The following is a 461373-nucleotide window of genomic DNA, read 5'->3' as shown; positions in this document are numbered from 1 at the left end:
TGGCGGCGCTGCCGCTTCGGCTTCTTCGCCATGTTCCCCCCTGGAACCGTCGGTGTCGTGAGGCATCGTGGCAGGCGGCACTGACAACGGCTGGGCGCCGTCCGGGAGTGGTGGGCCGCCCCCGGTGGGCGGGAGCGCTGGGAGCGGACGCGGCAGGCCGGCCGGGGTGTGGGGCTGTACGCCGGGGCCTGCGGGGCGTACGACGACCTCGCCGGGGGCACCGGCGGGGGCACGGGCGCATCTGGGGGCCCTGCGGAACGGTGAGGTCACCAGCGGGGCCGTGAGGTTGTCCGGGATATCGGCGGCCGGACTGGTGGCGGGAAACCGGCGCGCGGGGCTGCTCGCGCACGCCGTCGCTCTGGTGGCCGCGGCCCGCTACGGGGACCGGGTCAGCGCCTGGGCGCGCGCCCGGTGAGCGGCTGACCTCGTCGTATGCTCTCGTACACCGTTCGGCCGCGGCAGGCGTTCCCTCACCCGTGTGGGTGATGTGCTCCGGCGCATTGCCCCGGCCCGCCGCACGGTGCGCCCTCCTGGGTGTCCCTGAACGGCCGTACGTCCTGGCATGCTTGGCAGGGAACGCGGGGCGGGCAGCGGGTACGGCCGGCCGGCCCGGGAGGCGCGCGGGGTGCGCCCTTCCGCCCCCCTGAGCCCGCTACCTTCTGTACGTTTCCTCGTGACCACCCACGTGAACCCGTGCCCGTCCCCGTGAACCAGGAGCCCCGGCCCCGTGAGCCCCCTGAGCAGCAACGCACCGCACGGCCAGTCGCCGCTGCGCACCGTGCAGGTGCTCGGCGGAGGCAACGCCGGCAGCAGCGCGCACGTGCGCTCCCTGGCCGAGGGACTGGTGGCGAGGGGCGTGCGGGTCACCGTGTGCGCCCCCGTCGAGGCCGATCACGCCTACGACTTCCTCGGGGTCGGCGCCGAGCACGTGCACGTGCCGCGCAGCAGCGACCCCGTCGCCGTGGCCGCGCTCCGGACGGCCTGCGCGAACGCCGACCTGGTGCACGCGCACGGCCTGCACGCCTCCTTCCGGACCGTGCTGGCGCTCAGCGGGCGCACCACCCCGCTGGTGGTCACCTGGCACAACCGGGCCCACGCGCAGGGCCCGCGGGCCCATCTGCTGCGGCTGCTGGAACGGCGTGTGATGCGGACCGCGTCCGTGGTCCTCGGCACCAGTCCCGACCTGGTCGACCGGGCCCGGCGGACCGGCGCGCGCGACGCCCGGCTCGCGGCCGTCGCCCTGCCGGGCCGGCACCGCGCCGGCGGCCTCCTCGACGCCGACGCCCTCGACACCTTCGACACCCTGGACCCCTTCGACGGCCCCGGCCGCGACGACCCCGACCGGCTGCGGCCCAAGACCCGGGCCGAACTCGGCGCCACCGGACGCCCGTTGCTCATCGCGGTCGGCTCCCTGGACCGGCACCGCGGCTACGACGTCCTGCTCGACGCGGCCCGCGCGTGGCGCGCCCTCGACCCGGTGCCCCTGGTGGTCGTCGCGGGGGAGGGGCCGCTGCGGCCGGTGCTGCAACGGCGGATCGAGGACGAGGAACTGCCGGTGCGGCTCATCGGGCACCGCGAGGACGTGCCCGAGCTGCTCGCCGCCGCCGATCTCGCGCTGCTCACCAGCAGTTGGGAGTCGCGGTCCGTCCTCGCCCAGGAGGCGCTGCACGCGCGCGTGCCGCTCGTCGCCACCCGCGTCGGCGGCATCCCGGACCTCGTGGGCGACGCGGCCGAACTCGTCCCGTACGGCGATCCGGAAGCCCTCGCCGACACCGTCGTACGGCTCCTCGCGGACCCGGAGCGGTGCGCGGTGCTGCGCGAGCGCGGGACGCGGCAGGCCGCCACCTGGCCGACCGAGGACGAGACCGTCGCCCAAGTGCTCAGTGTGTACGACGAGTTGACGCAGCCGAGGCCGCTGGCCTGAGCGGTCTTCAGGGCACGTGCCGGCGCGCCCGCAGGGCCAGGCTCAACGCCAGTACCGTCTGCGGGTCGTCCAGGTCGGTGCCCAGCAACTCCGCGATCCGGGCGAGCCGGTTGTACAGCGTCTGCCGGTTGAGATGCAGTTCGCGGGCCGTCTCCGCCTTGCGGCCGGCGTGTGCCAGATAGGTCTCCAGGGTCGGCAGCAGCGGCGGTCTGGAGCGGTGGTCGTGGTCGCGCAGCGGGCCGATCGCCCGGTCCACGAAGGCCGCCAGGTCCGGGTGGTCGCGCAGCCGCCACAGCAGCAGGTCGATGTCGAGGCGCCGGGCGTCGTACCAGGGCCGGTCGGTCAGGCCCTGGGCCGCCGTCGCGGTCTCCGCCGCGTGCCGCAGCCCCGCCGAGGCCGCCGTCCAGCCGCCCGCCACCCCGACGACCACCACCGGCGGCGGCGAGCCCGGCCGGCGCATCCCGGCCCGCTCCACCCCCGCCCGCAGCGCCGCCGCCACCCGGTCCGCGACCGCCGCCCGCTCCGACTCCGAGCGCAGCCCCAGCAGCACCAGCACCCGGCCCTCCACCGGCCGTACCCCCAGCAGCACCGGCACCCCCACCGCGGCCAGTTCCTCGGAGACCGCGCGGGCCAGCACCGCCCAGCCCCCGCCGGGGGAGAGGCTGTCCCCGATCCGCATCACCACGGGCAGCAGCGGGCTGTCGCCGGGCTTGAAGCCGAGCACCCGGGCCTGCGCGGGGGCGTCCTCCGCCGCGATCCGGGCCTCGGCGAGATCGGTGAGGAAGTCACCGCGCCCGCGCGCCGCCAGCTCCTCCTCCTGCCGGGCCTGCATCAGCACCACGGCCAGGATGCCCGCGGCCCGCTCGGCGGCGATCCGGTGCACCGGTGCCAGCGGTGAGCGGACCGGCAGCAGCACCAGGCGGGCGCGCACGGCACCGGCGGTCCCCGGCCCGCCGCCGGGCACGTCCACCAGCACCGACCCGGCGGGCGGCGGGGCCTGCTTGTGCGGGCCGCGCAGACCCTCCCACACCTGGAGCGGGTCCGTGCCCTTGGGCCCGGCACCGGCGGCGTACAGCAGCCGGCCGTCGGCGGTCTCCAGGAACACCGGGTTGTCGCCGAAGCCGGCCAGGATGTCCAGCACCTGCGGCACCCCGCCGCCGCCCAGCAGGGCCTCGGTGCAGCGCCGGTGCACCTCCTCCGCGCGCTGGAGCAGCGCGTAGTGGCCGTTGACGATCTCGGTGTGGATCTCCTCGGTCACCGTCACGAACGGCACCTCGCGGTGCAGCTGGACCAGCGGCAGCCCGGCCGTCCGGGCCGTGTCCACCAGGGCGGCGGGCAGCCGGGTGAAGCGCGGGCCCAGCTCCACCACCAGGGCGGCGATCCCCCGCTCGGCGAGGGTGCGCACGAACGCCCGCTGCTCGGCCGGCCGGGTGCCGAGGCCGTAGCCGGTGGTCAGCAGCAGCTCGCCGCCCTTGAGCAGCGAGGCGATGTTCGGGACCTCGCCCGCGTGCACCCAGCGCACGGTGCGGCCGAGCCGGTCGGCGCCCGCCAGCACCTCCGGCAGCCCGCTGCGCAGTCCGGGCAGCTCCAGCGCCCGCTGCACGGTGATCCCGGCGCCCTGGGTGTCGGATCGGTGGTCGCTACGGCTGTCCATGCGGTGACGCTACCTGCGGCAACGCCCTCAGGACAGCCACCTTCGAACGGCTGCCGGCTAGACCGGCCGGATGTTGTGGTTGAAGCGGAACACGTTGTCGGGGTCGTAGCGCCGCTTCACCTTCGCCAGGCGCAGGGTGTTCCCGGCGCCCAGGCCCGCGCGGACCCGCTCGGGGCCCTCGTCGCCGATGAAGTTGAGGTTCACCGCACCCGTGCTCCACCGCCGCAGGCCGGCGCGCACGTCCCGCACCCAGCCGATCGCCCGCTCGTCGTCGGCCGGGTCCGGCCAGATCGCGAGCGGGTGCGCCGCCCAGGGCGCGTCCCGGTACGGCACCGGGTATTCGTGCGGGCCCGCCGCGACGGCCCCGCCCTGCGGGAAGAGCAGGTGCTGGGTGGGGCTCGGCGCGGGCATGCCGTCCGCGCGGGCGCAGAAGACGTCCACGGCCTCGTCCGGCAGCCCGGTCAGACACTCCGTCGACCAGTGGTTGCGCAGCCCCGCCGGCTGGTCGAGCATGCACTGCACATCGGCGTACGGCAGGTCACCGGCCAGCTCCACCTCGTGGGGCAGCGCGAGCAGCGGCTCGGCGAGCCCCCGCAGCTCGTCCTCGGCGCCGGCGTACGTCAGCAGGGCCGCGCACAGCGGCGTGCCGACCAGCTCGGGCGGTGTGAACTCCGCGGGCGGCCCGGTGAGGTACAGCGCCGCGCCGCCCACCTCGTCCGGCCCGGTGCGGAAGATCTCGCGGAAGGTGCGGAGCACGTCCGGTCCGACGTCCGGCAGGAACAGCAGCAGGACCATCGAGAACTCCGGCAGCTCGTGCAGCCGCAGGGTGAGCGCGGTGGCGACGCCGAAGTTGCCGCCCCCGCCGTGCAGCGCCCAGAACAGCTCGGGGTTCTCGTCGGGGCTCGCGTGCACCCGCTCGGCGTCGGCGGTCACCAGTTCCACGGCTATGAGGTTGTCCACGGCGAGGCCGAAGGCGCGGTCCAGCCAGCCGGTGCCGCCGCCGAGGACGAAGCCGCCGACGCCGGTGGTGGAGACCCGCCCGCCGGTGGTCGCGAGACCGTACGGCTGGGTGGCGCGGTCCAGATGGCTCATCGTGGCGCCGCCCTCGACCCGCACCGCCTCGGCCGCCGGGTCGACGGTCACCCGGTGCATCCGGCGCAGGTCCACCACGAGCGCGCCGTCGCCCAGCGCCGTACCCGCCACGCCGTGGCCGCCGCCGCGCACCGCGATGTGCAGGTCCAGCTCCCTGCCGAAGCGCACGGCCCGCACCACGTCGGTCGCGTCCGCGCACCGCGCGATCACCGCGGGCCGCCGGTCGACCATCGCGTTGAAGACCGCACGGGCCTCCTCGTAGCCCGGGTCCCCGGGGGCGAGCACATCGCCGACCAGGTCCTCGCGCAGCGCGGCGAGGGCCGCGCCCGCCTTCGAGAGGGAAGCCATGGCCGCCCCCTTCCGGAACAGGGGCCGTGTCCGGCTTCCAGCCTAGGCGGGCGGGACCGCGTGGGCCCGCTCAGCCGCCGTAGGCGCCGGACGCGGTCAGCCGCAGGGCCGTGTCGATCAGCGGGACGTGGCTGAACGCCTGCGGGAAGTTGCCCACCTGGCGCTTCAGACGCGGGTCCCACTCCTCGGCGAGCAGACCGAGGTCGTTGCGCAGCGCGAGGAGCTTCTCGAACAGCTTGCGGGCCTCGTCCACCCGGCCGATCATCGCCAGGTCGTCCGCCATCCAGAACGAGCAGGCCAGGAACGCGCCCTCGTCACCCGGCAGGCCGTCGACGCCCTCGCGGTCGCCCTCCGTCGGGTAGCGCAGGATGAACCCGTCCGGAGTGGACAGCTCGCGCTGGATGGCCTCGATGGTGCCGATCACCCGCTTGTCGTCCGGCGGCAGGAAGCCCATCTGCGGGATGAGCAGCAGGGAGGCGTCCAGCTCCTGGGAGCCGTAGGACTGGGTGAAGGTGTTGCGCTCCTTGTCGTAGCCCTTCTCGCACACGTCCCGGTGGATGTCGTCGCGCAGTTCCTTCCAGCGCTCCAGCGGGCCGTCCGCGTCGCCGGACTCGATCAGCTTGATCGTGCGGTCGACGGCGACCCAGGCCATCACCTTGGAGTGCACGAAGTGCCGGCGCGGGCCGCGCACCTCCCAGATGCCCTCGTCCGGCTCCTGCCAGTGGTCCTCCAGGTAGCGGATCAGCTTCAGCTGGAGCAGGGAGGCGTAGTCGTTGCGGGCGAGCCCGGTCATGTGGCCCAGGTGCAGGGCCTCGGTGACCTCGCCGTACACGTCCAGCTGGAGCTGGTGCGCGGCGCCGTTGCCGACCCGGACCGGGGCCGAGCACTCGTAGCCGGGCAGCCAGTCCAGTTCGGCCTCGCCCAGCTCGCGCTCACCGGCGATGCCGTACATGATCTGGAGGTTCTCCGGGTCGCCGGCGACCGCGCGCAGCAGCCACTCGCGCCAGGCGCGGGCCTCCTCGCGGTAGCCCGTGCGCAGCAGCGAGGACAGGGTGATCGCCGCGTCCCGCAGCCAGGTGTAGCGGTAGTCCCAGTTGCGCACGCCCCCGATGTCCTCGGGCAGGGAGGTCGTCGGGGCCGCGACGATGCCGCCCGTGGGGGCGTAGGTCAGCGCCTTCAGGGTGATCAGCGAGCGGATCACCGCCTCGCGGTACGGCCCGTGGTACGTACAGTGCTCGACCCACTCGCGCCAGAAGTCCTCCGTCGCCTCCAGCGAGGCCTCCGGCTCCGGCAGCGGCGGCGGCTGCTTGTGCGAGGGCTGCCAGGAGATGGTGAACGCGATCCGGTCACCGGGGGCGACCGTGAAGTCGGCGTACGTGGTGAGCGCCTTGCCGTAGGTCTCGGCCTCGGTGTCGAACCACACCGAGTCCGGTCCGGCGACGGCGACCGTGCGCCCCTCGTGCTTGTGCACCCACGGCACCACCCGGCCGTAGGAGAACCGCATCCGCAGGGCCGAGCGCATCGGGACCCGGCCGGTGACGCCCTCCACGATCCGGATGAGCTGCGGGGCGCCGTCACGCGGGGGCATGAAATCGGTCACACGGACCGTGCCGCGCGGGGTGTCCCACTCCGATTCCAGGATCAGCGAGTCGCCGCGGTAGCTGCGCCGGGCGGCCGTGGGCGGCTTGGCGTCGGCGGCGTGCGCCGGTCCGAGCCGCCAGAAACCGTGCTCCTCGGTGCCCAGCAGGCCGGCGAAGACGGCATGCGAGTCGAAGCGGGGCAGGCACAGCCAGTCCACCGTGCCGTCCCGGCAGACCAGCGCCGCTGTCTGCATGTCTCCGATGAGTGCGTAGTCTTCGATGCGCCCGGCCACGTGCAACTCCAGTCGAACGGCCACGTCACACCCCCGCGCAGGGGGCTGTCGCTTAGTGCGGTCAAGGGATCTTGTTAAGCGTCGTTGAGCGGTGAAGCAAAGCAGCCCGCCGAGCCCTGAGGCAACACGACAGTCTTTGCTCAACGAACTGCCGCGCTCTCGTTGTTCCGGGTGATGTTGGCGGGGGTGTGCCGTCGTTCCGGCCGGGCTCGGCAGCCAATGTCCGAGCAGGATACGACGCACGTAGATGATCTGCGTGCCGCTCCGGGCAACCTGTGTGGGCCGAACGAGTGAGCACCGGGTGAGGACGGTGTGTCCGCGGGATGACCCGAGTGACACCTGTGACCTCTGTGGCGGCCCGCTGTGCCCGGGCGAGTGCGAAGAGTGGCCGGGAGCCATCTCGCCCAGGCGCTGTTACGCTGGTAGCCCGTGGACCGGTGGGAGAAAACCCCCGAACCGCAGCGACGGCACCCCCGGAAGCACCGGGAGGGTCGCCGTATCGCACCCCCAGACCGCGACCACGGGAGCCCCCTCTTGGCCATGCCGCCCAACACCACGACGACCAAGCACATCTTCGTGACCGGGGGTGTCGCCTCCTCGCTCGGCAAGGGCCTGACCGCCTCCAGCCTGGGCATGCTGCTCAAGGCGCGGGGCCTGCGTGTCGTGATGCAGAAGCTCGACCCGTACCTGAACGTCGACCCGGGCACGATGAACCCCTTCCAGCACGGTGAGGTGTTCGTCACCAACGACGGCGCCGAGACCGACCTGGACATCGGCCACTACGAGCGGTTCCTCGACCGCGACCTGGACGGCAGCGCCAACGTCACCACCGGCCAGGTCTACTCCACCGTGATCGCCAAGGAGCGCCGCGGCGAGTACCTGGGCGACACGGTGCAGGTCATCCCGCACATCACCAACGAGATCAAGCACCGCATCCGGCGGATGGCCACCGACGAGGTGGACGTCGTGATCACCGAGGTCGGCGGCACGGTCGGCGACATCGAGTCGCTGCCGTTCCTGGAGACGGTCCGCCAGGTCCGCCACGAGGTCGGCCGGGACAACGTCTTCGTCGTGCACATCTCGCTGCTGCCCTACATCGGCCCCTCCGGTGAGCTGAAGACCAAGCCGACCCAGCACTCGGTGGCCGCGCTCAGGAACATCGGTATCCAGCCGGACGCGATCGTGCTGCGCTGCGACCGGGAGGTGCCGACCGCGATCAAGCGGAAGATCTCCCTGATGTGCGACGTCGACGAGGCCGCCGTCGTCGCCTGCCCCGACGCCCGCTCGATCTACGACATTCCCAAGGTCGTGCACACCGAGGGCCTGGACGCGTACGTGGTCCGCAAGCTCGACCTGCCCTTCCGGGACGTGGACTGGACGACCTGGGACGACCTGCTCGACCGCGTCCACAATCCCGACCACGAGGTCACCCTGGCGCTGGTCGGCAAGTACATCGACCTGCCCGACGCCTACCTGTCGGTCACCGAGGCGCTGCGCGCGGGCGGCTTCGCCAACAAGGCCCGCGTGAAGATCAAGTGGGTGACCTCGGACGACTGCAAGACCCCGGCCGGCGCCAAGGCCCAGCTCGCGGACGTGGACGGCGTCTGCATCCCCGGCGGCTTCGGCGACCGGGGCGTGCTCGGCAAGGTCGGCGCGATCCGCTACGCCCGGGAGAACAAGATCCCGCTGCTCGGCCTGTGCCTGGGCCTGCAATGCATCGTGATCGAGGCCGCCCGCAACCTGGCCGACATCCCGGACGCCAACTCCACCGAGTTCGACCCGGCCACCGCCCACCCGGTCATCTCCACCATGGCCGAGCAGCTCGACATCGTCGCCGGCGAGGGCGACATGGGCGGCACGATGCGGCTGGGCATGTACCCGGCCAAGCTGGCCGAGGGCTCGATCGTGCGTGAGGTCTACGACGGCAAGGAGTACGTCGAGGAGCGCCACCGGCACCGCTACGAGGTCAACAACGCCTACCGCGCGGAACTGGAGAAGAAGGCCGGCATCGTCTTCTCCGGCACCTCCCCCGACGGCAAGCTCGTGGAGTACGTGGAGTACCCGCGCGACGTCCACCCGTACCTGGTCGCCACGCAGGCGCACCCCGAGCTGCGCTCGCGGCCGACCCGCGCGAACCCGCTCTTCGCGGGCCTGGTGAAGGCCGCGGTCGAGCGGAAGAACGCGAAGTAACACACCAGTTGTACGGTGGCCGGGGTGCGAACCTTCAAGGGTGAGCGCCCCGGCTTTCTTTGTCGGCCGGTTCGTTCGGAAAGCGTGTGGAAGGACAGGGCATGACGATCAAGGACACCCCCGAGGAATGGGAGATCCGGGCCACGGACACCCCCTTCGTGGGCAACAAGACCTCCGTCCGCACGGACGACGTGGTCATGCCCGACGGGTCGGTGGCCCGCCGTGACTACCAGGTCCACCCCGGTTCCGTGGCCGTCCTCGCCCTGGACGAGGAGGACCGGGTGCTGCTGATCAACCAGTACCGGCACCCGGTGCGGCACAAGCTGTGGGAGATCCCGGCCGGGCTGCTGGACGTGCCCGGCGAGAACCCGCTGCACGCCGCGCAGCGGGAGCTGTACGAGGAGGCGCACGTCAAGGCCGAGGACTGGCGGGTGCTGACCGACGTGTACACCACCCCGGGCGGCTGCGACGAGGCCGTACGGATCTTCCTGGCCCGCGGTCTGTCCGACGCCGAGGGCGAGCGCTTCGCGGCGGAGCACGAGGAGACCGACATGCAGCACGCGCGCGTGCCGGTCGGGGAACTGGTGCGCCGCGTGCTGGCCGGGGACCTGCACAACAACTGCCTCGTGGTGGGCGTGCTCTCCCTGGTCGCCGCCCGCGGCGGGGACGGCCTGGACGCGCTGCGCCCCGCGGACGCGCCCTGGCCCGCGCGCCCCTTCGAGAACTGACCGGGCCCGTCCGGGACCCGACCGGACCCGTCCGGTCCGCCGGTGTGACGATCGCCTGATCCGATCGGGCGATCCCCCCGCCGCGCTCTTCCCGGAACGTCGCAGAGCGTGAACTAGGCTCTTCAACGCCCGTATCGGAAGACACCGGCGGGCTTGCGCGTGCGGTGGGACGGGAGTGTGGCCCGTGACGGATCAGGCGGTGGACCCAGACGGTGCGGAGCGGACCGCGCACCCGGCCAGGGAGGACCGATTCCTGGGCCGGGCACGGGAGTTGAAGGAGCTGCGCGCCGACATCGAGCGCGCCGGACTGGACACCCTCTCCGGCCGCAAGGCCCCCCGCGCGCGCGTGCTCCTCATCGCCGGCCGCCCCGGCTCCGGCCGCACCCGCCTCGCCGAGCAGCTCGTCCGGCAGGTCGCCGGCCGTTACCCCGACGGTGTGCTGCGGGCCCGGCTCAGCGAGCCCGGCGGCACGCCGGTGCCCGTCGAGCAGGCCGCCCGCGACCTGCTCGCCGCGCTGGAGCTGCCCGCCCCCGCCGGCGCCGCCGAGGACGACCTGGCCGCGGCCCTGCGCGCCGCCCTCGCCGGCCGGCGGATGCTGCTCCTGCTCGACGACGCGGCCGGCGCCGAGCAGGTCGACGCGCTGCTCCCGGACGCCCCGGACTGCCTGGTGGTGGCCGTCTCCGGCGGCCCGCTCACCGGTATCGCGGACGTCCGCCCCTGCACGCTCGGCGGCCTCGACACCAAGTCCGCGGTGGAACTGCTCACCGGCTACGCCGGCTCCGTCCGCGTCACCGTCGACCCGCGCTCCGCGGAGAGCCTGGTCGAGGCCTGCCACGGCCACCCGGCCGCGCTGGTGCTGGCCGGCGGCTGGCTCGCCGCCCGCCCCCAGGCCGCCGTCTCCGACCTCGCCAAGCGGCTGCACACCGACGGCGGCGCGGACGGCACCCCGCTGTCCCGCGTCTTCCGGCTCGTGTACGACCAGCTGCCCGGCCCGGCCGCGCGCGTCCTGCGACTGCTCTGCCTGGCCCCGGCCGGCCTGGCCGACCCGCACACCGCCTCGGCGCTCGCCGGCTGCTCGGTCGACGCCGCCCGCGCCACCCTGGACGACCTCGTCGGCCTCGGCCTGCTGCGCGCGCTGGACTCCCCGCTGCCCCAGTACGAGGTCCCCGGCTGTCTGCACCCGCTGCTGCGCGCCCTGGCCGAGGCCCAGGAGCGGCCCGCCGAGTTGCAGCTGGCCCGGGCCCGGATGCTGGAGCGGACGGTACGGCTGCTCCAGTCCTGCCGGGCGATCACCGAGACCGACAGCCCCCAGGCCCGGGATAAGCTGAGCGGCCTGCCCCCCGCGCTGCGCTTCCCGACCCCGCGGGCCGCCGCCGACTGGCTGCGCATCCGGCGGCCCGCCCTGCTGGCGTCCGCGCGCCTCGCGGTGGCCGACGGCGAGCTGGACACCCTCGCCCGGCGGCTGATGTCCCAGCTGGTCAGGGCCCTGGCCGCGCATGTCGGCACGCAGGCCGCCGCACCCGACCTGTACGGCCTGCACGGCCTCGTCCTGGACGTCGCCGAGCGGCGCGGGCTGCCCCGGGAGAAGGCCGCGGCCCTGCTGAACCTGGGCGATCTGGACGCGCAGACCGGCCGGACCCGGGAGGCGCTGGTCCGCTACCGGGCCGCGCTGGACGCCGGACGCGAGGCGAACGACCCGTACGCGACCGGCCGCGCGATGGAATCCGTAGGCGGCGCGTACCAGGAGCTGGGGGACCACGACCGGGCCGCCGACTGGTTCGGCCGGGCGCTGGCCGAGCGGCTGGCCCGGGGGGAGCACCCGGAGGCGGCCCGGCTGTACGGCCGTATCGGCACGGCCCACACCTACGCGGGCCGTTACGGGGAGGCGCTGCGGAACTGGCGGGCCGCCCTCGCCGGATACCGCAGGAGCGGCGATGTCGCCGCCAGCGCGCGGGCGTTGAGCGAGATCGCCCGGGTGCAGGAGTACGCGGGGCGGCCCGAGGAGTCGCTGCGCACCTGCCAGGAGGCCGTGGAGTGGGCGCGGCGCGCCGAGGACGCGCGGTTGCAGGCCGCACTCCAGCTGCGGCTCGCCGACACCCTGGACCGGCTGGGCGACCCCGCGTCCGCCCGCCTGCACCGCGCGGCGGCGGAGCGCATGCTGGGTGAGGAGCCATCGGAAGAGGATGCACAGCCGGAACACGACGCTAACGCCTGCGAAATCCGTAGTGGTCCCAGCGAAGATTGATGCAATGGAAGGCTAGACAGCCGGAACGCCTTCATTAGACTGGCTCTGCCGCTCGTTCTCCTGCGGTGTCTCCCGGTGTGCCCCCGCATGTCTGGGTACGTCTGTATTGCACCCCCATACCCCCTCTGAGCCAAGGACCGTGATCGACGTGAAGGTCGGCATCCCCCGCGAGGTCAAGAACAACGAGTTCCGGGTGGCCATCACCCCCGCCGGTGTGCACGAGCTGGTGCGCAACGGCCACCAGGTCGTCGTCGAGCGGGGCGCCGGCCTCGGCTCCTCCATCACGGACGAGGAGTACGTCTCCGCCGGTGCCGCCATCCTCGACACGGCCGACGAGGTGTGGGCCGCCGCCGACCTGCTGCTGAAGGTCAAGGAGCCCATCGCCGAGGAGTACCACCGCCTGCGCAAGGACCAGATCCTCTTCACCTACCTGCACCTGGCCGCCTCCAAGGAGTGCACGGACGCGCTGATCGAGTCCGGCACCACGGCCATCGCCTACGAGACCGTCGAGCTGCCGAACCGCGCCCTGCCGCTGCTCGCCCCGATGTCCGAGGTCGCGGGCCGGCTGGCCCCGCAGGTCGGTGCCTACCACCTGATGCGCGCGGCCGGTGGCCGCGGTGTGCTGCCGGGCGGCGTGCCGGGCGTCACCCCGGCCAAGGCCGTCGTCATCGGCGGCGGTGTCTCCGGCTGGAACGCCACCCAGGTCGCCATCGGCATGGGCTTCGAGGTGATCCTCCTCGACCGCGACATCAACAAGCTGCGCGAGGCCGACCGGATCTTCGGCACGAAGGTCAAGGCGATCATGTCCAACGCCTTCGAGCTGGAGAAGGCCGTCCTGGACGCCGACCTCGTCATCGGCGCGGTCCTCATCCCGGGCGCCAAGGCCCCGAAGCTGGTCACCAACGAGATGGTGTCCCGCATGAAGCCGGGAAGTGTCCTTGTCGACATCGCGATCGACCAGGGCGGCTGCTTCGAGGACTCCCGTCCCACCACGCACGCCGAGCCGACCTTCCGGGTCCACAACTCGGTCTTCTACTGCGTCGCCAACATGCCGGGCGCGGTGCCCAACACCTCCACCAACGCCCTCACCAACGCGACGCTGCCGTACATCGTCTCGCTGGCCAACAACGGCTGGGTGGAGGCGCTGCGCCGCGATCCCGCGCTCGCCAAGGGTCTCAACACCCATGACGGCAAGGTCGTTTACAAGGAGGTCGCCGAGGCCCACGGTCTGGACCACGTCGAGCTGGAGAGCCTTCTCGGCTGACCCAAAAGGCGATTCGTCAACACGGCTCGTCAACAGCGCGCACCCGGCCGGACCTTGCCCGACAAGGTCCGGCCGGGTGTGTGTATGGTCACTTTGCGGCTCTCGGTCAACTCGCCTCGAACGTAACCCTTCGACCGATTCGCACACCGGTGAAACCTGTCGTGCGACGGCCGTACGCCCTTGACAGCGGGATGTTTCATTGCCGACACATCGGGCCGGGTCCGGCGGATTGTGTTGCTGCGGACGCCCGACACGCCATAGAGTCGCCAACCGTCGGCATGGTGCCACGCTGACCTTGTCTAGAAGTTTCCTGGTCACCAAGGAGGTAAGACGACTTGTGAATGAGTCGACATTTTCTCCCGGGGGTGGTCAACCAGGAATGCCTGCACGGGGCCAGGGCCCCGCGGGATTCGAGGCTGTCGGCTCCGTAGCTGTGCGCACCTTCGCAGCCCACCAGAGTTCCGGTCCGCAGGCGGCCGGGACAGCACACCAGAGCATGGATGGCCATCACGTGAACGCCATGGCCGGCGACGGAAGTGGCGCGCCCCACAACCAATTCGCCGACTACGACGAACTGCCCGAGGGGCACTTCTACGACCCCGACGCCGAGTACGAGCCCGATCCCGAGTACGCGGCCACGCTCGCGCCCGACGCGGCCCGCCAGCGCCGTGAGCGCATCGGCCCGACCGGACGCCCGCTGCCGTACTTCCCGATCCCGGGCCCGCTGACCGACCACGGCCCCGCGACGATCATCGCGATGTGCAACCAGAAGGGCGGCGTCGGCAAGACGACGTCGACCATCAACCTGGGTGCCGCGCTCGCGGAGTACGGCCGGCGCGTGCTGCTCGTGGACTTCGACCCGCAGGGCGCGCTGTCGGTCGGTCTCGGCGTCAACCCGATGGAGCTGGACCTCACCGTCTACAACCTGCTCATGGAGCGGGGCATGTCCGCGGACGAGGTCCTGCTGAAGACGGCGGTCCCCAACATGGACCTGCTGCCGTCCAACATCGACCTGTCGGCCGCCGAGGTCCAGCTGGTCTCCGAGGTCGCGCGCGAGTCGACGCTCCAGCGGGCCCTGAAGCCGCTGCTGCCCGACTACGACTACATCGTGATCGACTGCCAGCCCTCGCTCGGCCTGCTCACCGTCAACGCGCTGACGGCCGCGCACAAGGTGATCGTGCCGCTGGAGTGCGAGTTCTTCGCCCTGCGCGGTGTGGCCCTGCTGACCGAGACCATCGAGAAGGTCCAGGAACGGCTCAACCCCGAGCTGGAGCTCGACGGCATCCTCGCCACGATGTACGACTCGCGCACGGTCCACAGCCGCGAGGTGCTGGCCCGCGTGGTCGAGGCCTTCGACGACCACGTCTACCACACGGTCATCGGCCGCACGGTCCGCTTCCCGGAGACCACGGTCGCCGGTGAGCCGATCACCACGTACGCCTCCAACTCCGTCGGCGCCGCCGCCTACCGCCAGCTCGCCAGGGAGGTGCTCGCCCGGTGTCACGCCGAGTGAGTCTGCCCGGGGCCGACGAACTGTTCCGCACGACCGGGGGGATGGCGCTCCAGCCGTCCACGCCCCGCCGCGCGGCCAACGGCGAGGCCCGGGTGCCGGCTCCCGCGGGGGAGAGCGACGAGGTGGCCGCCGCCGAGGACGCACCGCAGTCGGTGCCCGTCCAGAGCGGTGACGGGGAGGGCGCGGAGCACGTGGCGGTGGAGGCCGAGCCGGCCGAGGCCGGCGAGTCCCGCACCCGCCCGGCGCGCCGGCAGGCGGCGCAGGAAGGTTCTGCCGCCGCGCAGCCGCGCAAGCGCGGCCGGTCGGCGGCCCGGCGGCCCAGCGGACGCGAGCGGCACGACGAGAAGATCACCGTCTACGTCTCCGCCGAGGAGCTGATGGACCTGGAGCACGCGCGGCTGGTGCTCCGCGGCGAGCACGGGCTCGCGGTGGACCGCGGGCGGATCGTCCGCGAGGCGGTGGCCGTGGTCCTGGCCGACCTGGAGTCCCGTGGGGACGCGAGCATCCTCGTACGACGGCTGCGCGGGCGGTAGCGGTAGCCTGCGGGGCTATGACCTCGAACGGAGCCCCTGCCCCCGGCGTGTCCGCCGGTCGCCGGCGTGCGCTGGGGCGAGGGCCGGGAGCCGCGCCGGACGAGCCGGCCGCCGTACCGGTCGAGGCTTCCGGACCGGAGCTGCCCGAACCCGAACCGGGGCTGCCCGAGCCGGAGCCCGCCGAGTCCGAGCCCGCTTCCGACGGTGTCTTCAAGGTCCGCCTCGCCAACTTCGAGGGCCCCTTCGACCTGCTCCTCCAGCTGATCTCCAAGCACAAGCTGGACGTCACCGAGGTCGCCCTGTCCAAGGTCACCGACGAGTTCATGGCGCACATCCGGGCCATGGGACCCGACTGGGACCTGGACCAGACCACGGAGTTCCTGGTCGTCGCTGCCACGCTGCTCGACCTCAAGGCCGCCCGGCTGCTGCCCGCCGCCGAGGTGGAGGACGAGACCGACCTGGCCCTGCTGGAGGCCCGGGACCTGCTGTTCGCCCGGCTGCTCCAGTACCGCGCCTACAAACAGATCGCCGACATCTTCGACCGGCGGCTCGACGACGAGGCCCGGCGCCACCCCCGTACCGTCGGCCTCGAACCGCAGCACGCCGAGCTGCTGCCCGAGGTCGTCATCAGCATCGGCCCCGAGGGCTTCGCCAGGCTCGCCGTCAAGGCCATGCAGCCCAAGCCCAAGCCGCAGGTCTACGTCGACCACATCCACGCCCCGCTGGTCAGCGTGCAGGAGCAGGCCGGGATCGTGGTCGCCCGGCTGCGCGAGCTGGGCGAGGCGAGCTTCCGGGCGCTGATCGAGGACACCGACGACACGCTCACCGTCGTGGCGCGGTTCCTCGCCCTGCTGGAGCTGTACCGGGAGAAGGCCGTGGCCCTGGAGCAGGAGGCCGCGCTCGGGGAGCTGACCGTGCGCTGGACCGGCGGGGACGCGGACGCGGCGCCCATGGTCACGGACGAGTTCGACCGGCCGCCCGAGCCGCCCAAGGAGGAGAAGAAGCCGTGAGTGAGCAGACCGCCGAGGTCCCGGCCGGGCTGCGGACCGTCGCCGACCTCGACCTCAAGCCCGCCCTGGAGGCGATGCTCATGGTCGTGGACGAGCCCGCGACCGAGGAGCACCTGGCGAAGATCCTGGAGCGGCCCAGGCGGCAGATCGCGGACGCCCTGCGCGAGCTGGCCGACGAGTACACCGTGCAGGGCCGCGGCTTCGAGCTGCGGTTCGTCGCGGGCGGCTGGCGCTTCTACACCCGCGCCGCCTACGCGCCCGCCGTCGAGCGGCTGGTCCTGGACGGCCAGACCGCCCGGCTCACCCAGGCCGCGCTGGAGACCCTCGCGGTCGTCGCCTACCGCCAGCCGGTCAGCCGCAGCCGGGTCTCCGCCGTGCGCGGGGTGAACTGCGACGGCGTGATGCGCACCCTCCTCCAGCGCGGTCTGGTCGAGGAGGCGGGCACGGAACCCGAAACAGGTGCGATCCTGTACAGGACGACGAACTACTTCCTGGAGCGGATGGGCCTGCGCGGCCTGGACGAGCTCCCGGAGCTCGCGCCCTTCCTCCCGGAGGCGGAGGCGATCGAGGCCGAGACCCAGGAGGGAGTCCCGTCGTTCGACCCGGACGCGCCCGACGCGCCCGGCGGTCAGGACGCAGACGACTAAGACGGAAACCTTGATGCGAAGCAGCGGCAGCGGCAAGAGCGGCGGGCGCGGTAACTACCGCGGTGCCGGCAACGACAGGGACCAGAAGCAGGGGCAGGGCCGGCCCCGCAAGCCCCGCCCCGAGGAGCGCCGCTACGACGTGGGCCCGGGGGCCACCAAGGACGGCCCCAAGGCCGGGCGCGGCGGTGCCGCGCGCGGAGGGACCAAGGGCGGCCCGAAGCGGCCCCAGCAGGGCGGCCGTACGGCCCCGTCGCGCTCCCGCGAGTACGAGACGCGGGTCGAGGAGCGCAACCGGGAGCGGTACGCGGACAAGAAGGACGTCAAGCTGCCCAAGACCTTCCCGGGCGCCGAGCAGGAGGGCGAGCGGCTCCAGAAGGTCCTCGCGCGCGCGGGCTACGGCTCCCGGCGGGCCTGCGAGGAGCTGATCGACCAGGCCCGGGTCGAGGTGAACGGCGAGATCGTCACCGAGCAGGGCAAGCGGGTCGACCCGGAGAAGGACGAGGTCAAGGTCGACGGCCTGACGGTCGCGACCCAGTCGTACCAGTTCTTCTCGCTGAACAAGCCCGCGGGCGTGGTCTCCACCATGGAGGACCCGGAGGGCCGGCAGTGCCTCGGTGACTACGTCACCAACCGCGAGACCCGGCTCTTCCACGTCGGCCGGCTGGACACCGAGACCGAGGGCGTCATCCTGCTCACCAACCACGGCGAGCTGGCCCACCGCCTCACGCACCCCAAGTACGGCGTGAAGAAGACCTACCTCGCGCACATCGTCGGCCCGATCCCGCGCGACCTGGGCAAGCGGCTGAAGGACGGCATCCAGCTGGAGGACGGCTACGCGCGCGCGGACCACTTCCGCGTGGTCGAGCAGACCGGCAAGAACTACCTGGTCGAGGTCACCCTGCACGAGGGCCGCAAGCACATCGTGCGCCGCATGCTGGCCGAGGCGGGCTTCCCGGTCGACAAGCTGGTGCGCACCGCCTTCGGCCCGATCACCCTGGGCGACCAGAAGTCGGGCTGGCTGCGCCGCCTGTCCAACACCGAGGTCGGCATGCTGATGAAGGAAGTCGACCTCTAAAGCGCCTTGCCGTGATCACCGTCCCCCTTTATTGTCATGGTGACGATAAAGGGGGACGACGCATATGCCCAAGCAGCCGGCGACCGGAGCACTCCTCGGCCTCGCCCTCGGGGACGCCCTCGGCTTCCCGACCGAGTTCAAGACCGTGCCGCTGATCCTGTCGATGTTCGGGCCCTGGCGGGAGCTGGAGCTGTCCCGGCGCGCCCGAGTCTCCGACGACACCCAGATGACCCTCGCCGTCGGACGCGCGCTCGCCACCGCCATGGAGCGCGGCCCCCTCGCGCCGAAGCGTCTGGAGCGGCCGTTGCGCGAGGAGTTCGTGGACTGGTACCAGTCGCCCGAGAACAACCGGGCCCCGGGCAACACCTGCCTGACCGCGTGCGATCTGCTCGAGACGGAGGGCCGGGCCTGGCAGGACGCCAGCCGGATCGGCTCCAAGGGCTGCGGCGCCAACATGCGGGTCGCCCCGATCGGGCTCGCCCCCGGGCTCAGCGGCGAACAGCGCGCCGGCGCCGCCCAGTTGCAGGCCGCGCTCACCCACGGCCACCCCACCGCGCTGGCCGCCTCCGATCTCACCGCCCACGCCGTCCACCTGCTCGCCCGGGGCACCGACCCGGCCGGACTGGTCGGGCACCTGCGCTCCTACGCCCTGGAGAACCGCACCCGCTACGACCACACCTGGCTCGGCGACCTGTGGACCCGCTCGCAGGACCCCGGACCCGAGCAGTTCATCGCGCGCGGCTGGGACGAGTGCCTGGAGATCCTCGGCCGGCTCCAGGAGGCCGCCCGGACCGTCTCCCCGGAGACCGACCCCTGCCTGGCCACCGGTGAGGGCTGGATCGCCGAGGAGGCCCTCGCGACCGGGCTGCTGTGCTTCCTGCTCTTCCCCGACGAGCCCGTCACCGCCCTGCGCCGGGCCGCCTGCACCGCCGGCGACTCCGACTCCATCGCCTGCCTCACCGGCGCCTTCGCGGGCGCCTGGCTGGGCGCCGGGGCCTGGCCCGCCGACTGGGCGGAGCGGATCGAGTACCGAGGCGACCTGTTGGCCCTGGGAGCGCTCTGGGACGCTTAGGCCCATGATCGACGACCTCGACATAGACCTGGCCCCGGTGGTCGCGGAACAGCCCGACCCACTGCTGTTCGCCACCGTCTCGGGAGCCCACCTGTACGGCTTCCCCTCGCAGGACTCCGACGTGGACCTGCGGGGCGTCCACCTGCTCCCCGCCGCCGACCTCGTCGGACTGCGCGAGCCGGAGGAGACCCGCTCGCGGACCTGGGTCCGGTACGGCGTCGAGCTGGACCTCGTCACCCACGACCTGCGCAAGTTCGCACGGCTGATGCTCCGCCGCAACGGCTATGTGCTGGAGCAGTTGCTCTCGCCCCTGGTCGTGCACACATCCGAGGCCCACCGGGAGCTGGCCGCCCTCGCCCCCGGTGTCCTCACCAGCCACCACGCCCACCACTACCGGGGGTTCGCGGTGACCCAGTGGCGGCTGTTCGAGAAGACCGGCGAACTCAAACCGCTGCTCTACACCTTCCGTGTGCTGCTCACCGGCATCCACCTCCTGCGCAGCGGCGAGGTCCAGGCCCATCTGCCCACGCTGCTGGACGAGGTCGGCGCTCCCGGCTACCTGCCCGAGCTGATCGCCGCCAAGCGGGACCGGGAGCACGGCAAGGCCGACGTCGACCACGCGCGCGTGGAGGCCGACGTGGAGCGGCTGCACACCCTGCTGGACGAGGCGCAGGCCGGCTCAGCCCTGCCCGACGCGGCCGTCGCCCAGGACGCCCTGCACGACCTGGTGGTCCGGCTCCGCCTGGAGGGCTGAGGCCCGGCGCACCCGGTACAGGAACGCGGCCACGCGCGCGTGGTCCGGCTCCGGCGGCAGCGGGCTGCCCCGCAGGGCCTGCTCGGCCTCGGCCGCCAGCCGGACCATCCACGCCTCCGCCTCCGCCCACGGCACCTCGCCGTGCTTCACCGCCAGCAGGCGCTCGCGCCGCTCACCGACGTCGATCACCAGCTCGCCGGTGCGCAGCAGGTCCCGGGCGCTCATCAGCAGGCGCAGCAGGTGCATCGCGTGCTTCCAGCGCGGGGCGCCCGTCGCGCGGATGCCGGCGTCGAGCTTCTTGCGCTGGCCGAGGGCGTACCGCGTGAAGGTGTCGTACGCCTGCCGGGACAGGAAGGCGCCGCGCAGGGACAGCAGCTCGCGGCCGGTGTCGTCCATGTGCTCCACCAGCGGGGAGTGCAGGCACTCCAGGACGTTCGGGTTGCCGCGCAGCGCCAGCTCGCAGAACCGCTCCAGCTCCCAGGAGAACCGCTCCTCGCCCGGCCCCTCGACATGCGTCGGCGGCTTCTCGAACCGCCAGAACAGGGGGGTCGGCGCGAGGAACACCCCGCGCCGGTCGGTGTCGCTGGCGTCCGTGGCCAGACCGAAGGCGCGGGAGCCCATGACACAGGCGTAGACCGTGTGGTCGCGTACGAGGTCGTGCGGCTGCATCCCCGGAGCGTACGCGGCACCCTCAGGTCAGGTGGATGGATTTCCCGTTCACCTTGATCGACCGCTTGGGCAGCGGCTTGGTCGCGGGGCCGTGGGCCACCGAGCCGTCGTCGATGCGGAACCTGCTGCCGTGGCAGGGGCAGTCGATGGTGCCGTCCGCCACCGCGTTCACCGTGCAGCCCTGGTGCGTGCAGATCGCCGAGAAGGCCTTGAAGTCACCCTTCTTCGGCTGGGTGACCACCACCTTCTCCTTCTTGAACACCTTGCCGCCGCCCTCCGGGATGTCACTCGTCCTCGCCAGCGCCTTCCCGTCGGTGGCCGCCTCCTGCGCGCTCGGGGACGACGCCGACGACGCCGCCGACGCCGACGACGCCGACGACGTGGCCTCACCGCCGTTCCCGGCGCCGCACCCCACGCATCCCAGGGCGATCGCACCGGCGCCCGTGGCGAGAACTGTCCGCCGTGTCGCTGGCTGGGTCATGTCAGACCTCCGTACAGAAGTGCATATCGGTGGATACCGGAACTCTCGCATCGTCTCAGCGGGCGAGCGGCGCGCGCCCGTCCCGCGCGGGCTGACTACGCTGGACGGACCAAGAACGGAACACGCATGTCAGCGAGGAGCAGCACCGTGGCGGTACGAGCGGTCCGGGGGGCCGTCCAACTGGAGCGGGACGAGGCCGGTCACATGCAGGAGCGGGTCGGGGCCCTGCTCACCGCCGTCCTGGAGCGGAACGGGCTGACCGCCGACGACCTCATCAGCATCTGGTTCACGGCCACCCCCGACCTGCACAGCGACTTCCCGGCCGCCGCCGCCCGCAAGCACGGCATCGTGGACGTCCCCCTGATCTGCGCGCAGGAACTGGACGTCGAGGGCGCCATGCCCCGCGTCGTGCGCGTCCTCGCGCACATCGAGTCGGACAAGCCCCGCGCCGACATCGCCCACGTCTACCTCGGCGCCGCCGCGGCCCTGCGCAAGGACATCGCCCAGTGAGAACCGCACTCGTCATCGGAACCGGCCTCATCGGCACGTCCGCCGCCCTGGCCCTCACCCAGCGCGGCGTCACCGTCCACCTCGCCGACCACGACCCCGAGCAGGCCCGCACGGCCGCCGCCCTGGGCGCCGGCACCGACCAGGCCCCCGAGGGCCCGGTCGACCTGGCGATCGTGGCCGCTCCGCCCGCCCACGTGGCCCGGATCCTCGCCGACGCCATGCGCCGGGGCGCGGCCCGCGGCTACGTGGACGTCGCCAGCGTCAAGGGCGGCCCCCGCCGCGAGCTGGAGGCACTCGGGCTGGACCTCACCGCGTACATCGGCACGCACCCCATGTCCGGCCGCGAGAAGTCCGGCCCGCTGGCCGCCACCGGCGACCTCTTCGAGGGCCGACCCTGGGTGCTCACCCCGACCCGGGACACCGACACCGAGGTGCTCAACCTCGCCCTGGAGCTGGTCTCGCACTGCCGGGCCGTACCGGTCGTGATGGACGCCGACGCCCACGACCGCGCGGTGGCCCTCGTCTCCCACATGCCCCACCTGGTGTCCAACTTGGTCGCCGCGCGCCTGGAGCACGCCGAGGAGGCCGCCGTGCGGCTGTGCGGGCAGGGCATCCGGGACGTGACCCGGATCGCCGCCTCCGAGCCGCGCATGTGGATCGACATCCTGTCCGCCAACCCGGGACCGGTCGCCGACCTGCTCTCCGACGTCGCCGCCGACCTGGACGAGACGGTCCGGGCGCTGCGCGCCCTGCAATCCTCCGACGAGGCCAAGCGCGGCGAGGGCGTCGCCGGGATCGAGGACGTGCTGCGCCGCGGGAACGCCGGCCAGGTGCGGGTACCCGGCAAGCACGGCAGCGCCCCGCGCGCGTACGAGACCGTCGTCGTCCTCATCGACGACCAGCCCGGCCAGCTGGCCCGCATCTTCGCCGACGCGGACCGGGCCGGGGTCAACATCGAGGACGTCCGGATCGAGCACGCGACCGGGCAGCAGGCCGGTCTGGTCCAGCTGAGCGTCGAACCGAAGGCGGTGCCGGTGCTGGAGGAGGCACTGCGCGAGCGGGGCTGGGCGCTGCGCCGGTAACACCCGGTGAGGGCGCCTCCCGCGAGCCAGTAACCTTGTGCGGGGCGCCCTCGCGTCCCGGACCCCGCTCACCACCCTTCACCAGGAAGGTGCCCTCCCGTGGAAAACGGCGCCGCCCCGACCGCCAAGCCCGTGATCGTCGCTATCGACGGTCCCTCTGGCACGGGCAAGTCGAGCACGTCGAAGGCCGTGGCCGCACAGCTCGGCCTCAGCTACCTGGACACCGGTGCCCAGTACCGGGCGATCACCTGGTGGATGGTGACCAACGGCATCGACCTGGAGGACCCGACCGCCATCGCGGCCGTCGCCGGCAAGCCCGAGATCGTCTCCGGCACCGACCCGGCCGCCCCGACCATCACGGTCGACGGCGTCGACGTGGCCGGCCCGATCCGCACCCAGGAGGTCACCTCCAAGGTCAGCGCGGTCAGCGCGGTGCCCGAGGTGCGCGCCCGGATCACCGAGTTGCAGCGCTCCCTGGCCGCCGGCGCGGACGAGGGCATCGTGGTCGAGGGCCGGGACATCGGTACGACCGTCCTGCCGGACGCCGACCTGAAGGTCTTCCTCACCGCCTCCCCGGAGGCCCGCGCGGCCCGCCGCAGCGGCGAGCTGAAGGGCGCCGACGTCCACGCCACCCGCGAGGCCCTGATCAAGCGGGACGCGGCCGACTCCGGCCGCAAGACCTCGCCGCTCGCCAAGGCCGACGACGCGGTCGAGGTGGACACCACCGAGCTCACCCTCGCCCAGGTCATCGAGTGCGTCGTCACCCTGGTCGAGGAGAAGCGGGCCGGGAAGTGAGCCGTCCGCCGGTCGCGTCGGAGCGGGGCGCCGAGATCGGGCGGCGCATCGGCGTCGGCCTGATGTACGGGCTGTGGCGGCCACGCGTGCTCGGCGCCTGGAAGGTGCCGGCCACCGGCCCGGTGATCCTCGCGGTGAACCACTCCCACAACATCGACGGCCCGATGGTCATGGGCGTGGCACCCCGGCCGACGCACTTCCTGATCAAGAAGGAAGCCTTCACCGGCCCGCTGGACCCCTTCCTGACCGGCATCGGCCAGCTGAAGGTGGACCGCGCCGCCGCCGACCGCACCGCGATAGGCCAGGCCCTCGACGTGCTGGCCGCCGGGGGAGTGCTGGGCATCTTCCCGGAGGGCACCCGGGGCGAGGGCGACTTCGCCTCGCTGCGCGCCGGGCTGGCCTACTTCGCGGTCCGCAGCGGGGCGCCGATCGTCCCCGTGGCCGTCCTGGGAAGCGCGGAGCGGCCCGGCCGGTTGATGAAGGCGCTGCCGCCGCTGCGCTCCCGCGTCGACGTCGTCTTCGGCGACCCGTTCGAGGCGGGCGACGGCAGCGGGCGGCGTACGCGCAAGGCGCTGGACGAGGCGACCGAGCGCATCCGCAAGCAGCTCACCAGCCACCTGGAAAACGCCAGGCGCCTGACCGGGCGCCGGGCGACACTTGAGTAGTGGATCAGCCCCCGCGGGGGCTCGTTCCACCGATCACCACGAATGAACGACGAGGTACGGACTTCATGAACGACGACATCCAGCCCGACGGCTCGGCCGAGCACGAGTACGAGCACGGGGCTCTCGGCGACGCCGAGTACGCGGAGTTCATGGAGCTCGCCGCGGAAGAGGGCTTCGACATCGAGGACGTCGAGGGCGCCATCGAGGCGGCGGGCCACGGCCCGCTGCCCGTGCTCGCCGTCGTCGGCCGCCCCAATGTCGGCAAGTCGACACTGGTGAACCGGATGATCGGCCGCCGTGAGGCGGTCGTGGAGGACCGGCCGGGCGTCACCCGCGACCGCGTCACCTACGAGGCCGAATGGGCCGGCCGCCGCTTCAAGGTCGTCGACACCGGTGGCTGGGAGCAGGACGTCCTCGGCATCGACGCCTCCGTGGCCGCCCAGGCCGAGTACGCGATCGAGGCGGCCGACGCGGTGGTCTTCGTGGTCGACGCCAAGGTCGGCGCGACCGACACCGACGAGGCGGTCGTCCGGCTGCTGCGCAAGGCCGGCAAGCCGGTCGTGCTGTGCGCCAACAAGGTCGACGGCCCGAGCGGCGAGGCCGACGCGGCCTACCTGTGGAACCTGGGCCTCGGCGAGCCCCACCCGGTCTCGGCCCTGCACGGCCGCGGCACGGGCGACATGCTCGACGCCGTCCTGGAGGTCCTGCCGGACGCCCCCGAGCAGTCCTTCGGCACCGCGATCGGCGGCCCCCGCCGCGTGGCCCTGATCGGCCGCCCGAACGTCGGCAAGTCCTCGCTGCTGAACAAGGTGGCCGGCGAGGAGCGCGTCGTCGTCAACGAGCTGGCGGGCACCACCCGCGACCCGGTGGACGAGATCATCGAACTCGGCGGCAAGACGTGGAAGTTCGTGGACACCGCCGGCATCCGCAAGCGTGTCCACCTCCAGCAGGGCGCCGACTACTACGCCTCGCTGCGCACGGCCGCCGCCGTGGAGAAGGCCGAGGTCGCCGTCGTGCTGATCGACGCCTCCGAGTCCATCTCCGTGCAGGACCAGCGGATCATCAGCATGGCCGTCGAGGCGGGCCGCTCGATGGTCATCGCCTTCAACAAGTGGGACACGCTGGACGAGGAGCGCCGCTACTACCTGGAGCGGGAGATCGAGACCGAGCTGGGCCAGGTCGCCTGGGCGCCCCGGGTCAACGTCTCGGCGCGCACCGGCCGGCACATGGAGAAGCTGGTCCCGGCGATCGAGACGGCGCTGGCCGGCTGGGAGACGCGCGTCCCCACGGGCCGGCTGAACGCCTTCCTCGGCGAGCTGGTCTCGGCCCACCCGCACCCCGTCCGGGGCGGCAAGCAGCCGCGCATCCTGTTCGGCACCCAGGCCGGCACCAAGCCCCCGCGGTTCGTGCTCTTCGCCTCCGGCTTCATCGAGGCGGGCTACCGGCGCTTCATCGAGCGCCGCCTGCGCGAGGAGTTCGGCTTCGAGGGCACCCCGATCCACATCTCGGTGCGGGTGCGCGAGAAGCGTGGTGCGAAGAAGAAGTAACGGCGGTACGACGAGGAGGGCGGTCCCGGTGTTCCGGGGCCGCCCTCCTCGTCCGTGTGCCCGTCACGCACTCCGGCGCGGCCCCGGCGGCAGGGCGGCCGCGGCCGGCACGTGCTGCATCCCCGTCTCGTGCTGCCGGCCCAGCGTGCCGACCCGCTGCCACTGCGACTGCTGCCGGGCGCTGTAGGCCCCCGCGCTGTAGGCGCTGTAGGAGCTGCTGAACGACCCCGCCCGGTGCCCGCCGTACGTACCCGTGCCGTCAGGGAAGTCCCCGAAGGCGCTGAACCCCAGTTCCTCCTCACCGCTGCGGTCCCCCGGCAGTGTGCGGAAGGTCCTGACCCACTCCGCGTAGAGCGAGTCGTAGATCGGCGTGGCCGAGGACCCGCCGGACGGCTCGTGTGCCGCCCGGGCGGACGGCACGGAGGAGAAGGACCGGCGGGGAGGAGTGTCGTATGCGTGCACGTATGTCCAAACGACCGTAACCGGAAAGAGATGCGGCCGGACGGCTCACCGGGGCTCAGGTGCCCGCGAGGGGAAGTGCCGCGGCGACCAGCCTGCCGCACGCGGCGGCCTTGTCCAGCGCGTCCCGCAGCAGGTCCTCCCGGGGCTGACGCCCGATGGACCCGACCGGCGCGGCGAACATCAGCACCTGCTGGTGCTTGTTCGCGGCGGCCCGCCAGCTGTCGGTCACCTGGAGCGGCTGGTGCGCCTGCCACCAGGCCACCGGCTGCCCGCCGGCCGCCGACGGCTGAAGCACCGCGTGCAGCTGGCCCACGGCCAGCAGGACCGACCAGCCGTGCAGCACCGGAGGGACGGACGCCAGCTCGGCCACCGGCATGAAGCCCTGCTCGATGAGCAGCGGCAGGAAGTCGTCGCCCGTCCCGGTGGTGCCCGGACGGACGATCGGTGAGGTCGGCTCGACGACGAGCGCGGGGTGCAGTTCCCCGTCGACCAGGACGAGCCCGCTGGTCACGCCGAGCACCGCCTGCTCGGGCACGGAGGTGCGCGGCTCACCGCCGGCCGGGTCGCCGCCGACGGCGCCGATGGAGCGGACGGCGCCCTGGAGTTGTTCCTCCGTCACCTGGACGACCTGCGAGGGCAGACAGCTGGCGTGGGCGAAGGCGAGGACGGCGGTCTCGTCGCCGACGAACAGAACGGTGCTGGTGCGCTCCTGCTCGGAGTCGCCCGGGGTGCGACAGGACGTGCAGTCGTAACTGCCCGGGGCGTTCTCTCCGGCGAGCAGCCGGTCGGCTTCTTCGTCGCCGATCTCGGCGCGTACGGCGTCGCTGACGTCGAGCATGCGCGGCACGGGTGGCTCCCTCGGGATGCGGTGCTGGGTCGGCCGGGTGGCTCCCGGCCGATGAGCCCCGGGGTTCCGGGCTCATGAAGAAGACAACGGGCGTCCTGTGGTGGTGGTCACGCCCCGGGGACGACTGGTTCGCACCTTCCCGCGCATACGGTCACCTGGGGTGCGGAATCGAACACTCACTGTCAACTCCATTCGCCGTCAAGGAACTTGACGAGGTGAAGTGGGTCACAGCGAGCGTCGGTCGATGGTCGACAAATCAGGAAATCAACGCATGTAGTGGGTGGCCGAAAATCGCCGATACCCGAGGTAACACGCAAGTGGCCTGGAACGACGGCGAGTTGGTTGATTCCCGGCGCTCACCCTCCTTACATTCCTCCGCCGTGTGCAACGAGCACCGCTCGGGTACGTCCGCCGACCGGCACCAGGCAGCGCAGGATCGCCGACACCGGTCACGGCGGGCGGGGCGGGCGCGAGGAACCGCGGTCCTACGCGGTGAGCCGCGCTCCGCCTTGGGGGAGCCCGGGTTCGTGGAGAGGGAACTACATGTCCGAGTGTGCCGATACCACCCGCAACACCACCCGTCCCGACGGCGCCCGCAAGGGCCGCACGACGGCCGCGCTCGCCGGAGCCGCCCTGCTGGCCCCGCTGGGGCTGCTGGCCGCGACCGGCAACGCCGCCGCGGCGGACAACGGGGTGTGGGACCGCATCGCCCAGTGCGAGAGCGGCGGCAACTGGCACATCAACACCGGCAACGGCTACTACGGCGGGCTCCAGTTCTCCGCCGGCACCTGGCGCGCGTACGGCGGCACCGCCTACGCCCCGACGGCCGACCAGGCCTCCAGAAGCGCGCAGATCGCCGTCGCCACCAGGGTCCAGCAGGCCCAGGGCTGGGGCGCCTGGCCGGTCTGCTCGGGCCGGGCCGGGGCCTTTGGCGCCGCCCCGGCGGCGGCCCGCACCGGCTCCTCCGGTACGGCGAACCGCACCAGCGGCGCGACGACGAAGTCCGCCCCCACCCGGTCCACCCCGGCGAAGGCGCCGGAACGCCCCGCGGCCACCCCGCACCATGGTGCCCCGCACGGCGGCGACTACACCGTCCGCCAGGGCGACACCTTGAGCACCATCGCGGCCCGGCACGGCACCACCTGGCAGCGGATCTACGCCGCGAACAAGGCCGTCATCGGCGACGACCCGAACCTGATCGTGCCCGGGCAGCGCCTCGCGCTCTGAGCCCGGCCCGCAGGCGGAGAGCCGCTGCCCCACCGGGGGCAGCGGCTCTCCGCGTCCCCGGGCGGACTCGGGCCCGGGTGGGAGACCGCGGCACGCCTGTCGCGCCTGCTCCCGCTGCTCCGGGCGCACCGCGAATGGTCGGCCGGTGCCGGGGCCGGCCCGGGGGACTTCAGCCCGCGGCACGCGCACCCGCGAGCCGCCGTCCTGGGACTCTCCGGGCGTGTGCTCCGGCAGGGGGGCCGGTGATTGTGTGCTGAATCCGTGAATTTCCTACGTGGCGTCAGCCGCCGCCGGGCCGCTGCGGATTGCGCGGACAATCGCGGCCCCGGGCCGCCCGGATCCCCACTGCGGCACTTTCCGCCGGGTAATTCGGAGCGCCCCTCCGACACGCGTGAATTCTGTTCGATTACCCCGGCGGGCCGAACGGAAACCCCCGTTCGTGTGACACTCGCCGTGGCTGACGATGATGTGACCGTGGCCGAAACGGGATCGCGGGGGCTGTGACAGAAGTGTGACGGGAACCGGATACGGCCCTTACCCGTCTGTGCCCGGCTTCCGTCACCGCCGGTTGCGGCCTAGCGTGGCCGCATGGCACCGATTCCCACTCCGTCAGCGGAGCCCCAGGACAGCCCGGACGGGTACGTCGGCCTCGACGCGGCGCACGCCGAACGGCTCGCGCGGCAGCGCGGCTGGTCGACGGTGCGGTCGCTGCCGCCGGGCGCGATCATCACCATGGAGTACCGGGCCGGACGGCTGAACTTCGAGGTACGGGACGGCCGGGTGGCCCGCGCCTGGAAGGGCTGACCGCCCGTTCCCGAGGTGGATACGCGCAAGGCCCCGCTCCGGAACAGGAGCGGGGCCTTCGTCGCGGCGTGGGGCGGTGGTGCGTACCGGACCCCGTGCCGGCGTGGGCCGTCAGCCGCCGGTCAGCGGCCGGGCCGGCTGGGACGTGCCGCGCGGGAGGCGGTCGGCGTGCGGCGGGCGGCGGCTGCCCGCCGGGGTGACCGGGGTGCGTTCCGAACGGGCCGTGTGCGGTCCGGGCGCGAGGTGCGCCAGGCCCCGCGAGGACCGGGTGGAGGCCGCCGGCTCGCGGGCCGGCGTCGGCTGTTCGGCCGGCAGGTTGCGCGGCCCCAGCAGCACCGGCGTGACCGGCACGGCCGGTTCGGGCGCCGGCAGGCCGCGGCGGGCGCGCAGGCGGTCGCGCAGGTCGAAGAGCGACAGCTCGGCCTTGGCGATCAACGGCTCGAACCAGGGCAGGGCGAGCAGGATCAGCAGACCGGCGGCCCAGCCCAGCAGCACGTCGCTCAGCCAGTGCGTACCGAGGTAGACGGTGGTGAGGCCGACGCCGAGCGAGGTGACCGCGGAGAGGGCCGACAGCCAGCGGCGCGCCGTCGGAGTGGAGGCCAGATACGCCAGGATTCCCCAGGTCACCACCGCGTTGGCGGTGTGGCCGCTGGGGAATATATCGCCGCCCAGGCCCATCTCGTTCGAGCCGATCGCGGTCGCGTAGTGCGGACCGAGCCGCCCCATGCCGAGCTTGGCGGCGCCGACCGTGATGTTCAGCAGGAGCAGCGAGGTGGCCAGGGTGAGCAGCGGGCGGAGGGTGTGCTGCCGCCAGGAGCGCCAGCCGAGCCAGGCCGCGACCATCACGGCGGTGGGGCCGCGCTGGCCCAGCACCACGTAGTAGTCGAGGAACGCGTGGATCTCGGGCCACTGCTGGTACGGCCGGAAGAACATGACCTGCCAGTCCAGCCGGACCAGCCAGGAGGTCGTCACCACGGCCCACACGATCGCCAGGTAGAAAGCCAGGGTCGCGGAGAACAGAACGACCCGGTGCCGGCTCATCCTCGGCACATCGATGTGGGCCGGTCGTTCCGGCTCACGGTCCAGCCTGGCGAACACCCGGTCCAGACGCCGGGTGAGGTTTCGTTCGGTACGCACCCAATCGACGTTACAGCGAGTGAGCGGTGTTCCCGGTCGAAACAGCGTCTTTGTGATGACGATGTGATGTGGGAAACCTCTCAAGGGCGGGCCGAATTCCCGGCATTCCGCAATCCTGTGAGTCCGATCGGGCCAATTCCTTTGATCATGCCGGGTGTTGTTTATGCGGCGCTTATGAATGTGTTAACCCGGTCCTGGCGCGGAATTCTCCGGGGCGTCATCGGACGGCCCCGGTCGATCATGGTGGGCCGGAACCGTTCAGCCAGAACGCCCCGTAGACCGCCGCCGCGACCGCCAACCCCGCCGTGAGCAGGGCCGAACGGGGCACGCGCGGCCGGGCCAGGGCGCGGGCGAGCGGCAGCAGCAGCGGGAACGCGGGCATCAGCAGCCGCGGCTTGGAGCCGAAGTAGCTCGACGCGCACAGGGCGAGGACGAGCACGACGCCCGTGTAGACCAGCAGTTCGACCGGCTGGCGCGCGCGGACCCCGGTGACGTACAGCCAGATGAGCAGGGCCACCCCGGCGATCAGGCCGAGGCCGGCGAGAGCGGACGGAAATGACGTGAACTTGTCGGCCACGAAGCGGGCGAAGGCGTAGCCGCCGTCGAACCCGTTGCGCCATCCGGCTTGCACGTCCAGATAGCCGAGCGGACCCTCGCCGGTGCGGTGGCCGACCCAGAGGACGTAGCCGGCGGCCCCGAGCGGAGCGAGCAGCATGCCGAGCGCGCGCCGCCGGCCGGGGGCGTACGGGGTGCCGGACGCGCCGGGGGCGGGCGCGGGCGCGTGTCCGTCATGGTGCGCGCCCGGCGTGTGCTGTGCGCCGCGCTCTCGCCCGAACGAGACCACGCCCGCCACCCACACCGCCGCGACCACCGCCACCCCCACCGGCCGGGTGAGCCCGGCCAGGGCCGCCAGGGCGCCCGCGCTCACCCACCGCCCGGTCAGCACCGCGTACAGCGACCAGGCCGCCAGCGCCGTGAACAGCGACTCGCTGTACGCCATCGACTGCACGATCCCGACCGGCAGCACCGCCCACAGCAGCACCGCGCACACCCCGACGCGGGGGCCGTACACCCGGTCCGCGACCGCGAAGATCCCGGCCGCGGCGGCGAGCGAGGCCACCAGGCTCACCACGAACCCGGCGCCCGCGTACGACAGCGGGGTGACCGCGTGCAGCAGCCGCTCCAGCCAGGGCAGCAACGGGAAGAAGGCCAGGTTGGAGTGGACGTCCCCGTTCGGCAGCCGCACCTCGTAGCCGTACCCCAGTTCGGCGACCCGCGTGTACCAGAGCGAGTCCCAGCGCGCGGTCAGCAAGGTGAGCGCGCTCTTGCCGCGCGCGGCGCTCCACACCGCCAGCACCACCAGCCCCAGGGCGCGGACGGCCGCGTAGCCCAGCAGGGCCGGGGCCGCCCGGCATGGAAGAGGGGCGCGGGGCGGGGCCACGCGCGTCGCGAGATCGGTCACGGGCTCGATTATCGACCGCGCGCTCCACCGGACCTCTCGCCAGGGTCAGGGTCAAGAGGGGCTGACGTGGCGTACGCCACACGGGTTCCCTCCGGTGGGTGAGAGGTCCGCCACGTGACCGCGCGGCGGACTCGCGTACTGTGACGAGTCACCCGAGTGGGTTCGCGCGGGCCGCAGACACCGCTTCTCTCCGGCCGTACGACAGGGGGTCCCCGCCCCGTCGGTCCGCCCCGCACGAGGGAGCATCTGGGAGGTACGTACATGTCCGGGACGACCACGGCTGCCGTCCGGTCACGCCGTCGGGCCCCCGGGGCAGGTGCCAACCGCTGGGTCGTCCTCGTCGTGCTCTGCGTCAGCCTGCTGCTCGTCGCGCTCGACGCGACCGTGCTGCACGTGGCGGTCCCCGCCGTCACCGAGGACCTCAAGCCCGGTGCCATCGAACTGCTCTGGATCGTCGACGTCTACCCGCTGGTCTGCGCCTCGCTGCTGATCCTCTTCGGCACCCTCGGCGACCGGGTCGGCCGCAGACGCGTCCTGCTGCTCGGCTACGCCCTCTTCGGGGTCGCCTCCGCCGTGGCCGCGTTCGCGCCGACCGCCGAGACGCTCATCGCCGCCCGCGCGCTGCTCGGTGTCGGCGGCGCCATGATCATGCCGGCCACCCTGTCGATCCTGCGCCAGGTCTTCCCCGACCGGCGCGAGCGCGCCCTCGCCATCGGCGTCTGGAGCGCGGTCGCGGCGGTCGGCGCGGCGGTCGGACCGCTGCTCGGCGGCTTCCTGCTGGAGCACTTCTGGTGGGGCGCGGTCTTCCTGGTCAACATCCCGCTGATGCTGGTGAGCCTGCCGGTGGGCCGGATGCTGCTGCCCGAGTCCCGGGGCGACCGCGAGGGCCCCTGGGACGTGACCGGCGCGCTGATGGCGGCGGCCGGGCTGTTCGGCGTGGTCTTCGGCGTGAAGCGGCTCGGCGGCGGGGAGGCGACCGCGGGCCCCCTCACCGTGCTGCCGCTGCTGACCGGCGCCGCCCTCCTCTTCTTCTTCGTACGGCGCCAGCGGCGGCTCCCGCATCCGCTGGTGGACCTGCGCATGTTCCGCCGAACCGCGTTCAGCACCTCGGTGGGCTGCATCGTGCTGGCCATGCTCGCGCTGGTCGGCCTGGAGCTGATCGCCGCCCAGTACCTGCAACTGGTGCTCGGCCTGTCCCCGTTGCAGACCGGCCTGAGGCTGCTGCCCCTCACCCTCGCCGCGATGGCGGCCGGCCTCGCGGGGGCGCGCATGCTGCGCCGCTTCGGACCGCGCCGCATGGTGTGCTTCGGCTTCTGCCTGACGGCGGCGGCGGTGCTGACGCTGACGGGCATGGGCGGCACCGACGACCCGACGCTGCTGCTGGCCGGCTTCGTGCTGCTGGGCTTCGGCCTGGAGACCACGCTCTTCGGGGCCTACGAGTCGATGCTCAGCGAGGCCCCGGCCGACCAGGCCGGCGGCGCGGCGGCGATCGGCGAGACGTCGTACCAGCTCGGGGCCGGTATCGGCATCGCGCTGCTGGGCAGCGTGATGAACGCGGCCTACGCGCCGGGGCTGCGGTCGGTGCCGGGCGTGCCGCGGCCCGCCTCGGACGCGGCGGGCCACTCGCTCGGCGAGGCCTACGAGGTCGCCGGACGGCTCGGCGGCCCGGCCGGGACCGCGCTGCGCCGTGCCGCGCGGGACTCCTTCGTGCACGGACTGCATGTGACGCTGCTGGCGAGCGCGGGCCTGCTGCTGCTGGGCGCGGTGATGGCACTGCGGCTGCCGTGGCTCATGCAGTGCGGCGAGGAGCCGGCGGGCGGGGAGTCGGCGGGCGGCGAACCGGCGGGCGGCGAGCCCGCGCTGCCGTCGCCGCGCGAGGCGGAGGCGGTGGCCGGGAAGCCGCGGGTCACCGCCTGACCTCCTCTGGACGTGCGGGACACTGCACCGTAACGTCGGCCGGAGAGCCGTAACTAGCGTTGCTAGTTTTGCCGACGTCCCGTGTGACGTCCCGTGTTCCGGAGGGTGTTCCATGTCCGCGTCCGCGAAGCTGCCCCCGTTCGATGCCGCCGACCCGCTCGGGATCGACGACCTGCTGGAGCCGGAGGACCTGGCCGTCCGGGACACCGTCCGCGCGTGGGCGGCCGACCGTGTGCTGCCGTACGTCGCCGACTGGTACGAGAAGGGCGAACTGCCCGGCATCCGGGACCTCGCGCGCGAACTCGGCTCGATCGGCGCCCTCGGCATGTCCCTCACCGGCTACGGCTGCGCGGGCGCGAGCGCCGTCCAGTACGGCCTGGCCTGCCTGGAGCTGGAGGCGGCCGACTCGGGCATCCGGTCGCTGGTCTCCGTGCAGGGCTCCCTCGCGATGTACGCCATCCACCGGTTCGGCAGCGAGGAGCAGAAGCTCCAGTGGCTGCCGCGCATGGCGGCCGGCGAGGTGATCGGCTGCTTCGGGCTGACCGAGCCCGACCACGGCTCCGACCCCGCCTCCATGCGCACCCACGCGAAGCGGGACGGCGACGACTGGGTGCTGGGCGGCCGCAAGATGTGGATCACCAACGGCTCCGTCGCCGGGGTGGCCGTCGTCTGGGCGCAGACCGAGGAGGGCATCCGCGGCTTCGTCGTCCCCACCGACAGCCCCGGCTTCTCGGCACCGGAGATCAAGCACAAGTGGTCCCTGCGCGCCTCCGTCACCAGCGAACTCGTCCTGGACGACGTACGGCTGCCCGCCACGGCCGTGCTGCCGGAGGTCACCGGGCTGCGCGGACCGCTCAGCTGCCTGTCGCACGCCCGCTACGGCATCGTCTGGGGCGCGATGGGCGCCGCGCGCAGCAGCTTCGAGGCGGCCCTCGACTACGCCGGGTCACGGGAGCAGTTCGGGCGGCCCATCGGCGGCTTCCAGCTCACCCAGGCCAAGCTCGCCGACATGGCGGTGGAACTGCACAAGGGGATCCTGCTCGCCCACCATCTGGGGCGGCGGATGGACGCCGGCCGCCTGCGTCCCGAGCAGGTCAGCTTCGGCAAGCTCAACAACGTCCGCGAGGCCATCGAGATCTGCCGTACGGCGCGGACGATCCTCGGTGCCAACGGGATCTCCCTGGAGTACCCGGTGATGCGGCACGCGACCAACCTGGAGTCGGTGCTCACCTACGAGGGCACCGTCGAGATGCACCAGCTCGTGCTGGGCAAGGCGCTCACCGGGCTCGACGCCTTCCGGTGAGCCCCGGTGCGCAGGCGGGGCCGGTGCGGCGGCCCCGCCTCAGCTCTGGTTGAAGAAGCCGTCCGAGCGGTGGGCGGACGCCTCGCCGCTGATGATCTCGGTGTCGGCCGGGGTGAGCAGGAACACCCGGTTCGAGACGCGGTCGATCGAGCCGCGCAGACCGAAGATGAGCCCCGCCGCGAAGTCCACGACCCGCTTGGCGTCGCCGGGCTCCATGTTGGTGAGGTTCATGATGACCGGGACGCCGTCCCGGAACAGCTCGCCGATGGCGCGGGCGTCCCGGAAGCTGTCCGGGGTCACCGTGCCGATCCGGCGGCCCTTGTCCTCGGCCGTGTCCGTGGCCACCTTCACCCGGGGGTCGGTGACCCAGGCGTCCCCGGACTCGGTGCCCTCGGAGTAGTCGTCGTCGTAGTAGCGCTCGTCATCGTTGTCGTCGACGAGGCCGAGCCACGCACTCGCCTTGCGTACCGATCCCATGGACGCCTCCTCTCACAGCGGTCTTTCTTGCTTTCCGCATCCCTATGGTCATCCATGATGCGGACGGCGCGCCAAGTGGATAGACGCCGCGCGGGGGGTTTGTGACGGTACTGGTGCACAGCGGATCCGTCGAGAGTCCTTGTGCCCCAAGGGGCGAGACTCATACGGCTGCTGACTGAGAGTGAAATATGATTGTCTGCGGTGGACGGGTGATGCACGGTGCGTACGGGTGAACGCCAACGTCGTATCACAGTACGGGGGATGTCGTGTTCGGAATCGTCAGGCCCTGCGCCCACCGGCTCGGTGAGCGGTTCAGGGAGGACTGGATGGCGCACCTGTGCGGGCTGTGCCTCGCCCTGCGCCGCGACCACGGTCAGTTCGCACGGATCGTGACGAACTATGACGGGCTTCTCCTCTCGGTCCTGACCGAGGCACAGACCGGCCCGCTGAGCGGCACCCGCCGTACGGCCGGGCCGTGCGCGCTGCGGGGCATGCGGACCGCGTCCGTCGCACAGGGTGAGGGCGCGCGGCTCGCCGCCGCCGTCTCCCTCGTGCTCGCCTCCGCGAAGATGCGCGACCACGTCGCCGACCGGGACGGACTGCTGGCGCGCGCGCCGGTCGCCGCCGCCGCGCGCCGGATCGCCGCGAACTGGGGCCGGGCCGGGGAGCGCGGCGGGGCGGCGGTCGGCTTCGACACCGGCGTCCTCGTCGACGCCGTCGACCGGCAGCCCGGCGTCGAGGCCCTGGCCGGGCCCGGCACCCCCCTGCTGACGGTCACCGAGCCGACCGAGAGCGCGACCGCGGCGGCCTTCGCGCACACCGCGGTGCTGGCCGGGCGGCCGGACAACGCCGGGCCGCTGGCCGAGGCCGGGCGGCTCTTCGGCCGGCTCGCCCACCTGCTGGACGCCGTGGAGGACCGGGGGGCCGACGCCGAGTCGGGCGCCTGGAACCCGCTCACCGCCACCGGCACGCCCCTCACCGAGGCGCGCCGGCTCGCCGAGGACGCCCTGCACGGCATCCGGCTCGCCCTCCGGGAGGCCGAGTTCCGCGACGGCCGGCTCGTCCACCTCCTCCTCGTCCACGAACTGCGCCGCTCGGCGGCCCGCGCCTTCGGGGCGGCACCGGGGTGCGCGGCCGATCGGCACGGGGGGCCGCGGGGGTCCTACGACGCGGGGACGCAGCCGGGGCCGTACGGTCCCGGAGCGCCGCGACAGCCGTACGGCGGCGGCAACCCGTACGGCGCCGGCGCTCCCCTCCCGGGCAATCCGTACGCCGGCGGCGGTTCTCCCGGCGGGGGCGGTGGCGGCTTCGGGCCGCCGCCCGAGCCGGTCAAGGGCCGGCGCGGTTTCTGGGCGGGCTGCGGGATGTTCTTCGCGCTGTGCTGCACCTGCAAGATGTGCTGCGCCGAGGAGTACGAGGGGCCGTGGTCCCGGAAGAAGCGGGAGGGCTGCTGCCGGGGCTGCGACTGTCCCTGCGACGGCTGCGACTGCTGCTGCCCGTGCGACGGTTGTTGACTCGACCGACCACGAATCGAAGATCGGTGACAACTGCGTCTCCAGTGACCCGCTGCTGCTTTCTCCCACAAGGACCTGCTCGTCTGACGTCCGGGAGGGGAATGCGTCAGCCCTTCGGCTCCGGCGGGTTGACACGGGACTCCTCGATCGCGGAACCCGTCGTGCCCCACTTCTTGAGGATCCTGTCGTAGGTGCCGTCGGACAGCAGTCCGTTCACCGCCGCCTGGAACGCCGGCGCCAGTTTCGTGCCCTTCTTGAAGGCGAAACCGACGTCCAGGCGGTGGTACTCGTTGAGGAACCTCAGGCCCCGCTGGTGCGCCACGGCGTACCGCAGACCGTTGATCGTGGACATCACGACGTCGCTGCGGCCCTGCTGGAGCGAGGACCAGATCGCGCTCGACTCGGCGTACGTCTGCACCCGGTACGCCTTCTTGCCCGCGTCGGCGCACACGTGCTCGCCGGCCTCCAGCGTGGCCTCGAACGTCGTGCCGGCGCCGGTCGCGACGTTCAGCCCGCACAGCTGCTTCAGGTCGGTGATCTTCGGGAGCCTGCTGTCCTCGCGGGTGGCGAAGCCCTGGCCGTCGTTGACGTAGGTGACGAAGTCGATGGTCTTGCGGCGCTCGTCCGTGACGCCGAAGTTGCTCGCGCCGAAGTCGTACTTGCCGCTGTCCAGGGCGGGCAGGATCGCCTCGAAGCTCGCCTGCTCGATCTTCAGTTTGATGCCGAGCACCCGGGCGACCGCCTGGGTGAAGTCGACGTCCTGGCCGGTCAGGGTCGTGCCGTCGGCGAGGTAGGTGGTGCCGGGCGGGGTGCCGCCGACGCTGACCGCGACGGTGAGGCTCGTGGTGCCGGCGGGCAGCAGCTTCGCCGCGGCGTCGTCCTTGCGCACGGCGGAGACGACGTCCGTGGTGGGCACCTCGTCGGCCTTGGCCGCCACCCCGGAGGCGTCCGTGCCGCCCGGGTCACCGGACCCGGAGCCGCAGGCGGTGAGGAGCAGTGCGGCCGAGGAGATGGCGACAAAGGGCATGAAATGGCGATAAGCGGGCGTGCGCATCGGGTAGCGGTCTCCTGAGGCGGGAGGGTGTGCGGAAACGCGAGGGGGAGGGGTGCGCGTGTGAAGGCGGAGAACAGGCCGGGAACCGGCGGGAGAACGCGAGCAGGCCCGCCCGGAGGGCGGGCGGGAGCAGGGGGTCAGCTCAACAGGACGAGGACCACACGCGACCGAAGTCGATGTGGGAGCGGGTGACCAGCCACTGCTGTGGATGCATGGGCCAAGTGGAACAGGCATCCGGTTCCGCGTCAACCGACTTGAGATGTACTGCTCACAGTCTGGACAACCTTGACAGCGGACGGAAACGGCACCGTACTCTCGATGCACGGCCCTGCTGAGGGGCTCGGCCGTGTCCGCGCCGCGCGGCGCGCTCCTGTGTGAAGGCACCACCCGTTCTGACGACCCGGCGCGTCCTCGACGACGCGCGTCACGGAGCCTTCATGTCATCGGACACCCTCGCCGAAATCCCCACCGTCCCGGACACACCCGAGCCCGCGGACGCCCCGCGGATCGTCCCGCGGCGCCGCTACGGCCAGTGGGCGGCGGCCGTCGTCGTCCTCGCGCTGCTCGGGCTCGCCGTCAACTCCGTCCTGCGCAACGAGGCCTTCCAATGGGACGTGGTCGGCGACTACTTCACCTCGGACTCCGTCCTGCGCGGGCTGTGGCTCACGCTGTGGCTGACCGCGGTCGTGATGGTCCTCGGCTTCGCCCTCGGCACCCTGCTCGCCGCGTTCCGGCTCTCCGCCAACCCCGTGCTGCGAGCGGTCAGCTTCGGATACGTGTGGCTGTTCCGGTCCATCCCGATCCTGGTGCAGCTGCTGCTGTGGTTCAACATCGGGGCGCTGTACCCGCGGGCCTTCGGTGTGCGGACCGTCGACCTGCTCACCCCGGTCGCCGTCGCGATCATCGGCCTCACCCTGCACGAGGCCGCCTACGCCGCCGAGGTCGTGCGCGGCGGCATCCTCTCCGTCGACCGCGGGCAGATCGAGGCCGCCCAGGCGCTCGGTCTGAGCCGCTGGCGGCGCTGGCGGCGGATCGTGCTGCCGCAGGCGATGCGCGCCATCGTGCCGCCCGCCGGCAACATGCTGGTCGGCACCCTCAAGGGCACCTCGATCGTCAGCGTCATCGCCGTCAACGACCTGCTGTTCTCCGCCCAGTTGATCTACCACCGCACCTATCAGGTGATCCCGCTGCTGATGGTCGCCACCCTCTGGTACGCCATCGTCACCACCCTGCTCGGCATCGCCCAGACGTTCGTCGAGAAGCACTACGCGCGCGGCACGGAGAACGCCCGATGAGGCAGCAACTGGTCGTCGTCGGAGCCGGGCCGCGGGGGACCGGCCTCCTCGAACGCCTCGCCGCCAACGCGCCCGAGCTGTACGCCGGTCCGGGCCTCGACATCCACCTGGTCGACCCCCACCCGCCCGGCGGCGGGCGCATATGGCGGCAGGCGCAGTCGCCGCTGCTGTGGATGAACTCGCAGGCGGAGGACGTCACCATGTTCACCGACGACACGGTGGCCATGGCCGGCCCGGTGCGCGAGGGGCCCACGCTGCACGAGTGGGCCCGGCTGGACGGCCGTACCTTCCCCGACCGGCAGCTCCAGGGCCGCTATCTGCGCTGGGTGTACGAACGGGCCGTCGCCGACCTGCCCCCGAACGTCACCGTCCACCACCACCCCCACCGCGCCCTGCGGGTCGACGGCCCCCGCGAGGGCCGCCAGCGGGTGTGGCTGGAGGGCCGTCCGCACCCGCTCCCGGCCGACCTGGTGATCCTCACCCTGGGCCACCTGGACAGCGAACTCGACGCCGAGCAGAACGAGCTGGCCGCCTACGCCCGCGAGCACGGCCTGGTGCACCTGCCGCCCGACTTCACCGCCGACAGCGACCTGACCGCCCTGGCGCCCGGCGAGCCCGTCCTCGTCCGCGGCTTCGGGCTGGCCTTCGTCGACCTGATGGTGCTGCTCACCGAGGGGCGCGGCGGACGGTACGAGGGGGAGACGTACCGTCCCTCGGGTCGGGAGCCGGTGCTGTACGTCGGCTCGCGGCGCGGAGTGCCGTACCACTCGAAGATCGGCTACGACTGGACCGGCGACCGGCCCCCGCTGCCCCGTTTCCTCGGCCCCGCCGAGGTGGCGGAGCTGCTGGCCCGGCCCGCGGGCTTCGACTTCCGGCGCGATGTGTGGCCCCTGGTCGAGAAGGAGCTGGGCTTCGCCCACTACCACCGGCTGTTCACCGCCCACCCCGGGCGTACGGCGATGGCCTGGGCCGACTTCGAGGAGAAGTACGCGGCGGCCGGCGGCCCCGACGAGACCCGGGCGCTCGTCGCCGCCGCCGTACCGGACCCGGCCGACCGGCTCGACCTCACCGCGCTCGACCACCCCCTGGACGGCGTGCGGTACGCCTCGCACGACGACTTCCAGGAAGGGCTCAGGGACTACATCGAGGACGACCTGCGACGCCGTCACGACCCCGCCCACAGCCCGGACCTCGGGGTGTTCCTCGGGCTGCTCTCCGTCTACGGGCAGCTGGTGCGGCTCGGGGACGTCGGGTCCTGGTGGCACGGGTTCTTCAGCTACCTGGCGTCCGGGCCACCCGGACCCCGGCTGCGGCAGATGCTCGCGCTGTCCCGGGCCGGACTGCTCCGGTTCGTCGGGGCCGGCATGGCCGTCACCGCCGAGGACGGGGTGTTCCGGGCCACCAGCCCCACCGTGCCGGGCTTCTCCGTCGAGGCCCGGGCGCTGGTGGAGGCCCGGCTGCCCGCGCCCACCGTCCGGCGCGCCCGGGACAGCCTGCTGCGCGAACTGCACGCCGACGGCGCGGCCGAGACCCCCGACGGGCTGCTCCGCGTCGACCCTGGTGACGGCCGCGTCCTCGACCGCGCCGGACGCCCGCACCCCCGGCGCTTCGCGCTCGGTCCGTACACCGACACCCGCGCCCCCGGCGCCTTCACCCGCCCCCGCACCGGCGGGCCCGCGTTCCGGCAGAACGACGCGACCGCCCGGGCGGTGCTGGCCTTCCTCAGCGGCTCACTCGTAAAGGAACTCGCGCGATGAGCGTCATGGTCGACATCAGGTCGGTGCACAAGAGCTTCGGCTCGCTCGACGTGCTCCGGGGCATCGACCTCCAGGTGCGCGCCGGTGAGGTCACCGTCGTGCTCGGCCCCTCCGGCTCCGGCAAGTCCACGCTGCTGCGGACCATCAACCACCTGGAGAAGGTGGACCGGGGCGAGATCAGCGTGGACGGCGCCCTGCTGGGGTACCGGCGGACCGGGGACAGGCTGTACGAGCTGCCCGAGCGCGAGGTGCTCCGCCAGAGAACCCGGATCGGGTTCGTCTTCCAGAACTTCAACCTCTTCCCGCACCTCACCGTCCTGGACAACGTCGTCGAGGCCCCGGTGTCCGCGCTGAAGCGGCCCCGGAAGGCGGCGGTGGAGAGCGCGCACCGGCTGCTGGAACGGGTCGGGCTCGGGGACAAGGCCGACGCCTATCCGCGGCAGCTGTCCGGCGGGCAGCAGCAGAGGGTGGCCATCGCGCGGGCGCTCGCGCTGGAGCCGAAGCTGCTGCTGTTCGACGAGCCGACGTCCGCGCTCGATCCCGAGTTGGTGGGGGAGGTGCTGGACGTCATCCGGGACCTGGCGGCGCGGGGGACGACGATGATCGTCGTCACGCACGAGATCGCGTTCGCCCGGGAGGTCGCCGACACGGTGGTGTTCATGGCCGACGGGCGGATCGTGGAGCGGGGGGCGCCGGACGAGGTGCTGGGCGCTCCGCGGGAGGAGCGGACCCGGGCGTTCCTGGCGAAGGTGCTGTGAGGGTGGGGGCCGTGGTCGTGGGGTGCGGTGGGTCCGGCACCGCCGGTCCGCGCCGCCGTGGTGACTCGCCGGTGCGGCGGGGACGAGGAGTGCGGAGGAGGTCGGCATGAGCAGCCTGCCGCATCTTGCCGCCGCCCTCGACCTGCCCGGGATCCCCGACGCCGGGGCCTACGTCGAGCTGGCCCGGCTCGCCGAGCGCGGGGGGCTGGACTTCGTGACGCTGGACGACTCCTTCGCGCGGCCGGGGCCCGACGCGCTCGGCGTCCTGTGCCGGGTGGCGCCCGCGACCCGGCGGATCGGGCTCGTGCCGACGGTCACCACCACGCACACCGAGCCCTTCCAGGTACAGGCCGCCGTGGCCACCCTGGACTGGGTCGGCCGGGGACGGGCCGGCTGGCGGATCGACGTGTCCGCCACCGAGGGCGAGGCCCGGCTGTTCGGCCGCCGGCACGCCGCACCGGCCGAGGCGCTCTGGCAGGAGGCCGGTGACGTCGCCGACGTGGCGGCCAGGTTGTGGGACAGCTGGGAGGACGGCGCCGAGATCCGGGACGTGGCCACCGGCCGCTTCCTCGACCGGGGCCGGCTGCACCGCGTCGACTTCACCGGCACCGCCTTCTCGGTCCGGGGCCCGTCGACCGTGCCCCGGCCGCCGCAGGGCCACCCCGTCCGCGTGGTCGACGCCACCGACGGCCCCGCCCGCGCGGTCGCCGCCCGGTACGCGGACGTGGCCCTGGTGCGCGTCACCGCCCCCGCACAGGCCGCCGGTGTCCGGGACGAACTGCGGGAGCGGGCACGCGCGTCCGGGCGGAACCCGGACGCGCTGCGGGTCCTCGTGAGCCTGCTGGTGGATCTCGGCGACGGCGAGCACGCGGCCGAGCCGGGACACGGGGGCGGCGGCCCGCGGCCCACCGGGCGGGGCCCGCTGTACCGGGGCGGCCCGGTCGACCTCGCGGAGCTGGTGGCCGGCTGGCACGCCGACGGGGTCACCGACGGCTTCCACTTCGTCCCCGTCGAACCGCGCCGCGATCTGGAGCGGCTGGTCAACGGCACGGTGGCACTGCTCCAGCACCGCGGTCTGTTCCGCACCTTCTACCCGGGCAGCACCCTGCGCGAGCACCTGGGCCTGGCCCGGCCCGCCAACCGGTACGCCGTGCCCGGGGCGACGGCCGTGACCGGGGGAGCGCCATGACCGTACGGCGGCGGCTGCACCTGGCGGTCGCGCCTTTGGAAGCCGTGCACGCGGAGGCCGTTCCTGCGGAGGCCGTGGATACGGAGGTCCTGCGTCCGGGGGCCGACGACGCCGACGGGACCGGTACTGCCGTAGGACCCGGTACGGCCGTGTGGGCCGGTGCGCCCGTCGGCTCGCGGCTCGCGTTCGCCTCCTTCGAGCGGCTCGCCCGCGCCGCCGAGCGCGGCCTGTTCGACTTCCTCCTGCTCGACGAGGAGCCGCCGCTGCCCGAGCACCGGGGACGGCTGCACGAACTGGACGCGGTGGGCGGCCCGGAGCCGGTCGCCGTGCTGAACGCGCTCGCCGGGGTCACCGCGCGGCTCGGGCTCGCCGCCACCGTGAACGCCGTCTTCGGCGAGCCGTACGACCTCGCCCGCAGGCTGGCCACCCTGGACCACCTCAGCGCCGGCCGGGCGGGCTGGCGGGTGGCGGTCCCAGCGGACCCCCGCGCGGCAGCGGACGTACGCTCCGGCGGCTCATCCGACCCGTACGGCAGGGCCGCCGAACTCCTGTGCGCAGCACGGCGGTTGTGGGACTCCTGGAGTCCCGAGGGGGTGCCCCGGCCGTTCGCGTACCGCGGCCGGCACTTCGACATCGCCGGCGAGTTCGGGCTGCCCCGCTCCCCCCAGGGGCGGCCGGTGGTGATCCAGGCGGGGGACTCCGGGCGGGCCCGGGAGCTGGCCGCCGCCTCGGCCGACGTACTGCTCGTCCGGCACGGCCCGCTGGAGGCGGCCCGCTCCCGTTACGCCGACGTCAAGGGGCGCCTCGCGGAACACGGCCGCGCCCCGGGGGACCTGAAGGTCATGTGCGGGATCACCGTGGTCCTCGGGGACACCGCGGCGGAGGCGCAGGAACGCGCCGCCGATATCCGACGGCAGAGGATCACCCCGCGGTACGCGCTGTACGCGCTGGAGCGGGTCTGGGGAACGGACCTCTCCGGGTACGACCCCGACGGACCGCTCCCCGAGACCGCCCCCCGCACCCGGGACGGCCGCACGCGCGCGCTCGCCGAGAAGTGGCGGGCGCTGGCCGGGGAGAAGGGGCTGTCCCTGAGGGAGACGGTGATCGAGGCGAGCGGCCGGCAGTCCTTCGTCGGCACGCCCGGCACGGTCGCCGACGACCTGCACCGGTACGTCCGCCAGGGGGCCGCCGACGGGTTCGTCCTGGTCCCGCAGCTCCCGGCCGGCGGACTGGAGGAGTTCGTGGACCGGGTGGTGCCGCTGCTCCAGGAGCGCGGCGCGTTCCGCACGGAATACCGGGGCGGCACACTCCGCTCCCATCTCGGGCTGTCCTCGCCGGTACCTCCGGCAGGGGAACGCTGATCATCGACGAAAGGAACCGACGGCATGACGACGGACGCGTCCGACGCCTGGAAGCAGTGGCACGAGCAGCGCGTGGAGCAGGTCTCGGCGCCCTACGGGCCGCTCGCGCTGACCGCGACGCACTGGATCGAGGACTATCCGGATGGTCGAATTCCGGACATTCCCGGGAACTGGGTGGCGGACGAGGGCGGGGTGCTGCTCACCGCCGCCGGGACCGACGGCCTGACCGTGGACGGCCGGCCCTTCGCGGGTGAGGTCAGGCTGGCCGCCGACCGAGGTCCGCAGGCGCGGGCGCGGGTCGCGCTCGGCGGGAAGCGGCTGGTCGTGCTGGTGCGCGAGGGCGTCTGGGGGGTGCGGGTGTACGACCCCGGCTCCGCCGCCCGGCAGGCCTTCGAGGGCATCGAGGCCGGGCCCCACGACCCCCGCTGGTCGGTGCCGGGCCGGTTCACGCCGTACGAGGGCACGCGGACCGTCCGGCTCGGCAACGCGGACGGCCGCGAGCGCGGCTTCGACCTCGCCGGGGAGCTCGCCTTCACCCTGGCCGGACAGGAACGGACGCTGAAGGTCGCGCGGCAGGGGGACGGGCTGCTGTGGGCGGTGTTCGCCGACGCCACCAGTGGCGACACGAGCTTCCGGTTCCGCTTCCTCTTCGCGCCGGCCCCGGACGCCGAGGGACGCACGACCGTCGACTTCAACCGCGCCCAGCTCCCGCCGTGCGCCTTCGCCGACCACTTCATCTGCCCCTTCCCGCCCCCCGGCAACACGCTGGACGTGGCGATCGAGGCGGGGGAGCGCCACCTGAGCCGCTCACAGCCGGCGTAGCCGGCCTCAGCCGGGCGTGTGGGGGAGGGCCGACGGCCGAAAGGCACCCTTGTGCCGACCGGCCGTTCGGCCGAATACTCCCCCCAGCGCTTGTCAGGGGCATGCATATTCGAATCCGGTCAAGCCTCTGGCTGCGCCTCACGGGCCCCGACCCCACGCGGGCCCCCGACTTCCCTTGGAGGGAACGACAAGTGAGGATCAAGCGCACCACTCCCCGTGGCGGAACGGCGAGACGGGTCCGGCTGACCGCCGTGGCCACCGGCTTCCTGGCCGCGGCCGCGTTCGCCGCCCCCACCGCGAACGCCAGCGACGTCCACACGTTCAGCGCCACCCAGCTCACCAAGGCGAGCGACTCCGTCCGCCAGGCCGACGTCCCCGGCACCGCCTGGGCGGTGGACAGCAAGACCGGCCGCGTCGTCGTCACCGTGGACAGCACGGTGTCCCAGGCCGAGATCGCCAAGATCAGGAAGCAGGCCGGCGCCAACGCCGACGCCCTGGTCGTCAAGCACACGCCGGGCAAGTTCAACAAGCTGATCTCCGGCGGCGACGCCATCTACGCGAGCAGCTGGCGCTGCTCGCTGGGCTTCAACGTCCAGGACTCCAGCGGCAACTACTACTTCCTGACCGCCGGGCACTGCACCGACGGCGCGGGCACCTGGTGGTCGAACTCCTCCCACAGCACCACGCTCGGCACCACGGCCGGCTCCAGCTTCCCCGGCAACGACTACGGCATCGTGCGGTACACCAACAGCTCGGTGACCAAGTCCGGTGCCGTGGGCAGCCAGGACATCACCAGCGCCGCCACGCCCTCCGTGGGTACGACCGTCTACCGCCGCGGGTCCACCACCGGTACGCACAGCGGGCGCGTCACCGCGCTCAACGCCACGGTCAACTACGGCGGCGGCGACATCGTCTCCGGCCTGATCCAGACCACCGTCTGCGCCGAGCCCGGCGACTCCGGCGGCCCGCTGTACGGCGGCACCACGGCCTACGGTCTGACCTCGGGCGGCAGCGGTGACTGCACCTCCGGCGGCACGACGTTCTTCCAGCCGGTCACCGAGGCGCTGAGCGCCTACGGGGTGCACGTCTACTGACGGTCCGGCTCCGCTGACGGACGACACCGGGAAGCCCTCGCGCGCACGGCGCACGGGGGCTTCCTGATGCATTTGCGCAGGTGAGGGACGCTCGAACGAGGGTCGTACACATGTTCGGGAATGGAGGTATGGTGGGGGTGGGGAAACTGGGAACTGATGTTCGAGAGCCGTTCGGGGCTCACGAGTGCGGGAGGTGCGGGTGCCGGGCTTCGCGCATCTGCGCACCGTCTCCGGGTTCTCCCTGCGGTACGGGGCGTCCCACCCGGAGCGGCTGGCCGAGCGTGCCTCCGAGCGGGGGATGGACGCCCTCGCCCTGACCGATCGCGACACCCTCGCCGGGGCGGTGCGCTTCGCCAAGGCCTGCGCCGGTGCGGGTGTCCGTCCGCTGTTCGGAGTGGATCTGGCGGTGGCGACGGCGGAGCCCGTACGCCGTGACCGGCGGCGGACGCCGGTGCGCGGAGGCGCCTTCGTGGACGAGTCGGCCCCCCGCGCGACCTTCCTCGCCCGGGACGGCGCCCGCGGGTGGGCCGGTCTGTGCCGGCTCGTCACGGCGGCGCACGCGGGCGGGGGCGCTCCGCTGCTGCCCTGGGCCGGCCAGCACGGCGACGGCCTGGTGGTGCTGCTCGGGCCGGGGTCGGACGTGGGGCGCGCGCTCGCCGCCGGGCGGCCCGACCGGGCGGCCGAACTGCTCGTGCCGTGGCGCGAGATCCACGGCGACGCGCTGCGACTGGAGGCCGTCTGGCACGGCCGTACCGGTACGGGGCCCGGTTCCCTGCGGCTGGCGGCCCGCACCGTCGGGTTCGCCGCCGAGCAGGGGGTGCGGCCGGTGCTCAGCAACGCCGTCCGCTACGCCGATCCCGGGGCGGGGCCGGTCGCCGACGTGCTGGACGCCGCGCGGCGGCTGGTGCCGATCGACCCCCGGGGGGAGCTGGACTCCGGCGAGGCGTGGCTGAAGGACGCGCGGACCATGCTGGGCGTCGCCGAGCGGGTCGTGGAGGCCGCCGGGTTCCGGCGGGACACCGCCCACCGGCTGCTGGAGCAGACCCTGGCCACGGCCGCCGAGTGCCGCGTCGACCCCGAGGGCGACCTCGGCATCGGCACCGTCCACTTCCCCGAGGCGCACCTCGTCGGCGCCGGCCGGCGCACCGCGCAGCGGGCGCTCGCCTCACGGGCGGCGGAGGGGATGCTGCGGCTCGGGTACGGCGGGCGGCGCGCGTACTGGGAGCGGATGCACCAGGAGCTGGACATCATCGCCCATCACGGCTTCGCCTCCTACTTCCTGACGGTGGCCCAGGTGGTCGACGATGTCCGGGAGATGGGGATCCGGGTGGCCGCTCGCGGTTCCGGGGCCGGGTCGCTCGTCAACCACCTGCTCGGCATCGCGCACGCCGACCCGGTCGAGCACGGGCTGCTGATGGAACGCTTCCTGTCCAAGGAGCGGGTGGTGCTGCCGGACATCGACATCGACGTGGAGTCCGCGCGCCGGCTGGAGGTCTACCGGGCGATCATCGGCCGGTTCGGCACCGAGCGGGTCGCCACCGTCTCCATGCCGGAGACCTACCGGGTCCGGCACGCGATCCGGGACGTGGGCGCCGCGCTGTCCATGGACCCGGCCGAGATCGACCGGATCGCCAAGTCCTTCCCGCACATCCGGGCGCGCGACGCCCGCGCGGCGCTGGAGGAACTGCCCGAGCTGAAGCGGCTGGCGGGGGAGGTTCAGCGGGAAGGGGAGCGGTTCGGCAGGCTGTGGGAGCTGGTCGAGGCGCTCGACGCGCTGCCGCGCGGGATCGCCATGCACCCGTGCGGGGTGCTGCTGTCGGACGCCTCCCTGCTCGCCCGGACGCCCGTGGTGCCGACCAGCGGTGAGGGCCTGCCCATGTCGCAGTTCGACAAGGAGGACGTGGAGGACCTCGGGCTGCTCAAGCTGGACGTGCTGGGCGTGCGGATGCAGTCGGCGATGGCACACGCGGTCGCCGAGGTGGAGCGGGTGAGCGGGGAGCGGATCGACCTGGACGCGGTGGAGCCGGGGGACCCGGAGACGTACCGGCTGATCCGGTCCGCCGAGACCCTGGGGTGCTTCCAGATCGAGTCGCCGGGGCAGCGGGACCTGGTGGGGCGGCTCCAGCCGGCCGGCTTCCACGACCTGGTCGTCGACATCTCGCTGTTCCGGCCCGGCCCGGTCGCCGCCGACATGGTGCGGCCGTTCATCGAGGCGCGGCACGGGCGGGCGCCGGTGCGCTACCCGCACCCGGACCTGGAGGAGCCGCTGAAGGGGACGTACGGGGTCGTCGTCTTCCACGAGCAGATCATCGACATCGTCTCCGTCATGACCGGCTGCGGGCGCGGCGAGGCCGACCGGGTGCGGCGCGGGCTGTCCGACGCGGAGTCACAGGGGCGGATCAGGGTGTGGTTCGCCCAGCGGGCGGCGGCCAAGGGGTACGACGCGGAGACGATCCGGCGGACCTGGGAGATCGTGGAGGCCTTCGGGTCCTACGGCTTCTGCAAGGCGCACGCCGTCGCCTTCGCCGTACCCACCTACCAGTCGGCGTGGCTGAAGGCCCATCACCCCGCCGCCTTCTACGCCGGGCTGCTCACGCACGACCCCGGGATGTACCCGAAGCGGCTGCTGCTGGCCGACGCGCGGCGGCGCGGGGTGCCGATCCTGCCACTGGACGTGAATGTCTCCGGGGTCGCACACAGAGTCGAACTGGTGTCTGAATCACCGGCGGTGTGGGGGCTGCGGCTCGCGCTCTGCGACGTCCACGGCATCAGCGAGGCCGAGGCGCGGCGGATCGCGGACGGGCAGCCGTACTCCTCGCTGGTGGACTTCTGGGAGCGGGCCCGGCCCAGCCGGCCGCTCGCCGGGCGGCTCGCGCAGGTGGGCGCGCTGGACGCCTTCGGCGCCAACCGGCGCGATCTGCAACTGCACCTGACCGAGCTGCACCGTGGCGCCCGGGGCGGTGGCGGTGGCCAGCTCCCCCTGGCCGGCGGGCGGAAGACCGCACCGGCCGGGCTGCCGGACCTGACCTCGGCGGAGAGGCTCAGCGCCGAGCTGGGCGTGCTGTCCATGGACGCCTCGCGCAATCTGATGGACGACCACCGGGAGTTCCTGAAGGAACTGGGCGTGGTCTCCGCGCGCCGGCTGCGCGAGGCCCGGCACGGCGAGACCGTGCTGGTCGCGGGCGCCAAGGCGGCCACCCAGACCCCGCCGATCCGCTCCGGCAAGCGGGTCATCTTCTCCACCCTGGACGACGGGACGGGACTGGTGGACCTGGCCTTCTTCGACGACTCGCACGACGCCTGCGCCCACACCGTCTTCCACTCCTGGCTGCTGCTGGTGCGCGGAGTGGTGCAGCGGCGCGGTCCGCGCAGCCTGAGCGTGGTGGGCTCCGCCGCCTGGAACCTCGCCGAACTGGTGGAGGTGCGGCACACGGAGGGACTCGACGGGGTCGCGGCCCGGCTGGCCGGACCGTCCGGCGCGGACGGCTCCCCGGCCGGGGGCGACGGCGGTCCGCTGCGGGCCCGGCTCGCCGGTTCCGAGGGACTGCCCGCGCCGGCCGGCTCCGCGGCCCCTGACCCGATGGCGGGCCGGACGATCCGCATGTCCACGGGGTACGAGATGCACCCCTGGGCCGACCTGCGGCCCGCCGGCCAGGACGCCGCACAAGGACCTTCGTCGATACGGAAGTTGTGGCACCAGAGTCCGGGGAGTGCGGGATGACGATTCTCTGCGTACGTTTCCAGCTGCCGCCGATGTACGAGGCGGCCCTGCCGGAACTGCTCGGGCTGCTGGAGGAGTTCACCCCGGTCGTGGAGGCACTGCCGCCGGACGGGGCGCTGGCCGATCTGCGCGGTGCCGAGCGGTACTTCGGGCGCGGCGCGGTGGAGCTGGCCTCGGTGATCCGGGTGCGGGCCCTCGCGCGGTACGGCGTCGACTGCGCGATCGGCGCCGGGCCGGGCCCGATGCTGGCCCGCGTGGCGCTGCGGCACGCCCGGCCCGGTGTGACCTGCGCGGTGCCCGAGGACGCGGTCGCCGAGTTCCTCGCCGACAAGCCCGTCGCCGCGGTGCCCGGCGTCGGCGCGGCGACCGCCCGCACCCTCGACGACTACGGCCTGGACACCCTGGGCCGGGTCGCCGCCGCGCCGCTGTCCACGCTCCAGCGGCTGATCGGCGCCAAGGCGGGCCGCGAGCTGCGAGAGAAGGCGAGCGGCATCGACCGCGGCCGGGTCGTCCCGAACGCCGTCTCGCGGTCGCTGGTGACGGAACGTGCCTTCGACATCGACGAGTTGGACCCCGACCGGCACCGCCGGGCGCTGCTGTCGGCCGCCGAGGAGATCGGCTCCCGGCTGCGTGCGGTGGAGAAGGTCTGCCGCACCCTGACCCTCACCGTGCGCTACGCCGGCCTCCCCCACTCCCGGCTTCGCTCCCGTGGGGGGACCCCCACCTCGACCACCCGCAGCCGCACCCTGCGGGAGCCGACCGCGCACTCCGCGGACCTGACCAGGGCGGCCTACGGCATGTACGAGGCGCTCGGCCTGCAACGCGCCCGGGTCCGCGCGCTCGCCCTGCGCGCCGAGGGCCTGACCCCCGCCGACCAGGCCACCCACCAGCTCACCTTCGATCCCGTGGACGAGAAGGTCCGCCGTGTCGAGGAGGTCGCGGACCGCGCGCGGGCGAAGTTCGGGCCACGGGCGGTGATGCCGGGGACGCTGGCCCTGGTGCGCGCGCCCGGCCGGCCCACGGCGGCGTGAGGCACCGGTTGTCACCGGAAGTTTTTACTGACGCGTAACTTCACACTCGCCCTACTCGCTCGTAACTTGACGAGTGAACAGCATCCCGTGATCCGGATCACAGGGTCAGGCCGTGCACCTCCCGTGAGCCGCAAGGAGATCACCCGATGCTGCCCTGGAAACGAGCGCTCAGACCCCTCGCCGCACTGCTCCTCACCGCCGCCGTCGCCGTCGTACCGGCCGCCACCGCCAGAGCCTCCGACGCTCCCGGTTCCGGCTGGAACGACTACACCTGCAAGCCCTCCGCCGCGCACCCCCGCCCCGTCGTCCTCGTCCACGGCACCCTGGGCAACTCGGTCGACAACTGGCTCGGCCTCGCCCCCTACTTGAAGACCCGCGGATACTGCGTCTACTCCCTCGACTACGGCCAACTGCCCGGCGTCCCCCTCTTCCACGGCCTCGGCCCCATCGACAAGTCGGCCGGACAACTGGCCGTCTTCGTCGACAAGGTGCTCGCCGCCACCGGAGCCGCACGGGCCGACCTGGTCGGCCACTCCCAGGGCGGCATGATGCCCCGCTACTACCTGAAGTTCCTCGGCGGAGCAGCCAAGGTGAACGCCCTCGTCGGCATCGCCCCCGACAACCACGGCACCGACCTGGACGGCCTCACCCGCCTGCTGCCGTACTTCCCCGGCGCCGAGGACCTGCTCAAGGCCACCACCCCCGGCCTCGCCGACCAGATCACCGGCTCCTCCTTCCTCACCGAGCTCAACGCGGGCGGCGACACCGTCCCCGGGGTGCGCTACACAGTCATCGCCACCCGGTACGACGAGGTGGTCACCCCCTGGCGCACCCAGTACCTGAGCGGTTCCGGCGTCCGCAACGTCCTGCTCCAGGACCTGTGCCCGCTCGACCTCTCCGAGCACCTCGCGATCGGCCTGTTCGACCGGATCGCCTTCCACGAGGTGGCCAACGCGCTCGACCCGGCCCACGCCACCGCCACCACCTGCGCGTCCGCCGGGAGCTGACATGCCGCCGGGACCTGTCCGGCCTGAGCCGCCGGACAGGCCCCGGAACCCTCACCGGCGCTGACCGCCGGGCATGCGGGGCGCGGGCATGCGGGGCGGGCTCGGATCCCGTGGGGTGATCCGACGCTAATCCCGGGAGAGCGGGCGGAGGAGATCCTTATGGTCCGCTTAAGGAAGCGCTCAGACTGCGCTCAGGTAGATGGCGTGCAGACATGATCGACGTGATGGGGGAGCGGCTGCGCCGAGATGCCGCCGTGTCAGCCGTCGGGCCACCAGGTGCGGGCGATGTCCTTGCGCACCTCGGGGCGTCCCGCCGGGCGCTCCTCCGCCTCGTCGCGGATCCGGCGGCTGTCCGTCCTCTTCAGGGGCTTCTGCACGGTCGTACGGCGCATGGCTGCCTCCTTCAGCGCCCACCGGGTTCCGCGTTGTCACGGAGGTAGACGCTTTCGGCGAGAGTTCCTCATCGGTGCCGGTTTGTCAGTGGCGGCTGTCACGTCCGCACTGTCAGTGGCGTGTGTCACTCTCTGGGCATGACGAGCGAGAACACGCACACCGTTGCTGCTGCCCCGGAAGCGGACTGGGATGCGCTGGCCGCCGCCTTCGACGACGAACCGGACCACGGCCTGCGCGACCCCGAAGTGCGCGCGGCCTGGGCGGACCGGCTGCGGACCTGGCTCCCCGGGCACCCCGCGGACGTCCTCGACCTCGGCTGCGGCACCGGCAGCCTGTCACTCCTCGCCGTCGAGCAGGGGCACCGGGTCACGGGTGTCGACCGGTCCCCGGCGATGGCCGAGCGGGCCCGGGCCAAGCTCGCCGGGCGCCCCGCGACGATCCTGTGCGGGGACGCCGTGGCCCCGCCGCTGGGGGAGCGGCGCTTCGACGTGGTCCTCGTGCGGCACGTGCTGTGGGCGCTGCCGGACCCGGCCGGGGTACTGCGGCACTGGCGGGAGCTGCTGCGCCCCGGAGGCCGGTTCGTCCTGGTCGAGGGCGTGTGGGGGACTCCCGGCCCGGTCGGCATACCGGCTGCCCGGCTCACCGCCCTGCTGGAGCCGCTGAGCCGGGGCGTGCGCGTGGAGCGACTGTCCGACGACTCCCTGCTGTGGGGCAAGGACGTGGACGACGAGCGGTACGCGGTGGTGGCCACGGTGTGACACCGCGGCGCCGGGGCGCCGGTCAGGCCAGCAACCTGGCGAACCCGTCGGGGCGGATGGCCAGCGCCTCCAGCGCGTCGAGGGCGGCCACCGCGGCGGACGCGGCCTCCGGGTCCGTCTCCGTGAGGCCGCTCTCGGCGAACTCGTCCTCGTCCAGACGCCGTACGTCCCGCCCGTCCGCGGAGCGCCACAGGTCCAGGTCGAGATCCTCCACGACCAGCTGCGCGCCGGAGCTGACCGCGGGACGCGTGATGTCGCAGTACCAGCCCTTGACCGAGCCGTCCGCCGCGCGGACCTCCTTCACCGAGTACCACCGGTCGCGCCAGTAGTACTCGGTGAACACGTCACCGGGCTCGAACCGCACGAACCCGAAGTCCCGGACCCCCGAGCCCGCCCAGGGCGCGCGGACGGAGATCCGGTTGCCGTCGTCCCCGAGCAGTTCCGCCGGGTAACGGATCTTCGTGCGGCCCGCCTTGACCAGGACGACCTCCAGCCGGGCCGGCTCAGCCGAGTTCGCGGACATAACGCACCTCCGTCGCGCAGACCTCGTACCCGAGCCACTTGTTGATCGCGATCATGGGAGCGTTGCCGGTGTCGTTGCCCGTGAAGGCCTCGGTGACACCGGCGGCGCGGGCCCGGTGCAGAGAGTGGATCTTGGCGAGCTTGGCCAGGCCACGGCCGCGGTGGGCGCGGGCGGTGCCGGTCATCGCCGTGGAGTAGCGGCCGTCGCCGTCGGTGTAGGCCACGGTGAAGGCGACCGGACGGCCGTCGACACAGGCGGCCGTGGTCAGCTCCCGGTCCAGCAGCGGGTGGTGCCAGGTCTGCGCGAGCCAGGCGTCGTAGTCCGTGAACTCGTAGTCCACGTCGCTCGGTTCGTCGAGCACCGTCTCCGCGTCCAGCTCGAACAGCGGCCGGGGGTCGTCCGCGAAGTCGGCGGCCGTGCGCAGTTCGACGCCGGACGGGACCACCGGGAGCGGCGGCAGCGTGCCGGCCGCCAGGTCCAGGCGGAGGAAGTGCGCGGAGCGGCCTCGCCGGTAGCCGCGCCGCTCGGCGAAGTCCTGGCCGGCCGGCTCGTCCAGGGCCCAGGCGAACAGCTTGGTCGCGCCCACCTCCGCCAGGTACTCCTCGGCGGCCCGGACCAGCAGCCGGCCGGCACCGCGGCGGGTCCGGTCGGGGCGGACGTAGACGTTGAGGGCGCCCTGGCCCGGGTCGGGGCTCTCGGGGATCAGATGCACCTGTGCCGTGCCGATGATCTCGCCGTCCTCCTCCGCGACGAGCGGCCGGAAGCGGGCGTCCGGGTGCGTACGGGCCACCGTGTGCCGGACCGATTCCGGCGTGAACAGGACGTACGGCAGAGCGAGGCGGCGGACACGGGCAAAGCCCTCGGCGTCCGCGGGGACGTCGGGGCGCAGAGGACGCACGAGGACTGTCATGAGCAGGCACCGTACGGGCCGGGAGGGCCGGGTGCCTCTCATTTTCCGGCGGGTGCGGGACAATCGGCCGTGTGAGCCTGAAGATCCGCATCGATGACAGCGCGCCCCCGTACGAGCAGGTGCGGGCGCAGATCTCCGAGCAGGCGCGGTCCGGCGCGCTCCCGGTGGGGTACCGGCTGCCGACCGTGCGGGGGCTGGCCGAGTCCCTGGGGCTCGCGGTGAACACGGTGGCGAAGGCGTACCGGGCGCTGGAGGGCGACGGGGTGATCGAGACGCGGGGGCGCAACGGCACGTTCGTGGCCGCCGCCGGCTCGGCCGCGGTGCGGGAGGCATCCCTGGCCGCCCAGGCGTACGTCGAGCGTGTGCGGCGGCTCGGGCTCGCCGAGGACGAGGCGCTGGGTGCCGTGCGGGACGCTCTGCGGGCGGCCTACGGGGAGGGCTGAGGCGGGTCCGGGCACCACCCGCCGTCAGCTCAGTTCCGCCGGCTCCGGTGTTCTCGTCACCGTCCGGCCCGCCCGCCGCGCCGCCCGGGCGAACGTGACCGCGTCCTGGACCGCCGCGCCCCCGGGGTCGTTGTTGAAGTACGCGTACACGTCCTCCGCGTCGGACCAGGTCGTCGCGACACGGTCCACCCAGGTGTCCAGGGAGCGGCGGCCGTAGCGCGGCCAGGGCCGGGCGCGGCCCTGGTGGAAGCGGACGTAGCCCCAGTCGGCGGTGCGCCACAGCGGGGTGACCGGGCGGGCCAGGACGTCCGCCCAGCACAGGGCCGCGCCACGGGACGCCAGCACCTCGCGCACCTCGCCCGTCCACCAGGAGTCGTGGCGGGGTTCCACCGCGACCCTCCTGCCGGCCGGGAAGCAGGCCAGGCAGGCGTCCAGCAGCAGCGGGTCGGCGCGCAGGGTGGGCGGGAGCTGGAGGAGGACCGGGCCCAGGCGGTCGCCGAGGCCCGCCGCGTGGGCCATCAGGCGGTGCACCGGCTCCTCGGGGTCCCGGAGCCGCTTGATGTGGGTGAGGTACCGGCTGGCCTTGACCGTGACCACGAAGTCCGGCGGGACGCGTCCGCGCCAGGCGGCGAAGGTGTCGTACGACGGCAGCCGGTAGAACGCGTTGTTGATCTCCACGGTCGCGAACAGCCGGGTGTACTCCTCCAGCCACAGCCGCGTCGGCACCCCGGCCGGGTAGACGTGGTCCCGCCAGTCCTTGTACTGCCACCCCGACGTGCCGACGAACAGGGTCATACCCTCATGAAAGCACTACAGGTACAGGCCCGCGTCCGCGCCCTCCCGGGCCCCCGGCACCGAGGTCGGCGCGGTGCCCCGGCGCAGCGCGTACAGCTCGGCGAGGGTCGCGCCGTCCCGGCCGACGCCCTCCTCGGTGCCGAGCCACTTCACCGCCTCCTGGCGGGTCAGCGGACCGACCTCGATGCGGGCCAGGCAGCGGCCGGGGCGGACCACGGCCGGGTGCAGCCGCTCCAGGTCCTCGTTGGTGGTGACGCCCACCAGGACGTTGCGGCCCTGGCCGAGCAGGCCGTCGGTGAGGTTCAGCAGCCGGGACAGGGCCTGCCCGGCCGTGTGCCGGGCCTCGCCCCGGATCAGCTCGTCGCAGTCCTCCAGCAGCAGCAGCCGCCAACGGCCCTTGCCCGCGCCGTCGTCCTCCCCGATGGCGATGTCCATCAGATAGCCGACGTCGGAGAAGAGCCGCTCCGGGTCCAGCACGCAGTCGACCTGGCACCAGTCGCGCCAGGAACGGGCGAGGGTGCGCAGGGCTGAGGTCTTGCCGGTGCCCGGCGGGCCGTGGAGCAGCAGCAGCCGGCCCGCGATGTCCTGCGGGGTCGTCTTCATCAGGTGGTCCATCGCGTCCGCCACCGGCGCCGTGTAGTTGGGCCGGACCTCGTCCCAGGTCCCCGCGGAGATCTGCCGGGTGGTGCGGTGCGGGCCGCGCCTGGGGGAGACGTACCAGAACCCCATCGTCACGTTCTCCGGCTGCGGTTCCGGCTCGTCGGCCGCGCCGTCGGTGGCCTGGTCGAGGATCCGCTTGGCCAGTTCGGCGCTGGTCGCGGTGACCGTGACGTCCGCGCCCCGGTTCCAGCGGGAGACCAGCAGGGTCCAGCCGTCCCCTTCGGCGAGGGTCGCGCTGCGGTCGTCGTCACGGGCCGTCCGCAGCACGCGGGCGCCCTCCGGCAGCAGGGTCGCGCCCGAGCGCACCCGGTCGATGTTCGCGGCGTGCGAGTACGGCTGCTCGCCCGTCGCGAAGCGGCCGAGGAACAGCGCGTCGACGACGTCGGACGGCGAGTCGGAGTCGTCGACGTGGAGCCGGATCGGCAGAGCGTCGTGTGGGTTGGCAGACATGCCGCCATGATCCGTCACGGATGCACTCGGCGCACGGCATTTCCGTCTCTTGGCGTTGACGGGGCGTCAACCGACGGGGCCCGCACGGGCAAGAGACGAGCGGTGAACGTCTCGGGCCGATCCTGTCGAGATGACAAAACTTTTGGCATGGACACTTCCTGTCAACACGCGTAGCTGCTACCACAGTTGTTGCAGACATCCTGCTAAAGGGAGGTTCCATGAGACGTTCCCGACTTACCGGATTCGTGACCTCGCTCCTCCTCGCCGCCGGCCTCGGTCTCACCGGGGCCGCTTCGGCGCAGGCGTCCTCGACCGCCGCGACCGGCGGCTACGTCGCGCTCGGCGACTCCTACTCCTCCGGGGTGGGCGCCGGGAGTTACCTCAGCATGAGCGGCGCTTGCGACCGCAGCACGAAGGCCTACCCCTACCTGTGGAACGCCGCCCACAGCCCCTCCTCGTTCGCCTTCAACGCCTGCTCCGGCGCGAAGACGGACGACGTGCTCGCCAACCAGCTCGGCTCGCTGAACTCCTCGACCTCACTGGTGTCCATCACCATCGGCGGCAACGACGCCGGTTTCGCCGACGTGATGACCACCTGTGTGACCAGCTCGGACAGCACGTGCCTGTCCCGCATCAACACCGCCAGGGCGTACGTCGCCAACACGCTCCCCGGCAAGCTGGACACCGTCTACAACGCGATCAGCGCCAAAGCCCCGTCCGCCCGGGTGGTCGTCATCGGCTACCCCCGCTTCTACCTGCTCGGCCAGACCTGCCTCGGCCTCTCCGAGACCAAGCGGTCCGCCATCAACGACGCCGCCGACTACATGGACAACACCATCAAGGCCCGCGCCACCGCCCACAACTTCGTCTTCGGCGACGTCCGCACCACGTTCTCCGGCCACGAGATCTGCTCCGGCGACTCCTGGCTGCACAGCGTCAACTGGCTCGACATCGGCGAGTCGTACCACCCGACCGCGTCCGGCCAGTCCGGCGGCTACCTGCCGGTGCTGAACAACGCGGCATGACCCGTTCGGGCTCACCCGGCAGGGTGATGTTCTCAGGGTGACGTTCTCAAGCCGGCGTCCTCAAGCCGGTGTTCTCAGGGTGAGGCCGAAGGTGAGGCGGAGGTCCCGGACGACGGGGTCTCCGCCGCCGTCGTACGCCCGCCGGGAACGACGGCGTCCTCCCTCCCCGGAGAATCAGCTCAGCCCAGCGCGGATGCGGCCCCCCTGAGCACCAGTCCCATGCCCAGCGCCGGCACGACCAGGGCCGACCCGAGCGGCAGGGCCCGGCGCGCCAGGACGGCCACCGGATGGGCGCTCCCGCGCGGGCGCCGCTCCAGCACCCGCACCGCCCCCGCACCCAGCCGTACGACGGCGAACCCGGCGGCGATGAGCGTCAGCGGGAGACCGGCCCCGTACGCCACGACGAGCAGCAGCCCGAACCAGGCCGTGCCGAGCGCGGCGGCGCCGACCAGGACGACCACGGCGGACGGGCTGGGCACCAGCCCGCCGGTGAACCCCAGCAGGATCGTGCCGCGGAGTGTGGGCGCGGTGGGGTGACCGTGCGTGTGGCCGCCGTGGGTGTGCGTGGGACCACCATGGTGTGGCCGCCGTGGGTGTGCGTGTGGGGGTGTGTGTGGTCCCCATGGGTGTGTTCCACACCGTCGTGGCGGTGATGGTGGTGACCGGCACTGTGTCCGCCGCCCACCGTCGCCAACTCCCGCTGCCCTGCCCCGTCCTGGGCCGCGACGGTCGCCCGCGCACGGTCGCGCCAGGCACGGCGAACGAGGGTGACGCCCGCCGCCAGCACCAGGACGCCACCGGTGAGGCCCAGCCAGGAGATCACCGCCGGTGTGGCCGCCGAGCCGGCCGTGACCAGCAGGCCCAGGGCGACCACGCCGAGGGTGTGGGTCACGGTGACCGAGGCGGCCATCGGCAGCACGTCCCGTGGCCGGGGCCGGCCCCCGCGCGCCGCCGCCGTCGCGGCCATCAGGGTCCTGCCGTGGCCGGCGCGAGCACGTGCAGCGCGCCCAGGGCGACGGCGATGAGCAGGGCCAGAGCGGCGAAGCCGACGGTGAGGTCGCGCCGGGCCACCAGATCGTCCAGGGCCCGGGTCCAGCGGTCGGCACCCCGGGGGGGGCACACCGGCACCCGGCGCCGCCTGCCGCTGCGCGTCCGCCGCGAGCGCCGGGCCACCGGGCCGCACCCGCGGCGAGGCCGTCCCGGTGTCGGCGGGGGAGGACAGCAGGCCCTGGGGGAGGAGGTCGGTTCCCGGGACACCGGCCCCTCCGGCACGTCGGTCGCGGTGAGCGTCATGCGGTCGCCCCGCGCCGTGATCTCCCGCCGGCCGGGCCCGCCGGCGGCGCCCGCGCCCCGGAAGCCGAGGGCGACGGTGCTCGCGCGGGGCAGCGGGGCGGTCGGCCGGCACTCCACGCGCAGGGTGTCGAGGCCGGCCCGGCCGGGACGTGGGCGCGCTGCCGCGGGGCGGCGGTGAGGGCGGTCGTACGCCCGTCGACCCGGAGGGCGCTGTCGGCGGCGGCCCGTGCGCACCGCCGCCGGGTCCACGCGCTCAGCCCCAGCCGCTCGATGTCGGCCTCGGCCTGGGTCGCCGGGATCCCGGCGAGGTCCTCCCCATGGTCGACGCGGAGCCGTCCGGGAGCGGCGACCAGGCCGTCGTAGCGGTTGACGGTGAAGTTGCCGAGGGGGTGGGCGTTCGCGGTGCCCGCCGGGAGCAGGGCCAGGGCGCACACGGCGATCAGGACGCACAGCGGACGCGGTGTCACTCGGCGCGGACGCGGTTCCGCCGGGCGTGGACGCGGTGTCACTCGGCTCCCTCCAGCCCCTCGCGGGCCCGGTCCGCACCCGGCGGGCAGAAGCCGGGGTTCAGTTCCAGGGCCGAGGCGAGCGAGGCGCGCCCGGCCGCCCGGTGGCCGGTTCGGAGCGGGAACGCCGATCGGATGGGTCGGCCGGGAAGACCTTTCACCGCCCCCGGACCCGCGTTTCCGGCCCGCTGATCCGTACCCCCTCGGGGAGGTGTGTCACGGTGCGGATGCGCGGTGCGCGAGGAAGAGCCGGCTGCGGCCACGGAGAGGGGGCCGGCATGCGGGCGGACGAGCTGCTGGTGCTCGTGGCCGGCGGCGATCACAGGGCGTTCGAGGAACTGTACGGCCTGGTCTCCGGGCCGGTGTTCGGCCTGGTGCGCCGGGTGGTGCGGGACCCCGCCCAGTCCGAGGAGGTCGCCCAGGAGGTCCTGCTCGAACTGTGGCGCTCCGCCGCCCGGTTCGACCCCGGCCGGGGCAGCGCCCTGTCCTGGGTCCTCACCCTCGCCCACCGCCGCGCGGTCGACCGGGTGCGCAGCGCCCGCGCGGCCGGCGAACGCGAGCAGCGCGAGGCCCTGCGCGCCGGGGAGGTCGCGTTCGACCAGGTTGCCGAGGAGGTCGAGGCCGGCCTGGAACGCGAGTGGGTGCGCCGCTGCCTGAACCGGCTCACGGCCCTGCAACGCCAGTCGGTGACCCTGGCCTACTACGACGGGTACACCTACCGTGAGGTGGCCGAGCGGCTCTCGCTGCCGCTCGGCACCGTCAAGACGCGGATGCGCGACGGACTCACCCGGCTGCGCCAGTGCCTGGGAGGCGCCGCATGAGCATCCTCGGCAAGCTGGTGCGCCGCGAGGACCCGCACTCCCTCGCCGCGCCCTACGCGCTCGACGCGCTGGAACCGGGCGAGCGGCGCCGCTTCGAGAAGCACCTGGCGGGCTGCGACCGCTGCGCCGCCGAGGTGCGGGAGCTGGCCGAGGACGCGGTCCGCCTCGCCTGGTCCGCGGCGGCCCCGGCGCCCCCCGCCCTGCGCGAGCGGGTCCTGGCCGCCGTCCGCAGCACCCCGCAGGAGCCGGCGCGCAGCCGCGCGGGCGCGCGGGACCGGGCGTCGGCCCGGGAGCGCGCGCCCAAGCTGCCGCCGCACGTCTGGGGCACCCAGCCCCCGCCGGGCCGCGCCCGTACGCCCCGGACGCGCCCGCTCTTCGTCCCGTTCGCCACGGTCACGGCCGCCGCGGCGCTCGTCGTCGCCTCCCTCTTCGCGGTACAGGCGCACCGCACCGAGGACCGGCTCGCCGCCGAGCGGGGCCGGGCACGTGAGATCGCCCACGTTCTGGCCGCACCGGACGCCCGCGCGGTGAGCAGCGAGGACGCGCGCGGTCGCAGTATCGGAGTAATCGCTTCCGCCTCCGAGCGCGAGGCCGTCGTCACCCTCAGCGGGTACGGCACCCCGTCCGGCGGGCGCGTGCACCAGCTCTGGCTCATGCGTCCCCGGGTGCGACCGCGCTCCCTGGGGCTCCTCGCGGGCGACACGCCCCTGGTCGCCAAGGGGCTCGGCGCCTCCTCGACGTCACTCGCCGTGACCGTCGAGCCTGACGGTGGGTCAGCACGGCCGTCTGGTCAGCCCCTTGTCCAACTCACCCTGAAATCGGTCGGATTCGGAGAGTAGTCAAAGGCGGATGATCAACCACCTTATGGGGAAGGTGAATCCTGTGGCCGAGATACACGCGTGCCCCACCGGGGCGATAGGGTTACCCTGCCCGGGCCGGGTGGACTCGTACGGGTGGGGAGTGACATGGAGCAGATAACAGTGCGCAGCAGGGCCAGGATCCCTGCGATCACCTGCGGGAGCAGCGCGACCAGTACGCGGCTCGACCGCCATCTGTCGGTGCTGGCGGGTCCCGCCATACCGCAGCGGGAGACGGTCGAGGCGACGTCGCTGATGCGTGAGCTGACGGCGCGTGACTCCGTGCGGCAGCGCAGCGACCGGGGCACGCGGATCGGCCGCGTCTCCCTCTTCGCGCCGCTGCGCCGGCTGCGCCGTTCGCTGTTCGGCGGTCACTGACCGCACCGCAGGGCCCCTGACCCGAGCAGGGGTGCCCGCGCTCAGGCCGCCACACCGTCCCGGCGCAGCGCTGTGATCTCGTCGTCCGTCATCCCCACGGCACGCAGCAGCGCTCCGGTGTGCTGTCCGAGTGCGGGCACGTCACCCATCCGTGCCTCGTCCCCGCCCGGCAGCGTGACAGGGGGCAGCAGCGCCTTCAACGGCCCGGCAGGCGACCCCACCTGACGCCACCGCTCCCTGGCCGCCAGCTGCGGATGCTCCGCCAGCTCGCGCACGTCCCGCAGCCGGGCGCAGGCGATGCCCGCCTTCTCCAGCCGGGCCAGCGCCTCCTCGGCGTCCAGCACCGCCAGCGCCCCCGCGACCAGGGCGTCGGTCCGCTCCCGGTGCGCCACCCGCGCGGCATTGGTCGCGTACGCCGGATCGGTGCCCAGTTCCGGGCGGCCCACGACCTGTTCGGCGAGCCGCCGCCACTCCCGGTCGTTCTGCACCGACAGCAGCACCCGCCCGCCGTCCGCCGTCGGATAGGCGTCGTACGGTGCGATCACGGCGTGCGCCAGCCCGGTGCGGGCCGGCGGCTCCCCGCCGTGCAGCGCGTGGTGCAGCGGATGGCCCATCCACTCGGCGAGCGCCTCCAGCATGGACACCTCCACCGGCCCGCCCCGCCCGGTCGTCCCGCGCCGCACGAGCGCGGCCAGCACACCGGAGAACGCGTACATGGCCGCCGCGATGTCCGCGGCCGGGATGCCCGCCTTCACCGGCTGCTCCGGTGTCCCGGTCACCGACACCAGCCCCGCCTCGCACTGCACGAGCATGTCGTAGGCCCGCTTGTCCGTGTACGGCCCCGAGCCGCCGTAGCCCGAGATGTCCACGGCGATCAGCCGCGGGTGCGCGGCGCACAGCGTGGCCGCGTCCAGGCCGAGCCGGGCCGCCGCGCCGTGCGCGAGGTTCTGCACGAACACGTCCGCGTCCGCGACCAGCCGCCGTACGACGTCCAGGCCGCGCGGGTCCTTGAGGTCCAGCGCGATGGACTCCTTGCCGCGGTTGCACCACACGAAGTGCGAGGCGAGACCGCGGGCCGCGGTGTCGTAGCCGCGCGCGAAGTCGCCGCCGTCGACCCGCTCCACCTTGATGACCCTGGCCCCCAGGTCGGCGAGCTGCCGGGTGGCGAAGGGCGCGGACACGGCCTGTTCGACGGCGACGACGGTGATGCCGTCCAGGGGCAGCGGGAGACGATCCATGGGGTGGATGATCTCCCCTGACCGGCGGCCCTGTCAGCAGTGCGGACTCATTCGGTCCGGGCGTACCTGCGCACGGCGAGCGGCAGGAACAGCGCGGTCAGGGCGAGGCTCCAGGCCAGCGATCCCGCGACCGGGTGCGCCACCGGCCAGGCGGCGCCCGCCGGGACGGGTGCGTTGCCGAAGAGGTCCCGCAGGGCGGTGGTCACCGCGCTGATCGGGTTCCACTCGGCGAGCACGCGCAGCCAGTGCGGCAGGTTGCCGGTCGGGATGTAGGCGTTCGACAGCAGCGGCAGCACGAAGGAGGCGGCGCCGAGCTGTCCGGCGGCTTCCTCGCTGCGGGACAGCAGGCCCAGGAGGATCCCGGCGCAGGTGCAGGCGAACCGGAAGAGCAGCAGCAGCCCCACGGCGCCGGCCGCCCCGGCCGCGGACCCCTCGATCCGCCAGCCCACCGCGAGCCCGGTCAGCAGCAGCGGCACCGTTCCGACGGCCGTGACGAGGAGGTCGGCGACGGCTTGCCCGAGCGGTACGGCGGCCCGGCTCACCGGCATCGTGCGGAACCGGTCCATCACCCCCCGGTGGGTGTCCTGGGCGGCCTGGAACATGCCGGTCATCAGCCCGCCGGCGGCCGTGGCGGCGAGCAGCCCGGGCACCAGGAAGGACCGGTACTCGCGGCCGGGCACCGCCAGGGCGCTGCCGAACACGTAGCCGAAGAACAGCAGCATGTTGACCGGCATCAGCTGGGTCAGGATCGCCAGGCCCGGGGTGTTGCGGACCCGGCGGAGCTGCCGGCCCGCCATCGCCAGTCCGTCGTACGCCAACGCGCTCACGCGGCACGCTCCTCACTGCCGGCGGACTCACCGGTGAGCCGCAGGAAGACGTCGTCGAGGGTGGGCGGCCGGATGCCGGCGTCCAGCAACGGCACACCGGCCGCGTCGAGTTCGCGCACCAGGCGGGGCAGGGTCAGCGTCGGATCGGTGGTGACCGCGCCGACGGCGCAGCGCTCACGGTCGAACACGGGCTCCCTGCCGGTCAGCCGGTCGAGCACGGCCGCCGCCCGGGTCAGCGCGCCGGCGTCCGCGACCACCGCCTCCACGTGGGACCCGATGAGCGCCTTCAGCGCGGCGGGCGAGCCGGTGTGGGCGACCTGGCCCCGGTCCACCAGGGCGATGTCGTCGGCGAGCCGGTCGGCCTCCTCCAGGTACTGGGTGGTCAGCAGCACGGTTGTGCCGGCCGCCTTCAGCTCGCGCACCGCCTGCCAGATGCGGGCGCGGCTGGCCGGGTCGAGCCCGGTGGTCGGCTCGTCCAGGAAGAGCACGTCGGGACGGCGCAGCAGGCTCGCGGCGAGGTCCAGCCGGCGCCGCATGCCGCCCGAGTACGCCGCCGCCTTCCGGTCCGCCGCCTCGGTCAGCCCGAAGCGCTCCAGCAGTTCGTCGGCGCGGGCGGCCGGCCCGCGCACCCGGTGCAGCCGGGCGAACAGCCGCAGGTTCTCCCGGCCGGTGAGGTCCCCGTCGACCGAGGCGTACTGCCCGGTGACCGCGATCCGGCGCCGCACGGCCGCCGCCTCCCGCACCACGTCGTGCCCGGCGATCCGCGCCGAGCCCCCGTCCGGGCGCAGCAGCGTGGTCAGCAGCCGCACCGCCGTCGTCTTCCCCGCCCCGTTGGGCCCCAGCAGCCCGCAGACCGTGCCCTCGGCCACGGCCAGATCGAGCCCACGCACGGCCCGCACAGCGCCGAAGCGCTTCTCCAGACCTGCACTAAGTACAGCGTACGTAGTAGTCATGCCGGGACCATATCGCACTACGTACGGTGTACGTAACTACGATGGTGGCCGAGGTGATGAGCGATGGCAGTCCGAGGGGCCGTCCCCGAGGTGATCTGGGCGCGCCCCGAGCGCACCGGCCGAGGTCCGAAACCGGCGTACACGCGCGACGACATCGCCGCCGCCGCCGTCCGGATCGCCGACGCGCGAGGGCTCGACGCGGTGTCGATGCGGCACGTGGCGGCCGAGCTGGGCTGCGGCACCATGTCGCTGTACAACTACGTCCCCCGCAAGGAGGACCTGTACGAGCTCATGGTGGACGCGGCGGGTGCGGAGCACGAGCTGTGGGAGCCCAGCGGCGACTGGCGCGGCGACATGCGCCGGGTGGCGCGGCAGACCCGTGAGCTGATGCTCCGGCACCCGTGGCTGCCGCGCCTGATGTCCCCCGTCTACGGCTTCAGCCCGCACGCCCTGCGCTACCTGGAGCACTGCCTGGCCTGCCTGGACCCGCTTGAGGCGGCGTACGGCACCAAGATGGAGTTCATCGCGATGCTGAACGGCATGGTCACGACCTACGTCCGCAACGAACTCGACACGGCCGAACGGGTGCGGGCCCTGCCGTGGTCGGAGGACGAGGAGAACGCGGTCCGCATCGCCCACTTGGGCCGCCAGATCGCCTCCGGCGCGTATCCGCGCATGGCGGCGGCGTTCGCGCAGGACGCGGGGCCGATCGATCTGGAGGCGGTGTTCGAGCGGATGGTGGAGAGGGTTCTCGACGCGTTCGCGCCGCGCTAGCCGGGCGGGTGCGGCCGGTGCGGACCGCGGGCGGCCGGTCGCGCCGTTCCCCGCGCCCCCAGGGGGTCGGCCCGAGGCCGCCGTGACCGGACCGGGGGCGCGGTGCGCCGAGGGCGGGCGCATGACGCGCCGGCCGGCGGGCGGCTACAGCAACGGGACCTGCCCGTCCGGGCCCTCCTCGTGGTGGTCGAGGACCGAGGCGGGGCGGCGGGAGGACTCCGGCACCGGCAGGACGCCCGCCTCCCGCAGCTCGGTCGCCGTGACCGGTGACGTCACCTTCAACCCGTCGCGCGACGAGCGCAGTTCCGCCAGCAGGGCGAGGACCGTGATCAGCTCCAGCAGCTCCGACGTCCAGGTCTGCGGCCAGACGGCGGGACCGATCGCGGCGAGCGTGCCCGGCTCCGCCGGCGCGGTGCGCACCGCGAACCAGCTCTCCAGGACCCGCACTCCGGCCACCTCGTAGTCCCAGGCCTCGGGCGGGACGGGCGAGATACGGCCCTCGTCCAGGTGCAGGGTCTCCTCGTCGCGGTCGTAGTGCAGGGCGTGCGGACGGTTCGGCAGGGGCGCGCGGACGTACGGGCGCCGCCCGCCGGGCAGCTTCGGGCGCTCACCGTCCCGGCGCATCAGCCACAGCGCCCGGCGGCCCGTCTCCACGCCGGACGCCCACAGCCCGGGGTCGTCGGTGAGCGGGACGGTGAGGCCGGGGCCGGCCGTCATCAGGATCCAGGCCAGCACGTCCGGTGCCGAGGGGCGCGTGCCCAGCCGGGCCGCCAGATGGTCCAGCAGGCCGGGGGCGAGGTTCGGTTCCGTGCCGCCGGGGCGGCGGTAGAGCGGGCGGACGCGGCCCGGGCGCAGGGTGGGCAGCAGCGCGGTCGCCAGCAGCGGGGCGTCGGCGTCGCCCGTCTCGACCGTGAACACCTGCCGCGCGTCCGCCACCCGCCACAGCTCCGGGCGGGCCGTGTCGAGCAGCCGGTGGTCCGGGATCAGCCACTGCTCGTCGAAGGGAGCGGCCAGCACCCGCACCGGCTCCGGGCAGGGCCCCTCGGCGCGCGCGAGCCGCTCGGTGCCGGCGGGCGAACCGGGCAACTGACCCACCGCCGACTGGAGCGTACGGGCGCGGGTGGGCTCGAACAGGGCCTCCCGGTCCGGGCCCCCGGCCTTGAGTAGCGCGTCCCAGCGGGCCCGCAGCGAGGCCGGGTCCGGTGCCGTCGGCCAGGCGCGGCCCGGCCGCAGCGGTGCGACGGACCACGGCATGAGGTCCGCCAGCAGCGGAGCGTCGTCGTGCGTCACGCACGGCATGCTACGACAGCGGGTGGGGCCCTCGAAGGGGCGTGAGGAACCCACGACGGGCCGGCAGTCGACGGATGGCCTCCCGGCTGAGGCGGCGGTGCGTCGTGGTGCGTCTTGCAGGGCGTGCTACGGCAGCAGGTGGTGCCCCCGTAGGGGTGTGAGGGCCCGTGCGTCCGGCCGCGACGGGCCGGCAGACGGCGGACGGCCTCCTGGCTGGGGCAGTGGAGGGTTGTCGTGCGTCTTGCAGGGCGTGCTGCGGCAGTGGGTGGTGCCCCCGTAGGGGCGTGAGGGCCCGTGCGTCCGGACGCGACGGGCCCACAGGCGACGGACGGCCCCCCGGCTGAGGCAGCGGAGCGTTCACGCGTCGAGGGTGACCGTGAACGAGAAGCGGTCGCCCCGGTAGTGGATGACCGCCACGTCCAGCACCCGGCCCTCGCTGTCGTACGTCACCCCGGTGTAGTGCAGGATCGGGCTGAGCAGCGGGACTTCGAGCAGCCGGGCCGTGTCCGGGTCGGCGAGCCGGGCCTCCACCGTGTCCGTGATCCGGCTGATGTCCGCCTTCACCACGTCCCGCAGCACCTTGGTCATCGGCCAGCGGACCAGGTCCTCCGGGTCGATGCCCTCGGCCAGCTCCGGGCGGATGTGGTTGACGGCGTGGTTGGTCGGCTCGCCGGTCTTCTCGTCGCTGCGCAGCCGGTGGTACGCCGCCACCTCCGTGAGATCCGGGAAGTACTCGGCGAGCCCGGCGGGCACCGGCACGCGACCGTGGCCGAGCAGCTCGGTCGTCATCCCGGACTGCTGGGCCACGATCGCGTCCACCGAGCCCAGCAGCCGGACGGGGGCCCCGCGCCGCGCCCCGGGCTCGATGAACGTGCCGCGCCGCCGGTGCCGGCTGATCAGACCCTCGTCCTCCAGCTCCTTCAGCGCCTGGCGCATGGTCAGCACGCTCACCCCGTAGTGCTCCGCCAGGCGCTCCTCGGTGGGCAGGCGCAGCGGGTCCTCGGGGGAGCGGCCCAGTATCGAGGCGCGCAGCGACTGCGACACCTGGTACCACAGCGGCAGCTTGCGGTTCAGGACGATCGAATCCGGGGCGAAGGAGGTCACGGGGTTATCCGTACCTGGCGAAGAACGTCCGGCGCAACGGCGGCGGTCACCCCCGGAAGTGCCGTTCCAGCCCCTGCCACACGTCGTCGTAGCGCTGCTGGAGGTGGTCGGCGCCCGCCGCCTGCGGGGTGAGGGTCACCGGCCAGCGGGTCTCGAACATGAACGCCAGTCCGTCGTCGAGCTTCTGCGGCTTCAGTTCGGCCGCGCTCGCCCGGTCGAACGTCTCCCGGTCCGGGCCGTGCGCCGACATCATGTTGTGCAGCGAGCCGCCGCCGGGCACGAAGCCCTCCGCCTTGGCGTCGTAGGCGCCCTCGATCAGGCCCATGTACTCGCTCATCACGTTCCGGTGGAAGTACGGCGGCCGGAAGGTGTCCTCGCCCACCAGCCAGCGCGGCGCGAAGACCACGAAGTCCACGCCGGCCAGGCCCGGGGTGTCCGACGGCGAGGTCAGCACCGTGAAGACGGACGGATCCGGGTGGTCGTAGGAGATGGTGCCGATCACATTGAAGCGGCGCAGGTCGTAGGTGTACGGCACATGGTTGCCGTGCCAGGCGACCACGTCCAGGGGGCTGTGGTCGTAGGTCGCCGTCCACAGGTTGCCGCAGAACTTGTTCACCACCTCCACCGGCCCCTCGACGTCCTCGTACACCGCCACCGGAGCCCGGAAGTCCCGGGGGTTGGCGAGCCCGTTGGCGCCGATCGGGCCGAGGTCGGGCAGCCGGAACGGCGCCCCATAGTTCTCGCACACATAGCCTCGGGCCGACTCATCGAGCAGCTCCACACGGAAGCGCACTCCACGGGGGATCAGCGCCACATGGCCCGGCTCCACATGAAGCCGGCCGAACTCGGTGTGCAGCAGCAGCCCGCCGCGCTCCGGCACGATCAGCAGCTCGCCGTCGGCGTCCGAGAAGACCCGCTCCATCGAGGTGTTGGCGTGGTACAGGTGCACGGCCATGCCCGTGCGCTGGGTCGCGTCGCCGTTGCCGCCCAGCGTCCACAGGCCGGCGAGGAAGTCGGTGCCGGCCGGGGGCTGCGGCAGCGGGTTCCAGCGCAGCCGGTTGGGGTCGGGCACCGCCTCGGCGAAGGGCGCCGTGCGGATCGCGCCGTTGTCGGTGCGCGTGAACGCCGGATGCGCGGCCGAGGGGCGGATGCGGTAGAGCCAGGAGCGCCGGTTGTGCGCCCGCGGCTCGGTGAACGCCGTACCGCTCAGCTGCTCGGCGTACAGGCCCAGCGGTGCGCGCTGCGGCGAGTTGCGGCCCTCGGGCAGGGCGCCCGGCACCGCCTCCGAGGCGTGTTCGTTGCCGAACCCGGTCAGATACGACAGCCCCTCGGCGGTCTTCCGTGCTCCCCCGCGCTCGAACACGCTCGCGCGGGAGGTGCCCCCATCGCTCATGATCGCTCCTTGTGCTCCCGATTCCTATGCATCACCGTAGGAATGAGTGAGGGTCCACGCAAGAGGGTCGTGGTCCTCCCTGCGGGGTACGGCGGGAACCAGACTTCAGGGGGATCCGGAGTGCCGCGGTGCTGTTCTACGCTCCCGGTCATGTCGTGGACGAAGTGGACGCGTGGGCTCCTCGCCGCGCTCGTGGTGGGCGTCCTGCTGCCGCTCGGAGCGGCGGCCTGCACCAGCGGTGCGGCGCACGGCGGGACGACCGTCTCGCCGTCGCCCGTGGGGAAGGTGCTGGACGACACCGACGAGACCGGCCGGAACCTGCGCGAGGTGGCCCAGCGGAACGCCCCCGAGGTCGCCGTCGAGGTCATCCCGGACTCGGCCGGCGGCTGGGACGTCCGGCTGACCCTGCGGCACTTCCGGCTCTCCCCGGCCGGGACCCGGCCGGCGGCGGCCATCGGCCGCGGGCTCGCCCACCTGTTCGTCGACGGCCACCGGGTCGCCCGGTTGCGCACCCCCACGTACCACCTGGGCGCCGGTCTCGTCCCGCACGGCACCCACCAGGTCACCGTCCGCCTCTACGCCGACGACGGCACGGTGTGGGCCGTCCGCGGCAAGCCGGTCCAGAGCACCGCCGACATCACGGTGTCCGACGCGGAGACGGGCACGGGGTGAGCGCCGGCCGGAACGCCGCCCTCACCGGCGGACGACGGTCACGGCACCCCCGCGTCACCGGCGGACGAGGACCTTCGGCGCCCTGGCTCCGCCGGCGATTGAGTGCAAGGGCCACCTGTCTCCGTACTGTGGGGGGAGGTTCACCGGACCCCGGCGGAAAGGCATCATGAAGCCCGTGCCCCACGCGACATCGCTCCGCCGCGCGCCCGTCCAGCGGCGCAGCGCCGAACGGCTGACCAGGATCCTGGACGCCTGCGCCGAACTCCTCGACGAGGTCGGCTACGACGCCCTGAGCACCCGCGCGGTCGCCCAGCGCGCCGGCGTGCCCATCGGCTCGGTCTACCGCTTCTTCGGCAACAAGCGGCAGATGGCCGACGCCCTCGCCCAGCGCAACCTGGAGCGGTACGTCGAGCGTGTCACCGACCGGCTGAAGAAGGCCGGCAAGGGGGACTGGCGGGCCGCCATGGACGCCGTCCTGGACGAGTACCTGGGCATGAAGCGCACGGCTCCCGGCTTCTCCCTGGTGGACTTCGGCAACCAGATCCCGGTCGGCTCCCGCCACGACGAGCCCAACACCCGGGTCGCCGACCGGCTCACCGACCTGCTCGCCGGCTATCTCGGCCGCATCCCGGACGCGGACCTGCGGCGGGCCTTCCTGGTCGCCGTGGAGAGCGCCGACACCCTCGTCCAACTCGCCTTCCGGATCGACCCGCAGGGCGACGAGGCGATCATCACGGAGACCCGGGAACTGCTCCGGGCGTACCTGGGACGCGTGCTGGACTGAGACACGGGCGGACGGAACCTCATCCGACGGTCTGCGCGGGTCGCTCGGAGTGCCATCCGACGGTCTGTTCGGGTCGCTCGGAGTGCCATCCGACGGTCTGTTCGGGTCGCTCGGAGTGCCATCCGACGGTCTGTTCGGGTCGCTCGGAGTGCCATCCGACGGTCTGCGCGGGCCGCCCGAAGTGCTATCCGGCGGTCTGCGCGGGTCGCACAGAGTCCCCCGAGACCGGCGCGGGTCGCCCGGAGTCCCCCGAGACCGGCGCAGGCCGGCCGGAGCGTCGCTCTCAGGGCCGGCATGGGTCGGCCGGAGGGCATCCGGCGGCGGTCGGCGCGGGTCGGGCCCATCGTCATCCGGCGGTCGGCACGGGCCGACCGGAGTGCTACTCCCAGGGCCGGTGTGGGGCGACCGGAGCGCCATCCGACGGCTGACGCGGGTCGCTGGAGTCTCGTCCGGCGGTCGGCATGGGCCGCCCGGAGTCACCCAAGACCGGCATGGGTCGGCTGAAGTGTCGCCCGACGCCCGGCGTGGATCGGTCGGCGTGTCACCCGTCGGCCGGTGCCCGGCGGTCCGAGGGTGTGCCAGAACGGAAGGGTCACGTGCGGGGCCTCCCCTCCGTGCATACCGGTCGGTATGCTCGCCCCAGCCGGTCCGCCCGCTCGTGCGCGGGCGACCCCGTCGCCGACCCCTCCGGGAGGACCCGTGTCCCGCACCGCCCTGCGAATCTGCCCCCTGTGCGAGGCCACCTGCGGGCTGACCCTCACCGTCGAGGGCACCCGCGTCACCGGCGCCCGCGGTGACCGGGACGACGTCTTCAGCCAGGGGTTCATCTGCCCCAAGGGCGCCGCCTTCGGTGCCGTCGACGGCGACCCCGACCGGCTGCGCACCCCGCTCGTCCGGGAGAACGGCAGCCTGCGCGAGGCCGGATGGGAGGAGGCCTTCGACGCGGTCGCCGCGGGTCTGCGCCCGGTGGTGGAGCGGTACGGCCCCGACGCCTTGGGCGTGGTCCTCGGCAACCCCAACGTGCACACCGTGGCCGGCGCCCTCTATCCGCCGGTCCTGCTCGGCGCCCTGCGCACCCGCAGCCTGTTCACCGCCTCCACGGTCGACCAGATGCCCAAGCACGTGTCCAGCGGGCTGCTGTTCGGCGATGCGGGCGCCATCCCGGTGCCGGACCTCGACCACACCGACCACCTGCTGCTCATCGGCGCCAACCCCCTTGAGTCCAACGGCAGTCTGTGCACCGCCCCCGACTTCCCCGGCAGGCTCAAGGCCCTCAAGGCGCGCGGCGGCCGGCTCACCGTCGTGGACCCGCGCCGCACCCGCACGGCGAAGCTCGCCGACCGCCACCTGGCGATACGCCCCGGCGCCGACGCCCTGCTGCTCGCCGCGATGGCCCACACCCTCTTCACGGAGGACCTGGTCGACCTCCGGCACCTGGCCCCGCACGTCGAGGGGCTCGACGAACTCCGGGACGCGCTGGGCGACTTCACCCCCGAGGCCGTGGCGCCCGCCTGCGACCTGGACGCCGGTGTCATCCGCACCCTCGCCCGCGAGCTGGCCGCCGCCCCGGCCGCCGCCGTCTACGCCCGCATCGGCAGCTGCACCGTCCCGCACGGCACCCTGGCCAGCTGGCTGGTCGACGTCCTGAACATCCTCACCGGCAACCTGGACCGGCCCGGCGGCGCGCTCTTCCCGCAGGCCGCCACCGACAAGGCGCCCCGCCCGGCGGGCCCGGGCCGTGGCTTCGCGCTGGGCCGCTGGCACTCCCGGGTGAGCGGACACCCGGAGGCGAAGGGGGAGTTGCCGCTCGCCGCGCTCGCCGAGGAGATCGACACCGTGACCGACGAGGGGACACCGGTGCGCGCGCTGATCGCCGTCGCCGCCAACCCCGTGCTCTCCGCGCCCGACGGCGACCGGCTCGACAAGGCCCTGGACTCCCTGGACTTCATGGTCAGCGTCGACCCGTACCTCAACGAGACCTCGCGCCACGCCCACGTCGTCCTGCCCCCGCCCCCGCCCTCCCAGAGCCCGCACCACGACTTCGCCTTCAACGCCCTGGCCGTGCGCAACCAGGTCCGCTACACCCGCCCCGCCGTCCCGCTGGAGCCCGGCCGCATGGCGGAGACCGAGATCCTCGCCCGGCTGGTCCTGGCCGCCACGGGCATGCACGGCGCCGACCCGTCCGCCGTCGACGCGATGGTCATCGACCAGACCCTCGGCAAGGCCGTCCAGGACGCGCACGGGCCGGTGCACGGACGCGACCCGCACGAGCTCGCCGCCCTGCTGACCGGTGACAACGGCCCCGAGCGACGGCTCGACCTGATGCTGCGCCTCGGCCCGTACGGCGAGGGCTTCGGCGCCCGCCCCGACGGGCTGACCCTGGAGAAGCTGCTCGCCCACCCGCACGGCATCGACCTCGGCCCGCTGCGCCCGCGCCTGCCGCAGCCGCTGAAGACCCGCAGCGGCAAGGTCGAGCTGCTGCCCGGGCCCCTCGCCGACGACCTGCCCCGGCTCCGCGCGGCCCTGCGCGAGCGGCCCGCGGGCCTCGTCCTGGTCGGCCGCCGCCATCTGCGCTCCAACAACAGCTGGATGCACAACGTGCCCGCGCTCACGGGCGGCAGCAACCGCTGCACGGTGCACATCCACCCCGAGGACGCGGCGCGCCTCGGCGTCCGGGACGGCGCGGACGTCCGCGTCAAGGGCGCCGGGGGAGAGGTGGTGGCCCCCGCGGAGGTCACCGACGGCGTCCGGCCCGGCGTGGTGAGCCTGCCGCACGGCTGGGGCCACGACCGGCCCGGCACCCGGCTGGGCCACGCCTCCACCCACCCCGGCGTCAACGTCAACCAGTTGCTCGACGGCAGCCTGCTCGACCCGCTGTCGGGCAACGCGGTCCTCAACGGCGTCCCCGTGGAGCTCGCAGCGGTCGTAGCACTGCCGTGACCTGGACTTTCGCGCTTATTGCTCGCACGTCAACATCTTGTTAACGCCGTTTGAACGGACCTAACGTCATCGCACCGCCGACCCCCAGGTGGGATGTTCAAGGGCGAACGTTAGGTATCCATTCATGCTGACCATCCTCGGCTTCGCCATGATCGCGACCTTCCTGGTCCTGATCATGCTGAAGAAGATGTCGCCGATCGCGGCGCTCGTGCTCATACCCGCGCTCTTCTGCGTGTTCGTGGGCAAGGGCGCCAAGCTCGGCGACTACGTCATCGACGGCGTCACCGGCCTCGCCCCCACCGCGGCGATGCTCATGTTCGCGATCGTCTACTTCGGTGTGATGATCGACGTCGGCCTCTTCGACCCGGTCGTGCGGGGCATTCTCAGGTTCTGCAAGGCCGACCCGCTGCGGATCGTGGTCGGCACGGCGGTCCTCGCCGGGATCGTCTCCCTGGACGGCGACGGCTCCACCACCTTCATGATCACCGTCTCGGCGATGTACCCGCTGTACAAGCGCCTGAAGATGTCCCTGGTCGTGATGACCGGCGTCGCCGCCATGGCCAACGGCGTGATGAACACGCTGCCGTGGGGCGGCCCCACCGCCCGCGCCGCCACCGCGCTGAAGCTCGACGCCAGTGACATCTTCGTGCCGATGATCCCGGCCCTCGCCATGGGCCTGCTGTTCGTCTTCGCCCTCGCCTACGTCCTCGGCCGCCGTGAGCGCAAGCGGCTCGGTGTGCTGACGCTGGACGAGGTGCTGGTGGAGGAGACCGAGACGGTGCTGGTCGGCGCCGGTGCCGGCAAGGGCGTGACGAGGGCCGGCGGTTCCGGTCCGGGCGCGGGCCTGCCCGACGAGCCCGAGGGCGAGGGCTTCCAGGGCCTGGACCCGGACCGTCCCACCCTGCGCCCCAGGCTCTACTGGTTCAACGCGCTGCTCACGGTCGCCCTGCTCACCGCCATGATCATGGAGTGGCTGCCGATCCCGGTGCTGTTCCTGCTCGGCGCCGCCCTCGCCCTGACCATCAACTTCCCGCACATGCCGGACCAGAAGGCCCGGATCGCCGCCCACGCCGAGAACGTCCTCAACGTCTCCGGCATGGTCTTCGCCGCCGCCGTCTTCACCGGCGTCCTCCAGGGCACCGGCATGGTCGACCACATGGCGAAGTGGCTGGTGGACAACGTCCCCGACGGCATGGGTCCGCACATGGCCCTCGTCACCGGCGTGCTGAGCATCCCGCTCACCTACTTCATGTCCAACGACGGCTTCTACTTCGGCGTCCTGCCGGTGCTCGCCGAGGCGGGCCAGGCGCACGGCGTGTCCGCGGTGGAGATCGCCCGCGCCTCGATCGTCGGCCAGCCCCTGCACATGTCCAGCCCGCTCGTCCCGGCCGTGTACGTCCTGGTCGGCATGGCCAAGGTGGAGTTCGGCGACCACACCCGGTTCGTGGTCAAGTGGGCCGTGCTCACCTCGCTGGTGGTCCTCGGCGCGGGCGTCCTGTTCGGCATCATCTGATCCCCCTGGAGGACATCATGGGGCCCGGTGGGAACCGCGGCTGGCTGCTCCGCCTCGTCATCGCCTTCGGCTGCGCGCAGGGGGCGGTGTCGATGGCCCGGCCCGCCGTCTCCTACCGGGCCCTCGCGCTGGGCGCCGACGAACGGGCGGTCGGTGTCATCGCCGGTGTCTACGCGCTGCTGCCGCTGTTCGCCGCCGTACCGCTCGGCCGCCGTACCGACCACGGCCGCTGCGCGCCCCTGCTGCCGGCCGGTGTCGTCCTCATCGCGGCCGGCTGCGCGCTCAGCGGGCTCGCCGGCTCGCTGTGGGCGATGGCCCTGTGGAGCGGGGTGATGGGACTCGGCCACCTGTGCTTCGTGATCGGCGCCCAGTCGCTGGTGGCCCGTCAGTCCGCGCCGTACGAACAGGACCGCAACTTCGGCCACTTCACCATCGGCGCCTCCCTCGGCCAGCTCGTCGGACCCGTCGCCGCGGGCGCGCTCATCGGTGGCCCCGACATGGCCCGCAGCAGCGCGCTCGCCCTCGTCGTGGCGGGTGCGGGCGCGGCGGTCGCGTTCACCTCGCTGTGGCGCATCGAGGACCGTACGGCCGTCGACTCCCGTGCGTCCAGCGGCGGCCGGGTGCCGGTCGGCGGCATCCTGCGCGCCCGGGGCGTGCCCGCGGGCATGCTGATCAGCCTGTCGGTGCTGTCCGCGACCGACGTCCTCACCGCCTACCTGCCGGTGGTCGGCGAACACCGGGGGATCGCGCCCTCGGTGATCGGCGTCCTGCTCGGCCTCCGGGCGGGCGCTACCATAGCCTGCCGGCTCGTCCTCACCCCGCTGCTGCGGCTGCTCGGCCGGCCCGCGCTGCTCACCGTGACCTGCCTGCTGGCGGCCCTGCTGTGTGCGGGGGTGGCGCTGCCGGTGCCGGTGTGGGCGCTCGGCGTGATGCTCACGGTCCTCGGCTTCTGCCTGGGTGTGGGCCAGCCGCTGTCGATGACGACGGTGGTGCAGGCCGCGCCGGCCGAGGCCCGCTCCACCGCGCTCGCCCTGCGGCTGACCGGCAACCGGCTGGGCCAGGTCGCCGCCCCGGCGGCCGCGGGCCTGGTCGCCGGTCTGGCGGGCGTGGCCGCGCCGTTCGTGATGCTGGGGACCCTGCTGCTGGTGTCGTCGGGAGTGGCGCTGCGCTCGCCGGGCCGGCCCGAGGGGCCGTCCGGGCGGGTGACCGGGAAGGGGCCGAAGCGCCCGGGATTGCGCCGCACGAGCGATCTGTGACGGCGCGTCGGGCGTCAGTGCCAGGGGCCGCGCGGCCCATGAAGGAGAGTCCAGGCGAACGAGCGATTTGTATGAAAATCGTCTGAACTCGGAGGAGCGCGCATGCCCACCATGACCCCACGTGCCGTCGGCCCCCGCGCGGGCGCCACAGTCGTCCTCACCGCCCTCGCCGCGGCGGGCGCGTCATGGGTGGCGGCGCCGAGTGCGGTGGCCCAGGGCGAGAACGGCGACATCAGGATTCACGACGAGCGTCACCTCCACGGGACGCCGCTCGTGGGGTCGGTCAAGGACGATCCCGTGGTGTGCCGGTTCTATCTGGAGGCCGTCAACTTCGACACGCTCACCAGCATCGCCTACACCATCACCCCGCAGCCCCCGCTCCCCACCGCCGCCACCGTCGCCGGCACCATCCAGCTCGCCGGGGGCGCCGGGCACACCGACCCGCTCGGCCTCGCGGACGGTCAGTACAAGATCAGCTGGCTCGTGGGCACCCCCGCCGCCCTCAAGGAGAAGGTCTTCCGCGTCAACTGCAAGGACGGGCGCCACGAGGGTGAGCACGGGCCGGGCGGGCAGATCTCCGACGGCCGGCACAACGACTCCGACGGCCGGCACGACAGCGACGCGTCCTGGGGCAAGGGCGACCAGAACGGACCCAGGGGAGGGGTGCACGCGGGCGGCGGCGGTCTCATCGACACGGCCGCCGCCTACTCCCCGGTGGCCGCCGCGGGTGCCGTGGGCCTGATCGCCGTCTGTGGTGTCGTGTACATCCGGCTGGTCCGCCGGCGGCCCCATGGCGCCGCGTAGGTACCGGCGCAGGCCCTGGTACCGCACCCGCGCCTACCGCCTCGCCAGGACGGCCCTGCTGGTGTTCGTCCTGGTGACGCTGGGGTCGCGCTGCGGGTCGGGCGGCGGAGCGGCAGGGTCCGGCCCGCACGCCGTGGCGGCCGGTACGGGCTCCGCCCAGGGCGGGCCGACCGCCCCTCCGGCGCCGCCGCCCCGCCCGCTGCCCCGGTCCCGGCCGACGTCCTTCCGCGTCCCCTCCCTGGGCATCGACGCCCCCATCACCCCGCTGCGCCTCGACCGGAACCAGGAGCTGGAGACACCGCCCGTCGACAGACCGCGGCTGGTCGGCTGGTACCAGGGCGGCCCCACGCCCGGCGAGGCCGGCACCGCCGTCGCCGTCGGCCACCGCGACACCCGCACCGGACCCGCGGTCTTCGCCGGCCTCGCCCAGGTCAAGCCCGGCAAGCCCGTCGAGGTCCGGCGGGCGGACGGCCGCGTCGCCGTCTACTCCGTCGACCGGGTGAAGGTCTACGACAAGGCCGGCTTCCCCGACGAGGAGGTCTACGGCCCGACCGGGCGCCCGGAACTGCGGGTGCTCACCTGCGGCGGCCTGTTCAGCCGGCGGACCGGCTACACCAGCAACGTGGTGGTCTTCGCCCATCTGACCGCGACCAGGTGACCGGGGGACCGGCCGGTGCGCACGCGGTGCCCGCACACCGGCCGGTCCCTTCGGCATGATGTCCCGGAGCGTTCGCGGACCGGCCATGTCTGGCGCGGGAAAACTATCACCGCTAGTTTGTGTGCCGGACGACGCGGACCCCGCCCGGGAGGACACAGCCATGAAGGCACACGACGGCCTGTACATCGACGGCGCCTGGCGCCCCGCCGGGAGCGCGGACGGGATCGAGGTCGTGAACCCCGCCGACGAGCAGGTCATCGCACGGGTCCCGGCCGGTTCGGCCCTGGACGTCGACACCGCCGTACGCGCCGCGCGGGCCGCGCTCCCCGCCTGGGCCGCCACGCCCCCGGCCGAACGCGCCGCGCGCCTGGCCGCCCTCCGCGACGTCCTCGCGGCCCGCAAGGACGAGATCGCCGAGACGGTCACCGCGGAACTGGGCTCCCCCCTGCCGTTCTCCCAGGCCGTGCACGCGGCCGTGCCGATCGCGGTCGCGGGCTCCTACGCCGACCTGGCCGCGGCCCACCCCTTCGAGGAGAAGGTCGGCAACTCCACCGTCCTGCACGAGCCGATCGGCGTGGTCGGCGCCATCACCCCCTGGAACTACCCCCTCCACCAGATCGTCGCCAAGGTCGCCCCGGCCCTCGCCGCCGGCTGCGCGATCGTCCTCAAGCCCGCCGAGGACACCCCGCTCACCGCCCAGCTCTTCGCCGAGGCGGTGCACGAGGCCGGCGTGCCGGCGGGGGTGTTCAACCTGGTCACCGGTCTCGGCCCGGTCGCCGGGCGGGCGCTCGCCGAGCACCCCGGCGTCGACCTCGTCTCCTTCACCGGTTCCACGGCGGTCGGCCGGCGGATCGGCGCCGTGGCCGGCGCGGCCGTGAAGAAGGTCGCCCTGGAACTCGGCGGCAAGTCCGCCAACGTCATCCTGCCGAGCGCCGACCTCGCCAGGGCCGTGAACGTCGGTGTCGCCAACGTGATGTCCAACTCCGGTCAGACGTGCAGTGCCTGGACCCGGATGCTCGTCCACCGCGACCGGTACGCCGAGGCCGTCGAACTCGCCGCGACCGCCGCCGCCAAGTACGGCGACCGCATCGGACCGCTGGTCAGTGCCAGGCAGCGGGACCGGGTGCGCGGTTACATCGAGAAGGGCGTCGCCGAGGGCGCCCTCCTCGTCGCGGGCGGCCCCGAATCCCCGCGCGAGCGCGGCTGGTTCGTCAGCCCGACGGTCTTCGCGGACGTCACCCCCGACATGACCATCGCCCAGGAGGAGATCTTCGGCCCGGTCCTGTCCATCCTGAGGTACGAGGACGAGGACGACGCCCTGCGCATCGCCAACGGCACGGTGTACGGCCTCGCGGGCGCCGTCTGGGCCGCCGAGGAGGCCGAGGCGGTGGCCTTCGCGCGCCGCATGGACACCGGCCAGGTCGACATCAACGGCGGCCGGTTCAACCCGCTGGCGCCGTTCGGCGGTTACAAGCAGTCCGGCGTCGGCCGGGAACTCGGCGCGCACGGACTCGCCGAGTACCTCCAGACCAAGTCCCTCCAGTTCTGAGGAGTTCCGTCACCCATGGCCGTACGAGCCGCCGTCCTGCCCGCCATCGGCGCCCCGCTGGAGATCACCGGCATCGAGCTGCCCGACCCGGGCCCCGGACAGGTCCGGGTCCGCCTCGCCGCCGCCGGCGTCTGCCACTCCGACCTCTCCCTGTCCGACGGCACCATGCGGGTGCCGGTCCCGGCCGTCCTCGGTCACGAGGGCGCGGGTACGGTCCTCGCCGTCGGGGAGGGTGTCACCCATGTCTCGCCCGGGTCCCCGGTCGTCCTCAACTGGGCGCCCTCCTGCGGAAGTTGCCATGCCTGCGCGCTGGGCGAGGTCTGGCTGTGCGCCAACGCGCTGAACGGCGCGGCCGACGTCCACGCCCGCACGACCGACGGCACCGACCTGCACCCCGGGCTGAACGTGGCCGCGTTCGCCGAGGAGACGGTGGTCGCCGCGTCCTGTGTGCTGCCGCTGCCGGACGGGGTGCCGCTGGTGGACGCCGCCCTGCTGGGCTGCGCCGTCCTCACCGGATACGGCGCGGTGCACCACTCGGCGCGGGTCGGGTCCGGCGAGACGGTCGCCGTGTTCGGCGTCGGCGGAGTCGGCCTCGCCACGCTGCAAGCGGCCCGTATCGCGGGGGCGTCCCGGATCATCGCCGTCGACGTCTCCCCCGAGAAGGAGGAACTGGCCCGCGCCGCCGGCGCCACGGACTACGTCCTCGCCTCCGGGAACACCCCGCGCGAGATCCGCGGCCTCACCGGCAGGCAGGGCGTCGACGTCTCCGTGGAGTGCGTGGGCCGCGCGGTCTCCATCCGCGCGGCCTGGGAGTCCACGCGCCGGGGCGGCCGTACGACGGTCGTCGGTATCGGCGGCAAGGACCAGCAGGTCACCTTCAACGCCCTGGAGCTCTTCCACTGGGGCCGCACCCTCTCCGGCTGCGTCTACGGCAACAGCGACCCGTCCCGCGACGTGCCGCTCCTCGCCGAGCACGTGCGGGAGGGCCGCCTGGACCTCTCCACCCTGGTCACCGACCGGATCACCCTGGAGGACATCCCGGCGGCCTTCGAGAACATGCTGGCGGGCAAGGGGGGACGGGCGGTGGTCGTCTTCTGAGGGTGAGCGCCCCGAACGGGCGGGGGGAACCGCGCGACGAGCCCCCACGCGACCGCGGTCGGCGCTCCGCCGTCGCCTCCCCGCTCGCCGCGGTTCAGCGCAGGTCGTCACGGGAGATGCCGAGCAGGTCGGAGAAGACCCGCTCCCCGGACGGAGTCACCGCGACCGCCCGCCCCGATCCGACCCGCACGCACCACCCCGCCTCCAGCGCCCGCCGGCACAACGCCGCACCCGCCGCCCCGGCGAGATGCGGTCGCCGTTCCGTCCAGTCGAGGCACGCGCGGGCCAGTGGGCGCCGGCCGCCGAGGTCCAGGGGCACACCCGCCGCACCGAACCACTCCACCCCCGCGTCCGTCAGCGCGAACCCGGTGTCCTGCCGCAGCAGCCCCCGCCGGGTCAGCGCGTCGGTGAGCACGATCCCGAGCCGCCCGGCGAGATGGTCGTAACAGGTCCGCCCCCGGGCCATGGCGGCCCCGGCGCTCGCCTCGCGCAGGCTGCGCGGTGGGCGCCGTACCGCCGCCGCGGGCACCTGCGCGGCGAGGTCCTCGATCACCTGCGCCACCCGTGCGTCGGCCAGCCGCACATACCGGTGCCGCCCCTGCCGTTCCTCCGTGAGCAGTCCGCCGGCCACCAGCTTGCCGAGGTGCTCGCTCAGCGTGGAGGCCGCGACCCCGGCACGCCGGGCCAGCTCACCTGCCGTCCACGCCCGCCCGTCCAGCAGCGCCAGCAGGCACGCGGCGCGGGTCCGGTCGGCGATCAGCCCGGCCAGCGCCGCCAGCCCGGCCGCCTGGGGCTCCTCGGTGTTCATGCCCCCAGCATGCGGCAGTGACGCTTCGGCGGCGGCCGAAGGGTCACCGGCCGCCGCGTCCTCACATCCCTGCCTGCCGGTACTGCTGCGCCAGCCCGTCCAGCAGCGCGGCGAGCCCCGCCTCGAAGGCGCGCTCGTCGATCTTCTCCTGCTGCTCGGCGAGCAGGTGGGCCTGACCGAGGTGGGGGTAGTCGGCGGGGTCGTACGCGCTCGCGTCGTCCACGAAGCCGCCGGCGAAGGAACCGAGTGCCGAGCCCATGATGAAGTACCGCATCAGCGCGCCGATGGAGGTCGCCTGCGCCGGCGGCCAGCCCGCGTCGACCATCGCGCCGTAGACCGCGTCGGCCAGCCGCAGCGCGGCCGGGCGGCGGCCGGGGCCCCGGGCGAGGACGGGGACGATGTTCGGGTGGTCGCGCAGGGCGGCCCGGTAGGAGACGGCCCAGTCGTGCAGCGCGGTCTGCCACTCCCGGCCGTCCTCGAACATCGACAGGTCGACCTGGGCGCTCACCGAGTCCGCCACCGCCTCCAGGATCTCGTCCTTGGTGCGGAAGTGGTTGTAGAGCGAGGGCCCGCTCACTCCCAGCTCGGCGGCGAGCCGGCGGGTGGAGACGGCCGCCAGACCCTCCCGGTCCACGAGGTCCCGGGCCGTCTCGACGATCCGGTCGGTGCTGAGGAGGGGCTTGCGCGGTCGGGCCATGGCGCACATAGTAGGGCTGCGACCAGAAACTAGCAGTGCTAATTTAAATGTCCGGCTTTCAAGATCCATCGGCGGTAGGGGTGATCTCGTGGTGAACCTGGGGCTCAGCGAGGAGCAGAGGGCCGTACGGCAGCTCGCCCGGGACTTCGTGGAGCGCGAGATCGCCCCGCACGTGGTCGCCTGGGACCGCGCCGAGGAGGTCGACCGGGGCATCGTGAAGAAGCTCGGCGAGGTCGGCTTCCTCGGCCTGACCGTGCCCGAGGAGTACGGCGGCTCCGGCGGCGATCACCTCTCCTACTGCCTGGTCACCGAGGAGCTGGGGCGCGGCGACTCCTCGGTCCGCGGGATCGTCTCCGTCTCCCTGGGGCTCGTCGCCAAGACGATCGCCGCCTGGGGGAGCGAGGAGCAGAAGCGACGCTGGCTCCCGGGACTCACCGCGGGCGAGTACGTCGGCTGCTTCGGCCTCACCGAGCCCGGCACCGGCTCCGACGCGGGCAACCTCACCACCCGGGCGGTGCGCGACGGCGACGACTACGTCGTGAACGGCACCAAGATGTTCATCACCAACGGCACCTGGGCCGACGTCGTCCTGCTCTTCGCCCGCTCCACCGACGCCCCCGGCCACAAGGGCGTGTCCGCGTTCCTCCTGCCCGCCGACACCCCCGGCCTGACCCGCCGTACCGTCCACGGCAAGCTCGGCCTGCGCGGCCAGGCCACCGCCGAGCTCGTCCTGGAGGACGTGCGCGTGCCCGCCTCCGCGATGCTCGGCGCGGAGGGCAAGGGCTTCTCCGTCGCCATGTCCGCGCTCGCCAAGGGGCGGATGTCGGTGGCCGCGGGCTGTGTCGGGATAGCCCAGGCCGCGCTGGACGCGGCCGTGCGGTACGCCGGTGAGCGGGAGCAGTTCGGCAAGCCGATCGCCCGGCACCAGCTGGTGCAGGAGCTGATCAGCGACATCGCCGTCGACGTGGACGCGGCCCGGCTGCTGACCTGGCGGGTCGCCGACCTCATCGACCGCGGTGAGCCGTTCGCCGTCGAGTCCTCCAAGGCCAAGCTGTTCGCCTCCGAGGCCGCGGTGCGCGCCGCCAACAACGCCCTCCAGGTCTTCGGCGGCTACGGCTACATCGACGAGTACCCGGCCGGCAAACTCCTGCGCGACGCGCGTGTGATGACCCTCTACGAGGGCACCAGCCAGATCCAGAAGCTGCTCATCGGCCGCTCCCTGACCGGGGTCTCGGCCTTCTGAGTACGCGGCGCACCCGGTTCTGAGTATCCCGGCGGATGTGGCGCGGACCACGTCCGCCGATGCTGGCTGCCATGAGTGACACACCGGTCAAACAGCAGAGCACGGCCGCGTTCTACGGGCAGGCCGTCGCCTCCTTCGCGGTCGCCATGGCGGCCACCGCCATCGGCATCGCCCGGCTCGACGCCAGCGCCTGGGTCCGCGGCTTCCTGGCGATCGCCGTCCTGTACCTCGTCACCTCCGCCTTCACCCTCGCCAAGGTGATCCGGGACCGGCAGGAGGCCGGGTAGATCGTCAGCGGTGTCGACCAGGCCCGGCTGGAGAAGCTGCTCGCCGAGCACGACCCCTTCGAGAAGCTCTGAGCGGCTCGGCTAAGCGCCCGCTCACCGACGGCGGTATGGTGGTGCTCCTGTCACCGAGAGGGGCGAGCGAGCGATGAGTACGGCGCAGGAGACGACCGGCGGCGAAGTGGAGCCGTGGGAAGAGGTCACCCCTGACGCGGCCCGGCGGCTGCTCGTCGCGGCCGTGGAGGCCTTCGCCGAGCGTGGCTACCACGCGACGACGACCCGTGACATCGCGGGCCGCGCCGGCATGAGCCCGGCCGCGCTCTACATCCACTACAAGACCAAGGAAGAGCTGCTCCACCGGATCAGCCGCATCGGCCACGACAAGGCCCTCGACATTCTGCGCACCGCGGCACGGCGGGAGGGCACCGCGGCCGAGCGGCTGGCCGACGCGGTCGGCTCCTTCGTCCGCTGGCACGCGGGCCGGCGCACCACCGCGCGGGTCGTGCAGTACGAACTCGACGCCCTCGGCCCCGAGGCCCGCGCGGAGATCGTCGCGCTGCGCCGCCAGGTGGACGCGGAGGTGCGCGGGATCATCGAGGACGGCGTGGCCTCCGGTGAGTTCGACGTGCTGGACGTCCAGGGCACCACGCTCGCCGTGCTGTCGCTGTGCATCGACGTGGCCCGCTGGTTCAACGTGAACGGCCCGCGCACCCCCGAGGAGGTCGGCGCGCTCTACGCCGACCTCGTGCTGCGGATGGTCGGGGCCGGGTAGCCGCCTGGTCTACAGGTGTCTACAGGTAGTACCGGGACACCGACTCGGCGACGCACACCGGCTTGTCGCCGCCCTCGCGCTCCACGGTGAACGCGACCGTCACCTGCACCCCACCGGTGACGTCCTCGACGCCGGTGATCCTCCCGGTGGCGCGCAGCCGGGAGCCGACGGGGACCGGCGCGGGGAAACGCACCTTGTTCGTCCCGTAGTTGACGCCCATCTTCACGCCCTCGACCTGGATGAGCCGCGGCCCGAACAGCGGGAGCAGGGACAGGGTGAGGTAGCCGTGGGCGATGGTGGTCCCGAACGGCCCGGCGGCGGCCTTCTCCGGGTCCACGTGGATCCACTGGTGGTCCCCGGTCGCCTCGGCGAACAGGTCGATCCGCTTCTGGTCGATCTCCACCCAGTCGGTGGGGCCCAGTTCCTCGCCCACGGCCGCCCGCAGTTCGTCGGGGGAGGTGAAGGTCCTCGGTTCTGCCATGTCCCGGCCTCTCACTCGCGTCTCTAAGCAACTGCTTAGCATGGTCGGCTGGGGGGTCGATGTCAACGGACCGCGGACCGGCCGGGTGGGTAATCTCTGAGGAGTGCCCCAGATTCCCGAGAAGATCCACGAGCTGACCGTCGGCCAGTTGTCCGCCCGCAGCGGAGCCGCGGTGTCCGCCCTGCACTTCTACGAGTCCAAGGGACTGATCACCAGCCGGCGGACCTCCGGCAACCAGCGCCGGTACAGCCGCGACACGCTGCGCCGGGTCGCCTTCGTGCGCGCGGCCCAGCGGGTGGGCATCCCGCTCGCCACGATCCGGGAGGCCCTGGCCGAACTGCCGGAGGAACGGACACCGACCAGGGAGGACTGGGCGCGCCTGTCCGAGAAGTGGCGCTCGGAACTGGACGAGCGCATCAAGCAGCTGAACCGCCTGCGCGACCACCTCACCGACTGCATCGGATGCGGCTGCCTGTCGATGGAGACGTGTGTGCTGTCCAACCCGGACGACGTGTTCGGCGCCCGGCGGGCCGGATCACGGCTGATGGCGGAGCGGCGCTGAGGGGGAGAGGGCCGGCCGGTGACCTGCTCGTGCCCGGCGGTGCGCCCGTCAGGCCGCGTCGGCCGCCGCGGCCAGGATCCGGGCCAGCTCTTCGGGGCGGGAGACCATGGGCCAGTGGCCCGCGTCGATGTCGGCGAAGTCGACCCGTCCGGCCCGGGCGAGCTCCGGGACGTCACCGCCGTCGATCCACTTCCGTGCCTGTGCGGGCGTGAACTCCGGGCACACGACCACGACCGGGACGTCGAAGCGCCGTTCGTCCGCCAGCCGCACCACGCCCTGGGCCACGGCGGCGGGAACGGGGATCGCGGCTGCCGCCAGTCGGTGCCTGGCCCCGTCGTCGAGGTCGGCGATCTCCGGCCCCTCGAAGGGGCCCCAGCCCGGGAAGGGCACGACGCCCTCGCGGACCTCGAAGAAATCGGCGTACGCGTGGCCGTCGGAGAACGGGAAGCCGCCGATCAGGGCGACCCCGGCCAGTCGCTCCGGCCGCCGGTCGGCGGCCAGCCAGGCCAGTGTGCAGGCGGCGGAATGCCCCACCACCAGGGGCTTGTCCGGCGCCGCGTCCACCGCGGCCAGCACCGCCGCCACCTGGTCCTCCAGCGTGGCCGACGCGGAGCCGTCGCCCTGGCCCGGCAGGGTGAGCGGCACCGGGCGATGGCCGAGCGACTCCAGCGTGCACGCCACGCGGTCCCACACCGAGCCGTCCAGCCACAGGCCGCCGATGAGCAGGATGTCCATGGTCGGTTCCCCTTCTTCCAGGTCGTGGTGATCACCGTAGGAGGGGTTCCGGACGATCCACTGCCGGTTCGTCGCGCGACCACCGTGACACGGGCGGAGGGGACTAGCCTGCATGGGTGCCGAACGATCTCAGCCCCACCGCGCGAGCACTGCGCGCCCTGGAGGTCCTCCAGGCCCGCCCCGGCACGACGGCCGGCGAACTCGCCGCGCGGCTGGGCGTCACGGAGCGCGCCGCGCGCCGGTACGTCGGCATCCTCCGCGAGGCCGGCATCCCCGTGGAGTCGGCCCGGGGGCCGTACGGCGGGTACCGGCTGGGGCGCGGGACACGGCTGCCGCCCGTGCACTTCACGCAGTCCGAGGCCCTCGGACTGGTGATGGCGGTCCTCGCCGGCCGGCCGGCCGCGGACGACGCCGACGACCTGGTCGGCACCGCCCTGGGCAAGGTCGTCAAGGCGCTGCCGGAGAGCGTCGGCCGGCAGGCGGCCCTGCTGCGGGAGCACGCGTCGGCCGCACCGGACCCGTACGCGGTCCGCCCGGACCCGGCCGTCACCAGCGAACTCGTCGCCGCCGTCGCGGCCCGGCGCCGGGTGTCGGTCACCTACCGCGGCGAGGCCGGTGACGAGTGGGAGGCGGAGGTGGATCCCTGGTCCGTCGTGGTCCGCCACGGACGCTGGTACCTGCTGTGCCACTCGCACCGCGCGGGGGCGATCCGCACCTACCGGGTCGACCGGGTCCGCGCGGTCCGGCCGACCGCGCACGCGTTCGCACCGCCCGAGGACCTCGACCCGGTGGCGGTGCTGGAGGAGAACCTGGGCCTGGGCTGGGTGTTCCCCACCCGCGTGGTGTTCGCCGCCCCCCTCACCGAGGTGGCCCCCTGGATCCAGCCGCCCATGGGACGGCTCGAACCGTCGGGGGACGGCTGCGTGCTGGTCGGCAGTACGCGCAACCCGGCCATGTACGCGCAGGAGTGGCTGGCGCGCGTGCCGTTCGCCTTCCGCGTCGAGGGCGGGCAGGAGCTGCGCGCCGCGGTCGCGGAGCTGGGGGCGCGCTTCACCGCGGCGGCCTCGGACCAGCCCTGACCGGGCCGGGGCGGTGCCCCACGCCGGGACTCACGACAGGGCCGAACTCCCTTCCTCTCCACGGCTGTTGCCGCCGCCCGCACGGGCATCGGCGCCGTACCGGGCCCGCGCCTGCGCCACCAACCGGGCGTTGGACACGGCCCGTCGGCCGTCCGGGAGGAGCAGGGTGTCCTCCAGGCCGATCCGGGTGGCGAGGCCCAGCCGGCCCGCCAGCCGGAGCACCGGCCAGGTCCCGCCCTCCTCGCCGTGCAGCAGCACCGGCCGGCCGTGTGCCGTACCCAGCTCGGCCAGCAGCGCCCGCGCCGACGCCTCGGCCGTCGCCGGGTCCGGGTCGGTCACCTCGGCCAGCACCCGCAGCACCCTCGGCCCGAGCGGCGAGCCCGCGAACCGGCGCGCGCCCCTGGTACCGGACCAGATGCCCGCCTCCACGGCCACGCCCACCGACAGGAGGTGTCCGGCGACCTCCTCGGCGCCCGGCTCGTGCCAGTTGACCGAGGCGAAGTCGGGCAGCACCGACCAGGAGCGCACCCGGGCGAGCCGCGCGGACGGATCCGGCTCCGCCCAGGCACCGGTGGTCACCCCGACCGGCACCGGCACCCGCGCCCGGATCGCCTCCAGGACCGGGGCCAGGACGCGCGGAGAGAGACTGTCGTGGCCGCACGGCGTCTTCGGGTGGACGTGGACCGAGGTGGCGCCGGCCGCCACCGCCTCGGCGGCGGAACGCGCCAGATCCTGCGGGGACATCGGCACGGCGGCACCGTCGGCGGCCGTACGACGCCCGTTGAGACACACCTGCACCATGACTCGATGCTGCCGCACACCCACGGCAGAGGGCGCGGCATCCCCTACGCGCCCCCCGTCGCCACGCCCCGGGCACGCCACCGGCTCAGGCCGACATCAGCACGCGTCCCCGACGGGCGTACTCAAGGGCCCGCGGGCTGAGGACCGGGCGCGGCACCAGGATGCCGCAGTCCGCGCAGACCGGGCCGGACGACGGCTCGTGGTCCAGGCCGTACTTCCACACCAGGCGCTCGCCCTCGCACACCGGGCACGACGAACCCGGTTCCCGCTCCAGCGCGGCGATCAGCCGGCGCAGCACCACCGCGAGCGGCTCATCGGGGTGCACCCGCGGGTCGTCGCACCAGGCGACCCCGAAGCCGCCCCAGGTCAGCCGGTGCCAGTCGTCCACGCTGCCCGGCCGGCGCAGCCCGTCGTGCTTCTCCTTCCTGCGTCGTTCGGTGAAGTCGGTCTCGTAGGCGAGCCAGACGTCCCGGGCTTCCTCCAGCTCCTCCAGCGCGGCCACGAGCCGCACCGGATCGGGAGAGCGGTCCTCGGGGCCGAACCCCGCCCGGGAGCACAGATGGTCCCAGGTCGCCCGATGCCCGTAAGGGGCGAACTTCTCCAGGCACTTGCGCAGCGAGTACCGCCGCAGCGCCAGATCACAGCCCGGATCGCGTACCTGTCTCGCCAGACTCCGGAAACCTGCCATCGCCCTGCACCTCCGTCACACCTGCACCTGTACTCCGGTCACTTCGGCGTCGTCGCACGGACGTCGTCGAATAGACGTATCGACAGGCGATTCGGCTCCATCTCTTCAGGGATCTGTCTCCAGACTCCAGAAAGTGACGCATGTTCATCTTTAAAGCGGGGGATACCGGCGGTAACGTTCGGCCACCTCTGTCGCTAGGAGCTGCCATGCCACGGCGAACCCCACGTACCGCCCTTGACAGACTGAGAACGTCCCGCCGACTCCCCGGGTTCCTGAAGACCGCGTCCGTATGCGTCCTCGTCGCCGGTCTTCTCTCTCCCCTCACCCAGGCGACGGTGGCGGCGGCCGACGCCACGGCCGCCAACGACTACTGCGGCGGCCGGTGTTCGGACATCCTGCCGCCCGGCGAGAACGGCAACGCGACGCTCGCCCAGATCCTGCTCAACCAGGCCTTCGGCACCCAGCCCGCGCACGCCGAGGACCAGCTCGGCCCGTACGCCAACCTGGCCACCGGTTACAAGGGCCTGACCGACACCACGGTCAACACCTTCTTCAACGACGCCTCGTTCGGCGTCCCCGCCGACCAGGTCGCCTCCACCGAGAAGCCGGCCGGCCGCGGCGATGTGACGATCGTCCGCGACAAGAAGACCGGTGTGCCGCACATCACGGGCACCACCCGCTACGGCACCGAGTTCGGCGCCGGATACGCGGCGGCCCAGGACCGGCTGTGGCTCATGGACGTCTTCCGGCACGTGGGCCGCGGCCAGCTGACCTCCTTCGCCGGCGGCGCACCCGCCAACCAGGGCCTTGAGCAGCAGTTCTACCGCAACGCGCCCTACACCGAGGCAGACCTCCAGGCGCAGATCGACAACGCGGTCGCGAAGAACGGCGCCCGCGGCCAGCAGGCCCTCGCCGACGTCACGGCCTACCTGGACGGCGTCAACGCCTACATCGACGCCTCCGACAGCGGCCGTTACTTCCCCGGCGAGTACGTCCTGACCGGCCACAAGGACTCGATCACCAACGCCGGCACCATAGAGCACTTCAAGGTCACCGACCTCGTGGCGCTCGCCTCCGTCATCGGCTCACTGTTCGGCTCCGGCGGTGGCGGCGAGGTCGACAACGCCCTCTCCCTGCTCGCCGCCCAGGCCAAGTACGGCGTCGAGGAGGGCACCAAGGTCTGGGAGTCCTTCCGCGAACGCAACGACCCCGAGGCCGTCCTCACCGTCCACGACGGCCAGCGCTTCCCCTACGGCGCCAAGCCCGCCGACGCCCAGGGCGAGGCCCTGCCGGACGCCGGCTCGGTGACCCAGGAACCGCTGGTCCACGACCGCACCGGCAGCGCGGCCACCGCCGGTGCCACCAGCACCTCGGCCTCCGCCGCGAAGACCGTCCTCGGCTCCGCCCGGCGCGGCATGTCCAACGCCCTCGTGGTCAGCGGCAAGTACACCGCCAGCGGCCACCCCATCGCCGTCTTCGGGCCGCAGACCGGCTACTTCGCCCCGCAGCTGCTCATGCTCCAGGAGATCCAGGGCCCGGGCATCAGCGCCCGCGGCGCCTCCTTCGCGGGCCTGAGCATGTACGTCGAACTCGGCCGCGGCCAGGACTACTCCTGGAGCGCCACCACCTCCGGCCAGGACATCATCGACACCTACGCGGTCGAGCTGTGCCAGGACGACTACCACTACCTGTACCACGGCACCTGCACGGCCATGGAGAAGATCGAGCAGAAGAACGCCTGGAAGCCGACCACCGCCGACGGCACGGCCGCGGGGTCGTACACCCTGCGCGCCTGGCGGACCGCGTACGGCCCGGTGGAGTACCGCGCCACCGTCGGCGGCAAGAAGGTCGCCTACACCACCCTGCGCTCCTCCTACCTGCACGAGGCCGACTCGATCATCGGCTTCCAGATGCTCAACGACCCCGACTACGTCAAGGGGCCGAAGGACTTCCAGAGCGCGGCGCAGCACATCAACTTCACCTTCAACTGGTTCTACGCCGACTCCCAGCACACCGCCTACTACAACAGCGGTGACAACCCCGTCCGGGCGAGCGGTGTCGACAGCGAGTTCCCGGTGTGGGCGCAGCCGGCGTACGAGTGGCGGAACTGGGACCCGGCCACCAACACCGCCGACTACACCCCGCCGTCCGCGCACCCCAACTCCGTCGACCAGGACTACTACGTCTCCTGGAACAACAAGCAGGCCGAGGAGTACACGACCGCGCCCTGGGGCGACGGTTCCGTGCACCGCGGCAACCTGCTGGACGACCGGGTGAAGAAGCTGGTCGCGGCCGGCGGGGTCACCCGGACCAAGCTGGTGCAGGCCATGGCGGACGCGGGCCTCGCCGATCTGCGCGCCGAGGACGTGCTGCCCAAGCTGCTCAAGGTGGTCACCTCCTCGCCGGTGACCGACTCCACGGCCGCCGCGGCGGTGGGCAAGCTCCAGGCGTGGGTGGCCGCCGGCGCCAAGCGCACCGAGACGTCGGCCGGTTCCAAGAAGTACGCCGACGCCGACGCGATCCGCATCCTGGACGCCTGGTGGCCGCTGCTGGTCAAGGCCGAGTTCGAGCCCGGCCTCGGCAGCGACCTCTACACGGCGATCACCGGCAACCTGCCGGTCGACGAGGCACCGTCCGCCGGCCACGGCCCGACCGGCTCGCACGCCGGCAGCTCCTTCCAGTACGGCTGGTGGTCCTACGTCGACAAGGACATCCGGGCGGTGCTCGGGGAGTCCGTGCGGGGCGGCCTCGCCCGGAAGTACTGCGGCGGCGGCAGCCTCAGCGCCTGCCGGGACACCCTGATCAGCACCCTGAAGCAGGCCGCCGGCCTGACCGCCGCCCAGGTCTACCCGGGCGACGACCAGTGCTCGGCGGGCGACCAGTGGTGCGCCGACTCGATCGTCCAGCGCACGCTGGGCGGCATCAAGCACGGCAGGATCAGCTGGCAGAACCGGCCGACCTTCCAGCAGGTCGTGGAGTACACCTCGCACCGCTGACCCGCCACCGGCGGCGGGTCAGGCGATACGGCCCGCCGCCAGCACCACCCGCGCCAGTTCGGGGTGCACGATGTCGCTGTGCGCCCCGGACGGCGCGCCGCCGCGCCGGACCACGGCCGCCGCGTCCACGTTCACGCACCCCGACGCGGGCAGCCGGCCACCGAGAGCCGCCGCCAGGTCGAGCCGCACGGTGCCCGGCACCGCCTGCGTCCCGTCATGGCCCATGGCACCCCAGCGGGGCCCGAGCACCGCCGCGATCTCGTTGCCCGCGCAGGTGCGGTCGTCCCCGGCGAGCCGGGAGGCCAGCGGATAGAACGTGCCGAGGGCCGTGTCGAAGTGCGAGTAGCAGCACACCAGTGGGCCGTCGACGCGCCGGTGGAGGCCCTGGAGCGCACCCGACCGGTCCGGGGCGTGCGGCAGCCGGGCCGCGAACGCGTAGTGCGAGAAGGCACCCTGGAGCAGGGTCACCGACTTCACCGCGTCCACTCCCGCCGGCAGCCCGCGCAGCGCGAACGCCACCAGCCGGCCGCCGAAGCTGTGCCCGACCAGATGCACCCGCACTCCGGGCGCCGCCCCCGCCAACCGCCCCAGCAGCGGGCCGAGTCCCCGCTCGCCGACCGTCCCGGCCCGCCGTTTCATCTGGAGGTACGTCGCCTGCCGCAGCAGTTCCTTCGCGCCGTCCCACGGGTTCGGAAGGGTGAACCGGGGCGCGTCGCCGGACGCGTCGAGCGCGGCCAGGGCCTCGGCGAACTGCTCGCACACGGTCACCGGGTCGGCCCCGGACACGGCCGGTTCGCCGCCCTCGTCCGTGTCGGCCGCCACCCCCTGCCGGCCGTCGTCCAGCAGCAGCCGCACCAGCCGCCCGAACTCGGTCAGCCCCTCGGTGCCGCCCGGCCGTTCGTCCAGCATCCGGGCCAGCCGGTCCAGCACGGTCGTCCGGCCCGGGAACGCCTCCAGCAGGGCGCGCCGGGTGTCCTTGTCCAGCGCCGGGCGCGGTGCCGTCTGCGCCTCCACGGCCGCCGCGGACCTCGGGAAGTCCGGGATCGGCTCGTCGCTGAACCGCATCGACGGCCAGATCACGCCGACGTACCCCAGCCGGGCCTTCGGGGCCAGCCTCGGGACCGGTGCGAAGAAGCGGCGGTACAGCGCGGTCGCGCCCGAGCGGTCGTTGTTCCAGCCGTGCGAGAAGACGATCAGGTCACGGACGCCGTGGTCCGTGACCTGCGCCAGCAGCCGGTCGCGTTCGGGGCCGTCCGCGTCCCCGTCCGCGTCGAAGGTCAGCTCCCAGTAGGGAGCCGCACCCGTCCCAGGATCCGCCATGCCAGACCCCCAAGTTCCCGGAGGAGGAGCGCTACGTGTACAGGAGATACCCCTTCCGGACCCGCCGGAACGCGGCCAGCTCCTCCTGCCACGCGCCCGTCACCTCGTCGGTGCCGGCGCCCGCGTCGATCATCGTGCGGACCTGGGCGGAACCGGTGAGCTTGTCGATCCAGTTGTCGGACCGCCAGGCGAAACCGCTCCACGCCTTCCGGGCGGTCACCAGCAGCGCGATCCCGGTGCGCACGGGGTCGTAGGCGGCCCGGTCGGTCACGTGGATCTGCACCCCGCCGACCGTCCTGCCCTGGAACTTGGAGAACGTGGGCGTGAAGTACGCCTCCCGGAACCGCACACCCGGCAGGCCCGCCTCGTTCGCGGCGGCGGCCCAGCGGCCGTCGAGGCCCTCGGCGCCGAGGAGTTCGAAGGGCCGGGTCGTGCCGCGCCCCTCGGAGAGGTTGGTGCCCTCGAACATGCAGGTCCCGGAGTACACCAACGCGGTGTCCGGCGTGGGCATGTTGGGGCTCGGCGGCACCCAGGGCAGACCGGAGGCGTCGTAGAACCCGGAGCGCTTCCAGCCCGACATGCGGACGGTCTCCAGCGGGACGGGCGTGGCCAGGAACTCGCCGTTGAACAGGCGGGCCAGCTCCGCCACGGTCATCCCGTGCGCCTGCGCGACCGGCTGCCGGCCGACGAAGGTGGCGAACTCCTTGTGCAGCACCGGGCCCCGCGCCTCGCGTCCGGTCACCGGGTTCGGGCGGTCCAGCACGACGAACCGCTTGCCGGCGAGCTGGGCCGCCTCCATGCAGTCGTAGAGGGTCCAGATGTACGTGTAGAAGCGGGCGCCGACGTCCTGGATGTCGAAGACGACGGTGTCGACGCCGGAAGCGGTGAAGACGTCGGCGAGCGGACGGCCGCTCTTGAGGTACGTGTCGTACACCGGGAGGCCGGTCGCGGGGTCGTCGTAGCGGCCCTCGGAGCCGCCCGCCTGCGCGGTGCCCCGGAAGCCGTGCTCGGGGCCGAAGACCGCCGTCAGCCTGACGCGGGGGTCCCGGTGCATCACGTCGACGATGTGCTCGGTGTCCCTGGTGATGCCGGTGGGGTTGGTGACGATGCCGACGCGCCGGCCGTCCAGGAGCGAGTAGCCGTCGGCCGCGAGTCTTTCGAAGCCGGTGCGGAGATGTTCGCGGTGTCCGGCCGTGGTGGGAAGGGCCGCTGTCGTCGCCGATGCGAGAAGGGTCCGTCGGGACAGGTGCATGGGGCCTCCGGTGAGTGGGCACGTGCGGGCCGTCTGGGTTGCTCGCGCACGCGCGGCGGAGCCGCATGCCGGCACCGCCCCGCGCCCCTAGAGGTTGGTGCAGTCACCCTTTCTTTTACACATACCGACCGGTTAGTCTGGCGATCGCTGAGCCGAGTCGCACCGTGTCGAAGGAGACCGATGGTGGAAGCCGTGCAGGATGCGGGAGTGGTCGTCACCGGAGCCGGCGGGGGGATCGGGGCGGCGTTGGCCCGGCGGTTCGCCGCCGAGGGGGCGCGGGTCGTGGTGAACGACCTGGACGCCGGGAAGGCCAAGGCGGTGGCCGAGGAGATCGGCGGGACCGCCGTGCCCGGTGACGCCTCCGCGATCGTCGCCGAGGCCCGCGACGCGCTCGGCGGCACGGTGGACGTCTACTGCGCCAACGCGGGCGTCGCCTTCGAGGACGGCGACCTCGACGGCACCCTGGACGAGAGGACCTGGGCCACGTCGTGGGACGTGAACCTGATGGCCCACGTCCGGGCCGCGCACGCGCTGCTGCCCGACTGGCTGGAGCGGGGCGGCGGGCGGTTCGTCTCCACCGTCTCCGCCGCCGGGCTGCTCACCATGATCGGCGCGCCCTCCTACAGCGTCACCAAGCACGGCGCCTACGCGTTCGCCGAGTGGCTGTCGCTGACGTACCGGCACCGGGGCATCAAGGTCCACGCCATCTGTCCGCAGGGCGTCCGCACCGACATGCTGGCCGCCACCGGCAGCGCGGGCGACCTGGTGCTCCAGCCGACCGCGATCGCCCCCGAGGCCGTCGCCGACGCCCTGCTCCAGGGCATCGCGGAGGACCGCTTCCTGATCCTGCCGCACCCCGAGGTCGCCGGCTTCTACCAGGCGCGGGCCGGCGAGCCCGACCGCTGGCTCACGCACATGAACCGCCTCCAGCAGAAGTGGGAGGCCGCCCGGTGACCGCCTCCCCGTACGCGGCCCGGCCCTGGCTCACGCTGCTGACCGAGGCCCAGCGCGCCCCGGTCGACCCCGCCGACTCGCTCGTGCACGCCCTGCGCGATGCCGTCGCCGAGGCCCCCGACCGCACCTTCCTCGCCTACTTCGACGCCCGGCTCAGCTACCGGGAGGCCGACGAGCTGAGCGACGCCGTCGCCGCCCACCTCGCCGCGCGCGGCCTGGAACGCGGCGACCGGGTGGCCGTCGTGCTCCAGAACTCCCCCCACTTCGTGCTCGCCGTGCTCGGCGCCTGGAAGGCGGGCGCGACCGTCGTCCCGGTCAACCCCATGTACAAGTCGGGGGAGGTGGCGCACGTCCTGCGGGACGGCGAGGTGGCCGCGCTGATCTGCTCCGACCGGGCCTGGGAGGCGTACCTGCGGGAGACGGCCGCCGACTCGCCCGTGCGGATCGTGCTCACCGCCTGCGAACGGGACTTCCAGACCCGCGACGACCCGCGCGTGCTGGGCTTCGAGCGGCTGCCCCAGGCACCGGACGCCGACGACCTGGTGGCCGTCGCCCGGCAGGGCGGCCGGCCCCCCGAGGGCCGCTCGCCGCGCCCGGACGAGATCGCGCTGATCAGCTACACCTCGGGCACCAGCGGCACGCCCAAGGGCGCCACCAACACGCACGCGAACGTCATGCACAACGCCGAGCGGCAGGCCACCGGGCTCGGCCTGCCCGAGGCGCCCGTCTACTACGCGCTCGCGCCGCTGTTCCACATCACCGGTATGGTCTGCCAGTTCGGCGCCTGTCTGAGCAGCGCCGGCACCCTCGTGCTCACCTACCGCTTCGAGGCCGGGGTGGTCCTGGACGCCTTCGCCGAGCACCGCCCGCACTACACCGTCGGACCCTCCACCGCCTACATGGCGCTGGCCGCCCACCCCGACGCCGCCCGCGAGCACTTCGCCTCGTTCGTGAACCTGTCCTCGGGCGGCGCCCCCGTGCCGCCGGCCCTGGTGGAGGCGTTCCGGGAGCGCTTCGGGCCGTACATCCGCGTCGGCTACGGCCTCACCGAGTGCACCGCCCCCTGCGCGTCCGTGCCGCCGCACCTGGAGGCGCCCGTGGACCCGGTCTCCGGAACGCTGTCCGTGGGCCTGCCCGGCGCCGACACGGTCGTGCGGATCCTGGACGAGCAGGGCGCGGAGGTGCCCTTCGGGCAGCACGGCGAGATCGTCGTCCGCGGGCCGCAGGTGGTGCCCGGGTACTGGCGGCGGCCGGACGCCACCGCCGAGACCTTCCCGGACGGCGAGCTGCGCACCGGCGACATCGGGTTCATGGACGAGCGGGGCTGGCTGTACGTCGTGGACCGCAAGAAGGACATGATCAACGCGTCCGGCTTCAAGGTGTGGCCGCGCGAGGTCGAGGACGTCCTCTACACCCACCCGGCGGTACGCGAGGCGGCCGTCGTCGGCGTCCCCGACGGGTACCGTGGCGAGACCGTCAAGGCCTATATCAGCCTCCGTCCGGGGGCCGAGACGGACCCGGACGAACTCGCGGCGTACTGCAAGGAGAGACTGGCCGCCTACAAGTACCCGCGCCAGGTGGAGATCCTGCCCGACTTGCCGAAGACGGCGAGTGGGAAGATCCTCCGGCGGGAACTGCGTTCCCGCAGCAGCGAGTGACCTCATGGAAAGGCAGGTGGCGGCAGTGCCCAGGACGACGGACGGAGACGGGACGCCCGTCCCGCAGCGGCTGCTGGCCGCCGCCACCCGGCTCTTCGCCGAGCAGGGCTACGACCGCACCTCCGTGCAGGAGATCGTGGAGGCGGCCGGCGTCACCAAGGGGGCGCTGTACCACTACTTCGGCTCCAAGGACGACCTGCTGCACGAGGTGTACGCGCGCGTGCTGCGCCTCCAGCAGGAGCGGCTGGACACGTTCGCGAACGCCGACGAGCCGGTGGAGAAGCGGCTCAGGGACGCGGCGGCGGACGTCGTCGTCACCACGATCGAGAACCTCGACGACGCGATGATCTTCTTCCGGTCCATGCACCACCTGAGCCCGGAGAAGAACAAGCAGGTCCGCGCCGAGCGCCGGCGCTACCACGAGCGTTTCCGCGCGCTCGTGGAGGAGGGCCAGAAGGCGGGCGTCTTCTCCACGGCGACCCCGGCCGACCTGGTCGTGGACTACCACTTCGGCTCGGTCCACCACCTGTCGACGTGGTACCGGCCGAACGGCCCGATGAGCCCGCAGGAGGTGGCCGACCACCTGGCCGACCTGCTTCTGCGGGCCCTGCGGCCGTAGGTACCCCAGAGGTTCGACGACGACCTCCGGGGTCCCCGCGGCCTCAGAGGTACTTCTTCAGCTCCCGGCGGGCCAGCGACCGCTGGTGGACCTCGTCCGGGCCGTCGGCGAGCATCAGCGTGCGGGCGCTCGCGTACAGCTCGGCCAGCGGGAAGTCCTGGCTCACCCCGCCCGCGCCGTGCAGCTGGATCGCCCGGTCCAGGATGCCGACCACCGCGCGCGGGGTGGCGATCTTGATGGCCTGGATCTCCGTGTGGGCGCCCTTGTTGCCGACCGTGTCCATCAGCCAGGCCGTCTTCAGCACCAGCAGCCGTAGCTGCTCGACGGTGACCCGGGCGTCGGCGATCCAGTTCTGGACCACTCCCTGCTGGGCCAGCGCCTTGCCGAACGCGGTACGGGTCACGGCCCGCCGGCACATCAGCTCGATCGCCCGCTCGGCCATCCCGATCAGCCGCATGCAGTGGTGGATGCGGCCGGGGCCGAGCCGGGCCTGGGCGATGGCGAAGCCGCCGCCCTCCTCGCCGACGAGGTTCGACACGGGCACGCGCGCGTGGTCGAAGACGACTTCGGCGTGGCCGCCGTGCGAGTGGTCCTCGTAGCCGAAGACCCGCATCGCGCGCTTCACGGTGACGCCCGGCGTGTCGCGCGGGACCAGCACCATGGACTGCTGACGGCGGATGTCCGCCCCGTCCGGGTCCGTCTTGCCCATCACGATGAAGATCGCGCAGTCCGGGTTCATCGCCCCGGAGATGTACCACTTGCGGCCCGTGATGACGTACTCGTCCGTGCCGTCGGAGGCCCGCTCGATGTGCGTGGTGATGTTGGTGGCGTCCGAGGACGCCACCTCCGGCTCGGTCATCGCGAACGCCGAGCGGATCTCACCGGCCAGCAGCGGCTCCAGCCACCGCTTCTTCTGCTCCTCGGTGCCGAACTGCGCCAGCACCTCCATGTTCCCGGTGTCGGGCGCGGCGCAGTTGGTCGCGGTCGGCGCGAGGTGCGGGGAACGGCCGGTGATCTCGGCGAGCGGCGCGTACTGGAGGTTGGTCAGCCCGGCGCCGTACCCGGCGTCGGGCAGGAAGAGGTTCCACAGCCCCTGCCTGCGGGCCTCGGCCTTCAGCTCCTCGACCACGGCCGGCGTGTCCCAGGGGGACGCCAGCCGCGCCCGCTGCTCCTCGGCGACCGCCTCGGCCGGGTACACGTACTCGTCCATGAAGGCGAGGAGCCTGTCGCGCAGCTCCTCGGTGCGCGCGTCGAACGCGAAGTCCATGCCGGTCAGCCTTCCTGAAGGGTCGTGAGTCCGTGGTCGATGAAGACGGGCACGAGGTCGCCGATGCGGTCGAAGCCGCGGCCGACCGTCTGGCCGAGCGTGTACCGGTAGTGGATGCCCTCCAGGATCACGGCGAGCTTGAACCAGGCGAACGCCGTGTACCAGGAGACGGCCGAGACGTCCCGGCCGGAGCGGGCGGCGTACCGCTCGACCAGCTCCCGCGGGTCGGGGTGGCCCGGCGCCTCGGCGGTGGTGGAGACGGGCGAGTCGGGCATGCCGAGCGGCAGGCTGTACATCACCAGCAGACCCAGGTCGGTGAGCGGGTCGCCGAGCGTGGACATCTCCCAGTCGAGGATGGCCTTGATCGTGTCGTCGTCCCCGATCAGGACGTTGTCCAGGCGGTAGTCGCCGTGGACGACCGCCGGGGCGGGGGAGGCGGGCAGCCGGCGGCCGAGGGCGGCGTGCAGCTCGTCGATGCCCGCCAGCTCGCGGTTGCGGGAGGCGTCCAGCTGCTTGCCCCAGCGGCGCAGCTGCCGGTCCAGGAAGCCCTCCGGGCGGCCGAAGTCGGCGAGGCCCACCTCGGCGGGGTCCACGGCGTGCAGCTCGACCAGCGTGTCCACCAGGGACAGCACCGCGTTCCGGGTGCGCTCGGTGCCGAGCGGGGCGAGTTGGTCGGCGGTGCGGTACGGCGTGCCCTCCACGAACTCCATGACGTAGAAGGGCGCCCCGAGCACCTCCTCGTCCTCGCACAGCAGCAGCGGGCGCGGGACCGGCACCCGGGTCGGGTGCAGCGCGCTGATCACCCGGTGCTCGCGCCTCATGTCGTGCGCGGTGGCCAGCACATGGCCGAGCGGCGGGCGGCGGACGACCCACTTCGACGTGCCGTCCGAGAGCGCGTAGGTGAGGTTCGACCGTCCGCCCTCGATCAGCCGTCCGGTCAGGGGGCCGTTCACCAGACCGGGGCGCTCGCGGTCGAGCAGGGCGCGCAGCCGGTCCAGGTCGAGACCGGGCGGGTGGTCGGCGCTCATACATCACTCCTACGAACCGGCGAACAGGACTGGACTCATGATGCCGACCGGTCGGTATGCCGTCCAGTGCGCGCGGCGAAGATCGGGCGGAACGTGACCGGAGCCACGACAGGCCGACGGCCCCCGGCGCGCCGCCCGGGAGCCGTCGCCTCCGCCTCCGTCGGTCAGTGGTCGTCCCAGTGGTCCCCGTGCTCGGCGTGCCGGTGCCCGCCGTGCAGATAGTCCACGTGGTCGCCGTGCGGCACCTGCGCGTGGCCGCACTCGTCGTGGTGCACGTGCTCGTGCCCCTCGTGGACGGCGTGCCCGGCCGGCTCGCACTCGTCCCAGTGGCCCTCGTGCTCCCGGTGCAGATGGCCGTCGTGGACGTAGTCGACATGGTCGCCGTGCGGCACGGCGTGGTGTCCGCAGTCCGGGCCGTGGCGGTGCGTCGCGTGCTCGGTGTGTTCCTGGTGAAGGGTGGTCATGGTGCTCACCTTCGGGGGGTACGGGGTGCCTGACGTCGGCAGACTGTCATGCGCAAGCCGCGTATCGGGACATCCCGGTTGCGTGGCGCACGAGTACCCCGGAGGGACGAGGGCACCGGGGCCGGGGAGCCGGACAGGTCCTAGACCACCAGTACGGCCGCGCACACCGCCATCGCCATCGCGCACAGCACCGCCGCCGTCGCGTGGCGCGGGGCGAGAGCGGGCGGTGGGGTGCCGGCCGCCAGGGCGAGGATGCGGAGGTGGGCGACCCGGAGGAAGGCCAGGAACAGCCCGCAGCACAGCGCGCACAGGACGATCCCGGCGGCCGAGGCGCCGCCGTGCAGCGCCGCCCTCACGGCCAGTACGGCGGCAACGGCGGCCGACAGGGTCGTACGCCGCCAGGCCAGCCGGGTGCGCTCCGGCTGGAGCCCGGGGTCCCGCCCGGCGCCCGCCTCCCCGGCACTCACCCCTCCCCCCGCACCAGGACCACCAGCACCATCGCGACGGCCACCACCGCCACGACCAGGCTCAGCAGCGCGGGGAAGCGGGACGCGGGCAGGTCCTCGCCGCGGCGCATCGCGCGCTCGCAGCGCACCCAGTGGTTCACCGCGCGCAGGGAACACAGGACGCCGGCCGCGAGCAGGGCCAGCGCGAGCCCGACCCGCCAGGCCCAGCGCAGGTCCGGGAGGAACTGGTCCACCGCGAATCCGCCGCCGATCAGCGCCAGCGCGGTGCGCAGCCAGGCGAGGAAGGTGCGCTCGTTGGCCAGCGAGAACCGGTAGTCGGGGGTCCCGCCCTCGTCCCGCACCCGCTCCGGCGCGAACCACAGCCGGATGTTCCGTACGAATTCGCTCACGCGGCCGACCCTACCCGGCGGTCACCGGCCCGCCCGCAGCGCCCGCAGCCGCTCGTGGGCCGCCAGCCCGTCCGGCACCCACGCCCACTCGCCGAGCCGCCGCTCGACCTCCTCCTCGGGCAGGAAGGCGTGCCACTGGACCTCCTCCGCCTGCGGCCGGACGGGCAGCTCGCAGCGCACCTCGTACACCGCCGACCACCAGCTGTTCCCGGCGCCGTCGTCGTAGAGGAACTTGAAGAGGAACTCCGGCCGGGGCAGTCCGGTCACGCCCAGTTCCTCCTCCGCCTCCCGCAGCGCCGCCTCGTCGTAGGACTCGCCCGCGCCGACGACCCCGCCGACGAACAGGTCGTACAGGGAGGGGAACACCAGTTTGGTCGCCGTGCGCCGGTGCACGAAGAGCCGGCCGGCCGCGTCGCGGACCTCGACGAACACACAGCGGTGGCGCAGCCCGCGGGCATAGGCCTCGCCGCGCGGGTACCGGGCGACGACCCGGTCGTGCTCGTCGACGATGTCGAGGATCTCGTCAGCAGGATTCATACCCGTCATCCAAGCAGGGCCGTTTGGGCGGGCAGGGCGGCTGGGGCGGGCAGGGCCGTCTGGTGTGGGGAGGGTTGTCTGGGGCGGGTCGCGCCGTCTGGTGTGGGCCGCGCCGTCTGGTGGGGGGAGGGCCATCTTGGGGACCAGGGCCGTCTGGTCTGGGCAGGGTTGTCTGGGACGGGCGGCGCCGTCTGTGGGCAGGGTGGTCTGAGGCGGGCCGCGCCGTCTGGTGTGGGCAGGGCCGTCTGGGCCGGGCCCCGCGGTCTGGGGCGGGCTCCGCCGTCTGGGCCGGGCTCCGCCGTCTGGGGCGGGCTCCGCCGTCTGGGGGGCAGGGCCGTCTGGGGTGGCCCGCGCCGTCTGGTGTGGGCAGGGCCCTCTGAGGCGGGCCTGCCGTCTGAGGCGGGCAGGACCGTCCGGTCGGGGTACGGCCTGCTTGCCTGGGCACGGCCGGCCATCCGGCTCATCAAGGCAGGACCGGCTCATCCAGGCAGGACCGGCTCATCCAGGCAGGACCGGCTCATCAAGGCAGGACCGGCTCATCCAGGCAGGGTCGGCATATCCGGGCAGGGCCGGCTCATCCAGTCAGGGCCGGCTCGCCCGTGCAGGACCGGCTCATCCAAGCAGAGCCGGCTCGCCCGGGCGAGCCGGCTCAGCGGCGTTGGAGGTCCCGGGCTCCCGGCCCCGTCTCCGCCGTGCCGCACGGCATCGCGGGATGCAGTCCGAGCAGCACGATGCCCGCCACCACCGCCGCGAGTCCGGCCGCCTCCCCGGCCAGCGCCCCGGTGTCGGTGCGCAGCCGGTCGCCCATGAAGCCCACGCCGCACAGGATCCCGGCGAGCGGCTCGGCCGCCGTGAGCGCGGGCAGCGACATGCGCAGCGGGGCGGTCTCGAACGCGCTCTGCACCAGCACGAGACCGGTGACCCCGCAGGCCACCACGCCGTACGGCTGCCAGCCGGTGAACAGCTCGGTGAGGCCGCCGTCGGAGAAGCGGGTGCCGCTCACCCGGGTCAGCGCGTCCTGGACGCCGTAGAGCAGCCCGGCCGCCAGGGCCAGCAGCACCGGGCCCCAGCTCAGCCGGGACCGCTTGGCGTACGTCGTCAGGACCAGGGCCGCGCCCACCACCGCGCCGATGATCAGCCAGTGCCGCAGCGGATCGGTGACCGCCGTGCCGCCGCGCGGCTCGCCCGCGACGATGAACGCGCTCACCCCGCCCGCGAGCAGCAGCAGCCCGGCCCAGCCCTGGCGGCCGAGCGGTTGTCCGGTCTGGTGCCGGGAGAGGGCGAGGGCGAACAGCAGGTTCGTCGCGAGCAGCGGCTCGACCAGGGAGATCTCACCCTTGCCGAGGGCGATCGCGCCCAGCACCATGCCGGCCACCATCAGCCCGAGACCGCCCAGCCAGCGTGGTATCCGCATCAGGTCGAGCAGCAGGCGGAAGGAGAGGAAGTCGCTGAGCGGTGCCTTCTGCGCCGCGTTCTGCTGGAGCACGAATCCGAAACCCAGACAGCAGGCAGCGCTCACGGCGAGAAGGAGAACCAGAACCGACACGCTGTGTACCTCGATCATCCGGCCGTACCACGGGCGGTAGTGGCCGACTGTAGCGCTCCCAGGACGGCATTGCCCCGGAAGCACCCGGAACCGGGCGGTTGGCTCGCCGTGGTCCGGGGTCCGACTCGCCATGGTCCGGGGCCGACGGGCGCCGCGCCATGGCGTACGCCACAGCAGTCGGGGCGCACGACCCGGAATCGGGATGGCATACGCCACAGGAACGTTCCCGGGTCCGGTCGGCCGTGCCCCCGCCCACCTGCGCAGGGACGAATAAATTCCGCTTCGGCCGAGGAAGTTGAAGCTCGCACCACCGCCGTTGCCGCTTGACGCAACCCTTGGCTGAGGGTTTTCTGTGCGTGATCGGTCGATGGCAGCCCGAGAAACAGGAAGTCCTGCGGTGCCTCCTCTTTCGCCTCTGCTCGGCGCTCGCCGGGCCCCCACGGAACCGTCCGGCGAGACCGCCGAGGACGCCTCCGGGGCCTATGACGCCGCCCTCGACGACGCGGAACTCGGCGCCGCCCGAGCCGCGTTGGCCCAGGGCCGGCGGCAGGCCGCCCGCTCCCTGCTGGTGCACACCGGCGACGACTGGGACCGCCGCGGCCACCGCCTCACCGTGCTCGCCCAGGATGCCCGTGCCGCCGCCTGGGCGACCGACTGGCTGACCGCCGAACCCGGCTCCGCCGATGCCACCACGCTGCTCGCCCTGGCCCTGGTGCACCGCGCCTTACGCGGCGGTGAGGAGCCCGGCCCGGCCCGCGAGGCCTGCGGCACGGCCGCCGCGCTCGCCCCCGACGACCCCACCCCCTGGCTCGGCCGGCTGCTGCTCGCCCGCGCCCTCGGCCCGGAGCGCGAGGTGCTCGCGGCCTTCGCCGAAGTGCGCCGCCGCCACCCCGAGCACCACCACGCCCACCACCTGCTGATCGCCCGCCTGGCCGAACGGCCCGCCGGCGGCCGGGCCGAGGCCCACGAGGTGTACGACCTCGCCGAGCAGGCCGCCGCCGAGGCCCCCGCCGACTCCCCGCTGGCCGTCCTGCCGGTCGTCGCCTACGCCGAGCGCTACCGGGTCCTCGCCGCCACCGGCCTCGCCCCCGCCGAACCCGCGGCCTGCGGGCACTGGTCCGGCCCGCGGGCCCGGCGCATCCTGCGCGCCTGCTTCGACTGGTGGCTGGAGTGGGAGCACGACGAACACCCGCGCCGCCACGTCGACCTCAACCACCTCGCGTTCGCCCTGTCCCGCGCCGGCCGCCCGGCCGAGGCGGCGGCCCTCTTCCGGCGCATCGGCGCGCACGCCACCCCGGCACCCTGGTCGTACGCGCACCCCGACCCCCTGGCGGCCTTCCGCGCGGCCCGCGCCCACGCGCTCGGGCACTGAGACACCGGGGCCCGGACGTACCCAAGAGGTGACGCGGGTGAGAAGTGGTTACGGAAATCTGACCGATGGCCCGATCATCTGGCCCCGCGCGGCCCCGGGTGCTCGAATGAGTACGTGAACTCCGAACAATCCGAGGAGCCCGCACCCGAGCGGGACGGCCGGCCCATCGGCCGCCGCGTCTTCCTCGGCACCCTCGGTCTGGGCGCGCTCGGCGTGGTCGCGGCACCCGCCCTGCAACGCGGCGTCGAAGGCTTCCTCGGCGGCGTCGCCGGCAAGGACCCCACCGGTCTGACCGGTCTGCTGCCCAACGGCGGCGGCTTCCGCTACTACTCCGTCGCCGCGTCCGTGCCGCACAAGACCGCCGTGGACTACCGCCTCACCCTCGACGGCCTGGTCGACCACCCGCGCGGCTACACCCTGGACGAGCTGCGCGCGCTGCCGCGGACCCGGCTGGTCAAGGACGTCCAGTGCGTCACCGGCTGGCGGGTCCCCGGCACTCCCTTCGAGGGCGTACGCCTGTCCCACCTGCTCGACGCGGCGGGCGTCCGCCCCTCCGCCAAGGCCGTCCGCTTCACCTGCTTCGACGGCACCTACACCGAGAGCCTCACCCTGGACCAGGCGCGCCGCCCGGACGTGCTGGTCGCCCTGCGCATGCAGGACAAGGACATCGGCCACGACCACGGCGGCCCGGTCCGCCTCTACGTCGCCCCCATGTACTTCTACAAGTCCGCCAAGTGGCTCTCCGGCATCACCGTCACCGACCGGGTGGAGCCGGGCTACTGGGAGAACCTCGGCTACGACGTCGACGCCTGGGTCGGCCGCTCGAACGGACGCGACGATGAGCCTACGAGCTGAGACCCCGGCCCCGCCCAGCGCCCGCGTCCACCGCTTCACCCGCGCCGAACGCTGGGTGCACCGCGCGACGGCCGCGCTGATGGGCGTGTGCGTGGTGACCGCGGCCGTCCTCTACGTCCCGCAACTGGCGGTCCTGGTCGGCCGCCGGGAACTGGTCGTCCGGGTGCACGAGTGCGCGGGGCTCGCGCTGCCGGTGCCGGTCCTGCTGGGCCTGGCCTCCCGCGCCTTCCGCGCCGACCTGCGCTTCCTCAACCGCTTCGGCCCGCACGACCGCATCTGGCTGCGCGCCGCGGCGCGCCGCGACCGGCGCCACGCCTCGCGCCCCGCGGGCAAGTTCAACGCCGGCCAGAAGGTCTACGCCGCGTGGATCGCCGGCGCGACCCTGGTCATGCTCGGCACCGGCCTGATGATGTGGTTCACCCGTCTCACCCCGCTGATGTGGCGCACCTCGGCGACCTTCGTCCACGACTGGCTGGCCCTGACGATCGGCGTGGTCCTGGCCGGCCACATCGGCATGGCCCTCGGGGACCCGGAGGCGAGACGGGGGCTGCGGACGGGAACGGTGAGCGAGGAGTGGGCGAACCGGGAACACCCCCTCTGGCGCCCGTAGCCCTTGTCCCGCTCGGAACCCCACCCGCTCGGAACCCCACCCGCTCAGAACTCCAGCAGCACCTTGCAGGACCGCTCCCGGTCGGCGGCCAGCGCGAACGCGGACCCGGCCGCCGTCACGGGGACCACGGAGCTGATCAGCCCGTCGAACTCGCCCCGGGCGGCGAGCAGTTCCAGCGCGTCGTCGAACTCGGCGTCGAACCGGAACGCGCCCCGCAGGTCGATCTCCCGGCTCACCACCAGGTTCCCGGCGAACGGCGTACGCCCGGCGGGCAGCATCCCGAGCTGGACGACCACACCGCCGCGCCGCACCCGCCGCAGACAGGTGTCCAGTCCGGCGGCCACCCCCGAGGCCTCCACGGCCACGTCCACCTCCGCCGGCCACCCGGGATCGTCCGGATCGTCGGCCCGCAGCAGCGTGTCGGCACCGGCGACGGCCGCGTACCCCAGCGCCTCGGGCACCAGGTCGGTGACCGTCACCCGCGCCGCGCCCGCCGCCTTCGCCGCCGCGACGACCAGGCACCCGATCGGCCCGGCCCCGGTGACCAGCACATGACGTCCGGCCACCTCCCCGGCCCGCCGCACCGCGTGCAGCGCCACCGACAGCGGCTCGGCCAGCGCGGCCCGGCGCAGCCCGAGCCCGTCCGGCAGTGCCCTCAACTGGCCTGCGGGAACGACCACTTGGCCGGCGAAGCCGCCCTGCACATGCGGAAACCGCGCCGCACTGCCCAGATAGCGCGTGTCGCGGCACACGTTCGCCCGTCCCCCGACGCACTCCGGGCACACCCCGCACGGCGTGGCCGGGTGCACGGCGACCGCCGTACCCGGGGCGGGACCGGTGGCCCCGGGGCCGTAGGACACCACCGTGCCCACCACCTCGTGCCCGAGCACCATCGGCTCGCGGAGCCGGAAGTCCCCGACCCCGCCGTGCCGCCAGTAGTGCAGATCGGACCCGCACACCCCGCCGTACCGGACCGCCACCAGCGCCTCGCCGGACCCGGGCCGAGGGGGCGGCAGCTCCTCCACCCGCAGCTCGCCGGCCCCGTGGATCACACACCCCAGCACGCCCGCCGCCCCTCTCACAGCACGCTCGTCATGCCGCCGTCGACGTACAGCACCTGCCCGCCGACGAAGTCCGCCGCGGGCGAGGCCAGGAAGAGCAGCCCGCCCACCAGGTCCTCGGTTCGGCCCCAGCGCCCGGCCGGGGTGCGGCGGCGCACCCACGCGCTGAACTCCTCGTCCTCCACCAGCGGCCGGGTCAACTCGGTCTCGATGTAGCCGGGGCCGAGGCCGTTGACCTGGACGCCGTGCGGCCCCCAGTCGGCGCACATGCCCTTGGTGAGCATCTTCAGCGCGCCCTTGGTCGCCGCGTACGGCGCGATGCCCGGGCGGACCACCTCGCTCTGCAAGGAGCAGATGTTGATGATCTTGCCGTGACCGCGTGCCGTCATCCGCCGGGCGGCCTCCCGGCCGACGAGGAACGCGCTGGTGAGGTTGGTGTCCAGGATGCGGTGCCAGTCGGCGTCCGCGAACTCCAGCAGCGGGGCGCGCAGTTGCATGCCCGCGTTGTTGACCAGGATGTCGAGCGGGCCCACCCGCTCCTCGACGTCCGCGATCCCGGCGGCCACGGCCGGAGCGTCGGTCACGTCGAACACCGCCGTACGCACCTCACCGGGAAGGTCCGCCGCGGCCTCGGCCAGCCGGCCGGCGTCGCGCCCGTTGAGGACCACCGTGCAGCCGGCCTCGGCCAAGCCCCGGGCCAGCGCGAGGCCGATGCCCCGGCTGGAGCCGGTGACCAGGGCCGTACGGCCGCTGATGTCGAAGAGGGGGTGAGCCGTCATCGCCGTACCCCTAGATGATCAGGGAGAGGAGCAGGACCAGGCCGCCGGCGACCACCGAGATGATCGTCTCCATCACCGACCAGGTCTTCACGGTCTGCCCGACGCTCAGCCCGAAGTACTCCTTCACCAGCCAGAAACCGGCGTCGTTGACATGGCTGAAGAACAGCGAGCCCGCGCCGACGGCCAGGACGAGCAGGGCCGCGTGCGTGGTCGACATGTCGGCCGCGAGCGGCGCGACCAGGCCGGCCGCCGAGACCGTCGCCACCGTCGCCGAGCCGGTCGCCAGCCGGATGGCCACCGCGATCAGCCAGGCCAGCAGCACTGCCGGGATCGACCATTCCTTGGAGATGTCCAGGATCATCTGGCCCACGCCCGAGTCGATCAGCGTCTGCTTGAAGCCGCCGCCCGCGCCCACGATCAGCAGGATGCCGGCGATGGGCATGAGGCCCTTCTCGACGGTCTGCTGGAGCCGGTCCTTGGTGAACCCGGCGGGCCGGCCCAGCGTGAAGAAGCCGACGATCACGGCGGCGAGCAGCGCGATCAGCGGGGAGCCGACGACGTCGAAGACACGCTGGGTCGTGTTCGTGGCGTCGTCGATGACGATGTCCACCAGCGCCTTGGCCAGCATCAGCACCACAGGGAGCAGCACGGTGGCGAGCGTCGCGCCGAAGCCGGGACGGCGCTCCAGCTCCTCTGAGGCGCGCTGCGGCAGCATCCGGTCGGGCGCCGGCACGTCCACCCAGCGGGCCGCGACCTTCGAGAACAGCGGACCGGCGATGATCACCGTCGGGACGGCGACCAGGATGCCGAGCGCCAGGGTCACGCCCAGGTTGGCCTTGACCGCGTCGATGGCGACCAGCGGGCCGGGGTGCGGCGGGATCAGGCCGTGCATCACGGACAGACCGGCGAGCGCCGGGATGCCGATGCGCATCAGGGAGTAGTTGCCGCGCTTGGCGACCATCAGCACGACCGGGATCAGCAGCACGATGCCGACCTCGAAGAACAGGGGCAGGCCGATCACGGAGGCGATCAGCACCATCGCCCAGGGCATGGCGCGCCCGCCGGCCTTGGCGAGGATCGTGTCCACGATCTCGTCGGCACCGCCGGAGTCGGCGAGCAGCTTGCCCAGGATCGCCCCGAGCGCGATCAGGACGCCGACGCCGGCCACGGTGGAGCCGAGTCCGGTGGTGAAGCTGGTGATGGCCTTGTCGAGCGGCGCCCCGGCGACCGCCCCGAGCGTCAGTGACCCGATGGTCAGCGCCAGGAAGGCATGGAGCTTGAACTTGGTGATGAGCAGGACGATGACCGCGATGCCCACCAGGACGGCTATGCCCAGTTGGGCGTGTCCGGCGGAGGTGATCGGCGGAGGCGCGTCCGCTGCCAGCATCTCGACGCTGAGTCTGGTCACGGGGGTTCCCTTGCGGTTACGGGGTGTTCTGACGGGCGCTACTGAGCGCTGCCCGCGGTGTCGGGAAGCAGGTCGAGTGCCTGTACGGCGCGCTCGGTGATCTCCTGGGGGCTGCCGCTGACGTCCACGGCGACTCCCGCCTCGTCCGGCTCCAGGGGCTGGAGCGTCGCGAACTGGGAGTCCAGCAGCGCGGTGGGCATGAAGTGCCCCTGGCGCTGCGACATCCGCTCCTCGATCAGCTGCCGGTCGCCCGTCAGGTGCAGGAACACGACCCCGGGGGCCACGGCCCGGAGCCGGTCGCGGTACGACCGCTTCAGCGCCGAGCTGCTGACCACCCCGCCCAGTCCGGCCCGGCCGTGCGCCCAGTGCCCGATGGCCTCCAGCCACGGCCACCGGTCGGCGTCGTCGAGCGGGATCCCGGCCGACATCTTGTCGATGTTGGCCTGGGGGTGGAAGTCGTCGCCCTCGGCGTACGGGACGCCCAGCCGCGCGGCGAGCAAGGGACCGATCGTGGTCTTGCCCGTCCCCGCGACGCCCATCACGACGACGACCTGGGGGGTTCGCATCACTGCCTCGCTGTCTTCCTCGACATCGACGCCACTGCGGCGTCGCCACACTGAAACCCATTAGGTACGACGAATTCAAGAGTCTGTGACATATAAGTCTGACTTTTTGTCGCTGTGATCCACGCCGTACGCTGAGTGCATGACCACACCGGGCCGGGGGCTGCACGGCCATGTACTGGACACCCTCGGCCCCGCGATCACCGCGGGCGAGTACCCGCCGGGCAGCGTCCTGCGCACCGACGAGCTGGCACAGCACTTCGAGGTGTCGCGCTCCGTGATGCGCGAGGCGGTCCGCGTGCTCGAATCCATGCACCTGGTCGAGTCCCGCCGCCGGGTGGGCGTCACGGTCCGCCCCAAGGCCGAGTGGAACGTCTACGACCCGCAGGTCATCCGCTGGCGCCTGGCGGGCGCCGACCGCCCGCACCAACTGCGCTCCCTCACCGTGCTGCGCTCCGCGATCGAACCCGTCGCGGCCGGCCTCGCCGCGCAGCACGCCACGGCCGAGCAGTGCGCCGAACTCACCGAGTGCGCGCTCGGCATGGTGGCCAACTCACGCGGCCACAAGCTGGACAAGTACCTCGTCCACGACATCGCCTTCCACCGGGTCGTGCTCACCGCCTCGGGCAACGAGATGTTCGCCCGCCTCGGCGACGTCGTCGCGGAGGTGCTGGCCGGCCGCACCCATCACGAGGTCATGTTCGAGGACCCCGACCCGGCGGCCGTCACCCTGCACGTAGGGGTGGCCGAGGCGGTCCGCGCGGGCGACGCGCCCCGCGCGGAGGAACTCACCCGGCAGATCGCCGTGGGCGCCCTCCAGGAACTGGACGTCCTGGCGCCCTAGGGTCGGACAGGCCCTGGCCGGGGCTACTCGCCCGGGAAGTCCCCGTCCACGTACACCCACGCACCGTCCACCCGCTCGAACCGGCTCCGCTCGTGCAGCGAGCCGCCCCGGTAGGAGGCGCGGAACGTCACCGTGCCGGTGCTGTGGAAGGCGGATCCGTCGGCGGTGTCCAGGATCTCCAGCTCCGTCCACCGCATCCGCGGGTCGAGGTCCAGCCGCGCGGGCCGGGTCCGCGGGTGCCAGGTGCGCAGCAGATACCCCGCGTCCCTCTTGACGAACGCGCTGTACCGCGAGCGCATCAACAGCTCGGCCGTCGGCGCGGCCACCGCGCCGGTGTGGAAACGGCCACAGCAGGCTTCGTAGGACTGGGGGAGCCCGCAAGGGCAGGTGCGCGAGGTCATGGCACACATTCTCCCCGCAGCAGGAGAGGCGTCCGCCGCGGGTCGGGTGCACAGTGGAAGTGCCGGACTGGAGCGCCCCCCAGGGGGCGCGGGGAACTGCGCGACCAGCCACGATGGACCGGCGGACGGCCGGCGGCCCGTCGCGGCACGATCCGCGGAGCGAGGTGGCGGACGATGACCGGACCCCTGCACAGCCGTCCCGCCGTCAAGGAGTGGCGGCTGAACCTGTACCTGTCCGAGCACGACCCGGACACCACGGCCCGGATCATCCTCGACACCGGCGACAACGTCCTGGAGAGCCACGCGGAGGCCCGCCGCAACCCCTACGACCAGGCGATGCCGGAGATCGGCGACGAACTCGCCGCCGGACGCGCGCTCATCGCCATGGGCCGCATGCTGCTGCGCGCCGCCGACGGCGACATGAAGGCGACCGGAGCCGCCGACACGGACGCCCCGGCGCCGCTCTGGCAGCCACGGGAGTGAAGGAGCCCGCCGTGCACTTCACGAACCGCCTCGAAGCGGGACGCAGACTGGGCGAACGCCTGGAGTACCTCAGGGGCCAGGACGTCGTGGTGCTCGGGCTCCCACGAGGAGGGGTGCCGGTCGCCGCCGAGGTCGCCGAGGCGCTCGACGCGCCCCTGGACGTCTGCCTGGTGCGCAAACTGGGCGTGCCGTACCAGCCCGAGCTGGGCATGGGGGCGATCGGCGAGGACGGCGTCCGCGTGATCAACCAGGAGGTGCTGCGCGGCACCGGGGTCTCCACCGAGGACCTCGCCCGGGTCGAGGAACGCGAACGCCGGGTGCTGGAGCAACGGGCCGCGCGCTACCGGGGCGCCGCACCCCCCGTCTCCGTCGCCGGCCGGACCGCCGTCGTGGTGGACGACGGTGTGGCCACCGGCTCCACCGCGCGAGCCGCCTGCCGGATCGCCCGCGCCCGGGACGCCGCACGCATCGTGCTGGCCGTCCCCGTGGCCCCGCGGGACTTCGCCCGGCGCCTTGGCGGGGACGCCGACGAACTGGTCTGCCTGGACACCCCGTGGCACTTCGCCGCGGTCGGCCAGTTCTACGCCGACTTCGCCCAGGTCGGCGACGAGGAGGTCACCGCCTGTCTGCGCCGGGCCGCGAGCCGGCACCGGCACACCGCGGGCGCCGGCTCCACCGACCGGGAGGTGACGGTGACCGCCGGCGGCGCCCGGCTGGGCGGACGGCTCACCGTTCCCGAGGACGCCACCGGCGTCGTGGCCTTCGCGCACGGCAGCGGCAGCAGCCGGCACAGCCCGCGCAACCGGTTCGTGGCCGAGGGGCTGCACCGGGCCGGCCTCGGCACCCTGCTGTTCGACCTGCTCACCGACGCGGAGGAGGCCGACCGGGGCAACGTGTTCGACATCGCCCTGCTGGCCGGACGGCTGCTGGACGCCACCCGCTGGCTGCGCGAGGAACCCGGCACCGAAGGGCTCGCCATCGGCTTCTTCGGCGCCAGCACCGGCGCGGCAGCCGCCCTGTGGGCCGCCGCCGACCCCGACGCGCACCCCGCCGCCGTCGTCTCCCGCGGCGGCCGGCCCGACCTCGCCGGACCCCGGCTGGCCGCGGTGACCGCACCCACCCTGCTCGTCGTCGGCGGCGCCGACCCGCAGGTCCTCGCCCTCAACCGGGACGCACAGGCCCGACTCCGGTGCGAGAACCGGCTGGAGGTGGTCCCCGGCGCCACCCACCTCTTCGAGGAGCCCGGCACGCTGGAACGGGTGACCGAGCTGGCACGTGACTGGTTCACGGACCACATGGCACCCGCGCACGTGTAGTCCCGCGGCCATGGGCGAGGAGGCCGCCGCCATGGGCGAGAAGGCCGTCACCCTGTTCCTCGCCGGTGACGTCATGCTCGGCCGGGGCGTCGACCAGATCCTCCCGCACCCCGGCGACCCGGCCCTGCGCGAGGACCACGTCCGCGACGCCCGCGACTACGTCGCCCTGGCGGAGACCGTGAGCGGACCGGTACCCCGGCCCGTGGACCCCGCCTGGCCCTGGGGCGAGGCCCTGCCCGTCCTGGAGCGCGCCGCCCCGGACGTACGGGTGGTCAACCTGGAGACCGCCGTCACCCGGGACGGCGACTTCGCACCCGGCAAGGCCGTCCACTACCGCATGCACCCGGCCAACCTGCCCTGCCTCGCCGCCGTCCGCCCCGACGTCTGCGTCCTCGCCAACAACCACGTGCTCGACTTCGGCCCGTCCGGCCTCGCGGAGACCCTCGACTCCCTCGCCGCCGCGGGACTGCGCACCGCCGGGGCGGGCCCGGACGCGGACGCCGCCTGGCGCCCGGCGACCGTCCCGCTGCGGCCGGGCGGACGCGTCCTGGTCTTCGCCTTCGGCATGCCGTCCAGCGGCATCCCGCACAGCTGGGCCGCCACCGCCGAACGCCCCGGCGTGGCCCTCGTCACCGCACCGACCACCGCCGCCGTGAAGGACTTCGCCGACCGCCTGCGACACACCGGGCGGCGGCCCGGCGACCTCGTCGTCGCGTCCGTCCACTGGGGCCCCAACTGGGGCTACCCGGCCTCCCGCGACGAGGTCCGCTTCGCCCGCGCGCTGATCGATGCGGGCGTCGACGTCGTCCACGGGCACTCCTCCCACCATCCGCGCCCACCGGAGGTCTACCGCGACCGGCTCGTCCTGTACGGCTGCGGCGACCTCGTCGACGACTACGAGGGCATCGGCGGCTACGAGCGCTACCGCGACGACCTGCGCCTGCTGCACCTGGTCTCGGTCGAGCCCGGCACCGGCCGGCTGACCGGTCTGCGGATGGTGCCCCTCCAGGCGCGCCGGCTGCGCCTGGAGCACGCCTCCGCCCAGGACACCGCCTGGCTGCGCACGGTCCTCGACGGCTACGCCCGCGCCCTCGGCACCCGCGTCGAGCACGGCGACGGCGGCACGCTCACGGTACGGGCGCTGCGCTGACCCCGGACGCTCAGGCGCGCCCGCCCTTGCGCAGGAACCTCCGCAGCCGGGTCAGCGTCCAGGTGTTGATCACGTCCTCCCCGGTGAGCCAGCCGCGCTGCGCGGTGGCCACGCCGTAGCGCAACTGCGCGAGGTGCGGGACGGAGTGCGCGTCGGTGTTCACGGCGAACTTCACCCCGTGCTCCCTGGCCCGCAGGATGTCCTCGTCCCGCAGGTCCAGCCGGTCCGGCTGGGCGTTGACCTCCAGCGCGGTGCCGGTGCGCGCGCAGGCCGCGAACACCTCGTCCCAGTCGGCGTCGACCCCCGGCCGCTTGCCGATCAGCCGGGTCGTGGGGTGCCCGATGATGTTGACGTACGGATGCTCACAGGCCCGAACCAGTCGCCGCGTCATCGCCGCCCGGCCCAGGTCGAAATGGGAGTGCAGCGAGGCCACGCACAGATCGAAGCCGGCCAGGAACTGAGCCGGCCAGTCCACCTCCCCGTCCGGACCGATGTTCAGCTCGGTGCCGTGCAGCAGCCGCATCCGGCGCCGGGTGCCGTCCAGCTCCCGCAACCGCTCCCGCTGGGCGAGGATCTTCTCGTCCGTCATGCGCTGCATGTACAGGTTGGGCGCGTGGTCGGTGACCGCGTAGTACGCGTGACCCCGCTCGGCGGCGGCCTCCACCATCGCCTCCAGCGACGCCAGGCCGTCCGTGAGATCGGTGTGCGTGTGCAGGTCGCCGCGGATGTCCCGCTCGGTCACCACCTCGGGCAGACCGTCACCCAGCGCCGCCTCGATCTCCCCGCGGTCCTCGCGCAGCGTCGGCGGGATCCACGGCAGGCCGAGCCGCGCGTACACCTCCTCCTCGGTGCGGGACGCCAGCGACTCCCCGCTCCCGGTGTCGAACACGCCGTACTCGGAGAGCTTCAGCCCCAGGTGCACGGCGATGGTCCGGGTGCGGATGTTGTGCGCCTTGGACCCGGTGAAGTACTGCAACGCGGCGCCCCACGACTCCGGCGGCACCACCCGCAGATCCAGCTGGAGCCCCTTGCCGGTGCGCACCGACGTCTTCTTCGCGCCCCGCGCGATCACCTCGGCGGTGACCGGCAGCTCGCACAGCGCGTCCATGAACGGCGCCGACCGCCGCGCCGAGACCAGCACGTCCAGGTCGCCGACGGTCTCCCGCATCCGGCGCAGCGAACCGGCGTACGCGCAGCGCTCGCAGCCCGTCACGGCGGACAGCTCGGCGGTGATCTCCTCGGCGGTGTCCAGCGCCGGCGCCAGCGGCACCCGCGCGCCCGCCCGCCGGAGCAGCTCGATCCCGTGCCGGATGTTCTCCTGCGTCTTCTCGCCGAAGCCCTTCAGATCGGCCAGCGCGTCCGCCTCGATGGCCGCGGCCAGCTCGCTCACCGAGGAGATGTGCAGGTCCTCGTAGAGCCGCAGCGCCTTCTTCGGCCCCAGGGTCGGGATCGTGATCAGCTCCCGCACCCCCGCCGGGATCTTCGCCCGGCGCTCCTCCACCACGGCCATCGTGCCCGTGCGCAGGTACTCGGCCACCTTCTCGGCGATCGACCGGCCCACGTTCGGGATCTCCCGCAGCCCGTCGGCGTCCAGCGCCGAGACGTCCACCGGATACCCGCCGATCGCCCGCGCCGCCTTCTCGTAGGCACGCGCCTTGAACGCGTCGCCTCCGGTGATCGCGATGAGATCGGCGTACTCCTGGAGGAGTGCCTCGACCTCGTCATTGCGACGGGCCACCCCTCAAGTCTAGGAAGCGGCACCGGGGTACGCAGAAGGTTCGGAAACATGCCGGTGGGGGACGCTGCCACCGGCATGCTGGTCCGCCGGCTCCCGGCCCCGGGGACGGTCGGACGACGTGGTCAGCTGCTCGTCGGCAACGGCCTGCACGACCGACGGTGCCATGAGTGCCACATCGGCCAAAGGCTCGGCCCAGCCTGTCATGGCGAGAACCCTCGCCAGCAGACGCTTGGTGTGCCGCTCCTCCGTGTGCTTCGCCAACTCCACGAAGACGCGCGCCCGCTGCTGGAGATCGGGGATCTTGTGGGCTGCCTCCTCGGCGCGTTCATGGTGTCCGAGCAGCGTGAGAATCTTCGTCAACTCGGTCAGGACGGCGGATCGCTCCCCGTGGAGCGGCAAGGTGTCGGCCAGCGACCCGATGTCTGCCGCCACGCGGAGACAGCGATCCTGGGCGCCGGCCTCGGCCAAGGCACGGGCGATTCGGACGAGGTCCTTCGCCCGCTGGTACGGGTGACGGTGCCCCTGCGCGATCAGGCCCGCCCAGTCGAGGTCGCCGAGGGTGAGGGCAAGGCTGATCAACTCGGAGTGGACCTGTTCCCGTTGGCCGGGCTGACCGATGCCGTCCGCGAGCGCCATGGCCTGGCGACCGAGCGCCCTGGTCCGCTCGACGTCTCCCATCGCCAACAGGGTGCGGGCGAGGCCGAGCAGAGCACGGCTCTGGCGGCCGGCATCGCTGGTGCCGTCACGCAGGCGCGCCTCCGCCGTCTCGGCGAGCTGACGGGCGCGGTCGCCTTGTCCCAGGAGAGCGTCAAGATGCGCTGTGCCCACGATGGCTTCGATCTGTTCCTGCGGGTCGAGGAGTGACCGGCTGATCACCTCGGCCTGTGCTCTGAGCGTGTGGGCCCGGTCGAGCGCACCATCGATCGCGTACTTCCGGGCCAGTTCGAGCAGGAGGTGGAGCCGCCTGGCGGGCGAGCGGACCTCCCTCGCGATGGCCTCTGCCAGAGCGGGCTCCTCCATGTCCACTGCCGCGACGCGCGCCACGGCGACGAGTTCCCCTTGCGAGACCGAGGCAGAGCCCGCTCTGCGCAGTTCCACGACGCACTCCGGCAAGCTGAGGGCCCCACCTTTGACGAGCTGTACCAGCGCCCAGACGCGTCTGTCCGGGACGGAGATGCTCTGTGTGAGCAGGCGGGCGAGTCCGGGGTCCCCTGCCGCCGACACCGCCATGACGACGGGGACGAGAACCGTGGCTCGCTCGGCGGGATTCTCCAGCCCTTGGGCCAGTCGTGTGGCTTCCTGAGCCAAGTCCTTGGCCCGTTCGGGCTGCCCGGCCCGCACTGCCGTACGGGCCAGAGACGACAACAGCCTGGCAGCGCTCGGCTGGGGCAGAGCATGCGCGATGGCCTCGGCTTCGGCGGAGAGGGCCTCCCATCGTGCGAGGTCTCCTGCGAGCGTGACCGTAAGGGCCAGGTTGCCCAGTGCCCGTCCCCGATGGAACGGGCTGGGGATCGTTCGCACCAGGCTCAGGGCGCGGGCGTGCTCGCCCAGACAGGCGAGGGATTCGGCCACGCTGCGGATCGCGGCTGCCCTGTGCTTGGCCGTGATGACATTGAGCGCTCCCCGTTCTGCCCGTTCGACGAGCCGGCGGGCACGGACCGAATCGCCTGTGCGCACTGCTGTCCGAACCACGTCGGACAGCGTGCTGACCTGTTGCCGTGGGTCCTCCACCAGCATGGCGACATCCTCCGCCGCGGCCAGGTCACCGGCCGAGCACAGGGCTTTGGCCACGTCTGCCAGAGCCCGCGCCCGGACGCCGGCCCGGGTGGCCGTCTCGGCCAGGGCGCGGGCCCGGACCAGATCGCCGGCGGTGAGGTACGTCTCCAGCAATGACAGCAGAGCCCGGCTGTGCCGCTCCGCGACGACGATGCCGTTCAGCAGTGCTTCGGCCCGTTCCGGTGCGCCCAAGGCCGCCCACAGCGCCGGCAGGGTCACCGGTATGTCGTCGTTCCTCGCCTTCAGCGCGTCGTGGTGCACGGCCAGGCGCGCCATGGCGAGCAGGTCCGGGTCCCCTTCGCCGAGGATCAGCTCCTGCGCGACCTTGATCTCGGCAAAGGCGGCGGCGTCACCGCCGGTCACATGGAGCATCCGATTGTGGCGCGCGGCGTCCGTGGCATGTGCGGCAACGCGGGGCAGGTCGCCGGCATCCCGCAGGGTTCGGAAGTAGCCGTGCAGCAGGTACTCCGGCGTACGGGCCGGCCAGCCGTCCGCCCTGTAGCCGTCCGCCCACCGGTGGATCCGTTCACGATCACGGGCCACGCTCACGCTGCCCAGCATCCGCAGCGCCGTGCTGCGCAGTTCGTCATGACCGAGGACGTACACCTCTTCCTTGGTCCATGTGCTCAGCAGGGACGTGAAAGTCCGGCCTGACACCGTACGGATGTGGCGCCCGACCGTGTAGGCGGACGCCCCGGTGAGTTCGGCCAGGTCTCGCTCGGTCAGGCCGCCGTCGGCGGCGGTGAGCAGACCGAGGATCTCCCGTTCCAGCCCCGGCGCCTCCGCCAGCCGCTGGAGTTCCCTTTCCGCGTCGACCCTGACGGCCTCGGCATGGGGCGACACGGACAGGTCCCTGACGACGCCCGGATCGCGCAGCGGGTGGTCGTCCGGCACGTCGGCGGGGAGGGGAGGATGGGACCGGCCGGCCACGATGACGCGGAGACCCGCTTCCGGCCGAGAGGGCAGCAGGGCCGCGATGCTGTAGGACTCCGGCCGGGCGGTCACACCGTGGTCCTCGTCCAGCCCATCCACGACCAGGACGAGACGTGTGCCCTTCTCCTGGCACACGTGGGCGGCCTCCCTGATCAGACTCAGTACATGGCCTTCGCGCGTGGCATCGGTCACCGGGGCGGGCAGGGGCTGGCCGAGGAAGGCCGCCAACTGCTCCATCACCACGTCGCAGAACCCGGTGCGATCGTTCTGGCCCGAGAACCGGCCGGTGATGAAGAAGGGCACGACGTGCACGCCCTCCGGCGGGTGCAGGACGAACCACGAGAGCAGCGCCGACTTGCCGGCCCACGCCGGCCCCCGCAGCCAGCGATACGAGTGCTCACCCGGCTCCGTGCAGAAGGCGGCCAGGGCGGCCAGTTCCTCGGCACGTCCGTGCAGGTGCTGGGGCGAGATGCGTCGTACCTGCTCGCGGTAGCCGGTTCGGGCCGCGGTGCTCGGCGCGGTGACGCGCACGCCACCCTCCACGATCAGCGCGCCGGTGACCGCCACCCCGCCGACGGCCTGAGCCTGCCCTGTGCTGGTCGCGCCCACATCCGTACGCCGCCCCCAAGCGGCTCCCTTGCCGGCCAACAGCACCCGTCCTCGTCTTCGGTTGGCGGGTCCCGGCCACAGGCCGCGCCGCCCGGTGTCGTCTGGATGAAGCGATGGTGTCAGAACTGGCGAACGCCGCTGGTGGCTTCGCCGTCATCGGCAGCATCGACTGCGCCCGAGTTCCTGACCTCGATCGTTTCGGCGCTGTTCCTGATCGAAATGACCGCCCCGGATACCGCCGACCCGGCACCCCGTGCTCTCGCGCCGCCCGTGTCCGACACCTGGACGCTCCGACGGCCGGGGACTGTCGACACGACCGCCCAGACGGCGATGCCCAGACCTGCCACCGCGACGAGGGCCGAGACGAGCGTGGCGATGTGGTCAGCCTGCCGCGGGCCGACGAGGGCGAACCCGGTCGCGAGGGCGCATACCAAGGAGCTGGTGACCAGGAGAACGGCACGCTGTGCGCTCATTGCAGCAGTATCGGGGACGTACCCTCTGCGCGTGGCCGGATCGAGGAAGAAGGCGAAGAGGAGGATGCGGCAAGCATCTACAAGTGAAGCCCCCAGTCACCTGGGAGCTTCATTGTGGTGTCCGAGGGGGGACTTGAACCCCCACGCCCGATAAAGGGCACTAGCACCTCAAGCTAGCGCGTCTGCCATTCCGCCACCCGGACAAGGTGTCTGTCGTGCGAGGTTTCCCCGGCGGGGTTTCCCTCGCGGCGACGAAGGAAACATTACCAGGCTTTCGAGGGTGGCTGATCACCCCCCGGTTCCGGGGCCGGTCGCGCGTGAACGGCGTGTGACGGGCCGGGTCCGGTCTTGGGCCCGGGGCGGCGCCGGAGAGAGGATGGCAGGGACCACCAGCAGTGACAGTGGGAGGAAGCAGCGTGAGCGAGACGGACACGGCCAGGAGCGTCACCGGCGAGGACGAGGTCGTGGACCTCTGCCGCGAGCTGATCCGGTTCGACACCAGCAACTACGGCGACCACTCCGGACCCGGCGAGCGCAAGGCCGCCGAGTGGGTCGCCGAGAAGCTCGCCGAGGTCGGGCTGGAGCCGAAGATCTACGAGTCGCACCCCGGCCGCGCCTCCACGGTGGCCCGTATCGAGGGCGAGGACCCGTCCCGGCCCGCGTTGCTCATCCACGGCCACCTGGACGTCGTACCGGCCAACGCGGTCGACTGGACCCACCACCCGTTCTCCGGCGAGATCGCCGACGGCTGCGTGTGGGGACGCGGGGCCGTCGACATGAAGGACATGGACGCCATGACGCTGGCGGTCGTGCGCGACCGGCTGCGCAGCGGGCGCCGGCCGCCGCGCGACATCGTCGTCGCCTTCCTCGCCGACGAGGAGGCCGGCGGCACGTACGGCGCCCGGTACCTGGTCGACCACCACCCCGAGCTGTTCGAGGGCGTGACCGAGGCGATCAGCGAGGTCGGCGGCTTCTCCTTCACCGTGGACGAACAGCGGCGGCTCTACCTGATCCAGACGGCCGAGAAGGGCATGCACTGGATGAAGCTGACCGTGGCCGGGACCGCCGGGCACGGCTCGATGATCCACCGCGACAACGCCATCACCGAGCTGTCCGAGGCCGTCGCCCGGGTCGGCCGGCACACGTTCCCGGTCCGAGTCACCAAGACCACCCGGGCCTTCCTCGACGAACTGGGCGACGCGCTCGGCACCGAGCTGGACCCGGAGGACATGGAATCCACCCTCGCCAAGCTCGGCGGCATCGCCAAGCTCATCGGCGCGACCCTGAGCAACACCGCCAACCCCACCCAGCTGACCGCCGGCTACAAGGTCAACGTCATCCCGGGCGAGGCCACCGCGCACATCGACGGACGGTTCCTGCCCGGCCACGAGGAGGAGTTCCTCGCCGACCTCGACCGGCTGCTCGGCCCGCGGGTCCGCCGCGAGGACGTGCACGCGGACAAGGCCGTCGAGACCACCTTCGACGGCGCCCTGGTCGAGGCCATGCAGGCCGCGCTGCTCGCCGAGGACCCGACGGCCAAGGCGATCCCGTACATGCTCTCCGGCGGCACCGACGCCAAGTCCTTCGACGACCTCGGCATCCGCGGCTTCGGCTTCGCGCCGCTGAAGCTGCCGCCGGAGCTGGACTTCGCCGGCATGTTCCACGGCGTGGACGAGCGGGTGCCGGTGGACGGCCTCCAGTTCGGCGTCCGCGTACTCGACCGGTTCATCGACGCGTCGTGAGTCCGGGCCCCCGCCCGGGGCCCGCACCGCGGTAATCGGGCAGCCGTACGAGATCGACTGAGAAGGGTGAATGCGACGATAGGCTCGTAGCTTCATCAGCCCCTCCTCGTTGCCTCTGATGTGACCCCGCGCCTTGGGGTCGCATTGCCAACTAGGAGGAAGAATGATCAAGAAGGTCGTCGCTGCTGCGGCTGCCACCGGTGGGCTGGTTCTCGCGGGCGCGGGCCTGGCCGTCGCCGACTCCGGTGCCCAGGGTGCCGCCGTGCACTCCCCGGGCGTCGTCTCCGGCAACGTCATCCAGGTGCCCGTGCACGTCCCGGTGAACGTGTGCGGCAACACGATCAACGTGATCGGGCTCCTGAACCCCGCCTTCGGCAACGCCTGCGTCAACAAGTGACACCGGCTCCCTGAGGGGCGTCTTTTACGGGCCGTCGGCCTCGGAGCGCGCGCCATGCGCTCCGAGGCCGACCGGTCTTTGAGGATCGAAGACATGGAAGGCAGGGGGGAATCAGCATGCGACAGGGCACGCGCAAGGGCCTGATGACCATGGCCGCCGCGACCGGTGTCATCGCCGCCGCGGGCGGCTACGCGCACGCCGACTCGGGCGCGGCGGGCTCCGCCGGGGGCTCGCCCGGCGTACTGTCCGGCAACACGGTGCAGGCGCCCGTGCACGCGCCGGTGAACATCTGCGGCAACACCGTGAACGTCGTCGGGCTCCTGAACCCGTCGGTGGGCAACAAGTGCGCCCACCACGGCGGCGCCCCGGGGGGTCACCACAGCGGCTCCGGCGGCTCGCACGCGGGCGGCCACACCGGCGGGTCGCCGGGCGTCGGCTCCGGCAACACCGTGCAGGTGCCGATCGACGTCCCGGTGAACGTGTGCGGCAACAGCGTCGACGTCATCGGGGTGGGCAACGCCGCGGTGGGGAACGACTGCGCCGACGATGGTGGATACGGCAATCCGCCCGGGAAGCCGGGGCACCCCGGTCACCCGGGGCACCCGGGCCACCCCGGTCAGCCGGGGAAGCCGGTGAAGCCGGGAGAGCCTGGGCATCCGGGGAAGCCCGGTGAGCCCGGTACGCCTGGCAATCCGGGCCACCCCGGCACCGGCTCCCCGACCGGCGGGGGCGGCTCCGGGACGCACGGTACGTCCCAGGTCAAGGCCCAGGTGGGCCGCTCCGGCCAGCCCCTGGGCACCGCCCAGCTCGCCCACACGGGCAGTGAGGTGCCGCTCGGCATCGCCTTGCCGGCCGGCGCGGGCGCACTGCTGGCGGGCGCGGTGCTCTACCGCAAGGCGCGCGCCGGGGCGTGAGGCGAGACGGAGCGGGCCCTGCCGAGCCGGCGGGGCCCGCTCCGTTCATCTGTGCATATTCATCCTGTGATCACGCTCACCATGTCGCGCGCACCTGGCGGATGATCCGTCGGCGCAACCGCACCCTGCGACTGCCGTCGCGCAACAGGCTCAGTCGGTCCAACTCCCAGTGTCCGTACTCGGCATGGTCCGTCAGCAGACGTGTGGCGTCCTTGCGGGACACCCCGCGAGGTACGTACACGTCGACAAATTCGTATTCCGGCATCGCATCTATTGTGCGGGCTGGTGCCCGGTACGGATAGCGTCTGCACTATGTCTGATGCTGCGCAGCCCACCGCTGCCGAGGTACGCGCCGCCGCCGAGGCCGTCAAGACCGCGCTCGACCGTCATCTCGCCGCGGTCGAACGCAGGTCGGGGGAGGACGACCCGGCCGTGTCCGAGGCGTTCAACCAGCTGGCCGCTGCCGCCGAGGCGTACGACGAACTGCTCTACGACCGCTACGACGAGGTCACGCCCTTCGAGATCCCCAGCGCGGAGGAAGCGCTGCCACCGTACGCGGGCCCGGAGGAGCCGAACGCGATCAGTGTGCTGATCCGCCGCGACTACACCGTGGCGGAACCCCAGCGGCTGCTGGCGCAGGCCCAGCGGGTCGAGGCGGCGGAGTACGACGACGTCGTGGACGAAGACGATGCCGCCGGGACGGTCCCGGGGGCGCTGGGCATCCTCTTCGGCGAGTTCGAACCGGACGAGATCGCCTCCCGGCACAAGGAGTTCGGCCTGGAGGAGGGCGACTCCACGCTCTGGGTCACCGCGGCCGAGGAGCCGACCGAGGCCGGGGAGTGGCTGGAGGCGCCCTTCGAACACATCGATCCGCAGCAGGTGGTGTGCCGGTTCGATGTGAGCGCGGTGTTCGACGACGAGGTCTCCGACGGCGAGGACGACATCGACTTCGTCGACGAAGACGAAGACGAAGACGAGGACGAGGACGGGGAGCTGGAGCCGGTCAACGCCGAGAAGTGACGGGGCGGACGTGACGGGGGCGGCGGTGCCGTGGGCCTGGGGCCGGTACGGCACCGCCGGACTCCGCCGCCGTGACTGATCGCCGGTCGCGACGGAGGAGGACGTGCGGAGGAGTCCTGCCGGGGAAGTCGCACGGACGACGACTCAGGTCGCCGGGACCTGCGTGCGCAGCAGCGTCTGAAGGCGGGTCGTGCGCGGCTTGGCCGGTACCTCCGCCACCGCCTTCGGCAGGGCCTGTTCCACGCCGTGCACGACGGACAGGTGCCGTTCCGCCCGGCCGAACGCCGTGTACACCCAGGGGCGGCTCAGGGCCTGCGCGGCATCGCCGGGCAGCACGACGACCGCCGCCGGCCAGCGGGTGGCCACCGCTTGGTGCGCGGTCAGCGCCCAGCCGTGCCGGACACTGCCCTCCACCCGCTCGCGCGGTACGACGACGGGGACGCCGGCGCACGACAGGTGCAGCCCGCCGGCGTCGGCCTTCACCACCACACCCGGCACCGTGCGCCCCGGGGCGGGGGAGTAGGCGATCCGGTCGCCGGGGTCGAAGCCGCCGAACCGGCCGGGGCCGGGGTTGAGGCGCTCCTTCAGGGCGGAGTTGAGGGCGCGCGTGCCCGCGGCGCCGCCGTGGCCCGGGGTGATCACCACGGTCTGGTCGGCCGGGACGCCGATCGCCCGCGGCACCGAGTCCGCGACCAGCTGCACCGTCCGGTGCACGGCCTCGCCCGCGTCCCGCACCGGCACGATGACGATCTCCTTGCCCGGCGCGGCGACCTGGTTCAGCTCACCGACGCCGATGCCGGAGACCAGCTCGCCGAGCGGACCGGGGTCGGGCACGCGGGAGGCGATCTGCGGGCAGGCACGGGCCGCGAGCAGGTCGGCGAAGACCCGGCCCGGACCGGCCGACCACAGCACCCCGGGGTCGCCGCTGAGCAGCAGCCGGGCCCCGTCGGGCAGCGACTCCACCAGCATCGCGGCGCTCTCCACGTCGAGCTGGGGCGCGTCCGGCACGATCAGCAGGTCGAGCTCCAGGGCGCCGTCCGCGTCGCGGCCCGGGCCCTCGGCACCGGACAGCAGCCCCGCGACCGTGCCCACGCCGTGCTCCGCCGGCTCCCCGCCCGGCCGCTCGGCCAGACGCCGGCGCCCGTCCGGGGTGTGGCAGGCGGCGAAGGCCCGCAGGCCCGCCGCACGGGCGGCACCGAGCAGCGCGGCCGGCTCGGCGCGGGCCGCCTCCCCGCCGGTGTGCAGCACCAGGCCGTGCCCGGCGACCGCGCGGGCGAGCTCGGCCGCACCGCTGGACAAGCCCGCCGCCGTAACCTCCCAGGCCTGCCCGGCCTCCTTGGCCAGGGAGTTGACCAGCCGGGCCAGGCCGTCCGCGAGGCTCTCCTCGGCCAGCGCGTACCGCTCCAGGCCGACGAGGACCCGGACCGGACGCTCCCGCTCCTCGTCGGTGTCCTCGTCGCCTGCCGGGGGCGCGGCGGCGCCGGGCTCCTCCAGGGCGTCCTGGAACACCAGTGCCTCGCCCTCGGCGAGCGCGCCCTGCACCGCCGCGTCCGGGTCCGGCACGCCCTGCTTGCCGAGCGCCGCGGTGAGCGTGGGCAGCTCCAGGGCGGTGTGCCCGGCCACGGCCGCCTGCTCCAGCAGCCAGACGGTCAGCGCCCGGCCCCGCCGCTCGTCGTCCGGGCCGCAGGCCGCGCCGAGCAGCGCGCGGGCGAAGCCGTCGGCCTGGTCCGGCCGTACGCCGCCGACCCGGAGCAACTGCCAGGGGTCCTCCCGGAGCGCGCTGTCGGCGCCCTCGCCGAGGGCCGCGGCGACCTGGGGGGCCAGCGAGTCGGGCGCGCCGCCCTCGGTCAGTACGCGGCGCACGGCGTCGACGGTCTCCGGCGCGGGGCCGCTCGGCGCGACCGGGGCGGGGGCCGGCTGGGGCCTGCGCACCGGTTCGGGGGCGGGGCGGCGCGGGGCCGGTGCGGGCTCCGCGAACACCGTGGCCACCGGCTTCTCGCCGCTCTCCACGGCCCGGACCGCCGCGAGCAGGTCGGCCGCCTTGCCGCTGAGCTTGGCGCCGCTGTCGATCGGGGCCCTCTTCTCGGCCTTGCGCCGCTCGATCCGCTCCCGCTCGACCCGCTGCGCGGCCAACTCGGCCTCGGACTCGGACAACTCGCCAGCGGCGGAGCCGCCCCCGGCATCACCGGAGCCGCCGACGGCTTCCGCCCCGGTCGAGTCCCCGCCGACGTCCTCGGCGTCCGTGTCGCCGTCGGCTTCCGCCGCGGCCGAGTCGCGGTCGGCGTCCTCCGCGTCCGAGTCCCCGCCGGCGTCCGCCCTGGCCGAGTCCCCGCCGGTGTCCTCCGCGTCCGTGTCGCCGGTGGCCTCGGCACCGCTGGAGCCGCCAATGGCATCCACGCCGTCCGAGCCGCCCGGGGCCTCGGCACCGTCCGCGTCGCCGACGGCACCCGCGTCGTCTGCGCCGGTCGTGCCCTCGGCCCTGACGGCCCCGTCGGTGCCGTGCTCCGTGGTCCCCGGTGTGTCCGGCGTCCCCGGCCCGGCTTCCTCCGTGGTCTCCGGCTCCGTGCTCACAGCGTGCTCCAGTCGTGATCGGGATAGCGGTGCACGGGCGCCGACACATCGTCCAGCGCCCGGCAGATCTCGTCAGGAAGACTAAGGGCCTCCACTGACAACGCCGCCGTGAGCTGCTGTGCGTTGCGCGCGCCGACGATCGGCGCGGCCACCCCGGGCCGGTCCCGCACCCAGGCGAGGGCCACCTGGAGCGGGGTGACCGCGAGCCCGTCGGCGGCCGTCGTCACCGCGTCCACGATGCGGGTCGCCGTGTCGTCCAGATACGGCTCCACGAACGGCGCCAGATGCTCGGAGGCGCCGCGCGAGTCCGGGGGAGTGGTGTGCCGGTACTTGCCGGTCAGCACGCCCCGGCCGAGCGGCGAGGAGGGCAGCAGGCCCATCCCGAGGTCGAGCGCGGCGGGCAGCACCTCGCGCTCCACGCCCCGCTGGAGCAGCGAGTACTCCATCTGCGTGCTGGCGAGCCGGGTCCGGACGCCGGGCGCGGCGAGCTGCCAGGTGGCCGCCTTGGCCAGCTGCCAGCCGCAGAAATTGGACACTCCCCCGTAGCGGGCCCGGCCGCTGCCGACCGCGAGGTCGAGGGCGTGGAGCGTCTCCTCCAGCGGGGTGTCGGGGTCGTAGGCGTGGATGTGCCACAGGTCGACGTAGTCGGTGCCCAGGCGGGCCAGGGAGGCGTCGAGCGCGGCGAGCAGATGGCCGCGCGAGCCGTCGAAGCGGCGGTCGGGGTCGGGCACGCTGCCCGCCTTGGTGGAGACGACCAGGTCACGGCGCGGCACCAGACCGTCCATGAGCTGCCCCAGCAGGTACTCCGCCTCCCCGTCGCCGTACACGTCCGCGGTGTCGACCAGGGTGCCGCCGGCTTCCCAGAACGCCTTCAGCATGTCCGCGGCGTCGTGCTCGTCGGTGTCCCGGCCCCAGGTGAGGGTGCCGAGTCCGATCCGGGACACGCGCAGGCCGGTCCGGCCGAGATGCCTCTGCTCCATGACCGCGAGATTACTGGCCAGAACCGGTGCGGTGGGTTGCCTGTGGACAACCCGTTCGGAGTGCTCCGGAGGGCCCGGGGACCTGCGCGACCGGCCTCCGCCGGCCCGTGGCCGGGGAACCACCGGCGCACCGCCGGGGAATCGCCGGAGCCGGGCACCCTGCCCCCGGCACCCACCCCCGCGCTAAGGTCTGCCGCACAGGGACGTTACTCATGGGTAAGGGGATTCGGCCATGCAGCTCGGGATCAACCTCGGCTACTGGGGTGCCGGAATGGACGGCGACAACCTGGCCGTGGCGCAGGAGGCCGACCGGCTGGGCTACGCGGTGTGCTGGGCCGCCGAGGCCTACGGCTCCGACGCCGCCACCGTGCTCAGCTGGGTCGCCGCGCAGACCGAGCGCATCGACGTCGGCTCGGCCATCTTCCAGATTCCGGCCCGGCAGCCCGCGATGACCGCGATGACCGCGGCCACGCTCGACTCGCTCTCCGGCGGCCGGTTCCGGCTCGGCCTCGGCGTCTCGGGCCCGCAGGTCTCCGAGGGCTGGTACGGCGTCAAGTTCGACAAGCCGCTCGCCCGCACCCGCGAGTACGTGGAGATCGTCCGCAGGGCGATGAGCCGGGAGCGGCTGACGTACGAGGGCGAGCACTGGACGCTGCCGCTGCCGGGCGGCCCGGGCAAGCCGATCAAGCTGACCGTGCACCCGCAGCGCGAGCACATCCCGCTTTACATCGCCGCGATCGGCCCGAAGAACCTGGAGCAGACCGGCGAGATCGCCGACGGCGCGCTGCTGATCTTCCCCTCCGCCGAGCACCTGGAGGAGACCACGATCACCCACCTGCGCGCCGGCCGGGAGAAGGCGGGCCTGACCCTCGACGGCTTCGACGTGTGCCCGACCCTGCCGCTCGCGGTCGGCGACGACAAGGACGTGCCCCGGCTCGCGGACACCTTCAGGCCGTACACCGCGCTCTACGTGGGCGGCATGGGCAGCGCCAAGCAGAACTTCTACAACAGGCTCGCGCAGCGCATGGGGTACGAGAAGGAGGCCGCCGAGATCCAGCAGACGTACCTGTCCGGGGACAAGCAGGGCGCCGCCGCCGCGATCCCGCACGACCTCATCGACAAGACCACGCTGCTGGGTTCGGTGGACCGCATCGCCGACCGGATGAAGGCGTACGCCGCCGCCGGGGTCACCACCCTCAGCCTGGCCCCGGCCGGCTTCACGCTGGAGGAGCGGATCGCCTCCCTGCGGGCCGGCAGCGAGGCCCTGGAGCGCGCCGGGCTCGCGTAAGGGATGTCAGCGGCCGTGGTGGGGGCTCGGGGGTCTTCCCCGCCACGGCCGTCACCGAGAACAACGCGCTCGCCACCGCCCGGTTACGACCGCGCCCCCTTCTTTCCCGGCTCCAGCGGCACCCGCCCCGTCCCGGCTCCAGCGGCACGCCCTCACCGCCCCCCGTTCGGGCCAGTGCGCCCGTACCCCTGTTGCGGCCCCCTCCCCGCCGCACTTGACTCGTTCTTCGCGGGATCCGTTCTCGCGGAGTCCGGCGGAGCTGCGGAGAGGGGTCTGCCATGCTGTCGGCCAGGAGCCTGTTCCAGGAGATCCTCGACAACGACGAGTCCTTCCGGCTCTTCTGCTCCATCGCCGCCGGCGGGGAGGCCCAGGGCGGCTGGGAGAACGGGCGGATCGCCGCGCTGGTGCCGGAGGGCGAACGCGCGCTGGCCCCGAAGATCGCCCGGCACGGCGCCGACGAGGACAAGCACGGGCGCGTCTTCACCGCCCTGCTGAAGAAGCGCGGCCTCACCCCCGTCCCCGTCCCGCCCGGGACCGACTACACGATGCTCCTGGAGCGGCACGGCATCGGCCTCGCCCACGACAAGCTCCGCCGGGACGAGCCGCTGACCGTGCGGGACGTCATCGTCTACCTCGCGCACAGCCGGGTCACCGAACAGCGCGCCGCCGAACAGCTGGGACTGCTCCGGACGCACTTCGCCGACCACCCGGAGATCGGCAAGGCCGTCCGCATGATCTCCGACGACGAGGACAGGCACCTCGCCTACACCCACGAGGAACTGCTGCGCCTCGCCGCCGCCGGGCACGGCCGGCTGATCCAGCGCACCCTGCGCGCGTGCGCGCTCACCGAGATCCGCGTCCACCGGGACGTCAGCCTCGCCGTCATGGCCCACATGGGCCGCATCCTCCGCTGGCCGAAGGCCAGGTCCGCGCTGCTCGCGGCCGGCATCCACGCCCTGTACGCCTACGAGCGCCTCGCCGGCTGGCACCGCATGGTCACCCTCGCCATGCCCGAGCGCCGCGACGCCCTCGGCGGACCGGCGGCACCCGCCGCCGAGTTCGCCTGAGCCGCGCTCACAGCCAGCCGCGCCGCTTGAACTGCCGGTACAGCAGCACCTCCAGCACGGCCATCACCACGATCACCGCCGGATACGACCACAGCCAGTGCAGCTCGGGCATGTGGTCGAAGTTCATGCCGTAGATGCCCGCGATCATCGTGGGGACCGCGGCCATCGCCGCCCACGCGGAGATCTTCCGCATGTCGTCGTTCTGCCGCACGCTCATCTGCGCCAGGTGGGCGGAGAGGATGTCCGACACCAGCCGGTCCAGGGCCTCCACGGACTCGTTCACGCGCGTGAGGTGGTCGCCCACGTCCCGGAAGAACGGCCGCGACGTGTCGTGCACGAAGGGCACCGTGCCGCCCATCGGCCCGTTGCCGGCCAGCCGGGCCAGCGGTAGCGCCAGCGGCCCGGTGGCCCGGCGGAACTCCAGGACCTGCCGCTTGAAGGTGTAGATCCGGGACGCGGTGTTGCGGGAACCGCCGGTCTCCGGCTGGAACACCTCCGCCTCCAGCTCGTCCAGGTCGGTCTGGAGCTCCGTCGCCACCTCCAGGTAGTGGTCGACGGTGGCGTCCGCGATGGCGTACAGCACGGCGGTGGGGCCCTTGTCGAGCATCTCCGGCTCCTCCTCCAGCCGGTGCCGCACCGCCGCCAGCGGCGAGCACTCGCCGTGCCGGACGGTCACCACGAAACAGTCGCCGATGAAGACCATCACCTCGCCGGCGGAGACCGCGTCGCTCTCGGGCTCGTACACGACCGGTTTCAGCACCATGAACAGCGAGTCGTCGTACACCTCCAGCTTGGGCCGCTGATGTGCCTTGAGGGCGTCCTCCACGGCCAGCGGATGCAGTCCGAACTCCTGGGTGACCAGGTCGAACTCCTGCTCGGACGGCTCGTGCAGCCCGATCCACACGAAGCCGCCGGCCGCCCGCGCCTCGGCGAGCGCGTCGGACAGGTCCTCCGGCCCCTCGGTGCGGTGCCCGTGCCGATAGATGGCGCAGTCCACGATCACGCCGCGTATTCTCCCTTCGCCCAGCCGCCGGCGCACGCCTCCGTGCGCCTACCCTGGTCCGCATGCCCACGCTGATCCTCGTCAGGCACGGACGTTCCACCGCCAACACCTCGGGTGTGCTCGCCGGGCGGACGCCCGGCGTCGCCCTGGACGAGCGCGGCGCCGCGCAGGCCGCCGCACTGCCCGCACGGCTCGCCGGCCTGCCGCTCGCCGAGGTCGTCACCAGCCCGCTCCAGCGCTGCCAGGAGACCGTACAACCCCTGCTGGAGGCCCGTCCCGGCCTGTCCGCCCACACCGAGGAGCGGATCGGGGAGTGCGACTACGGCGACTGGTCCGGCCGCAAGCTCGCCGAGCTGAAGGACGAGCCGCTGATGGAGGTCGTCCAGGCCCACCCGTCCGCCGCCGCCTTCCCCGGCGGGGAGTCCATGCGGGCCATGCAGACCCGCGCCGCCGAGGCCGTACGCGAGTGGAACGCGCGCGTGGAGCGCGAGCACGGCGCCGACGCCGTCTACCTGATGTGCTCCCACGGCGACATCATCAAGGCGCTCGTCGCCGACGCCCTCGGTCTTCACCTCGATCTCTTCCAGCGGATCTCCGTGGAGCCCTGTTCCGTCACCGCCATCCGCTACACCCGCCTGCGGCCCTTCCTGGTCCGCCTCGGCGACACCGGCGACTTCGCCTCACTCGCCCCGCGCGAGGAACCCGGCGAGGGCGACGCACCGGTCGGGGGTGGTGCGGGCGCACCGTGATCGTCGGCCGCAGTAGGGTGAAGCGACCCACCCCAACGCGTGTCCGCACGGCCCGCACCGCTGAAACGCTCGAAACCACGACATCAATGGAGACAGGACGTGTCCCGTCAGGTGTTCCTCTACGACCAGCCGGACCGCTTCGTGGCCGGCACGGTCGGACTGCCCGGGCGCCGTACCTTCTTCCTCCAGGCCACCGCAGGCCCCCGGGTGACCAGCGTGGTCCTGGAGAAGACCCAGGTCGCCGCGCTCGCCGAGCGCATGGACGAACTGCTCGACGAGGTCGTACGCCGTAGTGGCGGCAGTGCCGCGGTCCCGGCCGTGGCCCCCTCCGAGATCGCCGACACCGCGCCGCTGGAGACCCCCATCGAGGAGGAGTTCCGCGTCGGCACCATGGCCCTGGCCTGGGACGGCGAGGAACAGCGCATGATCGTCGAGGCGCAGGCCCTGGTGGAGCTGGAGGCCGACACCGAGGAGGACCTGGCCGAGGCCGAGGAGCGGTTGCTCCAGGACGAGGAGAACGGACCCCCGATGCTGCGGGTCCGGCTGACCGGCGCGCAGGCCCGGGCCTTCGCCAAGCGCGCCCTGGACATCGTCAACGCCGGGCGGCCACCGTGCCCGCTGTGCAGCCTCCCGCTCGATCCGGAAGGACATGTATGTCCGCGCCAGAACGGATACCGCCGCGGAGCGTGACGGCCGATCCGAACCCCGCCGAGCTGCTCGCGCGGGGTGAGCTGACCGTGCGCGGCCGGATCCGCGAGGCGTCCAACGCGGCGCTGTTCTGCACGGTCGCCCTGGACGGCCGGGAAGCCTCCTGCGTGTACAAGCCGGTGGCCGGGGAACGCCCCCTGTGGGACTTCCCCGACGGCACCCTCGCCGGCCGCGAGGTGGCCGCCTACGAGGTCTCCGAGGCCACCGGCTGGGGGCTCGTGCCGCCCACCGTGCTGCGCGCCGGGCCGTACGGCGAGGGCATGTGCCAGCTGTGGATCGACGTCCACCCCGAGGCGGAGCTGCTCGCCCTGGTCGACGGGGGGGAGCCGGAGCCGGGCTGGAAGGCGATCGGGTTCGCCGAGGTCGGCGAGGACCGCACCGCCCTGCTGGTGCACGCCGACGACGAGCGGCTTCGCCGGCTCGCCGTCCTGGACGCGGTGATCAACAACGCCGACCGCAAGGGCGGCCACCTGCTGCCCACCGCCGAGGGCCGGCTGTACGGCATCGACCACGGCGTCACCTTCAACGTCGAGAACAAGCTGCGCACCCTGCTGTGGGGCTGGGCCGGGGAACCCCTCACCGCGGAGGCCGTCGACGTCCTGAAGGGGCTGCGGGACGGCCTGGAGGGCGAACTGGGCCGCCGGCTGGCCGCACTGATCACGGCCGCCGAGATCGACGCCACACGCGCGCGTGTCGACGCGCTGCTCACCTCGGGCCTGCACCCGGAGCCGAGCGGGGAGTGGCCCGCCATCCCCTGGCCGCCCGTGTGAGCACATCCGGCGCCGAGGTACAAGACCGCGGAACCGGCCATCCAGCCCGATCCCGTTCGTATACGCAGCTCGGCGCCGGTTAGGCTCATGTACATGCATGCCTGGCCCGCTTCCGAGGTCCCCGCCCTGCCTGGTCAGGGCCGCGACCTGAGGATCCACGACACCGCGACCGGCGGCCTCGTCACCCTCGACCCCGGTCCCGTCGCCCGCATCTACGTCTGCGGCATCACGCCGTACGACGCGACCCACATGGGTCATGCGGCGACCTACAACGCGTTCGACCTGGTTCAGCGCGTGTGGCTCGACACCAAGCGGCAGGTCCACTACGTCCAGAACGTCACCGACGTCGACGATCCGCTGCTGGAGCGGGCGGACCGGGACGGCGTCGACTGGGTCGCCCTCGCCGAGAAGGAGACCGCCCTCTTCCGCGAGGACATGACCGCCCTGCGGATGCTCCCGCCGCGGCACTACATAGGCGCCGTCGAGGCGATACCCGGCATCGTCCCGCTCGTGGAGCGGCTGCGCGACCTCGGCGCGGCCTACGAGCTGGAGGGTGACATCTACTTCTCCGTCGAGTCCGACCCGAACTTCGGCAAGGTCTCGAACCTGGACGCCGCCGCCATGCGGCTGCTGTCCGCCGAACGCGGCGGCGACCCGGACCGCCCGGGCAAGAAGAACCCGGTCGACCCGATGCTGTGGATGGCGGCCCGGCCCGGCGAGCCCAGCTGGGACGGCGGTTCCCTCGGCCGGGGCCGGCCCGGCTGGCACATCGAGTGCGTGGCCATCGCCCTCGACCACCTCGGCATGGGCTTCGACGTCCAGGGCGGCGGCTCCGACCTCGCCTTCCCGCACCACGAGATGGGCGCCTCGCACGCCCAGGTGCTCACCGGCGAGTTCCCCATGGCCCAGGCGTACGTGCACGCCGGCATGGTCGCCCTGGACGGCGAGAAGATGTCGAAGTCCAAGGGCAACCTGGTCTTCGTCTCCGCGCTGCGCCGTGACGGCGTCGACCCCGCCGCCATCCGCCTCGCGCTGCTGGCCCACCACTACCGCGCCGACTGGGAGTGGACCGACCAGGTCCTCCAGGACGCCGTCGCCCGTCTCACCCGCTGGCGCGCGGCCGTCTCCCGCCCCGACGGCCCCTCCGCCGACGCGCTGGTGGAAGAGGTCCGCGAGGCCCTGGCGAACGACCTGGACGCTCCCGCCGCACTCGCCGCCGTCGACCGCTGGGCGGCCCGCCAGGAGCAGGAGGGCGGCACCGACACCGGCGCCCCCGGCCTGGTGACGCGCGCGGTGGACGCGCTGCTGGGAGTGGCTCTCTGAGCACCACGACGGGCAGCCTCCCGTCGGGGGCGCGGGGGAACCGTGCGACCAGCCGCAACGGACCCCCGGACGCCCGACGGCCCCCGAGCGGGACCACCTGAGGCGTCGGCACCACGAAGAAGGGGCGCTTCCCGTGAGGGAACCGCCCCTTCGCCGTACTCTCAGTCCTCCGGGTTGTCCTCGTCCTCGTCCTTGGTCATGCCCCCGGCCGCCGGAGGCCGCGGCTTCCCGCCCGGAGGGCCCACGTCCCGGCGCCGCAGGTACCGCTCGAACTCCCGGGCGATCGCCTCACCGGACGCCTCCGGCAGCTCCGCGGTGTCCCGGGCCTCCTCCAGCGTCTGCACGTACTCGGCGACCTCGCTGTCCTCGGCGGCGAGCTGGTCCACGCCCACCTGCCAGGCCCGCGCGTCCTCGGGCAGCTCGCCCTGCGGGATGCGCAGGTCGAGCAGGTCCTCCAGGCGGTTCAGCAGCGCCAGTGTCGCCTTCGGGTTGGGCGGCTGGGAGACGTAGTGCGGTACGGCCGCCCACAGCGAGACCGCCGGGACGCCCGCGTGCGTGCACGCCTCCTGGAGCACACCGACGATGCCCGTCGGCCCCTCGTACTTGGTCTCCTCCAGGTCCATCCGGCGGGCCAGGTCGGGGTCGGACGTGACCCCGCTGACCGGCACCGGACGCGTGTGCGGGGTGTCCCCGAGCAGGGCACCCAGGATGACCACCAGCTCCACTCCGAGCTCGTGCGCGAAACCCAGCAGCTCGTTGCAGAACGAACGCCAGCGCATGGACGGTTCGATGCCCCGGACCAGCACCAGGTCGCGCGGTTTCTCCCCGCCGACGCGGACCACCGACAACCTCGTGGTCGGCCACGTGATCTTGCGCACACCGCCGTCCATGTACACCGTGGGGCGGTTCACCTGGAAGTCGTAGTAGTCCTCGGCGTCCAGCGCCGCGAACACCTCGCCCTTCCATTCGCGTTCCAGATGCGCGACCGCCGTGGAGGCGGCGTCGCCGGCATCGTTCCAGCCCTCGAACGCGGCCACCATGACTGGGTCGATCAGCTCGGGAACCCCCTCCAGCTCGATCACCCAGTGCCTCCTTCCGACGTGCCCTCGCTTGACTCACCAACCTTACGGCGTCCGGCGGGGGCGCCCGCAGCCCCCTCGTGTGGGGGAGTGAACGGATCACTGCCCCGTTCACCACCGCGGAACACGCGCGGGCAGCCGAACTCACAGAGTGGACCGCAGCCACTGCTCCACGCTCGCGATGTGCACGGTCGCCCAGGAGCGCGCCGCCTCCGCGTCCCGGTCGCGCAGCGCGCCCAGGATCGCCCGGTGCTCGCGCAGGGTGCGGCCGACGGCGTCCTCCTGGGTGAGCCCCCGCCAGATCCGGGCCCGGGTGGTGGGCCCCGACAGCCCGTCCAGCAGCGAGCACAGCACCGAGTTCCCGGCGCTCTGCACGATGCTCCGGTGGAACTCCAGGTCGGCCGCGACCAGTTGCTCCACCGACGGCTCCGCGCCCAGCGCGTCCAACTGGGCCTCCAGCGCGTCCAGTTGCCCGGCATCGATCCGGGGGGCCGCCAGCGCGGTCGCGGCCGGCTCCAGGATGCGGCGCACGGCCAGGAACTCCAGCACGGTGTCGTCGCGGTGGAAGTCCACGACGAAGCTCATCGCCTCCAGCAGCAACTGCGGATCGAGGCTGGTGACATAGGTGCCGTCGCCCTGCCGTACGTCGAGGATCCGGATCAGCGACAGGGCGCGTACGGCCTCCCGCAGGGAGTTGCGGGACAGGCCCAGCTCGGCGGCCAGTTCACTCTCCTTCGGCAGCCGGTCGCCCGGGCGCAGCGCACCGGAGACGATCATGCCCTTGATCTTCTCGATCGCCTCGTCGGTGACTGCCACGGCCGGCCTCCTGTCGCCCCAGACATCGGATGTCGCACATTATGCGGCGGCGCCGCCGGGCCGCGGAGGGCGTTGTGGCGCACGGGGAAGCGGGAAGGGGCGGCCCCATCGGCGTGGGGCCGCCCCTCAGGTGTCCTGGACCGTCTGTGCGAGCCCGCTGCTACTTCTTGTCCAGCAGGTCCTGGACCTTGGCGCGGACCTCGTCCGTGTCCAGGCCCCGGATGGTCAGCGTGGTGCGGCGGCGCAGCACGTCGTCCGCCGTCTCGGCCCACTCGTGGTCGCGGGCCCAGACGACCTGCGCCCAGATCTCCGGGGCGTCGGGGTGGACGCGCCCGGCCAGCTCCGGGTTCTCGTTCGCCAGGCGGGCGATGTCGAAGGCCAGGGAGCCGTAGTGGGTGGCCAGGTGCCTGGCGGTGTCGGCGCCCATGCGCGGACCGGGGGCCGGACCGTCCACCAGCAGCCGGTGGGCGACCGCGCGCGGGTTGGCGACACCGGGCAGCGGCAGCTTCTTCGGCAGCGAGGAGATCGGCTCGAAGTCGTCGCCGAGCGGGTGACCCGGCAGCGCCTCCAGCTTCTTCATGATCGTCCGGCCGATGTGGCGGAACGTCGTCCACTTGCCGCCCGCGACGGACAGCATGCCGCCCCTGCCCTCGGTCACCACGGTCTCGCGCTTGGCCTTGGCGGTGTCGCCGGGACCGCCCGGCAGCACCCGCAGACCGGCGAACGCGTACGTGATGAGGTCGCGCTGGAGCTGCTGGTCCCGGACGGAGAACGCGGCCTCGTCCAGGATCTGGGATATGTCCTTCTCGGTGACCCCGACATCCGCGGGGTCGCCCTCGTACTCCTCGTCGGTGGTGCCGAGCAGCAGCATGTCCTCCCAGGGGAGGGCGAAGGTGATGCGGTACTTGTCGATGGGCGTCGCGAGCGCGGCCTTCCACGGGGACGTCCGCTTCAGGACCAGGTGCGCGCCCTTGGACAGACGGATGGAGGGCGCCGCGTTCGGGTCCTCCATCCGGCGCAGGTGGTCGACCCAGGGGCCGGTCGCGTTCAGCACCAGGCGGGCGTTGACGCCGAACTCGTCGCCGGACAGCCGGTCCCTGAGGTCGGCGCCGGTGACCCGGCCCCTGGTGAAGCGCAGCCCGGTGACCTCCGCGTGGTTGAGGACGACCGCGCCCGCCTCGACGGCCGCGCGGACCGTCATCAGCGCCATGCGGGCGTCGTTCATCTGGTCGTCGCCGTAGACGGCCACGGCCTTGAGGTTCTCGGTGCGCAGCTCGGGCACGTCCTGCGCCGCCTTGGCGGGGGAGAGCAGGTGGCCGACGCCGTCGCCGAACGCGGAGAGCGCGGAGTAGGCGAAGACGCCCGCGCCGAGCTTCGCCGCGCCGTGCGGCCCGCCCTTGTACACGGGGAGGTAGAAGGTGAGCGGGTTCGCCAGGTGGGGGGCCACCTGGCGGGAGACCGCACGGCGCTCGAAGTGGTTCTCCGCCACCAGCTTCACCGCGCCGGTCTGGAGGTAGCGCAAGCCCCCGTGGAGCAGCTTGGAGGAGGCGGAGGAGGTGGCGCCGGCGAAGTCGCCGGCGTCGACCAGCGCCACCCTGAGGCCGGACTGCGCGGCGTGCCAGGCGGTGGAGATGCCCAGGATGCCGCCGCCGATCACAAGAAGGTCGTACGACGCCTTGGCGAGCTGCTCCCTGGTCTCGGCCCGGCTCGGGTTGGAACCGGAAGCCGGGTGCGTTCCCAGGGCGGGCACGGTCTGCAGGGTGGACTGACTGGTCATGTCGGGTACTTACTCCTCGTCAGAGATGGCTGAGCCGGAAGGGCCGCTCAGCTCTCGTCTTCGAGCCAGCCCATGGTCCGGTCGACGGCCTTGAGCCAGTTCTTGTACTCACGGGCGCGGGTCTCCGCGTCCATGCGGGGGGTCCACTCGGCGGCCCGGCGCCAGTTGGCGCGCAGGTCGTCGGTGCTGTTCCAGAAGCCGACGGCGAGACCGGCGGCGTAGGCGGCGCCGAGGCAGGTGGTCTCGGCGACCATCGGGCGCACCACCGGTGCGTCGAGGACGTCGGCGAGGGTCTGCATCAGCAGGTTGTTGGCGGTCATGCCGCCGTCGACCTTCAGGGTCACCAGCTCGTCGCCGGAGTCCTTGACCATGGCGTCGGCGATCTCCCGGGTCTGCCAGGCGGTGGCCTCCAGGACGGCGCGCGCGAGGTGCGCCTTGGTGACGTACCGGGTCAGGCCGGCGATCACACCGCGGGCGTCGGAGCGCCAGTGCGGGGCGAACAGGCCGGAGAAGGCCGGCACGAAGTAGGCGCCGCCGTTGTCCTCGACCGAGAGCGCGAGCGTCTCGATCTCGGCCGCGGTGGAGATCAGGCCCATCTGGTCGCGCATCCACTGCACCAGCGAGCCGGTGACGGCGATCGAGCCCTCCAGGGCGTAGACCGTCGGCTGGTCGCCGATCTTGTAGCCGACGGTGGTCAGCAGACCGGCGTAGGAGTTGATGATCTTGCTGCCGGTGTTCATCACCATGAAGGTGCCGGTGCCGTAGGTCGACTTGGTCTCGCCCTCGGAGAAGCAGGTCTGGCCGAACAGGGCCGCCTGCTGGTCACCGAGCGCGGAGGCGACCGGGATGCCGCCGAGCAGGTCGCCGAGCTTGCCGCCCGTGATCTCGCCGTAGACCTCGGCGGAGGAGCGGATCTCGGGCAGGATCTGCTCCGGCACGCCGATGGACTCGCAGATCTTCTCGTCCCACTGCATCGTGTGCAGGTTCATGAGGAGGGTGCGGGAGGCGTTGGTGACGTCGGTCACGTGCTTGCCGCCGTTGACACCGCCGGTCAGGTTCCAGATGACCCAGGTGTCCATGGTGCCGAAGAGGATGTCACCGGCCTCGGCGCGCTCCTTCAGGCCCTCGACGTTGTCGAGCAGCCAGCGGGCCTTGGGCCCGGCGAAGTAGGAGGCCAGCGGCAGGCCCGTCTCGCGGCGGAAGCGGTCCTGGCCGACGTTGCGGCCCAGCTCCTTGCAGAGCGCGTCGGTGCGGGTGTCCTGCCAGACGATGGCGTTGTGGACGGGCTCACCGGTGTTCTTGTCCCACAGCACGGTGGTCTCGCGCTGGTTGGTGATGCCGATGGCCTTGATGTCGTCCCGGGTGATGCCGGCCTTGGCGATGGCGCCGGCGACGACTTCCTGGACGTTGGTCCAGATCTCGTTGGCGTTGTGCTCGACCCAGCCCGGCTTCGGGAAGATCTGCTCGTGCTCCTTCTGGTCGACGGAGACGATGCGGCCGTCCCGGTCGAAGACGATGCAGCGCGAGGAGGTCGTGCCCTGGTCGATCGCCGCGATGAAGGGGCCTGCGGTGTGGGCGTCGGTCACTGTGTGCTCCTGGAAGATCCGTGGTGAGGGGGCTGTACGTACGGCGCGTGCTCGAAGACTCGGTGCTTCGTCAGGCTTCTCAAGAGGCTTCTCAAGCAAAGGCGACGTTGTAGATACCTGCACCGATGGCGGCGCCGATCAGCGGACCGACCACCGGGATCCAGGCGTAGCTCCAGTCGGAACCGCCCTTGTTGGGCAGGGGCAGCAGGGCGTGCACGATGCGCGGGCCCAGGTCACGGGCCGGGTTGATCGCGTAGCCCGTCGGGCCGCCGAGCGACAGACCGATCGCCACGACCACGAGCGCGGTGATCAGACCGCCGAGGACGCCGAGGCCGTTGCCCTTGTCGTTCAGGCCCTGGGTGAGGACCGCGAGGATCAGCACGACCGTGCCGATGATCTCCGTGGCGAGGTTCTGCACCGCGTTCCGGATCTCCGGGCCGGTGGAGAAGATGCCGAGCACCGGGCCGGCGCCCTGCTCCTCGGCCTCGACCGCCTTGGCCGCCGTGGCCTGCGCGCCCGGGCCGCCGACGATCTCCTTGTCGGTCAGGTGCGCGTAGAACTGGCCGTAGTAGGTGACCCACACCAGGGCCGCGCCGATCATCGCGCCGAGCAGCTGGCCGGCGAAGTAGGTCGGAACGTTGCTCCAGTCGCCGTCCTTGATGGCCAGGGCGACGGTGACGGCCGGGTTGAGGTGGGCGCCGGACAGCGGTCCGGAGATGTAGACGGCCGTCATGACGGCGAAGCCCCACCCGAAGGCGATGGCGAGCCAACCGGCGTTACGGGCCTTGGAGGCCTTCAGCGTCACGGCGGCGCAGACGCCGCCGCCGAGCAGGATGAGTATGGCGGTACCGATGGTCTCGCCGATGAAGATGTCGGAGCTGGACACCCGCGACTCCTTTGTCCTTCGTCCAGGGGTAAGCCGAACCCCGGTCCCAGCGGGGGTTCTGGCGCCCTCGGGGGTGAGAGCGATGCCGGCCCTTGGCGTTGTCACACTCTAGCGCGTATTGCCGGAAGGTGTTCGACAATGCCGACCGATGGACGGGAGTCTCGCTTCGGCGTTACACGTGAGTCAAGAGTTCTGTTATCGAAAACAGGATCGTTATTGATCGTTGCGGGTTATCAACGTTCGTGCACGGGCGTACGATCTAGCCGTTTTTGCCGATTTCAGGGTAGATCGACGACCGGAACGCCGCCTGGCGTCCCGGTCGTCCCGGTTCCGTTGGTTCCCCGCTCGTGCCCGCGGTCAGAACCGCCCGGCGCCCAGATCACGGGAGACCGCGCGGGCGCAGTCGCGCACCGCGGCGATCAGCTCCGGACGCAGCTCGCCCTCCCGGCACAGCCGCTCCACCGCGCCGGTGATGCCGACCGCGCCCACCGGCATCCGGCGCCGGTCGTGGATGGGCGCGGCGATCGACGCCACGCCCTCCCAGGTCTCCTCCACGTCGGCCGCGTACCCACGCGCGCGCGTGACGTCGAGGAGGTGCTCGAAGTCGCCGGGGTCGCACACCGTGCGGTCCGTGAAGGCCTTCCGCTCGGTGTCCAGCGCCTCGCTGTGCGCGACCGGGTCGTAGGCGGACAGCACCTTGCCCAGGGCCGTGGAGTGCAGCGGCTGCATGGCCCCGATCTCCAGCACCTGCCGGCTGTCGTCGGGCCGGAAGACGTGGTGCACGATCAGGACGCCCTGCTGGTGCAGGACGCCCAGGTACACGCTCTCCCCGCTGGACCTGGCCAGGTCGTCGGTCCACACCAGCGCCCGCGCGCGCAGTTCGTGCACGTCGAGATAGGTCGTGCCGAGGCGCAGCAGCTCCGCGCCCAGCTGGTAGCGCCCGGAGGTGTCGTCCTGCTCCACGAACCCCTCCTGCTGGAGGGTGCGCAGGATGCCGTGGGCGGTGCCCTTGGCGAGGCCCAGTGACGAGGCGATGTCCGACAGGCCGAGCCGCCGCTCGCCGCCCGCGAGCAGCCGCAGCATCGCCGCCGCCCGTTCGAGCGACTGGATGTTCCGTGCCATCGCCGTCCTGCCTCCGTCCCCTTCGACCTGCCGCGGTGCCGTTTGGAAATCACCGTTCGGCAATGTCGAACACTACCGGTCCATGCCGACCTCCCGCTAATGGTCGGACGGCACCTGTTACATCACGCGGGATCCATGCGTGGCACACGGCCCGTTCGCGTCCGTCTCGTGGACGCCGCTGCCCATCCAAGCCCACTCCGGTTACTCTGGCGCCGTGCGGCAGTCCGGCCGGTCCGGGCAGCCGCATAGCCGACAGCCGTCGCATTCCAGGGAGCCCTTACATGGCCTCGTTGCCAACGTCCCCTTCCGCCGACAGCCGGACCCGTGTGTCCGCGCTCCGTGAGGCACTCGCCACCCGAGTGGTGGTCGCCGACGGAGCCATGGGCACGATGCTCCAGGCCCAGGAGCCCACCCTTGAGGACTTCCAGAACCTCGAAGGCTGCAACGAGGTCCTCAACATCACCCGCCCCGACATCGTCCGCTCCGTCCACGAGGCGTACTTCGCCGTGGGCGTCGACTGCGTCGAGACCAACACCTTCGGGGCCAACCACGCGGCCATGGCGGAGTACGACATCGCCGACCGGGTCCACGAACTCTCCGAGGCCGGCGCCCGTATCGCCCGGGAGACCGCGGACGGGTTCTCCGCCCGCGACGGCCGGCCCCGCTGGGTCCTCGGCTCCATCGGCCCCGGCACCAAGCTGCCCACCCTCGGCCACATCGGGTTCACCACCATCCGGGACGGCTTCCAGGCGAACGCCGAGGGCCTGCTCACCGGCGGCGCCGACGCCCTGATCGTCGAGACCACCCAGGACCTGCTCCAGACCAAGGCGTCCGTCCTCGGCGCCCGGCGGGCCATGGAGCGCCTCGGCACCGAGGTCCCGCTGCTCTGCTCGATGGCCTTCGAGACCACCGGCACCATGCTGCTCGGCTCCGAGATCGGCGCCGCGCTCACCGCGCTGGAGCCGCTCGGCATCGACATGATCGGCCTGAACTGCTCGACCGGCCCGGCCGAGATGAGCGAGCACCTGCGCTACCTCACCCGGCACTCCCGCATCCCGCTGCTGTGCATGCCGAACGCGGGCCTGCCCATCCTCACCAAGGACGGTGCCCACTTCCCGCTCGACGCCGAGGGCCTGGCGGACGCCCAGGAGAACTTCGTACGCGACTACGGCCTCTCCCTCATCGGCGGCTGCTGCGGCACCACCCCCGAGCACCTGCGCCAGGTCGTGCAGCGGGTGCGGGACCTCGCCCCGCCCGAGCGCGACCCGCGCCCCGAGCCGGGCGCCGCCTCCCTCTACCAGTCGGTGCCGTTCCGCCAGGACACCTCGTACCTGGCCATCGGCGAGCGCACCAACGCCAACGGCTCCAAGAAGTTCCGCGAGGCCATGCTGGAGGGCCGCTGGGACGACTGTGTGGAGATGGCCCGGGAGCAGATCCGCGAGGGCGCGCACCTGCTCGACCTGTGCGTGGACTACGTCGGCCGGGACGGCGTCGCCGACATGGAGGAACTGGCCGGCCGCTTCGCCACCGCCTCCACCCTGCCGATCGTCCTGGACTCCACCGAGGTCGACGTCATCAGGGCCGGCCTGGAGAAGCTGGGCGGCCGTGCGGTGATCAACTCGGTGAACTACGAGGACGGCGACGGCCCCGACTCCCGGTTCGCCAAGGTCACGCGGCTGGCGCGGGAGCACGGCGCCGCGCTCATCGCGCTCACCATCGACGAGGAGGGCCAGGCCCGCACCCCGGAGAAGAAGGTCGAGATCGCCGAACGGCTGATCGCCGACCTGACCGGGAACTGGGGCATCCATGAGGAGGACATCCTCATCGACACCCTGACCTTCACCATCTGCACCGGTCAGGAGGAGTCCCGCAAGGACGGCATCGCCACCATCGAGGCGATCCGCGAGCTGAAGCGGCGCCACCCGGCGGTGCAGACCACACTGGGCCTGTCGAACATCTCCTTCGGCCTCAACCCGGCCGCCCGCATCCTGCTGAACTCCGTCTTCCTGGACGAGTGCGTCAAGGCCGGCCTGGACTCGGCGATCGTGCACGCCTCCAAGATCCTGCCGATCGCCCGGTTCAGCGAGGAGGAGGTCGCCACCGCCCTCGACCTGATCCACGACCGCCGCGCCGAGGGCTACGACCCCCTCCAGAAGCTCATGCAGCTCTTCGAGGGCGCCACGGCGAAGTCCCTGAAGGCCGGCAAGGCCGAGGAACTGGCCGCGCTGCCCCTGGAGGAGCGGCTCAAGCGCCGCATCATCGACGGCGAGCGCAACGGCCTGGAAGCCGACCTGGACCAGGCGCTCCAGGACCGCCCGGCGCTCGACATCGTCAACGAGACCCTGCTGGACGGCATGAAGGTCGTCGGCGAGCTGTTCGGCTCCGGCCAGATGCAGCTGCCCTTCGTCCTCCAGTCCGCCGAGGTCATGAAGGCAGCCGTCGCCTACCTCGAACCGCACATGGAGAAGTCGGACGCCGAGGGCAAGGGCACGATCGTGCTCGCGACCGTGCGCGGCGACGTGCACGACATCGGCAAGAACCTCGTCGACATCATCCTGTCCAACAACGGCTACAACGTCGTCAACCTGGGCATCAAGCAGCCGGTCTCCGCGATCCTGGAGGCGGCCGAGGAACACCGGGCCGACGTCATCGGCATGTCCGGGCTCCTGGTGAAGTCCACGGTGATCATGAAGGAGAACCTGGAGGAGCTGAACCAGCGCGGCCTCGCCGCCCGCTTCCCGGTCATCCTCGGCGGCGCAGCCCTCACCCGGGCCTATGTCGAACAGGACCTGCACGAGATCTACGAGGGCGAGGTCCGCTACGCCCGCGACGCCTTCGAGGGCCTGCGCCTGATGGACGCCCTCATCGGCGTCAAACGGGGCGTGCCCGGGGCGAAGCTGCCCGAGCTGAGGCAGCGCCGGGTGCGGGCCGCCGCCGTGGAGGCCGAGGAGCGCCCGGAGGAGGGCCACGTCCGCTCCGACGTCGCCACCGACAACCCGATCCCCGAGCCGCCGTTCTGGGGCACCCGGGTCGTCAAGGGCATCCAGCTCAAGGAGTACGCGAGCTGGCTGGACGAGGGCGCGCTGTTCAAGGGCCAGTGGGGCCTGAAGCAGGCCCGCACCGGTGAGGGCCCGACGTACGAAGAACTGGTCGAGACCGAGGGCCGGCCCCGGCTGCGCGGCCTGCTCGACCGGCTCCAGACCGAGAACCTCCTGGAAGCGGCCGTCGTCCACGGCTACTTCCCCTGCGTGTCCAAGGACGACGACCTGATCATCCTGGACGACCAGGGCAACGAGCGCACCCGCTTCACCTTCCCGCGCCAGCGCCGCGGCCGGCGCCTGTGCCTGGCCGACTTCTTCCGCCCGGAGGAGTCGGGCGAGACGGACGTCGTCGGCCTCCAGGTCGTCACCATCGGCTCGCGCATCGGCGCCGAGACGGCGAAGCTCTTCGAGGCCAACGCCTACCGCGACTACCTCGAACTGCACGGCCTGTCCGTCCAGTTGGCCGAGGCCCTCGCCGAGTACTGGCACGCCCGCGTGCGCGCCGAACTCGGCTTCGGCGGGGAGGACCCGGCCGCCATCGAGGACATGTTCGACCTGAAGTACCGGGGAGCCCGCTTCTCCCTCGGCTACGGCGCCTGCCCCGACCTGGAGGACCGCGCCAAGATCGCGGAACTGCTCAAGCCGGAGCGGATCGGCGTCCACCTGTCCGAGGAGTTCCAGCTCCACCCCGAGCAGTCCACGGACGCGATCGTGATCCACCACCCGGAGGCGAAGTACTTCAACGCACGGTGAGGCGTGTCTCACCCAGCAGACTGATCGGACAAGTCGTACACTGGTCGGTCCACTGCAGGCCGGTTCCCCGCCCGGGAACCGGCCTGGTCGTCCCTCAAGGAGGTGCGCCCGGATGACCAGTACGGTCCCCGCGCTCGGAACCCGTACAGCCGAAGGCTCCGCCCTTCAGGCGGTGCTGCTCGACATGGACGGCACCCTGGTGGACACCGAGGGCTTCTGGTGGGACGTCGAGGTGGAGGTCTTCGCCGCCCTCGGCCACACCCTGGACGATTCCTGGCGGCACGTCGTGGTCGGCGGCCCCATGACCCGCAGCGCCGGCTTCCTCATCGAGGCGACCGGCGCCGACATCACCCTCGCGGAACTCAGCGTGCTGCTCAACGAGGGCTTCGAGGACCGGATCGGCCGCACGCTGCCGCTGATGCCGGGCGCCTCCCGGCTGCTCGGCGAACTGCACCTGCACGGAGTCCCCACGGCGCTGGTCTCCGCCTCCCACCGGCGCATCATCGACCGTGTGCTGTCCGTGCTCGGGCCGCACCACTTCTCCCTCTCCATCGCCGGGGACGAGGTCTCCCGCACCAAGCCCTTCCCGGACCCGTACCTGCTCGCCGCCGCCGGACTCGGTGCGGATCCGGCCAGATGCGCCGTGGTCGAGGACACCGCCACCGGCGTCGCCGCCGCCGAGGCCGCGGGCTGCCGGGTGGTCGCCGTCCCCTCCGTGGCCCCCATCGGCCCGGCCGAGGGACGCACCGTCGTCTCGTCCCTGGAAGAGGTCGACCTGGCATTCCTGCGGGGTCTGATGACGGAAATGCGCTAGCCGTTCACCCAGCGTGTTAACGTCATTGGCGGCGCTGGACACATTTCCGGGGAAGTACACCCGAGGGGAATTCGCCGGGAGCGGGGCGGCCGAATTCCGCTGACTGGCCGCACAGTTGGGTGTGTGACGTTCCCCACGCCGATGGGGCTCGACAATGTTGGCCAAGTGTGCTGACCTGCCCTGCCCGTGATGCTGCCGCGCGACCTTGTGTCCCGATTGATGGGAAGCTGCACTAATCCTGCCGCTGTCGGGTTTTCGGTGTGTCCGCGGCCGGTTCCACTGCGTGATGGGGGGTCAACTCACGCGGCTGTGAACCCGGCTGCGGGCGCGGACTAATCTCGTCGCGAGAACATCGCCGAGAACCCCCGTGATCCGCCGCGTCACCCCTGCATGCCGGATACACGGACCCGAACAGCTCTGGAGAAACTCCCGCATGAACCGCAAGACTTTGGTGCTGCCGGCGCTGGCCGGCCTGCTCACCCCGGTTCTCGCCGCGTGCGGCGGAACCGACAGCGGGAGCAAGAGCGGTGACGCCATCGTCGTCGGTACCACGGACCAGTTCACGGCCACCAAGGAAGCCCCGGCGCCCCTCGACCCGGCCTATACCTACGACACCAGCACCTGGAACATCCTGCGTCCGACGGTGCAGACCCTCATGATCGTGCCCAAGAACGAGGGAAGCCCGGTGCCGGAGGCTGCCGAAAGCTGCAACTTCACCGACAGCGGCAGCGAGCGCTACGCCTGCAAGTTGCGGGAGGGCCTGAAGTTCGCCAACGGCGACGCGGTCACGGCCGCGGACGTCAAGTACTCCATCGAGCGAGTCCTGCGCATCAAGGCCGACACGGGTGTTGCCACACTGCTGAACACCATCGACACCATCGAGACGCAGGGCGACCGCGAGGTCGTCTTCCACCTCAAGACGGCAGACGCCACCTTCCCGTACAAGCTCTCCACGCCGGTCGCCGGCATCCTCGACCCCGAGAGCTACGCCAAGGACAAGCTGCGCGACGGCTTCGAGGTCGACGGCTCCGGCCCGTACACCCTCAAGGCCGACGTCAAGAACAACACGATCACCACGGTCACCTACACCAGGAACCCCACGTACAAGGGCAGCCTGGAGGTGAACAACGACAAGGTCGAGATCCGCGCCTTCCCCGACGCCGACGCCATGGGCGCCGCGATCGACAAGGGCGACATCGACGTCATGATCCGCACCATGTCGCCCGCGCAGATCCAGAAGCTGGACGCCGGCACCGACGAGAACGTCGACCTGGTCGACATGCCCGGCCTGGAGATCCGCTACCTGGGCTTCGACACCGAAGCGCCCACCGTCAAGTCCAAGGCCGTGCGCCAGGCCATGGCCCAGCTCATCAACCGTGACGAGCTGGTGTCCAAGGTCTACGGCACCCAGGCCGAGCCGCTGTACTCGCTGGTCCCCGCCACCATCACGGGCCACTCCAACTCGTTCTTCAACAAGTACGGCAACCCCAGCGTCGACAAGGCCAAGTCGCTGCTCACCAAGGCCGGCATCACCACCCCGGTCAAGCTGACCCTGCACTACACCACCGACCACTACGGCTCGGCCACCAAGCAGGAGTTCGAGGTGTTGCAGAAGCAGCTCAACGACAGCGGCCTGTTCGACGCCTCCATCCAGGGCCACCCCTGGAAGACCTTCCTGCCCTCCGAGCTGAAGGGCAAGTACGACGTCTACGGCATGGGTTGGTTCCCCGACTTCGCGGACCCGGACAACTTCCTGGCGCCCTTCCTCGACAAGGACAACATCCTCGGCTCCCCCTACAGCAACACCACCATCCAGCACACGCTGATCCCGCAGTCCCGCCGTGAGGCCGACCGGTTGGCCGCCTCCAAGAGCGTGACCCAGATCCAGGACATCCTGGCCGAGGACGTCCCGATCCTGCCGCTGTGGCAGGGCAAGCAGTACGTCGCCGCACGGAGCGGCATCACGGGCGTGTCCTACGCCCTCAACTCCTCCTCGGTACTCCAGCTGTGGGAGCTCGGCCGCGGAGCCAGCGACTGACGGCTCCTGGGAACTCGCTGAGAACCGACGCCCGGTACGGCGAAGGCGCCCTCCCCCACCAGGGGAGGGCGCCTTCGCCGTCGTACGGTCCTACTGCGCGCCGGGGCGCACCAGACCGCTCTCGTACGCGTACACCGCGGCCTGCACCCGGTCCCTGAGCCCCAGCTTGGTGAGCACATGGCCCACATGCGTCTTCACGGTCGTCTCGCTGACGAACAGGTCGGCCGCGATCTCGGCGTTGGACAGCCCGCGCGCCACCAGCTTCAGGACCTCCACCTCGCGGTCGGTGAGGGTGTGCAGGGTGTCCGGCACCGGCTCCTCACCGGACGGCAGATGCGTGGCGTACTTGTCGAGCAGCCGCCGGGTGATGCTCGGCGCGAGCATGGCCTCGCCGGCCGCGACCACCCGGATCGCCTGCACCAGCTCGTTGGCGGGCGCGTCCTTGAGCAGGAAGCCGCTGGCCCCGGCGCGCAGCGCCTCCACCACGTACTCGTCCAGGTCGAACGTGGTCAGCACCAGCACCTTGGCCGGGCCGTCCCGGCCGGGACCGGTGATCTGCCGGGTGGCCTCCACACCGTCCATCCGCGGCATCCGGATGTCCATGAGCACGACATCGGGCTGCAACGCGCGCACCTGGTCGAGGGCCTGTAGGCCGTCACCGGCCTCGCCGACGACCGCGATGTCCTGCTCGGCCTCCAGGATCATCCGGAAACCGGTACGCAGCAGGGGCTGGTCGTCGACCAGTAGGACACGGATGGCCACGTGACACTCCTTCGCTAGTCCGGCCCCATTCTGCCCTGCCGGCGTATCCCGGGTTCACACGGTCCGGGGCCCGGGCGCTGTGACCGGCAGCGGGTAGGGCGGGGGAGTGCCGCCGAACTCCGGGCAGTGCGCCTGGTGGTCGCACCAGCCGCACAGCTTGGTGGGCCGGGGCCGCCAGTTCCCGGTCTCCGTGGCCTGTCTGATGGCCTCCCACAGCGCGTGCAGCTTGCGCTCCACCCGCTCCAGGTCGGCGAGGACGGGGTCGTAGGTCAGCACGTCCCCGCTGCCCAGGTAGACGAGCTGGAGCCGGCGCGGGACGACCCGCTTCAGCCGCCACACCACGAGGGCGTAGAACTTCATCTGGAACAGCGCGCCCTCGGCGTACTCGGGGCGGGGGGCCTTGCCCGTCTTGTAGTCGACGATCCGCACCTCGCCGGTCGGCGCCACGTCCACCCGGTCGATGATCCCGCGCAGCCGCAGACCCGACTCCAGCTCGGCCTCCACGAACAGCTCGCGCTCGGCCGGCTCCAGCCGCGTCGGGTCCTCCAGCGTGAACCAGCGCTCCACGAGCCGCTCGGCCTCGGCGAGCCATCCGGCCAGCCGCTGCCCCTCGGGGTCGTCGGCGAACAGCTCGGTCACCTCCGGGCGGCTCTCGCGCAGCCGGTCCCACTGCCCCGGGACCAGCGCCTTGGCGCGCGGCGCGGTCCGCTCCCCGGCGGGCGCGTCGAACAGCCGCTCCAGCACGGCGTGCACCAGTGTGCCCCGCGTCGCCGCCTCGCTCGGCTTCTCCGGCAGCCGGTCGATCACGCGGAACCGGTACAGCAGCGGGCACTGCATGAAGTCACTGGCCCGGGAGGGCGACAAGGAGGTCGGCGCGGCGGCGCTCCGCTCCTCGCCCGTGCCGCCCGCGGCCGGGGCCGTCCGCGGCGCCGCTTCCCCGGCCGGTTCCGTGGCCGCGGGCATCGCGGGGTCCGGCGTCCGGGGCGGGGTGGCCGGGGGCGTCTGCACGGCGCCGCCCGGCTGGGCCGCCGCCTCGTCGATGCTGCTGTCCATGTCCACAGACCTTACGGCCCACCACTGACAGTGACCCAGCCGCCACCCGCGTCCACCGCGCGTCCTCGGGGCGAACACAGGGGGTGCCGGGGCGATACGTGCCACCAGGGCCGCATACCATCGACAGGAGACCCTTCCGTCCGGCAGGTGCGGAAGGACGCTTCGAACGAGGGGACACCGTGGACGTGAGCGGCGGAAGCGGGCAGCCGCGGTCCGGCAACGACGAGCCGGCCGAGCACTCCGCTGACCCTACGGCCCCGGCGACCGGACCCACCGACCCCCCAGGCCCGGAGCCCGGACCCCCGCGCGCCGACCGGGCCGGGAACGGCACGGAGGAGTCCGCACCGACGCCCACCGCACGCGACGGCGCCGCCGGCCGGCCGACGGAAGAGGCCACGGCGGGCAGTCCCGGTACCGACGGCACGGGCGACCGGAACGGCAGTCCCGGCAGCGACGGCACGGGCGAGGGGAACAGTACGGACGACCGTACGAGCGGCAGCACCCCCGGCACGGCCGCGGCCCCCACGCCCGACGCGGAGAGCGCACCCGGTGTCCCCGTCCCGCCCGAGCCGCACCACCGGACCCCGGACCACACCCCCCGGCCCGCCCCCGCCCACACCCCCACGCACCACGCTGCCGCCCCCGAGCACCGTTCCCTCGCCCACTCCGGCATCGCCAAGGGTGAGCCGCCCGAGCCGCGGCCCAAGGAACCCGGTGGCGGCATCCTCATGGGCCGCCCCTTCGGCGTCCCCGTCTACGTCGCGCCGAGCTGGTTCCTCGTCGCCGCGCTGATCACCTGGGTCTTCGGCGGACAGCTCGACCGCGTGCTGCCCGAGCTGGGCGCCGCCCGCTACCTGGTCTCCCTCTTCTTCGCGGTCGCCTTCTACGCCTCCGTCCTGGTCCACGAGCTGGCCCACACCGTCGCCGCGATCCGCTTCAAGCTCCCGGTGCGCCGCATCCAGCTCCAGTTCTTCGGCGGCGTCTCGGAGATCGAGAAGGAGGCCGAGACCCCGGGCCGGGAGTTCGTGCTGGCCTTCGTCGGCCCGCTGCTCTCCCTCGTCCTGGCCGGCCTGTTCTACCTCGCCATGAAGCCGGTGGAGCCCGGCACCGTGCCCGGCGTCCTGCTGGCCGGGCTGATGGTCTCCAACCTCATCGTGGCGATCTTCAACCTCCTGCCCGGCCTCCCCCTCGACGGCGGCCGCATGCTCCGCGCCGTCGTCTGGAAGATCAGCGGCAAGCCGATGACCGGCACGGTCGCCGCCGCCTGGGTCGGCCGCGCCCTCGCCGTCTCCGTCCTGATCGGCCTGCCCCTGCTCAACCAGTCCGGCGCCTTCGGCGGCAGCAGTGAGGACGTGGGCGGCATGGACACCGTCACCGACGCCCTGCTCGCCGCCATCCTCGCCGCGATCATCTGGACCGGTGCCGGCAACAGCCTGCGCATGGCCCGGCTGCGCGAACACCTCCCCGAGCTGCGCGCCCGCACCCTCACCCGGCGGGCCGTGCCGGTGGAGAACGACACCCCGCTCTCCGAGGCGTTGCGCCGCGCCAACGCCGCCGGGGCCCGCGCCCTGGTCGTGGTCGACGCCGACGGCACCCCGCTCTCGCTGGTCCGCGAGGCCGCCATCGTCGGCGTACCCGAGCACCGCCGTCCCTGGGTCGCCGTCAGCGGCCTCGCCCAGGAGCTGACCGACGGCATGCGGGTCTCCGCCGAGCTGGCCGGTGAAGAACTGCTGGACGTGCTGCGCGCCACCCCGGCCACCGAGTACCTGGTGGTCGAGGAGACCGGCGAGATCTACGGCGTCCTGTCGGCCGCCGACGTGGAACGGGCCTTCGTCAGGGCGATGGCAAGGCCGGCCTGACAGCGCCCGGAGCCGGGGCGCCCCGCGAGGACCGCGGGGAACCGCACGCCAGGCCGCACCCGGCCCGCACCGTCCGTACGCACGCTCGCCCCCCACCCCCTCCGCCGGTCAAGCCCCCGGCAGGGAACCGGTAGGCTGGTCACATGTCCGAACCGACCGGTGCCGCCCGCAGGCGCGGGCCCTTCAAGGTCGGGGACCAGGTACAGCTGACCGACCCCAAGGGTCGCCACTACACGTTCACGCTCGAAGCCGGGAAGAACTTCCACACCCACAAGGGCTCCTTCCCGCACGACGAACTGATCGGCGCTCCCGAGGGCAGCGTTGTCCGGACCACCGGCAACGTCGCCTACCTCGCGCTGCGCCCCCTGCTCCCCGACTACGTCCTGTCCATGCCCCGCGGGGCAGCCGTCGTCTACCCGAAGGACGCGGGGCAGATCCTCGCCTTCGCCGACATCTTCCCCGGCGCCCGCGTCGTGGAGGCCGGCGTCGGCTCCGGCTCGCTCAGCAGCTTCCTGCTGCGGGCCATCGGCGACCAGGGCATGCTGCACTCCTACGAGCGCCGCGAGGACTTCGCCGACATCGCCCGGCAGAACGTGGAGCGCTACTTCGGCGGCCCGCACCCCGCCTGGCAGCTCACCGTCGGCGACCTCCAGGACAACCTGTCCGACACCGACGTCGACCGCGTCATCCTCGACATGCTCGCCCCCTGGGAGTGCCTGGAGGCCGTCTCCAAGGCGCTCGTCCCGGGCGGCATCCTGTGCTGCTACGTGGCCACCACCACCCAGCTCGCCCGGACCGTGGAGTCCATCCGGGAGATCGGCTGCTTCAACGAGCCGACCGCCTGGGAGACCATGATCCGCAACTGGCACATCGAGGGCCTGGCCGTCCGCCCGGACCACCGGATGATCGGCCACACCGGCTTCCTGCTGACCGCCCGCCGCCTCGCGGACGGCGTCGAGCCGCCCATGCGCCGCCGCCGCCCCGCCAAGGGCGCCTACGGCGAGGACTACGCCGGACCGAACGCCGACGGCGGCGCCGGCCGCTGACCGGGCGCACACCGGTACAACGCGAGGGCGCCGTGCCCGAGTTCCCGACCGCATCCGGGAACTCGGCCACGGCGCCCTTTCGTTGACCCGGCACCAGCAGCGACGCCTCCCACGCGCGCGCGTGCGGCCTGCGCGGGATCCGGCGGGAATCCCGGACCCCGCCGTTCCCGCGCACTGTGACGTGTGGCACCATGCAGCCCATCCCACCGGCACAGCCCTCACAGGAGACGCTCCTCGTGCAGCAATCCGCCGTTCCGGAGCTCGCGCACACCCAGACCCGGCCCATCCACTGGGTCGCCACCGCCACGGCCGTCGCGGGTGTCGTGGCCCTCTCCTCCGTCGTCCAGCCCGGATCGGCCACGGCCGCCCAGTCCGCCCCCGCCGCCAGGGGCAGGTCCGCCGCCGCGGCCGTCGCGCCGCCCGGCACGGCCGGAGTGCGGTTCCCGCTGGACTGCGGCCCCGTGAAGGCGGTGGTCGTCAAGAAGGCCACCGGGGACCTGGACGGCGACGGCAGACCGGAGACCGTCGCGGTGGTGCACTGCGACGCCCCCATGGGCACCCCGCCCGACGGGGTCTACGTCCTCACCCGCTCCGCGGACGGCGGCAAGCCCCGCGTGGTCGCCACCCTCGTCGAACCGAAGGAGCGGCTCACGGTCACCGACTTCGCGCTCCGCGCGCGTGCGGTCTCCGCCACGCTGCTCGGCTACTCCTCGGACGCCGTGCCCAGTTGCTGCCCGGACGTGAAGACCCCGGCCTCGTGGCGGTGGAACGGCAGCGCCTTCCTCCGCTCCACCCCGGCCGGGACCCGGAGCGTCTGAACCGGGCTCACTCCGCGTCGGGCCCGTACACCTCGACCTTGTCCGAAACCCGGCGTACGTGGATGCACTCCCCGGGGCACTCCTTCGCCGAGTCCACCACGTCGGTCAGCAGCGGCAGCGGCACCGGCGTGGTCGCCCCGGGGGCCTGGAGCAGCTCGTCGTCCGCGCCCTTCACATAGGCCAGCCCGTCGATGTCCAGCTCGAACACCTCGGGGGCGTACTGGGCGCAGATCCCGTCGCCGGTACACAGGTCCTGGTCGATCCAGACCTCCAGCGCCTCGCCGCCCGGGGCCTCCTGCTGCACGGTCATCTCTCCTGCCGTCGGTTCGCCGGGCGGCTCCGGCACCCCGAGGGCCAGCCGGGTCCGCTCCAGCGGCTGTTGGACACCCCCGACCCTACCTCCGCCCGGTTTGTTGCCGTGTGGGACCGGTTCGGGGTTTCCGGCCCGGCCCGCTCGGGTACCAGCGCCGGACCGGGAAAGGGGTTCACCGGCGGCCGGGTCGATCACTTCAGGCCGCCGCGGCGGTGACACCATCCGCCGAAGCCGTCGCTCTGCGTGATGATCGTACCGCTCTGCGTGCTGCCCGTAAACGGGCCGATCGGTCGGGTGCGGACAACTCCGGTCAGTAATGAAGGGATTCGACCATGCCCTGCACGGAACAAGCTGCTTTCCCCTCACGTTGAGTGGGTATCCCCTCCGTGCGAGGGAGTGTGCACCGGGTGACCGACGACACACCTTGACAGTCTTTGTGATCTAGGGGTTTCAATCGACACCCACCCAGGTAGGGTCTGGAAGCGTCCAGCTCCCCTTGGAGGAGGTGAGGACCGTGGCAGCCCACGACGACGACATGAACCGCGGCATCCGCCCGGGACGCGGGTCCGACGACCCGGCCGGGCAGATCGCCTACCTTGAGCAGGAGATCGCCGTCCTGCGCCGCAAGCTCGCCGACTCTCCGCGCCACACGAGGATTCTCGAAGAGCGGATCGTCGAGTTGCAGACGAACCTGGCCGGCGTGTCCGCCCAGAACGAACGACTGGCCAACACCCTCCGTGAGGCCCGCGACCAGATCGTGGCCCTCAAGGAGGAGGTCGACCGGCTGGCCCAGCCGCCGGCCGGCTTCGGTGTCTTCCTGCAAGCCAACGAGGACGGCACCGCCGACATCTTCACCGGCGGCCGCAAGCTCCGGGTGAACGTCAGCCCCAGCGTCGAGGTCGACGAGCTGCGGCGCGGCCAGGAGGTCATGCTCAACGAAGCGCTCAACGTGGTCGAGGCCATGGAGTTCGAGCGCGTCGGCGACATCGTCACCCTCAAGGAGATCCTGGAGGACGGCGAGCGTGCCCTGGTGCTCGGGCACACCGACGAGGAGCGGGTGGTACGGCTCGCCGAGCCGCTGCTGGACGTCACCATCCGCCCCGGCGACGCGCTGCTGCTCGAACCCCGCTCCGGCTACGTCTACGAGGTCGTGCCCAAGAGCGAGGTCGAGGAACTGGTCCTCGAAGAGGTCCCCGACATCGGCTACGAGCAGATCGGCGGCCTCGGCAACCAGATCGAGGCCATCCGCGACGCGGTCGAGCTGCCGTACCTCTACCCGGACCTGTTCAAGGAGCACGAGCTGCGCCCGCCCAAGGGCGTCCTGCTCTACGGCCCCCCCGGCTGCGGCAAGACGCTGATCGCCAAGGCCGTGGCGAACTCGCTGGCCAAGAAGGTCGCCGAGGTCACCGGCCAGGCCGCGGGCAAGAGCTTCTTCCTGAACATCAAGGGCCCCGAGCTGCTCAACAAGTACGTCGGCGAGACCGAGCGGCAGATCCGCCTCGTCTTCCAGCGTGCGCGTGAGAAGGCCAGCGAGGGCACCCCCGTGATCGTCTTCTTCGACGAGATGGAGTCCCTCTTCCGCACCCGCGGCTCCGGTGTCAGCTCGGACGTGGAGAACACCATCGTCCCGCAGCTGCTCGCCGAGATCGACGGCGTGGAGGGCCTCCAGAACGTGGTCGTGATCGGCGCCTCCAACCGTGAGGACATGATCGACCCCGCCATCCTGCGCCCCGGCCGGCTCGACGTGAAGATCAAGATCGAGCGTCCGGACGCGGAGGCGGCGAAGGACATCTTCGGCAAGTACCTCACCGAGCGTCTGCCGCTGCACTCGGACGACCTCGCGGAACACGGCGGCGACAAGGGCTCCACGGTCCAGGGCATGATCCAGACCGCGGTCGAGCACATGTACGCCGAATCCGAGGAGAACCGCTTCCTGGAGGTCACCTACGCCAACGGCGACAAGGAAGTCCTCTACTTCAAGGACTTCAACTCCGGCGCCATGATCGAGAACATCGTGGGCCGCGCCAAGAAGATGGCGATCAAGGACTTCCTGGAGAAGAGCCAGAAGGGCCTCCGCGTCTCCCACCTGCTCCAGGCCTGCGTGGACGAGTTCAAGGAGAACGAGGACCTGCCCAACACCACCAACCCGGACGACTGGGCCCGGATCTCCGGAAAGAAGGGCGAGCGGATCGTGTACATCCGTACGCTCATCACCGGCAAGCAGGGCGCGGACACCGGACGCTCCATCGACACGGTGGCGAACACCGGTCAGTACCTGTAACGGCAGGGCGGCTGCGGGTGCCCTCGGCGGGTACCCGCAGCCGACTGTTTTTCGGGCCACGACCGGAGCAGCCAATGACGCAAATGATCTCCCCACCAGCGCAAAGGCGTTCTAGGCTCGTTCCTGCCGCCGAGTCGCGCCGTGCGGGGACGGGCACCGCACACGCACCGGAGCGCCAGCGGTACGTGAGCGGCGCCCACGACCGAGGGTGCCGCCGGGCAAGGAGGGCCGCATGACCGTACGGCGAGTAATGGGCATCGAGACGGAGTACGGGATCTCCGTCCCCGGCCACCCGAACGCCAATGCCATGCTCACCTCGTCCCAGATCGTCAACGCCTACGCGGCGGCGATGCACCGGGCCCGCCGGGCCCGCTGGGACTTCGAGGAGGAGAACCCGCTGCGCGACGCGCGAGGCTTCGACCTCGCCCGTGAGGCCGCCGACGCCAGCCAGCTCACCGACGAGGACATCGGCCTGGCCAATGTGATCCTCACCAACGGTGCGCGCCTCTACGTCGACCACGCCCACCCCGAGTACAGCGCGCCCGAGGTCACCAACCCCCGCGACGCCGTCCTGTGGGACAAGGCGGGCGAGCGGATCATGGCCGAGGCCGCCGAGCGGGCCGCGCAGCTGCCCGGCGCCCAGCCGATCCACCTCTACAAGAACAACACCGACAACAAGGGCGCCTCCTACGGCACGCACGAGAACTACCTGATGAAGCGGGAGACCCCCTTCTCGGACATCGTGCGCCACCTCACGCCCTTCTTCGTCTCCCGCCAGGTCTTCGCCGGAGCCGGCCGCGTCGGCATCGGTCAGGACGGGCACGAGCACGGCTTCCAGCTCAGCCAGCGCGCGGACTACTTCGAGGTCGAGGTCGGCCTGGAGACCACGCTCAAGCGGCCGATCATCAACACCCGCGACGAGCCGCACGCGGACGCCGAGAAGTACCGCCGGCTGCACGTGATCATCGGCGACGCGAATCTCTCCGAGATCTCGACGTACCTCAAGCTGGGCACGACCGCCCTGGTCCTGTCCATGATCGAGGACGGCTTCATCGCCGTGGACCTCGCCGTCGACCAGCCCGTACGCACCCTCCACCAGGTCTCGCACGACCCGTCGCTCAAGCGCCTCGTCACCCTGCGCAGCGGGCGCGCCCTCACCGCGGTCCAGTTGCAGATGGAGTACTTCGAGCTGGCCCGCAAGTACGTGGAGGAGCGCTTCGGCGCCGACGCCGACGACCAGACCAAGGACGTCCTCAGCCGCTGGGAGGACACCCTCACCCGGCTGGAGAACGACCCGATGAGCCTGGCCGGCGAGCTGGACTGGGTCGCCAAGCGGGAGCTGATGGAGGGCTACCGCCGCCGCGACGACCTGGACTGGGACGCGGCCCGGCTGCACCTGGTCGACCTCCAGTACGCCGACGTACGCGCCGAGAAGGGCCTGTACAACCGCCTGGCGGCCCGCGGGCGCATGAAGCGGCTGCTGGACGAGTCCGAGGTCGACAGGGCCCGTACGAAGCCGCCGGAGGACACGCGCGCGTACTTCCGCGGACGCTGCCTGGAGCAGTACGCGGACGACGTCGCGGCCGCCTCCTGGGACTCGGTCATCTTCGACCTCCCCGGCCGCGACTCGCTCCAGCGCGTTCCAACCCTGGAACCGCTACGCGGAACGCGAAATCACGTCAAGGAGCTCCTGGACCGCTGCCGTACCGCGGAAGACCTGGTCAGGGTCCTGTCCGGCGGGTGAGCGGAGCCAGGGGGGTACCCGGTGGGTCCGGGCGGCCGGGGTGGAAACCCCACCGCCCGGGAATCATCGGGGTGGCCCCCGTACGTTGGAGAAACTGCGGGGCCGATGTCGGACCCGGCTTGTAGGGTCTGATCATCACCGATCGGCAGGCGAACTGAGCGGGGTGAGGGTTATGGCAACCAAGGACACGGGCGGCGGTCAGCAGAAGGCCACGCGGTCCACCGAGGAGGTCGAGGAGCAGGCGCAGGACGCGCAGGCCTCGGAGGACCTCAAGGAGCGGCAGGAGAAGCTGTCGGACGACGTGGACTCCGTCCTGGACGAGATCGACGACGTCTTGGAGGAGAACGCAGAGGACTTCGTGCGAAGTTTCGTTCAAAAGGGCGGCCAGTAGGCCAGTTCTTCCTTCGAATCGAAGGCTGCGGGGGCGGGGTGGCAACCGAAGAAGGCGTGAAGCGCTGCTCGCGGTGCAAGCAGCACAAGCCGCGAGCAGCGTTCGCGCGAAACAAGGCGATGCGTGATGGGTTGCAGGCCTATTGCCGCGAGTGCGCGGCTGCCTATCACCAGCAACGGCAGGTGGCCAAGGGGCGCAACGTTCGCCCAAGGGTGGATGCGCCTCCGGGGCACAAGTTCTGCCGTACGTGTGGCCAGGTCAAGCCGCACAGTGAGTGGACGCGGAACCGCAGTGCCTCAGACGGTCTGGCGACGCTATGCAAGACATGCATGGCGGCGAAGGGGCGAGAGCACCACCTGAAGCGCAACTACGGCCTGACCGAGGCCGAGCGTGACACGTTGATCGCCTCTCAGCGGGGCCTGTGTGCGATCTGCCTGGACGCCCCGCCCGTGCATGTGGATCACTGCCACAAGACGGGTAGTGTCCGTGGCGTACTGTGCTTCAACTGCAACTCGGCCATCGGCAAATTGAGGGACGACCCCGAGGTTGGCCGTCGTGCCGTTGCCTACCTGGAAGGAAACTCGTGGAAGCCAACTCTCGTGGCACCGGGCGTCTACCAGCTGCCTTCCTGACGCCAGGATCTTCTTCGTTCATGGACTTCCTCGCCGAGCACCAGCCCGAGCTGCTGCCCGGCAACCGGCAGCTGCCTCCCACCAAGGGCGTGATCGAGGCGCCGCACGGCACGACCATCGTGGCCGTGACCTTCCCCGGCGGCGTGGTGCTCGCCGGTGACCGCCGGGCCACGATGGGCAATGTGATCGCGCAGCGGGACATCGAGAAGGTGTTCCCGGCCGACGAGTACTCGGCCGTCGGTATCGCCGGCACCGCCGGCCTGGCCGTCGAGATGGTCAAGCTCTTCCAGCTGGAGCTGGAGCACTTCGAGAAGGTCGAGGGCGCCCAGCTGTCCCTGGAGGGCAAGGCGAACCGGCTGTCGACCATGATCCGTTCCAACCTCGGCATGGCCATGCAGGGCCTGGCCGTGGTGCCCCTCTTCGCGGGGTACGACCTCGACCGCGAGAAGGGCCGCATCTTCTCCTACGACGTCACGGGCGGCCGTTCCGAGGAGCACAACTTCGCGGCGACGGGATCCGGCTCGATCTTCGCGCGCGGCGCGATGAAGAAGCTGTTCCGTGACGACCTGTCCGAGGAGCAGGCCACCACCTTCGTGGTGCAGGCGCTCTACGACGCGGCTGACGACGACTCGGCGACCGGCGGTCCCGATGTCGCCCGCCGGATCTACCCGATCATCACCGTGATCACCGAGGACGGCTTCCGCCGGCTCACCGAGGACGAGTCGTCCGAGATCGCCCGCGCGGTGCTCCAGAGGCGCCTGGAGGAGCCCGACGGCCCCAAGGCCGCCCTGCTCTGAGCGCGGGCCCGGTTCTTATCAAGGTGATCCAGTGACCATGACAGAAAGGGACGGATAACCGGTGTCGACGCCGTTCTATGTCTCACCCCAGCAGGCCATGGCCGACCGGGCGGAGTACGCCCGCAAGGGCATCGCCCGTGGCCGCAGCCTGGTCGTGCTGCAATACGCCGACGGCATCGTCTTCGTCGGCGAGAACCCGTCCCGCGCGCTGCACAAGTTCAGCGAGATCTACGACCGGATCGGCTTCGCGGCGGCCGGCAAGTACAACGAGTACGAGAACCTGCGCATCGGCGGTGTCCGCTACGCCGACCTGCGCGGCTACACCTACGACCGCGGCGACGTCACCGCCCGCGGCCTGGCCAACGTCTACGCCCAGACGCTGGGCACGATCTTCTCCTCCGCGGCCGAGAAGCCGTACGAGGTGGAGCTGGTGGTGGCCGAGGTGGGGGAGACCCCCGAGGGCGACCAGATCTACCGGCTGCCGCACGACGGCTCGATCGTGGACGAGCACGGCTCGGTCGCGGTGGGCGGCAACGCCGAGCAGATCAGCAGCTTCCTGGACCAGCGCCACCGCGACGGCATGAGCCTCGCGGAGGCCCTCAAGCTGGCCGTGCAGGCCCTGTCCCGGGACACCAACGGCAGCGAGCGGGAGATCCCCGCCGAGCGCCTGGAGGTCGCCGTCCTGGACCGCACGCGCCCGCAGAAGCGCAAGTTCAAGCGCATCGTCGGCCGCCAGCTCGCCCGTCTGCTGGCGGCGGACGGCGCGAGCACCGAGGCGGAGAGCGCGGACGGCTCCGAGGAGACCGAGGAGGAGTAGCCGCCTCCCGCACGTGTCGCCGGGTGCCCCGGCCGGAGATCCGGCCGGGGCACCCGGCTTTCACGCCGACGCGCCTGGCGGCGCCGTGGAGCCCCGGACGACCAGTCCCACGGGGATGTCCCCGCCCTCCGGCTCCCGGCCCTCCAGGACCGCCAGCAGGGCCCGCATGCCCCGTTCCCCGAACAGCTCGGCGTCCAGTCGTACCGTCGTGAGCTCGGGGTCGATCGCGGTGGCCAGGGCCAGGTCGTCCAGGCCGGTGACGGACATGTCGTCGGGGACGCGCAGCCCCAGGCGGCGCAGCGCCTTGTAGGCACCGGCGGCGAGCTTGTCGTCGTCGCAGACCACGGCCGTCGGCCGGGGGCCCGGCGCGGTGAGCGCGGCCTCGGTGGCGGCGAGCGCGCCCTCGATGGAGATCGGGGCCCGGGCCGTACGGACCTCGGTGCCCGGCGCGGCGGCCAGGTGCGCGGCCAGCTCTCTCGCGCGGACCTCGAAGGTCCAGGAGGGCACGTCGGCGGCGAGGTGCAGCACCCGGCGGTGGCCGAGGCCCAGCAGGTGGGCGGCGACCTGCCGGACGCCGTCGGCGATGTCCAGGTTCACGGTCGCGGCGCCCAGGCTGCCCGCCGGGTCGCTGTCGAGCATGACCAGGGGCAGCTGGTCGCCCCGGATCGCGGTGAGGGCGTCGGCGGCCATGGAGGAGGCGATGACGCCGTCCAGGGCGGCCTGCGCGGAGGCGAAGGGGTCGCGGGCCGGGCCGACGCCCTCGGGGGAGGGGTAGAGCACCACACCGAAGCCGTGTTCGGCCGCCACGCGCGCGGCGCCGGTGTAGACGCCGGCGAAGAACTCCGTCGTCAGGGCGGGCACCACGAGCAGGACGGTACGGGTGCGGCCCAGGCGGAGGTTGCGGGCGGCGAGGTTGGGGCGGTAGCCCAGCTCGCGCGCGGCCTCGCGGACGCGCCCGGCGGTGGTCTCGGACACCCGGCCGCGCCACTTGTCGCCCAGGACGAGGGAGACGGCGGCCTGGGAGACCCCGGCCGCCCGGGCGACGTCCCGGCTGGTCGGGCGCGTGCTGCTGCGGGACACCACATGACTCCCGGTCGTCTGGACGTGCGAATGCGCACATGGTACGTATGAACAGGGACGTTATACGTAACACTTCGGGTCGTCACGGCGCCCCGGCGAGCCACGGAGGGCAGGACATGGCCACGGGATACCTGGAGATCCTGAAGGCGAGGCACGCGCTGCGGCTGCTCACCGGCACCCTGGTGGGCCGGCTGCCCAACGCCACCGCCGCCATCGCCCTGGTGCTCTTCGTCCGCGCCGAGGGCGGCACCTACGGCCTCGCCGGCGCCCTGGCCGCCGTGTACGGGGTCGCCAACGCCGTCGGCCAGCCCGTGCTGGGCCGCCTCGTGGACCTGTACGGCCAGCCGCGCATCCAGCTGCCCGCGGCCGTCCTCGCCGCCCTGGCCATGACCCTCTTCGCCTTCTCCGGCACCTCCCCGCTGCCGCTCGCCTACGCGGCCGTCGCGGCGGCCGGCCTGTTCGCCCCGCCCCTGGAGGGCGGCCTGCGCGCCCTGTGGCCGTCCGTGCTGCGCCGTGAGGAGCAGGTGCACACCGCGTACGCCATGGACGCCATCGCGCAGGAGGTCATGTACACCGTCGGCCCGCTGCTGGTGACCCTGTGCGTGGCCCTGTGGGACGAGCGCGCCGCCCTGCTCGTGCTCAACCTGGTGGGCGTGCTCGGCGCGCTCTGCGTGGTGCTCTCGCCGCCCTCGCGCGCGTGGCGCCCGGCCCCGCGCGAGGCCCACTGGCTGGGCGCCCTGCGCTCGCCCGGCCTGCTCGCGCTGCTCGCCGCCTTCCTGTTCGTGGGCATCGCGCTGGGCTCCATCACGGTCGCCTCGGTGTCGTACGCGGACGGTCACGGCGGCGACGCGGTGTACGGCTGGCTGATGGCCGGGGTGGGCCTCGGGGCGCTGGCCGGCGGCACCGTCTACGGCGCCCGCGCGTGGGGCGGCGCACCCGAACGGCGACTCAGAGTGCTGGTGGCCCTTCTGGCGGTGTGTTACCTGCCGCTGGTGCTGGTGCCGGGCGCGGTGGCCATGGTGTTGCTCAGCGTGGTCGCCGGTGTGTTCCTGGCGCCCTGCATCGCCTGCGCGTTCATCCTCGTCGACCGGCACGCGCCGAGCGGGACCGTCACCGAGGCGTTCTCCTGGCTCGTGACGACGTTCACCGTGGGCGCCTCGGCCGGAACGGGCCTGGCGGGGCCGGTGGTCCAGGCCGGTGGCACCGTGTGGGGCTTCGCGGTGCCGGGTGCCGCCGGGGCCGTGTCGCTGCTGGTCCTGCTCGCCACCGGACGGGTCCTCGCAGCTCCCGCGCGGGGCGGGATCGTTGCGGCTTCATCGGAAAATGATCCAAATCGTGCTGCCGAACCCCGTTTCAGCTCGGGGGATCGGGCGTAATGTTCCCTCATGGACCGCCGCATTTTCGGGCTGGAGAACGAGTACGGCGTCACGTGCACGTTCAGGGGACAGCGCCGCCTGTCTCCTGACGAGGTGGCGCGGTACCTCTTCCGCCGTGTCGTGTCATGGGGCCGCAGCAGCAATGTCTTTCTGCGAAACGGCGCCCGGCTCTATCTCGACGTGGGCTCACATCCGGAATACGCGACCCCCGAATGTGACAACGTGATCGAACTGGTCACCCACGACAAGGCCGGCGAGCGCATTCTCGAAGGACTCCTGGTGGACGCGGAACGACGCCTGCACGAGGAGGGAATCGCGGGCGACGTCTACCTCTTCAAGAACAACACCGACTCGGCGGGCAACTCCTACGGCTGCCACGAGAACTACCTGGTGGCCCGGCACGGGGAGTTCTCCCGGCTCGCGGACATCCTCATCCCCTTCCTCGTCACCCGGCAGCTGCTGTGCGGCGCCGGCAAGGTGCTCCAGACCCCGCGCGGCGCCGTCTACTGCGTCAGCCAGCGCGCGGAGCACATCTGGGAGGGCGTCTCCTCGGCGACGACCCGCTCCCGGCCCATCATCAACACCCGCGACGAACCCCACGCGGACGCCGAGCGCTACCGCCGGCTGCACGTCATCGTCGGCGACTCGAACATGTCCGAGACGACGATGCTGCTCAAGGTCGGTGCCACCGACCTGGTGCTGCGCATGATCGAGGCCGGCACCGTGATGCGCGACCTCACCCTGGAGAACCCGATCCGGGCGATCCGCGAGGTCAGCCACGACATCACCGGCCGGCGCAAGGTGCGCCTGGCCAGCGGCCGGGAGGCCTCGGCGCTGGAGGTGCAGCGCGAGTACTTCGACAAGGCCGTGGACTTCTGCGACCGCCGGGGCATCCGCACCGGCACGGTCGCGCAGGTCCTGGACCTGTGGGGCCGCACCCTCGAAGCGATCGAGAACGAGGAACTCGACCGCATCGAGACCGAGATCGACTGGGTCATGAAGTACAAGCTCATCGAGCGGTACCGGGCCAAGCACAACATGACGATGTCGCACCCGCGGGTCGCCCAGATAGACCTCGCCTACCACGACATCCACCGCCGTCGTGGCCTGTACTACCTGCTGGAGAAGAAGGGCCAAGCCGCCCGCGTCTGCAATGACTTGAAGATCTTCGAGGGCAAGTCGGTTCCGCCGCAGACCACTCGCGCCCGGCTGCGCGGCGACTTCATCCGGCGGGCACAGGAACAGCGCAGGGACTTCACGGTCGACTGGGTGCACCTCAAGCTCAATGACCAGGCACAGCGCACCGTGTTGTGCAAGGACCCGTTCCGTTCGGTGGACGACCGGGTGGAGAAGCTCATCGCCGGAATGTAGTCACCGGCAGGTGGGTCAGGCGTTTCGGCACACCTGTGCCGGAACGCCACACGGGCGCCGTACGTTTCCCGTACGGCGCCCTGCTCAAGTCGTAGAGTTGCGCGCACGCCATCCGCAAGATCGACCGATTACGAGGCTCTTCCGTGCGCCGACGCTCACTCCTCCTCGCCGCCGTTCCCGCAGGACTGGTCACACTCGCCGGCTGCGGTGACGGCAAGTCCGAATCCGGCAAGACCGGCGCCTCACCGTCGGCCTCGGCCTCGGCGTCGTCCGCGCCCCCGCCCAAGATCGTGGACGGGCCGCTTCCGGCGGTCACGGCGGGCACGAAGTTCGGCGAGAAGCCGACCGTCGCCAAGGGACCGGGCGACCCGTCGAAGAACCTCGCGGTGAAGACGCTGATCGCGGGCAGTGGCCGCACGGTCGCGGAGAACGACTTCATCCAGGCGAACTACCTCGGTCAGATCTGGAGCACGGCCAAGGTCTTCGACAACTCCTACGACCGCAAGCGCCCGCTGGTCATCCAGCTCGCCCAGGGCGGCATCATCGACGGCTGGCGGTACGGCCTCGCGGGCAAGAAGACCGGCAGCCGCGTCCAGATCGCCGTCCCGCCCACCTGGGGCTACGGCACGCAGGGCAACGCGCAGGCGGGCATCAAGGGCACCGACACCCTGGTCTTCGTCATCGACCTGATCGACTCCTTCAACTCCAAGAGCTCGGCCAAGGGCACGCCGGTCCCGCAGCACGACGCCGCCCTGCCGAAGGTGGCCACCAACACCGACGGCCAGGTGCCCAAGGTCACCGTGCCGAAGGCCGGCCCGCCGAAGAAGCTCGTGTCGGAGTACGTCCTGGAGGGCGACGGCCCCGAGCTGAAGGCCGACCAGACGGTCCTGTGCCAGTTCCAGGGCCTGGTGTGGGACGGCGGCAAGACCTTCCAGCGGACGTACGGCTCCGGCCGGCTCAGCCAGTTCTCGCTGGAGCAGATGCAGCAGGCGGTCAAGGGCCTCGCCCAGGGCCTGACCGGCAAGAAGGTCGGCAGCCGGGTCCTGATCGTCGTCCCGCCGGACCTGGGGTACGGCGGCAACCCGCCGAGCGGCGGAGTCATCAAGAAGGACTCCACGCTCGTGTTCACCGTGGACATCCTCGCGGCCATGTGACGCCCGGGAGCTCCGGGGCGGGCGGGAGGCCCGCGATGATGAAAGACTGTCCACGTTCCGTGTCGTACACAAGCAGGAGCTTTTGACGTGAGCATCGACAAGCCCGAGATCGACTTCCCGGGCGGCGAGCCCCCGGCGGACCTGGAGATCAAGGACATCTGGGAGGGCGACGGACCGGTCGCGCAGGCGGGCCAGAACGTCACCGTCCACTACGTGGGCGTCGCCTTCAGCACCGGCGAGGAGTTCGACGCCAGCTGGAACCGCGGTACCCCGTTCCGCTTCCCGCTGGGCGGCGGCCGGGTCATCAAGGGCTGGGACCAGGGCGTGCAGGGCATGAAGGTCGGTGGCCGCCGCCAGCTGACCATCCCCGCCCACCTCGCCTACGGCAACCAGAGCCCGACCCCGGCGATCAAGCCCGGCGAGACGCTCATCTTCGTGGTCGACCTGCTCGGCGTCTGATCCGCACCCGATCGGCCGGCCGGGTCCGACCGGAACCGATCACCTGGGGCCCATGCCTGCTCGGGCATGGGCCCTCGGCTTTTGTCACCGCCCCACGGAGCGGTACGGTCATCGGTCGGAAGCACCATAGGGAAGGCGAAGGGCGTCGATGGCCATTGCCAAGGCCGAGCGGCTGATGAACCTCGCGCTGTGTCTGCTCGGGACGCGGCGGCCGCTCAGCAAGCGGGAGCTGCGCGAGTCCATCGAGGCCTACCTGGAAGCGGGCAGCGACGACTCCTTCAACCGCATGTTCGAGCGGGACAAGGACGACCTGCGGGAACTGGGCCTGGTCATCGCGACCGTCGAGAACCTCGACGGCGAGGTCGGCTACCTCGCCCGCCGCGACAGCAACCGCCTGCCCCCCATCACCCTGGACGCCGAGGAGGCCGCCGCCCTCGGCCTCGCCGCAAAGGTCTGGCAGCAGGCCCGGCTGGCCGGAGCCGCCAGCGGCGCCTTGCAGAAGCTGCGCGCCGCCGGGCTCCCCGAGGACGTCGACCCCTACGGGGCGCACGGCGCCCTGGAGCCGCGCATCCCCGTGCACGAGGCCGCCTTCGAGCCGCTGATGCTGGCCTGCCGCGACCGCCGCCCGGTGGTCTTCGAGTACCGCAAGGCCTCCGCCGCCCGCCCCGAGCCCCGGCACGTCGAACCGTGGGCGCTGGAGTGCTGGCGCGGCCACTGGTACCTGGCCGGCTTCGACCGTGACCGGGGCGCCGAGCGCGTCTTCCGGCTCTCCCGGATCACCGGCAAGGTCCGCTCCCGGGGCACGGGCTTCACCGCGCCCGTGCCGGACGTCGTCACCGTACGCGAGACCGTCGCGGGCTGGGCCGGTGAGATCGCCGACCGCTCGGCGCTGATCCGGCTGCGCTCCGGCTCCGGTTACCCCCTTCGGGCGAAGGCCACCAAGGTCCGGGAACTCGGCGACGGCTGGGACGAGTTGGAGATTCCGTACGGGCACGGCCTGGACGCCTGGCTGGTGGAGTTCGGGCCGGACGTGGTGGTCGTGGAGCCGGCCGAGCTGCGGGCCGACGTGGTGGACCGGCTGCGCGCCGTGGCCAAGGGCTGAGGGGGAGCGGGACTGTGGCAGTCAAACCGGCCAGGACGGTCAACGCCATCGACCAGACGCGGCGGATGCTCTCCCTGGTGACGTATCTGAGAGAGCGCCCCGGCGCCCGGATCGCCGATGTGGCGCGCGCCTTCGGCATCACCGAGGAGGAGCTGGTCGCCGACCTCGATCTGCTGCCCATGTGCGGCACGAGCTTCCGCGGTGGCGACCTGCTGGACATCGACACCGACGGCGAGCGCATCTGGTGGCACAACCCGGCCGCGCTCGGCGAGGAGGCGGCCGAACCGCTCCGGCTCGCCGCCGACGAGGCCACCGCCCTGCTGGTGGCCGCCCGCGCGGTCTCCACGCTGCCCGGTCTGCGGGAGGGCGACCGGCAGGCCCTGCTGCGCGCCACCGCCAAGGTGGAGGCCGCTGCCGGTGAAGCAGCCGGTGCCAGCTCCCGGCTGTCGGTGACCTTCGAGTCCGAGGGCGGAGTCTTCGCCGACGTCGACCGGGCGATCTCCGAGCGCCGCCGGCTGTGGATCCGGTACTACTCCCCGGCCCGGGACGAGGTCACCGAGCGCGAGATCGACCCGATCCGCCTGGTCAGCGTCGGCCACACCTATGTGGAGGCCTGGTGCCGCCGCTCCGAGGCCCGGCGCACCTTCCGCCTCGACCGGGTCGCCGAGATCAAGGTCCTCGACGCGCCGTCGGCCCCGCCCGAGATAGAACTGCGCGACCTCTCCGAGGGGCTGGTGCAGCCGGCCGCCGAGGACCCCGAGGTCGTGGTCGAGGTCGGCCCCGGTGGCCGCTGGGTCGCCGAGTACTACCCGCACGACAGCGCCGATGAGCTTCCCGACGGCGGGCTGCGCATCACTCTGCGCACCCCCGACCCCGCCTCCCTGCGCCGGCTCGCCCTGCGCCTCGGCCGCGACGGCCGGATCGTCTCCCCGCCGGAGCTCGCCGAGAGCGCCCGGAGAGCGGCGGCGGAGGCGCTGGCGGCGTACGACGGGGAGCCGCCGGCGGGCCCAGGGCTGTGAGGGACGCGGGGAACCGCGCGAGAAGCCCCCATGGCGCCGCGGACGCGAAGCGGCACGACGCGGCACTGCCGGCGGCGCGCCTGGTGAACGACCGGAAGAAGGAGCGAGGCCTGTGAGCGAGCGTGCGGGTGAGATGACGGTGGCGACCGCCTTCGCCGGCATGAGAAGAGCGGTCCCGGTGATGTTCAGGGCCGGCTGCCCGGACTGCCGGGGCCGCTTCGAACTCGCCGCCGGCGCGCTGCGCCTCGCCATCGGCGCCAGCAGCCGGACGACGTTCTACTCCTTCACCTGCCCCGACTGCGGCGCCGCGGTCCGCAAGCCCGCCGGGGAGCGGATCGTCGAACTGCTCACCGGCGGCGGGGTCAGGACCCTGCGGCTGCACTCCACGGTGTAGCCCCCCGCGCTCCGCGTCGGCGCACGGTCTAGGCTCGGCGTCATGTTCTGGCCGATGTTCGCGGTAGCGATGGGTTTCCTGGGTGTCGCCGTCCTGGGGGTGCTGGCCGTGCGGGTGTTCCTGGAGGCGCGGCGCCTCGGGGAGCAGGTCGCGGACTCCGCACGCCGTATCAGCAGGGCTGCCGAGGATCTGGAGCGGGCGTCCGTGCGCGCGGCCGACGCGGTGGACGCGCTGTGAGCACTGCCGAACGGTGCCCGTGAGACCAGCGACGCAAGCGCTTTGCGTCACTTCGTCCTGTCATGCTGGCCTGTGGGACAGGTACGCTGCTGGTCTCGGTGTGGAGAACGAGGCCCGCATCGTGGACCGGGAGTACGCACGGGGATTGCCTCACGTTTACCCCTGAGCGTTACGATCGCTGCCAGCGTGACCATCGGACACATGTCCGACTGGTCGGACAGCACCCCACCCAGCCGCCTCGGTGAGAAGGTAAAGACTTATGTTCGGAAGGCTCGGAGCTCCCGAGATCATTCTCATCCTCGTCGTCATCATCCTGCTGTTCGGCGCGAAGAAGCTTCCGGACATGGCCCGCTCGCTCGGCAAGTCCGCGCGCATCCTCAAGAGCGAGGCCAAGGCGATGAAGGAAGAGGGCGGAAACACGTCCGCCCAGGCGCCCACCACGGGCGAGCAGCCTCCGGCGCAGCGCACCATCCAGGCGGCCCCCGGTGACGTGACCAGCTCGCGGCCGGTCAACGAGCCGACGGACACCACCCAGCGCTGACGCACGGCCGGAAACTCCCGGCCTGCCGCACGAGATGAGGACGTGGGTTGCTCAAGCCTGCCCGCAACAAGGAGAAGGATCCCGAGGGGCGGATGCCCCTCGCGGATCACCTTCGTGAGCTCCGCAACCGGCTCGCGAAGGCCATGCTGGCCGTCGTCGTCGTGACGGTCGTCGCCGCCTTCTTCTACAACGACATCATCAACTTCCTGACGAGGCCCATCCTCGACTCGATCGGTTGCCCGGCGACCTTCGCGGAGCTGGCGAAGGCCAGCGGCAAGCACCAGTGCGCGGAGATCACGATCAACGGTCTCCTCGCCCCGTTCACGCTGGCCCTCCAGGTCTCCCTGACGGCGGGTGTGGTGCTGGCCTCGCCGATCTGGCTGTACCAGCTGTGGGCCTTCGTCGCGCCGGGTCTGCACCGGCACGAGAAGAAGTACGCCTACGCCTTCGTCTTCACCGGCGCCCCGCTGTTCTTCGGTGGTGCGTTCTTCGCGTACAAGGTGCTGCCCACCACCGCGAAGGTGCTGATCGACTTCACGCCGAACGGGTCCATCAGGAACTTCCTGCCGCTCGACGACCTGCTCCAGCTGGTCACCCGCATGGTGGTCGTCTTCGGCCTCTCCTTCGAGCTGCCGCTGCTGCTGATCATGCTCAACCTCACCGGGGTGCTGACCGGCCGGCGCATGCTCGGCTGGTGGCGCGCCATGATCCTCGGCATCACGGTCTTCGCGGCCGTGGCCACCCCGAGCACCGACCCGCTGTCCATGCTGGCCCTCGCCGGGCCGATCTGGGTGCTGTACTTCGGCGCGGTCGCCTTCTCGCTGCTCAACGACAGGCGCAAGCGCCGGCGCGAGGACGCGGGCCCCGCGGACGACGAGGCCTCCGAGCTGGACCTCACGCCCGAGGACATCGGCGACGTCGAGCCCGTCTCGGCCAACCGGGCCCTGCCCGAGCAGACGAGCACCGACCGGGTCAACGGATACGACGACGTGACCTGACCTCACCGAGCCGCCACGCGATGCCCCCGCCCCCCGAGGACGGGGGCATTCGTGTCCCACCGGCCGCCCGGCAGGCGGGCCCTCGTGATTCTTCCGTTCTTCTTACCCTCCGGCTGTCGTCCGGAAGGTGATCCGGATAATGATCGTCCTGTTGTCAGTGGGGCCCGGTACGCTCGAAAGTACGATGACAGAGGACCTCTCACCGGCCGAGCGGTACGCGGCAGCCCGCAGGCGGGCAGCCGAGCAGGCCACCGCGCTCGCCTCCTTCCGCGAGATGTACGACTTCGGCCTCGACCCCTTCCAGATCGAGGCCTGCCAGGCGCTCGAAGCAGGGAAGGGCGTCCTGGTGGCCGCCCCCACCGGCTCGGGCAAGACGATCGTGGGCGAGTTCGCCGTCCACCTCGCCCTGCAACAGGGCAAGAAGTGCTTCTACACGACACCCATCAAGGCGCTGTCGAACCAGAAGTACGCCGACCTGTGCCGCCGCTACGGCACCGGGAAGGTGGGCCTGCTCACCGGCGACAACAGCGTGAACTCCGACGCCCCGGTGGTCGTGATGACCACCGAGGTGCTGCGGAACATGCTCTACGCCGGCTCGCAGACCCTCCTCGGCCTCGGCTACGTGGTCATGGACGAGGTGCACTACCTCTCCGACCGCTTCCGCGGCGCCGTCTGGGAGGAGGTGATCATCCACCTGCCCGAGTCGGTGACCCTGGTCTCGCTCTCCGCCACCGTGTCCAACGCGGAGGAGTTCGGTGACTGGCTGGACACCGTCCGCGGCGACACCGAGGTGATCGTCTCCGAGCACCGGCCCGTGCCGCTGTTCCAGCACGTGCTCGCCGGGCGCCGGATGTACGACCTGTTCGAGGAGGGCGAGGGCCACAAGAAGGCCGTCAACCCCGACCTGGTCCGGCTGGCCCGGATGGAGGCCACCCGGCCGTCGTACCAGGACCGCAGGCGCGGCCGGGCGATGCGCGAGGCCGACCGGGAGCGCGAGCGCAGACAGCGCTCGCGCGTGTGGACCCCGGGCCGCCCCGAAGTCATCGAACGGCTCGACTCCGAGGGCCTGCTCCCGGCCATCACCTTCATCTTCAGCCGCGCCGCCTGCGAGGCCGCCGTCCAGCAGTGCCTGTACGCGGGCCTGAGGCTGAACGACGAGGAGGCACGGGAGCAGGTCCGCGCCCTGGTCGAGGAGCGCACCGCCTCCATCCCGACCGAGGACCTGCACGTCCTCGGCTACTACGAATGGCTGGAGGGCCTGGAGCGCGGCATCGCCGCCCACCACGCGGGCATGCTGCCGACCTTCAAGGAGGTCGTGGAGGAGCTGTTCGTACGCGGCCTGGTCAAGGCCGTGTTCGCCACCGAGACCCTCGCGCTCGGCATCAACATGCCCGCCCGCTCGGTGGTGCTGGAGAAGCTCGTCAAGTGGAACGGCGAGCAGCACGCCGACATCACGCCCGGTGAGTACACCCAGCTGACCGGCCGGGCCGGGCGCCGGGGCATCGACGTCGAGGGTCACGCCGTGGTGCTGTGGCAGCGCGGCATGAGCCCCGAGCACCTCGCCGGTCTCGCGGGCACGCGCACGTACCCGCTGCGCTCCAGCTTCAAGCCGTCGTACAACATGGCGGTCAACCTGGTCGAGCAGTTCGGCCGGCACCGCTCGCGCGAGCTGCTGGAGACCTCCTTCGCCCAGTTCCAGGCCGACAAGTCGGTCGTGGGCATCTCGCGCCAGGTGCAGCGCAACGAGGAGGGGCTGGCCGGTTACAAGGCCTCGATGACCTGTCACCTCGGCGACTTCGAGGAGTACGCGCGGCTGCGCCGCGAGCTGAAGGACCGGGAGACCGAGCTGGCTCGGCAGGGCGCCGCCGAGCGCCGGGCCGAGGCCGCCGTCGCCCTGGAGAAGCTGAAGCCGGGCGATGTCATCCATGTGCCCACGGGCAAGTACGCGGGCCTCGCCCTGGTCCTGGACCCGGGTCTGCCCGCGGGCCGGTCCAACGGCCACCGCGGCTTCGACCACCACGACGGGCCGCGACCGCTGGTGCTGACCGCCGAACGGCAGGTCAAGCGGCTGGCGTCGATGGACTTCCCGGTGCCGGTCGAGCCGCTGGACCGGATGCGGATCCCGAAGACCTTCAACCCGCGCTCGCCGCAGTCCCGTCGGGACCTCGCCTCCGCGCTGCGGACCAAGGCCGGGCACATCCCGCCGGAGCGGGCGCGAAAGAAGCGGTCCCAGGCCGCCGACGACCGCGAGATCGCACGGCTGCGGACGGCGCTCCGGGCGCACCCCTGCCACGGGTGCAACGACCGTGAGGACCACGCCCGCTGGGCCGAGCGCTACTACCGGCTGCTGCGCGACACCTCGCAGCTGGAGCGGCGCATCGAGGGCCGTACGAACACCATCGCGCGGACCTTCGACCGGATCGTGGCCCTGCTGACCGAGCTGGACTATCTGCGCGGCGACGAGGTCACCGAGCACGGCAAGCGGCTCGCGCGGCTCTACGGCGAACTGGACCTGCTGGCCAGCGAATGCCTGCGCGAGGGGGTCTGGGAGGGGCTGGCCCCCGCCGAACTCGCCGCCTGCGTCTCCGCGTTGGTGTACGAGGCCCGGGTCGGCGACGACGCCATGGCGCCGAAGCTGCCCTCCGGCAAGGCCAAGGCCGTGCTCGGCGAGATGGTCCGGATCTGGGGCCGGCTCGACGGGCTGGAGGAGGAGTTCCGGATCAACCAGACCGAGGGCGTCGGACAGCGGGAGCCGGATCTCGGCTTCGCCTGGGCCGCGTACATGTGGGCGTCCGGCAAGGGGCTCGACGAGGTGCTGCGGGAGGCGGAGATGCCGGCCGGGGACTTCGTGCGGTGGTGCAAGCAGGTCATCGACGTGCTCGGGCAGATCTCCGCCGCAGCTTCCTCGGAGGGGTCGACCGTGGCCAAGGCCGCGCGCAAGGCGGTCGACCAGTTGCTGCGGGGCGTGGTCGCCTACTCGTCCGTGGGGTGACCCGTCCGGCAGGGCCCGATCCGTCCCCGCCGGACGGGTCGGGCCCTGTGGGCGTACCAGGGCCGCGTCCAGCTCACGCCGTCTCGGCCGGCGCGTCCAGGAAGGCCAGGAGGCGGGGGAGTACCGCCGGGGCCGGACGGCTGGGAGCCGGTCCTGACGGCCACGCGATCACTCCGCCCGCTCCTGGAGAAGCGCGGCGAACGGGTCCGGCACGGTGCCGGTGGGTCGTAGGCCCGCCGGTGCGCGGCCGGGCGAGACGCCCGGGCCGGACACCCGGGCCGGGGCGCTGATCGGGGTCCGGCAGGGGCCGTGAACCGGAGGAAACCGGTGCTCGGCCGTCGGTCGGCGTCCGGGACCGTGCGGCACGCTCGGGACCGTCTGCGGGTCCGGCTTCGCGGGGCGTGGTCCCGTGGATGGCGCAGGGCGTATCGGAGGGCGTGGGCGGGTCGTCGCGTTCGCGCTGGGACGCGGGGGGAGCGGGCCATGGCGCCGCTGGACGGCCTCGCCGTCGTACCGGAGCGGCACTGCGCCGTGGCCGCATGACGCGGGGCGCTGATCGGGGTCCGGCAGGGGCCGTGAACCGGAGGAAACCGGTGCTCGGCCGTCGGTCGGCGTCCGGGACCGTGCGGCACGCTCGGGACCGTCTGCGGGTCCGGCTTCGCGGGGCGTGGTCCCGTGGATGGCGCAGGGCGTATCGGAGGGCGTGGGCGGGTCGTCGCGTTCGCGCTGGGACGCGGGGGGAGCGGGCCATGGCGCCGCTGGACGGCCTCGCCGTCGTACCGGAGCGGCACCGCGCCGTGGCCGCATGACGCCGCCGCCCTGTCCATGGCCGGGAGCACCGCGCCGCACACCTGCTCGACGTGACCGGGTGAGGGCGGTCACATCGGTGAACGGGAGGCGCGGCCGTCGAGGTGTGGCCCCTGTTCCCGTTTCACCCCGCACGGTGAGCGGCTTCCGTACGCCCGTGCGCCGTTACTCCTCGTGTGCGAGCAAAAGCCCAGTGTGCAAAAGGAGTTGAGAGTACTCCGCCCGCAGGGCGATTTCAGGTGCTTGCCGAATATGACACGGCGATGATCCGGTCGGACTAAGCTCGCCCGCGGCGCACCGAGTTGAGCCAAATCGTGCGTCTGTTCCCATATGCGGAACGCATCCCGACAGGTTCTGTTTGTCTTCCCCCCGCAAGCACCCCCGAACCCAGCCGATTCGTCTCAGAAGGCATCCATGGTGAGTGTTCAGAAGCCTCCCGGTCGCCGTGAACGTCCCTATGCGCGCGTGCTGTTGCCACCGGCCATAGTGATGGCCGCGGCGGCCGGGGCCGCCGTCGCCCTGGTACCGCCCACGGCCCGGCTCGTCGTCGGCGTGTGCGGAGCGCTGGCCGTCCTGCTGGTCCTCGGCACGGCCGGGGAGGCCGCCCGGCGCGGCCGTCTGCTCCGCGAGGCGCGGGCCGAACACGCCCGTCACGCCGCGTACCTGGAGCGGCGGATCGCCGCGCACAACGATCTGATGGAGCGCTTCGCCACCGACGTCCTGCCCGCCGGCTTCTACCGGCTGCGCCGCGGCCAGGTGCTGCGGGACGTCGTACGCGACGTGTTCGACGCGGACCCCGACCTGCGCGGCCTGCCCGAGGGCTACCGTGAGCTGGTGCGCATCGCGCTGCGCGGCGCCGACCAGGAGATCTCGATGCGTGACGCCACCGAGCGCTCCTTCGTGAGCGTCGCCCGCCGCGTCCAGGCCATCGTCCACCAGCAGGCCTACGAACTGCGCGAGATGGAGGAGGACCACGGCCGCAACCCCGAGGTCTTCGACGACCTGCTGCGCATCGACCACGGCACCTCGCTGATCGGCCGGCTCGCCGACACCATCTCCGTCCTCGGCGGCGGCCGGCCGGGCCGCCAGTGGCCCAAGCCGGTCTCCCTCTACAGCGTGCTGCGCGGTGCGATGTCCCGCATCCTGGAGTACCGCCGCATCAACCTCGCCTCGATCGTCAACATCAACATCAAGGGCACCGCGGTCGAGCCGGTCATCCACGCCGCCGCGGAACTCCTCGACAACGCCACCCGCTACTCGCCGCCGTCGACGAAGGTGCACGTCACCGCCGTCGAGGTGCAGACCGGCATCGTCATCGAGATCGAGGACTGCGGCGTCAGCCTCAGCGAGGAGTCCCGCGCCCGCATCGAGCGAATGATCGAGGACGCCAAGAACGGCGAGGACGCGCACAACCTCGGCGAGAACCCGCGCCTCGGCCTCGCCGTCGTCGGCCGCCTCTGCAAGCGGTTCGACATGGACGTCTCGCTGCGCTCCTCCGCGTACGGCGGTGTCCGCGCGATCCTCGTGGTGCCGCGCGTCATGACGACCACCGAACCCGGCGTCGGCGCCGCGCACGGCATCGGGGCCGCCGCCGCCCAGATCCCCACGGCGGACGCCGTCGAGGGCCCCAAGCGCCCGCCCAAGAAGCGCCGCCCCACCAGCCCCAAGATCCCCGCCGGGATCTCGCTGGAGGACGACGTCCCCGAGGTCACCGAGTGGACCGCGGGCGGCCTCCCGCAGCGCCGCAGCCGGGTGAAGGTCCCGCTCAGCCAGCGGTACGCCGAACAGGCCGCCATCGAACGCGCCGAGCGCGAGGGCCGGCCGACCATCTGGTCCCAGAAGCAGGCCGAGCCGGAACCCGAGCCGGAGATGGACCCCGAGCGCAAGAAGCTCATGGAACGGCCGCCGGGCATGTGGATGGAGGCATTCTGGGACGGCCTGCGCGAGGGAATGCCCCCGGACACCCCCACCTCCCAGCTGACCGACTTCACGCTCCACCCCACCAAGTACCTGCATCTGCTCAAAGATTCGGCCGACCCCGTCCAGGGCGCCACCGAGGCCGACGACGAGGGGGACCCCAAGTGATCCAGCAGCGAGGCAACCTGGACTGGATGCTCAAGCAGCTCAACGACGGCGTGCCGGGCATCGAGATGATCGTGGTCCTCTCCGCCGACGGCCTGCGCATCGCCCGCTACGGCGGCGACCCCGACGCCGCCGACCGGGTCGCCGCAGCCTGCGCGGGCGTGCAGAGCCTGGCCGGTGCCATCATCCAGGAGCTGCCCGGCGCCGGCGACATGAAGACCGTCGTCTTCGAGATCGACGGCGGCTACTTCTACCTCATGAACGCCGGCCCCAACGCCTACCTCGCCGTGCTCTCCGACGTGACCTGTGAACCGGGGCGGATGAGCGGCATGATGCGCGACCTCGTCGTCCGGATCGGCGCCCACCTCACCAGTCCGCCCCGGCGGAACGGGCAGACCGTATGACCCCTCCACGACGCATGCGGCGCAGGCCGCAGCCCCCGCCCGCTCCACAGCCCCCGCGGTCCCCGTCGACGGAGGCGGCGGAGGCGGCGGAGGCCAAGGGGCCGGGCGACAACCCGGAACGGCTGTACTCCGTCGCCGGGTCCGGTGACGGCGCCCGCGCCGAACTCGATCTGGTGACCTTGATCGTGGCGCGCTCCGCGCCCCCGGTCTCCGCCACCCCGGAGCAGGCGGCGGTGCTCCGGCTCTGCAGGGCCCCCCTGTCCGTGGCGGAGCTGTCGGCCTACCTCCGACTGCCGTTCAGCACGATGACCGTCCTGCTCACCGAGCTGATCACGGCCGAACTGGTGCAGGCGCGCGCCCCCATCGTCCGCCAGGCGCTCCCCGACCGTTCACTCCTCGAAGCGGTGATGCATGGACTTCAAAGGCTCTGACACGCTCCCCGGCCCGCGCACCGAGGACCACCTGCCGCACACCGCGCAGGCCGCGGTGAAGATCGTGATCGTGGGCGGCTTCGGCGTCGGCAAGACCACCATGGTCGGTTCGGTCAGCGAGATCAGACCGCTGACCACCGAGGAGACCATGACCCAGGCCGGCATCGGCGTCGACGACGACTACGGATCCGAGTCCAAGACGGCCACCACCGTGGCCATGGACTTCGGCCGGATCAGCATCACCGAGAAGCTGGTGCTCTACCTCTTCGGCACCCCCGGCCAGGAGCGCTTCTGGTTCCTGTGGAACGGCCTGTTCGAAGGCGCCCTCGGCGCGGTCGTCCTGGTCGACACCCGGCGCCTGGAGGTCAGCTTCGACGTGATGGGCCGGCTGGAGGAGGGCGGCGTGCCCTTCGTCGTCGCCGTCAACTCCTTCCCGGACGCCCCCCGTTACCCGACCGAGGAACTGCGCACCGCCCTCGACCTGAGCCCGGACATCCCGATCATCGACTGCGATGTACGCCGCCGGGCCTCCAGCAAGGACGTGCTGATGACCCTGATGGGCTTCCTGCACTCCCTCGCGATGTCCGGCGCCCTCACCTGACCGGCAGCCCACCGACCCCGACCCCTTCCGCTCCGGAGCGACCACTGTGACGCCTGAATCCCCCTCACCGACCGGGACGCCCGACACCCTCTCCGGTCCGCCACCGGGCTGCCCCGCGCACGGCCTCGGCCTGGGGAGCCCGCGCCGGCTCTACGGCCCCGACGCGGAGGACCTCGGCGACCTCTACGAGCGCCTGCGCGAGGAGCACGGCCCCGTGGCGCCCGTGCTGCTCCACGACGACGTACCGATGTGGGTGGTCCTCGGCCACGCCGAGAACCTCCAACTCGTGCGCAACCCCTCGCAGTTCACCCGTGACAGCCGGATCTGGACCCCGCTGCGCGAGGGCGTGGTCAAGCCCGACCACCCGCTCATGCCGCACATCGCCTGGCAGCCCGTCTGCTCCCACGCCGAGGGCGAGGAGCACAAGCGGCTGCGCGGCGCGGTCACCGCGGCCATGGAGACCATCGACCACCGCGGGGTGCGCCGGCACATCGGCCGCTACACCCAGATCCTGGTCAACAGCTTCTGCGAGCGGGGCCGGGCCGAGCTGGTCTCCCAGTTCGCCGAGCACCTGCCGATGGCCGTGATGTGCGAGATCCTCGGCATGCCGGAGGAGTACAACGACCGGATGGTGCAGGCCGCCCGTGACGCCCTCAAGGGCACCGAGACCGCCAACCAGAGCCACGCCTACGTCATGGACGCGCTCAGCCGGCTCACCACCCGGCGGCGCGTCCGGCCCGAGGACGACTTCACCAGCCACCTCCTCACCCACCCGGCCGGGCTCGGCGACGACGAGGTCCGCGAACACCTGCGGGTCGTTCTCTTCGCCGCCTACGAGGCCACCGCGAACCTCCTCGCCAACGCGCTGCGCATGGTCCTCACCGAGCCGGGGTTCCGGGCCCAGCTCAACGGCGGCCAGATGACCGTGCCGGAGGCGATCGAGCAGTCCCTGTGGGACGAGCCGCCGTTCAGCACGGTCTTCGGCTACTACGCCAAGCAGGACACCGAGCTGGGCGGCCGGCAGATCCGCAAGGGCGACGGGCTGCTCTTCGCGCCCGCACCGGGCAACGTCGACCCGCGGGTGCGGCCCGACCTGTCCGCGAGCATGCAGGGCAACCGCGCCCACCTCGCCTTCGGCGGCGGCCCGCACGAGTGCCCCGGCCAGGACATCGGCCGGGCCATCGCCGACGTCGGCGTCGACGCGCTGCTCACCCGGCTGTCCGACATCCAGCTCGACTGCGCCGAGGAGGACCTGCGCTGGCGGTCGTCCATCGCCTCCCGGCACCTGGTGGCCCTGCCGGTGCGCTTCGAACCGAAGCCGCAGCAGGACGTCGACATGCCGCCGCGGGCCATGCCGCTCCCGGCGCAGCGCTCCGACTGGCAGGTCGGCACCCTGAGCAGCGACCCGGCCCCGGCCGCCGAGCCGGCCCCGGCACCCGCCCGCGCGTCCTTCATCCCGGCCCCCGCCCCTCCGGCCCCGGAACCGCCGCGCCCCCGGGGCCTGTGGGGCCGACTGCTGCGCTGGTGGCGCGCGGAGTGACAGCGGTGCCGTACCCCCGGCGGTCCCGGCCTGGCACGGTCGCCCCGGGGTGACTGCGCCCGCGGGGCGCGCCCGGCGGGGGCAGGGCTGGACAGTGGGGTCGGCGTGCCGCTCGGGAGCGGTGCTTCCCGGCTGCCGCCGGCTGGTGGGCGCCGTCTGGTGGGCGGCGGTTTCCCTTGCCTTGGCCAGGTGCCGTCCTCCCCGGTCTCGTGTGACGTCCCCCGCCGGACCTAGGTCCCGTCCGCCCAGGCCTCGTGTGACGTCCACGCGCGCAGGGCGCGGGCGCTGGTGAACGTGTGTTCCGTGCCGGTGACCGGGTCGGTGAACTCCAGCCCGCGCGCGAGCAGTTGCAGGGGGCGGCGGAAGTCGCCGGCCGGTACCGGGGCGGTCACCTCGGGGTACAGCGGGTCGCCGAGGATGGGCACGCCCAGTGCGGTCAGGTGCACCCGGAGCTGGTGGGTCTGCCCGGTGGTCGGCACGAGCCGGTAGCGGCCGAGCCCGGCCCGGTGTCCGGCCAGTTCCACCCGGGTCTCCGCGTTCGGCTCGCCCGGCACCTCCCGTGCGGCCGGCACCCCGCGCTCCTTCACGATCCTGCTGCGCACGGTCCGGGGCAGCACGAGCGCGGGGTCGTACGGGGCCACCGCCTCGTACTCCTTGCGCACCCGCCGGTCCCGGAACAGCGACTGGTACGCGCCCCGCTCCTCGGGCCGCACGGTGAAGAGCACCAGCCCGGCGGTCAGCCGGTCCAGCCGGTGCGCCGCCGTCAGCGTCGGGATGCCCAGCTCACGCCGGAGCCGGGCCAGCGCGGTCTCGGCGACGTGCGCGCCACGCGGGGTCGTGGCCAGGAAGTGCGGCTTGTCGGCCACCACGATGTGCTCGTCCCGGTACACCACCTCCACCGGGAACGGCACCGGCACCTCGGCGGGCAGCTCGCGGTGGAACCAGACGAACATCCCCGGCCGGTACGGCGCGTCCGGCGCCACGGCCCGCCCGTCGGCCCCGACCACCAGCCCGGCGGCGAACATCGACTCGACCACCCCGGCCGGGGCCCCCGTCAGCCGCTCCACCAGATGCTCCCGCACGGTGGCCCACGCCCCGTCCACGGGCAGCCGGACGCGGACGGGGTCCACGCCCTCGCGCTGGGGGAGCGGGGCGGGCGGGGGCGGGGTACGGCGTCTCATCGCGGTCAAGGGTACGGGGGCACGGTCACCCCGCCGGCCGTCGGGAAGAGGCGGTCCGCCGGTCCCGCACTCGGCAGGATGGGGATCATGCCGTTTCTCACCAGCCCCGTCCTGACCCCCGGCGCCCTCGCCCGTGTCCCGCAGCCCGCCCTCCCCGCCGCCGGCGGCACGCTCCTGCGCCCGTGGCGGGCCGAGGACGCACCCGCCGTGCACGCCGCCTTCGAGGACCCGGTGCTGCGCCAGTGGCACGGCCGGTCCTGCGAGTCCGCGGAAGAGGCCGCCGGCTGGATCGCGCAGTGGCGCGGGGGGTGGGCGGACGAGCGCGACGCGCAGTGGGCCGTCGTGGACGAGGGCACGGACGAGCTGCTGGGCCGGGTCGCGCTGCGCCAGATCGTGCTCGGCGACGGCGTCGCCGAGATCGCGTACTGGACGGTGGCGGGGGCGCGGGGCCGGGGCGTCGCCCTGCGCGCCGCGACGGCCCTGACCCACTGGGCCTTCGAGGAGATCGGCTTCCACCGCCTGGAACTCATGCACGCGCTCGCCAACCCCGCTTCCTGCCGGGTCGCCGGCAAGGCCGGCTTCGCCCTGGAGGGCACCAAGCGCAGCGCCTACCTCCACCAGGACGGCTGGCACGACATGCACCTGCACGCGCGTGTACGGGGTGACTGACCCCGGCGGGACTCCGCGGGAGCGGGGGACGGGGAACCGGGCGCACGAAAGCGGCGGCACCCTTTCCGGATGCCGCCGCCCTCCGCTCGCTCAGGCAGCCGCCGCCGGGCCGCCCTCCTGCTCCGCCTCGATCCGGGCGTTCCACTCCCGCTTGGAGGCCTGCCAGCCGTCCTCGTTGTGGCCGAGCCGCCAGTAACCGGAGATCGACAGGTCCTCGCGCGGGATCTGGCGCTCGACCCGCAGCAGCCGGCGCAACTCCTTCACGAAGCTCGCCTCGCCGTGCACGAACGCGTGCGGCCGGCCCTCCGGGAACTCCAGCCCGCGCACGGCCTCCAGCAGGGCCTCGCCGACCGGCCGGTCCCCGCGGTGCAGCCAGACGACCGGCACCTCGGTGTCGATCTTCTGCTCCTCCTCCGGGCCGGAGACCTCGATGAACGCGTGCGCACGGGCACCGGCGGGCAGCGTCTCCAGGGCGCGGGCGATGGCGGGCAGCGCGCTCTCGTCCCCGGCGAGCAGATGCCAGTCGGCACCGAGGTCGGGCGCGTACGCGCCGCCGGGGCCCATGAAGCGCACGGTGTCGCCGGGCCGCGCGCGCAGCGCCCAGGGGCCGGCCAGACCCTCGTCGCCGTGGACCACGAAGTCCAGGGTCAGCTCGCGCTGTCCGGGGTCCCAGGCGCGCACGGTGTAGGTCCGGGTCACCGGCCACTGCTCGCGCGGGAACTCGGCGCGGATCCGCTCCAGGTCGAAGGGCTCCGGGTAGGTGACACCGGCGGCGCCGAACAGCAGCTTCACATAGTGGTCGGTGCAGGTGTCCGCGGCGAATCCGGCCAGGCCCTCGCCACCGAGCACCACGCGCTGCATGTGCGGGGTCAGCCGCTCGGTGCGCACCACCTGGGCGGTATGGGGCTTGCGCGGCTTTCGTCCCGGACGCTCTGCCATCACGGCCTCCTGCGGGGTCGGTTAGGTTTACCTAAGTTAGCACCTCGCGCCGGTTCAACACCTCTTCGATGAGCGTTCGATGAGATCCCTTTGCCGGAATATGGGCCGGCCTCACTCCGCAATATGCCGGCCTCACTCCGCGAGCGTGGTCAGCAGCCGCTGCAAGGAGCCGCCGAGGCCCCACCGGTGCGTCAGCGCCTCCAGTGCCGCCGGGTCGTGCGGGGTGTGCGGCAGGGCCGTGTCGACGTCCGGCAGCGGCACGTCGTCGGCGACCCGCACCACCTTCGGGGCGACCGCGAGATACGGCCGGGCCTCGGTGAGCCGCTTGCGTTGCGACGGCGTGAGCTTCGCCCGCGGGTCGTCGACCGCCGCCATGATCCCGGCCAGGTCGCCGAACTCGGCGAGCAGCTTCGCGGCCGTCTTCTCGCCGATGCCGGCCACGCCCGGCAGTCCGTCGCTCGGATCGCCGCGCAGCAGCGCCAGATCCGCGTACCCCCGCCCGTCGACGCCATACTTCTCGCGCAGCGCCGCCTCGTCGGTCAGCTGGAGCGTGCCGACGCCCTTCACCGGATACAGCACCCGGACCTCGCGCTCGTCGTCCACGAGCTGATACAGGTCGCGGTCGCCGGTGACGATGTCCACCGGGCCCCCGGCCCGCGCGGTGAACGTCCCGATCACGTCGTCCGCCTCGTACCCCGCGACCCCGACACGGGCGATCCCGATCGCGTCCAGCACGTCCTCGATCACCGGCACCTGCGGGGCGAGGGTGTCCGGCACCTCCTCCTCGTCCGGCCCGCCCTCGTGCTCCTCGGCGACCCGGTGCGCCTTGTAGGTGGGGATGAGGTCCACCCGCCACTGCGGGCGCCAGTCGGCGTCCATGCAGGCCACCAGGTGCTCGGGGCGGTGGTCCTTGACCAGCCGGTCGATGAAGTCCAGCAGCCCGCGCACCGCGTTGACGGGCGTGCCGTCCGGCGCCTTCACGGAGTCCGGGACGCCGAAGTAGGCACGGAAGTACAGCGAGGCGGTGTCGAGAAGCATGAGTCGTCCGGTCACGCACGCATCATGCCGCACGGCACCGACAGCGGCCCCCGCTCCCGGAACGCGTTGCGTCACGCGCATCGCCGTGAACCCGGCCACTCACGCGTTTGCCCCGGCCCGGCCTGGGGAGGCGCGGCCTCTGTTCCGTCCCCGAAGACGAGAGGTCCGCGTGTCAGCCAGGCTTGAGGTGGAGCACCTGTACAAGGTGTTCGGCAGACGACCCGACGAAGCTGTGGAACGCCTCCGCGAGGGCGTCGACCGGACGGAGCTGCGCGCCGACGGCACGACCGCCGCCGTGATCGACGCCTCCTTCCGCGTCGAGGCCGGCGAGATCTTCGTCGTCATGGGGCTGTCGGGCTCCGGCAAGTCCACTCTGCTGCGCACGCTCAACGGGCTGCTGGAGCCCACCGCGGGCACCGTGCGCTTCGACGGCCAGGACCTGACCGCGCTCACCGACCGGGCGCTGCGCGAACTGCGCTCCAGGAAGATCAGCATGGTCTTCCAGCACTTCGCGCTGTTCCCGCACCGCAGCGTCCGCGACAACGCCGCCTACGGCCTGGAAGTGCAGGGCGTGCCCCGCGCCGAGCGCGAGCGCCGCGCCGACGAGGCGCTCGCCCTGTGCGGCCTGGCCGGCTGGGAGACGTCCTGGCCCGACGAGCTGTCCGGCGGCATGCAGCAGCGCGTCGGCCTCGCCCGCGCCCTCGCCACCGACGCCGACGTCCTGCTGATGGACGAGTCCTTCAGCGCCCTGGACCCGCTGATCCGCCGTGACATGCAGGACCAGCTGCTGGAACTCCAGAAGACCCTGAAGAAGACCATCGTCTTCATCACCCACGACCTCAACGAGGCCATGCGGCTCGGCGACCGCATCGCCGTGATGCGCGACGGCCGCATCGTCCAGACCGGCACCGCCGAGGACATCCTGCTGCGCCCCGCGAACGACTACGTCGCCTCCTTCATCCAGGACGTCGACCGGTCCCGGGTGCTGACGGCGGGTGCCCTCATGGACACCTCGGTCACGGCCGACGCCCCGCTGTGCGGCTGCGAGACCGCGACCCGCGAGACCCCGTTCACCGAGCTGTGCGCGATCAGCGCCCGGCTGCCCCACCGCGTCTCGGTCGTGGACGAGGCGCACCGCGTCGTCGGTGTCGTCCCCCGGCAGCGCCTGGTCGGCTTCCTCGGCGAGGAGACGGCCGGTCCAGCGCCCTGTGACAACCCGCGGGGGAAGGTGACCGGCCGTGCCTAGGATCCACCTCGGCGACTGGGTCGACTCCGGTGTGAACTGGCTGGTCGACCACCTCTCCTGGCTCTTCGACGCCATCAAGGCGGTCCTGGAGGGCATGTACGACGGCATCGACGCCGTGCTCGCCGCCCCGCAGCCGCTGCTGATGGCCGGCATCCTCGCCGTCCTCGCCTGGTGGCTGCGCGGCCTGCTCGCCGGTGTCCTCGCCTTCGCCGGTTTCGCGCTGGTCGACTCGCTGGACCTGTGGGACCGGGCCATGTCCACCCTCGCCCTGGTCCTCGTGGCGACCGTGATCGCCCTGGTGATCTCGGTCCCGCTGGGCATCTGGGCCGCCCGGTCCAGGGCGGTCGGCGCCGCCGTACGGCCGGTCCTGGACCTGCTCCAGACCATGCCGTCGATGGTGCTGCTGATCCCGGCGATGCTCTTCTTCGGCCTGGGCACCGCCGCCGGTGTCGTCGCCACCGTGATCTTCGCGCTCGCTCCCGGCGTCCGCATGACCGAGCTGGGCATCCGCCAGGTCGACGCCGAACTCGTCGAGGCGGCCGAGGCGTTCGGCACCACCCCGCGCGACATCCTGTGGCGCGTCCAGCTCCCGCTCGCGCTGCCGACCATCATGGCCGGCGTCAACCAGGTGATCATGCTGGGCCTGTCCATGGTCGTCATCGCGGGCATGGTCGGCACCGGCGGCCTCGGCGGCGCCGTCAACGAGGCGATCGGCCAACTCGACATCGGCTACGGCTTCGAGGCGGGCGTCGGCATCGTCGTCCTCGCCATCTACCTGGACCGCGTCACCGGCGCGCTCGGCACCCAGCTCTCCCCGCTGGGCCGCAGGGCCGCCGCGAAGGCCCGCACGCGCGCGTGGTCGTACCGTCCGCGCCCGGCCGTCGCCGTCGTCGGCGTGGTCGTCCTCGCCCTGGTCGCGGGCGGGCTCGGGATCTTCGGCTCCTCCGCCGGCACCTCCGAGGCCTCCGGCGCGGACATCGGCAAGGGCAAGGAGATCCGGATCGGCTACATCCCGTGGGACGAGGGCATCGCCTCCACCTTCCTCTGGAAGGAGCTGCTGGAGGAGCGCGGCTTCAAGGTGACCACCACCCAGTACGCGGCCGGCCCGCTCTACACCGGCCTCGCCACCGGCCAGCTCGACTTCCAGACCGACTCCTGGCTGCCCACCACCCACGCCGAGTACTGGGCGAAGTACGGCAAGCGACTGGACGACCTCGGCAAGTGGTACGGCCCCACGTCCCTGGAACTGACCGTCCCGTCGTACGTGAAGGACGTGAACTCCCTGGCGGACCTGAAGGACCACGCGTCCGAGTTCCAGGGGAAGATCATCGGCATCGAGCCCAGCGCCGGCATGATGGGCCTGCTGAAGAGCAAGGTGCTGGGGGAATACGGCCTCCAGGGCAGCTACGACGTGGTCGACGGCTCCACGCCCGCCATGCTCGCCGAGCTGAAGCGCGCCTACGCCAGGAGGCAGCCGGTCGTCGTCACCCTGTGGTCACCGCACTGGGCGTACAGCGACTACGACCTGAAGAAGCTCAAGGACCCCCAGGGCGCCTGGGGCGAGGGCGACGGCGTGCACACCCTCGCCCGCAAGGGCTTCGCCGCCGACAACCCGCAGGTCGGCCGGTGGCTGAAGGACTTCTCGATGACCGAGGAGCAGCTGACCGGCCTGGAGGCGGGGATCCAGAAGGCCGGCAAGGGCAAGGAGCAGGACGCCGTCCGGGCCTGGCTGCGGCAGCACCCCGGCCTCGTCGACACGTGGGCCCCGGTCGCCAAGGAGGACGCCACGAGCCAGGCGGCCGGGTGACCTGACCCTCCCGGACCGCCTCCCGAGGGGCGGGCGCCGCCGGACGCCGACCCGCGTCCGGTGCCGCCCGCCCCTCGCGGTCTTCACGGGCCACCCCTGGCGGCCTGTGTCCCACGGGAAGGTTCAGGCCAATCACCCGCCGTGAGGAGCGGTGGCCCGTGTCCGGACACCCGGCCCAGCTGGACGGCGTGTTCATCCTCCAGGGTGACCGGGTCCCGGAGCGCTCCCCGGCCCCCGAGCGCTGGCGCGAACCGTGGGGGTCGGGGATCACGGAAGTGTCAGGGATGTGACAGGCACGTGAAACGGTTTGCCGAACATGCGTAGGGTGCAGAGAAGTCATCGGAAGAGGTGTGCCCCACAGCGGGCACCCGGAGAGCGGCACGACGAGCGAGGGAGGGAGCCGGAGCGATGGGCGACCACAAAGAGCAGCAGCCCGTGCGGGTGGGCGCGGCCGTCCGGCGGCGCCGTCGTGCGCTGGAACTGACCCTCGCCGTCGTGGCCGAGCGCAGCGGCCTCTCGGTGCCCTTCCTCAGCCAGGTCGAGAACGACCGGGCCCGCCCGAGCCGCACCTCCCTGGAGAAGCTGGCCGACGCCCTGCGCACCACGGCCGTCGAACTCCTCGCCGCCGCCGACCCGGCCGCCAGCGTGGACGTCGTCCGCGCCGAGGCCGTCGCCGACGGCGACTTCGACCCGCGCACCCGCTCCCTCGTGCGCGGCCACCACCAGCTGCACGCCTCCGAGTTCACCGGCGACCACGACGCCGGCCGCGAGTTCCAGCACCGCAACGACGAGCTGATGTACGTCGCCGACGGCGCGGTGGAGATCGAGGCCGAGGGGCGCGCGTACCGGCTCGGGCGCGGCGACACGCTGTACCTGACGGGCGGGGTACGGCACCGGTGGCGGGCCACGGTGCCGGACACGCGGGTGATCGTGGTGGCGGTGGCCGAGCACATCGAGGCGGTGCAGGATCGCACACGCTGAGCGCCCACCGGACGGGCTGGTGCCGGACCACCCGCGTCCGCGGGTCCGTCGTGGCCGGTCGGGCGGTTCCCCGCGCCCCTTCGGCGCGCGCGTCGTCTCCCTCGTCCCCTCACTGACCGAGGCGGTGGCGAGGACGCTCCCCGGAGCCCTCGTCGGCGCCACCGGCTGGTGCAGTCGTCCGCGGGAGCTGGACGTCGTCCGGATCGGCGGTACGAAGAACCCGGACGTGGAGAAGATCATCGCGCTCGCCCCCGACCTGGTGATCGCCAACGAGGAGGAGAACCGCGCGCCCGACCTCGACGCCCTCCGCGCGGCCGGCTTGGACGTGCTGGTCACCGAGGTGCGCAGCGTGCCGCAGGCCGTCACCGAACTGGACCGGGTGCTCACCGCGTGCGGCGCGGCCGGCCGGCCCGGCTGGCTGGCCGAGGCGGCGGAGGCATGGGCGGCCCTGCCCGAGCCGGCGGAGCGCAGGACAGCGGTCGTACCGGTCTGGCGGCGCCCCTGGATGGTCCTCGGCCGGGACACCTTCGCGGGTGACGTCCTCGCCCGCCTCGGCGTGGACCACGTGTACGCCCACCACCCCGAGCGCTATCCCCGCATCCCCCTGGACGAACTGCGCGCCCGGGAGCCGGACCTGGTGGTCCTGCCCGACGAGCCGTACCGCTTCACCGCCGACGACGGCCCGGAGGCGTTCCGGGGGCTGCCCTGCGCCCTGGTCAGCGGACGGCATCTGACCTGGTACGGCCCGTCCCTGACGGAAGCGCCACGGGTGCTGGCCGGGGCGCTGCGGGCAGCGCGCCGCTGAGCAGACCGCGCACGGTGCCGCGCGCCGCCGTGAGCCAGGCCGCCACCAGGACGCCGTACAGACCGGCCGCCAGGGCGTCGTACACCGTGAGACCGGTGTGCCGGGCGAGGATCGCGGCGCCGGTGACACAGGTTCCCACCGGGAAGGTGAACGCCCACCAGGTCAGCGTGAAGCCCATGCCCCGCCGCCGGGCCCGCACCACGTGCGCGGTCGCGAGCGCCAGCCACAGCAGCGCGAACCCCGTCACGGGCACCCCGTACAGCACCGCGAAGACGGCGAGGCCACGGTCGTAGGGGGCCGCCACGACGCCCGGAGCGGCGTCCGCGATCAGCCCGACGGCGGTGGTGGACTGCCCGAGCGGGCCGAGGACCAGGAACAGCGCCGGGGTCAGCGCGAGCGGCAGCGGTCCGGTGGTGATCAGCCGGGCGAAGACCAGCGGCAGTGTCAGCAGCACGGCCAGCAGGCTCAGCCCGAACAGCGCGAGGCAGGCCAGCAGCAGGGTCGCCCGGAGCTGCCCCGGCGGCAGGTAGGGCACCAGCGGCGGACCGGCCGAGGCCGACACCATGGGTGCGACCAGCGGCAGCAGCCACACCGGGGAGGCCTGGGCGGCATCGACGCGGTGCCGTACGGCCATCAGGTACGGCACGGCCACGGCCGCCCCGAGCCCGACCGCCGTACCGGCGGTGAACAGCACGGCGTCCAGGGCGACGGCCGTACGCGTGCCGATCAGCTCCCGGCCGGCCGTCAGGGCGCCGCCGCCCACCGCGAGCAGTGCCATGGCCAGGCAGCCGTAGAAGGGGGCCATGGCCGGGTCGAGGAGATGGGCGCGGGCCTGGTCGCGGTGGCGGCTCCAGTGCAGGACCCGCGCGATCAGCAGGGCCGTCAGCAGGAGCAGGGACAGCGCCCAGAAGGCCGCGAAGACACCGCGCGCCCCGTGCGCCGGGCCGGGCAGCGCGGCACCGGCCGAACCGACGATCGCGGTGCCCATCACGGAGGCGTACCAGTTCGGGCCCAGGTGACGGAGCCGGGCGGTGCGGGGGAGGGGCAGGGGCTGGGCTGCGGTGACCATGCGTCCAAGATCCCGCCGGCGGACCGCCCGGACCAGGGAGCACGGGTCTATGAGGGCATAAGCTGGTCTTATGAGCGAGGCGGAGGGGCTACGCACGGAATCGCTGGCGCACCGGGTGCCGGACCTCGCCGCGCTGGAGCTGTTGCTCGCGGTGGCGCGGCTGGGCAGTCTCGGCGCGGCGGCGCGCGAGGTCGGCATCACCCAGCCGGCCGCCAGCAGCCGGATCCGCTCCATGGAACGGCAGCTGGGCGTGGCCCTCGTCGACCGTTCGCCGCGCGGCTCCCGGCTCACCGACGCCGGCGCCCTGGTCACGGACTGGGCCCGGCGGGTGGTGGAGGCGGCGGCGGCCTTCGACGCGGGCGCGCGGGCGCTGCGGGACCGGCGGGACTCACGGCTCCGGGTCGCCGCGAGCATGACCATCGCCGAGTACCTGCTGCCCGGCTGGCTCCTCGCGCTGCACGCCGAGCGGCCCGACACGGCGGTCTCGCTGCTCGCCGGGAACTCGGCGAAGGTCGCGGAACTCCTGCTGGCCGGCGAGGCGGACCTGGGCTTCGTGGAGGGGCTGACCGTGCCCACGGGCCTGGACTCCACGGTCATCGCCCGCGACCGGCTGATCGTCGTCACCGCGCCCGCCCACCCGTGGGCCCGCCGCCGACGGCCCCTGACGGCGGCGGAACTGGCCGCGACCCCGCTCATCCTCCGCGAGCGGGGCTCCGGCACCCGTCAGGTCCTGGACGCGGCCCTCGGCGGTCTGGCCCGCCCGCTGATCGAGCTGTCCTCCACGACGGCGGTGAAGGCTTCCGCCGTCAGCGGCGCGGGCCCCTCCGTCCTCAGCGAACTCGCGGTGGGGGAGGAGCTGGGGATGCGGCGCCTGGTCAGCATCCCGGTGGAGGGCGTCTCCCTGCGCCGGGACCTGAGAGCGGTATGGCCGACGGGCCACCGCCCCACGGGCCCGGCCCGGGAACTGCTGTCCCTGACCCGGGGCTGAAGCGCCCCGAGGGGAACCGTGCGGGCGACCGCCCCGGACCCGCCGAGAGCACGTGGCCGAACGCCGGACGGCTCTCAGCCCGCCGCGGCGACCAGCGCCGCCATCACCCGCACGTCCTCGCCCATCTCCGGATGCCACTGCACCCCCAGCGCCCACCCCCGCTCCGCCGGCAGTTCGACGGCCTCCACCGTGCCGTCCGCCGCGTAGGCCGACGGGACGAGTCCCTCGCCGAGCCGTTCCACCGCCTGATGGTGATACGTCGGCACCGTCACCTCCTCCGGCACGATGCGGGCGTACACCGTCCCGGGCACCGGCTTCACCGGGTGCTCGCCGAAGGCGCCGACCACCTCCGCGTGCCCGTCGAGGTGCTGGACGAGCGTGCCGCCGAGGGCCACGTTCAGCAGCTGCATGCCCCGGCACACCCCGAGCAGCGGCACGCCCGCCGCCAGCGCCGCGTCGATCAGCGCCAGCTCCCAGGCGTCCCGCTCCGGCGCGGGCGGCCCCGTGCGCGGCGAGCGCTCGGCGCCGTACCGGGCCGGGTCGACGTCCGGGCCGCCCGCGACGACCAGCGCGTCGAGCCGGGCCACCGCCGCCGCGGCGTGTTCCGGCGCGTCCGGCGGCAGCAGCGCCGCCAGCCCGCCGGCCCGCTGCACCAGCCGCGGATAGCCGGCCGCCAGCAGCACCGCGTCCAGCTCCCACACCCCCCAGCGCACGCCGGACTCCAGATACGTGCTCACCCCGATCAGCGGCCGTACGGTCATGCTGCCCTCCTCGACGTCAAAGGTTCACAGGTACACCTTTCCAGGGCGGGTTCACGCCAGGAAACCCCGCAGCAGCGCCGCCGTACCCGCGCAGTGCTCGCGCGCGATCTCCCGCGCCCCGTCCGCGTCCCCGTCCAGCACCGCCTCCACCAGCGCGGTGTGCTGGCGCTGGGAGTGCTCCAGGTTGCGCACCAGCAGCGGGATGCAGTCCAGCAGGTCGTTGACCGTGGCCCGCACCGCCGCGTACCGCGCGGTCAGCGACGGCGAACCGCACAGCTCGGCCAGCGTCAGGTGCAACAGCGTGTCCGCCCGGCGGTAGTCCGTCAGCGGGACCTCGTGCGTGCGGTGCAGCGCCTCCCGCAGCCGCTCCGCGTGCTCCGGTGCCAGCCCGTGCGCCGCGCACAGCCCGGCCGCGCCCACCTCCAGCACCTCGCGGAAGCGCAGCACGTCCTCGATGTCGACCTCGGCGGTCCGGCGCCGCAGTTCGTCCTCGCCGCCCGCGTCCGGGCGCGGCAGCACAAACGTTCCGCCGTACCGCCCGCGCCGCGCCTCCACCAGGCCCTGGTCCTGGAGCACCTTCAGCACCTCGCGCAGTGTCACCCGGCTGATCCCGAGCCGCTCCGCCAGCTCCCGCTCGGCCGGGAGCCGCTCGCCGGCCGGCACCAGACCGAGCCGTACGACCTGGAGGACCTGCTCCAGCGCCTCCTCGAAGCCGTTGCCCGCCCGCACCGGCCGCAGCACCGCAGCGAGCCGGTCGTCCGCCGTTCGCGCATCCGCCTCCCGCGACATCCGCGCGCACCCCCTTCCCAAGCAATGGTTCGCGGCAATACCTTATGGCTCCCGGCCCGGCCGAAGAAGCGCGATGGCGCCGAAGGAGGCTCTGACGTGGCAGACCGCACACCCCCGCTCAGCGTCGAGGAACTGCACGCCCTGGTCGCGAGCGGTGAGATCGACACTGTCGTCCTGGCCTTCCCCGACATGCAAGGGCGCCTCCAGGGCAAGCGGTTCGCCGCCCGCTTCTTCCTCGACGAGGTCCTGCACCACGGCACCGAGGGCTGCAACTACCTGCTCGCCGTGGACACCGAGATGAACACCGTCGACGGCTACACGATGTCCTCCTGGGAGCGCGGCTACGGCGACTTCGCCATGCACCCGGACCCGTCCACCCTGCGCCGCGTCCCCTGGCACCCGGGCACCGCGCTCCTCATCGCCGACCTCGCCTGGAACGACGGCTCCCCGGTCGTCGCCGCCCCCCGCCAGATCCTGCGCCGCCAGCTCCAGCGGCTCGCCGAGCACGGCTACACCGCCCAGGTCGGCACCGAGCTGGAGTTCATCGTCTTCAAGGACAGCTACGAGCGGGCCTGGGACGCGGGCTACCGGGGCCTGACCCCGGCCAACCAGTACAACATCGACTACTCCATCCTCGGCACCGGCCGCATCGAGCCCCTGCTGCGCCGCCTGCGCAACGACATGGCCGGCGCCGGCCTCACCGTCGAGTCCGCCAAGGGCGAGTGCAACCCCGGCCAGCACGAGATCGCCTTCCGCTACGACGAGGCCCTGCGCACCTGCGACCAGCACGCCCTCTACAAGACCGGCGCCAAGGAGATCGCCGCCCAGGAGGGCGTCTCGATCACCTTCATGGCCAAGTACAACGAGCGCGAGGGCAACTCCTGCCACATCCACCTCTCGCTCGCCGACGCCGACGGCACCAACGCGATGGCCGGACCCGACGGCATGTCCGAGGTGATGCGGCACTTCCTCGCCGGACAGCTCGCCGCGCTCCGCGACTTCTCCCTGCTGTACGCCCCCAACATCAACTCCTACAAGCGCTTCCAGCCGGGCTCCTTCGCCCCCACCGCCGTCGCCTGGGGCCACGACAACCGCACCTGCGCCCTGCGCGTCGTCGGCCACGGCCGCTCCCTGCGCTTCGAGAACCGCCTCCCCGGCGGGGACGTGAACCCCCACCTCGCCGTCGCGGGGCTCGTCGCGGCCGGTCTGTACGGCATCGAGCACAAGCTGGAGCTGCCCGAGCCCTGCCCCGGCAACGCCTACGCCGCCGACCACGCGCGGGTGCCGACCACGCTGCGCGAGGCCGCCGGGCTGTGGGAGAACAGCCCGATCGCCAAGGCCGCCTTCGGCGACGAGGTCGTCGCCCACTACCGCAACATGGCGCGCGTCGAGCTGGAGGCCTTCGACGCCGCGGTCACCGACTGGGAGCTGCGCCGCTCCTTCGAACGCCTGTGAAAGGTCACCACGTGTCCGACCCGAACGAGCTGACCGTCCTCAACCCCGCCACCGAAGAGGTCGTCGCCACCGTCCCCGCCGCCACCGCCGAGGACGTGGACGCCGCCGTCGTGCGCGCCGCCCGCGCCCAGACCGGGTGGGCCGCCCTCGCCCCCGCCGACCGGGCCCGGCTGCTGCGCCGCTTCGCCGACGTGGTCGACGCCCACACCGAGGAACTCGCCCGGCTGGAGGTCCGCGAGGCCGGCCACACCGTCGCGGGCGCCCGCTGGGAGGCCGGCAACGCCCGCGACGTGCTCCTCTATGCCGCCGGCGGCGCCGAGCGCCTGGTCGGCCGGCAGATCCCGGTCCCCGGCGGCTGGGACGTCACCTTCCAGGAACCGCTGGGCGTCATCGGCGTCATCGCCCCCTGGAACTTCCCCATGCCGATCGCCGCCTGGGGCTCCTTCCCGGCACTCGCGGCCGGGAACGCCGTCCTCCTCAAGCCCGCCGAGACCACTCCGCTCACCGCGCTCCGCCTCGCCCGACTGGCGCTGGAGGCGGGCCTGCCCGAGCACCTCTTCCAGGTGCTGCCCGGTCACGGCGACACCGCCGGACGCGCCCTGGTCGACCACCCCGACGTCGCCAAGATCGTGTTCACCGGTTCCACCCGCACCGGGCGCGAGGTCATGGAACGCTGCGCGCGCCTGGTCAAACCGGTCACCCTCGAACTCGGCGGCAAGAGCCCCAACGTCGTCTTCGCCGACGCCGACCTCAAGGCCGCCCTCGACCCCTTCTCCTTCCTGGACAACGCCGGGCAGGACTGCTGCGCCCGCACCCGCGTCCTGGTCCAGGAGACGGTGCTGGACGAGGCCCGCGCCTTCCTCGCCGACGCGCTGGCCGCCGTGGTCGTGGGCGACCCGGCCGACGAGAAGACCCAGATGGGCCCGCTCATCTCCGGCCGGCAACGGGACCGCGTACGGTCCTACGTCCCCGACGACGCCCCGGCCCTGCGCGGCAAGGCCCCCGACGGCCCCGGCTTCTGGTTCCCGCCGACCGTGCTCACCGGCGAGCGGCACGACAGCCCGGCGGCCCGCGAGGAGATCTTCGGCCCGGTCGCCGTCCTGCTGCCCTTCACCGACGAGCAGGACGCGATCCGCCTCGCCAACGACACCCCCTACGGCCTCTCCGGATCCGTCTGGACCCGGGACGTGGGCCGCGCCCTGCGCGTGTCCCAGGCCGTCCGCGCGGGCAACCTGTCCGTCAACTCCCACTCCAGCGTCCGCTACTGGACCCCGTTCGGCGGCTACAAGCAGTCCGGCCTCGGCCGGGAACTCGGCCCCGACGCCCTGACCGCCTTCACCGAGACCAAGAACGTCTTCCTCAGCACGGAGGTCCCCGCACAGTGACCGACAACAGCGTGACCGACACCAGTGTCTGCCGCCGCCTGGCCGGCCGTACCGCCGTCGTGACCGGAGCCGGCAGCGGCATCGGACTCGCCAGTGCCCGCCGGCTCGCCTCCGAGGGCGCCCACGTCGTCTGCGCGGACGTCGACGAGGCGCGCGGCAAGGCCGCCGCCGACGAGGTCGGCGGACTCTTCGTGAAGACCGACGTCACCGACCCCGAGCAGGTCGAGGCGCTGTTCAAGGCCGCGTACGACACCTACGGCAGCGTCGACATCGCGTTCAACAACGCCGGCATCTCCCCGCCCGACGACGACTCCATCCTGGAGACCGGGCTGGAGGCATGGAAGCGCGTCCAGGAGGTCAACCTCACCTCCGTCTACCTGTGCTGCAAGGCCGCCCTCCCCTACATGCGCCGCCAGGGCAGGGGCTCCATCATCAACACCGCGTCGTTCGTGGCGCGGATGGGCGCGGCCACGTCCCAGATCTCCTACACGGCCTCCAAGGGCGGCGTCCTCGCCATGTCCCGCGAACTGGGCGTGCAGTTCGCCCGGGAGGGCATCCGGGTCAACGCGCTGTGCCCCGGCCCGGTCAACACCCCGCTGCTCCAGGAGCTGTTCGCCAAGGACCCGGAGCGGGCCGCGCGCCGGCTCGTCCACATCCCGGTCGGCCGGTTCGCCGAGGCCGAGGAGATCGCCGCCGCCGTCGCCTTCCTGGCCAGCGACGACTCCTCCTTCGTCAACGCCACCGACTTCCTGGTGGACGGCGGCATCGCCGGCGCCTACGTCACGCCCCTGTAGGACGGCTCAGAGGAACGTACGCCCCTCACCCCGGTAGGTGGGCACGCCGGCCGTCACCGTGTCCCCCTCGATCAGGTGCAGGGTGTCGAACCGCTCGCACAGCTCGCCCGCCTTCGCGTGCCGGAACCACACCCTGTCGCCGATGAGCAGGTCGTCGGCGGGCGAGCCGAGCAGCGGGGTCTGCACCTCGCCGGGGCCCTCCTGCGGGTCGTACCTCAAGCCCTCCGGCAGGTACGGCACCGGCAGCCGGTCGGGGCCGGCCGCGCCGGAGGCCGGGTAGCCGCCGCCGAGCACGGTGACGACGCCCACGCCCGGCCGCCGGACCACCGGCTGGGCGAAGAGCGCGGCCGGACGGCCGGTGAAGGACGTGTAGTTGTCGAACAGGCGCGGCACGTACAGCCCCGAGCCGGCCGCGATCTCGGTCACCGCGTCCTCGGCGGCGGTGTGCTGCACGCTGCCGGTGCCGCCGCCGTTGACGAACTCCAGGTCCGGGGCGACCGCCCGGACCGCCCGGACGGCCGCGGCCCGCCGCTCCGCCAGCTCCCGCCGGGCTCCGGCCTGCATCAGCCGGATCGCCCGCGAGCGCAGGGGCCGCCCGGCGACCGCGTCCCCGACCCCGGCGACATGCCCCTCGTACGCCATGATCCCCACCAGCCGGAAGCCCGGCCGCCGGGACACGGACCGTGCCAGCTCGGCGAGTTGGGCGGGGGAGTGCAGCGGCGAACGCCGGGCCCCGACCCGGATCCGGCCGCCGAGCAGCTTCAGCGAGGTGTCCAACTCCAGGCAGACCCGCACGACTTCACGTCCGCCGTCGCGGGCCGCGTCGATGAGGTCCAGGTGCGCCGGATCGTCGATCATCACGGTGACGGCACCGGCCAGCTTGGGATCGGCGGCCAGTTCCGCGAACCCGGCCCGGTCCGCCGACGGATAGGCCAGCAGGATGTCCTCGAACCCCGAACGCGCGAGCCACAGCGACTCGTCCAGGGTGAACGACATGATGCCCTGGAAGCCGTCCCTGGCCAGGACGCGTTCCAGCAGGGCCCGGCAGCGGACCGACTTGCTGGCGACCCGCACGGGCTTGCCCCCGGCGCGGCGGACCAGGTCGTCCGCGTTGGCGTCGAAGGCGTCCAGGTCCACGATCGCGAGAGGGGCGTCGAGATGGGCGGTGGCCCGGTCGTAACGGGCCCGGTCGGCGGCGCGCGCAGTCATGACGGAAGCCTGCCAGACAGGATTACCGCAGGGTAGGGGGACGTTCCGGGCAGATGCCCCTGGCCCGTGGACTGGTTCTCCTTCTCTCCCGGACAACCCGTAGAGTGACGCGCACGTACGGCGGAACGCGTCCGGCCACCACGTGAACCGGGATGCCGGTCCAGCCGTACGGGTATGCGTGCCCGGAAGGAGCTTCCACACCGGGCGCGGCCGAGCAGCAGACCGGCCCGCGTACGAGGAGACGGCCCGGGCACGAGGAAACGGGGGGTGCATGAGCACGGGAGCCCGCCACGCCCCGGTCCCGCGTCGCCCGTCGACTCCCCCGGGGCCCCCGGCCCAGCGCCCGCCGGCACCCTCCGCACCGCCTCGGCCGGACGACGACCCCGACGAGGAGCCGTCGGTCTTCACCCCCCGCGGTGCACGGCCCGTACCCGACGCGGTCCCGCGCGCCCACCGCCCGCGCCCGTCGGCCGTGCCCGAGGCCCCCGCCCCCGTGAGCCCGCCCCCACCGCCCGCCTCGGCCCGGTTCCCCGACGCCCCGCCGGGTACCGGCTCCGCCGGCGCACCGGCCCCGACCGCTCCGACGGCCTCGGTGATCCCGGTGACCCCGGCGGAGACGGCCCCGGAGACCGGCACGGCACGGCTCCGCCCGGACCGGGAGCCCGGGGCACAGGGCGCGCCGGCCGAAACCCCGCCGGAGACGACGACACGACTACGCCCGATCCGCCCGGCCACCCCGCCTGCGCCGGTGCCTTCGCCTCCGCCGGTGTCCCCGCCTGCGCCGGTGTCGTCGCGTACGCCGGATTCACCGCCTTCTCCGGAACCCGGCCTGCGGCTCCCCGGCTCGGCCCCCACCGCGCCCACCGGCTCCGCTTCGGCCGGTTCCGTGGGGGCGCCGGGGGACCCCCGTACCGGTGGAGAGGGCGACCGTGCCGGTGCCGCCCCCGGGTCCGGGCGGACGGACGGCCGGACCGGGGTCTGGAGTCCCCCGGCTCCCGCCCGTCCCGTGCGTCCCGCGCCCGACCCCACTCACTCCTGGGGGGCCGGAACCGAGGGGCGGCCGTTCGTGTCGTTCGGGGAGCCGGAGGGGTTCGGGGGGCGGACGCGTCCCCGTGTCGGGGCGCGCACCGTCGCCGCCGCTGCCTGTCTCGTGCTCGGGCTCGGGCTCATCGGCGGTGCCGCGACCGGGAGTTGGCTCACCGGGGACGGCGGGGCGGACGGCGCCGGGAACGCCTTCGGCACCGCCCGGACCCTCTGGCACAGCGTGCCCGTGGACGAACTGTTCCCGCCCACCGTCCAGGGCACGGGCGCCGGCCCCGGCGGCGCCGACCGCACCTGGACCCGGATCGCCGTCGCCCGGGACAGCGGCTGCGCCCACGCCTTCGACCCGCTGCTGCACGAGGCCCTCGCCCCCGTCGGCTGCCAGCGCCTGCTGCGCGCCACCTACACCGACGCCACCCAGACGTACGTCACCACCGTCGGCCTGCTCTTCACCAAGGCCGACCCGGCCGCGATGTCCGCGCTCGCCGCCCGCTTCCGCGACGAACACCTCGACAGCCGCGCCGACCTGATGCCCCGGCCGTACGCCGCCGCCGGCACGGCAGCCGCCGGGTTCGGGGACCGGCAGCGGGCCTCGTGGACCGTCGCCGTCCTCACCGACGCCCCCGTCGTCGCGTACGCCGTCTCCGGCTGGGCCGACGGCCGTACCGTCGACACGCCCCAGCCCGCCGCGGACGCCGTCCGCTCCGGCGCCACCACGGCACCCGCCCAGGCCGGCCTCGGCAACGAGGCCCAGGGCCTGGCCGACCGCATCGAACGGCGCCTGCGCAAGACCGTCGGCACGGCCACGGAGAAGCCCTCATGACGCACGCGGCCAGGCACGCCGCCAAGGCGGCGGTGAGCCTGCTGCTCGCCGTCCCCCTCGCCCTGCTGCCGTCCGCCGCCCACGCCGACGGCATCCGCGCCCAGCAGTGGGGCCTCAGCGCCCTCCACCTGGACGAGGCCTGGCGGACCAGCAAGGGCCGGGGCGTCACCGTCGCCGTCCTGGACACCGGCGTCGAGGCCGACCACCCGGACCTCGACGGCAACGTCCTGCCCGGCAAGGACATGATCGGCTTCGGCGCCGGACCCGGCGACCGCACCTGGGCCCGGCACGGCACCGCCATGGCCGGCATCATCGCCGGGCACGGCCACGGGCCCGGCGGCTCCGACGGCGTCGTGGGCGTCGCCCCCGAGGCGAAGATCCTGCCGGTCCGGGTGATCCTGGAGGACGGCGACCCGGCCCGCGCCAAGGCCCGTACCTCCCGTGGCAGTGCCCTCGCCGACGGCATCCGCTGGGCCGCCGACCACGGTGCCGACGTCATCAACCTCTCCCTCGGCGACGACTCGAACTCGGCCCACCCCGAACCCGGCGAGGACGAGGCGGTGCAGTACGCCCTGAAGAAGGGCGTGGTCGTCGTCGCGTCCGCGGGCAACGGCGGCGACAAGGGCGACCACGTCTCCTACCCGGCCGCCTACCCGGGCGTCATCGCCGCGACCGCCGTGGACAAGTACGGCACCCGCGCCGCCTTCTCCACCCGCCGCTGGTACGCGGCCGTGAGCGCGCCCGGCGTCGACGTCGTCATCGCCGACCCCGACCACAAGTACTACGCGGGCTGGGGCACGAGCGCCGCCTCGGCCTTCGTCTCCGGCGCGGCGGCCCTGATCAAGGCCGCCCACCCCGGCCTTTCCCCGGCCCAGATCAAGAAGCTCCTGGAGGACACCGCGAGGGACGCCCCGGTCGGCGGCCGGGACGACTCCCGGGGCTTCGGCATGATCGACCCGGCGGCGGCCCTGAGAGCCGCCGCCCGGGTCGAACCCCGGGGCCTGAAGCCCGCGTCCTACGGCGAGGAGTACTTCGGCGCCGGCCCGGACAGCCCCGGCGCCACGGGCGGCCCCTCCGACTGGGCGGCCCCGCTCGCGGGCGGCGCGGGCGGGGTCCTGCTGGTGGCCGGGGTGATGCTGTGGCGGGGCCGCAGGCACTCGGCCTGAGCCGCTACCCGGCGATGTACCCGATCTCCGGGTAGCGGGGCGAAGCGCCGTCCAGCAGGTGCGCGGTGTCGGGGCGGCCCCGCAGCCGCAGGTCGAAGAAGGCCCGCACCGTGGCCCGTACGGCCGCCACCGCCCGGTCGGCGGGGATCGTGCCGACCTGCAACGGCAGCCCTGGCGGAAGCTGGGGGGCGAGGGCCACGAGGTCGGTGAAGGAGTGGTGCCCGGCGTCCGCGAGCCGCAGGCAACGGCGCCAGCCACGCAGGTTCGGCCAGAACTCGGACCAGGACCGATCCTTGTTCAGTCCGTCGTGCACCGCCGTGTCCATCAGCAGGAACGGCCGGTCCAGACCGCGCCCGACCACGGGCCCGGACACCGAGCCGTCCAGGTCGGCGCCGGCCCGCACCCGTGGGTCCAGGTCCATCACGGCCGCCGCGGCGGCACCGCCCCGGGAGTGGCCGAAGGCGCCCACGCGGGTGAGGTCCAGGGCCCCGCGCAGCCCGCGCGGGAGCCGGCGCCGTCCGGCGTCCGGGTTGCCGCCCCGGACCAGCACGGCCAGGGAGTCGAGCACGAACCGCAGGTCAGCGGCGCGCACCGCGACCGTTTCCGCGCCGTCGCGACGGAGGCCGAGCACCACATGGCCGTCGGGGAACTCCACCTCGCCCGAGTCGTAGGGGTGGTCGACCGTGACCACGGCATAGCCCCAGGAGACCAGTTCCTCGACCACCAGGGTGTTGAACGTGCGGTCCTCGCCCGCGCCCGGGGAGTACAGGAGCACCGGCCGGCGGCCCGGCCGGGCCGCGGGGCGGTCCGCGCTGTGCGTCCGCGGGAGTGCGTAGGCGTCCAGCACGCCGCCGTACGCTGCCTTCAGCGCCCGTTCGGCACCCGGCGGCAGCCACGGCAGCGGCGGGCGGTCCCGGACGTCCACGGCCGGGTAGGTGACGGTCACCATCAGCTCACGCGGCCGTCCCGACCACGGATCGGTCCGCGCCCCGTCGACCAGGTGCAGCGCCACCGCACCCACCGGCGCGGGCCCGGTCGGCCCGGCCAGCCGGAGTCCGGTCACCGCCGCGGCCCGCGCGGCCGTCGACAGGGGAACGGTGGCGGCCACGACGGCTCCGATGCCACCGGCTATGAGGGAACGGCGAGTGGGGCGTACGGGAGGCACAGCACTCCTTCCGCGACCGGACCCGGGACGTCGGCGAAGAGAACCCCGTGCTCCGGCCTGGTCGTCGTCAAGTCCCCCGCAGCCTAAGGCACTTGTTGCCGCCCCGCCGGATCAGGAGCGGCCGAACGCCGACACCGCCGCCTTCGCCGCCGCCTCCACCAGGGAGATCCCCCGCGCCTGGCTCGCCGTGCCGTCCGACAGCACCGCCACCAGGTAGTCGGTCCCGTCCACCGTCACCCGGCCGATGCTGTTCACGTCCCACAATCCCGTCGTGCTACGTGGCAGCCACCCGTTCTTCAGCGCCCAGGAGTCGCCCTCGGCGGCGGCCGACACCCCCCACCGCTGATCCGGCTCGACGGACTTCATCAGCCCCTGGAGATACGTCCGCGAGGCGGCGCTCAGCTTCGAGCCCTCCCCGAACACCTGCTGGAGGAGGGCCAGTTGGTCCGCCGCGGTGGTCCGGGTCAGCCCCCACAGCCCACCGTCCCCGCCACAGGTGTCCGTCAGCCCGAAGCGCTCGTTCGCCGCGTCCAGTCCGGCCGCCCGCCCGATCGTGTGCCACAGCGCCGTCGCGGAGGCGTTGTCGCTGTTCTCGATCATCCTCGCGGCGTACGCCCGCTCCTGCGCCGTCAGCCGCCGGCCCGCGTCCTGCGCCTGGAGCAGCAGCGCGGCCAGGATGTCGACCTTGACGATGCTCGCAGTGTCGAAGGAGGCGTCGCCGTACACGGCGCTCTCCCCGGACTCCGGCGCCAGCACCGCCGCCGACACCCGCGCGCCCGACGGCACCTCGACCTCCGCCATGGCGGCGCTCAGAACCGCTTGCCGGTCCACTGTCGCGGGCTCCCGCACGGACGCCTCCCTACCGGCCCCGGCCGAGGCGGTGACCGAGGGCGCCGCCGCCGACGATACGGCCACGGCCCCGGCGGGTGCCCGGCCCTTCACCCAGACCGTGCCGGCGGCGGTGACCCCGCCCACGGTGACGACGGCGAGCGCGGTGCGCAGGAAGGCACGGCGCCGGGACGGGCGCGCGCGGCGGCCACGGCGGGCTCCGGAGGACTCCATGCCGCGATGCTCGGCGCGAGGGCTGTGCGCGCTGTTGGACGGAGCTGAGAGCCGGGTCAGGGAAGACCGGGATTCCTGTGAACGCGCTGACGCCCGCGTTTTCGGCCCCGCACGAGCCCGGCGGCCTGCCCCCTATAGGGTCGGGGACCGTGGCGAACAAGAACATTCCCGACCCCGGCTTCTCCGACGACGACGGCTCCGCCGACCCCCGGCTGAGCGCGGCGCTGGCCGCCTGGGCCGAGGACCGCAGCGCACTCGGGCCCGTCCTGGAGGCGCTCAGGGGCGCCCGCCTGCTGGTTCCCGTCGTCGCCGTGCTCGGCGAGGTGGAGGAGGACGAGAACGGCCTGCGCCGCGAGAAGACCAGCGACATGGCCGTGCCCACCCTGAAGGCCGGCGGCCGTACCGCGCTGCCCGCCTTCACCTCGACCGACTCCCTCGCCCGCTGGGACCCCGCGGCCCGCCCGGTCGCCGTACCCCTGCACCAGGCCCTCCAGGCCGCGGCGCACGAGCAGGCCGACACGGTCGTGCTCGACCTCGCCGGGCCGGTGCCGTTCGAGCTGACCGGCCCGGCGCTGCTCGCCCTCGCCGAGGGCCGCACCAGCATCGACCCGCTCGCCGACCCCGCCGTGGTGGGGGCCGTCCGTACGGCGGTGGCGGCGGAGCCCGCCGTGCTGCGCGCCCACCTCGGGCCCGGACAGGCCGACGGCACCCTCGCCCTCGTCCTCGACCCGGCCGCGCCGCCCGCCGAGGCGGCCCGCGCGATCGCCGAGCGGCTGGCGGCCGACGAAACACTGCGGGCCCGCCTGGTGCGCGGTCTCGACCTGGCACTGCTGCCGGCCGGGACCACGCCTCCGGGCGAGCCCCTGTACGTGAAGGAAGAGGTCGGCCGTGCGGGAGCGGATCAGCCGTAGACCGGGCCGGTGTACTTCTCGCCCGGCCCCTGGCCCGGCTCGTCCGGGACGATCGACGCCTCGCGGAACGCGAGCTGGAGCGACTTCAGGCCGTCGCGCAGCGGAGCCGCGTGGAAGGAGCTGACCTCGGTGGCGCTCGCGTCCAGCAGACCGGCGAGCGCGGTGATCAGCTTGCGGGCCTCGTCCAGGTCCTTGTACTTCTCGCCCTCCTCGCTCAGCCCGAGCTTCACGGCGGCGGCGCTCATCAGGTTGACGGCGACCGTCACGATCACCTCGACGGCGGGGACCTCGGCGATGTCCCGGGTCATCGCGTCGAAGTCGGGAGCCTGGGAAGGCTCGGCAGGGGTGTCACTCATGCCCCACACCATAGGTGGTCGCGCCCGGCGCCCCTGAATTCGCCCTTGTCAAGCGATCCTGCTAATCTGGAGGACGACCGGCTGGACCTGATTGTGTCCGGCCCACAAGTGGAGGCTCCGATCTCCCACCTGACCGTCCTCCGGGACGGCGGGTCATCCGGTCAGGCGGCCGCCATCGTTCCGTACGGACGATGGAGTCGCCCGAAAGCGCGCCCCGCGACATCGCGGCGGTGCTCCGGTTGTTTGGAGCCCCGCCTGTGATCGTCCGGGGCATTTTTTGTGCTTCGGCGCGGTTAGGTCTAACGAAAAGAGACGTTACGCGGCTGTCCGCCAGACCGCCGTGTGGTGCTACCGAGGAGGATCCATCAGCGCCGAGCCCCGCATCAACGACCGGATTCGCGTTCCCGAGGTGCGACTTGTCGGTCCCAGTGGCGAGCAGGTCGGCATCGTGCCGCTCGCGAAGGCACTGGAGCTTGCGCAGGAGTACGACCTGGACCTGGTCGAGGTCGCGGCGAACGCCCGTCCGCCCGTGTGCAAGCTCATGGACTACGGGAAGTTCAAGTACGAGTCGGCCATGAAGGCCCGTGAGGCGCGCAAGAACCAGGCGCACACGGTCATCAAGGAGATGAAGCTCCGGCCGAAGATCGACCCGCACGACTATGACACCAAGAAGGGTCACGTCGTCCGGTTCCTCAAGCAGGGCGACAAGGTCAAGATCACGATCATGTTCCGTGGTCGCGAGCAGTCCCGCCCCGAGCTGGGCTACCGACTGCTGCAGCGGCTCGCGGAGGACGTCCAGGACCTCGGCTTCGTGGAGTCGAACCCGAAGCAGGACGGCCGAAACATGATCATGGTCCTCGGTCCGCACAAGAAGAAGACCGAGGCGATGGCCGAGGCGCGCCAGGCGCAGGAGGCCCGCAAGGCCGACGCGAAGGCGAACCCCGGCAAGTCGCAGAACCCTGCCGAGGCCGACGCACCGTCCGAGGAGCCGGCCGAGGCGTGATCCCGGGGGATGTACGTCTGCGTACGTCCCCGAGGATGTAACCGAAAGAAGAGAGCGACGCTCCACCGTGCCCGGTTTCACGACCGGGCACCGGAGCGCCACCGACGAGGAGATAACGGCGCTATGCCGAAGAACAAGTCGCACAGCGGTGCCAGCAAGCGCTTCAAGGTCACCGGCTCCGGCAAGGTGCTCCGTGAGCGCGCCGGCAAGCGCCACCTGCTTGAGCACAAGTCGTCCCGCGTCACGCGTCGCCTCACCGGCAACGCCGAGATGGCCCCGGGCGACGCCGCGAAGATCAAGAAGCTTCTCGGCAAGTGACGCGGCGGCGCTCTGAGCGCCGTGCGTCGGGACCGGGACCGAATCGATTCCGGGTCGTGTGAGCACCACCACGACCCCGCTACAAGGAGTTAACAAGTGGCACGCGTCAAGCGGGCAGTCAACGCCCACAAGAAGCGCCGGGCGATCCTGGAGCAGGCCTCCGGCTACCGCGGTCAGCGCTCGCGCCTGTACCGCAAGGCCAAGGAGCAGGTCACCCACTCGCTGGTCTACAACTACAACGACCGCAAGAAGCGCAAGGGCGACTTCCGTCAGCTGTGGATCCAGCGCATCAACGCCGCTGCCCGCGCCAACGGCATCACCTACAACCGCTTCATCCAGGGTCTGAAGGCCGCGAACGTCGAGGTCGACCGCAAGATCCTGGCCGAGCTGGCCGTGAACGACGCGAACGCCTTCGCGGCGCTCGTCGAGGTCGCGCAGAAGGCGCTGCCGTCGGACGTGAACGCCCCCAAGGCCGCGTGACGCCGCGCCGGCTCTGAGTCGACGCTCACCGTAGGACCCGCAGGCTGTATGGCTTGCGGGTCCTGTCGTTGCCGGGTCGGCCGTCGTTCGAGTGCGGGCCCGTCGTGGTCGCTCGCGCAGTTCCCCGCGCCCCTGCGGGGCACCGGACCCGCCGCACGTTGAAATTCGCTGAAGGTGACCCAGAGGATGCCCACCCCCGAGCTGATCTCCCCCCGTTCCACCCGTGTCTCCGCCGCCCGGCGGCTGGCCAAGCGGAACTTCCGGGGGAAGGACCGGCTGTTCCTCGCGGAGGGGCCGCAGGCCGTCCGGGAGGCTGCCGGGCACCGGGTCGACGGCGTCCCCACCCTCGTCGAGCTGTTCGCGACCGTGGAGGCCGCGGAGCGGTACGCCGACATCATCGGCGCGGCCCGCGACGCCGGTGCCCGGATGCACCTGGCGTCCGAAGAGGTCATCGCCGACATCTCCACCACCGTCACCCCGCAGGGCCTGGTCGGCGTCTGCCGGTTCCTGGACACCCCGTTCGAGGACATCCTCGCCGCCCGGCCGAAGCTGGTCGCCGTCCTCGCCCATGTGCGGGACCCCGGCAACGCCGGCACCGTGCTGCGCTGCGCCGACGCCGCCGGCGCCGAGGCGGTGATCCTCACCGACGCCTCCGTGGACCTGTACAACCCCAAGGCCGTCCGGGCCTCCGTCGGCTCGCACTTCCACCTGCCCGTCGCCGTCGGCGTCCCCGTCGAGCGGGCCGTGGCCGCACTGAAGGAGGCCGGGGTGCGCGTCCTCGCCGCCGACGGGGCCGGCGACCGCGACCTGGACGAGGAGCTGGACAAGGGCACCATGGGCGGCCCCACCGCCTGGGTGTTCGGGAACGAGGCATGGGGGCTGCCCGAGGAGACCCGCGCCCTCACCGACGCCGTCGTACGCGTCCCCATCCACGGGAAGGCCGAGAGCCTGAACCTCGCCACCGCCGCCGCCGTATGTCTCTACGCGTCGGCCCGTGCACAGCGCGCCTCCGGAGGGTGCCGCTCCGTCACCGAGAGCTAGTAGGGTGACCAGCGCGGGGCCCTGCGCCGTCTGAGAGGTGGGGTACGGGGATGAGTGTGGCCGGCACGAGCACCGCGCCGGAAGGACGGGACGCGCGGCGCGCGCCCGTGTCCCGGTGCGCCGGCTCCGGCGTCGATCCCGACCAGTTGCCCGACGGCCTCGTCGTCGCCGACGAACACGGCCGCGTGACCTGCTTCAACGCCGCCGCCGCGCGGATCACCGCGGTGCGGCCCGCCGAGGCCCTCGGACAGTCCCTGGAGAAGGCGCTGCCCTTGGAGGACCTGGAGGGGCGCCGCTGGTGGCAGCTCACCGACCCGTACGGCGGGCTCGCCATCCGGGTGCGGCAGCCGGAGCGCAATCTGCTGCTGCCCGGCGGCCGGGAGGTCCTCGTCTCCGCCCGCTACGTGCGCGACGAGCCGCTGGGACCGGTGCGCAGCGTGGTCGTCTCCCTCCGGGACACCGAGGCCCGCCGCCGCACCGAGCGCAGCCACGCCGAGCTGATCGCCACCGTCGCCCACGAGCTGCGCTCCCCGCTCACCTCCGTGAAGGGCTTCACCGCCACCCTGCTCGCCAAGTGGGAACGCTTCACCGACGACCAGAAGCGGCTCATGCTGGAGACCGTCGACGCCGACGCGGACCGCGTCACCCGCCTCATCGCCGAGCTGCTGGACATCTCGCGGATCGACTCCGGGCGGCTGGAGGTGCGCCGCCAGCCCGTCGACATCGGAGCCGCCGTCTCCCGGCACATCCAGGCCTACGTCGCCGCCGGCCAGCCCGCCGACCGCTTCCTGCTCCGCATCGAACAGCCGCTGCCCGCCCTGTGGGCCGATCCCGACAAGATCGACCAGGTGCTCAGCAACCTCATCGAAAATGCCGTGCGGCACGGCGAGGGAACCGTCACCATTGACGTCACGCCCACGCCGTCCCCGCGCGAGGGCGAGGAAATCGGCACGTCGGTCACCGTGAGCGACGAGGGGCCCGGCATCCCGGAGGAGTCCATGAACCGCGTCTTCACCCGTTTCTGGCGGGGCAGCAAGCGCGGCGGCACAGGTCTCGGGCTGTACATCGTCAAGGGCATCGTGGAGGCCCACGGCGGCACGATCACGGTCGGCCGGGCCGCCGACGGCGGCGCCGAGTTCCGATTTACGTTGCCCGTGAGCGCGCCGGCGTTTGAATTCGAGGTGCCGCGTAGCGTCGTATAGGGCGGTGGCGGGTGACGGGTGGGTCTAGCGGCCCACGGGCCATTCGTCTACGTCCACCCCGTTAGACTCGGCCTTTGGCACCTTTGTGTCCTGCACGGCCCGCTACGCCGGTCACGGGGACCATCCGCCAGGGGGCACCCCCCAGCGTCAGCTGGGGGACAATCGGAAGCACGGGAAGAGATGTCGGCACCCAATAAGTCGTACGACCCTGTCGAGGTCGAGGCGTTGAAACCGGAAGAGATCGAGCGCATGCGGGACGAGGCGCTCGCCGCCTTCGCCGCCGCGGACTCCCTCGACGCGCTCCACGAGGCCAAGGTCGCCCACACCGGCCCCGCCTCCCCGCTGGCCCTCGCCAACCGGGAGATCGGCGCCCTGCCCCCGCACGCCAAGGCCGAGGCCGGCAAGCGCGTCGGCATGGCCCGCGGCGCCGTGAACAAGGCCCTCGCCGCCCGCCAGGCCGAACTGGAGGCCGAGCGGGACGCCCGCGTGCTGGTCGAGGAGGACGTCGACGTCACCCTGCCGTACGACCGCGTCCCGGCCGGTGCCCGGCACCCGCTGACCACGCTCTCGGAGCGCATCGAGGACATCTTCGTGGCCATGGGCTACGAGGTCGCCGAGGGCCCCCAGGTCGAGGCGGAGTGGTTCAACTTCGACGCCCTGAACATCGGCCCGGACCACCCGGCGCGCGGCGAGGCCGACACCTTCTTCGTCCAGGGGCCCGACGGCGGCACCGAGTCCGGTGTCGTGCTGCGCACCCACACCTCGCCGGTCCAGATCCGCTCCCTGCTCGACCGTGAGCTGCCGGTCTACGTGATCTGCCCGGGCCGCGTCTACCGCACCGACGAGCTGGACGCCACGCACACGCCCGTCTTCCACCAGGTCGAGCTGCTCGCCGTGGACGAGGGCCTGACCATGGCCGACCTCAAGGGGACCCTGGACCACATGGTCCAGTCGCTGTTCGGCGAGGGCATGAAGACCCGGCTGCGGCCGAACTTCTTCCCCTTCACCGAGCCGAGCGCCGAGATGGACATGCTCTGCTACGTCTGCAAGGGCGAGTCCGTCGGCAACCCCGACCGGCCCTGCCGCACCTGCTCCAGCGAGGGCTGGATCGAGCTGGGCGGCTGCGGCATGGTCAACCCGCGGGTGCTCACCGCCTGCGGCGTCGACCCGGAGAAGTACAGCGGTTTCGCCTTCGGGTTCGGCATCGAGCGGATGTTGATGTTCCGCCACAACGTCGAAGACATGCGAGACATGGTCGAGGGTGACGTCCGGTTCACCCGGCCGTTCGGGATGGAGATCTGATGCGGGTCCCGCTTTCTTGGCTGCGGGAGTACGTCGACCTGCCGGCGACTCAGACCGGGCGCGACGTCCAGGCCAAGCTCATTTCGGCCGGTCTGGAGGTCGAGACGGTCGAGCAGCTCGGCGCCGACCTCAAGGGCCCCCTGGTCGTCGGCCAGGTGCTGACCATCGAGGAGCTGGAGGGCTTCAAGAAGCCGATCCGCTTCTGCACCGTCGACGTCGGCCAGGCCAACGGCACGGGTGAGCCCCAGGAGATCGTCTGCGGCGCCCGCAACTTCCAGGTCGGCGACAAGGTCGTCGTGGTCCTCCCCGGCGCCACGCTGCCCGGCGGCTTCTCCATCGCCGCCCGCAAGACCTACGGCAGGACCTCCCACGGCATGATCTGCTCCAGCGACGAGCTGGGCATGGGCGACGACGGCACCCACGGCATCATCGTGCTGCCGCCGGAGACCGAGGTCGGCAAGGACGCCATCGAGCTGCTGGAGCTGGTCGACGAGGTCCTGGACATCGCCGTCACCGCCAACCGGGGCGACTGCCTGTCCATCCGCGGTGTCGCGCGCGAGACCGCCATCGCCTACGGCCTGCCGCTGCGCGACCCCGCGCTGATCGACGTCCCCGCGCCGAACGCCTACGGCTACCCGGTCCAGGTCACCGACCCGTTCGGCTGCGACCGCTTCACCGCGCGCACGGTCACCGGCCTGCGCCCCGAGGCACGCTCCCCGATCTGGCTCCAGCGCCGGCTCCAGAAGGTCGGCATGCGCCCGATCTCGCTCGCCGTCGACGTCACGAACTACGTGATGATGGAGCTGGGCCAGCCGCTGCACGCCTACGACCGGTCCCTGGTCCAGGGCACCATCGGGGTGCGCCGCGCGCAGGAGGGCGAGAAGCTCGTCACCCTCGACGGTGTCGAGCGCACGCTGCACGCCGAGGACCTGGTCATCACCGACGAGCGCGGCCCCATCGGCCTCGCCGGTGTGATGGGCGGCGCCAACACGGAGATCGCCGACCTCCCCCAGTCTCGGCTTCGCTCGACCGGGGGGACCCCCATGGTCACCGAGGACGGCGTCAACGGCACGAGTGACGTGGTCATCGAGGCCGCCCACTTCGACGCCGTCTCCATCGCCCGCACGGCCCGCCGCCACAAGCTGCTCTCCGAGGCGTCCCGCCGCTTCGAGCGGGGCGTCGACCCGCAGGCCGCCGCTGCCGCCGCGCAGCGCACGGTGGACCTGCTGGTCCTCCTCGCGGGCGGTACGGCGGAGGCCGGCGTCACCGAGATCATCGCGCCCTCGGCCCCGCACACCATCACCCTCCCGGCCGGTCACCCGGACAAGGTCGCGGGCGTCGACTACGGCCGCGAGACGGTCGTACGCCGTCTCCAGCAGGTCGGCTGCGACGTGTACGGGCAGGACGAGCTGCTGGTCACCGTCCCGTCCTGGCGTCCCGACCTGGCCGACCCGAACGACCTGGCCGAAGAGGTCATCCGTCTGGAGGGTTACGAGAACCTGCCCTCCACGCTGCCCAAGCTGCCCTCGGGCCGCGGCCTGACCCACCGCCAGCGGCTGCACCGCCGGGTCGGCCGGGCGCTGGCCGGCGCGGGCTACGTCGAGGCGCCGAACTACCCGTTCGTCAGCGAGCAGGTCTTCGACCAGCTCGGCCTCGCGGCCGGTGACCCGGCCCGCCGCGTCGTGAAGCTGGTCAACCCGCTCAGCGACGAGGAGCCGGCGCTGCGCACCACGCTGCTGCCGGGCCTGCTCGGCGCCCTGCGGCGCAACGACGGCCGGGGCTCGCACGACCTGGCCCTGTTCGAGACCGGGCTGGTCTTCCTGCCGCGCGAGGAGTCGCGCGGCGCCACGCACCTGCCCGTCGACCGGCGTCCCACCGAGGAGGAGATCGCCGCGCTGAACGCCGCGCTGCCCGAGCAGCCCCGGCACGTGGCCGTCGTCCTCGCCGGCGCCCGTGAGCAGGCCGGCTGGTGGGGCAAGGGCCGTCCGGCCGACTGGGCCGACGCGGTCGAGGCGGGGCGTGCCGTCGCCCGGGAAGCCGGTGCCGAACTGATCGTCCGCAAGGGCCAGTACGGTCCGTGGCACCCCGGCCGGTGTGCCGAGCTGGTGGTCGCCGCCGACGGCGCGGAGCGGGTCGTGGGCCATGCGGGAGAGCTGCACCCGCGGGTCGTCAAGGCCCTGGGGCTGCCCGAGCGCACGTGCGCGATGGAGCTGGACCTGGACGCCCTGGAGGCGGTGGGCGACGGTGTCCCGCAGGCGCCGGGCATCTCCACGTTCCCGGTCGCCACGCAGGATGTCGCCCTCGTCGTCGACAAGCCGGTGCCGGCCGTGGAGGTCGAGGCGGCGCTGCGTGAGGGTGCCGGTGAGCTGCTGGAGTCCATCCGGCTGTTCGACGTGTACGAGAACGCCGAGCAGCTCGGGGAGGGCCGGAAGTCGCTCGCGTACGCGCTCCGGTTCCGGGCCGCCGACCGCACGCTGACGGTGGACGAGGCGTCGGCCGCGCGGGACGCGGCGGTCGCCCTCGCGGGTGAGCGTACGGGTGCGGTACTGAGGGGCTAGTCGCCGTCGGGGTTCTCCGCGTGGCCGGGTGCGGGTCTTCGGTGGCCGGCCACGCGGTTCCCCGCGCCCCCAGGGGCGTCCGACCCCGCTGTCGCCCGCATAAATGCACGTCGGCGCCGGGTCTCTCACTCATTCGGGTGGGAAGTGAGGGTGATCCTCCCCGCCCGGCTCATGCCGTCGACAGAATCGGACCGGCCTTTCGGGGCCGGTCCGATTCCTCTGTCAGGGCCCATATGGGGGACCAGAGGCATGATCCGCATCAAGGCACGGGCGCCCACCGGGCGGGTGGCAGTACTGCCCACGGTCTGGGGAGCCGTCGCGGTCGGCTACAAGTTCGGCTGTCCGCTCGCCCAGCAGAACGGGCTCGGGGCCCGCATCGTCACCAGTGCCGTGTTCTTCGCCGTCGGCACCGGTCTCATAGTCCATGTCCGCCGCTCCCTGCTGCGGGAGCTGCGGCTCGCCCGGCGGGCGGCGAACGCCGCGCAGGACGTCGTCCTGCGTCCGCTGCCGCCACGGCTCGACGGGATCGACGTCGCCGCCGCCCAGCTCTCGGCCGACCGGGGCGCGAGCGTCGGCGGCGATCTGTACGAGGCCATCGCCACGGAACACGGGGTCCGGGTGGTGATGGGGGACGTACGGGGGCACGGTCTGGCCGCCCTCGGTACCGTCGCCGCCCTCCTCGGCAGCTTCCGCGAGGCCGCCCACGACGAGCCCGAACTCGACCGCGTGCTCCGCAGACTGGACCGCGCCCTCGCCCGCCACCTGCGTGAACGCGCCCGCGCCGAGCACCCCGCGAACGGCCCCGCCGACCTCGGCAACCCGGTCGCCGAGGAGTTCGTCACCGTGCTCCTCCTGGAGATCGACGGGGACGGCGGCCTGCGCGCCCTCAACTGCGGCCATCCCTGGCCGTATGCGCTGAGGGGGACCGGCGTCGAGCAGCTGACCGGCGGGGAACCCCTTCCGCCGCTGGGGCCGTTCCCGCTGCCGACGGAGCTGGAGGTGCTGTCCTGCGGCCGGCTGCACCCGGGGGAGTCGCTGGTCCTCTTCACGGACGGGGCGGAGGACGCGCGGGACGCCCAGGGGCGGTTCTTCTCGCTGCCGGAAGCCTTGCGCGAGGCCGTACGTGACCACCCGGTCTCACCCCAGGCGGTCCTGCGCACCGTCTTCTCGGGCCTGTTGCGCCACACCGTCGGCAGACCGACGGACGACGTCGCGGTACTGGTCCTGCGCAACGGCCGAAGAGGGGCGGGCTGCAACTCCCCGGGCGCGCGGGGCGACGACGTCAGCGGCTCCGCCACGCGAACGCGCACGGCCCCCACCCACCCGCGGCCGACGACGTACCACTAGCCCCCGGCCGAGCCGCCGTCGTTCGAGGGGGAGCCGGCGGCTCGGCCGGCCTCTTGCGAGGCATCCCGTCAACCGGACCGACACGCTCCGCAACAGTGCGCGTACACACCGGATACGGGCACTGCGTTCACACCCCGTGTGAACGCGGAGCCACTACGCTGACCGCACCAGGCCACTCGGGGGGCATCCCATGCAGCCCAACACCCTGCTCGACGCCATCCTGGACGAGGCGGGCATCTCGCACGCCGGTCTCGCCGCCCACGTCAACCAGGCGGGCCGCGGACGCGGACTCGCCCTGCGGTACGAACACACCGCCGTGGCGCGCTGGTTGAAGGGCCAGCGGCCCCGCGGCCAGGTGCCGGACCTGATCTGCGAAGTGCTCGCGGCACGGCTGCGACGCCCCGTCACGCTCGACGACATCGGGCTCGGCGTGCCCGGTGAGCCCGGCACCCCGCACGCCGGTTCGCTGGGCGGGTTCGTGGAGCGGGCCACCGCCCTGTGGCGCTCGGACGAACAGCAGCGGCCCCATGTGCTGGGCGCCCCGGCCGTCACCGGGACTCCGGCGGTGATGCCGGTGTGGGAGTGGGAGAACCCGCCCGAGGACGTCGACGTCTCCCGGGGTGGCCGGCACCCGGTCACCACGGCCGACATCGAGATGCTGCGCGCCGCCCGGACGCACTACGAGCAGATGTACCGCAAGGCCGGCGGCGTCGCGACCCGGACGCGGATCGTCGGGTTCCTCAACGCCGAGGCCGCGCCGCTGCTGCGGGGCAGCTACACCGACGCCACCGGCCGTCAACTGCACCGGGCCACGGGCGGGCTGGTGGCGATCGCGGGCATCTGCGCGTACGACTCCGACGCGCACGGGCTCGCGCAGCGCTACTTCCACCAGGCGCTGCGGCTGGCGAAGGCCAGCGGGGACCGGGGCCTTGGGGCGTACGTCATCGCGCTGCTGGTCAACCAGTCGTTGTTCATGCGGGAGTACCGGCAGGCCGTCGCCTTCGCCGAGGCCGCGCTGCGCGCCGCCGGCCGGCACATCACCCCGGCGCTCGCCTCCGACCTGTACGCGATGCAGGCCAAGGCGTACGCGCACCTCGGGGACAGCGGCAGCGCGCTGTCCTGCATCCGGCGGGCGGAGACGGCGGCCGAGCGGATCCGGCGGGGCTACGAGCCCGACGAGACGGGGTACGTGCAGCCGGGGCTGGTCAACGTCCAGGTGGCCGAGGCGCTGTTGAGCCTCGGGGAACTCGCCGCCGCCCGGGAGCACGCGGCGGCGGCCGTCGACAACCCGGCCCACGACCGGGGGCGGGTGCACCGGCTGGCCATGCTCAGCACCATCGAACTGCGCCAGGGCAACGCCGACAAGGCCGTGGCCACCGCCGTGCGGATGGCGGAGCAGGCACGGGGAATGGAGTCCCAGCGGCTGCGCGACAGACTGCGCGCGGTACGCGAGCACCTGGTGCGTTGCGGCTCGGCCGGCACCGCCGAAGCCGCCGAACTCATCGACGGGGCACTGCGCGTACCGCTGTAGGCCCCCTGTGGGCGCACCGTCCCTGCTGCGATATTGCCACTTACTCGGCGGAAGGTGGCAGAACCGTGCAGTGGACGAAACAAAGCGAGCAGACTGTGTATGAAAACCGCTGGTTCAGCGTCAATCTCGCAGATGTCGAGCTGCCGGACGGCCGGCACCTCGACCACTTCCTGATCCGGCTGCGCCCCGTGGCCGTGGCCACGGTGGTCAACGAGGCGAACGAGGTGCTGCTGCTGTGGCGGCACCGTTTCATCACCGACAGCTGGGGCTGGGAGCTGGCCGCCGGCGTCGTCGAGGACGGCGAGGACATCGCGAGCGCGGCGGCCCGGGAACTGGAGGAGGAGACCGGCTGGCGGCCGGGGCCCCTGCACCACCTGATGAGCGTGGAGCCGTCCAACGGCCTCACCGACGCCCGGCACCACATCTACTGGTCCGACCGGGGCGAGTACGTCGGGCACCCCGTGGACGACTTCGAGTCGGACCGGCGGGAATGGGTCCCCCTGAAGCTCGTCCCCGACCTGATCGCCCGTGGGGAGGTCCCGGCCGCCAACATGGCGGCCGCGTTACTCCTGCTGCACCACCTCAGGCTCGCCGAAGGCTAGGGAGCCGGCGGCTAGCGGGTCGCCAGCGCCTGCCAGACCGTCACCACGAGCGCACCGAGCGCGGTCAGCGCGGCGAGCGAGGGCAGCGGCCAGCGTGCGTGTTCCAGCGAGGCCATCCGGGTGTTCAGCTCGTCCAGTTCCTTGGCGGTCTCCTCGGTACGGTGACGCAGCAGCGCCAGTCCTCCCTCGACACGGGCGTAGGCCACGTCGAGGCGGCGCCGTAACTCTGCGAGTTCTCCATGGACCACGGGATGCTCCGGTTCGGCGGTCACGGGTCCGCTCCTTTCGGTGGTCGAAATGGGTGGTTCCGCATCCCTTGCATGCGCATGATGAGTCAACTCGCCTGGTGGGCGCGTGGGGAGCGTGTGTGGCGGGCATATGCGTGCCCGGCGCGCACACGGTGTGTGAAACAGACGGGCCCGGCACCGCAATCCGGTGCCGGGCCCGCAGGCGTCGCTCTTCGTAATCAGCCGTAGGTGTAGAAGCCGGAGCCGGACTTCCGGCCGAGCCGGCCCGCCTCCACCATGCGCTGGAGCAGCGGGGGAGCGGCGTACAGCGGCTCCTTGTACTCGGCGTACATCGAGTTGGCGATGGAGACGATGGTGTCCAGGCCGATCAGGTCGGACAGCTTCAGCGGACCCATCGGGTGGGCGCAGCCCATCTCCATGCCGTTGTCGATGTCCTCGCGGCTCGCGATGCCCGACTCGAACATCCGGATCGCGGACAGCAGGTACGGCACGAGCAGCGCGTTCACCACGAAGCCGGAGCGGTCCTGGGCGCGGATGGCGTGCTTGCCGAGCACCTTCTCGGCGAAGACCTGGGCGCGGCTGAGCGTGCCCTCGGAGGTGGTGAGCGCCGGGATCAGCTCGACCAGCTTCTGCACCGGGGCCGGGTTGAAGAAGTGGACGCCGACGACGTGGTCCGGGCGGGAGGTGGCGACCGCCAGCTTCACCAGCGGGATCGAGGAGGTGTTGGAGGCAAGGATCGCGTCCGGCCGGGCCACCACCTGGTCGAGCACCTGGAAGATCTCGGTCTTCACCTGCTCGTTCTCGACGACGGCCTCGATCACCAGGTCCCGGTCGGCGAACTCGCCGAGGTCGGTGGTGAAGCTCAGCCGCGCCTGGGTGGCGTCCCGCTCCTCCTCGCTGATCTTGCCGCGCTCGGCGGCCTTGGCCAGGGAGTTGTACAGCCGGGTACGGCCGATCTCCAGGGCCTCGCCGGTGGTCTCGGCGACCTTCACGTCCAGTCCCGCGCGGGCGCACACCTCGGCGATGCCCGCGCCCATCTGGCCGCAGCCCACGACTCCGACGCGTTCGATGTCGGTCACATCGTTCCCTTCGCTGAGTTCTCCGGCTCGCTGGCAGACCTCCGGGTTCGGCGCCTGCTCCGATCGTGCACGTTACCGCCAAGTATCGATGATCGATCGCCGGGGTGGGGCATTCTGAACCGCGGAACGATCCGTGACGGAGCGGATCCGGAGCGTATGGGGGTGTGTCGATGGGGCGCATGTCGCGGCGGACCTTCGCCCTGGGCGCGCTGTCCACGCTGGCGACGGTACCGGCCGTGCCGACCAGGAGCACGGCGGCCTTGGCACCGGGCCGGGCGGGTCCGGCTCCGCACCCCACCGACCGCGCCGCGCGCGCGAGCGCCGGGATGCGGGGCGTCTGGATCGCCACCGTCGTCAACCGGGACTGGCCCTCGCGGACCGGCCTCGCGGCGAGCGCGCAGCGCAAGGAGCTGATCGCGCACCTCGACCGCGCGGTCCGCGACCGGCTCAACACGGTGATCCTCCAGGTGCGGCCCACGGCCGACGCGCTGTGGCCGTCGCCGTACGAACCCTGGTCCGAGTACCTCACCGGCACCCAGGGCAGGAACCCGGGCTGGGATCCGCTGGGCACGGCCGTGCGGGAGGCGCACGCCCGGGGCCTGGAGCTGCACGCCTGGTTCAACCCGTACCGGATCGCCCAGCACACCGACCCGGGCCGGCTGACCGCCTCGCACCCGGCCCGCAGGCACCCCGACTGGGTGGTGCCCTACGACGGCCGGCTCTACTACAACCCGGGCCTGCCCGAGGTCCGCGCCTTCGTGCGGCAGGCGATCCTCGACGCGGTCGCCCGCTACCCCGTCGACGCCGTCCACTTCGACGACTACTTCTACCCCTACCCGGCCGACGGGGAGACCTTCGACGACGACGACGCGTACGACCGCCACGGCGGTGCCTTCTCCTCCCGGGCCGCCTGGCGCCGGGACAACATCGACACGCTGGTGCGGGAGATGGCCGCCGGCATCAAGCGGGTCCGGCCCGGCACCCGGTTCGGGGTCAGCCCCTTCGGGGTGTGGCGCAACGCGTCGACCGACCCGCGCGGCTCCGACACACAGGCGGGTGTGGAGACGTACGACGACCTGTACGCGGACACCCGCGCCTGGGTCCGCAACCACTGGATCGACTACATCGTCCCGCAGCTCTACTGGCACATCGGGTACTCCGCCGCCGACTACGCCCGGCTCCTGGCGTGGTGGGCGCAGGTCGCGAAGGGCACCAGGACCGAGCTGTACATCGGCGAGGCCCTGTACCGGGCGGGCGCCGCCGGGGAGTCGTCGGCCTGGCGGGACCCGGTCGAGCTGTCCCGGCACCTGACCCTCGCCGCCCGGTACCCGCAGGTGCGCGGGCACGTGTTCTTCGCCGCGGCGGACCTGGCGGCCGATCCGATCGGGGCGATGGCACGGGTGGTCGCCGACCACTACCGGGGGCCGGCGGAACCACCTCGCTGACTAGTGCTGTTGCTCGTCCCTGTGCTTGACCTGGCAGTCGGGTCCGGGGGACATGATCGCCTCGTGCCCGTCCTCGAAACGGACGCGGTACGGCGGGTTGCCCTCCTGCCCGAGCACTTCTACGACTTCCGAGACGTGGTCGTGCTGACCCACCACCCTGCCGTGCTGGACCAGCTTGTCGCCCTTGGACGCGCGCATCTACAGGCCCTCCTCACGATCACGACCGCTGAGTGACGGCGATGCACACGAGCACGGCGAGGGCGGTCAGGGGAGCGGCCACCGTGAAGTGCTCGCCCAGCAGCAGCGCCGACCACACCAGTGTGAGCAGGGGCTGAGCCAACTGCAACTGGCTGGCCCGGGGGATGCCGATGGCCGCCATCCCCCGGTACCAGACGACCAGGCCGAGGAACTGCGAACCGAGCGCCACCCACACCAGTCCCGCGACGCCGTGCCCGCTCAGGCGCACCGGCTCGTACGACAGCGCCAGCGCCGCGGCCGGCACGGTCAGCGGCAGGCACAGCACCAGCGCCCAGCCGATGACCTGCCAGCCCGGCATGACCCGGGCCAGCCGGCCGCCCTCGGTGTACCCGGCCGCGCACACCAGCAGCGCCCCGAAGAGATAGCCGTCGGCCGTGGTGAGCGCGCCGCCGCTCTGGCCGACGGTGAAGGCGAGCACGGCCGCCGCGCCCGCCACGGCCGCCAGCCAGAACCGGCGGGAGGGCCGGGCGCCGGTGCGCAGGGCGGAGAACACGGCGGTGGTCAGCGGCAGCAGGCCCACCACGACGGCCGCGTGGGCGGTGGTGGACGTCTGGAGCGCGAGCGTGGTCAGCATCGGGAAGCCGAGCACCACTCCGGCGGCGACCACCGCGAGCCCGGCGAGGTGCCGCCGCGCCGGGAGCCGTACGCGCAGGGCCAGCAGACAGCCGCCGGCGACGAGTGCGGCGAGGACGCCGCGCACCGCCACCAGCGACCACGGGCCGAAGCTCTCCAGGCCCCAGGCGGTCGCGGGGAAGGTCAGGGAGAAGGCGACCACGCCGAGGGCGGCCTGGACGGTGCCGAGTCCCCGGGACTCCCGGGGAGCGCTGACTGCTATCGGACTCGCGGTAGTAGCGCTACTCTGTGCTCTCATGCATGAGCGTAGCAGCGTGGGTGAACTGGCGGAACAGCTGCGGAGGGAGCTCGACCGCTACTCTCCCGGTGGAAAGCTGCCGTCGAGCCGGGCTCTGGTCGAGCGGTTCCGGGTGAGCCCCGTGACCGTCTCCCGGGCGCTCGCCCGGCTCGCCGCCGAGGGCCTGGTGGTCACCCGGCCGGGTGCGGGCGCCTTCCGGGCCCGGCCGCACCGGAGCGAGGCCCCCGCCGGGGACACCTCCTGGCAGGAGGTCGCGCTGAGTGCCGACGGCGCCGCCGACCTCGTACCGCGCACCGTGGACGCCTCCGGCGTCACGGTCTCGCTCGCCGCGCCGCCCCCGGGGGTCCTGGAGCTCAGCGGCGGCTATCTGCACCCCTCGCTCCAGCCGGAGCGCGCCATGGCGGCGGCCCTGGCCCGGGCCGGGCGGCGGCCCGGCGCCTGGGGGAGACCTCCGCTGGAGGGGCTGCCGGAGCTGCGGGAGTGGTTCGCGCGCGGGATCGGCGGCGCCGTCACCGCGGCCGAGGTACTGATCGCGGCGGGCGGGCAGGCCGCGCTGGCCACCGCCCTGCGCGCGCTCGCCCCGCCCGGCGCCCCGGTGCTCGTGGAGTCGCCGACCTACCCGGGCATGCTGGCCCTCGCCCGCGCTGCCGGACTGCGGCCCGTCCCGGTGCCCGTCGACCCCGACGGAGTGCGCCCGGACCTGCTCGCGGACGCCTTCCACGCCACCGGAGCCCGCGTCTTCGTCTGCCAGCCGCTCTTCCAGAACCCCACCGGCGCGGTGCTGGCTCCCACCCGGCGCACCGAGGTGCTGCGCATCGCCCGCGAGGCCGGCGCGTTCGTCGTCGAGGACGACTACGTCCGCCGGCTCGTGCACGCCGACGCCGCCCCGCTGCCCCGCCCGCTGGCCGCCGACGACCCGGACGGCGTGGTCGTCCACGTCGGCTCGCTGACCAAGGCGACCTCGCCCAGCTTCCGGGTGAGCGCCCTGGCCGCGCACGGGCCGGTGCTGGAACGGCTGCGCGCCATCCAGGTCGTGGACAGCTTCTTCGTCCCCCGGCCGCTCCAGGAGGCCGCCCTGGAACTGGTCGGCTCCCCGGCCTGGCCCCGCCATCTGCGGGCGCTGTCGGCCGAGCTGAAGACCCGCCGTGACGCCATGACCAGCGCGCTCGCCCGGCAGCTTCCCGACCTCGCCCTGCCGCACATCCCGTCCGGCGGCTACCACCTGTGGGTGCGCCTGCCCGACGGCGCCGTCGGCTCCGGGGGAGAGGCCGCGCTGACCGCGGCGGCCCTGCGCGCCGGCGTCGCCGTCACCCCGGGCCGCCCCTACTTCAGCGCCGAACCCCCCGCCGCCCACCTCCGCCTGAGCTTCGCGGCGGTCGCCGGCACCGGGGAGATCGCGGAGGGGGTGCGGCGGCTGCGGGCGGCGTACGACGAGGCCGTGCGGAATCCGCTCGTCAGCGAGCGGCCGGGCCTGTGAGGATCACCGCATGAGCGATACACCTGACCTGTCCGATCTGCCCGAGGGGTACGAGTTCTCCGCCGACCCCGCCCGGGTCGACGTGGACCGCGTGCACGGCTGGCTGTCGTCCGACGCGTACTGGGCGATCGGCCGCCCGCGCGAGAAGCACGAGCGGGCGATGGCGTCCTCGCTGAACTTCGGGGTGTACGACACGGCCTCGAAGGAGCAGGTGGCGTACGCGCGCGTGGTCACCGACCAGGCGCTCTTCGCCTGGCTGGCCGATGTGTACGTCGATCCGTCGGTGCGCGGGAAGGGTGTCGGCACGGCGTTCGTCGCCGGGATCCGCGCGCACCTGGAACCGCTCGGCCTGCGCCGGCTGCTGCTGGCGACGCAGGACGCGCACGGGGTCTACGAGAAGCTGGGCTTCCGGCCGCTGGACCGTCCCGAGCTGTACATGGTGCACACCTTCGGGCAGCCGGCCGACGCCTGACCGCGCACCGTCTCTTGACCCGTTGCCCGCCTGGGCCCACCATCACCGCATGCCACTGAGGGTGACGTTCGTCGCCGCCGCGCGCGGTGCCGCGCTGCTCGCGGAGCGCTTCGAGGACGACCGGCCGCTGGACCAGGGCGGCTGGGACGAGGTGCAGCGCGTCGCCGGGTGCCTGCTGCCGCTGGCCGCGGCCGAGCTGCGCTACTGCTCGCCGACGCCGCGCAGCCGGGCCACCGGCGCCGCCCTGGGGTACGCCCCGCTGGTCCAGCTCGCGCTGCGGGACTGCGACATGGGCCGCTGGCGGGGGCTGACGCCGGCCGAGGCGATGGCCCGGGAGCCGGAGGCGGTGGACGCCTGGCTCGCCGACCCGCGGTCCACCCCGCACGGCGGCGAGTCGTTGCTGGCGTTCATCTCCCGGGTCGGCGGCTGGCTGGACACCCGGCCGGCGGACGACGGCGGCCGGATCGTCGCGGTGGCCGAGCCGTCCGTGATCCGGGCGGCCCTGGTCTACGCTCTGAAGGCGCCTCCCCCGACCTACTGGAACCTCGACGTCCGCCCGCTGTCCACCACGACGGTCACGGGCCACGCCGGCCGCTGGAACCTCCGCTTCGACGGGGTCCCGGCTCAGGCCCCGCGCGGCAGACGGGACTTAGACGACAGGGCCTAGCGGGTCGCTCCTTCGCGCGCGTAGTCGGTGGTGAGGACGAGGTCCTTCGCCGGTCCGCCGACCCGCCACACCGTGCGCCAGTGGTCGGCGTCCCGGACGGTGAACTCGCCGCGGTAGAGGTCGGCCGCGCAAGGGTGGTCGGCGACGTACCGGCCCGTGGTCAGGTCCAGCTCGTGGAACGGCCGCCCGTCCGCGAACCGCACGTCGGCCCGGCCGGGCCCGGGTCCCGGCAGGAAGCGCAGGGTCCGGCCGGCGGGCCGCGCCACCCCCTGCCAGGTGAAGGTGCCGGACTCCTCGTGCAGCAGCCCACCGCCGTCCAGCGCGGTGAAGACGGTCGTCCCCGTGAAGCGCCCTTCGCCCCCGCCCGCCAGGTCCCGCACGGCACGCTCGACGCGCCAGCGCCCGGCCAGATGGGCCAGTACGTCGGGCACCGGCCAGAACTCACCCATGCCCCGGAGCTTACGCGGCCCCTCGCCGCGCACCATTGACGCGCTCATGCCCCTTTCTTATCGTGCGTTCGAAGTGCTGACCAATGTCTGATATTTCGAACAATGAGCCGCGGAGTATCCATGTCACGCACCGCCCGCTGGAGACTCGGCCTGGGAACGAGGGCTGTCCTGCTCGCCACGGCCGCCCTCCCCGCCCCCGCCCACGCCGAGGACGTCACCGACTACACGGTCACCGTCGACCCCTCCGCCACCGGGCCCACCATCGACAAGACGATGTACGGCGTCTTCTTCGAGGACATCAACCGCGCCGCCGACGGCGGCCTGTACGCCGAACTCGTCCAGAACCGGTCCTTCGAGTACTCCACCGACGACAACAAGGCGTACACCCCGCTCACCGCCTGGACGGTCTCCGGCACCGCGCGGGTCGCGGACGACTCCGGCCGCCTGAACGAGCGCAACCGCTCCTACCTCGAAGGGGGCGACGCCCCGCTCGTCGAGCAGCTGGCCGACGTCGTCCGGGTGGATGCCGCCGACCGTCCAGGAGACGGCCGAGCCGCGGTCGGTGAGGCCGGCGGGACCGACCACCCGGACCCCGGGCACCTCGGCGAGCAGCTCCAGGGCGCGGGCGGTGAGCGCGTCCTCGTGCGCCGCCACCTCGGCCACGCCCAGCCGCTCCAGGTACTCCACCGCCGCCGCGAGCCCCACCGCCTGCGCGTTCATCGGCACACCCGCCTCGAAGCGCTGCGGCGGCGGCAGGAAGGTGGTGCGGTCCACCTCCACGATCTCGATCACGCCACCCTCGCCGCCGCCCCCGCCACCCCGCGGCTGGCCCGGACCGCCGACGGCCCCCGCCGCGCCGACGTCCCCGACTCCGGCAACCCGGCCGCCGCCGCGCTCTCCCAGCTCGCCGAGGACGCCACCGGCCTGCTCACCGGCGCCGACGCGGACCTGCTCACCGAGTGCGCCGCCCAGGGGTGTGCCGGCTGGTTCCTGCGCTCCCACGGCGCCCGCCGCTGGTGCACCACCAGGTGCGGCACCGGGTCCGGTCGGCCCGGGCCTACGCGGCCCGCAAGGCCGGTTCACCCTGAGAACACCTACCGGAAAGCGAATGTTTTCCGGCAGGACGTTTAATTCACTCGGTGTTTCCCGTGCTCGGAAGATGTCGCCTGACTTTCCGGTGACCGGGCAACCATCCGGAATCGCGCCCCGTCTAAGTCGGCGAATCAATGGGGCACACATTCCGTGAGGACCGCCGAAAATGCACCGCAATACCCCGCCCGGCGAAAGCGGCACAGCGCACGGGAACGCGCAGCGACACCCGGACGGGAACAGGGTGTGAAAGCGATCCCCCGGCCGCGGCAGGCCGCCGCCCTGCTCGCCGCCGCCGTCACGGTCACCGCCTTCTGCGCCGGTGACGTGCTGGCGCGCAGCTATCCCTTCGGCCCCCGCACCCGCAGCGTCAACGACCTCGGCAACCAGTACGTGCCCTTCCACGCCCACCTGTGGGACCTGCTGCACGGCAGGGGCCACGGCGGCCTCCTCGTCAACTGGCAGTCCGGCTACGGCGCGAGCTTCCTGCCCGACCTCGGCACCTACCTCAGCAGCCCCTACGCCCTGCTCGTGGCCCTCTTCCCGCGCGACGAGATCGACCTCGCCGTCTACGCCGTCACCCTCCTGAAGACCGCCTCCGCCGCGGCGGCCATGGCCTGGCTGCTGCTCACCCTGCGGCCCGGCCGCTGGTGGGCGGCGGGCCTGCTCGGCGCCTCGTACGCGCTGTGCGGCTGGAGCACGGCCGACGCCTCCTACAACCCGATGTGGCTCGACGGCCTGATCGCCCTGCCGCTGCTGTGCCTGGTCGGCGAGTGGGCGCTCACCGGACGCCGGCGCCTGGCCGGCGTCCTGCTCGTGGCCCTCGCCTGGACCGCCAACTTCTACACCGCCTACATGGCCACCCTCGGCGCCGCCCTCGTCCTGCTGCTGCGCCTGCTGCTCGCCCGACCGCCGCGCCGGCAGGCGCTCGCCACGGCCGGCCGCGCCGTCCTCACCACCGCCCTCGGCATGGGCCTCGCCGCCCCGCTCGTGACGGTCGTCTACTTCGGCACGAAGCACGCCTACCCCGGCCGCGTACGCCGGTTCGCCCCCGTGCCCACCGAGGACGTGGCCGCCCGGCTGCTGCCCGCGACCTACGGCTTCGGCTCCCCGGCCCTCTACGTCGGCATCACCGCCCTGCTCCTCGCCCTCGCCCTGCCCTTCCACCGCGCGGTCCCGGTCCCGGTGCGCGCCGGCTGGACGGCGCTGGCGCTCCTGGTGGCCCTCTCCCTCCAGTGGGGCCCCACCCATCTGCTGTGGCACGCCTTCGCCACCCCGCAGGGCAGCGCCTACCGGCAGGCGTTCGTGCTGTGCGGCCTGCTGGTCGTCGCCGCCTGGCACGCCGTGGCGTACGGCCTGCCCGACCGGCGCGCCCTCGGTGCCGCGACCGCCCTGCTCGTGCTGGTCGTGGCCGTCGCGAGCCGCAGCACGCTGGTCCGGCCGTACACCTGGCCGGTGCTGCTGCTCGCCCTCGCGGGCGCCGTAGGCGGCCTGGTCCTGCTGGGCCGCGCCGGACACCGCACCCGGCTCGCCGGACTGGCCGTCGTCCTGCTCCTCTGCGTCCAGGTGGGCGAGACGGCCGCCACCTCGGCCGTGGCCACCCGGCTGCGCCTCGGGCACCTGGACGACTACGAGCCCTGGGGCGAGCGGCAGGAGACGCAGGCGGCGGCGATCGCCGGGGCCGACGACTGGCCGCGCTACCGCACCGACCCCGGCCGCGAGCAGACCGTCGGCAACGACCCGCTGCTGGTGGGCGGCGAGGGCGCCCAGTACTACAGCAGCCTGACCTCGGACGTCCTCAGCCGCACCCTCACCGCCCTCGGCGACGGCTGGACCTCGCGCGGCCGCAACGTCCAGAGCCTGGACAACGCCGTCACGGACGTCGTCTTCTCCGTCGGCGCCCGGGTGCACTCCCCGCCCGACCCGCACCACAAGCACCTGTCCCCGTACGCCGCCCCGGTGACCGTCACCCGCCGGGACGTACCGCCCCTGGTCACCGTCCGGGCGGCGCCCGACAGGACACCGTTCGGACCGTCGCCGTACCGCAACCAGGAACTGCTGCTCGGCAGCCGCGTCTACACCGTGTCCCGCGTCACCGTGCACGACGACGACGGGCGGGCGCTCCCGTCCCGCCGGGTCGGCACCGGGAACGCCCTGGCCCGGCCGACGATCACCGCCCGGTGCCCGGCCGGCACCCAGGTCCACCTGTGGGCCCCGGACTTCTCCGGCACCGCGCGGCTCGCCGGCGCCGGGGAGCCCGCCCGGTTCCGGTTCCAGTTCCCGCGCACCCGCGCCGCCATGGAGCCGCTCGGCACCGCCCCCGCCTCGGGGGCGGTGCGGATCGAGCTGCGGCCGGACCGGCCCGGCCGCATCCCGGCCGACGCCGTCGGCTGCCTGGACACGGCCCGGCTGGCCGGCGCCGCCGCCCGCCTGAAGGCGACCGGAGCCACCGAGGTGACCGTCTCCGGCGCCACGCTACGGGCCCGGCTGCGTCCCGGCAGCAAGGGCATCGCGGTCGTCGCGGCCCCCCGGATCGCCGGCTGGCGCTGCGCCACCGGTGACGGACCCGAGCGCCCCGCCGATGCCTTCCACGGCCTGATCGCCGTGCCCCTCGACGGCACCTCCACCAGCCTGACCTGCACCTTCCACCCACCCGGCCTGCGGCTGGGCACGACCGTGGGCGCCGCCTCGCTGCTGACGCTCGTCCTGCTCACCGCCGTCACCGCCGTCCGCCGCCGGCGCGCCCCGGCGCCGCCCACGACCACACCACCGCGCGAGCGCGTGACCAGCGCTCTCTGACCGCGCCCAGGGGGGACCCCGCATGCTGATATCGATCGTCGCGCCCTGCTTCAACGAGGAGGACGTCCTCGCCCGCTTCCACGAGGAGGTCCAGAAGGTCGCCGAGGAACTGCTGCCCCTCGGCCACGACATGGAGTTCGTGTACGTCGACGACGGCAGCCGGGACCGCACGCTCGCGGTCCTCAAGGAGCTGGCGGACCTCGACGCCCGGGTGCGCTACGTCTCCTTCAGCCGCAACTTCGGCAAGGAGGCGGCCCTGCTCGCCGGTCTGCGGCACGCCTCGGGCGACGCGGTGATCGTCATGGACGCCGACCTCCAGCACCCCCCGGCGCTGATCAAGCGCATGGTCGAGCTGCGCGAACAGGGCCACGACCAGGTCATCGCCAAGCGCACCCGCACCGGCGACCGGTTCACCCGGACCCTCACCGCCCGGCTGTACTACCGGCTCGTCAACCGCCTGGTCGACGTCGAACTCGTCGACGGCGTGGGGGACTTCAGGCTGCTGTCGCGCCGGGTGGTGGACGCGGTGCTGGCGCTCACCGAGTCCAACCGGTTCTCCAAGGGCCTGTTCGCCTGGGTGGGCTTCCCGAGCACCACCTTCGAGTACCAGAACGCCGCGCGTGAGGCCGGCCGCAGCTCGTGGAACCTGCGCGGCCTGCTCAACTACGGCCTCGACGGGCTGCTGTCCTTCAACAACCGCCCGCTGCGCGCCGCGCTCTGGCTGGGTGTGGGCCTGCTGCTGTGCGCGGGCCTCTACACCGCCTGGATCGTGGGCGCCGCGCTCGTCAACGGTGTTCAGACCCCCGGCTATGTGACCATCATCACCGCCGTCACCGCCCTCGCGGGCGTCCAGATGGTCATGCTGGGAGTCATCGGGGAGTACACCGGCCGCATCTACTACGAGGTGAAGGGGCGCCCGCACTTCCTGGTGAAGGCGACCAACGTGGAACGGACGAAAGATCTCATCCCCTGATGCGGCAGATTCTGACCTTCGCGGCGGTCGGCGTCGTGAACACGGCGACCTACTACTGTCTTTACCTGGTGTTCCTGACCGCCCTTCCTTATCTGGCCGCGCACACCCTGGCATTTCTGCTCAGCATGATCGGGTCGTTTTTCCTGAACGCGCGCTTCACCTACCGCACGCGGCCCACCTGGCGGAAATTCCTGCTGTTCCCGCTGACGAACGTGACCAATTTCCTGATCACCACGGCGGGCGTCTACGTGATCGTGGACCTCCTGCACGCCGGCAGCCGCTTCGCCCCGCTGCTCGCCTCCGCCGCGGCGATCCCGGTCACCTTCGTGGTCTCCCGCTGGGTGATGCTGCCCCGATCGATTGCATAAACGTGCAGCGATACGTATAGTCATGCCATCCAGGAGGAGGATGGACATGGCGGTACGTGCGGCGGTGGCCGGAGCGAGCGGATACGCGGGCGGAGAGGTCCTGCGCCTGCTCCTCGCGCACCCCGGGGTCGAGATCGGTGCCCTGACCGGAAACTCCAACGCCGGACAGCGGCTCGGCGCGCTCCAGCCGCATCTGCTGCCGCTGGCCGACCGCGTGCTGGCCGAGACCACCCCCGAGGCCCTCGCCGGGCACGACGTGGTCTTCCTCGCGCTGCCGCACGGGCAGTCCGCCGCCGTCGCCGAGCAGCTCGGCCCCGAGGTCCTCGTGATCGACATGGGCGCCGACTTCCGGCTCGAGGACCCGGCCGACTGGGAGAGGTTCTACGGCTCCCCGCACGCCGGCACCTGGCCCTACGGCCTCCCCGAACTTCCGGGTGCCCGCGCCCGGCTCACGGGGTCCAAGCGCATCGCGGTGCCCGGTTGCTACCCGACCGCCGTCTCCCTCGCCCTGTACCCGGCCTACGCGGCCGGACTCGCCGAGCCCGAGGCGGTGATCGTCGCCGCGTCCGGCACCTCCGGCGCGGGCAAGGCCCCCAAGCCGCACCTGCTCGGCAGCGAGGTCATGGGCTCCATGTCGCCGTACGGCGTCGGCGGCGGCCACCGGCACACCCCCGAGATGATCCAGAACCTCAGCGGGGTGGCCGGGGACACCGTGAAGGTCTCCTTCACACCGACCCTCGCGCCGATGCCGCGCGGGATCCTCGCCACGTGCAGCGCGTCCGCCGTCGAGGGGGTCACCGCCGACGCGGTGCGCGCCGCCTACGAGAAGGCATACGCCGACGAGCCCTTCGTCCACCTGCTCCCCGAGGGCCAGTGGCCCGCGACGGCGTCCGTCCACGGTTCCAACGCCGTTCAGGTGCAGGTCGCGTACGACGCCACCGTGGGCCGCATCATCGCGATCAGCGCCATCGACAACCTGACCAAGGGCACCGCGGGCGGTGCCGTCCAGAGCATGAACATCGCCCTCGGTCTCGACGAGACCACGGGTCTTTCCACGATCGGAGTCGCACCGTGAGCGACGCGCGTGCAGCCGCCGGGCCGCAGACGACGACGATGGCCGCACCGCTGCGCTGCACGGGCGGAGAAGCGAACAAGGAGATGCAGTGAGCGTCACGGCAGCCAAGGGATTCACGGCGGCGGGGATCGCCGCCGGGATCAAGGAGAGCGGCAACCCCGACCTCGCCCTCGTGGTCAACAACGGGCCCCGCCGTGCCGCCGCGGGCGTCTTCACCTCCAACCGTGTGAAGGCCGCGCCGGTGCTCTGGTCCGAGCAGGTCCTCAAGGGCGGCCAGGTCTCGGCGGTCGTCCTCAACTCCGGCGGCGCCAACGCCTGTACCGGCCCCCAGGGCTTCCAGGACACCCACGCCACCGCCGAGAAGGCCGCCGAGGTGCTCGGCCGGGGTGCCATCGAGGTCGCCGTCTGCTCCACCGGCCTGATCGGCGTGCTGCTCCCCATGGACAAGGTCCTGAGGGGCGTGGAGACGGCCGCCGCCTCCCTGAGCGAGCACGGCGGCGAGAAGGCCGCCATCGCCATCAAGACCACCGACACCGTCCACAAGACGTCCGTCGTCAGCGGTGCGGGCGGCTGGACCGTCGGCGGCATGGCCAAGGGCGCCGGCATGCTCGCGCCCGGCCTCGCCACCATGCTCGTCGTCCTCACCACCGACGCCGACCTCGACGACGAGACCCTGGACAAGGCCCTGCGCGCCGCGACCAAGGTCACCTTCGACCGCGTCGACTCCGACGGCTGCATGTCCACCAACGACACCGTCCTGCTGCTCGCCTCCGGCGCCTCCGGCGTCACCCCGGAGTACGAGGAGTTCGCCGAGGCCGTACGGCAGGTCTGCGCCGACCTCGGCCGGCAGCTCATCGGCGACGCCGAGGGCGCCAGCAAGGACATCAAGGTCGAGGTGATCAACGCGGCGAGCGAGGAGGACGCCGTCGAGGTGGGCCGCTCCATCGCCCGCAACAACCTCCTCAAGTGCGCGATCCACGGCGAGGACCCCAACTGGGGCCGCGTGCTCTCCGCGATCGGCACCACCCGGGCCGCCTTCGAGCCGGACCAGCTCAACGTCGCCATCAACGGCGTCTGGGTCTGCAAGAACGGCAGCGTCGGCGAGGACCGCGACCTGGTCGACATGCGCTACCGCGAGGTCCACATCGTGGCCGACCTCGCCGCCGGCGCCGAGACCGCGACCATCTGGACCAACGACCTGACCGCCGACTACGTCCACGAGAACAGCGCCTACTCCTCATGACCACGACGCGGAAACACACGGCACTGCCGAAAGCCCAGATCCTCATCGAGGCGCTGCCCTGGCTGACCCGGCACCACGGCAAGGTCGTCGTCATCAAGTTCGGCGGCAACGCCATGGTGAACGAGGAACTGAAGGCCGCCTTCGCCCAGGACGTCGTCTTCCTCAGGCACGCCGGCCTCAAACCGGTCGTCGTGCACGGCGGCGGCCCGCAGATCAGCGCCGCCCTCGACCGGCACGGCATCGTCAGCGAGTTCAAGGCGGGCCTGCGCGTCACCACCGAGGACGCCATGGACGTCGTACGGATGGTGCTGGCCGGGCAGGTGCAGCGCGAGCTGGTCGGCCTGCTCAACCAGCACGGCCCGTTCGCCGTCGGCCTGACCGGCGAGGACGCGCACACCATCACCGCCACCAAGCACACCCCCGAGATCGACGGCGAGCGGGTCGACATCGGCCGGGTCGGCGAGATCACGGCCCTCGACACGGGCGCCATCGAGGCGCTGCTCGCCGACGGCCGCATCCCGGTCGTCTCCTCGATCGCCCGCTCCCAGGACGACGGACATGTCTACAACGTCAATGCTGATACGGCGGCTGCGGCACTCGCTGCGGCACTGGGCGCCGAGACCCTCATGGTCCTCACCGACGTCGAGGGCCTCTACGAGGACTGGCCGAACTCCGACGAGGTGATCAGCCGGCTCACCGCTTCCCAGCTGGAGAAGCTGCTGCCGGAGCTGAGCTCCGGCATGGTGCCGAAGATGGAGGGCTGCCTGCACGCCGTGCGCAACGGCGTGACGACCGCCCGCGTCATCGACGGCCGGGTCCAGCACTCGATCCTGCTGGAGATCTTCACCGACGAGGGCATCGGCACCATGGTCGTGCCCGACGAGCTTGAGGGGGACGCGCAGTGACGGGCCACCAGGGCAACCAGGAGCTGACCGAGCGCTGGCAGGGCGCGCTCATGAACAACTACGGCACCCCGAGGCTGCCCCTCGTCCGCGGCGAGGGCACCAAGGTGTGGGACGCCGAGGGCCGGGAGTACCTCGACTTCGTCGGCGGCATCGCCACCAACGCGCTGGGCCACGCCCACCCCGCGATCGTCGAGGCCGTCACCCGGCAGATCGGCTCCCTCGGCCACATCTCCAACTTCTTCATGGCCGAGCCCACCGTCGCCCTCGCCGAACGGCTCCTGACGCTGTTCGGGCGGGAGGGCCGGGTCTTCTTCTGCAACTCCGGCGCCGAGGCCAACGAGGCCGCCTTCAAGATCGGCCGGCTCACCGGGCGCACCCACATGGTCGCCACCGACGGCGGCTTCCACGGCCGCACGATGGGCGCCCTCGCGCTCACCGGCCAGCCCGCCAAGCAGGACCCGTTCCGACCGCTGCCCGGCGAGGTCACCCACGTCCCCTACGGCGACGCCCAGGCGCTGGCCGCCGCGGTCACCGAGGACACCGCCCTGGTGGTCATCGAGCCGATCCAGGGCGAGAACGGCGTGGTCGTGCCCCCGGCCGGCTACCTCAAGGCGGCCCGCGCGATCACCGCCGCCACGGGTGCGCTGCTCGTCCTGGACGAGGTGCAGACCGGCATCGGGCGGACCGGCACCTGGTTCGAGTACCAGGCGCACGAAGGCGTACTGCCCGACGTCGTCACCCTCGCCAAGCAGCTCGGCGGCGGCCTGCCGCTCGGCGCGACCGTGGCCTTCGGCCGGGCCGCCGAACTGCTCCGGCCCGGCCAGCACGGGACCACCTTCGGCGGCAACCCCGTCGCCTGCGCCGCCGGACTCGCCGTGCTCGACACCATCGAGGGCGAGGGCCTGCTCGACCACGTCAAGCGGCAGAGCGAGAGGCTGCGGGACGGCGTCGAGGCCCTGAACCACCCGTTGGTCGATCATGTCCGGGGTGCGGGCCTGCTCCTGGGTATCGTGCTGACCGGGCCGCGCGCACCGCAGGTGCAGCAGGCGGCCCAGGAGGCCGGGTTCCTGGTGAACGCGCCCGCCCCCGACGTCGTACGGCTCATGCCGCCGCTGAACCTCCGCGACGACGAGGCGGGTGCGCTGCTCCGGGCGCTGCCCGGCATCCTCGACGCGGCGAACCCCGTCGACGGGGACGGACGATCCGGAGAATGAGACGACGATGAGCGAGGCGCAGGACTATGAGGCGGGCAACGGTGCCGGGCCCGCCGTGCCGCAGACCCGCACCGCACGGCACCGCCGGATCGTGGACATCCTCAACCGGCAGCCGGTGCGGTCGCAGAGCCAGCTGGCGAAGCTGCTCGCCGACGACGGGCTGAGCGTCACGCAGGCGACGCTCAGCCGGGACCTCGACGAGCTGAACGCGGTGAAGATCCGCAACACCGACGGCGACCTGATCTACGCGGTGCCGAGCGAGGGCGGCTTCCGCACCCCGCGGGCTCCGCTCGGGGAGTCGGCCAAGGAGGAACGGATGCGGCGGCTCTCCCAGGAGCTGCTGATCTCCGCGGAGGCCTCGGCGAACCTGGTGGTCCTGCGGACTCCTCCGGGGGCCGCGCAGTTCCTCGCCTCCGCCATCGACCAGGCGGAGCTGCACGACATCCTGGGGACGATCGCCGGTGACGACACGTTGCTGCTGATCAGCCGGGACCCCAGCGGGGGGCAGGCCCTGGCGGACCATCTGCTGCGGCTGGCGCAGAACGGGCACTGACCGCGTGCGGGTCCCGGCCGGCCGACGCAGAATGGGCATGTGATCTTCCGCGGCGAGCGGCCAGCGGGACGGGCAATCCCCTGGCGGCCGTCGAACGTATACAGGGGTGTGTCGGGATATCGGTTCCCCGTCGGCCGCCTCCCGGACGAGGCTCTGCTGTCCGGGCTGGCCGCCGGTGATCCGGAGCTGGCCGTGATCTTCGTCCGGAGGTTCCAGCACCGGGTCTTCGGTGTGGCCATGGCCGTCACCAGGGACCAGCAGCTCGCCGAGGACGTCGCCCAGCAGACCTTCGAGCGCGCGTGGCGCCATGCGCAGATCTACGATTCGCGTCGCGGCTCGGTCATGACCTGGCTGACGACCATCGCGCACAACCTGGCCGTCGACACGGTCCGGGCCCGGCGGACGGAGCCGCTGGCACCCGAGGACCTCGAAGACCTGCTGGACGCCGTCACCGAGACCCCCGAGCGGTGGGCGCTGGCCGACGAGGCCTCCGCCCAGGTCCGGTCCGCCCTGGCACGGCTGCCACGGGAACAGGGCAGGGCGCTGATGATGGCCGGCATCTACGGCATGACGGCCCAGCAGATCGCCGACGCGGAGCGGATCCCGCTGGGTACCGCCAAGACGCGGATCAGAACGGCGATGGCACGGCTGCGCACCACCGTCGCCTCTCCGGAACGGGGCGACCATGTCCAGTGAAGCGAACTGCGAGAAGCTGCGGCAGATCGGTGCCGAGCTGGCGCTGGGCGTGCTGCCCGGCCGGGAGCGCGCCGAGGCGGTCGCCCATCTGGACCGGTGCGCGGACTGCCGGGAGTACGTCCGGCAACTCACCCTGGTCGGCGACCGGCTGGCCGGCCTGCTGCCGGACCGCGAGCCGCCGCCCGGCTTCGAGACCCGCGTGGCGCGCGGCCTCGCCCAGCCGGCGACGGCACCCGGGGGGCAGCGGCCGGCGGGCGTCTTCCGTCGCTCGCGCCGAGGCCTGCGCCACGGCGCCCGGCGGCCCCGGGTACGGCTCGCCGCGGTCGGTGCCGCCCTCACCGTCGCCGTCGGATTCGCCGGCTGGGCGGTCGGCACCGCCGTAGAGGAGGTCACCGCCTCGCCGCCGTCCGCCGTCGAGTCCGAGCCGGTGCTCGTCGGGGACATGACCCCGGCCGAGCACGGCGGGCAGCCCGTCGGCGAGCTCTACGCCCACCCCGGCACCCCCGGCTGGATCTTCGTGTCCGTCGCCCTCACCCGCCCCGGCACCCGGTACACCGGAACGGCCACCTGTTTCCTGGAGCGCGCCGACGGCACCAGCGTCCGCGTCGGCGACTTCCCCCTGCGCGACGGCCACGGCAACTGGGGCGTGGCGGTCCCCGTCGACCTCACCCGGTACTCCGGTGCCCGTCTGACGTCGCCCGACGGCACCGTCCTCGCCACCGCGCAGCTGCGGAAGGGTCAGGTCGTCACCCCGGAGACGTGAACCGCCCCGCTCAGCCGCCGCGGGGCGGGACGGGCAGCGGCGCCGGTCGGGGGACAGGGGCGGGGCGTTCGCCCCGGTGGTGACGGTCATGACCGCGCCGCTCCGGTGTGCAGCCGGTGCAGCCGGGCGTACGTGCCGTCGTGCGTGAGCAGGTCGTCGTGGGTGCCGTGCTCGATGATCCGCCCGTGGTCGAGCACCAGGATGCGCGTGGCGTCGCGGACGGTCAGCAGGTTGTGGGAGACGACGACGGTCGTGCGCCCGGCCATGAGCCGGCGCAGCGGGTCCATGATCCGCCGGCCGGAGCGCACGTCGAGCCCGGCCGTCGGTTCGTCCAGCAGCAGGACGGGCGCGTCCCGGATCATCGCGCGGGCGATGGCCAGGCGCTGGCACTGTCCGCCGGAGAGGGTCCGGCCGCGCTGGCCGACCAGTGTGTCGTACCCCTCCGGGAGCAGCTCGATGAACGCGTGCGCGTCCGCCGCCCGCGCCGCCTCGACGATGTCCGCGTCCGTGGCGCCCGGCCGCCCGTAGGCGATGTTGTCCCGCACGGTGCCGTGGAAGACGAGCGTCTCCTGGAGCACCACCGCCACGCTGTCCCGGACGTCGGACAGGCTGAGCCGGCGCAGATCGGTTCCGTCGAGGCGGACCGCGCCCCGGTCGGGGTCGTAGAAGCGCAGCTGGAGCTTGGCGATCGTGGACTTGCCCGCCCCGCTGGCCCCGACCAGCGCCAGCGTCTCCCCGGGCGCCACGTGGAAGGACACGTCCGACAACGCCCAGGAGGAGCCGCCCGGATAGCGGAACCACACCCCGTCGAACGCCACGTCCCCCCGGGCGCGGCCGGTCCGGCGGGCGTCCGGGGCCTCGGTCACCTGGGGCCGCTGGTCCAGCAGCTCGATGATCCGTTCCGCCGAGGCGGAGGCCGCGTAGAAGGTGGTGCCGAGGCGGGACAGGCCGCGGACCGGGCCGTACAGCTTGCCGATCAGCGCGAGGAAGACCAGCAGTCCGCCGAGCGTGAGCTGCCCCTGGGCCAGCTTCCAGGTGCCCAGGCCCAGCACCGCGAGGCCGCCGGCGACCTCGATGACCTCCACGACGGGCCCGTACACGGCACGGATCCGCGCCGAGGCCATCGCCGCCCGGAACCGGCCCAGGTTCTCCCGCTCGAACCGGCGCTCCTCCCAGCCCTGCCGGTTGTACGCCTGCACCAGGACGACATTGCCCAGCGACTCCTCGGCGATCGCGCTGAGCGAGCCGCTGCGGCGCCTGCGCTCCCGCGACGCCTCCTTCAGCAGCCGTGAGAAGTGCCGGGCGACGCCCCAGAACAGGGGCACGATGACCAGGGCGAACACGGTCAGGTCCCAGCGCAGGTAGACCAGCAGGCCGAGGAAGACGGCGAGGCGGACGACGTAGTAGAGGGCGTCCGCCACGCCCGAGAGCAGGAACGTCTCCACCGCGTCGACGTCGCCCGTGACCCGGGACAGCACGTCCCCGAGCCTGCGGCGCTCGAAGAAGCCGAGCGAGAGCCCCTGGACGTGCCGGAACACGTCCGAGCGCAGGGCGAGCAGGAAGCGCTCGCCGACCCAGGTGGACGTCACGTCGTCGGCGAAGCCGAGGATGCCGGAGCACAGGACCAGGCCCAGGTAGGCCGGCGCGATCCACAGGAAGGGGCGCAGGTCCCGGGGGACGAGCACATCGTCCACCAGGATCTTGAAGAGCCACAGCTCCGCGGCGTCGACGGCGGGACCGGTCAGGCTGAACAGGACGACCGGCACGAGCCAGCGCCGGCCGCCGCGGGTGTACGGCCAGAACCGGCGGAACACCTCGCGCGGGGGCACCGGGGGCGCTGCCGCCACCACGGCATCGGAGGTCTCGCCCGCCGGGAGCAGCCGCCGCAGGACATGCGCCATGGCACGCGTTCCTCGTTGCGTTCCCCGGGCATCGGCCGAGCGGACCGGGTCCTCGGACCGCCGGTCCGCTCAGCTTCGTACGTGATCAGTAGTCGTCGTGGTCGTGGCGGTCGTCGTGGTCGTGGCGGTTGCCGTGGTCGTGGCGGTCGTCGTGGTCGTGGCGGTCGTCGTGGTCGTGGCCGTGACCATGTCCGTGCCGCGAGCCGTCGTCCCTGTCGCGGTCCCGCATCGCGGGCAGCAGGCTGCTGAAGATGGCCATGTCGTTTCCTCCTGGAACTTGTCCCACAGGGGATACGTCCGAGGGCGGGAGACGGATGGCGTCGCGGAGGAAAAACTTCGGGAGGTGGACCGGGATCCGGCGCGCTCAGCCCAGCCGTGCCGCCAGCCCCGCGGTGCACCGCACCTCGTCGCCGGCGGTGATCAGCAGGGCCTCCACGTCCGGCAGGGACTCCAGCCAGGCCAGCCCCGCCCGCGACCCCCTCGCGAACGCGGCCGTGGCCCAGCAGTCGACGAACGTCAGACGCGGCCCCACCACCGTGACCGCCACCAGGTCCGTCACCGCGGACCGACCGGTGCGCGGATCCACGATGTGCGCCCCCCGCTCCGCCGTACCGGAGGTCGCCACCGCCAGCTCGTCCGTGCCCGCCGCCGAGACCACCGCCGCCAGCCCGCCGGGCCGGAGCGGATCGGAGACCCCCACCCGCCAGGCACGCTGCGGCTCCGGCGCGCCCAGCAACTGCACGTCGCCGCCCCCGTTGACGCTCACCCCCCGCACCCCGGCCGCCGCCGCCAGCACCCGCGCCGCCCGCTCGGCCGCCCAGCCCTTGACGATGCCGGTGGGGTCCAGCGAGCCCCGGTAGCGCGTGCTGAACCACCCCTCGCTCACCCGCTCCGCCTCGGCCGCCAGGTCCAGCACCTCGGCCACCTCGGGAGCGCACCGCGAGACGTCCAGCTCACCCCGGGCCAGCCGCGACACCTCGCTGTCCTCGCGGTAGGTGCTGAAGAGCGCGTCCGCCCGGTGCAGCCCGGCGACGGCCTCGGCGAGCGCCGCCCGCACCGCGTCCGGTTCCCCGCCGCGGACGTCGAAGGAGAAGACCGTCCCCATGACCTCCTCCGCGTGACGCACCGCGGCGGGTGCCTTCGCCGGCTCGGCCACCGTGTCAGCCACCGGCCTGGTCCAGAGCCGACTGGAGGGACTGCCGGTAGCCGGTGCTGGTGTAGGTGGCTCCCGAGACGGCGTCGATGTCCGCGGTTCCCGCCGCCACGGCCTCCTGGTTGAGCTTCGGGACGGCGAGCTGGGTCTTCTGGTCGCTCAGGCCCCCCTTCGGCGCCTGGACCGCCTCCGCCTTGGTGATCCTGCCGTCGGCGACCGTGATCCGCACCTGGACCGGCCCGTACGGGGTCCGCACGGCCTTCCCGGTGACGGTCCGCGCCCGCGCCGCGCCGGAGGAACCCGAGGCTCCGGACGGGGCCTGCTCCCTCTTGTCCAGCGCGGACTGCAACGACTTGCGGTAGCCCTCGCTGGTGTAGGTCGCCCCGGAGACGGCGTCGACGTCCGCGCTCTGTGCCGTCACCGCCTCCTGGTTGAGCTTCGGGACGGCGAGCTGGGTCTTCTGGTCGCTCAGGCCCCCCTTGGGTGCCTGCACCGCCTCCGCCTTCGTGATCCTGCCGTTGCCGACGGTCAGCCGTACCTGCACGGCCCCGTACGGGGTCCGCACCGCGTCACCGGTCACCGTGCCGGAGCCGGCCGGGGCCGCGCCCCGCGGCCCGCCCGGCGGCGACTCCTGCCCGGCCGCCGTCGCCTGCGGGGCCGCGCCCGCCGCCGACGCGGCGGCCGGATCCGACGCCGGCTTCAGCGACAGCAGCAGCACGACACCGGACACGGTCGCGGCGGTGGCCAGCACGACCCGCCGCACGGGGTGGCTCTTCCTCATCGCTTCGCAGCTCCGCTCACATCTCGAACGACTCGTGGTGGATACGGCGGGCGGGCACCCCCGCCTCGCGCAGTGCCTCGTACACCGACTGCGCGAAGCCGGGCGGACCGCACATGAAGACATCGTGCCGGTCGATGTCCGGGATCTTCCGCCGGAGGTTCTCCGCGGAGATGTCCGGCCGCTCGCCCTCCGGGCTGTTCACCGCGTACATCAGCCGGGCACCCCGCTCCTCGGCGATGGCCGCCAGCTCGTCCCACAGCGCCAGGTCCTGGGTGGTGTTCGCCCGGTACAGGAGCGTGATGTCACCGGCGGCACCGGGCAGCGTCTCGAACAGCGCCCGCATCGGCGTGATGCCCACCCCGCCCGCGACCAGCAGCACCTTGCCCCGGCTGCGGCGCTGCGCGGTGAGCGCGCCGTACGGGCCCTCCGCCCACACCTTCGTCCCGGGCGCCAGCTCGCGCAGCCGGGCGCTGTGGTCGCCGATCGCCTTCACGGTGATCCGCAGCATGCCGGGGCGCGGGGCGGCCGAGAGGGAGTACGGGTGCGAGCTGAACCGCATCCCGGGGGCGAGGAACCGCCAGCGGAAGAACTGGCCCGCCTCCGCGCCCATCCGGTGCAGCCTGCGCCCGCCGATCAGCACCGACACGATGCCTGGCGTCTCCTCGATCACCGCCTCCACGTACATGCGGTGCCGGAGGTTCAGCCGGATCGGGGTGAGGAGCCGGTACCAGACCACCAGCGCGGTGACCGCGCCGTACAGGCCGTACCAGAACGTCCTGGCGGCGGGCTCCACCGCGAAGTCGTTGCCGGTGGTGATCTGGTGCCAGAACGTCAGGAACACCGCCGCGTAGGTCAGCAGGTGGACGTGGTACCAGGTGTCGTACGGCAGCCGGCGGCGGACCGGGCCGGTCGACGTCAGCCCGATGACCACGAACAGGCCCGTGCCTACGGCCGCCTTGCCCATGTCCGGCAGCTGGCCGACGGAATCGACGGTCTGCTGGACGAGGTCGCCGAGGGACCTGCCGGCCTGGCGCGCGTACCCCCACATGACGAGGAAGACGTGGGCGACGACCAGGCACAGCGTGTACCGGCCGCTCATCGCGTGCCAGCGGGCCACCCGGTCGGAACCGACGCGCCGTTCCAGCGCCGGGACGCGCGCCATCTGGAGCACGACCAGCGCCATGAGGTAGCCGGCCAGCAGACCGGTGATCCGGCCCGCGCCCAGGATGCGGCCGGTGCCGTCGGCGATGGTCGGGGTGTCGTGCCACCAGAGCCACAGCACGGCCGCCGCGCCCGCCCAGACGGCGAGCAGCAGCGGTACGGCCGGGGAGCGGCGCGGGCGGATGCGGCGCATCGTCTGTCGGCGGGCGGCACGTCCGCCTGCGAGCGTGGTGGTCACGGTTCCTCCGTGGGGACTTGGCCCTTGGCCCACAGATACGTGTCGCACGGCGGGGGTGTTCAGAGCCCCGCCGAGTCCAGCGCGGACTGGAGCGACTGCCGGTAACCGTCACTGGTGTACGTGGCTCCCGACACCGTGTCGATCTGCGCGCTCTGCGCCGCCAGCGCCTCGCGCCGCAGCTGGGGCAGGGCGTAGCTGTTGATCTCCTGGTCGCGGGGGTTGTCCTGCGGGTAGCTGACGGCCGTGACGTCGGTGAGCCTGCCGTCCGCCACGGTGACGCGCACCTGGACCGGGCCCCAGCGGGTCTGCACGGTGTCCCCGGTGGCGGTCCTGGTCCCGGAGGCGGAGCCGGGCGCGGAACTGCTCGACGCGGCCGGGGACTTGGTGCTCGCCGTCGCCAGGGTGGGCGCCGTGTGCGGCTTCAGCGCCAGCAGCAGCACCATCCCGGAGACGGTCGCGGCACTCGCCAGCACGATCCGGCGCAGGGGGCGGTTGTTGTTCAACGCGTGCATGTCTGGCCCTTCTCCGTCTCTCTCCGGCTCACAGCTCGAACGACTCGTGGTGGACGCGGCGGTCCGCCACCCCGGCCGCCCGCAGCGCCCGGTACACGTCCTGGGCGAAGCCGTGCGGCCCGCACAGGAAGACGTCGTAGTCGCGGGCGAGGCCGGGGAAGGTGGCGCGCAACGACTCCGCCGTCAGGGGCGGGCGCTCCCCGCCCGGACCGTTGAGCGCGTACAGCACCCGCCCGCCGCGCCAGCGGGCGATCGACTCCAGCTCGCCGCCCAGCGCCAGGTCCTCGGCCGAGCGCGCCCGGTACAGCAGCGTGACCTCGCCGGGCAGCGTCTCGAACAGCGCCCGCAGCGGGGTGACGCCGACCCCGGCCGCGATCAGCAGGGTGTGCCGGCCGGCGGCCCGGTCGGCGGTCAGGGCGCCGTACGGGCCCTCCGCCCACACCCGGGTGCCGGGGCGCAGCAGGGACACGGCCGCGCTGTGGTCGCCGAGCGCCTTGACCGTGATGCGCAGCAGGTCCGGGCGCGGCGGCGCCGACAGGGAGTACGGCGTCGACGTCCGGCGCATGCCCTCGGCGAGGAACCGCCAGCGGAAGAACTCGCCCGGCCGCACCCCCAGCTCGTCCAGGCGCCGCCCCCGCACCACGACCGAGTACACGCCCGGGGCCTCCCGGTGGACGGAGTCCACCCGCAGCCGGTGGCGCAGGTTGAGCCGTACCGGGGCGAGGATCCGGAACCACAGCACCAGGGCCGCCACGCCCAGGTACAGCGCGTACCAGGCGGCGGTCGCGACGGGTTCGCCGTTGAACTCGTCGCCGAGGGCGAGCTGGTGCCCGAAGGCGAGGAAGACGGCGGCGTACGTCAGCAGGTGGACGTAGTACCAGAACTCGTGGCTCGTCCGGCGGCGCGCGGCCCGCGCCGAGGTGACGCCGACCGCGAGGAGGATCACCGTGCCGGCGGTGGCCTTCAGCATCTCCGGGTAGTCGAGGACGACGGTCACCGCCTCGTGCCAGAGGGAGGCCCGGTCCTGGGCGGCGTACCCGGCGAGGATCAGCACGACGTGCGCGAGCAGCAGGCAGACGGTGTACCGGCCGGCCAGCGCGTGCCAGCGCGCCACCCGGTCCGAGCCGATGTTCCGCTCCAGCAGCGGCACCCGCGCCATCAGCCCGACCAGCACCGCGCAGGCGTACCCGCACAGCAGTCCGGCGATGCGCCCGGCCCCGGTCAGCCACCCGGCCGCCCCGACCACGGACCCGGTGTCCGCCCACCAGAGCGCGAGTACGGCCGCCGCCCCCGCCCACAGCAGGGCCAGCACGGGCCCGGCGGGGGAGCGCCGTGCGGTCACGGGCAGCGGCGGAGCCGGGGCCCGCCGTGTATCCACGGTGGTCATCTGATGTCGCCGTCCTTTCGTCCGTCGGCCAGGCCACTGTGCGGGGCGAAGCTCTGAAACAGCTCTGAGCGGGGCCCACCCGGGCGGACTCACAGGAAACTCAGAGGCGGCCGGGTTCGCCCTCGGCATCGCGGACCGGCGATGCTGGGAGGCGCGATGAAGACCACCCGCTCCGGCCGCCCCGCCCTCACCCGCCCCGACGGCACCCCGCTGCGCGTCCTCGTCGTCGACGACGACCCCGACCTCGCGGAGGTGCTCACCGGGGCCCTGCGCTACGAGCGCTGGGAGGTGCGCGCGGCCGGCGACGGCGCCGCCGCCCTCGCCGCCGCCCGCGAGCTGATGCCCGACGCCGTCGTCCTGGACGTGATGCTCCCGGACACCGACGGCTTCGCGGTGCTGCGCCGCCTGCACGAGGTGAAGCCCGATGTGTGCGTGCTCTTCCTGACGGCGCGGGACGCGGTCGAGGACCGTATCGCCGGGATCACCGCGGGCGGCGACGACTACGTCACCAAGCCCTTCAGCCTGGAGGAGGTCGTCGCCCGGCTGCGCGGCCTGCTGCGCCGGGCCGGCATGGCCCGCACGCAGGAGGAGGGCCCGCGCCTGGTCGTCGGGGACCTGGTGATGGACGAGGACGCCCGCGAGGTGACCCGGGCCGGTGAGCTGGTCGACCTCTCGCCGACCGAGTTCGAACTCCTGCGCTTCCTCATGCGCAACCCGCGCCGTGTGCTCAGCAAGGCGCAGATCCTCGACCGGGTCTGGTCCTACGACTTCGGCGGCCGGGCCCATGTCGTCGAGCTGTACATCTCCTACCTGCGCAAGAAGGTCGACGCGGGCCGCGAACCCATGATCCACACCGTGCGCGGCGCCGGCTACGTCCTGAAGCCGGTGACCAGGTGACCGCGCCGCGTCGCCGTACGCTGCGTCCCCGCACCCTCCGGGCCCGGCTCACCGTCGGGCTGGTGACGCTGCTGGCGGTGAGCTGCGCGGCCGTCGGCCTGGCCGCGGTCGTGGAACTGGACGGCTTCCTCACCCAGCGCCTGGACGAACAGCTCGCCCAGGTCGGCACCCGCTTCCCGGAGAGCCTGGAGCACGAGGGCCGACTGCCCGATGACCACGACGGCGACGAACACGCCGACACCCGCCGCACGGCCACCGGCACCTTCGGCGCCCGCCTGCTGAACGGCAGGGTCACCCACAAGGGGCTCATCCGCTCCGGCGACCCCGCCGCCGACCTGGACGTGGACTTGACCGCGCGGGACGCCGCCCGGCTGGCCCGGGTGCCGGCCGACGGCAGGCCCCACACCGTCGGCCTGTCCGCCCTGCACGACTACCGGGTCGTCGCCTCCCCGGGCCGGGACGGGGACGTGCTGCTCGTCGGCCTCCCCCTGGAGCCGGTCGAGGCCACGGTCCACCGGCTGGAACTGGTGGCCGGCGTCGTCTTCGGCCTCGCCCTGGTCGTCACGGGCGTGGCCGGAGCCTGCTGGGTCCGCTGGTCGCTCCGGCCGCTCAGCCGGGTCGCCGCCACCGCCACCCGGGTCAGCGAGCTCCCGCTGGCCAGCGGCGAGGTCGCGCTGCCGCCACGGGCCCCGGACGCCGACCCGCACGGCGAGGTCGGCCAGGTGGCCACGGCCTTCAACCGCATGCTGGGCCACGTGGAGGACGCGCTCAGCAAGCGGCACGCCGTGGAGGAGCGGCTACGGCGCTTCGCCGCCGACGCCAGCCACGAACTGCGCACCCCGGTCGCCTCGATCCGCGGCCACGCCGAACTGGCCCTCCTGCACCCGGTCCCGGTGCCATCGGAGGTGACCCGCGCCCTGGACCGCATCACGGCCGAGTCCGCGCGCATGGGCGAGATGGTCGACGACCTGCTCCTGCTCGCCCGCCTGGACGCGGGCCGCCCGCTGGAACGCCGGCCGGTGGACCTGACCCGCCTGGTCCTGGACGCGGTCACGGACGCCCGCGCCGCGGGCCCCGCCCACCGCTGGACCCTGGACCTGCCGGAGGAACCGGTGACGGTGCCGGGCGACGCCCACCGCCTCCACCAGGCGCTCGCCAACCTGCTGGCCAACGCGCGCCTGCACACACCCGCCGGCACGAAGGTGACGGTCACCCTGGGGGCCGGTGCCGCACAGGCCGCCCTCTCGGTCCACGACGACGGCCCCGGCGTCCCCGAGGACATCCGGCCCACCGTCTTCGAACGCTTCACCCGGGCGGAACACCGCCGCCGGCCCGATGCCTCCGGCGGGGGAGCGGGCCTGGGCCTGTCGATCGTGGCGGCGGTGGCGGAGGCGCACGGGGGGAGCGTGGAGCTGGAGAGCCGACCGGGCGCGACGACGTTCACGGTGCGCTTGCCGGCGACGCCCTGACGGGGCCTGTCACAGTGCCGGCCTGAAGGGCCCGGCGTACAGCGCCGGCCGCTCCCGCACCCGGTCCTCGCTCCCGCCGACCGCGTACCCGGAAGCGGTGGGGGAGGAGGCCGGCAGCCGCTGGTCCGCACCGACCGGATCCTCCGGCGGGACGAACCGGTGGCCGGCGTCCGGCGTGCTGCCCACGCCGATCAGCAGGGCCATGCGTGGGGTGGTCCGGTCGTCCTGCCCCTCGTCAGCGTGCCGCACCGCACGCGCGGGCAGCGCGAGCCGCTCATGGCCGCCGTCCCGCTCGATTCTCAGGACGGCCCCGCTCCTGGAAGGCGGGCCCGTCAGCACCAGGGGGACCGTGACGGCACCCCCCGCCGACAGAGCGGTGGCGCAACGGAGTCCGGGCGCGGGGACGCTTCAGTAGCGGCCGACCGCCGTCGCCCCCTTCTCCGTGCCGATCGCGATGTGCGGCCTTGCCGCCGGGTCGGTCCAGGTGAGGATCCGGCGCATGGCGTCCTTCGGCACCGAGACACAACCGGCCGTCGCCCCGTGGCCGTTGACGTGCAGGAAGATCCCGGCTCCGCGTCCCCGCACGGGCCGGTCGTAGTTGAAGGCGATGACGAGGCCGTACGCGTACTGGGTGCCGTAGTCGATCAGGTGCTCGGACTGGGCGGCGCGGCAGTCGGCGGGGAGCGGGTCGACCCAGCGGTTGTAGGAGCGGGAGTCGTTGTCCTGGCACCACCAGGAACTCTTCCGGACCGGGCGGTACGCGACGTGTGTGCCGGCCGGCGCGGCCTTGGTCCCGAAGCCGAAGGGGAGGCCGTACAGCCCGGTCGGTGTCGTGTTCGTGCCCTGCCGGCGGGTGGCGCCGTCGACCAGCCCGCCCGCCCCGAACCGGGCCGGTGCGGAGCCGGCCCGTACCCACTGGCCGTCCCGCAGGTCCCACCAGCTGACCGTGCCCGTCGTGGCCCCCGTGTCCGGGGCCTGGGCGACGATCAGCTGGTGGCCGCCGCCCGTGTCCGCCATTCTCGCGGGCAGCGGCACCGGGCCGCGGCCGGGCGCGGCGCCGAGCAGGGCGAGGGCGGAGGCGGAGACGAGGGCGAGGACCACACCGGGGCGCATGGCTCAGACGGTAGAGGGCGGCAGCGGCAACGGCAGCCCGGGCAGGCCGTCCAGGCTAGTGGCGATGTGCTCCTTCTTCTCGAAGTACGCGCTCAGCGAGACGTCGTCCTCGCGGGCGAAGCGCTTGCCGTGCAGGTCGCGGTCCTCCTCGTACGCCATGTGGGGGACGGCGTATCCGCAGCTGTCCCGGATCAGTTCGGCGTGTACCACGATGACCGCGCGCAGCCCGTGGAGGCTCGGGTCGATGTCCGGGAAGCGGGCGAGCAGTTCCGGGAAGCGCGGGTCGTCACGGAAGACGGGCTCGCCCCGGCCGTGCACGCGCACGATGTTCGGCGGGCCCTGGAAGGCGCACCACATCAGCGTGATCCGCCCGTTCTCCCTGAGGTGCGCGATGGTCTCGGCGCTGGACCCGGCGAAGTCGAGGTAGGCCACGGTGAGTTCGTCGAGCAGGGTGAAGGAGCCCTTGAGGCCCTTGGGGGAGAGGTTGACCGTGCCGTCGCCGGAGAGCGGGGCGGTCGCGGTGAAGAAGAGGGGCTGCTCCTCGATGAACGTGCGCAGCCTGCCGTCTATGCGCTCATAGGTCTTTCCCATGTCTGACGAGTATCGCCGCGACTTCTTCGGCTGTCTGAGTAATTGCCCGGCCTGGGTAGGGGAGTTCACCGTGGCCGCCCCGGCCGGCGCTTCCCGCGGGGCGGCCACGGCTGCCTGTCACCTCACCGGGTGAGGGTGCAGGCGGCCAGGGAGTCCAGCCCCGTCGGCCTGGCGGAGGTGCGGCCGATGGCGATGGCGATGCGGTCGATGGTCGAGGCGCGCTTGTCCTTCAGGGGGCCGAGGATCGCGTTGTCGACGAAGTTGGGTCCGCCCTGGCCGGCGGTGGTGGCCAGCCGGGTGTTCGCCTCCTTGATCTGGGTCTGGAGGAGGGTGAGGTTCCGGTCGACCTCGGCCCGCGCGGACGCGGGGACGGCGGGCAGCTTCGAGGCGACGTCCGGGCAGGTGATCGTGCCGGGACTCGCCAGGGTGCGGGCACCGGTCGCACTGTCGTTCCCGGCGGGGGTGCCGGCGAGGGCGGAGCCGGCGATCACCGCGCCGGAGAGCACCACCGCGGCGGCGCCGCCGATGACCGCCACGCGACGCTTGCCGTACTTCGGAAGAGCCCTGGACATGCGAATGCCTCACTCGGGTCGGGAGGGTCGCCGTCGGACGAACGCGGCGCCTGCGTTCGGCGGGGAGTACGAGAAAGCGGTTGCGCACGTTCAACCCCAAGGGAGATTGACGAATCATGCAGAGTTCTGCATACTCATGCATGTCAGCGAATGCACTGTGAGGAGAAACCCGTGACCGAGCGCGTCGTACTCGCCTACTCAGGCGGTCTGGACACCTCCGTCGCCATCGGCTGGATCGCCGAGGAGACGGGCGCCGAGGTCATCGCCGTTGCGGTCGACGTCGGCCAGGGCGGCGAGGACCTGGACGTCATCCGCAAGCGCGCCCTCGCGTGCGGCGCCGTGGAGGCCGAGGTCGCGGACGCCAAGGACGAGTTCGCCGAGGAGTACTGCCTCCCGGCGATCAAGGCCAACGCCCTCTACATGGACCGCTACCCGCTGGTCTCCGCGCTGTCCCGGCCGACGATCGTCAAGCACCTCGTCGCCGCCGCCAAGAAGCACGGCGCCACCACGGTCGCCCACGGCTGCACCGGCAAGGGCAACGACCAGGTCCGCTTCGAGGCCGGCATCGTCGCCCTCGCCCCCGACCTCAAGTGCATCGCCCCGGTCCGTGACTACGCCATGACCCGGGACAAGGCGATCGCCTTCTGCGAGGAGAAGCAGCTCCCGATCGCCACCACCAAGAAGTCCCCGTACTCCATCGACCAGAACGTCTTCGGGCGCGCGGTCGAGACGGGCTTCCTGGAGGACATCTGGAACGCCCCGATCGAGGACATCTACGAGTACACCTCCAACCCGGCCGTCCCGCGCGAGGCCGACGAGGTGGTCATCAGCTTCAAGGAGGGCGTCCCGGTCGCCATCGACGGCAAGCCCGTCACCGTCCTCCAGGCCGTCCAGCAGCTCAACGAGCGCGCCGGCGCCCAGGGCATCGGCCGGATCGACATGGTCGAGGACCGCCTCGTCGGCATCAAGTCCCGCGAGGTGTACGAGGCTCCGGGCGCGATCGCCCTGATCACCGCCCACCAGGAGCTGGAGAACGTCACCGTCGAGCGCGAGCTCGCCCGCTACAAGCGGCAGGTCGAGCAGCGCTGGGGCGAACTGGTCTACGACGGCCAGTGGTTCTCCCCGCTCAAGCGCGCCCTGGACGGCTTCATCAACGAGGCGAACCAGCACGTCACGGGCGACATCCGGATGACCCTGCACGGCGGCCGTGCCGTCGTCACCGGCCGGCGCTCGACGGAGTCCCTGTACGACTTCAACCTCGCCACCTACGACACCGGCGACACCTTCGACCAGTCGGCGGCCAAGGGCTTCATCGACATCTACAGCCTGTCGTCGAAGATCGCGGCCAAGCGGGACCTGGCGTAACCGCGACCGGTCACACGCACGGGTTCACCTCACACGCATCAGCCTGACAGCCGCCTCCTCGCCTGGAAAGGTGGGGAGGCGGTGGCACACCTAGAGCTTCGAGGAGCAACGCAAGTGAGCAGCAACAGCGGTGACGTACGGCTCTGGGGCGGCCGTTTCGCCGACGGTCCGGCCGAGGCCCTGGCGAAACTGTCCGCGTCCGTCCACTTCGACTGGCGGCTCGCCCCCTACGACATCGCCGGCTCGCGTGCCCACGCGCGCGTGCTGCACACGGCCGGACTCCTCACCGACGACGAGCTCCAGCGCATGCTCGCCGGACTCGACCGGCTGGAAGCCGACGTGGCCGCCGGCACCTTCGTCGGCACGATCGCCGACGAGGACGTGCACACCGCCCTGGAGCGCGGCCTCCTGGAGCGCCTCGGCCCCGACCTCGGCGGCAAGCTCCGTGCCGGCCGGTCCCGCAACGACCAGGTCGCCACCCTCTTCCGGATGTACCTGCGCGACCACGCCCGGATCATCGGCGGCCTGATCGCCGACCTCCAGGACGCCCTGATCGGCCTCGCCGAGGCCCACCCCGACGTGGCGATGCCCGGCCGCACCCACCTCCAGCACGCCCAGCCGGTGCTCTTCGCCCACCACGTCCTGGCCCACGTCCAGTCCCTCACCCGGGACGCCGAGCGGCTGCGCCAGTGGGACGAGCGGACGGCCGTGTCGCCGTACGGCTCCGGCGCGCTCGCCGGCTCCTCCCTGGGCCTGGACCCGGAGGCGGTCGCGCGCGACCTCGGCTTCGAGCACGGCAGCGCCGCCAACTCCATCGACGGCACGGCCTCCCGGGACTTCGTCGCCGAGTTCGCCTTCATCACCGCGATGATCGGCGTGAACCTCTCCCGGATCGCCGAGGAGATCATCATCTGGAACACGAAGGAGTTCTCCTTCGTCACGCTGCACGACGCGTTCTCCACGGGCTCGTCGATCATGCCGCAGAAGAAGAACCCGGACATCGCCGAGCTGGCCCGGGGCAAGTCCGGCCGTCTGATCGGCAACCTCACCGGGCTCCTGGCCACCCTCAAGGCCCTGCCGCTCGCCTACAACCGCGACCTCCAGGAGGACAAGGAGCCGGTCTTCGACTCCTGCGACCAGCTGGAGGTGCTGCTCCCCGCCTTCACCGGCATGGTCGCCACCCTCACCGTCCACCGCGAGCGCATGGAGGAACTGGCCCCGGCCGGCTTCTCCCTCGCCACCGACATCGCCGAGTGGCTGGTCAAGCAGGGCGTGCCGTTCCGCGTCGCGCACGAGGTCGCGGGGGAGTGCGTCAAGGTCGCCGAGGCGGAGGGCAAGGAGCTGGACGGCCTCACGGACGAGCAGTTCGCGAAGATCTCCGCGCACCTCACTCCGGAGGTCCGCTCCGTCCTCAACGTCCCGGGCGCCCTCGCCTCCCGCAACGGGCGTGGCGGTACGGCCCCCAGCGCGGTGGCCGTCCAGCTCGCGGAGGTGAAGGCGGACGTGGCGCGTCAGCACCAGTGGGCGGAGGCGAAGAAGCAGGGCTGAGGGCAGCGCCCCGCACCTCCACCGCGATCACCGGGGCGTCGCGGGTTACGTTGGTCGCGAGCCTCACCGAGCCGACCGAACGGAGCCCGCGATGCCCTTCGCGCGACTGGCCGCAGCCACGACCCCCACCTGCCACATCGGACTCGGCCTGGCCGCAGTGGGCCGCCCCGGCTACATCAACCTCGGCCGCGACGAAGACCTCGGGGAGGACCGCAGCGTCGAAGCACTGCGCACCCGGACCCACGAACTCCTCGACGCCGCCTACGCCCAGGGCGTCCGCTACTTCGACGCCGCCCGCTCCTACGGCCGCTCCGAGGAGTTCCTCGCCGACTGGCTCGGCGCCCGCCCCGAGGTCGACGACGTGGTCGTCGGCAGCAAGTGGGGCTACATCTACACGGCCGGCTGGTCCACCGACGCGGAGCGGCACGAGGTCAAGGACCACAGCCTCGCCACCTACGAACGGCAGCGCGCCGAGACCGACGCCCTTCTCGGCGACCGGCTCGACCTCTACCAGATCCACTCGGTGACCCCGGACAGCCCGGCCCTCACCGACAAGGACCTGCACGCCAGGCTGGCGGAAGCCGCCGCGCAGGGCCTCACCGTCGGCTTCTCCACCAGCGGCCCCGCCCAGGCCGACGCCATCCGCGCCGCCCTCGCGGTCACGGTCGACGGCGAGCCCCTCTTCCGTACCGTGCAGTCGACCTACAACGCCCTGGAGGCGTCGGCCGGTCCCGCCCTCGCCGAGGCGCACGACGCCGGGCTCACCGTGATCGTCAAGGAGGGCATGGCGAACGGCCGGCTGGCCGGGCCGCACGCCCCGGACGCGCTGGAGGCCGTGGCCGACGCGACCGGAATGGGCTGTGACGCGGTCGCCCTCGCCTGGATCCTGCGCCGGCCCTGGGCCGGAGTCGTCCTCTCCGGTGCCGCGACCGTCCCGCAGCTCGTCTCCAACCTCCACGCCCCCGCCGTCGACCTCGACGAGGACCAGCTGACCCGCCTCGACACGCTGGCGGAGGACCCGGGCGCCTACTGGGAGCGGCGCGGACAGCTTCCCTGGCACTGACGCACACCGTTGTGGCACGACATCCATGAGGCAGCCGCGCCTACCGTGAGACACGAATGTCTCACATGGGCTACTCTTGTCTCATGGCCCTCGATCGTGACCACGTGCTGCGCAGCGCCGCCGCCCTGCTGACCCGCAAATCCACCGCGACCATGGACGAGGTCGCCAAGGCCGCGGGGATCAGCCGGGCCACGCTGCACCGCCACTTCGCCGGCCGGGACGCGCTCGTCCGGGCGCTGGAGCAGCTCGGCATCGCGGAGTGCGAGGGGGCGCTGGACCGGGCCCGGCCGGAGGAGGGATCCGCCGCCGAGGCCGTCCGCAGGCTCGTCCGCGAGATCCAGCCGGCCGCCGGACTGCTCGCCTTCCTCTACGGCGAGAACCAGCTGTGGGAGGGCGACCGGCAGAACGAGGGCTGGCAGCGCCTGGACGCCCGGATGGGCGCCCTGTTCCAGCGCGGACAGCGCGACGGCGAGTTCCGCATCGACCTCAGCCCGGTCTGGCTCACGGAGGCGCTGTACGGACTGATCGCCTCCTGCGCCTGGGCCACCCTGGACGGCCGCGTGGCCTCCCGGGACTTCCCGACCATGATCGCCGAGTTGTTGCTCGGCGGCGCTCTGCGAAGAGAGGAATCATGACCAGCACCGTGCAGCCGGCACAGGCGACCGGGGCGGTGAAGCGCCCGGGCCGCTGGCTCGCGCTCTCGGTCCTCGTCCTGGCCGTGCTGCTGGTGGCCGTCGACGCCACCGTCCTCGGCCTGGCGACCCCCTACATCAGCGAAGACCTGAACCCCTCCGGCACCCAGCTGCTGTGGATCGGCGACGTCTACTCCTTCGTCATCGCCGGTCTGCTTGTCTCCATGGGCAGCCTCGGTGACCGCATCGGCCGCAAGCGGATCCTGCTGGTCGGGGCCACGGCGTTCGGCGCGCTGTCCGTACTCAACGCCTACGCGACGACACCCGAACTGATGATCCTGGCCCGGGCGCTGCTCGGCGTCGCCGGCGCGACCCTGATGCCCGCCACCCTGGCCCTGATTCGCAACATCTTCCACGACCCGCGCGAGCGCAGCCTGGCCGTCGGCATCTGGGGCGCCACCGCCTCCGCCGGTACGGCCGTCGGCCCGATCGTCGGCGGATTCCTCCTGGAACACTTCTGGTGGGGCTCGGTCTTCCTGATCAACCTGCCGGTGATGGCGGTCCTGGTCCTGGTCGGCATCCGCACCCTGCCCGAGTCCCGCAACCCGAACCCGGGCCCCTGGGACCTGAGCAGCGTCCTGCTCTCGCTGGTCGGCATGATCGCCCTGGTCTACGCGGTCAAGGAGGCCGCCACCCACGGCCTGACCCGGACGACCCTCGGCACCGGCCTGCTGGGCGCGGCGGCCCTGTACGGCTTCGTCCACCGTCAGCTCACCATGCCGGTCCCGCTGCTGGACATGCGGCTCTTCAGACGCCGTGGCTTCAGCGGGGCGGTCCTCGCCGACCTGCTGACCGTCCTCGGCATGTCGGGCCTGGTGTTCTTCCTCTCCCAGTACCTGCAACTCGTCCAGGGCCGACGCCCGTTCGAGGCGGGCCTGGCCGAACTGCCCGCCGCGGTGGGCGCGGTGACGGCCGGTCTGGTAGCGGGTCGGGCCGCCCGGCGCTTCTCGGTCCGCGCGGTGGTTTCCGGCGGCCTGGCCGCGGTCGGCGTCGCCCTGGCCGCGCTGACGACGCTCGGCGAGTCCACCGGCTACCCGGCCCTCGGTGCCGCCCTGCTGGTCGTGGGCGTCGGTGCGGGCTTCTCCTTCACGGTGACCGCCGACGTCATCCTCTCCAGCGTCCCCAGGGACCAGGCGGGCGCGGCCTCGGCGGTGTCCGAGACGGCGTACGAACTGGGTGCCGCCCTGGGCATCGCCCTGCTGGGCTCCATCGTGACCGGCGTCTACCGCGGCTTCACGGGCCCGTCCGGCACCCCGGCCGGCGCCCACGAGTCCCTGGGCGCGGCGGTGCAGGCGGCGGCGCACCTGTCCCCGTCCCGGGCGGAGGCCCTTCTGGACGCGGCCCGGGAGAGCTTCGTCCACGGCCTCCACCTGGCCTCCGGAGCAGGAGCGGCAGTCCTCCTGACGGCGTCGGCGGCGGCCTGGTTCCTGCTGAAGGACCAGAGGCTGGAAGGCGCCGGGTGAGATGGTCCATGACCACCCCCACGTCACTTCTTGTAACCCAGCACCGTCATCATGCCGCTCTCCGAGTGGTACTGGTTGTGACAGTGCAGCATCCACAACCCGGGGTTGTCGGCGTCGAAGTCGAGCACCAGCTTCCGGTGCGGCAGCACCAGCGCGGTGTCCTTGCGCGCCCCCACGGAATCCAGCCCCGTCAGCGAGAACGTGTGCCCGTGCAGGTGCATCGGGTGCCACATGCCCGTGGCGTTGATGAGGGTGAGCCGCACCCGCTCACCGGCGCGGACCGGGTGGCGCTGCTGCGGGGAGTAGGGCTTGTGGTCGAACCCCCAGTCGAACTTCTGCATGGTGCCGGTGATCCTGATGCGGATCTCCCGGTCGGGGTCCCGGTCGGTGAGGGCCACGGAGTCGGCGGGCAGGAGACGGCGCGCGGGGACGGTGTTGCCGTCGAGTTCGTCCGGGTGGACGTCGGCCGGGGGAAGGTTCTTGCTCCCCTTGCCGGTGCGCAGGACGGCGACGGCCCTGCCCTTCTTGCCCTCGGGCAGGGCGACCAGGGGGAAGACCCCGTCCCGGGCGGTGATCAGCACGTCGTACCGCTCCGCCATGCCGATGAGGAGCGCGTCGGTCCTCTTGTGCTTCACGGGATAGCCGTCGGTGTGGGTGACGGTCATCGTGTGGTCGCCCAGCGCGACCCGGAAGGCGGTCTCCGAACCGGCGTTGATGATGCGCAGCCGCACCCGGTCGCCGGGGCGGCAGCGGAACACCGACGGATTGTCGGGCAGGCGCCCGTTGACCAGGTAGTACGGGTAGGCGACGCTGCCGCCCTCCCCGTGCAGCATGCGGCTGTGGGAGTTGTGCAGCACCCGGTTGGGGCCCGTGGACTTCCGCGCGGACTTCTTGGCCCCCGACGGGTGCGCGTCCGGTCCGTGGGCGCCCGTGCCGTCGTGGCCGGGGCCCATGGCCATGCCCCCCATGTCCATGGGGCCGCCGGGCTTGAGCTGGCCCAGGACGTCCTCGGGTGTGGAGCCCTGCACGCCGTCGAGCCAGTCGTCCAGGACGACGACCCACTCCTTGTCGTAGGAGAGGGGCTCCTTGGGGTCGTCGACGATGAGCGGCGCGTACAGGGCCCGGTCGGGCTGCATGCCCACGTGGGAGTGGAGCAGGTAGGTGCCCGGGTGCTCGGCGACGAAGCGGTAGCGGAAGTCCGCCCCGGGGTGGATGGCCCGCTGCGTGAGGTCGGGCACGCCGTCCATGTCGCAGCGCAGCCGCACCCCGTGGGAGTGCAGCGTGGTCGTGGCGGGCAGCCGGTTGGTGAGCGTCAGGTCGAGCACGTCACCGGCCGTGACCCGCACCAGCGGGCCGGGCACCTCCTCGTTGTACGCCCACGTGCGGACCGATCGCCCGCCCAGGTCGAGTCTGGCCTCGGCGGAGGTGAAGCTGAAGACGCGTTCGCGGCCGGGCCCGCGTCTGCGCTCGGCGGCCAGGACTTCCGGATCCGACGGGTTGACGTACCCCCGGGGTCCGGCCGGGACGAACTTCTCCCCGCCGTTCGAGTGTTGGGGGCCGGAACTGGGCTCGAAACCGGAGCTGGTGCAGGCTGCCAGGAATCCCGCGCCGGCGACGGCGACCGGGGTACGGAGCAGAGTACGCCGAGAAGGTTTGGACATGTCTGAATCAGACATGTTGTGTGGTCATATGGCCGTCTGATACGGCCGAATGCCCGATGTGTCGGCGGCAGATTCCACCGGCAGGCGGACGGCGGCCGACACAACACCGGCCCGCCGAGGGGTCCGGAGACCGCCCGACCGGACCTAGGCGACCTTCGCCTTCGTGGCGTACATGTCCACGTACTCCTGCCCGGACAGCCGCATCACCTCGGTCATCACCGAGTCCGTCACCGCCCGCAGCACGTACCGGTCCCGGTCCATGCCGTCGTACCGCGAGAACTCCATGGGCTCGCCGAACCGGACGGTGACCCGGCCGGGCCGCGGGATGCCCCGGCCCCCCGGCTGGAGCTTGTCCGTGCCGATCATGGCGAACGGCACCACCGGTGCGCCGGTCATCAGGGTGAGGCGGGCGATACCGGTGCGGCCCCGGTACAGGCGCCCGTCGGGCGACCGCGTGCCCTCCGGGTAGATCCCGAAGATCCTGCCCTCCTCCAGGATGCGCCGTCCGGTCATCAGCGCGGCCACCCCGCCGCTCGCCCCGTCCCGGTCCACCGGGATCATGCCGACGCCGGTGAAGAACCAGGCCATCAGCCGGCCCTTGACGCCCTTGCCGGTGACGTACTCGTCCTTGCCGATGAAGAACACCTGCCGCTTGCTGACCAGCGGCAGCACCATCGAGTCGATGAACGTGAGGTGATTACCGGCCAGAATCACCGGACCGTCGCCGGGGATGTTCTCCACGCCCTCCACCTGTGGGCGGAACATCAGGCGCATGATCGGTCCGAGCACTGCCTTGATGAGCGCGAAGCGGGACAACGGGTCCTCCGATGTCAAAGGGGGCGATATGAGTCTGTGCAGGTGAGGACATTACTCGCGGCGCCGGGCCGCGCGCACATCGGGGACGACCGGTTCACCGAGGTCTTACGAAGTGTTGACGCGCATTTACCTGCGGTGGCGCGCGCAGGACGGCGTGTAACCGCCTTGCGCCGATGTGACGGACATCGCGCCGGACGGGGGCCGCCGCCTCCGACGACTCGTCACCTTCCGCCGTTCGCAGGACATCCGACAGCACCCGGGTGTTCTGACCGGGGCCTCCCTCTCGTCATGTGCGCGCCCCTACGATCGGGCCGCACCGATGGACGAAAGCGGCAGGAGGGCGCTCATGGACGGCGACCAGGCGAACGGGCAGACGCAGGGAACGGGACGGCGGGCGCTCCTCGGCGCCGCGGTGCTCGGCGCGGGCGGAGCGGTCCTCGGACTGTCCGGCACCGCCCGGGCCGCCGAGTCCCGCACGGCCGGACACGGTGGCCGCGGGCTGAAGAGCCTGCCGGTGCCGACGATCATCGGCCACCGGGGCGCCAGCGGCTACCGCCCCGAACACACCTTCGGCTCGTACGAGCTGGCCCTGGACCTGGGTGCCGACGTGGTCGAGGCGGGCGACCTCGTGCCCACCAAGGACGGTCACCTGGTCTGCCGGCACGAGCCGGAGATCGGCGGCACGACGGACGTCGCCTCCCACCCGGAGTTCGCCGACCGCAGGACCACCAAGGTGCTCGACGGGGTCCCCACCACCGGCTGGTTCACCGAGGACTTCACGCTCGCCGAGCTGAAGACGCTGCGCGCCGTCGAGCGCATCCCGGCCAACCGGCCGCACAACACCCTCTACGACGGCCGCTGGGGGATCCCCACCTTCGAAGAGGTCCTGCGGTGGCAGGACGAGCAGACCCGCAAGCGCGGCAGGCAGGTCTGGATCTACCCGGAGACCAAGCACCCCACCTACTTCCGCAAGCTGGGCCTCGGCCTGGAGGAGCGGGTGGCCAAACTGCTGCACAAGTACGGCAAGGACGGCCGCAACTCCCCGGTCATCCTCCAGTCCTTCGAGCCGACCAGCATCCAGCGGCTGAACCGGCTGGTCGACAACCCGCTCGTCGTCCTGCTCTCCTCGGCGAACAGCCGCCCGTACGACTTCGTCGAGGCGAACGACCCGCGTACGGTCGCCGACCTCGTCACGCCCAAGGGCCTGCGCGAGATCGCCGGTTACGCCCAGGGCATCGGCCCGACCCTGGACCTGGTCATCCCGAGGAAGGCGGACGGCACCCTGGCCGAGCCGACCACGCTGGTCTCCGACGCGCACAAGGTCGGCCTGGTCCTGCACCCCTACACCATGCGGAACGAGAACCCCTTCCTGCCGGCCGAGTACCGCAAGGGCACCGCGGCCGACGCCTACGGCGATGTCTTCGGCGCCTTCAAGACGTACTTCGCGACCGGGATCGACGGCGTCTTCACCGACAACGCCGACACCGGACTGCTCGCCCGCGCCGACTTCCTGAAGGACTGACGGCCCCTTCCGGACGCCCGACAGCGGCCCGGCCGTCAACCGCCGCACCGCTCGGCACTCCGTTCGGGCTGACTGTGCACCGCCCCGGCAACCCCCCGCCGGGGCGGCTCGTCGTTCCGCATATGACGCACGACCTGGTGGCCGCCCTGCACCCCCTGCTCACCGCCGAGGCCTCCGCCGAGGCATATGCCGGGGGAGGCGAGCCGGGCGACCTGGAGCAGGCCGTCTGGCTCCGGCTCCTGGAGCGGCTGGAGAGCGACGGGCCACCGCCGGACCCGCACGGCTGGCTGCGCAAGGCGGTCCGCGCCGAGGCCCGCCGCACCCGCCGCACCACCCGCCTGGAACGGCCGTACGGCACCGACCCGGCCGACGACCTCCGCCCCGGACCGGAACACCACGTCCTGGCCACCGCCCGGTACCGCGCGCTGCGCGACGCGGTCCGCCGCCTGCCCGGCCGCTGCCCCCGCCTCATCGAGGCGCTGCTCTCGCCGCAGGACCTCACCTACCGGGAGATCGCGGGGGAGTTGGGTATCTCACAGGGCAGTCTCGGCCCGGAACGTTCCAGATGTCTCGGATGTCTGCGTCGATTGCTCGCGCCGGAGGTTGCGGCGTGCGAAGCGCGGGGATAGGAGTAGGCGACGACAGGTGATCAGGTGAGCGGGAGGCATGCGCACATGGGCATGAGCGTGACCATCTCGGTGGCGACCGAACAGGACGCGGAGCAGATCTTCCGGCTCCAGTACCTGTGCTTCCAGAGCGAGGCGGCGCTGTACGGCAACTACCGCATCGACCCGCTCGTGCAGACCCTGGAATCCGTCCGTCAGGAGGTCGCCTCCGACTGCGTCTTCGTCGCCCGGCTCGGCGACGAGGTGGTCGGCTCGGTGCGCGGCAGGGTCACCGAGGACGGCGCGGCGGCCATCGGCAAGCTCTGCGTCCACCCCCGCCTCCAGGGCCACGGCATCGGCGCGCGGCTGCTGCGCACGGCCGAGGCCGCGCTGGCGGACGAGCGCGGCGCCACCCGCTTCCGCCTCTTCACCGGCCACCGCAGCGAGGGCAACCTCCGCCTGTACCGCCGGTCCGGCTACGAGACGGTCGGCAGGGCCCAGGGCGCCGACGGCGTAGAGATGATCATCCTGGAGAAGCAGGCGGGCGCGTACGCGCAGACGGCGTGAGGGCGGGCGCCCCGGAAGGGGCGCCCCTCAGGCGGCCTCGCGGGCGGACGCCTTCCGCAACCAGTACATCGCGGAGAGCGGCAGGAGCACGGGGATGAAGACGTATCCCATCCCGTACTTCGACCACACCGTCGCATCCGGGAACGCGGACGGCTCGACCAGGGTCCACGTACCGACGATCAGCACGCCCGCGAGCTCCGCCGCACAGCACACCAGCGCCGCCCGGCGAGCCGTCTCCCCGCCGCGCACCAGCGTGTACGTGATGAACCCGTACACCACGCCGGCCACGGCGGACAGCGAGTACGCGAGCGGCGCCCGGTCGAACTCCGTGGAGATCTGGTACGCGGACCGCGACACCGCGCCGACCACCATCACGCCGTAGAACCAGACGAGCAGCATGCCCGGCCCGCTGATCAAGCGGGCCGGCTTCTCCTGCACCGCCGTCACCTCAGCCTCCCCAGATGTCGAAGAGCCGCACTTCCAGCACGGCCAGCACCACACCGCCGGCGGCCACCGTCACGGAGCCCCAGCGGGTCCGCTCGGCCAGCGACATGAAGCCCGCCGCCGGAACGCACGCGAACGCGCCCAGCAGATACGCCACGAAGATCGTCGTGCCCTGCTCCGGCTTCTCGCCCCGCGCCAGCTGCACGATCCCGATGACCAGCTGGACCAGGGCCAGCAGCGACACCACGGCCATGCCGATGAAGTGCCAGTCCTTCGTCGGCTGGTCGCGATAGGCGGCCCAGCCGCACCAGGCGGCGAGCAACAGCGCGGCGACTCCGGTCACCAGCGTCAGGGCATTGAGCATGCCGTGACCTTATTACGGCGGAAACAGCCCATCGCCCCCGCCCCCGCCCCAGGCCCCTTGGGCGCGACCGCCGTGGCATTGGCCACAGCCCACCGCACCGCCGGGCCGGGAGCCGGCTCGCGGTGCGGCCCCCGTCGGCCTTGTCCGCACTGGTGAAGGACGGGGGAGCGCAGGTCACCGCGGGCCCGCGGGCATCCCACCGCCACTGTCCGCCGCTGTCCACCATGCGGACAGCGGCGGCCGGTCAGGACCGTTCGTCTGCTTTACTTCTCGCATGACCACGACGAGCTGCCGCACTCTTGCGACCGAGGCGACCCTGACGCCCGGTGCTCGTTGTATGTGTCGCCTGATGTGTCGAATGTGCGCCTTCTAGAGGGCCCCCGCATCAGCTGAGCCTCGCGCCCCGAAGCGAGACCCGTGGCATGTCCGTGCGCCGTAGGCCGTACGAGACGCACATCCCTTCCTCCATGCCGGAACCGCATGCACCCGTGCCCGGGCACACCCACGCCCGCGCACTCGACAGTGACGGAAACCCACGTGATCACCACCTCGGGCCTGACCAAGGTCTACCGCTCCCGCGGCCGTGAGGTCACCGCCCTCGACGGCGTCGATCTCCACGTCCGCGAAGGCGAGGTCTACGGCGTCATCGGCCAGTCCGGCGCCGGCAAGTCCTCGCTCATCCGCTGCGTCAACCTGCTGGAGCGCCCCACCTCCGGCACCGTGACCGTCGCCGGGCAGGACCTCACCGCACTGGCCGGGCGCGGCCCGCGCGCCGGCCGGGAGCTGCGCCGGGCCCGCACAGGGATCGGCATGGTCTTCCAGCACTTCAACCTGCTGGCCTCGCGGACCGTGCAGGACAACGTCGAACTGCCGCTGGAGATCCTCGGCCACTCCGGCCGGGCCCGCTCCCGCAAGGCGCTGGAGCTGCTCGACCTGGTCGGCCTCGCCGACAAGGCCAGGGCCTACCCCGCCCAGCTCTCCGGCGGCCAGAAGCAGCGCGTCGGCATCGCCCGCGCCCTGGCCGGCGACCCCAAGGTGCTGCTCTCCGACGAGGCCACCAGTGCCCTCGACCCGGAGACCACCCGCTCCATCCTCCAGCTGCTGCGCGACCTGAACCGGCAGCTGGGCCTGACCGTCCTGCTCATCACCCACGAGATGGACGTCGTGAAGTCGGTGTGCGACTCCGCCGCCCTGATGGAGAAGGGCCGGATCGTGGAGTCCGGCACGGTCAGCGAGCTGCTGGCCACCCCGGGCTCGGAGCTGGCCGCCGCGCTGTTCCCCGTCGGCGGCGAGGCCACGGGCACCGACCGGACCGTCCTCGACATCACCTTCCACGGCGAGGCCGCCACCCAGCCCGTCATCTCCCAGCTCTCGCGCACCTACAACATCGACATATCGATCCTCGGCGCCGCCATCGACACCGTCGGCGGCCTCCAGATCGGCCGCATGCGCATCGAACTCCCCGGCCGCTACGAGGACAACGTGGTGCCGGTCGGCTTCCTGCGCGAACAGGGCCTTCAGATCGACGTGGTGGGCCAGGAGGCCCTGCTGGTGAAGGAAGGTGCCAAGTGACCTGGTCCGAGATGCAGCCGCTGCTGTCCCAGGCGTGTTCCGAGACGCTGACGATGGTGCTCTGGTCCACCCTGATCGCCGTCGCGGCCGGCCTCCCGCTCGGCCTCCTCCTCGTCGTCACCGACCGGGGCGGCCTGGTCCAGAACGTCGTCGCCAACAAGGTGGTCGGCCAGGTCGTGAACATCGGCCGGTCCATGCCGTTCATCATCCTGATGGTCGCGCTGATGAGCTTCACCCGCTGGGTCACCGGCACGACCATCGGTACGACCGCCGCGATCGTGCCGCTCGCCATCGGCGGCATCCCGTTCTTCGCCCGCCTGGTCGAGACGGCCGTCCGCGAAGTGGACCACGGCCTGGTCGAGGCCGTGCAGTCCATGGGCGGCAACACCTGGACGATCGTCCGCAAGGTCCTGATCCCCGAGGCCCTGCCCTCGCTGATCGCCTCCACCACGACCACGCTCATCGCCCTCATCGGCTACTCCGCCATGGCCGGCACCGTCGGCGGCGGCGGCCTCGGCGACCTCGCCGTCCGCTACGGCTACCAGCGCTTCGAGACCGAGCTCATGTGGATCACCGTCGCGATCCTCGCCGTCGTCATCTCCCTCATCCAGTTCGCCGGCGACTTCGCGGCCCGCTCCCTGCACAGCCGGGGCGGCCGGTCGGGCCCGGCGCCCAAGCTCCGCCTGCTGAAGGCCAAGGAGCCGGCGGCGGCCGACGTCAGCAAGGTCGCCTGAGCTTCCGCAGAGTTCCCCGTTACCCGACCACCCTCCCTCAACGACGGCGCTTCGCGCCGACAGCCCCTGATCCGGGGTCGCACCACCCTTAAGGAAAGGCACTTTTCGTGCGTAACACCGCCAAGTTCATCACCGCCGTCCTCGCCGCCGGAGCCGTCACCTTCGGGCTCACCGCCTGCGGCTCGGACAAGGACTCCGCCTCCTCCGACTACAGCGGCCCGCTGGTCGTCGCCGCGAGCCCGACCCCGCACGCCGAGATCCTCGACTTCGTCAAGGACAAGCTGGCGAAGAAGGCGGGCCTCGACCTGGAGGTCAAGGAGTTCACCGACTACATCACGCCGAACACGGCGACCGAGGACGGTTCGGTGGACGCCAACTACTTCCAGAACCAGCCGTACCTGGACGACTTCAACAAGAAGCGCGGCACCCACATCGCGCCCGTCGTCACGGTGCACCTGGAGCCGCTCGGCCTGTACTCCCACAAGGTCAAGAAGGCCGACGCCCTCAAGAGCGGTGCGACCATCGCCGTCCCGAACGACGCCGTCAACGAGGCGCGCGCCCTGAAGCTGCTCGCCGCCAACGGGCTCATCACCCTCAAGGACGGCGTCGGCACCGAGGCGACCCCGCAGGACATCACCAAGAACCCCAAGGACCTCAAGTTCAAGGAGGTCGAGGCGGCCCAGACCGCGCGCTCCCTGGACGACGTGGACGCGGCCGTGATCAACGGCAACTACGCCATCTCCGCCGGCATCAAGCCCGCCAAGGACGCCCTGGTCCTGGAGTCCGCGAAGAACAGCCCGTACGGCAACTTCCTCGCGGTCAAGGAGGGCAACCAGAAGGACCCGCGCGTGAAGAAGCTCGCCAAGCTCCTCACCTCGCCCGAGGTCAAGAAGTTCATCGAGGACAAGTACCAGGGCTCGGTCATCCCGTCCTTCTGAGCCGCGAGGGGGCTGAACGCATGCGCGTGTCCGTCATCGCCGTGGCGGCCCTGGCCCTCGGCCTGACCGCCTGCGGCTCCGGCACGGACTCCGGCAAGGGCGGTGGCACGGACGACACCCTCGTCGTCGGCGCCACCGCCGTCCCGGCCGGCGAGGTGCTCACCTACGTCAGGGACCACCTCGCCGCCAAGGCCGGCCTGAAGCTGGAGATCAAGGAGTTCACGGACTACGTCCTGCCGAACACCGCCCTCCAGGAGGGCGAGCTGGACGCGAACCTCTACCAGAACCAGCCCTACCTGGACGACTTCAACACGTCCAAGGGCACCGACCTCGTCTCCGTGGTCAAGCCCTACCTGCCGCCCATGGGCGTCTACTCCCACAAGGTGAAGAAGGTCACCGAGCTCGCCGACGGAGCCACCGTCGCCGTGCCGAACGACGTCACCAACGAGGGCCGCGCCCTGAAGCTGCTGGCCGCGGGCGGCGTCATCGGGCTGAAGGCCGGCGCCGGCACCGACGCGTCCCCCGCGGACGTCACGTCCAACCCCCGGCACCTGGAGTTCCGGGAGCTGGAAGCCGCCCAGCTGCCCCGCTCGCTCGACGACGTGGACGCCGCGGTCATCAACAACAACTACGCCCAGGACGCGGGCCTCAGCCCCACCGGGGACGCGATCCTCCTGGAGTCGGCGAAGGACAACCCCTACGCCAACCTCCTCGCCGTCAAGCGCGGCCACGAGGACGACCCGCGGGTGAAGAAGCTCGCGAAGCTGCTCGTCTCGCCCGAGGTGCGGACGTTCATCCAGGACAAGTACCACGGGTCCGTCCTGCCGGCCACCGGCGGCTGACGGCACGCACACGGCGTTTCGCGACGCACGGGGTCCACTCCCTCACCGGGTGTGGACCCCGTCGTGCGGTTCAGTGGTTCCATGCTGCATGCTGGGCAGTTCAGCAGACCTGACGGTCCTGACGGTCTTTCGAGGAATTTCCGAAGGTTACGGAGCGGCGCATGACGAGCACCTTCCCCAACATCTCCATCAGCACGGAGCGGTTGGTGCTGCGTCCCCTCGACGAGGACGACGTGCCCGCCCTGGCCGACATGATGAACGACGAACAGGTCGTCGCCTGGACCACCGCCCCCCACCCCTACACCGAGGCCGACGCCCACCGGTGGATCACCCGCCTCGCCCCGGACGAACGCACCGAAGGGCGCGGCATAGTCCTCGCCGTCACCGAATTCCTCACCCAGCGGCTCGTCGGCGTCGTGCACCTGAGGAACACGGACTGGCGCGTCCGCTCCAGCCAGATCGCCTACGTCATCGCGCCCTGGGCCCGCGGCGAGGGCTACGCCTCCGAAGCCGTCCTCGCCACCGCGCAGTGGCTCTTCCACGACCAGAAGTTCGAACGGCTCGAACTGCGCACCGCCGCCGGCAACACCGCCTCCCAGCAGGTGGCCCAGAAGATCGGCTGCATCAGCGAGGGCGTCCTGCGCAACGCCTGGACAGCCCGCGCCAGGACCGACGACGGTGCCTGGACCGAGGTGCGCACGGACGTCATCGTCTGGAGCCTGCTCCCGGAGGACCTCGCCGGGGTCACCGAGCAGCCGGCCGACACCGCGGGTTTCACGTCGTACTCGGACTGGAACTGAGCCCCCCCGGGCTGCACCAGGTACTCTCACGGAGCCCGCCCCGGGCTCACTCCCCCCGAAGACCCGCGCAGAACCACTGGAGACTGACGACGATGGCCGACCGGGTCACGGTGATCGGCTGGGACGGCTCGCCACTGACCGACGCGGCACGGGCCGCTCTCGGCGCCGCCACCCTCGTGGCCGGTGCCGCCCACCACCTGGCGCTGCGAGAGGTCCCGCCCACTGCCGAACGCGTCCGCCTCGGCAGCCTCGCCCTGGCCGCCCGCCGCATCGCCGCCCACCGCGGCACCGCCGTCGTGCTCGCCGACGGCGACCCCGGCTTCTTCGGTGTCGTCCGCACCCTGCGCGCCCCGGAGTTCGGCCTGGAGGTCGAGGTCGTCCCCGCCGTCTCCGCCGTCGCCGCCGCCTTCGCCCGCGCCGGCATGCCCTGGGACGACGCCCAGGTCGTCGTCGCCCACCCGCGCACCCTGCGCCGGGCCGTGAACGTCTGCCGCGCCCACACCAAGGTCGCCGTCCTCACCTCGCCGGGCGCCGGCCCCGCCGAACTCGGCCTCCTCCTGGAGGGTGTGCACCGCACCTTCGTCATCTGCGAGGAACTGGGCACCGAACGCGAACAGGTCAGCGTCGTCACCTCCGACAAGGCCGCCGACCACACCTGGCGCGACCCCAACGTCGTCATCGTCATCGGCGGACCGGCCGGCGCGCAGGAGGGCGGCGGCTGGATCACCGGACGCGACCCGGGCACCGGCCCGCGCGGCTGGGTGCAGCCCGACGAGAGCTACGGCGCCGGCCCGGCCGGCGGTCTCGGCGAGGGCGAGACCCAGCTGCTGCGCGCCGCGCAACTCGCCCGCCTCGGGCCCCGCGTCGGCGACCTCGTCTGGGACATCGGCTGCGGCAGCGGCGCGTTCGCCACCGAAGCCGCGCGCGCCGGCGCGGCCGTCATCGCCGTAGACCACGACCCGGCCGCCTGCGCCCGCACCGAGAGCGCCGCGCGCCGCTTCGGAGTCCAGCTCCAGATCGTGCACGGCAGCGCCCCGCACGTCCTCGAAAACCTGCACGAACCGGACGTCGTACGGGTCGGCGGCGGGGGACCGGCCGTCGTCTCCGCGGTCGCCGACCGGCGCCCGCAGCGCATCGTCACGCACGCCGCCACCCGGGACGCCGCCGAACGCGTCGGCCGCGACCTGGCCGAGCACGGATACCGGGTCGAGTGCGCCCTGCTCCAGTCCGTCGAACTCGACACCCGGGCCTGGACCGAGACCGAGCGGAACGTAGCGTTCCTGCTCAGCGGGGAATTGCGGCGGCGCGAAGCGCCTCGTTGAGGGGTGGCGGTCGGGCGACGGGCGGGACTACCGGACCGCGCCCCGTGATCCTGTTGTCGTACCGCGCGCGGTAGGCTGGCCGATCGTTGTACCGCACCGGTGGGCCGAACTTCGTTCACCAATGTCCGGAACGCGCGCCCGTTTTGGGGTGGGTGTGGTACGGCGGAACCGGAGGACGCGCAACGTGGCGCAGTCCACAGCGGGCTGTCGCGGATCTTGCTGTCGCGACGGCACGACGACCGGGACAATGCCACTGAATGGCTTTGTCGCCTTTTCCGGCGGGTCGTTCGTGCCGCTGGGCACGGACGCTCGTTCTTCACTGCGGGCGGTCGGTGCGCCGTTCCGGGTGAGCTGGTCGTAGGAGCACTAACCGATGGGCGAGGGGTACGCATGACCGACACCGGCCAGGTCCCGGGCGAGGGGCAGCCGGAGAGCGCAGGCATGGTGGAGCAGCCGGGCGTTCCCGCGCACGGTGCGTACACCTACCTCTCCGAGGCTCCCGCCGAGGACGAAGACCTGCTGCTGCCGGGTGCCCAGGGCGCGTGGGGCAACGAGGTGCCGCCACCCGCTCCGGAACCGGTGGTGGAAGCCGTCCACGAGCCGGGCCCGCACGAGACGGCCGGCCGTGACAGCGGCTCGGTCGACCTCAGCGGTGTCCGCCTGCCCAACCCGGGCCCGGCCTCGGTGCCGCCGTCGCCCATCCTCTCGGCGCCGCACGACCCGGCCACCGCCCCGCAGCCGCCGCGCCGCCCGCTGCACCTCGGCCCGCCGATCCCCGACGCCTCCGCCAGCCCGGTCCGCTCCCTCGCCGACCGCGGCCCCGCGGGAGCGCCGGTGCGGCAGCCCGGACCGGCGGCGACCGGCCCCGAATACCTCGACGCCCAGTCGCAGGCGGCTCCGCAGAGCGCGGCCCCCTGGGGCCCGGCACAGGCCGCCACCCAGGCCCCGGCTGCCGAAACGGTTGACCCGTCCGGCGCGGCCCAGGCGGCGGTGGCCCGCCTCACCAGCCAGGCGTCGTCCCCGACCGACACCGGCCACGTGCAGGTCGTCCACGGCCATGACGGGGTCCAGCCGGTCCACGCGCACGACGGGGTGTACACGGCACCGGTGACCCCGGGCGCCGGGGCGGACGTGGCCCCCGCCGACGGCGGGACCGCCGCCGACGCGGCGCCCACGGCCGCACCGGCCGCTGACGGAGCGCCAGGGCCGGCGCACGGACAGGACGGGGCCGACCAGGTGCCTGCGACGCCGGAGGCCTCCGGGCCGGACCCGGCGGCCCAGAACGTTCCGGCCGAGCCGGCGGCTCAGGCAGTGGCCGGGGACGCGGATCCGGCCGCCGGCGCGTCGGCCGAGGCGGCGGCTCAGCCAGTGGCTGGGGATGCGGCTCAGGCAGTGGCCGAGGTGGCGGCTCAGGCAGTGGCCGGCGACGCGGCTCAGCCAGTGGCCGGGGATGCGGCTCAGCCGACGGCGCCGGCGCAGTCGGCCGACGGCGTGCAGCCGGGTGAGACCGCGCAGCCCGCCGATGCCGGGCAGCCCATGACGACTGCGCAGGCCGCGGACGCCGAACAGCTCCCCGGCGCCGGGGACGTCGTCGCTGCGGACCAGGTCACCGCGCAGTCCGCCGAGGTCGCGCACCCCGCCGATCCCGCCCAGGCTGCCGTTGCCGGGGATGCGGCTGGCGCGGTGCAGTCCGCTGAGCCCGCGCAGGTTATGGACGCGGTGCAGTCCGCTGAGCCTGCGCAGGTTGCCGATGTGGTGCAGGCTGCCGATGGTGCGCCGATTGCCGAGGCTCCGCAGGCTGTCGTCGCTGGGGATGCGGCTGGCGCGGTGCAGTCCGCTGAGCCCGCGCAGGTTATGGACGCGGTGCAGTCCGCTGATCCTGCACAGGTTGCCGATGCGGTGCAGGCTGCCGATGGTGCGCCGATTGCCCCCGAGGTTCCTCAGGCTGTCGTCGCTGGGGATGCCGCTGGTGCGGTGCAGCCCGCTGCCCCTGCGCAGCCGGCCGCCCCCGCGCAGCCGCCCGGCGCCGAGCAGGCTGCCGATGAGCCGCAGAGTGCCGAAGCGCAGCAGGTTGCCACCGCGGACCCTGCCGCCCCCGCACAGCCTCACCTTCCCACCGATGCCCAGGCGTCCGCCGAAGCCCAGGCCGCCGTCTCTCCCCAGGGTGCGGTGGAGTCCGCCGAAGCGGTTCCCGCTCATGGGGCGAGCGAAGCCACCGAGGCGATCGCCGCCCAGAACGCAGCCCCGGTTCCCGACGCGGCCACCTCCCAGGTAGCGGTCGACGGCGCCGACCCGGCACCCGCCCAGGCCGCCGAGCCCACCGTCGCCCCCCGTCCGCCGGCCGCCCCGGCCGCGCAGCCGACCGCACCCCAGACGCCGCAGCCCGCCGCCCCGGTCGCGGAGGCACCGCATGCCGACGGCGCCCAGGCGCCGGAGTCGGCCGTCCCGGCCGCCGCGGAGGCACCCCAAGCCGACCCGTCGCAGACGGCCCCGGCGCAGCCCGCCGTACCCGTAGCCGCCGGGCAGGACGCCGTAGCCGTACCCGTAGCCGCCGCCGGGCAGGACGCCGTGTCCGCCCCGCCCGCCGGTGACGGCGTCGCCGAGGTCGTGGAGGTGGCCGAGCCGGTCGTGCTCCAGGGCCCGCAGCTCGCCGAGAGCGTCCCGCACGCCACCGACGTCCTGGCCGGGCAGGCCGTTCCGCAGTCGGACGCGGTGTCGGATGCAGCTGTGCCTGACGTTCCGGCCGGGCAGGCCGTTCCGCAGTCGGACGCGGTGTTGGACGCCGCTGTGCCTGACGTCCCGGCTGCGCAGGCCGTTCCGCAGTCGGACGCGGTGTCGGATGCCGCCGTACCCGACGTCCCGCATCCGCAGGGCCCCGTGCAGTACCCGGAGCAGCCGCTGCCCTCCGGGCTCCCCGTGGGGGCGGACCCGCGCCCGCTCGGGGAGTTCGTGCCGGTGGAGGGCCAGGTGCCCACCGCCCCGCACCTGGCGCCCACCCCGCCGCACCCCCTCGTCGTGCCCGCACCCCGCGAGGGCGAGCCGGCCGGGGCGCCCGCCCTGGATGTCGTCCAGCACGCGGACGACCTGCGGACCACGGCCGCGGACCAGGAGGAGAGCACGGCCGCGGTGGCGGAAGGACGACAGTCCACCGGCCCCGCCGCGCCGGGCTACGCCGACGCCGAGCGCGAGGCAGTCCTGAAGGTGATGCGCGAACGCCGCGACATCCGCAACGGCTTCCGCAGCGACCCCATCCCGCACGAGGTGCTGCTCAGAGTCCTGGAGGCCGCGCACACCGCGCCGTCCGTGGGCCACTCGCAGCCCTGGGACTTCGTCGTCATCCGGTCCGCCGAGACCCGGCGGACGATGCACGAACTGGCGATGCGGCAGCGCGAGGCGTACGCCAAGTCGCTGCCGAAGGGCCGGGCCAAGCAGTTCAAGGAACTGAAGATCGAGGCCATCCTCGACACCCCGGTCAACATCGTCGTCACCGCCGACCCCACCCGCGGCGGCCGGCACACGCTCGGCCGTCACACCCAGCCGCAGATGGCGCCCTACTCCTCGGCGCTCGCGGTGGAGAACCTCTGGCTCGCCGCCCGCGCCGAAGGCCTCGGCGTCGGCTGGGTCAGCTTCTTCGACGAGCGGGAGATGGTCCGCGCGCTCGGCCTGCCCGAGCACCTGGAGGTCGTCGCCTACCTGTGTGTCGGGTACGTCGACGAGTTCCCGGACGAGCCCGAGCTGATGCAGGCCGGCTGGTCCAAGCGACGCCCCCTGTCCTGGGTGGTGCACGAGGAGACGTACGGCCGCCGCGCCCTGCCCGGAGAGGAACCCCACGACCTGCTTGCCGAGACCGTCGCACAGATCCGCCCGCTCGACGCCAAGGCGCTCGGCGAGGCGTGGGAGCGCCAGAAGCGCATGACCAAGCCGGCCGGCGCGCTCGGCATGCTGGAGATCATCTCCGCACAGCTGTGCGGGCTGTCCCGGCAGTGCCCGCCGCCGATCCCGGAGCCCGCCGCCGTCGCCATCTTCGCCGGCGACCACGGCGTGCACGCCCAGGGCGTCACCCCCTGGCCGCAGGAGGTCACCGCCCAGATGGTGGCCAACTTCCTCGGCGGGGGCGCCGTCTGCAACGCCTTCGCCAGTCAGGTCGGCGCCGAGGTGTGCGTCGTGGACGTGGGCGTGGCCGCCGACCTGCCGGCCACCCCGGGCCTGCTGCCCCGCAAGATCCGCGGCGGCACGTCCGACATGACCACCGGCCCCGCGATGACCCGCGAGGAGGCCAAGGCGGCCATCGAGGTGGGCATCGAGACCGCCCGCGACCTGGTGGCGGCCGGCAACAAGGCGCTGCTCACCGGTGAGATGGGCATCGCCAACACCACCGCGTCCGCCGCGCTGATCTCCGTGTTCACCGGCACCGACCCGGCCGAGGTGACCGGGCGCGGAACGGGCATCAACGACGAGACGCTCGCCCGCAAGACGGAGGTCGTCCGCCGTGCCCTGGAGCTCCACCAGCCGGACCCGGCCGACCCGATCGGCGTCCTCGCGGCGATCGGCGGCTTCGAGCACGCGGCCATGGTGGGCCTGCTGCTCGGCGGTGCCTCGCTGCGTACGCCGGTGATCCTGGACGGCGTCAGCGCCGGCGCGGCGGCCCTCGTGGCCCGCGCCATCGCCCCGGAGGTCCTCGCGGCCTGCATCGCCGGCCACCGCAGCGCCGAGCCGGGCCACGTGGCGGCCCTGAACAAGCTGGGCCTGCGCCCCCTGGTCGACCTGGACCTGCGCCTCGGCGAGGGCACCGGCGCCCTGCTCGCCCTGCCGCTGGTGCAGAGCACGGCGCGGGCCATGCACGAGGTGGCCACGTTCGATTCGGCGGGAGTCACGGAGAAGTAGGCCCCGCGGCACGGGTGGTCCGGTGTTCAGCTGCCGGACCACCCGTGTCCCATGCCCCGCCCACCGCTTAAAATCTGCACGTCAGGGCCGCTCCGAAGGTGCAGCGCGCCCATCGCACAGCTGCACGAGGAGCCGTCCCTCATGGCCGAACACCCCGCTTACCCCGTAGGCCTCCGCCTCTCCGGCCGTCGCGTGGTCGTCCTCGGCGGCGGCCAGGTCGCCCAGCGCCGCCTCCCGGCGCTCATCGCGGCCGGCGCGGACATCGTCCTCGTCTCCCCGGAGGCGACTGCCTCGGTCGAGGCCATGGCGGACGCGGGCGAGATCACCTGGGTGCGGCGCGGGTACGAGGACGGCGACCTCGCCGCGGCCTGGTACGCCCTCATCGCCACCAGCGACCCCGCGGCGAACACGGCCGCCTCCGCCGAGGCGGAGCGCCACCGCGTCTGGTGCGTCCGCTCCGACGACGCCGACCAGGCGACGGCGTGGACCCCGGCGACCGGCCACAGCGAGGGCGTCACCGTCGCCGTACTCACCACGCACGCGCGGGGCCGCGACCCCCGGCACACCGCGGCCATCCGGGACGCGGTCGTCGAGGGCCTGCGCGACGGCACCCTCGTCGCCCCGCACCACCGTACCCGCACCCCGGGCGTGGCCCTGGTCGGCGGCGGTCCGGGCGACCCCGACCTGATCACGGTCCGCGGCCGGCGCCTCCTCGCCGAGGCGGACGTCGTCATCGCCGACCGGCTCGGCCCGCGCGACCTGCTCGCCGAACTCCCCCCGCACGTCGAGGTGATCGACGCGGCGAAGATCCCGTACGGCCGGTACATGGCCCAGGAGGCCATCAACAACGCGCTCGTCGAGCACGCCAAGCAGGGCAAGGCGGTCGTCCGGCTCAAGGGCGGCGACCCGTTCGTCTTCGGCCGGGGCATGGAGGAGGTCCAGGCGCTCGCCGAGGCCGGCATCCCGTGCACGGTCGTCCCCGGCATCTCCAGCTCGATCTCGGTGCCGGGCGCGGCCGGCATCCCGGTCACGCACCGGGGGGTCGCCCATGAGTTCACGGTGGTCAGCGGCCATGTGGCGCCGGACGACGAGCGCTCCCTGGTCGACTGGCCCTCGCTGGCCAAGCTCACCGGCACCCTGGTGGTCCTGATGGGCGTCGACAAGATCGGGAAGATCGCCGAGACGCTCGTCGCGCACGGCAGGTCGCCCGGGACGCCGGTGGCCCTGGTGCAGGAGGGGACGACGGCCGCGCAGCGGCGCGTGGACGCCACCCTCGCCACGGTCGCCGAGACGGTCCGCGCCGAGGACGTGAAGCCCCCGGCGGTCATCGTGATCGGCGAGGTGGTGCGGGTCGGTCCCGCGCCTTCGGCGTGACATTGGCCTGATCACGCGTAACCCGGGGTAACCCATCCTTCCCAGCCGTTGGCACCACACCCAGGACAAGGCAGTATCACCCTGTGGCCGATCTCATCACCGTCGAGGATCCCGACGACCCGCGCCTGAGCGACTACACGGGCCTGACCGACGTCGAGCTGCGCCGCAAGCGCGAGCCCGCCGAGGGCCTGTTCATCGCCGAGGGCGAGAAGGTCATCCGCAGGGCGAAGGAAGCCGGCTACGAGATGCGGTCGATGCTGCTCTCGGCCAAGTGGATCGACGTCATGCGCGACGTCATCGACGAACTCCCGGCTCCCGTCTACGCCGTCAGCCCCGAACTCGCCGAACGGGTCACCGGCTACCACGTGCACCGCGGCGCCCTCGCCTCCATGCAGCGCAAGCCGCTGCCGACGGCCGGCGAACTGCTGCGCTCCGCCCGCCGGGTGGTGGTCATGGAGTCGGTGAACGACCACACCAACATCGGCGCGATCTTCCGCTCGGCGGCGGCCCTCGGCATGGACGCGGTGCTGCTGTCGCCCGACTGCGCCGACCCGTTGTACCGGCGGAGCGTCAAGGTCTCCATGGGCGCCGTGTTCTCGGTGCCGTACGCCCGGCTGGAGACCTGGCCCAAGGGCCTGGACTCGGTCCGCGAGGCCGGTTTCACCCTGCTCGCGCTCACCCCGGACGAGAAGGCCCGCACCCTGGACGAGGCCGCCCCGCACAGGATGGACCGGGTGGCGCTCATGCTCGGCGCCGAGGGCGACGGGCTGTCCACGCAGGCGCTGGTCGCCGCCGACGAGTGGGTCCGCATCCCGATGTCCCACGGCGTCGACTCGCTCAACGTGGGCGCGGCAGCCGCGGTGGCCTTCTACGCGGTGGCCACGGGCCGGCCGGAGTCCTGACCCGGCGCACCCCCGCCCGCCGAACCCGTGCGGACGCGGCCCTCAGTTACCGGCGTCGCGGCTCACCGCCGACGTGTCCGGGTTCGGTACGAACGTCGCGTCGCCCAGCGGCGAGTGGCTCGGCTGGGTGTGCTGCTGCCGGGGGACGCCGTCGTCGCCGAGCCCGCGCGCCGGGCCCTGGCAGCCCTGGGCCACCGCGATGCCGAGCGCCACGAGCAGCGTCACCACCACGAAGACGAACAGCCGCTGCCGCAGCAGCCGCGGATTGGCCGGCCGCCGTAGGCTCCCCGCCGGGCGCTGCCCCGGCCGGCCGGAACCACCGCGCTGAGCGGGCCGGCCGCCACCGGAGCGCGGGCCGCCGCCGCGCGGCACCGGGGTGGGGCGCGCCGCACCCGGCCGGGCGGTAAGCCCGGCACCGCGCGCACCGCTGCCCCCGCGCGAGGGCACCCCGCCGCGCGACGACGCTCCGCCACGGGACGGCACTTCGCCGCGCGCGGACACCCCGCCCCTGGAGGACACGGAGGGCGCACCGCCCCGGGCCGGAGTGCCGCCGCGCGGCAGCGGCGTACCGGGCGAGGCGCGCCGCTGGGTGCGCTGCTGCTCGGGGTAGGTGTCGGCGAGCCGTCCGGTGGGCCGGTCCGCCTCGGCGGCACGCGGCGAGGGCGGCCGTACGCCGTCCAGGCCCTGCGCCTCCCGGGCGGCGATCTCCTTCAGCCGCAGCGACAGCTGGAGCGTGCTGGGCCGCTCGTCGGGGTCCTTCGCCAGGCAGGCCCGGATCAGCGGGGCCAGCGCGTCCGGCACGCCGTACAGTTGCGGCTCCTCGTGCACCACCCGGTACAGCATCACCTCGGAACTGCCGTGCCCGAAGGGCGAGTCGCCGGTCGACGCGTACGCCAGGGTCGCGCCCAGCGAGAACACGTCGGTGGCCGGCGTGACCGCCGCGCCGCGCACCTGCTCCGGGGCCAGGAAGCCGGGGGAGCCGACGGCGGTGCCGACGTGGGTGAGCGTGGAGGCGCCGGTGGCCCAGGCGATGCCGAAGTCGATGATCCGCGGCCCCTTCGGGGACAGCAGGATGTTGGAGGGCTTCAGGTCCCGGTGGACGACCCCGGCCTCGTGCACGGCGACCAGCCCCTCGGACAGGGCCGCGCCGATCGCCGCCGTGTCCGCCGCGCCGAGAGCGCCCTCCTCGGCGATCTTGTCGTGCAGCGACGGGCCCGGTACGTACTGGGTGGCGAACCAGGGCCGCTCGGCCTCCAGGTCCGCGGCGACCAGCCGGGCCGTGCACCCGCCCCGGATCCGCCGGGCCGCCGACACCTCGCGCGCGAACCGCGACCGGAACTCCTGGTCCTCCGCCAGATCGGGCCGGATCACCTTCAGGGCGACCCGCTGCCCCTTCTTGTCGGAGCCGAGATAGACCACGCCCATCCCGCCCGCGCCGAGCCGTCGGTGAAGCCTGAACGAGCCGACGACGCGCGGGTCCTCGCGCCTCAGGCGCATCATCGCCATGTTCATCCCCGCTGCCCGGTCCCTGTGACGTGGCACAGCTTACGTTTCCACGGCCGCCTGCGCGCAGAGGCCGCGCCCTCTGGGCCGGATGGATTGTGTCGGCCGTCCGGGGGAGGTGAAACGCGGTCAGGAGGCACCGGCCCACGGCGACTTCCCGCCACCGGTGGCCTCAACCGATCGGTGTCGCAGGGAGGTTGACGCCCTGCTGAGCGGCGGTGCAGGGGTCCGTACGCCCACCGGCCCACGGTCGGCGGCGACCCGCGGTCATGCCCGCACCCCGGACGCCGGTCCACCCCCGGCACTCCCTCCGACCCGGACGGGAGTGATCGAAGTCACGCAACTCATCCCATAGGGCGCGTCGGAAATATAGGGACAGAGTGGGCTACCCCTCAGGGAAGACCCCGAGACACCGGGCCGCGTCTCCACCCAGGGGAGTACGTCGCAGGTCATGGCTCATCCTCATGGAGGCCCGGCAATCGGTACGCGGGCATGACGCCCGGTGGGCGCCGCGCGCCTAGATTTGAGGTCAAGCGGCGGGTGTAGCACTCGTCCCCCGAGGTCAGACGCCCGCCGCTGCCGACGACAACCAAACGGTCAGGAGAGGGACCATGGCCCACACGGCACCGCGACGCTCGTCGTTCGCCCCCCGCCGGACGGGCCGCCGCCACCCCCTGGTGGCGACGCTCATGGCCCTTCCCCTGGCGGCCCTGCTCCTGCTCGTCTTCGACGGCTGGGAGACGGTGGCCACACAGGCGTCGTCCGTGGGTGCGATGCTGGGGCGCTGAGAGGCGACCCCAGGCCCGGAAGAGCGGTCCGGGCGGGGACATCGATCCATGAAACCCCGTGGGGACGGGGGTACGGCGGACGGCACACATGCCGGCGCAGCTGGGGAGCTGCGCCGGCATGGGCCGTTTTCCCGGCGTCGGCGGGCCTTGCGGTTCGTACACCGGCCGCGGGCGCGCGGGGGCGTCCGACGGAGTTCGCCGCACCCTCGCCGCCCCGCCCCCGGTACCCTCGCCCCAGCACCCCACCCCGTCCGAGGCCCCCTTGACCGCAGACACCGACACCGGCGCCGCCACCCCCGCCCTCATATCCGCGCTGGCCGACCGGGCCAAGGCCGCCGCTCACCCCCGTACCCCCACCGCCCCCTGCTCCTGCCCCAGCACCCCCCTCGCCGACCGCCGGGACGCCACCGTCGTCCGCCACGACGCCACCGTCGCCAAGGCCCACGCCCCGGACACGGACCCCGCCGCCCTCACCCTCCGCGTCACCACGGCCGCCCGCCTCCCCGCCCTGCTCCTGCCGCCGCTCACCCCGGACACGGCCACCCTGCACGACCGCCTGGTCACCTACTGGCCCTACGGCGTCCCGGTGGACCCGGACGACCCGGACGCCGCTCCCTGGGAGGCTGCCGCCGCCCTCCTCGCCCGCCTGCACCGCACCCCCGTCCCCGCCGGCCTCCCCCCGATGCGCGGCCCCGCGAAGGCGGCCCGCGCGCTCGACCGCCTCCAGGCGACCCTGCGCACCACACCCGGCAGGGCCGCCCACACGGCCGCCCGTCCCGTCCTGGACGCCTGGGCGGCCCTGCCCGCCTGGGCCCGCGCGCAGGCGCCGATGCCCGGCCCGCCGGCCCTCTGCCACGGCGACCTGCACCTCGGCCAGCTCGTCCGGCACCCGGCACCGGACGGCCCGTGGAAGCTGATCGACGTGGACGACCTCGGTGCCGGCGTCCCGGCCTGGGACCTCGCCCGCCCCGCCGCCTGGTACGCCTGCGGACTCCTCCCGCCCGACGAGTGGACCCGTTTCCTGACCGCCTACCGACGGGCCGGCGGCCCGGCCGTGCCCGCGGACGGCGATCCCTGGACCGCCCTGGACGTCCCGGCCCGCGCGCTGACCGTGCAGACGGCCGCCCGCGCGGTCACCAAGGCGCTCGCCGCCGACCGCCCGCTGGACGAGGTGGAACAGGCATTGGTGGACGCGTGCGCGCGCATGCCGTCCGTCCCCGCCGGCCTCCCGCGTCCCCCTCGGCCCGCGCCCGGATTCCCGGACTAGGCTGCAACCGCCCGGGGCCGGACGGAGTCTGTCCTGGGGAAACACGAAGCAGGACCGACCGGCGAGGAGTTGAGCCGACCATGCAGTGTCCGAAGTGCCATGCGCCGATGCACACCTACAACCGCAACGGCGTCCAGATCGAGCAGTGCAGCGGCTGCCGCGGCATATTCCTCGACTACGGCGAGCTGGAGGCGCTGACCCGCCTGGAGGCCCAGTGGTCGCAGCCGGCCCCGCCGCCCCCGCCCGCTCCGCAGGCCTACCCGGCGGCTCCGCCCGCGCCCGCCTGGGGCGCCCCGCACGGCGGCCACGGCGGTCACGGTCACTACGGCCACCAGCGCCACAAGAGCTTCGGCCACATGCTCTTCTCCAGCTGATCCCCGAGCTGATCCCCGGCTGAGCACACACAGAAGCCCCCGGCCGTACGAGACGGCCGGGGGCTTCTTGCTGTGTGGACGATACTGGGATTGAACCAGTGACCTCTTCCGTGTCAGGGAAGCGCTCTCCCGCTGAGCTAATCGTCCGCGGGCTGTGACCCACGAGTCACAGGCAGTGCGCGATACTGGGATTGAACCAGTGACCTCTTCCGTGTCAGGGAAGCGCTCTCCCGCTGAGCTAATCGCGCGGATGGGATCTTCGAGAAGACCCAGGATCCGAAGATCCAGTGGACGATACTGGGATTGAACCAGTGACCTCTTCCGTGTCAGGGAAGCGCTCTCCCGCTGAGCTAATCGTCCTTGGAGGTGGAGACGGGATTTGAACCCGTGTAGACGGCTTTGCAGGCCGTTGCCTCGCCTCTCGGCCACTCCACCAGGAGTGTAAGGGGATCGGGACGACCCCTTCTCCTTCGAGCGGACGACGAGGCTCGAACTCGCGACCTCAACCTTGGCAAGGTTGCGCTCTACCAACTGAGCTACGTCCGCTTGTCGTTTCGGTCCGCTTCCGCGTCCCGGCGACGTGTTGAACTCTAGCGGATTCCCGGGCCAGCACAAAAACGCGTTTGCGCAGCGTGCTGCGGTGCACTCGACGGACCCCGTGGTCAGGGCCCCCTCCGGGACATCCCGGAGCCACCTCCCGGACACCCGCCCTAGACTCGACCACGTGCTCCACCACCCATCCGGACTCCCCGCGCTGGCCCGTTTCGGCGACCGCGTCGCCACCGGCCTCCTCGACGTCACCAGCGATCCGGCCGCCCTGGACTCCACCGGTTTCTGGGCCGTCTGCGCGGACTTCGAGGGCCGCTTGACCTGCGCGCGCTTCGCGGACGTACGCGAGGAGCCGGTGCCCGCGCCGGTGCCCGGCCGGTGGCGGGGCCCGCGGCCGGGGGACTGGACCTCCTCCCTGGACCGCGCCGCGTACACGGCGGCCGTCCACCGCATCCGCGAGCACATCGCGGCCGGCGAGGTCTACCAGGCCAATCTCTGCCGCGTGCTCAGCGCGCCGGTCGACCCCGGCGCCGACGTGGACGCCCTGACCGCCCTGCTGGCCCGCGGCAACCCGGCGCCGTACGCGGGGACGATCCGGCTGCCGGAGCACGGCGTGGAGATCGCCACCGCCTCGCCCGAGCTGTTCCTGCGCCGGGACGGCCGCACCGTCGAGTCGGGACCGATCAAGGGCACCGGGCGCACCGAGGCGGACCTCCTGGAGAAGGACTACGCCGAGAACGTGATGATCGTGGACCTGGTCCGCAACGACATCGGCCGCGTCTGCGCGACCGGCAGCGTGACCGTCCCCGACCTGTGCGCCGTCGAGAAGCACCCGGGGCTCGTCCACCTCGTCTCGACGGTCCGCGGCGAGCTGCGGGCGGACGCCGGCTGGCCGGAGCTGCTGGCCGCGGCCTTCCCGCCCGGCTCGGTCACCGGCGCCCCCAAGGCGAGCGCCCTGACGATCATCGAGGCGCTGGAGACGGCGCCGCGCGGCCCGTACTGCGGCGGCATCGGCTGGGTGGACGCCGACCGGGGCACCGCCGAGCTGGCCGTGGGCATCCGCACCTTCTGGATCGACCGCGCCGCGGGCGCCCTGCGCTTCGGCACCGGAGCCGGCATCACCTGGGGATCCGACCCGGAGGGGGAGTGGCGCGAGACCGAGCTGAAGGCGTCTCGGCTGCTCGCGGTAGCGTCGGGTGTGTACGACGAGACCGAGGGGGCGCTCCTATGAGGATCTGGCTGGACGGCGAGCTGCGGGACCTGGAATCCGCCAGGATCTCCGTCCTCGACCACGGGCTGACCGTCGGTGACGGCGTCTTCGAGACCGTCAAGGCGGTCCACGGCACGCCCTTCGCGCTCACCCGGCACCTGGACCGGCTGACCCGCTCGGCCCGCGGCCTCGGCCTGCCCGACCCCGACCACGACGAGGTGCGCCGCGCCTGTGCGGCCGTCCTGGAGGCCGACCCGGTGCCGCTGGGCCGGCTGCGGATCACCTACACCGGAGGCCACGGCCCGCTCGGCTCCGACCGCGGCGACCAGGGCCCGACGCTGGTGGTCGCCCTCGGCGAGACGAGCCGCCGCCCCGACTCCACGGCGGCGATCACCGTCCCGTGGACCCGCAACGAACACGGCGCCCTCGCCGGCGTGAAGAGCACCTCGTACGCGGAGAACGTCGTCGCCCTGGCCCGCGCCCACCAACACGGCGCCTCCGAGGCGCTGTTCGGCAACACGGTCGGACAGCTCTGCGAGGGCACGGGGTCCAACGTCTTCGTCGTCCTGGACGGCGAGATCCACACCCCGCCGGTCACCTCGGGCTGTCTGCCCGGCATCACCCGGGCCCTGGTCGTCGAGTGGGTCGGCGCCAAGGAGACCGACCTGCCGCTGGACGTCCTCCGGCGGGCCGACGAGGTCTTCCTGACCTCCACCCTGCGGGACGTACAGGCCCTGCACCAGATCGACGACCGCCAACTGCCCGGCACGCAGGGCCCGGTGACCGCCGAGGCCATGCGGATCTTCGACGACCGGGCCGGGCGGGACCTGGAACCCTGAGCCGGAAAACGGGCTGACACCGGGCGGTCGTCGTGGGTAGAACACCTGTGATGACCACGACCCTGCGGCCGGCCGAGCCGCTCCAGCAGCACCCCGACGGATCCCGTTCCCGCCGCTACGCGGTGTGCGTGAACAGCCGTCCCGTCGGCGAGATCCACCTCGGCACCTCGCCGTCCCTCGGCGCCTCGGTGGCCCGTGTCATCGACCTGCGGATCGCCGAGCCCGACCGGCGGCGCGGCCGGGGCACCGTGGCCGCGCTCGCCGCGGAGGAGATCGCCCGGGGCTGGGGCTGCGTACAGATGGAGGCGGTGGTGCCCGCCACGGCGGACGCCGCGCTGCGCCTGTTCGGTGCCCTCGGCTACACGGTGCGCAACCGCGGCATGGAAAAGCGCCTCGGCGCCACTCCGCCCGCGCTGCCGCCGGGCAGCCGCGCGCGCCCGATGACCGAGGCCGAGTTCGCCGCCTGGCAGGAGGCGGAGAGCGAGCGGTACGCGCGCGGGTGGATCGCGCGGGGCGTCCCCGAGGCCGCGGCCCGCGCCAAGGCCCGCGACGACCACGCGCGGCTGCTGCCGCACGGGCTCGCGACCGAGGGCGTGCTCTTCAGCGTGCTGGAGCACGAGGGCGCCCGGGTGGGCACCCTCTGGCTGGCGCTGGAGGACGCCAAGGCGTTCGTCTTCGACGTGGAGACCGGCGCCGCCCACCGCGGGCTGGGCCACGGCCGTACGCTCATGCTGCTGGCGGAACGCCAGGCGATCGAGGCCGGCCGGACGGTCCTCGGCCTCAACGTGTTCGCGGGCAACACCCCGGCCGAGCGGCTCTACGCGTCACTCGGCTACGAGACGGTGACCCATTCCCTGAGCAAGCCCCTGCTGTAGGACCGCGCGGGCCCGTGCCACGTGCCGTGGAACGACGGCGCCCGCGCCGCCGAGACCCGCAGCCGCTCCGGACCCTCGCCCCGCCCCCGGTCAGGCCTCCCGGTCGGCCAGCAGCCGGTCCGCGATCTCCTCGACGCGCTCGCGCAGGCCCTCCTGGCTCTTGCCGCCGTCGAGGCGCTCGCCGCCGATGACGTACGTCGGGGTGCCCGTGACGCCGATCGCCTTGCCCTCGGCCTGGTCGGCGTCGACGGCCAGGATGTGCCGGCCGTCGATCAACGCGGTGTCGAACTCCTCGGCGTCCAGGCCGAGTTCCCGCGCCACCTCGACCAGGAGCGGTTCTCCCTGACGGTCCAGCTCCGCCACCCGCTCCAGCACGGCCTCCACGTACGGCCAGCCCTTGCCCTGCTCCAGCGCCTCCTCGGCGGCCTGCGCCGCGGCGAAGGCGTGCTTGTGCTTCTCCAGCGGGAAGTGCCGCAGCCGCAGCTCAAGCCGGTCGCCGTAGCGGGCGCGCAGGGTGCGGACGTCGTCCAGGGCGGTGCGGCAGTCGGGGCACTGCAATTCGCACCAGACGTCGAGGACGAGGGCTTCGGCGGGTGCGGGGGAGGAGTCGCTCATGCCCACCAGTCTTCCAGGCCGGGACCGGGCGACCCAATCGGGACCTGGGCCGGCCCCGTGGGGGAGGGGACCGGCACCCCGGGCATCGGACCCGGACCGGCACTCCAGTAGGAGGCGACCCGGAGATGTCCCTGATGTCCGGCCGGGGCATGGCATAGCGGGGACCGGGCGGTGCACGATGGAAGCGACGAACGAGCCCGCCAGGAGGACGGATGATTGCCGAGACAGTCTGCTCCGCCGTGTCGGCGGCGGGCCTGGGTATCGCGGTGGTCACCGCCTACCGCAAGCGTTTCCTGACGGCGGCCCGCCTCGCGGCCTACTCGCTGGTGCCGGTCGGCCTGGTCATGACCGGGGTCGTCGGATGGCTCGCCGACACCGCCCTGAGCCCCACCGCCTGGGCGGGCTTCGGAGTGCTGGGCGCGGCCTGGCTGCTGTTCGCCGGCACGCGCGCCGTGGAGCGGCGGCGCGGAGGTGCCGGGCGCAAGGCGACCGGGCGGGCCGAGCGGGACGCGGTGGCGCCCGCGGCCTCGGCGCCGTCCCTGGGCGAGGCGCCCCGGACCTCCGCGCGCCCCACGGCCGGACCGGGAACCGGCGCGCCCCGGGCCAGCGGCTCGGCCGAGGACTTCAGCGACATCGAGGCCATCTTGAAGAAGCACGGCATATGACAGTCACATGACTCGCTGAAACGACACAGTAGGGTCCCCGGACGTCCCGAATCGTTCACGAGCCGAACGAGACCTCGCGCATTCGGCGAAGTCCCGCAAGATCCCTGAGCGTTGATCGCGGACGGCCCCTCGGGTGCGCCATCATCGGCCGCGAGATGCTGGACACGCAACAGAGCGAGGCCGCGCCGCCGAAGGACGAGCCGCGCGGATGCCTCTTCGCCCTTTCCCAGCCACCGCTGATGATCTTCCTTGCGGTGATCGGGTGTCTGCTGCTCATGGCTGCGCTGCACGACCTGCTGCTGCTGTGAGCCGTACACGTCCGTCCCGGCGCCACCCGCCGGGACCGACGTCGCACCGGGGCGGGCGGAGGACTCCTCGGCCCGCCGCCTTCTCAGCCCGCCGCCTCCTTGCGCCGGGCCCGGTAGGCGGCGACGTGCAGCCGGTTGCCGCAGGTGCGGCTGTCGCAGTAGCGGCGCGAGCGGTTGCGGGACAGATCCACGAAGGCGCGCCGGCAGTCCGGCGCCTCGCAGCGCCGCAGCCGTTCCTGCTCGCCGGCCACCACGAAGAAGGCGAGTGCCATGCCGCAGTCCGCGGCGAGATGGTCGGCCACGGAGGCGCCCGGTGCGAAGTAGTGCACATGCCAGTCGTAGCCGTCATGGTCGGTCAGCCGGGGCGTGGTGCCCGCCGCGGCGACCAGTTCGTTGATCATCATGGCGGCGGACCGGGGGTCCGGGGCCGCGAAGATCGCCGCGAACCGCGCCCGGACCCTGCGCACCGCGGAGAGGTCGAACTCCGAGAGCACACCGACATCGCTCATCTTGTGGTTTCGTACGAAATCCGTGAGAGCCGGAACATCGGGCAGTCCGTCCGCCGCCGCGTCGTCCTCCGGCGCGGTGTTCACCAGATCCACCACGGTGTCGAGGGCGCACCGGGTGTCGTGGGTGATCAGCACGTTTCGCTCCCTGGCCTGGGGGGTCGGGCGGACGCCCGCCGATGCTGGCCGATGGTAGCGACAACCGAGCCCCCCGCACCCGTGTGTTCCCGACCTCTCGTCCGCCGATAGGACGCCACCGATCCCCAAGGGGTTCCCGGGCCGGGCCGCCGGGACGCAGCGCGGCCGGACGCACACGGAGCGCAGTCGGCCGCGCACAGGCCGACGCCGCCTCCGTGACGCTCACGGTGACGGCGTCGGCCTGTGCCGTATGCGGTTGTCTTGGCCCGAGCCGTCTCCCCGAGTGGACGGCGCCGGGCTGCTCGGAAGGGCCGCGGCCTAGCTCTCCGCCAGGATGTGCGAGAGCTCCTGATCCAGGTCGAAGTGCCGGTGTTCCGTGCCGGGCGGCACGGCGGCGTCGGTTCGCTTGAGGAAGGACTCCAGGGCCCGCGCCGGGGCCTCGAGCAGCGCCTCCCCCTCCGGGGAGCTGAGGGCGATGCACACGACGCCCTGACCATGGCTGCGGGATGGCCAGACGCGGACGTCGCCGGTGCCGGTGGGCCGATGAAGCCCCTCGGCGAGGAGGTCGCGGGCGAACACCCACTCGACGGTCTCCTCGGCTCCGGTGTGGAAGGTGGCGTGCACGGCGTAGGGGTCGGCCGTGTCGTACCGCAGGCCTGCGGGGACAGGCAGGGAGGACTCGCTCGACACAACGAGGCGCAGGTGCAGCTCGCAGCTGACCGTGGTGTTCATAAGCGCCAGGGCCTTTCGCTCAGTGTGCGCTCGGGGATTCGCACGTCGGCGAAATCGACATGCCACCTACGGTGCCGTTGTAAACCCCTCTGAGGGTTTTGCGTGTGTTTACGTAACTCTTCCGGCCGAGAACTCGTACCAGACCTACGACCATTCCGGTGACCGGATTCACTCGGGTAGGGTTTGTCTGTATGAATACGGGGAGTGACGATCCGGGCGAGGTCGCCGTGGCAGCGGACAGCGCGAGGACGGACCGGCCCGAGGCCGGGCAGGAGACCGGGCGCGAGGCCGAGCGCGGGCTCGGCTCCCGGGCGCCGGAATTCGTCAAGGCCCGCCGGCTCCTGCACCTCAGCTGGCAGGTCGGGGTCTTCGTGGTCGGCCTCGCGGTGGTCGGCGCGGGGATCGTCATGCTCCCGCTGCCCGGGCCCGGCTGGGTGGTGATCTTCGGAGGCATGGCCATCTGGGCGACCGAGTTCGTCTGGGCCCAGCTCGTGCTCCGCTGGACCAAGCGCAAGGTCACCGAGGCGGCCCACCGGGCCCTCGACCCCAAGGTGCGCCGCCGCAACATCACACTGACCGTGATCGGGCTGGTGATCATCGGCGTGCTCGCCGGGATCTACCTGTGGAAATTCGGCCTCGTCATGCCGTGGAAGATCAAGGACCAGTGAAACGGCTCCGGAGGCGGACGGCCCCCGCCGCCCGGCCCCCGGTCGGAAGCACCCCCTGACATGGGGTAATGTTCTTCCTGCGCCGGGGCGATTAGCTCAGTGGGAGAGCGCTTCGTTCACACCGAAGAGGTCACTGGTTCGAACCCAGTATCGCCCACCCGGACCGACGGCCCATCTGCGACCAGCAGGTGGGCCGTCGGCGTACGCGCGCCCTGTCGGCGGCGGGTGCGGGGCGGTTGGGCCCAGGACTCCGCCACCCGCGCGTTTTGCCGAAACGGCAACAACTTTCGTGCCCGCCGGGCCACCCACCGGATCATCGTGACGCGGGCCCCGACCGGCAGCCAGGCGCCGGTCGTCGGACACCGGCCCGCCCGCGCACACCGTCACGACCGGCGGCCCGCGCCCCGGGGACGAGGCCGCCCGACGCCGACGTCCGGCGGCTCCGTCGCCGACCGTACGTCCGGACCGAAGCCCGTCCCCGCCACCCGACCGCGCGTCCTGACCGCCTCCTCGGCTCCGCCGGCCTGCTTGGCCCCGCATCAGCACCTGTACCTGCACCAGGCCCACCACACCGGCACCACCAACACCTCAGCTCCGGTCCACCTAGGCACCCCACCACCAGGAGGCCCCATGCCACCCAGCACCCCCCACGCCGCCCCCACCGCCACCCACCACCTCCTCCCCACCCCCGCCGGCCGCACCCACGCCGTGCAGCAAGGCCACCAGGGCCCGCTCGTGCTGCTCCTGCACGGCTTCCCGGAGTCCTGGTACGCCTGGCGTCACCAGTTGCCGGTGCTCGCCGCCGCCGGTTACCGGGCGGTGGCGATCGACGTGCGTGGTTACGGCCGTTCGTCCAAGCCGGAGTCGGTGGACGCGTACCGGATGCTGGACCTGGTCGCGGACAACGTCGCGGTGGTGGAGGCGCTGGGCGAGCGGTCCGCGGTGGTCGTCGGACACGACTGGGGTGCGTCGATCGCCGCCGTATCGGCGCTGACCAGGCCGGACGTGTTCCGGGCCGTGGGCCTGCTGAGCGTGCCGTACACCCCGCCGGGTGGACCGCGGCCCAGCGAGGTCTTCGCGGCGATGGCGGGGGAGGGGCCCGGGAAGGGCACCGGGGACGGCACCGGAGACGGCGCCGGGGAGGAGTTCTACGTCTCGTACTTCCAGCGGCCGGGCCGCGCGGAGGCCGAGATCGAGCCCGATATGCGCGGGTGGCTCGCCGGCTTCTACGCGGCGGTGTCCGCCGACACCATGCCCGCGCCGGACGCCCCGGCCCCGTACTTCGTCAGCCCCGGCGGCACTCTGCGTGACCGTTTCCCCGCCGGTGTTCTGCCGTCCTGGCTGGGGGAGCGGGACCTCGACGTGTACGCCGGGGAGTTCGAGCGGACCGGAATGACCGGGGCCCTGAACCGGTACCGGAACATGGACCGGGACTGGGCGGACCTGGCCGATCGGGCGGGCGCCCCGATCGCACAGCCCTCGCTGTTCATCGGGGGCGAGCGGGACGCCTCCCTCGCCTGGCTGGCCGGCGCCCTGAATGCCTTCCCCGAGACCCTGCCGGGGCTGGTCGGCTCGCACATCCTGGACGGATGCGGGCACTTCGTCCAGCAGGAACGCCCCGACGGGACGAACCGAATCCTGCTCGACTGGCTCGCGTCCCTGCCGACCTGATCGGCTCCAACCTCGGGGGCTGTGGTCTGTGGTCTCTGGTCGGGGGGCTCTGGTCTGAGGGCGGCCTGCGGCCCCGCCTCGCGAGTGCGCAATCGGCCGGCCTGTCTCGGCCCCCACCTCGCGGATCCGCGGTCCGCCGATCTGATCGGTTCCGCGTTTCGTGGGTCTGTGGTCCGCCGGTGTGATCGGTTCCGTGTCCGGCGGGTCTGCGGTCTGCCGACGTGAAGGATTCCGTCCCCAGTGTCTGCGGCCTGCGGCCTGCGGCCTGCCGCCTGCCGCCTGCGGGCCTGATCGGCCCCAACCTGGCGGACCCATAGTCCGCCGACCTGTTCGGTTCGCGTTCGGCGGGTCTGCGATGGTGCCGGCCCGTGGCCTCCGCCTCGCAGCCAACCCCATCGGCCCCCCATCCCCGACCCCACCACCCCCGCCCGTCCCACCCCCTCGTTCGGCCTATCGGTCGCCCCCGCCCCCACCAGGGGGAACGGCCGGCAGGCCGAACCGTCGTCCCGGTCGGCCGGAAGAAAATCCAGTCGGAATCATTGACGCACCCCGGACCCCTCCGTGACTTGTGCCAGCAAGCGCTTACTTGAAACGATTCATGCCGGGCGCGGCAACGAGGCTGCGGGGAGGGCCCGACTGTGGGAACCAGGACTCTTGACAGGCGTACGATCCTGAAGGCGGCCGGGGCGTCGGCGGCCACGCTGGGGCTCGCCGCGACGACCGGGTGCGGAGGGGCAGCGGCTCCGGGGCGGGACGGTGACGATCCGTTACTCCTGGTGGGGTGCCGAGGAGCGGGCCAAGAAGATCAACCAGAGCATCGAGCTCTTCGAGGAGAAGTACCCGAAGATCAAGGTCAAGACGGACTTCCAGACGTACCAGTCCTTCTGGGAGGAAGTTCCAGACGCAGGCCGCCGGCGGAAATCCCCCGGACGTTTTCCAAAACGCCGTCACATTCCTTGGGAAGTACGACAAGCGAGGAATTCTCCTCGATCTCACGTCACAGGTGCAGGCCGGTAATCTGAGCCTGGATCACTTCCGCGAGGGCGCACGAAGGTCGGCGAGGTCGACGGCAAGCAACTCGGCGTTCCCGTCGGCTCCAACACCATGGCGCTCGTCATCGACACCGCTTCGCCGAGGCGATGACCCGGCACACCGGCGAGGCCGACGTCCACCACCTCGGGACATGGGCGGGCCTCGGCACCCGGCACGGCGTCCAGCACTACGCCGACAGCGCCGAACAGCAGCGCATCGCCAACACGACGTACCGGCGCTTCTCCTACTTCCTCACCGCGGACGAACGCGTCGGCGACCTCGTGCACGCCAACGTCGACTCCGACGAGACCTTCCTATTCCTCGACCCGCAGCGCAAGGTCCGCACCGACCCCTACACCCCCGACCGGCACGCCCTGTCCATCGGCTTCGGCACCGACTGGTGCGGCCTGGTGTCGGCCTGGCTGACGGAGTGGGAACGCAAGGGCCCCAAGTGGGAGAAGGCCAAGGCGCGCGTCCTGTCCACCATGGAGGGCATCGCCGCCCAGCCCAACGGCTTCGTGCAGGGCAGCGGCCTGTACGACCTCGACACCGGGACGTTCGCCGTCGCCGACGAGCCGGTGGTCTCCGTCTCCCACCTCTCGGCCGTCTTCGGGCTGAACGAGCTGTGCGCCGAGCTGATCCACCTCGTCGACATGCCGCGGTTCAAGGACGCCTACCTGGACTACTGTCGCTACTTCAACGCCACCAAGGCCGAACAGAGCGCGCGCTACGGCTCCGACTTCAAAAGCCTGCTGCTCTTCCAGGGGCACTCGCGCCTCGACGCCTACGCCGCCGTACAGACGGCGACGCGGCCCTCGCCAAGCGCGCCTGGGCCAAGTTCTACGGCTCCGACGGCTGCACCGAGTCCTCCCTCTGGAAGACCGGGAAGCTGACCGGACCGGCCACCCTGGTCGAGGGGAGCGAGGCGGCCTGGGTGTCCACCAACGACACCGCCCTCTACGGCCTCGCCGCCATCGAGAACCTGGCCCTGCTCGGCGACGAGATGCCGGCCTGACCGGGACTGGGGGAGCGCCGTCGCACGGGCGGCGGCGCTCGCGCCCCCAGTCTGACGCCGGCCACGGCCCGGCGCGTGAGTACCCGTACTCAGATGCCCGCACGTCTTCGCGCACACTCGACCCATGGACTGGAACCACTACCGCTTCCGCAGCGTGTGGCCCCTGCCCGCCCCGCCGGCCACCGTGTACGCGGCACTGGAGCGGGCCGAGGACTATCCCCGCTGGTGGCCACAGGTGCGGACGGTGACCCGGCTGGACGACGAAACCGGTGTGATCACCATCCGGTCCGCGCTGCCGTACGCCCTCACGTCCACCGTGCGGGCGACCCGCCGGGACCGGGCCGCCGGCGTCCTGGAGGTCACCCTGTCCGGCGACATCGACGGCTGGGCCCGCTGGACGGTCACCCCCGGCGGCCCCGGCACCCTCGCCCGGTACGACCAGGAGGTCCGCGTCCGCAAGCCCCTGCTCAGGCGGCTCGCCGTACCGGGACGGCCGCTCTTCCGCCTCAATCACCGGCTGATGATGCGGGCCGGACGGCGCGGACTGCTGCGCCGCCTGGAAGCGGTTTGAAGGAACCGCGCCGGGACCTGTATTGTTCAGTGCGTTCCCGGGCGATTAGCTCAGTGGGAGAGCGCTTCGTTCACACCGAAGAGGTCACTGGTTCGAACCCAGTATCGCCCACCGGGAAAGGCCGGTCCGCCGTCGCGGACCGGCCTTCTTCATGCCGCCGGGCCCGTCACGCCGCCGCCGGCAGCTCGGGCCTGAGCGGCCACTCCGTGCTGACGACCTCCTCCGAGCCGCTGCGCGCGAACCACGCCTGCAACCCCCGTGCCTGCGCCGCGTGCCAGTTCGCCTGCAAGGTGTGCAGGTCGGCGGGGGACAGCCGCTCCAGCCGGGCCGCGAACCGGCGGCCCAGCGCCCGTACGACATCCATCGCGGCCAGTGCGTCCGCCGCCGCGTCATGCGCGTCCTGGAGGGTCACCCCGTAGTGCCCGCACAGGTCCGTCAGCGTGCGCCGGCCCTTGCGGTACCGGTCCAGGTGTTTGTCCAGCACCCGCGGGTCCAGCACCCTGAGCGGCACCGACTCGAACCAGCGGTCCAGCGACGACGCCCGGTGCCGGCGCAACTCCCGGTCCAGCAGCGTCAGATCGAACGGCGCGTTCATCACCACCAGCGGCCGGCCCAGCGCCGCGTGCTCGGCCAGCTGCTCGGCTATCTCGTACATCACCGGGGCCGGCCAGCGCCCGTTGTGCTGTACGTGCTCGTCCGTCAGCCCGTGCACCGCCGTCGCCGCCTCCGGCACCGGCACACCCGGGTTGACCAGCCACCGGGTGATCCGGGGCCGGGTCCCCGGCGCGTCCTGGACGACGACGGCGGCCGACACGATCCGGTCGGTCTCCACGTCCACGCCCGTCGTCTCCGTGTCGAAGGCGGCCAGCGGCCCCTCGTACCAGGTCGTCATCGCAACCCAACTCCTCGTTCACCGACGGCAGATGGCGTTCCGTCTTCTGCCCGTTTGGTGATACCCGGGCCGTTTGCGCCGTACGCCGGGAGGAGACAACAGGAGTACGGGTCTTTGCAGTTCAGCGGCCCACAGCGGGGAAACCCTTGCCTTGGAAGGCTGTTGGTCATGGCCATAGCGCAGCCCGAGCGGGGCGGGCTGCTGCCCGAACGTCCGGGCCACCTTCGCGGCTCGCTCGCCACCACCGCCTGCATGGAGACATTGCAGGTCGGCTATCTGCACGCGGTCGCCGCCGCGGCCGGCTGCTCGCTGTCCCAGCCCTTCCCGGACAACGGCATCGACTGGCACGTCAGCCACAGCGCGCCCGGACACACCGTCGACGACGAGGTCACGATCAAGGTGCAGCTGAAGGCCACCTACCAGATCGCGCCGAACCCTCCGGGGCGCTCCTTCTCCTTCACCCTCGACAACGACCACCTGCGCAAGCTCGCCCGCACCCCCGTCTCGGTGCACAAGATCCTGGTCGTCATGCTCGTACCGCGCTCCCAGGGCGACTGGCTGCGCGCCGGCCACGACCGCCTCGACCTGAGGCACTGCTGCTACTGGATCAACCTCGCCGGCCACCCCATCACCGGCCGGAACCGGACCACCGTGCGGATACCGACCTCGCGCATCTTCGACGACCGGGCGCTCTGCGAGATCATGACGCGGGTCGGGACGGGAGGCAGACCATGAGGAACCGTCCCTGTGACGAGCCGGTACGGCAGGTCCGGCCGCACCCCGACGACCTCCCCTGGGACCGGCCGCCCGAGCCCGCCGACGTCGACCCCGCCGTGCTCGGCGCCCTGCTGCGCCGGCACGGCTGGCAGCGGCGCGGCGGAGCACCCGGCCGGTACGGCCGCTGGACCCCGCCCGGCCCGGGCGGCGGCGGAACCAGCCTGCTCGTCCCCGAGAGCCGCGCCTTCCCCGACAGCGACGACCTGCTCGGCGAGGCCCTCGACGCCCTCGCCCGCAGCCACACCCCCTCCGCGCGCGAGGTCCTGATCTCCCTCGCCGTACCCAGTGACGAGGTCCGCTGGTGGCGCGACACCCCGGGCGGGCCCGCCGGCGCCGCCCCCTGGACCGCCGACGACGACCTGCGCGGCGCCGCCCGGCACCTGCTGCTCGCCGCCGCGCTCGCCACACGCGCGCGTGCCGGCTACTACGGCGCCCGGCACCGCCGCTCCGCCGCCGCCCTCCTGGACGACGTCCTCGTCGGCCCCGCCGCCGAGGGACGCACCCTCACCGCCTTCGTCCCCGTGACCGCCGGCCGCCCCCTCGCCGTCCGCCTCCACCAGGCCCTCCACGCCGCCCGCGAGGCCATCGACTACCGGCGGGCCACCGGTGGCATGGACGCCTTCGACGGCGCCGTCGAGGCCGGCGTCAGCCGGGAGCTCACCGAGGCGCTCGCCGCCCTCGTCCGCGGCACCGAGGGCGCCCGCGTCGCCGTCGCCTGGGCCCCCGGCACCGGCGTCCCCGCAGGCTGCGCCCCCTCCGCCGAACCCGTCGAGTTCTCACCCGGCGACCTGCCCGCGCTCCGCGAGGCCGCCGCCCGCTACCTCCGTGCCGAGCCCTCCGTCCCGGTCGGTGTCACCGGCGCCGTCGTCCGCATGCGCCGCTCCGGGCCCGGCGGCGCGGGCACCGTACGCCTGCGCGTCCTCGCCGGCGCCGACGTCCCGCACGTCCGCGTCACCCTCGACGAGGAGGACTACCGCATCGCCGGCCACGCCCACCTCGTCGGCCTTCCCGTCCGCGTGCACGGCCGGCTGGAGCGCCGGGGCGGCTTCCGCAGGCTCACCGGCGCCTCCGGCGTCGTACCCGTGCAGGTGGACGAGGCCGAGCGGGACCGGCTGCTGAAGTCCCTCCAGGAGAACCTCGACTTCTTCGAGGAGGCGTGCGGGGAAGCGTGAGGGAAGGGCGACCGAGGGTGACCGTTTCGCGGTCGGCGCCGTCGGGTCGGTACGATCGCCTGTGCGCGCGCTCCTGGTATGGCGCCGCACCCCACCTTCAGTCAGGAGAGACCGGTGTCAGACGTCCGTGTGATCATCCAACGCGATTCCGAGCGGGAAGAACGCGTGGTGACGACGGGCACTACGGCCGCCGACCTCTTCGCGGGCGAGCGCTCGATCATCGCCGCGCGCGTGGGCGGCGAGCTGAAGGACCTCACCCACGCCCTGTCCGACGGTGACGAGGTCGAGGGCGTCGAGATCTCGTCCGAGGACGGCCTGAACATCCTGCGCCACTCCACCGCGCACGTGATGGCGCAGGCCGTGCAGGAACTCTTCCCCGAGGCCAAGCTGGGCATCGGCCCGCCCGTCAAGGACGGCTTCTACTACGACTTCGACGTCGCGAAGCCGTTCACGCCCGAGGATCTCAAGGCCATCGAGAAGAAGATGCAGGAGATCCAGAAGCGCGGGCAGAAGTTCGCCCGCCGTGTCGTCACCGACGACGCCGCCCGCGAGGAGCTGGCGGGCGAGCCGTACAAGCTGGAGCTGATCGGCCTCAAGGGCTCGGCCTCGCACGACGACGGCGCGGACGTCGAGGTCGGCGCCGGCGAGCTGACGATCTACGACAACCTGGACGCCAAGACCGGCGAGCTGTGCTGGAAGGACCTGTGCCGCGGTCCGCACCTGCCCTCCACCCGGCTGATCCCGGCGTTCAAGCTGATGCGCAACGCGGCTGCCTACTGGCGCGGCAGCGAGAAGAACCCGATGCTCCAGCGCATCTACGGCACCGCCTGGCCGTCCAAGGACGAGTTGAAGGCGTACCTCGACTTCCTCGCCGAGGCCGAGAAGCGCGACCACCGCAAGCTCGGCTCCGAGCTGGACCTGTTCTCCATCCCCGAGCAGATCGGCTCCGGCCTCGCCGTCTTCCACCCCAAGGGCGGCATCGTCCGCCGGGTCATGGAGGACTACTCGCGGCGCCGCCACGAGGAAGAGGGCTACGAGTTCGTCTACACCCCGCACGCGACGAAGGGGAAGCTCTTCGAGACGTCCGGGCACCTGGACTGGTACGCCGAGGGCATGTACCCGCCCATGCAGCTGGACGAGGGCGTGGACTACTACCTCAAGCCCATGAACTGCCCGATGCACAACCTGATCTTCGACGCGCGCGGCCGGTCGTACCGCGAACTGCCGCTGCGCCTCTTCGAGTTCGGGACCGTGTACCGGTACGAGAAGTCGGGCGTCGTGCACGGCCTCACCCGGGCGCGGGGCTTCACGCAGGACGACGCGCACATCTACTGCACCCGTGAGCAGATGTCCGACGAGCTGGACAAGACGCTCACCTTCGTCCTCGGCCTGCTGCGCGACTACGGCCTGACCGACTTCTACCTGGAGCTGTCCACCAAGGACCCGGAGAAGTTCGTCGGCTCCGACGAGGTCTGGGAGGAGGCGACCGAGACCCTGCGCCAGGTCGCCGAGAAGCAGGGCCTGCCCCTCGTCCCCGACCCGGGCGGTGCCGCCTTCTACGGCCCGAAGATCTCCGTCCAGGCCAAGGACGCCATCGGCCGGACCTGGCAGATGTCGACCATCCAGCTCGACTTCAACCTGCCCGAGCGGTTCAACCTGGAGTACACGGGCCCGGACGGCTCCAAGCAGCGTCCGGTCATGATCCACCGCGCGCTGTTCGGCTCCATCGAGCGCTTCTTCGCCGTCCTGCTGGAGCACTACGCGGGTGCCTTCCCGGCGTGGCTGGCCCCGGTCCAGGCGATCGGCATCCCGATCGGCGACGCGCACGTGGAGTACCTGCACACGTTCGCGACCGCGGCCAGGAAGCGGGGGCTGCGCGTCGAGGTGGACTCCTCCTCGGACCGCATGCAGAAGAAGATCCGCAACGCCCAGAAGCAGAAGGTCCCCTTCATGGTCATCGCGGGCGACGAGGACATGTCGAACGGCTCGGTGTCCTTCCGCTACCGCGACGGCTCGCAGGAGAACGGCATCCCGTTCGACGAGGCCATCGCGAAGATCGCCAAGGTGGTCGAGGAGCGGACCCAGGTCTGAACCGCCTGAGCGGAAAGGCCCCCGGGACCACGGTCCCGGGGGCCTTCCCGTCTTCCCCGCGCCGCGTACGGCGGTCGTCGTCCACCGGCCAGGCTTGGCCGGGACGTGTCGGCCGGCCGCCCCGGCGACACGCCGGGAAGGGGTGAAGCCATATGCTGCCTAGCATGACGAGTGAGCCGGAGCAGCAGATCGGAGTGGGGACGCAGGACGCGTTCCAGCGCCTGTGGACGCCCCACCGGATGGCCTACATCCAGGGCGAGAACAAGCCGACCGGCCCCGGAGCCGACGACGGCTGCCCCTTCTGCTCGATTCCGGCCAAGTCGGACGAGGACGGGCTGATCGTCCGGCGCGGTGAGCATGTGTACGCGGTGCTCAACCTGTACCCGTACAACGGCGGCCACCTGATGACCGTGCCCTACCGCCATGTGGCCGACTACACGGAGCTGACCGGGCCGGAGACCGCCGAGCTGGCGGAGCTGACCAAGCAGGCGATGACCGCCCTGCGGACCGCGTCCGGCGCCCAGGGGTTCAACATCGGCATGAACCAGGGCGGGGTCGCGGGGGCCGGCATCGCCGCGCATCTGCACCAGCACATCGTCCCGCGCTGGGGCGGCGACACGAACTTCATGCCGGTCGTGGGTCACACGCGGGTGCTGCCGCAGCTCCTGGCGGACACCCGGAAGATGCTGGCGGAGGCGTGGCCGACGGGGGCGTGAGCCCGCCCGGCGGGTGAGGACGAGGCCGTCCTCGGCCGATGCGGGGATCTGGGGGGCCGCAGCCCCCGGAGTTCGAAGCCCCACGCACCCGCACCGGCCGAACCGCCGGAGCTCTACGCGTCGTAGACGTCGGCCTTCTTCGGCATCGGGTCCTGGACGTTGCCGCTGAGGAAGGCGGAGCGGGCACCGAACTTCTCCGTGTTCACGCCGTTCTCCTCCAGGAGCTTGATCGCGGCGGAGTGGACCACGCGCAGCACCGGTGTGGCCGCGCGCAGCGCGTCGTCGGCCATGAAGCGGTGGCGCCACGGCTGGTCGGCCCAGGCGTGCCGCAGGCCGAACGGCTCGGGCAGGCCGAGGGAGCCGCCGAGCCAGTTCAGCAGCGGCGGGTACCAGGTCAGCGGGGCGCGCACGGCGAGCCGTACCACCTCGTCGGTGGTGACCAGCGGGAGCTTGATCGTGCGGTTCTCCCAGGGCTTGAAGGACTTGGCGACCTCCTTGGTCGGCGCCTCCGGCTTGCCGGTGAACAGCGAGTTCACCGGTCCCAGCGCGTGCCCGGTGACCTCGATGCGCAGCGTCTCGTGCAGCACGGTGACGGTGATCAGCATGGTGATGACCAGCTGCCCGTCCCAGAGGGTCCACTGCACGCCCAGGTAGTGCCGGTCGCCGCTGCCGAACTGCTGCTTGTTGCAGATGTCCTGTATGGCGTGCGGCTTGACCTGGAAGGCCTCGACGTCGGTGCCCTCGGGCCGGGACACCGCCGTGGCCTTCTCGCCGATCGGGGTGACGATCCAGTGCCGTATCGACGGCTTGGGGAAGCCGCCGGTGTTCAGCGGGCCGCGCTCCAGGAGGGACAGTTGGTCGTGGATCGCGCGTACGACGTCCCAGCTGCGGAAGGGGTGGATCTCCCGGCCGGGGTCGGCGGGCACGAGGTCCTCGGCGAGCTGCCAGGCTCCCCAGCGGGTGCCCATGCCGAGTATGCCCTTGGGGCCGGCGTAGAAGACCGAGTTCGACTGCTGTTCGGCGCTCAGCCGGGCCAGTGACTGGCGCAGCGCCTCCGCGGCGGTCTGGCCGGGCCCGCGCGGCACGGCCTCCGGGACCTTGGCGCCGACGCTGGTGCCGGAGAGCAGGCCGTCCCAGCGGGCCCGCAGGTCCTTGGCGGTGCGCTCGCAGATCTGCTTGGCCCAGAACCAGCCGAGCACGGGGACGACCACGGCCGCGCGGGCGTACCAGGCCCAGAAGCCGGAGAACGGCATCTTGATCAGGAACAGCGCGGCGAGCAGACCGACGCCCAGCAGGAGTGCGGTGGCCAGTGTCCCGGCCCGCTTGTCGTCGCGCTTCGCGACGAGGGTGCGCAGCTGGAAGACGAGCAGCCAGCCGATCATTCCGGGCAGGAAGAGCAGACCGCAGACGACGGTGATGGTGGTCAGGCGGTTGTCGCGCTCCCGGCGGATGTTGTTGGCGGCCAGGGCGTGTTCCACGACGAACTGCGGTTCCAGGCCGAAGGACTGGATGAGGGGCTTGCGGCCGGGGGCGAGCATCCGGTCGACGAGGGCCCGGGAGAACGCCTCACCGAGATTGGGCCGGAACATCTTCATCCGGCCGGGCTTCACGGTCGACTGGTGCCACTCGTTGTCGGCCTTCTTGATCTCCTCGATCGGGCTGTCCCGGTACGCCGCGGAGGCCAGCGCGGAGGTCGCCGCCTGTCCCTCGTCGCCCGAGACGGGTACCTGGGGCCCGTCCCACTCCGTTCCAAACGACATTCCCGCCCCCATCGCCGCCGGTGCCGTTCCTGCGGCCTTCCCGACTTCCCTGCTCCGCACACCTGTTGGACCGGCCGTCGTGCCGACACCGGTCGGCTGCCGGCCGGTTGCCGCTCGACGACATCAGGTGATCAGCGTATCCGCCCGCACCGACAACGTGTGGGCGGACGGCCGAAGCCGCCCGCCCGTGCGCCGGTCGTGCGCCGGTGTACTACGCCTCGTCCCCGGCCTGTTCGCGGACGCGTTCGGCGATCTGCGGCGGCATCGGCTCGTGCCGGGCGTAACTCCGGTCGAAGCGGGCCGTGCCGTGCGAGAGCGAGCGCAGGTCGACGGCGTACCGCCCGATCTCGAACTCGGGCACCTCGGCGCGGATCAACGTCCGTCCCGTGCCCACCTGTTCGGTGCCGAGCAGCCGGCCGCGACGGCTGGAGAGGTCGCTCATCACGGCGCCCACGTAGTCGTCGCCGACCAGGACGGTCACCTCGGCGACCGGCTCCAGCAGATGGATCCTCGCGTCCGCCGCGGCCTCGCGCAGCGCGAGCGCGCCCGCCGTCTGGAAGGCGGCGTCGGAGGAGTCCACCGAGTGGGCCTTGCCGTCCACCAGCGTGACCCGCACGTCGACCAGGGGGTAGCCGGCGGCGACGCCCTTGGCGGCCTGGGCGCGCACGCCCTTCTCGACGGAGGGGACGAACTGGCGGGGCACCGCGCCGCCGACCACCTTGTCCACGAACTCGATGCCCGAGCCGCCCGGCAGCGGTTCGACCTCGATCTCGCAGATGGCGTACTGGCCGTGGCCGCCGGACTGCTTGACGTGCCGGCCGCGCCCGGCGGCCCGGGTCGCGAACGTCTCCCGGAGGGAGACCCGGTGCGCGACGACGTCGACCTGGACGCCGTAGCGGCTGCGCAGCCGTTCCAGGGCGACGTCGGCGTGGGCCTCGCCCAGACACCACAGCACGACCTGGTGGGTGTCCTGGTTCTGTTCCAGGCGCATGGTCGGGTCCTCGGCGACCAGCCGGGACAACCCCTGGGAGAGCTTGTCCTCGTCGGCCTTGCTGTGCGCGTGGATGGCGAGCGGCAGCAGCGGGTCGGGCATCTGCCAGGGCTCCATCAGGAGCGGGTCGTCCTTGGCGGAGAGGGTGTCGCCGGTCTCGGCGCGGCTGAGCTTGGCCACGCAGACCAGGTCGCCGGCGACGGCGTGGGTGACCGGGCGCTGCTGTTTGCCGAAGGGCATGGACAGGGCGCCGACCTTCTCGTCCACGTCGTGGTCCTCGTGCCCGCGGTCGGCGAGACCGTGCCCGGAGACGTGCACGGTCTGGTCCGGGCGCAGGGTGCCGGAGAAGACGCGGACCAGCGAGATCCGGCCGACGTACGGGTCGGAGGAGGTCTTGACGACCTCGGCGACCAGCGGGCCGTCCGTGTCGCACGGCTTCAGCTCGCGCGGCGCGCCGTCGATGGTGGTCACCCCGGGCAGCGGGTGCTCGAACGGCGTCGGGAAGCCGCGCGTGACCAGCTCCAGCAGTTCGACCGTGCCGAGGCCCTGCCTGGCGCCCTCGGCGGCGGGGGCGGCGGCCAGCACGGGGAAGAACGCACCACGTGCCACGGCCCGCTCCAGGTCCTCGATCAGCGTCTTGACCTCGACCTGCTCGCCGCCCAGATAGCGGTCCATGAGGGTCTCGTCCTCGCTCTCCGCGATGATCCCCTCGATGAGCCGGTTGCGGGCCTCCTCGATACCCGGAAGCTGGTCCTCGCCGGGCTCGGACTCCTTGCGCTCACCGGTCGAGTAGTCGAACAGCTTCTGCGACAGCAGTCCGACGAGCCCGGTCACGGGCGCGTGCCCGTCGGGGCCCTCGGGGCCGCGCAGCGGCAGGTACAGGGGCAGGACGGCGTCGGGGTCGTCACCGCCGAAGGCCTCCGCGCAGTTGCGCGTCATCTCCTCGAAGTCCGCGCGCGCGGCCTCCAGGTGCGTGATCACGATCGCGCGGGGCATGCCGACCGCCGCGCACTCCTCCCACACCATCCTGGTCGAGCCGTCCACGCCGTCGGAGGCCGAGACGACGAACAGGGCCGCGTCCGCCGCCCGCAGACCGGCCCGCAGCTCACCGACGAAGTCGGCGTAGCCCGGGGTGTCCAGCAGGTTGACCTTGATGCCGTCCCATGCGACGGGCACCAGGGAGAGCTGTACCGAGCGCTGCTGCCGGTGCTCGATGTCGTCGTGGTCGGAGACGGTGCCGCCGTCCTCGACGCGCCCCGCCCGGTTCACCGCCCCCGCGGTCAGCGCGAGGGCCTCCACGAGGGTCGTCTTTCCCGAGCCGGAGTGGCCGACCAGCACCACATTCCGTACGGACGCGGGTCGGTCGGCCGCCAGAGCCCTGCCGGCGGCTCCGGGGTGGTGTGTCTGTGCCTTGTCGCCCATGATCCTGCCTCCCGTGCACGGTGAGGGTGGGCGCGGACACGCGGGATCCGCGTGTGCGGCGGCTCCGGCGACGCCCGCGGTTATTCGAGCTTTCCACTCCCGTCACGCCGCGTCCATACGAGGGACCGTGAAGGGTGCGCAGGGTGCGCGCGGCACCGATCGCGTCACGCACGCCCCGCGCGCGACGGCACGCGCCGGTTCCCGGCGCGGCTGTGGGTGCCCGCCCGTCACGCACACGCGCGCGTGGCTACGATGGGCCAGCCGGCGGCCACCAGGGGCCGCGGCGACACCGAACGTCGGGAAGGCCATGCTGAACAAGTACGCGCGTGCATTCTTCACGCGTGTCCTCACACCGTTCGCCGCGTTTCTCATCCGCCGGGGCGTGAGCCCCGACACGGTCACGCTCATCGGCACGGCCGGGGTGGTCGCGGGGGCGCTGGTCTTCTACCCCAGGGGCGAGTTCTTCTGGGGCACGGTCGTGATCACTCTGTTCGTCTTCTCCGACCTGGTCGACGGCAACATGGCCCGTCAGCTGGGCCGCTCCAGCCGTTGGGGCGCCTTCCTGGACTCCACCCTGGACCGGGTCGCCGACGGAGCGATCTTCGGCGGCTTCGCCCTCTGGTACGCGGGCAACGGGAACGACAACGTGCTGTGCGCGGTGTCGATCTTCTGCCTCGCGAGCGGCCAGGTGGTGTCGTACACCAAGGCGCGCGGCGAGTCGATCGGGCTGCCGGTCGCCGTCAACGGGCTCGTCGAGCGTGCCGAGCGGCTGGTGATCTCGCTGGTCGCGGCCGGTTTCGCGGGCCTGCACAAGTTCGGCGTGCCGGGCATCCAGTGGCTGCTGCCCATCGCCCTGTGGGTCGTCGCCGTCGGCAGCCTGGTCACGCTGATCCAGCGGGTCGTCACCGTCCGCCGCGAGTCCGCCGAGGCGGAGGCGGCGGCCCGGCCGAACACCAGCGGGGCGACGCAGTGAGCGCCGCCGACCGGCTCACCGACACGCTCTACGGGCTGGGCTGGAGCACCGTCAAGAAGCTTCCCGAGCCGGTCGCGGTGCGCCTCGGCCGGACCATCGCCGACCTCGCCTGGAAGCAGCGCGGCAAGGGCGTCCAGCGGCTGGAGGCCAACTACGCGCGCGTGGTGCCGGGCGCCACGGCGGAGCGGCTGGCCGAGCTGTCCCGCGCGGGGATGCGCTCCTACCTGCGCTACTGGATGGAGTCCTTCCGGCTGCCGGCCTGGAGCGCCGAGCGCGTGCGGACGGGCTTCGACCCCAAGGACGTCCACCACCTGACCGACGGCCTCGCCGCCGGCCGGGGCGTGATACTCGCCCTGCCCCACCTGGCCAACTGGGACCTGGCCGGCGCCTGGGTCACCACGGAGCTGAAGACGCCGTTCACGACGGTCGCCGAGCGGCTGAAGCCCGAGACGCTGTACGACCGGTTCGTCGCCTACCGCGAGGGCCTCGGCATGGAGGTCCTGCCGCACAGCGGCGGCTCCGCCTTCGGCACCCTGGCCCGCAGGCTGCGCGACGGCGGCCTGGTCTGCCTGGTGGCCGACCGCGACCTGTCCGCCTCCGGCGTCGAGGTCGACTTCTTCGGCGACGCGGCCCGGATGCCGGCCGGACCCGCCCTGCTGGCCCAGCAGACCGGCGCGCTGCTGTTGCCCGTCACCCTCTGGTACGACGACTCGCCCGTCATGAAGGGCCGGGTGCATCCGGCGATCGAGGTCCCCGAGTCAGGCACCCGGGCCGAGAAGACGTCCGTCATGACACAGGCGCTGGCCGATGCCTTCGCCACCGGGATCGCCGACCACCCGGAGGACTGGCACATGCTCCAGCGGCTGTGGCTCGCCGACCTCGACCTCGCGAAGGGACCCGCGTGAGAATCGGGATCGTCTGCCCGTACTCCTGGGACGTGCCCGGTGGCGTCCAGTTCCACATCCGCGACCTCGCCGAGTACTTCCTCCGGCTCGGCCACGAGGTGTCCGTCCTCGCCCCGGCCGACGACGACACCCCGCTGCCGCCGTACGTCGTCTCCGCCGGCCGCGCGGTCCCGGTGCCGTACAACGGCTCGGTGGCCCGGCTGAACTTCGGCTTCCTGTCGGCCGCGCGGGTGCGGCGCTGGCTGCACGAGGGCGCCTTCGACGTGGTGCACATCCACGAGCCGACCTCGCCCTCGCTCGGCCTGCTGACCTGCTGGGCGGCGTCCGGCCCGATCGTGGCCACCTTCCACACCTCCAACCCGCGCTCGCGCGCCATGATCGCCGCCTACGCGATCCTCCAGGCCGCGCTGGAGAAGATCAGCGCGCGGATCGCGGTCAGCGAGTACGCCCGCCGCACCCTGGTCGAGCACCTCGGCGGGGACGCGGTGGTCATCCCCAACGGCGTCGACGTGGACTTCTTCGCCGAGGCGGAGCCCAAGCCGGAGTGGCAGGGCGACACCATCGGCTTCATCGGCCGCATCGACGAACCCCGCAAGGGCCTGCCGGTCCTGATGCGGGCTCTTCCGCGCATCCTCGCCGCCCGCCCCGGCACCCGGCTGCTGGTCGCCGGCCGCGGCGACGAGGAAGCGGCCGTCGAGGACCTGCCGAAGGAGCTGCGCTCCCGCGTCGAGTTCCTCGGCATGATCAGCGACGAGGACAAGGCGCGGCTGCTGCGCAGCGTCGACCTGTACGTCGCCCCCAACACCGGCGGGGAGAGCTTCGGCATCATCCTGGTCGAGGCGATGTCCGCGGGCGCCCCCGTGCTCGCCTCCGACCTGGACGCGTTCGTGCAGGTCCTCGACCAGGGCGAGGCCGGCGAGGTCTTCACCAACGAGGACGCCGACGCGCTGGCCGAGGCGGCCGTACGGCTGCTGGCGGACCCGGCCCGCCGGACCCGACTGAGCGAGCGCGGCAGCGCCCATGTACGGCGGTTCGACTGGTCCACGGTCGGCGCGGACATCCTGTCCGTCTACGAGACGGTGACGGCGGGCGCGGCGGCGGTGGCCGCGGACGAACGGACGACGGGCCTGAGGGCCCGCTTCGGGCTGGCACGGGACTGAGCCGGGGTCCTGCGGTTCCGGGTGGCCCAGGGCGCCAGCGGGCGTGGTTCGGGCTGGGCGGGAGGTGCGGGCGTCTTTCGGGTCGAGCCGGGGCGCGTGGGCGTGGTTCGGGCTGGGCGGGGGCGCGGGCGTCTGTCGGGTCGAGCCGGGACGCACGGGCGCCGTTCGGGCTGGGCTCAGACTGACGCGGCGCGGGACCGTACCGGCTTGCGTGGAGCCGGGGCGGGAGTGTGCGGGGCGGTGGGAGGGGCGCGGTCGTACGGGCCTGCCCGGGGCCGGTGCATGGCCGTGCCCGTGGGGCGGTACTGGCTCGTAGGGGCGGTCCGCGCAGCCGATAGCCTTCCGGCGTGACCGCAACCCTCATCTGGATCCTCGTCGCGCTCCTCGCCGTCGGCGTGTACCTCAGCTGGACGGCCGGGCGGCTGGACCGGCTGCACGTGCGGATGGACGCCGCCCGGGCCGCGCTCGACGCCCAGTTGCTGCGGCGGGCCTCCGTGGCGCAGGAACTGGCGACCTCGGGCGTGCTGGACCCGGCCGCCTCCATCGTGCTCTACGAGGCCGCGCACGCGGCCCGGCAGGCGGAGGAGGAGCAGCGGGAGGTCGCCGAGAGCGAGCTGAGCCAGGCGCTGCGCGCGGTCTTCGAGGACCCGGCGCAGGTGGAGGTCGTACGGGAGGCCCCCGGCGGCGAGGAGGCGGCCCGCGAGCTGGCCGAGGCCGTGCGCAGGGTGCCGATGGCCCGGCGCTTCCACAACGACGCCGTGGGGGCCGCCCGCAGACTCCGTGAGCACCGCAAGGTCCGCTGGTTCCGGCTGGCCGGCCACGCCCCCTTCCCGCTGGCCTTCGAGATGGACGACGAGCCGCCCGCGGCCCTGGTCGAGAGGGGCGCCTGACCGACAGGCGGACCAAAAGGATCCACCGGCTTGTCATTGGCCCTTGCTGTGGCCTGGTCCACTCACGTTTCCTCGTCGGTGCAGAAAACCCTCTTCCCCTTCAGTGAGGTCACCCGTGTCCACCATCGAGAACCAGGCTCCCGAGACCGGCACCGCCCGCGTGAAGCGCGGCATGGCCGAGCAGCTCAAGGGCGGCGTGATCATGGACGTCGTCACGCCGGAGCAGGCGAAGATCGCCGAGGACGCGGGCGCCGTCGCCGTCATGGCCCTGGAGCGGGTCCCGGCCGACATCCGCAAGGACGGCGGAGTGGCCCGCATGTCCGACCCGGACATGATCGAGGGCATCATCGACGCCGTCTCGATCCCGGTCATGGCCAAGTCCCGCATCGGCCACTTCGTCGAGGCCCAGGTGCTCCAGTCCCTCGGCGTCGACTACATCGACGAGTCCGAGGTGCTCACCCCGGCCGACGAGGTCAACCACTCCGACAAGTGGGCCTTCACCACCCCCTTCGTCTGCGGCGCCACCAACCTGGGCGAGGCCCTGCGCCGCATCGCCGAGGGCGCCGCGATGATCCGCTCCAAGGGCGAGGCCGGCACCGGCAACGTCGTCGAGGCCGTCCGCCACCTGCGCCAGATCAAGAACGAGATCGCCCGCCTGCGCGGCTTCGACAACCACGAGCTGTACGCCGCCGCCAAGGAGCTGCGCGCCCCGTACGAGCTGGTCAAGGAGGTCGCCGAGCTGGGCAAGCTCCCGGTGGTGCTGTTCTCCGCCGGTGGCGTGGCCACCCCGGCCGACGCCGCCCTGATGCGTCAGCTCGGCGCCGAGGGCGTCTTCGTCGGCTCCGGCATCTTCAAGTCCGGCGACCCGGCCAAGCGCGCCGCCGCCATCGTCAAGGCCACCACCTTCTACGACGACCCGAAGATCATCGCGGACGCCTCCCGCAACCTCGGCGAGGCCATGGTCGGCATCAACTGCGACACCCTCCCCGAGACCGAGCGCTACGCGAACCGCGGCTGGTAAGGCACTGGAACCCATGAACACCCCCGTCATAGGCGTCCTGGCCCTCCAGGGCGACGTACGGGAGCACCTCATCGCCCTGGCCGCGGCCGACGCCGTGGCCAGGCCGGTGCGGCGCCCCGAGGAACTCGCCGAGGTCGACGGCCTCGTCCTGCCCGGCGGCGAGTCCACCACCATCTCCAAGCTGGCCATCCTGTTCGGTGTGATGGAGCCCCTGCGCGCGCGTGTGCGCGCCGGCATGCCGGTCTACGGCACCTGCGCGGGCATGATCATGCTCGCCGACAAGATCCTCGACCCGCGCTCGGGCCAGGAGACCATCGGCGGCATCGACATGATCGTGCGCCGCAACGCCTTCGGACGTCAGAACGAGTCGTTCGAGGCCGCGGTCGCCGTCAAGGGCGTCCCGGGCGATCCTGTGGAGGGCGTCTTCATCCGCGCCCCGTGGGTGGAGTCCGTGGGCGCCGGGGCCGAGGTGCTCGCCGAGCACGACGGCCACATCGTCGCCGTACGCCAGGGCAGCGCGCTCGCCACGTCGTTCCACCCGGAACTGACGGGCGACCACCGCGTGCACTCCCTGTTCGTCGACATGGTGCGCGCGCACCGGACACCGGAGTAGGACGAGAGTCCTTGTAGGATCTCTGGCGTTCGTATCTGGATGGGTTACGCGAAGGAGACAGGCAGATGTCCGGCCACTCTAAATGGGCCACGACGAAGCACAAGAAGGCCGTGATCGACGCCAAGCGCGGCAAGCTCTTCGCGAAGCTCATCAAGAACGTCGAGGTCGCGGCGCGGATGGGCGGCGCGGACCCCGAGGGCAACCCGACGCTGTACGACGCCATCCAGAAGGCGAAGAAGTCGTCGGTTCCCAACAAGAACATCGACTCCGCGGTCAAGCGCGGCGCGGGCCTGGAGGCCGGCGGCGCCGACTACGAGACGATCATGTACGAGGGCTACGGCCCGAACGGCGTCGCGGTGCTCATCGAGTGCCTCACCGACAACCGCAACCGCGCCGCCTCCGAGGTCCGCGTCGCCATGACCCGCAACGGCGGCTCCATGGCCGACCCGGGCTCGGTGTCGTACCTGTTCAACCGCAAGGGCGTCGTCATCGTCCCCAAGGGCGAGCTGACCGAGGACGAGGTCCTCATGGCCGTCCTGGACGCCGGTGCCGAGGAGGTCAACGACCTCGGCGAGACCTTCGAGGTCCTCAGCGAGGCCACCGACCTGGTCGCGGTCCGCACCGCCCTCCAGGAGGCCGGCATCGACTACGACTCCGCCGAGGCCAACTTCGTCCCGACCATGCAGGTCGAACTGGACGAGGAGGGCGCGAAGAAGATCTTCAAGCTGATCGACGCGCTGGAGGACAGCGACGACGTGCAGAACGTCTTCGCGAACTTCGACGTGAGCGACGAGATCATGGAGAAGGTCGACGCGTAACGCCCACAGCTGGCTGACCGGGCCGACGGGACACCCCCGTCGGCCCGTCGCGTTGTACGGCGTTGTCAGTGGCACCCGATAGCCTGCACGAACAAGCGACGGGGTGACCGGAGGGAGGGCGCGCGTGCGCGTACTGGGGGTGGACCCCGGGCTGACCCGGTGCGGGGTCGGTGTCGTCGAAGGGGTCGCGGGCCGTCCGCTCACCATGGTCGGCGTCGGGGTCGTCCGGACCCCCGTGGACGCCGACCTCAGCCACCGGCTGCTCGCCGTGGAGCAGGGCATCGAGCAGTGGATGGACGAGCACCGCCCCGAGTTCGTCGCCGTGGAGCGCGTCTTCAGCCAGCACAACGTGCGCACGGTCATGGGCACCGCCCAGGCCAGCGCCGTCGCCATGCTGTGCGCCGCCCGGCGCGGCATCCCCGTCGCCCTGCACACCCCCAGCGAGGTCAAGGCCGCCGTCACCGGCACCGGGCGCGCCGACAAGGCACAGGTCGGAGCCATGGTGACCCGGCTGCTCCGGCTCGCCGCGCCGCCCAAGCCGGCCGACGCCGCCGACGCCCTCGCGCTCGCCATCTGCCACATCTGGCGGGCCCCGGCCCAGAACCGGCTCCAGCAGGCCGTCGCCCGGCACGCAGTCCACGCAACGAAAGGCCGTACGGCATGATCGCCTTCGTCAGCGGCACGGTCGCCGCGCTCGCCCCCGACGCCGCGGTCGTCGAGGTCGGCGGCGTCGGCATGGCCGTCCAGTGCACCCCGAACACGCTGTCGACCCTGCGGATCGGCCGGCCGGCCAGGCTGCACACCTCCCTCGTCGTCCGCGAGGACTCGCTCACCCTGTACGGCTTCGCCGACGACGACGAGCGCCAGGTCTTCGAACTGCTCCAGACCGCGAGCGGCGTCGGCCCGCGCCTGGCCCAGGCGATGCTCGCCGTGCACACCCCGGACGCGCTGCGCCGCGCGGTCGCCACCGGTGACGAGAAGGCCCTCACCGCCGTCCCCGGCATCGGCAAGAAGGGTGCCCAGAAGCTGCTGCTGGAGCTGAAGGACCGGCTCGGCGCGCCCGTCGGCGCCCCCGCCGTCGGCGCACCCGTCAGCCAGGGCTGGCGCGACCAGTTGCACGCGGCCCTGATCGGCCTGGGCTACGCCACCCGCGAGGCCGACGAGGCGGTCGCCGCCGTCACCCCGCAGGCCGAGGCCGCGGGCGGCACGCCCCAGGTCGGGCAGTTGCTCAAGGCCGCCCTACAGACCCTGAACCGCGCCCGCTGACCTGCGCCACCGCTAGGAGAACTTCGTGAACTGGGACGACACGACCGACGGTGCCGCCGAGGAGCGGTTCGTCGGGCCCGCCGAGGAGCGGCTGGTGGGCTCTGTCGCCGACCGGGAGGACCAGGCCGTCGAGGCCGCCCTGCGCCCCAAGGACCTCGGCGAGTTCATCGGCCAGGAGAAGGTCCGCGAGCAGCTCGACCTCGTCCTGCGCGCCGCACGCGCGCGCGGCGCCACCGCCGACCACGTGCTGCTCTCCGGCGCGCCGGGTCTCGGCAAGACCACCCTGTCGATGATCATCGCCGCGGAGATGGGCGCCCCGATCCGCATCACCTCCGGCCCCGCCATCCAGCACGCCGGCGACCTCGCCGCGATCCTCTCCTCCCTCCAGGAGGGCGAGGTCCTCTTCCTGGACGAGATCCACCGCATGTCCCGGCCCGCCGAGGAGATGCTGTACATGGCCATGGAGGACTTCCGCGTCGACGTCATCGTCGGCAAGGGCCCCGGCGCCACCGCGATCCCGCTGGAGCTGCCGCCGTTCACCCTGGTCGGCGCCACCACGCGCGCGGGCCTGCTCCCGCCCCCGCTGCGCGACCGCTTCGGCTTCACCGCGCACATGGAGTTCTACGAACCGCACGAGCTGGAGCGCGTCGTGCACCGCTCGGCGCACCTGCTGGACGTCGAGATCGAGCCGGCCGGCGCCGCGGAGATCGCCGGCCGCTCCCGGGGCACGCCCCGCATCGCCAACCGCCTGCTGCGCCGGGTCCGCGACTACGCGCAGGTCAAGGCCGACGGGCTGGTCACCCGCGACATCGCGGCCGCCGCCCTCGCCGTGTACGAGGTGGACGCGCGCGGCCTCGACCGGCTCGACCGCGCGGTCCTTCAGGCCCTGCTGAAGCTGTTCGGCGGCGGGCCGGTCGGCCTCTCGACCCTCGCCGTCGCGGTGGGGGAGGAGCGCGAGACCGTCGAGGAGGTCGCCGAACCGTTCCTGGTCCGCGAGGGCCTGCTCGCCCGCACCCCGCGCGGCCGGGTCGCCACGCCGGCGGCATGGTCGCATCTCGGCCTCACCCCACCGGGCTCGTCCGGTGCGGGAAACGGACAACAGGACCTGTTCGGGGCGTGATGGTCACCGCCCGGCGAGGGCAATGGCCCGGGCAGGAACCCAGGTGCCATGCTGAGCGTTGTTCCATGCGAGCGGACTCGCTTAGACTCCGCCGATGCCGCCCTTGTGGGTGGCGCCGACCACACCCCCATCCAACAGGCCGCTCACCCGCGCGGTCGCGCGAAGGAAATTCCGTCCCGTGAATGCCTATACCCTTCTCCCGTTCATCGTGCTCATCGCGGCGATGTTCCTGATGACGCGTTCGGCCAAGAAGAAGCAGCAGCAGGCCGCCCATATGCGGAACGAGATGCAGCCCGGCTCCGGTGTCCGCACGATCGGGGGTATGTACGCGACGGTCAAGGAGGTCAACGAGGACACCGTCCTCCTCGACGCCGGACCGGGCGTCGAACTCCTCTTCGCCAAGAACGCCATCGGCGCCGTCCTCACCGACGACGAGTACAACCGCATCGTCCACGGCATCGAGCACGACCTCAAGTCCGACGCCGGCCTCGTCCCGGACGACGCCTCCTCCCTCACCGAGACCGACGAGACCGACGGGTCTGCCGCCGCTGCCGCCGCCTCCGACGACAAGATCGACCTCGGTAAGAAGGACGCCGCCGAGGACGCCGACGCGGCCGGTGCCGCCGACGCCAAGGCAGAGGACGAGCCGAAGAAGACCGACGGCGACTCCGACGCGAAGTAGTCACGCCCCGGGAGGCGCGACGGCGGCATGATGGCGCCCCGCGCATCCCGGGCGCGTCTGTTTCCCGCACGGGAGCCCGACACCATGTCATGGCCGACCGCGCCGACGGGGCGCGGGGCGGCCCGAGAGGGAGTACGAGAAGGTGGCAGCACCTAAGAGGGGCCGAAGCGCGAGCGCCCAGAGCAAGCCAGGGCGCTCGCTGGCCCTCATCCTGATCGCCATCGTGGCGCTCACCGGGGGGATGTTCCTCTCCGGGCACACCACTCCGCGTCTCGGTATCGACCTCGCCGGTGGCACGAGCATCACGCTCAAGGCGAAGGCCGACCAGGGGTCCGCGATCAACAAGGCCAACATGGACACCGCGGTCGACATCATGAACCGCCGTGTCAACGGCCTCGGCGTCTCCGAGGCGGAGGTGCAGACCCAGGGGACCGACAACATCATCGTCAACATCCCCAAGGGCACCAACTCCAAGGAGGCCCAGGAGCAGGTCGGCACCACCGCCAAGCTGTACTTCCGGCCGGTTCTGGCCAGCGAGCCCAGCGGCGGCGCCGCGCAGAGCCCCTCGCCGAGCGCGTCCCCCAGCGGCGGCTCCTCGTCGAAGCCGAGCACGAGCCCGTCGTCCAGCGCCTCCTCGCCGCAGAAGGCCTCCTCGTCCGGCTCCTCGTCCGGCTCCGCGTCCCCCTCGGCCACGGCGACCTCCCAGGGCCGCGCCGTCACCGACGCGCTGAAGGCCGACTCCACCCCCTCGCCGAGCGCTTCCTCCTCCGGCAGCGGCAAGCCGTCGGCCACCCCCTCGGCCACCCCCAGCGGCGGCACGAACGCGAACTCCAAGCTCCAGGCCCAGTACGCGGCCCTGGACTGCGGCAAGGCCACCGACCGCGCCAACACCGGCGAGAACGCCAAGCCCAGTGACCCCACCGTGGCCTGCGGCAAGATCGACAAAGTCTGGTACAAGTACCTGCTCGGCCCCGCCGCCGTCGACGGCACCGAGGTGAAGAAGGCCCAGGCGGTCTTCGACACCCAGGGCGCCTCCGGCTGGCAGGTCCAGATGACCTTCACGGGCAGCGGTGCCAAGAAGTTCGCCGACATCACCGGCGAGCTGGCCAAGAACCAGCCCCCGCAGAACGAGTTCGGCATCGTCCTCGACGGCGAGGTCGTCTCCAGCCCGTACGTCAGCTCGGCCATCACCGGCGGCCAGGCGGAGATCTCCGGCAGCTTCAAGCAGGAGGAGGCGCAGAGCCTCGCCAACGTGCTGTCGTACGGCGCCCTGCCGCTGTCCTTCCAGGAGCAGTCCGTCACCACCGTCACCGCCGCGCTCGGCGGTGAGCAGCTGCACGCCGGTCTGCTCGCCGGCGCGATCGGTCTCGCGCTGGTCGTGATCTACCTGGTGGCCTACTACCGCGGCCTGTCCGTCGTGGCCATGGCCTCCCTGGTGGTCTCCGCGATCCTCACCTACGTGATCATGTCGCTGCTCGGCCCGGCCATCGGCTTCGCGCTGAACCTGCCCGCCGTCTGCGGTGCCATCGTCGCCATCGGTATCACCGCGGACTCGTTCATCGTGTACTTCGAACGCATCCGGGACGAGATCCGCGAGGGCCGTACGCTGCGTCCCGCCGTCGAGCGGGCCTGGCCGCGCGCCCGGCGCACCATCCTGGTCTCGGACTTCGTGTCGTTCCTGGCCGCCGCGGTGCTGTTCATCGTCACGGTCGGCAAGGTGCAGGGCTTCGCCTTCACCCTGGGCCTCACCACGCTGCTCGACGTGGTCGTCGTCTTCCTCTTCACCAAGCCGCTCATGACGCTCTTGGCCCGCCGCACGTTCTTCGCGAACGGCCACAAGTGGTCCGGACTCGACCCGAAGGGCCTCGGTGCCAAGCCGCCGCTGCGCCGCACCCGCCGTCCCGCCGGTCCCGCCGCCGGCCCCGTCGACCCGAAGGAGGCGTGAGCGATGTCGAAACTCGGCAACCTCGGCGCTCGACTGCACCGCGGCGAGATCTCGTACGACTTCGTCGGCAAGCGCAAGATCTGGTACGGCATCTCGATCCTGATCACCATCACGGCCATCGTCGGCCTGGCGGTGCGCGGCCTGAACCTGGGCATCGAGTTCCAGGGCGGCGCGGTCTTCACGACGCCCACGAGCATGAGCACGTCGGTGGCGAAGGCCGAGGAGTACGCCACGGAGGCCTCCGGCCACGAGGCGATCGTGCAGAAGCTCGGCAACGGCAGCCTGCGCATCCAGATCGCCGGCATCGACACCGGCCAGTCCGACAAGATCAAGCAGGAGCTGGCCAAGGACCTGAACCTCGACCCCGAGAAGCTCGCCGCCGACCTGGTCGGCCCGAGCTGGGGCGAGCAGATCGCCAACAAGGCCTGGGAGGGCCTGGCGATCTTCATGGTCCTCGTGGTGATCTACCTGGCGATCGCCTTCGAGTGGCGGATGGCCGTCGCGGCGCTGGTCGCGCTGATCCACGACATCACCATCACGACCGGTATCTACGCCCTGGTCGGCTTCGAGGTCACGCCCGGCACGGTCATCGGTCTGCTGACCATCCTCGGTTACTCGCTCTACGACACGGTCGTCGTCTTCGACAGCCTCAAGGAGCAGACGAAGGACATCACCAAGCAGACCCGGTTCACCTACAGCGAGATCGCCAACCGGTCGATCAACGGCACCCTGGTCCGCTCCATCAACACCACGGTCGTCGCCCTGCTGCCGGTCGCCGGTCTGCTCTTCATCGGCGGCGGCTTCCTCGGCGCGGGCACGCTCAACGACATCTCCCTGTCGCTGTTCGTCGGCCTCGCGGCCGGTGCCTACTCGTCGATCTTCATCGCCACGCCGCTCGTCGCCGACCTCAAGGAGCGCGAGCCCGCGATGAAGGCCCTCACCAAGCGGGTCCTGGCCAAGCGCGCCCAGGCCGGCGCGGAGGGGGACCTCGCCGCGGAGGCCCGGGCCGACGCCGGTGACGACGCCGACGACGCCGCTCCCGCCGTGGTGGGCCCGCGCGACCAGCCCGCCTCCCGCGGCCGGGGCCGCGGCCGGACCTCGGGGAAGCGCCGATGACCGACATCCAGGAGCTGCTGCTCAGCCGCATCCGTGACGTCGCCGACTACCCGGAGTCCGGGGTGATGTTCAAGGACATCACCCCGCTCCTGGCCGATCCGGCGGCCTTCACGGCGCTCACCGACGAGCTGGCCGAGATCGCCGCCAACACCGGCGCGACCAAGGTCGTCGGCCTGGAGGCCCGGGGCTTCATCCTCGGCGCCCCGGTCGCCGTCCGCGCCGGCCTCGGCTTCATCCCCGTCCGCAAGGCGGGCAAGCTGCCGGGGGCCACCCTGCGCCAGGCGTACGACCTGGAGTACGGCTCGGCGGAGATCGAGGTGCACGCGGAGGACCTGGTCACCGGCGACCGCGTGCTGATCGTGGACGACGTCCTGGCCACCGGCGGCACCGCCGAGGCCGCGATCCAGCTCATCCAGCGCGCGGGCGCCGAGGTCTCCGGCCTCGCGGTCCTGATGGAACTGGGCTTCCTGGACGGCCGCTCCCGCCTGGCGCCGGCCCTCGGCGGAGCCCCGCTGACGGCCCTCCTCCAGGTCTGACCGCTCACGTCCGACCGATCCGCACAGCGCGACGGCCGCCCCGGAGGACACCGGGGCGGCCGTCGTCGTACGGGCACCGCGGCGGCCGTCGCCGTACGGACACCCGCCGCACACCCGCGGATCCCCCCGAGGACACCTCCCGGAATCTCCCGGCGGCCCCCCGCGTTGCACGGATACACGGTCCTCACATCCGCCTCCAGGCGATGACCGGGCGCAGGATCGCTACCATGGGGTTTCCGGAGCCTGACCGGGGGACCCGGATCGCGCACGAGGAGTCCTCTTGCCAGACGAGGCCCAGCCACTGACCGCCGCCAAGCCCGAGCCCGCCTCGGCCCCCGCGGCGAAGCCCGCGCCGAACGCTTCCCAGGTGAAGAACGACACCCGCGGGACGGTCCAGCGCGCCCAGTCCGCGCCCGTCGAGAAGAGCGCCGAGTCCTCGCGCCCCAAGCCCGCCCCGCCCGAGCGCCCGGCGCAGCCGCCCGTGGTCCGCCAGCCGGTCACGCCGCCCACCCGCACCGGCTCCTCCAACCGCGTCCGGGCCCGCCTCGCCCGCCTCGGCGTCCAGCGCGCGAACCCGTACAACCCGGTCCTGGAGCCGCTGCTGCGGATAGTGCGCAGCAACGACCCCAAGATCGAGAACTCCACGCTGCGCCAGATCGAGCGCGCCTACCAGGTCGCCGAGCGCTGGCACCGCGGCCAGAAGCGCAAGAGCGGCGACCCGTACATCACGCACCCGCTCGCGGTCACCACCATCCTCGCCGAGCTGGGCATGGACCCGGCCACGCTGATGGCCGGGCTGCTGCACGACACCGTCGAGGACACCGAGTACGGGCTGGAGGACCTGCGCCGCGACTTCGGCGACGTCGTGGCCCTGCTCGTCGACGGCGTCACCAAGCTGGACAAGGTCAAGTTCGGCGAGGCCGCGCAGGCCGAGACCGTGCGCAAGATGGTCGTCGCCATGGCCAAGGACCCGCGCGTCCTGGTCATCAAGCTCGCCGACCGCCTGCACAACATGCGCACCATGCGCTACCTCAAGCGCGAGAAGCAGGAGAAGAAGGCGCGCGAGACGCTGGAGATCTACGCGCCGCTCGCCCACCGCCTGGGCATGAACACCATCAAGTGGGAGCTGGAGGACCTCGCGTTCGCGATCCTCTACCCCAAGATGTACGACGAGATCGTGCGGCTGGTGGCCGAGCGGGCACCGAAGCGAGACGAATATCTGGCCATAGTGACCGACGAGGTCCAGGCCGACCTGCGTGCCGCCCGCATCAAGGCGACCGTCACCGGCCGCCCGAAGCACTACTACAGCGTCTACCAGAAGATGATCGTGCGGGGCCGCGACTTCGCCGAGATCTACGACCTGGTGGGCATCCGCGTCCTCGTCGACACGGTCCGCGACTGCTACGCCGCCCTCGGCACGGTGCACGCGCGATGGAACCCGGTCCCCGGCCGGTTCAAGGACTACATCGCGATGCCCAAGTTCAACATGTACCAGTCGCTGCACACGACGGTCATCGGCCCCAACGGCAAGCCGGTCGAGCTCCAGATCCGCACCTTCGACATGCACCGCCGCGCCGAGTACGGCATCGCCGCGCACTGGAAGTACAAGCAGGAGGCCGTCGCCGGCGCCTCCAAGATCCGCACCGACGCGCCGAAGACGTCCGCCAAGGACAAGGACGCCATCAACGACATGGCGTGGCTGCGACAGCTCCTCGACTGGCAGAAGGAGACCGAGGACCCCAGCGAGTTCCTGGAGTCCCTGCGCTTCGACCTGTCCCGCAACGAGGTCTTCGTCTTCACCCCCAAGGGCGACGTCATCGCGCTGCCGGCCGGTGCCACCCCGGTGGACTTCGCGTACGCCGTCCACACCGAGGTCGGCCACCGCACCATAGGGGCGCGGGTCAACGGCCGCCTCGTACCGCTCGAATCCACCCTGGACAACGGCGACCTGGTGGAGGTCTTCACCTCCAAGGCGGCCGGCGCCGGCCCGTCCCGGGACTGGCTCGGCTTCGTCAAGTCGCCCCGGGCGCGCAACAAGATCCGTGCCTGGTTCTCCAAGGAGCGCCGGGACGAGGCGATCGAGCACGGCAAGGACGCCATCGTGCGGGCCATGCGCAAGCAGAACCTGCCGATCCAGCGGATCCTCACCGGCGACTCCCTGGTCACGCTCGCGCACGAGATGCGCTACTCGGACATCTCCGCGCTGTACGCGGCGATCGGCGAGGGCCATGTCTCCGCACAGAACATCGTGCAGAAGCTCGTCCAGGCCCTCGGCGGCGAGGAGGCCGCCACCGAGGAGATCGACGAGACGGTCCCGCCGTCCCGCACCCGCGGCCGCAAGCGCCGCTCCAGCGCCGATCCGGGCGTCGTCGTCAAGGGCGTCGAGGACGTGTGGGTCAAGCTGGCCCGCTGCTGTACGCCCGTGCCCGGCGACCCGATCATCGGCTTCGTCACGCGCGGCAGCGGCGTGTCGGTTCACCGCAGCGACTGCGTCAACGTGGACTCCCTGTCCCGTGAGCCCGAGCGCATCCTGGACGTCGAGTGGGCGCCCACCCAGTCCTCGGTCTTCCTGGTCGCCATCCAGGTCGAGGCGCTGGATCGCTCCCGGCTGCTCTCGGACGTCACCCGGGTCCTGTCCGACCAGCACGTCAACATCCTGTCGGCGGCCGTCCAGACGTCCCGCGACCGCGTGGCCACCTCCCGCTTCACCTTCGAGATGGGCGACCCGAAGCACCTCGGCCACGTCCTCAAGGCCGTCCGGGGCGTGGAGGGCGTCTACGACGTCTACCGCGTGACATCGGGCCGCAGCCGCTCGTAGGACGGCTCCGGCTCCCCACGAGCCCCCGCACAGGGAAGGGCCCCGTACGCTCGTACGGGGCCCTCTGCGGTGCGCGGCGGGGGATTCAGCCGCCGAACTCCTGCAAGCCCTTCAGCGCCTGGTCCAGGAGCGCCTGACGGCCCTCCAGTTCCTTCTCCAGCTTGTCGGCCCTGGCGTTGTTGCCCTGGGCGCGCGCCTGCTCGATCTGCGCCTTCAGCTTGTCCACGGCGGCCTGGAGCTGACCGGTCAGACCCTCCGCACGCGCGCGTGCCTCCGGGTTCGTCCGGCGCCACTCGGCCTCCTCGGCCTCCTGGATCGCCCGCTCGACGGCGTGCATCCGGCCCTCGACCTTCGGCCGCGCGTCCCTCGGGACGTGACCGATGGCCTCCCAGCGCTCGTTGACCGAGCGGAAGGCGGCCCGCGCGGCCTTCAGATCGGTGATCGGCAGGAGCTTCTCGGCCTCCTCGGCCAGCTCCTCCTTCAGCTTCAGGTTCTCCGACTGCTCCGCGTCCCGCTCGGCGAAGACCGAGCTACGGGCGGCGAAGAACACGTCCTGAGCGCCGCGGAAGCGGTTCCACAGGTCGTCCTCGTGCTCGCGCTGGGCGCGGCCCGCGGCCTTCCACTCCGCCATCAGCTCGCGGTACCGGGCGGCCGTGGGACCCCAGTCCGTCGAGTCCGACAGCGCCTCGGCCTCGGCGACCAGCCGCTCCTTGGTCCGGCGGGCCTCCTCGCGCTGCGCGTCCAGCTGCGCGAAGTGGGCCTTGCGGCGCTTGGAGAACGCCGACCGGGCGTGCGAGAAGCGGTGCCACAGCTCGTCGTCGGACTTGCGGTCAAGGCGCGGCAGCCCCTTCCACGTGTCCACCAGCGCCCGCAGCCGCTCGCCGGCGGCCCGCCACTGGTCGGACTGCGCCAGCCGCTCGGCCTCGACGACCAGGTCCTCCTTGGCCTTGCGGGCCTCGTCGGACTGCCGGGCCCGCTGCTGCTTGCGCTCCTCGCGGCGCGCCTCGACGGTCGCGACCAGCTTGTCCAGCCGCCCCCGCAGCGCCTCCAGGTCGCCGACCGCGTGGTGCGCGTCCACCTGCTCGCGCAGGTGGTCGATGGCGGCCTGGGCGTCCTTCGCCGACAGGTCGGTGGTCCGCACTCGCTTTTCGAGGAGGCCGATCTCGACAACCAGGCCCTCGTACTTGCGCTCGAAGTAGGCCAGCGCCTCCTCGGGGGAGCCGGCCTGCCAGGAACCGACGACCTGCTCGCCGTCGGCCGTACGCACGTACACGGTCCCCGTCTCGTCGACGCGGCCCCACGGGTCGCTGCTCACAGCGCCTCCTCCACATGATGCCTGCGAGGGGCCTCAGCGCCCCCGGGCATCGTCCACAGTTTCGTCACGGCCAACATAGGCGACCAGCGGGTTGCCTGTCCGCATCCAGCGCGACCGAAATTCGGCAGTCGGCCGTTCCCGGCCCCCGTTGACCTCAGGACTTGCTGACGGCCGGCCTCAGGACTTGCTGACGGTCGCCTTGTTGATCACGACCGTCGCGTTCGGCGCACCGTCACCGGCACCCGTGTTCTCGCCGGCCGCGGCGATCTTGTTCAGCACCTTCATGCCCGCCGCGTCGATCGTGCCGAACGGGGTGTAGCTGGGCGGCAGGGGGCTGTCCTTGTAGACGAGGAAGAACTGGCTGCCGCCGGTGTGCTTCTGGCCGGTGTTGGCCATCGCCACCGTGCCCGCCGGGTAGGTGTTGCTCTTCAGGCTCGTGTCCTTGAGGTTCTCGTCCGGGAGCGTGTAGCCCGGACCGCCCATGCCGGTGCCCTGCGGGTCGCCGCACTGGAGGACGTAGATGCCCTGGGTGGTCAGGCGGTGGCACTTGGTGTGGTCGAAGTAGCCCTTGCCCGCGAGGAAGTCGAACGAGTTCACCGTGTGCGGGGCCGCCGACGTCTTCAGCGCGATGCCGATGTCACCGCACGTCGTGGCGAGCTTCAGCGTGTACTTGGCCGACGTGTCGATCGTCATCGCCGGCTCCTTCTTCCAGCTCAGCTTCTCCGCCGAGCCGGCCGCCGGCTTCGCGCACGGGTCCGGGGCCTTGCTGGTCGGCGCGGCGCTCGGGCTGGCGCCGGGGGTGACCTCGGCGCTCGCGTTCTCCTTCTTGTCGCCGTCGTCCTTCAGCACCCCGGTCGTGTACAGGGCGACGCTGCCGATCACGACCACGCCCAGTACCGACGCGATCACGGAGTTGCGCAGGCGGGCCTTGCGCCGCGCCTCGGTGCGCCGCTGCTGCTGCCGCAAGAACTTCTCCCGGGCGAGCTGACGCCGCCGCTGCTCCTGGCTGACCACCGGGTTCTCTCCTCATGCGTGTCGTGTGTCGGGCGGCACGCGTGCGTCCTCGTGCTCCGACCGCTGCGTGTAGCCCCGTACCGTATATGGGTTCGCTGAGGAAACGGCAGCGCCGGTAGGCTCTGACTCCAGCGGAAGCCGCCTGTAACCGACACAACGAAGGACGATCGTGCTCATTGCCGGGTTCCCCGCCGGGGCCTGGGGGACGAACTGTTATCTCGTCGCCCCCGCCGCCGGTGAGGAGTGCGTGATCATCGACCCCGGCCACCAGGCCGCCGAAGGCGTCGAGGAAGCACTGGAGAAGCATCGGCTCAAGCCCGTCGCCGTCGTCCTCACCCACGGCCACATCGACCATGTCGCCTCGGTCGTCCCCGTCTGCGGGGCGCACGACGTCCCGGCCTGGATCCACCCCGAGGACCGGTACATGCTGAGCGACCCCGAGAAGGCGCTCGGCCGCTCCATCGGCATGCCGCTGATGGGCGAGCTGACCGTGGGGGAGCCGGATGACGTGAAGGAGCTGACGAACGGCACCAGCCTCGAACTGGCAGGCCTGGAGTTCTCCGTCGCGCACGCGCCGGGCCATACCAGGGGGTCGGTGACCTTCCGGATGCCCGAGACCGCCGACATCCCGTCGGTGTTCTTCTCCGGGGATCTGCTGTTCGCCGGCTCCATCGGACGCACCGACCTGCCGGGCGGATCCATGGAGGACATGCTGAGGTCGCTGGCCCGCGTGTGCCTGCCGCTCGACGACTCCACCGTGGTGCTGTCCGGCCACGGCCCCCAGACGACCATCGGCCAGGAGCGCGCCACCAACCCCTATCTGCGGGAAGTGGCCGCAGGCCGCCAAGATCGCGGCGCCGCCGAGGCTCCCCGACGAGGAATGTGACGAGAGACCTTCCGTGAGCACCTTCCAGGCCCCCAAGGGCACCTACGACCTGATCCCGCCGGACTCGGCGACGTATCTGGCGGTCCGCGAGGCGATCGCCGCTCCGCTGCGCAACTCCGGCTACGGCTACATCGAGACCCCCGGCTTCGAGAACGTCGAACTCTTCGCGCGCGGTGTCGGCGAGTCCACCGACATCGTGACCAAGGAGATGTACGCCTTCGAGACCAAGGGCGGCGACAAGCTCGCCCTGCGCCCCGAGGGCACGGCGTCCGTGCTGCGCGCGGCGCTGGAGGCCAACCTGCACAAGTCGGGCAACCTCCCGGTCAAGCTCTGGTACTCCGGCTCCTACTACCGCTACGAGCGCCCCCAGAAGGGCCGTTACCGGCACTTCTCCCAGGTCGGCGCGGAGGCGATCGGCGCCGAGGACCCGGCGCTGGACGCCGAACTGATCATCCTGGCCGACCAGGCGTACCGCTCGCTGGGCCTCAGGAACTTCCGCATCCTGCTGAACAGCCTCGGCGACAAGGAGTGCCGCCCGGTGTACCGGACGGCGCTCCAGGAGTTCCTGCACGGCCTGGACCTGGACGAGGACACGCGCCGCCGCGTCGACATCAACCCGCTCCGGGTCCTCGACGACAAGCGCGAGTCGGTCCAGAAGCAGCTCACCGGCGCGCCGCTGCTGCGCGACTACCTGTGCGACGCGTGCAAGGCGTACCACGAGGAGGTCCGTGAGCTGATCACCGCCGCGGGCGTCTCCTTCGAGGACGACCCGAAGCTGGTGCGCGGCCTGGACTACTACACCCGCACCACCTTCGAGTTCGTGCACGACGGTCTCGGCTCGCAGTCCGCGGTGGGCGGCGGCGGGCGCTACGACGGCCTGTCCGAGATGATCGGCGGCCCGGCGCTGCCGTCCGTCGGCTGGGCCCTGGGCGTCGACCGCACGGTCCTCGCGCTGGAGGCCGAGGGCGTGGAACTGGACATCCCGGCGTCGACCAGCGTCTACGCCGTCCCGCTCGGCGAGGAGGCCCGCCGGGTGCTGTTCGCCAAGGTCACCGAGTTGCGCAAGGTGGGCATCGCGGCGGACTTCGCCTACGGCGGCAAGGGCCTGAAGGGCGCCATGAAGAACGCCAACCGCTCGGGCGCCCGCTACGCGATCGTCGCCGGTGAGCGCGACCTCGCCGAGGGCGTCGTCCAGCTCAAGGACATGGAGTCCGGCGAGCAGGCGGCGATCGGCGTGAACGAGATCGTGGCGGAGCTGGAAGCGCGGCTCGGCTAGCAGCACACACACGCGCGCGTGGGCGCCGGACGCTCTCCCGAGGGGCTGTCCGGCGCCTTCGTCGTACGTACCGCGCGGCGGCCGGCGCTGTCCGGAACCGAGCAGGCGGTACCCGTCGTACGTACATCCTTATACGGAGCGAACGGTGCGCACACACGCGTGTGCGGCACAATGACCCGTGCCCGAAGATGGTCCAAGTCTCAAGTGACGGAAATCGGCGTGATGAGCAAGTCGACAGTCAAAGACGTCTCCGCGGAGCCCGGCCCGGAGCGCGCCGCCGACGCCCCGCGCGCGGTGGGCGGCAGCCGCGCCTTCGCCATCCTGCTGGTGATCACCGGGGCGGCCGGACTGCTGGCCGCCTGGGTCATCACGATCGACAAGTTCAAGCTGCTGGAAGCCAAGGTCGCCGGCAAGACGTTCACCCCCGGGTGCAGCCTCAACCCGGTCGTCTCCTGCGGCAGCGTCATGGAGAGCAAGCAGGCCGCCGCCTTCGGCTTCCCCAACCCGATGCTCGGTCTCGTCGCCTACGGCATCGTCATCTGCGTCGGCATGAGCCTGCTGGCCCGCGCCCGGTTCCCGCGCTGGTACTGGCTGACCTTCAACTTCGGCACGCTCTTCGGCGTGGCCTTCTGCACCTGGCTCCAGTTCCAGTCCCTGTACCGGATCAACGCGCTGTGCCTGTGGTGCTCGCTGGCGTGGGTCGCCACGATCACCATGTTCTGGTACGTCACCTCGTTCAACCTCCGCAACGACTTCCTGCCGTCCCCGCGCTGGCTGAAGTCCTTCTTCGGCGAGTTCACCTGGGTGCTGCCGGTCGTGCACGTCGGCATCATCGGCATGCTGGTCCTCACCCGCTGGTGGGACTTCTGGACCAGCTGACGGTCCCGGCCGGATTGTCAGTGCGGTGTTCTAGGGTTTCAGCGTGGAACCCGACCTCTTCACCGCAGCAGCAGAAGAACGCCAGGAGAAGGATCCGGCAGCCAGCCCCCTGGCGGTGCGCATGCGCCCGCGCACCCTCGACGAGGTCGTGGGCCAGCAGCACCTGCTCGGACCGGGCTCCCCGCTGCGCCGGCTGGTCGGCGAGGGCAACGGCGGCCCGGCCGGCCCGTCCTCGGTGATCCTGTGGGGCCCGCCCGGCACCGGAAAGACCACCCTGGCCTACGTCGTCTCGAAGGCGACGAACAAGCGGTTCGTGGAGCTGTCCGCGATCACCGCGGGCGTCAAGGAGGTCCGCGCGGTCATCGACGGCGCCCGCCGCGCCACCGGCGCCTTCGGCAAGGAGACCGTCCTCTTCCTGGACGAGATCCACCGCTTCAGCAAGGCCCAGCAGGACTCCCTGCTCCCGGCCGTGGAGAACCGCTGGGTGACCCTGATCGCGGCCACCACGGAGAACCCGTACTTCTCGGTGATCTCCCCGCTGCTCTCCCGCTCCCTCCTGCTCACCCTCGAACCGCTCACCGACGACGACATCCGCTCCCTGCTCCGCCGCGCGCTGAGCGACGAACGCGGCCTCAAGGAGGCCGTCACCCTCCCCGAGTACACCGAGGAGCATCTGCTCCGCATCGCCAGCGGCGACGCCCGCCGCGCCCTGACCGCCCTGGAGGCCGCCGCCGGGGCCGCCCTGGACCAGGGCGAGAGCGAGATCGGCCTGCGGACGCTGGAGCAGACGGTCGACCGGGCCGCGGTGACGTACGACCGCGACGGCGACCAGCACTACGACGTCGCCAGCGCCCTCATCAAGTCCATCCGCGGCTCCGACGTCGACGCGGCCCTGCACTACCTGGCCCGCATGATCGAGGCCGGCGAGGACCCCCGGTTCATCGCCCGCCGCCTGATGATCTCCGCCAGCGAGGACATCGGCCTCGCCGACCCGAACGCGCTGCCCATCGCCGTGGCCGCCGCCCAGGCCGTCGCCATGATCGGCTTCCCGGAGGCCGCGCTCACCCTCAGCCACGCCACGATCGCCCTGGCCCTCGCCCCCAAGTCCAACGCCGCGACCACCGCGATCGGCGCCGCCCTGGAAGACGTACGCAAGGGCCTGGCCGGACCCGTGCCGCCGCATCTGCGCGACGGGCACTACAAGGGCGCGGCCAAGCTCGGCCACGCCCAGGGGTACGTGTACCCGCACGACCTGCCCGAGGGCATCGCCGAGCAGCAGTACGCCCCGGACGCCCTGAAGGACCGCGAGTACTACACGCCGAGCCGGCACGGCGCCGAGGCCAGATACGCCGACGCCGTGGAGTGGACCCGCAAGCGCCTCGGTCGAAAGCGGTCCTGAGCACCCTGTAGACTGACCCGAAGTGCTGAGTCCCGTGCTGTCAGAGCGGGACAACCAGCCGGAGGCCCGGTCCCGCGCGGACCGGCTCCAGGAGCGTCGCGCACCGTCGAACGGTGTCGCGGGCAGCCCACCACCACTCGGAGTCCCGGGACGGTCGGTGGGCCACTCGCGTGCTGCACGTATGTGCCCAGACCAGGGAAGCGGCTGCCCGGCAGGTCCCCTGCGGACCCGGCGGGTTCTCCCGGCTGCGGATGTGACCTCCCTGAACACTGACGAGCCGAACACTACGAAAGAGACGAAAGACAGTGGCGAACCAGTCCCGCCCCAAGGTCAAGAAGTCGCGTGCCCTCGGCATCGCGCTGACCCCGAAGGCCGTCAAGTACTTCGAGGCCCGCCCCTACCCGCCGGGTGAGCACGGCCGCGGCCGCAAGCAGAACTCGGACTACAAGGTCCGTCTGCTGGAGAAGCAGCGCCTGCGCGCTCAGTACGACATCTCCGAGCGCCAGCTGGTCCGCGCCTACGAGCGCGCGTCCAAGGTCCAGGGCAAGACCGGCGAGGCCCTGATCGTGGAGCTGGAGCGCCGCCTCGACGCGCTGGTCCTGCGTTCGGGCATCGCCCGCACGATCTACCAGGCCCGCCAGATGGTCGTGCACGGCCACATCCAGGTCAACGGCCAGAAGGTCGACAAGCCGTCCTTCCGCGTCCGCCCGGACGACGTCGTGCAGGTCCGCGACCGCTCCAAGGACAAGACGCTCTTCCAGATCGCCCGTGAGGGTGGCTTCGCCCCCGACGGCGAGACCCCGCGCTACCTCCAGGTGAACCTCAAGGCCCTGGCGTTCCGCCTGGACCGCGAGCCGAACCGCAAGGAAGTTCCGGTCATCTGCGACGAGCAGCTCGTCGTCGAGTACTACGCCCGCTGACCCCCGTCACGGCGTAAGTCCTCAGCCCGCCGTCTCCCCGCCCTTCCGGGTGGGCGAGGCGGCGGGTTCGCGCTGTCCGGAGCGGGCGGCCGGGACCGGCCCCCGGGGCGCGGGCAGCGCCGGCAGCGGCCGTCCGTCCCTCCGCAGCGCACGGGCCACCGCGGTCTCCCGGTCCAGCCGCGCCCCCCGGCGCACCCACTCCTCGTACCGCTCGTCGCCCAGCGCCTCCCGGGCCATGGCCTCGCACTGCTCGTGCGGGGCGTTGTAGTAGGCCGAGCCGAACAGCGGCAGCCCGACCGAGGACCACATCCGCCCGGCGGCCCCCTGGAGCACCGCCGCCTCCACCGGATCGCCCTGCGTCACCGTCACCAGCGCCAGCAGCTCGATCGACAGCACCGTGCCCAGCAGGTCGTGGAAGCCGTGCGCGTTGTCCAGGCAGTCCGCCAGCAGCTCGCGCGCATGGACCGCGTCACCGCCCCGCCAGGCCGCGTACGCCAGCACGTACAGGGCGTACGACCGCGCCCACCGCTCCCCGTGGTCCTCGCACACCCGGCGCACGTCCTCGCACAGCCGCACCGCATCCGGCAGATCCCCCCGGAACGCCCGCGTCATCGCCAGCTCCACCTGGCCCATCAGGACGTTGCTGTTCAGCTCGCCGATCTCCTGGTAGCGGTCCAGCGCCGACCGCAGCAGCGTTTCCGCGCGGGCCATGTCATCCGTGACCAGGGCCAGACAGCCGGTGCGGTGCTCGGCGTACGCCACCGCCGTCGGATCGGCCGACCGCTCCGCCTGATCCCGGCACATCCGCAGCGCCCGGAGCGCCGCTGCGGTGTCGCCCTGGAGGATCGCCACATAGCCGAGCACCCACAGCGCCTTCAGCCGGGACCGCTCGTACTCCGACTCCAGCTCCAGCCCGCGCTCCAGCCACCGCCGCCCCTCCGCGAGCCGGCCGCACCCCACCCAGCAGAACCACAGCGCACCCGCCAGATGCTGGCCGAGGTGCGCCTCCTCCGGCTCGGTCAGGCAGAACTCCAGCGCGGTCCGCAGATTCGGCAGCTCCGCCTCGACCCGCGCGGCCACCTCGCGCTGCCGGGGCGAGAACCAGTCCAGCTCGCACAGGGTGGCGAGGCCCAGGTACCAGTCGCGGTGCCGTCTGCGCAGCCGGCCCTCGTCCCCGGTCGCCCCCAGCCACTCGGCGCCGTAGGCCCGGACGGTGTCCAGCATCCGGTAGCGCGGGCCCGCCGGGGTCTCCTCGCGGGAGACGACCGACTGGGCGAGCAGCTCCGAGAGCACGTCCAGCACGTCCTCCGCGGCCAGCCCGTCCCCGCTGCACACGTACTCGGCCGCCTCCAGGTCGAAGGAGTGCGCGAACACCGACAGGCGTGCCCACAGCAGCCGTTCGTCCGGTGAGCACAGCTCGTGGCTCCAGCCGATCGCCGTGCGCAGCGTCTGGTGCCGGGGGAGGGCGTCCCGGCCGCCACCGGTCAGCAGCCGGAACCGGTCGTCCAGGCGCCGCAGCAACTGCGCCGGGGACAGCGCCCGCAGCCGCCCGGCCGCCAGCTCCAGCGCCAGCGGGATGCCCTCCAGCCGCCGGCACAGCTCCCGCACCTCGGCGCCGTCGGCCACCGGCACGCCCTGCGCCCGGGCCCGGTCCGTGAACAGCTCCGCCGCCTCGTCCTCGCCGAGCGGCGCCAGCGGGAACAGCCGCTCGCCCGCGAGGCCCAGCGGACGCCGGCCCACGGCCAGCACCCGCAGCTCCGGGAGCTCGCGCAGCAGCTCCGCCGTCAGATCGGCACAGGCGGCCACCAGGTGCTCGAACCCGTCCAGCACCAACAGCGTCCGCCGCCCGGCCAGATGCTCCAGCAGCGCATCCCGGGGCAGGCGCGTGGTGTGGTCGGTCAGCCCCAGCGCCTCCACGACCGCGTACTCCACGAACTGCGGATCCCGCACCGCCGACAGCTCCACCCGCCCCCGGCCCGGGGCGCCCGCCGGGCCACCGCACGCCCAGCGCGCCGCCACCCGCGCGGCCAGCCGGGACTTGCCGACCCCGCCCACCCCGGTCACGGTCACCAGCCGTGCCTGGCCGAGCGCCGTCGTCAGCTCGGCCACCTCGGCCGAGCGCCCGACGAAAGAGGTGAGTTCGACGGGCGGATCGCCGTCCGCCCGGGAGCCGGGACTGTGAGCATTTCGCATGGGACACGGAGCGTACTGAACCGTGTTCACCGCGTACAATCGCTTCCCGCAACTCCGCCCGCTCCACCCGGTAATCCGGTACGGAGCCTCCGCCACGGCGCGATAGGCTCGGGGCACTGCTTTTTTCATGGTTCAGATGTTCAGAGCACGTTTCAGGGAGCGGGTGCGCACAGTGTCCGGTGGTGAGGTGGCCGGGATCCTGGTGGCCGTCTTCTGGGCGATCCTGGTCTCCTTCCTCGCGGTCGCACTGGCGAGGCTGGCCCAGACGCTCAAGGCGACCACCAAGCTCGTGGCGGACGTGACCGACCAGGCGGTCCCGCTGCTCGCCGACGCCTCCCAGGCGGTGCGCTCCGCGCAGACGCAGATCGACCGGGTCGACGCGATCGCCTCCGACGTCCAGGAGGTCACCTCGAACGCCTCCGCGCTGTCCACCACCGTCGCCTCCACCTTCGGCGGCCCGCTGGTGAAGGTCGCGGCCTTCGGCTACGGCGTCCGCCGGGCGCTCGGTGGCCGCAAGGAGGAGGACGTGCCGGGGAAGTCGCCCCGGCGTACCGTGATCGTGGGCCGGACGGTCCCTGCCGCACGCCGCAAGCGGAAGTAAGGACTGAGACCGAGCGATGTTCCGTCGTACGTTCTGGTTCACCACAGGTGTCGCCGCCGGTGTGTGGGCCACCACCAAGGTCAACCGCAAGCTGAAGCAGCTGACCCCGGAGAGCCTGGCCGCCACCGCGGCGAACAGGGCTCTTGAGACCGGTCAGCGGCTGAAGGACCGCGCGGTCGGCTTCGCGCTCGACGTCCGCGACAACATGGCCCAGCGGGAGGCCGAGCTGGAGGAGGCGCTCGGCATCCAGGAGAGCCCCGGGCTCACGGCACCCCGGCGGTACGCCGCCATCGAGAACAACCGCAGCAACCCGCAGTACGTCGAGAACACGACGTACTCGTACAACCGGAATGAGGACCACTGATGGAGTCGGCCGAGATTCGCCGCCGCTGGCTGAGCTTCTTCGAGGAGCGCGGGCACACCGTCGTCCCTTCGGCGTCGCTCATCGCGGACGACCCGACTCTGCTCCTCGTCCCCGCCGGCATGGTGCCCTTCAAGCCCTACTTCCTGGGTGAGGTCAAGCCGCCCTTCCCGCGCGCCACCAGCGTGCAGAAGTGCGTGCGCACGCCCGACATCGAAGAGGTCGGCAAGACCACGCGGCACGGCACGTTCTTCCAGATGTGCGGCAACTTCTCCTTCGGCGACTACTTCAAGGAAGGCGCCATCAAGCTCGCCTGGGAGCTGCTCACCAGCCCCCAGGACAAGGGCGGTTACGGCCTCGACCCCGAGCGCCTGTGGATCACCGTCTACCAGGACGACGACGAGGCCGAGCAGATCTGGCACGAGGTCGTCGGCGTGCCCAAGGAGCGCATCCAGCGCCTGGGCATGAAGGACAACTTCTGGTCCATGGGCGTCCCCGGCCCCTGCGGCCCCTGCTCCGAGATCAACTACGACCGCGGCCCCGAGTTCGGCGTCGAGGGCGGCCCCGCCGTCAACGACGAGCGGTACGTGGAGATCTGGAACCTCGTCTTCATGCAGTACGAGCGCGGCGAGGGCACCGGCAAGGACAACTTCGAGATCCTCGGGGACCTGCCGAGCAAGAACATCGACACGGGCCTCGGCCTGGAGCGGCTCGCCATGATTCTGCAAGACGTGCAGAACATGTACGAGATCGACACCTCCATGGCCGTCATCAAGCGCGCCACCGAGCTGACCGGTGTCCACTACGGCGACTCGCACGCCTCGGACGTCTCCCTCCGCGTGGTCACCGACCACATGCGCACCGCCACCATGCTCATCGGCGACGGCGTCACCCCCGGCAACGAGGGCCGTGGCTACGTGCTGCGCCGCATCATGCGACGCGCCATCCGCAACATGCGCCTGCTGGGCGCCACCGGACCGGTCGTCAAGGACCTGATCGACATCGTGATCCGGATGATGGGCCAGCAGTACCCCGAGCTGGTCACCGACCGCGAGCGCATCGAGAAGGTCGCCGTCGCCGAGGAGAACGCCTTCCTCAAGACGCTGAAGGCCGGCACCAACATCCTCGACACCGCCGTCACCGAGACCAAGGCCCAGGGCTCCGGCGTGCTGCCCGGCGACAAGGCCTTCCTGCTCCACGACACCTGGGGCTTCCCGATCGACCTCACCCTGGAGATGGCCGCCGAACAGGGCCTCTCCGTGGACGAGGAGGGCTTCCGCCGCCTGATGAAGGAGCAGCGGGAGCGCGCCAAGGCCGACGCCCAGGCCAAGAAGACCGGCCACGCCGACCTCGGTGCCTACCGTGAGATCGCCGACGCCGCCGGTGAGACCGACTTCATCGGCTACACCGACACCGAGGGCGAGTCCACGATCGTCGGCATCCTCGTCAACGGTGTCTCCTCCCCGGCCGCCACCGAGGGCGACGAGGTCGAGGTCGTCCTGGACCGCACCCCGTTCTACGCCGAGGGCGGCGGCCAGATCGGCGACACCGGCCGGATCAAGGTCGACTCCGGTGCCGTCATCGAGGTCCGCGACTGCCAGAAGCCGGTCCCGGGCGTGTACGTCCACAAGGGCGTCGTCCAGGTCGGCGAGGTGACCGTGGGAGCCAAGGCCCACGCCGCCATCGACACCCGCCGGCGCACGGCCATCGCCCGCGCCCACTCGGCCACCCACCTCACCCACCAGGCCCTGCGCGACGCCCTCGGCCCGACGGCCGCCCAGGCCGGTTCCGAGAACCAGCCCGGCCGTTTCCGCTTCGACTTCGGGTCCCCGTCCGCCGTGCCGACGGCCGTGATGACCGATGTCGAGCAGAAGATCAACGAGGTGCTCGCCCGCGACCTGGACGTGCGCGCCGACATCATGGGCATCGACGAGGCCAAGAAGCAGGGCGCCATCGCCGAGTTCGGCGAGAAGTACGGCGAGCGGGTCCGCGTCGTGACCATCGGCGACTTCTCCAAGGAGCTGTGCGGCGGCACGCACGTGCACAACACCGCCCAGCTGGGCCTGGTGAAGCTGCTCGGCGAGTCCTCCATCGGCTCCGGCGTGCGCCGTATCGAGGCCCTGGTCGGCGTCGACGCCTACAACTTCCTCGCCCGCGAGCACACGGTCGTCAACCAGCTGACCGAGCTGCTCAAGGGCCGCGCGGAGGAGCTGCCGGAGAAGGTCTCCGCCATGCTCGGCAAGCTGAAGGACGCCGAGAAGGAGATCGAGAAGTTCCGCGCCGAGAAGGTGCTCCAGGCCGCCGCCGGTCTCGCCGAGTCCGCCAAGGACGTGCGGGGTGTCGCCCTGGTCACCGGCCAGGTCCCGGACGGCACCACCCCGGACGACCTGCGCAAGCTGGTCCTGGACGTGCGCGGCCGGATCCAGGGCGGCCGGGCCGCCGTCGTGGCCCTGTTCACCGTCAACAACGGCAAGCCGCTCACGGTCATCGCCACCAACGAGGCCGCCCGCGAGCGCGGCCTCAAGGCCGGTGACCTGGTCCGTACGGCCGCCAAGACGCTCGGCGGTGGCGGTGGCGGCAAGCCGGACGTCGCCCAGGGCGGCGGCCAGAACCCGGCCGCCGTCGGCGAGGCCGTCGAGGCCGTCGAGCGCCTGGTCGCCGAGACCGCCAAGTAGGGAACGGCCGAGACATGCGCAGAGGACGTCGGCTCGCGATCGACGTCGGGGACGCCCGGATCGGGGTCGCCTCGTGCGACCCCGACGGGATCCTCGCCACCCCGGTGGAGACCGTCCCGGGCCGGGACGTCCCCGCCGCCCACCGCCGGTTGCGTCAGCTGGTGGAGGAGTACGAACCGATCGAGGTCGTCGTCGGCCTCCCCCGCTCCCTCAAGGGGGGCGAGGGCCCGGCCGCGGTCAAGGTCCGCGCCTTCGCGCAGGAGCTGGCCAAGGGCATCAAGCCGGTGCCGGTGCGGCTGGTGGACGAGCGGATGACGACCGTGACGGCCAGTCAGGGGCTGCGTGCCTCGGGCGTGAGGTCGAAGAAGGGCCGTGCGGTCATCGACCAGGCCGCCGCCGTCATCATTTTGCAGCAGGCCCTGGAATCCGAACGGGTGTCAGGTGAACCACCCGGCGAAGGCGTCGAAGTGGTCATCTGATCGCGATACGGTAACGTTCCGCGCGATGCGCCGGTGTTCGAACAGCCGGGGCACAGCAAGAGGCGGAGCGGAAGCCGGCCCCCGGCCGCGTGACCGTCGGCCTCGCGGCTCTAGGGGATCGATGACTGAGTATGGCCGGGGCCAAGGCTCCGAACCGTGGCATCCGGAGGACCCGTTGTACGGGGACGGCGGATGGGGACGGCAGGCCCAGGCGGGCCCGCAGTCGCCCTACGGCGGCCAGCCGCAGCACCATCCGCAGACGCCGCAGCACGGCGACTGGAGCCAGGAACAGCAGCCCGGGTACGGCGGGCAGCAGCACCAGTACCCCGACTACCCCGACTACGCCGACTACCAGGACGGATCGGGCCGGCCCGAGTACGACCAGCGGTTCGCCCACCAGACCCAGCAGCAGTTCCACCAGGGCGGCTGGGACGCGACCGGCACCCACGGCCACGTGCCCTACGCCGCCGACCCCGGCGACCCGTACGGCCAGCAGCCCATGGCCTACGGCGCGGAGCAGCCCGACTTCTACCCCACCGAGGACGCCTACCCGCCGCCGGAGCCGCCCGGCCGCCGGCAGCCCGAGCCCGAGCCCGAGCCGGAGCCCGAGCCGGAGACGGCGGGCGAGGAGGAGCACGCCTTCTTCGCGGGAGGCGGCGGTGAGGACGACGAGGAGGAGCACGAGCTCCAGAGCCGGCGTGAGCGGCGCGGGAAGAAGCCCGCCAAGAGCAAGAAGCGGCGCACCGGCTGCGCCTGCATGGTGGTCGTCCTGGTGTTCGGCGGCGGCCTCGGCGGCGTCGGGTATTTCGGCTACCAGTTCTACCAAAATCGTTTCGGCACGGCTCCGGACTACGCGGGCGACGGCACCGGCGAGACGGTGACCGTCGAGATCCCGAAAGGCGCGGGCGGCTGGGAGATCGGCCGCCGCCTGAAAGAGGCCGGGGTCGTCAAGAGCGCCGAGGCGTTCGTCCACGCCCAGACCACGACTCCGGGCAGCGACGGAATCCAGGCCGGCGCCTATCTCCTGAAGAAGGAGATGTCCGCCGCCAGCGCCGTCCGGCTGATGATGGACCCGCGCAGCCAGAACAATGTGATCGTCACCCCCGGCGAGCGCAATTCCGGTGTCTACGCGGCCATCGACAAGAAACTCGAACTGTCCGCGGGCACCACCAAGAAGGTCGCCCGGAAGGATTACCGGACCCTCGGCCTGCCGGCCTGGGCGCAGAACAAGAACAGCGACATCAAGGACCCGCTGGAGGGCTTCCTCTTCCCGGGCACCTATCCGGCCGCCAAGGGCATGAAGCCCGACGCCGTCCTGAAGCAGATGGTCACCCAGGCCAAGCTGAAGTACGCCGCCTACGGCCTGACCGACAAGGCCAAGGCGCTCGGCCTGGACAACGCCTTCGAACTCGTCACGGTGGCGAGCCTGGTGCAGGCCGAGGGCAAGACCCACGACGACTTCCGCAAGATGGCCGAGGTGGTCTACAACCGCCTCAAGCCCACCAACACCGAGACCAACCGGCTGTTGCAGTTCGACTCGTCCTACAACTACCTCAAGGGCACGAGCAACATCCACATCTCCGAAAGGGAGATCACCAGCAACTCGGACCCGTACAACACGTACACCCACAAGGGACTGACGCCCGGCCCGATCGGCAACCCCGGCGAGGACGCGCTCAAGGCCGCCCTGAATCCGACGCACGACGGCTGGATCTACTTCGTGGCGACCGACGGGACGAACAACACCGAGTTCGCCAAGACCTTCACCGAATTCCAAGAACTCAGGGACAAGTTCAATGCCAACACGGGCAACTGACGGCCGCCGTGCCGCCGTGCTCGGTTCGCCGATCGCCCACTCCCTCTCCCCGGTGCTGCACCGGGCCGCGTACCACGCGGCCGGACTCACCGGCTGGTCGTACGACAGCTTCGACGTCGACGAGGCCGCCCTGCCCGGCTTCCTGGACAAGCTCGGGCCTCAGTGGGCGGGGCTGTCGCTGACCATGCCCCTGAAGCGGGCGGTCATCCCGCTGGTGGACGAGGTGAGCGAGACGGCCGCCTCGGTCGACGCGGTCAACACGCTCGTCTTCACCGAGGACGGCCGCCGGCTCGGCGACAACACCGACATCCCGGGCATGGTGGCCGCCCTGCGCGAGCACGGCATCGAACAGGTCGACTCCGCCGCCGTCCTCGGCGCCGGCGCCACCGCCTCCTCCGCGCTCGCCGCGCTGGCCCGGATCTGCACCGGGGGGGTCGTCGCCTACGTCCGCAGCGAGGCCCGCGCCGCCGAGATGCGGCAGTGGGGCGAACGGCTCGACGTGGAGGTCCGCACGGCGGACTGGGCCGACGCGGCCGAGGCGCTGCGCGCCCCGCTGGTCATCGCCACCACGCCCGCCGGCACGACCGACGCCCTCGCCGCCGCCGTACCCGAACGCCCCGCCACCCTCTTCGACGTGCTCTACGACCCCTGGCCCACCGAGCTGGCCGCCCGCTGGTCCATGTTCGGCGGTGCCGTGGTCGGCGGCCTCGACCTGCTGGTCCACCAGGCCGTGCTCCAGTTCGAGCAGATTACCGGGCACACCCCGGGCCCCCTGGAGGCCATGCGGCACGCCGGCGAGCAGGCGCTCGCGGCCCGCTGACGCCCCGCACGCGTCCGCCTGCTGGACCGGCGGCCGGTCCGCGCCCCGGGACGTGGGAGGATCGGAGATGGCGTACCGGGGTCGCGCACCCGGCGGCGCCGTCGCCGTACGCGAGGACGCGCGTGGGGCGGGCAGTACCGGGCGCGAGCACTGAGGAGCACCGTTGAGCAGGCTGCGTTGGCTGACCGCGGGGGAGTCCCACGGTCCCGCACTTGTCGCGACGCTGGAGGGTCTTCCCGCCGGCGTGCCGATCACCACGGAGATGGTGGCGGACCACCTGGCGCGGCGGCGGCTCGGCTATGGCCGCGGTGCCCGGATGAAGTTCGAGCGGGACGAGGTCACGTTCCTCGGCGGGGTCCGGCACGGGCTGACCCTGGGCTCCCCGGTGGCGATCATGGTGGGCAACACCGAGTGGCCGAAGTGGGAGCAGGTCATGGCGGCCGACCCGGTCGACCCCGAAGTGCTGGCGGGCCTGGCCCGCAACGCGCCGCTGACCCGCCCCCGCCCCGGCCACGCCGACCTGGCGGGCATGCAGAAGTACGGCTTCGACGAGGCCCGTCCGATCCTGGAGCGCGCCTCGGCGCGCGAGACGGCGGCCCGGGTGGCGCTGGGCGCGGTCGCCCGGTCGTACCTGAAGGAGACGGCCGGCATCGAGATCGTCTCCCACGTGGTCGAGCTGTGCTCCGTGAAGGCCCCGCGGGGCGTCTACCCCACGGCGGCCGACGTCGAGAAGCTCGACGCCGACCCGGTGCGCTGCCTCGACGCGGACGCCTCGAAGGCGATGGTCGCCGAGATCGACCAGGCCCACAAGGACGGCGACACCCTGGGCGGCGTGGTCGAGGTGCTGGCCTACGACGTCCCGGTCGGCCTCGGCTCGCACGTGCACTGGGACCGCAAGCTGGACGCCCGCCTCGCCGGCGCGCTCATGGGCATCCAGGCGATCAAGGGCGTCGAGATCGGCGACGGCTTCGAGCTGGCCCGGGTGCCCGGCTCCCGGGCCCACGACGAGATCGTGGCCACGCCGGAGGGCATCCGGCGCGTCTCCGGCCGCTCGGGTGGCACCGAGGGCGGTCTCAGCACGGGTGAGCTGCTGCGGGTGCGCGCCGCGATGAAGCCGATCGCCACCGTGCCGCGCGCGCTCAGGACCGTGGACGTCACCACCGGCGAGCCCGCCCAGGCCCACCACCAGCGCTCCGACGTCTCCGCCGTCCCGGCGGCCGGCATCGTCGCCGAGGCCATGGTGGCGCTCGTCCTCGCGGACGCGGTCGCCGAGAAGTTCGGCGGTGACTCCGTCCCGGAGACCCGCCGCAACGTCCGGTCGTACCTCGACAACCTGGCGATCCGGTGAGCGGCGTACCGGCGGTCGTCCTGGTCGGGCCGATGGGCGTGGGCAAGTCCACCGTCGGCCGACTGCTCGCCGAGCGCCTCGGCGTCGGCTACCGGGACACCGACCAGGACATCGTGACGGCCGAGGGCCGCACCGTCGCCGAGATCTTCGTGGACGACGGCGAGGCCGCCTTCCGCGCCCTGGAGAAGGCCGCCGTGCGGGCCGCGCTCGCCGAGCACCGGGGCGTCGTCGCGCTGGGCGGCGGGGCGGTCCTGGACGCGGACACCCGCGCGCTGCTGGCCGGGCAGCGGGTGATCTACCTCTCGATGGAGGTCGAGGAGGCCGTCAAGCGCACCGGTCTGAACGTGGCCCGCCCGCTGCTCGCGGTCAACCCGCGCAAGCAGTGGCGGGAGCTGATGGAGGCGCGCCGGCACCTGTACGAGGAGGTCGCCACCGCCGTCGTCGCGACGGACGGCCGCACTCCGGAAGAGGTCGCGCAGGCGGCGCTGGACGCACTGGAGTTGAAGCAGGTATGAGCGAGGCAGTCACCCGGATCCAGATCGCCGGTACCGCGGGCACCGACCCCTACGAGGTGCTCGTGGGCCGGCAGCTCCTGGGCGAGCTGGCCGGGCTCATCGGGGCGAAGGCCAAGCGGGTCGCCGTGATCCACCCGGAAGCGCTGGCCGAGACCGGGGAGGCGCTGCGCGCCGACCTGGCCGGGCAGGGCTACGAGGCCGTGGCGATCCAGGTGCCCAACGCGGAGGAGGCCAAGACCGCCGAGGTCGCCGCCTACTGCTGGAAGGCGCTGGGCCAGTGCGGCTTCACCCGCACCGACGTCATCGTCGGTGTCGGCGGCGGCGCCACCACCGACCTGGCCGGGTTCGTCGCCGCGACCTGGCTGCGCGGGGTGCGCTGGATCGCCGTCCCCACGACCGTGCTGGCCATGGTGGACGCGGCGGTCGGCGGCAAGACCGGCATCAACACCGCCGAGGGCAAGAACCTGGTCGGCGCCTTCCACCCGCCGGCCGGTGTCCTGTGCGACCTGGCCGCGCTGGACTCCCTCCCGGTGCACGACTACGTCTCCGGACTGGCCGAGATCATCAAGGCGGGGTTCATCGTCGACCCGGTGATCCTGGACCTGATCGAGGCCGACCCGCAGGCCGCCCGCACCCCGGCGGGCCCGCACACGGCCGAGCTGATCGAGCGGTCGATCCGCGTCAAGGCCGACGTCGTCTCCTCGGACCTGAAGGAATCCGGCCGGCGGGAGATCCTCAACTACGGTCACACGCTCGGCCACGCCATCGAGAAGAACGAGCGGTACAAGTGGCGGCACGGGGCCGCGGTCGCGGTCGGCATGCACTTCGCCGCCGAACTCGGCCGCCTCGCGGGCCGCCTGGACGACGCGACGGCCGACCGCCACCGCAGCATCCTCGAATCCGTCGGCCTGCCGCTGCACTACCGCTACGACCAGTGGCCCAAGCTGCTGGAGGCGATGAAGGTCGACAAGAAGTCCCGCGGCGACCTGCTGCGCTTCATCGTCCTGGACGGCCTGGCCAAGCCGACCGTCCTGGAAGGGCCGGACCCGGCCGTCCTCCTCGCCGCCTACGGCGAAGTCGGCCAGTAGTCCCCGGACCGCTCCCCGCGTCCGATCTCCCTCGCCCGCCGGGCACTTCGGACCGCCCCCGGCCGTTTCACCAAACGACGGCCGGGGACGGTACCGTTCGGTAGCGAGCGGGGCACGCCCCCGCTGCCAGTGCCAGATGTGTGGACGAGACGGAGTGGCAACGGATGCAGCACGCAGTGGGGTCTCCGCTGCCGCCGCCCCACCAGCCGGGGCAGGGCCCGCACGCCGGCTGGGTGCCGGCCGCACACCACCCGGGCCCGCACCCGGGAGTCTCCCAGGGACCCGCCCCCGTCCCCCCGTCGCCGGGCTTCCCGGCTCCGCCCGGACCGGTGCCGCCGACCCCGCAGCAGCCCCCGGCCCCCGCCGGCCTGGTGCCGCCGCCCGCGCCCCCGCGGCACACCGCCGGCCCGCAGACCCCCGACAGCACCGGACACGTCCCGCTGCCGCCCGGCGGCCCGGTCGGCGCCCCCGCGGCACCGCCCGCCGCGGCCACGGCACCGGACCCGACGGCGACCACCCTCGCCGTCCTCCTCATCGGCCCGGCCGGCGCGGGCAAGACCAGCGTCGCCAAGTACTGGGCGGACCACCGCCGGGTCCCCACGGCCCACATCAGCCTGGACGACGTCCGCGAATGGGTCCGCTCGGGCTTCGCCGACCCGCAGTCCGGCTGGAACGACAACTCGGAGGCCCAGTACCGCCTGGCCCGTCGCACCTGCGGCTTCGCCGCGCGCAACTTCCTGGCCAACGGGATCTCCTGCATCCTGGACGACGCCGTCTTCCCGGACCGCCCGGTCGTCGGCCTCGGCGGCTGGAAGCGGCACGTGGGCCCCGGCCTGCTCCCGGTGGTCCTGCTCCCGGGCCTCGACGTCGTCCTGGAGCGCAACGCCGAACGCACCGGCAACCGCCGCCTCACGGACGAGGAGGTGGCCCGCATCCACGGCCGCATGGCCGGCTGGTACGGCTCGGGCCTCCCGATCGTCGACAACTCCCAGCTGGACGTCCCGGGCACGGCCCGGGTGCTGGACGAGGTCCTGGCCAGGGCGATAGCGAGCCCACCGAGCTGGTGAGCGGGGGTGCCTGCGGCACTCCACCGCACCACCCCCCACCTGCTCCGCATCCCCACTCGGCCCCCGCCGATCGGCATAATCCGGACAAACCTCCTACGCTCATCTCATGTCAGAGGTGTACGCGAACCGCCGATCCCGGCTGAGGGAACACTTCAACGCGGCCGGCACCGCGGCAGCGCTCGTCACCCGCCCGGCCAATGTCCGCTACCTCGCCGCCGCGGCCCCGCGGGGCGCCGTGCTGCTGATCGGCAGGAGCGAGGACGTCCTGCTGTGCGCCGGTCCGCCGGACGACCGCCCGCACGAAGGCCAGCCGGACGAGAACCTGCGCCTGCACGTCCTTCCGGCGCGCGAGGGCGACACCGCCGTCGCGGCGGCCGGCCTCGCCGCCGGCCAGGGCGCCGACTCCCTGGCGGTCGAGGAACACCACCTCACCGTCACCCGGCACCGGGCCATCGCCTGCGTCGCCCCGAGGCTCCGCCTCATCGACCTCGGCGGGGCCGTGGAACAGCTCAGGGTCGTCAAGGACGAGGAGGAGATCTCCTGTCTCCGCATCGGCGCCGAGATCGCCGACCAGGCCCTCGGCGAGCTGCTGGAGTCCATCCTGGTCGGCCGTACCGAACGGCACCTCGCGCTGGAGCTGGAGCGGCGCCTGGTCGACCACGGCGCCGACGGCCCGGCCTTCCCCACCTCCGTGGCCACCGGACCGCACGCCGGCCGCCGCGGCCACCGCCCCACCGACCGGCGGGTGGAGGAGGGCGACTTCCTCTCCGTCTGTCTCGGCGCCACCTACCGCGGCTACCGCTGCGAGATCGGCCGCACCTTCGTCATCGGCACCTCACCCGCCGACTGGCAGATCGAGCTGTACGACCTGGTCTTCGCCGCCCAGCGGGCCGGACGCGAGTTCCTGGCACCCGGCGCCGCCTACCGTGACGTGGACCGCGCCGCACGTCAGGTACTGGACTCCGCGGGCTATGCGGAGGCCCTGCCACCGCTGACCGGACACGGTGTCGGACTCGAAATCGACGAGGACCCGCAGTTGGCGCCCGCGGCCATGGGTAAACTGGACGCTTGCGTGCCGGTCACCGTCGAACCGGGGGTCCACCTCCCGGGCCGGGGCGGTGTCCGGATCGATGACACGCTCGTCGTACGCCCCGAGGCGGACGGCGGACCCGAGCTACTCACCATCACGACCAAGGAGCTGCTCGCCCTCTAGGCAGGTGCGTGCCCCGGGGTCGTCCACGTCAGTCCAGGAGATTCCGCAACCGTGGCTTCCACGAACGACCTCAAGAACGGCCTGGTGCTCAAGCTCGAAGGCGGCCAGCTCTGGTCCGTCGTCGAGTTCCAGCACGTCAAGCCCGGCAAGGGCCCCGCCTTCGTGCGCACCAAGCTCAAGAACGTGCTCTCCGGCAAGGTCGTCGACAAGACCTTCAACGCCGGTGTCAAGGTCGAGACGGCCACTGTCGACAAGCGCGACATGCAGTTCTCGTACATGGACGGCGAGTACTTCGTCTTCATGGACATGGAGACCTACGACCAGCTGATGGTCGACCGCAAGGCCGTCGGCGACGCCGCCAACTTCCTCATCGAGGGCTTCACCGCCACCGTCGCGCAGCACGAGGGCGAGGTGCTCTTCGTCGAGCTGCCGGCCGCCGTCGAGCTGACCGTCCAGGAGACCGAGCCGGGCGTCCAGGGCGACCGCTCCACCGGTGGCACCAAGCCCGCCACCCTGGAGACCGGCCACCAGATCCAGGTCCCGCTCTTCATCACCACCGGTGAGAAGATCAAGGTCGACACCCGCACCAGCGACTACCTCGGCCGGGTGAACAGCTAACCGTGGCTGCCCGCAACACGGCCCGCAAGCGCGCCTTCCAGATCCTCTTCGAGGGCGACCAGCGCGGCGCCGACGTCCTGACGGTCCTCGCGGACTGGATCCGGCTCTCCCGGTCCGACACCCGGCAGCCGCCGGTCAGCGAGTACACGATGCAGCTGGTCGAGGGCTACGCGGAGCACGCGAAGCGGATCGACGAGCTGATCGCCCAGTACGCGGTGGGCTGGACGCTCGACCGGATGCCGGTCGTGGACCGCAACATCCTGCGGCTGGGCGCGTACGAGCTGATCTGGGTCGACGAGACCCCGGACGCCGTCGTCCTGGACGAGATGGTGCAGCTGGCGAAGGAGTTCTCGACCGACGAGTCGCCGTCGTTCGTCAACGGCCTGCTGGGCCGCCTGAAGGAACTCAAGCCGTCCCTGCGCCGGGACCAGGCGTAACCGCCCGACAGCCGACGCCGGAGGGCCCACAGCACGCCTGTGCTGTGGGCCCTCCGGCGTGTGTCGTAGGCGCTGAAACGCCGCCGGGGTGGCCGGAACCATAGAGTTCCGGCCACCCCGGCGGCACGTTTCTGCTGAGGCGTGTGCGGGCGCTTACGCCTCTTCGTGCGTCGCCACCGCGCGGCGCGCGTCCGCGTCCAGGACACCCCAGCTGATCAGCTGCTCGGTGAGGACCGAGGGGGACTGGTCGTAGATGACGGCGAGTGTGCGCAGGTCGTCCTGGCGGATGGAGAGCACCTTGCCGTTGTAGTCACCGCGCTGGGACTGGATCGTCGCCGCGTAGCGCTGCAAGGGGCCCGCCTTCTCGGCCGGCACGGTGGCCAGCCGCTCCAGGTCCAGGACCAGCTTCGGCGGCGGCTCCGCGGCGCCGCCCGGCGTGGTGCCCGGCAGGAGCTCCTGCACCGGAACGCCATAGAAATCGGCCAGCTCGGCCAGGCGCTGCACGGTCACGGCACGGTCGCCGCGCTCGTACGAACCGACCACCACGGCCTTCCAGCGACCCTGGGACTTCTCCTCGACACCGTGGAGGGAAAGGCCCTGCTGGGTGCGGATGGCCCGGAGCTTGGCCCCGAGCTGTTTGGCGTATTCGCTGGACATATAGCTCCCCGGACACTGTGTCGACGCGGCCGGCTGGTTTCCCGCCGCGCGGCTGGTAACTCACTGTGAGGTTACGCAGCGTGACTCTGGTGCGTCAAGCCGAATGGTCCACACCGACTCTTCCGTGGTAGTGGCCACCGATTAGGCCAAGCGGGTGACAGGGGGGCGGCCGAGACCGGTCAGGTGACCTGCTACGGTGGATGGCGCAATTCCGACGTCCTTTAAGGTCCGTCCCGTGAGGCGGAGAAGGAGGTCCGTTTCGTATGGACAAGAACATCACGCCTGCGCATCCGCAAGCGTCCGATGCGCGGCCCGTTCTCGAAGGCCCCGACATCGCACGGGTGCTCACCCGTATCGCCCACGAGATCGTCGAGCGCGCCAAGGGCGCCGACGACGTGGTGCTCCTCGGCATCCCGACCCGCGGCGTCTTCCTCGCCCAGCGGCTCGCCGCCAAGCTGGAGCAGATCACCGACCGCGGGGTCCCGGTCGGCTCGCTCGACATCACCATGTACCGCGACGATCTGCGCATGCATCCGCCGCGCGCGCTGGCCCGCACCGAGATCCCCGGCGACGGCATCGACGGCCGGCTGGTCGTCCTCGTCGACGACGTGCTCTTCTCCGGGCGCACCATCCGCGCCGCCCTCGACGCCCTGAACGACATCGGGCGCCCGCGCGCGGTGCAGCTCGCGGTCCTGGTCGACCGCGGCCACCGCGAACTGCCCATCCGTGCCGACTACGTCGGCAAGAACCTCCCCACGTCGCTGCGGGAGACGGTCAAGGTCCAGCTCGCCGAGGAGGACGGTCGCGACACCGTGCTGCTCGGTGTGAAGCCGGCCGCTCAGTAGCAAGTCGGGCGCACGGCCGCCCCGGCGTGCCGCGAACACGCGCCCGCCTGCCCGAAATCTCCCGAATGAACTGCCTTACGGAGCCTGACAGATGCAGCGTCATCTCATCTCGGCCGCCGACCTCACCCGCGACGACGCCGTCCACATCCTCGACACCGCCGAGGAGATGGCCCGGGTCGCGGACCGGCCGATCAAGAAGCTGCCGACCCTGCGCGGCCGGACGATCGTCAACCTCTTCTTCGAGGACTCCACGCGCACGCGCATCTCCTTCGAGGCCGCCGAGAAGCGCCTGTCCGCGGACGTCATCAACTTCTCCGCCAAGGGGTCCTCGGTGTCCAAGGGCGAGTCCCTGAAGGACACCGCGCAGACCCTGGAGGCCATGGGCGTCGACGCCGTGGTCATCCGGCACGGCGCCTCCGGAGCCCCCTACCGCCTGGCCAACTCCGGCTGGATCGACGCGGCCGTCATCAACGCCGGCGACGGCACCCACCAGCACCCCACCCAGGCCCTGCTGGACGCCTTCACCATGCGCCGCCGGCTCATCGGCCGCGACGCCGGGCTCGGCCAGGACCTGTCCGGCAAGCGGATCACCGTCGTCGGCGACGTCCTGCACAGCCGGGTCGCCCGCTCCAACGTCGACCTGCTGCACACCCTCGGTGCCGAGGTCACCCTGGTCGCCCCGCCCACCCTGGTGCCGGTCGGCGTCGACTCCTGGCCGTGCGCGGTCTCGTACGACCTCGACAGCACGCTGCCCAAGTCCGATGCCGTGATGATGCTCCGCGTCCAGCGCGAGCGCATGAACGCCGCCTTCTTCCCGACCGAGCGCGAGTACTCGCGGCGTTACGGCCTCGACGGCGACCGCATGGCCAGGCTGCCCGAGCACGCCATCGTGATGCACCCCGGCCCGATGGTGCGCGGCATGGAGATCACCGCCGAGGTCGCCGACTCCGACCGCTGCACCGCCGTCGAACAGGTCGCCAACGGCGTCTCCATCCGGATGGCCGTCCTGTACCTGCTGCTCGGCGGCAACGAGCCCGCCGTCACCCACTCTCGTACCGAGGAGAAGTAAGACACATGAGCAAGACCCTGATCCGTGGTGCGAAGGTGCTCGGCGGCGCGCCGCAGGACGTCCTGATCGACGGCGGGACCATCGCCGAGGTGGGCGGGGACCTGTCCGCCGAGGGCGCCCAGGTCGTCGAGGCCGGCGGCAAGGTGCTGCTGCCGGGCCTGGTCGATCTGCACACCCACCTGCGCGAGCCGGGCCGCGAGGACTCCGAGACCGTCCTCACCGGCACCCGTGCGGCGGCGAGCGGCGGCTACACGGCCGTCTTCGCCATGGCCAACACCTTCCCGGTCGCCGACACCGCCGGTGTGGTCGAGCAGGTCTGGCGGCTCGGCCAGGAGCACGGCTACTGCGACGTCCAGCCCATCGGCGCCGTCACCGTCGGCCTGGAGGGCAAGAAGCTCGCCGAACTGGGCGCCATGCACGAGTCCGCCGCCGGCGTCACCGTCTTCTCCGACGACGGCAAGTGCGTGGACGACGCCGTGATCATGCGCCGCGCGCTGGAGTACGTGAAGGCCTTCGGCGGTGTCGTCGCCCAGCACGCCCAGGAGCCGCGGCTCACCGAGGGCGCCCAGATGAACGAGGGCGTCGTCTCCGCCGAGCTGGGCCTGGGCGGCTGGCCGGCCGTCGCCGAGGAGTCGATCATCGCCCGCGACGTCCTCCTCGCCGACCACGTCGGCTCCCGCGTCCACATCTGCCACCTGTCGACCGCCGGCTCCGTCGAGATCGTCCGCTGGGCCAAGTCCCGGGGCATCCAGGTCACCGCCGAGGTCACTCCGCACCACCTGCTCCTCACCGACGAGCTGGTGCGCACCTACAACCCCGTCTACAAGGTCAACCCGCCGCTGCGCACCGAGCGCGACGTGCTGGCCCTGCGCGAGGCGCTCGCCGACGGCACGATCGACATCGTCGCCACCGACCACGCCCCGCACCCGCACGAGGACAAGGACTGCGAGTGGGCCGCCGCCGCCATGGGCATGGTCGGCCTGGAGACCGCGTTGTCAGTGGTCCAGGAGACCATGGTCGACACGGGCCTGCTGGACTGGTTCGGCGTCGCCGACCGCATGTCCTTCAAGCCCGCGCGGATCGGACAGGCCACCGGCCACGGCCGTCCCGTCTCGGCTGGTGAGCCCGCCAACCTCACCCTGGTCGACACGGAATACCGTGGCCGGGTGGACCCCGCGGGCTTCGCCTCGCGCAGCCGCAACACCCCCTACGAGGGGCGTGAGCTGCCGGGCCGTGTGACGCACACGTGGCTGCGGGGCAAGGCCACGCTCGTCGACGGGAAGCTCACGTGACACCTGTAATCCTGCTGGCCGAGGCGAAGAAGTCGGCCGAGGTCACCGACTGGGGGGCCCGCATCGGCTGGCTCGTCGGACTGGCCCTCTTCATCGCGCTGGTCTACTGGCTGATGCGCGAGGGCTGGAAGTGGCGCGGCACCCTCCAGAGCGACCTGCCCGAGCTGCCCGCCCGCCCGTCTCCCACCACCGCCCTCAGCGGAGACGGCGAGCCGCCGCAGCCTGGTATGCCGGAGGAGACCGGCCCGGTCAGACTGAGCATGAGTGGCCGCTACCACGGCTCCACCACCGCCGGACAGTGGCTGGACCGCATCGTGGCCCACGGCCTGGGCACCCGCAGCCGGGCCGAGCTCACCCTGACCGACGCGGGCCTGGAGGTCGAGCGCCCCGGCGCGACCGACTTCTTCGTCCCCACGGCGGCCCTGCGCGGAGCCCGGCTGGACAAGGCCATCGCCGGCAAGGTCCTCACCGAGGGCGGACTGCTGGTGGTGACCTGGGCGCTCGGCGACAAGCTGATCGACTCGGGCTTCCGCTCCGACCACGCGGCCGAGCACACCGAGTGGGTCGACACCCTGAACCAGATGACCAACGACACGGAAGGCGCGCGATGACGACCTCCACCAGGGGAAGCTCCTCTCAGAGGAACCAGGTGCTTCCCGCCGTACTCGTCCTGGAGGACGGCCGCATCTTCCGCGGCCGCGCCTACGGGGCCGTGGGGGAGACCTTCGGCGAGGCCGTGTTCTCCACCGGCATGACCGGCTACCAGGAGACCCTCACCGACCCGTCGTACGACCGCCAGATCGTCGTCGCGACCGCCCCCCAGATCGGCAACACCGGCTGGAACGACGAGGACGACGAGTCCGGCCGCATCTGGGTCTCCGGCTACGTCGTGCGCGACCCCGCGCGCGTGCCGTCCAACTGGCGGGCCAAGCGCTCCCTGGACGACGAGCTGGAGCGGCAGGGCGTGGTCGGCATCTCCGGCATCGACACCCGGGCCCTCACCCGCCACCTGCGCGAGCGCGGCTCCATGCGCGCCGGCATCTTCTCCGGCACTGGGCTCGACAGCGCCTCCGGCGCGGGCGTCGCCCCCGACGCCGAGCTGCTGGAGCGCGTACAGGCCCAGCCGCACATGAAGGGCGCGAGCCTCTACGAGGAGGTCGCGACCCAGGAGGCGTACGTCGTCCCGGCGGTCGGCGAGAAGCGGTTCACGGTCGCCGCCATCGACCTCGGCATCAAGGGCATGACCCCGCACCGCATGGCCGAGCGCGGCATCGAGGTGCACGTCCTGCCCGCCACCGCCACGGCCGACGACGTCTACGCCGTCGCCCCGGACGGTGTGTTCTTCTCCAACGGTCCCGGCGACCCGGCGACCGCCGACGGCCCGGTCGCGCTGATGACCGCCGTCCTGGAGCGCAGGACCCCGCTGTTCGGCATCTGCTTCGGCAACCAGATCCTCGGCCGCGCCCTCGGCTTCGGCACCTACAAGCTGAAGTACGGCCACCGGGGCATCAACCAGCCGGTCCAGGACCGTACGACCGGCAAGGTCGAGGTCACCGCGCACAACCACGGCTTCGCCGTGGACGCGCCGCTCGACAAGGTCAGCGAGACCAAGTTCGGCCGCGCCGAGGTCTCCCACGTCTGCCTCAACGACGACGTCGTGGAGGGGCTCCAGCTGCTCGACCAGCCCGCCTTCTCCGTCCAGTACCACCCAGAAGCGGCGGCCGGCCCGCACGACGCCGCCTACCTCTTCGACCGCTTCGTCTCCCTGATGGAGGGCCAGCGTGCCTAAGCGCACCGATATCCAGTCCGTCCTGGTCATCGGCTCCGGCCCGATCGTCATCGGCCAGGCCGCCGAGTTCGACTACTCCGGCACCCAGGCGTGCCGCGTGCTCAAGGCCGAGGGCCTGCGCGTCGTCCTCGTCAACTCCAACCCGGCGACGATCATGACGGACCCGGAGATCGCCGACGCCACCTACGTCGAGCCGATCACCCCCGAGTTCGTCGAGAAGATCATCGCCAAGGAGCGCCCGGACGCCCTGCTGCCCACCCTGGGCGGCCAGACGGCCCTGAACACCGCCATCTCCCTGCACGAGAACGGCGTCCTCGCCAAGTACGGCGTGGAGCTGATCGGCGCCAAGCCCGAGGCGATCCACAAGGGCGAGGACCGCGACCTGTTCAAGGAGGTCGTGGAGGAGGTCCGCCGCAAGATCGGCCACGGCGAGTCCGCCCGCTCGGTCATCTGCCACTCCATGGACGACGTCCTCAAGGGCGTCGACACCCTCGGCGGCTACCCGGTCGTGGTCCGCCCGTCCTTCACCATGGGCGGCGCCGGCTCCGGCTTCGCGCACGACGAGGAGGAACTGCGCCGCATCGCCGGCCAGGGCCTCACGCTCTCCCCGACCACCGAGGTGCTCCTGGAGGAGTCCATCCTCGGCTGGAAGGAGTACGAGCTGGAGCTGATGCGCGACAAGAACGACAACGTCGTGGTCGTCTGCTCCATCGAGAACTTCGACCCGATGGGCGTGCACACCGGTGACTCCATCACCGTGGCGCCCTCGATGACGCTGACCGACCGCGAGTACCAGATCCTGCGGGACATCGGCATCGCCGTCATCCGCGAGGTCGGCGTGGACACCGGCGGCTGCAACATCCAGTTCGCGGTGAACCCCGAGGACGGTCGCGTGATCGTCATCGAGATGAACCCGCGCGTGTCGCGTTCCTCGGCGCTCGCCTCCAAGGCGACCGGCTTCCCGATCGCCAAGATCGCCGCCAAGCTGGCCGTCGGCTACACCCTGGACGAGATCCCGAACGACATCACGCAGGAGACCCCCGCCTCCTTCGAGCCCACGCTCGACTACGTGGTGGTCAAGGCCCCGCGGTTCGCCTTCGAGAAGTTCCCGCAGGCCGACTCCACGCTGACCACCACCATGAAGTCGGTCGGCGAGGCCATGGCCATCGGCCGCAACTTCCCCGAGGCCTTCCAGAAGGCGCTGCGGTCGCTGGAGAAGAAGGGCAGCCAGTTCGCCTTCACCGGCGAGCCCGGCGACAAGGAGACCCTGCTGCGCGAGGCCGTACGGCCCACCGACGGCCGGATCAACACGGTCATGCAGGCCATCCGCGCGGGCGCCACCGCGGAGGAGGTCTTCGAGTACACGAAGATCGACCCGTGGTTCGTGGACCAGCTCTTCCTGATCAAGGAGATCGCGGACGAGCTGGCCGAGGCCCCGGAGCTGACCCGCGACCTGCTCGCCGAGGCCAAGCGGCACGGCTTCTCCGACCAGCAGGTCGCCGAGATCCGCGGCCTGCGCGAGGACGTCGTCCGCGAGGTCCGGCACGCCCTCGGCGTCCGCCCGGTCTACAAGACGGTCGACACCTGCGCCGCCGAGTTCGCCGCGAAGACGCCGTACTTCTACTCCTCCTACGACGAGGAGACCGAGGTCGCGCCGCGCGAGAAGCCCGCCGTGATCATCCTGGGCTCCGGCCCGAACCGCATCGGCCAGGGCATCGAGTTCGACTACTCCTGCGTCCACGCCTCCTTCGCACTGTCCGACGCCGGGTACGAGACCGTGATGGTCAACTGCAACCCGGAGACCGTCTCCACGGACTACGACACCTCCGACCGCCTCTACTTCGAGCCGCTGACGCTGGAGGACGTGCTGGAGATCGTCCACGCCGAGCAGCAGGCCGGCCCGATCGCGGGCGTCATCGTCCAGCTGGGCGGCCAGACCCCGCTGGGCCTCTCGCAGGCCCTGAAGGACAACGGCGTGCCGATCGTGGGTACGTCCCCCGAGGCCATCCACGCGGCCGAGGACCGCGGCGCCTTCGGCCGGGTCCTCGCGGAGGCGGGCCTGCCGGCGCCCAAGCACGGCACCGCCACCACCTTCGCGGAGGCCAAGGCCATCGCCGACGAGATCGGCTACCCGGTCCTGGTCCGGCCGTCGTACGTCCTCGGCGGACGCGGCATGGAGATCGTCTACGACGAGACCCGCCTCGCCTCCTACATCGCCGAGTCGACCGAGATCAGCCCCTCCCGGCCGGTCCTCGTCGACCGCTTCCTGGACGACGCCATCGAGATCGACGTCGACGCGCTCTACGACGGCGAGGAGCTGTACCTCGGCGGTGTCATGGAGCACATCGAGGAGGCCGGCATCCACTCCGGCGACTCGGCGTGCGCCCTGCCCCCGATCACCCTCGGCGGCTTCGACATCAAGCGGCTGCGCGCCTCCACGGAGGCCATCGCCAAGGGCGTCGGCGTGCGCGGCCTGATCAACATCCAGTTCGCGATGGCCGGCGACATCCTCTACGTCCTGGAGGCCAACCCGCGCGCCTCCCGCACGGTCCCCTTCACCTCGAAGGCGACCGCGGTGCCGCTGGCGAAGGCCGCCGCCCGGATCTCCCTGGGCGCGACCATCGCCGAGCTGCGCGCCGAGGGCCTGCTGCCGAAGAACGGCGACGGCGGCGAGCTGCCGCTGGACGCGCCGATCTCCGTCAAGGAGGCCGTGATGCCGTGGTCTCGGTTCCGCGACATCCACGGCCGCGGCGTCGACACCGTCCTCGGCCCGGAGATGCGCTCCACCGGCGAGGTCATGGGCATCGACTCGGTCTTCGGCACGGCGTACGCCAAGTCGCAGGCGGGTGCCTACGGCCCGCTGCCCACCAAGGGCCGCGCGTTCATCTCGGTCGCCAACCGCGACAAGCGCTCGATGATCTTCCCGGCGCGCGAGCTGGTCGCGCACGGCTTCGAGCTGCTCGCGACCTCCGGCACCGCCGAGGTCCTCAAGCGCAACGGCATCAACGCCACGGTCGTGCGCAAGCAGTCCGAGGGCGCCGGCCCGAACGGCGAGCGGACCATCGTCCAGCTCATCCACGACGGCGAGGTCGACCTCATCGTCAACACCCCGTACGGCACCGGTGGCCGCCTCGACGGCTACGACATCCGTACGGCGGCCGTGGCACGGTCCGTGCCGTGCCTGACGACCGTCCAGGCGCTCGCGGCGGCCGTCCAGGGCATCGACGCCCTCAACCACGGTGACGTGGGCGTCCGCTCGCTCCAGGAACACGCGGAACACCTGACCGCGGCCCGCGACTAGCAGCCCCGAGGGGGACACCGGAAACGGTGTCCCCCTCTTCGTGAGGACACCATGTACAAGATCTTTTTCAAGCTGGTCTTCCAGCGCATGGATCCCGAGAAGGCCCACTACCTGGCCTTCCGCTGGATCCGCCTCGCCGTCCGCGTCCCGGTGCTGCGCACCTTCGTCGCCGCCGCCCTCGCGCCCCGCCACAAGGAGCTGCGCACGGAGGCGTTCGGACTGCGCATGCACGGCCCGTTCGGGCTCGCGGCCGGGTTCGACAAGAACGCGGTGGCCATCGACGGAATGTCGATGCTGGGCTTCGACCATGTCGAGATCGGCACGGTGACGGGGGAGGCGCAGCCCGGCAACCCCAGGAAGCGGCTGTTCCGGCTCGTCGCGGACCGCGCGCTGATCAACCGCATGGGCTTCAACAACGACGGCTCCCTTGCGGTGGCGGCCCGCCTGGCCACCCGTGAGCCGGTCTTCAAGACGGTGGTCGGCGTCAACATCGGCAAGACCAAGGCCGTCCCGGAGGCGGAGGCCGTCGCCGACTACGTGAAGTCCGCCGAGCGCCTCGCGCCGTACGCGGACTACCTGGTCGTCAACGTCTCCTCGCCGAACACGCCCGGTCTGCGCAACCTCCAGGCGGTGGACCACCTGCGTCCGCTGCTCACCGCGGTGCGCGGGGCCGCCGACCGTACGGTCGCGCACCGGCGCGTCCCGCTGCTGGTGAAGATCGCCCCCGATCTCGCCGACGAGGACGTCGACGCGGTCGCCGACCTCGCCGTGGAGCTGGGCCTGGACGGCATCATCGCCACCAACACCACCATCGCGCGCGAGGGCCTCGGCCTGCGGTCCCCCGCCGCGCTGGTCAAGGAGACCGGCGGCCTGTCCGGCGCCCCGCTCAAGGAGCGCTCCCTGGAGGTCCTGCGCCGCCTGTACGCGCGCGTGGGCGACCGGATCACCCTGGTGGGCGTCGGGGGCGTCGAGACCGCCGAGGACGCCTGGCAGCGCATCCTGGCCGGTGCCACGCTGGTCCAGGGCTACAGCGCCTTCGTCTACGAGGGCCCCTTCTGGTGCCGCGCGATCCACAAGGGCCTCGCCGCCCGTCTGCGCACCAGCCCGTACGCCACCCTCGCCGACGCGGTCGGCGCCGACGTGAGGAAGTCCGCATGAGCCCGTTGGAGCCCTTCGGCGCCCGGCTGCGCCGCGCCATGGACGAGCGCGGGCCGCTGTGCGTCGGTATCGACCCGCACGCCTCCCTGCTCGCCGAGTGGGGTCTGGACGACGACGTCGCCGGCCTGGAGCGGTTCAGCCGCACGGTCGTCGAGGCCGTGGCCGACCGGGTGGCCGTCCTGAAGCCGCAGAGCGCCTTCTTCGAGCGGTTCGGCTCGCGCGGCCTCGCCGTCCTGGAGAAGTCGGTCCAGGAGGCGCGCGCGGCCGGCGCCCTGGTCGTGATGGACGCCAAGCGCGGCGACATCGGCTCGACCATGGCCGCCTACGCCGAGGCGTTCCTCCGCCCCGGCGCCCCGCTGTTCTCCGACGCCCTGACCGTCTCGCCGTACCTCGGCTACGGCTCGCTGAGCCCGGCCGTCGCGCTCGCCCGGGAGAGCGGGGCCGGCCTGTTCGTGCTGGCGCTGACCTCGAACCCGGAGGGCGGCGAGGTGCAGCACGCGGTCCGCGCCGACGGCCGGACCGTGGGGGCGACCGTGCTGGCCCACCTGGCGGCCGAGAACGCGGGGGAGGAGCCGCTGGGCTCCTTCGGCGCGGTCGTCGGTGCCACGCTCGGCGACCTGTCCTCGTACGACCTCGCTGTCAACGGCCCGCTCCTCGCGCCGGGCATCGGTGCCCAGGGCGCGACCCCGGCCGATCTCCCCCGGGTGTTCGGGGCGGCCGTCCGCAATGTCGTGCCCAACGTCAGCCGGGGTGTTCTGCGTCACGGTCCCGACGTCAGCGCGCTGCGCGGGGCGGCGGAGCGGTTCGCGGGGGAGATCCGGGCGGCCGTCGCCGGTGTCTGAACCCCGGGCGCGTGCTCGGCTGAGCGGGATCACGCCGACTTGAGGGTGAATACATCCTCAAATCAGGGGCATTATGTCTGAAATGTCCAGCCTGACGGAGGCTGACCAGGACTTTTCCGCTGTTCTCGCTGACTCTGGCGGACTTGCCCGCTAGTCTCCGAGCAGTGGGGGCACCTCCCGCGCCCCTCAGGCAGTGGGGGAGGACGGGCAGCGTGTTGCTCGTGGCTCCCCAGGTGTGGGGCGACTAGGTTCCTCACCGGTCCGTATCCGACAGTTCGACATCCGAGGTGACGTAGGCGTGGCTCTTCCGCCCCTTACCCCTGAACAGCGCGCAGCCGCGCTCGAAAAGGCCGCCGCGGCTCGCCGGGAGCGGGCCGAGGTCAAGAATCGACTCAAGCACTCCGGCGCCTCCCTGCACGAGGTCATCAAGCAGGGCCAGGAAAACGACGTCATCGGCAAGATGAAGGTCTCCGCGCTGCTGGAGTCCCTGCCGGGCGTGGGCAAGGTCCGCGCCAAGCAGATCATGGAGCGTCTGGGCATCTCCGAGAGCCGCCGCGTGCGCGGTCTCGGTTCCAACCAGATCGCCTCCCTGGAGCGTGAGTTCGGCAGCACCGGCTCCTGAGTCCGCCGCCCGGCGGACCGGGAGTCCCGGGCACTCCGGGATTGCTGGAATAATCGCTGCATGAGTGAACGTCCGCGGCTGACCGTGCTCTCCGGCCCCTCGGGGGTCGGCAAGAGCACGGTCGTCGCCCATATGCGCAAGGAATACCCCGAGGTCTGGCTCTCGGTCTCGGCGACGACCCGCAAGCCGCGCCCCGGCGAGCAGCACGGAGTCCACTACTTCTTCGTCACCGACGAGGAGATGGACAAGCTGATCGCCAACGGCGAGCTGCTGGAGTGGGCCGAGTTCGCCGGCAACCGCTACGGCACCCCCCGCGCGGCGGTGCTGGAGCGGCTGGAGAACGGCGAGCCCGTCCTGCTGGAGATCGACCTCCAGGGCGCACGGCAGGTCCGCGAGTCCATGGCCGACGCCCAGCTGGTGTTCCTCGCTCCGCCCTCCTGGGAGGAGCTGGTGCGCAGGCTGACCGGCCGGGGGACCGAGCCGCCCGAGGTCATCGACCGCCGCCTGGCGGCGGCGAAGACCGAGCTGGCGGCCGAGCCGGAGTTCGATACGACCTTGGTCAACACCTCCGTCGAGGACGTGGCCCGCGAGCTGCTAGCCTTGATGGACGTTGTGTGATCGTGACTGTGATCACGATGTCTGATTCTTTCCCATCCATCGGAAGGTAGAGCGTGTCCTCTTCCATCACCGCGCCCGAGGGCATCATCAACCCGCCGATCGACGAGCTTCTTGAGGCGACCGACTCGAAGTACAGCCTCGTGATCTACGCGGCCAAGCGTGCCCGCCAGATCAACGCGTACTACTCCCAGCTCGGTGAGGGCCTCCTGGAGTACGTGGGTCCGCTCGTCGACACCCACGTCCACGAGAAGCCGCTGTCGATCGCCCTGCGCGAGATCAACGCAGGTCTGCTGACCTCCGAGGCCGTCGACGGCCCGGCGCAGTAGTACTTTCAGATTGCGACTGACTTATCCACAGGCCCGGCAGTCACTCCCCCCAGCCAACGCCGGGGGGACCCCCTGCCGGGCCTGTGGTGTGTCATGGGTGGTGCAGATTCTCGAATGCGAGGAGCCATGGTGGACAAGCCGAAGGTCGTGCTGGGGGTCAGCGGTGGCATCGCCGCCTACAAGGCCTGTGAGCTGCTGAGAAGGTTCACGGAGTCGGGCCATGGCGTCCGCGTCGTGCCGACCGCCTCCGCGCTGCACTTCGTCGGCGCCGCCACCTGGTCCGCGCTGTCCGGCAACCCCGTCGCCACCGAGGTCTGGGACGACGTCCACCAGGTGCCCCACGTCCGCATCGGCCAGCACGCCGACCTGGTCGTCGTGGCCCCGGCCACCGCCGACATGCTCGCCAAGGCCGCCCACGGCCTCGCCGACGACCTGCTGACCAACACCCTCCTCACCGCCCGCTGCCCGGTCGTCTTCGCCCCGGCCATGCACACCGAGATGTGGGAGCACCCGGCCACCCAGGAGAACGTGGCCACGCTGCGCCGCCGCGGCGCCGTCGTCATCGAGCCCGCCGTCGGCCGCCTCACCGGCGTCGACACCGGCAAGGGCCGGCTGCCCGACCCGGCGGAGATCTTCGAGGTGTGCCGCCGGGTGCTGGCCCGCGGCGTCACCGAGCCCGACCTCCGGGGGCGGCACGTCGTCGTCTCCGCCGGCGGCACCCGCGAGCCGCTGGACCCGGTCCGCTTCCTCGGCAACCGCTCCTCCGGCAAGCAGGGCTACGCCCTCGCCCGCACCGCCGCGGCCCGGGGCGCCCGGGTGACCCTGGTCTCCGCCAACGCCGGCCTGCCCGACCCGGCGGGCGTGGACGTCGTCCGGGTCGGCACCGCCGTGCAGCTGCGCGAGGCCGTCCTCAAGGCCGCCGCGGACGCCGACGCGGTGGTGATGGCCGCCGCCGTCGCCGACTTCCGCCCGGCCGTCTACGCCACCGGGAAGATCAAGAAGAGGGACGGCCAGGACCCGGACCCGATCGTCCTGGTGCGAAATCCGGACATTCTCGCGGAGATCTCCGCCGACCGCGCCCGGCCGGGGCAGGTCGTCGTCGGCTTCGCCGCCGAGACCGACGACGTCCTCGCCAACGGCCGCGCCAAGCTCGCCCGCAAGGGCTGCGACCTGCTCGTGGTCAACGAGGTGGGGGAGGCCAGGACCTTCGGCTCCGAGGAGAACGAGGCTGTCGTCCTGGGCGCCGACGGCAGCGAGACCCCGGTGCCCCACGGCCCCAAGGAAGCCCTGGCCGATACCGTCTGGGACCTGGTCGTACGGCGTCTGGCCTAATGCCGGCCAGGCGACCGGGCGAACCCGACGTCAAGGTCACTCAGCGTCGAAATCAGGTGTGGCGGCCCTGGCCAAGGCCGCTCGCCATTGTGCAGAATGCCCGTGCCGCAGGTCACAGCGCTCCCGAGAGGCGAGACAGTGGCCCGCCGGTCGAGTGCGACAGATAAACTGTTCACGGTCGACGCCAGGCGCAGCCCCGCGCCGACCGTAAATGATCAGCCAGCAGCCGCTGCAACCACAGGGAGCGTTGTGTCCCGTCGCCTGTTCACCTCGGAGTCCGTGACCGAGGGTCACCCCGACAAGATCGCTGACCAGATCAGCGACACCATTCTCGACGCGCTCCTGCGCGAGGACCCGTCTTCCCGGGTCGCCGTGGAGACGCTCATCACCACCGGCCTGGTGCACGTGGCCGGCGAGGTGACGACGAAGGCGTACGCGGACATCGCGACCCTCGTCCGCAGCACGGTCCTGGGGATCGGCTACGACTCCTCCAAGAAGGGCTTCGACGGCGCCTCCTGCGGTGTCTCGGTGTCCATCGGCGCGCAGTCCCCGGACATCGCGCAGGGTGTCGACGCGGCGTACGAGGCCCGGGTCGAGGGCGACGAGGACGAGCTGGACCGGCAGGGCGCGGGCGACCAGGGCCTGATGTTCGGCTACGCGTCCGACGAGACGCCGACCCTGATGCCGCTGCCGATCTTCCTGGCGCACCGGCTGTCCAAGCGCCTGTCCGAGGTCCGCAAGAACGGCACGATCCCCTACCTGCGTCCGGACGGCAAGACGCAGGTCACCATCGAGTACGACGGCGACAAGGCCGTCCGCCTGGACACGGTGGTGGTCTCCTCCCAGCACGCCTCCGACATCGACCTGGAGTCGCTGCTCGCCCCGGACATCCGTGAGTTCGTGGTGGAGCCGGAGCTGAAGGCGCTGCTGGAAGAAGGCATCAAGCTGGACACCGAGGGCTACCGGCTGCTGGTCAACCCGACCGGCCGCTTCGAGATCGGCGGCCCGATGGGCGACGCCGGCCTGACCGGCCGCAAGATCATCATCGACACCTACGGCGGTATGGCCCGGCACGGCGGTGGCGCCTTCTCCGGCAAGGACCCGTCCAAGGTGGACCGCTCGGCGGCGTACGCGATGCGCTGGGTGGCGAAGAACGTGGTGGCGGCGGGCCTGGCCTCCCGCTGCGAGGTCCAGGTCGCCTACGCGATCGGCAAGGCCGAGCCGGTGGGCCTGTTCGTGGAGACCTTCGGCACCCACAAGATCGAGCCGGAGAAGATCGAGAAGGCGATCGACGAGGTCTTCGACCTCCGCCCGGCCGCGATCATCCGCGACCTCGACCTGCTCCGCCCGATCTACGCCCAGACGGCGGCCTACGGCCACTTCGGCCGCGAGCTGCCCGACTTCACCTGGGAGCGCACGGACCGCGTGGACGCCCTGCGCAAGGCCGTGGGCCTGTAACCCCGGCCCACCCGCCCTCGCCGGGGCCCGGTTCCCTTCGGGGGGCCGGGCCCCGGCGTCGCCGTCGCACCGGCGGACCGGCCGCGTTGTCAGTGGGGTTTGCGAGAATGCAAGCGTGAGCAGCGAGAACGGGTCGGGGGGTGGCGGGGCCGAGGGGGCGCCGCCGGAGCAGCTCGCGCTCATCCGGGAGAGCGTGCGGAAGGCGAAGGTGCCGCGCGCCAAGCCCCGGACCTGGCGGGGGGCCGCGCTCGCCGAGGAGCTGCCCGTCGCACGGGTGCTGGTCGACAAGGGCGTCCTGCACCTCGACCGGTACTTCGACTACGCCGTGCCCGCGGAGCTGGACGCGGACGCCCGGCCCGGGGTGCGGGTGCGGGTGCGGTTCGGGGCCGGGCGGCACCGGGTGCGCGACGGACGCCGGGAGGGCGGCGGGCTCATCGACGGCTTCCTCGTCGAGCGGCGCGCCGAGTCCGACTACTCCGGACCGCTGGCCGCGCTCGCCCAGGTCGTGTCGCCCGAGCCGGTGCTGAGCGAGGAACTGCTCGGCCTCGCCCGGGCCGTCGCCGACCGGTACGCGGGCAGCCTGGCCGATGTCCTCCAGCTGGCCGTGCCCCCGCGCAGCGCCCGCGCCGAGCAGCGCCCGTCCCCCGAGCCGCTGCCCCCGCCCACGGCACCGGAGCACGGCTCCTGGGGCCGGTACGAGCACGGGGGTGCCTTCCTCGACGCCCTGGCCTCCGGAGGGGCTCCCAGGGCCGTGTGGAACGCGCTGCCGGGACCGCTGTGGAGCGAGGAACTGGCCCGGGCCGTCGCCGCCACCCTCGCCTCCGGGCGCGGCGCCCTCGTCGTCGTACCGGACGGGCGCTCCGCCGCGCGCGTGGACGCCGCGCTCACCGCGCTGCTCGGCACCGGCCGGCACGCGCTGCTCACCGCCGACGCCGGGCCCGAGAAGCGGTACGCGCAGTGGCTGGCGGTGCGGCGCGGTTCCGTGCGTGCCGTCGTCGGGACCCGGGCGGCGATGTTCGCGCCCGTCCAGGATCTGGGCCTCGTCGCGATCTGGGACGACGGGGACGACAGCCACAGCGAGCCGCACGCCCCGCAGCCGCACGCCCGCGACGTCCTGCTGCTGCGCGCCGCACTCGACAAGTGCGCCTTTCTGCTGGGCAGTTGGAGCTGCACCGTGGAGGCCGCCCAGCTCGTCGAGAGCGGCTGGGCCCGGCCGTTGGTCGCCGGGCGGGAGCAGGTGCGCCGGACCGCGCCCCTCGTCCGGACGGTCGGGGACGACGACCTCGCGCGTGACGAGGCCGCCCGCGCCGCGCGGCTGCCCACGCTCGCCTGGCAGGCGGCCCGTGAGGGGCTGCGGCACGGGCCGGTGCTGGTGCAGGTGCCCCGGCGTGGTTACGCGCCCCGCATGGCCTGTGCCCGGTGCCGGGCGCCCGCCCGGTGCCGGCACTGCTCCGGCCCGCTCCAGGGACAGGACGCGGGCGTCTTGCGCTGCGGGTGGTGCGGGCGCGAGGAGGGCGCCTGGCACTGCCCGGAGTGCGGCGGCTTCCGGCTCCGCGCCCAGGTCGTGGGCGCGCGCCGGACCGCCGAGGAGCTGGGGCGGGCCTTCCCCGCCGTACCGGTGCGCACCTCGGGGCGCGAGCATGTGCTGGACACCGTCCCGGACACGCCCGCGCTGGTCGTCAGCACCCCGGGCGCGGAACCGGTCGCCGAGGGCGGCTATGCGGCGGCCCTGCTGCTGGACGGCTGGGCCATGCTCGTACGACCGGACCTGCGGGCCGGGGAGGACGCGCTGCGCCGGTGGATCGCGGCCGGGGTGCTGGTGCGGCCCCAGAGCGAGGGCGGCACGGTGGTCGTGGTGGCCGAGCCGACCCTGCGGCCCGTCCAGGCGCTGGTGCGGTGGGACCCGGTCGGGCATGCCGTGCGGGAGCTGGCCGAGCGGGCCGAACTGGGCTTCCCGCCGGTGTCCCGGATGGCGGCCGTGTCCGGGCCGCCCGCGGCCGTCGCCGAGTTCCTGGCGGCGGTCGACCTGCCGCCGGACGCCGAGGTGCTGGGACCGGTGCCGCTGCCGCCGTCCCCGCCCGGCGGAGCCCGCAGACCCGGCGCCCCGCCGCCCGGCGAACACTGGGACCGGGCACTGGTCCGCGTACCACCGGGCAGCGGCTCGGCACTGGCGACGGCCCTGAAGACCGCCCAGGCGGCGCGGATGGCACGGGGGAGCGGGGAGGCGGTCCGGGTGCGGATCGATCCGCCGGACATCGGGTGACGGGCGCACGCCGAGCCGGTGAGGACACCGGGCTCACGCGACGGTCCGGCCGGATGGGAAGACACGCCCGCCCTCCCGGACCCGGTCCGGGAGGGCAGCGGTGAGGGGGGTGTCAGCCGTTGCGGGGGCCCGGGAAGGCCGTCGGGCGGGCGTCGTCGCGCAGGGTCGGGCTGCCCGCGGTCGGCTGGGTGGGCATGGAGCGGGCCGCGGGGACCGTGGGCAGCCCGGTGTTCACGTTGATCGTGCGGGTGCCGGACGGCTCCGGCGTCCGCTCCGACTCCGCCGCCTGGGCCGCGGCGCGGCGGGCGCCGTACCGGCGGTGCACCGCCTGCTTGGTGACCCCGAGCGCGGAGCCCACCGCGTCCCACGAGAAGCCGAGCGAGCGGTCGAAGTCCACGGCGGCCGTGACCAGGGTCTCGACACTGTCCCGGAGTTCCTGGGCGAGGCGGACCGTCGGGGCGGGAGCGCGTCCGTAGACGACGAAGCCCGTGGACGGGCCGGAGCGGCGCGGGCGGTAGACGTTGCCCAACTGGGCGGTGAGCGTGCGCAGCGCGTCCACCTGCCGGCGGACCCTCTCGATGTCCCGCACCAGCAAGTGCAGGCTGGCCCGAGCCTGGGCGTCGTGGGTTGCGTGGTCGGCCATGAACAAGCCTCTCGAACCGGCGTTGAAAGGAATTGGGCCGCGAAAGCGGCCCGATGTGGTCAACTCTGTCTTGACCAACGCGCCTGCGCTCCGCTGGTCACGGGGTGGGGGCGTACGGGCATATGCGTACGCCGCCCACCCGCTCGCGCGCCGCCCATGGTCATAGACTGGTGCGCTGCCCGCCGACCCCCGCCCGAGAGGCCCGATCCCGCCCATGAAGCTCGTCTTCGCCGGTACCCCCGAGGTCGCCGTTCCCGCCCTGGACGCTCTGCTCGCCTCCGGGCGGCACGAGGTGGCCGCCGTCGTCACGCGGCCCGACGCCCCCGCCGGGCGCGGACGCAGGCTGGTCGCGTCGCCCGTGGCCGAGCGGGCGGAGGAGGCCGGGATCGAGGTGCTCAAGCCGCTGAAGCCCCGGGACCCGGAGTTCCTGGAGCGGCTGCGGGAGATCGCCCCGGACTGCTGCCCGGTCGTCGCCTACGGCGCCCTGCTGCCGAAGGCCGCCCTGGACATCCCCGCCCACGGCTGGGTCAACCTGCACTTCTCGCTGCTGCCCGCCTGGCGCGGCGCCGCGCCGGTCCAGCACGCCATCATGGCGGGCGACGAGATCACCGGGGCGTCCACCTTCCTCATCGAGGAGGGGCTGGACTCCGGGCCCGTCTACGGCACCGTGACCGAGGGGATCCGCCCCACCGACACCAGCGGCGACCTGCTCACCCGGCTCGCCTTCGCGGGCTCGGGGCTGCTCGCCGCGACCATGGACGGCATCGAGGACGGCACGCTGAAGGCCGTACCGCAGCCCGCCGAGGGCATCACCGTGGCGCCGAAGATCACCGTCGAGGACGCCCAGGTGGACTGGGCCGCGCCCGCGTTGCGCGTCGACCGGGTCGTGCGCGGCTGCACGCCCGCGCCGGGTGCCTGGACCACCTTCCGCGGCGAGCGGCTCAAGCTCGTCCAGGTCACGCCGGTGCCCGAGCGCACGGACCTCGCCCCGGGCCGGCCGGCGGTGGGCAAGAACAGCGTGCACGTGGGCACGGGGTCGTACGCCGTCGAGCTGCTCTGGGTGCAGGCCCAGGGCAAGAAGCCGATGCGCGCGGCCGACTGGGCCCGCGGCGTACGCATCGCGGACGGCGAGACGCTGGGCGGCTGACGCCCTGGGCGGCGACACGGCCGACGTTTCACAGAGGGGCACGTGGGCCCCGGTGCCGGGCGGCTGATGCCCCACGCGCTGCTGTCGGCCCCGGGGCGCGGCGGCCGGCCCGTCGGCAGCGGTCGCACCCCCCGCCGGCCGTCGACCCGGCGGCGGCACGGTCGGGCCCGGGCGGTGGGCCCCCGGCCGAGTGGGGCGACGTACGCTGGAGGCGCATCCCCCCTTCACACCCGGAGCACCTTTTTCGTGAGCGAGCAGTCCCGGCGGCCCCGCAAGCCCGCCAAGCCCTACCGCCGTCCCCAGAAGGACCCCGTCCGCGTCCTGGCCTTCGAGGCGCTGCGCGCGGTGGACGAGCGGGACGCGTACGCCAACCTCGTGCTGCCCCCGCTGCTGCGGAAGGCCCGCGAGCAGGGCGACTTCGACGCCCGGGACGCCGCCCTCGCCACCGAGCTGGTGTACGGCACGCTGCGCCGGCAGGGCACGTACGACGCCGTCATCGCCGCCTGTGTCGACCGGCCGCTGCGTGAGGTCGACCCGCCGGTCCTCGACGTGCTGAGCCTGGGCGCGCACCAGTTGCTCGGCACGCGCATCCCCACGCACGCGGCCGTGTCCGCCTCGGTGGAGCTGGCCCGGGTCGTACTCGGGGACGGACGGGCCAAGTTCGTCAACGCCGTGCTGCGGAAGGTGGCCCAGGACGATCTCGACGGCTGGATCGAGAAGGTGGCGCCGCCCTACGACGAGGATCCCGAGGAGCACCTCGCCGTCGTGCACTCGCACCCCCGCTGGGTCGTCTCCGCGCTCTGGGACTCCCTCGGCGGCGGCCGGGCCGGCATCGAGCGGCTGCTGGCGGCGGACAACGAGCGGCCCGAGGTGACGCTCGTCGCCCGGCCGGGCCGGGCCACCACCGAGGAACTGCTCCGCGAGGACGCCGCCGTACCCGGGCGCTGGTCGCCGTACGCCGTGCGGCTCGCCGAGGGCGGCGAGCCCGGCGCGGTCGAGGCCGTGCGCGAGGGACGCGCCGGCGTCCAGGACGAGGGCAGCCAGCTGGTCGCCCTCGCGCTGGCGAACGCCCCGCTCGACGGCCCCGACGAGAAGTGGCTCGACGGCTGCGCCGGACCGGGCGGCAAGGCAGCGCTGCTGGCCGCGCTCGCCGCCGGGCGCGGGGCCACGCTGCTCGCCTCGGAGAAGCAGCCGCACCGGGCCGGGCTGGTGGCCCGGGCCCTGCACGGCAACCCGGGGCCGTACCAGGTCGTCGCCGCCGACGGCACCCGCCCGCCGTGGCGGCCCGGCAGCTTCGACCGGGTGCTGGTGGACGTCCCGTGCACCGGCCTCGGCGCCCTGCGCCGCCGCCCCGAGGCCCGCTGGCGGCGCCGCCCCGAGGACCTGGACGACTTCGCCCCGCTCCAGCGCGGCCTGCTGCGCACCGCCCTCGACTCCGTCCGCGTCGGCGGCGTCGTCGGCTACGCCACCTGTTCCCCGCACCTGGCGGAGACCCGCGCGGTCGTCTCCGACGTGCTCAAGCAGCGCCCGGACACCGAGCTGATCGACGCCCGCCCCCTCCTGGCCGGCGTCCCCGACCTCGGCGAGGGCCCGGACATCCAGCTCTGGCCGCACGTACACGGCACGGACGCGATGTACCTGGCCCTGATCCGCAGAACCGGATGACGCAGGGTCCCGGAAGGGGCGCGGGGAACTGCGCGATCAACCCCCACCGGCCCGCACCCGAACCCCCGCCTCAAGGGACCGCCGCTACAGCCCGGCGCAGCGACATGGCAGGCTTGGGTCATGGCCGTGCAGATCAACCCCAGCATCCTGTCCGCCGACTTCGCCCGCCTCGCGGAGGAGGCCAAGGCGGTCCAAGGCGCCGACTTCCTGCATGTCGACGTCATGGACAACCACTTCGTCCCGAACCTCACGCTCGGTGTGCCGGTCGTGGAGTCCCTGGCCCGTGCGACGGACACCCCGCTGGACTGCCATCTGATGATCGAGGACCCCGACCGGTGGGCGCCTCAGTACGTCGAGGCGGGGGCGTCGTCGGTCACCTTCCACGTGGAGGCCGCCGCCGCACCGGTGCGGCTCGCCCGGGAGCTCCGCGCCAAGGGCGCCCGCGCCTCCATGGCGCTCAAGCCGGCGACGCCGATCGAGCCGTTCGAGGACCTGCTGCCGGAACTCGACATGCTGCTCGTCATGACGGTGGAGCCCGGCTTCGGCGGCCAGGCGTTCCTCGACATCATGCTGCCGAAGATCCGCCGCACCCGTGAGTTGATCAAGAAGCATGGTCTGGAGCTGTGGTTGCAGGTCGACGGCGGGGTCTCGGCCTCGACGATCGAGCGGTGCGCGGACGCGGGAGCGGACGTGTTCGTCGCCGGCTCGGCCGTCTACGGTGCGAAGGACCCGGCGGAGGCCGTACGTGCCCTGCGCGCCCAGGCGGAGGCGGCCACCGCCAAGGCGTCCTGGGCATGCGACCACTCAGCCACGGCCAAGTGAACGGTTAAGTGAACGGCGCCCATCAGGGCAGATCAGTCGCCCCGAATCTGCAAGGATGAACGGCGAATCCAGAGTGTGAACAGCAGTGAGGAGATCGCCGTGTCGGGTATGTCGGCGGGCCGGTCAGCCATGCGGATGGGACCCGCTGAGCTGGTGCAGGCGGCGGCCATGGCCCGCCGCTTCTACCTCGAAGGCAAGTCCAAGATCCAGATCGCGGAGGAGTTCGGCGTCAGCCGCTTCAAAGTGGCCCGGGTACTGGAGACTGCCCTCGAAAGGGACCTCGTACGCATCGAGATCCGCGTGCCGGCCGAACTGGACGCCGAGCGCTCCGACGCGCTCCGCGCCCGCTACGGCCTGAGGCACGCCGTCGTGGTCGAATCCCCGGCCGAGGCCGAGGAGACCCCCGACCCCGAGAACCTCGGCGAGGTCGCCGCCGACCTGCTCGGCGAACTCGTCAACGAGGGGGACGTGCTCGGGCTGGCCTGGGGCCGGTCCACCATCCACATGGCGGCGGCGCTCGACCGGCTGCCGCCGTGCACGGTGGTGCAGCTGACGGGCGTGTACGACGCCGGGACCGCCGAGCGCGGCTCGGTGGAGGCCGTCCGCCGGGCCGCCCAGGTGTCCGGTGGCGACGCGCACCCCATCTACGCGCCGATGCTGCTGCCGGACGCGGCCACCGCGGGGGCGCTGCGCCACCAGACCGGGATCGCCCGGGCCTTCGAGTACTTCGACAAGGTCACGGTCGCCTGTGTCTCCATCGGCTCCTGGGAGCCGGGCATCTCGACCGTGCACGACATGCTCAGCGACGAGGAGCGCGCGCACTACGCCTCGCTCGGGGTCGCCGCCGAGATGTCGGCCCACCTCTTCGACGCCGAGGGGCGCCGGATCGGGCGGGACCTGGGCGAGCGGTGCATCACGGTCAAGGCCGACCAGCTGCGCCGTGTCCCGGAGGTCGTGGCCATCGCGGGCGGGCAGCGCAAGGCCGCCGCGATCGACGCGGTGCTGCGCTCCGGGCTGGTCACCAGCCTGGTGACCGACACCTCGGCCGCCGACTACCTGATGACGGCGGGCCCGACCCCGAAGCCGGCGCTCAGCCGTCAGGACCCCGACGGGGTCTGACCGGGTCCGGTGGCGGCCCGTGGCGGGACGGCCCGTGGCAGCATCGTCCGCATGCTGCCACGGTTCGTCCCCCGCGCCCTCGCCGGGCTGCTGGTCTGCCTCGCCGTTCTCCTGACGGGGTGCGCCGGCGCCTCCGGCCCCGCCTCTCAGGCGTCCCCGCCCTGGGCGCGGGGCATGGCCACCGTCCAGGAGTCCCGCCTCCCGGCCGAGGCCCGCGGGACACTCGCCCTCATCGACAAGGGCGGCCCCTTCCCCTACGCCAAGGACGGGACCGTCTTCGGGAACTTCGAAGGACGCCTGCCGGAGCACCGGCGCGGCTACTACCACGAGTACACCGTGCCGACCCCCGGCTCGCACGACCGCGGGGCCCGGCGCATCGTCACCGGGCAGGGCGGGGAGTTCTACTACAGCGATGATCACTACGAGTCGTTCCGGGCGGTACTGAGATGAGCGAAGACCTGACCGGCCGTTTCGTGGTCGCGCTCGACCTCGACGGCGTCACGGACAAGGCCGGCCTGATGGACCGCGCCGCGCGGGCCCTGTCGCTGCCCGACTGGTTCGGCCGGAACTGGGACGCGCTGGCCGACTCCCTGTCCGACCCGTCCGTGTGGCCGCAGCAGGCCGAGGACAGCGGGCTCCTGGTCGTCGTACGGGGCTGGGAGGGCTACGCGAAGGAGCGGCCCCAGGAGTGGGAGACCGCCCAGGAGGTGTTCACGCAGGCCATGGGCGTGATGCCGTCGCTCACCGTCGCCCTCGCCCTTGGAGGAACCTCCTAGCTGATCGGCGCCGACCCTGGATGATCCGTCAGGGCCTGACAGCGGCCCCGACATGGGACAATGAAGTACGTGCTCTTTCCCCCTGGCACACCTGTCAGGGGGTCGCCTCTGATCGACTGGGATGTGCAGCACGTGCGTTTCCTCAATGACATCCAGCCCGCGTACGACCTGACGTACGACGACGTGTTCATGGTGCCGAGCCGTTCCGCGGTCGGCTCGCGTCAGGGCGTGGACCTCGCCTCGCCGGACGGCACGGGCACCACCATCCCGCTCGTCGTCGCCAACATGACCGCCATCGCCGGCCGCCGCATGGCCGAGACGGTGGCCCGCCGGGGCGGCCTGGTGGTCATCCCGCAGGACATCCCGATCGACGTCGTCACCGACGTGGTCTCCTGGGTGAAGAGCCGCCACCTGGTGCTCGACACCCCGATCGTGCTGGCCCCGCACCAGACCGTCGCCGACGCCCTGGCGCTGCTGCCCAAGCGGGCGCACAACGCCGGCGTGGTCGTGGACGAGAACCAGCGGCCCGTCGGCGTCGTCACCGACGCCGACCTGTCCGGTGTCGACCGCTTCACCCAGCTCGAAGTCGTCATGTCCAAGGACCTGCTCCTGCTGGACGCCGACATCGACCCGCGCGAGGCCTTCAACACCCTCGACCAGCACAACCGCCGCTACGCACCGGCCGTCGACAAGGACGGCAAGCTCGCCGGCATCCTCACCCGCAAGGGCGCGCTGCGCGCCACGCTGTACACGCCGGCCGTGGACGCGAACGGCAGGCTGCGGATCGCCGCCGCCGTCGGCATCAACGGCGACGTCGCGGGCAAGGCCAAGCAGCTGCTCGACGCGGGCGTGGACACGCTCGTCATCGACACCGCGCACGGCCACCAGGAGTCGATGATCAACGCCATCAAGGTGGTGCGCGCGCTCGACCCGCGGGTGCCGATCGCCGCGGGCAACATCGTCTCCGCCGAGGGCGTCAAGGACCTGATCGACGCGGGCGCGGACATCATCAAGGTCGGTGTCGGGCCGGGCGCCATGTGCACCACCCGCATGATGACCGGCGTGGGCCGGCCGCAGTTCTCCGCCGTCCTGGAGTGCGCCGCCGAGGCCAGGAAGTACGGCAAGCACGTGTGGGCCGACGGCGGTGTCCGCCACCCGCGTGACGTCGCCATGGCGCTCGCCGCCGGCGCGTCCAACGTGATGGTCGGCTCCTGGTTCGCGGGCACCTACGAGTCGCCCGGTGACCTCCAGCACGACGCGAGCGGTCGCGCCTACAAGGAGTCGTTCGGCATGGCCTCCGCGCGTGCGGTGGCCAACCGCACGTCGGAGGAGTCGGCGTACGACCGCGCCCGCAAGGCGCTGTTCGAGGAGGGCATCTCCACCTCCCGCATGTTCCTCGACCCGGCCCGCCCGGGCGTCGAGGACCTGATCGACGCGATCATCGCGGGCGTCCGCTCCTCCTGCACCTACGCCGGTGCCGGCTCCCTGGAGGAGTTCGCCGAGAAGGCCATCGTCGGCATCCAGAGCGCGGCCGGCTACGCCGAGGGCAAGCCGCTGCACGCCAGCTGGAACTGACCCCCGCTCCGCGCCGACGGCCCCCGTCGATCCCGTGCCCGGGAACGACGGGGGCCGTCGGCGTGTCCGGCGCCGAGAGGGAAGCCGGTCGGGAAACGGGACCCCCCGGACGCGTGCGCAAAGGTCGACAGGTCACGCGCAACGATTTGTCATTCCGTTCCGATGAACGCAATGATCATGCGGGGATACGCAAGGTTGCTGCATTACGCCCGTGAAGGCCCGCCTCATAGGGTGCTGCGCTAGTACGTGGCGTGGCGGGGACCCCGCTCGGCGGGTTCCTGCCCTCGCAGGCTCCGCCGGTTCCCGCCCACGAGGGCCGGCACTCCTGCCGGCCCGCCCCGCAACCACCGGCAGCGATAAGGAGCCAGCGCGTGCTCGACCAAGGCGCACCCCCGCACCACCAGACATCGGCGGCCCCCGCGTCCCCGGGCGTCGCCGCGCGCCTCATGCGTCGCAAGCCCGTGGAACACCTGGTCGCGGAGGGCGGCCACGGTGAGGGAGGGCAGCTCAGGCGCTCCCTCGGGCTGTGGCAGCTGACCATGATCAGCATCGGTGCCACCCTCGGCACCGGCATCTTCGTCGTCCTCGGCGACGCCGTGCCCAAGGCCGGCCCCGCGGTCACCCTCGCCTTCGTCATCGCCGGTCTCACGGCGCTGTTCTCGGCCCTGTCGTACGCCGAACTGGCCGGCAGCATCCCGGTCGCCGGCTCCTCCTACTCGTATGCGTACGCAACGATGGGCGAACTGGTCGCCTGGGTCTGCGGCTGGTGTCTCGTGCTGGAGTACGGCGTCTCGGTGGCCGCGGTCGCCGTCGGCTGGGGCGAGTACCTCAACGAGCTGCTGGACGGCACCCTCGGCGTCACCATCCCGGCCGCCCTGTCCTCGGCGCCGGGCGAGGGCGGCGTCATCAACCTGCCGGCGCTGATCGTCGTCCTGCTGGCGATGGTGCTCCTGCTCGGCGGCGCGCGGGAGTCCGCCCGCGCCAACACGATCATGGTCTGTGTGAAGATCGCCGCGCTGGTGCTGTTCTGCGCGATCGGCGTCACGGGCTTCAAGTCGGGCAACTACGCCGACTTCATGCCGCTCGGCATCACCGGGGTCAGCGCCGCCGGTGCCACGCTGTTCTTCTCCTACATCGGCTTCGACGCCGCCTCCACCGCCGGTGAGGAGGCGAAGGACCCCAAGCGGGACCTGCCGCGGGCGATCATGCTGTCGCTGATCATCGTGACCGCGCTGTACGTGCTCGTCGCGGCCGTCGCCGTCGGAGCCTGGAACTGGAAGAAGTTCGACGGTTCCGAGGCCGCCCTCGCCGGGATCATGAACGACGTCAGCGGTCAGACCTTCTGGGGCACGCTGCTCGCGCTCGGCGCGGTCATCTCCATCGCGAGCGTGGTGCTCACCGTGCTCTACGGCCAGACCCGCATCCTCTTCGCGATGGCCCGCGACGGCCTGGTGCCGAAGGCGCTCGGCAGGATCCACCCGAAGACCGGCGCGCCCCGCCTCAACACGGTGATCGTGTCCCTCTTCTGCGGGGCGCTCGCCGCCCTCATCCCGCTGGGCAAGCTCGTCGACGCCACCAGCATCGGCACGCTGTTCGCCTTCGGTCTGGTCAACATCGCGGTGATCGTGCTGCGGGTCAGGCGCCCGGAGCTGGAGCGCGCCTTCAGGGTGCCGTTCGGTCCGGTCCTGCCGGTGCTGGGCTTCCTGTTCTGCGCGTACAACATGTTCAGCCTCGACACCGTCACCTGGGTGGTCTTCGGATGCTGGATGGCCGCCGGGCTCGTGTTCTACTTCCTGTACGGCTACCGCCGTTCCCGTCTCGCGGCCGATGACGCTCTCGCGGCGACGGCAGAGAAGTGACCGGACCGAAGAAGTGAACGACCCCCAGTGCTGAACGATCTCGACGAACGCATCGTGCACGCCCTCGCCGAGGACGCCCGCCGCTCCTACGCGGACATCGGGCAGATGGTCGGCCTGTCCGCGCCCGCGGTGAAGCGGCGCGTGGACCGGCTGCGGGCCACCGGAGCCATCACCGGATTCACCGTGCGGGTGGATCCGGCGGCGCTCGGCTGGGAGACCGAGGGGTTCATCGAGATCTACTGCCGGCGGAACACCTCGCCGGAGACGATCCAGCGGGGGCTGGAGCGGTACCAGGAGGTCGTGGCCGCGTCCACCGTCACCGGGGACGCGGACGCCGTCGCGCAGGTCTTCGCGTCCGACATGCGCCACTTCGAGCGGGTGCTGGAGCGGATCGCCGGGGAGCCGTTCGTGGAGCGGACCAAGTCGGTGCTGGTGCTGTCGCCGCTGCTGCGCCGCTTCTCCTCCGGGGCGCCGGGATAGGAGCGGACCACGGCTCGGGGCGCCTTGTCGTCACCGGGTACGGATCAGCGCCCCGAAGGGGCGCGGGGAACCGCGCGAGCACCCCGGACCACCCGTACCCGGCCGTCGACAAGGCGCCCCGAGCCCTTTTCCGTGCTCCTCCCGTCACCCTTACCGGCCCCGCGCAACGAATCGCCGCCCAGCCGCCCCTCGGCGCAACGAACCGCGCACCGGCGCGCAACGGCTCCTTCTTGTCCGGCCGAGCGCGCCGAACGTACCTTCTTCCTGGCCCCCCAAACCCCCCGTTCCGGTGAGGATCACGCATGCGCACCGCCCTGCTCCAGAGCTCCGGCCGTCCCGGCTCGATCACCGAGAACCTCAAGGTCCTCGACGAGGCCGCGGGCCGGGCCGCCGCCGCGGGCGCCGGACTGCTGGCCGCACCGGAGATGTTCCTCACCGGGTACGCGATCGGCGACGGCATCGCCCGCCTCGCCGAGCCCGCCGACGGCGACTCCGCCGACGCGATCGCCGAGATCGCCACCCGGCACGGACTCGCCCTCGCCTACGGCTACCCCGAGCGCGACGGCGACGCCGTCTTCAACTCCGCCCAGCTGATCTCCGCCGACGGCACCCGGCTCGCGAACTACCGCAAGACCCACCTCTTCGGCTGCTTCGAGCGCGACCACTTCACACCGGGCGAGCAGCAGGTCGTCCAGGCCGAGCTGAACGGCCTCACCGTGGGCCTGCTGATCTGCTACGACGTCGAGTTCCCGGAGAACGTCCGCGCCCACGCCCTGGCCGGCACCGACCTCCTGGTCGTGCCGACCGCGCAGATGCACCCCTTCCAGTTCGTCGCCGAGTCGATGATCCCGGTGCGCGCCTTCGAGAACCAGATGTACGTCGCCTACGTCAACCGGGTCGGCCAGGAAGGCGAGTTCGAGTTCGTCGGCCTCTCCGTCCTCGCCGGTCCCGACGGCGTCGCCCGCACCCGCGCCGGCCGTGCCGAGCAGCTGGTGCTCGCCGACGCCGACCCCGCCTTCCTGGCCGCCTCCCGCGAGCACAACCCGTACCTGAAGGACCGCCGCCCCGGTCTGTACGGGTCCCTCGTCTGAACACCCGAGCCTTCCCCCGAACCACCCGTGCAAGGAGTCCGTACCCCATGACGTCCACGGTGCCCAACGCCGTCGAGCACACCGACGAGCAGCAGCCGCCGATCACCATGTTCGGCCCGGACTTCCCCTACGCCTACGACGACTTCCTCGCCCACCCGGCGGGCCTCGGCCAGGTCCCGGCGACCGAGCACGGCACCGAGGTCGCGATCATCGGCGGCGGTCTGTCCGGCATCGTGGCCGCGTACGAGCTGATGAAGATGGGTCTCAAGCCCGTCGTCTACGAGGCCGACCAGATCGGCGGCCGGCTCCGCACGGTCGGTTTCGAGGGCTGCGACGACTCGCTGACCGCCGAGATGGGCGCGATGCGCTTCCCGCCGTCCTCCACCGCGCTCCAGCACTACATCGACCTGGTCGGCCTGGAGACCAGGCCCTTCCCGAACCCCCTGGCCGAGGCGACCCCGTCCACCGTGGTCGACCTCAAGGGCGAGTCGCACTACGCCGAGACGATCGACGACCTGCCCCAGGTGTACCGGGACGTCGCCGACGCCTGGAACAAGTGCCTGGAGGAGGGCGCCGACTTCTCCGACATGAACCGCGCCATGCGCGAGCGGGACGTCCCGCGCATCCGCGAGATCTGGGCGAAGCTCGTCGAGAAGCTGGACAACCAGACCTTCTACGGCTTCCTCTGCGACTCCGAGGCCTTCAAGTCCTTCCGGCACCGCGAGATCTTCGGCCAGGTCGGCTTCGGCACCGGCGGCTGGGACACCGACTTCCCGAACTCCATCCTGGAGATCCTCCGCGTCGTCTACACCGAGGCCGACGACCACCACCGCGGCATCGTCGGCGGCTCCCAGCAGCTGCCGCTGCGGCTGTGGGAGCGCGAGCCGGAGAAGATCGTCCACTGGCCGTACGGGACGTCCCTGAAGTCGCTGCACGTGGACGGGGAACCCCGCCCGGCCGTGACCCGGCTGCACCGCACCGCGGGCAACCGGATCACCGTGACCGACGCGCACGGCGACATCCGCACCTACAAGGCGGCGATCTTCACCGCCCAGTCCTGGATGCTGCTGTCCAAGATCGCCTGCGACGACTCGCTGTTCCCGATCGACCACTGGACCGCGATCGAGCGCACCCACTACATGGAGTCCAGCAAGCTCTTCGTGCCCGTGGACCGGCCGTTCTGGCTGGACAAGGCCGTCGACGACGAGGGGAATCCGACGGGCCGGGACGTCATGTCGATGACGCTCACCGACCGCATGACCCGCGGCACCTACCTGCTGGACGACGGCCCGGACAAGCCCGCCGTCATCTGCCTGTCGTACACCTGGTGCGACGACAGCCTGAAGTGGCTGCCGCTGTCCGCGAACGAGCGGATGGAGGTCATGCTGAAGTCGCTCGGCGAGATCTACCCGAAGGTCGACATCAGGAAGCACATCATCGGCAACCCGGTGACCGTCTCCTGGGAGAACGAGCCCTACTTCATGGGCGCGTTCAAGGCCAACCTGCCCGGCCACTACCGCTACCAGCGGCGCCTGTTCACGCACTTCGTGCAGGACCGGCTGCCCGAGGACAAGCGGGGCATCTTCCTCGCCGGCGACGACATCTCCTGGACGGCCGGCTGGGCCGAGGGTGCCGTGCAGACCGCGCTGAACGCGGTCTGGGGCGTCATGCACCACTTCGGCGGCGCGACCGACGCGGCGAACCCCGGCCCGGGTGACGTCTACGACGAGATCGCGCCGGTGGAGCTTCCCGAGGACTGACCCGGGAGACGGACCAGGGCGCGGGCGGCCGGCCACGGACTTCGGCCCCCGCGCCTTTTCCCATGCGCCGGGATCTCAGTCGGCCAGCGGTGTCAGCAGCATCCGGCCGGCGAACCCCACCACCGCGTCCAGCCGTTCGGTGAACTCCTCGGCCACGTCGGCGCAGTGCCGCAGCGCCCACAGGGCCCGGGCCGCCGCCCAGGTCGCGTCCCGGGCCCGCTCCAGGCTCCAGGAGCCCAGCAGATGGGTGAGCGGGTCGGCGATCTGGAACAGGTCGGGGCCCGGCATCAGATCCTCGCGGATGCGCTCCTCCAGCGACACCAGGAGGTCGCCCACGCGGTCGAACTCGTCCTCCAGGTCGGCCGGTTCACAGCCGAGCGTGTGGCAGGCGTCGACCACGGCCAGGGCCAGGTCGTGCCCGATGTGCGCGTTGATGCCCGCCAGCGCGAACTGGAGCGGTCGTACGCCGGGATGGCGGCGGAACTGGAACAGGGGCCGCCAGCAGGCGGGCGGGCGGCGGTCCGCGGTGGCTGCGTCCACCGCCGCGAGATAGCGCTCGGCGAACCGCACGTCCAGCGCGGTCGCCGCGCGCGGGTCCGGGAACTCGCCGGCGTCCAGGCGCCGGTCGACCTCCTCGGTGACGGCGAGGTAGACCCGGTTGAACACGGCGACGCCGTCCCCTGGGGGCAGGGCCGCGTCCAGCGCGCGCATCCGTGCGACGACGGCGTCGACGGGGGCGGTGAGGTGTTCCAACTGCACCATGGGGGAAGGGTCCCAGCCCGGGGCCGGCCGGCGTGCCGACCGGCCCGGTGCTTCGCCGGAACGGGGGAACGCCGGACTACGACTCGGCGCGCGGGGCGGCCGGGTCGGCGCCGGTGTCGTAGGAGGACGTGCCCTCGTCCAGCAGCGGTTCCTGCTTCTTCAGATGGGCCGGGGCGAAGGCGCGCAGCGCGTGGTAGCCGGTGATGACGACCAGCGTGCCGAGGGCGATGCCGCTGAGCGAGAAGGTGTCGGTGAACTTCATGGTGACGTTGCCGACGCCGATGATGATGCCCGCGGCGGCCGGCACCAGGTTCAGCGGGTTGCGCAGGTCCACCTTGGCGTTCAGCCAGATCTGGGCGCCGAGCAGGCCGATCATGCCGTAGAGGATGACGGTGATGCCGCCGAGGACCCCGCCGGGGATCGCGGCGACGACCGCGCCGAACTTGGGGCAGACGCCGAAGAGCAGCGCGAAGCCGGCGGCGGCCCAGTAGGCGGCGGTGGAGTAGACGCGGGTCGCGGCCATCACGCCGATGTTCTCGGAGTAGGTGGTGTTGGGCGGGCCGCCGACGGCCGTCGACAGCACGGAGGCGACGCCGTCCGCCGAGATCGCCGTACCGAGCTTGTCGTCCAGCGGGTCGCCGGTCATCTCGCCGACCGCCTTGACGTGGCCCGCGTTCTCGGCGACCAGCGCGATGACGACCGGCAGCGCGACCAGGATCGCCGACCACTGGAAGGTCGGGCCGTGGAAGGACGGCAGGCCGATCCAGTCGGCCTTGGAGACGCCGGAGAGGTCCAGGCGCCAGTGGTCGGTGAGCTTGCCGCTCGCGTCCACCGAGTGGATCTTGCCGAAGATCCGGTCGGACGCCCAGGAGAGGCCGTACCCGAACACCAGGCCCAGGAAGATCGCGACGCGGGACCAGAAACCGCGCAGACAGACGACCGCCAGGCCGGTGAAGAGCATCACCAGCAGGGCGGTCCACTGGTCCTGAGGCCAGTAGGTGGACGCGGTCACCGGGGCCAGGTTGAAGCCGATCAGCATGACGACCGCGCCGGTGACGATCGGCGGCATGGCGGCGTGGATGATCCGCGCCCCGAAGCGCTGCACCGCGAGGCCGACCAGGAACAGCACGGCACCGACGACGAGGACCGCGCCGGTCACGGTCGCGCTCGTACCGCCCTGGGCGCGGATGACGGCGGCCACGCCCACGAAGGACAGGGAGCAGCCGAGGTAGCTCGGCACCCGGCCGCGGGTGGCGAGCAGGAAGATCACGGTCGCCACGCCCGACATCATGATCGCCAGGTTGGGGTCCAGGCCCATGAGCACGGGGGCCACGAACGAGGCGCCGAACATCGCGACCACGTGCTGGGCGCCCAGGCCCACGGTGCGGGGCCAGGACAGCCGTTCGTCGGGGCGTACCACCGCTCCGGGCGCGGGCGTGCGCCCGTCACCGTGCAGCTTCCAGCGCACGCCGAGATCCATAAGGGGTTTCGCTTTCTCTGTACGTGAAGAGGTTCCGAACCATTGTCAGGGGTACCTGGCGGCTCTACGCTCGCACGGTCCTCCTCATGAACTGCGTTCACATACCTGATCAAATGTCTGATCGGGTCGAGCGAAGATCGGAGTGCCCGAATGAGTGGAAGACCCCGTGCCGCCGCGCTCCTCACCGCCGTGGTGGCCCTCGGAGCCCTGCTCGTCCCCTCCGCCCACGCCGCACCGGCCCCGTCCAAGGCGGCTCCGCGGACCGCGGTCCTCGACGGCGTCCGCCTCCGGCAGACCCGGGCCCGCCTGCCCCACGACCCCCGGCTCCGGCACGCCCTCGCGGACCTGACCACCCGCGCCGACACCTGGCTGGACCAGGGCCCCTGGACGGTCGTCGACAAGCCGAAGCCCGCCCCGGGCGGCGACGTCCACGACTACCTGAGCCAGGCCCCCTACTGGTGGCCCACGACCGCCCCCACCGCCGACAACCCCTGGGGCTGCCCGTACGTCCAGCGCGACGGCCGGCGCAACCCGGAGGTCGACAGCGGAACCGACCGGCAGGACGTGGAGAAGGTCTTCGACGCGACGTACGACCTCTCGCTCGCCTGGTACTACACCGGCAGGCGCGGCTACGCCGAGAAGGCCGGGCAGATCCTGCGCACCTGGTTCCTCGACCCGGCCACCCGGATGAACCCCAACCTGGACCACGCCCAGTTCATCCCGTGCAAGTACGACGGCCGGGCCATCGGCGTCATCGACTTCTCGCAGTCCTACACCAGCGTCCTGGACGCACAGGCGATCCTCGCCACCGGGGCACCCGGCTGGACGGCCGCCGACCGCACCGCGATGACCCGGTGGAACGAGGACTTCCGCGACTGGCTGACGAACAGCGACTTCGGCCGGCAGGAGGGCGCCGCCGCCAACAACCACGGCACCTTCTACGACATGCAGCTCGCCGCCCTCGCCTACGCCACCGGCGACACCGCGCTCGCCCGGCGGACCGTGCTGGACGCGCGCGCGAAGCGGATCGACCCGCAGATCGCGGCCGACGGCAGCCAGCCCCAGGAGCTCACCCGGACCCGGAGCTGGCACTACTCGACCTTCGACCTGGTCGCCTACACCCGGCTCGCGGCCATCGGCCGGCACGTCGGGGTGAACCTGTGGGACTACGCGGGGCCGGACGGGCAGAGCCTGTCCAAGGCGGTCGACTACCTGCTGCCCGCCGCGACCGGTGCCGCCGCCTGGCCGCACCCGGAGCTGGAGTTCCACCGCTACGCGGCGGCCGACGTGGTGCACGCGGCGGCCGACGCCGGTGACCCGTCGGCCAAGGCGGCCGTGCCGAAGCTGGAGGCGCCGCCCGGGGGAGACCTCTGGGCGCTGCGACCCGCCGCCGAGCAGCTGGACTCGATAGCGGGTTGACCCCCTCGCCGGCCCGGGGGCTTCCGGGCCGGGCTCCTGAGCGCTCGCTTAGTATGGTGGCGTACGGGGGTGTCGCCACCCCGACAGCGCTGCTCAGGAGCCCTTCCCGTGACCGCCGAAGCCCCGACCGCCCCCGCCGTCTCCTACGGCCGGCTGGTCCCCGTCACCGTCCACTTCGACGACCTCGACGCCCTCGGGCTGCTGCACAACGCCCGCTACCCGCTGATGGTCGAGCGCGCCTGGACCGAGTTGTGGAGCGAGCACGGCGTCCGCTTCGACGGCGACTGGGCGGCGGCCGGCGATGCCTGCAACGCAGTCCGCGAGCTGCGCATCGGCTACGAGGCACCGGTCACCCGCCCCGGCACCTACGCCGTCCACCTCTGGCTGGAACGGCTCGGCACCACCGGCCTCACCTACGGCTTCCGGTTCTGCTCGGCCGACGGGACCGAGACCTACGCCCGGGGCAGTCGCGTGCTGGTCCGGCTGGACGCGGCGACCCTGCGCCCCGCGCCCTGGAGCGAGACCTTCAGGGCCGTGGGTCGGGAACTGCTGCGGCCCGCCGGCTGACCTCGCCGCCGCCGCGCTCGGCGGTGCGCAGCACGCCCGCGAACACCGCGAGCCCGCACGCCAGGGCCGTCACCACCACGAAGGACACCATCAGGCTGGTCGCCTGGGCCACCCCGCCGATCAGGCTCGGCGCGATCAGCCCCGAGGTGTAGGTGATCGTTGCCACGCCCGCGATGGCCTGGCTGGGGTTCGGGCCCGCGTGCCCGGCCGCCGCGAAGCACAGCGGTACGACCACCGCGATGCCGAGCCCCATCAGCGCGAACCCGGCCATCGCCACCACCGGGTGCCCGGCGAGCACGACCAGCAGGCCGCCCAACCCGGCCAGGACACCGCCGGACCGCACCGTGCGGACCGCGCCGAAACGGTTCACCACTGCGTCCCCGGCGATCCGCGCCACCGCCATGGTCAGCATGAACCCGGTCGTGGAGGCCGCCGCCAGCCCGGCCGAACTGTCCAGCCGGTCCCGCAGGAACACCGCCGACCAGTCCAGGCTCGCGCCCTCCGCGAACACCGCGCAGAAACCGACCGCGCCGATCAGCAGGGCGGAGCGCGGCGGCAGCGCGAACCGCGGGGGCGGCTCCTCGTCCTCGGCGGGCTGGAGGTCCAGCACCCAGGTGCAGGCCACCAGGCCGAGCAGGGTGAGGACGGCCGAGGCCAGGGCGAAGTGCACGCGCGCGTCCGCGCCGAGGTGCGCGGCGAGGGTGCCGGCCGCCGAGCCGATCAGCGCGCCCGCGCTCCACATGCCGTGCAGACCCGACATGATCGACTTCCGTAGCCGGCGCTCGACCTCCACCCCGAGCGCGTTCATCGCGACATCGGCCATGCCCGCGCTCGCGCCGTAGACGAACATCGCCAGGCACAAGGTGACCAGGTTCGGCGCGATCGACGGCAGGATCAGGGAGAGCGTCCACAGCGCGAGCAGCCCGCGCAGGGCCGTACGGCTGCCGAAACGATGGGTGATCCCGCCCGCGAGCGGCATCGCGCACGAGGCGCCCAGCGCCGTGAAGGCCAGCGCGAACCCCAACTGGCCCGCGCCGAGCGAGGTGTGGTCCTGGACCCACGGCACACGTGTCGCGAACGAGCCGGTCACGGCGCCGTGCACGGCGAAGACGGCCGCCACGGCGTACCGGGCGCGCCTGACCTCGTCGCCCGCACGCGTCACGTCACTCATGATCCTGTCCCCTCCCCGGGAGTGCCCGGCCCCGCAGGCGCCGCTCCACTGCGACGCGCCGTAAACTATCAGGAACCCTGCCTGATAGATAGCGCATACCAGGCCTGGTCCCACCCCGGCGATCTGGGAGGATTCCCGTCATGCCCGCATCACCCAGCACCGCCCGGGCCCTCAACGACCGGCTGGCCCTGCGGCTGTTGCAGCAGGAAGGCCCGCTCACGGCAGGGCAGTTGAAGCAGCTGACGGGACTGTCCCGGCCCACGGTCGCCGACCTGGTCGACCGGCTCACGGCCTCCGGCCTGATCACGGTGGTCGGCGAGTCCGGCGAACAGCGCCGGGGCCCCAACGCCCGGCTCTACGGTATCGTCGCCGACCGCGCCCACCTCGCCGCGCTCGACGTCCGCACCGAGGGCGTCTTCGTCCTCGTCTCCGACCTGCTCGGCCGGGTGCTCGCCGAGGCGTCCGTGCCGATCGGCCCGGACGCGGGGACCGGGCCCGCGGTGGAGCAGGCGGTGGCGGCGGTGGAGAGCGCCGCCAAGGAGGCCGGCGCAGACCGGCTGCACACCGTCGGCATCGGCGCGCCCGGCCTGATCGACCCGGCCACCGGAGACCTCCGCGACTCGGTCGGGCTGCCCGCCTGGCACCGCAGCCTGGTCGTCACCCTCCAGGACCGGCTGCCCGGCGCACGGGTCACCGTCGAGAACGAGACCAACCTGGCCGCCCTGGCCGAGCAGCGCGAGGGCGCCGCGCGCGACCGGGACACCTTCGTCCTGCTCTGGCTCGGCCACGGCGTCGGCGCCGCGGTCGTCCTGGACGGCACCCTGCGCCGCGGGGCCTCCGGCGGCACCGGCGAAATCGGCTTCCTGCCGGTCCCGGGAACGGCCACGCTGCCCTCGGCCACCGACTGCGTAGGCGGCTTCCACTCCCTCACCGGCGCGGCGGCGGTCACCTCCCTGGCGACCGAGTGCGGCCTTTCGACCCCGGCCGCACCGGACGGCCCCGGGGCGGCGGAGGCGGTGCGGGGCGCGGTGGCGGAGGTGGAGAAGGCGGGGGAGGGGGTGCCGGTGGCGGTGCCGGTGCCCGTGACGGGGGAGAGGGGGCCGGTGCCGGTGGCACGGCCGGGTGGGGTGGATGCGCGGCCGGGTGCGGGGGACGGGAAGCGGCCCGGGGGGACGGACGTGCAGGCGGGCGCGGAGCCGGATGCCGTGACCGCGTCCGCCTCGGGGGAGGCGGGGCCTGGGGCGGGGTGTTCGGGCGTCGAGCCGGACGGCGGCTTCGCGTCCGCTCCGAGGGAGGCGGGACCTGCGGCGCGGGCGTCCGGCGCCGATCCGGGCCGCGTTTCCGCGTCGGAGTCGGAGTCGGTGTCGGAGTCGGCGGGACCTGTCGGATGCGGGGCGCCCCCACAGGCGGAGTTGGGCGGCGCGACCCCGGCGGCCCTGCCCGGCGACCTTCCCGCCGCCCGTTTCCTCCGTGTCCTCGCCGACCGGATCGCCGTCGGTGCCGCATCCGTGGTGGCCGTTCTGGACCCCGGCTGCGTGGTGCTCGGCGGGGAGGTCGGCCAGGCCGGGGGCGCGGTGCTCGCCGGGCTGGTGGAGGAGCGGCTGCGCCGGATGTCGCCGCTGGTCACCGAGGTGCGGGCGAGCAGCCTCGGCGGGACGGCCGTACTCCGCGGCGCGCTCCTCACCGCCCGGGACCGGGCCCAGGACGAACTGTTCGCGCCACCGGACCGCATGGGCGGCTGACACGCCACCGGAGCGGTCGACCGCCTGACCCCGCGCCCTGGGACATCAGGGCCGTACCGGCTCCCCCGAAGGCCGCCACGGCACCCATGGCAGTGCCTCCCGCCAGCCCGGTCGTTCGAACGCCCAGGCCTGTACCACCTCGGCCACGGGTTCGACGGCGAACACCTCGTGCTCGCGCGGGACCCGGGCCTGGAAGTGCCGCTCCGGGCCGCCCTCGCGGTACTCCACCTGGTAGCTCAGGTCGTCATTGAGGTACACCTGCATGTAGTGGTGCCCGGCAGGCTCCCGGTCCAGCCGCTCGACGATGACGAAGCGCCAGGTCAGGCTCATGTCCGCGAGCAGATCGTGGAGTTGGTCCGCGGAGGGGTCGTCCCACGCCGTCCCGTCCCACTCGATCGCGCGGATCACCGGTGCCGTCATGCGGGTGACTGTAGTCGGCGCGGTGGAGGCCCGGCGGCGGGCAAGGGCCGTCGTCACCGCCGCCGGGCCCGTCCGCACCCTAAAAGGACTAGACCAGTACGGTCAATGGTCCGGACCGGGGCCAATGCTCCTGCCGTACCGGCCAGTTGGCGCAGGTGGCTGCGGGACGCGAAGGCGGCGACACGTGCTGTGAGCGACCCCACACCCTTCACCCGCATGGACGCGCACCGGGCGTGGCACACTGGCCCTGTACCAGAAGCAGCGCACTCCGGGGTCGGTGAAAGTCCGAACCGGCGGTTACAGTCCGCGACCCGGTCGCTTCCAGCGGCCGGTTGACCAGGTGAAATTCCTGGACCGACGGTTAAAGTCCGGATGGGAGGCAGTGCGCGGCGGGCGGGCATGCGTTCTCCGTGTGCGCGCCGCCGTCTCCGGACGCGTCCGTGCGCGGGCGTGTTCCTTGTCGGCGACGCCCCCGGTGTGTGCTCATCCGTACCTTTCTGTCGTCATCGACAGCCCCGGAGTCCGTGCCCGAAGAGGCAGGAGGACCCGGGAAGTGTTCACCGGAATCGTCGAAGAACTGGGTGAGGTCACCGCCGTCGAGAACCTCGGCGACTCCTCGCGCTTCCGGCTCCGCGGCCCCGTCGTGACCGAGGGCGCACGCCATGGCGACTCCATCGCCGTGAACGGGGTCTGTCTCACGGTCGTCGAGCACGAGGGCGAGGAATTCACCGCCGACGTCATGGCCGAGACCCTGAAGCGCTCCAGCCTGGGCGCGCTCACCCTCGGCTCCCGCGTCAACCTGGAGCGCCCCACCGCCGTCGGCGCCCGCCTCGGCGGACACATCGTGCAGGGACACGTGGACGGCACCGGCGAGATCCTGGCCCGCACCCCCTCCGAGCACTGGGAGATCGTGAAGATCTCCCTCCCCGCGGACCTCTCCCGCTACGTCGTGGAGAAGGGCTCCATCACCGTCGACGGCATCAGCCTCACCGTCGTGGAGGCCGGCCACGACCACTTCACCGTCAGCCTCATCCCGACCACCCTCGCCCTCACCACGCTCGGCGTGAAGCAGCCCGGCGACCCGGTCAACCTCGAAGTGGACGTCATCGCCAAGTACGTGGAGCGGCTGCTCGCGGCCGGGCAGGGGGCCGGCAAGTGAACTGGCTGAACTCCGAGGCGTTCACCCTCTTCGGCCAGCACATCATCTGGTCCGACATGATCGGCAACATCCTGGGCCTCATCACCCTCGCCCTCGGCTGGCGCCGCTCCCTGTGGACCTGGCCCGTGCAGTTCCTGTCCGGCCTGGTCCTGTTCGCCGCCTTCTACGGCCACCTGACCGGCAGCGCCGGCAAGCAGGTCGTCGTCATGGCCGTCGCGCTGTACGGCTGGTGGCAGTGGCAGCGCACCAAGGACCGGTCCGACGACGGCCACATCGCCCCCCGCTTCGCCACCTGGCAGGAGCGCGCGGGCATGCTCGCCGCCGCAGCCGCCGGCACGGTCGCCGTCGCCCTGCTCTTCACGGCCTACCCGAAGCTCTCCTGGGACCCCTGGCCCGACGCCTACATCTTCGTCGGCACCGTCGTCGCGATGTACGCCCAGGCCAAGAGCATGGTCGAGTTCTGGATCGCCTGGCTGCTCGTCGACCTCGTCGGCGTCCCCCTCAACTTCGCCAACGGCTACGCCTTCTCCGGCTTCGTCTACGTCATCTACGGCGCACTCGTCCTGTGGGGCATGCGCGACTGGTGGCTGCGCTCCCGCCGGGGCCCGCGGCCCGCACTGGAAGGAGCCCCGGCATGACCTCGGCACCGCTGCCGTACGGCACCGACGACACCGAGAACTTCGCCCTCGACCCGGTCGAGCGGGCCATCGCCGACATCGCGGCGGGCCGCCCGGTGGTCGTCGTGGACGACGAGGACCGGGAGAACGAGGGCGACCTCGTCATCGCCGCCGAGAAGGCGACCCCCGAGATCGTCGCCTTCATGATGAGCGAGTGCCGGGGCCTGATCTGCGCCCCCATGGAGGGCGAGGAGCTGGACCGGCTCCAGCTGCCGCAGATGGTCCAGGACAACACCGAGTCGATGAAGACCGCGTTCACCGTCTCGGTGGACGCCTCCGCCGCCCATGGCGTGAGCACCGGCATCTCGGCCGCCGACCGCGCGACGACGCTCCAGCTGCTCGCGGGCGGCACGGCGGAGCCCACCGACTTCGTCCGCCCCGGCCACGTCTTCCCGCTGCGCGCCCGGTCCGGCGGCGTCCTGGTGCGCAACGGCCACACCGAGGCCGCCGTCGACCTCGCCCGGCTCGCGGGGCTCCGCCCGGCCGGCGCCATCGTGGAGATCGCCGGTGAGGACGGCCGGATGCTCCGGCTGCCCGAGCTGATCCCGTTCGCCCGCAAGCACGGCCTGACGATCATCTCCATCGAGGACCTGATCGCCTACCGCCGCGGCAGCGAGCCCACCGTCCGCCGCGAGGCCGCGACCCGCCTGCCCACCCGGCACGGCACCTTCACCGCCTACGGCTACCGGTCCACCGTCGACGGCGTCGAACACGTCGCCCTCGTCCACGGCGAGCTCGGCGACGGCGAGGACGTGCTGGTCCGCGTCCACTCCGAATGCCTCACCGGCGACGTCTTCGGCTCCCTGCGCTGCGACTGCGGCCCCCAGCTGGACACCGCCCTGGAACGCATCCAGGCCGAGGGCCGGGGCGTCGTCGTCTACCTGCGCGGACACGAGGGACGCGGCATCGGCCTGCTGTCCAAGCTGCGCGCCTACGAGCTCCAGGAGCAGGGCCACGACACCCTGGACGCCAACCTGGAACTCGGCCTGCCCGCCGACGCCCGCGACTACGGCGCCGGCGCGCAGATCCTCGCCGACCTCGGCGTACGGGGCGTCCGGCTGATGACCAACAACCCCGACAAGACCGAGGCGCTGCTGCGCCACGGCCTGAAGGTCACCGGCCGCGAGCCGATGCCCGTCCAGGCCGGCGAGCACAACCTCCGGTACCTGCGCACCAAGCGGGACCGGATGGGGCACGACCTGCCCTGGCTCGACACGCCCGCCGTGTCGGCTTCGGTGGCCGCGTCCGCGGCCACCTGCGGCAACCAGTAAGCACGAAAGCACTGAGGAGAGACGTGAGCGGCAAGGGTGCACCGGAACTGTCCGTACGCAATGTGAGCGACCTCCGGGTCGCCGTCGTCGCGGCGCAGTGGCACGAGCAGGTGATGGACGGTCTGGTGAACGGCGCCCTGCGCGCCCTGGGCGAACTGGGCATCGACGAGCCGACCCTGATCCGGGTCCCCGGCAGCTTCGAACTGCCGGTCGCCGCCAAGGTCCTCGCGGGCCGCGGCTACGACGCCGTGGTCGCCCTCGGCGTCGTCATCCGGGGCGGCACCCCCCACTTCGACTACGTGTGCCAGGGCGTCACCCAGGGCCTCACCCAGGTGTCCGTCGAGACCGGGGTGCCCGTCGGCTTCGGCGTGCTCACCTGCGACACCGAGGAGCAGGCCCTGGACCGGGCCGGCCTGGAGGGATCGAACGAGGACAAGGGCCACGAGGCGGTGACCGCCGCCGTCGCGACCGCGGCCACGCTCCGCTCGGTATCCGAACCCTGGCACTGAGGGGCCGGCCCGACCGCGTAGGGTGGGCAGCACCATGTCCAAGAAGACGTTCGAGGAGCTCTTCACCGAGCTCCAGCAGAAGGCCGCCCACGGCGATCCCGCCACCTCCCGTACCGCGGAGCTGGTCGGCAAGGGTGTCCATGCCATCGGCAAGAAGGTCGTCGAGGAGGCCGCCGAGGTCTGGATGGCCGCCGAGTACGAGGGCAAGGAGGCGGCGGCGGAGGAGATCTCGCAGCTGCTGTACCACGTCCAGGTGATGATGGTCGCCCGCGGGATCTCCCTGGACGACGTCTACGCCCACCTCTGACCCGCCCGCCGCACACAGCCGTAGAAACCCCCTTCACGCAAAGGAAGCCGACCTCATGCTGCGCATCGCCGTCCCCAACAAGGGTTCACTGTCCGGCCCTGCGGCGGAGATGCTGCATGAGGCCGGCTACCAGCAGCGCCGTGAGTCCAAGGAGCTGCGCATCGTCGACCCGGAGAACGAGGTCGAGTTCTTCTACCTCCGCCCCCGCGACATCGCGATCTACGTCTCCTCCGGCCGCCTCGACATCGGCATCACCGGCCGTGACCTGCTGATCGACTCGGGCGCCGACGCCGAGGAGATCCTGCCGCTCGGCTTCGCCCGCTCCACCTTCCGCTTCGCCGCCAAGCCCGGCACGGCGAGCGGCATCGAGGACCTCAAGGACAAGACGGTCGCCACCTCCTACGAGGGCATCGTCGACAAGCACCTCGCGGACCGCGGGATCGACGCCTCCGTCGTCCACCTGGACGGGGCCGTGGAGACCGCGATCGAGCTGGGCGTCGCCGAGGTCATCGCCGACGTCGTCGAGACCGGCACCAGCCTGCGCAACGCGGGCCTGGAGGTCTTCGGCGAGCCGATCATGAAGTCCGAGGCGATCGTCATCCGCCGCACCGGCGCCGACGCCGAGGAACCGAAGGTCCAGCAGTTCCTGCGCCGCCTCCAGGGCGTCCTGGTGGCCCGGACGTACGTGATGATGGACTACGACTGCCGGGTCGAGCAGCTGGAGAAGGCCGTCGCGCTCACCCCCGGCCTGGAGTCCCCGACCGTCTCGCCGCTGCACAACGAGGGCTGGGTCGCGGTCCGCGCCATGGTCCCCGCCAAGGAGGCCCAGCGGATCATGGACGACCTCTACGCCATCGGCGCCCGCGCCATCCTGACCACGGCCATCCACGCCTGCCGCCTGTAAGAGGTACGCCCGAGAGATGTCCGACCTGCCCCCACCTCCCCGCCTCCCCGTCACCTTCCGGCCGGGACACACCCGGGCGATCCTGCTCACCGCCGGGGTCGTGATCTTCCTGGTGATATCCGGTGTCGCGATGCTGCTGGAGCACCTCGGCCCGGGCTCGCGGCTCAGCTTCATCCTCACCGGGGCGCTGATCTTCTGGGTCCTGGCCCAGCTCGCCCGGGTGAAGGTGGTCGCCGACGAGTCCGGCGTCACCGTCGTCAACATCGCCGGCAAGCGCCGCCTGGCCTGGGCGGAGATCGTCCGGGTGAACCTCCGTCCGGGTGACCCGTGGGTGTTCCTGGACCTCAGCGACGGCACCAGCCTGCCCGCGCTCGGCATCCAGCCGGGCATCGCCAAGCAGCGGGCCATCGCCGACGCCAGGGCCCTGCGCGCGCTCGCCGAGGCCCGTACGGCGCCCTCCGCCCTGCCGCATGAGCCCAGATCTTGATTAATCTGGTGGGCGGAGGCCGTCTCGCTGTGCCTCCGCCCCTGCGCGCCGCCCGGTGCACAGGGGTTCCTGCTACCCGAGGAGTGACTCCCTCCGGCGATGGACGGATCGTCCTGTAGTACCTGCGCCACCCCTGCCCGACGGAACGGGAAGGCGGTGGCAGCGTGACCATCCCCCTGCTGCTCCTCGGAGCGGCGTTCCTGCTGATCCTCGCCAACGGCTTCTTCGTGGCGGCCGAATTCGGCCTGGTGACCGTCGAGCGCCCGGAGGCCGAGAAGGCCGCCGCCGACGGCGACACCCGCGCCCGTACGGTCGTGGAGTCGCTGAAGGAGCTGTCCTTCCAGCTCTCCGGCACCCAGCTCGGCATCACCATCACCTCCCTGGTCGTCGGCATGCTCGCCGAACCGGCCCTGGCCGCGCTGCTGCGCGGCCCGTTCGCCGCGCTCGGCGTCCCCGAGGGTGCCGCCTCCGGCGTCGCCGTGGTCGTCGGCATGCTGCTGGCCTCCGCGATCCAGATGGTGATCGGCGAACTCGTGCCCAAGAACTGGGCGGTGTCCCGGCCGCTGCAAGTCGCGCGCTTCGTCGCCGGCCCGCAGCACCGCTTCGCCCGGCTGTTCCGCCCGGTGATCTCGGCGCTGAACACGGTCGCCAACCGGCTGGTCCGCGCCCTCGGCGTCGAACCCGCCGACGAGCTGGCCTCCGCCCGCACCCCCGGCGAACTGGTCTCCCTGGCCCGTCACTCCGCCCAGGCCGGTGCCCTGGAGCAGGACACGGCCGACCTGTTCGTCCGCACCCTGTCCCTGGGCGAACTGACCGCGCAGCACGTCATGACCCCGCGCGTGAAGGTGAGCGCGTTGCAGGACTCGGCCACCGCCGAGGACGTCGTCAACCTCACCCGGGCCACCGGCCTGTCCCGCTTCCCCGTCTACCGGGAGAAGATCGACGAGATCGTCGGCATGGCCCACCTCAAGGACGCGCTGGCGGTCCCCGTGCACGACCGGCTGCGTACGCCGGTCAGCCGGATCGCCCGCAAGGCGCTCCTGGTCCCCGAGACCCTGCCGGTCCAGCCCCTGCTCGCCCGGCTGCGCAGCGAGCAGCCCATCGCGGTCGTCGTGGACGAGTACGGCGGCACGGCCGGCGTGGTCACCCTGGAGGACATCGTCGAGGAACTGGTCGGCGAGGTCCGCGACGAGCACGACGCCAAGGACATGCCCGAACTGGCCCCCGCCCCGCCCGAGGACGGCAGGCCCGCCTGGGACGTGGACGGCAGCTGCCGCGTCGACGTCCTCCAGCGCATAGGCCTCGACGTGCCCGAGGGGCCGTACGAGACCGTCGCCGGCCTCGTCGCCGACCTGCTCGGCCGGATTCCGGCCCCCGGCGACCGGGCCGAGCTGCCCGGCTGGCGGCTCTCGGTCCGCCAGGTCGGCCACTACCGCGCCGAACGGGTCCGTCTGGTCAGGACGGCCCCGGCGGTGAACGTGATGGAGGCCGCCCGATGAGCGTCCTCCAACTGGTCTTCGCGGCGCTGCTCGTGCTCGCCAACGGCTTCTTCGTCGGCGCCGAGTTCGCGCTCGTCTCCGTCCGCCGCAGCCAGATCGAACCGCTCGGCACCGCCCGGGCCCGGCAGGTGCTGTACGGCCTCGAACACCTGCCGCAGATGATGGCCGCCGCCCAGTTCGGCATCACGGTGTGCTCGCTGACGCTCGGCGCGGTCGCCGAGCCGACGGTGGCGCACCTGCTGGAGCCGGTGTTCGAGTGGATCCACCTCCCGGACGGCATGATCCACCCGCTGGGCTACGTCATCGCGCTGGCCGCGGTGGTCTTCTTCCACCTCGTCATCGGCGAGATGGTCCCGAAGAACCTCGCGATGGCCGCCCCGGAGAAGGCCGCGCTGTGGCTCAGCCCGGGCCTGGTCTGGTTCGCCCGCCTCTGCAAGCCGATCACGGTGTCCCTCGGCGCCTGCGCCCAGGGCATCCTGCGGCTGTTCCGGGTCGAGCCGAAGGACGAGGTGGAGGCGGTCGTCACCACCGAGCAGCTCAACCGGCTCCTGGAGGACTCCGGCCAGGCCGGCCTCCTCGACCCGGAGGAGCAGGAGCGCCTGGAGGACGCCCTGGAGCTGGGCTCGCGCCCGGTGACGGACGTCCTGTTGCGCCGGGAGTCCCTGGTCACGGTGACCCCGGCGGTCACCCCGGGCGAGATCGTGGAGCTGACCGCCCGCACGGGCTACTCCCGCTTCCCGGTCGCGGCCGGCGAGAAGGGCCCCTTCATGGGGTACGTGCACGTGAAGGACGTCCTCGACCTGGAGGACTCCGACCGGGCCGTCCCGCAGCACGTGTGGCGCCCGATGGCCACGCTCCGCGCCGAGCTGCCGCTGGACGACGCGCTGACGGTCATGCGCCGGGCGGCCACGCATCTGGCCCAGGTGGCGGACGCGACCGGCAAGGTGCTGGGGCTGGTGGCCCTGGAGGACGTGCTGGAGTTGCTGGTGGGCGAGGTCCGTGACCCGGCGCACCGGGAGATGCCGGAGCCTCGTGTGAGCGGGGAGCCGGAGGGAGCGCTCGCCGGCTAGCCCGGGTGGTGAGGGGGAGCTGCGCGGCCGGTGGCGTGCCGACCACGCGGTTCCCCCCGTCGGGGCGCTCACATACCCGGCGGATCCTGCGGCCCCCGCCCCGACAGCACCTCTCCGTACGCCTGCATCAGGTCGGGCAGTCGCAGGGTCGCCAGGTCGTCCCGGGACAGGGAACCCGGGTACGTCGACAACCGGAGGTCCCGGTACGCGCAGCTCTTCTCGTACAGCGTCCGCAGGAACCGCCCGTTCCCCAGTTCGTCGATCCACCCCTGATCTACGACGTGCCCGGCGATGGACCGCAGCTCGTCCAGCGCCTCCTCGTCCCACAGGTCCCCGTTCTCCGCCGCGAGCACCTTGCCGATCTCGGTCAGCTCCAGCGGCCGGTAGGAGGGGAAGTCCACCCGGGTGGTGAACCGGGAGGACAGCCCCGGGTTGGCGGCGAGCAGGCGGTCCATGCCCTCCGGGTAGCCGGCCAGGATCACCACCAGATGGTCCCGGTTGTCCTCGGCCCGCTTCAGCAGCACCTGCAAGGCCTCGTCGCCGTACGCGTCCCCCTTGCCGTACCCGGAGTTGGACAGCGAGTAGGCCTCGTCCACGAACAGCACCCCGCCGATCGCGGAGTCGATCAGCTCGTTGGCCTTCACGGCCGTCTGCCCCAGGTACTCGCCGACCAGGTCGGCGCGCTGGGCCTCCACGAGGTGGTCCCCGCCCAGCAGCCCCAGCGCGTAGAACACCCGGCCGAGGATCCGGGCGACCGTGGTCTTGCCCGTGCCGGACGGGCCGGAGAAGACGAAGTGCCGTTTGGGCGGCTGGACCGGCAGCCCCTGCCCGGCCCGCAGCCGCGCCATGTTCAGCTGCGCCGACAGCGCCTTGACCTGGCGCTTGACCGGTTCGAGCCCCACCATGCGCTCCAGTTCGGCGAGCGCCTCCTCCAGTAACGCGGGGTCGGTGGGCCCGGCCGGGATCGGCGCGGTGGACACCCCGGGCACCCCCGTCTTGGTCCGCACCGAGGGGTCGGCCACCGACGGCAGCGGTACGGCCGGCAGATCGGGCTCCGGCAGCCGCAGGTCCCGGCCCTCCGTGCCGAACAGCGGATCGAACCCGTCCGGTCCGTCCACCACGTCCTGCCCCGCGCCGGTCAGCGTGATCGCGGCGTAGTCGACCGTCTCGTCGTACCCGTCGCCCTCGGAGATCGCGGCGAGCCGGGCGGAGGTGTCCATGAAGGCCGGGTCGACCCGGTGCACCGCGCGGTACAGGGGGAGCGCGGCGGCCGAGCGTCCCGTTCCCTCGTGCGCCCTGGCCAGCCAGTAGCGCAGCTCCTTGCGCTGCGGCTGCTCGCTGCGGCACCGCATCAGCGCCGTCGACAGCAGCGGCTCGGCCTGGCCGTACATCTCCAGCCGCACCCGGGCCATGCCGCCGAACAGGCCGGCCTCGATGCCGAGCAGGGAGTCGTCCAGCAGTGGATCGGTGTGCCGGGCCAGTTGTTCCCAGTCCTTGACCAGATAGGCGCGGCAGGCGTGCAGGAAGCGGACCTGCGGGTCGGCGTCGACCGGGGGCAGCCCGGCGAGGGCGCGGTCCAGCTCGGGCACATGCCGGCCGTCCAGCCAGTGGGAGGCGTGCGCCAGCAGCAGATCGCGCGGGCTCTCCAGCACCGGCTGCACCCACCAGCCCAGCCAGTACCAGGAGTTGAGGCTACGACGGTGCCGGGCGCGCTGTTCGCCGAAGCGGTCGCGGTGCCGGAACATCCGCAGCAGCGCGGTGGTCGTGTCGACCCGGAGCGCGTGCAGCCCGAGCCAGGCGTCCGCCATGCCCGGGTCCATCCGCACCGCGGTGCGGAACTCCTCCTCCGCCTGCGGGTAGGCGCCCATCGTGTAGGCGTCCACACCCCGCAGCCAGGCGAGGTCGGCCGGGGCCTCGGGGCCCTGCGTGCCGAAGTCCATCACGTCCCCCCACAGACCGTGTCCCCGTGGTTCCCACCGGGCAGTCGCCCGACGGCCGCCGCGGTCGAACCGCTGTTCCGCGGACCGGAGTTGCAGGTGCGCGAGGCAGCCGCTCGAAGGTCGCACCGAGGGCATCGTACCCGCGCTGCCTGCGCGTGCCGAAGGGTGCCGCACGGGGCGTTCTACGAGGTGGGAGCAGGCGGGGCGCACGGCGTTTCGTGACCGAGGGTGAGAGTGCGGGTGTGCGAGGAGCCTGGAACACCTCTTCGCGGGCAGAACGAAGCCCCCGGTCACGGGGGAACAACCGGGGGCTTCGCGTCGGTGGGCGACTCCGAAAGCCGCACATTGAGAACGTAAGACCTGTACGGGCCCCCGGTCAAGCGGAGTTGAGGCACTGGGAGAAGTTGTCCCGCAAGGCTCTTCACGACTTCACCACATCCGGGACGGGCCGTCACTCAGCGTCACTCCAGGTCCGGCTTCGGGAGCCGTCGCCGGTCCCGGCAGCACCTCGTATCCCGCAATTCGCTGGAGCACCAGCAGGTCGGCATGGGGGCGCGAGGGGTCCTCGGCGAAGTGCGCGCGCTCCGCCGCGACCCAGCCGTCCCAGAACTCCCGTTGCTCCGCGCCGTCCCGCTGCCGGCCGCGCGCCCAGGACTCCTCCCGGGGCAGCTCCATCCACAGCAGCCGGGCCAGGTGCGGTCGCAGGGCGCGGCGGCCGGCACCGACGCCCTCGACCAGCACGACGGGTGCGGCCGGCAGCGGACGCGGGGTGCCGAAGGCGCGGGCCCGCCAGTCGTACGGGGTGTAGTGCGCGCTCTCGCCGCGCGCCAGGGGCTCGATCACCTCGGTCATGAGCCGGTCGGTCCACGAGAAGAGCCGCTCATGGCTGGCGATGTCGTCGAGGTGGAGCACCGGAGCCCCGCCCAGCGCGTGCGCCAGCCGCCCGGCGAAGGTGGACTTCCCCGAGCCGGCGTGCCCGTCGACGGCGATGAGCCGGACCGGCCCCAGTGAGGGCGGGAGCCCGTGCAGCCGGGCGGCGAGGTCGTGAATGGTGATTCCCGGGGTGTCGTGCTGTGTGCGGGCGTGAGGTCCGGTGTTGTGGGTTTTCCGTGAAACACAGTCTAGTGGCGGTCATGTGTCGCCAGGGGGCAAGCGCCAGTCGTTGTCACGCGTTGAACCACCGGCTGGCGGCCAGTCAAAGGCTGCCGATAAACGGTCCGCATCCCCTGACCGATATGTCGAATTCGACGTTCCGGGTGTGCCCCACGCTGAGTAAGGTGCCTTCTGCGCAACGTGATGCGTCGAACGGGGACCGGCAGGGGGACCATGGCCGCGGAATTATTCGAAGGGCGCTATGTATGGCACCCGGCGGCCGACGACCGGGTCCTGGCGAGCGTATGCGTCGATGTGCGCGCCGGACGCCATCGGTACGCCCACGAGGCGCTCGTCGAGACACGCTCCGACTTCGCCCTGCGCGCCCACCGCTCGCTCGTCCTCGCCTCCGAGGCGGCCGGCACCGACCTGGTGGAACGCTGGCTCGCCGAGGAGCCGACGCCCGAGGCCGCGCTCATGTGGGCGCGGGTCGCGGTACAGCGCGCCCTGCACGCCGCCGACGCCCGTGACGAGCGCGCCGAGGCGCTGGAGCGGATCGCGCTGACCGCCTGCGACCGGGCCGCCGAGGCGGCCCCCGCCGACCCCACCCCCTGGGTCGCCCGGCTCGCCATGGCCCGGCTGCACCGGCTCCGCGACCCGGCCCCGCGGGGCCTGCTCACCGCCCCGCCCGGCCCCTGGCGGCTGTTCGCGCACATCCTGTCCCTGGACCCCTGGCACCGCGAGGCCCACCACCGCTTCCTGTCCTGCTTCTTCACGCGGTACGGCGGCTCGGTCACCGCGGCCTGGGACGTGGCCGCCTTCCTCAGCCAGCGGGCGCCCGCCGACTCCGCCCTCCGGCTGCTGCCCCTGGTGGCCCTGGTGGAGAGCTACAACCCCACCCAGCTCCTCGCCGACCGGGTCTGGGAGCAGCCCCAGTGGCGCTCCACCGCGCTGGCGATCTACCAGCACTGGCTGCCCACCGTGGCCGGTTACCGCTTCACCCCCGTGCTCGACCTGGCCTACCTCGCGCACGCGCTGGTCATGGCCCAGCGCGCGTTCGAGGCCCGGGCGGTCTTCACGGCGATGGGCCCGTACGCCTCGCGCATGCCGTGGAGCGCCTTCGGTGATCCCGCCGAGCAGCTCTCCCGGGCCCGGCGCGCCTGCGGCCTGCCCGTCCCGGGGCCCGCCTGACCCGCTCGCCCCCACCCCCCATCCAGAGAAAGGCCGATCTGTGTCGGAACGGATGTCGACTCCCCGGGCCCGCGCCCGCGCGGCGGACCCCGTCGTGCTCGACGACGACGCCACCCTGCACGCGATGGGTTATCCGCGGAAACTCACCCGGCGCTTCCGGGCGTTCGACAATTTCGCGATCTCGTTCACCATCATCAATATCCTCTCCGGTATTTTCTCCTCCTTCGGATTCGGCATGAACGCGGGCGGCCCCCGCATTCTCGTGTTCGGCTGGATCGGTGTCTCGCTCATGGTGCTGCTCATCGGCGCGGCCATGGCGGAAGTCGCCTCCGCCTATCCGACGAGCGGTGCCCTGTATTTCTCCGCCGGTAAACTCGCCAAGCGGCACAAGGGCGCCTGGTCGTGGTTCACGGGCTGGCTGAACTTCGTCGGCCAGATCGGCGGCACCGCAGCCACCGGCTATGCCGCCGCCACCTTCATCCAGGTGTTCGTGCAGTTGCAGTGGCCCTCCTACCGGCCGACCGCGCACCAGACGGTTCTCGTCACGGCCCTGATCATCGTGCTCCAGGGGCTCGCCAACACCTACACCGTCCAGCTCGTCGCCGTACTGAACCGCATTTCCGTGTGGTGGCTGCTGATCGGACTCGTCGTGATCGTGGGCGCACTCATCGTGATGCCCGATCATCACCAGTCCGCGTCCTTCGTCACCCATTTCGAGAACAACACCGGCTTCACGAGCGGGCTTTACGGCGGCATGCTCGGCCTCCTGGTCACGAGCTGGACCTTCACCGGGTTCGACGGCAGCTTCCACATGTCCGAGGAAACGGTCCACGCGACGGTCAGCGCACCGAAGGGCATCACCCGCGCCATCGGCTGTTCGGCGATCACCGGCCTCGCCCTGATGCTGGCCCTGGTCTACAGCATCGGCGACTACGCCAAGGTGGCCGGCGCCGCGGCGCCGCCGGTCCAGATCCTCATCGACGGCCTCGGCCTGACCACCGCCAAGGTGATGCTCCTCATCGTCATCGGCGCGATGCTCTTCTGCGGTCTCGCCAACCTCACCAGCAACACCCGGCAGATCTTCGCCTTCTCGCGGGACGGCGCCATGCCCGGCTCCCGCTGGTGGCACTCGGTCTCGCTGCGCACCCGTACGCCGGTGAAGGCGGTCTGGCTGGCGGTCGGCTGCTCGCTGGCCCTGGTGGTGCCGGGCTGGTGGTCGCACACGGCGTTCACCGCCATCGTCAGCGTCAACGTGGTCGGCCTCTTCCTGGCCTACGCCGTGCCGATCTTCCTGCGGCTGCGGCTCGGCGACGCGTTCCAGCCCGGTCCCTGGCACCTGGGCCGCTGGGGCAGGCCGATCGGCTGGCTCGCGGTGACCTGGATCCTGCTCAGCAGCGTCCTGTTCATGCTGCCGCAGGCCTCCCCGATCACCGTCGACTCCTTCAACTACGCGCCGATCGCGCTCGCCGTCGTCCTGCTGGTGGCGACGGTGTGGTGGTTCGCCACGGCCCGCCGCCGCTTCCAGGGGCCGGTCAGCTACGGTCGCCCGGACGAGGTCGCCGCGATGGATCTCGTCTGAGCCTGCCGGGGTGCGTGGGCGCCGGTCGCGCTCGTGCGGCGGAGCCGCGCTGCGCCACGGCCCGCGCCCCTGCGGGCGCTCCCCACCAGTGGTCCAGACCAATATTCGTACGGCGGCATGCGCCGAAGTGCTGGCAGCGAGATCCGGCCTGCTTCATAGTTACCGCACCGGATCAGCCCGTCTCGGACACCCTGGGGGTCGTCGCGCCCATGAGCAGAGCCCAACAGCCGTCCCGCAGAATCATTCTGGCCGCGGCCGTCGCCGCGGCGGTGACCGGCACAGCGGCCCCCGCTGCCGCCGCCGCACCGCGCCCCGCCGACACCGACGACCCCGGCCGGGCGCAGGCCCGCCCGATCGACCACCACTCCTGGACCACGGTCCGCGACTGGCGCTGCGGCACCGCCCAGGGCGCCCGGCCCGTCTCCGGCAGCCGCCCCGGTGTCGTGATCGGCGCCCCCGCCGGCCGGACCGACTACACCGACCCGCACACCGGGACCACCGCCACCTGGGAGTACGCCACCTGGACCTCCCCGGTGCACCGGCTCACCGTGCCCGCGACCGAGGTCATCGCCTCCTGGAACGCGCACACCCCGGCCGGCACCTGGATCCAGGTCGAGCTGCACGGCACGTACTCCGACGGCACCGAGACACCCTGGTACGTGATGGGCCGCTGGGCCGCCGGCGACCAGGACGTCAAGCGGACCTCGGTGGACGACCAGACCGACGGCAAGAGCACGATCTGGACGGACACCTTCGCCATCGACGACGCGAGCACCGGCCTGCGCCTGGCGTCGTACCGACTGCGCCTCACCCTCTACCGCCGGCCCGGCACGCACCTGACACCGACGGTATGGCGGCTCGGGGCGATGGGCTCCGACATCCCCGACCGCTTCACCGTGCCGGCCTCCACCCCCGGCCTCGCCCAGGAACTCGCCGTCCCGCGCTACTCGCAGGAGATCCACAAGGGCCAGTACCCCGAGTACGACAACGGCGGCGAGGCCTGGTGCAGCCCCACCTCCTCGCAGATGATCATCGAGTACTGGGGCGGCCGGCTCACCCCCGAGCAGCTGTCCTGGGTCGACCCGTCCTACGCGGACCCGCAGGTCTGCCACGCGGCCCGGTACACCTACGACCACCAGTACCAGGGCTGCGGCAACTGGCCGTTCAACGCCGCCTACGCGGCCACCTACGACGGCCTCCAGAGCGTGGTCACCCGGCTCGCCTCCCTCACCGACCTGGAGACGCTGATCGCGGCCGGCATCCCGGCCATAACGTCCCAGTCGTTCCTCAAGGAGGAGCTGACGGGGGCCGGTTACGGCACCTCCGGCCATCTGATGACCGTCATCGGCTTCACCGCGGACGGGGACGTGATCGCCAACGACCCCGCCTCACCGAGCGACGAGGCGGTGCGGCGCGTCTACCAGCGGCGCGAGTGGGAGAACATCTGGCTGAGGACCAAGCGGTACAACGCCTCCGGCAAGGTCGTCTCCGGCACCGGAGGGGTCTGCTACCTCTACTTCCCGGCCCACCCGACCCCGCACCAGCGCAAGGCGCTCGCCGCGGTGGGCGTGTACTGAGCCCTGGTGCGCGCGGCCTGTGACCAAGCTCATCGCCGCGAACGCCGTCGCGGGTGGCAAGGTGGACGGATGGGTGGGGGGATTCCGCCGTACACGTCCGACCTCTGCGAGTAACACCATGACCGCACACCCGGCCACCGCCACCCGCGCCGTCACCGGCGGCCCGCAGGAAGACGGCCCGAAGATCGTCGAGCACGTCCTGGGCTGGGTCCTCGTCGCGGTGTTCGCGATGCTGGTGACCCAGCTCGGCCTGCTCTGAACCGACGCGCACCCGCCTCTGAACACACCGCTCACGCGCGCGGCTTGTTCTGACATACTGCGGCTGTCCCGTCGTACCCAGGTCAGGGCCGATCTTGAACATGCCGCAGCAGCGTGCCGTCGTCCAGCCGCGCGGCACCGAGCGCTCCGTGGCGCGCCGCGCCGAACTCATCGCCATCGGGCGGAAGTTGTTCGCCGACACGTCCTACGACGCGTTGTCCATGGACGACATCGCCCGCCAGGCGCAGGTGGCCAAGGGCCTGATCTACTACTACTTCCGGTCCAAGCGCGGCTACTACCTGGCGATCATCCAGGACTCCGTCGCCGACCTGGTCACCTCCGCCGCCGGCGGGGTGCGGCTGCCCGCCGTGGACCGCGTGCACCGCACGATCGACGGCTACCTGCGCTACGCCGAGCACCACCAGGCCGCCTACCGCACCATCGTCAGCGGTGGCGTCGGCTTCGACACCGAGGTGCACGCGATCCGGGACGGTGTGCGCGAGGCGATCGTCGCCACGATCGCCGAAGGGGCCTATGGCCGCGCCGACATCTCCCCGGTGGCCCGGATGGGTCTGCTCTCCTGGGTGTGCAGCGTGGAGGGCGCCGCCCTGGACTGGATCGGCCGCCCCCGGCTGTCCCGCGAGACCATGTGCGAGCTGCTGGTGAAGACGCTCGGCGGGGCCCTGCGCGCCATCGAGGAGCTGGACCCCGCCCACCCGGCCCCGCCGCCCGCCCGCCGGGGCGGCTGACCCCGGGAGGAACCGTCAGTTGATCGCCTTGATCAGCTCACCGTTCGCGGTGTCGCCGCTCAGCTCCCAGAAGAAGGTGCCGCCGAGGCCCTGCTGGTTCTTGTACGTCATCTTCGTGGCGATGGTGGCCGGGGTGTCGTAACTCCACCAGTCGCTGCCGCACTTGGCGTAGGCGGTGCCGCCCACGGTGCCGGTCGCCGGGCACTTGGTCTTGAGCACCTTGTAGTCGTCGATGCCCTGATCGTACGTCCCGGCCGCCGGGCCCGTGGCCGTACCGCCGGGGGCCGCCTGGGTGACGCCGGTCCAGCCGCGCCCGTAGAAGCCGATGCCGAGGAGCAGCTTGGAGGCCGGGACGCCGAGGCCCTTCAGCTTGGCGATCGTCGCCGACGTGTAGTAGTCCGCCTTGGGGATGCCCGAGTAGGAGTTCAGCGGGGAGTGCGGGGCGGTCGGGCCGGTCGCGTCCCAGGCGCCGAAGTAGTCGTACGTCATCGGGTTGTACCAGTCGACGTACTGGGCGGCGCCGGCGTAGTTCGCCGCGTCGATCTTGCCGCCGCTGGTGGCGTCCGCGGTGATCGCCGCGGTCACCAGGTTCCCGGAGCCGAACTTCGAGCGCAGGGCGGCCATCAGGTTCTTGAACGCCTCGCGTCCGCTGGTGTCACAGGTGTTGCCGCAGGCGTTCGGGTACTCCCAGTCGATGTCGATGCCGTCGAAGACCCCCGCCCACTTGGAGTTCTTCACCAGGTCGTAGCAAGACTGGGCGAAGGCGGCCGGGTTCTTCGCGGCCTCGCCGAAGCCGCCGGACCAGGTCCAGCCGCCGAAGGACCACAGGATCTTCAGCCCGGGGTGCTTCTTCTTCAGCTTCAGCAGCTGGTTGAAGTTGCCGCGCAGCGGCTGGTCCCAGGTGTCGGCGACGCCGTCGACGGACTCGGCGGCGGTGTAGGCCCGGTCCGTGGCCGCGTAGGAGTCGCCCATGGCGCACTTGCCGCCGGTGACGTTGCCGAAGGCGTAGTTGATGTGGGTCAGCTTGGCGGCGGAGCCGGAGGTCTCGACGTTCTTGACGTAGTACTTGCGGTCGTAGGTGCCCCATTCGGTGAAGTAGCCGACGACCTTGGAGCCGGCCGCCGCCTGCGGGGCGCTCGGTGCCGCCGCGGTCGCCGTGCCCGTTCCGGCCAGCAGGCCGGCGCCGAGGGCGGCGGTACACGCGGCCGAGACGAGGGCCCGGACGAGGGAGCGGTGGGGAGTGTGCATACGGGTGTCTCCTCGTGGGGGAGAGGGGAACGTGCGCCGATTGGCATGAACGCGGTAAAGCGTTGGTCATGCACCCTAGGAGGACTAGACCACTAGGTCAATGGTTCGGACCAATCTCGCCCCCGCGTACGGCTCCGACTGGACTCCTGAAGTAAGCGGTCGTTAACTGGTGACGGGAGGTCGCTGATCGGGCATACTCACTGCGCATGCCGCTGGTCAGCAGCTTCCGAGACCCGGGAGCGGGCGCCTTCGGCGAAGCGCGATCACCAGGCGGAGCCGCCCCCCACCCCGGGCCGGACCGCCGGTGCCCGAACAGGGAGGAGCCCGACGCCATGTCCGACCGCGACCCGCAGCCGGTGGAGCGTCAACTGCCGACGGAAGAGGCGAGGGATCTGCTCGCCCTCGTCCGGGAGATCGCCCAGCGCGAGATCGCGCCCAGGGCCGCCGAGGAGGAGGACGCGGGACGCTTCCCGCGCGAGATCTTCGGCCTGCTCTCCGAATCAGGGCTGCTGGGCCTGCCCTACCCGTCCGAGTACGGCGGCGGCGACCAGCCCTACGAGGTCTACCTCCAGGTCCTGGAGGAGCTGGCCGCGGCCCGGCTCACCGTCGGCCTGGGCGTCAGCGTCCACACGCTCGCGTCCTACGCCCTCGCCGCCTACGGCACCAAGCAGCAGCAGGTCGAGCACCTGCCCGCGATGCTGGGCGGCGGCCTGCTCGGCGCGTACTGCCTCTCCGAGCCGTCCTCCGGTTCGGACGCCGCCTCCCTGCGCACCAAGGCCGTCCGCGAGGGCGACGGTTGGGTGATCGACGGCACCAAGGCCTGGATCACCCATGGCGGGATCGCCGACTTCTACACCGTGATGGCCCGCACCGGGGAGGACGGCCCGCGCGGGATCACCGCCTTCCTCGTGCCCGGCGACGCCCCCGGCCTGAGCGGTGCCGCGCCGGAGAAGAAGATGGGCCTGAAGGGCTCGCCCACCGCGCAGGTGCACTTCGACGGCGTCCGCGTCCCGGACGACCGGCGCGTCGGCGAGGAGGGCCAGGGCTTCTCCATCGCCCTGGCGGCGCTCGACTCGGGCCGGCTCGGCATCGCGGCCTGCGCCGTCGGCCTCGCTCAGGCCGCACTGGACGAGGCGGTCCGCTACGCCACCCAGCGCCGCCAGTTCGGCCGGCCCATCGCCGACTTCCAGGGCCTGCGCTTCATGATCGCCGACATGGCCACCCAGATCGAGGCGGGCCGCGCGCTGTACCTCGCCGCGGCCCGGCTGCGGGACGCGGGCAGGCCGTTCGCCAAGCAGGCCGCCATGGCCAAGCTGCACTGCACCGACACCGCCATGAAGGTCACCACGGACGCGGTGCAGATACTGGGCGGCTACGGGTACACCGCCGACTTCCCGGCCGAGCGCTACATGCGCGAGGCCAAGGTCCTCCAGATCGTCGAGGGCACCAACCAGATCCAGCGGATGGTCATCGCCCGTCACGTGGCGGGGCCAGAAGATCGCTGAACTGGCCCGTGAGCACCGTCGGGGCCGCCAGTCTGACCCACTCCGGGTCATGGCGGCCCGGCAGGGTGCGACCGCGGTCGGCCCAGGTCCGCATGAGGTCGCGGTAGATGGGCGGGTCCGGCGGCGCGGCCGGCGGAACCGATTCTCCGGGGCGGGGGACGAAGATGCGGCGCTGACGCCCGGTTGCCGAGTACGTGGGGGTCATACCAGGGCAACGCGGCGACGGCCGGACAGGTCACCCTCGCACGGAATCGAGCTTCAGTTCATCCCCGTCCGGTTCCCCCTCGGGCGTTCCCCGGACGGCTGACGCGGCCGACGGCCGAGCGTCGTCCGCCCCCGCGAGGACAGTCGGCGACGGCCGGCGTGCCGGCCCGGCCGCACGGCCAAGTCCCCGTGTCCCCGGCGGAGTTCCTCGCCCTGCCGGGTCGGGGAGACGCGCTGCGCCGGCGTGCGACGGCCCAACGCGCCCACGACACCCGGGAGATCGACGGCCCGGCCCGTCCATCCCTCACCCGAGGTGACGCGCGCATCGGGAACGCCTCCGGGGCGTCGCGCGCGGGGCGGGGTGAGCGAGCCGGCTCAGGCGGCCTGGCGACGCATCGACGGCACGCGCATCGGGCGCGAGCCCGGGCCGCCGACGTGCGAGAAGGGCTGTGTCCGCCAGTTCAGACCCTGGGGAAGCGTGAGCAGCAGGGCGGTGTCCTGCTCCTGCGGCTCGAAGGACTCGTCCGCGGGACGGGCGTCGGCCGCCGCACGGCCCGTGCCCGCGCACACCGTGAGCCCGAACGGGTTCCACGGCGAGGCGCACAGCGCGTGCTCCGGCAGCACCTCCTCGTCCGCCAGCAGCGCGATCGGCTGCGCGCAGTCCGGGCAGATCACCCGGTACATCTCGAAGGTGTCGTAGGCGTCCAGATCCTCGTCGAGGTCGTCGGGGCCGACGCCCTCCGGCTCGGGTTCGGCGATCGGCTGCCGGTGCGCGGACGCGGATCGACCAGGGCGATGGGTACTCTGCATGGGATTCTCCCCCTAAGGCTGGGCCGTGAAGGCTCTGCGGCCTCGACCACAGCAAGCACTTCCCGTCCGGTCTCGGCGGTAATCACGAGGACATCACGGAGCCGGTGTTCGAGACGTGTGGTCTTCGTCACATGCCGTATGCGGGTGCCCGTCCCGGTGCATTTTCTGCCGAAACAGGGAATGACCTGCACCTCTGAGGTATCCGTGGAGATCAGGCGCACTGTAGGTTTTGGCGGCATGGAGGAGCTGGACCGTCAGATCGTGCAGCTGCTCGTCAAGGACGGGCGGATGAGCTACACAGACCTGGGCAAGGCCACGGGCCTGTCCACGTCGGCCGTGCACCAGCGGGTGCGCAGGCTGGAGCAGCGTGGCGTCATCCGCGGCTACGCCGCGGTGGTCGACCCCGAGGCCGTCGGGCTGCCGCTGACCGCGTTCATCTCGGTGAAGCCGTTCGACCCCAGCGCCCCCGACGACATCGCCGACCGCCTCGCCGGGGTCCCCGAGATCGAGGCGTGCCACAGCGTGGCGGGCGACGAGAACTACATCCTCAAGGTGCGCGTCTCCACCCCGCACGAACTGGAGGAACTGCTGGCCCGGCTGCGCTCGCTGGCCGGGGTTTCGACGCGGACGACGGTGGTCCTCTCGACACCGTACGAGGCCCGGCCGCCGAAGATCTGACAGCCGCCGCGCCGACGGCGCCGGCTGCCTTTCGGGCGCCCCCCCGGTGCGGCTCCCGCCCGGCGCCGGGAGAAACTGTCGGCCATGAGCAACCGCACCGCCGAGCCCCCCGAGACCGTCCTGCTCCGCCGTGGCGAGGTCCACAGCCCCGCGGACCCCTTCGCGACGGCGATGGTCGTCGAGGCGGGCCACGTCGCCTGGGTCGGCTCCGAGGGCGCGGCCGACGCCTTCGCCGACGGCGTGGACGAGGTGGTCGACCTCGACGGCGCCCTGGTCACCCCCGCCTTCACCGACGCCCATGTGCACACCACCGCGACCGGCCTCGCCCTGACCGGTCTCGACCTGTCCGGCGCCCCCTCCCTGGAGGCCGCCCTCGCCCGTGTCCGCGAGTTCGCCGCCGCCCGCCCCGACGACCGGGTCCTGCTGGGCCACGGCTGGGACGCCGCCCGCTGGCCCGGCGGCCGGCCGCCGACCCGCGCGGAGCTGGACGAGGCCACCGGCGGACGCCCGCTGTACCTGTCCCGCATCGACGTGCACTCGGCGGTGGTCAGCACCGCCCTGCTGGACCTGGTCCCCGCCGACGTCCCGCGCGAGGACGCCCCGCTCACCAAGGACACCCACCACGCCGTCCGCGAGGCCGCCCTCGCCGCCATCACCCCCGCCCAGCGCGCCGAGGCCCAGCGCACCGCCCTGGCGCACGCGGCCTCCCTCGGCATCGGCACCGTGCACGAGTGCGGCGGCCCGCGGATCTCCTCCGAGGACGACTTCACCGGCCTGCTGCGGCTCGCCGCCGAGGTGCCGGGCCCCCGTGTCGTGGGCTACTGGGCGGAAGAGGACACCGCGAAGGCCCGCGAGCTGGGTGCCACCGGCGCCGCGGGCGACCTCTTCGCCGACGGCGCCCTCGGCTCGCACACCGCCTGTCTGCACGAGCCGTACGCCGACGCCGGCCACAGCGGCACCGCCTACCTGGACGCCGCCGCCGTCGCCGCCCACGTCGCGGCCTGCACCGAGGCGGGCCTCCAGGCCGGCTTCCACGCCATCGGCGACGCCGCCGTGGCCGCCGTGGTGCAGGGCGTGCGCGCCGCCGCCGAGAAGGTGGGCCTCGCCCGGATCCGCGCCGCCCGGCACCGCGTCGAGCACGCCGAGATGCTCACCCCCGACACCGTCGCCGGCTTCGCCGAGCTGGGCCTGATCGCCTCCGTCCAGCCCGCCTTCGACGCGCTGTGGGGCGGCGAGGACGGCATGTACGCCCGGCGCCTGGGGGCGGAGCGGGCCCGCACCCTCAACCCGTTCGCCGCCCTGCTCCGCGCCGGTGTACCGCTCGCGTTCGGCTCCGACAGCCCGGTCACCCCGCTCGACCCGTGGGGCACGGTCCGTGCCGCGGCCTTCCACCGCACGCCCGAGCACCGGATCTCCGTCCGCGCCGCCTTCACCGCGCACACGCGCGGCGGCTGGCGGGCCGTCGGCCGCGACGACGCGGGTGTTCTGGTCCCAGGCGCCCCCGCCGACTACGCCGTCTGGCGGACCGACGAGCTGATCGTGCAGGCCCCCGACGACCGGGTCGCCCGCTGGTCCACCGATCCGCGCTCCGGCACGCCCGGCCTGCCCGACCTCACCCCGGGCCGTGACCTGCCGGTCTGCCTGCGGACCGTGGTCGGCGGGCGGACGGTGTTCGTACGGCCGGGCGAGTGATCTCCCGGGGTGGCCCGGGCCGCCCCGGGCCGCCGGGACCCCGCCGCCCGACCTGCGCATCCTCCCCACCGGCCGGGCCACCGGTGCCGTCCGCGCAGTTCACAGGGCTGTTGACAGTCGGCGGCCAGGGGCCGGTAGGTTCGTCCGAGTCCACCACCGGACGCCCGACCGGGGGACGTTCGGCCGACTCGTCGCAGCGCCGCTGGGTCAGGGACGGTGTGCCGCACCGGAGCACCGTCACTGGGAGCCAGGCTCAGCGCCCGCGCCGACGAGGGGAACGTTCCCGCGGGTCGGCCAGGTGTGACCCGGGTGGGGCCCGGGCGCTCAGTAGACAACGGCTTCCGGTCGACCCGCAGCCAGCGGGTCCCGGGTCGGACCGAAGGGCGCCGGGCCCCCATCCGTCGCGGTACGAAGGTGTTCGGTACGTGGTGGGAAGGTACCGAAAAGAACCTTCTTACCCCGCTCTTGCGGAACCGACACCACCATACGAACGCGCTGTCACGTCTTCCCAGACGGCGGCCACTATGGTGGACCCCTGCGTACGACATGAAGGGGCAGCAGTGAACGACGGCGACGGGACCCTCGCGGCCAAGGCCCAGGGGAGGCAGTTCGGCCCGCTCGGCACGGCCTTGGTGATCATTCCGACCTACAACGAGGCGGAGAACATCAAGACCATCGTCGGCCGGGTGCGCAAGGCCGTCCCCGAGGCGCACGTACTGATCGCGGACGACAACAGCCCCGACGGCACCGGCAAGCTCGCCGACGAACTGGCCGCCGAGGACGAGCGCGTCCATGTGCTGCACCGCAAGGGCAAGGAGGGCCTCGGGGCCGCCTACCTCGCGGGCTTCCGCTGGGGCCTGGAGCGGGACTACGGCGTGCTGATCGAGATGGACGCCGACGGCTCCCACCAGCCCGAGGAACTGCCCCGGCTGCTCACCGCCCTCAAGGGCGCCGACCTGGTCCTCGGTTCCCGCTGGGTGCCCGGCGGCCGGGTGGTGAACTGGCCGAAGTCCCGGGAGTTCCTCTCGCGGGGAGGCTCCACGTACTCGCGGATCATGCTCGACGTGCCGATCCGGGACGTGACCGGCGGCTTCCGGGCCTTCCGCCGCGAGACGCTGGAGGGGCTCGGCCTCGGCGAGGTCGCCTCGCAGGGCTACTGCTTCCAGGTCGACCTCGCGCGCCGCGCGGTGAAGGCCGGCTACCACGTCGTCGAGGTCCCCATCACCTTCGTCGAGCGGGCACTGGGCGACTCCAAGATGAGCAGGGACATCGTGGTCGAGGCCCTGTGGCGGGTCACCTCCTGGGGCGTCGGGGACCGCCTGGGCAAGCTCACCGGCAGGGACAAGCAGGCGTAGCGCCGGGTCCGCGGCCCCGGCCGGCCGGCCGGTTCGCGCCCTGGCCGATCACCCCCTTATCCCGCGCTGAGCCGTGCCCAGGCACACTGGGACCATGACGACTGGCGCTCCGACCTCTCCGTACACCGCCCGCCGCCGGCGCTCCCGGCTGCGCAGGTATCTGCCGCTGGGCCTCGCCGCGTGGCTGGTGCTGGAGATCTGGCTGCTGACCCTGGTCGTGGGCGCGGCGGGCGGCCTCACGGTGTTCCTGCTGCTGGTCGTGGGCCTCGTGGCGGGGTCCGTGGTCATCAAGCGGGCGGGCCGTCGCGCCTTCCGGAGTCTGAACGAGGCGATGCGGCAGGGCGGCTCACCGGCGCGCGGCGGTGGCAACGGCCTGATGATGCTCGGCGGTCTGCTGCTGATGATCCCCGGCCTGGTCTCGGACGCGGCGGGCCTGCTCCTGCTGCTCCCGCCGGTTCAGAAGGCGGTGGGCCGCCTCGCGGAGAACGCGCTGGAACGGAGTCTGCGCAAGGCCGCCCCGGGCAGCCTGGGTGACGCGTTCCAGCAGGTCCGCATCCACCGGCCCGACGGCAAGGTGGTGCAGGGCGAGGTCATCAGGGAGGACCGGCCCGAGCCGGGGGAGTACCGGCCCCCGCTCACTCGCTGAGCGTCCCGCACGAGCACGGAGAACGACCGCGGGCGCCGTACGTCTTCACGTACGGCGCCCGCGGTCGTTGCGCTGTGTGCGCGTTATGCGCTCTTGCGGCTGTCCCTGGGGTGGACCGCGATGTTCATCGCCCCCGAGCGCAGCACCGCCAGACGCTCCTCAAGGACCTCTTCGAGTTCCTCGCGGGTGCGTCGCTCCATCAGCATGTCCCAATGGGTACGCGCGGGCTTGGCCTTCTTCTCCTCAGGGCCGTCGCCGTCCACGAGGAGTGCCTGGGCACCACAGACCTTGCACTCCCACTCCGGCGGGATCTCCGCCTCGACCGAGAAGGGCATCTCGAAGCGATGCCCCTTCTCGCATGCGTACTCCACGGCCTGGCGCGGGGCCAGGTCGATACCGCGGTCCGTCTCGTAGCTGGTCACCACGAGGCGCGTACCGCGAAGAGCTCGCTCACTCATGAATCGTGCCTCCCGGGCTTGTCGCCCACAGGACAGGTGTCGCTGTCGTCGTCATCCGGTCAACGTCCGGTCGGCGGTAAAGATTCCCGTTCCGAGTCCCGTTCCGGGTCATGCGTCGCCGTCGTAGCCGCCCCTTGTTCTACCCACAGGCGCCCGGTTTGTCACATCTGCTAGCAGATGTCACCCAGCGTTTCGGCATCTTTGACGCGCAGTAACGGTACGCCTGGCAGGCCAAACGCGTACACTACCGCCCTTTCATGTCGAGTGCTAAATCGGCGCTAGATCTTTTCCGGAACCGGGTTCCCCGCCTCACCGATCGCACGCCGCACCGGGACCCGCGCGAGCAGGACGAAGCCGAGGACGAAGAAGGCCACCAGCGAGACGATCGCCGACCGGTAGCTGCCGGTCAGCTGGTAGGTCACGCCGAACAGCAGCGGCCCGAGCCGGCTCATCCCGCGGTCGCTCATCTCGTACGCCGAGAAGTACTCGGCCTCCTTGCCCGGCGGCACCAGATGGGAGAACAGCGACCGGGACAGCGCCTGGCTGCCACCGAGGACCAGGCCGATCCCGGCGGCCGGCACGAAGAACCACACCGGCGCCCCCGCGGGCAGGAACCAGCCGGCCGCCAGCGTGAGCGTCCACGCCACCAGCGAGCCGAGGATCGTCCGCTGCGCGCCGTACCTCCGCGCCGGCCGCCCCATCGCCAGTGCCCCCGCCACGGCCGGCACCTGCACCAGCAGGACCGCCCCGATCAGCGTCGACTGGCCGAGACCCAGCTCCTCGGAGCCGTAGACCGAGGCCTGCGTGATCACTGTCTGGATGCCGTCGTTGTAGACGAGGTACGCGAGCAGGAACGCCAGGGTCAGCGGGTGCCGGCGCATGTCCCGGACCGTCGCGGCCAGCTGCCGCGGCCCTGGTGTGGCCCGGCCCACGCGCGCGGGCGGTCGCGCAGCCTGCGCAGTGGTACGAGCGTGAAGGCGCCCCACCACAGGCCCGCCGAGGCCAGGCAGACGCGGACGGTGGCGGTCTCGGAGAGGCCGAAGGAGTCGTGCGCCGAGTACAGCACCAGGTTGGCGACGAGGACGAGTGAACCCGCCGCGTAGCCGAAGGCCCAGCCACGGGAGGAGACCGCGTCGCGCTGCTCGGGCGGCGCGATCTGCGGCAGATAGGAGTTGTAGAGCATCATCCCGACGGACTGCGCCGCGTTGGCCACGACGAGCAGCACCCCGCCGAGCAGATACCGGTCGCCGTCCAGGAAGAACATCCCGGTGGTCGCCGCCGCGCCGGTGTACGCCGCCGCCGCGAGCAGCGGCTTCTTGCGGCCCGTGCGGTCGGCCGCGCTGCCCGCCAGGGGCATCACGACGACGGCCAGGATCACCGACAGGGACACCGGGTACGCGAAGAAGGAGCCGGCCCGGACCGGGACGCCCAGCGGGTGCACATAGCCGTCGGCGTCCGCCGCGTGCTCGGCGACCGAGGTGAGGTACGGGCCGAGGAAGACGGTGAGCACGCTCGTCGAATAGACGGAGCACGCCCAGTCGTAGACGTACCAGCCGCGCTGCTCGCGCCCGAGGCCGGCGGACTCGTCCGCCGCCTCCGCCCGCGCGGTGCCGGTGCTCACCCGTGCCCTCGCTTCCCCGCTCGACCGCGAAGGCCGGACCGAGGCGGCCGGGTGGTCAGAGCCAGACGCCGCGGTCCTCCATCACCTTGCGCAACGTGTCGATGTGATCGGTCATGATGCCATCAACCCCCAGGTCCAGGAGCCGGTGCATCCGTTCCGGTTCGTTGATCGTCCACACGTGCACCTGGAGCCCGAGCGCGTGGGCGGCGCGGACGAAGCGGTGGTCGACGACGGGCACGCCCGACTGGGCCTCCGGTACCTGCGCGGCCACGGCCGACCGGCGCACCGCGGCCGGCAGCCCCCACGAGCGCAGCCGCAGGCTCAGCACCCCGCGCGTGCCGAAGGAGGTGGCCAGCCGCGGCCCCGCCAGCCGCTGGGCCCGCAGCACGCGCGCCTCGGAGAAGGAGCCCACGCAGACCCGGTCCCAGGCGTCCGCTCCGTCGATCAGCTCCAGCAGGGGCCGCAGCGCGGGCTCCGCCTTGACGTCGACGTTCCAGCGCACCTCGGGGAAGGTCTCCAGCAGTTCCTCGAACAGCGGCACCGGTTCACGGCCGCCCACGCGCGCGCGGCGCACGTCCGCCCACGGCAGGTCGGCGATCCGGCCCGCGCCGTCGGTGACCCGGTCCAGGGTCGTGTCGTGGAAGGCGACCAGCCGGCCGTCCGCCGTGGCGTGCACATCCGTCTCGATGTACCGGTAGCCCAGCTCCACCGCGCGCCGGAACTGGGCCACGGTGTTCTCCAGGCCGTCGGCCGCCCCGCCCCGGTGGGCGAAGGCGATCGGCCCCGGGTGGTCCAGGAACGGGTGGCGCGGGCGCGGTGTCGTGGGGCTCACGGTCGCAGTATCGCGCGCCCGGGTGTCGCCGCGGCAACGACCGTGCTGCCCGCCGATGCCGACGGGACGGCGAACACCCGCAGGAAGGCCTGCGCCAGCGGTCCGATGGACACGGCGTAGAGCACGGTGCCCACCCCGATGGTGCCGCCCAGGGCGAATCCGGTGACCACCACCGCGACCTCCACGGTCGTCCGCATCAGGCGGATCGACCGGCCGGTGCGCCGGTGCAGCCCCGTCATCAGCCCGTCGCGCGGGCCCGGTCCGAAGCGCGCCGCGATGTAGAGGCCGGTCGCCGCGCCGTTCAGCACGATCCCCGCGACCAGCAGCGGGACACGGGCGGTGAGGGAGTGCGCGTCCGGGAGCAGGGCGAGCGTGCCGTCCAAGGCGAGGCCGACCACGAAGACGTTGGAGACCGTGCCGAGCCCGGGGCGCTGGCGCAGCGGGATCCACAGGAGCAGTACCGCCGCGCCCATGATGATCGACACCACCCCGATGCTCAGCCCGGTCAGCTCCGCGAGCCCCTGGTGCAGCACGTTCCACGGCTCCAGGCCCAGGCCGGCCGCCACGAGCAGCGCGGAACTCGCGCCGTACAGCGCGAGGCCCGCGTACAACTGGACCAGCCGCCGTCCGAGGTGGCGGCCGGGAGCGGATGGGCTGGAAGCGGATGGGCTGGGAGCGGACATGGACATATCCCCCTGGGTGGTGGCGGTGGCCTGACGCATGACACTCTGTGGCTTGGGATGAATCGTCATCCATGGCCAATTCGGGGAAGGTGGACTGATCTCCATGGCGCAGTGGACCTCAGCCGTGGGGGCCGCGCAGCTCGCCCGGCTCCTCAACTCGCAGCAGGACCGCCCGGCCGGTCCCGGCACCCGCCGTCCCCCCGCCTACCGCGCCCTCGCCGACGGCATCCGGCTGCTCGTGCTGGAGGGCCGGGTCCCGGTGGCCGCGCGCCTGCCCGCGGAACGCGAACTGGCCCTGGCCCTCTCGGTCAGCCGCACCACCGTCGCGGCGGCCTACGAGGCGCTGCGCGGCGAGGGCTTCCTGGAGTCCCGGCGCGGCGCCGGCAGCTGGACCGCCGTACCGGCCGGCAACCCCATCCCCGCCCGCGGCCTGGAGCCCCTGCCGCCCGAGGCCCTCGGTTCCGTGATCGACCTCGGCTGCGCCTCGCTCCCGGCGCCCGAGCCATGGCTCACCCGGGCGGTGCAGGGTGCCCTGGAGGAACTCCCGCCGTACGCCCACACCCACGGCGACTACCCGGCCGGGCTGCCCGCGCTGCGCTCGATGATCGCCGAGCGGTACATCGCGCGCGGGATCCCCACGATGCCGGAGCAGATCATGGTGACGACCGGTGCCATGGGCGCCATCGACGCCATCTGCCACCTCTTCGCGGGCCGGGGCGAGCGGATCGCCGTGGAGTCCCCGTCCTACGCCAACATCCTCCAGCTGATGCGCGAGACGGGCGCCCGGCTCGTGCCCGTCGCGATGGCCGAGGGCCTGTCCGGCTGGGACCTGGACCGCTGGCGCCAGGTGTTGCGCGAGGCCGCGCCGCGGATCGCCTACGTGGTCGCCGACTTCCACAACCCCACCGGGGCGCTCGCCGACGAGGACCAGCGGCGCCGGCTGGTGGACGCGGCCCGCTCGGCCGGCACGGTGCTCGTCGCCGACGAGACGATGAGCGAGCTGTGGCTGGAGGAGGACTTCCGGGACGGCGGCATGCCCCGCCCGGTGTGCGGCTTCGACCCGGCCGGCTCCACGGTGATCACGGTCGGCTCGGCCAGCAAGGCGTTCTGGGCGGGGATGCGGATCGGCTGGGTGCGGGCGGCGCCGGACGTCATCCGCAGCCTGGTCGCCGCGCGGGCCTACGCCGACCTGGGCACGCCGGTGCTGGAGCAGCTGGCCGTGAACTGGCTCTTCAGCACCGGGGGCTGGGAGCAGGCGGTCGAGCTGCGCCGGGCGCAGGCACGGGAGAACCGGGACGCCCTGGTGGCCGCGCTGGGCCGGGAACTGCCCGGCTGGGAGTTCGAGGTGCCCCGGGGCGGCCTGACCCTGTGGGTGCGCGCGGGCGGTCTCTCCGGGTCCCGCCTCGCGGAAGCGGGCGAACGGACGGGCGTGCGTGTCCCGTCCGGTCCTCGCTTCGGCGTCGACGGCGCGTTCGAGGGCTATGTCCGGCTTCCGTTCACCGTCGGGGGAGCGGTGGCGGACGAGGCGGCGGCACGGCTCGCCGCCGCGGCTCGGCTGGTGGAGTCGGGGGCGACGGGGGCGGGCGAGGCGCCGAGGACGTTCGTGGCGTAGGCGGGGCGGGTTCGGGGGCTCGGATGTGCGGTTCGGGGGCCTCGGGCGCGTGTCCGGCTGCGGGACCGTCGTGGCCGGTCGCGCGGTTTCCCGCGCCCCTGGGGAGCCGCAGTCCCGCCGGCCGCGTGGTTCCGCTACCGCCAGGGCGCTACGAAGGCTCCGCCGCCAGAGCCTCCGCGGGGACCGGTGCCTTCCCCGCCGTCGGTTCCGAGACATCGGTCGGTTTCGAGAGAGCCGTCGGTTTCGATACTCGCGGCTCCTCCTCCACGGCGGTGGTCCGTGGCGGCAGCAGTTCCAGTACCGCCTGCCGGTCGGCGTCACTCGTGGCGTCGTCGTACGGGTCCGGCGTCCGCGGAACCTGAAGCCGGTGCACCGGACCGGACCCCAGCCGCGCGTACCCCCGCCCGGGCGGCACGTGCGCCATCGACGTCGTGTGCGGCGGCGCGCCCAGCACCGCCTCCACCTGCTCCGGCGCGGCGGACCCGAGCACGACGCGCGCGCGTGTGTGCTGCCGTACCGCGTCGGCGAGCACCTCCGCGCTGTCGAACTGCTCGGCCACGACCACGGTCACGTTCGCCGCGCGGCCGTGCCGCAACGGCACCTGGAGCAGCGTCTGCGGGTCCTTGCGGCCGTCCGCGAGGGCGAGGTGCGCGAAGACGCTCGGGCGGTCCACCAGGATCCACAGCGGGCGCCGGGTGTCCGGGGGCGGTGGGTCGCCCGCCTGCCGCGCCAGGTTGATCGCGATGAGCCGCCGCTCGGTCTCCCGCGCGGCCCACTCCAGGCTGGCCAGCGCCCCGGGCAGCGCGCACTCCACGGCCAGGACGGCGTCCCGTCCGGTCAGGCAGGCGTACTCGCCGGTGCCGCCGCCGTCGACGATCAGCACGTCGCCGTACTGGAGGGCCTGGATGGCGACGGAGCGCAACAGGGTGGACGTACCGCTGCCGGGGTGGCCCATGGCCAGCAGGTGCGGCTCGGTGGAGCGGATGCCGGTGCGCCAGACGACCGGCGGCACGTCGACCCGTTCCTCCCCGTAGGACAGGGGGAGCGTGCGCTGGACCTCGCTGGGGTCGGTGAAGCCGAGGACTGTCTCGCCGGGCGCGGTGACGAAGCGCTGGGCGGGGATGTCGGCGGGCAGCGGGGGGAGCGCGTTGACGGTGAGCTGGTTGCCCTCCTCTTCCCACGCGAAGTGGTACTCGCGGCTCCGCCCGGCCTTCGCGGTGAGCAACTGCTCGATCCGCGCGCGGGCCGCGGGCTCGCCGTCCGGGAAGTAGGCGGGGTAGCGGATCACGAGGTGGCCGATGCGCCCGGCGTCGTCGAACTCGTGGGCCGCGTAGGCCTTCTCCCACTCCCCGCCGTGCGCGTACAGCGGCGCCGGGTCATTGGAGCTGGAGAAGTAGGGCACCAGGGCTTCGTAGAGCGCCTGGAGCCGTTGGGTCTGGGACTCGTCGGGCCCTTCGGGCGCCGACGGGGTGCGGTCGCGGCCGTGCCAGGCCGCTGCCGCCATCACCGCGATGACGGCGAGCAGCGGCCCGTACGGCATCAGGGCCACGATCAGGACCATGGAAGCCGCGAAGAACAGCAGTGGCCCGCGCTTGTCCTTGGGCGTGTCCGCCCACCTGCGCCGGCCGGCCGAGGCCAGCAGACGCAGCCCGCGCGTCACGGTGATCAGCGGCTGGAGGACGTCGGTGGCGCTGTCGGCCGCCGTCCGGGCCAGCTCCCTGCTCCGGGCGATCTGCGTCCGGGCGATCTGGGCGCTGTCCTTGCTCAGAATGCGGGGGAGGGGGCGCCGGGCCACTGCTGTCTCCTGATGGTGCGTGCGGGCGGGGCTGGAGGGGTCAGAACTTGATGCCGCCCAGGAGGCTGGCCAGGCTCTCTCCTCCGGCTTTGATGCTCGGGGCGATGCCTGTGGTCGACAGGTAGAAGCCGAAGAGTGCCGACACCGTGGCGTGCGAGCCCTTCAGTCCGTCCTTGCGGAAGAACAGGAAGACGACGACGCCGAGCAGCAGCACGCCTGAGAGCGAGAGGATCATTTGGGGCCTCCTGGTGTCGATGGTGGGGGACAGTCACCATGAGTTCTTCCAGGATCACAGGATGTATCCATACGATTAAAGGTGCAACTGGGTGAAAAGCGGGGGATTTCCCTCACTCGGACGAGTGCGTCAGAACGCGATTGACCAGGCGTGTTGTGGGTGCGGTGCCCTGGGCGGGCGCTGCTGCTGATCTTTACCTCGGGCGGATCGGGTCATGTGCCACGCGAGCCAGTACGCTGGCGATTCACTCGTACGAAGCAGTCCCCGAATCAGCATGGAGAGGCGGTCCGGCCGATGAGTGAAGTTCCCGACCCCGAGGTCGTGGAGCTGGCGACCAAGATCTTCGATCTGGCCCGGCAGGGGCAGACCGAGGCGCTCGTGGCGTACGTCGACGCGGGTGTTCCGGCCAACCTCACCAACGACCGCGGCGACTCCCTGGTGATGCTCGCCGCCTACCACGGTCACGCCGACGCGGTGCGCGCGCTGCTCGCGCGCGGCGCGTCGGCGGATCAGGTCAACGACCGGGGTCAGACCCCGCTCGCGGGTGCCGTCTTCAAGGGTGAGACGGACGTCATCAAGGCCCTCCTGGAGGGCGGAGCCGATCCTTCCGCAGGCACGCCGTCGGCCGTCGACACGGCCCGGATGTTCGGCAAGACAGAGCTTCTGGAACTGTTCGGCGTCCACTGACGCCGACGCGCTGACCAGGTACGACACGGAAAACGGGGGAGGCGGTACAGGGCCGCCGGAAATACGGTCGCGGCAGCACACACCGCGGGTCATCATGACGTCGTGATTCACGGACGCGATGGCTGGGCAGGTGTTGCCGCACCGCGCGGGCCGTGATGCGGTCCGCATGGGCCACCGACGAGAGGCAGAGAGAGATGGTCTACAGCAAGCAAGAGACGGCGGGCGCTCCGACGTTGTGTCACGCGGCCAGGTAATGCGTGTTCCCCGGTTGCGTCGACGCTTGATGTGAGGCTGTTTCCCATGTTCGATCCGGTCATAGCGCCCAGCGGTACGCTGCTCGGCCTGCTCCAGCGCGGCCGTGGTGACGGCACGCTGCACGCGCTCACGGCCCCGCGCGCCGAAGCGCTCGCGGCCCTGAACCACTGTGTGCTGCGCGACCCCCGCCACGACTGGCAGGTGGAGAACCGCTCCCTGTACTACGCCCGGCTCTTCCTCGACCTGAACGGCGAGCTGGACGCCGTGGAGGCACACCTCTTCGACCCCGAGGACGTCCTCGACACGGACGAGTCCCGCACCGGCCTGGCCCTTGCCGTCCTCGGCCACCTCGCCTCCTACGGCAGGCGCGACGCCCTGGCACTGCTGCGCAGGTACGCCGCGCACGGCTCCAACTGGGCGTGGGCCCTGGACGAGCTGGCCCTCAGGGACGACGACGCGGGCCTGCGCGCCCTCGCCGCCCCCGTCCTGGCCCGCTTCGCCACCGATCCCGAGGGCGAGGCCGAGCTGGCCGCCGCCGTACGCGACGCCTTCGAGCCGCGGCCCTGGCGGCTGTGGGCCGAGGATCCGCGCGCATCGATCGCCACGCGGGTGCGTGCCGCCCAGGAGGCCGGCTGTTTCGACCGCTGGCAGCGGCAGATGCGGCCCACCGGCCCGCGCCCCGACTGGAGCGTCCGCGCCGTCTTCGAGTGGGCCCAGCAGGGCATGGAGCGCGGCGCCGCCCTCCATGTGCCCGCCGCCCGCTGCCTGGTCGCCGTGGCCGGCCCGGAGGACCGGCCCGAGATCCTCCAGGCCGCCCGGACCGGCACCGACGGAGCCCGCTGCACCGCGCTGCGCTACCTCGCCGACAGCAACGACCGTGACGCGCTCGACCTGATCGAGGCCGCCGTCGTCGACGGGACGGCGCCCGTCGTGGAGGCCGCCGTCGACGCCTTCGAACGGATGCGCAGCATCGCCGCCGTCGACCGCGCGCGCGGCTGGGCCCAGCGTCCCGACGCGCTCGGTGCCGCCGCCGGACGCATGCTCGCCTGCCGCGGCGGCGCACAGGACCGCGACCTCGTCCTCGGTGCCCTCCGCGAGGCCGTGCGCGGCGAGGGGCCGGACGCGCCCACCCTGTGGACCCTCGTCGACGGCGCCGGACGCCTCGGCATCGCCTGCGCCGCCCCCGTCCTGCGCCATGTCTACCGTGAGACGGCCTCCTCCCATCTCCGTGGCCGTGCCGCCCGCGCGCTGGCCGCCACCGACCCCTCGTTCGCCACCGGCTTCGCCGTCGAATGCCTGTGGGACTGCGAGGAGACCACCCGCGAACTGGCCGCCCGGCACGCCGAGACCGGCGACGCCCGGGTCGTGGAGCGCCTGCGCCGCCTGGCCGCCGATCCGGCCGAGGAGGACGAGGTGCAGACCGCGGTACGCAGCCGCTTCGGACCGGACGCGACCCTCGGCTGAAGCGCTCGGGACCGGCCGTGAGCCTCGGCTGAGGCGCGGCTGCCGGCCCCCACCCGTACATCTGCCCCGGCGGACGAGCGCCCGCCGGGTGAACACCGGGTGACCCGCGGGTCAGGTGGCCATGACGGCCGTCTGACCCGCTCGGGTGCGCAGTCCAACGCTCATGGGACGTTCCCCGCGCCGAAAGATCGAAGTTGACGCGGGCACGTCCAGCGCGGCGACAACACCCGTATGCGTGTCGTCATCGTGACCGAATCCTTTCCCCCCGATGTGAACGGCGTGGCCCACTGCGCGCTCCAGACCGCCCGGCACCTCGTAGATCGCGGTCACCTCCCGCTCGTCGTCGCCCCCGCTCCCGCGCCCGGCAGCGGCCCGGACACGGACGCCCCGTGCCCGGTCGTCCGGATCCCCTCCCTCCCGCTCCCCGGCTACCCGCAGGTCCGCGTCGCCCTCCCCAGCCGGCGCCTCGCCGCCGCCCTCGTCGCGCACCGCCCTGACGTGGTCCACCTGGCCAGTCCCTTCGTCCTCGGCGTCCGCGGCATGGCGGCCGCCGCCCGGCTCGGCATCCCCTCCGTCGCCGTCTACCAGACCGACCTGGCCGGCTACGCCCGTACCTACATGGGTGCCGGGGAGGCCGCGGCCTGGCGGCGGATCCGCTCCGTGCACGGCGCCGCCGACCGCACCCTGGCTCCCTCCAGCGCGGCCCAGTCCGACCTGGAGGAACACGGCATACCGCGGGTACGGTTGTGGCCGCGCGGCGTGGACACCGCACGTTTCCGGCCACAGCACCGCAGCGAGGCGCTGCGCCGCGAACTCGCACCGAACGGCGAACTGATCGTCGGCTACGTCGGCCGGCTCGCCCCGGAGAAGCACGTCGAACTGCTCTCCGGAGTCTGCGGGCTGGCCGGCGTGCGGGTCGTGGTCGTCGGCGACGGACCCAGCCAGGCCCACCTGACCGAGGCCCTGCCCGGCGCCGTCTTCCTCGGCCGTCGCACCGGCGACGAACTGGCCCGGATCTTCGCCTCGCTGGACCTGTTCGTGCACACCGGTCCCTTCGAGACGTTCTGCCAGACCGTCCAGGAGGCCATGGCCAGCGGTGTCCCGGTCGTGGCGCCGGCCGCAGGCGGCCCGCTCGACCTGGTCGACCACGGCCGTACCGGCCTGCTGGTCCCGCCGCGCGACGCCGCCGCCGTACAGGAGGCCGTCCGCGCCCTGGCCGCCGACCCCGCGCGGCGCGCCGCGTACGGCGCCACCGCCCGCGCGACGGTCGAGGGCCGTACCTGGGCCGCCGTCGGCGACCAGTTGATCGCGCACTACGACGACGTCCTCGCGGACCGGAAGACGGTGGTGGCGGCATGACCGGGCAGTCCCTGCGCATCGTGCGCCTCGCGAACTTCGTCGCCCCCGCCTCCGGCGGCCTGCGCACCGCCCTGCGGGAACTCGGCAAGGGCTTCCGGGCCGCGGGCCACGAACCGGTTCTGATCGTGCCCGGCGAACGGCACACCGACCGCGACACCGAGCAGGGCCGGGTCATCACCCTGCCCGGCCCGCCGCTGCCCGGCACCGGCGGCTACCGCGTCCTCACCGACAAGCGGCGCGTCGCCGCCCTCCTGGAGGAACTGGCCCCGGACCGCCTGGAGGTCTCCGACCGGACCACCCTGCGCTGGACCGGCCGCTGGGCGCGCCGCGCGCGCGTGCCCGCCGTGATGGTCTCCCACGAGACCGCCGACGGCGTGCTGCGCACCTGGGGCCTGCCCGAGCACCTGGCGCGGCGCGCCGCCGACTCCCTCAACACCCGGACCGCGCACGTCTACTCGCGGGTCGTGTGCACCACCGAGTTCGCCGAGCGCGAGTTCGTACGCATCGGCGCGCGCAACGTCGTACGCGCCCCCCTGGGGGTCGACCTGATGGAACGGCACCCCGCGCTGCGCGACCCCGGGCTGCGTGACCGCTACGCGCGCGGGGACGAGGCGCTGCTCGTGATGGCGTCCCGGCTGTCCGTCGAGAAGCGCCCCGGCACGGCGCTGGACGCCCTGGAGGCGCTGTTGCGGCGCGGACGGCGGGCGGTGCTCGTGGTGGCCGGGGACGGGCCGCTGCGGGCCCGGCTGGAGCAGCGCGCGCGGGACCGGGGGCTCCCCGTGACCTTCCTCGGGCACGTCGCCGACCGTACGGCCCTCGGCGCGCTCCAGGCGTCCGCCGACGTGTGCCTCGCGCCCGGGCCCGCCGAGACCTTCGGACTGGCCGCGCTGGAGGCCATGGCGTGCGGCACGCCCGTGGTGGCGAGCGCGTCCTCGGCGCTGCCCGAGGTCATCGGGTCGGCGGGTGCCACCGCGGCGGGCGGCGGAGAGGCGTTCGCGGACGCCGTGGAACTGCTGCTGGACCGCGCCGAGCCCGAGCGGCGGGAAGCGGCACGCGCGCGTGCGGAGTGCTTCGGCTGGGGAACGGCCGTTGAGGCCTTCCTGGCGGCCCACGACACGGAGGTGCTGCGCCACGCCGACGCCCGGCCCGCCGTACCGGAGGGCGTGGCATGAGAGCCGGTGCCGCGGCGCAGCGGAGTGGCTGCGTCCGCTTCGTCGCGCTCGGGGACTCGCTGACCGAGGGCGTGGGCGACCCGGCCGGTGCCGGATGGCGGGGCTGGGCCGCGCTGCTGGCCGCTTCCCTCGCCGAGGACAGCGAGCGGGTGCGGTTCACCAACCTCGCGGTCAGCGGGGCGCAGACCCGGGACGTGCTGGAGAGGCAGACGCCGGCCGCCCTGGAGCTGCGCCCCGACCTGGTGTCCGTGGTCGTCGGCGTCAACGACACGCTGCGCCGCACCTTCGACATCCACGCCGTGGCCGCCCACCTCGACCAGGTCTACGGCTCCTTCACCCGGCAGGGCGCCACCCTGCTCACCGCCTGCCTGCCCGACCCCGGCGCCATGCTTCGGCTCCCCGGCGCCCTGGCCCGCCCGCTGGCCCGCAGGCAACGGGCGGTCAACGCGGTCGTCCACGCGCTGTCCGAGCGGTACGGCGCCGTCCACCTGCACGCCGCTGACGACGGCTGGATCAGCGACCGGAGCCTGTGGAGCGCGGACCGGCTGCACCCCGGCGAGCGCGGTCACCGGCGGTTCGCCGCCCGCTGCCACGCCCTGCTCGCCGAGACGGGCCGCGCGACCGGGGAACCTGTCTCGCCCGAGCCGGAGTTCCCCGCGCCGACCCGCACGGCGAGCCTGTGGTGGCTGGCCACGGCGGGGACCGGCTGGGTGCTCCGCCGCTGCAACGACCTGCTGCCGCAGCTGCTGTGCCTGGCCGCCGGCGAACTGCGCCACCGTGCCCGGGGCACCGGCGCCCGCCTGGACCACCGCGCGTCGGCAGCGGTGTCGGCAGCCCTGGCGGCCCTGCCGGAGACCTCCACCGAGGAGGCAGTGGCCCAGTGGCGCGGCAACGAGAGGGAGGCGGTCCTGGCGGAGGGGACGGTCGAGGTGGTGGGCCCCGAGGCGACGGGGGCCGTCGGGACGGCCGCCTCCGCCGGGGCCGTTGCGGCCGGTTGAGGTGGGGCGAGCCGCTTTCGGTGACATTCGGCGGGTGGGGCGGTGGGGCTGTTTCCGCGGGGAGGCCCAGCGTCGCCGGCACCGGCGAACGCGCGGCAGTCGGGGGCGGTCGCGCCCGGCGAGGCGCCTCGGGCCGCCGCGGCCGTCGCAGCCGTAGCGGCTCAGCGGCGCCGCACCGGTACGAACCGGACCGGGGTGCCCGGGAGGGCCTGGGCGGCGGCCGGGAGGTCGGCGGCGCGGACCACCGCGATCACCGGGTAGCCGCCGGTGGTCGGGTGGTCCGCGAGGAAGACCACCGGGCGTCCGTCCGGCGGAACCTGGACCGCGCCGAGAACCATGCCCTCGCTGGGGAGTTCACCGGTCCGGGCCCGCTCCAGCGCGGGCCCCTCGGTGCGCAGGCCGATGCGGTTGCTCGCCGCGGAGACCCGGTACGCGCGCGTGGTGACGTCCCGGACCGCCCGAGCCGTGAACCAGTCGTCGCGCGGGCCCGGTGTCACCCGGAGCACGAGCTCGGCCGGCGGACACGGCTGCGGCGCGCCGTCCACGCGCGCGGGAGGACCGGCCGGGGCGCCCAGCGGCAGGACCGTGCCGTCCGTGAGCGGTGCCGGACCGAGGCCGGACAGCAGGTCGGTGGCGCGGCTGCCGAGGACCGGCTCCACGGCGACACCGCCGCCGACCGCGACGTAGGCGCGCACGCCGGCCGTGGCCGCGCCCACTTCCAGCAGTTCGCCCGCCGGAACCACGACCGGGGCACCCCACGCGGCCGGGCGACCGCCCACCGCCACCGGGCAGGGCGCACCGCCGACCGCGACGGTCACCGTCGAACGCGGGCGCAGCGCACAGCCGTTGAGCGTGGTCTCCAGGACGGCGGCGTCCGGCGGATTGCCGACGAGCCGGTTCACCAGCGCCGCGGCGAGCGGGTCGAGCGCTCCGGAACGGGGCACGCCGAGGTGCGCGTACCCCGGCCGCCCGCGGTCCTGCACGGTGGTCAGTGCCCCTGCGCGCACGACGACCAGCGCACGGTCGGTCATGGGGCCTCCCAGGTCACGGGTCCCGCCGGCGCGAGGCACGCGCGCGCGTGGGCTTCCGTCCGCTGCCCGGTCACGCATGTCTCCCGGGTGCGTACCGCTACCGGTGCGGCTGCTTCACCGGCGCGTACCCGTGCCGGTGCGCCTGTTCCCCCGGTGCGTACCCCTGCCGGTGCGGCCCTCCGCCCCCCGCTCATGCGCCCTCCGCCGGCACGAACCGTACGCGCGTGCCCGGCTCCAACAGGGCCGCCGGGACGCGTGCCGGGTCCCACAGCACCGTGTCCGTCGTGCCGATCAGTTGCCAGCCGCCGGGCGAGGAGCGCGGGTAGACGCCGGTGTACGGGCCGGCCAGGGCCACGGCGCCGGCCGGAACCGCCGTGCGCGGGGTGGCGCGGCGCGGGACGTGGTAGCGCTCCGGGAGCCCGGTGAGATAGCCGAAGCCGGGCACGAAGCCGCAGAAGGCCACCGTGAACTCGGTGCCGGCGTGCACGCGGGCCACCTCCCGTTCCGGCACCCGCCAGTGCGCGGCGACCGCCGCCAGGTCCGGGCCGTCGTACCGCACGGGCAGTTCGATCAGCTCGCGCGCGTGGGCAGGCATCTCCGGCACCCGTGTGCCGGTCAGTTCCGCCGCCCAGCGGGCCGGCTCGGCCAGCCCGTCGAGCAGGACCGTACGGGCCGCCGGGACGATCTCGCGCACGGTGAGCGCGCCGTCCGCGCGGCGCCGCAGCAGTTCCGCGTGCAGGGCCTGCGCCTCCTCCCCGGAGGCCACCTCGACGAGCAGCGCGTCGTTGCCGACGGCAAGCGCCCTCACGCGAACGCCTCCACCCGCACGCCCGCCGCCACCAGCCGTTCCCGCACCCGCCGGGCCAGGCCGACCGCGCCCGGCGTGTCGCCGTGCAGGCACAGCGACCGGGCGCGCACCTGGATCCGCGCGCCGGAGTGTGCGAGGACCGCACCGGAGCGCGCGAGGCTCACCGAGCGCTCCACGACGTCGTCCGGGTCGGTCACCACGGCACCCTCGTGGCCGCGCGGGACGAGCGTGCCCTCGTCGGTGTACGCGCGGTCCGCGAAGGCCTCCGTGACGGCCGGCAGACCCGCCTCGGCCGCCAGCTCCAGGAACCGCGAGCCGGGCAGGCCCAGTACCGGCAGCGAGGCGTCCGCGAGGCGCACGCCCTCGATCACCGCGCGGGCCTGCTCCTCGTCGTGCACGACCCGGTTGTAGAGGGCGCCGTGCGGTTTGACGTACGCCACGCGCGCGCCCGCGGCCCGCGCGAACACCTCCAGGGCGCCGATCTGGTAGGCCACTTCGGCCGCCAGCTCGACGGGCGGCACATCCATCGCGCGCCGCCCGAAACCGGCCAGGTCCCGGTAGGAGACCTGCGCGCCGATCGTCACCCCGCGCTCGGCCGCCCGTTCGCACACCCGGCGCATGGTGGCCGCGTCCCCGGCGTGGAAGCCGCAGGCCACGTTGGCGCTGGTGACGACGGACAGGAGCTGGTCGTCGTCGGTCAGCCGCCAGCGGCCGAAGCCCTCGCCCAGGTCGGCGTTCAGATCGATCGCGGTCATGGTGTTCTCGCGTCTCCGGTTCTCGTGGACTTCTTTTGTGCGCGGTTTCGGGCTCCGGTACGACCGGGCTCAGTCGACGCCGACCAGCCGGTACTGCTCGTCCCGTGCGTCGGTCAGGAACATCTGGCCCGGCGCGTGGGTGATCGCGAACGGCGGCCGGGACGCCATCACGGCCGCCTGCGGGGTCACCCCGCAGGCCCAGAACACCGGGATGTCGCCGTCGGCGACGGTCACCGGGTCGCCGAAGTCGGGCCGGGAGAGGTCCTCGATGCCGAGGGCTGCCGGGTCCCCGCAGTGCACCGGACCGCCGTGCACGGCCGGCAGCAGGCTGCTCTCCCGGATCGCCGCGCCCAGATGTTCGGGCGGCACCGGCCGCATGGAGACCACCATCGGCCCGCGCAGCCGGCCCGCCTCCCGGCAGGCCCGGCTGGTCACGTACATCGGCACGTTCCGGCCCTGCTCGACGTGCCGGATCGGCACGCCCGCGCGGGCCAGCGCCCACTCGAAGGTGAAGCTGCACCCGAGCAGGAACGACACCAGGTCGTCCCGCCAGTACGCGCGCGCGTCCGTGGGTTCGTCGACCAGCTCGCCGTCCCGCCACACCCGGTAGCGCGGCAGGTCGGTGCGCAGGTCGGCGCCCTCGGCGAGGACGGTCGTCGGGGAACCGGCGTCCGTGACGTCGAGCACGGGGCACGGCTTGGGGTTGCGCTGGCAGAACAGCAGCATGTCGTAGGCCCAGTCGGCGGGCACCGCGATCAGGTTGGCCTGTGTGTGGCCCGCCGCGACCCCGGCGGTCGGCCCGGCCAGGCCGTCGCGGAAGCGGGCCCGCGCGGTATGCGGGCTCCACGCGTGCGCGTGCGCGTCGACGGTGGTGACGGGCCGGTCCCCGGTACGGTTCACCCGCGTCACGCCAGCTCCTTCCCGCGCGTCTCCGGCAGCCCGAGCAGCGCCAGCGCGGCGAGGCCGTAGCCGATCGCGCCGAAGACCAGCGCCCCGCCGACGCCCCAGCTGTCCGCCAGGAAGCCCACCAGCGTCGGGAACACCGCACCCACCGCGCGGCCCGTGTTGTACGTGAAGCCCTGCCCGGTGCCGCGTACCGCCGTCGGGTACAGCTCGCTCAAGTAGGAGCCGAAGCCGCTGAAGATGGCCGACATGCAGAAGCCGAGCGGGAAACCGAGCACCAGCAGCAGGGTGTTGGCGCCGTGCGGGATGTTCGCGTACGCCAGGATGCACACCGCCGACAGCAGCGCGAACAGCCAGATGTTGTTCCGCCGGCCGAGCCGGTCGGTGAGGTGGCCGCCGGTGAGGTAGCCGAGGAAGGCGCCGGAGATCAGGAAGGCCAGATAGCCGCCGGTGCCGACGACCGACAGACCGCGGTCGGACTTCAGGTACGTCGGCACCCACGTCGCCAGCGTGTAGTAGCCGCCCTGCACGCCCGTGGACAGGAGGCTCGCGAAGACCGTGGTGCGCAGCAGGCCGGGGGCGCCGTCCCGGCCGGCCGGACGGAAGATCGCGGCGAACGAGCCCCGGCGCGGGTCCTGTTCACGGGCCGCCGTCGCCGTGGGGGCGTCGTGCACCGAGCGGCGCAGCCAGACCACGAGCAGCGCCGGCAGCGCGCCGGTCCAGAACATCACCCGCCAGGCGAGGTCGTCGCCGGCGAAGGAGAACACCAGCGTGTAGACGACCGCCGCCAGTCCCCAGCCGACCGCCCAGGAGCTCTGGATCGCGCCGAGCGTACGGCCCCGGTGGCGTGCGCTCGCGTACTCGGCGACCAGGATCGCGCCGACCGCCCACTCGCCGCCGAAGCCGAGGCCCTGGAGGGCGCGGAAGACCAGCAGGGTCTCGTAGGTGGGCGCGAAGCCGCAGGCGACGGTGAAGACGGCGTAGGTGACCACCGTGATCATCAGGGCCCGGACGCGGCCCACCCGGTCCGCGATCACGCCGGCGGCGGCGCCGCCGACCGCCGAGACCACCAAGGTGACGGTGGTGAACAGGCCGGTCTGGCCGCTGCTGAGGCCGAAGTACGCCGAAAGCGCCACCATGCTCAGCGGCAGGGTGAAGTAGTCGTATGAATCCAGGGCATATCCGCCGAAAGCACCGGCGAACGCGCGCCGGCCGCGCGGGCCGAGGGCGCGCAGCCAGGCGAACGCGCCGTCCTCGGCGCCGTGTTCGGCCGGTCCCGGGCGGACGTCGGTGGAGGGCGCGGACCGGGGTGGTGGGGTCGTGCTCATAGGCACCTCGCAGACGAGGGACGGAGGGTGCTGGGAAGTGAGCCGTGCGGAGCACCGTAGAGGATCGTTCAACGATCCTTCAATACCCGTGTTGTTTCGTCCTGGTGTCTGCGATTGAATTCCAGGCATGGCAGAGGAGCTGACGGGACTGGCCGGCGACCGGGTCCTTCTGGGCCGCACGAGCACCGCGGAGCGCGTTTCGGACATCCTCAGAAGCCGCATCTCCGAGGGCTACTTCCCGCCCGGCACCCGGCTGTCCGAGGACAGCATCGGCGGGGCGCTCGGCGTCTCCCGCAACACCCTGCGCGAGGCGTTCCGGCTGCTCACCCACGAGCGCCTGCTGATCCACGAACTCAACCGGGGCGTGTTCGTCCGGGTCCTGACCGTCGAGGACGTGGAGGACATCTACCGCACGCGCTCCCTCGTCGAGTGCGCCGTCGTCCGCGGGCTGGGCGAGCCGCCGTACCGGCTGGACGGGCTGGTCGCGGCGGTCGAGGAGGGGCGCACGGCCGCCGCGGAGAATGACTGGAAAGGGCTGGGTACGGCCAACATCCACTTCCACCGGGAACTGGTCGCCCTCGCCGGCAGCGAACGCACCGACGAGCTGATGCGCAGCATCTTCGCCGAGCTGCGCCTGGCCTTCCACGTCGTGGACGACCCGCGCCGGCTGCACGAGCCGTACCTCGCCCGCAACGCCCAGATCCTCCAGGCGCTCCAGGGCGGCGACCGGCACGGCGCCGAACGGCTCCTGGAGACCTATCTGGCGGACTCGCTGGAACGGGTGGTGGAGGTGTACCGGCGCAGGGTGGGCGAGGAAGGCGCCCCGTAAGGGCACGGGGAACCGCGCGCCGGCCCCGGACGGTCCGCACCCGGGAACGACCCGCAGCCGTGCCGGCCGGACCGGCGGGACCGCTCGTTTGGGTCGATGTCAGACCCAGGACCTAGTCTGTGCACCGTGACTTCGCCTGCATCGACGGACCGTGTTCCGCCCCAGCTCAGCGCGGGGCCGCGCCCGGCTCCGGGCCCGGCCGCCGACGAGGGGCTGGCGCGTCGGCTGCGCGCGCTCGCCTGCACCGCTCCGCTGCACGACCTGGACGCGCGCAAGGCCAACCTGGCCGGCGAGTACTCGGTGTACGGGATGGCCGAGGTGGCGCTGGCCGCCATCGACCTGGTCACGCTGAACATGGACTTCGACACCGGTGCCGACCACGAGCAGATCGTGGCCCGGCTCATCCCCCGCATCGCCGCCCAGGCCCCGGGCCGGCCCGCCGCCGAACACGAGCGCGTGGCCCGCTGGGTCCTGGAGAACCTGATCAACGTCGGCAGCGCGGACCGCGGCTTCCGCGCGGTCTACGGCACCTTCGCCGCGGACGGCACGTACGTCCGCCGTGACTACGACTTCAAGCTGATCGAGGAGGTCCCCGGCCCCGGCGGCACGGTCTACCTGCGGACGACGGACGAGGCGGTCAACGTCCTGGTCGGCGCCCTCGACACCGACGTCACCAGCGCCCAGATCGCCGCCGAGGTCAAGCTGGAGGTGCTGATCAGCCGCGGCCGGCTCGCCGACGCCCAGCTCGCCGCCGAGCAGGCCCGCTACCGCACGGTCCAGTACTCCGAGACGCTGCGCCGGGCTCTGGAGGCCACCCGGCGCAACGTCCGCGCGGTCGACTGGCTGGGCGCCGTCCCCGACATGATCGCCGAGGCCCTGGACCACGTGGCCGAGCGCTACCGCCACGAGAACGCGATCCTCACCAACATCCGCAAGGCCCGCGACGAGACCGAGGACCCCGAGCACAAGCGCCGCGCCGCCGAACTCGTCGACATCGTCAAGGACTGCATCCGGCGCCACACCCAGCTCCAGTCGCGCCTGCTGGAGGCGGGCCCGCTGTTCCGGGCCGAACAGGACCGGCAGGCCTTCGCCGCACCGGCGGCGACGTCCGGGACGGACCTGTACGGCCATCTCCTCGCCCCCGTCCTGCCGCTGCCCCTGGAGCAGGCGATCCGGGTCACCGACGCCTTCTTCGCGCACGGCACGGGACTGCGCACGCCGGTGTCGGTCCGGGTCGGGGACCTCGTGGACATACTGCTGACCCCGCCCGTGGAGCGGGAGCACCTGGGCGCGGAGATGCCCGAGCCCGATCTGATCGCCACGCCGGACGACAGCCGCTTCAGCGAGGAGCAGCTGGCCGCGGCGAGGGACCTGCTCGATCTGCCGGCGGACGCCCCGAGACGACTGTCCGGGCTGCTGGCCGAGGCCCGGCGGACCGGGGACCCCGACCTCGCCTACCTGGTGGCGCTGCTTGCGGTCCACGCGGCCAGCCCACCCGTCGGCACCGCCTACCGGCAGGGCGAGGAGAAGCTGCTGTTCGCCGTGGACGACGGGACCGAACTGGACGATCCCGAGTTCGGCGGGGCGGACCTGATCGTGGGGACCGCCCTGCTCGACGCGGCAGGGATGGCCGCGGACCGGACGGAAGCAGCATGAGCGGCATGACCGGCATGAGTGGACAAGAGCACGACAAGGAGCCGAACCCGTGACCGAGCACGTCGACCGGAGTGAACCCGAGCCTGCCGCCGCCCCGGCGGGCTCCGCCGTCACCCCCGCCGACGCCGCCGACGCGGCGCGGCTCGTCGCCTTCGGACTCCAGCCCAAGCTGGCGCCCGCACGCGACCAGGAGTACACCGAACTGCTGCGCCGCTACCGCGAGGACCCGGCGTTCGCCCGGCTCGCCGACGCCGTCGCCGCCGGTCTGGGGCTCGTCGTGCTGGAGGTGTCCCCGCGCGCGGGCATGGCCGTGACCGCCGCCGAGGACTCGGTGTTCGCCGTCCGCATGGGCGACTACGCGCGTCGCACCGCCGCCGACTCCGGCGACCGCTTCCTGCACGGGCTGGCCCATCTCGCGGTCGCCGCGCTGGCGTTCCCGCGCCCCGAGGACCTGGCCGACGACTCCTACATCGGCAGGGTCACCGTCAACGGCGTCGACGCCTTCGTCCGGCAGGCCTGCCGCCGTCTGGAGGAGCGCGCCGAGGAGCAGGGCGAGAACACCGACCCGGCGACCGACGCGCCCGGCCTGGAGGCGGCCTGGCGGATCTGGGCCAGACGCAGCGCCACGGGCGCCACCAAGGACGCCCGCCGGCCGGCCGCCTCCACCACCGGCATCGTGGCGAAAGCCATGGCCTTCCTCACCGACTCGGGCTTCCTCCAGCGCACCGGCGACGACAACGGCGGCACGTACCGCACCACGGCCCGTTACCAGCTCCAGGTCCGCGACCTGGCCGGCAGCGCCGCCCTGGCCGAACTGGTGGAGCTGGGCATCGTCCCGGTCACCGACGGCACGGCCACCCTGCTGCCCGCCCAGGACATCGACGACCTGGACCTGGTGGCCGACGCCGGACTGCCGTTCCACTCCTGACGCGCTGAAGCTCCCGCAGCTCCAGACCCTCCCGAACCACCGCACCTTTCACCAGACTTACGAGAGTCCGCCATGTACGAGCTGTCCCGGGTCCGCCTCTACTCCATCGGTCCCGCCGGTGCGCGCTACGCCGACACCGTGCTGGACCTGCGGGGTGTCGGGGAGCCCGTGCCCGACCCGGCGCCCACGCAGGTGGAGTTCTTCGAGGAGGAGCCGTCCGGTCCGCCGCGCCGGCCCGCGCCCGCCGGCGTGCTGTTCCTGGAGAACGGCGGCGGCAAGTCCGTCCTGCTCAAGCTGATCTTCTCGGTGATGCTGCCGGGCCACCGCAACACCCTCGGCGGCGCCAGCTCCGGCGTACTGCGCAAGTTCCTGCTCGCCGACGACTGCGGCCACGTGGCCCTGGAGTGGCAGCACGTGCTGACCGGCGAGTGCGTGGTCGTCGGCAAGGTCAGCGAGTGGCGCGGCCGGCAGGTCTCCAACGACCCGCGCAAGTTCGCCGAGGCCTGGTACTCCTTCCGGCCCGGCCCCGGCCTCAGCCTGGACAACCTGCCCGTGGCCGAGTCCACCGCCGTACGGCCGCCCGTCGAGGGCACCTCGGGCGCGCACGGCCGCCGCCGCACCATGAAGGGCTTCCGCGACGCCGTCATGGAGGCCGGCAAGGTCTACCCGCACCTGGAGGTGCACTGGGAGGAGATCCACGAGCGCTGGACCGAACACCTCGGCGAGCTCGGACTCGACCCCGAACTCTTCCGCTACCAGCGCGAGATGAACGCCGACGAGGGCGAGGCGGCCGGCCTCTTCGCGGTCAAGAAGGACTCCGACTTCACCGACCTGCTGCTGCGCGCGGTCACCGACACCCGGGACACCGACGGCCTCGCCGACCTCGTCAGCGGCTTCGGCAACAAGCTCGGCCGGCGTGCCGAGCTGATCGCCGAACGGGACTTCACCGCGGGCTCGGTCGACCTGCTCGGCCGGATCGTGGAAGCCGCCGAGGCGCGTTCACGCGCGCGTGACGTCCACGCGGGCGCCGAGCGCCGCACCCGCACGCTGGCCCGGCGGCTGTCGGCGCGAGCCGTGCGGGAGCGGATCCGGGCCGCCGACCTCGCCCAGCGGGTGACGGCCGCCGCGTACGCCGTCACGCACTCCGAGGGCGCCCGCGAACGCAGCGCCCTCATCGCCGCCGAACTCGCCTACCGGCACGCCTCCCTGGCGCTGGCCGCCGCCGAGAAGTCCACCGCCGCGCAGAAGCGCGAGCTCGCCGACGCCCGCACGCTGCACTCCGCCTGGCAGGCCGCCGAGGCCGTACTGCGCCACCGGGCCGCCGCCGACCGTGTCGCGCGCGTGTCCGCCGCCATCCAGGAGGCCGAACGGGACGCGGCCCCCGCGCTCGCCGCCCGTGCCAAGGCCGCCGTGGACCTCGTACGGGCCCTGCACACCGCCGCCGGCAGCGCCGAGGCCCTCGCCAACGAGGAGGAGGAGCGCTCCGCGGCCCTCCAGGAGGTCAGCGACTCCGCCTACCGGGACTCCACCGCCGCCGCCACCGAGGCGCAGCGGGCCCGCAGCGAGGCCGGGCACCTGCGCCAGCGGCTCGCCGAGGTCGAGCAGGAGACCGCCGAGGCCGTTCGCGCGGGCTGGCTGGACGACAGCGCCCCGGACGCCGACCCGGCGCGCGCCGCGCTCGCCGCCAGCGACGCCGAGAAGACCGCCGTGGCCGCCTGGGACGCGGCCCGCGAGGCCGCCCGCAAGGCCACCGAGCACGCGCGCGAAGCGGCCTCCGCCGAATCCCGCGCGGAGCTGACGGCGGCCCGCGCGGCGGACGCGGCGACCGCCGCCGAGCGCGCCCACGAGGCCGAGCGGCGCCTCGCCGAGTCGCTGGCCGCCGAGGAACGGCTCGCGGAACTGCTGAGCCTGCCGGGCGCGCCGGGCGCGGCACGGGTGCCCGCGCCCCGGACGGAAGAAGCCGGCACCACGCGCACACCGGCCGCCGAGGCCGCCCACGGCGCGCTCACCCCCGAGGAACTCGACCGCGTCGCCGACGAGTTGCGCGAACTCCTCGACGGCGCCGTGTCCACCGCCGAACGGCACCTGTTCGACCTGCGTACGGCCGCCGCCGACGACGCCCGCATCCTCGGCGCCCTCGGTGACGGCGGGCTGCTGCCGCCCGGCCCGGACGTGCTGGCCACCGTCGAGTTCCTCGGCGAACACGGCATCCCGGCACTGCCCGGCTGGCGCTACCTGGCACAGGCCGTCGACCCCGCCGACCACGCGCGCGTCCTCGCCGCCCGCCCGGAACTGGTCGACGGCGTGATCATCACCGACCCGGACACGCACGCGCGTGCCCGTGAGGCCCTTGGTGACGCCGCCCTGCTGCCCCGCTCCGCCGTCGCCGTCGGCACCGCCGCCGCGCTGCTCGCCCCGCCCCCCGCCCAGGGCACCACCCCTGGTGACGTGTTCCTCGTGCCGCCGAACCCGGCCATGCACGACGAGCACGCCGCCGACGAGGAACGCCAGGCACTGCGCGCCCGGGCCACCGCACGCGACGAGGAGATCCGCGCCCTCGCCGCCCGTCTCGGCAAGGACCGCGAACTGGCCGCGCGGCTCGCCTCCTGGCGCACCGGCTGCCCCGCCGGGCACCTCACCGAGCTGGCCCGGGCCGCCGAGCAGGCCCGCGCCTTCGCCGAGGAGACCGAGGCCGAACTCGCCGAGGCACGCACGGTACGGGCGGAGGCCGACGAGTCCGCCGCCGAGGCCGCCCGGATCCGCGACGAACGGCAGGAGGCCGCGCAGAAGGCCCGGCGCGCCGCCGACGCCCTGGCCGGCCTCGCCTTCCGGCTCCGCGAACGCGCCGGCTGGCAGGTGAGACTGCGTGAACTCGCCGACGAGGCCGCCGAGTCCGAGGCCCGCGCCCAGACCTGCCTGGACCGCGCCCGTGCCGCCGACGAGGACCGCCGCGCCGCCCAGCGCGCCGCCGACGACGCCCGCCGCACCGCGCGCGCCCTGCGCGCCGAGCGCGCCGAGATCGCCGGCGCCCCCGACGACGTACCCGTCGACGACGAGGACGCCCCGAAGGCGTCCCTGCCCGCCCTCCGCGAGGCCTACCGGGCCGCCTCCCAGGTGTACGAGAAGGTCGGCGTCGGTGCCGACCTGCGCGCCGAGCAGGCCCGCGCGGAGAGCGACGAGAGCGCCGCCCGCGCCGAACTGGACCGGCTCAGCAACAAGGTCCGCACCCGCGCCGAGCAACTGCTCCAGTCGCCCGACGGTGCCGACGGGCCCTCCCGGCAGGCCGCCGCCGCACGCGCGGAGGAGCTGGTGCAGCTCCTGGAGACCCGGATGTCGACCGCGAGCGAGCAGCTCGGCCGGCTGCGCGGCGAGGCCGAGCGGCACGCGCCCGAGGACGGCGAGGCGCACACCGAGCTGCCCGAGGAACTCGTCCCGCGCGACGCCGAGCACGCCCAGGCGCTGCTGCGCACTGCCACGGCCGAACTCGCCGCGCGCGCCGAGGCGCTGGCCGAGGCCCGCGACGCGCACGCGGAGCTGCTGGACGCCCACCGCGCCGCCGAGGACGCGGCCGGCGGCTTCGACGAGATCGCCGCCATGCTCCGCGACCTGCTGCGCGAACACGCCCCGGAGGAGGAGCAGGAGGAGCCGGAGCCGTACCCGGGCACCCTGGAGGAGGCCCGGCACTCCGCCGCCGAGGCCCGCCGTTCGCTGCGGGGCTGTGCCGCCGACCTGTCCGCCGCCGAGGCGGCCGTGCGCGAGGCGAGCGACGTCCTCGTCCGGCACGCCAACTCCACGCGCTACGAGCAGGTCCGCACCCCCGCCCGGCAGCAGATCCGCGAACTGCCCGCCTCCGCGCTGCCCGAACACGCCCAGAAGTGGGCGGACGCCTTCGCGCCCCGGCTGCGCGTCCTGACCGACGAGCTGGCCCAGCTGGAGCGCAACCGCGACTCGATCGTGGACCGGCTGCGCGGTCTCGTGGAGTCGGCGCTCGCCACCCTGCGCTCCGCCCAGCGCCTCTCCCGGCTGCCGGAGGGGCTCGGCGAGTGGTCCGGCCAGGAGTTCCTGCGCATCCGCTTCGAGGAGCCCGACCACGCCACGCTCACCGAACGGCTCGGCGAGGTCATCGACGAGGCCACGCGCGCGGCCGTCAGGAAGAACTCCGACCTGCGCCGTGACGGCATGTCCCTGCTGCTGCGCGGCGTCGCGGCGGCCCTTCAGCCGAAGGGCGTGGCCGTCGAGATCCTCAAGCCCGACGCCGTGCTGCGCGCCGAACGCGTCCCCGTCGGCCAGATGGGGGACGTCTTCTCCGGCGGCCAGCTCCTCACGGCGGCCATCGCCCTGTACTGCACGATGGCCGCGCTGCGCTCGAACGACCGGGGCCGGGACAAGCACCGGCACGCCGGCACGCTGTTCCTGGACAACCCGATCGGCCGGGCCAACGCGACCTACCTGCTCGAACTCCAGCGAGCGGTGTCCGACGCGCTGGGCGTCCAGCTGCTCTACACCACCGGTCTGTTCGACACCACCGCCCTCGCCGAGTTCCCGCTGGTCATCCGCCTGCGCAACGACGCCGACCTCCGGGCGGGCCTGAAGTACATCAGCGTGGAGGAACACCTCCGGCCCGGGTTGCCCCAGCAGCCCCAGGCCGGGGAGGCGGTGCACAGCGAGATCACGGCGACGAGGATGTACAAGAAGCCGGCCTGAGCAATGGGCTGGCCGGTCCGTTGATCAAGCATCCGCCTTGATCAGGTCGGCACATTTCTCGCCGATCATCATCGTCGTGATGCACGGGTTGACGGCGATCAGGTCGGGCATCACCGAGCCGTCGGCGACCCGCAACCCCTCGACCCCCTTGACCCGCAACCGCGCGTCCAGCGGGGCCGAGGGGTCGTCGTCGGCGCCCATCTTCACGGTGCACGACGGGTGGTAGACGGTGTTGTGCGTCTTGTGGACGTAGTCCAGCAACTCGTCGTCCGTGCGGACGTCCGGTCCCGGCGCCAGCTCGGTGCCCGCCCAGCCGCTCAGCGCCGGCTGCGCGGCGATACGGCGGGCCAGCCTCAGGCCGTACGTCATCACCCGCACGTCGTGCTCGTGCGTGAAGTAGCGCGGGTCCACCTTCGGCTTGTCCCGGTAGTCCCGCGTCCGCAGCCGTACCGTGCCCCGCGACTTCGCCTTCGTCACGTTGGGGGTGAGGCAGAACGCGTTCTCCGAGGTCGGGTAGCCCCAGCGCGCGGTGTTCATGTCGAACGGCACCGACCCGTAGTGGAACATCAGGTCGGGCCGGTCCAGGCCGGGCTCGGTGTCGTAGAAGACGCCCGCCTCCCACCACTGGCTGGACGTGGTGGTCATCGGCTGCTCCGCCTCCCACATGATCACGCCCTCGGGGTGGTCCTGGAGGTTCTCGCCGACGCCCGGGGAGTCCACCACGACCTCGACGCCGACCTCGCGCAGATGCCCGGCCGGGCCGATGCCGGACAGCATCAGCAGCTTGGGGGAGTCGATCGAGCCGCAGGAGACGATCACCTCGCGCCGGGCCCGTACCGTGCGTGTGTGCACCAGATCGGGGTCCAGGTACTCGGCGCCCACGCACCGCCGCCCCTCCAGCACGAGCTTCTTGGCCCGCACCCCGGTCCGGACGTCCAGGTTCGGACGTTTGCCGAGGACGGGGTGGAGATACGCGACCGACGAGGACTGGCGGATGTTGTTCTCGTCGGAGTTGATCTGGAACCAGTTGGCCCCGCGCACCACCGTTCTCCCGGTGTTGAACGGGACCGTCGGTATACCGGCCTGCGCACACGCCTCCAGCAGGGCCGCGCCGCACGGGTCCCCGCCCTTCAGCGTGCGCAGCTTCACGGGGCCGGTGCGGCCGTGGTGGTCGCCGGGCGCGTCGTTGTTCTCCAGCCGCCGGTACAGCGGGAACAGGTCGGCCGCGCTCCAGCCCGTACAGCCCTGGGCCGCCCAGTCGTCCAGGTCCTCCGCGGGCGCCCAGAAGGCGATGCAGGAGTTGTGCGACGAACAGCCGCCCAGCACCTTCGCGCGCGCGTGCCGCATGAAACTGTTGCCGCTGGCCTGCGGCTCGACCGGGTAGTCCCAGTCGTAACCGGACTCCAGCAGCCCCATCCAGCGCTCCAGCCTGAGGACGTCGTCGTCGCCGACGTCGCTGGGGCCCGCCTCCAGCACGCACACCGTCACCGAGGGGTCCTCGGAGAGCCGGGCGGCCACGACGTTGCCCGCGGTGCCGCCGCCGACCACGACGTAGTCGAACTCATCGATGCTCATGTGACCTCCTGGTCAGCCGGAATCGGGCGGGATCACTCGGCCGCGGGGGCGGCGAGGGGAGGGGGCGGGGCGGTCGCCGCGGCGTCCAGGCGGTGCTCGGCGAGGACACCGGTGCGGTGCCGCTGGACGAACCAGTAGTAGGCGAAGCCGCCGCCCGCGATGACCGCGACGAAGAGCACCGCGCCCCAGCGCAGGTACCAGTGGTACGGCGCGGACGCGTTGTAGACGGCGGCGCGCGGCCAGATCAGGTTGACCGTCATCGCCACGCCCCAGACCACCGCGACGACGTTGACGGGCAGTCCCCAGCGGCCGAGCGAGAACCTGCCCTCGTCCGCGGGCCGCCATGTGCCGCGCAGCCGGGCCACCAGCATCGGGCCGGTGACGCCCAGGTAGGCGAGGTAGATCATGATGATGCCGATGCTGGTGACGACCGTGAAGATCTGCGGCTGGCGGATGTTGACCACGAGGATCGCCAGCGCCAGCACGCCGATGATGACGGCCGGCAGGACCGGGGTCTGGAAACGGGGGCTGACCCGGGCCATCAGCGAGGACGCGGGCAGGTTGTTGTCGCGGGCCATCGCGAACGCCAGCCGGATCGCGGCCGTGTGCACGGCCAGCGCGCACACCGTGACCGCGATCAGCACGCACCACAGCATCGCCTTGCCCGCCGTCGGGCCGAGCACGTCCAGCACGACGTATTGCAGGCCGTCGGTGGACAGCTTGTCGCCCTTGAGGCTGGAGACGCTCATGAGCGCCAGCAGCAGCACCAGCCCGCCCAGGACGAACGAGGCGACGATCGCGCGGATGATCGCGCGCGGGGCGTTCCGGGACGGGTCCAGGCACTCCTCGCCGAGGGAGGAAGCGGTGTCGAAGCCGTACATGACGTACGCGGACGCCAGCGAGGCCACCAGGAAGGCGCCGAGGTAACCCGTTGAGTAACCGGCTCCCGTGTGGTTCGTCTGCATGACGACCTGAGGACCACGGGTGATGTGGACGGCGAAGAGGATGATCAATACAACCGTCGCGATCAACTCGATGAAGACGCCCGCCGTGTTGATCGTGGCCATCAGCTTGACGCCGAACGCGTTGACCAGCGTGGTGAACAGGATCAACACGGCCGCGAGCACGACGGCGTTGGTCGCCACGTCGTACGTCCCGGTGCCGTCCCCGACGAACTGGAAGACGGAGGAGATCTGCGGCAGCGTCAGCTGATAGGCCAGCGCGACCGCCGAGATGGACACGATGGACGCGATCAACATCATCCACCCGGCGAGCCAGCCGAGATGCGGATTGCCGATCTTCTTCGACCAGTTGTAGACCGAGCCGGCCACCGGGTAGCGGGCGGCCAGTTCGGCGAAGCACAGGGCCACCGTGAACTGGCCGACGAACACCATCGGCCACGACCACCAGTAGGCGGGGCCTCCGCTGCCGTAGCCGAAGTAGAACAGCTGGAAGGTGCCGGTCAGGATGGAGATGTAGCTGATGCCGGCGGCGAAGGTGTGGAAGTGGCCGAGGGTGCGCCTGAGTTCGGGCTTGTAGCCGAACTCGGCGAGTTCGGCGTCGTCGTGGTGGTGTGGGCCTGGCGATTGCTCGGTGGTCGTCATGAGCGGCCTCCTCTGGCTGTCAGTCGAACCAGCCCTGCGGTGCCGGCGCGGTGTTGCGCCAGATGTGTTTCGTCTCGCGGTACTCGGCGAGCCCCGCCGGTCCGAGTTCGCGCCCGAACCCGGACTGCTTGTAACCACCCCACTCGGCCTGCGGCACGTACGGGTGGTAGTCGTTGATCCAGACCGTGCCGAGCCGCAGCCGCCCCGCGACCCGTGCCGCCGTGGCCTCGTCGCCGGTCCAGACGGCACCCGCGAGGCCGTAGACCGTGTCGTCGGCGAGCCGGACGGCCTCCTCCTCGCCGGTGAACCGTTCGACGGTCAGCACCGGCCCGAAGGACTCCTCCTGGACGACGGACATGGCGCTCGTGCACTCGTCCAGGACGGTCGGCAGGTAGTAGAAGCCCTCGTCGTAGCCGGGGCCGGCGGGCCGGGCGCCGCCGCAGCGCAGCACCGCGCCCTCCGCCAGCCCCCGCGCCACATAGGCCTCCACCTTGGCCCGGTGCGCCGCGGAGATCAGCGGCCCGGTCCGTGCCCGCTCGTCGAACGGCCCGCCCAGCCGGATCAGCCGCGCCCGCCGGACGACCTCGTCCACGAACCGGTCGTGCAGCGCGTCCTCGACCAGCAGCCGGGCCCCGGCGGAGCACACCTGCCCGGAGTGCAGGAAGACGGCGGTGAGCGCCATGTCGACCGCGGCCTCGAAGTCGGCGTCCGCGAAGACGATGTTGGGGTTCTTGCCGCCGAGTTCGAGCGCGACCTTCTTCACCGTGCCGGCCGCCGCCGCCATCAGCCGGCGGCCGGTGTGCAGACCGCCGGTGAAGGAGACGAGGTCGACGTCCGGATGGTCGGCCAGCGGGGCGCCCGCCTCCGGCCCGGCGCCCAGCACCAGATTGGCCACGCCCGGCGGCAGCCCCGCCTCCGCCAGCAGCCGGACCAGGTGGATCGCGGTGTGCGGGGTCAGCTCGCTCGGCTTCAGGACGAAGGTGTTGCCGGCCGCGAGCGCGGGGGCGACCTTCCACGCGGTCTGGAGCAGCGGGTAGTTCCACGGTGTGATCAGGGCGCAGACGCCGACCGGTTCGTAGACCACCCGGCTGTCGACGTCCGCCCGCCCGGTGTCGGTCACCCGGCCGGTCTCGCTCGCGACCAGCCGCCCGAAGTAGCGGAAGCAGTCGACGACGTCGTCCACGTCGTACGCGCTCTCCACCAGCCGCTTGCCCGTGTCCAGGGACTCGGCGCGGGCCAGGGCGTCCTTGTCCCGGGCGAGGAGCCCGGCGACCCGCAGGAGCAGGTCACCGCGCTCGGCGGCCGGCGTGTGCGGCCAGGGGCCGGTGTCGAAGGCGCGCCGGGCCGCCGCGACGGCCTCCACGGTGTCCTTGCCGCCCGCCTCGTCCACGACGCCCACCAGGGAGCCGTCGGCGGGGCAGCGGATCTCCCGGGTGCGTTCGTCCAGGGCGCCCCGCCACGCACCGTCGATGAACAGGTCAGGCATGGGAGTCCCCCAGCAGGTCCAGCAGCCACGCGTGGAAGATCCCGATGTGGTGCTCGTTCGGGACCAGCACCCCGCCGCGGCGGTAGGCGCGCGAGGACATCGCCGGCTGGGTGCGCTCGCAGGCCTCGAAGTCCTGGACGTTGACGCGGTGGAACAGCTCCACGGACTTCGACACGTCCGCGCCCGAGGCCACGACGTCCGGCGCGTACAGCCAGTCGCACTCCACCACGGTGCGGTCCTCGGCCAGCGGGAACATGCGGTGCAGGATCACGTGGTCGGGGACGAGGTTGACGAACACGGTCGGCTTGACCGTGATCGCGTAGTAGCGGCGGTCCTGGTCGGCGGTCACCTCGGGGAGCTTGGCGAAGCCCGCGCTGCCGTCCACCGTGAAGCCCCTTATCCCCTCGCCGAACTCGGCGCCGTGGCCCACGTAGTACTGGGCCGCGTAGCCGTCGGCGAACTCGGGGAGGACTTCGGTGAGTTCGGGGTGGATCGTCGCGCAGTGGTAGCACTCCATGAAGTTCTCGACGATCAGTTTCCAGTTGGCCCGCACGTCGTAGGTGACGCGTCTGCCGAGGGCGAGCCTCTCGATGCCGTAGTGCCCGATGGCGGCGGCGTCGCCGAGCCGCTCCACGGCGGCGTGCACCACCGTGTCCTCGAAGGACGGCGGTTCGTCGGCGAGGCACACCCAGGCGTAGCCCAGCCACTCGCGCAGAGCCACCTTGATCAACCCGTACTCGACTCGATCGACATCGGGCATCTTGATCAAGTTGGGTGCGGCGATCAACCTGCCGTCAAGGTCGTACGTCCATGCGTGGTACGGGCATTGCAGGCCGCGCCGCACCTCACCGGACGTCTCGGTGCACAGCCGCGCCCCGCGGTGCCGGCACACATTGAGGAAGGCGCGCAGCTCGCCGGTGCGGGTCCGGGTGATGACGACGTTCTCGCGCCCCACCTGGACCGTGCGGAAGGCTCCCGGCTTGTCCAGGTCGGCGCCGCGCACCGCGCAGAACCACAGGGACTCGAAGACCTTCTCCTGCTCCTGCCGGAAGACCTCCGGGTCGGTGTAGTAGCGGCCCGGCAGCGTCGCGATGAGGCTCGGGGAGACCGGGCTCGGGGAGATCGGGGTCGTCGTCACGGGCGGGCTCCTCGGGCGGGCGCGGCGGCGGTGGGGGTCCCCCCGCTCGAACGGAGCCGAGGCAGGGGGCGGGCGGGGTCGAACAGGCCGATGGGATGCGCGGTGGCTCCGGTCAGCGCCAGATCGGCCAGGATCTCGCCGACGACCGGCACGAACTTGAACCCGTGCCCGGAGAAACCGCAGGCCACGGTCACCGACTCCGGGTGGGCGGGATGCCGGGCCAGCACGAAGTGCTCGTCCGGGGTGTTGGAGTACATGCACGTGGCGGCCTTCAGGAAGGTGCCGGGCAGGTCCGGGATGCAGCGGGACATGTGGTCCGCCATGGCCCGGATCTCGTCCTCGTGCACCGTCCGGTCGATGGTCTCCGGGGTCGTCACCCGCCCCTTCCGGAAGAAGGCGACCTTGGCGCCGAGGTCCGGGCCGTCGATGGCCGGGAAGCCGTAGACCTGGACGCCGGCCGCGTCCTCCCAGATGTAGACCGGATGGTTCTCGGGCCGGAACGGCTCCGTGCCGCCCTTCGGCTGGAACCAGTACATGACCTGCCGCTCGACGGTGAACGGCACCCCGAGGTCGGTGAGCAGCTGCGGCGCCCAGGCACCGGGGCAGATCACCAGCTGCCCGGCCGTGTAGGTGTTCTCGGCCGTGTGCACGCGCACCCCGTCCCGGTACGGCTCCCAGCGCAGCACCGGCTCCTCGAAGTGCAGGTCGGCGCCCTGCCGGGTGGCCAGCTGGAGATGTGCGGCGACCATGTTCTCGGGCCGCACCAGGCCCGCCTTCGCCTCGAAGAGGGCGACTTCGTCGTCGTACGGGTGGAGCGTCGGAAACCGGCGGCGGATCTCCTTCGCGTCCAGCATCTCGTGCGGCAGGTCCCACTCGGTCGCCGAGCGCAGCGCGCCGGAGACGGTCCGGGACTCGGGTGGACCGACCATCACGCCACCCGACAGGATCGCGATGTCCCGGCCGGTGGCCCGCTCCAGCTCCTCGTACAGCTCATAGGCGCGCAGCAGCAGCGGCACGTACGCCGGGTCCTCGAAGTACGACTGCCGGGTGACGCGCGAACCGCCGTGGCTGGAGCCGCGGTCGTGGACCGGACCGAACTTCTCCAGGCCGAGGACGCGGGCGCCGCGCGCGGACAGGTGGTGGGCGGCGGCGCTGCCCATGCCGCCGAGTCCGATGACGATGACGTCGTAAGACGGTGACACGGTCGCCTCCTAGCGGCGGATGCGGGACATCTCCGGGTCGAACAGCGGCTCGTCGGCGACGGTCGCCGGGACCTTCTCGCCGAAGTACTCGATGTGCACGCCGGTGCCGGCGGCGAGGCCGGCCGGCAGCCAGGCGTAGGCGACACAACGGCCCAGCGTGTAGCCGTACGACGCGCTGGTCACGTAACCGGCCGGGGCGCCGTCGGCATAGACCGGTTCTTTGCCGAGGACCACGGCGGCGGGGTCGTCCAGCAGGAGCGGGGTGAGCCGGCGGGAGGGTTCTCCGGCCCGCTGGAGCGCCGCCCTGCCGACGAAGTCCTCCTTGTCCATGCGGACGGCGAAGCCGAGGCCCGCCTCGAAGGGGGTGTGCTCGTCGGTCATGTCGGTGCCCCACGCCCGGTACCCCTTCTCCAGGCGCAGCGAGGTGAAGGCGGAGCGGCCCGCGGCGATCACGCCCAGCTCCCGCCCGGCCTCCCACAGCGTGTCCCACAGCCTGAGGCCCAGGTCGGCGGTGGTGTACAGCTCCCAGCCCAGCTCGCCGACGTAGCTCAGGCGCATCGCCGTCACCGGCACGTGTCCGAGGTACGTCTGCTTCGCCCGGAAGTAGCCGAAGCCTTCGTGCGAGAAGTCGTCGCCGGTCAGGGGCTGGACGAGGGCGCGGGCGAGGGGGCCCCAGACGCCGATGCAGCAGGTGCCGGAGGTGATGTCGCGGACCTGGACGTCATCGGGGGCGTGGCGGAGCAGCCGGTCGAGGTCGGCGGGGGAGTTGGCGCCGACCTGGAAGCGGTCGGCGGCGAGACGGGCGACCGTGAGATCGGAGCGGATGCCTCCGGTTTCGTCCAGGAGCAGGGTGTACGTGACCGCGCCGGGCTTCTTGCGCAGGTTGTTGCTGGTCATGCGGTCGAGGAAGGCGAGGGCGCCGGGGCCGGTCACCTCCAGGCGGCGCAGCGGGGTCATGTCGTACAGGGCGACCTTCTCGCGGGTGGCCCTGGCCTCGGCGGCGGCGATGGGGGACCAGTAACGGGCCGACCAGGCGTCGCGCTCGGGCAGGTCGCCGAGGGCGTCCACGAGCGGGGCGTTCGCCTCGTACCAGTGCGGGCGTTCCCAGCCGGTGCCCTCCAGGAAGAACGCGCCGAGCTGCTGCTGGCGGGCGTAGAAGGGGCTGACGCGCAGCGGACGCGGTCGCTCCATGGGCTGGAGGGGATGGAGGACGTCGTACACCTCGACGAACTGCTGTGAACCGCGCTCACGGACGTACGACGGTGAACGCTGCGCTTCCTCGAACCGCGTGAGGTCGCACTCGTGCACGTCGACGGAGGGCCGCCCGTCCACCATCCACTCGGCCACCGCCTTGGCGGCACCCGCGGAATGGGTCACCCAGACCGCCTCGGCCAGCCAGAAGCCCCGCAGCCGCCGCGCCTCCCCGAGCACCGGCATGCCGTCCGGCGTGAAGGAGAAGACCCCGTTGAACCCGCTCTCGATCGCGGACTCCCGCAGCGCGGGCAGCAGCCGCCGGCAGTCCTCCCAGCTCGGCGCCCAGTCCTCGGCGGTGAACGGGTACGAGGACGGCATCTCCATGTTCCGGCCGCGCGCCTCGTCGTACGCCGGGACCGCGAACGGATCCACCGGCATCGGGCGGTGCGCGTACGAACCGATCCCGATGCGGTCGCCGTGCTCGCGGAAGTACAGGTCGCGGTCCTGGAAACGGAGGATGGGCCGCGTGGCCTCGGCCGTGGCACCGCGCAGCCCGGGCAGCGGCCCGGTCCTGGCGTACTGGTGCGCGAGGGGCTGGAGCGGTACGTCGATCCCGGCCATGCGGCCGATCACCGGGCCCCAGAAACCGGCCGCCGAGACGACGTGGTCCGCCGGGAAGGCACCCCGGTCGGTGACGACCGCGGTGACCCGGCCGCCCCGCTGCTCGATCCCGGTGACCGTGTGCCGGTCCAGGAAGCGGGCCCCGCGCGCGGTGGCGCGGTCCATCTGGGCGCGGGCCGCGAGGAGGGCCCGGGCCAGGCCGTCGTCCGGGGTGTGGAAGCCGCCGAGGACCACCGACTCGTCCAGCAGCGGCCAGAGTTCCTTGCACCGGGCCGTGCTCACGACCTCGCCCCGGATGCCCCAGGAGGCGGCGTGACCGGCCCGTCGGTGCAGGTCGGCCAGCCGCTCGGGAGTGGTGGCCAGTTCCAGGCCGCCGACCTGGAGGAAGCAGGGGACGCCGTCGACTTCGAGGGCGCCGAACTTCTCGACGGTGTACCGGGCGAACTCCGTGAGGGTCTTGGACGGGCTGGTCCGGAAGACGAGTCCGGGGGCGTGCGAGGTGGAGCCGCCCGGGGCGGGCAGGGGTCCCTGTTCGAGGACGGTGACGTCCGTCCAGCCGCGGGCGGTCAGCTCGTCGGCGAGGGAGCAGCCGACGATGCCGGCGCCGATGACGACGACACGGGGTCCTTGGGACCGGGTTTCGGGGGTGCTGGACATGCCCCTCCTTGTGGTGGCGGGGAGGACGGGGAGGGCGGGTGCGGGTCCTTGTGACGCGGGTGCGGGAGACCCTTGGGGCGGGGGAGGCCGGGGAGGCTGGGCCGCTGGGTGCCGCGCGGGTCTCGGGCGGCGGGGGAGGCCTGCCGCGGGGTGCTCAGGCGGCGGGGACGCTCGGCCGCTCGGCGGCGGTCGTCGTGTCCCGGCCGTGGCCGGTGTGGACGACGGTGTCACCCGGGAGGGGCAGCAGCCGCGCGCGGATGGACGCCTCGATCGCCGGGCGGCCGGAGCAGGAGCGGTCGGAGTAGGAGCGGTCGGAGTAGGAGCGGCCGGTGGCGCCGGGTCCGCCGTGGAAGAGGGCGTCGCCGGTGAAGACGGCGTTCAGGAAGGGGGCGTGGGTGCTGACGATGGCGGTGACCCGGGGGCCGGCGGTGGCGCGGTGGATCGCCTCGGCGTCGTGGGCGGCGTCCAGCGCGAGCGCCTCCTCGTCATCGCCGACCAGCCAGACGTTGGTGTCGAGGTCGAACGTCCCGTCGTCCAGGCTGAAGGTCCCGGAGGTGACGACCCGCTCGACCCGCACGGCCCCGCGCACGCTCACAGCACCACCACCGAGCGCAGCACCTCACCGCGGTGCATCTTGTCGAACGCCTCCTCCACCTGGTCCAGGGCGATCGTCTCGGACACGAACGCGTTGAGGTCGAGCAGGCCGTAGAGGTACTGGTCGATCAGGAAGGGGAAGTCCCGGCTCGGCAGACAGTCGCCGTACCAGGAGGACTTGACGGCGCCGCCGCGCGAGAAGACGTCGATCAGCGGCAGTTCCACCTTCATCTCGGGGGCCGGGACGCCGACCTGGACCAGCAGGCCCGCGTGGTCGCGCATGTAGAAGGCCTGGAGGAAAGTCTCGGGGCGGCCGACCGCGTCGATCGCGATGTCCACGCCGTGCCCGCCGGTGAGCTCCCGGACCGCCTCGACCGGGTCGGTGCCCCGGGAGTTGACGGTGTGCGTGGCGCCGAACTTCTCGGCCTGGTCCAGCTTCCTGTCGTCGATGTCCACGGCGATCACCTTCATGGCGCCGTTCAGACAGGCGCCGGCGATCGCCGCGTTGCCGACGCCGCCGCAGCCGATGACGGCGACGGAGTCGCCCCGGCCGACGTTGCCGGTGTTGACCGCCGCGCCGTACCCGGCCATCACCCCGCAGCCGATGAGACCGGCCGCCTCGGGCCGCGCGGCCGGGTCGATCTTCACCGCCTGGCCCGCCGCGACCAGCGTCTTCTCGGCGAAGGCACCGATGCCGAGCGCGTTGCCGAGCGGGGTGCCGTCCGGCAGCGTCATGGGCTGTGCGGCGTTGCGGGAGTCGAAGCAGTACCAGGGCCGGCCCCGGCGGCAGGAACGGCAGCTGCCGCACGGCGCCCGCCAGGCCAGTACGACGTAGTCGCCGGGCTTCAGATCGGTGACGCCGGGGCCGACGGACTCGACGGTGCCGGCCGCCTCGTGCCCCAGCAGGAACGGGAAGTCGTCGGTGATCGCGCCCTCGCGGTAGTGGAGATCCGTGTGGCACACCCCGCAGGCCTGCACCTTGACGAGCACCTCGCCGGGTCCCGGGTCGGGGACGACGATCGTCCGCACCTCCACGGGTGCGCCCTTCTTCACAGCGACTACGGCACGGACCTCGTGTGGCACGACAAGCTCCTCTGCTGTTGCGCATTGCACGATGGGTTGCGTGATGGGGAACATCTTGAGAACGGCGTCACGGGGCCGTCAAGGGGTGCGCGTTAACCCTTGGCAAAGGGAACCCGTGGGGCGAAACCTCTCGGACACACGGCGGCGCGGGACCGGGAAGCCTCCGGTCCCGCGCCGTGGTGCGGGTGGTGAGCGTGCTGACCGCGGGGATCGGCGGAGGGGAGCGAGTCAGAATCCGTAGCCCATCCGCCGGGACAGCTCGGCGCCCGCGGCGACCGTCCGCTTGGCCACCTCCGGGAGCCGGTCCGCGTTGAGCCGGTAGACCGGACCCGACACGCTGATCGCCGCGATCACCTTGCCGTCGTGGGCGCGCACCGGCGCCGCGACGGCCGCGAGCCCCAGCTCAAGCTCCTCGATCGTGACGCCGTAGCCCTGCTCCACCACGGCCTCCAGCTCGGCGCGCAGCATCGCCGCACCGATGATCGTACGGTCCGTGAACCGCGGCAACGGCCGTGCCAGCAGGCCCTCGCGCAGGGTCGGCGGCATGTGCGCGAGGAGCACCTTGCCGCTGGAGGTGGCGTGCAGCGGGGTGCGTCTGCCCAGCCAGTTCTGCGCGGTCACGGACGCGGTGCCGCGGGCCTGCATGATGTTGACCGCCGCGTCGTCGTCGAGCACGGCGATGTTGACCGTCTCGCCCAGCTCGTCGGCGACCTCCCGGCAGACCGGGACGCCCTCCTGGGAGATGTCCAGACGCACCGCCGCCGCCCCCGCCAGGCGCAGTACGCCGGCGCCCAGGTAGTACTTGCCGCGGTCCTTGGCCTGGGCCACCAGGCCGCGGTTCTCCAGGACGCCGAGCAGCCGGAACGCCGTGGACTTGTGCACGTCCAGCTCCTCGGCGATCTCGGTGACGCCCGCCTCGCCGTGCCGCGCGAGGATCTCCAGCACGCTCACGGCGCGGTCCACCGACTGCACCGCGCTCGCCGCGCCGCGGCCGCTCTGCCTCTCCGGGGCCCCTGGGTTCTCCGTGGTCTCCTCGCTGCGGTCAGACTGCTTCTGCGTGCGGGTCATGGCTCAACTCTCACCACCTGTGGGCCCGGTTCGGGCCGCATCTGCGGGAAGCCCTTGACGCGACGGTCGTCCCGCCCGGATTCTGTTGCGCATAGCGCTGGATCGTGCGCCATACGAAACATCATGTTACCGAAGCGCCCGGATCCCGGAAGGGTGCCGGACCACTCGGACCGTTGACGGTCCGTCACTCCCTTGCCGTTTCACCGGGCCGGACCGACGTGGGTCCGGGCTCCCGGCAGCATCCCTGACGCCTGCATCGAGCAGGTCCCGGACCGAGTGTCCCGGACCGAGAGGGGGGCCCGTGATTCCCGTCTGCCGCCTCGAAGACCTCCCCGAGGGTGAGTCCGTCCGCGTCGCGAGCACACCGCCGATCGCCGTGTTCCGCACCGAGGACGGCGAGCTGTACGCCATCGACGACACCTGCACCCACCAGGACGCCTCCCTCTCCGAGGGCTGGCTGGAGGGTTGCCTGGTCGAATGCCCGCTGCACGCGGCGTCCTTCGACCTGCGCACCGGCGAACCGACCTGTCTGCCGGCCCGGCGCCCGGTGCGCACCCATCGCGTCACCGTGGAGGACGGCGTCGTACACGTCCACCTCGGCGCGGAGGAGGGCACGGCCGCGTGACCACCGACAGGCACCGGCACCCCGCCCCCGCCGTCCTCGGCCGTGCGCCCGCCGGCACCGGCGCTCGTCCGCGCCCCGCCCGCTCTCGCCCCCGACACCCCGCCCTCGACGCCAGGAGCCGTGCCGCATGAGAACCGTGACCATCGTCGGCGCCTCCCTCTCCGGGCTCTACGCCGCCCGTGAGCTGCGCGCCCAGGGCTTCGACGGCCGACTGGTGATCGTCGGCGAGGAACCCCACCACCCATATGACCGCCCTCCTCTCTCCAAGGACTTCCTCATCGGCCGCACCGACGAGAGCGAACTGGCCCTCACCGACGCCGACGAGACCGCCGGACTCGCCGCCGAGTGGCTGCTCGGCGTCCGCGCCCGCGGACTCGACCCCCGTGGCCGCACCGTCCTCCTCGGCGACGGCCGCACGGTCTCCACCGACGGCGTCGTCATCGCCACCGGTGCCGCCGCCCGCCGACTGCCCGGCGACCGCCTCGCCGGGGTCCACACCCTGCGCACCCTGGACGACGCCCGCGCCCTGCGCGCCGAACTCACCCGGGGGCACCGCCGGGTCGTCGTCATCGGCGGCGGCTTCATCGGCGCCGAGACCGCCTCCTCATGTGCCCGGCTCGGCCACGACGTCACGGTGGTCGAGGCCGCCCCGCTACCGCTCGTGCCCCAACTCGGGGCCCGAATGGCCGAGGTCTGCGCCGCCCTGCACCGCCGCGGCGGAGTGGAACTGGTCACCGGCACCGGTGTGGCCGCGCTCCGGGGCACCGCCACCGTCACCGGGGTCGACCTCGCCGACGGCCGCACGCTGCCCGCCGACGTGGTGATCGTCGGCATCGGCGCCCGCCCCCAAACCGACTGGCTCGTGGGCTCGGCACTCGCGCTGCACGACGGTGTGCTGTGCGACGACGGCTGCGTGACCGCCCTGCCCCAGGTGGTCGCGGTCGGTGACGTCGCCCGGGTCGGCGGCACCCGGGCCGAGCACTGGACCTCCGCCACCGAGCAGCCCCGCGTCGCCGTGACCAACCTCCTCGCCGGCCACACCGTCGCGACCGCTCGCACGCTGCCGTATTTCTGGTCCGACCAGTACGACTCCCGGATCCAGTTCGCGGGCCGGTACCGCGAGGGCGACACCGTCCACGTCACCGAGGGCGAGATCACCGGTGACGGCGCCCCCGGTGAGGGCGGTTTCCTCGCCCGCTACGAACGGGACGGCCGCACCGTCGCCGTACTCGGAGTGGACCGGCCTCGCGCGTTCACGCGGGCCCGACGCGAACTCCAGCGAGAGGAACGCCGGTGGACGGAAGGGGCGCGGGTGGAGCCGGCCGCGCTGTGACGGGTCGGGTGCTGCCGCGCATCGCCGGGGTGTGCGGGGCTCGGCTGCGGATCCGGGCGGGCCGGCTGATGGTGGCCGGGCTCTCCGGTGACCTTTGGTCCTATGACCTTTGCTGCGGATGACCTTTGTTCCGGTGGCCTGTGCGACTGGTGGCCGGAATTGCCGGTGGCGTGTGCTACCGGCGGCCTGTGCGACTGGTGGTCGGATTCGTCGGTGGCGTGAGCTACCGGTGGCCGGTTCTTCCGTGGTCCTTGCCTGCGGTGGCCTGTGCTTCACCTGTGCTTACGACGGCCCGGGTCCAGTGGCCAGGCTTCCGCGCGCCCCGTGCGCCGGGTCACCGGGCGCGCGGCGACCAGACCCCCGGCACCCAGGGCCCCGCTGAGCCTGACCGCCGGCGGTCCCGGCGCCGTGTGTCAGGACTCAGGGGACAGCCGCCCCGCGCCGCCGGTGCGGCGTATCCGCTCCTGTTCCCCCACGCCCGCCCGCTCCTGGCGCCGGTGGGCGCGCCGCTCCCGACGGAGGGACCGGGCCGTGCTGCTCGGCTCGGAGACCACGCCGTACCGCTGGTTCCACACCTGGCGGGTGACCCACACGTCGACCACGGCCCAGGTGGCCACCACCGTGCTGGCCACGCCGCTGATCACCATGGGGAACGCCAGCCAGGACCCGGCCAGCGTGCACAGGAACGCCACCATCGCCTGGATCAGCGTCACCGCTATGACGAGGATCGCCCGCACCGCCGCCGTACGCACCGGATCGGGCAATGGATGCCGGCGCGCGGGCTCCTCGATCCACAACGGGCGGTAGTTCTGCCGCTGTTCGCCACCGCCGGGCTCCCCGGCGTGCTCCGGCCCCGGAATGTCCCGATCCGGTGCCTCCCTGTCCCACCGCGCCCGTGAGCGCTCCGCCGTGCCCATCACCGTGTCCCTCCCCACCGCCGGCAGGCCGCTCGCCCCGGCATCCGAAGACCCCGACTCCCCAAGGGCTGCCCGGCTTGCGCTGCTTTACGCCGTCGGGATGCGGGATGCGGCTCCTGTGGCCCATTCCGCCCCCATTTCCCATAGAGAAGGACGTACGAGATCCCCCGAAGATTCCCAACTGGAGAAAAATTCCGGCCAACCGCCCGACCGTGCGGCCGTCGTACGCACCGCGTGGGCGTTCGGATCGCGGTGGTGATCTCCCCTTATGCCCGGACAACTCGCCATGTCTCGCCGCCGGCGCGGGAGTTCGCCCTCCGGACGTGTCTTCGGGTTAACTGCGAGGCGGTAGTAGGCTCACGCCGTTTGCTGACGGACATGAGCACCCCCGGCCGGCGGGGGTCGAGCTGGGGGAGGCCATGCGCTTTCGCGGGAAGTCGATCCGCCGGAAGATCGTGGCGCTGCTTCTCGTGCCGTTGGTGTCCCTGACCGCCGTCTGGGGCTTCGCCACGGTGCTCACGGGGCGCGAAGTCACCCAGCTGTTCCGCGTGACCGACGCCGTCGAGGACATCGGCTACCCTACCGAGGACACGGTTCACGTCCTTCAGCAGGAGCGCCGCCAGACCCTCGTCTACCTCGCCGACCCGCGGGCCTCCGACGCTCTTTCGGCGCTGCGTCGCACCCGCGCCGCGACGGACCGGGCGATCGCCACCATCCGCCGGAACGCCGAGGACCAGGACACCCGGGCCGGCATGGACGTGGACGACAGCGAACACCTCACCGCCGTCCTGGACGCCTTGGGCGGTCTCGGGCCCCTGCGCCGCGGCGTCGAGGGAGGCACCATCACCCGCGCCCAGGCGTTCGACCTCTACAACCGTCTCGTGGACCCCTGCTACGCGCTCCTCGCGTCCCTCGACGGCCTGGACGATGTCGAGATCGACAAGCAGGCCCGCGCCCTGGTGAACGTCACCCGCGCCCGCGAGCTGCTCTCCCGCGAGGACGCCCTGCTCGGCTCCTCCCTCGTCGTCGGGCGGCTCACCCGCGACGAGACCCGTGACCTCTCCGACCTCGTCGCCAAGCGCACCCTCCTGTACGACATCAGCCTCCCGCTGCTGCCCGCCGCGGAGCGCGACCGCTACGAACGCTTCTGGAAGAACGCCACCACGGCCCCGCTGCGGGCGGCCGAACGGACCGTCATCGCCTCGGACTCCGGCACCCCTGGCGAGGTCACCGCGAAGAGCTGGGACTCCTCCGCCGCAACCGTCCTGGACGAACTCGGCACCCTGGACGACCAGGTGGGCGACCGCTTCCAGGACCGTATGCGCCCCGTGGCCGTCGGCGTCATCGTGCAGGCGGCCGTCGCCGGCGCCCTCGGCCTGGTCGCGCTCCTGCTCTCCGTCGTGCTCTCCGTCCGGGTCGGCCGCTCCCTCATCCGCGACCTGCGCCAGCTGCGCCTGGAGGCACACGAGGCGTCCGGTGTCCGGCTGCCCAGCGTGATGCGCCGGCTGTCCGCGGGCGAACAGGTCGACGTCGAGACCGAGGTCCCGCGCCTGGAGTACGACAAGAACGAGATCGGCGAGGTCGGGCAGGCCCTCAACACCTTGCAGCGCGCGGCGGTCGAGGCCGCCGTCAAACAGGCCGAGCTGCGGGCCGGCGTCTCCGAGGTCTTCGTCAACCTCGCCCGCCGCAGCCAGGTGCTGCTGCACAAGCAGCTCACCCTGCTCGACAGCATGGAGCGCAGGACCGAGGACACCGACGAACTCGCCGACCTGTTCCGCCTGGACCACCTCACCACCCGCATGCGCCGGCACGCCGAGGGCCTCGTGATCCTCTCCGGAGCCGCGCCCTCCCGGCAGTGGCGCCGGCCCGTGCAGCTCATGGACATCGTCCGCGCCGCCGTCGCCGAGGTCGAGGACTACGAGCGCATCGAGGTCCGGCGCCTGCCGCGGGTGGCCGTCACCGGGCCCGCCGTCGCCGACCTCACCCATCTCGTGGCCGAACTCCTGGAGAACGCCACCGTCTTCTCGCCCCCGCACACCGCCGTCCAGGTCCTCGGCGAGCGGGTCGCCAACGGCTTCACCCTGGAGATCCACGACCGGGGCCTCGGTATGACGGCCGAGGCGCTCCTGGACGCCAATCTGCGTCTCGCCGAGACACCCGAGTTCGAACTCTCCGACACCGACCGGCTCGGTCTGTTCGTGGTCAGCCGTCTCGCCCAGCGCCAGAACGTCCGGGTCTCCCTCCAGCCGTCGCCGTACGGCGGCACCACCGCCGTGGTGTTCATCCCCGACGCGCTGCTCACCGACGACGTCCCGGACACCAACGGCGTCGGCTTCCGGCTCGACCGGAACCGCCCGGCGAAGAGCACCGAGCAGGCGCTGGGCCGCGGTGCCGGGCGGTCCCCGGCCCCCTTGCAGCTGCCCGCCCTGCCGACCTCCCTGCTGGACGGCCCGGTCGAGCTGGAGGCACCCGTCGATCTGGACGCGCTGGACGACTTCCCCGGCGCCCTCCCGGACGAGGACAGCGAGCGCGGTGGTCTGTTCCGCCCCCGCCGGGTCCGCCCGGACGACGAGGAGCAGGCAGCCACCCCGCCGGCCGACCGCCCGCCGCACGACGGCACCCGTGAGCACGGGGCCGTACCGCTGCCCCGGCGGCAGACCCCCAAGCTCGTCAGCTCGCACGGCAAGCCCGTCACCGACCAGCGACCCCGCCGCGGCGAACCGGACCCCGCGCCCTCCGCCGTCACGCGCCGCTCCGACACGGACGGACCGGCCCCGCTGCCCACCCGCCGCCGCGGCGCGTCCTCCCGGCGCCCCACCGGACGCACCGACCGCGCCGAGGACAGCACCGCGAGGCCGGCCGGAAGCGCCGAAGCGGTCTCCGAGGCTCCGGCGCTGCCCCGGCGCACCCGGACCGAGACACCCGGCACCGGCATCCCGGCGGACACGGCATCTCCTCGCGCCGGCATGAGCGGTCCGGCGGACACGGCACAGCCCCGCTCCGCGGACATGGCCCCGCCCCGCTCCCGCACCGCCGCACCCGCCGACGGACCGGCCCCGGAGCCGGGCACCGGGCCGCTGCCCCGGCGCGTACGCCAGGCGAGCCTGGCCCCCCAGCTCAAGCACGACACAGAACGGCGCGCCGAGCGCGCGACGCCACCCGACGACCGCGATGCCGAGGAGGTCCGCAGCCGGATGGCCTCACTCCAGCGCGGCTGGCAGCGCGGCCGGGAGGAGAACGCCGCGGGCGACGAGGCCCGGAACGGCACAGCACAAGGAACGACTAAGGGGGACGGTCGATGACCGCACCGAAGGCGACCGGCCACACGGCGACGGACAAGGTAGAGCTGAACTGGCTCCTGGACGATCTGGTCGACCGGGTCGCCAGCATCCGCAAGGCCGTCATCCTGTCCGGCGACGGCCTGCCCACGGGGGTCTCCAAGGACCTGACCAGGGAGGACAGTGAGCATCTGGCCGCCGTGGCGTCCGGCTTCCACAGCCTCGCCAAGGGCGTCGGCCGCCATTTCGAGGCGGGCAGTGTCCGCCAGACGGTGGTCGAGCTGGACGACGCCTTCCTCTTCGTCACCGCCGCCGGGGACGGCAGCTGCCTCGCCGTCCTCTCGGACGCCGACTCCGACGTCGGGCAGGTGGCCTACGAGATGACGCTCCTGGTCAAGCGGGTCGGCGTCCATCTGGGCACCGCCCCGCGCACCGATCTGCCCGCAGGCGGGTAGTGGGATGACATGAGCGCAGACGGTCAGGGAAGAAACCACTGGTTCGACGACGAGGCCGGGCCGGTCGTCCGTCCGTACGCCATGACGCGTGGCCGCACCACGAGCGAGGGCCAGCACCGCCTCGACCTGATCGCGGTGGTCGTCACGGAGCCCGACACCGGCGACCCGGAATCGGACCCGACACTGTCCCCCGAACACGTGGAGATCGTCGGACTCTGCCGGGACGTGCCCCAGTCGGTCGCCGAACTGGCCGCGGAACTCGACCTGCCCATCGGCGTCGTCCGCGTCCTCATCGGCGACCTGGTGCACGCCGAACTCGTCCACGTGACCCGACCGGTGCCCCCGGCCGAGCTGCCGGACGAGAGTATTCTGCGCGACGTGATCAACGGCCTCCGGGCACTGTGACCGGCGCGGAAGCGGGGTAGTGACGTGACTGGCTGGCAGTTCTGGGTCGACCGAGGCGGCACCTTCACCGACATCGTCGCGCGTCGCCCGGACGGCCGGCTGCTCACGCACAAACTGCTGTCCGACAACCCGGCACGGTACTCCGACGCGGCGGTCGCGGGCGTACGCGAACTCCTGGGCGGATCCCAGGCGCCCGTCGAGGCCGTTCGCATGGGCACCACGGTCGCCACCAACGCCCTGCTGGAACGCAAGGGCGAGCGCACCCTCCTCGTCGTCACCCGCGGCTTCCGCGACGCCCTGCGCATCGCCTACCAGAACCGCCCCCGCATCTTCGCCCGCCGCATCGAACTGCCCGAGCTGCTCCACGAACGGGTCGTGGAGGTGGACGAACGCGTCGCCGCCGACGGTACCGTCCTGCGCGCGCCCGACCTGGACGCCCTGGAGGGTCCGCTGCGGGAGGCGTACGCCGACGGGATCCGCGCGGTCGCCGTCGTCTGCCTGCACAGCCATCTCCACCCCGGCCACGAACGCGCCATCGGTGAACTCGCCGCCCGCACCGGCTTCCCGCAGATCTCGCTGTCCAGCGAGGTCAGCCCGCTGATGAAGCTCGTCCCGCGCGGGGACACCGCCGTCGTGGACGCCTACCTCTCGCCCGTGCTGCACCGCTACGTGCGGCACATCGCCGACGAACTGCGCGGTGTACGGCTGATGTTCATGCAGTCCAACGGCGGGCTGACGGAGGCCGGGCAGTTCCGCGGCAAGGACGCCATCCTCTCCGGACCGGCCGGCGGCATCGTCGGCATGGCCCGCATGTCGCAACGCGCCGGCTTCGACCGCGTCATCGGCTTCGACATGGGGGGCACCTCCACCGACGTCTCGCACTTCGCCGGCGCGTACGAGCGGGTCTTCACCACACAGATCGCGGGTGTCCGGCTGCGGGCACCGATGCTGGACATCCACACCGTCGCCGCCGGCGGCGGCTCCGTTCTCCACTTCGACGGCTCCCGCTACCGGGTCGGCCCCGACTCGGCCGGTGCCGACCCCGGCCCCGCCTGCTATCGCGCGGGCGGTCCGCTCACCGTCACCGACGCCAATGTCATGCTCGGCCGCATCCAGCCCGCTCACTTCCCGGCCGTGTTCGGTCCCGGTGGTGACCAGCCCCTGGACGCGGCCCTCGTCCGTGACCGGTTCGCCGCCCTCGCGCGCGAGATCCACGAACACACCGGTGACGACCGCACCCCGGAACAGGTGGCCGAGGGCTACCTGCGGATCGCCGTGGCCAACATCGCCAACGCGGTGAAGCGGATCTCCGTCCAGAAGGGCCATGACGTCACCCGCTACGCCCTGACCACCTTCGGCGGGGCGGGCGGCCAGCACGCGTGCCTGGTCGCCGACTCGCTGGGCATCCGCACCGTCCTCGTACCTCCCATGGCCGGCGTGCTCTCCGCGCTCGGCATCGGCCTCGCCGACACCACGGCCATGCGCGAGCACTCCGTGGAAGCACCCCTGCAAGCCGCCTCCATGCCCGGCATCCGCAAGACGGCCGACGACCTGGAGGCCGCCGCACGGGCCGAACTCGTCGCCGAGGACGTCCCGGAGGACCGCATCCAGATCACCCGCCGCGCCCAGCTCCGCTACGACGGCACCGACACCACCCTCACCGTCGGGCTGGCCGAGCCCGACGCCATGCGGAACGCCTTCGAGGAACGTCATCGCGCCACGTACTCCTTCACACTCGACCGCCCGGTCGTCGTGGAAGCCCTCTCCGTCGAAGCCACCGGCATCACCACACCCCCCGATCTCTCCGCCCTCGCCCCGTACGAGGGCCGTGCCCAGGCGCCCGGCACCGTCCGTCTCCACACCGGCGGTGCCTGGCGCGACGTACCCCTCCACCGCCGGGAGGCCCTTCCTCCCGGCAAAACCGTCACCGGCCCCGCGATCATCACGGAGGCCGGCGCCACGACCGTCGTCGACGACGGCTGGCGGGCCGCCGCGACCGATGACGGGCATCTGCTCATGGAACGCACGGCGATTACGCAGAGTTCCGATGCGGACACGGAATCCGATCCGGTTCTGCTTGAGGTCTTCAACAACCTCTTCATGTCGATCGCCGAACAGATGGGCGCGCGGCTGGAGTCCACGGCCCAGTCCGTCAACATCAAGGAGCGGCTGGACTTCTCCTGCGCGCTGTTCGACCCGGACGGAAACCTGGTGGCCAACGCCCCGCACATCCCCGTCCACCTGGGCTCCATGGGCACCAGCGTCAAAGAGGTCATCCGCCGGCGCGGCTCCGCCATGCGGCCCGGCGACACCTACGCCGTCAACGACCCCTACCACGGCGGCACGCACCTGCCCGACGTCACCGTGATCACCCCCGTCTTCGACACCGACGTGGCCACGGACACGCGGAGTGAGCCGCGGATCCTCTTCCACGTCGCCTCACGCGGTCACCACGCCGAGATCGGCGGCATCGCCCCCGGCTCCATGCCGGCCCACAGCCGCACCATCGAGGAGGAGGGCGTCCTCTTCGACAACTGGCTCCTCGCCGAGAACGGCCGCTTCCGGGAAGAGGAGACCCACCGCCTCCTCACCGAGGCGCGGTACCCGTCCCGCAACCCGCGCACCAACCTCGCCGACCTGCGCGCCCAGATCGCCGCCAACCACAAGGGCGTCGACGAGGTGCGGCGCATGATCGAGGAGTTCGGCCTCGACGTCGTCCAGGCCTACATGCGGCACGTCCAGGACAACGCCGAGGAGGCCGTCCGCCGCGTCATCGACGCCCTCGACGACGGCGAGTACGCCTACGAGACCGACTCCGGGGCCGTCATCCGGGTGCGCGTCCGCGTCGACCGCACCGAGCGCCGGGCGACCGTCGACTTCACCGGCACCTCCGCCCAGCTCACCACCAACTTCAACGCGCCCTTCGCGGTGGTCAACGCGGCCGTCCTGTACGTCTTCCGCACGCTCGTCGCCGATGACATCCCGCTCAACGACGGCTGTCTGCGCCCGCTCGACATCATCGTGCCGTCCGGCTCGATGCTCGCCCCCGAGCCGCCCGCCGCCGTGGTCGCGGGCAACGTGGAGACCTCCCAGGCCATCACGGGCGCCCTCTACGCCGCGCTCGGCGTCCAGGCCGAGGGCTCCGGCACCATGAACAACGTGACCTTCGGCAACGAGCGGCACCAGTACTACGAAACCGTCGCCTCCGGATCCGGCGCCGGCGACGGTTTCCCCGGCGCCGGCGTGGTCCAGACCCACATGACCAACTCCCGGCTCACGGACCCGGAAGTCCTGGAATGGCGGCTACCGGTCCGGCTGGAGGAGTTCGCCGTCCGCCGGGGGAGCGGCGGCGCCGGACGGTGGCGCGGCGGCGACGGCGCCGTGCGCCGCATCCGCTTCCTCGAACCGATGACCGTCTCCACGCTCTCCCAGCACCGCCGCGTGCCGCCGTACGGCATGGCCGGCGGCGCCCCCGGAGCGCTCGGCGCCAACCGGGTGGAGCGCGCCGACGGCACGGTCACCGACCTGGGCGGAAGCGGCTCGGCCGACGTCGGCCCCGACGACGTGCTCGTCATCGAGACCCCCGGTGGCGGTGGCTACGGCCGACCGTCGCACGACCCCCATCAAGCAGGAGAAGAGATCGATGATCTTCGGGCGTTCTGAGCGCGCCAAGGCTCCGGTCGAGCCCGTCACGCTCAAGATCCTCGTGGCCGGCGGCTTCGGCGTGGGCAAGACGACGCTCGTCGGCGCGGTCAGCGAGATCAGGCCGCTGCGCACCGAGGAACTGCTCACCGAGGCCGGGCGGCCCGTCGACGACACCAGTGGAGTGGAGGGCAAGCACACGACCACGGTGGCCATGGACTTCGGCCGGATCACCCTGCGCGAGGACCTGGTGCTCTACCTCTTCGGCACGCCCGGGCAGGAGCGGTTCTGGTTCATGTGGGACGAGCTGTCCGAGGGCGCGCTCGGAGCCGTGGTCCTCGCCGACACGCGCCGCCTGGAGGACTGTTTCGCCGCCATCGACTACTTCGAGCGGCGTTCCATCCCCTTCCTCGTCGGTGTCAACTGCTTCGAGGGAGCCGCCCGTCACCCCGTGGAATCCGTCCGTCAGGCCCTGGACCTGGACGACGACGTGCCCCTCCTGCTGACCGACGCCCGTGACCGGGAGTCGGTCAAGGCGGTACTCGTCGGACTGGTCCAGCACGCGATGGAGTACGCGGTCGACCGCCGCGGGGCCGTCGTGCGCTGACCGCCGGACACGGCCCGTACCCCCGCCGACCGGGGTACGGGCCGTGGTCCTGTGCGGAGCGCCCACGCGCGCGTGCGGCGACTTCCCCGCTGCCTTCCCGCCGCTAGGCCCCGTCCTCCTCCAGCCAGCCGAAGCTCTTCTCCACGGCCCTGCGCCAGTTCCGGCACTCGCGGTCGCGGACCGACGCCTCCATGAGGGGCGTCCACTCCGCGTCCTTCCGCCAGTGCGACCTCAGCTCGTCCAGGTCGTTCCACACCCCCGTGGCCAGCCCGGCCGCGTAGGCGGCGCCCAGGCACGTCGTCTCCGACACGCGGGGCCGGATCACCGGGACGCCGAGGACGTCCGCCTGGTGCTGCATGAGCAGGTTGTTCCGGGTCATGCCGCCGTCGACCTTCAGCGTGCTGATCCGCACCCCGGAGTCCTGGTACATCGCGTCCACGACCTCCCGGGTCTGCCAGCTCGTCGCCTCCAGCACAGCGCGCGCGAGGTGGGCCTTGGTGACGTACCGGGTGAGGCCGGTGACGACGCCGCGCGCGTCGGAGCGCCAGTAGGGCGCGAACAGGCCGGAGAAGGCCGGCACGACGTAGGCCCCGCCGTTGTCGTCCACGCTCGCCGCCAGTGTCTCGATCTCGTCGGCGGTCCGGATGATCCCGAGCTGGTCGCGGAACCATTGGACCAACGCGCCCGTTATCGCTATGGACCCCTCCAGGCAGTACACCGGCGCCTCCCCGCCGATCTTGTAGCCCATCGTCGTCAGCAGCCCGTTCTTGGACGGCACCGGCCGGTTGCCGGTGTTCAGCAGCAGGAAACTGCCGGTGCCGTAGGTGTTCTTCGCCGTGCCGACGTCGTAGCAGGCCTGCCCGAACACGGCGGCCTGCTGGTCGCCCAGCGCCGAGGCGACGGGCACCCCGGACAGCTGCCCGACGGCGGTCCCGTACACCTCGGCGGAGGACCTGATCTCGGGCAGTACGGCCTCGGGCACGTTCATCGCGGACAGGATGGAGGGGTCCCACTGGAGGGTGTCCAGGTTCATCAGCATGGTGCGGCCGGCGTTCGTGACGTCGGTGACGTGCCGGCCGCCGTCGGTGCCACCGGTGAGGTTCCAGATCAGCCAGGAGTCGATGGTGCCGAACGCGATCTCACCGCGCTCCGCCCGCTGCCGCAGACCGGGCACATGGTCCAGCAGCCAGGCCGCCTTGGGCCCGGAGAAGTAGCTGGCCAGCGGCAGCCCGGTCGTCGCGCGGAACCGGTCCTGGCCGTCCGCGCCGCCCAGTTCGCCGCACAGCGCCGCGGTACGGGTGTCCTGCCAGACGATCGCGTTGTGCACCGGCTTGCCCGTGGCGCGGTCCCACAGGACCGTGGTCTCCCGCTGGTTGGTGATGCCGAGGGCGCTCAGCTGGTCGGCGCGCAGTCCCGCCCGGGCGAGCGCCCCGGCCACCACGGCCTGCACCTTGGACCAGATCTCGGTGGCGTCGTGCTCCACCCAGCCGGGCCTGGGAAAGATCTGCCGGTGCTCGCGCTGGTCGACGGCGACGATCGCACCGCTGTGGTCGAAGACGATGCAGCGGCTGGACGTGGTGCCCTGGTCGATGGCGGCGACGTACGTGTCGGCGGTGTCCGTCATGGCTGCCCCTGGGTCGCTGGGTCGGATCGCTGGTCGGAAGGCCGGGTGCGGATCGTGGATCGCGGTGGCGGGAGCGGGGGGTTCAGAAGGCCGCGTTGTAGACCAGGCCGGCCAGTGCTCCGCCGATCAGCGGCCCGACGACCGGGATCCAGGCGTATCCCCAGTCGGACCCGCCCTTGTGGGGGAGCGGCAGGAAGGTGTGCACGATGCGCGGGCCGAGGTCGCGGGCCGGGTTGATGGCATAGCCGGTGGGACCGCCGAGGGAGAGGCCGATGCCCACGACCAGCAGGGAGACGATGAGCACGGTGGTGCCGGACTCGCCGAGCCCTTGGGTGAGCCCGAAGGCGAGGACCGGCAGGACGAGCGCGACGGTCGCGATGATCTCGGTGACTAGGTTGGCGACCGGGTTCCTGATCTCCGGAACGGTGGAGAAGACGCCGAGGGTCGGCACGGGTTCATCCGCGGTGCCGTCCGTGGTCCCTTCGGTGCGTACGTTGGCCTGGAACTGGGCGAGATAGACGAGGTAGGCCAGTACGGCGCCGAGCATCGCGCCGACGATCTGCCCGAGCAGGTACACCCAGACCTTGCCCCATTCGCCGGTGTCCACGGCGATGCCGATGGTGACCGCGGGGTTGAGCTGACCACCGGAGAGGGGAGCGGCGGTGTACGCGCCCGCGAGGACACCGAAACCCCAGCCGAACGCGATCACGATCCAGCCCGAGGCGCGTGCCTTGGAGTGTCTGAGGGTGACGGCGGCGCAGACGCCCGCGCCGAACAGGATCAGGATCGCGGTGCCGATGACCTCGCCGACGAATATGTCTCCGTTGCTCATGGCGGCTCCCTTGGCGCCGGCAGGGGCGATCGGCCCCCGGCCCTGGCGTGCAGGACGGTTCCCTTGGCGACTTCAGCCGAAGGCAGGGAGGGCCCCGAGCCCCGCCCGGCGTCGGTGACGAGCGTGCCGTCGCAGCCGGATCGCCCTGGAACGCCGGGCCGTGAGCAGGACAGACCCGTGCCGCAGTGCCTGATAACGCCAAGAATGTACGGCGATGTCGGCCGACACCGGGAAGTGTTCACCGGTGTCCCGGGGGCGTCAAGGTTGCCGACGGCGACGGTGACACGGGCGCTCCGTCGGCCTCGGCGGAACGGGCGCGCCGCAACGGACGTGTACGAGAAGGCCGTTCACCACCGTGGCTCGGCGGTCGCGCAGCCGGTCCCCGCCGGTGCCGGGCCCGGGCCCCCGCGCCGGACCTCGTGACCGGGGAGCCCGGCGCGCCCGAGCACCCAGCTGCCGCCGTTCAGTGCCTTGGCGGCCTTCTTCAGCGGGGCCAGCTGTGCGGCGGCCTGGTGATGGTCGCTCACGCTGCCCGGACCGCAGACGACCGTCGCCAGGGAGAGCGTGACCGGCCGCCCGCCCGCTGCCCAGGGAACGTCCAGCACGGCGGTGACCAGCGGATCGAGCGCCTCCTCCTCCGCCAGCACCAGGAAGTCGTCTCCGCCGATGTGCCCGACGCGCGCGTGCTCCGCGACCGCTTGTTGAACCGGCGCCTGTTGGAGTGCCGCCTGTTGGAGCGCGCGACCCACCGCGCGGATCAACTCGTCGCCCGCGGCGAACCCGGCACCGTCGTTGACCTGCTTGAAGTGGTCGATGTCCAGCCAGCTGAGGGCGAACGCCCGCCCGTCGGAGATCCGCCGGTCCACCTCGCTCACGATCGCGTCCGAACCAGGCAGCCGGGTCAGCGGGTTGAGCCCGGCGGCCTCCTCCACCCGGCTCTCGGCCAGTGCCCGCACCAGATCCGCCAGCCGTACGACACCGACGCACCGGCCGTGTCCGTCGACCACCGCCACATCGTCGGAGGTCCGGTCCCGGCCGCCGACGGCCACCACGTCCAGCACCTGCCAGGCCGTCGCGTCGACGCCGACCGTGCGGGGGGCGTCTCCCAGCTTGAAGGCCGGCCGGTCGGCGTACAGGGCGTGCCCGTAGCGCCCCGACATCGACAGCAGGAATCGCGAACGGTGCACCGACCGGACGGGCCTGCCGTACTGGTCCACCAGCAGTACGCCGGAGACGTCCGGGGAACCGGTCAGCAGCGCCCGCACCTGTCCGGCCGAGGCGGTCAGCGGCAGGACGGCGGCCGGCCGTACGAACTCCCGTACGGAAGGCCCGGAGCGGGGCACGGTCCCGGCGCCGGGCGCCAGGGACGGAACGTATACGTCCGCTGCGGGGATGCGGGCCGGCGGAGCGAACAGCTCTCCCTGGGCCAGCTGCGCACCGGCCGACAGCGCCGCCGCGCACTGGAGTTCCGTCTCCACTCCCTCCACCGCGACCAGGGCGCCCAGCTCCTCGCACAGCGTCCGCATCGCCCGGACCGCGGCCGGCCGCGCCAGCAGTGAGGCGTCGAGTTTGACCAGGTCGGGGGAGAGGTCGGTGAGCAGCCTGAGCGGAACGTCGCCGTCCCCTATGCCGTCCGCGCTGATCCGGAACCCCTGCGCGCGCAGTGAGGCCACCGCCTCCAGCAGGGCCCGCTGCGGCACGTGCGTGTACGGCGGGACGATGTCGAGCGTCACCTCCCAGGCCATGCGCCCCGCCGCGCGGACGGCGTGGTGCAGCGGTGTCAGGCCGCCGAGGTCGGCGAGCGTGGCCGCGAACACGTTCAGGTGCAACGGCAGCAGGGTCTCCTTGCGGGCCGCGGCGCGGAGCGCCGACACGGTCAGTCTGCCGTCCAGTTCGGGATCCCGGCGGGCCTCGGCCAGGACGTCGCCGGTCTCCGGGCGGGCGAGTATCTCCAGTGCGGCGACTGCGCCCGTCCTCAGGTTGACCACCGGCTGGAAGGCGAAGCGGAGAGTATCCGTCCAGGAGTGCACGGGAGCATGATGGCGCTGCCCGCGCACGCCCAGGGGCAGTTCATGAGACGTTCACGCAGGATTCCTGGTCGATCACGGAGAGTGGACAGTCTCATCGGCTCCCTTGCGGCACAGCAGCCTCCGGACTCACGGTGGTCACCGCACGGCGATCACCGATGACCCGTGCCCGAACAGCCCTTGGTTCGCGGTGATGCCCACCCGCGCCCCGGCGACCTGACGGCCACCCGCCGTACCCCTCAACTGCCAGGTCAGCTCGCACACCTGGGCGATGGCCTGGGCCGGCACCGCCTCACCGAAGGAGGCCAGTCCGCCGCTGGTGTTCACGGGTATCCGCCCGCCCGGGGCGGTCGCGCCCTCCCGGAGCAGCTTCGCGCCGTCGCCCTCGCCGCACAGCCCCAGATCCTCGTACCACTGCAACTCCAGCGCGGTGGACAGGTCGTACACCTCGGCCAGGGACAGGTCCTCGGGTCCGATGCCCGCCTCGTCGTAGGCGGCCCGGGCGATGGAGGCACGGAAGGTCTCCGCCGGCGGCGGCACCGTGGCCGCCGAGTCCGTCGCGATGTCCGGCAGGTCCAGCACCGTGTTCGGGAAACGGGGCGTCACCGTCGACACCGCCCGGATCCGGACCGGACGGGCGACACCGTGCCGGTGCGCGAAGTCCAGGCTGGACAGCACCAGGGCGGCCCCGCCGTCGGAGGTGGCGCAGATGTCCAGCAGCCGCAGCGGATCGGCGACCACCGCGGAGGCGGCCACCTCCTCGGCGGTGACCCGTTTGCGGTAGCGGGCGTACGGGTTGAGCGCCCCGAGCCCGGCGTTCTTCACCTTGACCATCGCGAAGTCCTCCGGTGTGTCACCGTGCACCGCCATCCGCCGCCGCGCGTACAGCCCGAAGTAGGCCGGATTCGTCGCCCCCAGCAGCCGGAAGCGCAGCCAGTCCGGATCGTCGGGACGGTCCCCGCCCGCGGGCCGGAAGAAGCCCTTGGGCGCGGCGTCCGCCCCCACCACCAGGACGACGTCCGTAAGACCGGCGAGGATCTGCGCCCGCGCCGTGGCGATGGCCTGGGCCCCCGACGCGCAGGCCGCGTACACACTCGTCACCCTCGCGCCCTGCCAGCCCAGGGCCTTGGCGAAGGTCGCTCCCGCGACATGGCCCGGATATCCGCCGCGCACCGTGTCCGCGCCCACGATGGAGCCGATGGCCGGCCAGTCCAGGCCCGCGTCCGCGAGAGCCGCGCGAGCCGCCGCCGTGCCGTACTCCACGAAGCCGCGGCCCCACTTGCCCCACGGGTGCATACCCGCACCGAGCACCGCCACGTCAACCGTCACTCCGCCACCCCCGTCGGCCGCCAGTGCCAGACCGTCCAGGTCGTCTCCGTGTCCTCGTCCTCGTGGAGCACACCGGGGACGACCTCCACCTCCATGCCCACCGCCAGGTCGGCGACGGTGACCCCGGGAGCCGCCTGCCCCAGCACCACGATCCGTTCGGCCTCCAGCCCCACAGCGATCAACGTGTACGGCACCCACGGAAGTTCCGGGTCGCTCACGTACGGTGACGGAGGGCGGTATCGACTGTCGGTGTACGACCAGATATGTCCCCTTCGTGACAGCGGTGCCTCCTCCAGGGGGCCGCCCGCGCAGTGGGGGTTGCGGCAGTGGACGTCCTCGCGTGGGAAGAAGACGGAGGCGCAGGCCGTGCAGCGGGTGCCCAGGAGCCGGAAGTCGTCGCCCTCGCCGGTGAACCAGCCGGTGACCGCGGGCTTGCGTGTGTGCGGCAAGGGGCCTCCCCTCAAGGTATACCTGACGGAGCGTCAGAAGTGTGCCACGGGCAACCGGAAATGGGCAGGCCGATGCGGTGAACCGAACGGCGGCGCGCGGCGTCGTGGTACACGAGGGGCGGCCGGGACCGACGGGGGTGGTTCCGACCGCCCCTTCCGGATCCGCTCGTTCGTGATGCCTCACTAGCGGAACACGTCCCTCCCCTGATCGGATACAGTCCGCGCGTGTCCGAAACTCAGCAACCAACTGCCAACTCCGCGCCGGACTCCCACTGTTCGAGCTGCGGAGCGCCCTATGGAGAGGGCGTTTCCGGATGGCCGCGCACCTGCCCGTCCTGCGGGACCACCGCCTACCGCAATCCGCTGCCGGTGGCGATCGCTCTCCAGCCCGTGTACGACACCAAGGGCACGGCCCTGGTCGTCATCACCCGAACCGTCGCCCCCGCGCGCGGAGGCATCGCCCTGCCGGGCGGGTACATCGACGACCGCGAGGACTGGAAGCAGGCCGTCGTACGCGAACTCAAGGAAGAGACCGGCATCGAAGCCGCCGCCCGTGACGTGCGGCTCGTGGACGTCATGAGCGCACCCGACGGGCACCTGCTGCTGTTCGGAGTGCTGCCGGAACGCCCGGCCGACGGACTGCCGCCCTCCGGTCCCACGGACGAGACGGAGGGCTGGCAACTGCTGCGCAGGCCCGAGGAACTCGCCTTCCCGCTGCACACCGTGGCCGTCAAGGCATGGTTCGAGGGCCGCTACGTCTGAGGCCGCGGCTCAGCCGAGCCCGCGCACGCGCACCGGGTAGGGCGGCGCCGCCACGCCGTCCTCCCGGTCCCGGGTGACCACCACCCGCCCGCCGTGCCGACGGGCGACGTAGCGTTCGATCTCCGGTTCCTCCCACCCGTCGCCCGGGTCCGCCACGACCAGGCCGGCCCCGGTGCGTCCGCGCGCGGGCGCCCACACCTCCAGCTCCAGCCCGCCGTCGGCGCCACGCACGGGCAGTACCGCTCCCGCGCGCGCGAGCACCGGTATCCGGGACAGCGGCGCGTCCACCAGGACCCGCCCCGGCCCCTCGTGGACCTCCTCCGTCAGCGTGTCGTACCAGCGGCCCCGCGGCAGCCGCACCGTGCGCCGGCGGACACCGGGATCCAGAACGGGGGCCACCAGAAGGCCGTCGCCCAGCAGAAACGTGTCCTCACAGTCGCGCAGCGCGCGGTCCTCCGGCGCCCCCCACCACAGCGGCCGCACATAGGGAGCGCCGGTCCGCCGGGCCAGATGCGCCAGCGTCAGGAAGTACGGCAGCAACCGCCGCCGTTCGAGCAACGCCACGCGCGCGTGCTCCAGCACCTCGGCACCGAACTCCCACGGCTCCCGGCGCCCCGCCCGCAGACTCGCGTGGGTGCGGAACAGCGGCAGATACGCGCCCAGCTGGAACCAGCGCAGATACAACTCCGGCGACGGACTGCCGTCGAAGCCGCCCACGTCCGGACCCGAGTACGGCACCCCGCACAACCCCAGGCCCAGCACCAGCGACAGCGACGCCCGCAGCCCCGGCCAGCCGGTCGCCACGTCCCCCGACCACGTGCCCCCGTACCGCTGGAGCCCCGCCCAGCCCGAACGGGAGAACAGGAAGGGCCGCTCCTCGGGCGCCAGCTCGCGCAACGCCTCATAGGCGGCCTGCGCCATGCACAGCGCGTACACGTTGTGCCCTTCCCGGTGGTCGCCGCCGCGCCCCTCCAGGGCATGCCGGGCCGAACGCGGCAGCGTCGGCTCGCCGAAGGCGCTGAACGACGTCGGCTCGTTCATGTCGTGCCAGAACCCGGCGAAGCCCTGCCCCAGCCGCTCCTCGTACAGCCCGCCCCACCACGCACGCGCGCGTGCGTCCGTGAAATCCGGGAAGACCGACTCGCCGGCCCACGCGACACCCCGCACCGCGTGGCCCTGCGCGTCCCGCACGAACGCGTCCACGGCCGCGCCGCTCTCGTACACGGCACTGCCCGGCTCCGCCCGCACCGCCGGATCGACGATCGACACCAGCCGGATCCCGTCCCGGCGCAGTTCCTCCGCCAGCACCGGCAGCTTGGGAAAACGCTCCTGGTCGACCGTGAACACCTGATGGTCGTCGTAGTGGTCGATGTCGAGGTGCACGGCGTCCAGCGGCAGCCCGCGCTCGTGATAGCCCGCGACGATCCGGCGCACCTCCTGCTCGCTGCCGAATCCCCACCGCGCGTGCTGGTGGCCCAGCGCCCACGCGGGCGGCAGGGCGGGCGCCCCGGTCAGCGAGGCCCACGTGTGCAGCACGCGCGCGGGAGTCCCCACCATCACCCAGCAGCGCAGCGGACCGCCGTCCATCCGCACCTCGCAGTGCCCCGCCCGGTCGTGCCCGGACCCGGCACCCTCCCCGCCCTCGCGCAGGACCACCGTGCCGTCCCAGGTGGTGTCATGGAACACCAGATGGGTGCCGGCATCCGCCACCACCAGCTGCACCGGCATCGTCAGATACAGCGGATCGTCGCCGGGCCCGAACGCCCGGCCGGGGTCGGTGTTCCACAACCGGTACCGGCCATCGCGCAGCCGGGGCCCGCCCGCGCGTCCGCCCAGACCGAAGAACCGGGCGTCCGCGGCGACCTCCGACCGCTGCATCCACCGCGCCGTCCCCCCGCCGACCGGCTCCCACCAGCGCGGCGGCAGATCCCGCCGCAGCACCACCCCGCCCGGCGTGCACACCTCCACCGCGCCGTGCCGCGACACGACGACCGTCGCCCGCTCGGCCACCACGCGCCAGCCGCCGTCCTTGTCCGGCTCCAGCACCGCCCGCGGATCCGGCTCGGGACCGCTCCCCGCGAGCGCGTACGACGGCTGTGGACCAGCCCCGTCCCATCCCCAGAAGACCGCCCCGTTCACCGCCACGACGATCCGCAGCTCCGAGCGGCCGAACCGGATCAGCCCACCCCCGAGGCCCGGCTCCGCGCCCCGCACCTGACCCGGCACCCGGGCCCGCTCGGGCCCCCGCCGCGGGAGCCCGGCGGCGTCGATGCGCCTCCTGCGCCACGCCGCCCGTACGGTACGCAACCCCTGAGCCGCCCTCCCCGAACCGACCACACTTACCGAACGCACCAGGTCACGACCGTCCATGCTGCTCACCCTGCCACTGAGCGCCCCACGCGCGTGTGTCGTTCAACTGCCGTTCACCCGTGCCCGGACCACATCTTCATGACATGGACTGTGTGGAGCGCACCCTGGTGTAGAAGTCGATCACATGGCATCGTCCCTGTCAGCCGCGTCATGCGCACACCCCAGCCCGTGCGCGGACGACGCACACGACGCGCACAGCCCGGGAGCCGCACCAATGTCGACCGCGAACCCCCAGCCGCTCTGGCAGCCCGATCCCCAGCGGATCGCCCAGGCCCGCATCACCCGGTTCCAGGCATGGGCCGCCGAACACCACGGCGCCCCGGCCGAGGGCGGGTACCCGGCCCTGCACCGGTGGTCCGTCGATCAGCTGGACACCTTCTGGAAAGCCGTCACCGAGTGGTTCGACGTACGGTTCTCGACGCCCTACACGCGTGTGCTCGGCGACCGCGCCATGCCCGGCGCCCAATGGTTCCCCGGAGCCACCCTCAACTACGCCGAACACGCCCTGCGTGCCGCGGCCGACCGCGCCGACGAACCCGCCCTCCTGCACGTGGACGAGACGCAGGAGCCGCGGCCGGTGAGCTGGTCCGCGCTGCGCCGCCAGGTCGGCTCCCTCGCCGCCGAACTCCGCGCCCTCGGCGTCCGCCCCGGCGACCGCGTCAGCGGTTACCTCCCCAACATCCCGCAGGCCGTCGTCGCCCTCCTCGCCACGGCCGCCGTCGGCGCCGTCTGGACGTCGTGCGCCCCCGACTTCGGCGCCCGCAGCGTCCTCGACCGCTTCCAGCAGGTCGAACCCGTCGTCCTGTTCACCGTCGACGGCTACCGCTACGGCGGCAAGGAGCACGACCGCCGGGAGGTCGTCACCGAGCTGCGCCGCGAACTGCCCACCCTGCGCGCCGTCGTCCACATCCCCCTGCTCGGCACCGAACCGCCCGAGGGAGCCCTGGAGTGGTCCGCGCTGACCGCCGGGGACACCGAGCCGGTCTTCGAGCAGGTCCCGTTCGACCACCCGCTGTGGGTGCTCTACTCCTCCGGCACCACCGGCCTGCCGAAGGCCATCGTCCAGTCGCAGGGCGGCATCCTGGTCGAACACCTCAAGCAGCTCGGCCTGCACTGCGACCTCGGCCCCGAGGACCGCTTCTTCTGGTACACCTCGACCGGCTGGATGATGTGGAACTTCCTCGTCTCCGGCCTGCTCACGGGCACCACGGTCGTCCTGTACGACGGCAGCCCCGGCTACCCGGACACGGGCGCCCAGTGGCGCGTCGCCGAACGCACCGGAGCCACCCTGTACGGCACCTCCGCCGCCTACGTCATGGCCTGCCGCAAAGCCGGCGTCCACCCCGCCCGCGACTACGACCTGTCCACGGTGAAGTGCGTCGCCACCACCGGTTCCCCCCTGCCGCCCGACGGCTTCCGCTGGCTGCACGACGAGGTCCGCGACGACCTGTGGATCGCCTCCGTCAGCGGCGGCACCGACGTCTGCTCCTGCTTCGCCGGCGCCGTACCGACCCTTCCGGTGTACACCGGGGAACTCCAGGCACCCGGCCTCGGCACCGACCTGCGGTCCTGGGACCCCAGCGGGAAGCCCCTCATCGACGAGGTCGGCGAGCTGGTCGTCACCCACCCCATGCCGTCCATGCCGATCCACTTCTGGAACGACCCCGACGGCAGCCGCTACCACGACAGCTACTTCGACACCTACCCCGGCGTCTGGCGGCACGGCGACTGGATCACCGTCACCTCACGCGGGACCGTGATCATCCACGGCCGCTCCGACTCCACCCTGAACCGGCAGGGCGTGCGCATGGGCTCGGCCGACATCTACGAGGTCGTCGAGCGCCTGCCCGAGATCAAGGAGTCCCTGGTCATCGGCATCGAGCAGCCCGACGGCGGCTACTGGATGCCGCTGTTCGTGCACCTCGCACCGGGCGCCGTCCTGGACGAGGCCCTCCTGAACCGCATCAAACAGGCCATCCGCGAGCAGCTCTCCCCTCGGCACATCCCCGACGAGATCATCGAGGTCCCCGGCGTCCCGCACACCCTCACGGGCAAGCGCATCGAAGTCCCGGTCAAGCGCCTGCTCCAGGGCACCCCGCTGGAGAAGGCGGTGAACCCCGGCTCCATCGACGACCTCTCCCTGCTCGGTTTCTACGAGGAACTCGCCCGCAAGCGCGCCTGACCCCGGACGATCACCCTCCGCATTTGGGCCTCTGTACGGCCCACGCGGTGTGACCTGCGCAGACGACCTCACCGCCCGATCGTGACCACCGGCGGCACCACCATTGTCAGTGCCGCCGGTTACGGTGAGTGAGCATTGATCGACCGCGCATTGGGGGAAATTCATGGCGCACACCGACCACCGGACCATGCGGCGCGCCCTGCGCCGCGAGATCGCCGGCACCATCGGCGTCCTCACCGACGACCACGACTTCCGCGCCATGCGGCGCTACCGCAGCTTCGCCTTCGACGACCACACCACCTACCTCCGGCAACTGGAGGCCGTCCTCCAGGACCGCGCCGCACAGGGCGACCACACCACCCTCGCCCTGTTCGACCCCGAGGACTACGCCGCGTACTGCGCGGACACCGGCCTCGACCCGGAAGCCCCGACCAGCCGGACCCGGTTCACCGCGGAACTCGCGGCCACCGGCCCGACCATCCCCTACGACGGCCGCCCGCTCGCCGTCCTCCTGCCCGTCCTCGTGGACGAAGCCGTACGCCAGGCCACCTGGGAGTACGCCACCACCCTCCTCACCCGCCTCGGCCCCTGTCCGACCTGCGGGGAGGACATCGGCAGGGCAGCCTTCACCCGCGCCTCCGACCTCCTGGTCCGCATCCTCGACACCGCACCACCCGGCGAACGGCACCTCGTGTGCACCGTCGCCGGACCCCCGGACACCCTCGTCTCCGTCCTGCACGGCGACCAGGACGCCCACGGCGCGACCCGCCTGGACGAGGCCGAAGCCCTGGAATTCACCAGCGTCCTCGCCCTCGGCCTCGCGACCCGCAGCCCCGGCGGACTCGTCATCCGCGTCAGCGCCACCGGAACGGCCGACCGCGTCTACGGCTGGCGACTGCGCGGCGGTGCCCTCGAACCACTGACGGCATCCGAGGTGTTCGACGCCTACTGCACCGACGTCGAATCCGGCGACCTGATCTCCCCGGAGCCCGGCGTCGACTACCGCGAGCCCCCCGCCCTCGGAGAAGAGAGCACCGCCCCGGGCCACCGCCACTGAGGCCCCCACACCCGGCGGCCCGAACGCAGCAGGGGCGCCCCACCCGAAGGCGGGACGCCCCTGATCCGGCACACCGGCGGTGACCGGTACGGCTACTCGCCGGACAGCACCGCCTGAGCCGCGCTGCGCGCCTCCTCGGCGCTGTCCGCCGCCCGCGCCGCCGCTGCGGCCCGCTCACACTGCGCCAGCGTGTACTTCGCCAGCGTGGCGCGAACGTACGGAATCGATGCCGCGCCCATGGACAGGGAGGTGACACCCAGACCGGTAAGCACACACGCCAGCAGCGGATCCGAGGCGGCCTCGCCGCACACCCCACAGCTCTTGCCCTCGGCCGTGGCCGCCTCGGCGGACAGCGCGACCAGGTCGAGCAGCGCCGGCTGCCACGGGTCCTGGAGGCGCGACACCGCACCCACCTGCCGGTCCGCCGCGAACGTGTACTGCGCGAGGTCGTTGGTCCCCAGTGACAGGAACTCGACCTCCTGGAGGATCGAGCGCGCCCGCAGCGCGGCCGAGGGGATCTCGACCATCGCGCCGAACTTCGCCCGCAGCCCCGCCTCACGGCAGGCATCGGCGAACGCCTTGGCGTCCTTGCGGTCCGCCACCATGGGCGCCATGACCTCAAGGTAGACGGGCAGCCCCTCGGCGGCCTTCGCCAGCGCCGTCAGCTGAGTGCGCAGAACCTCCGGGTGGTCGAGCAGCGTCCGCAGCCCCCGCACGCCGAGCGCCGGGTTCGGCTCGTCCGCCGGCGTCAGGAAGTCCAGCGGCTTGTCCGCCCCGGCGTCCAGCACCCGCACGACCACACGGCTCTCGGGGAACGCCTCCAGCACCTGCCGGTAGGCCTCCACCTGCTTCTCCTCGGAAGGAGCGTTCTTGCTGTCGTCCAGGAACAGGAACTCGGTACGGAACAGACCGACACCCTCGGCCCCGGCCTCGACGGCCGCCGGTACGTCCGCCGGCCCGCCCACGTTGGCCAGAAGCGGCACCTTGTGCCCGTCCGCGGTCACCCCGGGACCCGTCGAAGCGGCCAGCGCGGCCTTGCGCGCGGCAGCCGCGGCCTCCAGCTCCGCCTTCTTCTCCTCGCTCGGGTTCACGAAGACGTCCCCGGTGCTGCCGTCGACGGCGATCAGCGTGCCCTCGCCCAGCTCACCGGCACCGGGCAGCGCCACCACGGCCGGCACGCCCAGAGCCCGCGCCAGGATGGCGCTGTGACTGGTCGGACCGCCCTCCTCGGTCACGAAACCGAGGACCAGGGACGGGTCCAGCAGCGCGGTGTCGGCCGGAGCCAGATCACGCGCCACGAGCACATAAGGCTGGTCACTGTCCGGGACACCCGGCATCGGCACGCCCAGCAGCCGGGCGACAATACGATTCCGCACGTCATCCAGGTCGGCCACCCGCCCGGCCAGGTACTCACCGGCACCGGCCAGTAGCTCCCGGTACGCCGCGAAGGCGTCGTACACGGCACGCTCGGCGGTGCTGCCGACGGCGATCCGCCGGTCCACGTCGGCCATCAGCTCGGGGTCCTGCGCCATCATGGCCTGTGCCTCCAGCACGGCCTGGGCCTCGCCCCCCGCCAGATTGCCGCGCGCCATCAGGTCGGCGGCCACGGCGTCCACGGCCTGACGGGCGCGTCCCTGCTCCCGCTCCGCGTCCTCGGCGGGAATCTGCTTGGCCGGCGGTTCCAGGACCGCCGTCCCCATGTGCCGTACCTCGCCGATCGCCACGCCATGGCTCACGCCGACGCCTCGCAGCGTTGTCTCCATCTCACCCGTCTCCGGATAGTGCGGCGGGTCCCGCCGCCGCGGTGGTTGTCCTGTGCGCCGCCCTACGACGGCAGTGCTGTCAGTTCCAGGAGAAGAGGCTGTCGCCGACCTTCACGTCTCCGTCCTCACGGAGGTCGGAGAGGGACTCGGCAGTGGCTTCCAGCGCGACCACCGGGCACACCGGTGACTTGCCGGCCGCCTCGACCGCGGCGGGGTTCCAGCGCACGACGGCCTGGCCGCGGGTCACGGTGTCGCCCTTGTTGACGAGCACCTCGAAACCCTCGCCGTTGAGCTGGACGGTGTCGATGCCGAGATGGGTGAGTACACCGTGCCCGCTCTCGTCGACCACGACGAACGCGTGCGGATGAAGGGAGACGATGATGCCGTCGACGGGCGCCACGGCCTCGGAGACCTCACGCACGGGGTCGATCGCGGTGCCCGGGCCGACCATGGCCCCGGAGAAGACCGGATCCGGCACTGCGGCCAGTCCGATGGCACGCCCGGCAAGAGGGGACGTCACGGTGGTCATGGGAAGCCTCCCAAGGAGTGGAGCTGTTCACGGGCCGTCACTGGCAGTCCCGGACGGCGCACTGAGCAGCAGCGTATGTCATGTGAACTGGCGGTTCCGGACGGAAGCTACCAGTTAGTGGTCTAGACCACCAGCTCACCGGATTTGCATGGCCCTCAAGGCTGCGTGTACAGTCGTACTCCTGCCGGGGGGCAGTGAGGCGTGCAACCGCTTCCTCCTCCGACAGCAATCAAACTCATCAGATCCTATCTCTGGATCTCCTTCTGCATGTTCGCAGGGGGGGGCGGTCAGAGAGACGGAAAAACCCTGGTAGAGTTTGAAACACCGAAGGGAAGCGCCCGGAGGAAAGCCCGAGAGGGTGAGTACAAAGGAAGCGACCGTTCCTT

Annotated in this window: 410 protein-coding genes, 8 tRNA genes, 9 pseudogenes and 1 riboswitch (1 of these 428 only partly in view); of the genes and pseudogenes, 280 read left to right on the top strand and 147 right to left on the bottom strand. The window is 72.6% G+C overall.

The window, feature by feature from the left end:
• Window positions 1-32, bottom strand: partial view of an HNH endonuclease gene (locus tag IE294_RS47330; RefSeq protein ID WP_229917013.1) — the 5' end (the start) only. Its footprint begins 931 nt before the window's first position; only the first 32 of its 963 coding nucleotides appear in the window; the start codon lies at window positions 30-32; its stop codon lies beyond the left edge, outside the window.
• A 248-nt stretch (window positions 33-280) separates the two neighbouring features.
• On the opposite strand from IE294_RS47330, the gene IE294_RS49575 reads away from it, so the two are divergent.
• Both IE294_RS49575 and IE294_RS04590 read left to right on the top strand, forming a co-directional pair.
• Window positions 281-415 carry a hypothetical protein gene (locus tag IE294_RS49575; protein ID WP_373315778.1) on the top strand — a complete coding sequence of 45 codons (135 nt, stop codon included), beginning with the start codon at window positions 281-283 and terminating at the stop codon, window positions 413-415.
• A gap of 312 nt (window positions 416-727) precedes the next feature.
• Window positions 728-1924: a glycosyltransferase family 4 protein gene (locus IE294_RS04590; protein ID WP_189882500.1), complete on the top strand. Its 1197-nt coding sequence runs from the start codon at window positions 728-730 to the stop codon at window positions 1922-1924.
• A 7-nt stretch (window positions 1925-1931) separates the two neighbouring features.
• On the opposite strand, the gene IE294_RS04585 is transcribed toward IE294_RS04590, so the two are convergent.
• From IE294_RS04585 to IE294_RS04575, 3 genes are all read right to left on the bottom strand, one after another.
• A complete protein-coding gene (locus IE294_RS04585; protein ID WP_189882498.1) occupies window positions 1932-3578 on the bottom strand; it encodes a PucR family transcriptional regulator in 1647 nt (548 codons plus the stop codon).
• A gap of 57 nt (window positions 3579-3635) precedes the next feature.
• The gene (locus tag IE294_RS04580) at window positions 3636-5018 is read right to left on the bottom strand and encodes an FAD-binding oxidoreductase (protein ID WP_189882496.1); all 1383 of its coding nucleotides are present in this window, start codon (window positions 5016-5018) and stop codon (window positions 3636-3638) included.
• A gap of 70 nt (window positions 5019-5088) precedes the next feature.
• Window positions 5089-6891, bottom strand: coding sequence for a glycoside hydrolase family 15 protein (locus IE294_RS04575; RefSeq protein WP_189882552.1), 1803 nt, complete (start codon window positions 6889-6891; stop codon window positions 5089-5091).
• Between the two features lie 540 nt (window positions 6892-7431).
• Between IE294_RS04575 and pyrG the strand changes: the two genes are divergently transcribed.
• The 11 genes from pyrG to IE294_RS04520 all read left to right on the top strand — a co-directional run bounded on the left by pyrG (window position 7432) and on the right by IE294_RS04520 (window position 19922).
• A complete protein-coding gene (gene pyrG, locus IE294_RS04570) occupies window positions 7432-9081 on the top strand; it encodes a CTP synthase (protein WP_189882494.1) in 1650 nt (549 codons plus the stop codon).
• Window positions 9082-9182: 101 nt separating this feature from the next.
• Window positions 9183-9809, top strand: coding sequence for an NUDIX domain-containing protein (locus IE294_RS04565; protein WP_189882491.1), 627 nt, complete (start codon window positions 9183-9185; stop codon window positions 9807-9809).
• A gap of 184 nt (window positions 9810-9993) precedes the next feature.
• Window positions 9994-12054: a tetratricopeptide repeat protein gene (locus IE294_RS04560; protein ID WP_189882490.1), complete on the top strand. Its 2061-nt coding sequence runs from the start codon at window positions 9994-9996 to the stop codon at window positions 12052-12054.
• Window positions 12055-12193: 139 nt separating this feature from the next.
• Window positions 12194-13318 (top strand): alanine dehydrogenase, encoded by a 1125-nt coding sequence (gene ald, locus IE294_RS04555; protein WP_189882488.1) that lies wholly within the window; start codon window positions 12194-12196, stop codon window positions 13316-13318.
• 379 nt (window positions 13319-13697) lie between these two features.
• Entirely contained in the window at window positions 13698-14831 is a 1134-nt protein-coding gene (locus IE294_RS04550) for a ParA family protein (protein ID WP_078611716.1), read from the top strand.
• Entirely contained in the window at window positions 14816-15364 is a 549-nt protein-coding gene (locus IE294_RS04545; protein WP_189882486.1) for a hypothetical protein, read from the top strand. The genes IE294_RS04550 and IE294_RS04545 overlap by 16 nt, the downstream gene beginning before the upstream one ends.
• A 17-nt stretch (window positions 15365-15381) precedes the next feature.
• Window positions 15382-16374: a segregation and condensation protein A gene (locus IE294_RS04540; RefSeq protein ID WP_189882484.1), complete on the top strand. Its 993-nt coding sequence runs from the start codon at window positions 15382-15384 to the stop codon at window positions 16372-16374.
• Window positions 16371-17021, top strand: coding sequence for an SMC-Scp complex subunit ScpB (gene scpB, locus IE294_RS04535; protein WP_189814671.1), 651 nt, complete (start codon window positions 16371-16373; stop codon window positions 17019-17021). Before IE294_RS04540 ends, scpB begins: the two co-directional genes overlap by 4 nt.
• A gap of 13 nt (window positions 17022-17034) precedes the next feature.
• Window positions 17035-18096: a pseudouridine synthase gene (locus IE294_RS04530; protein ID WP_189882481.1), complete on the top strand. Its 1062-nt coding sequence runs from the start codon at window positions 17035-17037 to the stop codon at window positions 18094-18096.
• A gap of 64 nt (window positions 18097-18160) precedes the next feature.
• On the top strand, window positions 18161-19168 hold the full coding sequence (locus tag IE294_RS04525) for an ADP-ribosylglycohydrolase family protein (protein WP_189882479.1): 1008 nt from the start codon (window positions 18161-18163) through the stop codon (window positions 19166-19168).
• A gap of 4 nt (window positions 19169-19172) precedes the next feature.
• The gene (locus IE294_RS04520) at window positions 19173-19922 is read left to right on the top strand and encodes a nucleotidyltransferase domain-containing protein (protein ID WP_189882478.1); all 750 of its coding nucleotides are present in this window, start codon (window positions 19173-19175) and stop codon (window positions 19920-19922) included.
• Here IE294_RS04520 and IE294_RS04515 read toward each other — a convergent pair.
• Both IE294_RS04515 and IE294_RS04510 read right to left on the bottom strand, forming a co-directional pair.
• Window positions 19848-20591, bottom strand: a complete 744-nt coding sequence (locus tag IE294_RS04515) for a nucleotidyltransferase domain-containing protein (RefSeq protein ID WP_189882476.1) — start codon at window positions 20589-20591, stop codon at window positions 19848-19850. The two genes, IE294_RS04520 and IE294_RS04515, sit on opposite strands and share 75 nt — an antisense overlap.
• 22 nt (window positions 20592-20613) lie before the next feature.
• Window positions 20614-21072 (bottom strand): Rieske (2Fe-2S) protein, encoded by a 459-nt coding sequence (locus IE294_RS04510; RefSeq protein WP_189882474.1) that lies wholly within the window; start codon window positions 21070-21072, stop codon window positions 20614-20616.
• Between the two features lie 147 nt (window positions 21073-21219).
• Between IE294_RS04510 and aroH the strand changes: the two genes are divergently transcribed.
• The 5 genes from aroH to der all read left to right on the top strand — a co-directional run bounded on the left by aroH (window position 21220) and on the right by der (window position 25671).
• Window positions 21220-21582, top strand: coding sequence for a chorismate mutase (aroH, locus tag IE294_RS04505; RefSeq protein WP_189882472.1), 363 nt, complete (start codon window positions 21220-21222; stop codon window positions 21580-21582).
• Window positions 21579-22664, top strand: coding sequence for a prephenate dehydrogenase (locus tag IE294_RS04500; protein WP_189882470.1), 1086 nt, complete (start codon window positions 21579-21581; stop codon window positions 22662-22664). Before aroH ends, IE294_RS04500 begins: the two co-directional genes overlap by 4 nt.
• Window positions 22665-22763: 99 nt before the next feature.
• Window positions 22764-23459: a (d)CMP kinase gene (cmk, locus tag IE294_RS04495; protein ID WP_189882468.1), complete on the top strand. Its 696-nt coding sequence runs from the start codon at window positions 22764-22766 to the stop codon at window positions 23457-23459.
• Complete coding sequence (locus tag IE294_RS04490) at window positions 23417-24124, top strand: lysophospholipid acyltransferase family protein (RefSeq protein WP_373315777.1); 708 nt, start codon at window positions 23417-23419, stop codon at window positions 24122-24124. Before cmk ends, IE294_RS04490 begins: the two co-directional genes overlap by 43 nt.
• Before the next feature lie 65 nt (window positions 24125-24189).
• On the top strand, window positions 24190-25671 hold the full coding sequence (der, locus tag IE294_RS04485) for a ribosome biogenesis GTPase Der (RefSeq protein ID WP_189882464.1): 1482 nt from the start codon (window positions 24190-24192) through the stop codon (window positions 25669-25671).
• A gap of 63 nt (window positions 25672-25734) precedes the next feature.
• Here der and IE294_RS04480 read toward each other — a convergent pair whose 3' ends face one another.
• Window positions 25735-26133: a hypothetical protein gene (locus IE294_RS04480; protein WP_014671814.1), complete on the bottom strand. Its 399-nt coding sequence runs from the start codon at window positions 26131-26133 to the stop codon at window positions 25735-25737.
• Window positions 26134-26188: 55 nt separating this feature from the next.
• Window positions 26189-26980, bottom strand: a complete 792-nt coding sequence (locus IE294_RS04475; protein WP_189882462.1) for a DUF8842 C-terminal domain-containing protein — start codon at window positions 26978-26980, stop codon at window positions 26189-26191.
• A gap of 543 nt (window positions 26981-27523) precedes the next feature.
• Here IE294_RS04475 and IE294_RS04470 point away from each other — a divergent pair.
• Both IE294_RS04470 and IE294_RS04465 read left to right on the top strand, forming a co-directional pair.
• The gene (locus tag IE294_RS04470; protein WP_189882460.1) at window positions 27524-28207 is read left to right on the top strand and encodes a LysM peptidoglycan-binding domain-containing protein; all 684 of its coding nucleotides are present in this window, start codon (window positions 27524-27526) and stop codon (window positions 28205-28207) included.
• A 588-nt stretch (window positions 28208-28795) separates the two neighbouring features.
• Complete coding sequence (locus IE294_RS04465; protein ID WP_014671811.1) at window positions 28796-29011, top strand: I78 family peptidase inhibitor; 216 nt, start codon at window positions 28796-28798, stop codon at window positions 29009-29011.
• A 111-nt stretch (window positions 29012-29122) separates the two neighbouring features.
• Here IE294_RS04465 and IE294_RS04460 read toward each other — a convergent pair whose 3' ends face one another.
• The gene (locus IE294_RS04460) at window positions 29123-30148 is read right to left on the bottom strand and encodes a phosphatase PAP2 family protein (protein WP_189882458.1); all 1026 of its coding nucleotides are present in this window, start codon (window positions 30146-30148) and stop codon (window positions 29123-29125) included.
• A 238-nt stretch (window positions 30149-30386) separates the two neighbouring features.
• Window positions 30387-31610, bottom strand: a complete 1224-nt coding sequence (locus IE294_RS04455; protein WP_189882456.1) for a glycosyltransferase family 39 protein — start codon at window positions 31608-31610, stop codon at window positions 30387-30389.
• A gap of 261 nt (window positions 31611-31871) precedes the next feature.
• On the opposite strand from IE294_RS04455, the gene IE294_RS04450 reads away from it, so the two are divergent.
• Together IE294_RS04450 and IE294_RS04445 are read left to right on the top strand one after the other, a co-directional pair.
• On the top strand, window positions 31872-33527 hold the full coding sequence (locus tag IE294_RS04450; protein ID WP_189882454.1) for an MFS transporter: 1656 nt from the start codon (window positions 31872-31874) through the stop codon (window positions 33525-33527).
• A 112-nt stretch (window positions 33528-33639) separates the two neighbouring features.
• Window positions 33640-34830 (top strand): acyl-CoA dehydrogenase family protein, encoded by a 1191-nt coding sequence (locus tag IE294_RS04445; RefSeq protein ID WP_189882452.1) that lies wholly within the window; start codon window positions 33640-33642, stop codon window positions 34828-34830.
• Window positions 34831-34869: 39 nt separating this feature from the next.
• Here IE294_RS04445 and IE294_RS04440 read toward each other — a convergent pair whose 3' ends face one another.
• Window positions 34870-35307 (bottom strand): cell division protein SepF, encoded by a 438-nt coding sequence (locus IE294_RS04440; protein WP_103812297.1) that lies wholly within the window; start codon window positions 35305-35307, stop codon window positions 34870-34872.
• Between the two features lie 266 nt (window positions 35308-35573).
• On the opposite strand from IE294_RS04440, the gene IE294_RS04435 reads away from it, so the two are divergent.
• A complete protein-coding gene (locus tag IE294_RS04435; protein WP_189882450.1) occupies window positions 35574-36821 on the top strand; it encodes a DUF5685 family protein in 1248 nt (415 codons plus the stop codon).
• A gap of 106 nt (window positions 36822-36927) precedes the next feature.
• On the opposite strand, the gene IE294_RS04430 is transcribed toward IE294_RS04435, so the two are convergent.
• Window positions 36928-37848 carry an ABC transporter substrate-binding protein gene (locus IE294_RS04430; protein WP_373315776.1) on the bottom strand — a complete coding sequence of 307 codons (921 nt, stop codon included), beginning with the start codon at window positions 37846-37848 and terminating at the stop codon, window positions 36928-36930.
• A 464-nt stretch (window positions 37849-38312) separates the two neighbouring features.
• Here IE294_RS04430 and IE294_RS04425 point away from each other — a divergent pair, with 464 nt between their 5' ends.
• From IE294_RS04425 to IE294_RS04380, 10 genes are all read left to right on the top strand, one after another.
• Entirely contained in the window at window positions 38313-39170 is an 858-nt protein-coding gene (locus IE294_RS04425; protein ID WP_189882446.1) for an amino acid ABC transporter permease, read from the top strand.
• Window positions 39167-40927 carry an FAD/NAD(P)-binding protein gene (locus tag IE294_RS04420; RefSeq protein ID WP_189882444.1) on the top strand — a complete coding sequence of 587 codons (1761 nt, stop codon included), beginning with the start codon at window positions 39167-39169 and terminating at the stop codon, window positions 40925-40927. Before IE294_RS04425 ends, IE294_RS04420 begins: the two co-directional genes overlap by 4 nt.
• Complete coding sequence (locus IE294_RS04415) at window positions 40924-41685, top strand: amino acid ABC transporter ATP-binding protein (RefSeq protein WP_306433324.1); 762 nt, start codon at window positions 40924-40926, stop codon at window positions 41683-41685. The genes IE294_RS04420 and IE294_RS04415 overlap by 4 nt, the downstream gene beginning before the upstream one ends.
• Before the next feature lie 106 nt (window positions 41686-41791).
• Window positions 41792-42874, top strand: a complete 1083-nt coding sequence (locus IE294_RS04410) for an LLM class flavin-dependent oxidoreductase (protein WP_189882442.1) — start codon at window positions 41792-41794, stop codon at window positions 42872-42874.
• On the top strand, window positions 42871-44235 hold the full coding sequence (locus tag IE294_RS04405) for an NtaA/DmoA family FMN-dependent monooxygenase (RefSeq protein ID WP_189882440.1): 1365 nt from the start codon (window positions 42871-42873) through the stop codon (window positions 44233-44235). Before IE294_RS04410 ends, IE294_RS04405 begins: the two co-directional genes overlap by 4 nt.
• 24 nt (window positions 44236-44259) lie before the next feature.
• On the top strand, window positions 44260-45057 hold the full coding sequence (locus IE294_RS04400) for a DUF1684 domain-containing protein (RefSeq protein WP_189882433.1): 798 nt from the start codon (window positions 44260-44262) through the stop codon (window positions 45055-45057).
• 191 nt (window positions 45058-45248) lie between these two features.
• Complete coding sequence (locus IE294_RS04395) at window positions 45249-46151, top strand: S1 family peptidase (protein ID WP_189882431.1); 903 nt, start codon at window positions 45249-45251, stop codon at window positions 46149-46151.
• 199 nt (window positions 46152-46350) lie between these two features.
• Window positions 46351-49872: a DNA polymerase III subunit alpha gene (locus IE294_RS04390; RefSeq protein WP_189882429.1), complete on the top strand. Its 3522-nt coding sequence runs from the start codon at window positions 46351-46353 to the stop codon at window positions 49870-49872.
• Window positions 49869-50903 (top strand): DNA polymerase Y family protein, encoded by a 1035-nt coding sequence (locus IE294_RS04385; RefSeq protein WP_189882427.1) that lies wholly within the window; start codon window positions 49869-49871, stop codon window positions 50901-50903. The genes IE294_RS04390 and IE294_RS04385 overlap by 4 nt, the downstream gene beginning before the upstream one ends.
• Before the next feature lie 146 nt (window positions 50904-51049).
• A complete protein-coding gene (locus IE294_RS04380; RefSeq protein WP_189882425.1) occupies window positions 51050-51910 on the top strand; it encodes an esterase/lipase family protein in 861 nt (286 codons plus the stop codon).
• A 257-nt stretch (window positions 51911-52167) separates the two neighbouring features.
• Here the strand turns inward: IE294_RS04380 and IE294_RS48970 are convergent, their stop codons facing one another.
• The gene (locus IE294_RS48970; RefSeq protein ID WP_014671792.1) at window positions 52168-52302 is read right to left on the bottom strand and encodes a hypothetical protein; all 135 of its coding nucleotides are present in this window, start codon (window positions 52300-52302) and stop codon (window positions 52168-52170) included.
• 138 nt (window positions 52303-52440) lie between these two features.
• On the opposite strand from IE294_RS48970, the gene IE294_RS04375 reads away from it, so the two are divergent.
• Complete coding sequence (locus tag IE294_RS04375; RefSeq protein ID WP_189882423.1) at window positions 52441-53061, top strand: class I SAM-dependent methyltransferase; 621 nt, start codon at window positions 52441-52443, stop codon at window positions 53059-53061.
• Window positions 53062-53083: 22 nt separating this feature from the next.
• Here IE294_RS04375 and IE294_RS04370 read toward each other — a convergent pair whose 3' ends face one another.
• Window positions 53084-53584 carry a ribonuclease FAU-1 family protein gene (locus tag IE294_RS04370; protein ID WP_189882421.1) on the bottom strand — a complete coding sequence of 167 codons (501 nt, stop codon included), beginning with the start codon at window positions 53582-53584 and terminating at the stop codon, window positions 53084-53086.
• Entirely contained in the window at window positions 53565-54494 is a 930-nt protein-coding gene (locus tag IE294_RS04365) for a GNAT family N-acetyltransferase (RefSeq protein ID WP_189882419.1), read from the bottom strand. Before IE294_RS04365 ends, IE294_RS04370 begins: the two co-directional genes overlap by 20 nt.
• Before the next feature lie 71 nt (window positions 54495-54565).
• Here IE294_RS04365 and IE294_RS04360 point away from each other — a divergent pair, with 71 nt between their 5' ends.
• Window positions 54566-54937 (top strand): GntR family transcriptional regulator, encoded by a 372-nt coding sequence (locus IE294_RS04360; protein WP_014671788.1) that lies wholly within the window; start codon window positions 54566-54568, stop codon window positions 54935-54937.
• A 24-nt stretch (window positions 54938-54961) separates the two neighbouring features.
• Here IE294_RS04360 and IE294_RS04355 read toward each other — a convergent pair whose 3' ends face one another.
• Together IE294_RS04355 and IE294_RS04350 are read right to left on the bottom strand one after the other, a co-directional pair.
• On the bottom strand, window positions 54962-55732 hold the full coding sequence (locus IE294_RS04355) for a DUF72 domain-containing protein (protein ID WP_189882417.1): 771 nt from the start codon (window positions 55730-55732) through the stop codon (window positions 54962-54964).
• Between the two features lie 15 nt (window positions 55733-55747).
• Window positions 55748-56842 (bottom strand): DUF5925 domain-containing protein, encoded by a 1095-nt coding sequence (locus tag IE294_RS04350; RefSeq protein WP_189882415.1) that lies wholly within the window; start codon window positions 56840-56842, stop codon window positions 55748-55750.
• 218 nt (window positions 56843-57060) lie between these two features.
• Here IE294_RS04350 and IE294_RS04345 point away from each other — a divergent pair, with 218 nt between their 5' ends.
• Window positions 57061-57867 (top strand): SGNH/GDSL hydrolase family protein, encoded by an 807-nt coding sequence (locus IE294_RS04345; protein WP_189882413.1) that lies wholly within the window; start codon window positions 57061-57063, stop codon window positions 57865-57867.
• Window positions 57868-58046: 179 nt separating this feature from the next.
• On the opposite strand, the pseudogene IE294_RS04340 reads toward IE294_RS04345, so the two are convergent.
• Window positions 58047-59627 (bottom strand): annotated as a pseudogene (locus IE294_RS04340) (nickel transporter).
• Window positions 59628-59944: 317 nt separating this feature from the next.
• Here IE294_RS04340 and IE294_RS04335 point away from each other — a divergent pair.
• From IE294_RS04335 to IE294_RS04325, 3 genes are all read left to right on the top strand, one after another.
• Window positions 59945-60487 carry a sigma-70 family RNA polymerase sigma factor gene (locus IE294_RS04335; protein WP_189882412.1) on the top strand — a complete coding sequence of 181 codons (543 nt, stop codon included), beginning with the start codon at window positions 59945-59947 and terminating at the stop codon, window positions 60485-60487.
• On the top strand, window positions 60484-61326 hold the full coding sequence (locus tag IE294_RS04330) for an anti-sigma factor (protein ID WP_189882410.1): 843 nt from the start codon (window positions 60484-60486) through the stop codon (window positions 61324-61326). The genes IE294_RS04335 and IE294_RS04330 overlap by 4 nt, the downstream gene beginning before the upstream one ends.
• A gap of 126 nt (window positions 61327-61452) precedes the next feature.
• Window positions 61453-61722: a hypothetical protein gene (locus IE294_RS04325; protein ID WP_041665066.1), complete on the top strand. Its 270-nt coding sequence runs from the start codon at window positions 61453-61455 to the stop codon at window positions 61720-61722.
• Window positions 61723-61763: 41 nt separating this feature from the next.
• On the opposite strand, the gene IE294_RS04320 is transcribed toward IE294_RS04325, so the two are convergent.
• From IE294_RS04320 to IE294_RS04310, 3 genes are read right to left on the bottom strand one after another with little or no spacing between them, the layout of a single operon-like run.
• Entirely contained in the window at window positions 61764-62960 is a 1197-nt protein-coding gene (locus IE294_RS04320) for a CaiB/BaiF CoA transferase family protein (protein WP_189882408.1), read from the bottom strand.
• Window positions 62961-63007: 47 nt separating this feature from the next.
• Window positions 63008-63787, bottom strand: coding sequence for an ABC transporter permease (locus tag IE294_RS04315; protein ID WP_014671777.1), 780 nt, complete (start codon window positions 63785-63787; stop codon window positions 63008-63010).
• Window positions 63784-64740 (bottom strand): ATP-binding cassette domain-containing protein, encoded by a 957-nt coding sequence (locus tag IE294_RS04310; protein WP_189882406.1) that lies wholly within the window; start codon window positions 64738-64740, stop codon window positions 63784-63786. Before IE294_RS04310 ends, IE294_RS04315 begins: the two co-directional genes overlap by 4 nt.
• 63 nt (window positions 64741-64803) lie before the next feature.
• On the opposite strand from IE294_RS04310, the gene IE294_RS04305 reads away from it, so the two are divergent.
• Complete coding sequence (locus IE294_RS04305; protein ID WP_189882404.1) at window positions 64804-65514, top strand: TetR/AcrR family transcriptional regulator; 711 nt, start codon at window positions 64804-64806, stop codon at window positions 65512-65514.
• 144 nt (window positions 65515-65658) lie between these two features.
• Here the strand turns inward: IE294_RS04305 and IE294_RS04300 are convergent, their stop codons facing one another.
• From IE294_RS04300 to hmgA, 3 genes are all read right to left on the bottom strand, one after another.
• Entirely contained in the window at window positions 65659-66813 is a 1155-nt protein-coding gene (locus tag IE294_RS04300; protein WP_189882402.1) for a type ISP restriction/modification enzyme, read from the bottom strand.
• A 348-nt stretch (window positions 66814-67161) separates the two neighbouring features.
• Window positions 67162-67908 carry a GntR family transcriptional regulator gene (locus IE294_RS04295; RefSeq protein ID WP_189814713.1) on the bottom strand — a complete coding sequence of 249 codons (747 nt, stop codon included), beginning with the start codon at window positions 67906-67908 and terminating at the stop codon, window positions 67162-67164.
• A gap of 46 nt (window positions 67909-67954) precedes the next feature.
• A complete protein-coding gene (gene hmgA, locus IE294_RS04290) occupies window positions 67955-69301 on the bottom strand; it encodes a homogentisate 1,2-dioxygenase (RefSeq protein ID WP_189882400.1) in 1347 nt (448 codons plus the stop codon).
• Window positions 69302-69451: 150 nt separating this feature from the next.
• Here hmgA and IE294_RS04285 point away from each other — a divergent pair, with 150 nt between their 5' ends.
• The 9 genes from IE294_RS04285 (at window position 69452) to IE294_RS04245 (ending at window position 80575) form a co-directional block, all read left to right on the top strand.
• A complete protein-coding gene (locus tag IE294_RS04285) occupies window positions 69452-69973 on the top strand; it encodes a hypothetical protein (protein WP_189882398.1) in 522 nt (173 codons plus the stop codon).
• A 166-nt stretch (window positions 69974-70139) separates the two neighbouring features.
• Window positions 70140-70757 carry a TetR/AcrR family transcriptional regulator gene (locus tag IE294_RS04280; protein WP_189814716.1) on the top strand — a complete coding sequence of 206 codons (618 nt, stop codon included), beginning with the start codon at window positions 70140-70142 and terminating at the stop codon, window positions 70755-70757.
• Between the two features lie 699 nt (window positions 70758-71456).
• The gene (locus IE294_RS04275) at window positions 71457-73697 is read left to right on the top strand and encodes a molybdopterin oxidoreductase family protein (RefSeq protein ID WP_189882396.1); all 2241 of its coding nucleotides are present in this window, start codon (window positions 71457-71459) and stop codon (window positions 73695-73697) included.
• 124 nt (window positions 73698-73821) lie between these two features.
• Window positions 73822-75210, top strand: coding sequence for a CitMHS family transporter (locus IE294_RS04270; protein WP_189882394.1), 1389 nt, complete (start codon window positions 73822-73824; stop codon window positions 75208-75210).
• A 17-nt stretch (window positions 75211-75227) separates the two neighbouring features.
• The gene (locus IE294_RS04265) at window positions 75228-76466 is read left to right on the top strand and encodes an MFS transporter (protein WP_189882392.1); all 1239 of its coding nucleotides are present in this window, start codon (window positions 75228-75230) and stop codon (window positions 76464-76466) included.
• A 102-nt stretch (window positions 76467-76568) separates the two neighbouring features.
• On the top strand, window positions 76569-77270 hold the full coding sequence (locus tag IE294_RS04260; protein WP_189882390.1) for a hypothetical protein: 702 nt from the start codon (window positions 76569-76571) through the stop codon (window positions 77268-77270).
• The gene (locus tag IE294_RS04255) at window positions 77257-77928 is read left to right on the top strand and encodes a class F sortase (RefSeq protein ID WP_189882388.1); all 672 of its coding nucleotides are present in this window, start codon (window positions 77257-77259) and stop codon (window positions 77926-77928) included. Before IE294_RS04260 ends, IE294_RS04255 begins: the two co-directional genes overlap by 14 nt.
• 160 nt (window positions 77929-78088) lie before the next feature.
• On the top strand, window positions 78089-79477 hold the full coding sequence (locus tag IE294_RS04250; protein WP_189882386.1) for an aldehyde dehydrogenase family protein: 1389 nt from the start codon (window positions 78089-78091) through the stop codon (window positions 79475-79477).
• A gap of 15 nt (window positions 79478-79492) precedes the next feature.
• Window positions 79493-80575, top strand: a complete 1083-nt coding sequence (locus IE294_RS04245; protein ID WP_189882384.1) for a Zn-dependent alcohol dehydrogenase — start codon at window positions 79493-79495, stop codon at window positions 80573-80575.
• A 94-nt stretch (window positions 80576-80669) separates the two neighbouring features.
• Here the strand turns inward: IE294_RS04245 and IE294_RS04240 are convergent, their stop codons facing one another.
• Window positions 80670-81383: an ArsR/SmtB family transcription factor gene (locus tag IE294_RS04240; protein WP_189882382.1), complete on the bottom strand. Its 714-nt coding sequence runs from the start codon at window positions 81381-81383 to the stop codon at window positions 80670-80672.
• Window positions 81384-81444: 61 nt separating this feature from the next.
• Window positions 81445-82080, bottom strand: coding sequence for a TetR/AcrR family transcriptional regulator (locus tag IE294_RS04235; RefSeq protein ID WP_189882380.1), 636 nt, complete (start codon window positions 82078-82080; stop codon window positions 81445-81447).
• Window positions 82081-82171: 91 nt separating this feature from the next.
• Between IE294_RS04235 and IE294_RS04230 the strand changes: the two genes are divergently transcribed.
• From IE294_RS04230 to IE294_RS04220, 3 genes and pseudogenes are all read left to right on the top strand, one after another.
• Window positions 82172-83323 carry an acyl-CoA dehydrogenase family protein gene (locus tag IE294_RS04230; protein WP_189882549.1) on the top strand — a complete coding sequence of 384 codons (1152 nt, stop codon included), beginning with the start codon at window positions 82172-82174 and terminating at the stop codon, window positions 83321-83323.
• Window positions 83324-83394: 71 nt separating this feature from the next.
• Window positions 83395-83682, top strand: a pseudogene (locus IE294_RS04225) (YiaA/YiaB family inner membrane protein).
• A gap of 73 nt (window positions 83683-83755) precedes the next feature.
• Window positions 83756-84379 (top strand): TetR/AcrR family transcriptional regulator, encoded by a 624-nt coding sequence (locus IE294_RS04220; RefSeq protein WP_189882376.1) that lies wholly within the window; start codon window positions 83756-83758, stop codon window positions 84377-84379.
• Window positions 84380-84398: 19 nt separating this feature from the next.
• On the opposite strand, the gene IE294_RS04215 is transcribed toward IE294_RS04220, so the two are convergent.
• Complete coding sequence (locus IE294_RS04215; RefSeq protein WP_014671756.1) at window positions 84399-84860, bottom strand: MaoC family dehydratase; 462 nt, start codon at window positions 84858-84860, stop codon at window positions 84399-84401.
• 103 nt (window positions 84861-84963) lie between these two features.
• Here IE294_RS04215 and soxR point away from each other — a divergent pair, with 103 nt between their 5' ends.
• Window positions 84964-85422 carry a redox-sensitive transcriptional activator SoxR gene (soxR, locus tag IE294_RS04210; RefSeq protein ID WP_189882374.1) on the top strand — a complete coding sequence of 153 codons (459 nt, stop codon included), beginning with the start codon at window positions 84964-84966 and terminating at the stop codon, window positions 85420-85422.
• A gap of 48 nt (window positions 85423-85470) precedes the next feature.
• Here the strand turns inward: soxR and IE294_RS04205 are convergent, their stop codons facing one another.
• Window positions 85471-86157 (bottom strand): alpha/beta fold hydrolase, encoded by a 687-nt coding sequence (locus IE294_RS04205; protein ID WP_189882372.1) that lies wholly within the window; start codon window positions 86155-86157, stop codon window positions 85471-85473.
• 116 nt (window positions 86158-86273) lie between these two features.
• On the opposite strand from IE294_RS04205, the gene IE294_RS04200 reads away from it, so the two are divergent.
• Window positions 86274-87236, top strand: coding sequence for a helix-turn-helix transcriptional regulator (locus tag IE294_RS04200; protein WP_189882370.1), 963 nt, complete (start codon window positions 86274-86276; stop codon window positions 87234-87236).
• Between the two features lie 30 nt (window positions 87237-87266).
• On the opposite strand, the gene IE294_RS04195 is transcribed toward IE294_RS04200, so the two are convergent.
• Window positions 87267-88037 (bottom strand): 3-keto-5-aminohexanoate cleavage protein, encoded by a 771-nt coding sequence (locus IE294_RS04195; RefSeq protein WP_189882367.1) that lies wholly within the window; start codon window positions 88035-88037, stop codon window positions 87267-87269.
• 85 nt (window positions 88038-88122) lie between these two features.
• The gene (locus IE294_RS04190) at window positions 88123-88725 is read right to left on the bottom strand and encodes a hypothetical protein (RefSeq protein WP_189882359.1); all 603 of its coding nucleotides are present in this window, start codon (window positions 88723-88725) and stop codon (window positions 88123-88125) included.
• 206 nt (window positions 88726-88931) lie between these two features.
• Between IE294_RS04190 and IE294_RS04185 the strand changes: the two genes are divergently transcribed.
• Entirely contained in the window at window positions 88932-91721 is a 2790-nt protein-coding gene (locus IE294_RS04185) for a penicillin acylase family protein (protein ID WP_189882357.1), read from the top strand.
• Between the two features lie 18 nt (window positions 91722-91739).
• Here the strand turns inward: IE294_RS04185 and IE294_RS04180 are convergent, their stop codons facing one another.
• On the bottom strand, window positions 91740-93041 hold the full coding sequence (locus IE294_RS04180) for a serine-threonine protein kinase (protein ID WP_189882355.1): 1302 nt from the start codon (window positions 93039-93041) through the stop codon (window positions 91740-91742).
• Window positions 93042-93072: 31 nt separating this feature from the next.
• A complete protein-coding gene (locus tag IE294_RS04175) occupies window positions 93073-94293 on the bottom strand; it encodes an exo-beta-N-acetylmuramidase NamZ family protein (protein WP_189882353.1) in 1221 nt (406 codons plus the stop codon).
• 180 nt (window positions 94294-94473) lie between these two features.
• On the opposite strand from IE294_RS04175, the gene IE294_RS04170 reads away from it, so the two are divergent.
• The 3 genes from IE294_RS04170 to IE294_RS04160 are packed head-to-tail and all read left to right on the top strand — an operon-like array spanning window position 94474 to window position 97524.
• A complete protein-coding gene (locus IE294_RS04170; RefSeq protein WP_189882351.1) occupies window positions 94474-95247 on the top strand; it encodes an SDR family oxidoreductase in 774 nt (257 codons plus the stop codon).
• A complete protein-coding gene (locus IE294_RS04165; protein WP_189882349.1) occupies window positions 95244-96905 on the top strand; it encodes a class I adenylate-forming enzyme family protein in 1662 nt (553 codons plus the stop codon). Before IE294_RS04170 ends, IE294_RS04165 begins: the two co-directional genes overlap by 4 nt.
• Window positions 96906-96930: 25 nt before the next feature.
• Window positions 96931-97524 (top strand): TetR/AcrR family transcriptional regulator, encoded by a 594-nt coding sequence (locus IE294_RS04160; protein ID WP_189882347.1) that lies wholly within the window; start codon window positions 96931-96933, stop codon window positions 97522-97524.
• Window positions 97525-97567: 43 nt separating this feature from the next.
• Here the strand turns inward: IE294_RS04160 and IE294_RS04155 are convergent, their stop codons facing one another.
• The 7 genes from IE294_RS04155 to IE294_RS04125 form a co-directional block, all read right to left on the bottom strand.
• Entirely contained in the window at window positions 97568-98791 is a 1224-nt protein-coding gene (locus tag IE294_RS04155; protein WP_189882344.1) for an acyl-CoA dehydrogenase family protein, read from the bottom strand.
• 5 nt (window positions 98792-98796) lie between these two features.
• Window positions 98797-99819: a phosphotransferase family protein gene (locus IE294_RS04150; protein WP_189882342.1), complete on the bottom strand. Its 1023-nt coding sequence runs from the start codon at window positions 99817-99819 to the stop codon at window positions 98797-98799.
• A gap of 164 nt (window positions 99820-99983) precedes the next feature.
• A complete protein-coding gene (locus IE294_RS04145) occupies window positions 99984-100283 on the bottom strand; it encodes a hypothetical protein (RefSeq protein WP_189882340.1) in 300 nt (99 codons plus the stop codon).
• A gap of 140 nt (window positions 100284-100423) precedes the next feature.
• Entirely contained in the window at window positions 100424-100750 is a 327-nt protein-coding gene (locus IE294_RS04140) for a DUF202 domain-containing protein (RefSeq protein WP_189882338.1), read from the bottom strand.
• Window positions 100747-101139 carry a YidH family protein gene (locus IE294_RS04135; protein WP_014671740.1) on the bottom strand — a complete coding sequence of 131 codons (393 nt, stop codon included), beginning with the start codon at window positions 101137-101139 and terminating at the stop codon, window positions 100747-100749. The genes IE294_RS04140 and IE294_RS04135 overlap by 4 nt, the downstream gene beginning before the upstream one ends.
• Window positions 101140-101160: 21 nt before the next feature.
• On the bottom strand, window positions 101161-101676 hold the full coding sequence (locus IE294_RS04130; RefSeq protein ID WP_189882336.1) for an NUDIX domain-containing protein: 516 nt from the start codon (window positions 101674-101676) through the stop codon (window positions 101161-101163).
• A gap of 649 nt (window positions 101677-102325) precedes the next feature.
• The gene (locus IE294_RS04125) at window positions 102326-103222 is read right to left on the bottom strand and encodes a DMT family transporter (protein ID WP_189882334.1); all 897 of its coding nucleotides are present in this window, start codon (window positions 103220-103222) and stop codon (window positions 102326-102328) included.
• Window positions 103223-103619: 397 nt separating this feature from the next.
• Here IE294_RS04125 and IE294_RS04120 point away from each other — a divergent pair, with 397 nt between their 5' ends.
• The 3 genes from IE294_RS04120 to IE294_RS04110 all read left to right on the top strand — a co-directional run bounded on the left by IE294_RS04120 (window position 103620) and on the right by IE294_RS04110 (window position 106059).
• Complete coding sequence (locus tag IE294_RS04120) at window positions 103620-104594, top strand: amino acid adenylation domain-containing protein (protein WP_189882332.1); 975 nt, start codon at window positions 103620-103622, stop codon at window positions 104592-104594.
• Between the two features lie 114 nt (window positions 104595-104708).
• A complete protein-coding gene (locus IE294_RS04115) occupies window positions 104709-105449 on the top strand; it encodes a molybdopterin-dependent oxidoreductase (protein WP_189882330.1) in 741 nt (246 codons plus the stop codon).
• Entirely contained in the window at window positions 105433-106059 is a 627-nt protein-coding gene (locus tag IE294_RS04110; protein ID WP_189882329.1) for a cytochrome b/b6 domain-containing protein, read from the top strand. The genes IE294_RS04115 and IE294_RS04110 overlap by 17 nt, the downstream gene beginning before the upstream one ends.
• Window positions 106060-106103: 44 nt before the next feature.
• On the opposite strand, the gene IE294_RS04105 is transcribed toward IE294_RS04110, so the two are convergent.
• Genes IE294_RS04105 through IE294_RS04090 form a run of 4 tightly spaced genes read right to left on the bottom strand, consistent with a single transcriptional unit; the run spans window position 106104 to window position 109873 of the window.
• Window positions 106104-107123, bottom strand: a complete 1020-nt coding sequence (locus IE294_RS04105; RefSeq protein WP_189882327.1) for an L-idonate 5-dehydrogenase — start codon at window positions 107121-107123, stop codon at window positions 106104-106106.
• Between the two features lie 14 nt (window positions 107124-107137).
• Window positions 107138-107899: an SDR family oxidoreductase gene (locus IE294_RS04100; RefSeq protein WP_189882326.1), complete on the bottom strand. Its 762-nt coding sequence runs from the start codon at window positions 107897-107899 to the stop codon at window positions 107138-107140.
• 10 nt (window positions 107900-107909) lie between these two features.
• Window positions 107910-109307: a GntP family permease gene (locus tag IE294_RS04095; RefSeq protein ID WP_189882324.1), complete on the bottom strand. Its 1398-nt coding sequence runs from the start codon at window positions 109305-109307 to the stop codon at window positions 107910-107912.
• Window positions 109308-109345: 38 nt separating this feature from the next.
• Window positions 109346-109873: a gluconokinase gene (locus IE294_RS04090; protein WP_041665056.1), complete on the bottom strand. Its 528-nt coding sequence runs from the start codon at window positions 109871-109873 to the stop codon at window positions 109346-109348.
• 139 nt (window positions 109874-110012) lie between these two features.
• On the opposite strand from IE294_RS04090, the gene IE294_RS04085 reads away from it, so the two are divergent.
• Window positions 110013-110714, top strand: coding sequence for a FadR/GntR family transcriptional regulator (locus tag IE294_RS04085; RefSeq protein ID WP_189882322.1), 702 nt, complete (start codon window positions 110013-110015; stop codon window positions 110712-110714).
• Window positions 110715-110737: 23 nt separating this feature from the next.
• On the opposite strand, the gene IE294_RS04080 is transcribed toward IE294_RS04085, so the two are convergent.
• A complete protein-coding gene (locus IE294_RS04080) occupies window positions 110738-111115 on the bottom strand; it encodes a YchJ family protein (RefSeq protein ID WP_189882320.1) in 378 nt (125 codons plus the stop codon).
• A gap of 174 nt (window positions 111116-111289) precedes the next feature.
• Here IE294_RS04080 and IE294_RS04075 point away from each other — a divergent pair, with 174 nt between their 5' ends.
• The 3 genes from IE294_RS04075 to IE294_RS04065 are packed head-to-tail and all read left to right on the top strand — an operon-like array spanning window position 111290 to window position 114064.
• Window positions 111290-111598 carry a dsRBD fold-containing protein gene (locus IE294_RS04075; protein WP_189814753.1) on the top strand — a complete coding sequence of 103 codons (309 nt, stop codon included), beginning with the start codon at window positions 111290-111292 and terminating at the stop codon, window positions 111596-111598.
• A gap of 11 nt (window positions 111599-111609) precedes the next feature.
• A complete protein-coding gene (locus tag IE294_RS04070; RefSeq protein ID WP_189882318.1) occupies window positions 111610-112914 on the top strand; it encodes a phosphoribosyltransferase family protein in 1305 nt (434 codons plus the stop codon).
• A gap of 31 nt (window positions 112915-112945) precedes the next feature.
• A complete protein-coding gene (locus tag IE294_RS04065; RefSeq protein ID WP_189882547.1) occupies window positions 112946-114064 on the top strand; it encodes a CapA family protein in 1119 nt (372 codons plus the stop codon).
• A gap of 10 nt (window positions 114065-114074) precedes the next feature.
• Here the strand turns inward: IE294_RS04065 and polX are convergent, their stop codons facing one another.
• From polX to IE294_RS04045, 4 genes are all read right to left on the bottom strand, one after another.
• Window positions 114075-115802 carry a DNA polymerase/3'-5' exonuclease PolX gene (gene polX, locus IE294_RS04060; protein WP_189882316.1) on the bottom strand — a complete coding sequence of 576 codons (1728 nt, stop codon included), beginning with the start codon at window positions 115800-115802 and terminating at the stop codon, window positions 114075-114077.
• 9 nt (window positions 115803-115811) lie between these two features.
• Window positions 115812-119120: a P-loop NTPase family protein gene (locus tag IE294_RS04055; protein ID WP_189882314.1), complete on the bottom strand. Its 3309-nt coding sequence runs from the start codon at window positions 119118-119120 to the stop codon at window positions 115812-115814.
• 119 nt (window positions 119121-119239) lie between these two features.
• Entirely contained in the window at window positions 119240-119593 is a 354-nt protein-coding gene (locus tag IE294_RS04050) for a hypothetical protein (RefSeq protein ID WP_189882312.1), read from the bottom strand.
• 115 nt (window positions 119594-119708) lie between these two features.
• Window positions 119709-119796: transfer RNA gene (locus IE294_RS04045), tRNA-Leu, on the bottom strand.
• 213 nt (window positions 119797-120009) lie between these two features.
• On the opposite strand from IE294_RS04045, the gene IE294_RS04040 reads away from it, so the two are divergent.
• The 3 genes from IE294_RS04040 (at window position 120010) to IE294_RS49295 (ending at window position 122646) form a co-directional block, all read left to right on the top strand.
• The gene (locus tag IE294_RS04040; RefSeq protein WP_189882310.1) at window positions 120010-121335 is read left to right on the top strand and encodes a M20/M25/M40 family metallo-hydrolase; all 1326 of its coding nucleotides are present in this window, start codon (window positions 120010-120012) and stop codon (window positions 121333-121335) included.
• A 163-nt stretch (window positions 121336-121498) separates the two neighbouring features.
• A complete protein-coding gene (gene chpH / locus IE294_RS04035) occupies window positions 121499-121732 on the top strand; it encodes a chaplin ChpH (RefSeq protein WP_014671723.1) in 234 nt (77 codons plus the stop codon).
• 116 nt (window positions 121733-121848) lie between these two features.
• A complete protein-coding gene (locus IE294_RS49295) occupies window positions 121849-122646 on the top strand; it encodes a chaplin (RefSeq protein WP_229917012.1) in 798 nt (265 codons plus the stop codon).
• Between the two features lie 76 nt (window positions 122647-122722).
• Here the strand turns inward: IE294_RS49295 and IE294_RS04025 are convergent, their stop codons facing one another.
• A complete protein-coding gene (locus IE294_RS04025; RefSeq protein WP_005485166.1) occupies window positions 122723-122911 on the bottom strand; it encodes a DUF5703 family protein in 189 nt (62 codons plus the stop codon).
• Window positions 122912-122958: 47 nt separating this feature from the next.
• Between IE294_RS04025 and IE294_RS04020 the strand changes: the two genes are divergently transcribed.
• Entirely contained in the window at window positions 122959-123666 is a 708-nt protein-coding gene (locus tag IE294_RS04020; RefSeq protein ID WP_189882308.1) for a hypothetical protein, read from the top strand.
• 144 nt (window positions 123667-123810) lie between these two features.
• Here the strand turns inward: IE294_RS04020 and IE294_RS04015 are convergent, their stop codons facing one another.
• Together IE294_RS04015 and IE294_RS04010 are read right to left on the bottom strand one after the other, a co-directional pair.
• On the bottom strand, window positions 123811-126237 hold the full coding sequence (locus tag IE294_RS04015) for a helix-hairpin-helix domain-containing protein (RefSeq protein ID WP_189882306.1): 2427 nt from the start codon (window positions 126235-126237) through the stop codon (window positions 123811-123813).
• Window positions 126234-127217: an aldo/keto reductase gene (locus IE294_RS04010; protein WP_189882304.1), complete on the bottom strand. Its 984-nt coding sequence runs from the start codon at window positions 127215-127217 to the stop codon at window positions 126234-126236. Before IE294_RS04010 ends, IE294_RS04015 begins: the two co-directional genes overlap by 4 nt.
• A 232-nt stretch (window positions 127218-127449) precedes the next feature.
• Between IE294_RS04010 and IE294_RS04005 the strand changes: the two genes are divergently transcribed.
• Window positions 127450-128505, top strand: a complete 1056-nt coding sequence (locus IE294_RS04005) for an LLM class F420-dependent oxidoreductase (protein ID WP_189882302.1) — start codon at window positions 127450-127452, stop codon at window positions 128503-128505.
• Window positions 128506-128783: 278 nt separating this feature from the next.
• Window positions 128784-129572, top strand: coding sequence for a ferritin-like domain-containing protein (locus IE294_RS04000; RefSeq protein WP_189882300.1), 789 nt, complete (start codon window positions 128784-128786; stop codon window positions 129570-129572).
• 7 nt (window positions 129573-129579) lie between these two features.
• Here the strand turns inward: IE294_RS04000 and corA are convergent, their stop codons facing one another.
• Window positions 129580-130575 (bottom strand): magnesium/cobalt transporter CorA, encoded by a 996-nt coding sequence (gene corA / locus IE294_RS03995; protein WP_189882298.1) that lies wholly within the window; start codon window positions 130573-130575, stop codon window positions 129580-129582.
• 62 nt (window positions 130576-130637) lie between these two features.
• Between corA and IE294_RS03990 the strand changes: the two genes are divergently transcribed.
• From IE294_RS03990 to mshC, 4 genes are all read left to right on the top strand, one after another.
• Complete coding sequence (locus tag IE294_RS03990; RefSeq protein WP_014671714.1) at window positions 130638-131324, top strand: histidine phosphatase family protein; 687 nt, start codon at window positions 130638-130640, stop codon at window positions 131322-131324.
• A gap of 99 nt (window positions 131325-131423) precedes the next feature.
• The gene (locus tag IE294_RS03985) at window positions 131424-132014 is read left to right on the top strand and encodes a DUF3090 domain-containing protein (protein WP_103812375.1); all 591 of its coding nucleotides are present in this window, start codon (window positions 131424-131426) and stop codon (window positions 132012-132014) included.
• Complete coding sequence (locus IE294_RS03980) at window positions 131978-132802, top strand: SCO1664 family protein (RefSeq protein ID WP_189882296.1); 825 nt, start codon at window positions 131978-131980, stop codon at window positions 132800-132802. The genes IE294_RS03985 and IE294_RS03980 overlap by 37 nt, the downstream gene beginning before the upstream one ends.
• 93 nt (window positions 132803-132895) lie before the next feature.
• Window positions 132896-134125 (top strand): cysteine--1-D-myo-inosityl 2-amino-2-deoxy-alpha-D-glucopyranoside ligase, encoded by a 1230-nt coding sequence (gene mshC, locus IE294_RS03975; RefSeq protein WP_189882294.1) that lies wholly within the window; start codon window positions 132896-132898, stop codon window positions 134123-134125.
• A 161-nt stretch (window positions 134126-134286) separates the two neighbouring features.
• Here the strand turns inward: mshC and IE294_RS03970 are convergent, their stop codons facing one another.
• The 6 genes from IE294_RS03970 to IE294_RS03945 all read right to left on the bottom strand — a co-directional run bounded on the left by IE294_RS03970 (window position 134287) and on the right by IE294_RS03945 (window position 141391).
• A complete protein-coding gene (locus IE294_RS03970) occupies window positions 134287-135207 on the bottom strand; it encodes a PAC2 family protein (RefSeq protein ID WP_189882292.1) in 921 nt (306 codons plus the stop codon).
• A 141-nt stretch (window positions 135208-135348) separates the two neighbouring features.
• Window positions 135349-136020, bottom strand: coding sequence for a FadR/GntR family transcriptional regulator (locus IE294_RS03965; RefSeq protein WP_189882289.1), 672 nt, complete (start codon window positions 136018-136020; stop codon window positions 135349-135351).
• A gap of 160 nt (window positions 136021-136180) precedes the next feature.
• Window positions 136181-137797 carry a glycerol-3-phosphate dehydrogenase/oxidase gene (locus IE294_RS03960; protein ID WP_189882287.1) on the bottom strand — a complete coding sequence of 539 codons (1617 nt, stop codon included), beginning with the start codon at window positions 137795-137797 and terminating at the stop codon, window positions 136181-136183.
• Between the two features lie 47 nt (window positions 137798-137844).
• Window positions 137845-139383 (bottom strand): glycerol kinase GlpK, encoded by a 1539-nt coding sequence (gene glpK / locus IE294_RS03955; RefSeq protein ID WP_189814770.1) that lies wholly within the window; start codon window positions 139381-139383, stop codon window positions 137845-137847.
• A gap of 91 nt (window positions 139384-139474) precedes the next feature.
• Window positions 139475-140269, bottom strand: a complete 795-nt coding sequence (locus IE294_RS03950; RefSeq protein WP_189882285.1) for an MIP/aquaporin family protein — start codon at window positions 140267-140269, stop codon at window positions 139475-139477.
• Window positions 140270-140626: 357 nt separating this feature from the next.
• Window positions 140627-141391: an IclR family transcriptional regulator gene (locus tag IE294_RS03945; protein WP_189814773.1), complete on the bottom strand. Its 765-nt coding sequence runs from the start codon at window positions 141389-141391 to the stop codon at window positions 140627-140629.
• 281 nt (window positions 141392-141672) lie between these two features.
• Between IE294_RS03945 and metH the strand changes: the two genes are divergently transcribed.
• The 3 genes from metH to IE294_RS03930 all read left to right on the top strand — a co-directional run bounded on the left by metH (window position 141673) and on the right by IE294_RS03930 (window position 148037).
• A complete protein-coding gene (gene metH, locus IE294_RS03940; RefSeq protein ID WP_189882283.1) occupies window positions 141673-145185 on the top strand; it encodes a methionine synthase in 3513 nt (1170 codons plus the stop codon).
• Window positions 145186-145297: 112 nt separating this feature from the next.
• Window positions 145298-145999, top strand: a complete 702-nt coding sequence (locus IE294_RS03935; RefSeq protein ID WP_189882281.1) for an HAD family hydrolase — start codon at window positions 145298-145300, stop codon at window positions 145997-145999.
• A gap of 433 nt (window positions 146000-146432) precedes the next feature.
• Entirely contained in the window at window positions 146433-148037 is a 1605-nt protein-coding gene (locus IE294_RS03930) for an ABC transporter substrate-binding protein (protein WP_189882279.1), read from the top strand.
• Window positions 148038-148127: 90 nt separating this feature from the next.
• Here IE294_RS03930 and IE294_RS03925 read toward each other — a convergent pair whose 3' ends face one another.
• Both IE294_RS03925 and IE294_RS03920 read right to left on the bottom strand, forming a co-directional pair.
• The gene (locus tag IE294_RS03925) at window positions 148128-148799 is read right to left on the bottom strand and encodes a response regulator (protein ID WP_014671700.1); all 672 of its coding nucleotides are present in this window, start codon (window positions 148797-148799) and stop codon (window positions 148128-148130) included.
• A 54-nt stretch (window positions 148800-148853) separates the two neighbouring features.
• Window positions 148854-149852: a RecB family exonuclease gene (locus IE294_RS03920; RefSeq protein WP_189882277.1), complete on the bottom strand. Its 999-nt coding sequence runs from the start codon at window positions 149850-149852 to the stop codon at window positions 148854-148856.
• A 179-nt stretch (window positions 149853-150031) separates the two neighbouring features.
• On the opposite strand from IE294_RS03920, the gene IE294_RS03915 reads away from it, so the two are divergent.
• From IE294_RS03915 to IE294_RS03905, 3 genes are all read left to right on the top strand, one after another.
• Window positions 150032-151711 carry a site-2 protease family protein gene (locus IE294_RS03915; protein ID WP_189882268.1) on the top strand — a complete coding sequence of 560 codons (1680 nt, stop codon included), beginning with the start codon at window positions 150032-150034 and terminating at the stop codon, window positions 151709-151711.
• Between the two features lie 143 nt (window positions 151712-151854).
• The gene (locus IE294_RS03910; RefSeq protein ID WP_014671696.1) at window positions 151855-152757 is read left to right on the top strand and encodes a tRNA (adenine-N1)-methyltransferase; all 903 of its coding nucleotides are present in this window, start codon (window positions 151855-151857) and stop codon (window positions 152755-152757) included.
• Window positions 152758-152993: 236 nt separating this feature from the next.
• A complete protein-coding gene (locus IE294_RS03905; RefSeq protein ID WP_189882266.1) occupies window positions 152994-153575 on the top strand; it encodes a hypothetical protein in 582 nt (193 codons plus the stop codon).
• Window positions 153576-153582: 7 nt separating this feature from the next.
• Here IE294_RS03905 and IE294_RS03900 read toward each other — a convergent pair whose 3' ends face one another.
• On the bottom strand, window positions 153583-153885 hold the full coding sequence (locus tag IE294_RS03900) for a ferredoxin (RefSeq protein WP_041665048.1): 303 nt from the start codon (window positions 153883-153885) through the stop codon (window positions 153583-153585).
• 517 nt (window positions 153886-154402) lie between these two features.
• Here IE294_RS03900 and arc point away from each other — a divergent pair.
• The 6 genes from arc to prcA all read left to right on the top strand — a co-directional run bounded on the left by arc (window position 154403) and on the right by prcA (window position 160550).
• Window positions 154403-156169: a proteasome ATPase gene (gene arc, locus IE294_RS03895; RefSeq protein ID WP_189882264.1), complete on the top strand. Its 1767-nt coding sequence runs from the start codon at window positions 154403-154405 to the stop codon at window positions 156167-156169.
• A 232-nt stretch (window positions 156170-156401) separates the two neighbouring features.
• Window positions 156402-157913 (top strand): depupylase/deamidase Dop, encoded by a 1512-nt coding sequence (dop, locus tag IE294_RS03890; protein ID WP_359833000.1) that lies wholly within the window; start codon window positions 156402-156404, stop codon window positions 157911-157913.
• 172 nt (window positions 157914-158085) lie between these two features.
• Window positions 158086-158304, top strand: a complete 219-nt coding sequence (locus tag IE294_RS03885) for a ubiquitin-like protein Pup (RefSeq protein ID WP_016325855.1) — start codon at window positions 158086-158088, stop codon at window positions 158302-158304.
• A gap of 38 nt (window positions 158305-158342) precedes the next feature.
• Window positions 158343-158936: an endonuclease VII domain-containing protein gene (locus IE294_RS03880; RefSeq protein WP_189882262.1), complete on the top strand. Its 594-nt coding sequence runs from the start codon at window positions 158343-158345 to the stop codon at window positions 158934-158936.
• Window positions 158888-159733: a proteasome subunit beta gene (gene prcB / locus IE294_RS03875; RefSeq protein ID WP_189882260.1), complete on the top strand. Its 846-nt coding sequence runs from the start codon at window positions 158888-158890 to the stop codon at window positions 159731-159733. Before IE294_RS03880 ends, prcB begins: the two co-directional genes overlap by 49 nt.
• Before the next feature lie 61 nt (window positions 159734-159794).
• Window positions 159795-160550, top strand: coding sequence for a proteasome subunit alpha (gene prcA, locus IE294_RS03870; RefSeq protein WP_189882257.1), 756 nt, complete (start codon window positions 159795-159797; stop codon window positions 160548-160550).
• Window positions 160551-160610: 60 nt separating this feature from the next.
• Here prcA and IE294_RS03865 read toward each other — a convergent pair whose 3' ends face one another.
• On the bottom strand, window positions 160611-161630 hold the full coding sequence (locus tag IE294_RS03865) for a LacI family DNA-binding transcriptional regulator (RefSeq protein ID WP_189882255.1): 1020 nt from the start codon (window positions 161628-161630) through the stop codon (window positions 160611-160613).
• Between the two features lie 116 nt (window positions 161631-161746).
• Here IE294_RS03865 and IE294_RS03860 point away from each other — a divergent pair, with 116 nt between their 5' ends.
• The 16 genes from IE294_RS03860 to IE294_RS03785 all read left to right on the top strand — a co-directional run bounded on the left by IE294_RS03860 (window position 161747) and on the right by IE294_RS03785 (window position 179138).
• Entirely contained in the window at window positions 161747-163006 is a 1260-nt protein-coding gene (locus IE294_RS03860) for an MFS transporter (protein ID WP_189882253.1), read from the top strand.
• A 9-nt stretch (window positions 163007-163015) separates the two neighbouring features.
• The gene (pafA, locus tag IE294_RS03855; RefSeq protein ID WP_030653997.1) at window positions 163016-164377 is read left to right on the top strand and encodes a Pup--protein ligase; all 1362 of its coding nucleotides are present in this window, start codon (window positions 163016-163018) and stop codon (window positions 164375-164377) included.
• A 143-nt stretch (window positions 164378-164520) separates the two neighbouring features.
• Window positions 164521-165531: an FKBP-type peptidyl-prolyl cis-trans isomerase gene (locus IE294_RS03850; protein ID WP_189882251.1), complete on the top strand. Its 1011-nt coding sequence runs from the start codon at window positions 164521-164523 to the stop codon at window positions 165529-165531.
• A gap of 87 nt (window positions 165532-165618) precedes the next feature.
• Window positions 165619-165990, top strand: coding sequence for an FKBP-type peptidyl-prolyl cis-trans isomerase (locus IE294_RS03845; RefSeq protein ID WP_014671683.1), 372 nt, complete (start codon window positions 165619-165621; stop codon window positions 165988-165990).
• A 148-nt stretch (window positions 165991-166138) separates the two neighbouring features.
• Window positions 166139-167092 (top strand): helix-turn-helix transcriptional regulator, encoded by a 954-nt coding sequence (locus IE294_RS03840; RefSeq protein ID WP_189882249.1) that lies wholly within the window; start codon window positions 166139-166141, stop codon window positions 167090-167092.
• Window positions 167093-167106: 14 nt separating this feature from the next.
• A complete protein-coding gene (locus IE294_RS03835; RefSeq protein WP_189882247.1) occupies window positions 167107-168111 on the top strand; it encodes a helix-turn-helix transcriptional regulator in 1005 nt (334 codons plus the stop codon).
• 133 nt (window positions 168112-168244) lie between these two features.
• Window positions 168245-168505, top strand: coding sequence for a hypothetical protein (locus tag IE294_RS03830; protein ID WP_037630432.1), 261 nt, complete (start codon window positions 168245-168247; stop codon window positions 168503-168505).
• 42 nt (window positions 168506-168547) lie between these two features.
• A complete protein-coding gene (locus tag IE294_RS03825) occupies window positions 168548-168742 on the top strand; it encodes a hypothetical protein (protein WP_189882245.1) in 195 nt (64 codons plus the stop codon).
• A gap of 259 nt (window positions 168743-169001) precedes the next feature.
• On the top strand, window positions 169002-169283 hold the full coding sequence (tatA, locus tag IE294_RS03820) for a Sec-independent protein translocase subunit TatA (protein ID WP_014671678.1): 282 nt from the start codon (window positions 169002-169004) through the stop codon (window positions 169281-169283).
• Between the two features lie 47 nt (window positions 169284-169330).
• Window positions 169331-170281 carry a twin-arginine translocase subunit TatC gene (gene tatC / locus IE294_RS03815; protein WP_189882243.1) on the top strand — a complete coding sequence of 317 codons (951 nt, stop codon included), beginning with the start codon at window positions 169331-169333 and terminating at the stop codon, window positions 170279-170281.
• A 139-nt stretch (window positions 170282-170420) separates the two neighbouring features.
• Complete coding sequence (locus tag IE294_RS03810; protein ID WP_189882241.1) at window positions 170421-173273, top strand: DEAD/DEAH box helicase; 2853 nt, start codon at window positions 170421-170423, stop codon at window positions 173271-173273.
• A gap of 1221 nt (window positions 173274-174494) precedes the next feature.
• The gene (locus tag IE294_RS03805; RefSeq protein ID WP_229917011.1) at window positions 174495-176165 is read left to right on the top strand and encodes a sensor histidine kinase; all 1671 of its coding nucleotides are present in this window, start codon (window positions 174495-174497) and stop codon (window positions 176163-176165) included.
• Complete coding sequence (locus IE294_RS03800) at window positions 176162-176566, top strand: roadblock/LC7 domain-containing protein (protein WP_030654027.1); 405 nt, start codon at window positions 176162-176164, stop codon at window positions 176564-176566. The genes IE294_RS03805 and IE294_RS03800 overlap by 4 nt, the downstream gene beginning before the upstream one ends.
• Window positions 176563-176997: a DUF742 domain-containing protein gene (locus IE294_RS03795; protein WP_189882239.1), complete on the top strand. Its 435-nt coding sequence runs from the start codon at window positions 176563-176565 to the stop codon at window positions 176995-176997. The genes IE294_RS03800 and IE294_RS03795 overlap by 4 nt, the downstream gene beginning before the upstream one ends.
• Window positions 176978-177598, top strand: coding sequence for a GTP-binding protein (locus tag IE294_RS03790; protein ID WP_189882237.1), 621 nt, complete (start codon window positions 176978-176980; stop codon window positions 177596-177598). The genes IE294_RS03795 and IE294_RS03790 overlap by 20 nt, the downstream gene beginning before the upstream one ends.
• A 46-nt stretch (window positions 177599-177644) precedes the next feature.
• Window positions 177645-179138, top strand: coding sequence for a cytochrome P450 (locus IE294_RS03785; RefSeq protein WP_189882235.1), 1494 nt, complete (start codon window positions 177645-177647; stop codon window positions 179136-179138).
• A 230-nt stretch (window positions 179139-179368) separates the two neighbouring features.
• Here IE294_RS03785 and IE294_RS03780 read toward each other — a convergent pair whose 3' ends face one another.
• Window positions 179369-180319, bottom strand: coding sequence for an RluA family pseudouridine synthase (locus IE294_RS03780; RefSeq protein WP_189882233.1), 951 nt, complete (start codon window positions 180317-180319; stop codon window positions 179369-179371).
• Between the two features lie 87 nt (window positions 180320-180406).
• Between IE294_RS03780 and IE294_RS03775 the strand changes: the two genes are divergently transcribed.
• A complete protein-coding gene (locus IE294_RS03775; protein WP_189882231.1) occupies window positions 180407-180988 on the top strand; it encodes a GNAT family N-acetyltransferase in 582 nt (193 codons plus the stop codon).
• Between the two features lie 90 nt (window positions 180989-181078).
• Here the strand turns inward: IE294_RS03775 and IE294_RS03770 are convergent, their stop codons facing one another.
• On the bottom strand, window positions 181079-181927 hold the full coding sequence (locus tag IE294_RS03770; protein WP_189882229.1) for a siderophore-interacting protein: 849 nt from the start codon (window positions 181925-181927) through the stop codon (window positions 181079-181081).
• A 132-nt stretch (window positions 181928-182059) separates the two neighbouring features.
• Window positions 182060-182980: a 5'-3' exonuclease gene (locus IE294_RS03765; protein WP_189882227.1), complete on the bottom strand. Its 921-nt coding sequence runs from the start codon at window positions 182978-182980 to the stop codon at window positions 182060-182062.
• 154 nt (window positions 182981-183134) lie between these two features.
• Here IE294_RS03765 and IE294_RS03760 point away from each other — a divergent pair, with 154 nt between their 5' ends.
• The 5 genes from IE294_RS03760 to IE294_RS03745 all read left to right on the top strand — a co-directional run bounded on the left by IE294_RS03760 (window position 183135) and on the right by IE294_RS03745 (window position 187804).
• Complete coding sequence (locus IE294_RS03760; RefSeq protein ID WP_189882225.1) at window positions 183135-184211, top strand: quaternary amine ABC transporter ATP-binding protein; 1077 nt, start codon at window positions 183135-183137, stop codon at window positions 184209-184211.
• Window positions 184204-186018, top strand: coding sequence for an ABC transporter permease/substrate binding protein (locus IE294_RS03755; protein ID WP_189882223.1), 1815 nt, complete (start codon window positions 184204-184206; stop codon window positions 186016-186018). Before IE294_RS03760 ends, IE294_RS03755 begins: the two co-directional genes overlap by 8 nt.
• A gap of 158 nt (window positions 186019-186176) precedes the next feature.
• Window positions 186177-186308, top strand: coding sequence for a hypothetical protein (locus IE294_RS48955; protein ID WP_268252766.1), 132 nt, complete (start codon window positions 186177-186179; stop codon window positions 186306-186308).
• A gap of 118 nt (window positions 186309-186426) precedes the next feature.
• Window positions 186427-186999 (top strand): helix-turn-helix domain-containing protein, encoded by a 573-nt coding sequence (locus IE294_RS03750; protein ID WP_014671662.1) that lies wholly within the window; start codon window positions 186427-186429, stop codon window positions 186997-186999.
• Between the two features lie 112 nt (window positions 187000-187111).
• Window positions 187112-187804, top strand: a complete 693-nt coding sequence (locus IE294_RS03745) for a helical backbone metal receptor (protein WP_229917016.1) — start codon at window positions 187112-187114, stop codon at window positions 187802-187804.
• Here IE294_RS03745 and IE294_RS03740 read toward each other — a convergent pair.
• Entirely contained in the window at window positions 187716-188873 is a 1158-nt protein-coding gene (locus IE294_RS03740) for a TDT family transporter (protein ID WP_189882219.1), read from the bottom strand. The two genes, IE294_RS03745 and IE294_RS03740, sit on opposite strands and share 89 nt — an antisense overlap.
• A gap of 70 nt (window positions 188874-188943) precedes the next feature.
• Between IE294_RS03740 and IE294_RS03735 the strand changes: the two genes are divergently transcribed.
• Window positions 188944-189861, top strand: a complete 918-nt coding sequence (locus IE294_RS03735) for a LysR family transcriptional regulator (protein WP_189814803.1) — start codon at window positions 188944-188946, stop codon at window positions 189859-189861.
• Between the two features lie 74 nt (window positions 189862-189935).
• Here the strand turns inward: IE294_RS03735 and IE294_RS03730 are convergent, their stop codons facing one another.
• Together IE294_RS03730 and IE294_RS03725 are read right to left on the bottom strand one after the other, a co-directional pair.
• On the bottom strand, window positions 189936-190622 hold the full coding sequence (locus IE294_RS03730) for a gamma-glutamyl-gamma-aminobutyrate hydrolase family protein (protein ID WP_189882217.1): 687 nt from the start codon (window positions 190620-190622) through the stop codon (window positions 189936-189938).
• Between the two features lie 51 nt (window positions 190623-190673).
• Complete coding sequence (locus IE294_RS03725; RefSeq protein WP_189882215.1) at window positions 190674-191411, bottom strand: FadR/GntR family transcriptional regulator; 738 nt, start codon at window positions 191409-191411, stop codon at window positions 190674-190676.
• A gap of 96 nt (window positions 191412-191507) precedes the next feature.
• Between IE294_RS03725 and IE294_RS03720 the strand changes: the two genes are divergently transcribed.
• Genes IE294_RS03720 through IE294_RS03710 form a run of 3 tightly spaced genes read left to right on the top strand, consistent with a single transcriptional unit; the run spans window position 191508 to window position 195045 of the window.
• Window positions 191508-192866, top strand: a complete 1359-nt coding sequence (locus IE294_RS03720) for a glutamine synthetase family protein (protein WP_189882213.1) — start codon at window positions 191508-191510, stop codon at window positions 192864-192866.
• A gap of 11 nt (window positions 192867-192877) precedes the next feature.
• Complete coding sequence (locus IE294_RS03715; RefSeq protein WP_189882211.1) at window positions 192878-194251, top strand: aldehyde dehydrogenase family protein; 1374 nt, start codon at window positions 192878-192880, stop codon at window positions 194249-194251.
• An 11-nt stretch (window positions 194252-194262) separates the two neighbouring features.
• Window positions 194263-195045: a 3-oxoacyl-ACP reductase gene (locus tag IE294_RS03710; RefSeq protein ID WP_189882541.1), complete on the top strand. Its 783-nt coding sequence runs from the start codon at window positions 194263-194265 to the stop codon at window positions 195043-195045.
• Between the two features lie 6 nt (window positions 195046-195051).
• Here the strand turns inward: IE294_RS03710 and IE294_RS03705 are convergent, their stop codons facing one another.
• Entirely contained in the window at window positions 195052-196254 is a 1203-nt protein-coding gene (locus tag IE294_RS03705; protein WP_189882209.1) for an amino acid deaminase/aldolase, read from the bottom strand.
• 1066 nt (window positions 196255-197320) lie between these two features.
• Here IE294_RS03705 and IE294_RS48950 point away from each other — a divergent pair.
• Both IE294_RS48950 and mycP read left to right on the top strand, forming a co-directional pair.
• Window positions 197321-198118 (top strand): hypothetical protein, encoded by a 798-nt coding sequence (locus IE294_RS48950; protein ID WP_268252765.1) that lies wholly within the window; start codon window positions 197321-197323, stop codon window positions 198116-198118.
• Window positions 198115-199284, top strand: a complete 1170-nt coding sequence (mycP, locus tag IE294_RS03695; RefSeq protein WP_189882207.1) for a type VII secretion-associated serine protease mycosin — start codon at window positions 198115-198117, stop codon at window positions 199282-199284. Before IE294_RS48950 ends, mycP begins: the two co-directional genes overlap by 4 nt.
• 4 nt (window positions 199285-199288) lie before the next feature.
• Here mycP and IE294_RS03690 read toward each other — a convergent pair whose 3' ends face one another.
• Both IE294_RS03690 and IE294_RS03685 read right to left on the bottom strand, forming a co-directional pair.
• Window positions 199289-200449 carry an alpha/beta hydrolase family protein gene (locus tag IE294_RS03690; protein ID WP_229917010.1) on the bottom strand — a complete coding sequence of 387 codons (1161 nt, stop codon included), beginning with the start codon at window positions 200447-200449 and terminating at the stop codon, window positions 199289-199291.
• 111 nt (window positions 200450-200560) lie between these two features.
• Window positions 200561-201511: a serine hydrolase gene (locus IE294_RS03685; RefSeq protein ID WP_189882205.1), complete on the bottom strand. Its 951-nt coding sequence runs from the start codon at window positions 201509-201511 to the stop codon at window positions 200561-200563.
• 149 nt (window positions 201512-201660) lie between these two features.
• On the opposite strand from IE294_RS03685, the gene IE294_RS03680 reads away from it, so the two are divergent.
• Window positions 201661-202422, top strand: a complete 762-nt coding sequence (locus IE294_RS03680) for an SseB family protein (RefSeq protein WP_189882203.1) — start codon at window positions 201661-201663, stop codon at window positions 202420-202422.
• Here the strand turns inward: IE294_RS03680 and IE294_RS03675 are convergent.
• Window positions 202413-202778 carry a DUF1844 domain-containing protein gene (locus IE294_RS03675; protein ID WP_189882202.1) on the bottom strand — a complete coding sequence of 122 codons (366 nt, stop codon included), beginning with the start codon at window positions 202776-202778 and terminating at the stop codon, window positions 202413-202415. The two genes, IE294_RS03680 and IE294_RS03675, sit on opposite strands and share 10 nt — an antisense overlap.
• 340 nt (window positions 202779-203118) lie before the next feature.
• Between IE294_RS03675 and infC the strand changes: the two genes are divergently transcribed.
• From infC to IE294_RS03625, 10 genes are all read left to right on the top strand, one after another.
• Window positions 203119-203781, top strand: coding sequence for a translation initiation factor IF-3 (infC, locus tag IE294_RS03670; RefSeq protein ID WP_189815006.1), 663 nt, complete (start codon window positions 203119-203121; stop codon window positions 203779-203781).
• A 123-nt stretch (window positions 203782-203904) separates the two neighbouring features.
• Window positions 203905-204099 (top strand): 50S ribosomal protein L35, encoded by a 195-nt coding sequence (gene rpmI / locus IE294_RS03665; protein ID WP_004933563.1) that lies wholly within the window; start codon window positions 203905-203907, stop codon window positions 204097-204099.
• Window positions 204100-204195: 96 nt separating this feature from the next.
• Window positions 204196-204579, top strand: a complete 384-nt coding sequence (gene rplT / locus IE294_RS03660; protein WP_006141703.1) for a 50S ribosomal protein L20 — start codon at window positions 204196-204198, stop codon at window positions 204577-204579.
• Window positions 204580-204765: 186 nt separating this feature from the next.
• The gene (locus IE294_RS03655; RefSeq protein WP_189882200.1) at window positions 204766-205620 is read left to right on the top strand and encodes a TrmH family RNA methyltransferase; all 855 of its coding nucleotides are present in this window, start codon (window positions 204766-204768) and stop codon (window positions 205618-205620) included.
• Between the two features lie 50 nt (window positions 205621-205670).
• Window positions 205671-206822: a sensor histidine kinase gene (locus tag IE294_RS03650; protein ID WP_189882198.1), complete on the top strand. Its 1152-nt coding sequence runs from the start codon at window positions 205671-205673 to the stop codon at window positions 206820-206822.
• A gap of 180 nt (window positions 206823-207002) precedes the next feature.
• Window positions 207003-208124 (top strand): phenylalanine--tRNA ligase subunit alpha, encoded by a 1122-nt coding sequence (pheS, locus tag IE294_RS03645; RefSeq protein ID WP_189882196.1) that lies wholly within the window; start codon window positions 207003-207005, stop codon window positions 208122-208124.
• Complete coding sequence (locus IE294_RS03640; RefSeq protein ID WP_189882193.1) at window positions 208124-210682, top strand: phenylalanine--tRNA ligase subunit beta; 2559 nt, start codon at window positions 208124-208126, stop codon at window positions 210680-210682. The genes pheS and IE294_RS03640 overlap by 1 nt, the downstream gene beginning before the upstream one ends.
• A gap of 249 nt (window positions 210683-210931) precedes the next feature.
• On the top strand, window positions 210932-212029 hold the full coding sequence (locus IE294_RS03635) for a PP2C family protein-serine/threonine phosphatase (RefSeq protein ID WP_189882191.1): 1098 nt from the start codon (window positions 210932-210934) through the stop codon (window positions 212027-212029).
• Window positions 212030-212219: 190 nt separating this feature from the next.
• Window positions 212220-213560: an NsdA family TPR-like regulatory protein gene (locus IE294_RS03630; protein ID WP_189814817.1), complete on the top strand. Its 1341-nt coding sequence runs from the start codon at window positions 212220-212222 to the stop codon at window positions 213558-213560.
• Between the two features lie 65 nt (window positions 213561-213625).
• A complete protein-coding gene (locus IE294_RS03625; RefSeq protein WP_078611712.1) occupies window positions 213626-214162 on the top strand; it encodes an NUDIX hydrolase in 537 nt (178 codons plus the stop codon).
• Window positions 214163-214173: 11 nt separating this feature from the next.
• Here the strand turns inward: IE294_RS03625 and IE294_RS03620 are convergent, their stop codons facing one another.
• Entirely contained in the window at window positions 214174-214434 is a 261-nt protein-coding gene (locus IE294_RS03620; RefSeq protein ID WP_189882189.1) for a hypothetical protein, read from the bottom strand.
• A 194-nt stretch (window positions 214435-214628) separates the two neighbouring features.
• Window positions 214629-215489 carry a 3-hydroxybutyryl-CoA dehydrogenase gene (locus IE294_RS03615; RefSeq protein ID WP_189882187.1) on the bottom strand — a complete coding sequence of 287 codons (861 nt, stop codon included), beginning with the start codon at window positions 215487-215489 and terminating at the stop codon, window positions 214629-214631.
• A 170-nt stretch (window positions 215490-215659) separates the two neighbouring features.
• On the opposite strand from IE294_RS03615, the gene IE294_RS03610 reads away from it, so the two are divergent.
• Window positions 215660-216934, top strand: coding sequence for a glycoside hydrolase family 10-like protein (locus IE294_RS03610; RefSeq protein ID WP_189882185.1), 1275 nt, complete (start codon window positions 215660-215662; stop codon window positions 216932-216934).
• Here IE294_RS03610 and IE294_RS03605 read toward each other — a convergent pair whose 3' ends face one another.
• Window positions 216935-217132 (bottom strand): DUF1918 domain-containing protein, encoded by a 198-nt coding sequence (locus tag IE294_RS03605; RefSeq protein ID WP_171158007.1) that lies wholly within the window; start codon window positions 217130-217132, stop codon window positions 216935-216937.
• A 19-nt stretch (window positions 217133-217151) separates the two neighbouring features.
• Complete coding sequence (locus IE294_RS03600) at window positions 217152-218063, bottom strand: DMT family transporter (protein WP_189882183.1); 912 nt, start codon at window positions 218061-218063, stop codon at window positions 217152-217154.
• Here IE294_RS03600 and IE294_RS03595 point away from each other — a divergent pair.
• Genes IE294_RS03595 through IE294_RS03585 form a run of 3 tightly spaced genes read left to right on the top strand, consistent with a single transcriptional unit; the run spans window position 218062 to window position 220679 of the window.
• Window positions 218062-219540 carry an aminotransferase-like domain-containing protein gene (locus IE294_RS03595; RefSeq protein ID WP_189882181.1) on the top strand — a complete coding sequence of 493 codons (1479 nt, stop codon included), beginning with the start codon at window positions 218062-218064 and terminating at the stop codon, window positions 219538-219540. The two genes, IE294_RS03600 and IE294_RS03595, sit on opposite strands and share 2 nt — an antisense overlap.
• Window positions 219541-219550: 10 nt before the next feature.
• On the top strand, window positions 219551-220012 hold the full coding sequence (locus tag IE294_RS03590) for a GNAT family N-acetyltransferase (RefSeq protein WP_189882179.1): 462 nt from the start codon (window positions 219551-219553) through the stop codon (window positions 220010-220012).
• Between the two features lie 49 nt (window positions 220013-220061).
• Entirely contained in the window at window positions 220062-220679 is a 618-nt protein-coding gene (locus IE294_RS03585) for a histidine phosphatase family protein (RefSeq protein WP_189882178.1), read from the top strand.
• Here the strand turns inward: IE294_RS03585 and IE294_RS03580 are convergent.
• Complete coding sequence (locus tag IE294_RS03580; RefSeq protein ID WP_189882176.1) at window positions 220676-221128, bottom strand: DUF6314 family protein; 453 nt, start codon at window positions 221126-221128, stop codon at window positions 220676-220678. The two genes, IE294_RS03585 and IE294_RS03580, sit on opposite strands and share 4 nt — an antisense overlap.
• A 120-nt stretch (window positions 221129-221248) precedes the next feature.
• Here IE294_RS03580 and IE294_RS03575 point away from each other — a divergent pair.
• A pseudogene (locus IE294_RS03575) lies at window positions 221249-221600 on the top strand (alpha-L-arabinofuranosidase C-terminal domain-containing protein); the annotation flags it as partial.
• A gap of 65 nt (window positions 221601-221665) precedes the next feature.
• Here the strand turns inward: IE294_RS03575 and IE294_RS49570 are convergent.
• Window positions 221666-221902 (bottom strand): annotated as a pseudogene (locus IE294_RS49570) (aminotransferase class V-fold PLP-dependent enzyme); the annotation flags it as partial.
• On the opposite strand from IE294_RS49570, the gene IE294_RS49565 reads away from it, so the two are divergent.
• The 11 genes from IE294_RS49565 (at window position 221837) to IE294_RS03515 (ending at window position 232806) form a co-directional block, all read left to right on the top strand.
• The gene (locus IE294_RS49565; RefSeq protein WP_373315779.1) at window positions 221837-222259 is read left to right on the top strand and encodes a CGNR zinc finger domain-containing protein; all 423 of its coding nucleotides are present in this window, start codon (window positions 221837-221839) and stop codon (window positions 222257-222259) included. The pseudogene IE294_RS49570 and the gene IE294_RS49565 sit on opposite strands and share 66 nt — an antisense overlap.
• Before the next feature lie 204 nt (window positions 222260-222463).
• Window positions 222464-225016: a YfhO family protein gene (locus IE294_RS03560; protein WP_189882174.1), complete on the top strand. Its 2553-nt coding sequence runs from the start codon at window positions 222464-222466 to the stop codon at window positions 225014-225016.
• Window positions 225017-225038: 22 nt separating this feature from the next.
• Window positions 225039-225989, top strand: coding sequence for a glycosyltransferase family 2 protein (locus IE294_RS03555; protein ID WP_189882173.1), 951 nt, complete (start codon window positions 225039-225041; stop codon window positions 225987-225989).
• Window positions 225989-226357, top strand: coding sequence for a GtrA family protein (locus IE294_RS03550; protein ID WP_189882172.1), 369 nt, complete (start codon window positions 225989-225991; stop codon window positions 226355-226357). Before IE294_RS03555 ends, IE294_RS03550 begins: the two co-directional genes overlap by 1 nt.
• Window positions 226358-226403: 46 nt before the next feature.
• Window positions 226404-227432: an N-acetyl-gamma-glutamyl-phosphate reductase gene (gene argC / locus IE294_RS03545; RefSeq protein ID WP_189882170.1), complete on the top strand. Its 1029-nt coding sequence runs from the start codon at window positions 226404-226406 to the stop codon at window positions 227430-227432.
• An 88-nt stretch (window positions 227433-227520) separates the two neighbouring features.
• On the top strand, window positions 227521-228675 hold the full coding sequence (argJ, locus tag IE294_RS03540; RefSeq protein ID WP_189882168.1) for a bifunctional glutamate N-acetyltransferase/amino-acid acetyltransferase ArgJ: 1155 nt from the start codon (window positions 227521-227523) through the stop codon (window positions 228673-228675).
• Entirely contained in the window at window positions 228672-229580 is a 909-nt protein-coding gene (gene argB, locus IE294_RS03535) for an acetylglutamate kinase (RefSeq protein WP_189814832.1), read from the top strand. Before argJ ends, argB begins: the two co-directional genes overlap by 4 nt.
• Window positions 229577-230794 carry an acetylornithine transaminase gene (locus IE294_RS03530; protein ID WP_189882166.1) on the top strand — a complete coding sequence of 406 codons (1218 nt, stop codon included), beginning with the start codon at window positions 229577-229579 and terminating at the stop codon, window positions 230792-230794. Before argB ends, IE294_RS03530 begins: the two co-directional genes overlap by 4 nt.
• A gap of 7 nt (window positions 230795-230801) precedes the next feature.
• Entirely contained in the window at window positions 230802-231347 is a 546-nt protein-coding gene (locus IE294_RS03525) for an arginine repressor (RefSeq protein ID WP_014671617.1), read from the top strand.
• Window positions 231348-231455: 108 nt separating this feature from the next.
• On the top strand, window positions 231456-232043 hold the full coding sequence (locus tag IE294_RS03520) for an RNA polymerase sigma factor (RefSeq protein ID WP_189882164.1): 588 nt from the start codon (window positions 231456-231458) through the stop codon (window positions 232041-232043).
• Entirely contained in the window at window positions 232033-232806 is a 774-nt protein-coding gene (locus tag IE294_RS03515; RefSeq protein ID WP_189882162.1) for a hypothetical protein, read from the top strand. The genes IE294_RS03520 and IE294_RS03515 overlap by 11 nt, the downstream gene beginning before the upstream one ends.
• An 86-nt stretch (window positions 232807-232892) precedes the next feature.
• Here IE294_RS03515 and IE294_RS03510 read toward each other — a convergent pair whose 3' ends face one another.
• From IE294_RS03510 to IE294_RS03480, 7 genes are all read right to left on the bottom strand, one after another.
• Window positions 232893-234707 (bottom strand): ABC transporter ATP-binding protein, encoded by a 1815-nt coding sequence (locus IE294_RS03510; RefSeq protein ID WP_189882160.1) that lies wholly within the window; start codon window positions 234705-234707, stop codon window positions 232893-232895.
• Between the two features lie 85 nt (window positions 234708-234792).
• Window positions 234793-234966: a hypothetical protein gene (locus IE294_RS03505; protein ID WP_189882158.1), complete on the bottom strand. Its 174-nt coding sequence runs from the start codon at window positions 234964-234966 to the stop codon at window positions 234793-234795.
• A gap of 105 nt (window positions 234967-235071) precedes the next feature.
• A complete protein-coding gene (locus tag IE294_RS03500) occupies window positions 235072-235875 on the bottom strand; it encodes an FAD:protein FMN transferase (RefSeq protein ID WP_229917008.1) in 804 nt (267 codons plus the stop codon).
• Window positions 235868-236641 carry an FMN-binding protein gene (locus IE294_RS03495; protein WP_189882157.1) on the bottom strand — a complete coding sequence of 258 codons (774 nt, stop codon included), beginning with the start codon at window positions 236639-236641 and terminating at the stop codon, window positions 235868-235870. The genes IE294_RS03500 and IE294_RS03495 overlap by 8 nt, the downstream gene beginning before the upstream one ends.
• A 16-nt stretch (window positions 236642-236657) precedes the next feature.
• Window positions 236658-238040, bottom strand: coding sequence for a ferredoxin reductase family protein (locus IE294_RS03490; RefSeq protein ID WP_189882155.1), 1383 nt, complete (start codon window positions 238038-238040; stop codon window positions 236658-236660).
• Between the two features lie 59 nt (window positions 238041-238099).
• Window positions 238100-238552 carry an FMN-binding protein gene (locus IE294_RS03485; protein WP_189882151.1) on the bottom strand — a complete coding sequence of 151 codons (453 nt, stop codon included), beginning with the start codon at window positions 238550-238552 and terminating at the stop codon, window positions 238100-238102.
• Between the two features lie 28 nt (window positions 238553-238580).
• Window positions 238581-239939, bottom strand: coding sequence for a ferredoxin reductase family protein (locus tag IE294_RS03480; RefSeq protein ID WP_189882149.1), 1359 nt, complete (start codon window positions 239937-239939; stop codon window positions 238581-238583).
• A 156-nt stretch (window positions 239940-240095) separates the two neighbouring features.
• Between IE294_RS03480 and IE294_RS03475 the strand changes: the two genes are divergently transcribed.
• Together IE294_RS03475 and IE294_RS03470 are read left to right on the top strand one after the other, a co-directional pair.
• The gene (locus tag IE294_RS03475; protein ID WP_189882147.1) at window positions 240096-240836 is read left to right on the top strand and encodes a response regulator transcription factor; all 741 of its coding nucleotides are present in this window, start codon (window positions 240096-240098) and stop codon (window positions 240834-240836) included.
• On the top strand, window positions 240833-242305 hold the full coding sequence (locus IE294_RS03470) for a HAMP domain-containing sensor histidine kinase (protein WP_189882145.1): 1473 nt from the start codon (window positions 240833-240835) through the stop codon (window positions 242303-242305). Before IE294_RS03475 ends, IE294_RS03470 begins: the two co-directional genes overlap by 4 nt.
• 9 nt (window positions 242306-242314) lie before the next feature.
• Here the strand turns inward: IE294_RS03470 and IE294_RS03465 are convergent, their stop codons facing one another.
• From IE294_RS03465 to IE294_RS03450, 4 genes and pseudogenes are all read right to left on the bottom strand, one after another.
• Window positions 242315-242644 (bottom strand): hypothetical protein, encoded by a 330-nt coding sequence (locus tag IE294_RS03465; RefSeq protein WP_189882143.1) that lies wholly within the window; start codon window positions 242642-242644, stop codon window positions 242315-242317.
• A 69-nt stretch (window positions 242645-242713) separates the two neighbouring features.
• Window positions 242714-243418, bottom strand: coding sequence for a L,D-transpeptidase family protein (locus tag IE294_RS03460; RefSeq protein ID WP_189882141.1), 705 nt, complete (start codon window positions 243416-243418; stop codon window positions 242714-242716).
• 3 nt (window positions 243419-243421) lie between these two features.
• Entirely contained in the window at window positions 243422-244009 is a 588-nt protein-coding gene (locus IE294_RS03455; protein WP_189882139.1) for a pyridoxamine 5'-phosphate oxidase family protein, read from the bottom strand.
• 131 nt (window positions 244010-244140) lie between these two features.
• Window positions 244141-244581: pseudogene (locus IE294_RS03450) on the bottom strand (hypothetical protein); the annotation flags it as partial.
• Between the two features lie 171 nt (window positions 244582-244752).
• Between IE294_RS03450 and IE294_RS03445 the strand changes: the two are divergent.
• The 5 genes from IE294_RS03445 to IE294_RS03425 all read left to right on the top strand — a co-directional run bounded on the left by IE294_RS03445 (window position 244753) and on the right by IE294_RS03425 (window position 250712).
• Window positions 244753-245946 (top strand): argininosuccinate synthase, encoded by a 1194-nt coding sequence (locus IE294_RS03445; protein ID WP_189882135.1) that lies wholly within the window; start codon window positions 244753-244755, stop codon window positions 245944-245946.
• 114 nt (window positions 245947-246060) lie between these two features.
• Complete coding sequence (gene argH / locus IE294_RS03440) at window positions 246061-247494, top strand: argininosuccinate lyase (protein ID WP_189882133.1); 1434 nt, start codon at window positions 246061-246063, stop codon at window positions 247492-247494.
• A 91-nt stretch (window positions 247495-247585) separates the two neighbouring features.
• The gene (locus tag IE294_RS03435) at window positions 247586-248557 is read left to right on the top strand and encodes an aldo/keto reductase (RefSeq protein ID WP_189882131.1); all 972 of its coding nucleotides are present in this window, start codon (window positions 247586-247588) and stop codon (window positions 248555-248557) included.
• A gap of 83 nt (window positions 248558-248640) precedes the next feature.
• The gene (locus IE294_RS03430) at window positions 248641-249192 is read left to right on the top strand and encodes a TetR/AcrR family transcriptional regulator (protein WP_014671601.1); all 552 of its coding nucleotides are present in this window, start codon (window positions 248641-248643) and stop codon (window positions 249190-249192) included.
• Complete coding sequence (locus IE294_RS03425; protein ID WP_189882129.1) at window positions 249189-250712, top strand: MFS transporter; 1524 nt, start codon at window positions 249189-249191, stop codon at window positions 250710-250712. Before IE294_RS03430 ends, IE294_RS03425 begins: the two co-directional genes overlap by 4 nt.
• A 23-nt stretch (window positions 250713-250735) precedes the next feature.
• Here IE294_RS03425 and IE294_RS03420 read toward each other — a convergent pair whose 3' ends face one another.
• A complete protein-coding gene (locus IE294_RS03420; protein WP_189882127.1) occupies window positions 250736-252373 on the bottom strand; it encodes a multicopper oxidase family protein in 1638 nt (545 codons plus the stop codon).
• Window positions 252374-252517: 144 nt separating this feature from the next.
• The gene (locus IE294_RS03415; RefSeq protein WP_189882125.1) at window positions 252518-253207 is read right to left on the bottom strand and encodes a lysophospholipid acyltransferase family protein; all 690 of its coding nucleotides are present in this window, start codon (window positions 253205-253207) and stop codon (window positions 252518-252520) included.
• Window positions 253208-253535: 328 nt separating this feature from the next.
• On the opposite strand from IE294_RS03415, the gene IE294_RS03410 reads away from it, so the two are divergent.
• From IE294_RS03410 to IE294_RS03400, 3 genes are all read left to right on the top strand, one after another.
• Window positions 253536-254711, top strand: coding sequence for a glycerophosphodiester phosphodiesterase (locus IE294_RS03410; RefSeq protein ID WP_189882122.1), 1176 nt, complete (start codon window positions 253536-253538; stop codon window positions 254709-254711).
• Window positions 254712-254833: 122 nt separating this feature from the next.
• A complete protein-coding gene (locus IE294_RS03405; protein WP_189882120.1) occupies window positions 254834-255340 on the top strand; it encodes a sigma-70 family RNA polymerase sigma factor in 507 nt (168 codons plus the stop codon).
• A 45-nt stretch (window positions 255341-255385) separates the two neighbouring features.
• On the top strand, window positions 255386-255883 hold the full coding sequence (locus IE294_RS03400) for a GNAT family N-acetyltransferase (RefSeq protein WP_189882533.1): 498 nt from the start codon (window positions 255386-255388) through the stop codon (window positions 255881-255883).
• A 27-nt stretch (window positions 255884-255910) separates the two neighbouring features.
• Here the strand turns inward: IE294_RS03400 and IE294_RS03395 are convergent, their stop codons facing one another.
• A complete protein-coding gene (locus tag IE294_RS03395; protein ID WP_189882119.1) occupies window positions 255911-256330 on the bottom strand; it encodes a hypothetical protein in 420 nt (139 codons plus the stop codon).
• 1 nt (window position 256331) lies between these two features.
• Window positions 256332-256691: a hypothetical protein gene (locus IE294_RS03390; RefSeq protein WP_014671592.1), complete on the bottom strand. Its 360-nt coding sequence runs from the start codon at window positions 256689-256691 to the stop codon at window positions 256332-256334.
• A 537-nt stretch (window positions 256692-257228) separates the two neighbouring features.
• Between IE294_RS03390 and IE294_RS03385 the strand changes: the two genes are divergently transcribed.
• The 9 genes from IE294_RS03385 (at window position 257229) to IE294_RS03345 (ending at window position 270059) form a co-directional block, all read left to right on the top strand.
• Window positions 257229-258263 carry a methionine ABC transporter ATP-binding protein gene (locus IE294_RS03385; RefSeq protein WP_189882117.1) on the top strand — a complete coding sequence of 345 codons (1035 nt, stop codon included), beginning with the start codon at window positions 257229-257231 and terminating at the stop codon, window positions 258261-258263.
• Window positions 258260-258997: a methionine ABC transporter permease gene (locus IE294_RS03380; protein ID WP_014671590.1), complete on the top strand. Its 738-nt coding sequence runs from the start codon at window positions 258260-258262 to the stop codon at window positions 258995-258997. Before IE294_RS03385 ends, IE294_RS03380 begins: the two co-directional genes overlap by 4 nt.
• Before the next feature lie 107 nt (window positions 258998-259104).
• On the top strand, window positions 259105-259935 hold the full coding sequence (locus IE294_RS03375) for a MetQ/NlpA family ABC transporter substrate-binding protein (RefSeq protein ID WP_189882115.1): 831 nt from the start codon (window positions 259105-259107) through the stop codon (window positions 259933-259935).
• A gap of 20 nt (window positions 259936-259955) precedes the next feature.
• The gene (locus tag IE294_RS03370; protein WP_189882113.1) at window positions 259956-260777 is read left to right on the top strand and encodes a MetQ/NlpA family ABC transporter substrate-binding protein; all 822 of its coding nucleotides are present in this window, start codon (window positions 259956-259958) and stop codon (window positions 260775-260777) included.
• A 161-nt stretch (window positions 260778-260938) separates the two neighbouring features.
• A complete protein-coding gene (locus IE294_RS03365; RefSeq protein ID WP_189882111.1) occupies window positions 260939-261577 on the top strand; it encodes a GNAT family N-acetyltransferase in 639 nt (212 codons plus the stop codon).
• A gap of 92 nt (window positions 261578-261669) precedes the next feature.
• Window positions 261670-262899, top strand: coding sequence for a precorrin-6y C5,15-methyltransferase (decarboxylating) subunit CbiE (gene cbiE, locus IE294_RS03360; RefSeq protein WP_189882109.1), 1230 nt, complete (start codon window positions 261670-261672; stop codon window positions 262897-262899).
• A 390-nt stretch (window positions 262900-263289) separates the two neighbouring features.
• A complete protein-coding gene (gene cobT, locus IE294_RS03355; protein WP_189882107.1) occupies window positions 263290-267783 on the top strand; it encodes a nicotinate-nucleotide--dimethylbenzimidazole phosphoribosyltransferase in 4494 nt (1497 codons plus the stop codon).
• Between the two features lie 141 nt (window positions 267784-267924).
• The gene (cobA, locus tag IE294_RS03350; protein ID WP_189882105.1) at window positions 267925-269157 is read left to right on the top strand and encodes a uroporphyrinogen-III C-methyltransferase; all 1233 of its coding nucleotides are present in this window, start codon (window positions 267925-267927) and stop codon (window positions 269155-269157) included.
• An 83-nt stretch (window positions 269158-269240) separates the two neighbouring features.
• Window positions 269241-270059, top strand: a complete 819-nt coding sequence (locus IE294_RS03345; RefSeq protein WP_189882103.1) for a TrmH family RNA methyltransferase — start codon at window positions 269241-269243, stop codon at window positions 270057-270059.
• A gap of 42 nt (window positions 270060-270101) precedes the next feature.
• Here the strand turns inward: IE294_RS03345 and IE294_RS03340 are convergent, their stop codons facing one another.
• Window positions 270102-271571 (bottom strand): serine/threonine-protein kinase, encoded by a 1470-nt coding sequence (locus tag IE294_RS03340; RefSeq protein ID WP_189882102.1) that lies wholly within the window; start codon window positions 271569-271571, stop codon window positions 270102-270104.
• A 602-nt stretch (window positions 271572-272173) separates the two neighbouring features.
• Here IE294_RS03340 and IE294_RS03335 point away from each other — a divergent pair.
• From IE294_RS03335 to IE294_RS03325, 3 genes are all read left to right on the top strand, one after another.
• Window positions 272174-272350 (top strand): hypothetical protein, encoded by a 177-nt coding sequence (locus IE294_RS03335; RefSeq protein WP_189882100.1) that lies wholly within the window; start codon window positions 272174-272176, stop codon window positions 272348-272350.
• A 262-nt stretch (window positions 272351-272612) separates the two neighbouring features.
• Window positions 272613-273617 carry an aminoglycoside phosphotransferase family protein gene (locus IE294_RS03330; RefSeq protein ID WP_189882097.1) on the top strand — a complete coding sequence of 335 codons (1005 nt, stop codon included), beginning with the start codon at window positions 272613-272615 and terminating at the stop codon, window positions 273615-273617.
• A gap of 80 nt (window positions 273618-273697) precedes the next feature.
• The gene (locus IE294_RS03325) at window positions 273698-273991 is read left to right on the top strand and encodes a TFIIB-type zinc ribbon-containing protein (RefSeq protein WP_078611708.1); all 294 of its coding nucleotides are present in this window, start codon (window positions 273698-273700) and stop codon (window positions 273989-273991) included.
• 75 nt (window positions 273992-274066) lie between these two features.
• Here the strand turns inward: IE294_RS03325 and IE294_RS03320 are convergent.
• From IE294_RS03320 to IE294_RS03300, 5 genes are all read right to left on the bottom strand, one after another.
• A tRNA-Val gene (locus tag IE294_RS03320) sits at window positions 274067-274138 on the bottom strand.
• Window positions 274139-274167: 29 nt separating this feature from the next.
• Window positions 274168-274239 (bottom strand) — tRNA-Val (locus tag IE294_RS03315).
• Between the two features lie 40 nt (window positions 274240-274279).
• Window positions 274280-274351 (bottom strand) — tRNA-Val (locus tag IE294_RS03310).
• Window position 274352: 1 nt separating this feature from the next.
• A tRNA-Cys gene (locus IE294_RS03305) sits at window positions 274353-274426 on the bottom strand.
• A gap of 38 nt (window positions 274427-274464) precedes the next feature.
• Window positions 274465-274537: transfer RNA gene (locus tag IE294_RS03300), tRNA-Gly, on the bottom strand.
• 178 nt (window positions 274538-274715) lie between these two features.
• Between IE294_RS03300 and IE294_RS03295 the strand changes: the two genes are divergently transcribed.
• Genes IE294_RS03295 through IE294_RS03285 form a run of 3 tightly spaced genes read left to right on the top strand, consistent with a single transcriptional unit; the run spans window position 274716 to window position 277464 of the window.
• Window positions 274716-275771 (top strand): chorismate-binding protein, encoded by a 1056-nt coding sequence (locus tag IE294_RS03295; RefSeq protein WP_189882095.1) that lies wholly within the window; start codon window positions 274716-274718, stop codon window positions 275769-275771.
• Window positions 275768-276589, top strand: a complete 822-nt coding sequence (locus tag IE294_RS03290; RefSeq protein WP_189882093.1) for an aminotransferase class IV — start codon at window positions 275768-275770, stop codon at window positions 276587-276589. The genes IE294_RS03295 and IE294_RS03290 overlap by 4 nt, the downstream gene beginning before the upstream one ends.
• A 50-nt stretch (window positions 276590-276639) precedes the next feature.
• Window positions 276640-277464: a GNAT family N-acetyltransferase gene (locus IE294_RS03285; protein ID WP_189882092.1), complete on the top strand. Its 825-nt coding sequence runs from the start codon at window positions 276640-276642 to the stop codon at window positions 277462-277464.
• Between the two features lie 90 nt (window positions 277465-277554).
• Here IE294_RS03285 and IE294_RS03280 read toward each other — a convergent pair whose 3' ends face one another.
• Window positions 277555-278079 carry a DsbA family protein gene (locus IE294_RS03280; protein ID WP_189882089.1) on the bottom strand — a complete coding sequence of 175 codons (525 nt, stop codon included), beginning with the start codon at window positions 278077-278079 and terminating at the stop codon, window positions 277555-277557.
• A 212-nt stretch (window positions 278080-278291) separates the two neighbouring features.
• On the opposite strand from IE294_RS03280, the gene IE294_RS03275 reads away from it, so the two are divergent.
• Both IE294_RS03275 and IE294_RS03270 read left to right on the top strand, forming a co-directional pair.
• Window positions 278292-278744 carry a hypothetical protein gene (locus tag IE294_RS03275; RefSeq protein ID WP_189882087.1) on the top strand — a complete coding sequence of 151 codons (453 nt, stop codon included), beginning with the start codon at window positions 278292-278294 and terminating at the stop codon, window positions 278742-278744.
• A gap of 155 nt (window positions 278745-278899) precedes the next feature.
• On the top strand, window positions 278900-279052 hold the full coding sequence (locus IE294_RS03270) for a hypothetical protein (protein ID WP_014671572.1): 153 nt from the start codon (window positions 278900-278902) through the stop codon (window positions 279050-279052).
• Window positions 279053-279135: 83 nt separating this feature from the next.
• On the opposite strand, the gene IE294_RS03265 is transcribed toward IE294_RS03270, so the two are convergent.
• Window positions 279136-279696: a CGNR zinc finger domain-containing protein gene (locus IE294_RS03265; protein ID WP_189882085.1), complete on the bottom strand. Its 561-nt coding sequence runs from the start codon at window positions 279694-279696 to the stop codon at window positions 279136-279138.
• A gap of 318 nt (window positions 279697-280014) precedes the next feature.
• Window positions 280015-280428, bottom strand: a complete 414-nt coding sequence (locus IE294_RS03260; RefSeq protein WP_004002642.1) for an SsgA family sporulation/cell division regulator — start codon at window positions 280426-280428, stop codon at window positions 280015-280017.
• 191 nt (window positions 280429-280619) lie between these two features.
• Here IE294_RS03260 and IE294_RS03255 point away from each other — a divergent pair, with 191 nt between their 5' ends.
• The 7 genes and pseudogenes from IE294_RS03255 to IE294_RS03225 all read left to right on the top strand — a co-directional run bounded on the left by IE294_RS03255 (window position 280620) and on the right by IE294_RS03225 (window position 285496).
• A complete protein-coding gene (locus tag IE294_RS03255) occupies window positions 280620-281096 on the top strand; it encodes a TIGR02611 family protein (RefSeq protein WP_189882084.1) in 477 nt (158 codons plus the stop codon).
• An 85-nt stretch (window positions 281097-281181) separates the two neighbouring features.
• Window positions 281182-281253: transfer RNA gene (locus IE294_RS03250), tRNA-Val, on the top strand.
• A 473-nt stretch (window positions 281254-281726) separates the two neighbouring features.
• Entirely contained in the window at window positions 281727-282767 is a 1041-nt protein-coding gene (locus IE294_RS03245) for an alpha/beta fold hydrolase (protein WP_189882082.1), read from the top strand.
• A gap of 638 nt (window positions 282768-283405) precedes the next feature.
• Window positions 283406-283889, top strand: a pseudogene (locus tag IE294_RS03240) (ABC transporter substrate-binding protein); the annotation flags it as partial.
• A gap of 2 nt (window positions 283890-283891) precedes the next feature.
• Window positions 283892-284814, top strand: a pseudogene (locus tag IE294_RS03235) (exo-rhamnogalacturonan lyase family protein); the annotation flags it as partial.
• A 124-nt stretch (window positions 284815-284938) separates the two neighbouring features.
• The gene (locus IE294_RS03230) at window positions 284939-285385 is read left to right on the top strand and encodes an SRPBCC family protein (protein ID WP_189882080.1); all 447 of its coding nucleotides are present in this window, start codon (window positions 284939-284941) and stop codon (window positions 285383-285385) included.
• Window positions 285386-285424: 39 nt separating this feature from the next.
• A tRNA-Val gene (locus IE294_RS03225) sits at window positions 285425-285496 on the top strand.
• Window positions 285497-285551: 55 nt separating this feature from the next.
• Here IE294_RS03225 and IE294_RS03220 read toward each other — a convergent pair.
• Entirely contained in the window at window positions 285552-286277 is a 726-nt protein-coding gene (locus IE294_RS03220) for a 3'-5' exonuclease (protein WP_189882078.1), read from the bottom strand.
• A 168-nt stretch (window positions 286278-286445) separates the two neighbouring features.
• Here IE294_RS03220 and IE294_RS03215 point away from each other — a divergent pair, with 168 nt between their 5' ends.
• The 4 genes from IE294_RS03215 (at window position 286446) to IE294_RS03200 (ending at window position 291033) form a co-directional block, all read left to right on the top strand.
• Window positions 286446-287012 carry a DUF4365 domain-containing protein gene (locus tag IE294_RS03215; RefSeq protein ID WP_189882076.1) on the top strand — a complete coding sequence of 189 codons (567 nt, stop codon included), beginning with the start codon at window positions 286446-286448 and terminating at the stop codon, window positions 287010-287012.
• On the top strand, window positions 287009-288226 hold the full coding sequence (locus tag IE294_RS03210) for a hypothetical protein (RefSeq protein ID WP_189882074.1): 1218 nt from the start codon (window positions 287009-287011) through the stop codon (window positions 288224-288226). Before IE294_RS03215 ends, IE294_RS03210 begins: the two co-directional genes overlap by 4 nt.
• 114 nt (window positions 288227-288340) lie before the next feature.
• Entirely contained in the window at window positions 288341-290317 is a 1977-nt protein-coding gene (gene thrS / locus IE294_RS03205) for a threonine--tRNA ligase (RefSeq protein WP_189882072.1), read from the top strand.
• Between the two features lie 152 nt (window positions 290318-290469).
• On the top strand, window positions 290470-291033 hold the full coding sequence (locus tag IE294_RS03200) for an HIT family protein (protein WP_189882070.1): 564 nt from the start codon (window positions 290470-290472) through the stop codon (window positions 291031-291033).
• A 113-nt stretch (window positions 291034-291146) separates the two neighbouring features.
• On the opposite strand, the gene IE294_RS03195 is transcribed toward IE294_RS03200, so the two are convergent.
• Window positions 291147-292793 carry an AbeC-like domain-containing protein gene (locus tag IE294_RS03195; protein WP_189882068.1) on the bottom strand — a complete coding sequence of 549 codons (1647 nt, stop codon included), beginning with the start codon at window positions 292791-292793 and terminating at the stop codon, window positions 291147-291149.
• A gap of 211 nt (window positions 292794-293004) precedes the next feature.
• Window positions 293005-295206, bottom strand: a complete 2202-nt coding sequence (locus tag IE294_RS03190; RefSeq protein ID WP_189882066.1) for an elongation factor G-like protein EF-G2 — start codon at window positions 295204-295206, stop codon at window positions 293005-293007.
• 307 nt (window positions 295207-295513) lie between these two features.
• Between IE294_RS03190 and pgsA the strand changes: the two genes are divergently transcribed.
• The 15 genes from pgsA (at window position 295514) to IE294_RS03115 (ending at window position 311069) form a co-directional block, all read left to right on the top strand.
• Window positions 295514-296179 carry a phosphatidylinositol phosphate synthase gene (gene pgsA / locus IE294_RS03185; RefSeq protein ID WP_189882064.1) on the top strand — a complete coding sequence of 222 codons (666 nt, stop codon included), beginning with the start codon at window positions 295514-295516 and terminating at the stop codon, window positions 296177-296179.
• A complete protein-coding gene (locus IE294_RS03180; RefSeq protein ID WP_189882063.1) occupies window positions 296176-297084 on the top strand; it encodes a phosphatidylinositol mannoside acyltransferase in 909 nt (302 codons plus the stop codon). Before pgsA ends, IE294_RS03180 begins: the two co-directional genes overlap by 4 nt.
• Window positions 297081-298244 carry a glycosyltransferase family 4 protein gene (locus IE294_RS03175; RefSeq protein WP_189882061.1) on the top strand — a complete coding sequence of 388 codons (1164 nt, stop codon included), beginning with the start codon at window positions 297081-297083 and terminating at the stop codon, window positions 298242-298244. The genes IE294_RS03180 and IE294_RS03175 overlap by 4 nt, the downstream gene beginning before the upstream one ends.
• 347 nt (window positions 298245-298591) lie before the next feature.
• Window positions 298592-299134 (top strand): LemA family protein, encoded by a 543-nt coding sequence (locus IE294_RS03170; protein ID WP_189882059.1) that lies wholly within the window; start codon window positions 298592-298594, stop codon window positions 299132-299134.
• A 115-nt stretch (window positions 299135-299249) separates the two neighbouring features.
• Window positions 299250-300155, top strand: a complete 906-nt coding sequence (gene pdxS, locus IE294_RS03165) for a pyridoxal 5'-phosphate synthase lyase subunit PdxS (protein ID WP_014671557.1) — start codon at window positions 299250-299252, stop codon at window positions 300153-300155.
• A 13-nt stretch (window positions 300156-300168) separates the two neighbouring features.
• Window positions 300169-300768 carry a pyridoxal 5'-phosphate synthase glutaminase subunit PdxT gene (pdxT, locus tag IE294_RS03160; RefSeq protein ID WP_189882057.1) on the top strand — a complete coding sequence of 200 codons (600 nt, stop codon included), beginning with the start codon at window positions 300169-300171 and terminating at the stop codon, window positions 300766-300768.
• Window positions 300769-300833: 65 nt separating this feature from the next.
• A complete protein-coding gene (locus IE294_RS03155) occupies window positions 300834-301586 on the top strand; it encodes a YebC/PmpR family DNA-binding transcriptional regulator (protein ID WP_189814884.1) in 753 nt (250 codons plus the stop codon).
• A 124-nt stretch (window positions 301587-301710) separates the two neighbouring features.
• Window positions 301711-302250, top strand: coding sequence for a crossover junction endodeoxyribonuclease RuvC (ruvC, locus tag IE294_RS03150; protein WP_189814885.1), 540 nt, complete (start codon window positions 301711-301713; stop codon window positions 302248-302250).
• Window positions 302247-302852 (top strand): Holliday junction branch migration protein RuvA, encoded by a 606-nt coding sequence (ruvA, locus tag IE294_RS03145; protein WP_189882055.1) that lies wholly within the window; start codon window positions 302247-302249, stop codon window positions 302850-302852. The genes ruvC and ruvA overlap by 4 nt, the downstream gene beginning before the upstream one ends.
• Before the next feature lie 25 nt (window positions 302853-302877).
• Complete coding sequence (ruvB, locus tag IE294_RS03140; protein ID WP_189882053.1) at window positions 302878-303972, top strand: Holliday junction branch migration DNA helicase RuvB; 1095 nt, start codon at window positions 302878-302880, stop codon at window positions 303970-303972.
• Window positions 303973-304150: 178 nt separating this feature from the next.
• On the top strand, window positions 304151-304654 hold the full coding sequence (gene yajC, locus IE294_RS03135) for a preprotein translocase subunit YajC (protein WP_189882052.1): 504 nt from the start codon (window positions 304151-304153) through the stop codon (window positions 304652-304654).
• A 142-nt stretch (window positions 304655-304796) separates the two neighbouring features.
• Window positions 304797-306599, top strand: a complete 1803-nt coding sequence (gene secD / locus IE294_RS03130) for a protein translocase subunit SecD (RefSeq protein ID WP_189882049.1) — start codon at window positions 304797-304799, stop codon at window positions 306597-306599.
• Between the two features lie 3 nt (window positions 306600-306602).
• A complete protein-coding gene (secF, locus tag IE294_RS03125) occupies window positions 306603-307715 on the top strand; it encodes a protein translocase subunit SecF (RefSeq protein ID WP_189882047.1) in 1113 nt (370 codons plus the stop codon).
• Entirely contained in the window at window positions 307712-308251 is a 540-nt protein-coding gene (locus tag IE294_RS03120; protein WP_189882045.1) for an adenine phosphoribosyltransferase, read from the top strand. The genes secF and IE294_RS03120 overlap by 4 nt, the downstream gene beginning before the upstream one ends.
• A gap of 280 nt (window positions 308252-308531) precedes the next feature.
• Window positions 308532-311069 carry a RelA/SpoT family protein gene (locus IE294_RS03115; RefSeq protein ID WP_189882043.1) on the top strand — a complete coding sequence of 846 codons (2538 nt, stop codon included), beginning with the start codon at window positions 308532-308534 and terminating at the stop codon, window positions 311067-311069.
• A gap of 85 nt (window positions 311070-311154) precedes the next feature.
• Here IE294_RS03115 and IE294_RS03110 read toward each other — a convergent pair whose 3' ends face one another.
• Window positions 311155-312384 carry a DUF349 domain-containing protein gene (locus tag IE294_RS03110; protein WP_189882041.1) on the bottom strand — a complete coding sequence of 410 codons (1230 nt, stop codon included), beginning with the start codon at window positions 312382-312384 and terminating at the stop codon, window positions 311155-311157.
• Between the two features lie 177 nt (window positions 312385-312561).
• Entirely contained in the window at window positions 312562-313398 is an 837-nt protein-coding gene (locus IE294_RS03105; protein WP_189882039.1) for a peptidylprolyl isomerase, read from the bottom strand.
• A gap of 169 nt (window positions 313399-313567) precedes the next feature.
• On the opposite strand from IE294_RS03105, the gene IE294_RS03100 reads away from it, so the two are divergent.
• The 5 genes from IE294_RS03100 (at window position 313568) to rpsD (ending at window position 318758) form a co-directional block, all read left to right on the top strand.
• On the top strand, window positions 313568-314284 hold the full coding sequence (locus IE294_RS03100; RefSeq protein WP_189814895.1) for an MBL fold metallo-hydrolase: 717 nt from the start codon (window positions 313568-313570) through the stop codon (window positions 314282-314284).
• A gap of 13 nt (window positions 314285-314297) precedes the next feature.
• Window positions 314298-315560: a histidine--tRNA ligase gene (gene hisS, locus IE294_RS03095; protein WP_189882037.1), complete on the top strand. Its 1263-nt coding sequence runs from the start codon at window positions 314298-314300 to the stop codon at window positions 315558-315560.
• A gap of 222 nt (window positions 315561-315782) precedes the next feature.
• On the top strand, window positions 315783-316439 hold the full coding sequence (locus IE294_RS03090) for a vitamin K epoxide reductase family protein (RefSeq protein ID WP_189882035.1): 657 nt from the start codon (window positions 315783-315785) through the stop codon (window positions 316437-316439).
• 43 nt (window positions 316440-316482) lie between these two features.
• Window positions 316483-317838 (top strand): replication-associated recombination protein A, encoded by a 1356-nt coding sequence (locus IE294_RS03085; RefSeq protein ID WP_189882033.1) that lies wholly within the window; start codon window positions 316483-316485, stop codon window positions 317836-317838.
• Between the two features lie 305 nt (window positions 317839-318143).
• Window positions 318144-318758, top strand: a complete 615-nt coding sequence (gene rpsD, locus IE294_RS03080; RefSeq protein ID WP_014671539.1) for a 30S ribosomal protein S4 — start codon at window positions 318144-318146, stop codon at window positions 318756-318758.
• Window positions 318759-318779: 21 nt separating this feature from the next.
• On the opposite strand, the gene IE294_RS03075 is transcribed toward rpsD, so the two are convergent.
• Window positions 318780-320951, bottom strand: coding sequence for an ATP-binding protein (locus IE294_RS03075; protein WP_189882031.1), 2172 nt, complete (start codon window positions 320949-320951; stop codon window positions 318780-318782).
• A gap of 163 nt (window positions 320952-321114) precedes the next feature.
• Here IE294_RS03075 and IE294_RS03070 point away from each other — a divergent pair, with 163 nt between their 5' ends.
• The 13 genes from IE294_RS03070 to nusB all read left to right on the top strand — a co-directional run bounded on the left by IE294_RS03070 (window position 321115) and on the right by nusB (window position 333989).
• A complete protein-coding gene (locus IE294_RS03070; protein ID WP_086011507.1) occupies window positions 321115-321552 on the top strand; it encodes a DUF948 domain-containing protein in 438 nt (145 codons plus the stop codon).
• A 16-nt stretch (window positions 321553-321568) separates the two neighbouring features.
• The gene (locus IE294_RS03065) at window positions 321569-321916 is read left to right on the top strand and encodes a hypothetical protein (protein ID WP_189882029.1); all 348 of its coding nucleotides are present in this window, start codon (window positions 321569-321571) and stop codon (window positions 321914-321916) included.
• Complete coding sequence (alaS, locus tag IE294_RS03060; protein ID WP_189882027.1) at window positions 321916-324588, top strand: alanine--tRNA ligase; 2673 nt, start codon at window positions 321916-321918, stop codon at window positions 324586-324588. The genes IE294_RS03065 and alaS overlap by 1 nt, the downstream gene beginning before the upstream one ends.
• A 14-nt stretch (window positions 324589-324602) precedes the next feature.
• Window positions 324603-325067 carry a Holliday junction resolvase RuvX gene (ruvX, locus tag IE294_RS03055; protein WP_132786573.1) on the top strand — a complete coding sequence of 155 codons (465 nt, stop codon included), beginning with the start codon at window positions 324603-324605 and terminating at the stop codon, window positions 325065-325067.
• A gap of 121 nt (window positions 325068-325188) precedes the next feature.
• Window positions 325189-326883 carry an endolytic transglycosylase MltG gene (gene mltG, locus IE294_RS03050; RefSeq protein ID WP_229917006.1) on the top strand — a complete coding sequence of 565 codons (1695 nt, stop codon included), beginning with the start codon at window positions 325189-325191 and terminating at the stop codon, window positions 326881-326883.
• Window positions 326864-327703, top strand: coding sequence for a shikimate dehydrogenase (locus tag IE294_RS03045; protein ID WP_189882025.1), 840 nt, complete (start codon window positions 326864-326866; stop codon window positions 327701-327703). Before mltG ends, IE294_RS03045 begins: the two co-directional genes overlap by 20 nt.
• A gap of 163 nt (window positions 327704-327866) precedes the next feature.
• Window positions 327867-329051, top strand: coding sequence for a chorismate synthase (aroC, locus tag IE294_RS03040; protein ID WP_189882023.1), 1185 nt, complete (start codon window positions 327867-327869; stop codon window positions 329049-329051).
• Window positions 329052-329083: 32 nt separating this feature from the next.
• A complete protein-coding gene (locus IE294_RS03035) occupies window positions 329084-329566 on the top strand; it encodes a shikimate kinase (RefSeq protein WP_189882529.1) in 483 nt (160 codons plus the stop codon).
• Window positions 329563-330654, top strand: a complete 1092-nt coding sequence (aroB, locus tag IE294_RS03030) for a 3-dehydroquinate synthase (RefSeq protein ID WP_189882021.1) — start codon at window positions 329563-329565, stop codon at window positions 330652-330654. The genes IE294_RS03035 and aroB overlap by 4 nt, the downstream gene beginning before the upstream one ends.
• A gap of 164 nt (window positions 330655-330818) precedes the next feature.
• Complete coding sequence (locus IE294_RS03025; protein ID WP_189882020.1) at window positions 330819-331721, top strand: Pro-rich N-terminal domain-containing protein; 903 nt, start codon at window positions 330819-330821, stop codon at window positions 331719-331721.
• Window positions 331722-331827: 106 nt separating this feature from the next.
• Complete coding sequence (locus tag IE294_RS03020) at window positions 331828-332934, top strand: aminopeptidase P family protein (RefSeq protein ID WP_189882018.1); 1107 nt, start codon at window positions 331828-331830, stop codon at window positions 332932-332934.
• A 51-nt stretch (window positions 332935-332985) separates the two neighbouring features.
• A complete protein-coding gene (gene efp / locus IE294_RS03015; RefSeq protein WP_009187601.1) occupies window positions 332986-333552 on the top strand; it encodes an elongation factor P in 567 nt (188 codons plus the stop codon).
• A 2-nt stretch (window positions 333553-333554) separates the two neighbouring features.
• Window positions 333555-333989 carry a transcription antitermination factor NusB gene (gene nusB / locus IE294_RS03010; RefSeq protein WP_189814907.1) on the top strand — a complete coding sequence of 145 codons (435 nt, stop codon included), beginning with the start codon at window positions 333555-333557 and terminating at the stop codon, window positions 333987-333989.
• A 153-nt stretch (window positions 333990-334142) separates the two neighbouring features.
• On the opposite strand, the gene bldD is transcribed toward nusB, so the two are convergent.
• On the bottom strand, window positions 334143-334646 hold the full coding sequence (gene bldD, locus IE294_RS03005) for a transcriptional regulator BldD (protein ID WP_014671524.1): 504 nt from the start codon (window positions 334644-334646) through the stop codon (window positions 334143-334145).
• 263 nt (window positions 334647-334909) lie between these two features.
• On the opposite strand from bldD, the gene pyrR reads away from it, so the two are divergent.
• From pyrR to IE294_RS02935, 14 genes and pseudogenes are all read left to right on the top strand, one after another.
• On the top strand, window positions 334910-335491 hold the full coding sequence (pyrR, locus tag IE294_RS03000) for a bifunctional pyr operon transcriptional regulator/uracil phosphoribosyltransferase PyrR (protein ID WP_014671523.1): 582 nt from the start codon (window positions 334910-334912) through the stop codon (window positions 335489-335491).
• A 91-nt stretch (window positions 335492-335582) separates the two neighbouring features.
• Window positions 335583-336560, top strand: a complete 978-nt coding sequence (locus tag IE294_RS02995) for an aspartate carbamoyltransferase catalytic subunit (protein WP_014671522.1) — start codon at window positions 335583-335585, stop codon at window positions 336558-336560.
• Window positions 336561-336565: 5 nt separating this feature from the next.
• A complete protein-coding gene (locus tag IE294_RS02990) occupies window positions 336566-337852 on the top strand; it encodes a dihydroorotase (protein ID WP_189882016.1) in 1287 nt (428 codons plus the stop codon).
• Window positions 337849-338463: a PH-like domain-containing protein gene (locus tag IE294_RS02985; RefSeq protein WP_189882014.1), complete on the top strand. Its 615-nt coding sequence runs from the start codon at window positions 337849-337851 to the stop codon at window positions 338461-338463. Before IE294_RS02990 ends, IE294_RS02985 begins: the two co-directional genes overlap by 4 nt.
• A complete protein-coding gene (carA, locus tag IE294_RS02980) occupies window positions 338460-339641 on the top strand; it encodes a glutamine-hydrolyzing carbamoyl-phosphate synthase small subunit (RefSeq protein WP_189882012.1) in 1182 nt (393 codons plus the stop codon). Before IE294_RS02985 ends, carA begins: the two co-directional genes overlap by 4 nt.
• Window positions 339634-342942, top strand: a complete 3309-nt coding sequence (gene carB / locus IE294_RS02975; RefSeq protein ID WP_189882004.1) for a carbamoyl-phosphate synthase large subunit — start codon at window positions 339634-339636, stop codon at window positions 342940-342942. The genes carA and carB overlap by 8 nt, the downstream gene beginning before the upstream one ends.
• Before the next feature lie 51 nt (window positions 342943-342993).
• On the top strand, window positions 342994-344100 hold the full coding sequence (locus IE294_RS02970; RefSeq protein ID WP_189881995.1) for a quinone-dependent dihydroorotate dehydrogenase: 1107 nt from the start codon (window positions 342994-342996) through the stop codon (window positions 344098-344100).
• The gene (pyrF, locus tag IE294_RS02965) at window positions 344097-344942 is read left to right on the top strand and encodes an orotidine-5'-phosphate decarboxylase (RefSeq protein ID WP_189881993.1); all 846 of its coding nucleotides are present in this window, start codon (window positions 344097-344099) and stop codon (window positions 344940-344942) included. Before IE294_RS02970 ends, pyrF begins: the two co-directional genes overlap by 4 nt.
• A gap of 298 nt (window positions 344943-345240) precedes the next feature.
• Complete coding sequence (locus IE294_RS02960) at window positions 345241-345564, top strand: integration host factor (RefSeq protein ID WP_003977346.1); 324 nt, start codon at window positions 345241-345243, stop codon at window positions 345562-345564.
• A 27-nt stretch (window positions 345565-345591) separates the two neighbouring features.
• Window positions 345592-346182: pseudogene (gene gmk / locus IE294_RS02955) on the top strand (guanylate kinase); the annotation flags it as partial.
• A 53-nt stretch (window positions 346183-346235) separates the two neighbouring features.
• Window positions 346236-346508 carry a DNA-directed RNA polymerase subunit omega gene (gene rpoZ / locus IE294_RS02950; protein WP_030620214.1) on the top strand — a complete coding sequence of 91 codons (273 nt, stop codon included), beginning with the start codon at window positions 346236-346238 and terminating at the stop codon, window positions 346506-346508.
• 129 nt (window positions 346509-346637) lie between these two features.
• Window positions 346638-347840, top strand: coding sequence for a bifunctional phosphopantothenoylcysteine decarboxylase/phosphopantothenate--cysteine ligase CoaBC (gene coaBC, locus IE294_RS02945; protein ID WP_189882527.1), 1203 nt, complete (start codon window positions 346638-346640; stop codon window positions 347838-347840).
• A gap of 249 nt (window positions 347841-348089) precedes the next feature.
• A complete protein-coding gene (gene metK, locus IE294_RS02940; RefSeq protein ID WP_189881989.1) occupies window positions 348090-349298 on the top strand; it encodes a methionine adenosyltransferase in 1209 nt (402 codons plus the stop codon).
• A 115-nt stretch (window positions 349299-349413) separates the two neighbouring features.
• Window positions 349414-351561: a primosomal protein N' gene (locus tag IE294_RS02935; RefSeq protein WP_189881987.1), complete on the top strand. Its 2148-nt coding sequence runs from the start codon at window positions 349414-349416 to the stop codon at window positions 351559-351561.
• Between the two features lie 112 nt (window positions 351562-351673).
• Here IE294_RS02935 and IE294_RS02930 read toward each other — a convergent pair whose 3' ends face one another.
• Complete coding sequence (locus tag IE294_RS02930) at window positions 351674-352204, bottom strand: hypothetical protein (protein ID WP_189881985.1); 531 nt, start codon at window positions 352202-352204, stop codon at window positions 351674-351676.
• 214 nt (window positions 352205-352418) lie between these two features.
• On the opposite strand from IE294_RS02930, the gene fmt reads away from it, so the two are divergent.
• The 11 genes from fmt (at window position 352419) to IE294_RS02875 (ending at window position 364498) form a co-directional block, all read left to right on the top strand.
• The gene (gene fmt / locus IE294_RS02925) at window positions 352419-353351 is read left to right on the top strand and encodes a methionyl-tRNA formyltransferase (RefSeq protein WP_189881983.1); all 933 of its coding nucleotides are present in this window, start codon (window positions 352419-352421) and stop codon (window positions 353349-353351) included.
• A gap of 246 nt (window positions 353352-353597) precedes the next feature.
• On the top strand, window positions 353598-355016 hold the full coding sequence (locus IE294_RS02920; protein ID WP_189881981.1) for an RsmB/NOP family class I SAM-dependent RNA methyltransferase: 1419 nt from the start codon (window positions 353598-353600) through the stop codon (window positions 355014-355016).
• A gap of 120 nt (window positions 355017-355136) precedes the next feature.
• Entirely contained in the window at window positions 355137-355838 is a 702-nt protein-coding gene (gene rpe / locus IE294_RS02915; RefSeq protein WP_189881979.1) for a ribulose-phosphate 3-epimerase, read from the top strand.
• Window positions 355839-355913: 75 nt separating this feature from the next.
• Entirely contained in the window at window positions 355914-356957 is a 1044-nt protein-coding gene (locus tag IE294_RS02910) for a sugar-binding transcriptional regulator (RefSeq protein WP_189814922.1), read from the top strand.
• A gap of 51 nt (window positions 356958-357008) precedes the next feature.
• Entirely contained in the window at window positions 357009-357407 is a 399-nt protein-coding gene (locus tag IE294_RS02905; protein WP_189881977.1) for a guanyl-specific ribonuclease, read from the top strand.
• A complete protein-coding gene (locus IE294_RS02900; RefSeq protein ID WP_189881975.1) occupies window positions 357404-357733 on the top strand; it encodes a barstar family protein in 330 nt (109 codons plus the stop codon). The genes IE294_RS02905 and IE294_RS02900 overlap by 4 nt, the downstream gene beginning before the upstream one ends.
• A 132-nt stretch (window positions 357734-357865) precedes the next feature.
• Window positions 357866-359308: a GuaB1 family IMP dehydrogenase-related protein gene (locus IE294_RS02895; protein ID WP_189881973.1), complete on the top strand. Its 1443-nt coding sequence runs from the start codon at window positions 357866-357868 to the stop codon at window positions 359306-359308.
• Window positions 359309-359679: 371 nt separating this feature from the next.
• Window positions 359680-361167 carry an amino acid permease gene (locus IE294_RS02890; RefSeq protein WP_189881971.1) on the top strand — a complete coding sequence of 496 codons (1488 nt, stop codon included), beginning with the start codon at window positions 359680-359682 and terminating at the stop codon, window positions 361165-361167.
• Window positions 361168-361194: 27 nt separating this feature from the next.
• Complete coding sequence (locus tag IE294_RS02885) at window positions 361195-361647, top strand: Lrp/AsnC family transcriptional regulator (RefSeq protein ID WP_014671501.1); 453 nt, start codon at window positions 361195-361197, stop codon at window positions 361645-361647.
• A 302-nt stretch (window positions 361648-361949) separates the two neighbouring features.
• On the top strand, window positions 361950-362738 hold the full coding sequence (locus IE294_RS02880; RefSeq protein WP_189881970.1) for a carbon-nitrogen hydrolase family protein: 789 nt from the start codon (window positions 361950-361952) through the stop codon (window positions 362736-362738).
• A 47-nt stretch (window positions 362739-362785) separates the two neighbouring features.
• A complete protein-coding gene (locus IE294_RS02875) occupies window positions 362786-364498 on the top strand; it encodes a flavin monoamine oxidase family protein (RefSeq protein ID WP_189881968.1) in 1713 nt (570 codons plus the stop codon).
• A gap of 75 nt (window positions 364499-364573) precedes the next feature.
• Here IE294_RS02875 and IE294_RS02870 read toward each other — a convergent pair whose 3' ends face one another.
• Entirely contained in the window at window positions 364574-365260 is a 687-nt protein-coding gene (locus IE294_RS02870) for a DUF5995 family protein (RefSeq protein WP_189881966.1), read from the bottom strand.
• A gap of 76 nt (window positions 365261-365336) precedes the next feature.
• On the bottom strand, window positions 365337-366740 hold the full coding sequence (locus tag IE294_RS02865) for a uracil-xanthine permease family protein (protein ID WP_189881964.1): 1404 nt from the start codon (window positions 366738-366740) through the stop codon (window positions 365337-365339).
• Window positions 366741-366890: 150 nt separating this feature from the next.
• Between IE294_RS02865 and IE294_RS02860 the strand changes: the two genes are divergently transcribed.
• Together IE294_RS02860 and IE294_RS02855 are read left to right on the top strand one after the other, a co-directional pair.
• Entirely contained in the window at window positions 366891-368159 is a 1269-nt protein-coding gene (locus IE294_RS02860) for an alginate lyase family protein (RefSeq protein WP_189881962.1), read from the top strand.
• A 108-nt stretch (window positions 368160-368267) separates the two neighbouring features.
• The gene (locus IE294_RS02855; RefSeq protein ID WP_189881960.1) at window positions 368268-368726 is read left to right on the top strand and encodes an acyl-CoA thioesterase; all 459 of its coding nucleotides are present in this window, start codon (window positions 368268-368270) and stop codon (window positions 368724-368726) included.
• Here the strand turns inward: IE294_RS02855 and IE294_RS02850 are convergent.
• On the bottom strand, window positions 368686-369897 hold the full coding sequence (locus tag IE294_RS02850; RefSeq protein WP_189881958.1) for an MFS transporter: 1212 nt from the start codon (window positions 369895-369897) through the stop codon (window positions 368686-368688). The genes IE294_RS02855 and IE294_RS02850 overlap by 41 nt on opposite strands.
• 140 nt (window positions 369898-370037) lie before the next feature.
• Between IE294_RS02850 and IE294_RS02845 the strand changes: the two genes are divergently transcribed.
• A complete protein-coding gene (locus IE294_RS02845) occupies window positions 370038-371639 on the top strand; it encodes an ROK family transcriptional regulator (protein WP_189881956.1) in 1602 nt (533 codons plus the stop codon).
• A gap of 45 nt (window positions 371640-371684) precedes the next feature.
• On the opposite strand, the gene IE294_RS02840 is transcribed toward IE294_RS02845, so the two are convergent.
• On the bottom strand, window positions 371685-372059 hold the full coding sequence (locus IE294_RS02840; protein WP_189881955.1) for a hypothetical protein: 375 nt from the start codon (window positions 372057-372059) through the stop codon (window positions 371685-371687).
• A 259-nt stretch (window positions 372060-372318) separates the two neighbouring features.
• A riboswitch (FMN riboswitch) is annotated at window positions 372319-372449 on the top strand.
• A gap of 163 nt (window positions 372450-372612) precedes the next feature.
• On the opposite strand from IE294_RS02840, the gene IE294_RS02835 reads away from it, so the two are divergent.
• The 9 genes from IE294_RS02835 to IE294_RS02795 all read left to right on the top strand — a co-directional run bounded on the left by IE294_RS02835 (window position 372613) and on the right by IE294_RS02795 (window position 379942).
• Complete coding sequence (locus tag IE294_RS02835; protein ID WP_189881953.1) at window positions 372613-373218, top strand: riboflavin synthase; 606 nt, start codon at window positions 372613-372615, stop codon at window positions 373216-373218.
• Entirely contained in the window at window positions 373215-373856 is a 642-nt protein-coding gene (locus tag IE294_RS02830) for a nicotinamide mononucleotide transporter family protein (protein ID WP_189881951.1), read from the top strand. Before IE294_RS02835 ends, IE294_RS02830 begins: the two co-directional genes overlap by 4 nt.
• Window positions 373853-375166 carry a bifunctional 3,4-dihydroxy-2-butanone-4-phosphate synthase/GTP cyclohydrolase II gene (locus tag IE294_RS02825; RefSeq protein ID WP_189881949.1) on the top strand — a complete coding sequence of 438 codons (1314 nt, stop codon included), beginning with the start codon at window positions 373853-373855 and terminating at the stop codon, window positions 375164-375166. The genes IE294_RS02830 and IE294_RS02825 overlap by 4 nt, the downstream gene beginning before the upstream one ends.
• Window positions 375167-375189: 23 nt before the next feature.
• On the top strand, window positions 375190-375675 hold the full coding sequence (gene ribH, locus IE294_RS02820; protein WP_189881946.1) for a 6,7-dimethyl-8-ribityllumazine synthase: 486 nt from the start codon (window positions 375190-375192) through the stop codon (window positions 375673-375675).
• A gap of 34 nt (window positions 375676-375709) precedes the next feature.
• Window positions 375710-375982 carry a phosphoribosyl-ATP diphosphatase gene (locus IE294_RS02815; protein ID WP_023552153.1) on the top strand — a complete coding sequence of 91 codons (273 nt, stop codon included), beginning with the start codon at window positions 375710-375712 and terminating at the stop codon, window positions 375980-375982.
• Between the two features lie 55 nt (window positions 375983-376037).
• Complete coding sequence (hisG, locus tag IE294_RS02810) at window positions 376038-376886, top strand: ATP phosphoribosyltransferase (protein WP_014671486.1); 849 nt, start codon at window positions 376038-376040, stop codon at window positions 376884-376886.
• A gap of 16 nt (window positions 376887-376902) precedes the next feature.
• Window positions 376903-377373, top strand: a complete 471-nt coding sequence (locus IE294_RS02805) for a PH domain-containing protein (RefSeq protein WP_189881944.1) — start codon at window positions 376903-376905, stop codon at window positions 377371-377373.
• A gap of 164 nt (window positions 377374-377537) precedes the next feature.
• Complete coding sequence (locus IE294_RS02800) at window positions 377538-378872, top strand: hemolysin family protein (protein WP_189881942.1); 1335 nt, start codon at window positions 377538-377540, stop codon at window positions 378870-378872.
• Complete coding sequence (locus IE294_RS02795; protein ID WP_189881940.1) at window positions 378869-379942, top strand: hemolysin family protein; 1074 nt, start codon at window positions 378869-378871, stop codon at window positions 379940-379942. The genes IE294_RS02800 and IE294_RS02795 overlap by 4 nt, the downstream gene beginning before the upstream one ends.
• 68 nt (window positions 379943-380010) lie before the next feature.
• On the opposite strand, the gene IE294_RS02790 is transcribed toward IE294_RS02795, so the two are convergent.
• Complete coding sequence (locus tag IE294_RS02790; protein ID WP_189881938.1) at window positions 380011-381882, bottom strand: AAA family ATPase; 1872 nt, start codon at window positions 381880-381882, stop codon at window positions 380011-380013.
• Between the two features lie 429 nt (window positions 381883-382311).
• Window positions 382312-382932, bottom strand: coding sequence for a uridine kinase family protein (locus IE294_RS02785; protein ID WP_189882525.1), 621 nt, complete (start codon window positions 382930-382932; stop codon window positions 382312-382314).
• Window positions 382933-383208: 276 nt separating this feature from the next.
• On the opposite strand from IE294_RS02785, the gene IE294_RS02780 reads away from it, so the two are divergent.
• The 5 genes from IE294_RS02780 to IE294_RS02760 all read left to right on the top strand — a co-directional run bounded on the left by IE294_RS02780 (window position 383209) and on the right by IE294_RS02760 (window position 388328).
• Complete coding sequence (locus tag IE294_RS02780) at window positions 383209-384165, top strand: hypothetical protein (RefSeq protein ID WP_189881936.1); 957 nt, start codon at window positions 383209-383211, stop codon at window positions 384163-384165.
• A gap of 52 nt (window positions 384166-384217) precedes the next feature.
• Window positions 384218-385744: an amino acid permease gene (locus IE294_RS02775; protein WP_373315775.1), complete on the top strand. Its 1527-nt coding sequence runs from the start codon at window positions 384218-384220 to the stop codon at window positions 385742-385744.
• A 209-nt stretch (window positions 385745-385953) separates the two neighbouring features.
• On the top strand, window positions 385954-387321 hold the full coding sequence (locus tag IE294_RS02770) for a C39 family peptidase (protein ID WP_189881932.1): 1368 nt from the start codon (window positions 385954-385956) through the stop codon (window positions 387319-387321).
• Window positions 387322-387439: 118 nt separating this feature from the next.
• On the top strand, window positions 387440-387580 hold the full coding sequence (locus IE294_RS02765; RefSeq protein ID WP_103816500.1) for an SCO1431 family membrane protein: 141 nt from the start codon (window positions 387440-387442) through the stop codon (window positions 387578-387580).
• A 100-nt stretch (window positions 387581-387680) separates the two neighbouring features.
• Window positions 387681-388328 (top strand): TetR/AcrR family transcriptional regulator, encoded by a 648-nt coding sequence (locus IE294_RS02760; protein WP_189881930.1) that lies wholly within the window; start codon window positions 387681-387683, stop codon window positions 388326-388328.
• A 15-nt stretch (window positions 388329-388343) separates the two neighbouring features.
• On the opposite strand, the gene IE294_RS02755 is transcribed toward IE294_RS02760, so the two are convergent.
• Window positions 388344-389576 carry a glycoside hydrolase family 18 protein gene (locus IE294_RS02755; RefSeq protein ID WP_189881928.1) on the bottom strand — a complete coding sequence of 411 codons (1233 nt, stop codon included), beginning with the start codon at window positions 389574-389576 and terminating at the stop codon, window positions 388344-388346.
• A 332-nt stretch (window positions 389577-389908) separates the two neighbouring features.
• Between IE294_RS02755 and IE294_RS02750 the strand changes: the two genes are divergently transcribed.
• Window positions 389909-391081, top strand: a complete 1173-nt coding sequence (locus IE294_RS02750) for an acyl-CoA dehydrogenase (RefSeq protein WP_189881926.1) — start codon at window positions 389909-389911, stop codon at window positions 391079-391081.
• A 579-nt stretch (window positions 391082-391660) separates the two neighbouring features.
• On the opposite strand, the gene IE294_RS02745 is transcribed toward IE294_RS02750, so the two are convergent.
• On the bottom strand, window positions 391661-392095 hold the full coding sequence (locus IE294_RS02745) for a hypothetical protein (RefSeq protein WP_189881924.1): 435 nt from the start codon (window positions 392093-392095) through the stop codon (window positions 391661-391663).
• Window positions 392096-392332: 237 nt separating this feature from the next.
• Here IE294_RS02745 and IE294_RS02740 point away from each other — a divergent pair, with 237 nt between their 5' ends.
• The 4 genes from IE294_RS02740 to fxsA all read left to right on the top strand — a co-directional run bounded on the left by IE294_RS02740 (window position 392333) and on the right by fxsA (window position 396466).
• Window positions 392333-392773, top strand: a complete 441-nt coding sequence (locus IE294_RS02740; RefSeq protein ID WP_014671472.1) for an Lrp/AsnC family transcriptional regulator — start codon at window positions 392333-392335, stop codon at window positions 392771-392773.
• Window positions 392774-392857: 84 nt separating this feature from the next.
• Window positions 392858-394465 carry an amidohydrolase gene (locus IE294_RS02735; protein WP_189881922.1) on the top strand — a complete coding sequence of 536 codons (1608 nt, stop codon included), beginning with the start codon at window positions 392858-392860 and terminating at the stop codon, window positions 394463-394465.
• 560 nt (window positions 394466-395025) lie between these two features.
• The gene (locus IE294_RS02730; RefSeq protein WP_189881920.1) at window positions 395026-395820 is read left to right on the top strand and encodes a polyprenol monophosphomannose synthase; all 795 of its coding nucleotides are present in this window, start codon (window positions 395026-395028) and stop codon (window positions 395818-395820) included.
• Window positions 395821-395914: 94 nt separating this feature from the next.
• Window positions 395915-396466, top strand: coding sequence for an FxsA family membrane protein (gene fxsA, locus IE294_RS02725; protein WP_189881918.1), 552 nt, complete (start codon window positions 395915-395917; stop codon window positions 396464-396466).
• Window positions 396467-396549: 83 nt separating this feature from the next.
• Here fxsA and IE294_RS02720 read toward each other — a convergent pair whose 3' ends face one another.
• From IE294_RS02720 to yczE, 4 genes and pseudogenes are all read right to left on the bottom strand, one after another.
• Complete coding sequence (locus tag IE294_RS02720) at window positions 396550-396924, bottom strand: RNA polymerase-binding protein RbpA (RefSeq protein ID WP_003977404.1); 375 nt, start codon at window positions 396922-396924, stop codon at window positions 396550-396552.
• A 278-nt stretch (window positions 396925-397202) separates the two neighbouring features.
• Window positions 397203-398545 (bottom strand): annotated as a pseudogene (locus tag IE294_RS02715) (MFS transporter).
• A 55-nt stretch (window positions 398546-398600) separates the two neighbouring features.
• Entirely contained in the window at window positions 398601-399377 is a 777-nt protein-coding gene (locus IE294_RS02710) for a glycerophosphodiester phosphodiesterase family protein (protein ID WP_189881916.1), read from the bottom strand.
• A complete protein-coding gene (gene yczE / locus IE294_RS02705; RefSeq protein WP_189881913.1) occupies window positions 399374-400060 on the bottom strand; it encodes a membrane protein YczE in 687 nt (228 codons plus the stop codon). The genes IE294_RS02710 and yczE overlap by 4 nt, the downstream gene beginning before the upstream one ends.
• Before the next feature lie 103 nt (window positions 400061-400163).
• On the opposite strand from yczE, the gene IE294_RS02700 reads away from it, so the two are divergent.
• Complete coding sequence (locus IE294_RS02700; protein ID WP_189881912.1) at window positions 400164-401672, top strand: SCO1417 family PLP biosynthesis transcription factor; 1509 nt, start codon at window positions 400164-400166, stop codon at window positions 401670-401672.
• Between the two features lie 148 nt (window positions 401673-401820).
• On the opposite strand, the gene IE294_RS02695 is transcribed toward IE294_RS02700, so the two are convergent.
• Together IE294_RS02695 and IE294_RS02690 are read right to left on the bottom strand one after the other, a co-directional pair.
• Window positions 401821-403467 carry a hypothetical protein gene (locus tag IE294_RS02695; RefSeq protein WP_189881910.1) on the bottom strand — a complete coding sequence of 549 codons (1647 nt, stop codon included), beginning with the start codon at window positions 403465-403467 and terminating at the stop codon, window positions 401821-401823.
• 40 nt (window positions 403468-403507) lie between these two features.
• Entirely contained in the window at window positions 403508-403702 is a 195-nt protein-coding gene (locus IE294_RS02690) for a hypothetical protein (protein WP_014671463.1), read from the bottom strand.
• A gap of 294 nt (window positions 403703-403996) precedes the next feature.
• Between IE294_RS02690 and IE294_RS02685 the strand changes: the two genes are divergently transcribed.
• The 5 genes from IE294_RS02685 (at window position 403997) to IE294_RS02665 (ending at window position 409637) form a co-directional block, all read left to right on the top strand.
• Window positions 403997-404389: an ankyrin repeat domain-containing protein gene (locus IE294_RS02685; protein WP_189881908.1), complete on the top strand. Its 393-nt coding sequence runs from the start codon at window positions 403997-403999 to the stop codon at window positions 404387-404389.
• 300 nt (window positions 404390-404689) lie between these two features.
• Complete coding sequence (locus tag IE294_RS02680; protein WP_189881906.1) at window positions 404690-406108, top strand: HEAT repeat domain-containing protein; 1419 nt, start codon at window positions 404690-404692, stop codon at window positions 406106-406108.
• A 231-nt stretch (window positions 406109-406339) separates the two neighbouring features.
• Entirely contained in the window at window positions 406340-407467 is a 1128-nt protein-coding gene (locus tag IE294_RS02675) for a glycosyltransferase family 4 protein (protein WP_189881904.1), read from the top strand.
• Window positions 407464-408639 (top strand): glycosyltransferase, encoded by a 1176-nt coding sequence (locus IE294_RS02670; protein WP_189881902.1) that lies wholly within the window; start codon window positions 407464-407466, stop codon window positions 408637-408639. The genes IE294_RS02675 and IE294_RS02670 overlap by 4 nt, the downstream gene beginning before the upstream one ends.
• Entirely contained in the window at window positions 408636-409637 is a 1002-nt protein-coding gene (locus tag IE294_RS02665) for an SGNH/GDSL hydrolase family protein (RefSeq protein ID WP_229917005.1), read from the top strand. The genes IE294_RS02670 and IE294_RS02665 overlap by 4 nt, the downstream gene beginning before the upstream one ends.
• Before the next feature lie 161 nt (window positions 409638-409798).
• Here the strand turns inward: IE294_RS02665 and IE294_RS02660 are convergent, their stop codons facing one another.
• The 5 genes from IE294_RS02660 to IE294_RS02640 all read right to left on the bottom strand — a co-directional run bounded on the left by IE294_RS02660 (window position 409799) and on the right by IE294_RS02640 (window position 414462).
• A complete protein-coding gene (locus IE294_RS02660; protein WP_189881900.1) occupies window positions 409799-410668 on the bottom strand; it encodes a 5-oxoprolinase subunit C family protein in 870 nt (289 codons plus the stop codon).
• Between the two features lie 190 nt (window positions 410669-410858).
• The gene (gene pxpB / locus IE294_RS02655; RefSeq protein WP_189881898.1) at window positions 410859-411476 is read right to left on the bottom strand and encodes a 5-oxoprolinase subunit PxpB; all 618 of its coding nucleotides are present in this window, start codon (window positions 411474-411476) and stop codon (window positions 410859-410861) included.
• Complete coding sequence (locus IE294_RS02650; protein WP_189881896.1) at window positions 411473-412231, bottom strand: LamB/YcsF family protein; 759 nt, start codon at window positions 412229-412231, stop codon at window positions 411473-411475. Before IE294_RS02650 ends, pxpB begins: the two co-directional genes overlap by 4 nt.
• A 69-nt stretch (window positions 412232-412300) precedes the next feature.
• Window positions 412301-413131: a putative hydro-lyase gene (locus tag IE294_RS02645; protein WP_189882521.1), complete on the bottom strand. Its 831-nt coding sequence runs from the start codon at window positions 413129-413131 to the stop codon at window positions 412301-412303.
• 5 nt (window positions 413132-413136) lie between these two features.
• Window positions 413137-414462, bottom strand: coding sequence for an MFS transporter (locus tag IE294_RS02640; protein WP_189881894.1), 1326 nt, complete (start codon window positions 414460-414462; stop codon window positions 413137-413139).
• A gap of 127 nt (window positions 414463-414589) precedes the next feature.
• On the opposite strand from IE294_RS02640, the gene IE294_RS02635 reads away from it, so the two are divergent.
• From IE294_RS02635 to IE294_RS02620, 4 genes are all read left to right on the top strand, one after another.
• Window positions 414590-415291, top strand: coding sequence for a GntR family transcriptional regulator (locus IE294_RS02635; RefSeq protein WP_189881892.1), 702 nt, complete (start codon window positions 414590-414592; stop codon window positions 415289-415291).
• Window positions 415292-415417: 126 nt separating this feature from the next.
• Window positions 415418-416947, top strand: coding sequence for a hypothetical protein (locus IE294_RS02630; RefSeq protein WP_189881890.1), 1530 nt, complete (start codon window positions 415418-415420; stop codon window positions 416945-416947).
• A gap of 49 nt (window positions 416948-416996) precedes the next feature.
• Entirely contained in the window at window positions 416997-417875 is an 879-nt protein-coding gene (locus IE294_RS02625) for a hypothetical protein (RefSeq protein WP_014671449.1), read from the top strand.
• Between the two features lie 72 nt (window positions 417876-417947).
• Entirely contained in the window at window positions 417948-422579 is a 4632-nt protein-coding gene (locus IE294_RS02620; RefSeq protein ID WP_189881888.1) for a hypothetical protein, read from the top strand.
• Window positions 422580-422603: 24 nt separating this feature from the next.
• Here the strand turns inward: IE294_RS02620 and IE294_RS02615 are convergent, their stop codons facing one another.
• The 9 genes from IE294_RS02615 to IE294_RS02575 all read right to left on the bottom strand — a co-directional run bounded on the left by IE294_RS02615 (window position 422604) and on the right by IE294_RS02575 (window position 434801).
• Window positions 422604-424154, bottom strand: coding sequence for a GMC family oxidoreductase (locus IE294_RS02615; protein WP_189881886.1), 1551 nt, complete (start codon window positions 424152-424154; stop codon window positions 422604-422606).
• Between the two features lie 32 nt (window positions 424155-424186).
• On the bottom strand, window positions 424187-425758 hold the full coding sequence (locus tag IE294_RS02610; RefSeq protein ID WP_189881884.1) for an APC family permease: 1572 nt from the start codon (window positions 425756-425758) through the stop codon (window positions 424187-424189).
• Between the two features lie 19 nt (window positions 425759-425777).
• The gene (locus tag IE294_RS02605; RefSeq protein ID WP_189881882.1) at window positions 425778-427244 is read right to left on the bottom strand and encodes an aldehyde dehydrogenase family protein; all 1467 of its coding nucleotides are present in this window, start codon (window positions 427242-427244) and stop codon (window positions 425778-425780) included.
• Window positions 427237-428382, bottom strand: coding sequence for an aromatic ring-hydroxylating oxygenase subunit alpha (locus IE294_RS02600; protein WP_189881880.1), 1146 nt, complete (start codon window positions 428380-428382; stop codon window positions 427237-427239). The genes IE294_RS02605 and IE294_RS02600 overlap by 8 nt, the downstream gene beginning before the upstream one ends.
• On the bottom strand, window positions 428379-429584 hold the full coding sequence (solA, locus tag IE294_RS02595; protein WP_189881876.1) for an N-methyl-L-tryptophan oxidase: 1206 nt from the start codon (window positions 429582-429584) through the stop codon (window positions 428379-428381). The genes IE294_RS02600 and solA overlap by 4 nt, the downstream gene beginning before the upstream one ends.
• Before the next feature lie 9 nt (window positions 429585-429593).
• Window positions 429594-432056, bottom strand: a complete 2463-nt coding sequence (locus IE294_RS02590; RefSeq protein WP_189881874.1) for a GcvT family protein — start codon at window positions 432054-432056, stop codon at window positions 429594-429596.
• Between the two features lie 154 nt (window positions 432057-432210).
• Complete coding sequence (locus IE294_RS02585) at window positions 432211-432645, bottom strand: MBL fold metallo-hydrolase (RefSeq protein WP_229917014.1); 435 nt, start codon at window positions 432643-432645, stop codon at window positions 432211-432213.
• A gap of 2 nt (window positions 432646-432647) precedes the next feature.
• On the bottom strand, window positions 432648-433733 hold the full coding sequence (locus IE294_RS02580) for an S-(hydroxymethyl)mycothiol dehydrogenase (RefSeq protein ID WP_189881870.1): 1086 nt from the start codon (window positions 433731-433733) through the stop codon (window positions 432648-432650).
• A gap of 228 nt (window positions 433734-433961) precedes the next feature.
• The gene (locus IE294_RS02575) at window positions 433962-434801 is read right to left on the bottom strand and encodes an IclR family transcriptional regulator (RefSeq protein WP_189881868.1); all 840 of its coding nucleotides are present in this window, start codon (window positions 434799-434801) and stop codon (window positions 433962-433964) included.
• A 301-nt stretch (window positions 434802-435102) separates the two neighbouring features.
• Here IE294_RS02575 and IE294_RS02570 point away from each other — a divergent pair, with 301 nt between their 5' ends.
• Window positions 435103-435426: a bifunctional 3-phenylpropionate/cinnamic acid dioxygenase ferredoxin subunit gene (locus IE294_RS02570; protein WP_014671438.1), complete on the top strand. Its 324-nt coding sequence runs from the start codon at window positions 435103-435105 to the stop codon at window positions 435424-435426.
• A 127-nt stretch (window positions 435427-435553) separates the two neighbouring features.
• Window positions 435554-436759: an NAD(P)/FAD-dependent oxidoreductase gene (locus tag IE294_RS02565; protein WP_189881866.1), complete on the top strand. Its 1206-nt coding sequence runs from the start codon at window positions 435554-435556 to the stop codon at window positions 436757-436759.
• Between the two features lie 413 nt (window positions 436760-437172).
• Here IE294_RS02565 and IE294_RS02560 read toward each other — a convergent pair whose 3' ends face one another.
• Window positions 437173-437676 carry a hypothetical protein gene (locus IE294_RS02560; RefSeq protein WP_189881864.1) on the bottom strand — a complete coding sequence of 168 codons (504 nt, stop codon included), beginning with the start codon at window positions 437674-437676 and terminating at the stop codon, window positions 437173-437175.
• Between the two features lie 419 nt (window positions 437677-438095).
• Here IE294_RS02560 and IE294_RS02555 point away from each other — a divergent pair, with 419 nt between their 5' ends.
• From IE294_RS02555 to IE294_RS02535, 5 genes are read left to right on the top strand one after another with little or no spacing between them, the layout of a single operon-like run.
• Window positions 438096-440978, top strand: a complete 2883-nt coding sequence (locus IE294_RS02555) for a sensor histidine kinase (protein WP_189881862.1) — start codon at window positions 438096-438098, stop codon at window positions 440976-440978.
• Window positions 440975-441409 carry a roadblock/LC7 domain-containing protein gene (locus tag IE294_RS02550; RefSeq protein ID WP_014671433.1) on the top strand — a complete coding sequence of 145 codons (435 nt, stop codon included), beginning with the start codon at window positions 440975-440977 and terminating at the stop codon, window positions 441407-441409. The genes IE294_RS02555 and IE294_RS02550 overlap by 4 nt, the downstream gene beginning before the upstream one ends.
• Before the next feature lie 9 nt (window positions 441410-441418).
• Window positions 441419-441814 (top strand): DUF742 domain-containing protein, encoded by a 396-nt coding sequence (locus IE294_RS02545; protein ID WP_014671432.1) that lies wholly within the window; start codon window positions 441419-441421, stop codon window positions 441812-441814.
• 24 nt (window positions 441815-441838) lie between these two features.
• Window positions 441839-445477: a hydantoinase B/oxoprolinase family protein gene (locus IE294_RS02540; RefSeq protein ID WP_189881860.1), complete on the top strand. Its 3639-nt coding sequence runs from the start codon at window positions 441839-441841 to the stop codon at window positions 445475-445477.
• Window positions 445458-446063 carry a GTP-binding protein gene (locus tag IE294_RS02535; protein WP_189881857.1) on the top strand — a complete coding sequence of 202 codons (606 nt, stop codon included), beginning with the start codon at window positions 445458-445460 and terminating at the stop codon, window positions 446061-446063. The genes IE294_RS02540 and IE294_RS02535 overlap by 20 nt, the downstream gene beginning before the upstream one ends.
• A gap of 103 nt (window positions 446064-446166) precedes the next feature.
• Here IE294_RS02535 and glpK (IE294_RS02530) read toward each other — a convergent pair whose 3' ends face one another.
• The 5 genes from glpK (IE294_RS02530) to IE294_RS02510 form a co-directional block, all read right to left on the bottom strand.
• On the bottom strand, window positions 446167-447687 hold the full coding sequence (gene glpK / locus IE294_RS02530; RefSeq protein ID WP_189881855.1) for a glycerol kinase GlpK: 1521 nt from the start codon (window positions 447685-447687) through the stop codon (window positions 446167-446169).
• Window positions 447688-447769: 82 nt separating this feature from the next.
• Window positions 447770-448519 (bottom strand): MIP/aquaporin family protein, encoded by a 750-nt coding sequence (locus IE294_RS02525; RefSeq protein WP_189881853.1) that lies wholly within the window; start codon window positions 448517-448519, stop codon window positions 447770-447772.
• Window positions 448520-448866: 347 nt separating this feature from the next.
• Complete coding sequence (locus tag IE294_RS02520) at window positions 448867-450549, bottom strand: GGDEF domain-containing protein (RefSeq protein ID WP_189881851.1); 1683 nt, start codon at window positions 450547-450549, stop codon at window positions 448867-448869.
• A gap of 135 nt (window positions 450550-450684) precedes the next feature.
• A complete protein-coding gene (locus IE294_RS02515) occupies window positions 450685-451875 on the bottom strand; it encodes a lipid-transfer protein (protein WP_189881849.1) in 1191 nt (396 codons plus the stop codon).
• On the bottom strand, window positions 451872-452324 hold the full coding sequence (locus IE294_RS02510; RefSeq protein WP_189881847.1) for a Zn-ribbon domain-containing OB-fold protein: 453 nt from the start codon (window positions 452322-452324) through the stop codon (window positions 451872-451874). Before IE294_RS02510 ends, IE294_RS02515 begins: the two co-directional genes overlap by 4 nt.
• A 225-nt stretch (window positions 452325-452549) precedes the next feature.
• Here IE294_RS02510 and IE294_RS02505 point away from each other — a divergent pair, with 225 nt between their 5' ends.
• Window positions 452550-453086: an NUDIX domain-containing protein gene (locus IE294_RS02505; protein ID WP_189881845.1), complete on the top strand. Its 537-nt coding sequence runs from the start codon at window positions 452550-452552 to the stop codon at window positions 453084-453086.
• Window positions 453087-453095: 9 nt separating this feature from the next.
• On the opposite strand, the gene IE294_RS02500 is transcribed toward IE294_RS02505, so the two are convergent.
• Complete coding sequence (locus IE294_RS02500; protein WP_189881843.1) at window positions 453096-455456, bottom strand: glycoside hydrolase family 31 protein; 2361 nt, start codon at window positions 455454-455456, stop codon at window positions 453096-453098.
• 214 nt (window positions 455457-455670) lie between these two features.
• On the opposite strand from IE294_RS02500, the gene IE294_RS02495 reads away from it, so the two are divergent.
• Window positions 455671-457638, top strand: coding sequence for an acetoacetate--CoA ligase (locus tag IE294_RS02495; RefSeq protein ID WP_189881841.1), 1968 nt, complete (start codon window positions 455671-455673; stop codon window positions 457636-457638).
• 163 nt (window positions 457639-457801) lie between these two features.
• Window positions 457802-458695 (top strand): DUF8829 domain-containing protein, encoded by an 894-nt coding sequence (locus IE294_RS02490; protein ID WP_189881839.1) that lies wholly within the window; start codon window positions 457802-457804, stop codon window positions 458693-458695.
• Window positions 458696-458787: 92 nt separating this feature from the next.
• Here the strand turns inward: IE294_RS02490 and ptsP are convergent, their stop codons facing one another.
• Both ptsP and IE294_RS02480 read right to left on the bottom strand, forming a co-directional pair.
• Entirely contained in the window at window positions 458788-460458 is a 1671-nt protein-coding gene (gene ptsP / locus IE294_RS02485; protein WP_189881837.1) for a phosphoenolpyruvate--protein phosphotransferase, read from the bottom strand.
• Between the two features lie 79 nt (window positions 460459-460537).
• Entirely contained in the window at window positions 460538-460987 is a 450-nt protein-coding gene (locus IE294_RS02480; protein WP_189814995.1) for a PTS sugar transporter subunit IIA, read from the bottom strand.
• Window positions 460988-461373: the final 386 nt, after the last annotated feature.

The organism is Streptomyces canarius, from assembly GCF_014650735.1.
GTDB classification, from domain to species: domain Bacteria; phylum Actinomycetota; class Actinomycetes; order Streptomycetales; family Streptomycetaceae; genus Streptomyces; species Streptomyces olivaceoviridis.
This window is presented reverse-complemented; position numbering and strand designations above follow the sequence as displayed.

What these genes read in the sequence shown, in the direction of transcription:
- IE294_RS04585 (WP_189882498.1), bottom strand. Translation starts at nt 3,578, where the DNA reads ATGGACAGCCGTAGCGACCACCGATCCGACACCCAGGGCGCCGGGATC.
- IE294_RS04580 (WP_189882496.1), bottom strand. Translation starts at nt 5,018, where the DNA reads ATGGCTTCCCTCTCGAAGGCGGGCGCGGCCCTCGCCGCGCTGCGCGAG.
- pyrG (WP_189882494.1), top strand. Translation starts at nt 7,432, where the DNA reads ATGCCGCCCAACACCACGACGACCAAGCACATCTTCGTGACCGGGGGT.
- IE294_RS04565 (WP_189882491.1), top strand. Translation starts at nt 9,183, where the DNA reads ATGACGATCAAGGACACCCCCGAGGAATGGGAGATCCGGGCCACGGAC.
- IE294_RS04550 (WP_078611716.1), top strand. Translation starts at nt 13,698, where the DNA reads ATGCCTGCACGGGGCCAGGGCCCCGCGGGATTCGAGGCTGTCGGCTCC.
- IE294_RS04540 (WP_189882484.1), top strand. Translation starts at nt 15,382, where the DNA reads ATGACCTCGAACGGAGCCCCTGCCCCCGGCGTGTCCGCCGGTCGCCGG.
- IE294_RS04530 (WP_189882481.1), top strand. Translation starts at nt 17,035, where the DNA reads ATGCGAAGCAGCGGCAGCGGCAAGAGCGGCGGGCGCGGTAACTACCGC.
- IE294_RS04525 (WP_189882479.1), top strand. Translation starts at nt 18,161, where the DNA reads ATGCCCAAGCAGCCGGCGACCGGAGCACTCCTCGGCCTCGCCCTCGGG.
- IE294_RS04520 (WP_189882478.1), top strand. Translation starts at nt 19,173, where the DNA reads ATGATCGACGACCTCGACATAGACCTGGCCCCGGTGGTCGCGGAACAG.
- IE294_RS04515 (WP_189882476.1), bottom strand. Translation starts at nt 20,591, where the DNA reads ATGCAGCCGCACGACCTCGTACGCGACCACACGGTCTACGCCTGTGTC.
- IE294_RS04510 (WP_189882474.1), bottom strand. Translation starts at nt 21,072, where the DNA reads ATGACCCAGCCAGCGACACGGCGGACAGTTCTCGCCACGGGCGCCGGT.
- der (WP_189882464.1), top strand. Translation starts at nt 24,190, where the DNA reads ATGAACGACGACATCCAGCCCGACGGCTCGGCCGAGCACGAGTACGAG.
- IE294_RS04470 (WP_189882460.1), top strand. Translation starts at nt 27,524, where the DNA reads ATGTCCGAGTGTGCCGATACCACCCGCAACACCACCCGTCCCGACGGC.
- IE294_RS04465 (WP_014671811.1), top strand. Translation starts at nt 28,796, where the DNA reads ATGGCACCGATTCCCACTCCGTCAGCGGAGCCCCAGGACAGCCCGGAC.
- IE294_RS04450 (WP_189882454.1), top strand. Translation starts at nt 31,872, where the DNA reads ATGTCCGGGACGACCACGGCTGCCGTCCGGTCACGCCGTCGGGCCCCC.
- IE294_RS04445 (WP_189882452.1), top strand. Translation starts at nt 33,640, where the DNA reads ATGTCCGCGTCCGCGAAGCTGCCCCCGTTCGATGCCGCCGACCCGCTC.
- IE294_RS04440 (WP_103812297.1), bottom strand. Translation starts at nt 35,307, where the DNA reads ATGGGATCGGTACGCAAGGCGAGTGCGTGGCTCGGCCTCGTCGACGAC.
- IE294_RS04430 (WP_373315776.1), bottom strand. Translation starts at nt 37,848, where the DNA reads ATGCCCTTTGTCGCCATCTCCTCGGCCGCACTGCTCCTCACCGCCTGC.
- IE294_RS04425 (WP_189882446.1), top strand. Translation starts at nt 38,313, where the DNA reads ATGTCATCGGACACCCTCGCCGAAATCCCCACCGTCCCGGACACACCC.
- IE294_RS04420 (WP_189882444.1), top strand. Translation starts at nt 39,167, where the DNA reads ATGAGGCAGCAACTGGTCGTCGTCGGAGCCGGGCCGCGGGGGACCGGC.
- IE294_RS04415 (WP_306433324.1), top strand. Translation starts at nt 40,924, where the DNA reads ATGAGCGTCATGGTCGACATCAGGTCGGTGCACAAGAGCTTCGGCTCG.
- IE294_RS04410 (WP_189882442.1), top strand. Translation starts at nt 41,792, where the DNA reads ATGAGCAGCCTGCCGCATCTTGCCGCCGCCCTCGACCTGCCCGGGATC.
- IE294_RS04405 (WP_189882440.1), top strand. Translation starts at nt 42,871, where the DNA reads ATGACCGTACGGCGGCGGCTGCACCTGGCGGTCGCGCCTTTGGAAGCC.
- IE294_RS04400 (WP_189882433.1), top strand. Translation starts at nt 44,260, where the DNA reads ATGACGACGGACGCGTCCGACGCCTGGAAGCAGTGGCACGAGCAGCGC.
- IE294_RS04385 (WP_189882427.1), top strand. Translation starts at nt 49,869, where the DNA reads ATGACGATTCTCTGCGTACGTTTCCAGCTGCCGCCGATGTACGAGGCG.
- IE294_RS04380 (WP_189882425.1), top strand. Translation starts at nt 51,050, where the DNA reads ATGCTGCCCTGGAAACGAGCGCTCAGACCCCTCGCCGCACTGCTCCTC.
- IE294_RS48970 (WP_014671792.1), bottom strand. Translation starts at nt 52,302, where the DNA reads ATGCGCCGTACGACCGTGCAGAAGCCCCTGAAGAGGACGGACAGCCGC.
- IE294_RS04375 (WP_189882423.1), top strand. Translation starts at nt 52,441, where the DNA reads ATGACGAGCGAGAACACGCACACCGTTGCTGCTGCCCCGGAAGCGGAC.
- IE294_RS04370 (WP_189882421.1), bottom strand. Translation starts at nt 53,584, where the DNA reads ATGTCCGCGAACTCGGCTGAGCCGGCCCGGCTGGAGGTCGTCCTGGTC.
- IE294_RS04365 (WP_189882419.1), bottom strand. Translation starts at nt 54,494, where the DNA reads ATGACAGTCCTCGTGCGTCCTCTGCGCCCCGACGTCCCCGCGGACGCC.
- IE294_RS04355 (WP_189882417.1), bottom strand. Translation starts at nt 55,732, where the DNA reads ATGACCCTGTTCGTCGGCACGTCGGGGTGGCAGTACAAGGACTGGCGG.
- IE294_RS04350 (WP_189882415.1), bottom strand. Translation starts at nt 56,842, where the DNA reads ATGTCTGCCAACCCACACGACGCTCTGCCGATCCGGCTCCACGTCGAC.
- IE294_RS04345 (WP_189882413.1), top strand. Translation starts at nt 57,061, where the DNA reads ATGAGACGTTCCCGACTTACCGGATTCGTGACCTCGCTCCTCCTCGCC.
- IE294_RS04335 (WP_189882412.1), top strand. Translation starts at nt 59,945, where the DNA reads ATGCGGGCGGACGAGCTGCTGGTGCTCGTGGCCGGCGGCGATCACAGG.
- IE294_RS04330 (WP_189882410.1), top strand. Translation starts at nt 60,484, where the DNA reads ATGAGCATCCTCGGCAAGCTGGTGCGCCGCGAGGACCCGCACTCCCTC.
- IE294_RS04325 (WP_041665066.1), top strand. Translation starts at nt 61,453, where the DNA reads ATGGAGCAGATAACAGTGCGCAGCAGGGCCAGGATCCCTGCGATCACC.
- IE294_RS04320 (WP_189882408.1), bottom strand. Translation starts at nt 62,960, where the DNA reads ATGGATCGTCTCCCGCTGCCCCTGGACGGCATCACCGTCGTCGCCGTC.
- IE294_RS04310 (WP_189882406.1), bottom strand. Translation starts at nt 64,740, where the DNA reads ATGACTACTACGTACGCTGTACTTAGTGCAGGTCTGGAGAAGCGCTTC.
- IE294_RS04305 (WP_189882404.1), top strand. Translation starts at nt 64,804, where the DNA reads ATGGCAGTCCGAGGGGCCGTCCCCGAGGTGATCTGGGCGCGCCCCGAG.
- IE294_RS04300 (WP_189882402.1), bottom strand. Translation starts at nt 66,813, where the DNA reads ATGCCGTGCGTGACGCACGACGACGCTCCGCTGCTGGCGGACCTCATG.
- hmgA (WP_189882400.1), bottom strand. Translation starts at nt 69,301, where the DNA reads ATGAGCGATGGGGGCACCTCCCGCGCGAGCGTGTTCGAGCGCGGGGGA.
- IE294_RS04285 (WP_189882398.1), top strand. Translation starts at nt 69,452, where the DNA reads ATGTCGTGGACGAAGTGGACGCGTGGGCTCCTCGCCGCGCTCGTGGTG.
- IE294_RS04280 (WP_189814716.1), top strand. Translation starts at nt 70,140, where the DNA reads ATGAAGCCCGTGCCCCACGCGACATCGCTCCGCCGCGCGCCCGTCCAG.
- IE294_RS04270 (WP_189882394.1), top strand. Translation starts at nt 73,822, where the DNA reads ATGCTGACCATCCTCGGCTTCGCCATGATCGCGACCTTCCTGGTCCTG.
- IE294_RS04265 (WP_189882392.1), top strand. Translation starts at nt 75,228, where the DNA reads ATGGGGCCCGGTGGGAACCGCGGCTGGCTGCTCCGCCTCGTCATCGCC.
- IE294_RS04260 (WP_189882390.1), top strand. Translation starts at nt 76,569, where the DNA reads ATGCCCACCATGACCCCACGTGCCGTCGGCCCCCGCGCGGGCGCCACA.
- IE294_RS04255 (WP_189882388.1), top strand. Translation starts at nt 77,257, where the DNA reads ATGGCGCCGCGTAGGTACCGGCGCAGGCCCTGGTACCGCACCCGCGCC.
- IE294_RS04250 (WP_189882386.1), top strand. Translation starts at nt 78,089, where the DNA reads ATGAAGGCACACGACGGCCTGTACATCGACGGCGCCTGGCGCCCCGCC.
- IE294_RS04245 (WP_189882384.1), top strand. Translation starts at nt 79,493, where the DNA reads ATGGCCGTACGAGCCGCCGTCCTGCCCGCCATCGGCGCCCCGCTGGAG.
- IE294_RS04240 (WP_189882382.1), bottom strand. Translation starts at nt 81,383, where the DNA reads ATGAACACCGAGGAGCCCCAGGCGGCCGGGCTGGCGGCGCTGGCCGGG.
- IE294_RS04235 (WP_189882380.1), bottom strand. Translation starts at nt 82,080, where the DNA reads ATGGCCCGACCGCGCAAGCCCCTCCTCAGCACCGACCGGATCGTCGAG.
- IE294_RS04220 (WP_189882376.1), top strand. Translation starts at nt 83,756, where the DNA reads ATGAGTACGGCGCAGGAGACGACCGGCGGCGAAGTGGAGCCGTGGGAA.
- IE294_RS04215 (WP_014671756.1), bottom strand. Translation starts at nt 84,860, where the DNA reads ATGGCAGAACCGAGGACCTTCACCTCCCCCGACGAACTGCGGGCGGCC.
- IE294_RS04205 (WP_189882372.1), bottom strand. Translation starts at nt 86,157, where the DNA reads ATGGACATCCTGCTCATCGGCGGCCTGTGGCTGGACGGCTCGGTGTGG.
- IE294_RS04195 (WP_189882367.1), bottom strand. Translation starts at nt 88,037, where the DNA reads ATGGTGCAGGTGTGTCTCAACGGGCGTCGTACGGCCGCCGACGGTGCC.
- IE294_RS04190 (WP_189882359.1), bottom strand. Translation starts at nt 88,725, where the DNA reads ATGGCAGGTTTCCGGAGTCTGGCGAGACAGGTACGCGATCCGGGCTGT.
- IE294_RS04185 (WP_189882357.1), top strand. Translation starts at nt 88,932, where the DNA reads ATGCCACGGCGAACCCCACGTACCGCCCTTGACAGACTGAGAACGTCC.
- IE294_RS04180 (WP_189882355.1), bottom strand. Translation starts at nt 93,041, where the DNA reads ATGGCGGATCCTGGGACGGGTGCGGCTCCCTACTGGGAGCTGACCTTC.
- IE294_RS04175 (WP_189882353.1), bottom strand. Translation starts at nt 94,293, where the DNA reads ATGCACCTGTCCCGACGGACCCTTCTCGCATCGGCGACGACAGCGGCC.
- IE294_RS04170 (WP_189882351.1), top strand. Translation starts at nt 94,474, where the DNA reads ATGGTGGAAGCCGTGCAGGATGCGGGAGTGGTCGTCACCGGAGCCGGC.
- IE294_RS04155 (WP_189882344.1), bottom strand. Translation starts at nt 98,791, where the DNA reads ATGGACTTCGCGTTCGACGCGCGCACCGAGGAGCTGCGCGACAGGCTC.
- IE294_RS04150 (WP_189882342.1), bottom strand. Translation starts at nt 99,819, where the DNA reads ATGAGCGCCGACCACCCGCCCGGTCTCGACCTGGACCGGCTGCGCGCC.
- IE294_RS04145 (WP_189882340.1), bottom strand. Translation starts at nt 100,283, where the DNA reads ATGACCACCCTTCACCAGGAACACACCGAGCACGCGACGCACCGCCAC.
- IE294_RS04130 (WP_189882336.1), bottom strand. Translation starts at nt 101,676, where the DNA reads ATGAATCCTGCTGACGAGATCCTCGACATCGTCGACGAGCACGACCGG.
- IE294_RS04110 (WP_189882329.1), top strand. Translation starts at nt 105,433, where the DNA reads ATGAGCCTACGAGCTGAGACCCCGGCCCCGCCCAGCGCCCGCGTCCAC.
- IE294_RS04100 (WP_189882326.1), bottom strand. Translation starts at nt 107,899, where the DNA reads ATGACGGCTCACCCCCTCTTCGACATCAGCGGCCGTACGGCCCTGGTC.
- IE294_RS04090 (WP_041665056.1), bottom strand. Translation starts at nt 109,873, where the DNA reads ATGCGAACCCCCCAGGTCGTCGTCGTGATGGGCGTCGCGGGGACGGGC.
- IE294_RS04085 (WP_189882322.1), top strand. Translation starts at nt 110,013, where the DNA reads ATGACCACACCGGGCCGGGGGCTGCACGGCCATGTACTGGACACCCTC.
- IE294_RS04080 (WP_189882320.1), bottom strand. Translation starts at nt 111,115, where the DNA reads ATGACCTCGCGCACCTGCCCTTGCGGGCTCCCCCAGTCCTACGAAGCC.
- IE294_RS04075 (WP_189814753.1), top strand. Translation starts at nt 111,290, where the DNA reads ATGACCGGACCCCTGCACAGCCGTCCCGCCGTCAAGGAGTGGCGGCTG.
- IE294_RS04065 (WP_189882547.1), top strand. Translation starts at nt 112,946, where the DNA reads ATGGGCGAGAAGGCCGTCACCCTGTTCCTCGCCGGTGACGTCATGCTC.
- IE294_RS04050 (WP_189882312.1), bottom strand. Translation starts at nt 119,593, where the DNA reads ATGAGCGCACAGCGTGCCGTTCTCCTGGTCACCAGCTCCTTGGTATGC.
- chpH (WP_014671723.1), top strand. Translation starts at nt 121,499, where the DNA reads ATGATCAAGAAGGTCGTCGCTGCTGCGGCTGCCACCGGTGGGCTGGTT.
- IE294_RS49295 (WP_229917012.1), top strand. Translation starts at nt 121,849, where the DNA reads ATGCGACAGGGCACGCGCAAGGGCCTGATGACCATGGCCGCCGCGACC.
- IE294_RS04025 (WP_005485166.1), bottom strand. Translation starts at nt 122,911, where the DNA reads ATGCCGGAATACGAATTTGTCGACGTGTACGTACCTCGCGGGGTGTCC.
- IE294_RS04020 (WP_189882308.1), top strand. Translation starts at nt 122,959, where the DNA reads ATGTCTGATGCTGCGCAGCCCACCGCTGCCGAGGTACGCGCCGCCGCC.
- IE294_RS04010 (WP_189882304.1), bottom strand. Translation starts at nt 127,217, where the DNA reads ATGGAGCAGAGGCATCTCGGCCGGACCGGCCTGCGCGTGTCCCGGATC.
- IE294_RS04005 (WP_189882302.1), top strand. Translation starts at nt 127,450, where the DNA reads ATGCAGCTCGGGATCAACCTCGGCTACTGGGGTGCCGGAATGGACGGC.
- IE294_RS04000 (WP_189882300.1), top strand. Translation starts at nt 128,784, where the DNA reads ATGCTGTCGGCCAGGAGCCTGTTCCAGGAGATCCTCGACAACGACGAG.
- IE294_RS03990 (WP_014671714.1), top strand. Translation starts at nt 130,638, where the DNA reads ATGCCCACGCTGATCCTCGTCAGGCACGGACGTTCCACCGCCAACACC.
- IE294_RS03980 (WP_189882296.1), top strand. Translation starts at nt 131,978, where the DNA reads ATGTCCGCGCCAGAACGGATACCGCCGCGGAGCGTGACGGCCGATCCG.
- mshC (WP_189882294.1), top strand. Translation starts at nt 132,896, where the DNA reads ATGCATGCCTGGCCCGCTTCCGAGGTCCCCGCCCTGCCTGGTCAGGGC.
- IE294_RS03960 (WP_189882287.1), bottom strand. Translation starts at nt 137,797, where the DNA reads ATGACCAGTCAGTCCACCCTGCAGACCGTGCCCGCCCTGGGAACGCAC.
- IE294_RS03945 (WP_189814773.1), bottom strand. Translation starts at nt 141,391, where the DNA reads ATGGCACGGAACATCCAGTCGCTCGAACGGGCGGCGGCGATGCTGCGG.
- metH (WP_189882283.1), top strand. Translation starts at nt 141,673, where the DNA reads ATGGCCTCGTTGCCAACGTCCCCTTCCGCCGACAGCCGGACCCGTGTG.
- IE294_RS03935 (WP_189882281.1), top strand. Translation starts at nt 145,298, where the DNA reads ATGACCAGTACGGTCCCCGCGCTCGGAACCCGTACAGCCGAAGGCTCC.
- IE294_RS03930 (WP_189882279.1), top strand. Translation starts at nt 146,433, where the DNA reads ATGAACCGCAAGACTTTGGTGCTGCCGGCGCTGGCCGGCCTGCTCACC.
- IE294_RS03920 (WP_189882277.1), bottom strand. Translation starts at nt 149,852, where the DNA reads ATGGACAGCAGCATCGACGAGGCGGCGGCCCAGCCGGGCGGCGCCGTG.
- IE294_RS03910 (WP_014671696.1), top strand. Translation starts at nt 151,855, where the DNA reads ATGTCCGAACCGACCGGTGCCGCCCGCAGGCGCGGGCCCTTCAAGGTC.
- IE294_RS03900 (WP_041665048.1), bottom strand. Translation starts at nt 153,885, where the DNA reads ATGACCGTGCAGCAGGAGGCCCCGGGCGGCGAGGCGCTGGAGGTCTGG.
- dop (WP_359833000.1), top strand. Translation starts at nt 156,402, where the DNA reads ATGACCGTACGGCGAGTAATGGGCATCGAGACGGAGTACGGGATCTCC.
- IE294_RS03885 (WP_016325855.1), top strand. Translation starts at nt 158,086, where the DNA reads ATGGCAACCAAGGACACGGGCGGCGGTCAGCAGAAGGCCACGCGGTCC.
- IE294_RS03860 (WP_189882253.1), top strand. Translation starts at nt 161,747, where the DNA reads ATGGCCACGGGATACCTGGAGATCCTGAAGGCGAGGCACGCGCTGCGG.
- pafA (WP_030653997.1), top strand. Translation starts at nt 163,016, where the DNA reads ATGGACCGCCGCATTTTCGGGCTGGAGAACGAGTACGGCGTCACGTGC.
- IE294_RS03840 (WP_189882249.1), top strand. Translation starts at nt 166,139, where the DNA reads ATGGCCATTGCCAAGGCCGAGCGGCTGATGAACCTCGCGCTGTGTCTG.
- IE294_RS03830 (WP_037630432.1), top strand. Translation starts at nt 168,245, where the DNA reads ATGACGGTGGCGACCGCCTTCGCCGGCATGAGAAGAGCGGTCCCGGTG.
- IE294_RS03825 (WP_189882245.1), top strand. Translation starts at nt 168,548, where the DNA reads ATGTTCTGGCCGATGTTCGCGGTAGCGATGGGTTTCCTGGGTGTCGCC.
- tatA (WP_014671678.1), top strand. Translation starts at nt 169,002, where the DNA reads ATGTTCGGAAGGCTCGGAGCTCCCGAGATCATTCTCATCCTCGTCGTC.
- IE294_RS03810 (WP_189882241.1), top strand. Translation starts at nt 170,421, where the DNA reads ATGATCGTCCTGTTGTCAGTGGGGCCCGGTACGCTCGAAAGTACGATG.
- IE294_RS03805 (WP_229917011.1), top strand. Translation starts at nt 174,495, where the DNA reads ATGGTGAGTGTTCAGAAGCCTCCCGGTCGCCGTGAACGTCCCTATGCG.
- IE294_RS03795 (WP_189882239.1), top strand. Translation starts at nt 176,563, where the DNA reads ATGACCCCTCCACGACGCATGCGGCGCAGGCCGCAGCCCCCGCCCGCT.
- IE294_RS03790 (WP_189882237.1), top strand. Translation starts at nt 176,978, where the DNA reads ATGGACTTCAAAGGCTCTGACACGCTCCCCGGCCCGCGCACCGAGGAC.
- IE294_RS03780 (WP_189882233.1), bottom strand. Translation starts at nt 180,319, where the DNA reads ATGAGACGCCGTACCCCGCCCCCGCCCGCCCCGCTCCCCCAGCGCGAG.
- IE294_RS03775 (WP_189882231.1), top strand. Translation starts at nt 180,407, where the DNA reads ATGCCGTTTCTCACCAGCCCCGTCCTGACCCCCGGCGCCCTCGCCCGT.
- IE294_RS03770 (WP_189882229.1), bottom strand. Translation starts at nt 181,927, where the DNA reads ATGGCAGAGCGTCCGGGACGAAAGCCGCGCAAGCCCCATACCGCCCAG.
- IE294_RS03750 (WP_014671662.1), top strand. Translation starts at nt 186,427, where the DNA reads ATGGGCGACCACAAAGAGCAGCAGCCCGTGCGGGTGGGCGCGGCCGTC.
- IE294_RS03740 (WP_189882219.1), bottom strand. Translation starts at nt 188,873, where the DNA reads ATGGTCACCGCAGCCCAGCCCCTGCCCCTCCCCCGCACCGCCCGGCTC.
- IE294_RS03735 (WP_189814803.1), top strand. Translation starts at nt 188,944, where the DNA reads ATGAGCGAGGCGGAGGGGCTACGCACGGAATCGCTGGCGCACCGGGTG.
- IE294_RS03730 (WP_189882217.1), bottom strand. Translation starts at nt 190,622, where the DNA reads ATGACCGTACGGCCGCTGATCGGGGTGAGCACGTATCTGGAGTCCGGC.
- IE294_RS03725 (WP_189882215.1), bottom strand. Translation starts at nt 191,411, where the DNA reads ATGTCGCGGGAGGCGGATGCGCGAACGGCGGACGACCGGCTCGCTGCG.
- IE294_RS03705 (WP_189882209.1), bottom strand. Translation starts at nt 196,254, where the DNA reads ATGACTGCGCGCGCCGCCGACCGGGCCCGTTACGACCGGGCCACCGCC.
- mycP (WP_189882207.1), top strand. Translation starts at nt 198,115, where the DNA reads ATGACGCACGCGGCCAGGCACGCCGCCAAGGCGGCGGTGAGCCTGCTG.
- IE294_RS03685 (WP_189882205.1), bottom strand. Translation starts at nt 201,511, where the DNA reads ATGGAGTCCTCCGGAGCCCGCCGTGGCCGCCGCGCGCGCCCGTCCCGG.
- IE294_RS03675 (WP_189882202.1), bottom strand. Translation starts at nt 202,778, where the DNA reads ATGAGTGACACCCCTGCCGAGCCTTCCCAGGCTCCCGACTTCGACGCG.
- rpmI (WP_004933563.1), top strand. Translation starts at nt 203,905, where the DNA reads ATGCCGAAGAACAAGTCGCACAGCGGTGCCAGCAAGCGCTTCAAGGTC.
- IE294_RS03655 (WP_189882200.1), top strand. Translation starts at nt 204,766, where the DNA reads ATGCCCACCCCCGAGCTGATCTCCCCCCGTTCCACCCGTGTCTCCGCC.
- IE294_RS03650 (WP_189882198.1), top strand. Translation starts at nt 205,671, where the DNA reads ATGAGTGTGGCCGGCACGAGCACCGCGCCGGAAGGACGGGACGCGCGG.
- pheS (WP_189882196.1), top strand. Translation starts at nt 207,003, where the DNA reads ATGTCGGCACCCAATAAGTCGTACGACCCTGTCGAGGTCGAGGCGTTG.
- IE294_RS03640 (WP_189882193.1), top strand. Translation starts at nt 208,124, where the DNA reads ATGCGGGTCCCGCTTTCTTGGCTGCGGGAGTACGTCGACCTGCCGGCG.
- IE294_RS03635 (WP_189882191.1), top strand. Translation starts at nt 210,932, where the DNA reads ATGATCCGCATCAAGGCACGGGCGCCCACCGGGCGGGTGGCAGTACTG.
- IE294_RS03630 (WP_189814817.1), top strand. Translation starts at nt 212,220, where the DNA reads ATGCAGCCCAACACCCTGCTCGACGCCATCCTGGACGAGGCGGGCATC.
- IE294_RS03610 (WP_189882185.1), top strand. Translation starts at nt 215,660, where the DNA reads ATGGGGCGCATGTCGCGGCGGACCTTCGCCCTGGGCGCGCTGTCCACG.
- IE294_RS03605 (WP_171158007.1), bottom strand. Translation starts at nt 217,132, where the DNA reads ATGCGCGCGTCCAAGGGCGACAAGCTGGTCCAGCACGGCAGGGTGGTG.
- IE294_RS03595 (WP_189882181.1), top strand. Translation starts at nt 218,062, where the DNA reads ATGCATGAGCGTAGCAGCGTGGGTGAACTGGCGGAACAGCTGCGGAGG.
- IE294_RS03600 (WP_189882183.1), bottom strand. Translation starts at nt 218,063, where the DNA reads ATGAGAGCACAGAGTAGCGCTACTACCGCGAGTCCGATAGCAGTCAGC.
- IE294_RS03590 (WP_189882179.1), top strand. Translation starts at nt 219,551, where the DNA reads ATGAGCGATACACCTGACCTGTCCGATCTGCCCGAGGGGTACGAGTTC.
- IE294_RS03585 (WP_189882178.1), top strand. Translation starts at nt 220,062, where the DNA reads ATGCCACTGAGGGTGACGTTCGTCGCCGCCGCGCGCGGTGCCGCGCTG.
- IE294_RS03580 (WP_189882176.1), bottom strand. Translation starts at nt 221,128, where the DNA reads ATGGGTGAGTTCTGGCCGGTGCCCGACGTACTGGCCCATCTGGCCGGG.
- IE294_RS03555 (WP_189882173.1), top strand. Translation starts at nt 225,039, where the DNA reads ATGCTGATATCGATCGTCGCGCCCTGCTTCAACGAGGAGGACGTCCTC.
- IE294_RS03550 (WP_189882172.1), top strand. Translation starts at nt 225,989, where the DNA reads ATGCGGCAGATTCTGACCTTCGCGGCGGTCGGCGTCGTGAACACGGCG.
- argC (WP_189882170.1), top strand. Translation starts at nt 226,404, where the DNA reads ATGGCGGTACGTGCGGCGGTGGCCGGAGCGAGCGGATACGCGGGCGGA.
- argB (WP_189814832.1), top strand. Translation starts at nt 228,672, where the DNA reads ATGACCACGACGCGGAAACACACGGCACTGCCGAAAGCCCAGATCCTC.
- IE294_RS03525 (WP_014671617.1), top strand. Translation starts at nt 230,802, where the DNA reads ATGAGCGAGGCGCAGGACTATGAGGCGGGCAACGGTGCCGGGCCCGCC.
- IE294_RS03515 (WP_189882162.1), top strand. Translation starts at nt 232,033, where the DNA reads ATGTCCAGTGAAGCGAACTGCGAGAAGCTGCGGCAGATCGGTGCCGAG.
- IE294_RS03510 (WP_189882160.1), bottom strand. Translation starts at nt 234,707, where the DNA reads ATGGCGCATGTCCTGCGGCGGCTGCTCCCGGCGGGCGAGACCTCCGAT.
- IE294_RS03505 (WP_189882158.1), bottom strand. Translation starts at nt 234,966, where the DNA reads ATGGCCATCTTCAGCAGCCTGCTGCCCGCGATGCGGGACCGCGACAGG.
- IE294_RS03495 (WP_189882157.1), bottom strand. Translation starts at nt 236,641, where the DNA reads ATGAGGAAGAGCCACCCCGTGCGGCGGGTCGTGCTGGCCACCGCCGCG.
- IE294_RS03485 (WP_189882151.1), bottom strand. Translation starts at nt 238,552, where the DNA reads ATGCACGCGTTGAACAACAACCGCCCCCTGCGCCGGATCGTGCTGGCG.
- IE294_RS03480 (WP_189882149.1), bottom strand. Translation starts at nt 239,939, where the DNA reads ATGACCACCGTGGATACACGGCGGGCCCCGGCTCCGCCGCTGCCCGTG.
- IE294_RS03475 (WP_189882147.1), top strand. Translation starts at nt 240,096, where the DNA reads ATGAAGACCACCCGCTCCGGCCGCCCCGCCCTCACCCGCCCCGACGGC.
- IE294_RS03460 (WP_189882141.1), bottom strand. Translation starts at nt 243,418, where the DNA reads ATGCGCCCCGGTGTGGTCCTCGCCCTCGTCTCCGCCTCCGCCCTCGCC.
- IE294_RS03455 (WP_189882139.1), bottom strand. Translation starts at nt 244,009, where the DNA reads ATGGGAAAGACCTATGAGCGCATAGACGGCAGGCTGCGCACGTTCATC.
- IE294_RS03435 (WP_189882131.1), top strand. Translation starts at nt 247,586, where the DNA reads ATGCCCTTCGCGCGACTGGCCGCAGCCACGACCCCCACCTGCCACATC.
- IE294_RS03430 (WP_014671601.1), top strand. Translation starts at nt 248,641, where the DNA reads ATGGCCCTCGATCGTGACCACGTGCTGCGCAGCGCCGCCGCCCTGCTG.
- IE294_RS03425 (WP_189882129.1), top strand. Translation starts at nt 249,189, where the DNA reads ATGACCAGCACCGTGCAGCCGGCACAGGCGACCGGGGCGGTGAAGCGC.
- IE294_RS03420 (WP_189882127.1), bottom strand. Translation starts at nt 252,373, where the DNA reads ATGTCCAAACCTTCTCGGCGTACTCTGCTCCGTACCCCGGTCGCCGTC.
- IE294_RS03410 (WP_189882122.1), top strand. Translation starts at nt 253,536, where the DNA reads ATGGACGGCGACCAGGCGAACGGGCAGACGCAGGGAACGGGACGGCGG.
- IE294_RS03405 (WP_189882120.1), top strand. Translation starts at nt 254,834, where the DNA reads ATGACGCACGACCTGGTGGCCGCCCTGCACCCCCTGCTCACCGCCGAG.
- IE294_RS03400 (WP_189882533.1), top strand. Translation starts at nt 255,386, where the DNA reads ATGGGCATGAGCGTGACCATCTCGGTGGCGACCGAACAGGACGCGGAG.
- IE294_RS03390 (WP_014671592.1), bottom strand. Translation starts at nt 256,691, where the DNA reads ATGCTCAATGCCCTGACGCTGGTGACCGGAGTCGCCGCGCTGTTGCTC.
- IE294_RS03370 (WP_189882113.1), top strand. Translation starts at nt 259,956, where the DNA reads ATGCGCGTGTCCGTCATCGCCGTGGCGGCCCTGGCCCTCGGCCTGACC.
- IE294_RS03365 (WP_189882111.1), top strand. Translation starts at nt 260,939, where the DNA reads ATGACGAGCACCTTCCCCAACATCTCCATCAGCACGGAGCGGTTGGTG.
- cbiE (WP_189882109.1), top strand. Translation starts at nt 261,670, where the DNA reads ATGGCCGACCGGGTCACGGTGATCGGCTGGGACGGCTCGCCACTGACC.
- cobT (WP_189882107.1), top strand. Translation starts at nt 263,290, where the DNA reads ATGACCGACACCGGCCAGGTCCCGGGCGAGGGGCAGCCGGAGAGCGCA.
- cobA (WP_189882105.1), top strand. Translation starts at nt 267,925, where the DNA reads ATGGCCGAACACCCCGCTTACCCCGTAGGCCTCCGCCTCTCCGGCCGT.
- IE294_RS03340 (WP_189882102.1), bottom strand. Translation starts at nt 271,571, where the DNA reads ATGAACATGGCGATGATGCGCCTGAGGCGCGAGGACCCGCGCGTCGTC.
- IE294_RS03335 (WP_189882100.1), top strand. Translation starts at nt 272,174, where the DNA reads ATGGCCCACACGGCACCGCGACGCTCGTCGTTCGCCCCCCGCCGGACG.
- IE294_RS03325 (WP_078611708.1), top strand. Translation starts at nt 273,698, where the DNA reads ATGCAGTGTCCGAAGTGCCATGCGCCGATGCACACCTACAACCGCAAC.
- IE294_RS03290 (WP_189882093.1), top strand. Translation starts at nt 275,768, where the DNA reads ATGAGGATCTGGCTGGACGGCGAGCTGCGGGACCTGGAATCCGCCAGG.
- IE294_RS03285 (WP_189882092.1), top strand. Translation starts at nt 276,640, where the DNA reads ATGACCACGACCCTGCGGCCGGCCGAGCCGCTCCAGCAGCACCCCGAC.
- IE294_RS03280 (WP_189882089.1), bottom strand. Translation starts at nt 278,079, where the DNA reads ATGAGCGACTCCTCCCCCGCACCCGCCGAAGCCCTCGTCCTCGACGTC.
- IE294_RS03275 (WP_189882087.1), top strand. Translation starts at nt 278,292, where the DNA reads ATGATTGCCGAGACAGTCTGCTCCGCCGTGTCGGCGGCGGGCCTGGGT.
- IE294_RS03270 (WP_014671572.1), top strand. Translation starts at nt 278,900, where the DNA reads ATGCTGGACACGCAACAGAGCGAGGCCGCGCCGCCGAAGGACGAGCCG.
- IE294_RS03260 (WP_004002642.1), bottom strand. Translation starts at nt 280,428, where the DNA reads ATGAACACCACGGTCAGCTGCGAGCTGCACCTGCGCCTCGTTGTGTCG.
- IE294_RS03255 (WP_189882084.1), top strand. Translation starts at nt 280,620, where the DNA reads ATGAATACGGGGAGTGACGATCCGGGCGAGGTCGCCGTGGCAGCGGAC.
- IE294_RS03245 (WP_189882082.1), top strand. Translation starts at nt 281,727, where the DNA reads ATGCCACCCAGCACCCCCCACGCCGCCCCCACCGCCACCCACCACCTC.
- IE294_RS03230 (WP_189882080.1), top strand. Translation starts at nt 284,939, where the DNA reads ATGGACTGGAACCACTACCGCTTCCGCAGCGTGTGGCCCCTGCCCGCC.
- IE294_RS03220 (WP_189882078.1), bottom strand. Translation starts at nt 286,277, where the DNA reads ATGACGACCTGGTACGAGGGGCCGCTGGCCGCCTTCGACACGGAGACG.
- IE294_RS03215 (WP_189882076.1), top strand. Translation starts at nt 286,446, where the DNA reads ATGGCCATAGCGCAGCCCGAGCGGGGCGGGCTGCTGCCCGAACGTCCG.
- IE294_RS03210 (WP_189882074.1), top strand. Translation starts at nt 287,009, where the DNA reads ATGAGGAACCGTCCCTGTGACGAGCCGGTACGGCAGGTCCGGCCGCAC.
- IE294_RS03200 (WP_189882070.1), top strand. Translation starts at nt 290,470, where the DNA reads ATGCTGCCTAGCATGACGAGTGAGCCGGAGCAGCAGATCGGAGTGGGG.
- IE294_RS03195 (WP_189882068.1), bottom strand. Translation starts at nt 292,793, where the DNA reads ATGTCGTTTGGAACGGAGTGGGACGGGCCCCAGGTACCCGTCTCGGGC.
- IE294_RS03190 (WP_189882066.1), bottom strand. Translation starts at nt 295,206, where the DNA reads ATGGGCGACAAGGCACAGACACACCACCCCGGAGCCGCCGGCAGGGCT.
- pgsA (WP_189882064.1), top strand. Translation starts at nt 295,514, where the DNA reads ATGCTGAACAAGTACGCGCGTGCATTCTTCACGCGTGTCCTCACACCG.
- pdxT (WP_189882057.1), top strand. Translation starts at nt 300,169, where the DNA reads ATGAACACCCCCGTCATAGGCGTCCTGGCCCTCCAGGGCGACGTACGG.
- IE294_RS03155 (WP_189814884.1), top strand. Translation starts at nt 300,834, where the DNA reads ATGTCCGGCCACTCTAAATGGGCCACGACGAAGCACAAGAAGGCCGTG.
- ruvA (WP_189882055.1), top strand. Translation starts at nt 302,247, where the DNA reads ATGATCGCCTTCGTCAGCGGCACGGTCGCCGCGCTCGCCCCCGACGCC.
- secF (WP_189882047.1), top strand. Translation starts at nt 306,603, where the DNA reads ATGTCGAAACTCGGCAACCTCGGCGCTCGACTGCACCGCGGCGAGATC.
- IE294_RS03120 (WP_189882045.1), top strand. Translation starts at nt 307,712, where the DNA reads ATGACCGACATCCAGGAGCTGCTGCTCAGCCGCATCCGTGACGTCGCC.
- IE294_RS03090 (WP_189882035.1), top strand. Translation starts at nt 315,783, where the DNA reads ATGAGCAAGTCGACAGTCAAAGACGTCTCCGCGGAGCCCGGCCCGGAG.
- IE294_RS03075 (WP_189882031.1), bottom strand. Translation starts at nt 320,951, where the DNA reads ATGCGAAATGCTCACAGTCCCGGCTCCCGGGCGGACGGCGATCCGCCC.
- IE294_RS03065 (WP_189882029.1), top strand. Translation starts at nt 321,569, where the DNA reads ATGTTCCGTCGTACGTTCTGGTTCACCACAGGTGTCGCCGCCGGTGTG.
- alaS (WP_189882027.1), top strand. Translation starts at nt 321,916, where the DNA reads ATGGAGTCGGCCGAGATTCGCCGCCGCTGGCTGAGCTTCTTCGAGGAG.
- ruvX (WP_132786573.1), top strand. Translation starts at nt 324,603, where the DNA reads ATGCGCAGAGGACGTCGGCTCGCGATCGACGTCGGGGACGCCCGGATC.
- mltG (WP_229917006.1), top strand. Translation starts at nt 325,189, where the DNA reads ATGACTGAGTATGGCCGGGGCCAAGGCTCCGAACCGTGGCATCCGGAG.
- IE294_RS03045 (WP_189882025.1), top strand. Translation starts at nt 326,864, where the DNA reads ATGCCAACACGGGCAACTGACGGCCGCCGTGCCGCCGTGCTCGGTTCG.
- IE294_RS03035 (WP_189882529.1), top strand. Translation starts at nt 329,084, where the DNA reads ATGGGCGTGGGCAAGTCCACCGTCGGCCGACTGCTCGCCGAGCGCCTC.
- aroB (WP_189882021.1), top strand. Translation starts at nt 329,563, where the DNA reads ATGAGCGAGGCAGTCACCCGGATCCAGATCGCCGGTACCGCGGGCACC.
- IE294_RS03025 (WP_189882020.1), top strand. Translation starts at nt 330,819, where the DNA reads ATGCAGCACGCAGTGGGGTCTCCGCTGCCGCCGCCCCACCAGCCGGGG.
- IE294_RS03020 (WP_189882018.1), top strand. Translation starts at nt 331,828, where the DNA reads ATGTCAGAGGTGTACGCGAACCGCCGATCCCGGCTGAGGGAACACTTC.
- bldD (WP_014671524.1), bottom strand. Translation starts at nt 334,646, where the DNA reads ATGTCCAGCGAATACGCCAAACAGCTCGGGGCCAAGCTCCGGGCCATC.
- pyrR (WP_014671523.1), top strand. Translation starts at nt 334,910, where the DNA reads ATGGACAAGAACATCACGCCTGCGCATCCGCAAGCGTCCGATGCGCGG.
- IE294_RS02995 (WP_014671522.1), top strand. Translation starts at nt 335,583, where the DNA reads ATGCAGCGTCATCTCATCTCGGCCGCCGACCTCACCCGCGACGACGCC.
- IE294_RS02990 (WP_189882016.1), top strand. Translation starts at nt 336,566, where the DNA reads ATGAGCAAGACCCTGATCCGTGGTGCGAAGGTGCTCGGCGGCGCGCCG.
- carA (WP_189882012.1), top strand. Translation starts at nt 338,460, where the DNA reads ATGACGACCTCCACCAGGGGAAGCTCCTCTCAGAGGAACCAGGTGCTT.
- IE294_RS02970 (WP_189881995.1), top strand. Translation starts at nt 342,994, where the DNA reads ATGTACAAGATCTTTTTCAAGCTGGTCTTCCAGCGCATGGATCCCGAG.
- pyrF (WP_189881993.1), top strand. Translation starts at nt 344,097, where the DNA reads ATGAGCCCGTTGGAGCCCTTCGGCGCCCGGCTGCGCCGCGCCATGGAC.
- IE294_RS02930 (WP_189881985.1), bottom strand. Translation starts at nt 352,204, where the DNA reads ATGGCCGACCACGCAACCCACGACGCCCAGGCTCGGGCCAGCCTGCAC.
- fmt (WP_189881983.1), top strand. Translation starts at nt 352,419, where the DNA reads ATGAAGCTCGTCTTCGCCGGTACCCCCGAGGTCGCCGTTCCCGCCCTG.
- rpe (WP_189881979.1), top strand. Translation starts at nt 355,137, where the DNA reads ATGGCCGTGCAGATCAACCCCAGCATCCTGTCCGCCGACTTCGCCCGC.
- IE294_RS02905 (WP_189881977.1), top strand. Translation starts at nt 357,009, where the DNA reads ATGCTGCCACGGTTCGTCCCCCGCGCCCTCGCCGGGCTGCTGGTCTGC.
- IE294_RS02900 (WP_189881975.1), top strand. Translation starts at nt 357,404, where the DNA reads ATGAGCGAAGACCTGACCGGCCGTTTCGTGGTCGCGCTCGACCTCGAC.
- IE294_RS02880 (WP_189881970.1), top strand. Translation starts at nt 361,950, where the DNA reads ATGCGCACCGCCCTGCTCCAGAGCTCCGGCCGTCCCGGCTCGATCACC.
- IE294_RS02875 (WP_189881968.1), top strand. Translation starts at nt 362,786, where the DNA reads ATGACGTCCACGGTGCCCAACGCCGTCGAGCACACCGACGAGCAGCAG.
- IE294_RS02870 (WP_189881966.1), bottom strand. Translation starts at nt 365,260, where the DNA reads ATGGTGCAGTTGGAACACCTCACCGCCCCCGTCGACGCCGTCGTCGCA.
- IE294_RS02865 (WP_189881964.1), bottom strand. Translation starts at nt 366,740, where the DNA reads ATGGATCTCGGCGTGCGCTGGAAGCTGCACGGTGACGGGCGCACGCCC.
- IE294_RS02860 (WP_189881962.1), top strand. Translation starts at nt 366,891, where the DNA reads ATGAGTGGAAGACCCCGTGCCGCCGCGCTCCTCACCGCCGTGGTGGCC.
- IE294_RS02850 (WP_189881958.1), bottom strand. Translation starts at nt 369,897, where the DNA reads ATGAGTGACGTGACGCGTGCGGGCGACGAGGTCAGGCGCGCCCGGTAC.
- IE294_RS02845 (WP_189881956.1), top strand. Translation starts at nt 370,038, where the DNA reads ATGCCCGCATCACCCAGCACCGCCCGGGCCCTCAACGACCGGCTGGCC.
- IE294_RS02840 (WP_189881955.1), bottom strand. Translation starts at nt 372,059, where the DNA reads ATGACGGCACCGGTGATCCGCGCGATCGAGTGGGACGGGACGGCGTGG.
- IE294_RS02825 (WP_189881949.1), top strand. Translation starts at nt 373,853, where the DNA reads ATGACCTCGGCACCGCTGCCGTACGGCACCGACGACACCGAGAACTTC.
- IE294_RS02815 (WP_023552153.1), top strand. Translation starts at nt 375,710, where the DNA reads ATGTCCAAGAAGACGTTCGAGGAGCTCTTCACCGAGCTCCAGCAGAAG.
- hisG (WP_014671486.1), top strand. Translation starts at nt 376,038, where the DNA reads ATGCTGCGCATCGCCGTCCCCAACAAGGGTTCACTGTCCGGCCCTGCG.
- IE294_RS02805 (WP_189881944.1), top strand. Translation starts at nt 376,903, where the DNA reads ATGTCCGACCTGCCCCCACCTCCCCGCCTCCCCGTCACCTTCCGGCCG.
- IE294_RS02795 (WP_189881940.1), top strand. Translation starts at nt 378,869, where the DNA reads ATGAGCGTCCTCCAACTGGTCTTCGCGGCGCTGCTCGTGCTCGCCAAC.
- IE294_RS02790 (WP_189881938.1), bottom strand. Translation starts at nt 381,882, where the DNA reads ATGGACTTCGGCACGCAGGGCCCCGAGGCCCCGGCCGACCTCGCCTGG.
- IE294_RS02780 (WP_189881936.1), top strand. Translation starts at nt 383,209, where the DNA reads ATGGCCGCGGAATTATTCGAAGGGCGCTATGTATGGCACCCGGCGGCC.
- IE294_RS02775 (WP_373315775.1), top strand. Translation starts at nt 384,218, where the DNA reads ATGTCGACTCCCCGGGCCCGCGCCCGCGCGGCGGACCCCGTCGTGCTC.
- IE294_RS02770 (WP_189881932.1), top strand. Translation starts at nt 385,954, where the DNA reads ATGAGCAGAGCCCAACAGCCGTCCCGCAGAATCATTCTGGCCGCGGCC.
- IE294_RS02765 (WP_103816500.1), top strand. Translation starts at nt 387,440, where the DNA reads ATGACCGCACACCCGGCCACCGCCACCCGCGCCGTCACCGGCGGCCCG.
- IE294_RS02760 (WP_189881930.1), top strand. Translation starts at nt 387,681, where the DNA reads ATGCCGCAGCAGCGTGCCGTCGTCCAGCCGCGCGGCACCGAGCGCTCC.
- IE294_RS02755 (WP_189881928.1), bottom strand. Translation starts at nt 389,576, where the DNA reads ATGCACACTCCCCACCGCTCCCTCGTCCGGGCCCTCGTCTCGGCCGCG.
- IE294_RS02750 (WP_189881926.1), top strand. Translation starts at nt 389,909, where the DNA reads ATGTCCGACCGCGACCCGCAGCCGGTGGAGCGTCAACTGCCGACGGAA.
- IE294_RS02745 (WP_189881924.1), bottom strand. Translation starts at nt 392,095, where the DNA reads ATGCAGAGTACCCATCGCCCTGGTCGATCCGCGTCCGCGCACCGGCAG.
- IE294_RS02740 (WP_014671472.1), top strand. Translation starts at nt 392,333, where the DNA reads ATGGAGGAGCTGGACCGTCAGATCGTGCAGCTGCTCGTCAAGGACGGG.
- IE294_RS02735 (WP_189881922.1), top strand. Translation starts at nt 392,858, where the DNA reads ATGAGCAACCGCACCGCCGAGCCCCCCGAGACCGTCCTGCTCCGCCGT.
- fxsA (WP_189881918.1), top strand. Translation starts at nt 395,915, where the DNA reads ATGACGACTGGCGCTCCGACCTCTCCGTACACCGCCCGCCGCCGGCGC.
- IE294_RS02720 (WP_003977404.1), bottom strand. Translation starts at nt 396,924, where the DNA reads ATGAGTGAGCGAGCTCTTCGCGGTACGCGCCTCGTGGTGACCAGCTAC.
- yczE (WP_189881913.1), bottom strand. Translation starts at nt 400,060, where the DNA reads ATGTCCGCTCCCAGCCCATCCGCTTCCAGCCCATCCGCTCCCGGCCGC.
- IE294_RS02700 (WP_189881912.1), top strand. Translation starts at nt 400,164, where the DNA reads ATGGCGCAGTGGACCTCAGCCGTGGGGGCCGCGCAGCTCGCCCGGCTC.
- IE294_RS02690 (WP_014671463.1), bottom strand. Translation starts at nt 403,702, where the DNA reads ATGATCCTCTCGCTCTCAGGCGTGCTGCTGCTCGGCGTCGTCGTCTTC.
- IE294_RS02685 (WP_189881908.1), top strand. Translation starts at nt 403,997, where the DNA reads ATGAGTGAAGTTCCCGACCCCGAGGTCGTGGAGCTGGCGACCAAGATC.
- IE294_RS02680 (WP_189881906.1), top strand. Translation starts at nt 404,690, where the DNA reads ATGTTCGATCCGGTCATAGCGCCCAGCGGTACGCTGCTCGGCCTGCTC.
- IE294_RS02675 (WP_189881904.1), top strand. Translation starts at nt 406,340, where the DNA reads ATGCGTGTCGTCATCGTGACCGAATCCTTTCCCCCCGATGTGAACGGC.
- IE294_RS02670 (WP_189881902.1), top strand. Translation starts at nt 407,464, where the DNA reads ATGACCGGGCAGTCCCTGCGCATCGTGCGCCTCGCGAACTTCGTCGCC.
- IE294_RS02665 (WP_229917005.1), top strand. Translation starts at nt 408,636, where the DNA reads ATGAGAGCCGGTGCCGCGGCGCAGCGGAGTGGCTGCGTCCGCTTCGTC.
- IE294_RS02660 (WP_189881900.1), bottom strand. Translation starts at nt 410,668, where the DNA reads ATGACCGACCGTGCGCTGGTCGTCGTGCGCGCAGGGGCACTGACCACC.
- IE294_RS02650 (WP_189881896.1), bottom strand. Translation starts at nt 412,231, where the DNA reads ATGACCGCGATCGATCTGAACGCCGACCTGGGCGAGGGCTTCGGCCGC.
- IE294_RS02640 (WP_189881894.1), bottom strand. Translation starts at nt 414,462, where the DNA reads ATGAGCACGACCCCACCACCCCGGTCCGCGCCCTCCACCGACGTCCGC.
- IE294_RS02635 (WP_189881892.1), top strand. Translation starts at nt 414,590, where the DNA reads ATGGCAGAGGAGCTGACGGGACTGGCCGGCGACCGGGTCCTTCTGGGC.
- IE294_RS02620 (WP_189881888.1), top strand. Translation starts at nt 417,948, where the DNA reads ATGTACGAGCTGTCCCGGGTCCGCCTCTACTCCATCGGTCCCGCCGGT.
- IE294_RS02615 (WP_189881886.1), bottom strand. Translation starts at nt 424,154, where the DNA reads ATGAGCATCGATGAGTTCGACTACGTCGTGGTCGGCGGCGGCACCGCG.
- IE294_RS02610 (WP_189881884.1), bottom strand. Translation starts at nt 425,758, where the DNA reads ATGACGACCACCGAGCAATCGCCAGGCCCACACCACCACGACGACGCC.
- IE294_RS02605 (WP_189881882.1), bottom strand. Translation starts at nt 427,244, where the DNA reads ATGCCTGACCTGTTCATCGACGGTGCGTGGCGGGGCGCCCTGGACGAA.
- IE294_RS02590 (WP_189881874.1), bottom strand. Translation starts at nt 432,056, where the DNA reads ATGTCCAGCACCCCCGAAACCCGGTCCCAAGGACCCCGTGTCGTCGTC.
- IE294_RS02575 (WP_189881868.1), bottom strand. Translation starts at nt 434,801, where the DNA reads ATGACCCGCACGCAGAAGCAGTCTGACCGCAGCGAGGAGACCACGGAG.
- IE294_RS02565 (WP_189881866.1), top strand. Translation starts at nt 435,554, where the DNA reads ATGAGAACCGTGACCATCGTCGGCGCCTCCCTCTCCGGGCTCTACGCC.
- IE294_RS02560 (WP_189881864.1), bottom strand. Translation starts at nt 437,676, where the DNA reads ATGGGCACGGCGGAGCGCTCACGGGCGCGGTGGGACAGGGAGGCACCG.
- IE294_RS02555 (WP_189881862.1), top strand. Translation starts at nt 438,096, where the DNA reads ATGCGCTTTCGCGGGAAGTCGATCCGCCGGAAGATCGTGGCGCTGCTT.
- IE294_RS02550 (WP_014671433.1), top strand. Translation starts at nt 440,975, where the DNA reads ATGACCGCACCGAAGGCGACCGGCCACACGGCGACGGACAAGGTAGAG.
- IE294_RS02545 (WP_014671432.1), top strand. Translation starts at nt 441,419, where the DNA reads ATGAGCGCAGACGGTCAGGGAAGAAACCACTGGTTCGACGACGAGGCC.
- IE294_RS02535 (WP_189881857.1), top strand. Translation starts at nt 445,458, where the DNA reads ATGATCTTCGGGCGTTCTGAGCGCGCCAAGGCTCCGGTCGAGCCCGTC.
- glpK (WP_189881855.1), bottom strand. Translation starts at nt 447,687, where the DNA reads ATGACGGACACCGCCGACACGTACGTCGCCGCCATCGACCAGGGCACC.
- IE294_RS02525 (WP_189881853.1), bottom strand. Translation starts at nt 448,519, where the DNA reads ATGAGCAACGGAGACATATTCGTCGGCGAGGTCATCGGCACCGCGATC.
- IE294_RS02500 (WP_189881843.1), bottom strand. Translation starts at nt 455,456, where the DNA reads ATGGACGGTCGTGACCTGGTGCGTTCGGTAAGTGTGGTCGGTTCGGGG.
- IE294_RS02495 (WP_189881841.1), top strand. Translation starts at nt 455,671, where the DNA reads ATGTCGACCGCGAACCCCCAGCCGCTCTGGCAGCCCGATCCCCAGCGG.
- IE294_RS02490 (WP_189881839.1), top strand. Translation starts at nt 457,802, where the DNA reads ATGGCGCACACCGACCACCGGACCATGCGGCGCGCCCTGCGCCGCGAG.
- ptsP (WP_189881837.1), bottom strand. Translation starts at nt 460,458, where the DNA reads ATGGAGACAACGCTGCGAGGCGTCGGCGTGAGCCATGGCGTGGCGATC.
- IE294_RS02480 (WP_189814995.1), bottom strand. Translation starts at nt 460,987, where the DNA reads ATGACCACCGTGACGTCCCCTCTTGCCGGGCGTGCCATCGGACTGGCC.